Source organism: Pseudomonas sp. MPFS, from assembly GCF_022537035.1.
In the GTDB taxonomy this organism is placed as follows: Bacteria; Pseudomonadota; Gammaproteobacteria; order Pseudomonadales; family Pseudomonadaceae; genus Aquipseudomonas; species Aquipseudomonas sessilinigenes.
Genome location: NZ_CP066123.1, coordinates 6,721,967 through 7,092,618 on the forward strand (window position 1 = coordinate 6,721,967; position 370,652 = coordinate 7,092,618).

Annotated in this window: 339 protein-coding genes, 1 other RNA gene and 5 pseudogenes (1 of these 345 cut by a window edge); 150 read left to right on the forward strand and 195 right to left on the reverse strand. The window is 60.6% G+C overall.

Annotated elements, in window-relative coordinates; genetic code table 11:
• On the forward strand, positions 1-39 hold the 3' end of the coding sequence (locus I9018_RS30950; RefSeq protein WP_068576040.1) for a DUF2388 domain-containing protein. It extends 279 nt beyond the left edge of the window; the window shows 39 of its 318 coding nt (coding positions 280-318); its start codon lies off the left edge, out of view; it ends in the stop codon at positions 37-39.
• A gap of 76 nt (positions 40-115) precedes the next feature.
• Here I9018_RS30950 and gcvP read toward each other — a convergent pair whose 3' ends face one another.
• The gene (gcvP, locus tag I9018_RS30955) at positions 116-2,989 is read right to left on the reverse strand and encodes an aminomethyl-transferring glycine dehydrogenase (RefSeq protein ID WP_241108275.1); all 2,874 of its coding nucleotides are present in this window, start codon (positions 2,987-2,989) and stop codon (positions 116-118) included.
• 190 nt (positions 2,990-3,179) lie between these two features.
• On the opposite strand from gcvP, the gene I9018_RS30960 reads away from it, so the two are divergent.
• Positions 3,180-4,319, forward strand: a complete 1,140-nt coding sequence (locus tag I9018_RS30960) for a DegT/DnrJ/EryC1/StrS aminotransferase family protein (protein WP_068576035.1) — start codon at positions 3,180-3,182, stop codon at positions 4,317-4,319.
• A gap of 42 nt (positions 4,320-4,361) precedes the next feature.
• On the opposite strand, the gene gcvH is transcribed toward I9018_RS30960, so the two are convergent.
• The 9 genes from gcvH to I9018_RS31005 form a co-directional block, all read right to left on the reverse strand.
• Positions 4,362-4,745 (reverse strand): glycine cleavage system protein GcvH, encoded by a 384-nt coding sequence (gene gcvH / locus I9018_RS30965; RefSeq protein WP_068576033.1) that lies wholly within the window; start codon positions 4,743-4,745, stop codon positions 4,362-4,364.
• A gap of 53 nt (positions 4,746-4,798) precedes the next feature.
• Positions 4,799-5,881, reverse strand: a complete 1,083-nt coding sequence (gene gcvT, locus I9018_RS30970; protein ID WP_124347127.1) for a glycine cleavage system aminomethyltransferase GcvT — start codon at positions 5,879-5,881, stop codon at positions 4,799-4,801.
• A 154-nt stretch (positions 5,882-6,035) separates the two neighbouring features.
• Positions 6,036-7,652, reverse strand: coding sequence for an iron ABC transporter permease (locus I9018_RS30975; RefSeq protein WP_068576029.1), 1,617 nt, complete (start codon positions 7,650-7,652; stop codon positions 6,036-6,038).
• Positions 7,653-7,740: 88 nt separating this feature from the next.
• Positions 7,741-8,742: an extracellular solute-binding protein gene (locus I9018_RS30980; protein ID WP_068576027.1), complete on the reverse strand. Its 1,002-nt coding sequence runs from the start codon at positions 8,740-8,742 to the stop codon at positions 7,741-7,743.
• A 161-nt stretch (positions 8,743-8,903) separates the two neighbouring features.
• Positions 8,904-10,124 (reverse strand): 2-octaprenyl-3-methyl-6-methoxy-1,4-benzoquinol hydroxylase, encoded by a 1,221-nt coding sequence (locus I9018_RS30985; protein ID WP_241110209.1) that lies wholly within the window; start codon positions 10,122-10,124, stop codon positions 8,904-8,906.
• 15 nt (positions 10,125-10,139) lie between these two features.
• Entirely contained in the window at positions 10,140-10,619 is a 480-nt protein-coding gene (locus I9018_RS30990; protein WP_241108276.1) for a DUF4442 domain-containing protein, read from the reverse strand.
• Positions 10,612-11,799, reverse strand: coding sequence for a 2-octaprenyl-6-methoxyphenyl hydroxylase (ubiH, locus tag I9018_RS30995; RefSeq protein ID WP_068576020.1), 1,188 nt, complete (start codon positions 11,797-11,799; stop codon positions 10,612-10,614). The genes I9018_RS30990 and ubiH overlap by 8 nt, the downstream gene beginning before the upstream one ends.
• Complete coding sequence (gene pepP / locus I9018_RS31000) at positions 11,796-13,130, reverse strand: Xaa-Pro aminopeptidase (RefSeq protein WP_241108277.1); 1,335 nt, start codon at positions 13,128-13,130, stop codon at positions 11,796-11,798. Before pepP ends, ubiH begins: the two co-directional genes overlap by 4 nt.
• Before the next feature lie 22 nt (positions 13,131-13,152).
• Complete coding sequence (locus I9018_RS31005) at positions 13,153-13,710, reverse strand: YecA family protein (RefSeq protein ID WP_068576016.1); 558 nt, start codon at positions 13,708-13,710, stop codon at positions 13,153-13,155.
• 233 nt (positions 13,711-13,943) lie between these two features.
• On the opposite strand from I9018_RS31005, the gene I9018_RS31010 reads away from it, so the two are divergent.
• From I9018_RS31010 to I9018_RS31025, 4 genes are all read left to right on the forward strand, one after another.
• Positions 13,944-14,153, forward strand: coding sequence for a TIGR02449 family protein (locus I9018_RS31010; RefSeq protein ID WP_011064144.1), 210 nt, complete (start codon positions 13,944-13,946; stop codon positions 14,151-14,153).
• Positions 14,150-14,473 (forward strand): cell division protein ZapA, encoded by a 324-nt coding sequence (locus tag I9018_RS31015; protein WP_068576014.1) that lies wholly within the window; start codon positions 14,150-14,152, stop codon positions 14,471-14,473. Before I9018_RS31010 ends, I9018_RS31015 begins: the two co-directional genes overlap by 4 nt.
• 23 nt (positions 14,474-14,496) lie before the next feature.
• Positions 14,497-14,675: non-coding RNA, 6S RNA (ssrS, locus tag I9018_RS31020), on the forward strand.
• An 88-nt stretch (positions 14,676-14,763) separates the two neighbouring features.
• Complete coding sequence (locus tag I9018_RS31025) at positions 14,764-15,369, forward strand: 5-formyltetrahydrofolate cyclo-ligase (RefSeq protein ID WP_241108278.1); 606 nt, start codon at positions 14,764-14,766, stop codon at positions 15,367-15,369.
• A gap of 24 nt (positions 15,370-15,393) precedes the next feature.
• Here I9018_RS31025 and I9018_RS31030 read toward each other — a convergent pair whose 3' ends face one another.
• The gene (locus I9018_RS31030) at positions 15,394-15,615 is read right to left on the reverse strand and encodes a hypothetical protein (RefSeq protein WP_124347124.1); all 222 of its coding nucleotides are present in this window, start codon (positions 15,613-15,615) and stop codon (positions 15,394-15,396) included.
• Positions 15,616-15,738: 123 nt separating this feature from the next.
• Here I9018_RS31030 and I9018_RS31035 point away from each other — a divergent pair, with 123 nt between their 5' ends.
• From I9018_RS31035 to I9018_RS31050, 4 genes are all read left to right on the forward strand, one after another.
• Positions 15,739-16,188 carry an EVE domain-containing protein gene (locus I9018_RS31035; protein WP_068576010.1) on the forward strand — a complete coding sequence of 150 codons (450 nt, stop codon included), beginning with the start codon at positions 15,739-15,741 and terminating at the stop codon, positions 16,186-16,188.
• A 178-nt stretch (positions 16,189-16,366) separates the two neighbouring features.
• On the forward strand, positions 16,367-17,332 hold the full coding sequence (locus I9018_RS31040) for an HlyD family efflux transporter periplasmic adaptor subunit (protein ID WP_068576008.1): 966 nt from the start codon (positions 16,367-16,369) through the stop codon (positions 17,330-17,332).
• Positions 17,329-20,052 carry a ribosome-associated ATPase/putative transporter RbbA gene (rbbA, locus tag I9018_RS31045; RefSeq protein WP_241108279.1) on the forward strand — a complete coding sequence of 908 codons (2,724 nt, stop codon included), beginning with the start codon at positions 17,329-17,331 and terminating at the stop codon, positions 20,050-20,052. The genes I9018_RS31040 and rbbA overlap by 4 nt, the downstream gene beginning before the upstream one ends.
• The gene (locus I9018_RS31050; RefSeq protein ID WP_068576003.1) at positions 20,052-21,170 is read left to right on the forward strand and encodes an ABC transporter permease; all 1,119 of its coding nucleotides are present in this window, start codon (positions 20,052-20,054) and stop codon (positions 21,168-21,170) included. The genes rbbA and I9018_RS31050 overlap by 1 nt, the downstream gene beginning before the upstream one ends.
• A gap of 57 nt (positions 21,171-21,227) precedes the next feature.
• Here the strand turns inward: I9018_RS31050 and I9018_RS31055 are convergent, their stop codons facing one another.
• Positions 21,228-21,635, reverse strand: a complete 408-nt coding sequence (locus tag I9018_RS31055; RefSeq protein ID WP_068576001.1) for a flagellar basal body-associated protein FliL — start codon at positions 21,633-21,635, stop codon at positions 21,228-21,230.
• Positions 21,636-21,793: 158 nt separating this feature from the next.
• Between I9018_RS31055 and I9018_RS31060 the strand changes: the two genes are divergently transcribed.
• Entirely contained in the window at positions 21,794-22,771 is a 978-nt protein-coding gene (locus I9018_RS31060) for an NADPH:quinone oxidoreductase family protein (protein ID WP_241108280.1), read from the forward strand.
• 118 nt (positions 22,772-22,889) lie between these two features.
• Positions 22,890-23,492 (forward strand): flagellar basal body-associated protein FliL, encoded by a 603-nt coding sequence (locus I9018_RS31065; protein ID WP_124348373.1) that lies wholly within the window; start codon positions 22,890-22,892, stop codon positions 23,490-23,492.
• A gap of 13 nt (positions 23,493-23,505) precedes the next feature.
• Here I9018_RS31065 and I9018_RS31070 read toward each other — a convergent pair whose 3' ends face one another.
• The 5 genes from I9018_RS31070 to trxA form a co-directional block, all read right to left on the reverse strand.
• The gene (locus I9018_RS31070) at positions 23,506-24,153 is read right to left on the reverse strand and encodes a gamma-glutamylcyclotransferase (protein WP_068575997.1); all 648 of its coding nucleotides are present in this window, start codon (positions 24,151-24,153) and stop codon (positions 23,506-23,508) included.
• A 214-nt stretch (positions 24,154-24,367) separates the two neighbouring features.
• Positions 24,368-25,336 (reverse strand): CDP-6-deoxy-delta-3,4-glucoseen reductase, encoded by a 969-nt coding sequence (locus tag I9018_RS31075; RefSeq protein WP_241108281.1) that lies wholly within the window; start codon positions 25,334-25,336, stop codon positions 24,368-24,370.
• Positions 25,336-26,802, reverse strand: a complete 1,467-nt coding sequence (gene ubiD / locus I9018_RS31080) for a 4-hydroxy-3-polyprenylbenzoate decarboxylase (RefSeq protein WP_068575993.1) — start codon at positions 26,800-26,802, stop codon at positions 25,336-25,338. Before ubiD ends, I9018_RS31075 begins: the two co-directional genes overlap by 1 nt.
• Positions 26,803-26,924: 122 nt before the next feature.
• Positions 26,925-28,184: a transcription termination factor Rho gene (rho, locus tag I9018_RS31085; RefSeq protein WP_022641764.1), complete on the reverse strand. Its 1,260-nt coding sequence runs from the start codon at positions 28,182-28,184 to the stop codon at positions 26,925-26,927.
• Positions 28,185-28,430: 246 nt separating this feature from the next.
• Positions 28,431-28,760, reverse strand: a complete 330-nt coding sequence (gene trxA, locus I9018_RS31090; protein ID WP_003206727.1) for a thioredoxin TrxA — start codon at positions 28,758-28,760, stop codon at positions 28,431-28,433.
• Between the two features lie 426 nt (positions 28,761-29,186).
• Between trxA and ppx the strand changes: the two genes are divergently transcribed.
• Positions 29,187-30,689: an exopolyphosphatase gene (gene ppx / locus I9018_RS31095; RefSeq protein ID WP_068575991.1), complete on the forward strand. Its 1,503-nt coding sequence runs from the start codon at positions 29,187-29,189 to the stop codon at positions 30,687-30,689.
• Between the two features lie 73 nt (positions 30,690-30,762).
• Here the strand turns inward: ppx and ppk1 are convergent, their stop codons facing one another.
• Together ppk1 and hemB are read right to left on the reverse strand one after the other, a co-directional pair.
• Positions 30,763-32,982 carry a polyphosphate kinase 1 gene (ppk1, locus tag I9018_RS31100; RefSeq protein ID WP_068575989.1) on the reverse strand — a complete coding sequence of 740 codons (2,220 nt, stop codon included), beginning with the start codon at positions 32,980-32,982 and terminating at the stop codon, positions 30,763-30,765.
• 18 nt (positions 32,983-33,000) lie between these two features.
• On the reverse strand, positions 33,001-34,014 hold the full coding sequence (gene hemB / locus I9018_RS31105) for a porphobilinogen synthase (RefSeq protein ID WP_124347120.1): 1,014 nt from the start codon (positions 34,012-34,014) through the stop codon (positions 33,001-33,003).
• 208 nt (positions 34,015-34,222) lie between these two features.
• Here hemB and I9018_RS31110 point away from each other — a divergent pair, with 208 nt between their 5' ends.
• Together I9018_RS31110 and elbB are read left to right on the forward strand one after the other, a co-directional pair.
• Positions 34,223-34,831: a DedA family protein gene (locus I9018_RS31110; protein WP_068575985.1), complete on the forward strand. Its 609-nt coding sequence runs from the start codon at positions 34,223-34,225 to the stop codon at positions 34,829-34,831.
• A gap of 201 nt (positions 34,832-35,032) precedes the next feature.
• A complete protein-coding gene (gene elbB, locus I9018_RS31115) occupies positions 35,033-35,701 on the forward strand; it encodes an isoprenoid biosynthesis glyoxalase ElbB (protein WP_068575983.1) in 669 nt (222 codons plus the stop codon).
• 39 nt (positions 35,702-35,740) lie between these two features.
• Here the strand turns inward: elbB and I9018_RS31120 are convergent, their stop codons facing one another.
• Together I9018_RS31120 and I9018_RS31125 are read right to left on the reverse strand one after the other, a co-directional pair.
• A complete protein-coding gene (locus tag I9018_RS31120) occupies positions 35,741-36,196 on the reverse strand; it encodes a YaiI/YqxD family protein (protein ID WP_241108282.1) in 456 nt (151 codons plus the stop codon).
• Between the two features lie 80 nt (positions 36,197-36,276).
• The gene (locus I9018_RS31125; protein ID WP_241108283.1) at positions 36,277-38,175 is read right to left on the reverse strand and encodes an FTR1 family protein; all 1,899 of its coding nucleotides are present in this window, start codon (positions 38,173-38,175) and stop codon (positions 36,277-36,279) included.
• A gap of 494 nt (positions 38,176-38,669) precedes the next feature.
• Here I9018_RS31125 and I9018_RS31130 point away from each other — a divergent pair, with 494 nt between their 5' ends.
• The 4 genes from I9018_RS31130 to I9018_RS31145 are packed head-to-tail and all read left to right on the forward strand — an operon-like array spanning position 38,670 to position 41,903.
• Positions 38,670-40,151, forward strand: coding sequence for a hypothetical protein (locus I9018_RS31130; RefSeq protein ID WP_241108284.1), 1,482 nt, complete (start codon positions 38,670-38,672; stop codon positions 40,149-40,151).
• Between the two features lie 12 nt (positions 40,152-40,163).
• Entirely contained in the window at positions 40,164-40,535 is a 372-nt protein-coding gene (locus I9018_RS31135; RefSeq protein ID WP_124347118.1) for a YcfL family protein, read from the forward strand.
• Positions 40,536-40,568: 33 nt separating this feature from the next.
• Positions 40,569-41,156 carry a penicillin-binding protein activator LpoB gene (lpoB, locus tag I9018_RS31140; RefSeq protein WP_241108285.1) on the forward strand — a complete coding sequence of 196 codons (588 nt, stop codon included), beginning with the start codon at positions 40,569-40,571 and terminating at the stop codon, positions 41,154-41,156.
• A gap of 3 nt (positions 41,157-41,159) precedes the next feature.
• Positions 41,160-41,903, forward strand: a complete 744-nt coding sequence (locus tag I9018_RS31145; protein ID WP_241108286.1) for a penicillin-binding protein activator LpoB — start codon at positions 41,160-41,162, stop codon at positions 41,901-41,903.
• Between the two features lie 56 nt (positions 41,904-41,959).
• Here I9018_RS31145 and I9018_RS31150 read toward each other — a convergent pair whose 3' ends face one another.
• The 3 genes from I9018_RS31150 to I9018_RS31160 form a co-directional block, all read right to left on the reverse strand.
• Complete coding sequence (locus I9018_RS31150) at positions 41,960-42,592, reverse strand: LysE family transporter (protein WP_031320684.1); 633 nt, start codon at positions 42,590-42,592, stop codon at positions 41,960-41,962.
• A 187-nt stretch (positions 42,593-42,779) separates the two neighbouring features.
• Positions 42,780-43,361 (reverse strand): mechanosensitive ion channel family protein, encoded by a 582-nt coding sequence (locus I9018_RS31155; protein ID WP_068575970.1) that lies wholly within the window; start codon positions 43,359-43,361, stop codon positions 42,780-42,782.
• A complete protein-coding gene (locus I9018_RS31160) occupies positions 43,361-45,271 on the reverse strand; it encodes an ATP-binding cassette domain-containing protein (RefSeq protein ID WP_241108287.1) in 1,911 nt (636 codons plus the stop codon). The genes I9018_RS31155 and I9018_RS31160 overlap by 1 nt, the downstream gene beginning before the upstream one ends.
• A 50-nt stretch (positions 45,272-45,321) precedes the next feature.
• Here I9018_RS31160 and I9018_RS31165 point away from each other — a divergent pair, with 50 nt between their 5' ends.
• A complete protein-coding gene (locus tag I9018_RS31165; RefSeq protein WP_241108288.1) occupies positions 45,322-45,780 on the forward strand; it encodes a TIGR02444 family protein in 459 nt (152 codons plus the stop codon).
• Here the strand turns inward: I9018_RS31165 and I9018_RS31170 are convergent.
• On the reverse strand, positions 45,777-46,826 hold the full coding sequence (locus tag I9018_RS31170) for an AlgP family protein (protein ID WP_241108289.1): 1,050 nt from the start codon (positions 46,824-46,826) through the stop codon (positions 45,777-45,779). The two genes, I9018_RS31165 and I9018_RS31170, sit on opposite strands and share 4 nt — an antisense overlap.
• 193 nt (positions 46,827-47,019) lie before the next feature.
• Here I9018_RS31170 and I9018_RS31175 point away from each other — a divergent pair, with 193 nt between their 5' ends.
• A complete protein-coding gene (locus I9018_RS31175; protein ID WP_241108290.1) occupies positions 47,020-47,685 on the forward strand; it encodes an FKBP-type peptidyl-prolyl cis-trans isomerase in 666 nt (221 codons plus the stop codon).
• A gap of 57 nt (positions 47,686-47,742) precedes the next feature.
• Here the strand turns inward: I9018_RS31175 and I9018_RS31180 are convergent, their stop codons facing one another.
• The 7 genes from I9018_RS31180 to I9018_RS31210 form a co-directional block, all read right to left on the reverse strand.
• Positions 47,743-48,201, reverse strand: a complete 459-nt coding sequence (locus tag I9018_RS31180) for an Rsd/AlgQ family anti-sigma factor (RefSeq protein ID WP_068575960.1) — start codon at positions 48,199-48,201, stop codon at positions 47,743-47,745.
• A 192-nt stretch (positions 48,202-48,393) separates the two neighbouring features.
• A complete protein-coding gene (locus tag I9018_RS31185) occupies positions 48,394-48,915 on the reverse strand; it encodes a disulfide bond formation protein B (RefSeq protein WP_346780114.1) in 522 nt (173 codons plus the stop codon).
• Between the two features lie 162 nt (positions 48,916-49,077).
• Positions 49,078-50,316 carry a heme biosynthesis protein HemY gene (locus I9018_RS31190; protein ID WP_068575956.1) on the reverse strand — a complete coding sequence of 413 codons (1,239 nt, stop codon included), beginning with the start codon at positions 50,314-50,316 and terminating at the stop codon, positions 49,078-49,080.
• Positions 50,313-51,452 carry a uroporphyrinogen-III C-methyltransferase gene (locus I9018_RS31195; protein WP_241108292.1) on the reverse strand — a complete coding sequence of 380 codons (1,140 nt, stop codon included), beginning with the start codon at positions 51,450-51,452 and terminating at the stop codon, positions 50,313-50,315. The genes I9018_RS31190 and I9018_RS31195 overlap by 4 nt, the downstream gene beginning before the upstream one ends.
• Positions 51,453-51,468: 16 nt before the next feature.
• Positions 51,469-52,236 carry a uroporphyrinogen-III synthase gene (locus I9018_RS31200; RefSeq protein ID WP_124347113.1) on the reverse strand — a complete coding sequence of 256 codons (768 nt, stop codon included), beginning with the start codon at positions 52,234-52,236 and terminating at the stop codon, positions 51,469-51,471.
• Positions 52,233-53,174 (reverse strand): hydroxymethylbilane synthase, encoded by a 942-nt coding sequence (gene hemC / locus I9018_RS31205; protein WP_241108293.1) that lies wholly within the window; start codon positions 53,172-53,174, stop codon positions 52,233-52,235. The genes I9018_RS31200 and hemC overlap by 4 nt, the downstream gene beginning before the upstream one ends.
• Positions 53,175-53,299: 125 nt before the next feature.
• Positions 53,300-54,046: a LytTR family DNA-binding domain-containing protein gene (locus I9018_RS31210; protein WP_241108294.1), complete on the reverse strand. Its 747-nt coding sequence runs from the start codon at positions 54,044-54,046 to the stop codon at positions 53,300-53,302.
• Positions 54,047-54,657: 611 nt separating this feature from the next.
• On the opposite strand from I9018_RS31210, the gene argH reads away from it, so the two are divergent.
• Positions 54,658-56,052, forward strand: a complete 1,395-nt coding sequence (argH, locus tag I9018_RS31215; RefSeq protein WP_068576062.1) for an argininosuccinate lyase — start codon at positions 54,658-54,660, stop codon at positions 56,050-56,052.
• A 69-nt stretch (positions 56,053-56,121) separates the two neighbouring features.
• Here the strand turns inward: argH and I9018_RS31220 are convergent, their stop codons facing one another.
• Entirely contained in the window at positions 56,122-56,781 is a 660-nt protein-coding gene (locus I9018_RS31220) for a glutathione S-transferase (RefSeq protein WP_241108295.1), read from the reverse strand.
• Positions 56,782-56,904: 123 nt separating this feature from the next.
• Between I9018_RS31220 and I9018_RS31225 the strand changes: the two genes are divergently transcribed.
• The 3 genes from I9018_RS31225 (at position 56,905) to I9018_RS31235 (ending at position 60,651) form a co-directional block, all read left to right on the forward strand.
• Positions 56,905-57,189 carry a hypothetical protein gene (locus tag I9018_RS31225; RefSeq protein WP_241108296.1) on the forward strand — a complete coding sequence of 95 codons (285 nt, stop codon included), beginning with the start codon at positions 56,905-56,907 and terminating at the stop codon, positions 57,187-57,189.
• Between the two features lie 204 nt (positions 57,190-57,393).
• On the forward strand, positions 57,394-57,639 hold the full coding sequence (locus I9018_RS31230; RefSeq protein WP_068575942.1) for a TIGR02647 family protein: 246 nt from the start codon (positions 57,394-57,396) through the stop codon (positions 57,637-57,639).
• A gap of 165 nt (positions 57,640-57,804) precedes the next feature.
• The gene (locus I9018_RS31235) at positions 57,805-60,651 is read left to right on the forward strand and encodes a class I adenylate cyclase (protein WP_241108297.1); all 2,847 of its coding nucleotides are present in this window, start codon (positions 57,805-57,807) and stop codon (positions 60,649-60,651) included.
• 7 nt (positions 60,652-60,658) lie between these two features.
• Here I9018_RS31235 and rnk read toward each other — a convergent pair whose 3' ends face one another.
• From rnk to cyaY, 3 genes are all read right to left on the reverse strand, one after another.
• A complete protein-coding gene (rnk, locus tag I9018_RS31240) occupies positions 60,659-61,072 on the reverse strand; it encodes a nucleoside diphosphate kinase regulator (RefSeq protein ID WP_022641793.1) in 414 nt (137 codons plus the stop codon).
• 141 nt (positions 61,073-61,213) lie between these two features.
• Positions 61,214-61,447 carry a DUF1289 domain-containing protein gene (locus tag I9018_RS31245; protein ID WP_124347110.1) on the reverse strand — a complete coding sequence of 78 codons (234 nt, stop codon included), beginning with the start codon at positions 61,445-61,447 and terminating at the stop codon, positions 61,214-61,216.
• Positions 61,448-61,451: 4 nt separating this feature from the next.
• Positions 61,452-61,784, reverse strand: coding sequence for an iron donor protein CyaY (cyaY, locus tag I9018_RS31250; protein WP_068575937.1), 333 nt, complete (start codon positions 61,782-61,784; stop codon positions 61,452-61,454).
• 228 nt (positions 61,785-62,012) lie between these two features.
• On the opposite strand from cyaY, the gene I9018_RS31255 reads away from it, so the two are divergent.
• The 6 genes from I9018_RS31255 to I9018_RS31280 are packed head-to-tail and all read left to right on the forward strand — an operon-like array spanning position 62,013 to position 66,599.
• Positions 62,013-62,168 (forward strand): lipoprotein, encoded by a 156-nt coding sequence (locus tag I9018_RS31255; RefSeq protein ID WP_083235631.1) that lies wholly within the window; start codon positions 62,013-62,015, stop codon positions 62,166-62,168.
• Between the two features lie 9 nt (positions 62,169-62,177).
• Positions 62,178-63,425 (forward strand): diaminopimelate decarboxylase, encoded by a 1,248-nt coding sequence (lysA, locus tag I9018_RS31260; RefSeq protein WP_241108298.1) that lies wholly within the window; start codon positions 62,178-62,180, stop codon positions 63,423-63,425.
• A 4-nt stretch (positions 63,426-63,429) separates the two neighbouring features.
• Positions 63,430-64,260 (forward strand): diaminopimelate epimerase, encoded by an 831-nt coding sequence (gene dapF, locus I9018_RS31265; RefSeq protein WP_241108299.1) that lies wholly within the window; start codon positions 63,430-63,432, stop codon positions 64,258-64,260.
• 13 nt (positions 64,261-64,273) lie between these two features.
• Positions 64,274-64,999 (forward strand): DUF484 family protein, encoded by a 726-nt coding sequence (locus I9018_RS31270; RefSeq protein WP_068575932.1) that lies wholly within the window; start codon positions 64,274-64,276, stop codon positions 64,997-64,999.
• A gap of 2 nt (positions 65,000-65,001) precedes the next feature.
• Positions 65,002-65,898, forward strand: a complete 897-nt coding sequence (gene xerC, locus I9018_RS31275) for a tyrosine recombinase XerC (protein WP_068575930.1) — start codon at positions 65,002-65,004, stop codon at positions 65,896-65,898.
• Positions 65,898-66,599, forward strand: coding sequence for an HAD-IA family hydrolase (locus I9018_RS31280; protein ID WP_068575928.1), 702 nt, complete (start codon positions 65,898-65,900; stop codon positions 66,597-66,599). Before xerC ends, I9018_RS31280 begins: the two co-directional genes overlap by 1 nt.
• A gap of 91 nt (positions 66,600-66,690) precedes the next feature.
• Here the strand turns inward: I9018_RS31280 and sutA are convergent, their stop codons facing one another.
• From sutA to glnK, 4 genes are all read right to left on the reverse strand, one after another.
• Positions 66,691-67,014 carry a transcriptional regulator SutA gene (gene sutA, locus I9018_RS31285; protein ID WP_068575926.1) on the reverse strand — a complete coding sequence of 108 codons (324 nt, stop codon included), beginning with the start codon at positions 67,012-67,014 and terminating at the stop codon, positions 66,691-66,693.
• 102 nt (positions 67,015-67,116) lie between these two features.
• On the reverse strand, positions 67,117-67,542 hold the full coding sequence (locus I9018_RS31290; protein ID WP_068575924.1) for a secondary thiamine-phosphate synthase enzyme YjbQ: 426 nt from the start codon (positions 67,540-67,542) through the stop codon (positions 67,117-67,119).
• A gap of 209 nt (positions 67,543-67,751) precedes the next feature.
• Positions 67,752-69,089: an ammonium transporter gene (locus I9018_RS31295; protein ID WP_068575922.1), complete on the reverse strand. Its 1,338-nt coding sequence runs from the start codon at positions 69,087-69,089 to the stop codon at positions 67,752-67,754.
• Positions 69,090-69,124: 35 nt separating this feature from the next.
• Positions 69,125-69,463, reverse strand: coding sequence for a P-II family nitrogen regulator (glnK, locus tag I9018_RS31300; protein WP_002555808.1), 339 nt, complete (start codon positions 69,461-69,463; stop codon positions 69,125-69,127).
• Between the two features lie 412 nt (positions 69,464-69,875).
• Here glnK and I9018_RS31305 point away from each other — a divergent pair, with 412 nt between their 5' ends.
• The 15 genes and pseudogenes from I9018_RS31305 to I9018_RS31375 all read left to right on the forward strand — a co-directional run bounded on the left by I9018_RS31305 (position 69,876) and on the right by I9018_RS31375 (position 85,138).
• A complete protein-coding gene (locus tag I9018_RS31305; protein WP_068575920.1) occupies positions 69,876-70,136 on the forward strand; it encodes an accessory factor UbiK family protein in 261 nt (86 codons plus the stop codon).
• A gap of 157 nt (positions 70,137-70,293) precedes the next feature.
• Positions 70,294-71,145, forward strand: a pseudogene (locus I9018_RS31310) (magnesium chelatase domain-containing protein); the annotation flags it as partial.
• A 562-nt stretch (positions 71,146-71,707) separates the two neighbouring features.
• Positions 71,708-72,391, forward strand: a complete 684-nt coding sequence (locus I9018_RS31315; RefSeq protein ID WP_241110210.1) for an SDR family oxidoreductase — start codon at positions 71,708-71,710, stop codon at positions 72,389-72,391.
• A 49-nt stretch (positions 72,392-72,440) separates the two neighbouring features.
• Positions 72,441-73,277: a hypothetical protein gene (locus tag I9018_RS31320; RefSeq protein ID WP_241108300.1), complete on the forward strand. Its 837-nt coding sequence runs from the start codon at positions 72,441-72,443 to the stop codon at positions 73,275-73,277.
• Entirely contained in the window at positions 73,267-73,500 is a 234-nt protein-coding gene (locus I9018_RS31325; RefSeq protein ID WP_241108301.1) for an acyl carrier protein, read from the forward strand. The genes I9018_RS31320 and I9018_RS31325 overlap by 11 nt, the downstream gene beginning before the upstream one ends.
• 153 nt (positions 73,501-73,653) lie before the next feature.
• Positions 73,654-74,514, forward strand: a complete 861-nt coding sequence (locus tag I9018_RS31330) for a hypothetical protein (protein WP_241108302.1) — start codon at positions 73,654-73,656, stop codon at positions 74,512-74,514.
• Entirely contained in the window at positions 74,507-75,241 is a 735-nt protein-coding gene (locus tag I9018_RS31335; protein WP_241108303.1) for a hypothetical protein, read from the forward strand. The genes I9018_RS31330 and I9018_RS31335 overlap by 8 nt, the downstream gene beginning before the upstream one ends.
• Positions 75,238-76,416 carry a beta-ketoacyl synthase N-terminal-like domain-containing protein gene (locus tag I9018_RS31340; protein ID WP_241108304.1) on the forward strand — a complete coding sequence of 393 codons (1,179 nt, stop codon included), beginning with the start codon at positions 75,238-75,240 and terminating at the stop codon, positions 76,414-76,416. Before I9018_RS31335 ends, I9018_RS31340 begins: the two co-directional genes overlap by 4 nt.
• Entirely contained in the window at positions 76,413-78,155 is a 1,743-nt protein-coding gene (locus tag I9018_RS31345; RefSeq protein ID WP_241108305.1) for a carbamoyltransferase C-terminal domain-containing protein, read from the forward strand. Before I9018_RS31340 ends, I9018_RS31345 begins: the two co-directional genes overlap by 4 nt.
• A 241-nt stretch (positions 78,156-78,396) precedes the next feature.
• Positions 78,397-79,302, forward strand: a complete 906-nt coding sequence (locus I9018_RS31350; RefSeq protein ID WP_241108306.1) for a hypothetical protein — start codon at positions 78,397-78,399, stop codon at positions 79,300-79,302.
• Complete coding sequence (locus I9018_RS31355) at positions 79,286-80,686, forward strand: MATE family efflux transporter (protein ID WP_241108307.1); 1,401 nt, start codon at positions 79,286-79,288, stop codon at positions 80,684-80,686. The genes I9018_RS31350 and I9018_RS31355 overlap by 17 nt, the downstream gene beginning before the upstream one ends.
• Complete coding sequence (locus I9018_RS31360; protein WP_241108308.1) at positions 80,683-81,666, forward strand: BtrH N-terminal domain-containing protein; 984 nt, start codon at positions 80,683-80,685, stop codon at positions 81,664-81,666. Before I9018_RS31355 ends, I9018_RS31360 begins: the two co-directional genes overlap by 4 nt.
• Positions 81,667-81,754: 88 nt before the next feature.
• The gene (locus I9018_RS31365) at positions 81,755-82,963 is read left to right on the forward strand and encodes an ATP-grasp domain-containing protein (protein WP_241108309.1); all 1,209 of its coding nucleotides are present in this window, start codon (positions 81,755-81,757) and stop codon (positions 82,961-82,963) included.
• Between the two features lie 399 nt (positions 82,964-83,362).
• Positions 83,363-84,550, forward strand: coding sequence for a hypothetical protein (locus I9018_RS31370; RefSeq protein WP_241108310.1), 1,188 nt, complete (start codon positions 83,363-83,365; stop codon positions 84,548-84,550).
• Positions 84,551-84,688: 138 nt separating this feature from the next.
• Entirely contained in the window at positions 84,689-85,138 is a 450-nt protein-coding gene (locus I9018_RS31375) for a GNAT family N-acetyltransferase (RefSeq protein ID WP_241108311.1), read from the forward strand.
• Positions 85,139-85,140: 2 nt separating this feature from the next.
• Here I9018_RS31375 and I9018_RS31380 read toward each other — a convergent pair.
• From I9018_RS31380 to I9018_RS31400, 5 genes and pseudogenes are all read right to left on the reverse strand, one after another.
• A pseudogene (locus I9018_RS31380) lies at positions 85,141-85,509 on the reverse strand (transposase); the annotation flags it as partial.
• Between the two features lie 670 nt (positions 85,510-86,179).
• The gene (locus I9018_RS31385) at positions 86,180-86,662 is read right to left on the reverse strand and encodes a hypothetical protein (protein ID WP_241108312.1); all 483 of its coding nucleotides are present in this window, start codon (positions 86,660-86,662) and stop codon (positions 86,180-86,182) included.
• On the reverse strand, positions 86,656-87,426 hold the full coding sequence (locus I9018_RS31390) for an ABC transporter permease (protein WP_241108313.1): 771 nt from the start codon (positions 87,424-87,426) through the stop codon (positions 86,656-86,658). Before I9018_RS31390 ends, I9018_RS31385 begins: the two co-directional genes overlap by 7 nt.
• On the reverse strand, positions 87,383-88,117 hold the full coding sequence (locus I9018_RS31395) for an ABC transporter ATP-binding protein (protein WP_241108314.1): 735 nt from the start codon (positions 88,115-88,117) through the stop codon (positions 87,383-87,385). The genes I9018_RS31390 and I9018_RS31395 overlap by 44 nt, the downstream gene beginning before the upstream one ends.
• A complete protein-coding gene (locus I9018_RS31400) occupies positions 88,101-89,285 on the reverse strand; it encodes a cupin domain-containing protein (protein ID WP_241108315.1) in 1,185 nt (394 codons plus the stop codon). Before I9018_RS31400 ends, I9018_RS31395 begins: the two co-directional genes overlap by 17 nt.
• A gap of 614 nt (positions 89,286-89,899) precedes the next feature.
• Between I9018_RS31400 and I9018_RS31405 the strand changes: the two genes are divergently transcribed.
• Together I9018_RS31405 and I9018_RS31410 are read left to right on the forward strand one after the other, a co-directional pair.
• Complete coding sequence (locus I9018_RS31405) at positions 89,900-90,187, forward strand: Sir2 family NAD-dependent protein deacetylase (protein ID WP_241110211.1); 288 nt, start codon at positions 89,900-89,902, stop codon at positions 90,185-90,187.
• Between the two features lie 521 nt (positions 90,188-90,708).
• On the forward strand, positions 90,709-91,179 hold the full coding sequence (locus I9018_RS31410; RefSeq protein WP_241108316.1) for an antitoxin Xre/MbcA/ParS toxin-binding domain-containing protein: 471 nt from the start codon (positions 90,709-90,711) through the stop codon (positions 91,177-91,179).
• Between the two features lie 163 nt (positions 91,180-91,342).
• Here the strand turns inward: I9018_RS31410 and I9018_RS31415 are convergent, their stop codons facing one another.
• On the reverse strand, positions 91,343-92,704 hold the full coding sequence (locus I9018_RS31415) for a hypothetical protein (protein ID WP_241108317.1): 1,362 nt from the start codon (positions 92,702-92,704) through the stop codon (positions 91,343-91,345).
• A 744-nt stretch (positions 92,705-93,448) separates the two neighbouring features.
• Between I9018_RS31415 and I9018_RS31420 the strand changes: the two genes are divergently transcribed.
• Entirely contained in the window at positions 93,449-94,498 is a 1,050-nt protein-coding gene (locus I9018_RS31420; RefSeq protein ID WP_241108318.1) for a DNA cytosine methyltransferase, read from the forward strand.
• Between the two features lie 237 nt (positions 94,499-94,735).
• On the opposite strand, the gene I9018_RS32820 is transcribed toward I9018_RS31420, so the two are convergent.
• From I9018_RS32820 to I9018_RS31440, 4 genes are read right to left on the reverse strand one after another with little or no spacing between them, the layout of a single operon-like run.
• The gene (locus I9018_RS32820; protein ID WP_346780097.1) at positions 94,736-94,888 is read right to left on the reverse strand and encodes a hypothetical protein; all 153 of its coding nucleotides are present in this window, start codon (positions 94,886-94,888) and stop codon (positions 94,736-94,738) included.
• Positions 94,885-95,547, reverse strand: coding sequence for a hypothetical protein (locus tag I9018_RS31430; protein ID WP_241108319.1), 663 nt, complete (start codon positions 95,545-95,547; stop codon positions 94,885-94,887). Before I9018_RS31430 ends, I9018_RS32820 begins: the two co-directional genes overlap by 4 nt.
• 10 nt (positions 95,548-95,557) lie before the next feature.
• A complete protein-coding gene (locus tag I9018_RS31435) occupies positions 95,558-96,754 on the reverse strand; it encodes a hypothetical protein (RefSeq protein ID WP_241108320.1) in 1,197 nt (398 codons plus the stop codon).
• Positions 96,754-98,961, reverse strand: a complete 2,208-nt coding sequence (locus I9018_RS31440) for an ATP-binding protein (RefSeq protein ID WP_241108321.1) — start codon at positions 98,959-98,961, stop codon at positions 96,754-96,756. The genes I9018_RS31435 and I9018_RS31440 overlap by 1 nt, the downstream gene beginning before the upstream one ends.
• Positions 98,962-99,796: 835 nt before the next feature.
• On the opposite strand from I9018_RS31440, the gene I9018_RS31445 reads away from it, so the two are divergent.
• On the forward strand, positions 99,797-100,567 hold the full coding sequence (locus I9018_RS31445) for a hypothetical protein (protein ID WP_241108322.1): 771 nt from the start codon (positions 99,797-99,799) through the stop codon (positions 100,565-100,567).
• A 371-nt stretch (positions 100,568-100,938) separates the two neighbouring features.
• On the opposite strand, the gene I9018_RS31450 is transcribed toward I9018_RS31445, so the two are convergent.
• On the reverse strand, positions 100,939-101,418 hold the full coding sequence (locus tag I9018_RS31450) for a hypothetical protein (protein WP_241108323.1): 480 nt from the start codon (positions 101,416-101,418) through the stop codon (positions 100,939-100,941).
• An 81-nt stretch (positions 101,419-101,499) separates the two neighbouring features.
• Entirely contained in the window at positions 101,500-101,796 is a 297-nt protein-coding gene (locus I9018_RS31455) for a hypothetical protein (protein ID WP_241108324.1), read from the reverse strand.
• A 426-nt stretch (positions 101,797-102,222) separates the two neighbouring features.
• On the opposite strand from I9018_RS31455, the gene I9018_RS31460 reads away from it, so the two are divergent.
• On the forward strand, positions 102,223-103,926 hold the full coding sequence (locus I9018_RS31460) for a hypothetical protein (protein WP_241108325.1): 1,704 nt from the start codon (positions 102,223-102,225) through the stop codon (positions 103,924-103,926).
• 12 nt (positions 103,927-103,938) lie between these two features.
• Here I9018_RS31460 and I9018_RS31465 read toward each other — a convergent pair whose 3' ends face one another.
• The 5 genes from I9018_RS31465 to I9018_RS31485 form a co-directional block, all read right to left on the reverse strand.
• Positions 103,939-104,781, reverse strand: a complete 843-nt coding sequence (locus I9018_RS31465; protein ID WP_241108326.1) for a hypothetical protein — start codon at positions 104,779-104,781, stop codon at positions 103,939-103,941.
• Positions 104,782-105,364: 583 nt separating this feature from the next.
• On the reverse strand, positions 105,365-105,955 hold the full coding sequence (locus tag I9018_RS31470; RefSeq protein WP_241108327.1) for a hypothetical protein: 591 nt from the start codon (positions 105,953-105,955) through the stop codon (positions 105,365-105,367).
• A gap of 482 nt (positions 105,956-106,437) precedes the next feature.
• The gene (locus tag I9018_RS31475; RefSeq protein WP_241108328.1) at positions 106,438-107,325 is read right to left on the reverse strand and encodes a TniB family NTP-binding protein; all 888 of its coding nucleotides are present in this window, start codon (positions 107,323-107,325) and stop codon (positions 106,438-106,440) included.
• On the reverse strand, positions 107,322-109,247 hold the full coding sequence (locus I9018_RS31480; RefSeq protein WP_241110212.1) for a Mu transposase C-terminal domain-containing protein: 1,926 nt from the start codon (positions 109,245-109,247) through the stop codon (positions 107,322-107,324). Before I9018_RS31480 ends, I9018_RS31475 begins: the two co-directional genes overlap by 4 nt.
• Positions 109,247-109,930, reverse strand: coding sequence for a heteromeric transposase endonuclease subunit TnsA (locus tag I9018_RS31485; RefSeq protein WP_241108329.1), 684 nt, complete (start codon positions 109,928-109,930; stop codon positions 109,247-109,249). Before I9018_RS31485 ends, I9018_RS31480 begins: the two co-directional genes overlap by 1 nt.
• Positions 109,931-110,044: 114 nt before the next feature.
• On the opposite strand from I9018_RS31485, the pseudogene I9018_RS31490 reads away from it, so the two are divergent.
• Positions 110,045-110,695: pseudogene (locus I9018_RS31490) on the forward strand (ATP-binding protein); the annotation flags it as partial.
• Here the strand turns inward: I9018_RS31490 and I9018_RS31495 are convergent.
• On the reverse strand, positions 110,674-111,279 hold the full coding sequence (locus tag I9018_RS31495; protein WP_068577735.1) for a TetR/AcrR family transcriptional regulator: 606 nt from the start codon (positions 111,277-111,279) through the stop codon (positions 110,674-110,676). The pseudogene I9018_RS31490 and the gene I9018_RS31495 overlap by 22 nt on opposite strands.
• A 113-nt stretch (positions 111,280-111,392) precedes the next feature.
• Between I9018_RS31495 and I9018_RS31500 the strand changes: the two genes are divergently transcribed.
• Complete coding sequence (locus I9018_RS31500; RefSeq protein WP_225926547.1) at positions 111,393-112,319, forward strand: ABC transporter six-transmembrane domain-containing protein; 927 nt, start codon at positions 111,393-111,395, stop codon at positions 112,317-112,319.
• 3 nt (positions 112,320-112,322) lie between these two features.
• Here I9018_RS31500 and I9018_RS31505 read toward each other — a convergent pair whose 3' ends face one another.
• The 3 genes from I9018_RS31505 to I9018_RS31515 all read right to left on the reverse strand — a co-directional run bounded on the left by I9018_RS31505 (position 112,323) and on the right by I9018_RS31515 (position 116,499).
• The gene (locus I9018_RS31505; protein ID WP_241108330.1) at positions 112,323-113,291 is read right to left on the reverse strand and encodes a Ca2+-dependent phosphoinositide-specific phospholipase C; all 969 of its coding nucleotides are present in this window, start codon (positions 113,289-113,291) and stop codon (positions 112,323-112,325) included.
• Between the two features lie 117 nt (positions 113,292-113,408).
• The gene (locus I9018_RS31510; RefSeq protein WP_241108331.1) at positions 113,409-115,385 is read right to left on the reverse strand and encodes a methyl-accepting chemotaxis protein; all 1,977 of its coding nucleotides are present in this window, start codon (positions 115,383-115,385) and stop codon (positions 113,409-113,411) included.
• Between the two features lie 193 nt (positions 115,386-115,578).
• Complete coding sequence (locus I9018_RS31515) at positions 115,579-116,499, reverse strand: LysR substrate-binding domain-containing protein (protein ID WP_068577721.1); 921 nt, start codon at positions 116,497-116,499, stop codon at positions 115,579-115,581.
• A gap of 151 nt (positions 116,500-116,650) precedes the next feature.
• Here I9018_RS31515 and I9018_RS31520 point away from each other — a divergent pair, with 151 nt between their 5' ends.
• On the forward strand, positions 116,651-118,048 hold the full coding sequence (locus tag I9018_RS31520) for a NorM family multidrug efflux MATE transporter (RefSeq protein ID WP_241108332.1): 1,398 nt from the start codon (positions 116,651-116,653) through the stop codon (positions 118,046-118,048).
• Between the two features lie 50 nt (positions 118,049-118,098).
• On the opposite strand, the gene I9018_RS31525 is transcribed toward I9018_RS31520, so the two are convergent.
• Positions 118,099-119,772, reverse strand: coding sequence for a bifunctional diguanylate cyclase/phosphodiesterase (locus tag I9018_RS31525; RefSeq protein WP_241108333.1), 1,674 nt, complete (start codon positions 119,770-119,772; stop codon positions 118,099-118,101).
• Between the two features lie 268 nt (positions 119,773-120,040).
• Here I9018_RS31525 and rep point away from each other — a divergent pair, with 268 nt between their 5' ends.
• Together rep and I9018_RS31535 are read left to right on the forward strand one after the other, a co-directional pair.
• Positions 120,041-122,050, forward strand: coding sequence for a DNA helicase Rep (rep, locus tag I9018_RS31530; protein WP_068577716.1), 2,010 nt, complete (start codon positions 120,041-120,043; stop codon positions 122,048-122,050).
• A gap of 56 nt (positions 122,051-122,106) precedes the next feature.
• Positions 122,107-122,679, forward strand: coding sequence for a xanthine phosphoribosyltransferase (locus tag I9018_RS31535; RefSeq protein WP_068577713.1), 573 nt, complete (start codon positions 122,107-122,109; stop codon positions 122,677-122,679).
• A 13-nt stretch (positions 122,680-122,692) separates the two neighbouring features.
• On the opposite strand, the gene I9018_RS31540 is transcribed toward I9018_RS31535, so the two are convergent.
• From I9018_RS31540 to dadA, 6 genes are all read right to left on the reverse strand, one after another.
• Positions 122,693-124,615 (reverse strand): acetyl-CoA hydrolase/transferase C-terminal domain-containing protein, encoded by a 1,923-nt coding sequence (locus I9018_RS31540; protein WP_241108334.1) that lies wholly within the window; start codon positions 124,613-124,615, stop codon positions 122,693-122,695.
• A gap of 136 nt (positions 124,616-124,751) precedes the next feature.
• Positions 124,752-125,168, reverse strand: a complete 417-nt coding sequence (locus I9018_RS31545; protein ID WP_068577709.1) for a c-type cytochrome — start codon at positions 125,166-125,168, stop codon at positions 124,752-124,754.
• Between the two features lie 182 nt (positions 125,169-125,350).
• Positions 125,351-125,899: a cupin domain-containing protein gene (locus I9018_RS31550; protein WP_011064206.1), complete on the reverse strand. Its 549-nt coding sequence runs from the start codon at positions 125,897-125,899 to the stop codon at positions 125,351-125,353.
• 131 nt (positions 125,900-126,030) lie between these two features.
• Complete coding sequence (gene alr, locus I9018_RS31555) at positions 126,031-127,104, reverse strand: alanine racemase (RefSeq protein WP_068577708.1); 1,074 nt, start codon at positions 127,102-127,104, stop codon at positions 126,031-126,033.
• Positions 127,105-127,193: 89 nt separating this feature from the next.
• Positions 127,194-127,547: a RidA family protein gene (locus tag I9018_RS31560; protein WP_068577707.1), complete on the reverse strand. Its 354-nt coding sequence runs from the start codon at positions 127,545-127,547 to the stop codon at positions 127,194-127,196.
• Positions 127,522-128,820, reverse strand: coding sequence for a D-amino acid dehydrogenase (gene dadA / locus I9018_RS31565; RefSeq protein ID WP_068577706.1), 1,299 nt, complete (start codon positions 128,818-128,820; stop codon positions 127,522-127,524). The genes I9018_RS31560 and dadA overlap by 26 nt, the downstream gene beginning before the upstream one ends.
• Before the next feature lie 155 nt (positions 128,821-128,975).
• Between dadA and I9018_RS31570 the strand changes: the two genes are divergently transcribed.
• Positions 128,976-129,464 carry an Lrp/AsnC ligand binding domain-containing protein gene (locus tag I9018_RS31570; RefSeq protein WP_011064210.1) on the forward strand — a complete coding sequence of 163 codons (489 nt, stop codon included), beginning with the start codon at positions 128,976-128,978 and terminating at the stop codon, positions 129,462-129,464.
• Between the two features lie 6 nt (positions 129,465-129,470).
• Here the strand turns inward: I9018_RS31570 and I9018_RS31575 are convergent, their stop codons facing one another.
• Positions 129,471-129,824, reverse strand: a complete 354-nt coding sequence (locus tag I9018_RS31575) for a YkgJ family cysteine cluster protein (RefSeq protein WP_068577704.1) — start codon at positions 129,822-129,824, stop codon at positions 129,471-129,473.
• Between the two features lie 147 nt (positions 129,825-129,971).
• Here I9018_RS31575 and I9018_RS31580 point away from each other — a divergent pair, with 147 nt between their 5' ends.
• Positions 129,972-131,282 carry an FAD-binding oxidoreductase gene (locus tag I9018_RS31580; protein WP_241108335.1) on the forward strand — a complete coding sequence of 437 codons (1,311 nt, stop codon included), beginning with the start codon at positions 129,972-129,974 and terminating at the stop codon, positions 131,280-131,282.
• A gap of 43 nt (positions 131,283-131,325) precedes the next feature.
• Here the strand turns inward: I9018_RS31580 and I9018_RS31585 are convergent, their stop codons facing one another.
• The gene (locus tag I9018_RS31585) at positions 131,326-131,571 is read right to left on the reverse strand and encodes a DUF1127 domain-containing protein (protein ID WP_068577701.1); all 246 of its coding nucleotides are present in this window, start codon (positions 131,569-131,571) and stop codon (positions 131,326-131,328) included.
• Between the two features lie 178 nt (positions 131,572-131,749).
• On the opposite strand from I9018_RS31585, the gene I9018_RS31590 reads away from it, so the two are divergent.
• A complete protein-coding gene (locus I9018_RS31590) occupies positions 131,750-133,174 on the forward strand; it encodes a PLP-dependent aminotransferase family protein (protein WP_241108336.1) in 1,425 nt (474 codons plus the stop codon).
• A gap of 56 nt (positions 133,175-133,230) precedes the next feature.
• The gene (locus I9018_RS31595; protein ID WP_241108337.1) at positions 133,231-134,793 is read left to right on the forward strand and encodes a phospholipase D family protein; all 1,563 of its coding nucleotides are present in this window, start codon (positions 133,231-133,233) and stop codon (positions 134,791-134,793) included.
• A gap of 3 nt (positions 134,794-134,796) precedes the next feature.
• Here I9018_RS31595 and I9018_RS31600 read toward each other — a convergent pair whose 3' ends face one another.
• Positions 134,797-135,948, reverse strand: a complete 1,152-nt coding sequence (locus tag I9018_RS31600) for an MFS transporter (RefSeq protein ID WP_241108338.1) — start codon at positions 135,946-135,948, stop codon at positions 134,797-134,799.
• A 122-nt stretch (positions 135,949-136,070) separates the two neighbouring features.
• Positions 136,071-137,564 carry an aldehyde dehydrogenase gene (locus I9018_RS31605; protein WP_068577690.1) on the reverse strand — a complete coding sequence of 498 codons (1,494 nt, stop codon included), beginning with the start codon at positions 137,562-137,564 and terminating at the stop codon, positions 136,071-136,073.
• 239 nt (positions 137,565-137,803) lie between these two features.
• On the opposite strand from I9018_RS31605, the gene I9018_RS31610 reads away from it, so the two are divergent.
• Positions 137,804-138,166 carry a cupin domain-containing protein gene (locus I9018_RS31610; protein WP_068577689.1) on the forward strand — a complete coding sequence of 121 codons (363 nt, stop codon included), beginning with the start codon at positions 137,804-137,806 and terminating at the stop codon, positions 138,164-138,166.
• A 58-nt stretch (positions 138,167-138,224) separates the two neighbouring features.
• Here the strand turns inward: I9018_RS31610 and rpmG are convergent, their stop codons facing one another.
• Together rpmG and rpmB are read right to left on the reverse strand one after the other, a co-directional pair.
• The gene (gene rpmG, locus I9018_RS31615; protein WP_003177274.1) at positions 138,225-138,380 is read right to left on the reverse strand and encodes a 50S ribosomal protein L33; all 156 of its coding nucleotides are present in this window, start codon (positions 138,378-138,380) and stop codon (positions 138,225-138,227) included.
• 11 nt (positions 138,381-138,391) lie between these two features.
• A complete protein-coding gene (gene rpmB / locus I9018_RS31620; RefSeq protein ID WP_031320695.1) occupies positions 138,392-138,628 on the reverse strand; it encodes a 50S ribosomal protein L28 in 237 nt (78 codons plus the stop codon).
• 522 nt (positions 138,629-139,150) lie between these two features.
• On the opposite strand from rpmB, the gene I9018_RS31625 reads away from it, so the two are divergent.
• The gene (locus I9018_RS31625; protein WP_241108339.1) at positions 139,151-140,734 is read left to right on the forward strand and encodes an ABC transporter substrate-binding protein; all 1,584 of its coding nucleotides are present in this window, start codon (positions 139,151-139,153) and stop codon (positions 140,732-140,734) included.
• A gap of 48 nt (positions 140,735-140,782) precedes the next feature.
• Here the strand turns inward: I9018_RS31625 and radC are convergent, their stop codons facing one another.
• Positions 140,783-141,457, reverse strand: a complete 675-nt coding sequence (radC, locus tag I9018_RS31630; RefSeq protein WP_241108340.1) for a DNA repair protein RadC — start codon at positions 141,455-141,457, stop codon at positions 140,783-140,785.
• A 132-nt stretch (positions 141,458-141,589) separates the two neighbouring features.
• Here radC and coaBC point away from each other — a divergent pair, with 132 nt between their 5' ends.
• The 4 genes and pseudogenes from coaBC to argB all read left to right on the forward strand — a co-directional run bounded on the left by coaBC (position 141,590) and on the right by argB (position 145,848).
• Positions 141,590-142,798, forward strand: coding sequence for a bifunctional phosphopantothenoylcysteine decarboxylase/phosphopantothenate--cysteine ligase CoaBC (coaBC, locus tag I9018_RS31635; RefSeq protein WP_068577683.1), 1,209 nt, complete (start codon positions 141,590-141,592; stop codon positions 142,796-142,798).
• A 5-nt stretch (positions 142,799-142,803) separates the two neighbouring features.
• The gene (gene dut / locus I9018_RS31640) at positions 142,804-143,259 is read left to right on the forward strand and encodes a dUTP diphosphatase (protein ID WP_068577681.1); all 456 of its coding nucleotides are present in this window, start codon (positions 142,804-142,806) and stop codon (positions 143,257-143,259) included.
• A 300-nt stretch (positions 143,260-143,559) separates the two neighbouring features.
• A pseudogene (locus tag I9018_RS31645) lies at positions 143,560-144,918 on the forward strand (phosphomannomutase/phosphoglucomutase); the annotation flags it as partial.
• 24 nt (positions 144,919-144,942) lie between these two features.
• Positions 144,943-145,848, forward strand: coding sequence for an acetylglutamate kinase (gene argB, locus I9018_RS31650; protein ID WP_068577677.1), 906 nt, complete (start codon positions 144,943-144,945; stop codon positions 145,846-145,848).
• A 117-nt stretch (positions 145,849-145,965) separates the two neighbouring features.
• Here the strand turns inward: argB and pyrE are convergent, their stop codons facing one another.
• The gene (pyrE, locus tag I9018_RS31655) at positions 145,966-146,610 is read right to left on the reverse strand and encodes an orotate phosphoribosyltransferase (RefSeq protein WP_124347097.1); all 645 of its coding nucleotides are present in this window, start codon (positions 146,608-146,610) and stop codon (positions 145,966-145,968) included.
• Between the two features lie 81 nt (positions 146,611-146,691).
• Between pyrE and I9018_RS31660 the strand changes: the two genes are divergently transcribed.
• The gene (locus I9018_RS31660) at positions 146,692-147,471 is read left to right on the forward strand and encodes an exodeoxyribonuclease III (RefSeq protein ID WP_011064227.1); all 780 of its coding nucleotides are present in this window, start codon (positions 146,692-146,694) and stop codon (positions 147,469-147,471) included.
• A 62-nt stretch (positions 147,472-147,533) separates the two neighbouring features.
• On the opposite strand, the gene I9018_RS31665 is transcribed toward I9018_RS31660, so the two are convergent.
• A complete protein-coding gene (locus I9018_RS31665) occupies positions 147,534-147,902 on the reverse strand; it encodes a DUF4870 domain-containing protein (RefSeq protein WP_068577670.1) in 369 nt (122 codons plus the stop codon).
• Between the two features lie 28 nt (positions 147,903-147,930).
• A complete protein-coding gene (gene rph, locus I9018_RS31670) occupies positions 147,931-148,653 on the reverse strand; it encodes a ribonuclease PH (protein WP_022641842.1) in 723 nt (240 codons plus the stop codon).
• Between the two features lie 269 nt (positions 148,654-148,922).
• Here rph and I9018_RS31675 point away from each other — a divergent pair, with 269 nt between their 5' ends.
• The 6 genes from I9018_RS31675 (at position 148,923) to I9018_RS31700 (ending at position 154,225) form a co-directional block, all read left to right on the forward strand.
• A complete protein-coding gene (locus tag I9018_RS31675; protein ID WP_068577668.1) occupies positions 148,923-149,786 on the forward strand; it encodes a YicC/YloC family endoribonuclease in 864 nt (287 codons plus the stop codon).
• Between the two features lie 10 nt (positions 149,787-149,796).
• Positions 149,797-150,417: a guanylate kinase gene (gene gmk / locus I9018_RS31680; RefSeq protein ID WP_068577666.1), complete on the forward strand. Its 621-nt coding sequence runs from the start codon at positions 149,797-149,799 to the stop codon at positions 150,415-150,417.
• Between the two features lie 168 nt (positions 150,418-150,585).
• Entirely contained in the window at positions 150,586-150,849 is a 264-nt protein-coding gene (gene rpoZ, locus I9018_RS31685; RefSeq protein WP_007921129.1) for a DNA-directed RNA polymerase subunit omega, read from the forward strand.
• A 57-nt stretch (positions 150,850-150,906) separates the two neighbouring features.
• Complete coding sequence (gene spoT / locus I9018_RS31690; protein WP_241108341.1) at positions 150,907-153,012, forward strand: bifunctional GTP diphosphokinase/guanosine-3',5'-bis pyrophosphate 3'-pyrophosphohydrolase; 2,106 nt, start codon at positions 150,907-150,909, stop codon at positions 153,010-153,012.
• 36 nt (positions 153,013-153,048) lie between these two features.
• Positions 153,049-153,429 (forward strand): RidA family protein, encoded by a 381-nt coding sequence (locus I9018_RS31695; protein WP_003176922.1) that lies wholly within the window; start codon positions 153,049-153,051, stop codon positions 153,427-153,429.
• Between the two features lie 55 nt (positions 153,430-153,484).
• Positions 153,485-154,225: a hypothetical protein gene (locus I9018_RS31700; RefSeq protein ID WP_124347095.1), complete on the forward strand. Its 741-nt coding sequence runs from the start codon at positions 153,485-153,487 to the stop codon at positions 154,223-154,225.
• Positions 154,226-154,331: 106 nt separating this feature from the next.
• Here I9018_RS31700 and I9018_RS31705 read toward each other — a convergent pair whose 3' ends face one another.
• A complete protein-coding gene (locus I9018_RS31705; protein ID WP_241108342.1) occupies positions 154,332-155,189 on the reverse strand; it encodes an NAD-dependent epimerase/dehydratase family protein in 858 nt (285 codons plus the stop codon).
• Between the two features lie 189 nt (positions 155,190-155,378).
• Between I9018_RS31705 and exbB the strand changes: the two genes are divergently transcribed.
• The 6 genes from exbB (at position 155,379) to I9018_RS31735 (ending at position 162,207) form a co-directional block, all read left to right on the forward strand.
• The gene (exbB, locus tag I9018_RS31710) at positions 155,379-156,389 is read left to right on the forward strand and encodes a tonB-system energizer ExbB (protein ID WP_241108343.1); all 1,011 of its coding nucleotides are present in this window, start codon (positions 155,379-155,381) and stop codon (positions 156,387-156,389) included.
• A 6-nt stretch (positions 156,390-156,395) separates the two neighbouring features.
• The gene (gene exbD / locus I9018_RS31715; protein WP_068577656.1) at positions 156,396-156,824 is read left to right on the forward strand and encodes a TonB system transport protein ExbD; all 429 of its coding nucleotides are present in this window, start codon (positions 156,396-156,398) and stop codon (positions 156,822-156,824) included.
• Entirely contained in the window at positions 156,821-157,573 is a 753-nt protein-coding gene (locus I9018_RS31720) for an energy transducer TonB (RefSeq protein WP_068577655.1), read from the forward strand. The genes exbD and I9018_RS31720 overlap by 4 nt, the downstream gene beginning before the upstream one ends.
• A gap of 148 nt (positions 157,574-157,721) precedes the next feature.
• A complete protein-coding gene (locus tag I9018_RS31725) occupies positions 157,722-158,642 on the forward strand; it encodes a hydrogen peroxide-inducible genes activator (protein ID WP_068577654.1) in 921 nt (306 codons plus the stop codon).
• A 9-nt stretch (positions 158,643-158,651) separates the two neighbouring features.
• Positions 158,652-160,727, forward strand: a complete 2,076-nt coding sequence (gene recG, locus I9018_RS31730; RefSeq protein WP_068577653.1) for an ATP-dependent DNA helicase RecG — start codon at positions 158,652-158,654, stop codon at positions 160,725-160,727.
• 79 nt (positions 160,728-160,806) lie between these two features.
• Entirely contained in the window at positions 160,807-162,207 is a 1,401-nt protein-coding gene (locus I9018_RS31735; protein ID WP_068577652.1) for an aminoacyl-tRNA deacylase and HDOD domain-containing protein, read from the forward strand.
• 95 nt (positions 162,208-162,302) lie between these two features.
• Here I9018_RS31735 and I9018_RS31740 read toward each other — a convergent pair whose 3' ends face one another.
• From I9018_RS31740 to tagH, 13 genes are all read right to left on the reverse strand, one after another.
• Entirely contained in the window at positions 162,303-162,686 is a 384-nt protein-coding gene (locus tag I9018_RS31740; protein ID WP_068577651.1) for a helicase, read from the reverse strand.
• Positions 162,687-162,826: 140 nt separating this feature from the next.
• Complete coding sequence (gene tagQ / locus I9018_RS31745) at positions 162,827-163,762, reverse strand: type VI secretion system-associated lipoprotein TagQ (RefSeq protein ID WP_068577649.1); 936 nt, start codon at positions 163,760-163,762, stop codon at positions 162,827-162,829.
• 83 nt (positions 163,763-163,845) lie between these two features.
• Positions 163,846-165,528, reverse strand: coding sequence for an SUMF1/EgtB/PvdO family nonheme iron enzyme (locus I9018_RS31750; protein ID WP_241110213.1), 1,683 nt, complete (start codon positions 165,526-165,528; stop codon positions 163,846-163,848).
• A gap of 22 nt (positions 165,529-165,550) precedes the next feature.
• Positions 165,551-166,753, reverse strand: a complete 1,203-nt coding sequence (locus I9018_RS31755) for an ABC transporter permease (RefSeq protein WP_241108344.1) — start codon at positions 166,751-166,753, stop codon at positions 165,551-165,553.
• A complete protein-coding gene (locus I9018_RS31760) occupies positions 166,753-167,469 on the reverse strand; it encodes an ABC transporter ATP-binding protein (RefSeq protein ID WP_068577643.1) in 717 nt (238 codons plus the stop codon). The genes I9018_RS31755 and I9018_RS31760 overlap by 1 nt, the downstream gene beginning before the upstream one ends.
• Positions 167,469-170,543 carry a serine/threonine-protein kinase gene (locus tag I9018_RS31765; protein ID WP_241108345.1) on the reverse strand — a complete coding sequence of 1,025 codons (3,075 nt, stop codon included), beginning with the start codon at positions 170,541-170,543 and terminating at the stop codon, positions 167,469-167,471. The genes I9018_RS31760 and I9018_RS31765 overlap by 1 nt, the downstream gene beginning before the upstream one ends.
• Positions 170,544-170,545: 2 nt before the next feature.
• Positions 170,546-171,280, reverse strand: coding sequence for a protein phosphatase 2C domain-containing protein (locus I9018_RS31770; RefSeq protein WP_068577639.1), 735 nt, complete (start codon positions 171,278-171,280; stop codon positions 170,546-170,548).
• Positions 171,281-171,937, reverse strand: a complete 657-nt coding sequence (gene tagF, locus I9018_RS31775; protein WP_068577637.1) for a type VI secretion system-associated protein TagF — start codon at positions 171,935-171,937, stop codon at positions 171,281-171,283.
• Positions 171,934-175,437 carry a type VI secretion system membrane subunit TssM gene (gene tssM, locus I9018_RS31780; RefSeq protein ID WP_241108346.1) on the reverse strand — a complete coding sequence of 1,168 codons (3,504 nt, stop codon included), beginning with the start codon at positions 175,435-175,437 and terminating at the stop codon, positions 171,934-171,936. The genes tagF and tssM overlap by 4 nt, the downstream gene beginning before the upstream one ends.
• Positions 175,434-176,759 (reverse strand): DotU family type VI secretion system protein, encoded by a 1,326-nt coding sequence (locus tag I9018_RS31785; protein ID WP_068577635.1) that lies wholly within the window; start codon positions 176,757-176,759, stop codon positions 175,434-175,436. The genes tssM and I9018_RS31785 overlap by 4 nt, the downstream gene beginning before the upstream one ends.
• Before the next feature lie 6 nt (positions 176,760-176,765).
• Entirely contained in the window at positions 176,766-178,100 is a 1,335-nt protein-coding gene (gene tssK / locus I9018_RS31790) for a type VI secretion system baseplate subunit TssK (RefSeq protein ID WP_068577633.1), read from the reverse strand.
• A 15-nt stretch (positions 178,101-178,115) separates the two neighbouring features.
• Positions 178,116-178,625 carry a type VI secretion system lipoprotein TssJ gene (gene tssJ, locus I9018_RS31795; protein ID WP_124347090.1) on the reverse strand — a complete coding sequence of 170 codons (510 nt, stop codon included), beginning with the start codon at positions 178,623-178,625 and terminating at the stop codon, positions 178,116-178,118.
• A gap of 62 nt (positions 178,626-178,687) precedes the next feature.
• Positions 178,688-180,202: a type VI secretion system-associated FHA domain protein TagH gene (gene tagH / locus I9018_RS31800; protein ID WP_241108347.1), complete on the reverse strand. Its 1,515-nt coding sequence runs from the start codon at positions 180,200-180,202 to the stop codon at positions 178,688-178,690.
• A 392-nt stretch (positions 180,203-180,594) separates the two neighbouring features.
• Between tagH and tssA the strand changes: the two genes are divergently transcribed.
• The 12 genes from tssA to I9018_RS31860 all read left to right on the forward strand — a co-directional run bounded on the left by tssA (position 180,595) and on the right by I9018_RS31860 (position 198,064).
• Positions 180,595-181,614 carry a type VI secretion system protein TssA gene (tssA, locus tag I9018_RS31805; RefSeq protein ID WP_068577628.1) on the forward strand — a complete coding sequence of 340 codons (1,020 nt, stop codon included), beginning with the start codon at positions 180,595-180,597 and terminating at the stop codon, positions 181,612-181,614.
• An 81-nt stretch (positions 181,615-181,695) separates the two neighbouring features.
• Positions 181,696-182,211 carry a type VI secretion system contractile sheath small subunit gene (gene tssB / locus I9018_RS31810; RefSeq protein ID WP_058436126.1) on the forward strand — a complete coding sequence of 172 codons (516 nt, stop codon included), beginning with the start codon at positions 181,696-181,698 and terminating at the stop codon, positions 182,209-182,211.
• Positions 182,212-182,226: 15 nt separating this feature from the next.
• Positions 182,227-183,720 (forward strand): type VI secretion system contractile sheath large subunit, encoded by a 1,494-nt coding sequence (gene tssC, locus I9018_RS31815; protein ID WP_068577625.1) that lies wholly within the window; start codon positions 182,227-182,229, stop codon positions 183,718-183,720.
• Between the two features lie 84 nt (positions 183,721-183,804).
• Positions 183,805-184,293 (forward strand): type VI secretion system tube protein Hcp, encoded by a 489-nt coding sequence (locus I9018_RS31820; protein ID WP_022641870.1) that lies wholly within the window; start codon positions 183,805-183,807, stop codon positions 184,291-184,293.
• Positions 184,294-184,442: 149 nt separating this feature from the next.
• Positions 184,443-184,958: a type VI secretion system baseplate subunit TssE gene (tssE, locus tag I9018_RS31825; protein WP_124347087.1), complete on the forward strand. Its 516-nt coding sequence runs from the start codon at positions 184,443-184,445 to the stop codon at positions 184,956-184,958.
• Positions 184,955-186,814 carry a type VI secretion system baseplate subunit TssF gene (gene tssF / locus I9018_RS31830; protein WP_241108348.1) on the forward strand — a complete coding sequence of 620 codons (1,860 nt, stop codon included), beginning with the start codon at positions 184,955-184,957 and terminating at the stop codon, positions 186,812-186,814. Before tssE ends, tssF begins: the two co-directional genes overlap by 4 nt.
• The gene (tssG, locus tag I9018_RS31835) at positions 186,778-187,830 is read left to right on the forward strand and encodes a type VI secretion system baseplate subunit TssG (protein WP_068577614.1); all 1,053 of its coding nucleotides are present in this window, start codon (positions 186,778-186,780) and stop codon (positions 187,828-187,830) included. The genes tssF and tssG overlap by 37 nt, the downstream gene beginning before the upstream one ends.
• Complete coding sequence (gene tssH / locus I9018_RS31840; protein ID WP_241108349.1) at positions 187,823-190,498, forward strand: type VI secretion system ATPase TssH; 2,676 nt, start codon at positions 187,823-187,825, stop codon at positions 190,496-190,498. The genes tssG and tssH overlap by 8 nt, the downstream gene beginning before the upstream one ends.
• An 84-nt stretch (positions 190,499-190,582) precedes the next feature.
• Positions 190,583-192,520: a type VI secretion system tip protein VgrG gene (locus I9018_RS31845; protein WP_241108350.1), complete on the forward strand. Its 1,938-nt coding sequence runs from the start codon at positions 190,583-190,585 to the stop codon at positions 192,518-192,520.
• An 18-nt stretch (positions 192,521-192,538) separates the two neighbouring features.
• Positions 192,539-192,964, forward strand: a complete 426-nt coding sequence (locus I9018_RS31850; RefSeq protein WP_068577611.1) for a DcrB-related protein — start codon at positions 192,539-192,541, stop codon at positions 192,962-192,964.
• Positions 192,965-192,973: 9 nt separating this feature from the next.
• Positions 192,974-197,422 carry an RHS repeat-associated core domain-containing protein gene (locus I9018_RS31855; RefSeq protein WP_241108351.1) on the forward strand — a complete coding sequence of 1,483 codons (4,449 nt, stop codon included), beginning with the start codon at positions 192,974-192,976 and terminating at the stop codon, positions 197,420-197,422.
• Between the two features lie 15 nt (positions 197,423-197,437).
• On the forward strand, positions 197,438-198,064 hold the full coding sequence (locus I9018_RS31860) for a hypothetical protein (RefSeq protein ID WP_124347084.1): 627 nt from the start codon (positions 197,438-197,440) through the stop codon (positions 198,062-198,064).
• A 51-nt stretch (positions 198,065-198,115) separates the two neighbouring features.
• Here the strand turns inward: I9018_RS31860 and I9018_RS31865 are convergent, their stop codons facing one another.
• The 8 genes from I9018_RS31865 to I9018_RS31900 all read right to left on the reverse strand — a co-directional run bounded on the left by I9018_RS31865 (position 198,116) and on the right by I9018_RS31900 (position 203,094).
• A complete protein-coding gene (locus I9018_RS31865) occupies positions 198,116-198,445 on the reverse strand; it encodes a hypothetical protein (RefSeq protein ID WP_068577607.1) in 330 nt (109 codons plus the stop codon).
• Positions 198,438-199,649: a PAAR domain-containing protein gene (locus I9018_RS32770; RefSeq protein WP_083235617.1), complete on the reverse strand. Its 1,212-nt coding sequence runs from the start codon at positions 199,647-199,649 to the stop codon at positions 198,438-198,440. The genes I9018_RS31865 and I9018_RS32770 overlap by 8 nt, the downstream gene beginning before the upstream one ends.
• Before the next feature lie 23 nt (positions 199,650-199,672).
• The gene (locus I9018_RS31875; protein WP_068577606.1) at positions 199,673-200,107 is read right to left on the reverse strand and encodes a DcrB-related protein; all 435 of its coding nucleotides are present in this window, start codon (positions 200,105-200,107) and stop codon (positions 199,673-199,675) included.
• Between the two features lie 135 nt (positions 200,108-200,242).
• Entirely contained in the window at positions 200,243-200,611 is a 369-nt protein-coding gene (locus I9018_RS31880; RefSeq protein ID WP_241108352.1) for a hypothetical protein, read from the reverse strand.
• Positions 200,599-201,105 (reverse strand): hypothetical protein, encoded by a 507-nt coding sequence (locus I9018_RS31885; RefSeq protein WP_068577603.1) that lies wholly within the window; start codon positions 201,103-201,105, stop codon positions 200,599-200,601. The genes I9018_RS31880 and I9018_RS31885 overlap by 13 nt, the downstream gene beginning before the upstream one ends.
• A gap of 167 nt (positions 201,106-201,272) precedes the next feature.
• On the reverse strand, positions 201,273-201,548 hold the full coding sequence (locus I9018_RS31890) for an HU family DNA-binding protein (RefSeq protein WP_068577601.1): 276 nt from the start codon (positions 201,546-201,548) through the stop codon (positions 201,273-201,275).
• Between the two features lie 189 nt (positions 201,549-201,737).
• Entirely contained in the window at positions 201,738-202,886 is a 1,149-nt protein-coding gene (locus tag I9018_RS31895; protein WP_124347083.1) for an FAD-dependent oxidoreductase, read from the reverse strand.
• A gap of 40 nt (positions 202,887-202,926) precedes the next feature.
• Complete coding sequence (locus tag I9018_RS31900; protein WP_022641880.1) at positions 202,927-203,094, reverse strand: rubredoxin; 168 nt, start codon at positions 203,092-203,094, stop codon at positions 202,927-202,929.
• Between the two features lie 218 nt (positions 203,095-203,312).
• Between I9018_RS31900 and I9018_RS31905 the strand changes: the two genes are divergently transcribed.
• Both I9018_RS31905 and ubiA read left to right on the forward strand, forming a co-directional pair.
• The gene (locus I9018_RS31905) at positions 203,313-203,876 is read left to right on the forward strand and encodes a chorismate lyase (RefSeq protein ID WP_124347082.1); all 564 of its coding nucleotides are present in this window, start codon (positions 203,313-203,315) and stop codon (positions 203,874-203,876) included.
• Positions 203,876-204,766, forward strand: coding sequence for a 4-hydroxybenzoate octaprenyltransferase (gene ubiA, locus I9018_RS31910; RefSeq protein WP_241108353.1), 891 nt, complete (start codon positions 203,876-203,878; stop codon positions 204,764-204,766). Before I9018_RS31905 ends, ubiA begins: the two co-directional genes overlap by 1 nt.
• A 177-nt stretch (positions 204,767-204,943) precedes the next feature.
• On the opposite strand, the gene I9018_RS31915 is transcribed toward ubiA, so the two are convergent.
• On the reverse strand, positions 204,944-205,324 hold the full coding sequence (locus tag I9018_RS31915; RefSeq protein WP_068577593.1) for a hypothetical protein: 381 nt from the start codon (positions 205,322-205,324) through the stop codon (positions 204,944-204,946).
• A 151-nt stretch (positions 205,325-205,475) separates the two neighbouring features.
• Here I9018_RS31915 and phoB point away from each other — a divergent pair, with 151 nt between their 5' ends.
• From phoB to I9018_RS31930, 3 genes are all read left to right on the forward strand, one after another.
• Positions 205,476-206,165, forward strand: coding sequence for a phosphate regulon transcriptional regulator PhoB (gene phoB / locus I9018_RS31920; RefSeq protein WP_068577591.1), 690 nt, complete (start codon positions 205,476-205,478; stop codon positions 206,163-206,165).
• Between the two features lie 136 nt (positions 206,166-206,301).
• Positions 206,302-207,594: a phosphate regulon sensor histidine kinase PhoR gene (gene phoR, locus I9018_RS31925; RefSeq protein ID WP_241110214.1), complete on the forward strand. Its 1,293-nt coding sequence runs from the start codon at positions 206,302-206,304 to the stop codon at positions 207,592-207,594.
• 117 nt (positions 207,595-207,711) lie between these two features.
• A complete protein-coding gene (locus I9018_RS31930) occupies positions 207,712-209,052 on the forward strand; it encodes a hemolysin family protein (RefSeq protein WP_068577584.1) in 1,341 nt (446 codons plus the stop codon).
• Positions 209,053-209,102: 50 nt separating this feature from the next.
• Here the strand turns inward: I9018_RS31930 and I9018_RS31935 are convergent, their stop codons facing one another.
• From I9018_RS31935 to I9018_RS31980, 10 genes are all read right to left on the reverse strand, one after another.
• Positions 209,103-209,999 (reverse strand): peptidoglycan DD-metalloendopeptidase family protein, encoded by an 897-nt coding sequence (locus tag I9018_RS31935; RefSeq protein WP_241108354.1) that lies wholly within the window; start codon positions 209,997-209,999, stop codon positions 209,103-209,105.
• A 60-nt stretch (positions 210,000-210,059) separates the two neighbouring features.
• Positions 210,060-210,374: an XRE family transcriptional regulator gene (locus tag I9018_RS31940; protein WP_103326199.1), complete on the reverse strand. Its 315-nt coding sequence runs from the start codon at positions 210,372-210,374 to the stop codon at positions 210,060-210,062.
• Complete coding sequence (locus I9018_RS31945) at positions 210,367-210,702, reverse strand: type II toxin-antitoxin system RelE/ParE family toxin (RefSeq protein WP_241108355.1); 336 nt, start codon at positions 210,700-210,702, stop codon at positions 210,367-210,369. Before I9018_RS31945 ends, I9018_RS31940 begins: the two co-directional genes overlap by 8 nt.
• Before the next feature lie 372 nt (positions 210,703-211,074).
• Positions 211,075-212,025: a response regulator gene (locus tag I9018_RS31950; protein ID WP_068577576.1), complete on the reverse strand. Its 951-nt coding sequence runs from the start codon at positions 212,023-212,025 to the stop codon at positions 211,075-211,077.
• Positions 212,026-212,191: 166 nt separating this feature from the next.
• Positions 212,192-212,953 (reverse strand): phosphate signaling complex protein PhoU, encoded by a 762-nt coding sequence (phoU, locus tag I9018_RS31955; RefSeq protein WP_022641892.1) that lies wholly within the window; start codon positions 212,951-212,953, stop codon positions 212,192-212,194.
• A gap of 118 nt (positions 212,954-213,071) precedes the next feature.
• Positions 213,072-213,905 carry a phosphate ABC transporter ATP-binding protein PstB gene (pstB, locus tag I9018_RS31960; RefSeq protein WP_016964959.1) on the reverse strand — a complete coding sequence of 278 codons (834 nt, stop codon included), beginning with the start codon at positions 213,903-213,905 and terminating at the stop codon, positions 213,072-213,074.
• Between the two features lie 94 nt (positions 213,906-213,999).
• Positions 214,000-215,670, reverse strand: a complete 1,671-nt coding sequence (gene pstA, locus I9018_RS31965; RefSeq protein WP_085594149.1) for a phosphate ABC transporter permease PstA — start codon at positions 215,668-215,670, stop codon at positions 214,000-214,002.
• Positions 215,671-215,685: 15 nt separating this feature from the next.
• Positions 215,686-217,971: an ABC transporter permease subunit gene (locus I9018_RS31970; RefSeq protein WP_241108356.1), complete on the reverse strand. Its 2,286-nt coding sequence runs from the start codon at positions 217,969-217,971 to the stop codon at positions 215,686-215,688.
• Positions 217,972-218,150: 179 nt separating this feature from the next.
• Positions 218,151-219,134 carry a phosphate ABC transporter substrate-binding protein PstS gene (locus I9018_RS31975; protein ID WP_022641895.1) on the reverse strand — a complete coding sequence of 328 codons (984 nt, stop codon included), beginning with the start codon at positions 219,132-219,134 and terminating at the stop codon, positions 218,151-218,153.
• Between the two features lie 177 nt (positions 219,135-219,311).
• On the reverse strand, positions 219,312-220,601 hold the full coding sequence (locus I9018_RS31980; protein WP_176719716.1) for an MFS transporter: 1,290 nt from the start codon (positions 220,599-220,601) through the stop codon (positions 219,312-219,314).
• Between the two features lie 486 nt (positions 220,602-221,087).
• Between I9018_RS31980 and I9018_RS31985 the strand changes: the two genes are divergently transcribed.
• Positions 221,088-221,492 carry an acyl-CoA thioesterase gene (locus I9018_RS31985; RefSeq protein WP_003229628.1) on the forward strand — a complete coding sequence of 135 codons (405 nt, stop codon included), beginning with the start codon at positions 221,088-221,090 and terminating at the stop codon, positions 221,490-221,492.
• Positions 221,493-221,548: 56 nt separating this feature from the next.
• Positions 221,549-222,448: a D-hexose-6-phosphate mutarotase gene (locus tag I9018_RS31990; protein WP_241108357.1), complete on the forward strand. Its 900-nt coding sequence runs from the start codon at positions 221,549-221,551 to the stop codon at positions 222,446-222,448.
• Positions 222,449-222,502: 54 nt separating this feature from the next.
• Here I9018_RS31990 and I9018_RS31995 read toward each other — a convergent pair whose 3' ends face one another.
• The 5 genes from I9018_RS31995 to I9018_RS32015 form a co-directional block, all read right to left on the reverse strand.
• A complete protein-coding gene (locus I9018_RS31995; RefSeq protein ID WP_031320732.1) occupies positions 222,503-223,039 on the reverse strand; it encodes a DUF3299 domain-containing protein in 537 nt (178 codons plus the stop codon).
• A gap of 136 nt (positions 223,040-223,175) precedes the next feature.
• Positions 223,176-223,421, reverse strand: coding sequence for a GlsB/YeaQ/YmgE family stress response membrane protein (locus I9018_RS32000; protein WP_022641917.1), 246 nt, complete (start codon positions 223,419-223,421; stop codon positions 223,176-223,178).
• A gap of 106 nt (positions 223,422-223,527) precedes the next feature.
• Positions 223,528-224,610: a 5-(carboxyamino)imidazole ribonucleotide synthase gene (locus I9018_RS32005; protein ID WP_022641918.1), complete on the reverse strand. Its 1,083-nt coding sequence runs from the start codon at positions 224,608-224,610 to the stop codon at positions 223,528-223,530.
• An 11-nt stretch (positions 224,611-224,621) separates the two neighbouring features.
• Complete coding sequence (gene purE / locus I9018_RS32010) at positions 224,622-225,113, reverse strand: 5-(carboxyamino)imidazole ribonucleotide mutase (RefSeq protein ID WP_124347076.1); 492 nt, start codon at positions 225,111-225,113, stop codon at positions 224,622-224,624.
• 370 nt (positions 225,114-225,483) lie between these two features.
• The gene (locus I9018_RS32015; protein WP_068578455.1) at positions 225,484-226,401 is read right to left on the reverse strand and encodes a LysR substrate-binding domain-containing protein; all 918 of its coding nucleotides are present in this window, start codon (positions 226,399-226,401) and stop codon (positions 225,484-225,486) included.
• A gap of 181 nt (positions 226,402-226,582) precedes the next feature.
• On the opposite strand from I9018_RS32015, the gene aspA reads away from it, so the two are divergent.
• On the forward strand, positions 226,583-228,007 hold the full coding sequence (gene aspA / locus I9018_RS32020; RefSeq protein ID WP_068578453.1) for an aspartate ammonia-lyase: 1,425 nt from the start codon (positions 226,583-226,585) through the stop codon (positions 228,005-228,007).
• Between the two features lie 100 nt (positions 228,008-228,107).
• On the opposite strand, the pseudogene I9018_RS32025 reads toward aspA, so the two are convergent.
• A pseudogene (locus tag I9018_RS32025) lies at positions 228,108-228,357 on the reverse strand (prevent-host-death protein).
• A gap of 506 nt (positions 228,358-228,863) precedes the next feature.
• Here I9018_RS32025 and I9018_RS32030 point away from each other — a divergent pair.
• From I9018_RS32030 to I9018_RS32045, 4 genes are all read left to right on the forward strand, one after another.
• Positions 228,864-229,217: a DUF3077 domain-containing protein gene (locus I9018_RS32030; protein ID WP_241108358.1), complete on the forward strand. Its 354-nt coding sequence runs from the start codon at positions 228,864-228,866 to the stop codon at positions 229,215-229,217.
• 153 nt (positions 229,218-229,370) lie between these two features.
• On the forward strand, positions 229,371-230,096 hold the full coding sequence (locus tag I9018_RS32035) for a hypothetical protein (RefSeq protein ID WP_241108359.1): 726 nt from the start codon (positions 229,371-229,373) through the stop codon (positions 230,094-230,096).
• A gap of 518 nt (positions 230,097-230,614) precedes the next feature.
• Positions 230,615-232,054 carry an alanine/glycine:cation symporter family protein gene (locus I9018_RS32040; protein ID WP_068578435.1) on the forward strand — a complete coding sequence of 480 codons (1,440 nt, stop codon included), beginning with the start codon at positions 230,615-230,617 and terminating at the stop codon, positions 232,052-232,054.
• Positions 232,055-232,158: 104 nt separating this feature from the next.
• Positions 232,159-233,163 (forward strand): asparaginase, encoded by a 1,005-nt coding sequence (locus tag I9018_RS32045; RefSeq protein ID WP_068578433.1) that lies wholly within the window; start codon positions 232,159-232,161, stop codon positions 233,161-233,163.
• 72 nt (positions 233,164-233,235) lie between these two features.
• Here I9018_RS32045 and I9018_RS32050 read toward each other — a convergent pair whose 3' ends face one another.
• On the reverse strand, positions 233,236-233,781 hold the full coding sequence (locus tag I9018_RS32050) for a hypothetical protein (protein ID WP_159894127.1): 546 nt from the start codon (positions 233,779-233,781) through the stop codon (positions 233,236-233,238).
• A 198-nt stretch (positions 233,782-233,979) separates the two neighbouring features.
• Here I9018_RS32050 and I9018_RS32055 point away from each other — a divergent pair, with 198 nt between their 5' ends.
• The 4 genes from I9018_RS32055 (at position 233,980) to I9018_RS32070 (ending at position 239,265) form a co-directional block, all read left to right on the forward strand.
• Complete coding sequence (locus tag I9018_RS32055; RefSeq protein WP_068578428.1) at positions 233,980-234,972, forward strand: AraC family transcriptional regulator; 993 nt, start codon at positions 233,980-233,982, stop codon at positions 234,970-234,972.
• A 137-nt stretch (positions 234,973-235,109) separates the two neighbouring features.
• The gene (locus I9018_RS32060; protein ID WP_241110215.1) at positions 235,110-236,957 is read left to right on the forward strand and encodes an ankyrin repeat domain-containing protein; all 1,848 of its coding nucleotides are present in this window, start codon (positions 235,110-235,112) and stop codon (positions 236,955-236,957) included.
• A 163-nt stretch (positions 236,958-237,120) separates the two neighbouring features.
• Positions 237,121-238,152, forward strand: coding sequence for a histone deacetylase family protein (locus I9018_RS32065; protein ID WP_241108360.1), 1,032 nt, complete (start codon positions 237,121-237,123; stop codon positions 238,150-238,152).
• Between the two features lie 12 nt (positions 238,153-238,164).
• The gene (locus I9018_RS32070; protein WP_068578422.1) at positions 238,165-239,265 is read left to right on the forward strand and encodes a polyamine ABC transporter substrate-binding protein; all 1,101 of its coding nucleotides are present in this window, start codon (positions 238,165-238,167) and stop codon (positions 239,263-239,265) included.
• A 140-nt stretch (positions 239,266-239,405) separates the two neighbouring features.
• Here I9018_RS32070 and I9018_RS32075 read toward each other — a convergent pair whose 3' ends face one another.
• Together I9018_RS32075 and I9018_RS32080 are read right to left on the reverse strand one after the other, a co-directional pair.
• Positions 239,406-240,617 carry a YeeE/YedE family protein gene (locus tag I9018_RS32075; protein WP_241108361.1) on the reverse strand — a complete coding sequence of 404 codons (1,212 nt, stop codon included), beginning with the start codon at positions 240,615-240,617 and terminating at the stop codon, positions 239,406-239,408.
• Between the two features lie 38 nt (positions 240,618-240,655).
• Positions 240,656-242,206, reverse strand: a complete 1,551-nt coding sequence (locus I9018_RS32080) for a PLP-dependent aminotransferase family protein (RefSeq protein WP_241108362.1) — start codon at positions 242,204-242,206, stop codon at positions 240,656-240,658.
• 104 nt (positions 242,207-242,310) lie between these two features.
• Here I9018_RS32080 and I9018_RS32085 point away from each other — a divergent pair, with 104 nt between their 5' ends.
• From I9018_RS32085 to I9018_RS32095, 3 genes are read left to right on the forward strand one after another with little or no spacing between them, the layout of a single operon-like run.
• Positions 242,311-242,934, forward strand: a complete 624-nt coding sequence (locus I9018_RS32085; protein ID WP_241108363.1) for an FMN-binding negative transcriptional regulator — start codon at positions 242,311-242,313, stop codon at positions 242,932-242,934.
• Between the two features lie 24 nt (positions 242,935-242,958).
• On the forward strand, positions 242,959-243,405 hold the full coding sequence (locus I9018_RS32090) for a GNAT family N-acetyltransferase (RefSeq protein WP_124347059.1): 447 nt from the start codon (positions 242,959-242,961) through the stop codon (positions 243,403-243,405).
• Between the two features lie 20 nt (positions 243,406-243,425).
• Entirely contained in the window at positions 243,426-244,112 is a 687-nt protein-coding gene (locus I9018_RS32095) for a GNAT family protein (RefSeq protein WP_241108364.1), read from the forward strand.
• 36 nt (positions 244,113-244,148) lie between these two features.
• Here the strand turns inward: I9018_RS32095 and I9018_RS32100 are convergent, their stop codons facing one another.
• The 4 genes from I9018_RS32100 to I9018_RS32115 all read right to left on the reverse strand — a co-directional run bounded on the left by I9018_RS32100 (position 244,149) and on the right by I9018_RS32115 (position 249,337).
• A complete protein-coding gene (locus I9018_RS32100; RefSeq protein WP_124347057.1) occupies positions 244,149-244,448 on the reverse strand; it encodes a helix-turn-helix transcriptional regulator in 300 nt (99 codons plus the stop codon).
• Positions 244,445-245,707 (reverse strand): HipA domain-containing protein, encoded by a 1,263-nt coding sequence (locus tag I9018_RS32105; RefSeq protein ID WP_241110216.1) that lies wholly within the window; start codon positions 245,705-245,707, stop codon positions 244,445-244,447. The genes I9018_RS32100 and I9018_RS32105 overlap by 4 nt, the downstream gene beginning before the upstream one ends.
• A gap of 305 nt (positions 245,708-246,012) precedes the next feature.
• Complete coding sequence (gene oadA, locus I9018_RS32110; RefSeq protein WP_241108365.1) at positions 246,013-247,821, reverse strand: sodium-extruding oxaloacetate decarboxylase subunit alpha; 1,809 nt, start codon at positions 247,819-247,821, stop codon at positions 246,013-246,015.
• Between the two features lie 100 nt (positions 247,822-247,921).
• The gene (locus I9018_RS32115; protein ID WP_068578407.1) at positions 247,922-249,337 is read right to left on the reverse strand and encodes an acetyl-CoA carboxylase biotin carboxylase subunit; all 1,416 of its coding nucleotides are present in this window, start codon (positions 249,335-249,337) and stop codon (positions 247,922-247,924) included.
• Positions 249,338-249,526: 189 nt separating this feature from the next.
• On the opposite strand from I9018_RS32115, the gene I9018_RS32120 reads away from it, so the two are divergent.
• Positions 249,527-250,489 carry a LysR family transcriptional regulator gene (locus I9018_RS32120; RefSeq protein ID WP_068578405.1) on the forward strand — a complete coding sequence of 321 codons (963 nt, stop codon included), beginning with the start codon at positions 249,527-249,529 and terminating at the stop codon, positions 250,487-250,489.
• On the opposite strand, the gene I9018_RS32125 is transcribed toward I9018_RS32120, so the two are convergent.
• The 3 genes from I9018_RS32125 to I9018_RS32135 form a co-directional block, all read right to left on the reverse strand.
• Positions 250,431-250,643 (reverse strand): hypothetical protein, encoded by a 213-nt coding sequence (locus I9018_RS32125; protein ID WP_068578403.1) that lies wholly within the window; start codon positions 250,641-250,643, stop codon positions 250,431-250,433. The two genes, I9018_RS32120 and I9018_RS32125, sit on opposite strands and share 59 nt — an antisense overlap.
• A 144-nt stretch (positions 250,644-250,787) precedes the next feature.
• Entirely contained in the window at positions 250,788-251,654 is an 867-nt protein-coding gene (gene hexR, locus I9018_RS32130; RefSeq protein WP_068578401.1) for a transcriptional regulator HexR, read from the reverse strand.
• A gap of 167 nt (positions 251,655-251,821) precedes the next feature.
• Positions 251,822-254,686 (reverse strand): EAL domain-containing protein, encoded by a 2,865-nt coding sequence (locus I9018_RS32135; RefSeq protein ID WP_241108366.1) that lies wholly within the window; start codon positions 254,684-254,686, stop codon positions 251,822-251,824.
• A 247-nt stretch (positions 254,687-254,933) separates the two neighbouring features.
• Between I9018_RS32135 and uvrD the strand changes: the two genes are divergently transcribed.
• From uvrD to I9018_RS32155, 4 genes are all read left to right on the forward strand, one after another.
• Complete coding sequence (uvrD, locus tag I9018_RS32140) at positions 254,934-257,117, forward strand: DNA helicase II (RefSeq protein WP_124347053.1); 2,184 nt, start codon at positions 254,934-254,936, stop codon at positions 257,115-257,117.
• 87 nt (positions 257,118-257,204) lie between these two features.
• Positions 257,205-257,645 (forward strand): EamA family transporter, encoded by a 441-nt coding sequence (locus tag I9018_RS32145; protein ID WP_068578394.1) that lies wholly within the window; start codon positions 257,205-257,207, stop codon positions 257,643-257,645.
• A 178-nt stretch (positions 257,646-257,823) separates the two neighbouring features.
• A complete protein-coding gene (locus I9018_RS32150; RefSeq protein WP_241108367.1) occupies positions 257,824-258,699 on the forward strand; it encodes a Tim44 domain-containing protein in 876 nt (291 codons plus the stop codon).
• Positions 258,700-258,836: 137 nt separating this feature from the next.
• Positions 258,837-259,244 carry an SMI1/KNR4 family protein gene (locus I9018_RS32155; protein WP_068578389.1) on the forward strand — a complete coding sequence of 136 codons (408 nt, stop codon included), beginning with the start codon at positions 258,837-258,839 and terminating at the stop codon, positions 259,242-259,244.
• A gap of 72 nt (positions 259,245-259,316) precedes the next feature.
• Here the strand turns inward: I9018_RS32155 and I9018_RS32160 are convergent, their stop codons facing one another.
• Positions 259,317-261,080: a cation:proton antiporter gene (locus I9018_RS32160; RefSeq protein WP_068578387.1), complete on the reverse strand. Its 1,764-nt coding sequence runs from the start codon at positions 261,078-261,080 to the stop codon at positions 259,317-259,319.
• Between the two features lie 350 nt (positions 261,081-261,430).
• Here I9018_RS32160 and I9018_RS32165 point away from each other — a divergent pair, with 350 nt between their 5' ends.
• Together I9018_RS32165 and I9018_RS32170 are read left to right on the forward strand one after the other, a co-directional pair.
• Positions 261,431-261,916, forward strand: a complete 486-nt coding sequence (locus I9018_RS32165; protein WP_068578385.1) for an acyl-CoA thioesterase — start codon at positions 261,431-261,433, stop codon at positions 261,914-261,916.
• A gap of 251 nt (positions 261,917-262,167) precedes the next feature.
• A complete protein-coding gene (locus I9018_RS32170; RefSeq protein WP_241108368.1) occupies positions 262,168-263,577 on the forward strand; it encodes an APC family permease in 1,410 nt (469 codons plus the stop codon).
• 12 nt (positions 263,578-263,589) lie between these two features.
• Here the strand turns inward: I9018_RS32170 and pdxY are convergent, their stop codons facing one another.
• A complete protein-coding gene (pdxY, locus tag I9018_RS32175; RefSeq protein WP_068578380.1) occupies positions 263,590-264,462 on the reverse strand; it encodes a pyridoxal kinase PdxY in 873 nt (290 codons plus the stop codon).
• A 117-nt stretch (positions 264,463-264,579) separates the two neighbouring features.
• Here pdxY and I9018_RS32180 point away from each other — a divergent pair, with 117 nt between their 5' ends.
• The gene (locus I9018_RS32180; RefSeq protein WP_068578377.1) at positions 264,580-264,972 is read left to right on the forward strand and encodes a DUF3301 domain-containing protein; all 393 of its coding nucleotides are present in this window, start codon (positions 264,580-264,582) and stop codon (positions 264,970-264,972) included.
• A 30-nt stretch (positions 264,973-265,002) separates the two neighbouring features.
• Here the strand turns inward: I9018_RS32180 and I9018_RS32185 are convergent, their stop codons facing one another.
• The 4 genes from I9018_RS32185 to dksA form a co-directional block, all read right to left on the reverse strand.
• Positions 265,003-265,965 carry a CobW family GTP-binding protein gene (locus I9018_RS32185; protein WP_241108369.1) on the reverse strand — a complete coding sequence of 321 codons (963 nt, stop codon included), beginning with the start codon at positions 265,963-265,965 and terminating at the stop codon, positions 265,003-265,005.
• Between the two features lie 182 nt (positions 265,966-266,147).
• Positions 266,148-266,846 carry a DUF1826 domain-containing protein gene (locus I9018_RS32190; RefSeq protein ID WP_068578373.1) on the reverse strand — a complete coding sequence of 233 codons (699 nt, stop codon included), beginning with the start codon at positions 266,844-266,846 and terminating at the stop codon, positions 266,148-266,150.
• Positions 266,846-268,054, reverse strand: coding sequence for a zinc metallochaperone GTPase ZigA (gene zigA, locus I9018_RS32195; protein ID WP_241108370.1), 1,209 nt, complete (start codon positions 268,052-268,054; stop codon positions 266,846-266,848). Before zigA ends, I9018_RS32190 begins: the two co-directional genes overlap by 1 nt.
• A 32-nt stretch (positions 268,055-268,086) precedes the next feature.
• The gene (gene dksA / locus I9018_RS32200) at positions 268,087-268,491 is read right to left on the reverse strand and encodes an RNA polymerase-binding protein DksA (RefSeq protein WP_241108371.1); all 405 of its coding nucleotides are present in this window, start codon (positions 268,489-268,491) and stop codon (positions 268,087-268,089) included.
• 120 nt (positions 268,492-268,611) lie between these two features.
• On the opposite strand from dksA, the gene I9018_RS32205 reads away from it, so the two are divergent.
• Complete coding sequence (locus tag I9018_RS32205; RefSeq protein WP_068578368.1) at positions 268,612-268,989, forward strand: glutamine synthetase; 378 nt, start codon at positions 268,612-268,614, stop codon at positions 268,987-268,989.
• A gap of 7 nt (positions 268,990-268,996) precedes the next feature.
• On the opposite strand, the gene I9018_RS32210 is transcribed toward I9018_RS32205, so the two are convergent.
• Positions 268,997-270,217, reverse strand: a complete 1,221-nt coding sequence (locus tag I9018_RS32210) for an N-acetylmuramoyl-L-alanine amidase (protein WP_241108372.1) — start codon at positions 270,215-270,217, stop codon at positions 268,997-268,999.
• Between the two features lie 129 nt (positions 270,218-270,346).
• Here I9018_RS32210 and folE2 point away from each other — a divergent pair, with 129 nt between their 5' ends.
• The 7 genes from folE2 to I9018_RS32245 are packed head-to-tail and all read left to right on the forward strand — an operon-like array spanning position 270,347 to position 275,998.
• Positions 270,347-271,240, forward strand: a complete 894-nt coding sequence (gene folE2, locus I9018_RS32215) for a GTP cyclohydrolase FolE2 (RefSeq protein ID WP_241108373.1) — start codon at positions 270,347-270,349, stop codon at positions 271,238-271,240.
• Entirely contained in the window at positions 271,240-271,908 is a 669-nt protein-coding gene (locus I9018_RS32220; protein WP_241108374.1) for an ATP-binding cassette domain-containing protein, read from the forward strand. Before folE2 ends, I9018_RS32220 begins: the two co-directional genes overlap by 1 nt.
• Positions 271,908-272,774, forward strand: a complete 867-nt coding sequence (locus I9018_RS32225; protein ID WP_241108375.1) for a metal ABC transporter permease — start codon at positions 271,908-271,910, stop codon at positions 272,772-272,774. Before I9018_RS32220 ends, I9018_RS32225 begins: the two co-directional genes overlap by 1 nt.
• 11 nt (positions 272,775-272,785) lie before the next feature.
• Positions 272,786-273,670 carry a metal ABC transporter substrate-binding protein gene (locus I9018_RS32230; RefSeq protein ID WP_241108376.1) on the forward strand — a complete coding sequence of 295 codons (885 nt, stop codon included), beginning with the start codon at positions 272,786-272,788 and terminating at the stop codon, positions 273,668-273,670.
• On the forward strand, positions 273,667-274,104 hold the full coding sequence (gene hisI, locus I9018_RS32235; RefSeq protein WP_068578356.1) for a phosphoribosyl-AMP cyclohydrolase: 438 nt from the start codon (positions 273,667-273,669) through the stop codon (positions 274,102-274,104). Before I9018_RS32230 ends, hisI begins: the two co-directional genes overlap by 4 nt.
• Complete coding sequence (locus tag I9018_RS32240) at positions 274,101-274,661, forward strand: carbonate dehydratase (RefSeq protein ID WP_068578354.1); 561 nt, start codon at positions 274,101-274,103, stop codon at positions 274,659-274,661. The genes hisI and I9018_RS32240 overlap by 4 nt, the downstream gene beginning before the upstream one ends.
• Positions 274,662-274,663: 2 nt before the next feature.
• On the forward strand, positions 274,664-275,998 hold the full coding sequence (locus I9018_RS32245) for a dihydroorotase (protein WP_241108377.1): 1,335 nt from the start codon (positions 274,664-274,666) through the stop codon (positions 275,996-275,998).
• 15 nt (positions 275,999-276,013) lie between these two features.
• Here the strand turns inward: I9018_RS32245 and I9018_RS32250 are convergent, their stop codons facing one another.
• Positions 276,014-276,538 (reverse strand): DUF3617 domain-containing protein, encoded by a 525-nt coding sequence (locus I9018_RS32250; protein WP_068578350.1) that lies wholly within the window; start codon positions 276,536-276,538, stop codon positions 276,014-276,016.
• A gap of 141 nt (positions 276,539-276,679) precedes the next feature.
• On the opposite strand from I9018_RS32250, the gene cls reads away from it, so the two are divergent.
• A complete protein-coding gene (cls, locus tag I9018_RS32255) occupies positions 276,680-278,119 on the forward strand; it encodes a cardiolipin synthase (RefSeq protein WP_068578348.1) in 1,440 nt (479 codons plus the stop codon).
• 9 nt (positions 278,120-278,128) lie between these two features.
• Here cls and cfaB read toward each other — a convergent pair whose 3' ends face one another.
• The 8 genes from cfaB to I9018_RS32295 all read right to left on the reverse strand — a co-directional run bounded on the left by cfaB (position 278,129) and on the right by I9018_RS32295 (position 287,406).
• The gene (gene cfaB, locus I9018_RS32260; RefSeq protein ID WP_068578346.1) at positions 278,129-279,316 is read right to left on the reverse strand and encodes a C17 cyclopropane fatty acid synthase CfaB; all 1,188 of its coding nucleotides are present in this window, start codon (positions 279,314-279,316) and stop codon (positions 278,129-278,131) included.
• Between the two features lie 84 nt (positions 279,317-279,400).
• Positions 279,401-280,189 (reverse strand): DNA-binding domain-containing protein, encoded by a 789-nt coding sequence (locus I9018_RS32265; RefSeq protein ID WP_241108378.1) that lies wholly within the window; start codon positions 280,187-280,189, stop codon positions 279,401-279,403.
• Entirely contained in the window at positions 280,180-281,025 is an 846-nt protein-coding gene (locus I9018_RS32270) for a DUF692 domain-containing protein (RefSeq protein ID WP_124347047.1), read from the reverse strand. The genes I9018_RS32265 and I9018_RS32270 overlap by 10 nt, the downstream gene beginning before the upstream one ends.
• A 62-nt stretch (positions 281,026-281,087) precedes the next feature.
• Positions 281,088-281,339 carry a hypothetical protein gene (locus I9018_RS32275; RefSeq protein ID WP_058435465.1) on the reverse strand — a complete coding sequence of 84 codons (252 nt, stop codon included), beginning with the start codon at positions 281,337-281,339 and terminating at the stop codon, positions 281,088-281,090.
• Between the two features lie 118 nt (positions 281,340-281,457).
• The gene (locus I9018_RS32280) at positions 281,458-283,359 is read right to left on the reverse strand and encodes a heavy metal translocating P-type ATPase (protein ID WP_241108379.1); all 1,902 of its coding nucleotides are present in this window, start codon (positions 283,357-283,359) and stop codon (positions 281,458-281,460) included.
• Entirely contained in the window at positions 283,356-284,414 is a 1,059-nt protein-coding gene (locus I9018_RS32285) for an SPFH domain-containing protein (RefSeq protein ID WP_068576542.1), read from the reverse strand. The genes I9018_RS32280 and I9018_RS32285 overlap by 4 nt, the downstream gene beginning before the upstream one ends.
• Positions 284,411-285,460, reverse strand: a complete 1,050-nt coding sequence (locus I9018_RS32290; RefSeq protein ID WP_068576544.1) for a protease modulator HflC — start codon at positions 285,458-285,460, stop codon at positions 284,411-284,413. Before I9018_RS32290 ends, I9018_RS32285 begins: the two co-directional genes overlap by 4 nt.
• Positions 285,457-287,406, reverse strand: coding sequence for a protease modulator HflK (locus tag I9018_RS32295; protein ID WP_241108380.1), 1,950 nt, complete (start codon positions 287,404-287,406; stop codon positions 285,457-285,459). Before I9018_RS32295 ends, I9018_RS32290 begins: the two co-directional genes overlap by 4 nt.
• A 246-nt stretch (positions 287,407-287,652) precedes the next feature.
• Between I9018_RS32295 and I9018_RS32300 the strand changes: the two genes are divergently transcribed.
• From I9018_RS32300 to I9018_RS32325, 6 genes are read left to right on the forward strand one after another with little or no spacing between them, the layout of a single operon-like run.
• Positions 287,653-288,276 carry a CDP-alcohol phosphatidyltransferase family protein gene (locus tag I9018_RS32300; protein WP_068576547.1) on the forward strand — a complete coding sequence of 208 codons (624 nt, stop codon included), beginning with the start codon at positions 287,653-287,655 and terminating at the stop codon, positions 288,274-288,276.
• A 10-nt stretch (positions 288,277-288,286) separates the two neighbouring features.
• Positions 288,287-290,044 (forward strand): bifunctional alpha/beta hydrolase/class I SAM-dependent methyltransferase, encoded by a 1,758-nt coding sequence (locus I9018_RS32305; protein WP_241108381.1) that lies wholly within the window; start codon positions 288,287-288,289, stop codon positions 290,042-290,044.
• Entirely contained in the window at positions 290,044-291,390 is a 1,347-nt protein-coding gene (locus tag I9018_RS32310) for a phosphatase PAP2/dual specificity phosphatase family protein (RefSeq protein WP_241108382.1), read from the forward strand. Before I9018_RS32305 ends, I9018_RS32310 begins: the two co-directional genes overlap by 1 nt.
• Positions 291,380-291,835: a hypothetical protein gene (locus tag I9018_RS32315; RefSeq protein ID WP_068576551.1), complete on the forward strand. Its 456-nt coding sequence runs from the start codon at positions 291,380-291,382 to the stop codon at positions 291,833-291,835. The genes I9018_RS32310 and I9018_RS32315 overlap by 11 nt, the downstream gene beginning before the upstream one ends.
• 9 nt (positions 291,836-291,844) lie before the next feature.
• Positions 291,845-292,468 carry a lysophospholipid acyltransferase family protein gene (locus tag I9018_RS32320; protein WP_241108383.1) on the forward strand — a complete coding sequence of 208 codons (624 nt, stop codon included), beginning with the start codon at positions 291,845-291,847 and terminating at the stop codon, positions 292,466-292,468.
• 1 nt (position 292,469) lies between these two features.
• Positions 292,470-293,402, forward strand: coding sequence for a phosphatidate cytidylyltransferase (locus I9018_RS32325; protein WP_241108384.1), 933 nt, complete (start codon positions 292,470-292,472; stop codon positions 293,400-293,402).
• A 60-nt stretch (positions 293,403-293,462) separates the two neighbouring features.
• Here I9018_RS32325 and I9018_RS32330 read toward each other — a convergent pair whose 3' ends face one another.
• Positions 293,463-293,936 carry an Lrp/AsnC family transcriptional regulator gene (locus tag I9018_RS32330; protein ID WP_068576645.1) on the reverse strand — a complete coding sequence of 158 codons (474 nt, stop codon included), beginning with the start codon at positions 293,934-293,936 and terminating at the stop codon, positions 293,463-293,465.
• A gap of 145 nt (positions 293,937-294,081) precedes the next feature.
• Here I9018_RS32330 and I9018_RS32335 point away from each other — a divergent pair, with 145 nt between their 5' ends.
• Positions 294,082-294,711 (forward strand): LysE family translocator, encoded by a 630-nt coding sequence (locus I9018_RS32335; protein WP_124347040.1) that lies wholly within the window; start codon positions 294,082-294,084, stop codon positions 294,709-294,711.
• A 33-nt stretch (positions 294,712-294,744) separates the two neighbouring features.
• Here the strand turns inward: I9018_RS32335 and I9018_RS32340 are convergent, their stop codons facing one another.
• From I9018_RS32340 to I9018_RS32375, 8 genes are all read right to left on the reverse strand, one after another.
• Positions 294,745-296,874, reverse strand: a complete 2,130-nt coding sequence (locus tag I9018_RS32340) for a hypothetical protein (RefSeq protein WP_241108385.1) — start codon at positions 296,872-296,874, stop codon at positions 294,745-294,747.
• A complete protein-coding gene (locus I9018_RS32345; RefSeq protein WP_068576560.1) occupies positions 296,861-298,063 on the reverse strand; it encodes a DUF3142 domain-containing protein in 1,203 nt (400 codons plus the stop codon). Before I9018_RS32345 ends, I9018_RS32340 begins: the two co-directional genes overlap by 14 nt.
• Positions 298,064-298,223: 160 nt before the next feature.
• Complete coding sequence (locus tag I9018_RS32350; protein ID WP_241108386.1) at positions 298,224-300,266, reverse strand: pyridoxamine 5'-phosphate oxidase family protein; 2,043 nt, start codon at positions 300,264-300,266, stop codon at positions 298,224-298,226.
• A gap of 21 nt (positions 300,267-300,287) precedes the next feature.
• Positions 300,288-300,917: a glutathione S-transferase gene (locus tag I9018_RS32355; protein ID WP_241108387.1), complete on the reverse strand. Its 630-nt coding sequence runs from the start codon at positions 300,915-300,917 to the stop codon at positions 300,288-300,290.
• Positions 300,918-301,043: 126 nt separating this feature from the next.
• Positions 301,044-301,946, reverse strand: a complete 903-nt coding sequence (locus I9018_RS32360; protein WP_241108388.1) for a LysR family transcriptional regulator — start codon at positions 301,944-301,946, stop codon at positions 301,044-301,046.
• 70 nt (positions 301,947-302,016) lie between these two features.
• A complete protein-coding gene (locus tag I9018_RS32365) occupies positions 302,017-302,337 on the reverse strand; it encodes a hypothetical protein (protein WP_241108389.1) in 321 nt (106 codons plus the stop codon).
• Between the two features lie 494 nt (positions 302,338-302,831).
• Positions 302,832-304,052: a hypothetical protein gene (locus I9018_RS32370; RefSeq protein ID WP_241108390.1), complete on the reverse strand. Its 1,221-nt coding sequence runs from the start codon at positions 304,050-304,052 to the stop codon at positions 302,832-302,834.
• A 2-nt stretch (positions 304,053-304,054) separates the two neighbouring features.
• Entirely contained in the window at positions 304,055-305,179 is a 1,125-nt protein-coding gene (locus I9018_RS32375) for a nucleoid-associated protein (protein ID WP_241108391.1), read from the reverse strand.
• Positions 305,180-305,814: 635 nt separating this feature from the next.
• On the opposite strand from I9018_RS32375, the gene I9018_RS32380 reads away from it, so the two are divergent.
• Complete coding sequence (locus tag I9018_RS32380) at positions 305,815-306,210, forward strand: antitoxin Xre-like helix-turn-helix domain-containing protein (RefSeq protein WP_241108392.1); 396 nt, start codon at positions 305,815-305,817, stop codon at positions 306,208-306,210.
• A 66-nt stretch (positions 306,211-306,276) separates the two neighbouring features.
• Here the strand turns inward: I9018_RS32380 and I9018_RS32385 are convergent, their stop codons facing one another.
• The 4 genes from I9018_RS32385 to I9018_RS32400 all read right to left on the reverse strand — a co-directional run bounded on the left by I9018_RS32385 (position 306,277) and on the right by I9018_RS32400 (position 310,279).
• Complete coding sequence (locus I9018_RS32385; protein ID WP_241108393.1) at positions 306,277-306,888, reverse strand: hypothetical protein; 612 nt, start codon at positions 306,886-306,888, stop codon at positions 306,277-306,279.
• Between the two features lie 85 nt (positions 306,889-306,973).
• On the reverse strand, positions 306,974-309,013 hold the full coding sequence (locus I9018_RS32390) for an FUSC family protein (RefSeq protein WP_241108394.1): 2,040 nt from the start codon (positions 309,011-309,013) through the stop codon (positions 306,974-306,976).
• Positions 309,010-310,062: a multidrug transporter subunit MdtN gene (mdtN, locus tag I9018_RS32395; RefSeq protein WP_241108395.1), complete on the reverse strand. Its 1,053-nt coding sequence runs from the start codon at positions 310,060-310,062 to the stop codon at positions 309,010-309,012. Before mdtN ends, I9018_RS32390 begins: the two co-directional genes overlap by 4 nt.
• Positions 310,063-310,075: 13 nt before the next feature.
• On the reverse strand, positions 310,076-310,279 hold the full coding sequence (locus I9018_RS32400; RefSeq protein WP_241108396.1) for a YtcA family lipoprotein: 204 nt from the start codon (positions 310,277-310,279) through the stop codon (positions 310,076-310,078).
• Positions 310,280-310,429: 150 nt separating this feature from the next.
• On the opposite strand from I9018_RS32400, the gene I9018_RS32405 reads away from it, so the two are divergent.
• Positions 310,430-311,848: a helix-turn-helix domain-containing protein gene (locus I9018_RS32405; RefSeq protein WP_241108397.1), complete on the forward strand. Its 1,419-nt coding sequence runs from the start codon at positions 310,430-310,432 to the stop codon at positions 311,846-311,848.
• 687 nt (positions 311,849-312,535) lie between these two features.
• Here I9018_RS32405 and I9018_RS32410 read toward each other — a convergent pair.
• Together I9018_RS32410 and I9018_RS32415 are read right to left on the reverse strand one after the other, a co-directional pair.
• Entirely contained in the window at positions 312,536-313,471 is a 936-nt protein-coding gene (locus I9018_RS32410; RefSeq protein WP_241108398.1) for an alpha/beta fold hydrolase, read from the reverse strand.
• A 54-nt stretch (positions 313,472-313,525) separates the two neighbouring features.
• A complete protein-coding gene (locus I9018_RS32415) occupies positions 313,526-314,392 on the reverse strand; it encodes an alpha/beta hydrolase (RefSeq protein WP_241108399.1) in 867 nt (288 codons plus the stop codon).
• Positions 314,393-314,494: 102 nt separating this feature from the next.
• Between I9018_RS32415 and I9018_RS32420 the strand changes: the two genes are divergently transcribed.
• A complete protein-coding gene (locus I9018_RS32420) occupies positions 314,495-315,049 on the forward strand; it encodes a TetR/AcrR family transcriptional regulator (RefSeq protein ID WP_241108400.1) in 555 nt (184 codons plus the stop codon).
• A 72-nt stretch (positions 315,050-315,121) separates the two neighbouring features.
• Here I9018_RS32420 and I9018_RS32825 read toward each other — a convergent pair whose 3' ends face one another.
• The 8 genes from I9018_RS32825 to I9018_RS32460 all read right to left on the reverse strand — a co-directional run bounded on the left by I9018_RS32825 (position 315,122) and on the right by I9018_RS32460 (position 325,822).
• Entirely contained in the window at positions 315,122-315,433 is a 312-nt protein-coding gene (locus I9018_RS32825) for a hypothetical protein (RefSeq protein ID WP_346780098.1), read from the reverse strand.
• 802 nt (positions 315,434-316,235) lie between these two features.
• Positions 316,236-316,829 carry a hypothetical protein gene (locus I9018_RS32430; RefSeq protein WP_241108401.1) on the reverse strand — a complete coding sequence of 198 codons (594 nt, stop codon included), beginning with the start codon at positions 316,827-316,829 and terminating at the stop codon, positions 316,236-316,238.
• A gap of 47 nt (positions 316,830-316,876) precedes the next feature.
• Positions 316,877-317,905 carry a TnsD family Tn7-like transposition protein gene (locus I9018_RS32435; RefSeq protein ID WP_241108402.1) on the reverse strand — a complete coding sequence of 343 codons (1,029 nt, stop codon included), beginning with the start codon at positions 317,903-317,905 and terminating at the stop codon, positions 316,877-316,879.
• 218 nt (positions 317,906-318,123) lie between these two features.
• Positions 318,124-319,833, reverse strand: coding sequence for a TnsD family Tn7-like transposition protein (locus I9018_RS32440; RefSeq protein ID WP_241108403.1), 1,710 nt, complete (start codon positions 319,831-319,833; stop codon positions 318,124-318,126).
• 14 nt (positions 319,834-319,847) lie between these two features.
• On the reverse strand, positions 319,848-321,314 hold the full coding sequence (locus tag I9018_RS32445) for an ATP-binding protein (protein WP_241108404.1): 1,467 nt from the start codon (positions 321,312-321,314) through the stop codon (positions 319,848-319,850).
• A complete protein-coding gene (locus tag I9018_RS32450) occupies positions 321,311-323,485 on the reverse strand; it encodes a Mu transposase C-terminal domain-containing protein (RefSeq protein WP_241108405.1) in 2,175 nt (724 codons plus the stop codon). Before I9018_RS32450 ends, I9018_RS32445 begins: the two co-directional genes overlap by 4 nt.
• Positions 323,486-323,489: 4 nt before the next feature.
• Positions 323,490-324,347, reverse strand: a complete 858-nt coding sequence (locus I9018_RS32455) for a TnsA endonuclease N-terminal domain-containing protein (RefSeq protein WP_241108406.1) — start codon at positions 324,345-324,347, stop codon at positions 323,490-323,492.
• Between the two features lie 602 nt (positions 324,348-324,949).
• Positions 324,950-325,822: a WYL domain-containing protein gene (locus tag I9018_RS32460; RefSeq protein WP_241108407.1), complete on the reverse strand. Its 873-nt coding sequence runs from the start codon at positions 325,820-325,822 to the stop codon at positions 324,950-324,952.
• Positions 325,823-325,941: 119 nt separating this feature from the next.
• Between I9018_RS32460 and I9018_RS32465 the strand changes: the two genes are divergently transcribed.
• From I9018_RS32465 to I9018_RS32505, 9 genes are all read left to right on the forward strand, one after another.
• A complete protein-coding gene (locus I9018_RS32465) occupies positions 325,942-326,196 on the forward strand; it encodes a hypothetical protein (protein ID WP_241108408.1) in 255 nt (84 codons plus the stop codon).
• 10 nt (positions 326,197-326,206) lie between these two features.
• Positions 326,207-326,491, forward strand: a complete 285-nt coding sequence (locus tag I9018_RS32470; RefSeq protein ID WP_241108409.1) for a hypothetical protein — start codon at positions 326,207-326,209, stop codon at positions 326,489-326,491.
• A gap of 440 nt (positions 326,492-326,931) precedes the next feature.
• A complete protein-coding gene (locus tag I9018_RS32475) occupies positions 326,932-327,219 on the forward strand; it encodes a hypothetical protein (protein WP_241108410.1) in 288 nt (95 codons plus the stop codon).
• A 115-nt stretch (positions 327,220-327,334) separates the two neighbouring features.
• Positions 327,335-329,851 carry a dynamin family protein gene (locus tag I9018_RS32480; protein ID WP_241108411.1) on the forward strand — a complete coding sequence of 839 codons (2,517 nt, stop codon included), beginning with the start codon at positions 327,335-327,337 and terminating at the stop codon, positions 329,849-329,851.
• On the forward strand, positions 329,848-330,753 hold the full coding sequence (locus I9018_RS32485) for a YjcZ-like family protein (protein ID WP_241108412.1): 906 nt from the start codon (positions 329,848-329,850) through the stop codon (positions 330,751-330,753). The genes I9018_RS32480 and I9018_RS32485 overlap by 4 nt, the downstream gene beginning before the upstream one ends.
• Complete coding sequence (locus tag I9018_RS32490; protein WP_241108413.1) at positions 330,753-331,838, forward strand: patatin-like phospholipase family protein; 1,086 nt, start codon at positions 330,753-330,755, stop codon at positions 331,836-331,838. Before I9018_RS32485 ends, I9018_RS32490 begins: the two co-directional genes overlap by 1 nt.
• Positions 331,839-331,852: 14 nt before the next feature.
• Complete coding sequence (locus I9018_RS32495; RefSeq protein WP_241108414.1) at positions 331,853-332,413, forward strand: hypothetical protein; 561 nt, start codon at positions 331,853-331,855, stop codon at positions 332,411-332,413.
• Between the two features lie 526 nt (positions 332,414-332,939).
• A complete protein-coding gene (locus tag I9018_RS32500; protein ID WP_103324372.1) occupies positions 332,940-333,125 on the forward strand; it encodes a hypothetical protein in 186 nt (61 codons plus the stop codon).
• Positions 333,126-333,306: 181 nt separating this feature from the next.
• Positions 333,307-333,927, forward strand: coding sequence for a hypothetical protein (locus I9018_RS32505; protein ID WP_241108415.1), 621 nt, complete (start codon positions 333,307-333,309; stop codon positions 333,925-333,927).
• 431 nt (positions 333,928-334,358) lie between these two features.
• On the opposite strand, the gene I9018_RS32510 is transcribed toward I9018_RS32505, so the two are convergent.
• From I9018_RS32510 to I9018_RS32520, 3 genes are all read right to left on the reverse strand, one after another.
• Positions 334,359-334,697, reverse strand: coding sequence for a hypothetical protein (locus I9018_RS32510; RefSeq protein ID WP_241108416.1), 339 nt, complete (start codon positions 334,695-334,697; stop codon positions 334,359-334,361).
• 157 nt (positions 334,698-334,854) lie between these two features.
• Positions 334,855-335,841: a hypothetical protein gene (locus I9018_RS32515; RefSeq protein WP_241108417.1), complete on the reverse strand. Its 987-nt coding sequence runs from the start codon at positions 335,839-335,841 to the stop codon at positions 334,855-334,857.
• Positions 335,842-336,045: 204 nt separating this feature from the next.
• Positions 336,046-338,661, reverse strand: coding sequence for an AAA family ATPase (locus I9018_RS32520; protein ID WP_241108418.1), 2,616 nt, complete (start codon positions 338,659-338,661; stop codon positions 336,046-336,048).
• A gap of 273 nt (positions 338,662-338,934) precedes the next feature.
• On the opposite strand from I9018_RS32520, the gene I9018_RS32525 reads away from it, so the two are divergent.
• From I9018_RS32525 to I9018_RS32540, 4 genes are all read left to right on the forward strand, one after another.
• On the forward strand, positions 338,935-339,336 hold the full coding sequence (locus I9018_RS32525) for a hypothetical protein (protein ID WP_241108419.1): 402 nt from the start codon (positions 338,935-338,937) through the stop codon (positions 339,334-339,336).
• Positions 339,333-339,641: a hypothetical protein gene (locus tag I9018_RS32530; RefSeq protein ID WP_241108420.1), complete on the forward strand. Its 309-nt coding sequence runs from the start codon at positions 339,333-339,335 to the stop codon at positions 339,639-339,641. Before I9018_RS32525 ends, I9018_RS32530 begins: the two co-directional genes overlap by 4 nt.
• 88 nt (positions 339,642-339,729) lie before the next feature.
• Positions 339,730-339,921, forward strand: coding sequence for an AbrB/MazE/SpoVT family DNA-binding domain-containing protein (locus tag I9018_RS32535; protein ID WP_241108421.1), 192 nt, complete (start codon positions 339,730-339,732; stop codon positions 339,919-339,921).
• Between the two features lie 705 nt (positions 339,922-340,626).
• Positions 340,627-340,884 (forward strand): hypothetical protein, encoded by a 258-nt coding sequence (locus tag I9018_RS32540; protein ID WP_241108422.1) that lies wholly within the window; start codon positions 340,627-340,629, stop codon positions 340,882-340,884.
• Positions 340,885-341,722: 838 nt separating this feature from the next.
• Here the strand turns inward: I9018_RS32540 and I9018_RS32545 are convergent.
• The 26 genes from I9018_RS32545 to rpmH form a co-directional block, all read right to left on the reverse strand.
• Entirely contained in the window at positions 341,723-342,580 is an 858-nt protein-coding gene (locus I9018_RS32545; RefSeq protein WP_346780099.1) for a DUF4238 domain-containing protein, read from the reverse strand.
• A gap of 967 nt (positions 342,581-343,547) precedes the next feature.
• The gene (locus I9018_RS32550) at positions 343,548-345,020 is read right to left on the reverse strand and encodes a TniQ family protein (RefSeq protein ID WP_241108424.1); all 1,473 of its coding nucleotides are present in this window, start codon (positions 345,018-345,020) and stop codon (positions 343,548-343,550) included.
• A 24-nt stretch (positions 345,021-345,044) separates the two neighbouring features.
• Positions 345,045-346,493, reverse strand: a complete 1,449-nt coding sequence (locus I9018_RS32555; RefSeq protein ID WP_241108425.1) for an ATP-binding protein — start codon at positions 346,491-346,493, stop codon at positions 345,045-345,047.
• Positions 346,486-348,657: a Mu transposase C-terminal domain-containing protein gene (locus I9018_RS32560; RefSeq protein WP_241108426.1), complete on the reverse strand. Its 2,172-nt coding sequence runs from the start codon at positions 348,655-348,657 to the stop codon at positions 346,486-346,488. Before I9018_RS32560 ends, I9018_RS32555 begins: the two co-directional genes overlap by 8 nt.
• Entirely contained in the window at positions 348,650-349,549 is a 900-nt protein-coding gene (locus I9018_RS32565; protein ID WP_075046818.1) for a TnsA endonuclease N-terminal domain-containing protein, read from the reverse strand. The genes I9018_RS32560 and I9018_RS32565 overlap by 8 nt, the downstream gene beginning before the upstream one ends.
• Positions 349,550-349,818: 269 nt before the next feature.
• Positions 349,819-351,651: a glutamine--fructose-6-phosphate transaminase (isomerizing) gene (gene glmS, locus I9018_RS32570; RefSeq protein ID WP_241108427.1), complete on the reverse strand. Its 1,833-nt coding sequence runs from the start codon at positions 351,649-351,651 to the stop codon at positions 349,819-349,821.
• A gap of 10 nt (positions 351,652-351,661) precedes the next feature.
• Positions 351,662-352,432, reverse strand: coding sequence for a DeoR family transcriptional regulator (locus I9018_RS32575; protein ID WP_176719725.1), 771 nt, complete (start codon positions 352,430-352,432; stop codon positions 351,662-351,664).
• 149 nt (positions 352,433-352,581) lie between these two features.
• Positions 352,582-353,949, reverse strand: a complete 1,368-nt coding sequence (gene glmU / locus I9018_RS32580) for a bifunctional UDP-N-acetylglucosamine diphosphorylase/glucosamine-1-phosphate N-acetyltransferase GlmU (protein WP_068576571.1) — start codon at positions 353,947-353,949, stop codon at positions 352,582-352,584.
• 113 nt (positions 353,950-354,062) lie between these two features.
• Positions 354,063-354,488 (reverse strand): F0F1 ATP synthase subunit epsilon, encoded by a 426-nt coding sequence (locus I9018_RS32585; RefSeq protein ID WP_011064380.1) that lies wholly within the window; start codon positions 354,486-354,488, stop codon positions 354,063-354,065.
• Between the two features lie 45 nt (positions 354,489-354,533).
• Positions 354,534-355,910 (reverse strand): F0F1 ATP synthase subunit beta, encoded by a 1,377-nt coding sequence (atpD, locus tag I9018_RS32590; RefSeq protein WP_044465897.1) that lies wholly within the window; start codon positions 355,908-355,910, stop codon positions 354,534-354,536.
• Positions 355,911-355,937: 27 nt separating this feature from the next.
• Positions 355,938-356,798: a F0F1 ATP synthase subunit gamma gene (gene atpG, locus I9018_RS32595; RefSeq protein WP_241108428.1), complete on the reverse strand. Its 861-nt coding sequence runs from the start codon at positions 356,796-356,798 to the stop codon at positions 355,938-355,940.
• Between the two features lie 50 nt (positions 356,799-356,848).
• The gene (gene atpA / locus I9018_RS32600) at positions 356,849-358,393 is read right to left on the reverse strand and encodes a F0F1 ATP synthase subunit alpha (protein ID WP_053137777.1); all 1,545 of its coding nucleotides are present in this window, start codon (positions 358,391-358,393) and stop codon (positions 356,849-356,851) included.
• 21 nt (positions 358,394-358,414) lie between these two features.
• Positions 358,415-358,951, reverse strand: a complete 537-nt coding sequence (locus I9018_RS32605; protein WP_053137780.1) for a F0F1 ATP synthase subunit delta — start codon at positions 358,949-358,951, stop codon at positions 358,415-358,417.
• A 12-nt stretch (positions 358,952-358,963) separates the two neighbouring features.
• Positions 358,964-359,434 (reverse strand): F0F1 ATP synthase subunit B, encoded by a 471-nt coding sequence (locus tag I9018_RS32610; protein WP_068576575.1) that lies wholly within the window; start codon positions 359,432-359,434, stop codon positions 358,964-358,966.
• Between the two features lie 57 nt (positions 359,435-359,491).
• The gene (gene atpE, locus I9018_RS32615) at positions 359,492-359,749 is read right to left on the reverse strand and encodes a F0F1 ATP synthase subunit C (protein ID WP_002555987.1); all 258 of its coding nucleotides are present in this window, start codon (positions 359,747-359,749) and stop codon (positions 359,492-359,494) included.
• Positions 359,750-359,881: 132 nt separating this feature from the next.
• Positions 359,882-360,754: a F0F1 ATP synthase subunit A gene (gene atpB, locus I9018_RS32620; RefSeq protein ID WP_053137789.1), complete on the reverse strand. Its 873-nt coding sequence runs from the start codon at positions 360,752-360,754 to the stop codon at positions 359,882-359,884.
• A gap of 16 nt (positions 360,755-360,770) precedes the next feature.
• The gene (locus tag I9018_RS32625; protein WP_016964883.1) at positions 360,771-361,178 is read right to left on the reverse strand and encodes a F0F1 ATP synthase subunit I; all 408 of its coding nucleotides are present in this window, start codon (positions 361,176-361,178) and stop codon (positions 360,771-360,773) included.
• A gap of 148 nt (positions 361,179-361,326) precedes the next feature.
• Positions 361,327-362,199 (reverse strand): ParB/RepB/Spo0J family partition protein, encoded by an 873-nt coding sequence (locus I9018_RS32630; protein ID WP_068576577.1) that lies wholly within the window; start codon positions 362,197-362,199, stop codon positions 361,327-361,329.
• 9 nt (positions 362,200-362,208) lie between these two features.
• A complete protein-coding gene (locus I9018_RS32635) occupies positions 362,209-363,006 on the reverse strand; it encodes a ParA family protein (protein ID WP_068576579.1) in 798 nt (265 codons plus the stop codon).
• A gap of 18 nt (positions 363,007-363,024) precedes the next feature.
• The gene (rsmG, locus tag I9018_RS32640) at positions 363,025-363,669 is read right to left on the reverse strand and encodes a 16S rRNA (guanine(527)-N(7))-methyltransferase RsmG (protein ID WP_241108429.1); all 645 of its coding nucleotides are present in this window, start codon (positions 363,667-363,669) and stop codon (positions 363,025-363,027) included.
• Positions 363,666-365,558, reverse strand: a complete 1,893-nt coding sequence (gene mnmG, locus I9018_RS32645) for a tRNA uridine-5-carboxymethylaminomethyl(34) synthesis enzyme MnmG (protein WP_068576582.1) — start codon at positions 365,556-365,558, stop codon at positions 363,666-363,668. The genes rsmG and mnmG overlap by 4 nt, the downstream gene beginning before the upstream one ends.
• Positions 365,559-366,219: 661 nt before the next feature.
• A complete protein-coding gene (gene mnmE / locus I9018_RS32650; RefSeq protein WP_124347036.1) occupies positions 366,220-367,590 on the reverse strand; it encodes a tRNA uridine-5-carboxymethylaminomethyl(34) synthesis GTPase MnmE in 1,371 nt (456 codons plus the stop codon).
• Positions 367,591-367,669: 79 nt separating this feature from the next.
• Positions 367,670-369,370, reverse strand: a complete 1,701-nt coding sequence (gene yidC / locus I9018_RS32655) for a membrane protein insertase YidC (RefSeq protein WP_068576586.1) — start codon at positions 369,368-369,370, stop codon at positions 367,670-367,672.
• 2 nt (positions 369,371-369,372) lie between these two features.
• On the reverse strand, positions 369,373-369,618 hold the full coding sequence (gene yidD / locus I9018_RS32660) for a membrane protein insertion efficiency factor YidD (protein WP_083235628.1): 246 nt from the start codon (positions 369,616-369,618) through the stop codon (positions 369,373-369,375).
• The gene (gene rnpA / locus I9018_RS32665; RefSeq protein ID WP_217884182.1) at positions 369,611-370,012 is read right to left on the reverse strand and encodes a ribonuclease P protein component; all 402 of its coding nucleotides are present in this window, start codon (positions 370,010-370,012) and stop codon (positions 369,611-369,613) included. Before rnpA ends, yidD begins: the two co-directional genes overlap by 8 nt.
• A gap of 16 nt (positions 370,013-370,028) precedes the next feature.
• On the reverse strand, positions 370,029-370,163 hold the full coding sequence (rpmH, locus tag I9018_RS32670) for a 50S ribosomal protein L34 (protein ID WP_003213577.1): 135 nt from the start codon (positions 370,161-370,163) through the stop codon (positions 370,029-370,031).
• Positions 370,164-370,652: the final 489 nt, after the last annotated feature.

Here is a 370,652-nt window from a genome sequence, read left to right on the forward strand (position 1 = left end):
AACGCCATCCTGGCGAAGAATGCCGTCGCCCAGGAATAAACCGGGTCCAGAGATGGCCGATAGGAAAAACGCCGACCCTGGGGTCGGCGTTTTTTATCTGCGCACCAACAGCGAATCAGCGATAAGCCTCCAGCGGTACGCAAGCACAGAACAGATTGCGATCACCGTAGACATTGTCCACCCGGTTCACCGCGGGCCAGTACTTGTGGGCCCGGGCATGGGCGCTGGGCAGCACCGCTTGCTCGATGCTGTAGCAACGCGCCCAAACCCCAGTGATATCCGCCAACGTATGGGGTGCGCCCTTGAGCGGATTGTCCTCGGCCGGCCAATGGCCGTCCTGCACCTGGGCGATTTCGGCGCGGATGCTCAGCATGGCCTCGACAAAACGATCCAGCTCGGCCTTGGATTCGCTTTCGGTGGGTTCGACCATCAATGTTCCCGGTACCGGGAACGACATGGTCGGGGCGTGGAAGCCGTAGTCCATCAGGCGCTTGGCAACGTCTTCCTCGGTAATGCCGGTCAGGGCCTTGAGTGGCCGCAAATCGAGGATGCATTCATGGGCCACACGACCGTTGCGCCCGCTGTAGAGCACCGGGAAGGCACCACTGAGCTGGACGGCCAGGTAGTTGGCCGCCAGGATCGCCACCTCGCTGGCGTCGGCCAGCTGCGGCCCCATCATGGCGATGTACATCCAACTGATGGGCAAGATGCTCGCACTGCCCCAGGGCGCCGCACTGACCGCGTCGTTCTGTGGCAGCGGGCCGTCGATCGGCACCACCGGATGGTTGGCGACAAAGGGCGCCAGGTGGGCACGCACGCCGATCGGTCCCATGCCCGGGCCACCGCCGCCGTGGGGAATGCAGAACGTCTTGTGCAGGTTCATGTGGGAGACGTCGGCGCCAATGTCCGCGGGCCGGGCCAGGCCCACCTGGGCATTGAGGTTGGCGCCATCCATGTACACCTGGCCGCCATGCTGGTGGATGACTTCGCAGATCTGGCGAATGCCTTCTTCATAGACGCCATGGGTCGAAGGATAGGTGGCCATCAGGCATGACAGTTGTTCGCCAGCCTCCCGGGCCTTGGCCGCAAGATCCGCAAGGTCGACATTGCCTGCCTCGTCGCATTCGACGATCACCACCTGCATCCCGGCCATCTGCGCCGATGCCGGGTTGGTGCCATGGGCCGAGGACGGGATCAGGCAGATATTGCGTTGCCCTTGCTGACGGCTCTCGTGATAGCGGCGGATGGCCAGGAGCCCGGCGTACTCGCCCTGGGCACCCGAGTTGGGCTGCATGCAAATGGCATCGAAACCGGTGATCGCGCATAACCAGCGTTCCAGCTCGTCGATCATCAGTTTGTAGCCAGTCGCCTGCTCCCGGGGCGCGAAAGGATGCAACTGGGCGAACTCCGGCCAGGTGATGGGGATCATCTCGCTGCTGGCGTTGAGCTTCATGGTGCAGGAGCCCAGGGGGATCATCGACTGGTTGAGCGCCAGGTCCTTGTTCTCCAGCTGCTTGAGATAGCGCAGCATGCGGGTCTCGCTGTGATGGGCACTGAACACCGGATGGCTCAACACCGGGGTGCGACGCAGCAACTCGGCGGGTAATCCGGACTCCAGGTCCTCGGCATCCAGCGCGGCCACGTCCAGTCCGTGATCGGCCCCCAGGAATATATCCAGCAACCGAGCGACGGTGTTCTCGTCGCAGGTTTCGTCCAGGCTCAGGCCCAACCGGCCACGCCCGAGAATCCGCAAGTTGATCCGCTGCGCCCTGGCACTCTCGATGATCGCGGTCTGGCTACCGCCTACTTCCAGGGTCAAGGTGTCGAAGAAATGCCGGTTGACCCGGACAATGCCGTGGCGTTCGAGCCCAGCGGCGAGGATGCAGGCCAACCGATGCACGCGCTGGGCGATGCGCTTGAGGCCCAGCGGGCCATGGTAGACCGCATAGAAGCCGGCGATGTTGGCCAGCAGGACCTGGGCGGTACAGATGTTGGAGTTGGCTTTTTCGCGGCGGATATGCTGCTCGCGAGTCTGCAGGGCCATGCGCAGGGCCACCTGGCCCCGGGCGTCGCGAGAGGCACCGATGATGCGCCCGGGCATGGCCCGCTTGTACTCGTCGCGACAGGCGAAGAATGCGGCATGGGGCCCACCGTAGCCCATGGGTACGCCAAAACGCTGGGACGAGCCCAGCACCACATCTGCGCCCAGCTCGCCGGGCGGGGTCAGCACCAGCAGGCTCAGCGGGTCGGCAGCGACGCAAGCCAGGGCCTGCCGGGCGTGCAGTTGCTCGATCAACGGGCGCAGGTCGCGGATCTCGCCGTGGGTGTCCGGGTACTGCAGCAGGGCGCCGAAGACCTCATGCCCGGACAGCCGGTCCACGGTATCGACGATCAGCTCGAAACCGAAGGCCTCGGCACGGGTGCGCACGACGGAGATGGTTTGCGGATGGCAGTGTTCATCGACGAAGAACCGGTTGCTCCTGGACTTGGCCACGCGCCTGGCCAGGGCCATGGCCTCGGCCGCCGCGGTAGCTTCGTCCAGCAGCGAGGCATTGGCCAGCTCCAGGCCTGTGAGGTCGATGGTCATCTGCTGGAAGTTCAACAAGGCCTCCAGCCGGCCTTGGGCAATTTCTGGCTGGTAAGGGGTATAGGCGGTGTACCAACCTGGGTTCTCCAGCACGTTACGCAGGATCACCCCCGGGGTCAGTGTGCCGTGGTACCCCATGCCGATCAGGCTGGTCCAGACCTGGTTCTGCGCGGCATAACCCCTGAGCCGGGCCAGGGCCGCTTCCTCGTCGAGAGCCGCTGGCAAGTCCAGTGCCCGATTGAAGCGGATGGCCGGCGGCACCGTCTGCTCGATCAACTCGACCCGACTGCCGAGCCCAAGGCTGGCAAGCATGGCTTGCTGCTCCTCGGCATCGGGCCCCAGGTGCCGGTTGAGAAATGCGTTGGGCTCACGTAGCTGGCTCAGGGATGGCGACCGGGACATGGCAGGCTCCTCCGATAAACGGCGCTCAGCGTCGATGCGACTGGGTGCCAAGCAGCATAGCAGTCGATTTTGCCCATCGACGCTCTAGCATCCCGGGACAATCGGGACCATCATGCCCAGCGTCAACGCACCAAGCCCGGTGCGCCTCAACCCATGCTCTTATCGTCCGCTTATCGGGTGTCCCATCGTCATGAGCCAACTACCTTTCCTGCCGTTCTCCAAACCCACCATCGATGAGTCCACCATCGCCGCCGTCGGCGATGTGTTGCGCTCGGGGTGGATCACCAGCGGGCCCAAGGTCCAGGCCTTCGAAGCCCAGCTCTCGGAATTCTTCGGCGGGCGTACGGTGCGTACTTTCAACTCCGGCACCTGCACCATGGAGATCGCCTTGCGCATCGCCGGCATCGGCCCTGGCGATGAAGTCATCACCACGCCCATCTCCTGGGTGGCCACCGCCAACGTGATCCTCGAAGTGGGCGCCACTGCGGTGTTCGCCGATATCGATCCGGTGACCCGCAACATCGATCTGGCCCAGGTCGAAGCTGCCATCACCCCACGCACCAAGGCCATCATCCCGGTCTACCTGGCCGGCCTGCCGGTAGACATGGACCGCCTGTATGCCCTGGCCAGCAAGCATGGCCTGCGAGTGGTGGAGGATGCCGCCCAGGCCCTGGGCTCGAGCTGGAACGGCCAGCGCATCGGCGCCGGTGGCGACTTCGTGTCCTTCAGCTTCCAGGCCAACAAGAACGTCACCTCCTCCGAAGGCGGCTGCCTGGTGCTCAATACACCGGAAGAAGTGCGCCTGGCCGAGAAGTACCGCCTGCAAGGGGTAACCCGCAGTGGCCAGGACGGCCTGGACGTGGACGTACTGGGTGGCAAATTCAACATGACCGACGTTGCCGCCGCCATCGGCCTCGGACAGTTCGCCCATATCGAGGCGATCACTGCCCATCGTCGCGAACTGGCCCGGCACTACTTCGAATGCTTCGGCAGCGACTTCCAGGAACGCTACGGCGCCCAGCTGCCACCAGCGGACTTCAACAACAGCAATTGGCACCTGTTCCAGCTGGTACTGCCGGAGCGCAAGGACGGTAAGCCCGCACGTGCCACCTTCATGGAGCAGATGCAGGAACGGGGAATTGGCATCGGCTATCACTATCCGCCGATTCACTTGCTGAGCCTGTACCGCGAGCGCGGCTTCAAGGAAGGAATGTTCCCGGTAGCGGAACGGGTTGGTCGCCTGATCGTGTCGTTGCCAATGTTCACGGCGATGAACAAGAGCGATGTGGAGCGCGCGGTAGCCGCGGTCAAGGAAGTCCTGCAAGGTTGAACCCGCGGCCGGCCTGGCATGCCAGGCCGGCCGCAATGCAGCTTACTCGCCGATGGAAGCCTTGTAGCCTGCGGCGTCCAGCAGTTTTTCCAGGTCCGCCGGGTTGGCCGGCTTGAGCTTGAAGATCCAGGCGTCGTAGGGCTCGCTGTTGAGCAACTCGGGGCTGGCGCTCAGCTCCTCGTTGACTTCGATCACTTCACCGGCCACCGGGGCGTAGATGTCCGAAGCGGCCTTGACCGACTCCACCACGCCGGCCTGGTCCCCTGCCCCGAACACCTTGCCGACTTCGGTCAGCTCGACGAATACCACGTCGCCCAGAGCCTCCTGGGCATGGTCGCTAATACCCACGGTCACGCTGCCATCGGCTTCCAGGCGGGCCCATTCGTGGCTTTCGGCAAAACGCAGGTGGGCAGGGATATCGCTCATGTTCTATGTCCTCAAGAAGAAATGATCAGCGGCGCAACGCCCGCTGCAAAATGTTAGATCAAGGTTTTGCCATGGCGCACGAAGGTCGGCTTGACTACCCGCACCGGGTACCACTTGCCACGGATTTCCACTTCGGCTCGATCACCGGTGGCCATCGGCAGCCGCGCCAGGGCAATCGACTTACTCAGCGTAGGGGAGAAACTACCACTGGTGATCTCTCCTTCGCCAACATCAGCGATACGAACCACCTGGTGCGCCCGTAGAACCCCACGTTCTTCCAGGACCAGGCCCACCAGTTTCTGCTTCACGCCGGCCGCTCGTTCGGCCTCCAGGGCAGCACGCCCGATGAATTGGCGCGAGGCCGGTTCCCAGGCGATGCTCCAGGCCATGTTCGCCGCCAGGGGCGAAACCTCCTGGTGGATATCCTGGCCATAGAGGTTCATGCCGGCCTCTAGGCGCAAGGTGTCCCGGGCACCCAGGCCAATGGGCGAGATGCCCGCGCCTACCAGGTCGTTGAAAAATGCCGGGGCCTGTTCGGCAGGCAGGACGATTTCCAGCCCATCCTCACCGGTATAGCCAGTACGGGCGATGAACCAGTCACCGTCGGTGCGCCCCTGGAAGGGCTTGAGTTGCTGGATCAGGGTGGCCCGCGACTGGCTCACCAGCTCGGCGATGCGCTGCCGGGCCTGAGGCCCCTGGATCGCCAGCATGGCCAGTTCCGGGCACTCGCGCAGCTGTACCTGGAAGCTCCCCAATTGCGCTTGCATCCAGGCCAGGTCCTGCTCGCGGGTGGCCGCATTGACCACCAGGCGATAGGTGTCTTCGAGACGGTAGACGATCATGTCGTCGACGATGCCGCCCCGCTCATTGAGCATGGCGCTGTACAACGCCTGGCCGGGGCTGTGCAGGCGTTCGACGTCATTGGCCAATAGATGCTGGAGCCAGGCCTTGGCCTGGGGGCCGTCGACATCGATCACGGTCATGTGGGATACATCGAACACCCCGCAGTCACGTCGCACCTGATGGTGCTCCTCGACTTGCGAGCCGTAGTGCAAGGGCATATCCCAACCGCCAAAATCGACCATTTTCGCGCCAAGGGCGAGATGCAGGTCATACAGAGGCGTACGCTGTCCCATGGGTTTCTCCTTCCGGGCGTGGCGAGGGTGCGGGCTGGCGCTGCAAAGGTGAAAGCCTTGAAAAACAAGGCCTACAGCCGGTTTCAGCGTCCCGGCCAAACAACAGACCGCACCGAATGCCGCGCATTGTAGCCGCAAGGTGCAGGGCTGGCACCTAACCGATTCGATGGGCCGAGCGGCGGATCAGGCCGATCACCGGCAACAGCCCCACCAGCACCAGGGTCAGGGCCGGCAGCGAAGCCCGTGCCCATTCCCCTTCACTGGTCATTTCAAAGATCCGTACCGCCAGGGTGTCCCAGCCGAACGGGCGCATGAGCAACGTAGCGGGCATTTCCTTGAGCACGTCGACGAACACCAGCAGGGCGGCGCTCAAGGTCCCGGGCAACAGCAGCGGCAGATACACTTTGAAAAACAGTCGCGGACCACCGACCCCCAAGCTGCGAGCGGCCTCAGGCAGCGACGGGCGAATCCGTTCCAGGCTGGTTTCCAACGGGCCATAGGCCACGGCAATGAAGCGCACCAGATAAGCCAGCAGCAATGCGCAAAGACTGCCCAGCAGCAAAGGCTTGCCAGCGCCCCCCAGCCAACTGGAAAGCGGGATCACCAGCTCACGGTCCAGGTAACTGAAAGCCAGCATGATCGATACCGCCAGCACCGAGCCCGGCAACGCATAACCGAGGTTGGCCAGGCTCACGCCACTGCGGATGCCACGGGTCGGCGCCAGGCGTCGGGCAAAGGCCAGCATCAGTGCAACGCTGACGGTAATCAGCGCGGCCATGCCCCCCAGGTACAGGGTATGGACGATCAACCCGGCATAACGCTCATCCAGGTCGAAGCGACCGCGCTGCCAGAACCAGGCCAGCAATTGCAGCAGCGGGATCACGAAGGCACAGGCGAATACCAGCAGGCACCAACCCGTGGCCGCCAGGGCCTTGATGCCACGCAGCGGATACAAGGCCTTGCCCCGGGGCCGTTCGTTACCCGTGCGGCTGGCGCCCCGGGCGCGCCGTTCGCCATACAGCACCAGCATCACGGCCAGCAGCAACAGGCTGGCCAGTTGGGCGGCACTGGAGAGGCTGAAGAAGCCATACCAGGTCTTGTAGATCGCCGTTGTGAAGGTGTCGAAGTTAAAGACCGCCACCGCGCCGAAATCCGCCAGGGTCTCCATCAGGGCCAGAGCTACCCCGGCGCCGATGGCCGGTCGGGCCATGGGCAGCGCCACGCGCCAGAACGCTTGCCAGGGCGATTGCCCGAGCACCCTCGCAGCCTCCATCAAGCCCTTGCCCTGGGCCAGGAAGGCGTTGCGCGCCAGCAGGTAGACATAGGGATAGAACACCAGGACCAGGACCAGGATCACCCCACCGGTGGAACGCACCCTCGGCAACCTGAGGCCACTACCGAACCACTCCCGCAACAGGGTCTGCACCGGCCCGGAAAAATCCAGCAGGCCAACGAAGACAAAGGCCAGCACATAGGCCGGGATCGCAAACGGCAGCATCAGCGCCCAGTCCAGCCAGCGTCGCCCCGGGAACTCGCAGAGGCTGGTGAGCCAGGCCAGGCTCACTCCCAGCAACGTGACCCCGACGCCGACCCCGAGCACCAGGGTCAGGGTATTGCCGAGCAGACGCGGCATCTGGGTTTCCCACAGGTGGGACCAGATCTGCTGGTCGACGGCCTGCCAGGAAAACAGCAGCACACTCAGAGGCAACAGCACCAGGGCCGCGACAGCAAAAACCAGGGGATACCAGCGACGTTGGGCAGGGTGGGCCACGGAAAACTCTCAGGTCAGGGGAAGGGCTTCAAGGCTGGGCCGCGAAAGAAAACGCCCCGCAAAGGCGGGGCGCAGTATAACGGCAGGCTCAGTTCCAGCCCGCGCGGTCCATCAGGCGAATGGCCTCGGCCTGGCGCTTGCCGGCAATCTCCACCGGCAGGGTATCGGCGACGAACTTGCCCCAACTGGCCACTTCCGCAGACGGTGCCACCGCTGGGTTGGCCGGGAACTCCTGGTTGACGTCGGCGAAGATCTTCTGCGCTTCAGGGGTGGTCATCCACTCCACCAGCGCCTTGGCGGCCTCCGGATGCGGTGCATGCTTGGTCAGGCCGATCCCCGACAGGTTCACGTGTACCCCACGATCGCCCTGGTTCGGCCAGAACAGTTTCACCGCCAGGTTCGGCTTCTGCTTGTGCAGGCGGCCGTAGTAGTAGGTGTTGACGATCCCCACGTCGCACTGGCCAGCGTTGATGGCTTCCAGCACGGCGATGTCGTCGGAGAACACGTCGGTGGACAGGTTGTTGACCCAGCCCTTGAGGATCTCCTCGGTCTTGTCCGCGCCATGGGTCTCGATCAGCGTGGCGGTCAGCGACTGGTTGTAGACCTTCTTCGCCGTGCGCAGGCACAGGCGGCCTTCCCACTGCTTGTCGGCCAGGGCTTCATAGGTGGTCAGCTCGCCCGGCTTGACCCGTTCGGTGGAGTAGGCCAGGGTCCGCGCCCGCAGGCTCAGGCCGGTCCAGGCGTGGTTGGAGGAGCGGTATTGCAGGGGAATGTTGCTGTCGATGACCTTGGAGGTGAAGGGCTGCAGGATGCCCATCTGTTCGGCCTGCCAGAGGTTGCCGGCGTCCACGGTCAGCAGCAGGTCGGCGGTGGCGTTCTCGCCCTCGGCCTTGATGCGCTGCATCAGCGGCGCTTCCTTGTCGGTGATGAACTTGATCTTCACCCCGGTCTTCTGGGTGTAGGCATCGAACACCGGCTTGATCAGCTCGTCGATACGGGAGGAGTAGACCACCACTTCGTCGGCGGCCTGGGCAGTGCCGGCGATGAGGGTGAGTGCCAGGGCGGTCAGTAGACGCTTCGGTGCCAACATGGGAGCAGTCTCTCGTATGCAAAGTGAGGCGAAATGATAAGGACTACCATTTGCTGGCTCAACCGAACCCGGAGCCGAGGAGTAACCAGATGTTGCGCGGGAAAAACGCGACCCGCCTGGCAGCGGCGCCTGCCCCCGGCAGGCACCATCGGAGGCCCGGATCACTCGGCCCGGGCCAGCTCCGGTAGGTCGCCACTCAGGCCCAGTGCCTGGCGCACGAACAGGGCCTTGGCCTCGGGCATCTGGTCGACCACCTTCAAGCCGGTGTTGCGCAGCCAGCGCAGCGGCAACGGATCGGCCTGGAACAGCCGCTCGAAACCCTCCATGGCAGCCATCAGCGCCAGGTTGTGGGGCATGCGCTTGCGCTCGAATCGGCTCAGCACCTTGACCTCGGCCAGGCGCTCGCCACGTCCGGTAGCCTCCAGCAACACCTGGGCCAGTACCGCGGCGTCGAGGAACCCCAGGTTGACCCCCTGCCCCGCCAGCGGATGGATGGTATGGGCCGCATCGCCGATCAACGCCAGGCCCTCGGCCACATAGCGCTTGGCATGGCGCTGGCGCAACGGCACGCAAAGCCGTGGATCGGCGCCGAGCACCTGGCCCAGGCGCCCCTCGAAGGCCCGTTCCAACTCGGCACAGAAGCTTGCGTCGTCCAGCGCCATCAGGCGCTCGGCCTCGGCGGGCGTGGTGGACCAGACGATGGAGCACCAGTCGTGCTGGCCATCCCGCACCAGAGGCAGGAAGGCCAGTGGGCCGGTGTCGGTGAAGCGTTGCCAGGCCGTCAGTTGGTGAGGCTGGCTGCTGCGCACGCTGGTGACGATGGCGTGGTGCAGGTAATCCCATTCGCGGGTGGCGCAACCGGTGAGGCGGCGCACCGCCGAGTTGGCACCGTCGGCAGCGACCACCAGTGGCGCCCGCAGCGTGCGGCCATCGGCCAGGGTCAGCAGCCAGTCGTCGCCGGAGCGGCGCATCTGCTCCAGCCGCGCATTGGCCAGCAGACCGATATCACACTCATGCAAACGCTCTAGCAGCGCATCCTGGACTACCCGGTTCTCAACGATGTGCCCCAGCACTTCGGCATGCACGCTGGCCGCCGAAAAGTGGATCTGGCCAGTACCACTGCCGTCCCAGACCTGCATATCGCGATAAGGACTGCTGCGCCGGCCAGCGATGCCATCCCAGGCGCCGAGACGCTGCAAAATCCGCTGGCTAGCCGCCGACAGGGCACTGACCCGGGGTTCGAATGGCGACTGCTCGTCGAAAGGCTTGACGCTCAGGGAGCCGCCATCGAGCAACAGCACTTCCAGACCGCTACCCTGCAACGCCAGGGCCAGGGCACTGCCGACCATGCCGGCTCCGACAATCAGCACATCTGCGCGCATTTCCATGCCTTAGGCCTATCTCGCTTGCGGCTTAAGCCGCACATAAAGGGTTTTGTCGACCCGCGCCACCAGGGTGCCGGAGCCATCGTGAATCTCTACCTGCAACTGCGGCAGGTACTTTTCCCCGGCAGCAGTGTGCTGGCGGATCTGGTCGATCAGGGCCTGGTCGATGTTGAACCGGGCGAACACCGGGCCCTTGCCCGGCGCGATGAAATCAATGGCTGCGGCCCTGTCCCAGACGATGTAGTCGCGACCCAGGTTCTCCATCAGCATCAGCATGAAGAACGGGTCCACCATCGAATACAGGCTGCCGCCGAACTGGGTGCCGACATAGTTGCGGTTGTACCAGCCCAGGCCCATGGACACCTGGACCTCGCGAAAGTCCGCGGCGATGTGGCCAATCCGCACTCCTGCCCCGAAGTAGGGTGGGTACAGGTTCAACACCCAACGCAACAGGCGCGCCTTGCCGACACGTCGGGCCAGCCACTCACGCATCCGGGCGAACGCCCAGGCCCATGGCCTGGCGGGCGAACCAGCGCTTGGCCGGCGGCAGCAGGTCCAGGCCGAGCAAGCCCAGGTTACGCCCCACCGAGAGCAGCGGCAGCTTGCTGCCGAACAGTCGCGTCACCTGGTCCGAGAACCCCACGGTCAGGTTCTGGTCCAGGCGCTGGCGCTCACGATAGGCCTGCAGGACCGTAAAGTCGCCCGGTGCACGCTCGCTGCCGAGCAGGGCATCGGCCAGGGCCTGGGCGTCACGCAACGACAGGTTGAAACCCTGGCCGGCGATCGGGTGCAGGCTATGGGCGGCATTGCCCAGTACCACCAGGTGCGGGCGCACCTGTTCCTCGGCCTCCACCAGGGACAACGGGTACAGGTGCCGGGCGCCCACTTGCCTGAGGGTGCCCAGGCGATAGCCGAATACTCCCTGCAACTCACTGAGGAAGCTGCGTTCGTCCAGCGCGGCCAGGCGCTGGGCGTCCATCCCCTGGCGGGTCCAGACCAGCGCACAGCGGTTTTCCGGCAACGGCAGCAAGGCCATCGGGCCATCATCGGTGAAGCGCTCGAAGGCCATGCCCCCATGGGCTTCGCTGGGCGTGATGTTGGCGATCAATGCGCTCTGGTCATAGGGTCGGTTCCTGACCCCGATACCCAGTTGCTCGCGCAAGCCGGAACGACCGCCATCGGCGAGCACCGCAAGATCGCACTCAAGGGTGGTTTCGTCATTCAGGGTCAGGCGGTAGCCACCTTCCAGCGGTTCCAGGCGAGTCACCTCGGCCGGACAGCGCCAACTGATCACATCCTTGTCCAGCCCCTGCCACAGGCATTGGCCGAGCCAGGCGTTTTCCACTACATAGCCCAGGGCCGGAACGCCTTCTTCCATCGCCGACAAGCGCGCCGTGGAGAAACGGCCACGGTCGGACACATGAATCTGCTTGATCGGCTCGGCGCGCCGGGAAATTGCCTGCCACAGGTCCAGGCGCTGGTAGATCTGCCGGGCGCCGAAGGACAACGCCGAGGAGCGTGCGTCATAGCTGGGCTGGAAACTGTCGCCAGGAGCGAATGGCTCGATCAGCACGATCTTCCAGCCACGAGCCTTGGCCCCGGCCTGCAGGGCCAAAGCCAGGCTGGCACCGACCAGGCCGCCACCGATGATGGCCAGGTTGACCCGGCTCATGATGCCCGGACCTGGGCAGCGGCCATCAGCGCCTCGATCTCGGCGACGCTCTTGGGCACGCCTCCTGTCAGAATTTCACAGCCCTGCTTGGTCACTACCACGTCGTCCTCGATGCGCACGCCAATGCCGCGCCACTTCTTCGCTACTTGCTGGTTGTCCGGGGAGATGTAGATGCCCGGCTCCACGGTCAGCGCCATGCCGACCTCCAGTACCCGCCACTCGCCGCCGACCTTGTACTCGCCGACATCGTGTACATCCATGCCCAGCCAGTGCCCGGCACGGTGCATGTAAAACGCCTTGTAGGCCTCGCTGGCGATCAGCTCGTCAACATTGCCTTCCAGCAGGCCCAGCTTCACCAGGCCGTTGGTGATGACCCGAACCGTCGCTTCATGGGCCTGGTTCCAGTGTTTGTCCGGGGCGATCTCGGCGAAGGCGGCTTCCTGAGATGCCAGCACCAGTTCGTAGATCGCCTTCTGCTCCGGGGAAAACCGGCCATTGACCGGCCAGGTACGGGTGATATCGCTGGCATAGCAGTCGATTTCACAACCGGCATCGATCAGCACCAGGTCACCGTCCTTGAGCAGCGCATCATTTTGCTGGTAGTGCAGGATGCAGCTGTTACGACCCGCCGCGACGATGGAACCGTAGGCCGGCATCTTCGCCCCGCCCTTGCGGAACTCATAGTCCAATTCGGCTTCCAGGCTGTACTCATGCAACCCTGGCCGACCGGCCTGCATCGCCCGGATATGCGCCTGGGCGGAAATCCGCGCGGCCTCGCGCATCACCTTCACTTCCGCCGCCGATTTATACAGGCGCATGTCGTGCAGCAGATGATCCAGGGCAACGAATTCGTTCGGTGGCTGGGCGCCGAGATGGGCCTTGGAACGGATCACGTTGATCCAGTCCATCAGGTGGCGATCGAACTCGGGGTTGCTGCCCATGGCCGAATAGACCCGGTCGCGCCCCTCGATCAAACCAGGAAGGATGTCGTCGATATCGGTGATGGGAAAGGCATCGTCCGCCCCATAGTCGCGGATCGCGCCTTCCTGGCCGGCCCGCAGGCCATCCCAGAGCTCGCGCTCGGCGTTGCGCTCACGGCAGAACAGCACGTATTCGCCATGCTCGCGACCGGGCATCAGCACGATCACCGCCTGGGGCTCGGGGAAGCCGCTGAGGTACTGGAAGTCGCTGTCCTGGCGGTAGACGTGCTCTACGTCGCGGTTGCGAATGGCCACGGCCGCCGCCGGCAGGATCGCGATGCTATTGGGCTCCATCTGCGCCATGAGCGCCTTGCGGCGCCGACTGTATTCCGCTTTCGGGATATGAATCATGGGCAGGCCGGCTCCCGTCAGATCAATGCAGAGACGGCTTGGCGGCCGGAACGGCGGCCTTGTTGGTTTCGGTGAACAGCAGCAGCGGCGCGACCCGCAGGTACTCCATCACTTCCATGTAGTCGTTTTCACCGTCGTCGGATTCTTCCAGGGCGTCCTGGACCTGGGCGATGGCTGCAAGGTCCTGCAACACTTCCGTAGCTTCGGCGCTCAGGGCGCTGCTATCGCGGGAGTTGAGGCCAAAACCGGCGAGGAATCCCTGGCACCATTGGCCCAGGGCAGCGGCGCGTTCGGCCAGCGGCGCGTCATCGCTGGGCAGCAGCAGGACCACGGTCATGTCGTCGCTGGTCAGCTCGCCTTTGACCATTTCCTGCAGGCCGATCAAGGCATTACGTACATTATCCTGAGGCTCGCCTTCGAGCAGCTCGGTGGCATCCACCAGCCAGCCGTCGGCGTCGAACCCGGCGCCGGCACAGCTACGACCTAGCAACAGGCCGTGCAGTTCGGCAGGGGAAACAGGATGGCCATTGCTGCTGAGCAGGGTGGCGAAAGCACTATAAGGGGAGTTCTGAATGGGCATGGGCAGCTAGGCGCCAAGCGGCGCAATGTCTAGAATGAAGGCCTTGTATCGTAGGGCGTGTCACCGTTCATTGCCAGCGTCGCGTTGTGCTTTGCGCCCCGCTACAACGGTCCACAGGGCCTCGGGCAAGGGACAGTCCACCGACCGACGGCACCAGACGGCCAGGAGCGTCCAGGTTGTCCGGGGGCAGCCAAGCCAGTTGCCACTCATCAGACCAAATTCAGTGGGACACAATGGAAGACACCGACCTGCACGCACTGATGGCCAGACTCGAACTGCTTATTACCCGGGTCGAGCAACTAAAGAGTCAAAACGCACTCTTATTAGCTCAGGAAAAAACCTGGCGCGAGGAACGCGCGCACCTCATTGAAAAAAACGAAATCGCCCGGCGTAAGGTCGAATCGATGATTTCGCGCCTCAAGGCCCTGGAGCAAGACTCATGAGTTCAAGCAATAGCGTTACCGTGCAGATCCTCGACAAAGAATATTCGATCATCTGCCCCCAGGAAGAACGCAGCAATCTGGTGAGCGCCGCCCGTTACCTGGACGGCAAGATGCGCGAGATCCGCAGCAGCGGCAAGGTCATCGGGGCCGACCGCATCGCCGTGATGGCCGCCCTGAACATCACCCACGACCTGCTGCACCGCCAGGAACGCCCGGACGTCCAGAGCAGCGGGACGACCCGCGAGCAAGTGCGCGACCTGCTGGAGCGTGTCGACCTGGTCCTGGCCACCGATTCGGACACAAGCAAAGCTGATTCCTGACAGCGGTTGCGGTATACTCCCGCCACTCCCTGGGGTGCTTGCCAGTTGGCGATGTCCCTGAGCCGATTTGCACTACCCTGGAAGTTGCACGTTGGGCTGGTGTGCATGTCCGCTAGACGGAAAGCCTTAAAGCCTGCTGCATCTCCCGCCTTGAACTCTCGGGTTCAAGGGCTAAGTCGACAGCGGTTCGCCTGGGGAGCCTGAATTGCCAATCAATGCCAGTTAGCCAAGCTGGCATTGGTTTTTCCGGGTAGGCTGTCCTGCCATCCCGACTGCCAATAGCTGCCTCCATGACCGAACCTGCGCCGCTCTCCCGCCCGCAACTTCGCCGCATGCTGCGTAAAAGCCGCCGTGCCCTGACCCCTGCCCAGCAGCGCCAGGCCGCCCGTGGCTTGTATCGACAGTTGGCGCAAGACCCGGTGTTTCGTCGCGCGCGGCACCTCTCGCTGTACCTGCCCACCGACGGAGAGATCGATCCACGTCTACTGTTGCGTGCCGCCCAGCGCCGGGGCAAGGCCACCTACCTGCCGGTACTCAGCGCCTGGCCACGGACCAAGATGGTCTTCCAGCGCATTCGGCCAGGAGAGCAGCTGCGCCCCAATCGCTTTCGTATCCTCGAACCCAAAATCAATGTCGCCCGGCAACGCAAGGTCTGGGCCCTGGACCTGGTGCTGCTGCCCCTGGTGGGGTTCGATGAAGAAGGTGGGCGCCTGGGAATGGGCGGGGGCTTCTATGACCGCAGCCTGGCCTATCTCGCGCGCCGCCAGAGTTGGCGCAAGCCGAAGCTGCTGGGGCTGGCCCACGAGTGCCAAAAGGTCGGGAAACTGGATCAGGCCAGTTGGGATGTACCGCTACACGGCACGGTGACCGATCGGGGATGGTACGGGGCCAGGTAGGCACCGAACCCGATCAGTAGCGATTCAACGCTTGAGAGGTTGCGATTGCTGCTGTGCGATCTCGACGGGAGCATCGGTCTTGCTGGCCCATAAGCTCTGCGCATAACCGGTGGTCACAACGCCCAAACCGAACAAAATAACCAAAATCCATAGCAAATCCGGTTGGCGTTTCATCGATTGCCCCCCCTCAGGCAAATCACACACTGGTGGTAACGGCGTCCATGACAGGCCGAACAGCAGCGTCAAGCTTAAAATCCCGGCATTTTGCGATAACGTGAACCGACACGCAAATGCTGGCGTCAACCGACCGTCGGTTTGTCATAAAATTGCCAGATCACCCGTTCACTCACCTTGTCGGAGGGCAAGAACATGGCCTATTGGCTGATGAAATCCGAGCCGGACGAGCTCTCCATCGAGGGTTTGCAAGCCCTTGGCCAGGCCCGCTGGGACGGCGTGCGCAACTACCAGGCACGCAACTTCCTGCGCGCCATGGCCGAGGGCGACGAGTTCTTTTTCTATCACTCAAGTTGTCCCGAGCCGGGCATTGCCGGGATCGGTCGTATCGTCAAGGGCGCCTACCCGGACCCGACGGCCCTGGAGCCGGAAAGCGTCTATTTCGATCCCAAGTCCAGCGCCGAGAAGAATGCCTGGAGCGCTATCGACGTGGCCCATGTACAGACCTTCGGCAGGGTCCTGCGCCTGGACTATCTCAAGCAACAGGCGGCCCTCGCCGACATGCCCCTGGTGCAAAAAGGCAGCCGCCTGTCGGTCATGCCGGTGACTGCCGAGCAATGGGCCGCGGTACTCACCCTGCGCTGACCCGCGACACTGCCACGGCCATGCAAGCCATGGCAGCATCGGCGGTTTTTTGCCTGGCACCCCATGCAGCCCGCGAACAATGGGGTTAGGCTAGCGCCCTTTACATTTGACGAGCATCAAGCCGCCCAGGCCCAGGGTTCGTCAGACTAGGACGCTATAGCCGCAGGACGCAGAACCCATGTCGACGAACCATCGTTCTTCCCGCCTCTTCGCTGTTTCCCTCTTGATTCTGTTGCTCGCCGCCGGTGGTTTCGGCTACTGGAAATCCCTCCAGGACCGCCTGCCCGAAGGCCTGAGCATGGGCAACGGCCGGCTCGAGGCCACTGAAGTGCAGATCGCCAGCAAGATTCCGGGGCGCCTGGCCGAGGTCCGGGTCCATGAAGGTGACAAGGTGCTCCAGGGGCAGTTGCTGGCGCGCATGGATACTCGCACCCTGGAGGCCCAGCGCGCCCAGGCCGAGGCCGAAGTGGCACGGGCCCGGGAAAACCTCAGTGCCGCCGAAGCCAACGTGCAACTGCGCCAGAGCGAACTGCTGCTGGCCAACCAGGAGCTCAAGCGCTCACAGGAATTGTTCCGCCGTGGCTTCGCCAGCCAGCAGATCATCGACCAGCAGCAAGCCCGCCTGAGCACCGGCAATGCCGCCGTGCTGGCGGCCCAGGCCCAGGTCGCAGCGGTCAAGGCGGCAATTGGCGCGGCCCAGGCCCAGGTGGCCCAACTCACCAGTGAAATCGACGACAGCAGCCTGCGGGCCCCCATCGACGGCATCATCCAGCTGCGCCTGGCCGAACCTGGCGAAGTGCTGGGCGCCGGTGGCCGGGTACTGTTGCTGATCGACCCCAACGACCAATACATGAATCTCTACCTGCCGGCTTCGGTCACCGGTCGCCTGACCGTTGGCGACGAAGCGCGGATCATGCTCGACGCCCTGCCCAACCAGCCATTGCCGGCGAAGATCAGCTTTGTCGCGGCCAAGTCGCAGTTCACCCCCAAGGAAGTGGAAACCCGGGATGAGCGCCAGAAGCTGGTGTTCCGGGTCAAGGTGCACCTCACCCAACCTGCTGCGGTACCACAAGCCAAGCCGGGCATGCCTGGCGCCGGCTATGTGCGCACGGCTCCCGTGGACTGGCCGGCCAACCTGAAATGAGCGCCCTGGCGCTGCACGCGACGGGCATCGGCCATCGCTATGGCTCCCAGCAGGCGCTAATGGACATCGCCTTCAGCCTCCCGGCAGGTACCCGCTGCGGCCTGATCGGGCCTGACGGCGCCGGCAAATCCAGCCTGCTGGGGCTGATCGCCGGGGTCAAGAAACTCCAGCAGGGCGATCTCCAGGTACTCGGTGGCGATATTACCCAGCGCCGCCACCGCAGCAGCCTGTATCCGCGCATTGCCTTCATGCCCCAGGGCCTGGGCGGCAACCTGTACCCGGAGCTGTCCATCAGCGAGAACATCCGCTTCTTCGCCACCCTGTTCGGCCTGCCGGCCAAGGAATGTGAGCAGCGCATGCACAGCCTGCTGCAGGCCACCGATCTGCTGCGCTTCGCCGAACGCCCGGCCGGCAAGCTGTCGGGTGGGATGAAACAGAAGCTTGGGCTGTGCTGTGCGCTGATCCATGAACCGGACCTGCTGATCCTCGACGAGCCCACCACAGGGGTCGATCCGCTTTCGCGCCGGCGTTTCTGGGAACTGGTGGAGGACGTGCGCCGGCAACGCCCACAACTGACGCTCCTGGTCGCCACCGCCTACATGGAGGAAGCCGAGCAGTTCGAGCATTGCCTGATGCTCGACCGGGGCCGGTTGATCGCCCAAGGCCTGAGCCGGGAACTGGCCGGAGTGACCGCCAGCGGCAAGCTCGACGACGCCTTTACCCATTTCCAGGGCGACGCCCGCCACGACAGCCAGCCGCTGGTGATTCCGCCCCGCTCCAGCGACAACCAGGACATCGCCATCGAGGCCCATGAACTGACCCTGCGCTTCGGCGACTTCACCGCCGTGAACAAGGTCAGCTTCGCCATCGGCCGCGGGGAAATCTTCGGTTTCCTGGGCTCCAATGGCTGCGGCAAGACCACCACCATGAAGGTCCTCACCGGCCTGATGCCGGCGACCGAAGGCAGCGCCAAGCTGCTGGGCAACCCGGTGAATGCCAAGGACCTGGCCACCCGCAAGCGGGTCGGATTCATGTCCCAGAGCTTCTCGTTGTACGGCGAGCTCAGCGTGCGCCAGAACCTGGAACTGCACGCCCGGCTGTTCGACCTGCCTAAAGACCAGAGCGCCCCGCGTATCGAGGAGCTGATCCAGCGTTTCGACCTGGGGGAAATCGCCGAACAGCAGTCAGGCGCCCTGCCACTCGGCTTGCGCCAGCGCCTGTCATTGGCGGTGGCGGTGCTGCACCGCCCGGAGGTGCTGATCCTCGACGAGCCCACCTCAGGGGTCGACCCGGCAGCTCGCGACGACTTCTGGCGGCTGTTGATCGAGCTGTCCAGGGAACAGGGCGTGACCATCTTCCTGTCCACGCACTTCATGAACGAAGCCCAGCGCTGCGACCGTATTTCCCTGATGCACGCAGGCAAAGTACTGGCCTGCGACACCCCGGCGGCACTGCAGCAGCAGTTTGCCGGCGACACCCTGGAGGCCGCCTTCGTGCGTTGCCTGGAAGAGGCCCAGGGCACGGCGGATACACCAGCGCCAGCACAGCCGGAGCCTCCCGCCGCGCCCACTGCCATCGCTCCCGTACGCTCGGGCCTGAGCCTGGCCCGCCTGCTGGCAGTGGCCACCCGTGAAGGCAAGGAACTGCTGCGCGACCGGGTGCGCCTGGGCTTCGCCTTGCTCGGGGCGCTCTTCATGATGGTGATCTTCGGCTACGGTATCTCCCTGGATGTGGAGAAGCTGGCCTTCGCCGTCTACGACCAGGACCAGACCCCACAAAGCCGCGCCTACCTGGAGGCCTTCCGCAGCTCACGCTATTTTGAGGAAAAACCCGGCATCCGCAACTCCAGCGAGCTGCATCGACGGCTGCAACGCTCGGAAATCAAGCTGGCCCTGGAGATCCCCCCGGGGTTTGGCCGCGACCTGTATGCCGGGCGCCAACCCGCCGTCGCCGCCTGGCTGGATGGCGGCATGCCGTTTCGCGCGGAAACCAGCCGCAACTATGTGGAGGCGGTGCACCAGGCCAACCTGGAGCGGTTGGCGGAGCAAAGCAGCCTGCCCCGCGGCCCGAGGCCTGCAGCCAAGCTGGAGACCCGCTTTCGCTACAACCAGGATGTGGTCAGCGTGAACGCCATCGGTCCGGGCGTCATGGCCCTGATCCTGGCCTTTATCCCGGCCATGCTCACGGCCCTGGGCATCGTTCGCGAGAAAGAGCTGGGCTCGATCACCAACTTCTATGCCACGCCCCTGACCCGCCTGGAGTTCCTCCTGGGCAAGCAGGCGCCCTACCTGGCCGTCAGCCTGATCAACCTGGGACTGCTGGTGGCCATGAACCGCTGGTTGTTCGGTGTGCCCTTCAAGGGCAGCGGCCTGACCCTGGCCCTGGGCGGCGTGCTCTATGTACTGGCGACCACCAGCATGGGGCTGTTGATCTCGGCCTTCACCCGTACCCAGATCGCCGCAATCCTCGGCACCATGATCATCACCAGCCTGCCGACCATCCAGTTTTCGGGGCTGATCGTGCCACGCTCGTCCCTGGACGGTTCGGCGGCGATCATGGGGCAGCTGTTCCCGGCCGGGCACTTCCTGGACATTGCCGTCGGCACTTTCACCAAGGCCCTGGACGTGCGCGAACTCTGGCCCCAGTGCCTGGCCCTGGTGGGGTTCTTCCTCGGTTTCACCGGGCTGAGCCTGGTCATGTTGAAAAAGCAGGAGGTCTGATGAACCGGCTTGCCCATATCCTGCGCCTGGGCCTCAAGGAACTGACCAGCCTGCGCCACGACAGCGTCTTGCTGTTGTTCCTGATGTACGCCTTCACCGTGGCCATCTACCTGCCCGCCGCCGGCTCGGTCATCGGTGTACACAACGCCAGCGTGGCCGTGGTGGACGAAGACCATAGCGCGCTGTCGCGCCTGCTGGCACAGTCCCTGCAACCGCCGGAGTTCCAGCCCCCGGTCGCCCTGCCTTATGACCGCCTGGACACCGTGATGGACCAGGGCCAGTACACCTTCGTGATCAACGTTCCAGCCAGCTTCCAGAGCGACCTGCTGGCCGGCCGCCAGCCAGCGGTGCAAGTCAATGTCGATGCCACGGCCATGAGCCAGGCATTCATGGGGGCCGGCTACATCGGCCGGATCTTCCAACGTGAGTTGCTCAACTACGCCGACCAGGGCGATGTCGCAAGCAAGGCTCCGGCCCGGCTGACCACCCGCGCCCTGTTCAATACCAACCTGGAGGGCGGCTGGTTCCTGGCAGTGATCCAGATCGTCAACAACATCACCATCCTGGCCATCGTTCTCACCGGCACCGCCCTGCTGCGCGAACGCGAGCACGGTACCCTCGACCACTTGCTGGTGCTGCCACTCACGGCGCTGGAAATCATGCTGGCGAAGGTCTGGAGCAACATGCTGGTGGTGGTGCTGTGCACCTGGATATCGCTGGAAGTGGTTGTCAAAGGCTTGCTGGGCGTGCCGCTGGCGGGCTCCCTGGGGCTGTTCCTGATGGTCACCGCACTCTATCTGTTCGCCAGCACGGCCCTGGGCATCTTCCTCGCTACCCTGGCCCGCTCGACCCCGCAGTTCGGCTTGCTGGCGATCCCGGTGATCATTCCGATGCTGTTGCTGTCTGGTGGCAGCACACCGCTGGACAGCATGCCGCAATGGCTGCAATGGGTGATGCAGGGTTCACCCTCGACGCATTTCGTCAGCCTGAGCGCGGCGATCCTGTTTCGCGATGCGGGCGTCAGCGTGGTCTGGCCCGACCTGCTGGCCCTGGCCGGGATCGGCCTGGCATTCTTCGCCATCGCCCTGGCACGCTTTCGCAAGAGCCTGGCGTCCTGAACCCGACCGGCACACGGGCCCGCAAGGGCACCGTGGCTGGCCGAAGGGAGGTGGGAGTTACTGGATGATCAGGTTGTTGAACAGCAGGTCCTCGACCACCGGCTTGCCGGTCTCGTCGCTCATCACCTGCTGCACCTGCTTGAGGGCTTCCTGGCGCAGTTTTTCCTTGGCCTCGACGTTGTTCATGGTCTCGGTGGTCTGCTGGGCGAACAGCGCCACCAGTTGGTTGCGAATCAATGGCTCATTGGCCTTGACGGCCTGGGCCGCAGGGTCGCCGGTCACCCGCAGGGCTACGTCGGCCTTGTACACCTTGAGCTTGGGACCGCCATCCAGGCCATAGTTGCCCACGAAGGGTGGGTTCAGGCTGATGTAGCTGACTTTCGGTGCTTCGCCTTCTTTAGCCTCTTCGGCCATCGCTGCCACAGGCAGGGAGAGGGCCAGCAGCAACATGATCCACGCTTTCACAATTCGCTCCTTAATCCGGTTTGCGGCCTAGCATAAAGGCCCGTCCGCCTGAGCCCAAGCACAAGCTTATAGCTGGCTATCAGGGCCGGGCATGCTCGTTGACCGCCTGATTCACACTCCTACACTTATCGGCCACCACTCCCAAAGGAATAGCCCTGATGAAAGCCGTGCTGTGCAAAGCCTTCGGCCCCGCCGAAACGCTGGAGCTGGAAGAGGTTGCAAGTCCAGAGCCGAAGAAGAACGAGATCCTGCTGGATGTACATGCCGCTGGGGTCAACTTCCCGGACACCCTGATCATCGAGGGCAAGTACCAGTTCAAACCGCCATTTCCCTTCTCCCCAGGTGGCGAGGCGGCCGGCGTGGTCAGCGCGGTGGGCGAGAAAGTCGGGCATCTCAAGGTGGGCGACCGGGTGATGGCCCTGACCGGCTGGGGCAGTTTCGCCGAGCAGGTGGCGGTACCGGGCTACAACGTACTGCCGATTCCACAGGCCATGGACTTCAACACCGCAGCGGCCTTCAGCATGACCTACGGCACCTCGATGCACGCCCTCAAGCAGCGGGGCAACCTGCAGCCTGGCGAAACCCTGCTGGTACTCGGCGCTTCGGGTGGCGTCGGCCTGGCAGCGGTGGAGATCGGCAAGGCCATGGGGGCCCGGGTGATCGCCGCCGCCAGCAGCGCCGAGAAACTCGCGGTGGCCAAGGCCGCCGGTGCCGACGAATTGATCAACTACAGCCAGGCCAGCCTCAAGGACGAGATCAAGCGCCTGACCGGCGGCAATGGCGTCGATGTGATCTACGATCCGGTGGGCGGCGACCTGTTCGACCAGGCCATCCGCTCCATCGCCTGGAACGGCCGCCTGCTGGTGGTGGGGTTCGCCAGCGGGCGCATCCCCGAACTACCAGTGAACCTCGCCCTGCTCAAGGGCGCTGCGGTAGTGGGCGTGTTCTGGGGCTCCTTTGCCCAGCGCCAGCCCCAGGACAATGCGGCGAACTTCCAGCAACTGTTCGCCTGGCACGCCGAAGGCAAGCTCAAGCCCCTGGTGTCCCAGGTCTATCCCCTGGCCGAGGCGGCCCGGGCCATCGACGATCTCGGCCAGCGCAAGGCTGTGGGCAAGGTGGTAGTACAGGTTCGCTGAAACCAAGCCTGCGCGCCTTTTCCGGCCCCTTGGCCTTGCGACGATTCATCGGCTTCAATCAATGCGGATGATCTGCCGCTGCGAATCCGCAGCGGCTTTCCCATGGAGAGGCCAAATGATGATGAGCACATTGCACAGACTGGTGATGGGACTTTTGGCATTGCCGCTGTTCGCCGGCGCCCTGCAGGCCTGCGCCCACGACAGCGCCGGGCTCAGGAACACGACGGTGCTGATCGTGCGCCACGCCGAAAAGCCCGAACAGGGCAGCGGGCTGAGCCCCCGGGGCGAAGAACGGGCCAAGGCCTACGCACAGTACTTCGATCCGCTGCGCCTTGCCGACGAGCAGTTGCTGCCACAACGCTTGATCGCCACCCGTGACAGCAAGGAAAGCGCGCGTCCACGGCTGACCCTGACACCTCTCTCACAGCGCCTGAACCTGCCCATCGAACAACCCTACGACGACCGGGATGTAGACAAGCTGGCCAAATCCCTGGGCAAGGACAACCAGGCCCGGGTGGTCCTGATCGCCTGGCACCACGGCAAGATCTACAAGTTGATCAAGGCATTCGGCGGCGACGGCGAAAAACTCACCGGACAACAGTCCTGGCCGGGGTCGGTCTACGACTGGCTGATCGTCCTGCGCTTCGATGACAAGGGACAACTGATGGAGTCCCGCAGCCAGAAGGTGCAGGAGCATCTGCTGCCGGGAGATGGCAACTGAGCGATCCGACTTGTCAGGCCCCTACAGCCCGGCAGCGCTTGAGCCGCGCCTCCAGGTTGCGATCCGGCATGGCATGGCTGCGCAGGGCCTGGACCGTCTGCTCGACATAATCACGAGTGGTGCCATAGCGCCCGCAAGCGCTCTCGAACACCTGGTTGAGCACATGATCCGGCAGGTTGCCAGCGTAGCTGGGCAGGTGTCGCTCCAACACGAAGCCCAGCGCCTGGACCAGGTTGCCATCGGCCAGGCGGCAATTGAGCCAATGGGGTCGGTAGGAAGGGAACGGCATTTCCCGTTGCCATAGGGCGTACAGGGAATCTTCCAGGCGCTCCTCGGGCAAGCGATAGGCGAATCCGCTGCAAGAGCCGCCACGGTCCAGGCCAAACACCAGGCCGGGTAGCTCAGGCGTGCCCCGGTGCTCGTGGGACCACAGGTAAAGGCCACGATGGTAGCCATGCACCCGCCCCCGGATGCGCTCGACTGCCGAGCACTCGGGGCGCCAGATCAACGAACCATAGGCGAACAGCCAGACCGGCCCACCCTTGTGCCGGGCCATGGTGGACTGCATGGAGCTTAGGAGTTGCTCGTGCGTCAACTGCGGCCCCAGATCGAGCCGTGGAGGATAGGCCAGGTTCAGATAACCGGATTCAAGGGCTGTCATGGCGAATAGCGTTCGGCTCCCCGCGTATAAGAAGTTACTTAGTAGAACGCCTGGCAGTAACGACAAGACACATGACTTTCAAACAAGCCAAGTACAAGTAACTAGAACGACTTAACTTTAACGACTGATATATAACTTACCGATATCCATTAAATTACATAAATATCGATAAGTTATATAAGGAGTTATAAAGCCAGTTGCCGCCTTGTGGCACTCAGGGACGCGGGGCGTAGGCAAATACATCGGCACGCATCTGGTGGGCATCCATACCTGCATTCACCAGGGCATCGAGGGTGGCATAGATCATCGCAGGCGAGCCGCTGGCGTAGACATGCACCGACGCGAGGTCGGCGATGTCCTCGCAAACCGCCTCGTGCAGTATGCCGCAACGCCCTTCCCAGCCACACAGGTCGCTGACCACTTTGTGCAGATAGAGGTTGGGCAACTGCTGCCATTGTTCCCAGTGTTCCAACTGGTAGAAATCTTCAGGGCGGCGTACTCCCCAGTACAGGTGCACCGGATGCTTGAAGCCCTTGGCCCGGCAATGCTCGATCAGGCTGTGCATCTGGGCCATGCCGGTGCCCGCGGCGATCAGTACCAGCGGCCCATCGGGCAGCTCCGACAAATGGGTGTCGCCAAACGGCAGCTCCACCCGCGCCATGCGGTTGCGTTGCAGTTGCTCGATCAGGCTTTGCGCACTGTTTTCACGAGCCAGGACATGCAGCTCCAGATCGCGCCCGTCGTGAGGCGCCGAAGCCAGGGAGAAAGCCGATTTCTCGCCATTTTCCCGCTCCAGCATCAGGTACTGGCCTGCGTGATAGCGAGGGGGCTTGCCGGCCGGCGCCCGCAACCGAATCCGCCAGACATCGCCGCCGACCTCCAGGCACTCAATCAGCTGACACGACAAGCTGCGCACCGGCAACTCTCCCAGCGCAAGGACGCCATCCCACAGCACGATGCAGTCTTCCAGCGGCTCTGCAATGCAAGTGTAGAACTCGCCGTGATCATGCACATCGCCGGCTTGCTGCACGCTACCCTCAACCAGCAGGGCAGCACACACATGGCAGTTACCGTTGCGGCAGCTCTGCGGGCAGTCATAGCCCAAGCGCCTCGCCGCATCGAGAATCCGCTCTCCGGGCAGTGTCTCGAGCACTGCTCCGGAGGGCTGCAGGGTTACACGCATCAATCTATTCCTAACTGATTCCAGATGGCATCGATCCGGCGGGTGACCGCCTCATCCTTGACGATGACCCGGCCCCACTCTCTGGTGGTTTCTCCGGGCCACTTGTGAGTGGCGTCGAGCCCCATTTTCGAACCCAGGCCGGATACCGGCGAGGCGAAGTCGAGGTAGTCGATCGGGGTGTTGTCGATCATCACCGTGTCGCGCTTGGGGTCCATGCGCGTGGTGATGGCCCAGATCACATCGTTCCAGTCCCTGGCATTGATATCGTCGTCGGTGACGATAACGAACTTGGTGTACATGAACTGTCGCAGGAACGACCACACGCCCAGCATTACGCGCTTGGCGTGGCCAGGGTATTGCTTCTTCATGGTCACCACCGCCATGCGGTACGAGCAGCCCTCGGGCGGCAGGTAGAAGTCGGTGATCTCCGGGAATTGCTTCTGCAGGATCGGCACGAACACTTCGTTGAGCGCCACGCCGAGGATCGCCGGCTCATCCGGCGGACGGCCGGTGTAGGTGCTGTGGTAGATCGGCTTGGTGCGATGGGTGATGCGCTCCACGGTGAACACCGGGAAGCTGTCCACTTCGTTGTAGTAGCCGGTGTGGTCGCCGTAGGGGCCTTCCGGGGCCATCTCGCCCGGATGGATCACGCCTTCGAGGATGATCTCGGCGGTGGCCGGGACCTGCAGGTCATTGCCACGGCACTTCACCAGCTCGGTGCGATTGCCCCGCAGCAGGCCGGCGAAGGCGTATTCGGAGAGGGTGTCGGGCACTGGGGTCACGGCGCCGAGGATGGTAGCCGGGTCAGCGCCCAGGGCCACGGCGACCGGAAACGGCTGGCCGGGATTCTTCTCGCACCACTCACGGTAATCCAGTGCGCCACCGCGGTGGCTGAGCCAGCGCATGATGACCTTGTTGCGGCCGATGACCTGCTGGCGATAGATCCCCAGGTTCTGGCGATCCTTGTTGGGGCCGCGGGTCACGGTCAGGCCCCAGGTGATCAGCGGTGCCACATCGCCTGGCCAGCAATGCTGGATCGGCAACTGCGAAAGATCGACGTCGTCGCCTTCGACCACCACTTCCTGGCACACCGCGTCCTTGACCACCTTCGGCGCCATCGACACGACCTTCTTGAAGATCGGCAGCTTGGACCAGGCGTCCTTCAGCCCCTTGGGCGGCTCGGGTTCCTTGAGGAAAGCCAGCAGCTTGCCGATCTCGCGCAGCTCGTCGGTGGACTCGGCGCCCATGCCCATGGCCACTCGCTCGGGGGTGCCGAACAGGTTGCCCAGTACCGGGATATCGAAACCCGTGGGCTTTTCGAACAGCAATGCCGGGCCCTTGGCGCGCAGGGTGCGGTCGCAGACTTCGGTCATTTCCAGGACAGGAGAGATGGGAACCTGGATGCGCTTGAGTTCACCGCGCTGTTCCAGGCCGCGGATGAAGTCGCGCAAATCGCGATACTGCATGCAAGAGCCTCGTGTTGGCCGTATCGGTCGGGGTGCAGAGTGTAGCGCCGTTCAGGTCGCAATGGCCAAAGTGCAGACAGCAAAAAGCCGGGTTGCCCCGGCTTTTGCTCGACCCGAGGATGTTACTTGCGCTTCATCGACAGGAAGAATTCATCGTTGGTCTTGGTCTGCTTCAGCTTGTCGACCAGGAACTCGATAGCGGCGACTTCATCCATCGGATGCAGCAGCTTGCGCAGGATCCACATGCGCTGCAGCTCGTCGTCGGCAGTCAGCAGCTCTTCGCGGCGGGTACCGGACTTGTTGATGTTGATGGCCGGGAATACGCGCTTCTCGGCGATACGACGGTCCAGGGGCAGCTCCATGTTGCCGGTCCCCTTGAACTCTTCGTAGATCACTTCGTCCATCTTCGAGCCGGTTTCGACCAGCGCGGTGGCGATGATGGTCAGCGAGCCGCCTTCCTCGATGTTCCGCGCGGCGCCGAAGAAGCGCTTCGGCTTCTCCAGGGCGTGGGCATCGACACCACCGGTCAGGACCTTGCCGGAGCTCGGGATCACGGTGTTGTAGGCGCGAGCCAGACGGGTGATGGAGTCCAGCAGGATCACTACGTCCTTCTTGTGCTCGACCAGGCGCTTGGCCTTCTCGATCACCATCTCGGCCACTTGCACGTGGCGGGTTGGCGGCTCGTCGAAGGTGGAAGCGACCACTTCGCCACGCACGGTGCGCTGCATTTCGGTCACTTCTTCCGGGCGCTCGTCGATCAGCAGGACGATCAGGTGGCACTCGGGGTTGTTGCGGGTGATGTTGGCCGCGATGTTCTGCAGCATGATCGTTTTACCCGCTTTCGGCGGAGCGACGATCAGGCCACGCTGGCCCTTGCCGATCGGGGCACACAGGTCGATGACGCGACCGGTGAGGTCTTCGGTGGAACCGTTGCCGGCTTCCATCTTCAGGCGATCGTTGGGGAACAGCGGGGTCAAGTTCTCGAACAGGATCTTGTTCTTGGCGTTCTCGGGACGGTCGTAGTTGATGGTATCGACCTTGAGCAGCGCGAAGTAACGCTCGCCTTCCTTCGGAGGGCGGATCTTGCCAACGATGGTGTCACCGGTGCGCAAGTTGAAGCGACGGATCTGGCTTGGCGACACGTAGATATCGTCCGGGCCGGCCAGGTAGGAGGCGTCGGAGGAGCGAAGGAAGCCGAAGCCGTCCTGGAGGATCTCCAGCACGCCATCACCGGAGATTTCCTCACCGCTTTTCGCGTGCTTTTTCAGCAGGGAGAAAATCACGTCCTGCTTGCGCGAACGGGCCATATTTTCTATGCCCATCTGTTCGGCCAATTCGAGCAGTTCGGTAATCGGCTTTTGCTTGAGTTCAGTCAGGTTCATATAGGAATGACGTAATCATTTATAGAGGGGGAAATTAAGCTTTTGGCTTAATGAGGCCGCGCCGCGGAGAAGGCGACAGGATCGCGTACTTATTCGAAAAGGAGAGCGTCGGCGACGGCTTGCAGGGGGCACTGGAGAAACCAGTGCGGGGCCGAATGTAACACCTGAGTTTCGGAGCGTCTAGCCCTCAATTACGAAAAAGCCCCGCATTTTGCGGGGCCTTTTCGATCACGCTGAAACCGAGGTTCAGATGTTGGCGTCGAGGAATGCCGCCAGTTGCGACTTCGACAGCGCACCGACCTTGGTGGCTTCAACGTTGCCGTTCTTGAACAGCATCAGGGTCGGGATACCACGCACGCCATGCTTGGCCGGGGTTTCCTGGTTTTCGTCGATGTTCAGTTTGGCAACGGTGAGCTTGCCCTTGTAGGTCTCGGCAATTTCGTCCAGAACCGGAGCGATCATTTTGCATGGGCCGCACCACTCAGCCCAGTAGTCGACCAGTACAGCGCCTTCAGCCTTGAGTACATCGGCCTCGAAGCTGGCGTCGCTGACGTGTTTGATGAGATCGCTGCTCATGGAATTCTCCAGGTTGTAAGCAAAAAAACGTGGCCCATCATATCTGCCCTTCCCTCGTTCAGGAAGCCGCAGATGATTGACTCTAACTATAGTGCCCCATGAGTTTGGGTATAGCTCAGGCCGGCGCAAAGCGAGAATCCCACAGATACCTGCAAAGCCGGGACAACGTCGCGCCGCGCATCCTATTAATGTCACCGAGGCCGCTACACACGCCTTTGGGCTCGATCTACGCGCTCCCCCGCAGCCCTGGATGCGCAACACGGCCGGATGAGCGGTAGCACTGCATCCTCAAGACCCTCATGGCGCATCTGGAAATGCACGCTGGCGCAAGGTTTCATGCGATGAATCAACGCATTGGCCACTGCGCGTTGGCGCGAGCCGTTGATCGTGGCAGGATGACGAGGTTATCGACCGAGACCCCCTGCCATGCCCCAATCCCAAGCCAAGAATCTGTCCTTGATCGCCGCGATCGATCTAGGCTCCAACAGCTTTCACATGGTCGTGGCCAAGGCCCGGAACGGTGAAATCCGCATTCTCGAGCGATTGGGTGAAAAGGTTCAGTTGGCCGCCGGCATCAATGAAGAACGCCAGCTCAACGAAGAATCCATGCAGCGCGGGCTTGATTGCCTCAAGCGCTTCGCCCAACTGATCAACGGCATGCCCCAGGGCACTGTGCGCATCGTTGGTACCAACGCCCTGCGCGAGGCTCGCAACCGTGGCGAGTTCATTCGCCGCGCCGAGGAAATCCTCGGCCACCCGGTGGAAGTCATCTCCGGTCGCGAAGAAGCCCGCCTGATCTACCTCGGGGTCTCCCATACCCTCGCGGACACCCCGGGCAAGCGCCTGGTGGCCGATATCGGCGGTGGCAGCACCGAGTTCATCATTGGCCAACGTTTCGAGCCCCTGCTGCGCGAAAGCCTGCAGATGGGCTGCGTGAGCTTCACCCAGCGCTATTTCCGCGACGGCAAGATCACCCCGGCCCGCTACGCCCAGGCCTATACTGCCGCTCGCCTGGAAATCATGAGCATCGAGCACGCGCTGCACCGCCTGACCTGGGACGAAGCCATCGGCTCCTCCGGCACCATTCGCGCCATCGGCCTGGCCCTCAAGGCCGGCGGCCAAGGCAGCGGCGAGGTCAATGCCGAAGGCCTGGCCTGGCTCAAGCGCAAGCTGTTCAAGCTCGGCGATGCCGAGAAGATCGATTTCGAAGGCATCAAGCCCGACCGCCGGGCCATCTTCCCTGCTGGCCTGGCGATCCTCGAGGCGATCTTCGATGCCCTGGAATTGCAGCGCATGGATCACTGCGAAGGCGCCCTGCGCGAAGGCGTGCTCTACGACCTGCTGGGCCGCCATCACCATGAAGACGTCCGTGAGCGCACCCTCGGCTCGCTGATGGAGCGCTACCACGTGGACCTGGAGCAGGCTTCGCGGGTCGAAGGCAAGGCCCTGCGCTCCTTCGACCAGGTAGCGGCCGACTGGGACCTGGAGGACGGTATCTGGCGCGAACTGCTGGGTTGGGCCGCCAAGGTGCACGAAGTCGGCCTGGACATTGCCCACTACCACTACCACAAGCACGGCGCCTATTTGATCGAGCACTCGGACCTGGCCGGTTTCTCCCGCGAAGACCAGCAAATGCTGGCCCTGCTGGTGCGCGGGCACCGGCGCAACATTCCCAAGGAGAAGTTCGCCGAGTTCGGCGACGACGGCATCAAGCTGATCCGCCTTTGCGTGTTGCTGCGCTTTGCCATCCTGTTCCACCACATCCGTGGCACCCAGCAGATGCCCCAGGTGAAGCTCAGCGCCAGCGGCGACCAGCTGGACGTGAAGTTCCCGGCCAACTGGCTGGATGAAAACCAGCTGACCCAGGCGGACTTCGCCCTCGAGGCCGAGTGGCTGACCCGGGTTGGCATCGTGCTCAACGTCAGCTGAGCCCGCTGCCGGTCAAACAAAAAAGGCCAGCCCGATCACTCGGGCTGGCCTTTTTCATGGGCGCCGGCTGAACCTAGCGCACCGGCAACACCGGGCTACCGAGACGCTCCAGCAAGGTGGCCTGGGCGCTGCGTGGGTTCTGGTTGCCGGTCGGCGTGTTACGGATATAGCGACCGTCGGACTGCAGGCTCCAACTGTGGGTGTTATCGGTGAGATAGCTCTCCAGCTCCTTCTTGACCCGCAGGATCAGCTTCTTGCCTTCCACCGGGAAGCAGGTCTCGACTCGCTTGTCGAGGTTGCGCTCCATCCAGTCGGCACTGGAGAGGAACATCTGCTCCTCGCCGCCATTGAGGAAGTAGAACACCCGGGTGTGCTCCAGGAAGCGTCCGATGATCGACCGTACGTGGATGTTGTGCGACACCCCCGCGATCCCCGGACGCAGGCAGCACATGCCACGCACCACCAGGTCGATGCGCACGCCAGACTGGCTGGCCTTGTACAGCGCGCGAATGATCTTCGGATCGGTCAGCGAGTTGAACTTGGCGATGATGTGCGCCGGCTTGCCGTCCAGGGCGAACTGGGTCTCCCGGGCGATCATGTCGAGCATGCCCTTCTTCAGGGTGAACGGCGCATGCAAGAGCTTCTTCATGCGCAAGGTCTTGCCCATGCCGATCAACTGGCTGAACAGCTTGCCGACGTCCTCGCACAGGGCGTCATCGGAGGTCAGCAGGCTGTAGTCGGTATACAGGCGAGCGTTGGCTGCGTGGTAGTTACCCGTACCCAGGTGCGCATAGCGCACGATCTCGCCCTGCTCGCGCCGCAGGATCAGCATCATCTTGGCGTGGGTCTTGAAGCCCACCACGCCGTAGATCACCACTGCACCGGCCGCTTGCAGGCGGCTGGCCATCTGCAGGTTGGACTCTTCGTCGAAGCGCGCACGCAGTTCGATCACCGCGGTGACCTCCTTGCCGTTGCGCGCCGCGTCCACCAGGGCGTCGACAATCTCCGAGTTGGCCCCGGAGCGGTACAACGTCTGGCGCACCGCCAGCACATGGGGGTCCTTGGCGGCCTGGCGCAGCAGGTCGACCACCGGAGTGAAGGACTCGAACGGGTGCAACAACAGGATGTCCTGCTTGCTGATGACGCTGAAGATGTTCTCGCTGTTCTGCAAGAGCTTCGGAATCTGCGGGGTGAACGGCGGATGCTGGAGCTCCGGGTGGCTGTCCAGGCCGGTGATGCTGAACAGGCGCGTGAGGTTCACCGGGCCATTGACCTGGTACAGCTCGGTCTCGTGCAGGTTGAACTGCTTGAGCAGGTAGTCCGACAGGTGCTTGGGGCAAGTGTCGGCAACTTCCAGGCGCACCGCATCACCATAGCGGCGGGAGAACAGCTCGCCACGCAGGGCACGAGCCAGGTCCTCGACATCCTCGGTGTCCACGGCCAGGTCGGCGTTTCGAGTCAGGCGGAACTGATAGCAGCCCTTTACCTTCATGCCCTGGAACAGGTCATCGGCATGGGCATGGATCATCGACGACAGGAATACATAGTTGTCGCCAGGGCCACCGACTTCCTCCGGCACCCGGATGATCCGCGGCAGCAGGCGCGGAGCCGGGATGATCGCAAGGCCGGAGTCACGGCCGAACGCATCGATACCTTCCAGCTCGACGATGAAGTTCAGGCTCTTGTTCACCAGCAGCGGGAACGGGTGCGTCGGGTCCAGGCCGATGGGCGTGATGATCGGGGCGATCTCGTCACGGAAAAAGCGTCGTACCCAGGTCTTGAGCTTGGCGGTCCAGTGACGGCGACGAATGAAGCGGATCTGGTGCTTCTCCAGCTCCGGCAACAGGATGTCGTTGAGGATCGCGTACTGGCGGTCGACCTGACCGTGTACCAGGTCGCTGATGCGAGCCAACGCCTGGTGCGGCTGCAAGCCATCGGCCCCGGCCTGCTCACGGGCGAAAGTGATCTGTTTCTTCAGGCCGGCGACCCGGATCTCGAAGAACTCGTCCAGGTTACTGGAGAAGATCAGCAGGAACTTCAGGCGTTCCAGCAACGGGTAGGACTCATCCAGCGCCTGCTCCAGCACGCGGATGTTGAATTGCAGTTGCGACAGCTCGCGATGGATGTACAGGCTGCTGTCGTCCAGGTTGGGAATGACGATGGTCGGTGCCGGTTGCGTTTCGGCCTGGACGGCCGCAGGTACCGGCTCCAGCTCGGGCGGGGTCTCGACCACTTGCTCGACCACTGGCTGAGCTTCTTTTACGGCAACTTCTGAGAGTCCTTCAGTATTCATCGCGTGTTCCTGGGAGGGCTATTTTTGCTCTCGTAACAATTGAGCAGCACGAACGGCAAAGTAAGTCAGGATGCCATCGGCACCCGCACGTTTGAAAGCGGTCAGGGACTCGAGAATAACCCCTTCACCCAACCATCCATTCTGGATCGCCGCCATGTGCATGGCGTATTCGCCGCTGACCTGATAGACAAAGGTCGGCACCTTGAATTCATCCCTGACCCGCCAAAGGATGTCCAGATAAGGCATGCCCGGCTTGACCATGACCATATCCGCCCCTTCCGCCAGGTCCGCAGCGACTTCATGCAGGGCTTCCTGGGCATTGGCCGGGTCCATCTGGTAGGAGGCCTTGTCGGCCTTGCCCAGGTTCAGCGCCGAGCCCACTGCGTCGCGAAAAGGCCCGTAGTAGGCACTGGCGTACTTGGCCGAATAGGCCATGATCCGCACATTGACATGCCCCGCCAGCTCCAGGGCCTCGCGAATCGCCTGGACACGACCGTCCATCATGTCCGATGGCGCCACCACCTGGGCCCCCGCTTCGGCATGGGACAGCGCCTGGCGCACCAGGGCATCGACGGTAATGTCGTTCTGTACATAGCCCTGATCGTCGAGAATGCCGTCCTGGCCATGGGTCGTGAAGGGGTCCAGGGCGACGTCGGTGATCACCCCAAGACCTGGGAAGCGCTCGCGCAAGGCCCGGGTGGCGCGCTGGGCGATGCCATCCGGGTTCCAGGCTTGGGCAGCATCCAGGGATTTGAGTTGCCCAGGAGTCACCGGAAACAGTGCCAGGGCGGGAATCCCCAGCTCGACCCAGTGCACCGCCGCCTCCAGTAGCAAATCGATGCTCAGGCGCTCGACCCCGGGCATCGAGGCCACCGCCTCGCGACGATTCTCGCCGTCGAGCACGAACACCGGCAGGATCAGGTCGTCCACGCTCAACCGGTTCTCGCGCACCAGACGTCGGGAAAAATCATCACGGCGATTACGGCGCAGGCGAGTGGCGGGAAACAGGCGATTGGCAGCGGCAAAGCTCACGACGGACTCCATGGCCCGCGCTAACGGGCGAGCGTGACAGTTATAAGCAGGCATTATGACGAACAGATGACAGTTCTGCTCAAGCTGTTGACCGACAGCAACACTCATTGTCATTGAGGGGAATTGTTCACGTCGAGACACATTTCGATACTTTCCCCAACGTCGACGAAGGGGTAGGCTGCGCGTTCATTTCGCCAGCATCCAGACAATGCTCCAACAATTTCTTCAGGATTTCGGCTACTTCGCCCTCTTTCTCGGTACGTTTTTCGAAGGCGAAACCATTCTGGTTCTCGCCGGGTTTCTCGCGTTCCGTGGATACATGGATATCAACCTGGTCATGGTGGTCGCCTTCTTTGGCAGCTACGCCGGCGACCAACTGTGGTACTTCCTGGGGCGCAAGCATGGCCGCAAGTTGCTGGCGCGCAAACCGCGCTGGCAGATGATGGGTGACCGGGCGCTGGAGCATATCCGCAAGCACCCGGACATCTGGGTATTGAGCTTTCGCTTCGTCTACGGCCTGCGCACCGTGATGCCGGTGGCCATCGGCCTTTCCGGTTATCCGCCGGCCCGCTACCTGCTGCTCAACGGCATTGGCGCAGCCATCTGGGCCGTAGCCCTGGCGCAAGCGGCCTTCCACTTCGGCGCCGTCATGGAAGGCATGCTCGGCAGCATCAAGAAGTACGAGCTCTGGGTCCTGGGCGCGTTGCTGGTCGTGGGCCTGTGCCTGTGGCTGCGGCGGCGCTTCAAGAATGCGCGCCTGGCCAAGCAGATCTACGAAGCCGAGCAGGCCGAGCTGAACAAAAAGCCCGCCGAGTAAGCCCCTGCCCTGCGCGGCGACTTCCACTGGGTCGCCGCCCTGCCGTCACCCCCACCGCTCTTCGAGCGCTGAACTCGCCCTCCCAACCGTTTTCCAAATCCATGCCCCCGGCAGACTCCTGGCTTGCAGTCTCGATACCCCTTCCTGGCCACAGGTGACAAACTGGTGGGCATTTAGCGCGATGAACCTGGAGAAAACCCCATGAGCAAAAAAGTTGCAGTGATCCTTTCCGGTTGCGGTGTCTTCGACGGTGCCGAGATCCATGAAAGCGTGATCACCCTGTTGCGCCTCGACCAGCGCGGCGCCCAGGTGCAGTGCTTCGCCCCGGATATCCCACAGATGCATGTGCTCAACCACCTGACCGGCGAAGCCATGCCCGAGACCCGCAACGTGCTGGTGGAATCGGCGCGTATTGCCCGGGGCCAGGTCAAGGATGTGCGCGAGGCCAATGTCGATGATTTCGATGCGCTGATCATTCCCGGGGGCTTCGGCGCCGCCAAGAACCTGTCCAGCTTCGCCACCGAAGGTGCCGCCTGCTCGGTGCAGGCGGACGTGCTGGCCCTGGCCGAAGCCTTTGCCGAGGCAGGCAAGCCGGTAGGCCTGATGTGCATTGCCCCGGCCATGGCGGCGAAGATCTATGGTCCCGGCGTGACCTGCACCATCGGCAACGATGCCGACACCGCGGCAGCGTTGGGCAAGATGGGCGCCACCCACGCCGAGTGCGCGGTGGACGACATCATCGAGGATCCAGCACGCAAGCTGGTGACCACCCCGGCCTACATGCTGGCGCAATCCATCAGCCAGGCAGCCTCGGGCATCAACAAGCTGGTGGACCGGGTACTGGAGCTGACCCACCAGGACCAGCAGTAGCCCCACCTTCCACAGCCAGGGATACGCTCCCTGGCTACATCAGGCCTGGCGCGCCAGCCTGGTCAGGATGCGGTCCAGGGCATTGGCGAACGCCTGCTTCTCCCGATCCCCATAGGGCGCTTGCCCGCCGCTGACCTGGCCCTGCTCCCGCAAGTCGGTGAACAGGTTGCGTACCGCCAGGCGCTCGCCCATGTTCTGCGCATCGAACTCCTTGCCCCGTGGGTCGAGGGCCGACACGCCCTTCTTCACCAGGCGATCCGCCAACGGTACATCGCTACAGATCACCAGTTCGCCAGGCACCGCGTGCTCCACCAGGTAATCGTCCGCGGCATCCGGGCCACTGGGCACCACGACCAGCTTGACGCAGGCGAATGCGGGCTTGATCTGCGGCTGGCCAGCCACCAGCACCACCTCGAACTGCCGCTTGAGGGCAAAACGCACCACCTGCTCCTTGGCGGCCTTGGGACAAGCGTCGGCATCGATCCAGACACGCATTGATGTTCTCCTCGCTAAATGCAAAACGGGCAAGCCATCCCAAAGGGACAAGCTTGCCCGCAATCAACCCGCCCCGAGACTCAGGAAGCCTGCAGGCGTTGTTTTTCGCTCATCCGGCTACGGGTGTAGAGCACCACGATCGCCACGATCGCCACCACCTGGGCACCAAGCGAATAGGCGTCGGCATGAATGCCCAGCCAGTCGAAATCGAAGAACGGAACCGGCCGAGTGCCAAAGATCCCCGCCTCTTGCAGCGCCTTGACGCCATGGCCGGCGAACACCACCGACAAGGCGCACAGCAGCGCGGCATTGATGCTGAAGAACAACGCCAGCGGCAACTTGGCCGAACCCCGCAGGATCACCCACGCCAGGCCCACCAGCAGCACCAGGGCGGTGGCGCCACCGGCCAGTACCGCGTTGTGCCCGGCAGGACCAGCCTGCAGCCACAGGGTCTCGTAGAACAGGATCACTTCGAACAGCTCGCGATAGACCGAGAAGAACGCCAGCACCGCGAAACCGAAGCGGCCACCGCCTCCCACCAGGCTGCTCTTGATGTAGTCCTGCCAGGCCGCCGCATGCCGGCGGTCATGCATCCACACACCGAGCCACAACACCATGACGCTGGCGAACAAGGCCGTGGCGCCCTCCAGCAACTCTCGCTGGGAGCCGCTGACATCGATCACATAGGCTGCCAGGGCCCAGGTCCCCAGCCCGGCGAGCAGGGCCAGGCCCCAACCGACGTTGACACTGCGTACCGCCGACTGCTGGCCGGTGTTGCGCAGGAATGCAAGGATCGCCGCCAGCACCAGGATGGCCTCCAACCCCTCACGCAGAAGGATCAACAGGCCGGAAATGAAGCTCAAGGACCAGCTCAGGCTGTCGCCGCCCAGCAGTCCGGCGGACTCCTTGAGCTTGGCCTTGGCCGCCTCCAGGCGCTGCTCGGCCTGCTCCACCGGCAGGCCATCCTGCAGCGACTGACGGTAGGCCATCAGGGCTTTTTCGGTGTCCTTGCGCACGGCGGCATCGACGTTGTCCAGGGAGCTTTCCACCAGCTCGAAGCCTTCCAGGTACGCGGCGACCGAGAGATCGTAGGCCTGTTCGTGATCGCCGCTGCGGTAGGCCGCCAGGCTCTTGTCCAGGGTCGAGGCGGTGTAGTCCAGCAATTGCCCCGGGCCACGCTTGGCCTGGGGTGGCTGGGCGCGCTGGGCACGGAAGGTCGCGGCGGCCTGCGGTCCCTGGGCCGCCAGGACTTCGCCTGGGGTCTGCCGGGCCAGATCGGCCAGGTTGAAACCCTGCTCGCTCTTGGCCGCCGCCGGATCGGCACTGAAACCGGCGATATAGGTCGCCAGGTCCCAACGCTGGCGATCATCCAGTTGATCGGCGAACGACGGCATGTCAGTGCCTTCCACGCCCAGGCCCAGGGTGTTGTAGATGGCATACAGGCTCAGGCGGTCCAGACGCGCAGCGTCCCGCAGGTTGGCCGGTGGTGGCGTCATGCCGACACCCGCCGGGCCGTCACCGGCCCCCTGCTGGCCATGGCACACCGAGCAGTGCTGGGCGTACAAGGGAGCCCCACGAGAAGGGTCCGGAGTGATGATCGGTGCCTGGCTGACCTCATAGGCCACCGCCAGCCGAGCGCCCATCTGCCGGGCCAGGCGTGCGACCTGATTGCCATCCACACGCTCATCGACGGCCTTGCGCAGGCTGGCGATGCCCTGTTCCAGCTCGGCCTTCTCGGGCTTGGCAGGCAGATCGGCGATCAGCCCCTGCAATACCCCGAGAAACTCCACCTGCTCGCGATACTCGGAGTCATCGATGACCTTGCCATCCTCCACCGTGGCCGGATAGTCCGCGCCGATGTAGTCCAACAAGTGCAGTGCCTTGGGAGCACCGTCGACGGTATCGGCCAGGAGGTTGAAGCTGCAGAACACCAGTACCGGCAGTACCAGCAACGCCAGTAAACGGGAAGGGGCAGTCATGAACGATTCTCAAAGGGAAATACGAAGTAACATATTGTTCCCTCCCAATCGGTTTCACTCAAGGCTTATCGACCCACGGAAACATCTTCGAAAACCGAGCAATGGCTCTGGCCCTTGGTTTCATTAGTCGGCCCGCCTTCTCCAGGTGCAATCCAGCGGGTTCAAGCAGCTATTACAGCCCGGTAAAAATCATCCTGGATCAAACGTTTCAGCCCTGGCCATGACCCGAGCCGAGATGCATCTTGCCCACCCCAAGCGCTGCTCAAAGTCCGTGTGCAACAGCTCACATAGTGGCAATAGCAAATCAAAACGGCGTTAAAAAGCCATTACATAGCCAAAACCCACGTCTATAATGCCGCGCCCTCGTTATCGCGAAATGGCATTTTAGCTCCTCTTTTTATGAGGAATTGGCAGGATCGCCAGTGTTCCTGCCAGAGGGTTCGTCCAGCCCGACCCGCTGCCAGGCTGTCTCACTCAGGGAAGAAGAAGTACCCATGGCATCCCGCGCCCTCCCCACGATTGCGCTCGGCGCAGTCACTCTGCTCGCCGGCTGCTCGGCCTTTCGCAGCTACGACAACGAGCTTCAGGAAACCAACCAGCAGCTGCGCGCCGGCAACATCGACGCCGCCCTGACCCTGCTGGAGAAGCACAACCAGGGTGAAGACAAAGACCTGCTCTATTACTTCGAAAAGGGCGAGTTGCTGCGGTCCAAGGGCGACCTGAACGGCAGCCAGGCAGCCTGGGGCCATGCCGACCAGGTAGTGGGCACCTGGGAAGACTCGGTCAAGCTCGATACCGACAAGTACCTGGCCCAGTTCGGCAGTTTCCTGATCAACGACAAGGTTCGTCGCTACGAAGGTTATGACTACGAAAAAGTCATGCTGACCACCCAGATGGCCATGAACCTGCTGGCCAACAACGACTTCGACGGCGCCCGCATGGCGATCAAGAAGACCCACGAGCGCGAGGCGGTGATCGCCGAACTGCGGGACAAGGAATACCTCAAGCGCGAAGACGAAGCCGAGAAGCAAGGGATCAAGACCCAGTACAAGGACCTCCAGGGCTACCCGGTCGAAGCCCTCGATGCACCAGATGTGGTTAACCTGAAAAACAGCTACCAGAGTGCCTTCAGTCACTATCTGTCAGGCTTCGTCTACGAAGCCCTGGGCGAAAAGGACCTGGCCGCGCCCGGCTATCGCAAAGCCGCTGAACTGCGCCCCAACACACCCTTGCTGGAACAGGCGCTGCTGAACCTCGACGCCCCCGCAGAGGTGCCTCAGGTCCAGGCCCCTGCCAAGTCCAGGCACAAGAGCGCCGCCAAGACTCCAGCCAAGGCACCGGCGATCGCCGCCCTGGCAGCGGATGAGAGCGACGTCCTGATCGTGGTGCAAAGCGGACTGGCACCGGCCCGTGACTCGGTGCGCATTCCCCTGCCTATCCCGATCCGCGACAAGCTGGTGATCACCCCGCTGTCGTTCCCGGTGATCAAGGCCGATAACTCGACCCAGGCCTTCGCCCAGATCGGCATCGATGGCCAGCAACAAGAGCTGACCCTGCTCAACAGCACCACCGCCATGTCACGCCGTGCCCTGCGCGACGACATGCCAGGCATCATCCTGCGCACCACCGTGCGCGCCGTGAGCCGCGGCGTGGCGCAAAAGAACCTCAACGAGGTCAACCCGCTGGCCAGCCTGGCGGTCGGCCTGGCTTCGGCCGTGACCGAGGGTGCCGATACACGTACCTGGCGCACCCTGCCGGACTACACCCAGGTCACACGCCTGCGCCTCAAGCAAGGCGAGCACAAGCTCAGCTTGCCCAATGCGCTTGGTGGCACCCAGGTGCAGGTCAAGGTCGACCAGCGTTACCAGGTGATCGCCCTGCGGGTGGTTGGCAACCAGGTATTCAGCAGTGGCCTGGCCGCCCAGGTCATCCCGAACCACGTCGGCCAGAACATGGCCAGCAACCAACGCCCCTGAGCAGAGACTCCCATGCGCTTGAAACTTCTCGCCGTCGCCACCCTGGCCCTCCTGGCCGGTTGTGCCACCCCTCCGCCCCCTGCTCCCGGCAGCGCCGCCAGCAAGGTGGTGGTCATGAACAAGTTCAACAACATCGCCATCGGGGCGATGCGGGTCGCCCGTGAAAACGGCTTCCTGACGGTCAAGGTGGCGCTGAACAACACCAGCCACACCAACATGACCATGTACTACCGCTTTGTCTGGCTGGGCGACGACGGCTTCCCGGTCGCCGATGAAGAAAGCTGGAAGGTCTTCAACCTGTACGCGGCCCAGGCCACCTTCCTGCCTGCCATCGCACCGGTCCCCAAGGCCACCGACTTTCGCATGGAAGTCAAAACCCAATAAGCCGTCCCTGAAACCCGATCAAGAGAACCCATCATGTTTGCACGCTTTTCCTTCCTCGCCGTGGTCGCCCTGCTGGCCAGCGGCTGCGCCAACAACTCCCCGGTCCTGGGTGGCAAGAACATCAGCTACGGCGATAGCAAGGCCGTGGAACTGGTGACCAACGAGTTCGGCTCCACCGACCTGCAGATGATCGCCGAGTCCATGACCCGCTCCCTGGCCCAGTCCGGCATCCTCCAGGGCCGCCCGGTGGTCCAGGTCTACGACGTGAAGAACAAGACCAGCGAGTACATCGATACCCGTGAGATCACCACGTCGATCAAGACCCAGTTGATGAAATCCGGCACCGCACGTTTCGCCAGCGACAACAACGCCATGCAGAGCCAGGTCGACCAGCTCAAGCTGCAGAACCAGAGCGGCCTGTACAAGCAGTCCACCGTGGCCAAGACCGGCAACATGGTCGCCGCCAAATACCGCCTGGAAGGCTCCATCAGCTCCATCGTCAAGCGCAGCAGCGACTACAAGGACGTCTTCTACAAATTCAGCCTGCAACTGATCGACGTCGAGAGCGGTCTGGCCGAATGGATGGACGAGAAAGAGATCCGCAAGACCACGGAGCGCTAAGCAATGCGTGCATGGATTGGCATCCTGGCCCTGGCCTGCGCGTTCGGCGCACAGGCGGCCCCTAAAGTCGCAGTCATGGACCTGGCCTACCAGGAGCGCGTAGAAGAATACATCCACGTGGTCTCTGCCCAGCAGAACTACCGCGAGGGCTACTACAGCGCCAGCGGCTCATCCAGCTACAACGAGCTGGAAGCCAGCACCAGCTACATCGAGGAAGGCGAGCTGCGCAAGTTCACCGGCGACATCAAGGGCGGGATCCTCAAGTCCGGGATGTTCCAGCTGGTGCAGGGTTCGCCCCACACCGAGTCGTCCAAGGCCAACGTCTACGACGTGATCAAGCGCATCAAGGCTGGCAACTTCAAGGGTGCCGACTACGTGCTGTTCGGCACGGTGTCGGACATCGACTTCACCCAGGACATCAACGAGATTGCTGAAACCAACAGCTACTCGGCGGTCCTGGGCCTGACCCTGGTGGCGGACTTCAGCCTGATCAACACCCGCACCTTCGAGATCACCTCGGCGTTCACCGCCATGGGCGAAGGCCAGGACACCAAGCTGGTGAACAGTCGCGACATTCGTGTCTCGCTGAACCGCCCACGGGTGGTACGCGAAGTCTCCAAGGCCCTGGGCGATGACGTCACCCGGCAGATGGCCGAGCAACTGGGCCGCGGCGGCTACGCGCCCCAGGGCCAGGCGCCGGCCCGCAACAACCTGCCAGCGGACACCGCTCCGGTGATCCTGCGCTGAGCAGGCAGGCAATGAAAAAGGCGACCCGCAGGTCGCCTTTTTCATTGCCGGGACAACTAGACCGCAGCCTTGCGGATGGTCGCCAACAAGCCCGCCGCGCCCAGGAACAGGCCGGCGAAGGTACGGTTCATACGCCGCTGCTGGACCGGGGTGCGCAACAGACGCAGGACCTTGGAAGCCAGCCCGGTATAGCCGGCCATGACGATCAGGTCGACGACGATCATGGTGGCGCCAAGGATCAGGTACTGCTTGAGCAACGGCGCATGGGGGTCGATGAACTGCGGCAATACCGCCAGCATGAACACCAGGGCCTTGGGGTTGCTGATGTTCACCAGGAAACCGCGGAACACCAGGGCCAGGGGCTTGCCGATCGGCCGGATGGCCGCGTCGTCGCTAAGATCGCTGGGCACGGAGCGCCATTGCTTGACCGCCAGGTACACCAGGTAGGCCACGCCGAACCATTTGATGGCGTAGAAGGCCGTGGCGGAAGCGGCCAGGATCGCGCCGACACCCGCCGCGACGATGGCGATCTGCATGGCCAGGCCCAGTTGCAGTCCCAGGGCGTTCCAGTAACCGCGCCAGAAGCCATATTGCAGGCCACAGGACATCGACGCGATCGCGCCGGCTCCCGGAGAAAGACTGATTACCCAACTGGCGGCGAAGAACGCCAGCCATGTCTCAAGCACCATCGCACACCTCGGATCGAATTGGACGTGACTGCCTAAGCTAATCCTCCGATCCGCAGCTGACCATGTTTTTTTATCGGGAAGTGCTGCCGGCCCAGCCGCTGCCGTCACCCCTCAGGAGCTTGGTGGCCCCCAGGGCCGTGCCTGCTGCGCAGTGGTTCGCAGCCTTCGCCAGCGCTACAGGGGTTGGCTATTTTTCGTCCAGGCCTACAGGCAGCACATCAGTGCCACGCCAGCGGCGTACCGAACGCTGGAAGAACAAGCTGTTGGGCACCTGCACCATGGCACTGCCGGTACCGGCTTCCTCGGGCTCGATCAACGTGGTGTACAGCAGGTTGATGGCCACCACCCGGCCCTTGATTCCCGGCTTGTCGAGGGTATCCACCAGCTCCACCACATCGCCCAGGCGGAACGGGCCGACGGTGAAGATCAGGATCGCGCAGAGCAGGTTGGAGAGCACGCTCCACATGGCGAAGAACGCCACGGCTGCCACCGCGACAAAACCGGACAACGCGGTCCACAACACCGTGGCCGATACGCCCAGGCGCTCCAGCACGAAGATCACCGCGCTGCCCATGATCAGCCAACGCAGGCCACCCCGCAGGGGCATCAGCAACTGCGGCGGGAACGGATAGCGCTGGCCCAGGCGGGTCAGGCCTCGGGCCACGAAACGCTGGGCCAGGTAGCCTGCCAGGAGGATCAGCAGGATCTGCACGCCAAGCCACAACGGGCCGATCCACTGCGCCGGCAACGGCAGTTGCAGGGTCTCCATCAGGACAACGCCTCCAGCTCCGCCTGCATGCTCTCCAGCAGTTCCAGGGCTTGCATCCAGGCTTCTTCCAGCTCGGCTTCGCGGACCTTGAGCTTGGCCTGCTCGGCCAGCAGGTCACGCAGCTCATCCTTGCGGGCCGCCTCATAGAGCCCACTGTCACCAAGGCTGGTCTCGATCTGGGCCAGGCGCACATGCACCTTGCCCAGTTCGGTCTCAAGCTTCTCAGCTTCGCGCTTGTGCGGTGCCAGTTGCTGGCGCAAGGCAGCGGCAGCCTGGCGCTGGGCCTTCTTGTCGGTCTTGTCGGCGTTCACGACAGAGGGGCTGACCGGAGCATTGCGCAGGCGGTAATCCACCAGCCAGCGGGCGTAGTCGTCCAGGTCGCCGTCGAACTCCTCGACCTTGCCGTCGGCCACCAGCAGGAAGTTGTCGGTGGTGCTCTTGAGCAAGTGACGATCGTGGGAGACCACCAGTACCGCGCCACTGAATTCTTGCAAGGCCATGGTCAGGGCCAGGCGCATCTCCAGGTCCAGGTGGTTGGTGGGTTCGTCGAGCAGCAACAGGTTGGGCCGTCCCCAGGCAATCAGCGCCAGGGCCAGGCGGGCTTTTTCGCCACCGGAGAAATTCAGCACCGGTTCGTCGATACGGGCTCCCCGGAAGTCGAAGCCGCCGAGGAAGTCGCGCAGGGTCTGCTCACGCTCGGTGGGCGCCAGGCGCTGCAGGTGCAGCAACGGGCTGGCCTTGGAGTCCAGAGAGTCCAGCTGGTGCTGGGCGAAGTAGCCGACCACGGTGTTCTCGCCGCGAGTCAGGCGCCCGGCCAGCGGCGACAGCTCACCGGAGAGGTTCTTGATCAGGGTCGACTTACCAGCACCGTTGGGGCCCAGCAGGCCGATCCGCGCTCCCGGAGTGAGCTGCAGCTTGACCTTCTCCAACACGGTCTTGTCGCCATAGCCCAAGCGAGCATCGGACAGGTCGAGCAGCGGGCTGGAAATCTTCTGCGATTCGCGGAACACGAAGTCGAAAGGCGAATCGACGTGGGCCGCCGACAACTCTTCCATGCGCTCCAGGGCCTTGATCCGGCTCTGGGCCTGGCGGGCCTTGGTGGCCTGGGCCTTGAAGCGGGCGATGTACTTTTCCATGTGCGCGCGCTGGGCCTGCTGCTTCTCGTAGGCTTGCTGCTGCTGGGCCAGGCGCTCGGCGCGAGCGCGCTCGAAGGCACTGTAGCCACCGCGATAAAGGGTGAGCTTGCGCTGCTCGACATGGGCCACATGATCGACCACGGCATCGAGGAAATCGCGGTCGTGGGAGATCAGCAGCAAGGTGCCGGGATAACCCTTGAGCCAGTCTTCCAGCCAGAGGATCGCATCCAGGTCCAGGTGGTTGGTGGGTTCGTCGAGCAGCAACAGATCCGATGGGCACATCAGGGCCTGGGCCAGGTTCAGGCGCATCCGCCAGCCCCCGGAGAAATCGCCGACCTGACGATCCATCTGTTCGTTGGTGAACCCCAGCCCGGCCAGCAGCTTACGCGCCCGGGCGTCGGCGGTATAGCCATCGGCGCTGTCGAGCTCGGCATGCAGGCGGGCCTGGGCAGCACCGTCCTGGGCCGCTTCGGCGGCGGCCAGGTCGCGCTGCACCTCGCGCAGGCGCAGGTCGCCATCGAGCACATAGTCCACCGCCAGGCGTTCGAGGGTATCGACCTCCTGGCGCATGTGGGCGATGCGCCAGTCGGCGGGCAGGAAGCAGTCACCCGAATCCGGATGCAGCTCACCGCGCAGCAAGGCGAACAGGCTGGATTTGCCGGCGCCGTTGGCACCGATCAGACCGGCTTTCTGGCCGGCGTGCAGGGTCAGCTCGGCGTCTTCTAGCAGACGTTGCGGGCCACGCTGTAAAGTCAGGTTCTGAAGTCGAATCATAATGGCGGCGGAGTCTACCAGCTTCGCTCGCAACTGGCGCGAGTAGCACTATGTCCTCGGACCTGTGGAGTTTTTCCCTCAAGACCTACGCCCTGCCCGGCGTGCAGGAGGCCTGCCTGCGCTTGCAGGATGGCGGCGCCGATGTCTGCCTGCTGCTCTGCGGCGCCTGGCTTGGCTGGCGGGGCGTGGAGTGCGATGGGCAGCGCCTGGAACGGCTCAAGGCATTGGCCGAGCCATGGCAGCGCGAAGTGATTCAACCGCTGCGGGCCTTGCGCATCGACTGGCGCGCAGCAGCTGCCACCGATAGCGACCTTGGCCTGTTGCGTGAGCAGCTCAAGTCCCTGGAACTGGAGGCCGAACGGCAGTTGCTGTTGCGCCTGCAAGAGCAGGTCAGAAGTTGGCCTGCAGCCCAGGCAGGAAGCCTGGACCACTGGCTGCAAGGACTGGCGACCGAAGCCGCCGACCGCGACGCGTTGCTGGTGCTGCGCACCGCGGTGAATGGCGCTTAGGAAGCGCTGGAGGTAGTACCGGTAGCGGTGGTCGCTGGAGCGGCGGCCGGGGTACTTGCGGCGCCTGGAGCGGGTGAAGTTGCAGGGGCGGCCGGGGTTGGCTTGGCTGCAGCAGGGGTAGCCGGTTTGGCGGCAGCAGGCTTGGCAGCGGGTTTGGCAGCTGCAGGTTTGCTGGCAGGCTTCTTCGCTACTGCCTTGGCCGCAGGCTTGGCAGCGGCAGGCTTGGCTGCCGAGGACGCTGCTGGCTTGGCCGCAGCAGCCGGCTTGGCCGCAGGTTTGGCTGCTGGTTTGGCTGCTGGTTTGGCCGCAGCCTTTACCGGTGCCTTGGCCGCAGCGGGCTTGGCTGCGGGCTTCGCGGTAGCAGGCTTGGCGGCAGCGGTCTTGGTCGCCACAGGCTTGGCCGCTGGTTTTGCAGCAGGTTTGGCTGCTGGTTTCGCGGCGGCCTTGGCAGCTGGTTTAGCTGGCGCCGGTTTGGCGGCCGCAGGTTTGGCAGCGACAGGCTTGGCTGCAGGTTTTGCAGCAGGCTTGGCAGCGGCGGATTTGGCTGGAGCGGGCTTGGCAGCCGCGGCGACCGGTTTCTTCGCGGCAGGCTTGGCAGCCGTCTTGACGGCAGGCTTGGCTGGCGAGGACGCCGCTGGCTTGGCATCGCGTGTGTTCAGCGCCTTGGCTGCAGCTTCCTTCACTTTGCCAACGCCCTGGGCCAACTTCAGGCTTTCCTGGGCGTCACGCTTGAGCTGCAGAATGTAGCCGCGAGTTTGTGCCTGGCGCTCTTTCAACGCATCGAGCAAATCTTCGAGTTCCTGCACTGCAGCCTTGGCCTTGGCTTGGGCCTTGGCTTTGCCAGCTGCCGCTGCGTCCTGCAATTTGGTACGTGACTTGTGCAGTTTTTCCTGGGCCTTGCCGCGTTGTTTCTCCAGCTTGGCGAGCAGTTTTTCAGCATCAGCCAGGGCTTGGGAACAAGCGTTTTCCAAGTGTTCGAGCAAGCTGCTCGACAGCTGTTGGAGCAAGTGCAACGGAGTATTTACAGGCTTCTTATTGGCCGACATGGTTTACCTCCTGGCTGACGTGAGTTGCGGCTCATACTAGACCTCTGCTGTTACCGCCGCTAGGCCATGTTGACAGTATCGAAAGCCCAGCGTTGCAGCCGATTGAAAATGTTCTTCACCCCCTTCGAAGTTGCCCACCAACGAGTCCTTCGTCGCTGGCATAATCCACCGCTACTCAGGCCGGAGAGTGCCCATGTCGCGTTACCTGTTTTTGTCCTTGAGTCTGTTCTTGCCGCTGGCCCAGGCCGCGGTCGAACCGACACCCGACGACGCCCACGATCTGGCCTACAGCCTGGGGGCGAGTCTTGGCGAACGCCTGCGCGACGAAGTACCCGACCTCAAGATCCAAGCCCTGGTGGAAGGCTTGAAAGCGGCGTACCAGGGCAAGCCACTGGCCCTCAAGAACGAACGTATCGAGCAGATCCTCGCCCAGCACGATGCCCAGATCAGCGAGCAATCGCTGAAGTCGCAAACTGAAGCTGCGCTGGAAAACGAACGCCGTTTTCTCGATCAGGAAAAAGCCAAGCCCGGGGTTCGCCAACTGGCGGACGGCATACTCCTGACTGAACTGGCGCCTGGTAGCGGCAACAAGCCCAGCCCCGATGGTTCGGTCCAGGTTCGTTACACCGGACGCCTGCCCGACGGCACCGTGTTCGATCAGAACCAGCAGCCGCAATGGTTCCGCCTGGACAGCGTGATCGCTGGCTGGCGCAGCGCACTGCCACAGATGTCGACCGGCGCCAGATGGCGCCTGGTGATTCCATCGAACCAGGCCTACGGAACCGAAGGTGCCGGCGACCTGATCGCCCCCTATACGCCGCTGGTATTCGAGATCGAGTTACTGGGCACTGCTGGCTAGCACTGCGCAAACGAAAACGGCACGCCAAGGCGTGCCGTTTTTCATGGTCCCCCACGCTCAGGCCTGGGCTGCCACTTCCTGCTTGTGGGCGTTGTGCAGCACTTCGATCAAGCAGTCCTCAAGCTCGAAGCGCTCATGCAACAAGCCACCCAGTTCCTTGAACTTCTGCGCTACGCATTGCCCGGCATCGCACAGGTCATTGAAAGCCAGGAGCTTCTCGGTGATCACGTCGATGCGTGGATAGAGGGTATCGGCCAACTCCAGCCCGCGCTTGTCGCCAAAGGCCTTGGCTTCGCTGGTGAGTTGTTCGTAGATTTCAAAATGACCGGCGGAGACGTAGTCCACCAGGATCGCGCAGAACTCTTGCAAGGGCTTCTTGCTCTCACTCAGCGACTCGGGTTCGGCGCCAAGCACATCATAGGCTCGAACCAGTTCGTGACGCTCCTGCAACCAGCGGTCGATCAGCAGATGAACTCCACCCCAGCGTTCCTGAGCATTCTGACAACTTTCGAGCATGGTGATCTCTCTTCCCTCAAGGGTCATGCCATTCGCCCGAGGCCCAATGGAACCCAGGACCAAGTCAGGCGCAACAGCATCGAGCAAGCGAATTCCAATGACAGGTGCGGGCCAGATTATGCCCGCTCGACAACAGCTTCAAGGTACGCAGGAGATAAAGTTCATACAAGCGTTTAATCCGCTGACACTGACTCAGGGCAATGCCGTGACCTTGCGCGCAGCGCGTAGCCAGCGCTGCAAACGATAGGCGCTGAAGCCCAGGACGATCAGGAAAAACAGCAAGCTCCACTCCGGCAGGCTCATGTCCAGCAGCGTCCAGGTGATTTCGGCGCAGTCCGCGGTCCCGACGAACAGCAACTGCAGAACCTGCCACCAGGACAGGTTGCGCAGCATGAAGGGCATGTCCGGCAAGCAGGCCAAGAGTTGTTCGGAGGGAATGTTCTGCAACAGCACATGGCGCCCGGCGGTCATCACACCGATGCCCCCCAGCAGCAGGTTGAGCCCCCAATACACCGCGCGCCCCCAGCGGGCAGGCCCGTGCAACGCCGCCAGCAGGTTGACACCGCCGAACATCACTATCAGGACTCGTTGCACCGCCCACAGCGGGCAGGCCTCAAGGCCACCGCCGGCCTGCAAGCTGAATGCCGCCCACGAGGCCAAGGCCCCCACTAGGAACACCAGGGAGAACAGCGAGCGCGAGCCGGCCAGCAACATGAGATATCCGTAACGGAAGAACAGGCAGCCACGGTAGAGAAAGCGCTCGTCGCTTTCAAGAAGCGCCATGCCAGCCTCGGCTGCAAACAGTTGGCAGGGAACCGTGCATCCGGGTCAAGAAAAGGCCGATAGCCCTGGCAGGCTACCGGCCCCGATGAGACGTCAGGCCCGCGCCGGAACCGGCAACGGCGATGCCAGCAAGCGCTCATCCAGCAATCCCAGGCCCTCCTGGAACAGCTGGTTACTACGCTCGGTGTCCCCCAGCTGCGCCAGGAGACGCGCCAGTTCGGCACAGGCTTCGGGATTGCGCTGCAGGCGAAGGCTGCTTTCCAGGTAGTCGCGGGCCTTGCCCCACAAGCTGTTCTGCAGGCACAGGCGGCCCAGGGTCAACAGCAGGCTCGGATCATCCGCATGCTCCTTCAGCCAATGCTCGGCCGACTGCAACTGCCGTGCAGGGTCACTACCACGCACCAGCCCGTAAAGCCGTGCCAGGTGGCTTTCGTACTTGCGCTTGAGGGCTGTACGCAGCGCTTCTTCAGCCGCCGCTCCAGCGCCCAGCTGCCGTAGTTGCTCGGCATAGGCCAGCACCAGTTGTGGCTCCTGGCGCTGAGCCGCGGTCAATTGCTGCCATGCCCGATCGAGGGATTGCTGGGCGCTGGCCTGATCCTCTTCGCGGCGCGCAGCCAGCCCCAGGTTCTCGCCCCAGGCGCGACGCTCCAGCTCTTGCAGCTCGCTGGCCGGCAGGGCCTTGTCCTTGCGCAGCTCAGGCAACAGGCGGATCAGCGCTGACCAATCACCACGCTGTTGATGCAGGCGCTGCAACTGGCGCAACACCTGCACGCTGTGGGGATGACGCTCGTGCATGGCCTGCAAGGTGCTGAGCGCACCTTCGGTATCGCCTCGATCGGTCTGCAACTGGGCATGGCTCAAGGCCACGGCCAGTTCAGCCTGGGGCTGGCGGGTCAGGGCCCGCTCCAGGAGGTTGTCGCACTCTTCATAATGGCCTTGCTCGTTGGCCGCCCGGGCTGCGCCCAGGTAGTACAGCAGCGGCTGGCGCTCGGCTTCGGCGGCACGATGCAAATGTTTCTGCGCGCTGGCCCAGCGACCTTCAGCAAGATCCATCTGACCCTGCTCGATGGCAATCTGCACTCGGCGACTACGATTGCGCCGGGACCAGGGATTGACCACGCCACCGGAAACCATCACCAGCTCTACCAGCAGCTTGATGCCCCAGATCACCAGCCAGATCAGCGCCACCAGGGCCAGCGTCGCCCACAGGCTCGATTCGAAGCGGAAGTTGCTATAGGCGATCAGCACGTATCCGGGGTGCTCGGCAATGGCCAAGCCCAGCAGGCCGACGGCGGCAATCAGCAGCAGGACAATCACATAGGCGCGCTTCATGGGCTGGTCTCCTGGGCCGTATTCGCCGCAGGCTTGGCCGCAGGTTTGACCGACTCTTCAACACTCAGGTTGCGCCGCTCCAGATAGGCCTGGACGGTGCTCAAGGTCTTGGTCAGGTCTGGAGTCGCCACGGTGACCGGCTGCTTGCTCAACTCAGCCAGGCGCTGGAGCATGAGCTTGCTCTGGGGGTTGTCCTGGTTGAAGTGGCTGGTCAGTACATCGCGGGCTTCGGTCAGGGCCTGGGTATAGACCGGCGCCTGGCCATTGAGCGCCGCCCACTGGGCCTGCTCCAGCGCCAGGCTCAGGGCCAGGCGTACTTGGGTCAATCCCTGGCCGGCCAGCAGAGGGCGAATGTTCTTGTCGGCATTGAAGTCGATGCGGAAATAGCGAGAGATCTGGTCCCACCACTGCGCCCAGCGACTGGCGCCGTCGCCATCGGCGGTCAGGCCCAGCAAGGAGTCGCCGCGATCCTTGTACTCCGGAGCCACCGCACTGAGCTCCAGCACCTGGTCGCGCAAGGCACCCAGCTGCAGGAACAACCCGGTGCGGTCGGGCTGTTCGGTGCTGCGCAGGGCCGCCAGGGTCTTGGCCAATTGCTCGCGGGCCGCAAAGGCGCCCGGGTCGTTCTGCTCGCGCAGGATATCGTCCGCCCCCTGGACCAGGGCCTGGGCACTGCTGATGTCCTGCAGCGCGGACAACCGCAGGCTGGCCAGGCGCAGCAGGTGCTCGGCCTCGGCCAGGCGCCAGTCCTTGCGGCTGGCACCGAGCACGGTCTCCAAGCGCTGGCTCAGACGCTGCTGGTCGCCTTGCAACTGCGCCACCAGGCGACGCCGCTCCTCCAGCTCGTCGGCTGCAGGTAGCTGCTCCAGCCGGGTACTCAGGCGCTGCTCGCTAAGCTTGAAGCTCTGGGCCTGGTCACCCAGGGCCTGCAACTGGCTCAACTGCTGCTGGTTGTTGGCTTGCAGGCTGCGCACCTGCCAGATTCCCCAGCCACCTACAGCGATACCCGCCGCCCCCAGTAACAGGGCCAGTATCGCCAACCCGTTGCCACGACGCTCAACAGTTGGGGCCGTGGGTACAACCGGTGCCTCGGACACCGGTTGGACTTCATCTTTAGGCAAGGCTGTTTCGCTCACGTATCCATCCTTTGTGTTAGAGAACGGGCACGGGTTGCTCCCGTAGCGCCGTTAGCAAAGCCGCGGCACTGGCGCCGCGGCAATCCACAACTTTTTCCGCCCCGGCGGCACGCGCTATTTCAGCGACCCGGGGACTTGGAACAAACAATGGCATCTTCGCCAACTGCGGCCAGGCCGGACCGGCCAGTTGCTGCAGGTGGCTGAAACCCTGTCCACTGCTGACCACCAGCCCGTTCAAGCGTTCCCCCAGAATCCGCTGGAGCAGCGTACCTTCGGCGTAGTGCGGCAAGCATCGACGATAGAGTTCCAGATAATCGACACTAGCACCTTGGCTGCGCAAACGCTCAGAGAGCAGTTCGCGCCCTCCTTCTCCACGCACGATCAGCACTCGTGGCTCGGACCGAGCGATAGCCTCGCGCAATTGGGGAAGTTCTAGCAAGGCTTCGCTGTCATCGCCGGCCTGTGGATAAAACACCTGCAACCCGGCATCCGCCAGGATCTGCCCCGTTCCAGCCCCGACACAGAACCAACTCTGTGCCGGTGGCTGCGGCCAGTATTCACGCAGCAGTTCCAGGACCAGGCTCGCAGCCGGCTTGCTGACCACGATCACCGCACAATAATGCTCCAGCTCAAGCAGGCACGAGCGCTGGATGTCCGTGACAGGCAAGGCCTGGATCTCAAGCAATGGCAGGCAACTGCTGGAAACACCGGACTCGGCCAGGACCGCTGCCAGCGCGGCACAGTCTTCGGTCGGCCGGGTCAGCAGCAGGCGCCAATCGGTCACTCTTCTCCCGCCTCGCCATAAACGGCGCGCAGGATGTCACCAGCACCCTGGGACAACAGTTCGTCCGCCACTTGTATACCCAGTTCGGCAGCACGCTCGCGCGAGCCGCGGGCCTGGGCACTGAGCAACATGCCACCGCTGGGCTCGCCTACCAGGCCGCGCAACCAGAGCTGCTCGCCCTCCAATACGGCGTAGCAGGCGATCGGCACCTGGCAGCCGCCATTGAGATGCTTGTTCAGCGCTCGCTCGGCCGTGACCCGGCTGGCGGTGTCGGCGTGATGCAAGGGCGCCAGCAAGGCGTGGATTTCTGTGTCGGCACTGCGGCATTCGATGCCTACGGCACCCTGGCCACCCGCCGGAAGGCTGTCCTCGACACTGATGGAGGAACGAATACGGCCTTCAAAGCCCAGGCGGATCAGGCCAGCCGCGGCGAGGATGATCGCGTCATATTCACCGGCATCCAGCTTGGCCAGGCGAGTGTTGACGTTGCCACGCAAGAAGCGGATCTGCAGGTCCGGGCGGCGCGCCAGGAGCTGGGCCTGGCGGCGCAGGCTGGAGGTGCCGACCACGCTGGCGGGCGGCAATTCGTCGAGACTGGCGAAGGTATTGGAGACAAAGGCGTCGCGCGGGTCTTCACGCTCGCAGATGCAAAACAGGCCCAGGCCTTCGGGAAAGTCCATGGGCACATCTTTCATCGAGTGCACGGCGATATCGGCCTGGTTCTCCAGCAGCGCGGTCTCCAGCTCTTTGACGAACAGGCCCTTGCCACCGATTTTCGACAGGGGCGAGTCCAGCAGTTTGTCACCGCGACTGACCATGGGCACAAGAGTCACGGCAAGGCCTGGATGAGCCTCTTGCAGACGGGCTTTGACGTATTCGGCCTGCCACAAGGCCAAGGCACTTTTGCGGGTAGCGATGCGGATTTCGCGAGAGGACATGGATCAATCCGTACTGAATAGATACGGCAGATGATAACAGCTCAGCCAAAGCTGCTTTGACTTGTATCAGAAAGCCAGCGTCCTCCCGCTGCCAGGCCTCTTGCCGCTACCCTCGCATTCGCGGCCTAGAGCTGCTGCATCATCTTGCGCACACCTGCGACATGGCGCCGGCTGACGATCAACGCATCGCCATTGAGCCCCTTGAGATACAGCTGGAAGTGCCCCAGGGGCGTGCGCTGCAGGCGTTCGATGCGCTCACGGGCCACCAGCGCGTTACGGTGAATGCGCACGAAGCGCTCGCCAAACTCGTCTTCCAGGGCTTTCAAGGGCTCGTCCAGCAGCACCTCGCCATGCTCATGGCGCAGAGTCACGTACTTGTGATCGGCGATGAAATACACCACCTGGGCCAACGGAATCAGCTCGATCCCCTTGCGGGTACGAGCACTGATATGACTGCGCGGACCCGTGCCCGACTCTGCTGCAGGCCGGGTCAGGGCAGCCAGTTGCACACGGGTGGGCTTGTCGGCCTTTTTCAGGGCTTCGAGCAGTAGTTCGGGGCGGACCGGCTTGGCCAGGTAACCAACGCCACTGCCATTGAAGGCTTCAAGGGCAAATTCGTCCGGTGCTGCGCAAAACACCAGGGCCGGGGGTGTCTCGCGCTCGCACAGCTTGCCGGCAACCTGCAGGCCATCCAGGCCAGGCATGCGCACATCGAGCAGGACGATATCCGGCTTCAGGCTGTCGATCAGGCTCAATGCCTCTTCGCCACTGGTGGCGCTGGGCTCCAGGACACTGTATCCCTCAAGCTCGCCGACCATGCGGCTCAGACGCTCACGGGCTAGGGGTTCGTCATCAACGATCAGGACATTCATATTGCGCTGGATTCCTGCGTGAGTCTCGCACAAGGATAGCGTAGACAGGTGGAGTGACGTCCGTCACGGCGATCCACGCTAAGACTAGTGCGAAGGCCAAAAAGTGCCGCAAGTCGGGCATCAATATTTACCCGGACCTGCCCGATACCGCCCAAGACCGTTGAATGCGCGACGACGTCGCAGGGAATGCTGATACTCAACACAAAGCCCCCCTTCGTTGTGTGGCCGCCGCCCACCCTGGCCGCACCCGCCTCGTTTCATGGACGGATTGCTTGCCCTGCGCGGAGTGAACTCGTTGGTCGGCCCCACGGCGAGCACCTGGCTGGCGCTACGCAATTGTGCCGATCCTCCTGTCCAACTGTAGACGGTTGCCAAGACGATATTGCTCAATCGAGAAATATCGTTTGATCGATATCACCTTCGGCACCCAGGCAACCGACCTCGCCCAGGCGCACCGGTTCCAGTCTCCGCGCTACCAGGACCGCCAGCAAGCGGTCCAAGAGTCGCAGGTAAAAAGCTGCCGACCAGTGCCAGCGCCAGCCTGGGCAACCCTGCTATCATCGGCGCCTGTTTTTCACGCCATCTTCCTTCAGCAGATCACGAGCGAATTCATGAGCACTGACAAGACCAATCAGTCCTGGGGCGGCCGCTTCAGTGAACCCGTCGACGCCTTCGTCGCCCGCTTCACCGCCTCTGTCAATTTCGACCAGCGCCTGTATCGCCACGACATCATGGGCTCGATCGCCCACGCCACGATGCTGGCCAAGGTCGGTGTACTCACCGATGCCGAACGCGACAGCATCATCGACGGCCTGAAGACCATCCAGGGCGAAATCGAGGCCGGCAGCTTCGACTGGCGCGTGGACCTTGAAGACGTACACATGAACATCGAGGCACGCCTGACCGACCGCATCGGAATCACCGGCAAGAAGTTGCACACCGGGCGCAGTCGCAATGACCAGGTGGCCACCGATATCCGCCTGTGGCTGCGCGACGAGATCGACCTGATCCTCGGCGAAATCACCCGCCTGCAAAAAGGCCTGCTGGAGCTGGCCGAGCGTGAAGCCGACAGCATCATGCCGGGCTTCACCCACCTGCAGACCGCCCAGCCTGTGACCTTCGGCCACCATATGCTGGCCTGGTTCGAGATGCTCAGCCGCGATTACGAACGCCTGGTGGACTGCCGCAAGCGCACCAACCGCATGCCACTTGGCAGTGCGGCCCTGGCGGGTACCACCTACCCGATCGACCGCGAACTGACCTGCCAACTGCTGGGCTTCGAAGCAGTGGGCGGCAACTCCCTGGACAGCGTGTCGGACCGTGACTTCGCCATTGAATTCTGTGCCGCCGCCAGCGTGGCGATGATGCACCTGTCGCGTTTTTCCGAAGAGCTGGTGCTATGGACTAGCGCGCAGTTCCAGTTCATCGACCTGCCGGACCGCTTCTGCACTGGCAGCTCGATCATGCCGCAAAAGAAGAACCCCGACGTGCCGGAACTGGTACGCGGCAAGAGCGGCCGGGTGTTTGGTGCACTGATGGGCCTGCTGACCCTGATGAAGGGCCAGCCCCTGGCCTACAACAAGGACAACCAGGAAGACAAGGAGCCGCTGTTCGACGCCGCCGACACCCTGCGCGATTCGCTGCGCGCCTTCGCCGACATGATTCCGGCCATCAAGCCCAAGCACAGCATCATGCGCGAGGCGGCCCTGCGCGGCTTCTCCACCGCCACGGACCTCGCCGACTACCTGGTCCGCCGTGGCCTGCCGTTTCGCGACTGCCACGAGATCGTCGGCCATGCCGTGAAGCATGGCGTGGACACTGGCAAGGACCTGGCGGAAATGAGCCTGGAAGAACTGCGCCAGTTCAGCGACCAGATCGAACAGGACGTGTTCGCCGTGCTGACGCTCGAAGGTTCAGTCAATGCCCGCAACCACATCGGTGGCACGGCTCCGGCCCAGGTCCGGGCCGCCGTGATCCGCGGCCAGGCCTTGCTGGCCAGTCGCTGAGTCATTGCGCCAGCCTGGGGTGGTAGATCGCCCCAGGCTGCCAGCAAAGCCGCACCCGCAAGGGCGCGGTTACTTCCTGGCCGCCACCATGGCCAGGAACTGCGGCATCGCTGCCTCCCTGTCTGCCGCAATACGCTGGACATTGGGCAACTGCTCCAAGCGCTCCAGCAGGGCCTTCGCCTCCGGCATCGCCGCCAGGAAATCCACCTCGAACAATTTCTGCCCAACCGTCCGGGCCAGGCTCACGCTGTAGAGAAAGTACAGGTCCGCCACAGTCAGGCTATCGCCAGCGACATAAGGCGAGAACCGAGCATGCCGCGCCAACGCGGAAAAACCGAGCTGCAAGTCAGCCTTGGCCTTCTGCTTGATGGTCTCCGGCACCGTCATGCCGAAAAAAGCCTCGGGGTAACAGGTGCGTGCCGGCAACTCGATGTACAACTCGATTTCCCTGGCCAGCGCCAGCACCTGGGCCCGCTGGAACGGCTCGCCCGGCAACAGCGCCGGTCCCGACCGGGTCTGCTCGAGGTATTCGAGGATGACGCTGGTTTCATTGATGAACCCTTGGGCCACCTGCAAGACCGGAACCTTGCCACGAGGACTGATAGCCAGCGCCTCTGGCGCCTGGCCGGCGTAGAACGCCACCTCCTCGAAAGTCAGTCCTTTTTCCAGCAGCGCCAGCTTGACCATGTTGTAGTAGTTACTGACACAAAAACCATAAAGCTTGAGCATCACTTAGCCTCCAGGCCGTTCAGGGGTTGGCAGCATTTTTATAGAAGGTCCCTGCCACTCTGGCCAGCAGCATCACTTCCCTGAATGCGAGTAGACTGGCGTCCTTTCCTTGAGGAGCCTGCCATGAGCGAGCCAACCGATATCGACAACGACGAAGAAGAGTTCGCCGAAAATACCCTGGTCGAAGCGATCGAGAACCAGATTGAAAGCGACAACCCGCCGGCCGCCAAGGCCACCTTCAACAAGCTGACCCTGGTGGGCTACGAACGGGAAGAAATCCTCAACCTGATGGCCCATGTCCTGGCCATCGAGATCGATGCGATCCTCGAGGAAGACCGGCCTTTCGACACCCAGTGGTACGAAGCGGCCTTGCGTGCCCTGCCGGAACTGCCTCCCGAGAAACAGTGAAGCTCCCGCCGGAGCGTTGCCCCCTGCAACGCTCCATGCACCTGATACGACCTTTCGCCCAGCGCCTGACTACACTGCAACCACCCTGCGGCCAAACACCGCTGCCATTGGCTGCAAAAGTACTCAGCGAACGCTGGACACACCGCCCTTGTGCGGTCACCTTAAGAACGCTGACCTCTCATTCCTAGAAAGTCTGGAGTCCTTATGTCGTATACCCCTGAGTTGGTTGCCGAACTGGAAATCCTTGCACTCTTCAACCTGGACAGTTCCCAGGAAGGCCTGAAGATCCATCAGACCGCTACCCCCAGCGCTATCGCAGCCGCCAAGCGCCTGCATGCCAAGGAACTGATCACCCAGCCCGATGGTGGCTACCTCACCAGCCTCGGCCGGGATGCCGCCGAACATGCCCAGGGCCTCCTGACCATCCTCAACGTCGCCGAAACCGCCTGAAGACTTCCCTCGCCTGCGGGACTCCCGTCCGTCGGGATTCCGTAGGCTGCCTTGCACCAATGCGTTAGAAATCTGGCGTCAAAAATAAAATCAGCTTAAGAGTCAGCCCTGTCTGCCGGTAGACTGGCTACACCCTGACTCCGCCACGTTCGAGCTCCGCTTGAAATGCCCCATACCCATGAAATCCGTCCCGACCTGGATGAAGGAATCGATCGCAAGGTTCTAAGCAAGCTCCGTGCACGCTTTCTCACCCTCAACGAAGGACGCATGACCCGGGCCATGGAGGGCTTGTCGGCCCGCCAGCAACTGGTCCTCAACCTGCTGCCGCTGTTCTTTCACGTCAATCACCCATTGCTCCCCGGCTATGTCTCCGGTGCAACTCCTGCGGGCCTGTCCAACTATGAGCCCGACCCGGCTGCACTGGCCGAGGCCCAGCGCCTGACCCGTTCCTTTTCCTACAAGGCCCGCCACGGCAACCCACCGCGACCGATCCATGGCCTGTTCCTCATGGGCAGCCTGGGCACCCTGGCCCAAGCCGACCAGAGCGATATGGACGTATGGGTCTGCCACGCCTCGAACCTGAGTGAAAACGAACTGGCCGAGTTGCAGAAGAAATGCCAGTTGCTGGAAACCTGGGCCGAGAGCCAGGGCGCCGAAGCGCATTTCTTTCTCATCGATCCGAGCCGCTTCGTCCGTGGCGAACGCGATACCCAGCTCAGCTCGGACGATTGCGGCACCACCCAGCACTACCTGCTGCTGGATGAGTTCTATCGCACCGCCATCTGGCTGGCCGGGCGCACCCCCCTGTGGTGGCTGGTGCCGGTGTACGAGGAGTCTCGCTACGAGCAGTACATCCACACGCTGCTGTCCAAGCGCTTCGTCTCTGCCGAGGAAAACCTCGACCTGGGGCACATGGCGCGGATTCCTCCCGGGGAATTCATCGGAGCCGGGCTCTGGCAGTTGTTCAAGGGCATCGAGTCGCCCTACAAGTCCGTACTCAAGCTATTGCTGATCGAGGTCTATGCCAGCGAGCACCCGCAGGTCCAGTGCCTGAGCCTGCGCTTCAAGCAGGCCGTGTTCGCCAATCGCCTGGACTTGGACGAGCTGGACCCGTACATCGTGGTCTACCGGCGCATAGAGGAGTACCTCAAGGCCCGCGGCGAACCCGAGCGCCTCGAGCTGGTACGTCGCAGCCTGTACCTCAAGGTCAATCGCAAGCTGACGGCCGGCAATGGCTCTCGCAGCCCGAGCTGGCAAAGGGCGCTGCTGGAGCGCCTGGCTGACGAATGGGGCTGGGACCACCGCCAGCTGGCACTGCTCGACAGCCGTAGCCAGTGGAAAGTGCGCCAGGTCGGCAGCGAACGCCGCGCCCTGGTCAACGAGCTCAACTACAGCTATCGCTTCCTGACCCAGTTCGCCCGCACCGAGCAAGCTGCCAGCCTGATCAACAAGCGCGACCTCAACGTACTGGGCCGGCGCTTGTACGCAGCCTTCGAACGCAAGGCGGGGAAAATCGAATTCATCAACCCGGGCATCGCCCCGGACCTGGCGGAAGATACCCTGACCCTGGTGCAATCGCCCAACCGCAGGGAACCCGGCCAGACGCACTGGGGCCTGTACAACGGCAACCTGACGGCCCTGGAGTGGGAACACTTCGCCCCGATCAAACGCAGCCGCGAGCTGCTGGAACTGCTCACCTGGTGTCACCGCAACGGAGTGATCGACAGCAGTACCCGCCTGGCCTTGCATCCCGGCAGCAGCGACCTGAGCGAGTTCGAGCTGTTCAACCTGCTGGGCAGCCTGCAGCAAACCGTCGCCCTCCCGCTCAATGCCGCCAGCGAAGATCAACTGCTGCATGCCAGCGTGCCCAGCGAAGTGCTGGTCCTGGTGAACGTGGGGGTCGATCCGCTCAAGCACCATCGTGAGCTGAACATCCACATGACCACCGAGCGAACCGATTCCCTGAGCTACGCAGGGGTTCGCGAGAACCTGGTGCTGACCCTGGACCAGGTCACCCTCAATAGTTGGAACGAGGTCATGGTGGGCCGCTACGACAGCGAGCATGCCCTGCTCGATTGCCTGCGCGACTACCTGAACAACCTGCCTGCCGGCCCCCAGCCACGGCTGCGGGTCCGCTGCTTCTGCCACAACCGTGCGCAATTCATCGCCCGCCGGGTGGAAGAGCTGTTCGAGACCGCACAGAACCTGCTGCTCAGCCAGCTCAACTATCGCTACCTGATCCAGGTCCAGCAGCACTATCACGTGCTCGAACTGGTGCCCGGCCAGGTTCGGCACCGGGCCCTGGCAACCCCCGCCGCGCTGCTGGACTACCTGGGACAGGAACAGACCCGCTACAGCCCCCTGCACCTCGACCCCATGGCCCTGGAGGATCACGACCTGGCACTGATCCTGCCCATGGGCCAACCGGATTGCATCCAGGTGTTCTACCGAATCAGCGAAGACCAGGCCGAGCTCTATGTCCTGGACGAGCACAATGCCCTGTGGCAACAGACCCTGCCCTACCACGACGAGCAGAGCCTTCTGGTGCCCTTGCAGCGCTTCCTGCAGTCGATCCTTTATCGGCGCGAGGCCCTGCTGCCCATGGACAGCATTCCAAGCGAGAAACCTTTAGACACACTCTACTTCCAGATACTGCCCTCAGGCACCGCCCGAGCACGCCGGGTAGAGGTCCGGCCGGTACCACTGACTCCGGTCGACAAGGCTTTTTATGATGTGCAGGCAATCGTCGGCAAGGCGGCACCGGGTCAGGTGCAAGTCTCGCTGTACTGCAATCAAAGGGAGTTTTCCGAGCTGGAATATGGCGACCAACTGTTCAGCACAGTCGTCCAGGAGATCGTCGAACAGCGCCGCGAACCGGAGCGTTACCGCTGCTACATCACCGATCTGGACCTGTCCGGCCTGCTCGGTGATGGGCAAGGTTCGAGCATTCTGTATCTGCGTTACAAGGCCAGCCTGGAGCGTGCCTTGAACGACGCGCTCGAACAGGTCTAGACAGGAATCAGAGGTGGAAGTCGCCTGCGGCTTCCGGCTGGTATTCCACTTCCAGCAACGTCAGTTTCAGGGTCTTTCCGCCCGGGGCCGGCCAGTCGATGTATTGCCCTACCTGCAGCCCCAACAAGGCGCTGCCCACCGGCGCGAGGATGGAGATCTTGCCTTCGTCGGCATTGGCATCCTGGGGATAGACCAGTGTCAGGTGGTAGTCCTTGCCGCTGCTTTCTTCACGGCAGTGCACCCGCGAGTTCATGGTTACGACACCGGCCGGGACCTCATCGTGGCCCACCAGTGTTTCGGCACGATCCAGCTCGGCTTGCAGTGCAATGACGCCTGGCAGCGAGTCGTCCAGACTGTCGATCAGGCGCTCCAGACGTTGCACGTCAAGGCGGGTAAGGATGATGGATGGTGCAGTACTCATGATCCTGGCTGACTCCTGTTTTTTCTGCACAAAAAAGCAAAACCCCGCCAAATAAGACGGGGTTCTCACCAGCCTCGAGGTAGCGAGGCGAAGTCGGACACTATCACAGCGAACCGAATAAACAAACCGTGCGGACCAGAACTACAACCCCCCTGGTATCGCCGCCTGTTTACGCTGCAACGCCTGGTCGCAGATCACTCGACGGCGTTCGTCGTCAGCCGAGCGCCACTCGCGAATATCCTCCACGTGCCGGAAACAGCCCCGGCAGATTTTCTCCTCGTCGAGGCGGCACAGGCTGATACAGGGCGAGCGCACCGCCGGACTGACATTGCTGAACAGCGGCTTGGGCGGACGGACCGTACTGGGCTGGCTCACGAAATCAAAGCCCTTCGAACTCGAGCTTGATATCCGCCTGTTCGAACACGATGCGTTCCAACATCTCGCCCAGTTGTTCTTCGCTCTTGTCGCACATCCAGCGCTCGCTCTCCTCGTCATAGTCGAAGTGGAAACCGCCCGAACGCGCAGCCAGCCACAGCTGGCGCAGAGGCTCCTGGCGACTGAAGATCACCTGGCTGCCATTATCGAACTTGACGGTGAGCACCCCGGCCGAGCTTTCCAGGTCGATGTCCAGGTCACTCTCATCGAAAATATCCTCCAGCGCCTGCTGGGTGGCATCCACCAGGTCGTGGAAACGCGCTTCGGTCAAACTCATTGCAGGAACCTCGGTCAGTATCTAGTCACGCTCAAGCGCCGCAAGATACGGGCGCTTCCCGGTGAATGCAAAGAATACCGGAGCGGCCGATACCTGCCACGACCAATCCGCCAACACTGCCAGCCGGTCACCGGCAAAGGCCCGCCAGGCGGGATTTTCCTTGCATAGGCAAGCTGCCGGGTGGCCGGTATACTCGGGCGCAATTTACGCATTCTCAAGGATTTCGCCATGAAGCGCCTGATCTCCGCCCTCGCTGCGCTTGTCGCGGTTGCCTGCCTCGTGACCGCCTGCGGCCAGAAAGGCCCGTTGTACCTGCCAGATGACAGCAAATCCCCCGAGGAACAGTCGAAGGCGCACAAGCACGACACTTTCGACACCTACTAAGGGCTCGCCATGGACGCTTTCAACTACCGCGACGGCGAGCTGTTCGCGGAAGGCGTAGCCCTGTCCGCCATTGCCGATCGTTTCGGTACGCCCACCTACGTTTATTCCCGCGCGCATATCGAGGCCCAGTACCTAGCCTACGCCGAGGCGTTGGCCGGCATGCCGCACCTGGTCTGCTTCGCGGTGAAGGCCAACTCCAACCTTGGCGTACTCAATGTCCTGGCGCGCCTGGGCGCCGGTTTCGACATCGTCTCCCGAGGTGAGCTGGAACGGGTGCTGGCCGCGGGCGGGCAAGCGGACAAGATTGTCTTCTCCGGCGTTGGCAAGACCCGCGACGACATGCGCCGCGCCCTGGAAGTCGGCGTCCATTGCTTCAACGTCGAATCTGCCGAAGAACTGGAGCGCCTGCAGGAAGTGGCAGCGCAGATGGGCGTACGTGCACCGGTATCCCTGCGGGTCAATCCCGATGTGGATGCAGGCACCCACCCCTACATTTCCACCGGGCTCAAGGAAAACAAGTTCGGCATTGCCATTGCTGCCGCCGAGGATGTGTATGTCCGCGCGGCCCAGCTGCCCAACCTGGAAATCGTCGGTGTCGATTGCCACATCGGCTCGCAACTGACCAGCCTGGCGCCCTTCATCGATGCCCTCGAGCGCCTGCTGGACCTGGTAGACCGCCTCGCCGAGTGCGGCATCTACTTGCGCCACATCGACCTGGGCGGAGGCCTGGGAGTGCGGTATCGCGACGAGGAGCCACCCCTGGCAGCCGACTACATCAAGGCCGTGCGTGAGCGCCTGGCCGGGCGCGACCTGGCCCTGGTGTTCGAGCCCGGACGCTTCATCGTCGCCAATGCCGGGGTGTTGCTGACTCGGGTCGAGTACCTCAAGCACACCGAACACAAGGACTTCGCCATCGTCGACGGCGCCATGAACGACCTGATCCGTCCGGCGCTGTACCAGGCCTGGATGAATGTCAGTGCCGTGCGCCCACGAGATACCGAACCCCGAACCTACGACATCGTCGGCCCAATCTGTGAAACCGGCGATTTCCTCGCCAAGGAGCGCGCCCTGGCCCTGGCCGAGGGCGACCTGCTGGCGGTGCATTCGGCCGGTGCCTATGGTTTTGTCATGAGTTCGAACTACAACACCCGCGGCCGCGCCGCCGAAGTCCTGGTCGATGGTGACCAGGCTGTGCAAGTGCGCCGTCGCGAGACGCTAGCCGAGTTATTCGCTGGCGAAAGCCTGTTGCCGGAGTAAGACCATGCTGCTGCGTTTTACCAAGATGCACGGCCTGGGCAATGACTTCATGGTCCTCGACCTGGTCAGCCAGCACGCGCATATTCAACCCAAGCACGCCAAGCAATGGGGGGATCGCAATACCGGGATCGGTTTCGATCAATTGTTGATCGTCGAGGCCCCGACCAATCCGGATGTGGACTTTCGCTACCGGATCTTCAATTCCGACGGTTCGGAAGTGGAGCAATGCGGCAATGGCGCTCGCTGCTTTGCCCGTTTCGTGCTGGACAAGCGCTTGACCACCAAGCGCCGGATCCGCGTAGAAACCAAGAGCGGCGTCATCGAACTCGATGTGCGCAACGACGGCCAGATCAGCGTCGACATGGGACCACCGCGCCTGGTACCGGCGGATATCCCATTTCAAGCACCAGCCCAGGCCACCAGCTATACGCTGGACGTCGAGGGTCGCCAGGTCGAGTTGGCCGCCATTTCCATGGGTAATCCCCACGCCGTGTTGCGGGTGGATGACATCAACCGTGCACCGGTCCATGAACTGGGTCCGAAGATCGAACATCACCCGCGCTTCCCGGCCCGGGTCAATGTCGGTTTTATCCAGGTACTGGACCGTCAACGCGCGCAGTTGCGGGTGTGGGAACGTGGCGCCGGGGAAACCCAGGCCTGCGGCACCGGCGCCTGCGCCGCTGCAGTGGCCGCGATCAGCCAGGGGTGGATGGATTCGCCGCTATTGATCGACCTGCCAGGCGGGCGCCTGTCCATCGAATGGGCGGGCCCAGGCCAACCGGTGATGATGACCGGCCCGGCAGTACGCGTATACGAAGGACAGGTGCGTCTATGAGCGAGCGAAATCCATGACCGATCAGCCACAGGTTCCCACGACAACGCCCGACGAATCTCCCGTCCAGAGCCTGGAGGCGGCAGCCGTTGCCGCCTACCTGGAGGCTCATCCGGACTTTTTCGTCGCCCACGAAGAACTGCTCCCGGCCTTGCGCATCCCCCACCAGCGCGGCGATACCGTTTCCCTGGTGGAACGGCAGATGAAGATCCTGCGCGAGCGCAACATCGAAATGCGCCATCGCCTGTCGCAACTGATGGACGTGGCCCGGGACAATGACCGCCTGTTCGACAAGACCCGGCGCCTGATTCTCGCGCTGATGGACGCCAGCAGCCTCGAAGAGGTGGTGATGAGCGTCGAGGACAGCCTGCGCCAGGAGTTCCAGGTACCCTTCGTCAGCCTGATCCTGTTCAGCGACAGCCCCATGCCCGTTGGCCGCTGGGTCTCCGCCGCCGAGGCCCAGGGGGCTATCGGGGGCCTGCTGGCCGAAGGCAAGAGCGTCGCTGGCGCCCTGCGCGAACATGAGCTGGATTTTCTCTTCGGAGAAGAACAGCGCAAGCAGATCGGCTCCACAGCCGTGGTTGCCCTGGCTCATCAGGGGATGCATGGCGTGCTGGCCATCGCCAGCCGCGATCCGCAGCACTACAAGAGCTCGGTGGGCACCTTGTTCCTCAACTACATCGCCGAAGTCACCGGTCGCGTGCTACCGCGCTTCACCCACTCACTGCGCTCGGTACGCTGAACATGCAGCAACAACTGGACGCCTACTGCGCACACTTGCGCAGTGAGCGCCAGGTGTCGCCCCATACCCTGGAAGCCTACCGGCGCGACCTGGGCAAGGTGCTGGGGTTCTGCGAGAAGCAACAGGTGCACAGCTGGACCGACCTGGACATCCAGGGCCTGCGCAGCCTGGTGGTACGCCTGCACCAGCAGGGCCAATCCTCCCGCAGCCTGGCCCGCTTGCTGTCCGCGGTACGCGGGCTCTATCACTACCTGAACCGCGAAGGGCTATGCGATCACGATCCGGCCAATGGCCTGTCCCCGCCCAAAGGCGAACGACGACTGCCCAAGACCCTGGATACCGACCGTACCCTGCAACTGCTCGACGGCGCAGTAGAAGACGACTTCCTGGCTCACCGCGACCAAGCCATCCTGGAGCTGTTCTACTCCTGCGGGCTGCGCCTCTCCGAACTCACCAGCCTGAATCTCGAACAACTGGACCTGGCCGATGGCCTGGTGCAGGTCCAGGGCAAGGGCAGCAAGACCCGAGTCCTGCCAGTAGGCAGGAAAGCCCGCGAGGCCCTGGCACTATGGTTGCCGCTACGGGCCTTGAGCAATCCACCGGACACCGCCCTTTTCGTCAGCCAGAAAGGCCGCCGCCTGGGCCCCCGCGCCATCCAACTGCGAGTCAAGGCAGCGGGCGAACGCGAATTGGGCCAGAACCTGCACCCGCACATGCTGCGCCACTCCTTCGCCAGCCACCTGCTGGAATCCTCCCAGGACCTGCGCGCCGTGCAGGAACTGCTGGGGCACTCGGATATCAAGACCACGCAGATCTACACCCACCTGGACTTCCAGCACCTGGCAGCGGTCTACGACAGCGCCCATCCACGGGCCAAACGCAATAAAGGCGGTGAGTAATGACCATCAAGCTGATCACCTTCGACCTCGACGACACCTTGTGGGATACCGCCCCGGTGATCGTCAGTGCCGAGGCCACCTTGCGCCAATGGCTGGCAGAGCACGCTCCGAACCTGGGTGGCGTACCGGTGGAACACTTATGGGCCATTCGTGAACGAGTACTGGCACGTGAGCCCGGCCTCAAGCACCGGATCAGCGCCCTGCGCCTTCGAGTACTGTTCCATGCCCTGGAAGAAGCCGGGTATGACCAGGCCCAGGCCAGCCAGCTGGCCGAAGCAGGCTTCGAAGCATTCCTGCACGCCCGGCATCAACTGAATGTCTTTCCTGAGGTACAGCCAACCCTGGAGGCCCTGGCCAATCACTTCGCCCTTGGAGTGATCACCAACGGCAACGCCGACGTGCGTCGCCTGGGCCTGGCGGACTACTTCACGTTCGCCCTGTGCGCCGAGGACATCGGCATTGCCAAGCCCGATGCCCGGCTATTTCAGGAGGCCCTGCAACGCGGGGGCGCCACTGCCGATACCGCCGTGCATATCGGCGACCACCCGGGCGACGACATTGCCGGGGCCCAGCAGGCCGGCTTGCGCGCCATCTGGTTCAACCCGGGTGGCAAGGCCTGGGAGGCCGAACGCGCACCCGATGCGCAGATCCGCAGCCTGACCGAGCTTCCAGCCTTGCTCGGGCGCTGGAAGTCCCTGTAACACTGGCATCGCGCCCGATCCGCAGCTGTTTGCCCAGGCATGAAAAAACCCGCAGCGACGGCGGGTTTTTTCAGCAAGCAAGTAGCAAGGCTCAGATAGGCCGGCTGCCGTACTTGTTATCAGGCTTCTTGGGCGGATCGGCGACCACGTTGGCCTCGACTTCCTGCACTTTACCGCCACGGGCCAGGAACTCCTCCATGGCACGCGCCAGTGCATCGCGCTCCTTGTTCTTGGCTTCGACGCTCGGCAATTCGTCTACCGAGACGGCCGCCTTGGACTTGCCTTTGGCGGTCGGAGCAGGAACATCACTGCCATCGTCTTCCGCCACATCGTCGGCGGCCGCTTCCAGACCTTCTTCGGTTTCGTCTTCGTCACCTACTTCGAGGTCGTCGTTTTCCAGATCATCGTCGCTCATGTTCTACCTCATGACTTGCGAAAAGCAGATTAGTTATAGCCCAGCTCGGCCGACTGTCGAAGGCCGCCGGAAAAAAATCAACGTCCACTGATACTCAGCGGCTTATGCCTTATCACCCTGCAAGGTGGCAAGGACTTTGCGAGCACCGCCGTGATCACGATGCTCGCCCAGATAGACGCCTTGCCAGGTGCCCAGCGCCAGGCGTCCCGCCGAGATCGGCAAAGTCAACTGGCAGCCTAGCAAACTGGCCTTGAAGTGCGCCGGGAGGTCGTCCGCGCCTTCGTCGTTATGTTCATACCCAGCCATGCCTTGCGGCACCAGGGCATTGAAGAAACGTTCGAAATCGCGCCGAACCGCCGGATCGGCATTCTCGTTGACGGTCAACGAGGCCGAAGTATGTTGTAGCCACAAATGCAGCAGACCCACTCGACATGCCTTCAACTCAGGCAGGCCGGCGAGCAACTCGTCCGTTACCAGGTGAAAGCCCCGGGGCCTGGCCCGCAGGGTAATCAGGGTCTGTTGCCACATACCTATCTCCGCACTTCGGCGCGCATTCTAGCGCGCTCAGGAAAAAAACAAAGCGCCTAATAATCCTGCTTTAGTGTAAGCATTTGCCCTACTAAAAATCGCCATGGCAAACATGCCAAGGCTTACCAGAAAAACCTTTCAGCCTTCCCCGAGATCAAAACCCAGGCAAAAAAAAGCCCGGCCAGTGCCGGGCTTTTTCGTTGGCGCCGTTACAGGTTGTAGCCACGTTCGTTGTGCTGCGCCAGGTCGAGGCCGACCGCTTCCTCTTCCTCGGTCACCCGCAGCCCGATGATGACGTCCAGCACCTTGAGGATGATGAAAGTAGCAATGGCGGTGTAGATCACCGTCAGGCCCACGCCCTTGGCCTGGACCCAGACTTGGGCGGCAACGTCGGTCACGGTGCCGAAGCCACCCAGGGAAGGCGCGGCGAACACACCCGTCAGGATCGCTCCGAGAATACCGCCGATACCGTGCACGCCGAAGGCATCCAGGGAGTCGTCATAGCCCAGTTTGCGCTTGAGGCTGGTTGCGCAAAAGAAGCACACCACACCCGCCGACAGGCCAATGATCAAGGCGCCCATCGGGCCCACGGTACCCGCCGCCGGCGTGATCGCCACCAGGCCAGCCACTACGCCCGATGCGATCCCCAGGGCGCTGGGTTTGCCATGGGTGAACCACTCGGCAAACATCCAGCCCAGGGCTGCGGCAGCGGTGGCGATCTGGGTCACCAACATCGCCATGCCGGCAGTGCCATTGGCCGCGGCAGCTGAACCGGCGTTGAAGCCGAACCAGCCGATCCACAGCATCGCCGCGCCCATCAGGGTGTAACCCAGGTTATGCGGAGCCATCGGCGTGGTAGGAAAACCCTTGCGCTTGCCCAGCACCAGGCAGGCTACCAGCCCGGCGACACCGGCATTGATGTGCACCACCGTACCACCGGCAAAGTCCAGCACCCCCCAGTCGCCCATCAGCGAACCCGGACCGCTCCAGACCATGTGTGCGATCGGTGCATACACCACGGTGAACCAGATACCCATGAAGATCAGCATGGCCGAGAACTTCATCCGCTCGGCGAAGGCCCCAACGATCAGCGCCGGGGTGATGATGGCGAAGGTCATCTGGAAAGTGACGAACACCGCCTCGGGAAACAGCGCTGCCGGACCGGTTACGCTGGCCGGGGTGATACCGGCGAGGAAGGCTTTGGACAGCCCGCCAACGAACGAATTGAGATTGACCACGCCAGCTTCCATCCCGCTGGTGTCGAACGCGATGCTGTAGCCATAGATGAACCACAGGACGGTAATCAGGCCAGTGATGGCGAAGCACTGCATCATGACCGAAAGAATGTTCTTGGAACGCACCATGCCGCCGTAGAACAGCGCCAGCCCGGGGATGGTCATGAACAGTACCAGGGCGGTGGAGGTCAGCATCCAGGCGGTGTCGCCGGAATTCAGGACTGGAGCAGCCGCTTCGTCTGCCGCCATGGCCAAGCCAGGCATTACGAGGGGCAAAAGGGCTCCTAGCCCTGCGAATTTACGCAGAGTCATGTTGTTTTCTCCTGGGGCGTTGGGTTTGGGGCGGCTTAGATTGCGTCGGTATCGGTTTCGCCGGTACGGATGCGAATAGCCTGTTCCAGATTGACCACGAAGATCTTGCCGTCACCGATCTTGCCGGTGTTGGCAGCCTTGGTGATGGCCTCGATGACCCGGTCCAGATCCTTGTCGTCGATGGCGACATCGATCTTCACCTTGGGCAGGAAATCGACCACGTATTCCGCGCCGCGGTACAGCTCGGTATGGCCCTTCTGCCGACCGAAGCCCTTGACCTCGGTGACGGTAATGCCCTGCACGCCGATTTCGGACAGCGACTCGCGCACGTCGTCCAACTTGAACGGCTTGATGATGGCGGTGACTAGCTTCATGAAACTCTCTCCCGAATTGGTGGACTTGCCCCAGGAAAACAAACCCGACTCAAGTCTAAGCGCAGTGCCTGGCTTTGTAACGCATCGTCGGCCTTCCTCAGCCGGACCGACGCTAGCCGCCCTGACGAAACACTCCCCCGTTTCGTCGGTCGCACTGCATTCGTCACAGCGACTGCATCAGTGCATGGGTCACCAGGGTCTAAGCAGAAAGCTTGCCAGGTCGGGAAATGCCAACGATTTCAGCCCCTTGCTGGCGTTCAGCCTGCAGGGCCATGAAACAGTGCCGCAGATACGCACAATAACGGTGCGCCAGCATTCGGCCAGATGCGCAAAAAACGTGCAGCCTCCGCCGCGCCAAGCCCTCGGTTCGTGCGTGATACACTGCGCCCCATCAGCTCTTCAGGACATTCCCATGCTCGCCCCCAAAGACCTCCTCGACACCCTGAGCGGCCACGCCTCACGCTTGTTCAGTGGCGAAACGCCTCTGCCCCGCAACGAAATCGAAAGCCAGTTCAAGGCCCTGCTGCAAAGCGGCTTCAGCAAGCTGGACCTGGTCAGCCGGGACGAGTTCGATAGCCAGATGGTCGTCCTGGCCCGCACCCGGGCTCGCCTGGAGAGCCTGGAAGCCAAGGTCGCCGAGCTGGAAGCCAGGCTGGAACCGAAGGATCAATGAGCTGACACCCTCCTCGCCGGCCGCGCGCCTTCAGCACAGCTGAAGGACAGGCCGGCGACACATCCTGTCTGCATTGCCCAGCGCTTGCGCTGCCCCCCTCGCCTATCCTTGCAACACCGCAGGACGCGGTTCCCGCCGCTGCAAGGAAGAACGTCGCATGTCCCTGGCCATCATCCACAGCCGCGCCCAGGTGGGCGTGCAAGCACCTGCAGTCAGCGTCGAAGTGCACCTGGCCAACGGCCTGCCTAGCCTGACCCTGGTGGGCCTGCCCGAAACGGCAGTCAAGGAAAGCAAGGACCGGGTCCGCAGCGCGATCCTCAATGGCGGGTTCGACTTCCCCGCCCGACGCATCACCCTCAACCTGGCACCCGCTGACCTGCCCAAAGATGGCGGGCGCTTCGACCTGGCGATCGCCCTGGGCATCCTCGCCGCGAGCCGGCAACTGCCGACAGAGGCGCTGGACAACGTCGAATGCCTCGGGGAGCTGGCCTTGTCCGGCACTGTGCGCCCGGTACGTGGTGTCTTGCCGGCCGCGCTGGCGGCACGCGATGCCGGGCACCGCCTGCTGGTGCCCCGGGCCAACGCCGAGGAAGCCTGCCTGGCCTCGGGCTTGACGGTGATCGCGGTGGACCACCTGCTGGAAGCAGTGGCTCATCTCAATGGGCAGGCACCGATCCCACCATGCGCGCCCCAAGGCCTGCCGCTCAACCACACGCCCTACCCCGACCTCAGCGAAGTCCAGGGTCAACTGGCTGCCAAGCGCGCCCTGCTGGTCGCCGCGTCCGGCGCCCACAACCTGCTGTTCTGCGGCCCTCCCGGCACCGGCAAGACCTTGCTCGCCAGCCGCCTGCCCGGCTTGCTGCCGCCCCTGGAAGAACACGAGGCGCTGGAGGTGGCGGCCATCCAGTCGGTGAGTAGCCTCGCACCGCTCACTCATTGGCCACAACGTCCGTTTCGCCAGCCTCACCACTCGGCGTCGGGGCCCGTCCTGGTCGGTGGAGGCTGTAGGATTTTGAAATAAATGCGACTTTTCGGAAATTAATGCGACAACGAGTAAAGTCGCCATTTCACATTACTGCGTACTCCAATCTATAGAAGTTAGGGGGATATTCTGTCGCACAGATCTTCCCCAAGCGAACGGGTGCACAGCTCTGACGCCAGGCGCCGTTGTATGCTGAACCGGCTAAACATCGCAATTCGCAGGTGGCAACGATGGACTCAAGCGCACAACCTGGTCTGTCCAGAGCCAGGTATCCGAACAGTCGCTGGGTAACCAGGAACGGCTCAGTCGGCCCATGTAGATGCACAACTCTCGATGAGTGGGTTTCTACAAAGCCCGACCTAAATTTTCAGAGGCATTTCTAAAACACTACACAAGCATCAAATTCTTGACAGGCGATTTCGGCTCGAGCTATAAATCACAGCGCTTGTAATGTTTAAGCGATAATGTAAGGCACTCGACAGAGTAGTAATGCTCATCAACTCGGAAGTTGATGATGAGGTCCTGAAGGCTTCGTGCTTTCAGTAGTGCAATGGTTGCGGTTATTCCTCTAACTTTTTTGGCCTTACATATGCTATCTAGAAATTTATTAGTGGTTGGCGGCTCAAGTGAAATTGGGGCCGCCATAATTCGGTGCGCCGAAAGTAACAGCTATAAAGTCTTCAGCACCCAACGATCTGTCGACAGTTCTGGGTTGCTCATGGATGTAACGTCGGATGAGAGCGTAAAGTCCGCAATAGATCAGGCAATTGCCATTTCTGGCACTATCGATGCAGTTGTTTACGCTCCTGCACTTTCTATCGACGGCCTGATCCATACATTGAGCGACGAAGCGTGGTCAAAGACATTTGACGTTAACCTCTTCGGCGCCGCGCGCGTGGTCCGCCACCTACTTCCTCACTTCATCAAAGCACGTAAAGGTGTTTTCCTGTTCGTGTCCTCTACCGCAGCTGTACGCGGTGCCACGGGGGCTGCGCCTTACTCTTGCTCCAAGGCAGCTCTGAACGCACTAGCGTTAAACATCGCGCACGACTACGGCCGATTCAATATCCGCGCCTATACGGTCATGCCCGGTTATGTCGACGGTGGAATGCTGGCTCATCTGCCTGATGAAAAGAAGGTCGTACTGGCCAGGGAAGCATCACTCAAGCGCTTGGCCACTCCTGATGAAGTCGCTCACTTCTGCGTTGCAACACTCGACTCGACCTACCTTACAGGCACGGCACTCGCGCTCGATGGTGGTTTGACCAGCTGATACTGATCGATCCCCACTGGAACCTCTCATACAAGGAAGGTATGACGTAATGACGACCTTGGGAACAGCCTTTGCTAAAACGCAGGACACAGTACTAGACAACGCTCGGTCCGCAGCAAATCAACTTTACCGCGAACGGATCGCTTCACGAGATGACCCCTCGACTCTTCCATGGCTGAACCGCCTGCTCAAGCATGGAATACTGGAGCTGGATCACATCGAAAACCCGATGTACCTGACGCTGCTGGACGGAAAAATGTCATCCCGCGCCTTAGGATCCTTTCTGTGCACCTATTACTGGGGCTCCAGCCAAGGCTTTAACAAGAAGGTACTACCGGCCGCATTGAAAGCTCACACAAATGAAAGCTGGCGTGCCTACATAAAGAGCATCATTCGCGAAGAAAATACGCCGAGTTGCCACTCGACAATGCTTAGTAACTTCATCCAGAGCCTTGGCTTTGACGTCGGTGAACGACCGCTCACCGCACAACGCTTTGTTGACAAGTTGATAACAGGCTACAGCGAGACGTTGGGATTCGCACTTGGCTATGCACTGGGCGTCGAGACTGAAGCAGACTTCCAGATTGCAGTTATCCATAGGGCGCTGATAGAGCAGTTCTCTAACATTATCATCTGTGATGAGTTTTTTACCATTCACATGGATGAAAGCGGCGAAGAAGCACATGCCAAAGCAACATGTGAATCTATCGAAAAGCTGATCGTCGAGGGCACTATCGACGCGAGCCAAGTAAAGGATGGATTTAATTCCGCAATCGCTGATACGCGGGAGTTTGTCTGCGATATTTACACGGAAATTGAGTCTTCACTTTCATATCCACAGCCGTCCCATTCATATAAAACAAAAGAGCCCGATTATGCCTGTTGATATCCGTTTTTCAGAAATTTTGAGAACCGCCGCTGAGCTCGACTCCAACTATCCAATCAACGCTTCGCAAGAACTACAAGCACTGGGAATCGATTCATTGAAGCTGATCGATGTCGTGATGTCAGTAGAGCGAGAGTTCGGTACTGAGTTGGACGAGGACGCATTGGTACGTGCCCGCACCGTTGGAGACCTCTGGCACGAAATCGAGAATGCCAAGGCCTGATTCATTAGCCAACGGCTGCACTAAGCGCGCATCGGCATCGGCATCAGCATCGACCTGAGACGCTAGCAGCGTGGCGTTCGGCTTGTCGAAGCTATCACGATGCCGACCAAGGCTATCGAAATGCTTAATCGCACTTTTCACTCAGAGCCCTCTATGAACCAAGCGACTTTCGAGTTCTCGATTGAGCGATACGCAATGTATCCAGCATTGCCAAAACCGTATTCCGGCGCCGACCTTCTACCTGAAGACTTCAGTCACTGGGTCGACGCCAAAGGTGACCGTTTCTGCGATACGTTCAGTCGCATATGCTTCTACCTCGCAGAACGCTACATGAGCCATTCCGACAGCTCGTGTGACGAAACGGTCATTGTGGGCACCGAGTACGGCAACTTCGAAGCCATGCTGCGCTTTCAGCATCAGGCACTTACCGATCACAAAACGCTGTCGGCCCAGCAATTTCCCTATGCTACAACCAGTTCTGCGTCGACCTTTATCAACATCAGTCGCCACATCAGCGGCGGCAATGCCACCTTGAACGCTGGTGCACTGACACCTGCGTTAGCATTGCTTCACGGTCTGCTCCACATACATGGTCGTGAGCGTACCAAGAGCCATGTCTTTATCGGTGACACTTACTTTAGCGAAGCACTCGACGACATCCTAAAGAGTGCCCCCACTGCTCAGGTTTCCTCCGGCATCTGCTACCTGGCGCTCAAAGAGGGAGACCAATTTAGTGCCAAAATCCGCTTCGACGAAAGCGCGGAGCAGATCCTAAAAACGCTCACTCCGAGCGCACGAATCTACCTAGACAGCTGCAGTCGTGAGCAACTTGGGAAACTGTGTCCTCCGGATGATAGCCATTCGGACTCCCCTCTGAACGAGCACAATCGCGCCTTCGTGTTCGCTGATTTCCTTGAGGGTGTGCTGGCCTTGAAGCCCGGACAGAGCACTGCGTTGCTACTTGCACAACAGACTAGCGCCGCTAGCATAGAGATCTCGCGCCATCATGAATAACTGTCGAGACGAAATCTTCGACCCCAGTCTTGATGTGTTCAAGGTGCATTTTAACGATGCCCCTATTGTTCCAGGCATGTTGCTGCTTCTTACAGAACTGCAGCGTCGACCGCAGCAGGCCAACTTAAGCACCCATGTCGAACGCTTGGCTTTTAAGTCTTTTGTGCGTCCTGGCCAGCAGGTCACTTACCTGAATGAGGGCACAGAGACCCGGATCACCTCCGATGCGGGCCTATGTTGCTCGTTCTCGACTCGCGCCGGCAACCCCGTGAATGCTCCGAATTTCACCGATGAGCCTTGCCTGTTCAAAACTCCAATCGCACCAGCACGTGAGCCGCTCTACTGGTTTCTGCCGGAGCAAATCAACCTCAATGAGGACGGCTCGCACGCCCAAACACACATTGACCTACAGCAGGTGATCGCGCACCACCCCTTTCTGACGCAGATTCCCGATCCGACATTACTGATATTGACCGAGGCGTTAGGCAACCTCGCGCTTGCGCTGCAACAACGTCATGCAGGCGGGCCAGCAGCCAGCTACGTCTTCGCAAAGTTCGATGCATTGGACATCGACCTGAAGCGAGACATTGCCTCTGCGCCCGTCCATCTGCAGACCCGTGTCAATCACTTCGGCTCGTTTCTCGCCTGGGATGCCTGCGCCTGGGACGCGCATGGCGTCAGGCTGGTGGTTCACAACGCTATTTCTGTTAAGAGGAAAATCGTTTGAGCACGATATATGTTTCCGGTCTCGGGGCGGTGACGCCAATCGGCATCGACGTTGCACAGTTCTGGTCCGCACTGATTCACGGTCAATCAAATTTCATCGCGCAGGCACCGGTTTATCCAGGGATGAAGCCGAACTTCCAGGCCGGGCGCATTGATAACACACAGAAAGCGCTGCTCAAGCAACGTGCACCTGACGCGACCGGGCCAAATGTACCCGACTCCTCACTATACGCAGTGGATGCAGCGATGCAGGCGATCACGGACGCTGGCCTATCCGCCGGATCTGCAGCGCTGCGCAACGCGCTAGTCTGCGTGGGCAACAATGAAGCCGAGGCGGACATCCTGGATCGTCTCGTCGAAGGAGATGACGAGGGCTGGCGCAATAACACTTACTCCAGTCACTCTATTGCCCAAAACGTAGCTCGCGCGATTGGCTCGGTAGGGCCAGCATTGTGTTTTCATAACACCTGTGCCTCGGCGAATGTAGCGCTGGAGTTTGCATTGCGTATGCTCGATTGCGGGGCAGTCGACACCGCTGTGGTTGGAGGTGGAGACGCCTTTTCGAAAAAGGTCTGGTCAGGGTTCTACACTCTCAAAGCCTTAGGTGAACAGCAGTGCAAACCGTTCTCCCGCGACCGGCGCCATATTACGATCAGCGAGGGCGGTGCCTTTGTGGTGTTACAGCGTGCCGAAGACGTCGTCTCCTCCCCTTATGCCCAGTTACTGGCAGTGGCAAGCAACAATGACGCCGCGCATCCGACTAACCCGGATCTAACTGGAGTTTCTGCCTGCCACCAAAGAGTACTGCAGCAAGCCGGACTGCAGGCCGGCGACATCAGCGCAATCTTTGCACATGGTACCGGTACCAGAGCCAACGATCTCACTGAAAGCACAATATTCGGCAGAACCTATACGTCGTCGTCCGTAACGGCAATCAAAGGCACTGTCGGACACATGATGGCTACTGCCGGAGCGATCGGTGCCGTCGCGAGCTGCCTGTCACTGCGAAATCAATTGCTGCCTCCCACCAATATCGATCCAGAGAGCTTCGAATACGACTTTGATCTAGTGACACAGCCCGGTGGAGTGTCTCGTTCCCTGAAATACGTCCAGAACAACTCTTTCGGTTTTGGCGGGAATAACGCCATATCTATCTTCAAGGTCATAGAACAATGATTGTTCTTGGAATTAGCGGATTACCTAACTCTCAACGCGCCCACCGCGCTTCCTATCCCGAAGCACTGGAAATCGACGAACGCATCTGCCAGGGCCTGGACAGTGCGGCTTGCTTAATCATCGACGGAGAGATTATCGCCGCCGCAGCCGAGGAGCGATTCACCGGCATTAAAGGCACCGGCGAACTTCCTCTCAATGCGATCGACTATTGCCTGCGCACTGCACAAATTCAGCCCAGCGATGTGCAGGTGATTGCCCATGGCTTTGACTATGACCGTTACCGGCGTTTTTTCACGCAATCAAGCGAGTCATTCCATGAAGTGTTCAGCGGGAAGTCAGTCATTACGGCGCTGGAGAAAGCCGGCTGGCAGGATGTCGCTCCACGCTTCAGAGCTGTAGAGCATCACCTGGCACATGCAGCTTCGGCCTACTTCACCAGCGGCTATGATCGAGCACTGTGCATCGTCTCTGACGGAATGGGCGAGGTCGAGTCGCTGACGGTGTTCCAGGCACGGGACCGGGAACTCAAGAAATTACATAGTCAGCCCATCAAAGCCTCGTTGGGATTACTGTACTCGATCTGTACTCGCTTCTTGGGTTTTGCTTTCAACAGTGACGAGTACAAGGTTATGGGGCTGGCGGCCTATGGCAACGGCTCGGCGTACTCCGAGGCTTTCAACAGCCTTGCGCAGTTTGACCCGAAAACTGGCTCGATTAATATCCTCTGGCCAGCCGGGGCTCTGACCAACGCAGAAGAAGGTTACCCCGCAGCCATGGAGTTCCTCGCTGCAACCTTTAATCTTGCGCCGCGCGCATCTGATGAAGAACTCAGTGATCTGCACGCCGACTTTGCCGCTGCACTGCAAACCACGTTCGAGTCGTTGCTCGAATCACTAGTCGCATTCTGGCTTGAGCGCAGCGGTGAGTCGTCGCTGTGCCTTGCGGGCGGGTCATTCCTCAACTGCAAGGCGAACGAACGCCTGTGCAACTTGCCGGAAGTCGAGCGCGCCTTTGTTCAACCAGCGTCTGGCGATGACGGCACGGCCTTGGGGGCCGCACTCTGTCATTGTTCTGAACCCCTAGTTACCGGATTTTCGCCGTACTTAGGTCCTGAATACAGCGTTGAGCAAATTCGCCAGCTACTCGCTGATGCCTCAGCGGATGGAAGTCTCCAGTGGAAATATTTGGGCTTGAATGACAAGTACTTTGCCTTGGCTGCTCAGGACATCGCTGACGACAAAATCATTGGCTGGTTCCACGGACGCATGGAGTTCGGCCCGAGAGCTCTGGGAAATCGCTCTATTTTGGGACGAGCCAACGGTGATTCAATCAAGGCCCGCATCAACGGCTTGGTGAAGTTCAGAGAGCCTTTTCGTCCCTTTGCACCTGCGGTACTGGATATCGACTGCGACCGTCTATTCGAATCGAGAAAACTGCAACCGACCAGTTACATGCTCTGCACGGCACGCGTTCGTGAGGACGCGATAGCCACTGTTAGCGGCGTTGCCCATACAGACGGAAGCGCTCGGATCCAGGTGGTCAGCAAAGAACTCAACCAAAACTTCTGGCGCTTGTTAACCGAAGTTCGGAAGGTCTGCGGTTACGGGTGCTCAATCAACACCTCGTTCAACGTGAAGGGCCAGCCCCTAATTATGTCCCCAGATATCGCCCTCGCGACATTCCGCAACATCGCTCTGGATACGCTTTACATCGAGGGATTCATCGTATGGAAACCCTGAGCCACGAGGCTCCGACGATCGATGAGGTATGCACACGTTCTCCACGACCAAGCAAATCAGCCTGGCATCGCCGCTGAACATGATCGTATTCATTCACTAGATCATAAGCGCCTGCTGTCGCTGTCGGAGATCGATTGCAAATCATCTTCGACCACGCGGCATTACAGCCGTTGCGCCTAAACAACTGCAAGTCGCTGGTTGACCGCGTAATCGCCATGATGATTCAACAGGGGTAATTGACATGTTCGAGCTGCAAGATTTGCAGGCCCGCCGCCTGCTCTCTGTTGTTGCATCCGGCAACGGCCTTATCGGCTATCGGTTTTGCGACACGCTCCACGAAGCCTACGAAGCACTTGACCAGGCACTGCTGCAAACCATGGCCCGGCATATCTCTGCCACGGCGCATTCCTGCACGACACTCATTGAGCGTCAAGCTCTGGAGAAAATCGGATTTTTCAACAAGCTACCGTGCATCCCCATGACGGCCAGCCCACACGCATGTAGTGATCAGCGCGAAAAAAATGACAAGGGAGAATGGGTGCTAAGCCCCTCGACCTGCTACCACACGTTTGCTCATCTGGCCGGAAGCACCGAGAGCTGGGATTTGAAATGCTTCACTGCACTAGGACACTGCCACCGCTTCGAGCCCATACAGGAAGAATCGACGCGTTTGGGCAGCTTCACCATGCGTGAGTTCGTGCTGTTGGGCAAACAGCCGCAGGTCGAGAATATGTGTCAGGTACTTTTCGATAGTGCCGTAGCGCTGATTAAGCGTCTGGTACCGTCCACCTTCGTTGATCGAGCCAGCGATGTATTTTACGGAGAATCCGCCGAGGTCACACGAAAGGTACAACTGGCAATGGGCGTCAAACTGGAGGTACTGATTCCATGGTCACAGCGACAGGTCAGCGTGGGTTCGCGCAACTTGCACCGTGATCTATTTACCAACGCGTTCAAGATCGGCCCGCAAGCCCCGGAGCCACTCATGCATTCAGCCTGTGTCGCCTTCGGCATGGAGCGTTTGCTGTTGTCGCTGCTAGCGCAGATTGGAAATCCCGACACACTGCTGGCTCTTTTACGCGATGTGTTGGGCGACCTTCACGGCAGCTGCAATACAAAGGAATGTGAATATGCGGCACTGGTTTGACGCAAGGGTGGCGAAAGGAATCGTCATCGTCTCGTTTCCGTTAATGGGGACGATGGTCGGCAATTTATTGATGATGCTTGTCGACAGGCTATGCCTCGCACACTACTCACAAGATACGCTGGCCGCCTCTGGTCCAGCTGTATTCACGAGTATGGCGATTATCGCTTTCTTCTGTAGCACCGTGGGGGTGTCACGTTCCTTTATTGCACAGGCGAATGGACGATCAGGGCTCAGCGAAGCTTCGAGCGAAGCCGCACTGGGACTGTTCCTTGGTATAGCCTTCGGTGCCCTGCTGTTTGTCGCCGCCCCGCTAATCGCGATGATTCCACAGCTCAGCTCCCGCCCACCGCAGATTGTCAGCCTCGAATCGCAGTACATGCTGTGGGCGGCGATCTTCGGTGGCGTAATGACGATCGACACGGCACTGTCCTCGTTTTTCAACGGTGTGGGTCGAACCCGCGAAACGCTCATGGTCGGAATCGTTGGTCAAATCGTCGACTCAATCTTCACCGTCGGCCTGGTCTTCGGAAAGTTCGGACTGCCCGAAATGGGAATGGCCGGAGCCGCAATCGGTACGTTGATCGGAACTCTGTCCATGCTGATGTGCTACGCAGTAATGCTGCCTCGAGAAATCTGGCTTGAGTTGAGGAACATCTTCATTGCTCGTAGCAAGCGCCTACTGCCCCGGCTGTTTTTCCTGCTGCGTAGAGGTGTTCCCAGTGGTGTATCCGCCGGGGTGGATCAGCTCGGCAACACTGCGTTCATATGGATAGTCGCGGTACTGGGCTCTAGTGCACTAGCAGCAAACAACGTCAATCTGACAATCAATTACCTGGGCATTATCCCGCTCATCGGTTTAGGCATTGGTTGCAGCATTCTGTGTGCCACTGCAGTGGGCAAGGGGCAATTCACTGAGTTGGCAATGATCCTGCGAGTGACCGTGATCATAGAGCTGCTCTACGTATTGCTGGTTTCCACTGTTCAAATCACTTTGCCACATATCTTGCTCAAGGCTTTCGGTGACCTAGGACACAACCCGGAGACCATCACCCTAGCCATCGATACACAACGTGTACTGTGGACATTCTCCGCCGCCTTTGTCTTCTCCATGACGGGTTCAGCCGTCTTGGAGAGTATTGGCATGGCCAGATTTTCGCTGGTCGTGCGCCTGGCTCTTATGTGGTTTATAAGCATTCCGTTGATCTATTACGTCGCAACGAGCAATCGCGACGCCCCGTCATCGCTGGTGACATGCTGGGTTATAGGTTCGGTGTTCGAATTTTTGATTGGCGCAATTTATTTCTGGCGAATAGCCAAAGCCATTCGAGGAGCCGAAAACCGTCTTCACATTGATCCTCATCCAGCCAGCGAGAGCGCCCTATGAACCTGACCGAAGTCATTCGTTTCGCACCTTTAGCGATCAACTGCTTTACAGGAAGTCTGGCACAACTGTCCAAACGAGGCGGTGTCCTCATTGATGAAGCGCAACTACTTGAGGCTGGCGACGGCTACCTGTACCGAACAGGTTTAGATGAATGGGGCATGCCCGAATACACTTTCGAGGTTGAAAACGTCGGTCTTCGTGCTTGCAAAGCATTAGGTGCGCATGTAGCGCGATTGCCGATCGATAGAGATTGGGTAACGCAACTCAAGACACTATTGATCGAACACGACGGCGTAGTCGTGTGGGTCAACTCCGTCTATCTGGATTACGCGCCGGTCTACAGTACCGACCCGGGTTATATGCACGCAGTACTAGTGATTGGGATGAACGACACGTCCACTCACGTGAAGATTTTAGACTCACTTATCGTCGATAACGAGTCCTATGGTTGCGAGGCATGGCTGTCGATTGAGGCATTCGCCAACGCGCACACTGATCGAGTGCGCACAGAGACCTACGACCATATGGGGTACTTTATAGTGATGCACCCCAATGCAAGCCCCCCTGCCTTCGACGTACGAGCCAATCTACTCAGACAAGCCCGGCTATACCTCTCCGAAGACGTCTATCGAGGCGCACTGCCAGCTTACCGGGATCTATGCATGGAGCACTTTCGGGGCTCGCCGGAACACGCTGCAGTTGCTGCACATCGCCTATTCGACCACATAGTGGTTCTCTACGTGATTCCAGGACTCTCCTTGCTGGGACGATCGCTCCAGCGAGCTGGCTGCGAAGACGCTCTGGGTGAGATTACCAAATCACTAATCCACCACTGGCGCGCCTTATCGGTGCTGGCACTCAAATTCGAGGCGACAAACTCCCCTCTGATCCTCTCTCGCGTGGAGAAGCGTTTCGACGTGATCGATTCACTGACATTCGAACTTTGGCAGCACCTAAGCAACATGCTCCAAGAATCCTGAATGGAACAAGTATCGTTTTAGTTAACTCAATCAACGTGCTGAGGTGCGTCTGTAAAGTCTTTATGACTTTGAATTTGGAGATGGATCTATGTTGTCAATTTTGGCACTGGGTAGCGAGAGCGACCTGCAGGACTATGTAAAGTACTGCCACGAACATGACAGAGAAGTGGTGTGCTTTTTACCTCCGCCTCTGCTGCAGAACGAGAAGAGCCACTGGGAAGCGCAACTGATCAAGGCGCTTCACACAACCTGCACAACGCGGCAGTTCGACCACGTCGTCTCTTTCCATGACGGCCTTCAGGTTCAAGTAGATATATTCAAGAAAATATTCGGTTTAGCAACCCGCGATACTGAGGCACTTTTCACCCTTACGGACAAGTCCGCCTTCAAGTCGGTCCCCGCTACTGCTAACTTTATCTCACGTTACCTGCGCCTGCCCCAAAACGTCAGTACCGACGAGGCGTGGCAGGAGATCGAGCAGTCCCTACGTCTACCGATTGTACTCAAGCCCTCCAACGCCTTTTACAGCGCGGGCGTAATTCGAGTCGATGATCGTGCTGGGTTCAGTAAGGCCCTGACACAGACGCGACACGTCTGCTCACTGATGGCCAGCCAGAGAGGCGGCTCTGAAATCCTGGTCGAGGAGTACATCGACGGTGAAGAATTCTCGGTGGACGGTTATGTGCTCGACGGAGAAGTGACGCCGCTCCTACTGCATCACAAGTATCCTAGGCTAGAAGGCCCGACATTCCACGAAAACGCCCAGATTTCCATACCGTTCGACAAGAAAAAGGGTGAACCCTTCATGGTCCCGCTGCGCCAGATCATTGCCGCAGTAGGGCTGGATCAATCGCCCTTTCACTCCGAGTTCCGGATCACGGCTGATCAGCGCGTTTACATCCTCGAACTTGCCCCGAGAATTTCCGGCGACGGAATCTCCTCTCGCTATCTGATGGATATCTGTCTCGGGCTGGACGTTTATGACGTTGATCTCAAGCTGGACACACCGCAACTGACGCTTGATTTGCCTCATCGGCGCGTTGGGCTGGAGTATGACTTCAGCGTTAAGAAGAGTGGCGTACTATCTTCGATCGAAAAGACGGTTGCACAGTGTCATGAGATGGGAGCGACTACCGTCATCCAACATAGACACAACGGCGAGTTCGTCATGGCGCCACCGGACGCCATGGGATCCATTCTAACGGCATTTTTCACCTGTGAATCCAAGGAGCAAGCGCTGCGGATTTTCGATTTTCTGGAGACTTGTGAAGTCGAGACGCAGGCCAACGGTGAATAGCAACTATCGAGCTTTGCCAGATATTCACTGGTCTCAATATCGCTAGCTAACCGCTCCATACAGCACATTCTACCTACGCCCGCTGCACTCATGCAGCGGTACAACTGGACAAGACCGCATAAGCACAACAGCTTCGTAGCAATAGCCGTTGTGCAAGAAAAACTCAAATCTATGTCCGGGAATTGTTGACCACTACAACGAATTAAGGGCAGCAGCTAATGGTATTGGCTTGCTCTCTTTCGTTCCTTACGCTAATTTTTGACCTGCGCTGGTGCGGCGCACTCAGAACCCGAGAGGGACGCACTGCTTAACCCTGTCGGCGATGTGAGTGCATCTGCACCACGTCCGCCAATGCTATGTACCCGGAAGGTGCCCATACCCAGGCACTAAGGAAAACAAATGGCGAGTTCAATTTTTCGCAATCTCACTGCGTCTATTCTCCGCAATGTCTCAACCCTGAAACGTGACGCCAAACGGCTTCAAAAGAAGTCAGAGCAGGTTTTCGGTATCGAGTATCCCTTGGGGATTTGCCAACAGGCACTGGCTGTTTCGAGGGGGTTTATCTCCTTCGCGGATCTTCAGGCGGCGTCACAGCGACTGGGACAGGACCGGCGGGCTCCCTTCTGGACCCTTCATAGCCGAACCGATTCTCACCAGGAACTGCTCGAGGCAATCTACCAGCTCGAGTTGGACTTCACCGAAAGCGGCCCTATCGTCTTTACCGGTAACCAGTCGGCATCAACAAAGCCAGCAGCAGCTCTGTTTTTTGAGCGAATGAGCTGGAAAGCCAAGCCCGGCTTGATATTGGTCGAAACGGAAGCACCTGTCCTCCAAGATACAGCTCTGTATAGCGCTGTAGCGGATCTCGGGCTGACTGAAATCTTGAATGGGTTTCGCGTAATTGATCTACGGGAGAAAAATCTTCCTGTAGCGCTCAGTACTTCATCAGCTTGCTGGAGCAGCGCTATCAGCAACGCTCTCGATGAGATGGTGGAAGAAGTGCTGCGCGATGCGGGCTGGCAAAATCGCTTAGCGTGGGCGGAACAGCGCGATAGATCTCAACCTTCCAGCGTGCGGCAGGAGTTTCATTCCATCTCTTTTTTCTCATTTCTAGAGGAAGCGTGCCGCCTACCAGCACTTAAAAATTTGCTGGAATGGAGGTATGAGGCTCAGAAGGAAGCAGCCGATGCAGCTCAAGCTGCGCTCAATCAGCTTCTGAAGGAGCTTGATAGAAAGAGCTTCTCACAAGGAGTGAGTTGTTCACACGAAAGCCTCGTACGCCCATATCTTGTGCTGTTCAGCAGAAATGATAGAGCAAGCGAAGTACTTGCCGACGTCGTGCAATCGTACTTCTGCACGCGTCCTTCGCGAGATGACCGGCCGCCAATTCTATATTTTTCAGACGGTTCGACTCCATATGTACCCAGAATGATAACTTTTGGCGGCCACACTGCGATCGTGAATGGAGTCACCTCGATACCAATTGAAGGCGAGCCTGGATATGTCTTCGCGCACTCTCAAGCCATAAGGGTCTACTGCACTGATACGGACATTCAGTACATGGGATCAAGGGTAACCATCGCCTAACAATAGACTGGGCGCTCTCTCTGGAGAACCTGCTTGAACTCTGCGCGTATTCCGCACGCACTGGTGAAGTGCGTAAGCGTCCCAGGAAGGCACATTACGATGCGCTAAGCTGTAATCCTTTAGGATTGAGATCTCAGCATGGAATGTCACGTTCGTCCCGCCACGAGCGGAGATGCAGTAGCGATAAGCCGCGTAGTTATTGCCGCTCTGCGTGAGTCAAATTCACAGGACTATCCGCCTGATGTGATCGCTCAGGTTGAGCAAAGCTTTTCTCCTGAAGCCATCACCACACAGCTTACGAAGCGTAGGGTCTTCGTAGCCTTGTTGGGCGAAAACATTATTGGCACTGCCGGTCTCGACGGTGATGTGGTCAGAAGTGTTTTCGTTGACCCGGCTCACCAAAAAGGCGGAATCGGGCGGCATTTGATGGATGTCATTCATACAACTGCTGCCAGCGCAGGAGTTGGAGCTGTACGTGTGCCATCGTCGATTACAGCTGAAAGGTTTTATACCGCGTTGGGTTATCAAAAAATCCGCGACGAGTTTCATGGGGCGGAGCGCACCATCGTTATGGAGAAGCGGCTGTAGGATTAGCCCAGACTATTTACCCACTTGTTCGGCAACAAATCAGTGATCTCACTGGCCCGCTGCGTGGGCAGCCGCGTCAGCACATCTTTGAGATAGGCATACGGATCATGCCCGTTCATGCGCGCCGACTGGATCAGGCTCATGATCGCCGCCGCCCGCTTACCGCTACGCAGCGACCCGGCAAACAACCAGTTTGAGCGGCCAAGCGCCCATGGCCGTATCTGGTTTTCAACTTGGTTGTTGTCGATGGGCACAGCCCCATCGTCCAGGTAACGCGTCAGCGCTACCCAGCGTTTCAGGTTGTAGTCGAGGGTTTTGGCCGTGACTGATCCGTTGGGTATTAGGTCGCGCTGGGCCAACATCCAGTCATGCTGGAGTTCGGAAGGTGAGTTTGCCGGACGCTTACTGAAGTGCTCATCAGAACCCCTATCAACAAAAAGGGGTTCAGTGTCTTCAAGATCGCGATGGATACGCGAAGAAAGCCCAAGGGCCAATGCTCCAAGGACGTACGGAATCGGCCGAAGCCGCAAAAGTAAAGGCCCAGAAACGGCGAATCCCGCTCTAGGCGGGATTCTCAGCCGTCGATTGCATGCGTTCGACGGGGCAAGACGCTGTTACCTGGCCCTGGGCCACCTGACCTTCATCAGAAGCGGGGAGCGATCCGAAGATCCCTGTAACCACCCTGTGGTTCACGCCTAGGCACAGATGAACAGTAGTCAATCCATAATCACTATGTCAATCATGCTGTCACCCCTAGATCACCTAGACTCACCACTAATCATCCCTCAGCCCCCGCTCAGAACTGCCCCTGACAGCGTCCAATTCTTCAGTATCCGCCCCGCCAAGTCATCTATCTGCTTGCTATCTCTCGGCTACTGAGCAGCTTTCTTTCTGCTACTTATCGGCTGCCGCTGTCGGAGTTCAAGCCGCTGGCGAAGGGTTTGGCCCTTAAATCAGCGCGGTTTTCTGGATGTTGGGCGTTAATTAAACGCCAAGAAGGCAATTGCTACATTAGTATCGTAGCTTGCGATGAAAATCAGTTCAAATCCCTTGCTCAAGTAAACCCCTCATCAATCTAATATCATGAATGTCTTTGTGTAAGTAGTAATCTATGCCAAATCGATGGTACAAATTTTCTTTCGTATCGAGAAGCATAACAGCATCCATAACGGGAATAGCCATCCCTTCAAATTCGACTGTGCAACACCGATCGCTCATAGGCCTCAGTTCGTCATCAGGATCTTTAAAAACACTGAGCATTATATTGGATACAACTATTCTTTTTGTCACACCCTGTCGCTTAAAGTCTCCACCCATTTCAACCAATCGCTCACCGACTCGATCCCACATTTGAGGGGGGCAAATTAGATCAAAATCACTGTGGGCCCTCGTTTTTTTCCCAGCCCATATATCAAATGCCCAACCGCCTAAAATATAAAATGTTCCTGGCAGCTCTTCCCCTAGCTTACTCAAGACAGCTAGGACTGAGCGCTCATCAGAAGTCAGTTCAAATGAATTTACCATACATATTCTCCGAGTCTGCGCTGCGCCACATAAAAAAGCACTAGCAGTGAAATTACAATGGCGCTTCCGATAGTTAGGTAGGCACTAAATATATTTGAGTACAGAGTAGATTCCAGCATTGCTGCACGAAGCGCCTCTGTCGCATAAGTCATAGGAACCAGTAATGATACATAACTCCACTCTTGTGGAAGCATTGAGTAAGAGTAATAAACACAACCCAGATTTGCCATGGGAAGTACGTAATATGGAACTATGCCTTGCGCATTTGCAGGTGTAGCCGGAGTAAGATATATCACGCATGCTATTGAGGATAGCAATATTGACGACAAAGCAATCAGTGGAAGCGCAGGAATTATTCCAAGCACTGGGTATCCAAGAATTATGCAGTTCATAGTAATTATCACACACCCTGCTATGAACCCATTCATGGAGGCTCCACACACCAGACCTACCACAAGGCCTTTGATTCCAATCGGGGAACACAACCAAGTTTCAAATAATCGAGTGTTGTACCCTAGCATGACATTATTAGATATATTCAACATGCAAAAGGTCATTACAAAGGACATGGTTATGCCCGTGATAATAACCAAACTATATTCCTGACCACCATTGACATGAGGCGCCACAATTTTCCCAAATGCAACGGTCGCAATTCCTGGCTGTAGAATAAACCGAAGAAAAAGAGAATTTTTATCCTTTATCCATATTGCCAGCTCTCTAGAGAGCATAGCTCTTATTGCTACTAATTCCATTCGATCCATGAAATGCCTCCCTCGTACCGTTAAAGAAAATATCTATTTCCTCAGAGATTATAGTCCTTAATACTTTTTGATCTAGAAGATAGATAGTTGCATTTTTTGCCTCGACAATATCATCACGAATATGTGTCGACATCAGGACTGAGCCACCTTCCGATGTAACTTTATCAAGGTATGCTTGCAGGACGTTACGATATTGTGGGTCTACATTCGCAGTAGGCTCATCCATAATTATTACATTGGGATTTGTAATCAATGCTCTGACCAATACAGCCTTTCTTAACGTTCCGCCTGACAGCTTGGAAGGGCGATCTTCAAGATGTTTGAGAAAGCCAAAGTCCTCAGCCATATCCTTCATTCTCGACAAGGCATCAAATTTAGTAACACCATACATGCCAGCATGATAGAGAAGATTATCTTGAATGGTGAGTCGCCGATCAAAGCTGTTGTATTGAGAAACAACACCAATTTTTTCTCTTTGTCGCCGAATATTCTCACTCCCATTGATCCGAATGGTTCCAGCATCTGGAGTGAGCAGCCCAAGAATACATTTTATGAGGGTCGTCTTTCCTGCACCATTCAATCCAAGAATAACTACTTTCTCTCCCTCCACAATATATAACGATAGGTTTCCAAATATATCTAACTCTTCGCCACGATATCGCTTCCCTAGAGAATCAACTGCAACTCGCATATTCACCTTCCATGGATAAAACCCCCATTCTTACGAGTTCGTCGAGTGATTTTAGGCTCAGTTCAGTCAGCTGATCTGGAAAAAAATCAATTTCGCGTTTATAGGTAGAAAATGAACATGCAAGCGCGGCAGAAATACCACCTTCAAGCTCTAAAACGCCTCCAGGTGACGCAACGGTCAACCTATCGCTAGAGTCACAATAGAAATAACGAAAATTTCTAAAGCTTACCTTGTATTTGGTACTCCCTTTGACCAATCGCTTTTTATTAAATTTGCTGTCTTGTATATGCTGCTGCACTCCAAATTTTTCGAGGCTAACGGCGAAAGTCGCAAGCTTAAAAAATTCAGGTTTGAGAACTGAATGTAAAAGAGATAATGCCTCTGAATTTTCCCTGGCACCTAATTCACTTGACCCGTCAAGCAACAAGCCCGCTCTCAATACACTTCCATCATTATGCGAAGCGGCAAAATCCAAAACATCAGAAACGTTAAGTAAAGAAAGTCCAAATGTTAAATGAATAGATAGACAGTCTGTGGTTACAGCTTCGTGCGGAAAGCCGCGAGGAATATAGAGAATATCCCCCTCTTCAACAACAAAAATATAATCCGGAGGTGTGTCTCGGTCTCCAGAAAATTTATCACCACGCCTAGGATTTTGATATCCAGGCCGCCAAATATTCCAGGTTTTTTGCCCCTGTGTTTGAGCAATAAAAACCTCATGAGTATCGAAATGCTTCGGGAAAGTTCTCGCATTCTGTGGTGTGCAATAGAGATTGGCACCGATATAGCCGTAGCAATTCTTCACTAGATGCTGAGCAATAACCGCCACTTCGGGATTCCATTGCTCAACTGCCTGGAGAATTAATGATATTCTTTTTGAATCGTGTAGCTTAAATAAACGACTTGAATCAGGAAGCCGTACAGTATCGCTCCCAACTTTTATCAATTTCGTATATTTATTTTTATCTATACGCCGAGTTCCATCAGCCATATCTAAAATTGGAACAGGGAACTCTTTATCTTTTAGCGTTGAGCTGAGCCACTCTTTATTTATCCAGTTAAGGCTCTTGCAGAGTGCATTTCTCTTTGAGATATATGGTTTTTTTTCGAAAAAATCTTGTATGAATTCTGCACGCGAAAGAGGTGCAACTAATTCTAGCAAATTCATCAAAACATCCTTGTTTAAAGCAAGGCCCTCAATCTAGAGGGCCCCACGATTTACATCACGATATTATCGGGATCAACACTTGAGTCTTGAGAGTATTGAGTCGTGCGAGCAACTGCATCTTTTGCTATCTTTCGTTGTACAGTTGCGGATTGCGGGGCAATTCGAGCATTCTTTTTTACATAGTCCTGGATGCTTTTGTATGACTTCATAACATTACTCCTGTAGGTGTTATGCCATCAAAGCGATGACTCAGGGAATCTACACGTGCAACTTAATAGCAGCCATAATAAATTTATTAATTTTTTATTACTGAGGCAGCAAGCCACTGCCTCGATTTGTGCGAATTTTTATTTCGCGAAACCCCATATATAGACATGCCACCCACAAAGCATCTCAATTCAATTTTAAAATGGCTAAATTTAACAAAAAAACAATACAGAACCATTTCAGTAGCGTGACAAAATTAATTAATCCTCACACCACAAAACTTGACATATAGCAATAGATGCAAATGGCTAACCACCGTACTCTGCGTGTCGCAGTTTCGAATTAAACGCGACTTAAGCATTCGGGTTTACTTCTTGGCCGGGTACCTTGCCAATCCTCTGCGGGAAGTGGAAATCGTCACTCAAAATATCGACGATTTACACGAGCGTGCGCGCTCTCCAATAGTGCTTCATCTGCATGGCAGCCTTGCTGCCCCAGAGTGCTTCACATGTCATCGATCCGCAGATATCAGCCACAAACAGTGGCAGATACCTAGTGAGGGAGCACTGGTCGAGCCCCCGCGGTGCGGGCGATGCAATGAAAAGATGCGGCCGGTAGTCGTGTGGTATGGAGAAGATCTTAATGTGGCTACCTGGAAAGCAGCAGAGAGATTGGTGAAAAATGTAATGTCCTGATATCAGTCAGGACATCAGAAATTGTTACCCTGCCGCCAGCTTGCCAGGCTTGGCGCTCGCGAATGGTGTGACGGTTATCCATGCCAATCTTCAGGATGTTTCGCTAGACGGTGATAAAGAGATCATACTGACAGGGAAGGCTACCGACGTACTCTCGACGCTCATCGGCTTGGTCAATCAACAAGCTGAATAGGTCGCGAAGCCATGTACGCAGCTCTGCAGTATTTCTAGCGACTTTATGGCCCTCACCCAATGCAGTCACAACCGACTGCATAGGCGACGACCGATAGAGCCATAGGCATGCCGAAACCCCGTCAGTCCAGTGATAGGGGATTTCTCGGTGCGTTGACAGTGGTCGCCGGCGTATTACGATATCCAACGAGCCCCAGATTCGAACGACGGACGATCAAAGTCTCAGATGCCCCCCTCCGAAGCGGGCGCAGCGTTATTCACCGCCCGCTCAACGCCGGTGGCTCAGTCACTGGTCAGGCTTGATTCAGCTTAGAGGACGGAGAACAACGATGAGACTATCTAGTTCGCATCCCGACGGTACCGCCTCTCCTAGGCTTACACCTTCACAATCCCTTTTTCAAAGCGACCCTGATGAGCTCGGTGCAGTTGCGATTTACCTGCGCATCGCCAAGGGCTTTGATTTCTCAAATGCCCAAGCTCTGCTGCGAGAATCGACCTCACAGTCCCAGCAGATTATGAGTGACCTTTTGGGCGTACCCGTTCGAATATGGCATACACAGCGCGGTAAGAAGTCATCACGAAAACTCACCCCTGGGCAGAGTGCGCTGATGTACCAGTACGCAAAACTTCTGGAGCTCGCCGAAGCGATTTTTGGCTCGCGGCTTTCAGCAGAGCAATGGCTCTGTAGTCCATGCAGGCACCTGGATCACACCGCCCCTATGACGATGATCAACAATGCAATTGGGTACCAGACAGCGGTGGACTACCTCAAGCGCATACGTCATGGCGTTTATCAATAGCACTCCCCTTGCTATTCCAGTCTTGGACATTGGGTCAGACGGCGATTAGTCTCTGCAGCTCGCCTGAACGCCGGGGCGGCTATTTCAGGCAGCCGTGACTAAGAAGCAGCTATCAAATAACTACATAGGGCGGCCTAATGGTTTGCGCCGACATCGCCGTGGGTCAGTCGCATTGATGCAGGAGGTCGAGCAAGAAGTCCATGAGGAGGTATGGTTTTTCGAAGCACGCAGCAATGAGCGTGTGAACGACAAGTGTGCCGTCATCCAGCATGAAGGGAACGGCCGAGTGATCGACCTTGAACGTCTTCAGGCGCTTACGTGCACTACCTTTCTGGTAGGGGTCCTTGGCACGCAGATCAAACTCTTCCAAGGTGTAGAAAATGAATTCGTGGTCGATGTGAGAAACAAAATAACGCCCGCCTTCCACGAAATACTCCAAATGGATCATTCGGGTCACTGCGCAGTCCGCAAGCAATTCTGGGATGTGGGCGATCTCCTCAAACGTCATGCTGTTGTCAGTTATCGTACACCAAGCTTTGTCATCACTTCCTGGCTTGTAAAAGGTAAAAACCGTGGGGAGGATTGCTTTGCCATCTTCTGTCGCAGCTCTCGTGCGCAGTATCGTGCTCACCACCTCTCCGGCAGGTTGTCGTCGCAAATTTTCCACCGTCAACGGTAGTGGAGTAACCTGGAAGCCTAGTTCCACGAAGATGTATTTGTTAGATTCAATTACTGTATCGTCGCAGGTCAAGAGCGCTAGGTCTTTTATTAGATTCTCACTGCGTAGGCGCTCAAATAGTGTGAGCACATAACTAGGGGTGTGCTCAATGAATAGCTGCACCGCATGCTGTGAGTCTAGAATCCTATTAGGGATGCCTATAAGCAACTCGGTGTCTTCGGTGACGGAGCGCAAATTGTATTTGCTGTACTGCGCATCAGCCTCAAATAGGTCTACATCTGCGGCCTTGTAGTATTGGTAAAGCCTTGTGTTTTTTTGCGGTGCTCGCACGTACCTGCGTTGCTCGCTAATATTTGAACGATGCATTTCATATACAATGCGCAGCAATCCGGTGAGAGCGAAGTTTTCCTTACATTGACGAGCACTGAAGTTTTTTGCGTCATCCAAGGTGGAGCTGAGATTGTCGAAGATATACAGGGCTTGCTTGTGCAGTGATTCAGCACATAGATCATTGAGCTCCCGCTTCTTACTCTCGACTGCCCAGGTGTCGAGGATCGGATCATCGAATAGCTGCTTCAATTCGATTTCGAGCCTGCTGCGTTCAGAGCGCAGTATGCTGCGCATGAAACTGACTTCCTGTAGTGCTTCCTGCAACCAAGGGATTGCTTGCTCGAATAGCATTGGATCGTTGTCTAGAAAACAATCTGTCATTAGGTGGAATTTTCCACCATCGCTACCGAATTTATCGCCTGTGTAGCTGAAGTCACCTTCCAACCAGCGCAGGTTGGCCCGGAGGCGTTCCTCGTGGAGTGTGTCGAAATAGCTTGCAAGTTCAGTGGGCAGCATGAAGCAGCGTTCCTAACTGATGTGGACGGATACAAGATAGCAGTGGCATTCTGCCAAATTCAAAGCTGGGTTGGGCATCTTGTTGCCGCTGATGCGAATTTGCCCCACGCTGCCGGAGTCCGTTGACCTACCTTAATATGCAGTGTTTGCGCCGGTGTTGAGGGCCTAGGCTAAGGTTGAAGGGCAACCCATAAGGTTAGAGCCTCCTCTGCAGGAGACTGATGCCTTCCATACATCCACACATAATCTGGAAGGTAAAGCGGCGTCGATCCTTGACTACCATTCTGCGTACCTGCGAAGCCTGAACCGCTACATATCCTACGACGTCATCAGTTGGTAATTGACGTGAACAGCCATGTGATCGATCATCGCAGTACCCAAAGACAGGAAACGCCTTGAACCTTTCGAGTAGTGGCTGAAAACGATCGATGGCTTCAAAAGTGGCAGATTGGGATGCGCTATCCGAGCGGATGAAGAGATGGATCAGCCAGAAAGCATCACGTTTGAGCGCTTTGCCAACGGAGGGAGATATCACCCAAGGTGTTTTTACGCTCATCTCTCGACCGAGCTACCCCCTCAGTGAGAGGTCATGAATCTCTAAGATTGTCATGATCGAAGACCTGCTAGGCGAATTTTTGAAAGCTGCCGTTATGTTTTGTACACAAGACAGGGGCACCGCTCACAGGGGTCGTTACAGAGTTATCTTCTCATCCAAACACGCTTTATTTAAAGAAGACACACACAATGATTGATGCAGTTGACCTCTTCTGCGGTGCCGGTGGTTTGACCGCAGGAATGCGGCGGGCCGGTGTCCGGGTTCATGCCGGCTATGATATCGAAGCCCAATGCAGGCATGCTTATGAGGTGAACAATGGGGCGGCATTCGTAGCCCAGGACGTGAAGACCTTAACTCGCGACGAGCTGGAGGCTTGGTACCCAGCTGTAGGAGGCCGCTATCGCTTGCTCGCGGGGTGCGCTCCTTGCCAGCCATTTTCTACATACAACCAGGGCAGGGACACCAGCACTGACAGTAAGTGGCCTCTTCTCTATCATTTCGCCCGACTGATTGAGGAAGTTCAACCAGAGCTGGTAACGATGGAGAACGTTCCTGATGTAACCAAGCATGGGGTTTATGATGATTTCGTGACGAATCTCGAGAACCAAGGTTATCAGGTCTGGGCTAAACGGGTCGCTTGTGTGGAATATGGTCTTCCACAGCACCGTAGGCGCCATGTCTTGTTAGCTTCTAAGCTTGGCCCGATTGAGCTTATCAAGCCCACTCATCCAGACACTCCAATCACAGTTCAAGAAATGATTGGTGATCTTCCTAGGATTGCTGCCGGGACCTGTGACCCTGATGACCCGATGCACAGGGCTGCCACACTAACCCCTGTTAATCTTCAACGAATCCTCAGCTCCCGCGAGGGCGGCACCTGGAGAGACTGGCCACCACATCTTGTCGCCGAATGCCATCGCAAAGCGAGCGGCAAAACCTACCCGAGCGTTTACGGCAGACTTCGTAGAAACGAGCCTAGTCCTACCATGACCACATTGTGCTACGGCTTCGGAAACGGCCGTTTCGGGCACTATGAACAGGCTCGAGCTTTGTCTCTTCGAGAAGCTGCGATTTTGCAGTCATTCCCAAGAGACTATGAATTCATGCCATCAGACCAAATAACGTTCAAGGCCGTGGGGCGAATGATTGGGAACGCGGTCCCAGTGCGCTTAGGTGAGGTCATCGGACAAAGCCTAATGCGCCACGTCAGAAAACACCGACGGGATCAGAATCGATGAGCTCTTGCACAAGCCGCTCTTTAAGTTTCTCAGGTGCGCGTATCTCACACTCCCAGACGACCAAAACTTTCCAGCCCAACGCTTTCAGTTGGGCGTCTTTTATCAAGTCACGGCGAACGTTGGATTCGAATTTCGGGGGCCAATAATCCAGCCTTGATTTCGGAGTGCTCGCGAAACGACAACCCTCGTGACGATACTAGAAACACCTGTGCATGAAAGCTACCGTGCGATGTTTCCTCAAAATATATCAGGTGTCCCTGGCAGGTTCTTATTATGAAGCCGGAAACGAAAACCTAGTTCATGTAGTAACGAATGTACATAAATTTCTGGCTTGGTGTTCTTCCGAGGCACCGCGCGCATGATTTTGCTTCTGACTTCAGCAGGCTTCATTGAGCAACCGGGTTTTCTTTTTTCTGAGCTTCCTGCCCTTGAAGAATTAAATGCTTCAACAACCAGCAATCTTCATAATACCTTGGTGCGTACCGCGTCAAATCGTGCCAACTACACATGGAGCTTATAGCATAAACCCCTAACTCGTAAGAGTCCTCTGCCTTCATATAAAACGTTGGAAAACGGTGGGACAGCCACTGTGGAGCGCCAGGTATTTCTTCATTGGCGGCAGTCCTGACTATAGGTTGCACGTGAAAAAAATTATGTTCGTCACCTGCATCTTCTGGGTGTTCATACCTATAACCAAACCCGCTATAACCTTGTCCGTATTTTCCTGTAAGAAAAATGGTTTCTGCGTTGAATTTTTTATCCCCTCGAGCTATGAACCGGATTAAACGAATCCAATCATGCTTATCATCTACGTGCAACACTAAAATTGCAGAGCTCGCCGTAGGCTGGCAGAAAAACTTTAATAAATTGCCCTTCAATTTTGGCTTTATATCACTGGAATAATTAATCTCACAGAACGCCTTGCTTGTCGTAGATTGTTTAATGTTTTGAAACTTAATCAACGCAGGCTTGGCCTGTATCTTATCCACATTTGAAAAATGTAGATTTGTCAAAAAATCAGTCAATCTCTGAGCGCGAGCTTCATCCATGACAATACCCTTACATCAAAAGATAAGATTGCGGCTCATAGTTCACCGTTGAGGTACCACTGCTTTTTGGTATTTCTACCCAACGTTTTTTATCGAATGCTATGACATCACTCGGAAAGCTAGACGCTTGATCTTCAGGAACGAACCGTGAAACATCCTCACAGAACTGGATGTTAGGAAGTTTCGAGAACTCAAATTTATCAGGAAACTGAGAGTCACGACGCGCTCGCTCAGCCCAGAACGTAGGCCGAGAGAACAAACACTCTGGTTCCACTTTATACGGGATCAGGAATTTAGGTATATGGGCATCGCCCAGAGAACATAGATCAGCCCATGCTTGAGGATTGGAAAAATCCTCAACAATCCAAGGCAGCTGCATGCTTAGATGCGGCACATCCGCAATGACTTCTTGGGAAGGAAGAACTACCTTTTCTAGCCAATGTATTAAAATAGCTGCGGCTATACGAGCAGCTTGCTCATCTGGCAAACTGCTAATCAGTTTTTCATCCTTTTCAAGAATATTGAACACCCTTAATCCAGCATTCCCCTTAACCATTTCTCGGAAGGTTGTTTCCTTTTTTTGCTGCCCCACCCCAAGAAATGAAACCATTTCGTAGCTTATAAAATTCCAGGCATCAGAATCTTCAAGCTCAAAATTCAATACGCTCAAGACAGGGCTATCTAAATGCTTCAGCACGAACGCATTTAAATTTTCAAACCGCGTCACTTCCTCATGTAAATTTGGCCAATGCCAAGGACGAAATCCAGCAAACCCATCGGAACTCCACAAACCTGACGCTGTTATCTGAGCGCTACCAACATCAAGATCAGCATATGATGAAATCCCTCTCCGCATAGTTAGATCAAATGCATTCGTACCGAATTGGTTCACTACTACTATCGGACCAACAGTTGACATCAAACGGATACTGTAAGCGAGCTCTGCACCTGTCGCCCAAGCTGCCGGTCGCTCCATTTCCAAACCCAGCAAATCATAATCTACGATAATCAGATCATAACCTTCCAAGCTGCTAGCTGGTTTATAATCACCATTTCTTGAATTAAAACGTGCCCGATGCAGCTCTCCTATCAAATTGGATACCTGCCCAGCATCGTACACGACAACTTCACCGCCAACTAACGCATCCAGACTTTTCTTCCATACTGTAGCGCGAGGAGTTTCATCATCCAGAATTAATACTCGCATCACTCACTCCACTCAATTTTGAACGAGGTCTTGTAGCCGGGAAAAGGATCCACAAAGGAAACCGTACAATCTAGCGAATCTGCGACCATTTTCACAATAGTCAGGCCAATCCCCATCCCTCCCATTCCAAGCGCTTTACGCTCGTCCGGAATTTCGAGGCGTCTGATGAAAGGCTTGAACAAATCGGCACTATCACTAAGGCGAACACCCACGCCCGTATCAGAAACGTAGAGAACTCCCCCCGACTCATATCGTTCGCCTGTGCAATTTATACGCCTCAGGTCGGAATCCAACATTGCGTTTACTGCATTAATTAAGACATTTTGAAGTATTGCGTTCCAAGCCGCTAACGTTGCAGGAGGTAATTTTAGAGACTCCGGAATGTCATTTGTTATCTCTACACCACGCAAAAGCACCTCGGAGTTATCCACAATTTTTGCGAATAGCTTGCGACCACTATAAGCATTTCGCTTTTCACGATCAGATTCATGCATTAAAGGAGAAAACAACTTCCGAGCATTCGCAGCTCTTTCCGCCCATGAATTTAGCGTTTCGAGGAACTCAGGCTCATTCAATACATTACCGCCTTCGTTTAAGCGCTCACGTATATCATTGAGAATCGTGAGCTCCTTGTGCATCTCATGCTCCATGGCGATAGCAGCCATGCCCGTAGTTGCTAAAGCAGCCAACAGAACCCGTTCTTCTTCAAAGGCCGACTTTCGCTGCGCCTCAAGCTCTTCTAACTCTTCAAAGTGACTGGAGACCGCATCAATCTCATTCGCCAAATCTGAGGGAGCGTCAAGAGCTATCTGGAAAAGTTTCTTTCGAATTTCAGAGACTTTTTCTTCGGTGTCCGGAATCTCGAGGCGCCTAGAGGCAATTTCTCGCTGGCGGCGCTCATAAGAACGCATCGCATAAAAATCCATAGCCCATCGCACGCTGTGCTGTAGCTCTTCGAATGCGTCGTTATCGATGAGTCGATCTCGTGTTACTTGAACATTCAAATACCTTCCCTTGGCTATTTCTACTTCGCCTGCAGCAACGCGCTCGTGCGATGTCGAAATCCTGACAATCCCGAATATACGCGAATTGGTGGGAAGATCGTTTAGGCCACTTTGCACCTGCAAAAATGTGGGCAAAAGCTCCGATCTATTTAGTCGATGCGAGTGCGCAATTTCGAGTTGCAGCCAGTCTTGTTCGTCACCACCATAAAATGGCAGCCTGAATCCGTTATCATAGATGTGCACGCCTCCATATTTCTTGAAGTAATTTCGCGCATCACCTACTGCGACCCCGCCAGACTGTTTGCCAGACAATTTAAAAATATATATTTTAAACTGCACCTGATCCAGCGACTGCGATTTGGTTAAATAGGTCGCCGTGAAAGTGTCACCACCCCGAAAAGTGACGGTAACTTCATTCAGTCCCCCGCTTCGACCGTTCTGAAGCCCGCCCTCAATTATGGCGATCCAATTTTCGAGCGCTTGATCCATTTGATCAGTAAACGCGTCTAGCGCTGCTTTCGTGACCCCATCAAGCTTGATATCAAAAACGTCAGGCACTTCATCTGGATTCTCAGATTCAAGAAGATCGGCCGGTGGTTTGAGAAACCAAAGCTCCTTCGCCAACTCCTGTAAATCGCTCGCATACCAAATTTTTTTCAGATTACTTATCTTTACCGAGGTCCCTTTCTCGTACTTTCCTCCAATCAGGGACAACGATGGGAGCTTGGTAACACTGGCGCCAGCCTTGACCAAATCGCCTGCCTCTCGAGCACCTGTCCAATCAACACTAGCAATGAATTGTCCGGTGTTATCTTTGCTCCGTGAGGTTACCTCTACCTTATCCCCCAGAAACTGTACGGATAGTCGTCCGATTCCTTTAGAACCCGTGATAGGACGATTCCTCGCAGTGCGCATCATATTTTGCTTGTGCGTCGTACCAATACGCAGCCAATAGCGCTTGAACTCTTCATGCGACATCCCATCACCATTATCAATAACAGTGATTGAATCCGAGGAAAATCTAAGGGTCACCTCCGTGGCATCAGCGTCGTAACAGTTCTTCACAAGCTCCGCAAGCGCGATATGGGGTTTGCCCACCAGCCGCTCACCCAATTCTCTGAGCAGCGCCGCGTCCACGGTGAATTCCTCGAAGTTGGGAACCCCGAGCGCCGGGCCGGTTGGCGTTTGAACAGTTTTAGACATTTTGCTCATCCCTGGATGTGGCAACTGGCTTGGAAATATAGATTCGGCTTGTATGCGATTGTGGGCTATCTAACCACAGTAAGCGGCTGAGCTGACATACGTCCATATCGACGCTTACGGGGCTTCCATCACAGCGCCACCGCGCCTCCCCATACAAATTTTCAGAGCAATGGTGGAGGGACCGTCGTTGCTTTTTCACTTCCCTCAAACCGACCAAGAACCTGCGCTAATTCGCTTAGGACGATAACCCGATGCCAAATAGCCATTAAACCGCAATTTCTTCGACACGCCATATGTCACAGCACAAATACGCATCATCGGACAGGTCGGAGCGATCGGCGAGACTATTGATATGGGCGAGTGCACTAACTGCGGAGGCACTGGCGAAGTCGATGCTGACGATGACTAAGCCCAAAATGCGAGCTGGATGTAGCTCGTAACCCGATACAAAAGGACATATGGGCGGTGCTGCCTGCACTGCCCTTTTCAATGCCCGCCGCTGCATACCTACCAGGCTTTCCTCCCACGCCGAACACGCATCTTACCTCCGCTCCCTGAAAGCTCGGCGAGACGCCCATAGTTAATCGCGGCACTCTCTACGCACCAGAGATGCGTAGGACGTCTTCGATGTCACCCACAGGGGATGAGGGACATCACGTCCATGACATCGCACGTGAATATTGAATCAATGCAGCGTTGGCTCGCGATTGACCACTCAAGGCACCTATGAAACGAGTGATCACTCAAAGGCTATCCGCACTGATGACCAGCCAGGTATTAGCGCTTTATGATCACACCGACATTGAATTTACCTGGGCTACCAAGGAAATGCTTCATGTCCATGAAAGATGTGTCACACCAACTTGAGCTGCTGTGTCAAGTGAAGCATATGTTCATCTTTGAATATCAGGTTGGGAGTTTTCGAAAGGTCATACCAGTCATCACCGAACACGTCAGGACTTCTCTAAACTCTAGCCAACAAGGGCAATATGAGTTTTTTCGCGCCCGAGCGACGCATGATCACGCCATCACAGGCGACTTTCATCCATATCATAACTCTGTCTCGGTCACCCTTTGCCATGTGACGAAACAAATCAAAATTGGACCTACCGGCGAGTTAATCATGGGAACACAGGGCATCCGCTTGGGACCATCTCTGATGTCATGCGTGCTCACATGGCTCAAGAAGCAGCGAGTTGACGATTACACGATTGATCCAGGTACGCTATCTCGCGTCGATGCAGAAACGACAAAAGATCGTGAGCAGCGTAATCGGTTTTACATGGCCTTCGGATTTACCCTGCATAACTGGGACAAATCCATAACCGGGTTGGATGTCGTAGATGGAGCGTTCACCGCTGAAAACGTCGGAGCGCTTTCCGTTCCAGAGCGCTATCAGAATATGCTCCAGCCTTGGAAAGCCTTTCACTATGACCTGCAATTTGAACGAGAGATCGGCGTTAGCAGCCTCTGTGAACTCCGAGACATTGATCAATGGACTCACAGCAAATCTTGGGTTGGTCGATGGCTACTACGGAGATGGGGATGGCCAGTACGTTTTCTGACACGCCATTTGCACCCCCGTAATAGCTGGGAATCTAAGTAGATCCAACGCCGACAAATGCCAACAGAGCAACTCAGCTACCTCTGAAGCAACGCCCGCAGCGGTGCTACATTACTGCTTTGTAATTGCAGTCGCTTGACCAGTCATTTGCATTTGATCTGACCAGACATGCGCGTTGCGGCGCAACCAAGCATCATTGGTAAGTGGCTCAGAGCAAAAGCATCGTGTGTGCGACCCAGCTATGATTCGCCTGGATCATTTGAGAGAGTCGACTGCCTGCCGGTATCGACTGCACCATAGGTATGAGGTCGCCACGATTGAGCCTGGACAAGACCAAGAGACTAATAGGCCCGACGCGAGGAAAACGCCAACCGCCTTCTGACCGCAGGATGGACGTAACTACTCGTGGCTCATCAGGGGTCTGGTTGATAGAGGAAGTCCATGTCCTCTGCCCTGAAGTTCCACTTTTCAGCGGCTTCTCGGGCGACTCCTGCGTTGAGTAACACCGTATTGGCAGGAGGGAAGAGGCTCGCGTAATGGTGAGCGAAATGCCCGATCAACATCAGAATCACCTGCAGATTTCCCGAGCCCAGCATGTACTGATCGGCGAGGTGGATCGCTTGGCTATTCTGCAGTACACCAATGAAATCGCTGTGCACATGGCCGCTAAGGAGTGGGTAGTAGGAGGTGAAATAGGTCTTGTGCAGCCCTGCTTCCACGGCCAAATCGTTCCAATGCCAACCTACATCCCAACTTCCTTTGCGGAGTCGATCTTGCTGTGGGGCTGTATATCCTTGGTAGTACGGCGAGCCATGAATAGCCGGCCACAGCGCCGCTGCATCCGCCTCAGCCTTCTGGCGGACTTCCCGTGCTTCATTTGTGGTCGCAGCCATCTTGCTTCGCTTCTTCCAGCCGCAGTACTCCCACACGTTATGCCTGAACTCTCGCAACGATTCATTGCTGCCACTGAGAAGTCAGGTCATCACCAGGTAGTTTTCGAGCGCAGAGCGCGTCAGCACTGCCATTGATGAGTGATCGATGAAGCTGTGAGGCGGGATCGTCTCGTTACGAAATGGCGAAGGCTCTAGAAGAGTACGCACCGAGCACATGTGCCGAAAAAGCTTCTTGGACAAATCATGCTGACTGAACATCCACTTCGGGATATCGACTGTCGGGTCGTACTGCTCTGCCTGGGCTGTGATCATTTCGGCCATCAGTCCAATCAGGACGCCGAACTCCCTTTCTAGCTCTTCCGCTCGTTGGTACTGCATACGTGTCTCTCTGACATTCCCCAGAGCGCTTGAGTCTAGGCTTGGCATGGGTTTCAGAGAAGCCCTGTCGACAGGATTAGAGGGGAGGAGATTTTCGCACTCTTCGACTAACTATCAACCTCAGCCACATGCCTCCCAAAGCGAACTGATCTTCTCCCGCTCTGCTGACATCTGGAACGGTCACGTGAAATGCGAATGAGTGGCGAATAGGGTGCAATTTCCTAACTGTGGAATACGTATCGATGGCCTCAATTGCCGGTATGATTCAAACGCCGCTGAAGAGGTGCCCAGTGGTGTTCAGAGCCCAAACGACATTGGTATTCAAGATACTCGATATCCGCCGATACAACGACGACGCTTCGAGCGAGCCGATCAGAACCCGAGTTCTTCCAAGCATCTTTGTCTGTCTCTGGCTCGAGCGTATTCATGCTAGACCCTCGCAAAATCAGCAAGCCCAGAATCGGGTCAAGTAACCTTCATTTTGGTGATCCGCTTGATAAAGCGGGCGGCACACTCGTGGTGTGTTGGCACGGAGGCTTGGCCAAAAATCACACCCCTAATACCGTTCCTCTGGCAGAGGTGATTCTGAAGACAATTCACCCAGACGGCGTATTAGGGTCTACAAGGAAAATGGATGCCGCAATTTCTCACTTGGGAAGTCTCAGGCCGGGAAGCGTGTGGAAAAATGGCAGGCTGATCGGTGAGATCAGGATGGAGACTCTGGAGCCGACAGTAGTGAACCTCAATCCTGGGACGTGGGACTGGGTGACGGCTGAGTCGACGGGATTGCTTGAGTCTTACCTGAGTTCTCTTGCAGTACGGCCCAGCGGGAGCTGGCTCATCCAGATGAGAGCAGAGGGCGGCAAAACCATCTTGGTACCCTGCCTGGAGTTTCTCACTCGTTGCTACGGACACAGCTCAGAAACGAACTGGCTGCTCGCAACGTATGGGCTTGAGGAAATTCAAAAGCGATATCTGTATGGAGTCGATTCAGACCCCGAGGCGTGGATACTCAAACTCAAGCGCAGAGTTTCGTCCCGTGAAGCTCCGTTTCTGGCGCACGCCATATTCGATGAGTACACCAATGACGTGTGCGAGCGCCTGCATAAAAGACTACAAGCGGAATTCAAGCCCGGTAAAAAAGCATTCATTAAAGTCGAGCCCTGGTTTAAGGGCTTTCCAACCATTGAAGGCCGAGGTTACTGGTTAAACGCCAATACCTTTCTTCTGCTCAACGTTGAAGGGATGAGTCAACCAGACGGCCAGCCCATCATCGTCGAGCGTCAAAATTATGCTGCAGAGGGCGGGACTGAAACAGAAGATGGCAGGCGCCCCTATACACAAAACCCTCCACCAGGGTCATCAAATGTCGTCGTGTCGCTCATTGACGATGAAGCGCCTGACAGCGATACCCCCCGGATAGTGCATAACCCTCCGTTCAGAACGCTTGGCACAAGACGAAAAATCATCCGCAGGAAAGAGGTGGTATCCGGGCGACGAGGCGACGCTATACCCGGCAGTGATCGCAATACCCTCGCCCCAGGGGATGCTCGAGGGAACGGCCAAGGCGGCGGCAAATCCGAATTTGTTTCCCCAGAAGCAGTTCCTGAAGGCAGTCTCGCCCAAATGTGGCAAACCTGCATCAGCCTGTCAGTCACCCTTGGTGGGTACATCAGTGAGGCAGGCTGGTATACGAGGCATGCGGGTTTTCAGACGGAGGGCGTGCCAGCCTATGAATACATCTCGGCCGTGCCGCCTGGAAAAGATGGAGCCTTCAAACGAGCGCCAAAACGCATTTTCGTTATCCGGATGACTGTTGCCGGGAGGCACGTCTATATCCTGGAGATCTTCCGCAAACCACGGAGCTCCACCACCGATGATGGAACTATCAAACACTATGAAGATGGCTACCGAGGTCTGATGGTTATGCTTCCCACCCGGAAGATCGATGCCGATCTTGAGTTAGGTGTGATATTTCAGAACATCCTTAGGCATGATGGTCGAATCAAAGATACAACGATGTCCAACTATCCACATGCGACCTTCGTTCACCGCCCTCGCGACGACGGACCGGAGCCCTTTAAAAAAGTGATATTGAACAATTTGCGCGGCCTGATTGGTCCTGCATAAGGGCTTATGATTTCACTCGATCTGAGCGGTCGACGGCAGCGGAATCCAGTATTCCTTGCCTTTCAGCGTGACCACCAGACCGTTTTTTTCGGGGTCATTGGTCAGGGCTATACCTTTCTTGCTGACCTTGGTCACGCCATGGAAGTAACCCAATGCAGCTGCCGGCCAGCGATCGAGCACATCGACTCCACTGGCTGCCTCGCCCATCAACACTTTGAGCACCAGCTCAGCACGCTTGCGCCTGAGTTTGATGGCATCCCGATTGTCTTTGGGAAACACGATCGACAGCTGATACGACGCGTTCAGAAAGCTGATGAAGCTTGCCAACGAGGCTGCCACTCCAGGCGTTTCAGCCAGCAGTGATCGCAAAGACTCAGAAGACGGCATTGGGCGACCGGCAGCTTCGCTCGCCAGCACGAGGTTTGCGGCGCTGCGCATACCCATGCGAACAGACCTCAACGAGTTAGCTCGTTTATTGGGCTTCGATTCGAGGTGGACACGATATCGCCGAAGCAATTTTTGCCCATCTTCTGACGACATGGAGGCCACAATGGCTTCAATTCTGTGCGTTTCCGTGACGTCCTCCTTTAGCGCCTCATCAACATGCATTCCGCGCTCTTCAATCATCCACTGCATGGGGAGTTGAGCGCGTCGGATCCACAGTGCACCCTTTACCTCAAGCAACTGCTGATAGGTCGGCAGGACAAGCCACTGTGCATTCATCTCCACAAAGCTCTTCAAATGGCGATTGATCAGCAGAGCGGCCCTCTTCGGCCCGATCTTTTCGATCAGCCACTTCCCATACTCCGAATAAGCTTCCCGGAAGACATCACGACTCAGTGCCTGCACATTCATCTGCAAGCGCTTGTAGAAAGTTCTACGGTCTCGACACCTTTCACATTCAGACCCGTAACCTGCAGGCGAAAGTTCGCCACAGCTTCTGCACTCGATCTCCCCCAGACGTGTACAACGGTGACACTCCCTGACGCCATCACGCCCATCAATCAGAACCCTATATCGCCTACAGCTTGGACACGTTTCAGCGTTGCTCGCACATTTTGGGCAGCAACGCATTTCCTGATTGTCGATGATCTTTTTGCTGAGTCTGGTTGAGAGGTCGTTGCACACCTCACAGTGACGGGGCTCAGTAAAGTAATGAGCGCAGGAATTACAAGCTATTCCTTCAGGTGTGATCCTACCCACGGGCCGACCTACGCGTTCACACCGCATGCAGGGAACAGAGGTGACACAGGAATGACAGACTGCATCGGGAAGAAAAGTCGGCAAGCGCGCTCTATTTCCACAGCCTGGGCAAAGCTTAGGCTTGAATAGCCTGGCATAGCAGTTGTTGCAGTAGCGTTGGAACAAGTACACCCGATGAGCTCTTTGCATCGGCTTGTGGCAGGCCGAACAACAGCTGTCCCCCTGCTTTTGACTTTCAATCATCCCGCTGGACCTTTCTTTTTAACCTTGCCCACAGCTTGGCAACGGTGTGTTGTGAAGCTGGGGAGCGAAACCCAATTGCTGTTCTTTTCCTGGGCTTACCTACCGGAAGCGCCTCCAGCGCCGCTTGCAGAGATGCTGGAATCTCACCAGCCGGTATCGGTACGGAATGCTGAGGTAGTAAGCAAGCCGCGATAGCGTCGTTCAGTTGATGTTCCCCCATATCCATGACTTTCCAAGTCGCCGACAGCAGATCCATTCTGTCCCCAACGGAGAGCAACTCAATGGGGAGGCCAGAATCTGGTCGTTCAACAACACCGAGATGGAAGGCCTCCAAAAAAGCCGCAAACGGTTTTGAGCCGTTCACAGCTGCAACCCTCAGTATGCTGACGATAAAGCGCGCCCGATAAAACCACTCGCCAGGATCACAGTTGGTATCTTCGCCAGATGCCAGACCATGCATCACGCCATCAGCTGCACGCTGAAAGGCGAGAGCTCCGGCGGCAAATCCCAGAAAATCAGAATGAGAACTGAAGGACGTGCGACAGCGATGACAATGTCCGCAATCCGAATCTACCTGCTCCAACAGGTGCGGCTCTAACGGCGCCCCGCACTCAGGACATCTGTCGATAAGCCTCATCTGATGCTTTTCACAGCATGTGTGCCAAACCAGTCGCGAGGATAGCCGGTAGTAAGGAACACCTTCAGCTAAGCAAAGAGGACAGCACTGCAATCCACCGGAGTGGCGACGGTTGCGGGTTCCGAGCCCAAGAATCCACGGCCACATACCTTTGTGGTGATCAAGCGCCGGGTTTAGTACCTGAGCGATGGGACGGAGTGTTGACGAATAGATGTCCGAAACAGCTATCCCTGTCATTTTCGACAGAGGCAAAAGCTTTCTGTCAGGGGCCCCACGGTCCAGATCAAGGGTCCAACATCTCCAGCCGGGCCAGATACTTCCGGTGAGTGACATGGGTGAGCAACCATGCGCAAACGCGTTGCGGATGAGCCAGGAAGATAGAAGCTCATCCGCCAGCAGACTCTGCGCTTTGGGCCACCGTGGATTGACTACAGCAATTTGCGGATGCCACGAGTAGGCTGGACCCATGACTTGCTCTGGATGATATCTACGTCGATTTTTTCCTTGCCCGAGTGAATTGCTTCCGTAGCGCACTCAATCAGTAGCCTGTGCAGATTACCGGTATTCCCCTCCGAGATCGCGTGCAGCCGATTGGCCAAATCGGGATGAGCTAGCCCTGAGGGCTGTTGCAGCGGCAACACGGATTCAAACCCTTTCAGAAAGCGTTGAAACTCAACGTTCAACGCCCAATTGTGCAGAGTGAAAACATCGAACCTGCTGGCATGTTGGGGATCCGTGTGAAGAACCCTTACAGCATCTTCGGTGCCAACACCAACCACAGGAATCATGAGCTCATTACAGAGCAACTTGATGACGTTCATAATCTCCCGCTGCTTAATCGCCGTCCCTGCCAGCATGGAATGAAACTCGTCAATGATGAACAACCTCACATGATTTTCACGCATTTGGTGAATCACCTGAAAGCGAAGCTTCGGGACCACATCCGTTGGTCTATAGGGTGTCCAGAACTCCTCTAGGATGGCGCAGTAAAGTGAGCGCTCATCAGCAGAAGGAGGTGCCTCGATCGAGATGACAGGTTTAACTGACTCGCCGTCAGTGTCCAAATAACCTGTACCGTGCAGCTTTACAAAACGATCAATAACAGTTGTCTTGCCGTGGTTGGGACTACCGACAACTAACAGGTTAGGCATCCTGGGACGCTTGGGGACTGTCATCAGATGGTGCATGAGGTCGATTAACTTCTGAGCAGAGGGATAGCCAATCCAGCGCTGCTCGTAGAGAAAATCGATGCGCCCCTGAGTGGGCTTAAGCATGACGGGCCGAAATTCCGGATGGATATGATTGTACTGAGTCATGAAATATCCCCGAACCCTTCTAGATCACCATCGATCACCATGTTCTCGAAGCCGCTCGTTGGGGCAGGCGCGATCTTGGTCTTCTGCGGGCTTGGCTCAGCCGGAGTCTTGCCCTTAGCATGGTTTCGGTTGCGCTGGGCCTGGCGTCTAGTCTTAGTCGTATGAGCCTCAGCATTCGCGACGAGTTCCCGGTTCTCCAAAATGTAGCGTTTGATCAGCAGCTCGTTTATAGAGGCATGCCCTTCATCGACCGCACGCTTCTTCGCGGCTTTGAACTCGAAAATACTGGCGGCAGGAAAGGCCTGGTTCGACGCTGGGACCTTGAAGTATTGTTTGAGTAACGGGTCGAAAAACCAGATGTAACTGATGTCTCGAGGATCGCGACGGAAGACAAATGTCCGCGCTTTTCCTGTGTCCTTATCCTTCGCATTGATCCATGGCCGCAAAGCTTCGGAGTAATACATTAGGTCGATCTGGACACCGTAATGCTGAACGGTACGATCAAAGGAGGGCAGAAAGTCCCTTTGCAGTGTGAAAGGATCAGTTGGCCTCGGCGGGATACCAACCAGAGGATCCTGGTCGGAGTTGCCAAAAATCCCAATGTGCCACTTCCGGCTAGGGCTCATGTAGATTTTCGAGTGATATTCCTCGTTGTAGATCAAAATCTCTCTAATCAGCCACGTTTCGAACTCGTCGAAGGTTAGCGCCGAATGCTTCTCGGAGTCGTAGCCCGCGCGATCAGCTTGATTGCTGTAGGTCCTTCCAGGCATGTCTTTCAAGGTTTGCGCGAACGTTCCCATCAGGCGCTCAATATGGGCTCCGTAGCGGGGGCGCTTCACGGGGCGAAACTGATTTTCGATGCCGATGTTGGAGCACGATCGTTTGACGTCCTCGCTCTGAAAATCGGGACCGTTATCGGCATGCAAAATTTTGGGTATCCCCCAAACCGGCCATTCTCCGTCGACCCCATGAGCAATCAGCCAGTTTTCCTTAGGCAGAATGGAATGAGCAACGCACATTGCCACCGATATTCCGGCAGGGGCATCCAGTGATAGGTAGTAGCCCGTTATCATTCGGGAAAAGACGTCAATCGCGAAGGTAATCCACACCCTACCGATAGGACGCCTATGAACATCATCAACCAAGATGATATCCATCGGAGTGTGGTCGATTTGCACAACGGCAAGGGGATAGTCCGCACCCGGAAACGAGCCAGGCGTCGGCGTATACTTGTTACGAGCCAATTCCGCATAGCCTCGACCACGGAGGTAAGCCTTGTCGGGTACACCTTTGATTCGTGCACGAATTGCAGTCACTCCAGGCGGGGGGATCTGCGCGGCTTCACAGGTTTCGACTATTTTGTTGATCGTCGCCAACACCGTTGGGCGATGAGTTTTCAGGAAGAAATTACGAATCACATCCTCGATGATCTTGTTGGCTTCATCTGAAAGGCGTGAGTTACCTCCCTTCCATCCCCTCCTACGTGGAATAAGAGCGAGCTTCTCTCCCCAATCCCTGTAACGCTTGATCCAGCGATACAAAGTCGCGACATCAACACCAACCGTGGCGCTTCTCGCTTCAACGTCTCGCCGACCAATAACTACGCTTCCGAGAAGCGGCTCGATGGCGGCAAAGCGCCTCTGTGCTTCGGCCCAGTCCTCACTGCCGATCAGTGCGATATCGTAATTGGCGTAGAGCCCCTCGACTTTCTCGCGCTTGATTGCGCGCAAGCCTTCAATTGGCAACGCGGCAGCTTTACCCGACTCCAGTTCAATCCCGACCACAGTTCGAAAATCCAGGATCTGGGAAATCCGGTAAGCAGAATCGCCATGAGCGACGACCGACCCCACCTCAATTATTACCTGAAGCCTGTCAGGCTCGTATGGGGTCAGTTGGGCATCCAGTGCATTGTCGTCCGTCATCATGCCACCCAAACGTCAAGGAAATTGTTTAGCGGAAGACGTATGTCACAGGCCAGCCTTCGCGTAGCGATGAGATGCCATAGATGACTGATCCCCTCACCTCGATACCGATCGCAGGAATGCAATGCCAGTAGGTAGTGGACCGGAGCCACACCCATCTCCCTTACAGTGTTGATGATCCAGTCGCTGTCTTCTGGCGCAAAAGTCATCCGTGCATACCGCTCCAGAAACTTGATGTTCTGCAGCGCGGTATCACGAATTCTCGATTCGTCATATATGTGGAAAATCCAACCCCGCTCATTTGCATATCGCCAAGCAGCCTTCCACTTGGGAAACCAGGCTCGCCAGTTCTTGCGCCAATCGACCTCTGGCTTCACCTCAACCAACAACGACTTGGGCCAGTTGTCGAGGCTTCGATCTCCGAGATCAAAATGGACGAGAAAATCTGGGGTGTATTTGTAAAGGCGACCGTTGCTGCTGAAGGGAATGCTGACCGGCTGCGAGGTGATGCTGCGGACATCCTTCGAGAACTCAGTTCGAACAATGAAATCCCGCTCCAGCGTGGATTCATACGAGATGCCACCTTCGCCGCGGAATGGAAACACTCCAGAGACGCTTCGTTTCGTGGGTTTGATGGGACGAACCGAACCATGTTTAGTTTTATCGCGGCTATTTCCGACCATTTGTAGGACCGTCGCAGCTATTTAGGTTTATCGTCGCAGCTATTGCTGAATGCTGTTCCGATGTATCAAGGTCTCAAGTATGGCGGTGTCGCAGTAAATTAGGAATCCTACAGAGGCTCGAAACCGCAGCCCGGGGAGATCACCCTGGCGCATCACGGGGTGCTGTTTCTCGATGAATTGCCGGAGTTCGACCGCAAGGTCCTCGAAGTACTGCGCGAGCCCATGGAGTCGGGGCAAATCGTCATCGCCCGGGCCCGTGACCGGGTGCAGTTTCCAGCACGCTTCCAACTGGTCGCGGCGATGAATCCCTGCCCTTGTGGTTACCTGGGCGAACCCAGCGGTCGCTGCCGGTGCACAGCGGAACAGATCCAGCGTTATCGCAACAAGCTCTCCGGCCCGTTGCTGGACCGCATCGACCTGCACTTGACGGTGGCTCGCGAAGCCACCGCGCTGAATCCCACCCCCCAGCCAGGCGACGACAGCGCCAGCGCCGCTGCCCGGGTAGCCCGGGCCCGCGAGCGACAGCTACAACGACAGGGTTGCGCCAACGCCTTGCTCGATCTGCCCGGCCTGGGTCGTCATTGCAAGTTATCCACAGCCGACGAGCGCTGGCTGGAAAGCGCCTGCGAGAACCTGGGGTTGTCGCTGCGCGCGGCACACCGCCTGCTCAAGGTGGCACGGACCCTGGCCGACCTGGAGCAGGCCAGCGTCATCGGCCGCGAACACCTGGCGGAGGCGCTGCACTATCGGCTCGCAAGTGGCTGAGGAGCCTGCGTCGCAAACCCCAGGAGCAGCCCGGCGACTTCCATCACCTCATCCAGCGCTGCCTGTTCCGCTTCGCCGGAGGCCAGCAGCAACAGGTCATCGGTGTACCCCATGGTCTGGGCGAAGATCTGCCGGGCTGCCCGTTCGGCATCGGCACAACGGAACACCTCAGCCTGGACACCCTTGGCGATGATCGATGCCAGCAGTGCCTGCCACTGGCCGTTGATCTGCAGGTAGACCTCAGCCAGTTCGGCGTCGTGCATCGCTTCATCCCAGGCGTCGAGCCACAGCCCCCAGCCGATGCTGCTGGAGGCCGTCAGGCAATCGAGGAGGAACATTCGCAGGGCCTGTGCAGGCTCTGCATCGCGCACCAGGTCGGCCACCGCCTCCAGCTGGCCATTGGCGAACCGCACGAAGGCTTCGCGGCGCAACTCCTTCCAGTCACGGAAGTAGTGGTAGATGTGACTGCGAGACAACCCGGCATGCTCGGCCAGGTCACGGGTGGATACCTCGGCGAAACCCTTGCTGTGAAACAGTTCCAGGGCAGCGCTGATGATCTGCTCCTTACGGTCGTTACGGGACATCGGTAGCTGGACCTCTTGGCGCCGGAATGAACGGCACTTGCGTTTTGAGCGGTCGCTCAAAGATAATTGAGCACTCGCTCAATATTAACCGTTATCACACTTGTGGTGCAGTCATGTCTGTCGTCACCCGTTCCAATATCGCGGACCCAACCCAGAAACTCGGCCAGCAATCCGCTGGCCAGACCCTCAAGGCCATCGCTCGCGCGTACCCGGGCAAACTGTTCGTCACCTTGTCCCTGGTGGCCCTGGAGAACGCCCTGCTGCTGGCCTACCCGCTGTTCGCCGGGTTCGCCGTGGACTCGATCCTGCGCGGCGATACCACCCATGCCCTGGTCTACGCCATGGTGGTGCTGGGCTTCTGGATCGTCGGCGCAGCACGGCGTGCCGTGGATACCCGGACCTTCACTCGCATCTATGCGGACCTGGCCGTACCGGTGATCCTCAACCAGCGCCAGCAGCAACAGAACACCTCCACCGCGGCAGCGCGAGTGGTGCTGGCCCGGGAGTTCGTCGACTTCTTCGAGAAACACGTACCGATCATCGCCACGGCCCTGGTGTCGATCATCGGCGCAGCGGTGATGCTCTTGGTGATCGAACCCTGGATTGGCCTGGCCTGCCTGGTGGCATTGCTGCTGTGCATCACCCTGCTGCCACGCTTCGCCCGACGCAACCAGCAGTTGCACGAGCGCCTGAACAACCGCCTGGAAAAGGAAATCGGCCTGGTCGCCAAAGTGGGTGCCCAATCCCTGCAGCGTCATTACCGGTTGCTGTCGCGGCTGCGGATCTGGCTATCGGACCGGGAAGCGGTGGCCTATCTGTTTCTTGGCGTCATGGCAGCGGTGCTGTTCGTGATCGCCATCACCCAGCTGTCGCTGTCGCCCGAGATCAAGGCCGGGCATGTGTATGCGGTCATGACTTACCTGTGGACCTTCGTCAGCAGCGTCGACGAGGCCCCGAGCATGGTCGACCAGCTGGCGCGCCTACGGGATATCGGCAAGCGCGTGGACCCGGGACTCGACGACACCGCCGAGCCCCGCTGAACGTCAGAACGGCCGAATGCGGAAACCGCCAGCGCCCTGGTCGGCGAACTTGTAGTACGCCGACAGGTTGATCTGTTCAGCGATGTGTTGGGCGAACGACACACCGTCATCACCCCAGACTCGCCCGATATGGCTGTAGGCAAAGGCTTGGGCCGCCCATTTCTTGTCACCCTTGCCCATGTTGTTCATGGCCACATAACCCGATGACTGGTCGGACATGCCACTGACCTTGCCGCTGACATCGTTCTGGCCATTGGTCACCGGTGAGATGAACACCTTGGCGCTGGAGGTCCGGGCTTCGGCGTACTGCGAAAGTTTCTGGTTCTGCGAATGGTTGAGCACCAGCAAAACCTTGCCCTGCAATTGGCTGGCGGTGGGCCAGGCCTTGCCCTTGAGGTTGTTCTGCAGGGCTCCGGCACTGCTGCCGATATGGGTCGCCAGGTCCTGGGGGGTGTACAGCTTGCCCTGGAAGATCCGGCTCACCAAGTCGTCGAAGTCCTGTGGCGTGCGCCCCGAGCTGGCTTTCGACCAACCCTGCTTCTTGTCCAGGATCACGGTGATGGGGAAGTGCCCCGGATGGTTGTCGCTCCAGAGCTTGATGTCGTTCAGGCAGGCTTCCAGGTCGTTCTTGCCGGTGCCGTCGCCCGTGCAGTTATTGTCGTTGCCGGACTGGAACAGGGTGCCCGGGTTGTGCCGCACGAACCAATGCCGTGGCGAACCTCCGGTTACCGCGTCGCGCTGGTCCCAGAAATCCAGCTCCAGGGTGCGCACACTGTCGAGCACGCTGCTGAAGGTGCCCGCGTACTGCTTTTCATAGCAGTTGTGACAGGCCACTTGGGCAATCCGGTTGAATGGCGTGCTCCAGGACGCCGGGTCGATGAACGCCGGGCTTTCCTGGCCGAAGGCTGCGTGGCTGAGCAAGAACATCGACACAGCCAATGCACGGGGAACGAAACGAGAAAGATGAGTCATGCCAGCTCCTGCTAAAAGGTCAGTCCTTGAAGGGCAATCAACTGCTCATCTGTTTTAGTCCAATCATGTGTCATTGCAACCATGGCCCTCCAACACCTCGCCGGAGGGCGGGTGCAGTCAACGGAAGCGGTCGACTTCGTGGCGCAGATCGGCGGCCAGGGCTTCCAGCTCACGCGCGGTGACGGCCAGGTTGGACACCACCTCGCGCTGTTCGCTATTGGCCTGGGCAATGCTCTGCAGGTTGCGGCTCAGGACCGTGGCGGTGCTGCTCTGCTCCTGGGTCGCGGTAGTGATCGCGGCGAACTGTTCGCCGGCACTCTGGCTCTGCTCGTCGATCAGGGCCAAGGCCGACGCCACACCAGCGTTGCGCGACAAACCTTCCTGCATCAGGCGGTTGCCCTGCTCCATGGTCTGGATGGCATTGCCGGTTTCCTGCTGGATGCTGTTGATCATCTGCGAGATTTCCGCCGTGGCCTCGCGGGTGCGCGATGCCAGGTTGCGCACCTCATCGGCCACCACCGCGAAACCGCGACCCTGCTCCCCGGCGCGGGCCGCCTCGATGGCCGCGTTGAGGGCCAGCAGATTGGTCTGGTCGGCGATGGCGGTGATCACCCCAACGATCCCGCCGATTTCCTGGGAGCGCTGCCCCAGGGTATCGATCACGGCTGCCGTGCTGCCCAGGGCCCCGGCGATCTGCTCAAGCGACGAAGAAGCCTGCTCCATGGACTCACGACCGATATGGGTCTGCTCGGCATTTTCCTGGGCCAGGCGCTGGGTACTGCCCATGTTGTCGGCGATGTTCAGCGAAGTAGCGCTGAACTGTTCTACCGCCCCGGCCATGCTGGTGATTTCCCCGGATTGCTGTTCCATGCCTTCGTAGGCCCCGCTGGACAGCCCGGACAACGCCTGGGCCCGGCCACTGACCTCGGTGGCGGAGCGACGGATGTGCTCGACCATGGTCGACAAGGCCTCGCCCATCTGGTTGAAGCTGCGGGCCAGCTGGCCGATCTCATCGTGGCTGGAAACATTCAGCCGCGCGCTCAGGTCGCCACCGCCCAAGGCCTGGGCCTGGCGCACCAGGTCGCCCAGGGGCGCCAGCTTGCTGCGCAACAACCATACCGTGGCGCCCACCGCCAGCAGCATCGCCAACAGGCTGCCGATCACCAGGCGCAGCCCAACGCTCCAGGTCACCTCACGGATCTCGGCCTTGGGCATGCTCGCCACCACCGACCAGGGACCGTCGGCGAAAGGCATCGCCAGGCTGTAGAAGTCCTCGCCTCCATCGCTCCAGAAACGCCCCTTGCCCGGCTCCTTCGCCGCGTCTACCAGGAGCTGCGCGGCCTGGTCCAGGGCCTGCACGCCGGCCGGCGGCACCAGCCACTTGTGCTGTTCGTCGAGCAGGGCCAGGGAGCCGCTCTGGCCGATGCGGAAGCGCTTGAGGTTGGCGAACTGGGCGTTCTGCGCGTCGGTGTAGTCGAAACCCACGAACAACACCGCGATTACCCGACCACTGCGGTCCATCACCGGGGTGTACTGGGTCATGTAGAAACGCTCGAACAGCAGCGCGCGGCCAACGTAGCCCTGCCCGGCCATGAGCTTCTTATAGGCCGGATGGGCGTGGTCGAGCAGGGTGCCGATGGCGCGGCTGCCATCCTGCTTGCTCAGGGAAGTGCTGACACGGATGAAATCGTCACCGCTGCGCACGAACAAGGTCGCGACCCCGGCGGTCATCTGCTTGAACTGGTCCACTTCATCGAAGTTGTTGTTCAGCACCACGTTGCCCAGGTGCAAGCCAGGAGTCTGCACCCCGGCCACGGTCACCGGCTCGTCGGGGTGTAGGCTCAGGCCGCTGCGAAAACGGTTCTCGAACAGGCCGCTCAGACGCTGGGTACTCTCGCGCAGGCTGCCATGGAAGGTATTGAGCTGGTCCGCCAGCAGGCGGGCTTCACTGGCCAGGTGTTCTTCACGGGTGTCGAGGTTGGCCGAATCCAGCGAGCGCAGGGCAAAAAGAGTACTGCCACTGATCACCAGGGCGAGTACCAGGGCAAGGGCAAGCCCTAGCTGGGAGGCTATCCGGGCACGGGGTTGGGACATGATGGCTCCTGGCCGAGAAGGCGGATCATCCTGATCAAGTGGCACGCTCGGCAGCAATAATTCCAAGATTTTCTAATGAGTTAGGACCTTCCTGAACGCTGGTTCCATATCCCAGGATTCGGCGGCATCCGGCAATACTTGAGCGGTTTGCAAGGATATATCTCACAGCCTGCCAGCCAGGGGCTTCAACGTTTCAGCCAAGACGCTCCACGGCTGGCAATTGCATGGCCCCAACCTCCCCTTGCAGGAAGTCGCTCAGGCGCCGCAGGCGTTCGCCACCGGGCCGGGTCCTGGGCCACACCAGATAGTAGTCCAGGCCACTGGCCACCGCCGTCGGCCAGGGCAGGCTCAAGCGCCCTTGGGCCACGTCTTCGGCCACCATGAGCAAGTCGCCCATGGACACGCCGTAGCCCCGTGCGGCGGCGATCATCCCCAGCTCCAGGGTGTCGAAGACCTGCCCGCCCTTGAGCGAGACCTGATCGGCCAACCCCATGTGCTCGAGCCAACTGCGCCAGTCACGACGATCCGGGGTCGGGTGCAGCAACTCGGTGCTCGCCAGGCGCGCCACATCCCAGGGCTGGTCGTTGAGCAGGTTCGGTGCGCCCACAGGGATCAGCAGTTCCGGGAACAGGCGGCTGGACTCCCAGTCAGCGGGAAAGTGGCCGTTGCTCAGCAGTACCGCGCAGTCGAAAGGCTCCTGGTTGAAATCCACCGAGTCCACATCCATCCAGGCACTGGTGAGCTGCACTTCGTTGCCCGGCTGCAAGTGGCGGAAACGACTGAGCCGCGCCAGCAGCCAGCGCATGGTCAGGGTCGAGGGCGCCTTCATGCGCAGGATGTCGTCTTCGGCCCGCAGGGTGGCGCAGGCCCGCTCCAGGGCGGCGAACCCCTCGCGCACCCCCGGCAACAGCAGGCGCGCGGCTTCGGTCAACAAGAGGTTGCGTCCGCTACGCTGGAACAACCGGCAGGCGAAATGCTCCTCCAGCGTGCGCACATGGCGACTGACAGCACTCTGGGTAATCGACAGCTCTTCACCGGCCCGGGTGAACGAGCTGTGCCGGGCTGCGGCTTCGAAGGCCCGCAGGGCATAGAGAGGAGGTAGACGACGGGACATGGACAGACTCCGGCAGCGCAATGCAGCCAAGCTACCAGAAAGCGCTTCGCATGAGTTTTTATCATGTCAGCACGTATTTTTATCCCTTTGTGCTATGGGCCAAGAGCGCCGAGAATCAGCGTTCTTCCCGCTTTCCACCTGACCGAGCCTGATGACCATGCAGCATCCAGCACGTACCGAACTCTGGGCCATCCTGCGGCTGGCAGGGCCATTGATCGCCTCGCAGCTGGCCCATATGTTGATGGTCCTCACCGACACTTTGATGATGGCCCGCCTGAGCCCCGAGGCGCTGGCCGGCGGCAGCCTGGGCGCAGCCAGCTACTCCTTCGTCTCGATCTTCTGCATTGGCGTGATCGCCGCGGTAGGCACCCTGGTAGCGATCCGCCAGGGCGCCGGCGATATCGAGGGCGCAGCGCGCCTGACCCAGGCCGGCTTGTGGCTGGCCTGGCTGATGGCCCTGGTAGCCGCCTTGCTGCTGTGGAACCTCAAGCCACTGCTGTTGCTGTTCGGCCAGACCGAGAGCAACGTCCAGGCCGCCGGCCAGTTCCTGCTGATCCTGCCCTTCGCCCTGCCCGGCTACCTGAGCTTCATGGCCTTGCGCGGCTTCACCAGCGCCATCGGCCGGGCCACGCCGGTGATGGTCATCAGCCTGTGCGGCACGGTGGCCAACTTCCTGCTCAACTATGCGCTGATCACCGGTATGTTCGGCCTGCCGAAGCTAGGCTTGGTCGGTATCGGCCTGGTCACCGCCATCGTCGCCAACTGCATGGCCGTGGCACTGGCCTGGCATATCAAGCGGCACCCGGCCTATACCGCCTATCCCTTGCGCCAGGGCCTGTTCCGGCTCAATACCCAGTACCTGCGGGAGCTGTGGCGCCTGGGCCTGCCCATCGGCGGTACCTATGCCGTGGAGGTCGGATTGTTCGCCTTCGCCGCCCTGTGCATGGGGACGATGGGCAGCACCCAGCTGGCGGCACACCAGATCGCCCTGCAGATCGTTTCGGTGGCGTTCATGGTGCCGGCGGGGGTTTCCTACGCCATCACCATGCGCATCGGCCAGCACTATGGCGCCGGACAGCTATTGGATGCGCGCCTGGCAGGACGGGTCGGCATTGCCTTCGGTGCGGTGGTGATGCTGGGGTTCGCGGTGGTCTTCTGGCTGCTGCCCAACCAGTTGATCGGGCTGTTCCTCGACCATGACGACCCCGCGTTCGCCCCGGTGATCCAGTTGGCCGTCAGCCTGTTGACCGTAGCGGCCTGGTTCGAGCTGTTCGACGGCACCCAGACCATCGCCATGGGGGCGATCCGCGGGCTCAAGGATGCCAAGACCACCTTCCTGGTGGGGCTGGGCTGTTATTGGCTGATCGGGGCGCCCTCGGCCTGGTTGATGGCGTTCACCCTGGGTTGGGGGCCGACCGGTGTCTGGTGGGGCCTGGCCCTGGGCCTGGCGTGCGCAGCCATCAGCCTGACCCTGGCCTTCGAATGGCGGATGCGCCGCATGATCAAGCATGAGCCCGTGGTGCCGGCCATGGGCCTCCAGGCCGATTGAATCGGCTGCCGGCTCCCTGGTTCCAGGGTTGCCGGCACAGCTCATGGTCCCTAGATGACTTCTTCCTGGCCCAGGCGCTGGCTGCTGCCGAAGGTCAGGTATTCCACCAGTTCGGCCAGCGGCAGCGGCTTGCTGATCAGGTAGCCTTGGGCCTGGTCACAACCGAAATCGCGCAGCAGCGCCAGTTGTTCGGCGGTTTCCACGCCTTCGGCCACCACGTCCAGATTGAGGTTGTGGGCGAGGTTGATCATCGCGTGGACCAGCTTGCGATTCTCTTCACGCTGGTCCATGCCGCCGACGAAGCTCTTGTCCACCTTGAGCAGGGCGATCGGCAGGCTGTTGAGATGGACGAACGACGAGAAGCCCGTGCCGAAGTCGTCCAGGGAAAAGCGCACCCCCAGCCGCCCGAGTGCGTCCATGGTCTGCTTCACCAGGTCGCTGCGGCGCATGACGGCGGTTTCGGTCAGTTCGAATTCCAGCCACTGCGCCTCGACCCCACGCTCACTGATCAAACGGCTCAAGGTCGAGAGCAGCTGGCTGTCCTGGAACTGGCGAAACGACAGGTTGACCGCCATGTGCAGTGGTGCCAGCCCGCGCTCGCGCAAGGCCTGCATATCGCGCAGGGCACGAGAAATCACCCAATAGCCCAGGGGTACGATCAGCCCGCTCTGCTCGGCCAGGGGCACGAATTCGCTGGGCGGCAGCAACCCACGCTCGCCATGGCGCCAGCGCACCAGGGCCTCGAGGCCGACGATCTTGCCGTCGTGCAGGTTCAGGCGCGGCTGGTAATGCAACTCCAGCTCGTCGCGACGCAGAGCCCGGCGCAGTTCGCTTTCCAGGTCGGCCAGGCTGCGGGCATTGCGGTTGATCCGCTCGTTGAAGATATGAAAGGTACAGCCCTGGGTACTCTTGGCTTGCTGCATGGCGATGTGCGCATGCCACATCAGCGGGTCGGCGCCAGCATGGGCGCGGGCATGGGCGACCCCCAGGCTGCAACCGATCAGCAGGCTTTCGCCGTCGATCCAATAAGGCTCGGCCATGGCCTCGGTGATACGTTCGGCGATCCATTCGGCGCGCTGTGGAGCGCGACGTGTATCGATCAGCAAGGCAAATTCGTCGCTGCCCAGGCGGGCCAGCTGGTCACCGGCCTCCAGCTGGCTCTTGAGCCGCGAGACCACCTGCAGGATCAGGCGATCGCCGGCCTGGTGCCCCAGGGCATCGTTGGCATGGCGAAAGTTGTCCAGGTCCAGGTGCCCCAAGGCCAGGCCGCGCCCGTCGTTTTCCGCAAGGCGCGCGGCCAGCAGGGTCTGGAACCCCTGGCGGTTGGCAATGCCGGTCAGCGGGTCCTGCTCGGCCAGGCGCTGCAAGGTGCTTTCCAGCAGCCCGCGCTCGCGTACATGGCGCAGGCAACGGCGCAAGGCATCGGTGCTCAGGCACGGACCCACCAGCCAGTCACTGACGCCTACCGGAGCGACTGAGGGCTCCTGGTCCAGCAACAGGACGGTGGGCAGGCTGCAACGCCCGGGGCCGGGCTGCAGGTGTGGAATGGTCAGCAAGACCGCGTTGCGGTCGTCTTCGAACAAACGACTGACAGACTCCCAGCTGGAAGCACTGATCAATACCACCGAGTCTCCCAACGGAGCGACACACTCGCGCAACAACGCTGTCCACACAGGCTCTTCAGCCAGTAGCAGCAAACGCAAGGGTTCGACAGGCTTAGACAAGCTAGCTCCCTAGACTCTGCAAAAAAAGTTGGCGGCGGGCATTATGGCGCGCAAACGGTCAATATCAATTGATAGTGATTATCATACGCAACTTCTTGTACCGCTCTAACTCGAACATTGGACGCATATTCAGCGCGCATCCTGAGGGAAAGTATCAAAACCGGCAAATTTAGATAGCGTTATGCGTCACAAGTCGGAGAGACGCAGCAGAATCCGTCCATCCTGTTAAAATGCCCGCCCTTTTCGTCATCGACCCCTTTTTACCGTCATGTCCCGACTCAATCCCCGGCAGCAAGAAGCCGTGAACTACGTCGGCGGCCCTCTTTTGGTGCTCGCCGGTGCCGGCTCCGGCAAGACCAGCGTGATCACCCGCAAGATCGCTCACCTGATCCAGAACTGCGGGATCCGCGCCCAGTACATCGTCGCCATGACCTTCACCAACAAGGCGGCGCGGGAAATGAAGGAACGGGTCGGCACCCTGTTGCGCAGCGGCGAGGGTCGCGGCCTGACCGTCTCGACCTTCCACAACCTGGGCCTGAACATCATCCGCAAGGAGCATGTGCGGCTGGGCTACAAGCCGGGCTTCTCGATCTTCGACGAGACCGACGTCAAGGCCCTGATGACCGACATCATGCAAAAGGAATACTCCGGGGACGACGGCGTCGACGAGATCAAGAACATGATCGGCGCCTGGAAGAACGACCTGATCCTGCCCGCCCAGGCCCTGGAAAACGCGCGCAACCCCAAGGAACAGACCGCGGCCATCGTCTACACCCACTACCAGCGCACGCTCAAGGCGTTCAACGCAGTGGACTTCGACGACCTGATCCTGCTGCCGGTGAAGCTGTTCGAGGAGCACGCCGACATCCTCGAGAAGTGGCAGAACAAGGTGCGCTACCTGCTGGTGGACGAATACCAGGACACCAACGCCAGCCAGTACCTGCTGGTGAAGATGCTCATCGGCACGCGCAACCAGTTCACCGTGGTGGGCGACGATGACCAGTCGATCTATGCCTGGCGCGGCGCGCGCCCGGAAAACCTGATGCTGCTCAAGGACGACTACCCATCCTTGAAAGTGGTGATGCTGGAGCAGAACTACCGCTCCACCAGCCGCATCCTGCGCTGCGCCAACGTGCTGATCTCCAACAACCCCCACGAATTCGAAAAGCAGCTGTGGAGCGAAATGGGCCACGGCGACGAGATCCGCGTGATCCGCTGCAAGAACGAGGACGCCGAGGCCGAGCGAGTGGCCATGGAAATCCTCACCCTGCACTTGCGCACCAACCGTCCCTACAGCGATTTCGCGATCCTCTACCGGGGCAACTACCAGGCCAAGCTGATCGAGTTGAAGCTGCAGCACCACCAGGTGCCTTATCGCCTGTCCGGCGGCAACAGCTTCTTCGGTCGCCAGGAAGTGAAAGACCTGATGGCCTACTTCCGCCTGATCGTGAACCCCGATGACGACAACGCATTCCTGCGAGTGATCAACGTGCCGCGCCGGGAAATCGGCTCCACGACCCTGGAGAAACTCGGCAACTACGCCACCGGGCGCGGTATCTCGATGTATTCCGCCACCGAGGAAATCGGCCTCGGCGAGCACCTGGACAGCCGCTTCACCGACCGCCTGGCGCGCTTCAAGCGCTTCATGGACCGGGTCCGCGAGCAGTGCGCCGGCGAGGACCCGATCGGCGCCCTGCGCAGCATGGTCATGGACATCGACTACGAGAACTGGCTGCGCACCAACAGCTCCAGCGACAAGGCCGCGGACTACCGGATGGGCAACGTCTGGTTCCTGATCGAGGCCCTGAAGAACACCCTGGAAAAGGACGAAGACGGCGAGATGACCGTCGAGGATGCCATCGGCAAGCTGGTCCTGCGGGACATGCTGGAGCGCCAGCAGGAAGAGGAAGACGGCGCCGAAGGGGTACAGATGATGACCCTGCACGCCTCCAAGGGCCTGGAGTTTCCCTACGTGTTCATCATGGGCATGGAAGAGGAAATCCTCCCCCACCGCTCCAGTATCGAAGCCGATACCATCGAGGAGGAGCGACGCCTGGCCTACGTGGGCATCACCCGGGCGCGCCAGACCCTGGCCTTCACCTTCGCGGCCAAGCGCAAGCAGTACGGCGAAATCATCGACTGCGCGCCAAGCCGTTTTCTCGACGAACTGCCGCCGGACGACCTGGCCTGGGAAGGCAACGACGACACGCCGACCGAGGTCAAGGCCGTTCGCGGCAATAATGCTTTGGCTGATATACGCGCGATGCTAAAGCGGTAAAATCGACTATTTTTTAACAGACCCTTGGCCCCATAGCGGCCATTAGAGGAAGCTCCGTGGAAGCACTGCACCAGAAAATTCGCGAAGAAGGCATCGTGCTTTCCGATCAAGTATTGAAAGTCGACGCCTTTCTGAACCATCAGATCGATCCGCAGTTGATGAAGTTGATCGGCGACGAATTCGCCAGGCTGTTCAAGGACTCGGGCATCACCAAGATCGTGACCATCGAGGCCTCCGGCATCGCTCCAGCGATCATGACCGGCCTGAACCTGGGTGTACCGGTGATCTTCGCTCGCAAGCACCAGTCCCTGACCCTGACCGAGAACCTGCTGTCGGCCACCGTGTACTCCTTCACCAAGCAGGTAGAAAGCACCGTGGCTATTTCGCCACGGCACCTGACCAGCAGCGACCGCGTGCTGATCATCGACGACTTCCTGGCCAACGGTAAGGCTTCCCAGGCCCTGATCTCGATCATCAAGCAGGCCGGCGCCACCGTAGCCGGCCTGGGCATCGTGATCGAAAAGTCCTTCCAGGGCGGCCGTGCCGAACTGGACTCCCAGGGCTACCGCGTGGAATCCCTGGCGCGGGTCAAATCCCTGGCCGGCGGCGTGGTCACTTTCATCGAGTGACCCGGCGCCAGGCTCACGGCTGACGGGTGGCCTGCAGGCCGGCCAGCAACAAGCGCTGGTACAGGTCTTCACGCAGGCCCTCGGGCTGTTCCAGCCCCATGCGCTCCAGGTGTTCGGGAAATGCCCCGGGCTCCGGCGCGTCGAAGGCCGCCTTGCCCAACTCGAGGATCTCGCTGAGCTTGAACTTGCTCTTGAGCCAGTTCAGCGCCCGCAGCAAGTCGCGCTCCTGGGCGGTGAAATCACTGCCCAGCGGATACTCTGGGAACAGATGGCGATGGCGCGCCTGTATATCCAGCAAGCGCTGCGGGCTGTTATCGGCAAAGCGCGGATCCAGGCGGAAGTCCCTGGGCAGCTTGCCGGCTTTCTGTGCCTGTTCCATCAGCCCGGGCTGGAAACGTGAATCGCTGATGTTGAGCAACGCCTCGATCACCTTCGCATCGGACTTGCCCCGCAGATCGGCGATGCCGTACTCGGTGATGACGATGTCCCGCAGGTGCCGCGGGATGGTGCAATGGCCGTACTCCCAGACGATGTTGGAACTGACCTCCCCTGCCGACTCCCGCCAACTGCGCAGGATCAGCACCGAACGGGCATCCGCCAGGGCATGGCCCTGGACCACGAAGTTGTACTGCCCGCCCACACCACTCAACACCCGCCCATCCTGTAACTGATCGGACACCGCGGCGCCCAGCAAGGTCATGGTGAATGCGCTGTTGATGAAGCGTGCATCGCGACGCTGCAGGCGCTTGAGCTCTTCGTGGCCATACAGCTCGTTGATATAGCTGATGGCGCTCATGTTGAATTCCGCCAGCTTGTCCTGGGGTAGCTCGCGCAAGCGCTGGTAGAAACTGCGTGGCCCCAGGAAAAATCCGCCATGGATCGAGACCCCGCCTGCAGTGGCCGGGTCCAGGGTGCCGGTATTGGCCTGGCGTTGCTGCTCCACGCTGGGGTAGACCTTGCGTCGCACGATCCCGGCATCAGCCAGGGCCAGCAGGCCGTTGACGAACATTTCGCTGCAGCCATAGAGCCCCTGGGCAAAGGGTTCGACCCCACCTTCGCGATCGATCAACGACTGCCAGTAGCCCACCTGCAAGTCCGCGAGTACAGCACGATAGCCATCGTTATCCGCCTGGCGCGCCAGCAGCGCTGCCGTCAGCGCATCCCCCATGGAACCGATGCCGATCTGCAAGGTTCCGCCGTCACGCACCAGGGTGCTGGCATGCAGGCCAATGCAATGATCCTGCACGCCTACCGGCATGTTGGGCGTGGAAAACAGCGTGCTGCATTCGTCTTCATCGATCAGCAGGTCAAAGTCCGCGGCATCGATCTCTGCATCGCCCGGCATATAGGGCAGGTCGCGATGAACCTGGCCGAGCAGCAGGATGGTCTCCCCGGCGTCACGCCGCTTGGCGATCATCGGCAGCATGTCCAGGGTGATGTCCGGGTTGCAGCTCAGGCTCAGGCGCCCTGGCTGTTGCGGATGACGCGCCACGATCTGGGCGACCAGGTTCAGGCCTGCGGCATTGATGTCCCGGGCGGCATGGCTGTAGTTGCTGCTGACATAGTCTTGCTGCGCCACGTCACTGTGCAGCAGGCTGCCAGGTTGCATGAAGAACTGCTCGACACGGATGTTGGCTGGCAGGTTGTCGCGGTGCAGGGCGGCGAGAAAATCCAGTTCAGGGTAGTCACCGAACACCCGCTCGACGAAGGGCTCCAGAAAGCGTCGCTGCAAACCATCGCCCAATGCAGGCCGGCCCAGGCTCAAGGCGGTGTAGAGGGTCAGCTGGCGTTCGGGCAGTTGGGCAACCCGACGATACAGGGCATTGGCGAAGCGGTTGGGCTTGCCCAGACCCAGGGGCATGCCCATGTGAATGTGTTGCGGCAAACGAGCGAGCACTTCATCCACCGCACGCTCGATAGAACAGGATTGCAGCATCGGACCCTCCTGGAACCATCCGTGAATTGGGGTTGGACCGAGCTTGCCGGGAGTTTGCTGCATTGAACAGGGTGCAGGTCAAATCGCGCCCACAAAAAAGCCGCTCGCAAGCGGCTTTTTCGCTGCAGATGACCGCTTATTTCAGGCCGGACATCTTCTGGATGGCGCCCTTGAGCTCCTCATCGGAGCAGTCGGCGCAGGTGCCTTTCGGAGGCATGGCGTTGATGCCGGTAATGGCCTTGGCCAGGATGCCGTCGAGGCCGCCTTGATGATCGGCGCGCTCTTTCCAGGCAGCGGTATCACCGATTTTCGGAGCGCCCAACAGGCCGGTGCCGTGGCAAGCGTTGCAGTGCTTGGCGATCACGTCGTCCGGAGATTTCGCCCCACCGCCGCCACCTGCGGAGGCAGCGACTTCCATCCCCTTGCATTCTTGCCCCTGGACACAGACCTGGCCAACCGGCTCGAGGCGCTTGGCGATATCGTCGTTGGTCGCAGCTTGAGCGCTGACTGCCCAAAGGGCCAATACGGTTGCTGGTGCGGCCAGCATTTTCATAATTAGGTTCACGCGTACACCCTCAATGGTGGCTAGTCACGCCTGCGGCCACGGTTTCGCAGGCGGGCGAAAGTATAACGGTTAGCCCGTCACACTGAAACAACCCCAAAGTCGAAGGGGTCTTGATCGCGGCGAAATGTCGCTGGAGGACTCTCTGCAAACCTTGCAGGACGCCTCTAAACCTAGAAGTTGGCTGGCGTGGCTGCGCTGATTAGTCGCGCCGGAACATCGAATGGGTTACGGAAACGGTGTGGCTTGGTGCTTTCGAAGTAGTAGCTGTCACCGGCTTCCAGGACAAATGTCTCCAGACCGACCACCAACTCCAGGCGGCCTTCGAGCAGGATTCCGGTTTCCTCGCCATCATGGGTGAGCATCTCTTCGCCAGTGTCGGCACCGGGCGGATAGATCTCGTTGAGAAAGGCAATCGCGCGGCTCGGATGGGCCCGCCCCACCAGCTTCATGGTCACGGCACCATCGGAGATGTCGATCAGTTCATGAGCCTTGTAGACGATCTGAGAAGGTGTTTCCTGGAGGACCTCTTCGGAAAAGAACTCCACCATGGACATGGGAATACCGCCCAACACCTTGCGCAACGAACTGATCGAAGGGCTGACACTGTTTTTTTCGATCATTGAAATGGTGCTGTTGGTGACGCCCGCACGCTTGGCGAGTTCACGCTGGGAAAGACCTTTCAGTTTACGGATGGATTGCAGTCGTTCACCGACGTCCAATGCGGCAGTCTCCTAGGCGGGAATCAGGCGTTGTTGTAATCGAGCGTTATCATGGCGACAGCGTTCAGTATTTACAACACTTGGCCCGGATTCCCCCAGGATAGGCGACTTTCGGCACAGCTCGCGCCATCTCAGCCTTCGCAGTACACCAACGGTACCCGGCGCAGGTTGCAGAAGAACTGGTAAGGAATGGTCCCTGCAGCCAGGGCCACATCGCTGGCCAGGATGTTCTTGCCCCACAACTCTACGGTCGACCCCAGGCCGGCCTGGGGCACATCGGTCAGGTCGATGCACAGCATGTCCATAGAAACCCGCCCCAACAGGCGGCTGCGCTGGCCAGCGACCAGCACCGGGGTCCCCGTTGGCGCATGGCGTGGATAACCATCGGCATACCCCATCGCCACCACCCCGATGCGCATCGGCTTGTCAGTAATGAACTTAGCGCCATAGCCAATAGGCTCACCGGCAGGCAGCTCACGCACACAGATCACCTTCGACTCCAGGGTCATGACCGGCTGCAGGCGCTGCGCCACCGCATTGCTTTCCTCGAACGGCGTCGCCCCGTAGAGCATGATGCCCGGGCGCACCCAGTCGCTGGGCACATCCGGCCAGCCCATGAGCGCGGGCGAGTTGCGCAGGCTGACTTCGGCCTCCAGGCCTTCGCGGGCAGCCTCGAATACTGCGACCTGCTCGCTGCTGCTTTGACAATCCAGCTCGTCGGCGCGGGCGAAGTGGCTCATCAGTACGATTTTCTCGACCTTGCCGCTGGCCTGCAGCCGCTGGTAAGCGGCGTGATAGTCCTTGGGATGCAAACCCACCCGGTGCATGCCCGAATCCAGTTTGAGCCATACGGTCACTGGCTTGGCCAGCGTCGCCTGCTCGATGGCCTCCAGTTGCCACAGCGAGTGCACCACGCACCAGAAATCATGCTCGACGATCAGTGCCAGCTCGGAGGCCTCGAAGAAGCCCTCCAGCAGCAATACCGGAGCACGGATACCCGCCGCGCGCAGCTCCAGGGCTTCTTCGATGCAGGCCACGGCGAAGCCGTCGGCGCAGTCCGCCAGTGCCTGGGCGCAACGCACCGCGCCATGGCCGTAGGCATCGGCCTTGATCACCGCAAGGGCGCGAGCGCCCGAGACTTCACGGGCCAGTTGGTAGTTGTGACGCAGGGCTTGGAGATCGATCAGGGCACGGGCAGGGCGCATGGCGGCAGACTTCTAGGCGGTCATGGGAATAAAAACCGGCGCTGGCGGGCAGCGAACCGCCACCGGCGCCGGGAGAGGGATCTTGTCACTCAGGACACAGCGGCCACTACTGACATCTCGACGAGAATTTGCGGCTCGCAGAGCTTGGCCTGGACCGTGGCCCGGGCCGGGGCGACACCCTTGGGCAACCACTGGTCCCAGACACTGTTCATGCCTTCGAAATGGGCGTCGATGTCCTTCAGGTAGATGGTTACCGACAACAACCGGGTCTTGTCGGTACCCGCCAGGTCCAGCAGGCGCTCGATATTACCCAGGGTTTCCCGGGTCTGCTGCTCGATACCGGCCTGCATGTCGTCCCCCACCTGTCCGGACAGGTAGAGCGTACCGCCGTGGACGACGATCTGACTCATGCGCTCATTAGTGAGCTGGCGCTGGATTGGCATGCTTAGCGGACTCCTGAGGGTTGCCATAACGGGAAATATCGAGACCTTCGGCACTGATCTGCGGCTTTTTCTTGGCCATCAGGTCCGCCAACAGGCGGCCCGAACCACAGGCCATGGTCCAGCCGAGGGTACCGTGGCCAGTGTTCAGGAACAGGTTGCGATACGGTGTGGCGCCAACGATCGGCGTACCGTCCGGGGTAGTGGGTCGCAGGCCGGTCCAGAAACTGGCCTGGGACAGGTCGCCGCCCTGAGGATAAAGATCGTTGACGATCATCTCCAGCGTTTCGCGCCGGCGCGGGTTCAGCGAAAGATCGAAACCGGCGATCTCGGCCATGCCACCCACCCGGATGCGGTCATCGAAACGGGTGATCGCGACCTTGTAGGTTTCGTCCAGGATGGTGGACGTCGGGGCCATCGCCGAATTGGTGATCGGCACCGTCAGCGAGTAGCCCTTGAGCGGGTAGACCGGAGCCTTGATGCCCAGCGGCTTGAGCAATTGCGGTGAATAGCTGCCCAGCGCCAGCACGTAGCGGTCGGCGGTTTCCAGCTTGCCGTCGATCCACACACCGTTGATCCGATCACCGGCAAAATCCAGGCGCTGGATGTCCTGGCCAAAACGGAACTCGACGCCCAGCTTGGTGGCCATCTCCGCCAACCGAGTGGTGAACATCTGGCAGTCGCCGGTCTGGTCGTTGGGCAAGCGCAGGGCACCGGCGAGGATATCGGTGACGCTGGCCAGGGCCGGCTCGACCCGGGCGATACCGTCGCGATCCAGCAATTCGAAAGGCACACCGGACTCCTTGAGCACGGCGATGTCCTTGGCCGCACCGTCGAGTTGTGCCTGGGTACGGAACAATTGAGTGGTGCCCAGGCTGCGGCCTTCATAGGCGATGCCGGTCTCCGCCCGCAGTTCGTCGAGGCAGTCACGGCTGTATTCGGACAAGCGCACCATGCGCTCTTTGTTCACGGCGTAGCGGCTGGCGGTGCAGTTACGCAGCATCTGCGCCATCCACAGGTATTGATCCATGCTGGTGGTGGCCTTGATCGCCAGCGGCGCATGGCGCTGCAACAGCCACTTGATGGCCTTGAGCGGAACACCCGGAGCGGCCCAGGGCGAGGCATAACCTGGCGATACCTGGCCGGCGTTGGCGAAGCTGGTTTCCATGGCAACGGCAGGCTGACGGTCCACCACGGTCACTTCGAATCCGGCTTGAGCCAGATAGTAGGCACTGGTGGTTCCGATAACGCCACTGCCCAAGACCAGAACGCGCATTTTCATATCCTCATCGCGGCTGACCGCCGCCGGTTGTTATTCGAAGCAAAGATGCGCGCAGTGTAAGAAACATCAGGCAGTGATTTTCACTATATAACCGCCTATATTTGGCGAGAATTCTCGGCAATATCGCTTTTCACGGAGGGGCATCCCCTATGAGAACCAACCACCAGACCCGCCGCGCCCTGGACAAGATCGACCGCAACATCTTGCGCATCCTGCAGGCCGACGGACGCATTTCCTTCACCGAGCTGGGGGAACGGGTCGGGCTCTCCACCACGCCCTGCACCGAACGGGTGCGGCGCCTGGAGCGCGAGGGGATCATCATGGGCTACAACGCTCGCCTCAACCCGCAGCACCTCAAGGGCAGCCTGCTGGTCTTCGTCGAGATCAGCCTGGACTACAAGTCCGGCGACACCTTCGAGGAGTTCCGCCGGGCGGTGCTCAAGCTGCCCCATGTGCTGGAGTGCCACCTGGTATCCGGCGACTTCGACTACCTGGTCAAGGCGCGGATTTCTGAAATGGCTTCGTATCGCAAGCTCCTGGGGGACATCCTGCTCAAGCTGCCCCACGTCCGCGAATCCAAGAGCTACATCGTGATGGAAGAAGTGAAGGAAAGCCTGAGCCTGCCGATTCCCGACTGAAGAGGGCTAGACCAGCACCTGGCGCTGGCTGGCCATGTAGTCGTGGATCTGCTTCTCGACCTGCGGATGGATCAGCTCCACCGGGCGCCGGCCATTGGGGCATGGCAGGCTCGGCGTGGTGCCGAACAAGCGGCAGATCAGCGGACGCTCGTCATACACCGTGCAGCCTTCGGGCCCCAGGTGCACACAGTCGAGCTCTGCCATGGCCGCGTCCTGCTCCGCCGCGGTCTTGCGTGGCAGCCGGGACATTTCTTCCGGGGACGTGGTGACCGGGCCGCAGCAGTCGTGGCAGCCGGGCACACACTCGAAGGAAGGAATCTGCTGGCGCAGGCTACGGACGATCTGGCGGTTACAGCTCATTAAAAGGCCTACAGGCGCGTGGACGGCCGTTAATTCTGCCTTAAATCCCCCCGCCAGGTCAGCGCCGACCGCCCTGCGGTTGCTCCGCCGGAAAGGCGCGGATTATCCTCCGTGCATTTTCCAGACCCGATCAGGACGACGCCCTTCATGCCCGCCAGCCTCCAGCACGCCGCCAGCGACCGGCACCCCGCCTCCTACTACGCCGCCAGCAGCCTGCCGCAACCGGACTACCCGGCCCTGAGCGGCGAGCAGATCGCAGACGTGTGCGTGGTCGGTGGCGGCTTCTCGGGGCTCAACACCGCACTGGAGCTGGCCGAACGCGGGTTCAGCGTGGTCCTCCTGGAGGCTCGCCAGATCGGCTGGGGTGCCAGTGGACGCAACGGCGGCCAACTGATTCGGGGCGTCGGTCACGGCCTGGAACAGTTCACCAAGGTAATCGGTAGCGAAGGCGTGCGGCAGATGAAACTCATGGGCCTGGAGGCGGTGGAGATCGTCCGCCAGCGCGTCGAGCGCCTCCAGATTCCCTGCGACCTGACCTGGGGTTACTGCGACCTGGCCAACAAGCCCGCCGAACTCGAGGGGTTTGCCGAAGAGGCCGAAGAACTGCGCAGCCTCGGCTATCGCCACGAGACCCGCCTGCTGCAGGCCAATGAAATGCACAGTGTGGTGGGCTCCAAGCGCTACGTCGGCGGCCTGGTCGACATGGGCTCCGGCCACCTGCATCCGTTGAACCTGGCCTTGGGCGAGGCCCAGGCCGCCGAACGGCTGGGGGTGCGCCTGTTCGAGCATTCGCAGGTGACCCGCATCGACTACGGCGCCGAGGTCAAGGTGCATGCGGCACGCGGCACGGTGCGCGCCAAGACCCTGGTGCTGGGCTGCAACGCCTACCTCAACGACCTCAACCCGCAACTGGGTGGCAAGGTCCTGCCGGCCGGCAGCTACATCATCGCCACCGAGCCCCTGAGCCCGGAACAGGCCCACGAACTATTGCCGCAGAACATGGCCGTCTGCGACCAGCGCGTAGCCCTGGACTACTACCGCCTTTCGGCCGATCGACGCCTGCTGTTCGGCGGCGCCTGCCATTACTCGGGACGCGATCCCAAGGACATTGCCGCCTATATGCGACCGAAGATGCTGGAGGTCTTTCCACAGCTGTCCGCCGTGAAGATCGACTACCAGTGGGGTGGGATGATCGGCATCGGTGCCAACCGCTTGCCGCAGATAGGCCGCCTCAAGGACCAGCCCAATGTGTATTACGCCCAGGCCTACTCCGGCCATGGAGTGAATGCCACGCACCTGGCGGGCAAGCTGCTGGGAGAAGCCATCGGCGGCCAGCACGGTGGCGGGTTCGATCTGTTCGACAAGGTGCCGCACATCACCTTCCCCGGCGGCAAGCACCTGCGCTCGCCGCTGCTGGCCCTGGGCATGCTCTGGCACCGCCTCAAAGAGCTGGCCTGATCGCCGCCCCAGGCCAGGGCACACAGGCCCTGGCCGATCGCGGTTACTGGCGCCAGAAGGGCTTGAGCCCCTCCTCTCGGGCTTCGTCGGGACTCAGGCCGACATCCCGCAACTGCTCGGCAGACAGCTCCAGCAAGGCTCTACGGGTACGCAGCCGATGCCAGTACAGACCCCAGCGGCCCAGGCAGGACGGCGCGGAGCGCGACGACGCCCTTCCTGCCGTTTGCTCCTGTTCAGCCACCAGTTCCTGACCGTGTAACGACAGCCGCACATCGCTCAAGCCGTTCATTTGCATTGCTCCTGTTGCTCAAGTTGCCATGAGCCGACATGATGCGTGGCAAGCAAAATCCAATACAGACCCAAAGCACCTGTATTAACTCCATACAGATTTCACTGAAATACGCCTGAATCCTGTATTTAGACCCTATCTGTACTGGTCATCACGGCCACCACTACGAGTCAATGCCATGACCCTCTATGTGAATCTCGCCGAACTCCTGGGCACCCGTATCGAACAGGGCTTCTATCGCCCGGGTGATCGCTTGCCGTCGGTACGCGCCCTGAGCGTCGAACATGGGGTCAGCCTGAGCACCGTGCAGCAGGCCTATCGCCTGCTGGAAGACAACGGCCTGGCGATGCCCAAGCCCAAATCCGGGTACTTCGTCCCCCACAGTCGCGAGCTGCCCGCCCTGCCCGCCGTAGGACGACCGGCGCAGCGTCCGGTGGAAATTTCCCAGTGGGACCAGGTGCTGGAACTGGTCCGCGCGGTGCCGCGCAAGGATGTCGTACAGCTGGGGCGCGGCATGCCGGACATCACCACGCCGACCATGAAGCCACTGCTGAGGGCCCTGGCCCGGCTCAGCCGGCGACAGGACATGCCCGGGCTGTATTACGACAACATCTACGGCGTGCTGGAACTGCGCGAGCAGATAGCACGGCTGATGCTCGATTCCGGCTGCCAGGTGGGGGCCAATGACCTGGTGGTCACCACCGGCTGCCACGAGGCGCTGTCCACCAGCATCCGCGCCATCTGCGAGCCCGGGGATATCGTCGCCGTGGACTCGCCGAGCTTCCACGGCGCCATGCAGACCCTCAAGGGCCTGGGCATGAAGGCCCTGGAGATCCCCACCGACCCGGTCAGCGGCATCAGCCTGGAAGCCCTGGAGCTGGCCCTGGAACAGTGGCCGATCAAGGCCATACAGTTGACCCCAAACTGCAACAACCCCATGGGCTACATCATGCCCGAGGCCCGCAAGCGAGCCCTCCTGACCCTGGCCCAGCGCTTCGACGTGGCGATCATCGAAGACGATGTGTATGGCGAGCTGGCCTACACCTACCCGCGCCCACGGACCATCAAGTCCTTCGACGAAGACGGCCGCGTCCTGCTGTGCAGCTCCTTTTCGAAAACCATGGCGCCCGGGCTGCGCATCGGCTGGGTCGCGCCGGGCCGCTACCTGGAGCGCGTGCTGCACATGAAGTACATCAGCACCGGCTCCACCGCCCCACAACCCCAGATCGCCATCGCCGAGTTCCTCAAGGCAGGACATTTCGAACCGCACCTGCGCAAAATGCGCAGCCAGTACCAGCGCAACCGCGACATGATGCTCGATTGGGTCAGTCGCTACTTCCCTGCCGGTACCCGGGCCAGCCGCCCACAAGGCAGCTTTCTGCTATGGATCGAACTTCCCGAGAGCTTCGATGCTCTGAAGCTCAACCGTGTCCTGCTGGAGCAAGGCGTACAGATCGCCGTAGGCAGCATCTTTTCGGCTTCGGGCAAGTATCGTAACTGCCTGCGGATGAACTACGCTGCCAAGCCAACCGCGCAGATCGAAGATGCGGTACGCAAAGTCGGTGCCGCGGTCATCAAGCTGCTGGAGCAATCCCAGGACTGACGCCCGGCCTTCGCCGCCACCCATGCCAACCGTGCCGTCATGCGAGATACCCCCACTTGAGCCCTAAACAGGCACTTCCCCTGCTCCTGCTGCTGGGCCTCCTGGCTGGCTGCGCCACCTCGCAGGTGCCGTACCGGCCCAGCCAGGTCCTGCCTGCCAATGACTCGGGCTTCGCCCAGTCGATCCGCGACCAGGCCGCCGCCCACCAGGGGCGCTCTGGCTTTCGCCTGCTTCCCAACAGCACCGAGGCCTTCATGGCCCGCGCCGAGCTGATCCGCAACGCGCAAAGCAGCCTCGACTTGCAGTACTACATCGTCCATGACGGCATCAGCACGCGGATGCTGGTGGACGAATTGCTCCAGGCCGCCGACCGTGGCGTGCGCATACGCATCCTGCTGGACGACACCACCAGCGACGGCCTGGACCAGATCATCGCCACCCTGGCCGCCCATCCACAGATCCAGATCCGCCTGTTCAACCCACTGCACCTGGGGCGCAGCACCGGCCTCACCCGGACCATGGGCCGCCTGTTCAACCTCTCGCAACAACACCGGCGGATGCACAACAAGCTATGGCTGGCCGATAACAGCGCGGCCATCGTCGGCGGACGCAACCTTGGAGACGAGTACTTCGACGCCGAGCCGAACCTGAACTTCACCGATATCGACATGCTCAGCATGGGGCCGGTGGCCGAACAGCTAGGCCACAGTTTCGACCAGTACTGGAACAGCGCCCTGAGCCGGCCGGTGGAAGAGTTCCTGTCCCATGCGCCCTCGGCAGACGACCTGCGCAACACTCGCCTGCGCCTGGAGGAATCACTGCAGGACAGTCGTCGGCAAAACCAGGCCCTGTACCGCCAACTGATGACCTACCAGCGCCACCCCCGCATGCAGACCTGGCGCAAGGAACTGATCTGGGCCTGGAACCAAGCCCTGTGGGACGCTCCCACCAAGGTACTGGCCAAGGGCGACCCCGATCCGCACCTGCTGCTGACCACCCAGCTGGCACCGGAGCTCAAGGGTGTCAGCAAGGAACTGATCATGGTCTCGGCCTACTTCGTCCCCGGCCAGCCCGGGCTGGTGTACCTGACTGGGCGTGCCGACGCCGGGGTCTCGGTGAGCCTCCTGACCAACTCCCTGGAGGCGACCGACGTCCCCGTGGTCCATGGCGGCTACGCGCCCTATCGCAAGGCGCTGCTGGAGCACGGGGTGAAACTCTATGAACTGCGCCGTCAGCCCGGAGAGCGTGGCGGCAGCGGCCCACGACTGTTCCATGGCGTGCTGCATGGCTCCGACTCCAGCCTGCACAGCAAGGCGATGATCTTCGACCAGCGCAAGAGCTTCATCGGCTCATTCAATTTCGACCCGCGCTCGGTGCTGTGGAACACCGAGGTCGGGGTGCTGGTGGACAGCCCGGAGCTGGCCGGCCACGTCCGCGACCTGGCCCAGCAAGGGATGGCGCCGAGCCTGAGCTACGAGGTCAAGCTGGAAGACGGCAAGCTGACCTGGGTCACCGAGGACCAGGGCCGGCTGCACAGCCTGGATCACGAACCCGGCAACTGGTGGCGTCGGATCAATGCCTGGCTGAGCACCCGCATCGGCCTGGAACGCATGCTCTAGCCACTACGACGGCTGGGCCTGGGGACTGCCGAAGGCGCCTTGTCGCAGCAGCAGGAGCAACAGCCCGAAGGCACCCGCCGCCACCAGCAGCATCATGGCATGGCCACTGACCCACTGGCTGCCCGCCCCCGCCACCAGCGGGCCGATCAGGCAGCCAATGCCCCAGAGCTGGGCCACATGGGCATTGGCCCGAACCAGGGCGTCGTCACGATAGCGTTCACCGATCAGGATCAACGAAAGGGTGAACAAACCTCCCGCGCTGGCCCCGAACAGCACCCACAGCGGCCAGATCAGCCAGCGGCTATCCAGTAGCAGGGGAATGGCCAGGCTGGAGCACAGCAGGACCACCACGCAGCCGGTGAACAAGCCACGCCGCGACACTCGATCGGCCAGGGCCCCGACGGGCAACTGCAGCAGGGCGTCGCCCACCACCACGGTACTGACCATGGCCAGGGCGATGTCCTGGCTGAAACCCTGGCTCAGGCAATACACCGGCAACAGGGTGAGAATCAGCGCTTCGAAGGTCGCGAACAGCGCCACTGCCCAGCCAATTGCCGGCAGCGTCTGGCAAAAGCGCCAGAGATCCACCAGGGTCACGCTGCATGATTCTGTGGCCGGTGCGCCGCTGCGACCCAGCAGGAGCAAGGGCGCCACCGCCAGCAAGCCCACCGACACCCAGAAGCCGTAGTCATGCTCGGTACCCAGCACGCCCAACAACAAGGGACCGGCCAGCTGGCTCAAGGCATAGCTGCTGCCATAGAGCGCGACCAGGCGCCCGCGCCATTGCTCCACCACCAGTTGGTTGATCCAGCTTTCCCCGAGCACGAAGATGATGGTCAGCACCATGCCCAGGACCAGGCGCAACACCAGCCATACCGGGTAGCTGGGTAGCAGCGCCAGCAGGCCGATGGACAAGGCTCCTGCCCACAAGCACAGGCGCATCAGGTTGGCGGTACCAAGACGAGCCGCCAGGCGACTGGAAACCTTCGCGCCGAGCAGCACCCCGATAGCCGGCATCGCCGCTACCACGCCAATGGCAAAAGGCCCATAGCCCCAGCCTTCCAACCGGAAGGACACCAGCGGCATGGTCATGCCCAGGGCCAGCCCTACGCTCAGGACGGCGGACAAAACGGCGAAATAGGTCGCCCAACGCATTTCCACGCTCCTGTGGATCATTGTTCTGCAAGGCATAGACAACACAGCCGGACTCCCCATGCGGAGAGTCCGGCTGCGCTGCGATCGATCGCCCCTTGAGGGGCGGGCTTACTGGCGAGGATTCAGAGCTTGATCCAGGTCGCCTTCAGCTCGGTGTACTTGTCGAAGGCATGCAGCGACTTGTCACGACCGTTGCCCGATTGCTTGAAGCCACCGAACGGCGCAGTCATGTCGCCACCGTCGTACTGGTTGACCCAGACACTACCGGCGCGCAAGGCACGAGCGGTCTGGTGGGCCTTGGAGATATTCGCGGTCCACACTGCGGCGGCCAACCCGTAAGGGGTATCGTTGGCGATCTGGATCGCCTCCTCCACCGTATCGAAGGCAATGACCGACAGCACCGGACCGAAGATTTCTTCCTGGGCGATCTTCATCGCATTGCTGACACCGTCGAAGATCGTCGGCTCGACATAGGTGCCGCCGGTTTCTTCCAGGGTGCGCTTGCCACCGACCACCAGCTTGGCACCATCGGCATGACCGGCCTCGATGTAGGACAGCACGGTGTTCATCTGCTGGGTATCCACCAGCGCCCCGACATTGGTGGCCGGGTCCAGCGGGTTGCCCGGTTTCCAGCCCTTGAGGGCGTCGATTACCAGCGGCAGGAATTTGTCCTTGATGGAGCGCTCCACCAGCAGGCGGGAACCTGCGGTGCAGACTTCGCCCTGGTTGAAGGCGATGGCGCTGGCTGCCGACTCGGCGGCGGCCTGCAGGTCCGGGGCATCGGCGAACACGATGTTCGGGCTCTTGCCGCCCGCCTCGAGCCAGACGCGCTTCATGTTCGACTCGCCGGAGTAAACCAGCAGTTGCTTGGCGATCTTGGTGGAGCCGGTGAAAACCAGGGTATCCACGTCCATGTGCAGGGCCAGGGCTTTGCCGACGGTATGGCCGTAGCCTGGCAGCACGTTGAACACGCCGGCGGGAATCCCGGCTTCCACCGCCAGGGCGGCAATGCGGATCGCCGTCAGCGGTGACTTTTCCGACGGCTTGAGGATTATCGAGTTACCGGTGGACAGCGCAGGTCCCAGCTTCCAGCAGGCCATCATCAACGGGAAGTTCCACGGCACGATAGCGGCGACTACGCCCACCGGCTCGCGGGTGACCAGGCCCAGCTGATCATGGGGGGTTGCGGCGACTTCGTCATAGATCTTGTCGATGGCCTCGCCGCTCCAGCTCAGGGCCTGCGCCGCGCCGGGGACATCGATCTCCAGGGAGTCGGTGATGGGCTTGCCCATGTCCAGGGTCTCCAGGAGGGCCAGCTCCTGGGCATGTTGCTTGAGCAAACCGGCGAAACGGATCATCACCGACTTGCGCTTGGCCGGGGCCAGGCGTGACCAGACACCGGAGTTGAAGGTGGCGCGGGCGTTTTCCACTGCGCGCTGGGCGTCTGCCGCATCGCAGCTGGCGATGGTGGCCAGCACACGGCCGTCGACTGGGCTGATGCATTCGAACGTTTGATTGGAAGCGGATGCGGTGTATTCACCATTGATGTACGCGCGGCCTTCGATCTTCAGTTCACGGGCGCGTTGTTCCCAGTCGGCACGAGTCAGGGTGGTCATGCGAGTAGCCTCCTCTTATTTTGGATGCAAGCGCCGCGCATATGGCGCTGGCACTCTTGAAGAATTCTGCCCGGCCAGCCTGTTTTCGGCCCAAGGCACCCGCCACCCTAAACCAGCGGGACCTGCACTTTCAATATATTTGACAGAGCCCCGGCAAAGCGGATTGCTATGTGCATTTTAATAAACATAGACTCTGCCCTTCATAGCCACTCGCGCCGCAATCACGGGGGAATACAAGAATGAGCATCCACAACGTCGTCGACTTCAGCCAGGCCAACACCGAGGTCGAACGCTACCGGCCCGCCGCACAAAAAATCCTCAAGGGCGACCCCGAGCAAGCGGTGCTCAACCACTACGCCAGCCCCTGCGGCCAACTCAATGCAGGAGTCTGGGAAGGCGCCGTGGGCCAGTGGACGGTGGACTTCACCGAGCATGAGTACTGCGAGATCCTGCAGGGCGTATCGGTACTGCGCGACAGCGACGGCAATGCCAAGACCCTGCGCGCCGGCGATCGGTTCGTGATTCCGGCCGGCTTCAAGGGCACCTGGGAAGTGCTGGAGCCCTGCCGCAAGGTCTACGTGGCCTTCGAACAGAAAGCCTGAATCGCAGGCACAAAAAAACCCGCTTGAAGGCGGGTTTTTTTGTCAGAAGAAAAATCAATTACTTGATTTTGCCTTCTTTGTAGATCACGTGCTTACGAACAACCGGATCGTATTTCTTGATCTCGATTTTGTCCGGAGTAGTACGCTTGTTCTTGTCGGTAGTGTAGAAGTGACCAGTACCGGCGCTCGAGATCAAACGAATCAATTCACGCATGATTAGCTCCCTTAAACCTTGCCGCCATCGCGACGGATGTCGACCAGAACGGCGTCGATACCGCGCTTGTCGATGATACGCATGCCTTTGGCAGATACGCGCAGACGCACGAAACGTTTCTCGGACTCAACCCAGAAGCGGTGATGCTGCAGGTTCGGCAGGAAACGACGACGGGTTTTGTTGTTTGCGTGGGAAATGTTATTCCCAGTCACCGGACCCTTACCGGTAACTTGACAGACTCTAGACATGCCTCAGCCCTCTAAAACCACATGCCCAACCCGGCATGGGTTGGCCGCTTAATCTCTCAGTCATTTGGCGCCAGGCGCCGCGTTTCTTTAGGGTCTTACCGGCTACACCTACAAGTGCAAGGAACCGGGCCCCTAGAAAAGAGCGCTGCTTTATACCAGAAAGACCCAATAGCAACAACAGCCGTGGTGTTCTGGATGACGAAAAGTCCTGAATTTCTTGCGCCGGACGCTTGCGGCAAAGGCTACCGCATAAAACTACCGCTCGTCGCTGAATAGTTTTCAGCATCCTCCAGCCCATCACCAAACCGGATCACCGGCGATACAACGCCTCCTGGAAGACCTTTCCGGCACAGCCAAAAGGCCTCGCGCGATCGCCTGGCCGCGGTCCTTGCACGACTGCGAACGACAGGGATCGGTGGCGGATGCAAAAGGAGATAGTCATTTCTCCACGAGGCCACTAGGGTAAGGCCATTCCAGACTGCACTCGCAGATGGGCTTTCGATCTGCACAAGGAACCCGACCATGCGTCTCGCCGCCCTCCCGCTCCTGCTCGCCCCTCTCCTGAGCCCACTGGCCCAGGCCGCCGCGCTGAGCGTCTGTACCGAAGCCAGCCCGGAAGGCTTCGACGTGGTGCAATACAACTCGCTGACCACCACCAATGCTTCCGCCGACGTATTGATGAACCGCCTGGTGGAATTCGATGCCAGCAGCGGCAAGGTGGTCCCCAGCCTGGCCGACAGCTGGGAGATTTCCAGCGACGGCCTGACCTACGTGTTCAGGCTGCATCCAAAAGTGAAGTTCCATCGCACCGACTACTTCACCCCCAGCCGCGAACTCACCGCCGAGGACGTCAAGTTCAGCTTCGAACGGATGCTCGATCCGGCACAGCCGTGGCATCAGGTCGCCCAGAGCGGTTTTCCCCATGCGCAATCGCTGCAACTGCCCGGCCTGATCAGGAAGATCGACGCCCTGGACCCGCTGACGGTACGTTTCACCCTGGATCACGCCGACTCGACCTTCCTCGCCACCCTGAGCATGGGCTTTGCCTCTATCTATTCGGCCGAGTACGCCGACCAGTTGCTCAAGGCCGCCAGCCCAGAGAAACTCAACAGCCAGCCCATCGGCACCGGCCCATTCATCTTCAGCCGGTTCCAGAAGGATGCGGCGATCCGCTACAGGGCCAACCGCGACTACTTTGCCGGCAAGCCCACCGTGGATTCGCTGATCTTCGCCATCACCCCGGATGCCAATGTGCGCCTGCAGAAACTGCGGCGCAACGAATGCCAGATCGCCTTGTCGCCAAAACCCCTGGACGTCCAGGCCGCCAGTACCGACCCGACCCTCAAGATAGAGCACACCGCTGCGTTCATGACGGCTTTCGTTGCTATCAATAGCCAGCACCCGCCCCTGGACAAACCCGAAGTACGCCAGGCGATCAACCTGGCATTCGACAAGGCCAATTACCTCAAGGCGGTATTCGAAGGCACCGGCGAAGCGGCCAATGGTCCCTATCCGCCTAATACCTGGAGCTACGCCAAAGAGCTGCCCGGCTACGCCTTCGATCCAGAGAAGGCTCGCCAACTGCTGGCCAAGGCCGGCCTGAAGAGTGGGTTCCAGACCACTATCTGGACTCGCCCCTCTGGCAGCCTGCTCAACCCCAACCCGAGCCTGGGCGCGCAAATGCTGCAATCGGACCTGGCACAAGTGGGGATCCAGGCGGAAATCCGCGTGATCGAATGGGGCGAGTTGATCCGCCGGGCCAAGGCCGGCGAGCACGACCTGCTGTTCATGGGCTGGGCCGGCGACAACGGCGACCCGGATAACTTCCTTTCGCCACAGTTCACCTGCGCGGCAGTCAAATCCGGCACCAACTTCGCCCGCTATTGCGACCAGAACCTGGACAAGTTGATCACCGCCGGCAAGACCACCAGCGAACAGGGCGTACGCAGCAAGCTGTACCAGCAGGCCCAGATCCAGATCCAGCAGCAGGCACTGTGGCTGCCCCTGGCCCACCCAACCGCCCTTGCCCTGACCCGCAAGCAGGTCCAGGGTTATCAGGTGAGCCCGTTCGGCCGACAGGATTACTCCAAGATCAGCCTCCAGTGACTCCAGTCCGCCAGCGGCAGGCCCCTCAGCCCCGGGCTTGCCGCGCGGCTAGAGCCAGCCGTATTCGGCCATCGACAATGGATCGCCCTCACCGACGATGAAATGGTCCAGCACCCGCACATCGATAAGCTCCAGCGCCTGCTGCAAGCGCCGGGTCACGACCCGGTCGGCAGGGCTGGGGTCGGAGATACCCGACGGATGGTTGTGGCAAAGAATCACGGCTGCCGCGTTGTGAGCCAGGGTGCGCTTGAGCACTTGTCGCGGATACACCGTCGTGCTGTCGATCGAACCCTGGAACAGGATTTCGAAAGCCAGGACCCGATGCCTGGTATCCAGGAACAGGCAACCGAATACTTCATGGGGCTCGTGCCTCAGCACCGACTTCAGGTAGTCGCGGACCACCAGCGGGTTCTCCAGTGCAGACTGCCGGTGCAGCTTCTCTGCCAAATGCCTTCGCGCCATCTCCAGCACGGCCTGTAACAAGGCATATTTGGCCGGCCCAAGCCCCAGCTGGCGAGTGAAGGTCCACTGGTCGGCCTCCAACAGGCTACGCAAGCTGCCAAAGCGCTGTAACAAATGCCGCGCCAGGTCGACCGCGCTTTTACCCGCGACCCCGGTACGCAGGAAGATCGCCAGTAACTCGGCATCGGAAAGACTGACCGCACCTTGCTCCAGAAGCCTTTCCCGCGGGCGCTCCGCCGCGGGCCAATCACGAATGCTCATCACACCTCCCTGTGCATGGCGCCGCTGTTCCACAGCAGACGCTGTGCTATCTTAGCCCCCTCTTTTTTGCGTGGTATTTCACCTGGGGAGGGGGCATGCCACGCAACAATCATTGAACGGAAAGACAGGCTTATGCAGCGGCTGTATCGCAAACGCATCGTGCTCGGCATCGGTGGCGGCATTGCCGCCTACAAGAGCGCGGAGCTGGTTCGCCGACTCCTCGACCAGGGCGCCGAAGTGCGCGTGGTCATGACCCGGGGCGGCAGTGAATTCATCACACCACTGACCCTGCAGGCCCTCTCCGGGCACCCGGTCCACCTTGACCTGCTGGACCCGGCGGCCGAAGCCGCCATGGGACACATCGAGCTGGCCAAGTGGGCCGATCTCGTCCTGATCGCCCCCGCCACGGCCGACCTGATCGCTCGCCTGGCCCAGGGCATGGCCGACGACCTGCTGACCACCCTGGTCCTGGCCACCGACGCCACCGTGGCCATCGCCCCGGCGATGAACCAGGCCATGTGGCGCGACCCCGCCACCCAAGCCAACACCCAGCTCCTGCAAAGTCGCGGCCTGCGGGTGTTCGGCCCGGCCTCCGGGAGCCAGGCCTGTGGCGATGTCGGCCTAGGCCGCATGCTCGAGGCCAACGACCTCGCACTCTGCGCTGCCGACTGCTTCCAACACCTGGCACTAACCGGCAAGCATGTACTGATCACTGCTGGTCCGACCCAGGAAAATATCGATCCGGTGCGCTACATCACCAACCATAGTTCAGGAAAAATGGGCTTCGCGCTGGCCGAGGCCGCTGTCGAAGCCGGTGCCCGAGTGACCTTGATCACCGGACCGGTCCACCTGCCCACCCCCGACAGGGTCACGCGGATCGACGTTGTCAGCGCTCGCGACATGCTCGCAGCCTGCGAGGCGGCCATCCCGTGCGATGTTTTCATCGCCTCTGCGGCGGTCGCGGATTACCGCCCAGAAGTCGTCGCCCCACAAAAATTGAAGAAAGACCCTACGAACGGCGATGGCCTACTACTACGAATGGTGCGCAATCCAGACATCCTGGCCACCATCGCCACCCGTCCGGACCGCCCGTTCAGTGTCGGCTTCGCCGCCGAGACCGAACACCTGCTCGACTACGCTGCACGCAAACTGAAGGACAAGAACCTCGACCTGATCGTCGCCAACGACGTGGCCAACCCGAGCATTGGCTTCAACAGTGAGGAAAACGCCTGCAGCGTGATTGACCGAGAGTTGCACGCAACCCTCTTCGCCCAGACCAGCAAAGGCAAGATTGCCCGCCAGCTGATCTCTTTCATCGCCGAACGGCTGAACCAGGTTTAACTCGCATGCACGCTTTACAAGCCAAGATCCTCGACCCACGCATCGGCAACGAATTCCCCCTGCCGCAGTACGCCACGCCAGGCTCCGCCGGCCTCGACCTGCGCGCCATGCTCAAGGAAGACACCGTACTGGAACCGGGCCAGACCTTGCTGATCCCTACTGGCCTGTCGGTGTACATCGGCGACCCGGGCCTGGCCGCCCTGATCCTGCCCCGCTCCGGCCTGGGCCACAAACACGGCATCGTACTGGGTAACCTCGTGGGCCTGATCGATTCGGACTACCAGGGCGAGTTGATGGTGTCCTGCTGGAACCGCGGCCAGAGCGCCTTCAACATCGCTGTCGGCGAACGCATCGCCCAACTGGTACTGGTACCTGTGGTCCAGGCCCATTTCGAGGTGGTCGAGGCATTTGACGAAAGCCAGCGCGGCGCCGGCGGCTTTGGCCATTCCGGCAGCCACTGATACAAGCCGCAGGCCGGGCCTCCTGCCCGGCCCGCGCCTCCACCAGGGAAGTTTCAGGATGAACGGTCGCCGGTTATCGCTGGCGACTTCGCGCCCTGCCCGCTCCAGTTCCGGCGTGATGGCACACCACCCATAGCCCCCGGATGGCACTTTCGCAGTACGAACTCTATGCTGAAAACGCCGTCATACCCTTCAGTTTGAGCCTGCCGGCCTGTCCTTCCACGGCCGTACTGCACCCCTTCAGATGGAGCACCCTCAGTGATGAGCAACGCAGCCAAAGTCGCCCCGAAATTTCCCGACAGCATCTTTCGCGCCTACGACATCCGCGGTGTCGTACCGCAAACCCTGACCGCCGAAACCGCCTACTGGATCGGCCGCGCCATCGGCTCCCAGAGCCTGGCCCAGGGCGAGCCGAACGTCTGCGTAGGCCGCGATGGCCGCCTGTCCGGCCCGGAGCTGGTGGCACAACTGATCCAGGGCCTGCATGACAGTGGCTGCCACGTCAGCGATGTCGGCCTGGTTCCGACCCCTGCCCTGTATTACGCAGCCAACGTACTGGCCGGCAAGTCCGGGGTCATGCTCACCGGCAGCCACAACCCTTCGAACTACAACGGCTTCAAGATCGTCATCGCCGGCGACACCCTGGCCAATGAACAGATCCAGGCCCTGCACGAGCGCCTCAAGAGCAATGACCTGAGCAGCGCCCAAGGCAGCATCACCAAGGTGGACATCCTTCCACGCTACCTCGAGGAGATCACTCGGGACGTGAAGCTGGCTCGCCGCCTGAAGGTGGTGGTCGATTGCGGCAACGGGGCCGCAGGGGTCATCGCCCCGCAACTGATCGAAGCCCTGAACTGCGAAGTCATCCCGCTGTTCTGTGAAGTGGATGGCAACTTCCCCAACCACCACCCGGACCCGGGCAAGCCCGAGAACCTCGAGGACCTGATCGCCAAGGTCAAGGAAACCGGGGCCGACCTGGGCCTGGCCTTCGACGGCGATGGCGATCGCGTCGGTGTGGTCACCAACACCGGCAGCATTGTCTTCCCCGACCGCCTGCTGATGCTCTTCGCCAAGGATGTGGTGGCACGCAACCCGGACGCGGAGATCATCTTCGACGTCAAGTGCACCCGACGCCTGATTCCGTTGATCAAGGAATACGGCGGGCGCCCGCTAATGTGGAAGACCGGCCATTCGTTGATCAAGAAGAAAATGAAGCAGACCGGTGCCCTGCTGGCTGGCGAAATGAGCGGGCACGTGTTCTTCAAGGAGCGCTGGTTCGGCTTCGACGACGGCATCTACAGCGCAGCGCGCTTGCTGGAAATCCTCAGCAAGGAAAAAGCCTCTGCAGAAGAGCTGTTCGCGACCTTCCCGAACGATATTTCTACGCCGGAAATCAATATCCATGTGACCGAAGAGAGCAAATTCAGCATCATTGATGCCTTGCACGACGCGCAGTGGGGCGAGGGAGCCAACCTGACCACCATTGACGGGGTGCGAGTCGACTATGCCAAGGGCTGGGGCCTGGTTCGCGCCTCCAATACCACCCCTGTGCTGGTGCTGCGCTTCGAGGCTGACAATGCAGCCGAACTGCAGCGGATTAAGGACGTGTTCCACGTCCAACTGAAACGTGTTGCACCTGATCTCCAATTACCGTTTTGATTGTTTGAAGCACCGGAGCCCTGAATGACCATCGAACGCGATGCCGCCGCCAATACCGCCAAGGTCCTATCCGAAGCGCTGCCTTATATTCGCCGCTATGTCGGCAAGACCCTGGTGATCAAGTACGGCGGCAACGCTATGGAAAGCGAGGAGCTGAAAACCGGCTTCGCCCGCGACATCGTGCTGATGAAGGCGGTCGGGATCAACCCGGTGGTAGTACATGGTGGCGGCCCGCAAATCGGTGATCTGCTCAAGCGCTTGTCGATCGAAAGCCACTTCGTCGATGGCATGCGCGTGACCGACGCGCAGACCATGGACGTGGTGGAGATGGTCCTCGGTGGCCAGGTGAACAAGGACATCGTCAACCTGATCAACCGCCATGGCGGCAGCGCCATTGGCTTGACCGGCAAGGATGCCGAGCTGATCCGGGCCAAGAAGCTCACCGTGACCCGCCAGACGCCTGAGATGACCACTGCGGAAATCATCGATATCGGTCATGTGGGTGAAGTGGTTGGAATCAACACCGACCTGCTGAACCTGCTGGTCAAGGGTGATTTCATCCCGGTGATCGCACCCATCGGCGTGGGCGCCAATGGCGAGTCCTACAACATCAACGCCGATCTTGTGGCCGGCAAGGTTGCCGAGGCACTGAAAGCTGAAAAGCTGATGCTGCTGACCAACATCGCCGGCCTGATGGACAAGTCGGGCAAGGTCCTGACCGGCCTGAGCACCCAGCAAGTGGACGAGCTGATCGCCGACGGCACCATCTACGGCGGCATGCTGCCGAAGATCCGCTGCGCACTGGAAGCCGTACAGGGTGGCGTTGGCAGCTCGCTGATCATCGATGGGCGCGTACCCAACGCGATCCTGCTGGAAATCTTCACCGATACCGGTGTCGGCACCCTGATCAGCAATCGCAAGCGCCCTTAAGCACTGCAATAAAAAAGACCCCGCCTGGCTTGGCCTGGCGGGGTCTTTTTTTGCGCCTTCTACAGGAGCGGGGCTTGCCCTCGACATCGGTATGTCAGACAAGCCCTCCCCAGTACCTCAGACGCCGAATTGCGTGCGGTAGGCTTGGACCGCCGGCAGATGCTGCTTGAGCTGCGGGTCATCGGCCAGGAATTCCAGGACCTGATTCAGGGAAACGATGCTGACTACCGGGATACCGAAGTCACGCTCGACTTCCTGGATCGCCGACAACTCGCCGTTACCACGCTCCTGGCGGTTCAGGGCGATCAGCACTCCCGCCGCCTTGGCGCCTTCCTGCGAGCCGATGATCTGCATCACTTCGCGAATGGCCGTGCCAGCAGTGATGACGTCGTCGATGATCAGTACGTCGCCAGTCAACGGCGCACCGACGAGGCTACCGCCCTCGCCATGGGCCTTGGCTTCCTTGCGATTGAAGCACCAGGGCAGATCGCGCTGGTGATGCTCGGCCAGGGCAACGGCAGTGGCCGCAGCCAGGGGAATACCCTTGTAGGCTGGCCCGAACAGCACATCGAAGGAAATGCCGCTATCGACGATCGCCGCCGCATAGAAACGCCCCAGCTGGGCCAGGGCCGAACCGCTGTTGAACAGGCCGGCATTGAAGAAGTAAGGGCTGGTGCGCCCGGACTTCAGGGTGAACTCACCGAAGCGCAAAACCCCGCGATCGATGGCAAAACGAATGAAATCGCGCTGATACGCCTGCATGAAAAAACCCCAGATACCACGGATTTAGCTAATTAGGTAGAGCTCGGGTATCATACACGCACGTGATTTTTGGGGCCATTTATGCGGATCATCAGTGTGAACGTCAATGGTATTCAGGCTGCAGTCGAGCGTGGTTTGCTCAGTTGGCTGCAGGCACAGAATGCCGACGTCATCTGCCTGCAGGACACCCGCGCCTCCGCCTTTGAACTGGACGACCCAGCCTTCCAACTGGATGGCTACTTCCTTTATGCCTGCGATGCCGAAGTCCCTGCCCAAGGCGGTGTGGCTTTGTACTCGCGGTTGCAGCCGAAGGCGGTCATCAGCGGCCTCGGCTTCGAAACAGCCGATCGTTACGGGCGCTACCTGCAAGCCGATTTCGACAAGGTCAGCATCGCGACCTTGCTGCTTCCATCAGGGCAGAACGGCGATGAAGACTTGAACCAGAAGTTCAAGCTAATGGACGATTTCGCCCGTTATCTGGACAAGCAGCGGCGCAAGCGGCGCGAGTACATCTATTGTGGCTCGCTGTACGTGGCGCAACAGAAGCTGGATATCAAGAACTGGCGTGACAGCCAGCAGTCTCCGGGCTTCCTGGCGCCTGAACGCGCCTGGATGGACGAGATCATCGGCAACATGGGGTATGTCGACGCCCTGCGCGAAGTCAGCCGCGAAGGCGACCAGTACAGCTGGTGGCCGGATAACGAGCAAGCCGAGATGCTCAACCTGGGCTGGCGTTTCGACTACCAGCTGTTGACCCCCGGCCTGCGCCGCTTCGTACGTAGCGCGCGCCTGCCACGCCAGCCACGCTTCTCGCAGCACGCACCGCTGATCGTGGACTATGACTGGACGCTGACTATCTAAGCGTCCTTTCATCTCCCACAAAAAAGCCGACATCGCTGTCGGCTTTTTTGTGCTCGCTCGATCTATTTGACCAGGCGCCAGGTGAAGGGGTAGCGATAAGGTACGCCTTCACCGGCCTTGACCCCGCCGATAATGGTCAGCACCAGAGCGCCCAATGCCAGCAGGCCGAACAGGGCAAAGCCAATCAACACGAACATCAGCAGGAAGCAGACTGCCGAGGCAATGGCGACCGTCAGCTGGAAGTTCAACGCCTCCTTGCCCTGGGCATCGATGAAGGGATCGGTCTCGCGCTTCATCTGCCAGAGGATCAGCGGCCCGATCAGCGTGCCGAACGGAATCCACAGCCCCAGCAAGGCAGACAGGTGACAGAACATTGCCCATTGCCGAACCTCATGGCTCGGCGTAGGCAGCGGAAGTTGCTCATCACTCATAATGCTCTCCTTGCCATGGCCGCCTGGATCAATCGGCGAGGGCGGCCTGTTGCAGTTGGAAGATCTCAGTCATGCCTTGCTGGGCCAAGGCCAGCATCGCATTCAACTCCGCCGGCTGGAACGGTGCGCCTTCGGCAGTACCCTGCACCTCGATGAAACCACCGGTGCTGGTCATCACCACGTTAAGGTCGGTCTCGGCCGCCGAATCCTCAAGATAGTCCAGGTCCAGTACCGGCTCACCCTGGTACATGCCCACGGAAACCGCGGCGATCATTTGCTTGAGCGGGTCACCGCCCTTCAGGCCGCCACGCTTCTTGATCACTTTCAGGGCATCCACCAGGGCGACCATTGCGCCGGTGATGGAAGCGGTGCGGGTACCGCCATCGGCCTGGATCACATCGCAGTCGACATACAGGGTGATGTCGCCAAGCTTGGACATGTCCAGCGCAGCGCGCAGCGAACGACCGATCAGGCGCTGGATTTCGAGCGTCCGGCCACCTTGTTTGCCACGACTGGCTTCGCGCTGGTTACGCTCACCGGTCGAACGCGGCAGCATGCCGTACTCGGCAGTCAGCCAACCCTGGCCCTGACCCTTGAGAAAGCGCGGCACGCCATTCTCGACACTGACCGTGCAGATCACTTTGGTATCGCCAAACTCGACCAGTACGGAGCCCTCGGCGTGTTTGGTGTAGTTGCGGGTGATGCGGATCGAGCGGAGCTGATCGGCAGCGCGACCACTTGGACGTTTCATAGAGGAACACCTGTACGAGGACGGAAAACTGCCGAACATTATAAAGCCCGCGGCCGCACCAAGGCACACCAAAAACGGCCAAAGGCGCATTTGCCCCTGCAAAGCCCTGTCACGATGAACCATGACCATTATCTCTGCCAGGGTTTGGGGCCTCCGACCGCACTGCGCTACAATCCTGCGCCTTCGCAGCCTGTCGGCTTTAATTCATCACTATCAGACCCGTCTCGCCCGCTTACGGCTGGCGTCGGCGCTGAACCGGAGGAACCTCCATGGTGCACAGCATGACCGCCTTCGCCCGGGTAGAACGGGCTGGAACCCAAGGCACCCTGAGCTGGGAGCTGCGCTCGGTCAACAGCCGCTACCTGGAGCCGCACCTGCGCCTGCCCGAGGCCTTCCGCGACCTGGAAGGTGCGGTGCGCGAGGCCCTGCGCCAGGGCCTGTCGCGCGGCAAGGTCGAATGCACCCTGCGCTTCACCGAGGAAACCACCGGCAAGCCACTGCAGGTCGACCGTGAACGCGCAGCGCAGTTGGTCGCCGCCGCCGAGTCCGTTGCCGGCCTGATCAAGCAGCCAGCCCCGCTCAACCCCTTGGAAGTTCTGGCTTGGCCTGGAGTCCTGGTGGCTGACGCCAGCGACCCACAAGCCCTGAACAACGACGCCCTGGCACTGTTCAACCAGGGCCTGAAGGAACTCAAGAGCGGTCGCGAACGCGAAGGCGCCGAACTGGCGCGACTGATCAACGAACGCCTGTCTTCTATAGAAGAAGACGTGGCGACTCTACGCGAGCTGGTTCCGCAGATGCTCTCGGCCCAGCGCCAGAAAATCCTCGATCGCTTTGCCGACATGCAGGCCGAACTGGACCCAGCCCGCCTTGAGCAGGAAATGGTCCTGCTGGCGCAGAAGAGCGACGTCGCCGAGGAACTGGACCGCCTGAGCACCCACATCATCGAAGTTCGCCGCGTACTCAAGTCCGGCGGCGCCGCCGGCCGGCGGCTGGACTTCCTGATGCAGGAGCTCAACCGCGAAGCCAACACACTGGGCTCCAAGGCCTTCGACCCGCGCAGCACCCAGGCTGCGGTCAACCTCAAGGTGTTGATCGAGCAGATGCGCGAACAAGTGCAGAACATTGAGTAAGGCAACTGACATGACCCACAGCACCGGCACCCTGTACATCATTTCCGCCCCCTCGGGCGCGGGCAAGACCAGCCTGGTCAAGGCCCTGATCGACGCCGATGCCAGCATCCGCGTCTCGATCTCCCACACCACCCGCGCCATGCGCCCAGGGGAAGCCAACGGGGTGAATTACCACTTCGTCGAGCGCGAAGAGTTCGTGCGCATGATCGAACATGGCGACTTCCTCGAGCGCGCCGAAGTCTTCGGCAATCTCTACGGCACGTCCCAGAGCCACCTGCAGCAAACCCTGGACGAAGGTCACGATCTGATCCTGGAAATCGACTGGCAGGGCGCCGAACAGGTGCGCAAGCTGATGCCCCAGGCCCGTTCGATCTTCATCCTGCCGCCATCCCAGCAAGCCTTGCGCCAGCGCCTGACCAATCGCGGCCAGGACAGCGACGAGATCATCGAGGGCCGGATGCGTGAAGCGGTCAGCGAAATGAGCCATTACGTCGACTATGACTACCTGATCATCAATGACGACTTCGCTCACGCCCTGGACGACCTGAAAGCGATTTTCCGCACCAACCAACTGCAACAAAAACGCCAGCAACAGCGTTTCGGCAAACTGCTCGCTGAGTTGCTGGGTTAAAACAGATCTTCCCAAAACCGCTGCGGGCGCTTTACATTGGTGCTTGCAGCGCGTTGAAGGGTCTGGTCAAAAAATCAGCGCTTCCCTAATCGCTGGTGATTTTTTAAACTGTTGAGTCCGCTCGCCCATCCGGGCACCGCGCATATTGCATTTGCTACGAGGAAGACCATGGCCCGCGTAACCGTTGAAGACTGCCTAGAACACGTGGATAACCGCTTTGAGCTGGTCATGCTCTCTACCAAGCGTGCCCGTCAACTGGCCACCGGCGGCAAAGAGCCGAAAGTAGCATGGGAAAACGACAAGCCTACCGTTGTCGCCCTGCGCGAAATCGCTGAAGGCCTGATCGACTACGCAGCCATCGCCGAAGCCGAAATCGTTGAAGATGAACCGCTTTTTGCTGCTTTCGAGGACGAGTCCAACGAGGCCGTCTGAGCCTATGCCTGGTCGACGTAGCACGGCGCGGGATCACAGCCTACGGCAGGAGACATCATGCCGAGCATAGACGCCCTCGCCGATCGCTTATCGACCTATCTCGGCCCGGACCAGGTCAATCTGGTCCGCCGAGCGTATTTCTACGCCGAACAAGCCCATGACGGTCAGCGCCGTCGCAGCGGCGAGGCGTACGTCACGCACCCTCTCGCGGTAGCGAACATCCTTGCCGACATGCACATGGACCATCAGAGCTTGATGGCCGCGATGCTGCATGACGTGATCGAGGACACCGGCATCGCCAAGGAAGCGCTCAGTGCGCAATTCGGCGAAACCGTGGCCGAACTGGTCGACGGGGTCAGCAAACTGACCCAGATGAACTTCGAGACCAAGGCCGAAGCCCAAGCCGAAAACTTCCAGAAGATGGCCATGGCCATGGCCCGCGATATCCGCGTGATCCTGGTCAAGCTGGCCGACCGCCTGCATAACATGCGCACCCTGGAAGTACTGTCCGGTGAAAAACGCCGGCGAATCGCCAAGGAAACCCTGGAAATCTATGCCCCCATCGCCAACCGGCTGGGCATGCACAGCGTGCGCATCGAGTTCGAGGACCTGGGCTTCAAGGCCATGCACCCGATGCGCTCCGCGCGGATCTACCAGGCGGTCAAGCGCGCCCGGGGCAACCGCAAGGAAATCGTCAACAAGATCGAAGAATCCCTTGGCCACTGCCTGGCCATCGATGGCATCCAGGGCGAGGTCAGCGGTCGCCAGAAGCACCTCTACGGCATCTACAAGAAGATGCGCGGCAAGCGCCGGGCCTTCAACGAGATCATGGACGTCTATGCGTTCCGGATCATCGTCGACAAGGTCGATACCTGCTATCGCGTGCTTGGCGCCGTACACAACCTGTACAAGCCGCTACCGGGGCGCTTCAAGGACTACATCGCCATTCCCAAGGCCAACGGCTACCAGTCGCTGCATACCACGCTGTTCGGCATGCACGGGGTTCCGATCGAAATCCAGATCCGCACCCGCGAAATGGAAGAGATGGCGAACAACGGCATCGCTGCCCACTGGCTGTACAAGTCCAGTGGCGACGAACAGCCCAAGAGCACTCACGCCAGGGCCCGCCAATGGGTCAAGGGCGTGCTGGAAATGCAGCAGCGAGCCGGCAACTCCCTGGAGTTCATCGAGAGCGTGAAGATCGACCTGTTTCCGGACGAGGTCTACGTCTTCACACCCAAGGGCCGGATCATGGAGCTGCCCAAGGGCTCCACGGCGGTCGACTTCGCCTATGCGGTGCACACCGACGTGGGCAACAGCTGCATCGCCTGCCGGATCAATCGCCGCCTGGCGCCACTGTCGGAACCACTGCAAAGCGGCTCGACCGTGGAAATCGTCAGCGCTCCCGGCGCTCGGCCAAATCCGGCCTGGCTCAACTTCGTGGTCACCGGCAAGGCCCGCACCCACATTCGCCACGCCCTCAAGCTGCAACGCCGCTCCGAGTCCATCAGCCTCGGTGAGCGCTTGCTGAACAAGGTGCTCAACGGCTTCGACAGTGCCCTGGAGAAAATCCCCGCCGAACGAGTCCAGGCAATCCTCCACGAATACCGCCTGGAGTTGATCGAAGACTTGCTGGAAGACATTGGCCTGGGTAACCGCATGGCCTACGTCGTGGCCCGCCGCCTGCTGGGCGAGGGCGAACAGCTGCCGAGCCCGGAAGGTCCGCTGGCCATCCGCGGCACCGAAGGCCTGGTGCTGAGCTACGCCAAGTGCTGCACGCCGATCCCGGGCGACCCGATCGTCGGCCACCTGTCGGCGGGCAAAGGCATGGTGGTGCACCTGGAAAACTGCCGCAACATCAGCGAAATCCGCCACAACCCGGAAAAGTGCATCCAGCTGTCCTGGGCCAAGGATGTCACCGGCGAGTTCAACGTCGAACTGCGCGTCGAGCTGGAGCACCAGCGCGGCCTGATCGCGCTGCTGGCCAGCAGCGTCAACGCCGCCGACGGCAACATCGAGAAAATCAGCATGGACGAACGCGATGGCCGCATCAGCGTGGTCCAACTGGTGGTCAGCGTGCACGACCGCGTGCACCTGGCCCGCGTGATCAAGAAACTGCGCGCCCTGATCGGAGTCATCCGCATCACCCGCATGCGTGCCTAACCCGCTCCATAGCCCGCCCATTACAAGGAGTCATTCATGACCAAGACTGTTATTACCAGCGACAAGGCCCCGGCCGCCATCGGTACCTACTCCCAGGCCATCAAGGCTGGCAACACTGTCTACATGTCGGGCCAGATCCCGCTGGATCCTAAGACCATGGAACTGGTCGAAGGCTTCGAAGCCCAGACCGTCCAGGTGTTCGAGAACCTCAAGTCGGTCGCCGAGGCTGCTGGCGGTTCGTTCAAGGACATCGTCAAGCTGAACATCTTCCTCACCGACCTGAGCCACTTCGCCAAGGTCAACGAGATCATGGGCAAGTACTTCGAACAGCCCTACCCAGCTCGCGCCGCCATCGGCGTGGCAGCCCTGCCAAAGGGCGCACAGGTTGAAATGGATGCCATTCTGGTCATCGAGTGACACCCTCGGCGCAGCCGTCCAGGCTGCGCCGTTTTCGTTCTGAAAGGATTTCGTCATGCGCAAAGCGCTAGCTGTTTCGCTGCTCGCCGTATTGCTCGGCGGTTGTGCCAGCGACCCCGCCAAACACGATGTCGGCGGCATCTGGATCAATCAGGTAGCGATCGACGCCGCCTCCAAGGGCGGACCTTTGCGTGAAGCCCTCCAGGCCAATGGCCCGACCCTGGAGTGGGAGATCAACACCAAGGCTGGCCAGGCTCGCTACACCAATGGTTTCGAGACCGTCGAAGGCAAGCTGCCCAGCGAAAGCGCCGACTCCGCCAAGATCGAGGTCTACGGCAGCGCCCCCACCGAACTCAAGCGCAGCGGCAAGCGACTGCTCCAGGTCGCCAACGACAATGAGCCTGAGCAAGTATTCGACCGTCCCAAGGAGCCAGCCCCCGAAGGCGCTCCCCTGGGTGCCAATTTCGAGCGCGCCCTGTATTCGGCCTACCTGGGCGGTAAATGGAAGATCATCAACGGGCCGGGCCTGGGCGATACCGTGCAGTTCCAGGCCGATGGCGCAGTACAAGGCCTGCCGGGCGCAGATCGCTATGCGCTGTGCCTGGCTGGTGATTGCGCCTCGATGAGCGGTGGCAACGACAGTATCTGGCTGCAGCTCAACGGCCGCGGCAATTCCTGGATCTTCGTGCGCAAGGACCAGCAGCTGGAGATATTCCAGGCGGTCAACACTGCCCTGGCAGATGAAGTACCATCGCTGACCCCGGGCAACCAGCAGTGGCTGCTGGAGAAGCAGTGATTCGCCAGTAACCGCTACCGCACAAGGCCTTGCACCTTAGCGGTAGCGGCTCCCCCAGGGAGCCGCCTCAGGCCTTGGCAGGCGGCGGCAAACCCGAGGGACAGCCTCAACCCTGCCCTTCGAGAATCGCCGCATACCCCTCGCGATAGCTGGGATAGCGCGGCAACCAACCCAAAGCCTTCGCCCGGGCGTTGCTGCAGCGCTTGCTCCCCGTGCGCCTCACACTAGCGTCCGCCGCCCACTCCGTTACCCCCAGGTACTCGCGTAACCAGCCGACCACCTCAGCCAGCGGCGCAGGTGCATCATCCACGCCTATGTAGCAGTCCTCCAGCTCAGTCCCACCGTGATCGGCCTTGAGCAGGCAGGCCAGCAAGCCGGCAGCATCATCGGCATGGATGCGATTGCCGTACAGCGGCGGCTCGACCGCCACTCGGTACCCCCGCCGTACCTGGGTCAGCAGCCACTCACGTCCAGGCCCATAGATGCCGGTAAGACGTACCCGACTGGCAGGAATCCCACTATCCAGGGCCACCTGTTCCGCCTCCAGCATCAGGCGCCCGGAGTAGGCATTGGCCTCGGCGGGAGCGGTTTCATCGATCCACTCGCCATCCTTTTGTTCGTAGACGCTGCTGCTGGACACGAACAACAGCCGCTTGGGGCGCTGGCCGTGCTGCTTGAGCCAGCCCAGCACGTGCTGCAAACCCTCGACGTAGGCGGCACGATACCCGGCCTCGTCATGCTCGGTGGCCGCGGCGCAATACACCAGGTAGTCCAGGGGTTCCTCGGGCCAGTCCGCCGGACACTGCGCACTGAACAAATCGCCGGCGACGCCAAGCACCCCCTCGGGCAAGTGCGATACCGTGCGGCGCAAGCCATGGACCCGCCATTGCTCGGCCAGCAGTTGAGTCGCCAGGCGACTTCCGACATCGCCGCAACCGGCGATCAGAACAGAGGGGGCAGACATCAGAAAACTCCTTGCACAAAGGTCAAGACTAGCCTTCACACAAGACGAGCGGCTAGTAATCGAGGAAAAAAAGATACTCTATTACTTCTGTTAACAAGAATTACTTGCAATAATGACCGCCCATTTTGTTCTCGGCCCTGCGAGGCCTAGAAGGACATTCACCCTATTCTCCTCTCAGGTCCGGCCAGCATGACAAGCAACCCATTCTCCGTCTCGCCAACCACACGCCCAAGCCCGCTGCGCACCATGGGCGCAGCCGCCGCGCTGCTGTGCAGCCTGCTGCTGGCCCCGACCGCAGCCTGGGCCGACCAGCACGCACCAGCCACGGCGCCAGTCGCCTCCACGCCGGCCGCCGAGCACCCAGCCACCGATCCGGCAGCACCTGCCACAGCTCCCGCCGCAGCTGCGGCAACCGGCGAGCAAGCTCCGGTCGATGGCCAGCCAGTAGCTGCCCAGGACCTCCCTGAAGTCCTGGAAGCCGACAACACCCTGGGCATGGCCCACGACCTGTCGCCATGGGGCATGTACCAGAACGCCGACATCATCGTGAAGCTGGTGATGATCGGCCTGGCCATCGCCTCGATCATCACCTGGACCATCTGGATCGCCAAAGGCTTCGAGCTGATGGGCGCCAAGCGCCGCCTGCGTCATGAAATCGCTGCCCTGAAGAAGGCCACCAACCTCAAGGAAGCCAGCGCCAGCGCCACCAAGCAAGGCACGCTGACCAACCTGCTAGTCCACGATGCCCTGGAAGAAATGCGCCTGTCGGCCAACAGCCGTGAGAAAGAAGGCATCAAGGAACGTGTGAGCTTCCGCCTGGAGCGCCTGGTAGCCGCTTGCGGCCGCAACATGAGCAGTGGCACCGGGGTGCTGGCCACCATCGGCTCCACCGCCCCCTTCGTCGGCCTGTTCGGCACCGTATGGGGCATCATGAACAGCTTCATCGGCATCGCCAAAACCCAGACCACCAACCTTGCCGTGGTCGCCCCAGGTATCGCCGAAGCCCTGCTGGCCACGGCCCTGGGCCTGGTTGCGGCAATCCCGGCAGTAGTGATCTACAACGTCTTCGCCCGCTCCATCACCGGCTACAAGGCCCAGGTAACCGATGCCTCGGCAGAAGTCCTGCTGCTGGTCAGTCGCGACCTGGACCACCAGCCAAGCGAGCGCACCGCACAACCGCACATGGTGAAAGTGGGGTAATCGGCCATGGGCTTGCATTTGAAGGAAGGGGCAGGCGACGACCTGGCCGAAAACCACGAAATCAACGTCACGCCATTCATCGACGTGATGCTGGTACTGCTGATCATCTTCATGGTGGCCGCTCCCCTGGCCACCGTGGACATCAAGGTCGATCTCCCCGCCTCCAGCGCCAAACCGGCGCCGCGTCCGGAAAAACCTGTGTTCCTGAGCGTGAAGGCCGACCAGCGCCTGTTCCTCGGCGATGACGAAATCAAGGCCGAGACCCTGGGCGCCGCCCTCGACGCCAAGACCCAGGGCAAGAAGGACACCACGATCTTCTTCCAGGCCGACAAAGGCGTGGACTACGGTGACCTGATGAGCGTGATGGACACTCTGCGCGCAGCCGGCTACCTGAAGGTCGGCCTGGTCGGACTCGAGACGGCAGCCAAGAAATGATCACGACGCGCCAAAGACTGACGCGTTACAGCGGTAGCCTGGCCGTGGTGCTGGGCGTCCATGCGGTGGCGATTGCACTCGCCCTCAACTGGTCCAAGCCACAGCCCATGCCAATTCCTCCCCAAGCCATGGTGGTGGAACTGGCACCTGCCCCTGTGCCGCCGCCCCCGGCACCACCCAAGGTGGTGACCCCGCCACAGCCACCCGCCCCTGTGGAAGAGCTGCCGCTGCCCAAGCTGGCCGAAGCACCCAAGCCGACTATTTCGGTGCCCAAGCCGGTCAAGCAGAAGCCCAAGCCACAACCGCCAAAGCCAGTGGAAAAGCCGGAGCCGCCCAAGGAAAAGCCTTCCGACGAAAAGCCCAGCGACGCTCCGGTCACCCCGGCGCAATCCAGCAACCCGGCACCGGCAACGCCAGGCCCATCGCCGGCCCAGGCCGCCGCCAAGGCCAACTGGCAGGGTGAATTGCAGGCACACCTGGCCAAGTACAAGCGTTATCCAAGCGAAGCCCAGCGGCGCGGCAAAGAGGGTACCAACTCGCTACGCTTCGTCGTGGATGCCGAAGGCAAGGTACTGTCCTACGAGCTGGTCGGGCGTTCGGGCAACGCCGACCTGGATCGCGCCACCCTGGACATGATCCGTCGCGCCCAACCGCTGCCCAAGCCACCTGCCGACATGCTCAACAACGGCAGCGTGGAAATCACCGCCTCGTACAACTACGAGATCGACAGAAGCCGCGGCCGCCGCTGACACACCGCAAGGGCATCTTCAGGGTGCCCTTCGTGTTTATGCCCCCTGAGTCAGGCATTGGCGGGTGTCGTATTCCACCTTCAGTCTGATAACGTGCGTCTATCGATTGCAGCCGTTATGCTTGGCCGCAACCTTACGGACGCCCGCTATGACTCTTACAGAACTGCGCTACATCGTTACCCTTGCCCAAGAGCAGCATTTCGGCCATGCCGCCGAACGCTGCCACGTCAGCCAGCCCACCCTCTCGGTTGGCGTGAAGAAGCTTGAGGACGAACTCGGCGTGCTGATCTTCGAGCGCAGCAAGAGCGCCGTACGCCTGACCCCGGTCGGCGAGACCATCGTCGCCCAGGCACAGAAAGTACTGGAGCAGGCCCAGGGCATCCGCGAACTGGCCCAGGCCGGCAAGAACCAACTGACAGCGCCCCTCAAGGTCGGCGCCATCTACACCGTCGGCCCATACCTGTTCCCCCACCTGATTCCACAGCTGCACCGGGTCGCCCCGCAGATGCCGCTGTATATCGAGGAAAACTTCACCCACGTACTGCGGGACAAGCTGCGCAATGGCGAACTGGACGCGATCATCATCGCCCTGCCGTTCAACGAAGCAGACGTCCTGACCCTGCCACTGTACGACGAACCCTTCTACGTGCTGATGCCCAGCGACCACTCCTGGACGCGCAAGGAAACCATCGACGCCAGCCTGCTCAACGACAAGAGCCTGTTGCTGCTGGGCGAAGGGCACTGCTTCCGCGATCAGGTCCTGGAGGCCTGCCCAACCCTGACCAAGGGCAATGACGGCGCCAAGCACACCACCGTGGAATCCAGCTCGCTGGAAACCATTCGCCACATGGTCGCTTCAGGCCTGGGCGTCTCGATCCTGCCGCTGTCGGCAGTGGACAGCCATCATTACGCCCCCGGTGTCATCGAGGTCCGCCCACTGACCCCGCCCGCACCGTTTCGCACCGTGGCCATCGCCTGGCGCGCGAGCTTCCCGCGGCCCAAGGCCATCGAGATCCTCGCCGACTCGATCCGCCTGTGCTCGGTGGCCAAGCCGCCTGCCGCCAGCTAAGCCCTCGCGATGACTGAGCTGTCGAAGGTGTCGGTGACGGCGCTCAAGGGCGTCGGCGAGGCCATGGCCGAGAAACTGGCCAAGGTCGGCCTGGAGAACCTCCAGGATGTGCTGTTCCACCTGCCCCTGCGCTACCAGGATCGCACTCGCGTGGTGCCTATCGGCGCCTTGCGCCCAGGTCAGGACGCGGTGGTCGAAGGCACGGTCAGTGGCGCCGATGTGGTCATGGGCAAGCGCCGCAGCCTGCTGGTGCGCCTGCAAGACGGCACCGGGGGCCTGAGCCTGCGCTTCTACCACTTCAGCAACGCCCAGAAAGAGGGCCTGAAACGTGGCACCCGCGTACGCTGCTACGGCGAAGCCCGCCCAGGCGCCTCGGGCCTGGAGATCTACCACCCCGAGTACCGCGCCATCCAGGGTGACGAACCACCACCGGTGGACCAGACCCTGACCCCCATTTATCCGCTCACCGAAGGCCTGACCCAACAGCGCCTGCGCATGCTGTGCCAACAGAGCCTGGCCATGCTCGGCCCACGCAGCCTGCCCGATTGGCTGCCGCAGGAACTGGCCAGGGACTACCAACTCGCTCCCCTGGACGATGCGATCCGCTACCTGCATCACCCTCCGGCCGACGCCGATGTCGATGAACTGGCCCTGGGTCACCACTGGGCCCAACACCGCCTGGCATTCGAGGAGCTGCTGACTCACCAGCTGTCCCAGCAGCGCCTGCGCGACAGCCTGCGCTCCCAGCGCGCGCCCGTACTGCCGGTAGCGAAGAAACTACCGGCCCGGTACCTGAAGAACCTGGGCTTCGCCCCTACCGGAGCACAACAACGGGTGGGCAATGAAATCGCCTACGACCTGAGCCAGCCCGAACCCATGCTCCGCCTGGTCCAGGGCGACGTTGGCGCCGGCAAGACCGTAGTGGCCGCCCTGGCCGCCCTGCAGGCGCTGGAAGCCGGCTACCAGGTGGCGCTGATGGCGCCCACCGAGATCCTCGCCGAACAGCACTTCATCACCTTCAAGCGCTGGCTGGAGCCGCTGGGCCTGGAAGTCGCCTGGCTGGCCGGCAAGCTCAAGGGCAAAAGCCGCAGCGCCGCCCTGGAACAGATCGCCAGCGGAGTCCCCATGGTGGTGGGCACCCACGCCCTGTTCCAGGAGGAAGTGCAATTCAAGAACCTGGCCCTGGCGATCATCGACGAGCAGCACCGCTTTGGCGTCCAGCAGCGCCTGGCCCTGCGCCAGAAGGGTGTCGGTGGCAAACTCTGCCCGCACCAGTTGATCATGACCGCCACGCCCATTCCCCGGACCCTGGCCATGAGTGCCTACGCCGACCTGGATACCTCCATCCTCGACGAGTTGCCTCCCGGCCGGACGCCGGTCAACACCGTGCTGGTGACCGATAGCCGCCGCATCGAAGTGATCGAGCGGGTACGCGCGGCGTGCGCCGAAGGTCGCCAGGCCTACTGGGTCTGCACCTTGATCGAGGAGTCGGAGGAACTCACCTGCCAGGCTGCCGAAACCACCTTCGAGGACCTGTCCAGCGCCCTGGGCGAGCTGCGAGTAGGCTTGATCCATGGCCGCATGAAGGCACCGGAGAAGGCGGCGGTCATGGCCGAGTTCAAGGCCGGCCACCTGCAACTGCTGGTGGCCACCACCGTGATCGAAGTCGGCGTGGACGTACCCAACGCCAGCCTGATGATCATCGAAAACCCCGAGCGCCTGGGCCTGGCCCAACTGCACCAATTGCGGGGCCGGGTAGGTCGCGGCAGCGCCGCCAGCCACTGCGTGTTGCTCTACCACCCGCCGCTGTCGCAAATCGGTCGTCAACGCCTGGGCATCATGCGCGAGACCAACGACGGCTTCGTCATCGCCGAAAAAGACCTTGAGCTGCGCGGCCCCGGGGAAATGCTCGGCACCCGCCAGACCGGCCTGCTGCAATTCAAGGTGGCCGACCTGATGCGCGATGCCGACCTGCTGCCCGCCGTGCGCGATGCTGCCCAGGCGCTGCTGGAGCGCTGGCCGGACCACGTCAGCCCGCTGCTGGAGCGCTGGCTGCGCCACGGCCAGCAATACGGGCAAGTGTGAACCAACACTCAGTTAATGGACCATTGGCATGACCAAGCTGGTTATACTGGTCACATTGTAGAAGAACGGATACCAGACCATGACAGAAGTTGCCCTCGCCACTGCAACCCCGCACGCGCCGTCTGTTATCCGGTTGCTGCTCGGCAAGCTGGCCATCGGCTACAACGAAGTCATCGACCAGCCGGGCCTGTCGGCCGAACGCAAAGTCCAGGCAGTGCTGCTGGACGATGCTGTGGGCGCGCTGATGGTGCTGTTCCCCCAGAGCCAGCTGCTGGATCTCAACCGTCTGGCCGAACTCACCGGTCGACGCCTGCGCTCGGTTTCCACCGAACGCCTGGAACGCATGCTTGGCAAACACAGCCTGAGCCTGCTGCCGGGCCTGCCAGCCCTGACCAGCTCGCCCTGCCTGTATGAAGAAAGCCTGCTGCGCGAGCCCACCCTGCTGATCAACTCCGGCGAGCCGGGCGTGCTGCTGGAAATCACTCGCGAAGACTTCAAGAGCATGCTCAGCAAGGCCAGCGCCGGTACCTTCGGCGAAGCCCTGAGCAGCATCCGTCCCAACCTCGACCGCCCGGATGACGACCGCGAGGAAATCTCCCAGGCGATGCAAGCCTTCACCGCGCGTCGCATCCAGCAACGCCTGGAAGCCACCATCGAGATCCCACCGCTGGCAGAAACCGCGCAGAAAATCATCAAGCTGCGGGTCGACCCCAACGCCACCATCGACGACATCACCGGCGTGGTGGAAACCGACCCGGCGCTGGCGGCGCAGGTGGTGAGCTGGGCGGCCTCGCCCTACTACGCCTCGCCGGGCAAGATCCGCTCGGTGGAAGACGCCATCGTCCGCGTACTGGGTTTCGACCTGGTGATCAACCTTGCCCTGGGCCTGGCGCTGGGCAAGACCCTGAGCCTGCCCAAGGACCAGCCGCAGCACGCCACGCCGTACTGGCAGCAGTCCATCTACACCGCGGCGGTAATCGAAGGGCTGACCCGGGCGATGCCCCGTGCCCAGCGCCCGGAGTCCGGCCTGACGTACCTCGCCGGGCTGCTGCACAACTTCGGCTACCTGCTCCTGGCTCACGTATTCCCGCCACACTTCTCGCTGATCTGCCGGCACCTGGAGGTCAACCCGCACCTGTGCCACAGCTACGTCGAGCAGCACCTGCTAGGGATCAGCCGCGAACAGATCGGCGCCTGGCTGATGCGCTACTGGGACATGCCGGACGAGCTGTCCACCGCCCTGCGCTTCCAGCACGACCCGACCTACGACGGCGCCTACGCCGAGTACCCGAACCTGGTCTGCCTGGCCGTACGCCTGCTACGCAGCCGGGGTATCGGCTCAGGCCCGCGCGAAGAGATTCCCGACGCCCTGCTGGAGCGCCTGGGGCTGAGCCGCGACAAGGCCGAGGACGTGGTCAGCAAGGTACTGGAAGCCGAAGTACTGCTGCGAGAGCTGGCCTCGCAATTCAGCCAGGTCTGAACGAGCCACGTCACCCCCGGTGACGTGGTGGGCCCTGCCAGCCGCTGCCGCTGTTGGCAGCGCAGGCCCTGGCCCTCCCTGAAACAGTAGCGCCCTCAAGCCTTGGGCTTGGGCTTCTTCGGCTTCAGGTACTTGGTCAGCCCCTGGAACCAGATCACCAGCGCCGGGTTGCCCTTGATCTGGATCGACTTGTCCTGGATTCCCGTCATGAATGCCAGCTGCTTGTTCTTCGCCTGCATGGTCGCGAAGCCATAGGCGGCGTCTTTGAAGGCAATAGCGAAAGCCGGCTCGGGATAAAACCCCGAACGACTGGTAACACGCTGGTCCTTGACGAAGAAATGCCGAGCAACCTTGCCATCGAGCGTCTGCAGCTGGAATACCAGCTCCTTGTCGCCCAATTGTTGCTGGAAAGCGGGATTGTTGCGGCTGGCCTTGCCCATCAACAGGCCAAGTACCCAGAGGAGAAAACGAAATTTCATGCGCGGCGCCTCAGTGGAATTATTGGATGGCCGGCGCAGTGTAACCTGTAACTCGCCGAGCGCCAGCCGATCCGTTCGATTGCTCGAAGATCGCCTGGCGTTCAGCGCTTATCGCTACATCTTGTCAGACAATCACTGACTCAGACGTTCGGGCAAGGCACCGGTGCCCAGTCGCCCAGGTCCGGGTTCTTGCACATGCTGTTGACCTGGGTCTGGCCGGTGGTAGCCACCTGGTTGCTCTCGGCCTGCTTGGTCTTGGCCTGCTGCATCGACTTCTCGGTGCTCACCGCTTCCTTCGGCACCACCGGCAGCTTCTGCTTGGCCGGTGGGTTCTTGCCTTTGCCCTTGCCTTTGCCGGTGGTAGTCACTGGAGTGGTGTCGGCGGTGGCCACCTTGACCACGTCGGTGCGCTGTACGCCCACTTGCTGCAGGTCTTGCTCGTAGGCCTGGTTGTACTTGCTCAGGTCCTCGCTGGCACGACCATTCACCGCGGTGATCAGGTCGTTGGACTCCTTCAGGCCGCTGACGATTTCTGCCAGGCGCTTGCGTCCTTCGACATCGTTGATGCTGTTGGCCTTGCGAGCGCTGATCAGGCTGTCGAAAGCGCGCTGGTAGCAAGTCTGCGAAGCGCGGGCATAAGCCGTGCTGCGGTCGATGTCGGCCACGCTCTTGTTGACGTCGGTAGCGTAGGAAGCGATGCGCTGGTTGTCATCGGCAATCTGCTTCTGGCGCTCGGTGTAGTAGCCAGCAGCACCGCCAGCCAGGGCACCACCAGCGGCGCCGATGGCTGCATTGCGACCACGGTGGTCGCCGTCGCCGGTCAGGGCACCGAGCAAGGCGCCGCCAGCAGCACCCAGGGCGGCACCGGTGACGACCGACTTGGTCATGTCCGAGTCAGTGGCACGCAGGTGCTGCACCGGCTCGTAGCAGCTCGGGTAGTACTCGACCTTGGTGGTGGAAGCGACCTTGGATACCGGAGAGGTCGCGCAACCGGTCAATACGGTGCTGAACCCGGCGGCAACCAACAGCAGGTGACGCTTGGAAGTCGAAGCAAAGGGTTTGCGGGAAAAAAGCATGTTCGTGATCTCGATTAAGTTTGACCAACTCGACGCGGCACCAGGCCGGTCGAGATCCTCCAGGCTCGACAGACAACGGCCGGTCATGACTTCTGACCGGTCGATGCGAGCAGTTCCTTCAAAATCGTCGCCGGGTCGGCTCGCCGTTTCTGGCGATAGTCCCCGACATGGCGAACGAATAACGTAGCGCGCGTCACCAGGCTCTTGCCGAGCACCGGCTTGCGATTGAGCTCTTCCTTGATCCGTTGAAATTGCGCCTGGATCACCGCGTCGGTGTAACGGGTGCCCGTGGCCAGGTTGTCGATGTAGATCGCCACCGCCCCGTCCAGAGCACTGCGGCCATTGTCGATGGCTTCGGCGAACAGCTTGGCGCTGGGTTCATCCTTGGCATCGAGGGCCTGCTGCTGGCTCTTCTTCAGGTTGGTCAGACGAATGTTGTAGTTGTTGATCGTCTCGGCCACCAGTGCCGAGGACTGAATCAGGTTGCCCGCCGCTTCCTCGCGTTGCTGGGCGATCAGCGACACGTTGCGCTTGAGTTCCTCGTTGACCAGCCCCAGCTCCGCCTGCAGCCGTGGATCGACACTGGCGGCGATGATGCTGTCCAGGCGCTTGGTCGGGTCCTGGGCGTCATCGATGGCATCGGTCAGGGACGCCAGGCGCCCTTCCTTCTGCCACTGGGCGAACAGTTCCTTGTAGCGCGAGCGAGGCGCCGACAAGGCACCGATGGCCACCCGGAAACCCGTGGTCTCGTTGCTTTGCTCGGTGCCATCGGCGGCGAACAGCGGGTATTCGCGGCGCATGCCGGTGAACAGCGTGCCCTCGCCTTCCAGGTAGTTGCCGCCCTTGACCACGAAACCGCCGTAGGTGCCCTGGCGCCGCCCGGCATGCACCAACTGGAAGGACTCCTGGACCATCTCGGCGGCGTTGCCAATCACATCGAACAAACCAATGGGGTTAGGCAGCTTGGTACCGATCGGCATCAGTCGCGCCGCCTGGCCAGTACCTCCGGCGACCTGGTTGAACACCGCCCAGTCGGCCAGCGGGCCGTCGCTTTCACTGCCCTCCACGCGCCGTGGGAACAGCCGGCCCTCCAACTCCTGGCGGCTCACCGCCTGGCCACCACGGGCCGCGTATTCCCACTCCACTTCGGTGGGCAGACGAACAAAGCCCAGGCCGCCATCCTCGGCGGAGCCGCCACGCCCACTGACCGGCAGCAGGTCACGGTGATTCTTCATCAGCCAGGCGCTGTAGACCGCCGCGAAACGCTCGGCCTCGAAACGCGACAGCTTGACCTTGGGCAGCCGCCCCTGCATGCCATCCGGCGCCTCGCAGGCCGGCGCCGGTTCGCCGCTGGCCAGGGACTGGGCCTGGGCCATGACCTGGGCGTACTGGCGGGCCGTGACTTCATACTTGCCAATGAAATACATCATCGGCTTGAGCGGTACCCCGGCGCCGGCCTTGGGCAACAGCGGGCCAATGGTCTTGGCCCAGCCGCCCGGCAAGTCCTTGAGGGTGAACTGGCCATTGATGTAGTCCCGGCGATAGCCGGAAATGAACGACTGCTGGTACCCGCTCTCGCCTTCGGCGAAGGGATAGCCCAGGTTGATCTCACGGTCGTCCAGGGTGCCCTGGGCCAGCACATAGACGTAGCGAAACAGCATCTCGCCGTCACAGGGCAACGGCAGGCTGACATCGCCCTCCAGGGGCTTGGGGTTGTCCATCTTATTGACGGGCTCTTCGGCCCACACGGCCCCCGCCAGGGTCATGGCCAGCACGGTGCTGATCAACTTATACATCGCGAATTCCTTCACAAGCTTCAATGCGCGACACCCGCCAACCGCCCAGCGCAGCGGCCAGGCTACTGACGCCCAGCGTCGCCAACAGGGCCAGCCCGTAATGGGCCGGCAGCAGGTGGCTGGCATACTCGCCCGGCACCTGCATGAACAGATGATTCAGCCCGGCTTGGGCCAGGCCATACAGCACGCCACTCAACACAGCGGCAAGACTCGCGCTGTAGAGGGCCTGGAACACCACGAACAGCAGCAGCGCCGCGGTGGAAAAACCCAATAGGCGCAATACCGACAACTCCCGGCGCTTGCGCTCCACCGCCGCCAGGGCGCCAGCGAAGATCGCCGCAAAGGCCCCGGCCAGGGCCAACGCGGCGATGATCCAGAACACGATCGACAAGTTGCGGCTCAAGGACTGCACCTGGGCGATGGTCTGGGCCTGGGTCGACACCAACAGGCCGCGCTCGGCGAAATACCGGCGCAGCGGCTCGACATCGTCGAGGCTGCGCGCATACAGGCGAAACGCCGGGTACACCCGCTGCCCGGCCTGCGTCGGGGCCCCGCCGGCCCAGCCCATGGCCAGCACCGCACGACCGTCGCGGTAATCCTCGGCGGCCTCCAATAACTCCAGGGGCGCCAGCAGGGCATCACGGGCAAAGGCCTCCAGGGGCAGCACGCCCTCGACCTGGACCCGGGTCCGCTGCACCTCGCTGCGCCCGGCCACCTGGCGGCCGAAACTGGCCTGCAGCCAGTCTCCCGGCCGGGCCCCGAGCTTCTCCGCGGCGGTGCGGCTGAGCACCACCCCGTTCATGCCCTGCAATGCCGGCAACGGCCCCAGCAAGGGGTCGGTAGGCGCGGTAGGCAGCATTTCCACGGTCAGGCCAACATCCCCCTCACCTCGCGCCAGCTCTGCCGTGGCGGCGATCTGCCGGGTCCTGGGCAAGGCGAACGCCACGTCCGGGCGCTGGCGCAGTTCGGCAATGAACGCGGCACTGAAGCGCCCGCCGCCCAGGGGAATGATCTCGCGCACCGCCGGGTCTTTTTCCAAGCGCTCGGTGAGGCTGCTGACCAGGCCGAACTTGAGCCCGAACAGCACCAGCAACGGAGCGATCACCGCCACCAGGGCCAGTACCGAGCAGGCCGAAAGCCAGGTATCGGCCCGATAGTCCTGCCAGGCCAGCGCCGCTGTGAGGGCCGCACGCATCAGCAAGCCTCCCCGAGGGTCGCGGTGACGCCACCATCGGCATCGCGCTGGCAGGCAATCCGCCGGACCTGCAAGCCATTGGCCCGGGCCAGGGGTTCATCGTGGGTGGCGACCACGCAGCACAGCTGCTGGTCCCGCGCCTGCTGCACCAGTAGCTGCATCACTCGCTGGGCGTTCAAGGGGTCCAGGGCCGCCGTCGGTTCGTCCGCCAACAGCACCTGCGGACCATGGGCCAGGGCCCGGGCACAACTGACCCGCTGGCGCTGGCCCACCGACAGATCGGCGGGTTTCTTGTGGAGCTGGTCGACAATCTCCAGGCGTTCGGCCAGGCGCCGGGGAATGCCCTCATCGGCCAGCCCGAGCATCTTGCGCGGCAAGCCGATGTTGCCCCGCACATCGAGGAAACCCAGCAGGCCGCCGGTCTGCAGTACATAACCCAGGTGCCGGCTGCGCAGCTCGGCCAGGGCGCTGTGCCCAGCCTGCCGCCAGACCTGGGCAATATCGATGGCAGCGTCGAGCGGTGCGAATTCGAAGCACCTGGACGAATCCGGGGCCAACACCAGCGCCAGCAAATCGAGCAACGTGCTCTTGCCACAGCCGCTGGGGCCCACCACCGCCAGTTGATCGCCTGCGCGCAATTGCAGCCTGGGGATCACCAGGCTGTAGCGTTGGCGGCCTTCGCCGCGGCTCTTGCGCACATCCGAAAGGTTCAGCATCAGGGCAACGTCGACAAGGGAACGCGGTACAGGGCATCACCCGGCTCGGCATCGCCGAAGCGTACCCAGTTGGCCAGGTCGTTGTGGAAGGTCTCGTAGAGACGGATCTTCGAATCCAGCTCATCGATGAAGTCTTCCTGCTCGGCCACGCTCAGCGACAACCACAGGTCCTGGGTCATGTTCAGCGACTTGCTGCGGTACGGCAGGCCTTCGAGGTATTCCCCCAGCACGCCGCCATCGGCGAGATTGCCGCCCTTGCGCAAGGCCGAGGGGTCGCGGCTCATGTAGGCACTGGCGCTGGCGATTTCCTGGAAGAAATCCTTGGGCGAGGTCTGGGTCTTGCGCGCCGCATCGACGATCAGCTTCAGCGACTGCTGCAGGTCGTTGAGCTGCAGCTTGGTCAGCATCACGCAGACCTGGAACGCTGGCAGCGCCGGGTTGGTCAGGTCGCGGTCGGCGGTCCAGGCGCTGACCAGTTGCGGCGCCTGGCTGGCGGATTTGTGTCCAAGGAAGTCCATGTGCATGGCATAGCCGATGGCCGCGGACTTCTGGGCAAGGCTCGGGCTTGCGGCCAGCATCGGAACCGCTTGTTGCTGATTGCTGCGCACCTGATGCACCAGGTCGGCGAACACTGTGCCGATCTCGTCGACCCGCTCGCCGAACTTGCCCACATCGCCACCGGGCACCGGGATATACAGGTCGCCGATCTTCGGGTTGGCATCGGCGGTCAGCACCCGGTACTGGGTCTCGGCCTGGGCGTGGTTCTTCTTCCCGGCGTCGGTCCGCAGGTGCAAGGCATAGATCTTGATCTGCTTGCCCAGGGCCGCCTGGCGCACCTCGGCCTCATTCATCTGGGTCCGGCTATAGGGATCGTTCTTGCGCAAGGCGCCGGCATCGCTGACCAGCAGGATCAGGCGACCGCCATAGCCCTTCCAGTCCATGCCCTCCACCGCCTGCATGACTCCGGCGAAAGCGTCTTCGTTGAACGAATGGCTGGACACATTGGTGGCCTTGACCTGGCTTACCAACTGCTGGAAACGCTGCGGATCGCGCCCCTGGTCCAGGCTCACCAGGGTCTTGGTGACGTACTCCAGTCCCGGCGTCTTGCTGGTGTTGTTGCGAAACCCCACCAGGCCGAAGCTGACGCTGTCCAACTCGCCGCGCGCGGCCAGCTTGCTCTGCAGCTCATGCACCACATCACGCACCCGGTCGATATAGGGCTGCATCGATACCGAGGTGTCCACCACCAGCACCACGGCCGTGCGGAAAGCATCACCGGCGGCTGGCGCGGTATTCACCGGCAGGCTCTTGCCTGTGCTGTCGCTGATGCTCTGCGGGGTGCTGCCCGGATCGATGGAAGCGATATTGAGCAACTGCACCGGCTGGCCGTTTTCGTCGAAGCTCTCCTTGGAGTCGAAGATCGGCAGCAGGTAGAACTGGTCCTGGGGCACGGCGCTGGCATTGGGTTCCAGGGCCAGCACTTGCTGGTCGTCCTGGGGATTCTTCTGCGCGTTGAGCAGCAGGTTCTTGGCTGCCGCAGGATCGGCCAGCAGGCGCTCCAACTGGCTGGCCTGGCGCACGAACATCACTGGCGCCCGCCCCGAGCGCTCAGTGAACTTGAGTACCAGGCTCTGCTTCCAGTCGCTGACCTGGTCCTCTGGCAGCCAGCCGGCGCTACGACCATCGCTGGCCGCGCCCAGGCGCAGCCACGGGCGCCCGCCAACCTGCTTGCGCTGGTACACATACAGCACCGAGAACGCCGGCACCGCCGGGCCTGGCGCCGCCCCGGGCTCGCTGGAAAAGCTCGCTCCAGGCTTGCTCAGCACTCGCTGGAACAGGGTTTTCTTGCCCGGCATCAACAACGGCCGCTGGCCGCCATCGACATCGCTCGCCACAGGCTGGCTAACCGGTGGCGCCACGCTGGGCGTGCTCCCGCTACCGGAGGTCGGGGTCGGAGTCGCGGTCTTGGGCGCTGGCTGCGGGCTGTCCCCGGACAACCACCAGTAGCCACCGCCAGCCACGACCAGGGCTACTGCCACGGCCACGCCGGCCAGGGCCAGCACCGGGCCACGCCGCTGGCCGGTCGGCTCGGCGCCCTGGGGCGGCAGGCTGGAGACGCGCTGCGGTGGCACCACAGGTTCCGGACGCGGCTCCTGGCGCGGGGCCTGCTGGGGAATCTCGATGGAGACCGGGGTCAGCCCGGCCAGGTCCTTGCCCACGGGCACTTCCAGGGGCGGCAAGGGCAACGGCTGGATCAGCGTCGCCTCGACCTCCGGGGCCGCCGCCGGCAGGTTGTCCAGGGCCGCCAGCAAGGCTGCGGCATCCGGGTAGCGCTCCGCCGGGTCCTTGGCCAGGAGCTTACCCAGGATGTGCTGGTAGCGGCCGTGGTGCACCGGTAGCTCCGGCAACGGCTCGGTGAGGTGGGCCAGGGCCGTGGACAAGGCATCGGTGCCGTTGTACGGCAGCTTGCCGACAAGGATTTCATACAGCACCACGCCCAGGGCATAGAGGTCGGCGCGGCCGTCGATGTCCTGCCCACGGGCCTGCTCGGGGCTCATGTAGCTTGGGGTGCCGACAGCGAAGCCGGCCTGGGTGAACTGGGTGCGATCGTCCAGGGACTTGGCGATGCCGAAGTCCGAGAGCACCGCCGTGCCATCGGCGCGGAACAGGATGTTGGCCGGCTTGACGTCACGGTGCACCAACCCCTGGGCATGGGCATAGCCCAGGGCCGAGGCGATCTGGCGGATATAGGTCAGGCCCTGCTCCGGGGTCAGCCCGGCAGCGATGCGCTCCTTGAGCGTGCCGTTGGGCAGGTACTCCATGGCCATGTAGTACAGCTCGCCGACATTGCCGATGTCGTGGATGGTCACGGTGTGCGGGTGGGACAGGCGCGCCAGGGTCTTGCCCTCGCGCAGGAAGCGCTCGCAAAAGCTCGGGTCGGCCGCCAGGGAGGCGGCCATGACCTTGAGCGCCACCTTGCGCTCCAGGGAGCGCTGGGTCGCCAAGTACACGCTGGCCATGGCACCTTCGCCAATCTCGCCCTGGATATCGAAGCCGGGAATCAGAATGTCCATGGTCAGTGTCCTGCGGCCTTGATCACGATGGCGGTGATGTTGTCCGGCGCGCCCCGGGTCAGGCCCAGGTGGATCAGGCTGCGCACCACATCGTTGGGCTCGTTGTGACTGAGCACGTCGCGCAGTTCGAAGTCCTCGGCGGTCTTGTTCAGGCCGTCGCTGCACAACAGGAAGGTATCGCCGGCCTGTACCTGCAGGTCGACCTGGGACAGCTCCAGCTGGGCCTCGACGCCAATGGCCCGGGTGACGATGTTGGCCCGCGGGTGGACCCGAGCCTCGGCCTCGCTGAGCAAGCCGCTGTCCTGCAGGTCCTGGACGTAGCTGTGGTCCCGGGAAATGCTCTCCAGCTGTTCATCGCGCAACCGGTACAAGCGGCTGTCGCCAGCCCACAGGCACACCGCCTGGTCGCCGCGTACCGCCAGCAGTACCACGGTACTGCCCATCATGGTCACGCCACGGTTGGCCGTTTCCTCGCGCACGGCGGCGTTGACCGCCGCCAGGCCGTTGCGCAGCGCGGCAGCGTATTGCTCCAGGTTGTCGCCGGCCGGCACCGCCCGCAGGCTATCGACGATCAGGCTGCTGACGTAATCCCCGGCGGCGTGCCCGCCCATGCCGTCCGCCACCAGCCAGAGGCCGGTCTCCGGAGCTTCCAGCCAGGCGTCTTCATTGATTTTCCGCACCATGCCGACATGGCTGTAGCTGGCGGATTGGTAGGACAGTTGTGGCGCTGAACGCATTTAGACGGCACCCTCTTGCCCGAGCAGAAATTGCGCAAAATCATTGGCCGGTGGCAGGCCCTGGCAACGCAGCAGCATCGGGCTGATGTACTGCGAGCCGCGCCCCCACCAGACACTCGATCCATCCAGGGCCTGGGCGGCCAGTACCGTCCCCCGGGCCTGCGGATCATTGACATAGAACCGTTGCAGGCCGGCGAAATGACTGCCCTCGGCACGCGCTGTCGCCAGCGGCGCCCCCAGGCCCTGCAAGCCTTCTTCCAAGGCCTCGAAGCTGGCGCCCTCGTCGAGGGTTGCCAGCAACAGCTCCTCCACCTGTTCGAACCACTGGTCCGGGCCGCTCACCAGCGAGGCCAGGTCTTCGCCGGGCTCCAGCAGCGCGACGACCGTCAGGGGGAAATACCGCCCGACCCGATCGATGCTCGGCATTACCACCCCGACCGCCGCCTGGGGTCCGCACAGGCCTGGAGCCAGGGCGAAACGCCACAGGGGGCTGACCAGATAGGCATTCAACCAGTGCTCGCCCATGGCGTTCTGGCTGGCCAGCAGCCCCGCCGCCAGCCAGCTGTCCCAGGGCGCGATGAAACTCTGTGGCAAGCCACGGCTGACAAAGTCGCCACGGCTGGCCAGCTTGCCGTACAGGCCAGGCATCGTCGTCATAGCCGCTCCGGCAGGCTGAAGCCGCTGAGCACTCGGCTCTTGAACGGGTTGAAGGCGCTGCTGGCGCGCAACTCGTAGGAGATGCTCGCGCCATCCACCCGCAGCCGCAGGTTGAAACGGTCCGGTGAATTGGTGGCAGTCAGGTCCGATTGCTCCAGCAGGCGGAACCAGGCCCAGGGACCGTCCAGGGTGATGCCCGAACGCCCGCTGGCCGACGGCGGCATGATCGACAGGCGCACCACGCCAATGCTCCCCGGGTTGGGCCACTGCATCGCTACCGGACGGCTGGGGCCATGGTCGTAGCTCAGTTGCTGGCCATCCAGGTCAAGCAGGAACTGGCTGATATTGGCGTCCATCTCCACTGGCTTGAGTTCGAAGCGCACAGCCGGCTGGGTGCCGCCGCTGGAGCGGAAGAACGCATCGCGGATGTTCGAAGCCCGCTGGAAGGTCTGCAATACGCCGGGGGAGATCCCCAGTTTCTGTGCCGCGCCCGGCTGCCAGCTCCAGGTCGTCGTGGAGGTGTTGACGTAGGGCTGCAGGTACTTGCGAAAGTAGCTGTCCATCACTCCGCCGGTGCCGAAGAACTGGCCGAAGTCTTCCAGGGTCGCATCCCGGGAGCTGCCCGGCGACATCGGGTAGCGCCCGCTCAGGGACTGGCGATAGACGTTCACCACCTCGCTGACCCAGGCCGCGTTCAGTTGGTTGCGCACCCCGCCCATCATGGTGTTGGTGGTAGAACCAACCACCGACTTGACCAACCCCTGGACCATCGGCGGCTGGCGCGCAGCGGTCAGGCTGACCCGGGCCGCGGCGGCGCTGGCCTGGTTCTTGGCTTCGCCCAGCAGCGCATCGCCGCTGGCGCCGACCATGGCGCTGACCTGCACGTACAGGGCGTTCATGTCCGCCAGCAGGCCATCGATGGCCGCCGGCTCACCCTCGCCCTTGCTCACCAGGCTGATCAGGTCGGCGAAGTGCAGGCTCACCGGGTCTTCGCTGGCCACGGCCGCCGGACCCGCGGCCTGCTCCTGGCCCAAGAGCGAACCCAGGCGCTGCTTGAGCTGGTCGACCCCGCCCTCGACCTTCTGGCCCTGGGCTGCCAGCAGGCGTTCTTCCTGTTGCAGGTCGGTTTCCTTGGACACCGCCACCAACAGTTTCTTCAACGGCGAAGTGGGGCCGGAGATGATCCGCAGTACATCGGCGGCCTGGGCCACGCTGGTGATCGGCACGAAGTCGATGTCCGCCAGCAGCGCGTCCCACTGGCGCAGGTAATCCTGGAAGTACAGGCGGCGCACATCGGCGGCCAGGCTGGCGACGTTCTGTTGCTCGGCCTGGTCGCGACCCAGCACCCACTGCTCCTCGGCCAGGGTTCCGGCCTGGTTGACGCTAGCCAGCAGGAAGCCCTCGCGGTAGCCCTTGGCGGTGAACAGCCCGCTCAGCGGCTCGCTCAATGGCTTGCCGCTCTTGCGGGTGAACACCAACGCCGCATCACGGCCACCGGCTTCGCTCAGGCGAAAGTCCGGCACGCCGGCCGGCAGCTTGGCGCGCTTGACCCGATCGTAGACCCGCTGGGCCACTGGCAGCTGTTGCAACTGGCGGCGCAGGTCCTCGATCAGGCGCTGGTCCAGGCGCGCATTGGGCGGATGCTTCTCGAACAGCGCCTGCAAGTGGCCGGTCAGGGCCAGGCGCTGGTCGGGCGGTAGCTCCCGGGACAGGGTCTGGTCCCAGTCCAGGGTGATCCAGGCCTTGATGAAGTCCGCGTCGTAATGCTCGCTGTCCGCCAGCATCAGGTAGGCCTTGAGGCCCTCGTAGAGGAAGTCCGAATTTCCACCGCTGTGCAGTTGCTCTTCGATGCGGGTCATCAGCCGTGGGGCGAATACCGCCACCAGCAACTTGCGATAGACACTGGCGGACTCGGCCTCGAGCATGTCGCCCTGGTACAGGCCAAGGCCTTCGGCCCAACCCGGGGCATCGCCGGCCAGGTTGCGGGTCGCGTTGAGCAGCGGCAGCACCGCCAGCACATCGCGCTGGGCCGGGCTGAGGTTCTGCACGCCCTGGCGCACCGGCGCCACGCGCTGGTCGACCTGGGCGATATAGCTCTGGTTGGCCCGGTAACTGACGATCCACAGGGTGCCCACCACCAGCACCAAGGCCACGCTGGCGGCCAGGGCGCCACGGGCGATCCACTTGCGCCGACGCTCGACCTTGGGGTTGACCCCCACCAGCCCGCGCTCGGCGAAAGCCACGGCACTGAACAGCTTCTCGATGAAGTAGCTGCGGCCAGTGCCGGTCTGGCGCGCCAGGTGCTGGCGGTCCAGGTTCATGCTCTGGGCCATGGCGCCGATCAGGCGGTCGATGGGGCTGCCTTCCTGGGTACCGCTGGTGAAGTACACCCCGCGCAGCAACACCCGCTCCTCGAAGGCATTGGGCTTGAACACACCTTCGAGGAAGCCCTGCAAGGACTCCTTGAGCGCCGCGAACTGCTGCGGGAAGCCGTAGATCAGGTCGCGCCGCGCCGGGTCGCGCTCCTGTTGCAAGCGCTCCACCAGGCGTTCGTTGAGGCGCTGCTCCAGGGCCGCCAGCTCTGCCGGCAGGTGCGCCAGGGGGCTGTCGCTGCCCTTGCCATCGTCCAGGGCGAAGGTCATGCCCCAGACCTGGGCTCGCTCTTCCTTGCTCAGGGAGTCGAAGAACTCCATGAAGCCTGGCACCAGGTCCAACTTGGTCAGCATCAGGTAGATCGGGAAACGCACGCCCAGCTGGGTATACAGCTCCTGGATGCGCAGGCGGATCGCCGCGGCGTGGGCCGCCCGCTCCGCTTCGCTGCCCAACAGCAGGTCGGACAGGCTGATGGCCACGAAGGCACCATCGATGGGGCGGCGCGAGCGCTGGGTCTTGAGCAGGTCGAGGAAGCCCAGCCAGGCTGCCTTGTCCACATTCGCATGGCTGTCCTGGGTGGTGTAGCGGCCCGCAGTGTCCAGCAGCACGGCCTGGTCGGTGAACCACCAGTCGCAATTGCGGGTACCGCCGACACCACGCACGGCGCCTGCACCCAATTGTGCCGCCAGCGGAAAGTGCAGGCCGGAGTTGACCAGCGCAGTGGTCTTGCCCGAGCCGGGCGGACCGATGATCACGTACCACGGCAGTTCGTAGAGGTTGCGCCTCTCGTCACCGCCGAGCTTGGCCTTCTTCAGCAGCACCAGGGCCTCGTCCATGCGCTGGCGCAGGGCCGCCAGTTCCTCGGCGGTGGCCAGGCTGTCCGGGTCCGGCGGGGTATCGGCCGCCAGGCTCTGCAAAACCTTGGCCGCATGCCGGCGGGCCTGGATGATGCGAAACACCCGGTAGGCGATCCACACCGCGAAAATGAAAATGATCAGGGCCCAGCGCCGGCCTTCCGGCACCAGGAACTCCAGCAGCGGCCCGACGAACCAGATGATCAGGCTCAGGGCGATCAGCCCCAGCAGCGGGATCACCCAGCGAATCACAAAACTGAAAAACGCCTTCACTCGACCCCCTCCGCCAATACGCTGATTTCTACCCGACGATTACGCGCCCGCCCTTCGGCGGTGGCATTGGTTGCCAACGGCTCGGTATCGCTGCGGCCTTCGGCGCTGAACCGCGCCGGCTGCCCGGTCTTCGCCGCCAGGATCTCCAGCACCGACTCGGCACGGGCCTGGGACAGCTTCCAGTTGGACGGAAAGCGCAAAGTGGCGATCGGCCGGTTGTCGCTGTGGCCTGTGATCCGCACCTGGCCCTTGACCTTGCGCACGGCATCGGCGATGCGCAGCATCAGCGGCTGATAGTCGTCGCGAATGCTGGCGCTGGCCGAAGCGAACAGTTCATCGCCGCGGATCGTCACCACCGAGCGGTCGACGGCGTCTTCCACCGCCACTTTTCCGGCACGGATATCGTCGGCCAGGAACCCGGCCAGGCGTGGACGCTCCACCACCTTGGGCTGGATCACCGGGCGATCCAGGGTCTGTACCGGAATCTCGCCCAGGGCATGGATGTTCTTGAACACTGGCTCGGCATCCGCCGCCAGCTTCAGGCGCAGGCCGAACAGCAGGGCCAGCAGCAACGCCACGGCGATGGCGATACCGACCCAGGGCGGCATGAACTGGGCCAGGCGATCCCGGGCCACGGTGACGCCGCGCCAATGAGGCGACAGTTCGCGCTCGTGTTCGCCACGGGCGCTGCGAATGGTCGCGGCGGTACGCTCGCGCAGGGCCTCCAACTGGCTGCGACCGTCGATCATCACCCGGTAGCGGCCTTCGAAGCCCAGGCACATGCACAGGTACAAAAGCTCCAGCAGGTACAGGCGTTCGCGCGGGCTTTGCAGGCAGTGCTCCAGCAGCTGGAAGACCTTCTCGCCACCCCAGGCCTCGTTGTGCACGGTAATCAGCAGGCTCTGCTTGCCCCAATCGCTGGTGCTGCCCCAGGGCGTGCTCAGTACCGCCTCGTCCAGGGCGGTACACAGCGCATAGCGGGCCAACAGCACATCGTTACGCGGTACTCCGGCCGCCTCGGCACGCTCTTCGAACTGGCGCAGGTAGGCCAGCAATTGCGCTCGCAAGCTGGCCGGAGCCGGATGCGCCAGGGTGCTGCGCAGGCGAGTGAGCAGCGCCAGCAGCGGGCCGGCTGCGCTTTCCAGGGGGTTCAGACCCTGTGCCTGGCCCGAGGCCAATGGTGCCGCCGGCATCGCCAGGGACGGTGGCGGTGGCGCCGCCGGGCGATTGGGCTCGGGCGCGCGACCACCAGGGCGCGGCATGAACTGGGTACGGTCGTTGGCCGGGGACGGCTGCCCTGCCGAATCGTCGAACGGATGCATCGCGACTTATCCTCGAATGGCCCAGAAGGCCAGGTTCAACCCCGGGAATTCCCCAGCGACGTGAAAGGCGAAGCCACCGGAATGAGCCAGTTGTTTCCAGTGTTCGCTACCACGGTCGAGTTCGTAGTAGGTGGAGCCCGCGTGGTACGGCAGTTGGCGCGGTGCCACCGGCAGTGGCAACAGGCCGATGCCCGGCAGTTGCAGGTTGACCAGGTCGCGGATGTGCTCCACCGAGCCCACCTTGCTCTGCTGGGCAAAGCGCCCGCGCAGGGTCTCGCCGGGCACGTCGGCGCGCACCACCAGAATGAAGCTGGCGTTTTCCAGCAAGGTCCGGTCGGCCAGCATCGCCACATGGACGCCGTAGGCCTTCTCGACGATCGGGATCGGCGTGGCCTTGCTGTCGATCAGCATCGACAGGGCCTCGCGCAGCGCCTGCATGACCGGGGCGTAGCTCAGGGCCAGCTCGTCGTGCTGGTACTGCGGGAAATCCAAGGGGCGTCGGCTGCTGTTGGAAAAGGTCGAGAACTCGCCAGCCAGGCTCACCAACTCGCTATACAAGCGCTCCGGGTGCAGCGGGCTGATCTGGTTCAGGTGACTGATCAGCGGCTGCGCACGATTGACCAATTGCAGCAGCATGAAGTCGGCGATTTCCGAAGCGCCGCCCGCCCCCGAGGCCACCACGCGACCGGCCAGGGCTTCGCCCCGCTGGTGCAACAGCCCCAGCAGCTCGCTGCGAAAGGCGCTCAACGGCTTGGAAGCCGCGACATCCAGCAACGGCGGGATGTAGCTGTCATCGAGCACCAGGGCACGATCGGCACGCTTCTCCTTGACCCGCACCACACCGATGGCGGCGTAGTCGCTCAGGCCATCCTGGGCCGTAAGCAGGCGCAGGGCCCGGGAGCCAACGGCCACCGGCGCACGGTTTTCAAAGGGGGCATTATCGTCGCGCACCTCACGGACCTGGCTCAGGTAACGCGCGCCCCCCAGCTCCTCGCCCTCGTCCACGGTATCCCGGGCCCCGGCGCGCTTGAGCGGCAGGGCCAGGTACACCAGGCCATCGCGCAGTTTGTCGTCGATGCTCAATGGGCTGGGCGCCAGGTCGTCATGGGGAATATTGAACGGCGTACCGTCGGGCAACAGGCCGCGAGCACTGATGATGGCCAGCTTGCCCTGGGCCAGCAGGCCCTGGTCGATGCGCAGTTCGGAGAAACCCCAGGCGCCGGCCGACAGCGGGCGGCTGCGAGCGTCGATTAGGTTTTCCAGGTAACGGTCGTGCTGCTGGAAGTGCTGGGTTCCAATGAACATGCCTTCCGACCAGACCACTCGATTGTTCCAGGACATGGTTGCTCCGATTGCCTATTGGGCGGGGCTGGATGGGGACGCCGCGAGTTCGGCGCTGACCGCGCGAAGATCGAGGCTGATCTGATATGCGTTGTTCAGGCGCGGCGCAGTGTTGACGCTGACCCGCCACAGGGCCCGGTCGATCTCGCGAAAGCCCACCAGCAGGCCGACCTGGCGAGTGGCCGGGTCCAGGGTGCGCTTGAGGGTGAACTGGTCGCCCGGCTGCACCAGCACTTCGTCCTGGTCGATCAGGTCGGGACCCAGGGTGGCCGAGGCCCGCTCGGCCAGGGCGAAGTAGTCGGCGCGCATGAAGGCAGCCGGATTCTTCAATTCGAAGATCCGCACCCGCACAGGCGTACTACTGCCATCAGGGCTGGGATTGAGCCCGGGGTTGGCCTGGAAGTGCAGCTCCACCGAAGTGGCGCCGGGCCCATCCTTGGCCGGCTCGGCGGCTGGCGGTGGGGTGTCCTTGGCACAAGCCGCCAGTACCAGCATGGCGACCAATGTCAGCAATCGTTGAATCATCCTGCGTCCTCAATGACGTATCAGCTGTCCGTGTATCCGTGTGTAGGGCTTCCAGGCCGCGCTCAGGAGCGGCGCAACCGATGGGTATGTTCTTCGTAGGCGCGGCTGAACTCGCGGCCGAAGAGGTCCTGGAAATCATCCTGGGCCTCACTGGAAATCTGCTTGTAGAGCGCGGTGAACTGCTGCCAGTTCTGGGCCTGGCGCGAGCCACTGAACAGGTTGCCCAAGCCACCGGGCTTGCTCATGCGCGCTTCCAGTTCGCTGGGTTCGAAACGTCCGAGCAGGTGCTTGATGGCCGCCTCGACCCCTGCCATGACCGCCAACTGGTGGGCTCGCAAGTCGTCGAAACTGTCCTGAACCGCCTGGTCCGGGGCCATGAACGCCTGGTTGCTGTGGCGCAGCAGCAGGAGCATCGCTTCGTCGACATTGGGAGCGAACTTCAGCGGGTTGTTCTCTACCGGGCGGATCATCGTCTGCTGCATGCGGAACTCGCCCTTGAGGCTGCTGCGCGCGCGCAATACGTCGATCAACCCTTCGACCATCAGGCGGTAGCTGCGACCCAGGCTTTCCATCTGGGCCTGGGCCTGCTGCGGATCGATGCGCAACTGCTCAAGCCCGGCCCCACGCAGGAACGCCTGCAACAAATCGACGGACGGCGCTACCACGGGCTCTGCGACCGGCATCGGCGCCACCGGGGCGACAGGCGCTACGGGGGCAACAGGTGGCACTGGCTCTGGCGCAACAGCCACTTGCGGTTGCGGTTGCGGTTGCGGTTGCGGTTGCGGTTGCGGTTGCGGTTGCGGTTGCGGGGGTTGTGCGTCGAAGTCGCCAATACCGGCAAACGGCGCCACGACCGGCGGCGCCATTGGTGCAGTTTCAGGCTGCGGCGCAGGCCGGGCCGGCGTTTCGGCGAACAGATCCCAGTCTTCCGGGATCATCGAGCCGCCCAGGGGCGCTGTTGGCTGCGGCTGTGCCTGGGGCACTGGCTGGGGCACCGCGGTCGGGGTCGGCGGGCGAAAGTCATGCTGTTCGGCAGGAACATGATCGGGCTGCGTAGCCGGAGGCGTGGCACTCGGCGCCAGGAAATCGAACAGGTCGGGAAAGGTGTCCTGGGCCGAGGCCCCCTGAAAGTGCGCCACCGGCGCCAGGGAGATCGGCTCGACAGGGGTCGGCGCCGCCGCTTGGCGCCCCATCAGCGCTTCGAAACTGTTGGCGTTGTCCCCGGAGAAGGCTTGCTCTTGAGCGCGATTGAGACCGAAGTCTATCCGTGCACTGATCTCGTAATCGCCAATACGAATAATCTCGCCGTCTTCCAGAAGCTCGCTGTTACCCCGACGCATACGAATACCGGCATGGACTAACTCCACACCATTAGTACTGTTATCGGTCAAATAATAGCGGCCATCCTTGTATTGGATGACGCAATGTCGCGCCGAGACTAAGCGCTCGGGATCAGGAAGTACCCAGTCATTATCGGAACTACGGCCAATTGCCATCATTCCCTGATCCATTAGTTTCTCAGGGCATTGACCAGGGGTAATCTTGTGATAACTAGTGATAGTCAAACACAGCGACATCGCGCCTCCTTGCTGTACTTCCGCGTGCGAACCGGCGGCGGGGAAAAAGTTCCATGAAAAGATGAAAAGCCCGCAAAAAATCCCTTAAACAGCGCCGTTCACAGCATGTTCGCTCAACTTAAACTACACAGATGACAAAAGCCTTTCTCCCCACCGTGATCTGACTCGCCGGTCAAGGAGCTAATAAGGCGACATAACACTGTCATGCAGGGCGAATAGCTTACCTTGACAAGCCACAACTACTACACCAAAAATGCACAACTTCTTGAACACGGATGATGGCTCACTAGTATCAGCGAGTCTATATAAACCAAGAAATGTGCGCGAGTTCACAATTAACTAGCGCATTAACTGCCTGACTGTCCTGCAGGCTGATAGGGAGATCAAACCAGGTGGATGTACCGATGTTGCTCGCCGCCATTTCAGCAACTTCGCCCTGCGGCGAAGATCTGGAATATGACGCGGATTTCTTGCATTTGGAGCGGGCCGCACAAGGCCAGCCCGAGCGCAGCATGGGCGACTCGATCCTCCCGGCCGAGCCGCCGGAGTGGCGCAGCATCCAGCAGCAGAGCCTGGACTTGCTGGCACGCAGCAAAGACCTGCGCATCACCCATTTCCTGGTGCAGAGCACCCTGGCCCTCGAAGGCCTTCCGGGCCTGGCCACCAGCCTCGAGCTGATCAACGGCCTGCTCCGAGACTACTGGGCAGACCTGCATCCACGCCTGGATGCCGACGACGACAACGACCCCACCGTACGTATCAACGCCCTGGCCGGCCTGGCATCCGACACCACCGTCGGCCTGCTGCGCGAGGCGATCCTCACGCGCTCCCGGACCTTCGGCCCGGTCAGCGTGCGGGCGGCACTCAATGCCGCCGGCTTGCAGCACTTCTCTGGCGAAAGCCTGGGTTCCGACCACTTGGCCGGCGCCCTGCAGGACAGCGACCCCGAGCACCTGGACGCCATTCGCACTGCCTTGAGCAACGCTCGCTCGGCAGCCGAATCCATCGAAAAGCAGGTCAGCGAACAAGTCGGTTCCGCCAGTGGCGTGGACCTCAGCGCTCTCAAGCAGCCACTGCGCCTGGCCCTTCAGGTGCTGGGCCAGCACGCGCCCCAAGGTGCGCAAGACCCCGTCGAAGAAACAAGCGAGGCTCCGGCCCAGGAGGGCTCCAGTGCCCCGGCGGCAGTGGCCCAGCCTCGGGTTTCCGGGGAGATCAACAGCCGTGACGACGTGCTGCGCAGCCTCGACCGCCTGCTGGCCTACTACAGCCGCCACGAGCCTTCGAGTCCGCTACCGGTATTGCTCAACCGAGCCAAGAACCTGGTCAACGCCGACTTCGCGGCCATCGTGCGCAATCTGATCCCCGACGGCATGTCCCAATTTGAAAACCTGCGCGGCCCCGAATCCGACTAACCCCGGACGGACCGAGCAGTAACGTCAACGGCAATCACCGACCGACGCCAATACCGTCGCAGCAGCGACCAGGAGCACAACGTGGCGAAGCAAAGTTCTCAGAAGTTCATCGCGCGCAACCGCGCGCCCCGGGTACAGATCGAATACGACGTCGAACTCTACGGCGCCGAGAAAAAGGTCCAGCTGCCTTTCGTCATGGGCGTCATGGCCGACCTGGCCGGCAAGCCTGCCGAGCCCCTGGCTCCGGTGGCCGATCGCAAGTTCCTGGAAATCGATGTCGACAACTTCGACTCGCGCCTCAAGGCCATGCAGCCACGGGTGGCGTTCCACGTACCCAACGAGCTGACCGGTGAAGGCAACCTGAGCCTGGACATCACCTTCGAGAGCATGGACGACTTCAGCCCGGCGGCAGTGGCGCGCAAGGTCGATTCGCTGAACCAGCTGCTGGAAGCCCGTACCCAGCTGGCCAACCTGCTGACCTACATGGACGGCAAGACCGGCGCCGAAGAAATCATCATGAAAGCCATCAAGGATCCGGCGTTGCTCCAGGCCCTGGCGAGCGCGCCAAAGCCTGTGGACTCCGAGCCGAACGCTTAATCAGGACCAACGATCATGACCGAATTGATGCGTGACAATCAGGCCCAACCCGGCGCCACCGAACAGGCCAGCGAATTTGCCTCGCTGCTGCTGCAAGAATTCAAGCCCAAGACCGAGCGCGCCCGCGAAGCCGTGGAAACCGCGGTCCGCACCCTGGCCGAACAAGCCCTGGCGCAAACCGACCTGGTGTCCAACGACGCGATCAAGTCGATCGAATCGATCATCGCCGCCATCGACGCCAAGCTCACCGCCCAGGTCAACCAGGTGATCCATCACCCGGAATTCCAGCAGCTGGAAAGCGCCTGGCGCGGCCTGCACTACCTGGTGAACAACACCGAGACCGACGAGCAACTGAAGATCCGCGTGCTCAACATCTCCAAGCCGGAGCTGCACAAGACCCTGAAGAAATTCAAGGGCACGGCCTGGGACCAGAGCCCGATGTTCAAGAAGATGTACGAAGAGGAATACGGCCAGTTCGGCGGCGAGCCTTATGGCTGCCTGGTGGGCGACTACTACTTCGACCAGTCGCCACCGGATGTCGAGCTCCTGGGCGAGCTGTCCAAGGTCTGCGCGGCCATGCACTCTCCGTTCATCTCCGCTGCTTCGCCGACGGTGATGGGCATGGGCTCGTGGCAGGAACTGTCCAACCCACGGGACCTGACCAAGATCTTCACCACCCCGGAATACGCCGGCTGGCGCTCCCTGCGTGAATCGGAAGACTCGCGCTATATCGGCCTGACCATGCCGCGTTTCCTGGCGCGCCTGCCCTACGGTGCCAAGACCGATCCGGTGGAGGCCTTCGCCTTCGAAGAGAACACCGACGGCGCCGACAGCTCCAAGTACACCTGGGCCAACGCGGCCTACGCCATGGCGGTGAACATCAACCGCTCATTCAAGCACTTCGGCTGGTGCTCGCGGATCCGCGGCGTGGAGTCCGGTGGCGAGGTGGAAAACCTGCCGGCGCACACCTTCCCCACCGACGACGGTGGCGTGGACATGAAGTGCCCGACCGAGATCGCCATCTCCGACCGTCGCGAGGCGGAACTGGCCAAGAACGGCTTCATGCCACTGCTGCACAAGAAGAACACCGACTTCGCGGCCTTCATCGGCGCCCAGTCGCTGCAGAAGCCGGCCGAATACGACGACCCGGACGCCACCGCCAACGCCAACCTGGCTGCGCGCCTGCCGTACCTGTTCGCCACCTGCCGCTTCGCCCATTACCTGAAGTGCATCGTGCGCGACAAGATCGGCTCCTTCAAAGAGAAGGACGAGATGCAGCGCTGGTTGCAGGACTGGATCCTCAACTACGTCGATGGCGACCCGGCGCACTCCACCGAAACCACCAAGGCCCAGCATCCTCTGGCCGCGGCGGAAGTGGTGGTCGAGGAAGTCGAAGGCAACCCTGGCTACTACAACTCCAAGTTCTTCCTGCGCCCGCACTACCAGCTCGAAGGACTGACCGTTTCGCTGCGCCTGGTATCCAAGCTGCCATCGGCAAAAGGCGCCTGACCCAACCTGTGGCCACCGCCCGCTCCGTGGCGGTGGCCACAAAGCTGAACAAACATCGTGGCAAGTGCCACACAGGGAGAAAACATGGCTGTTGATATTTTCATCAAGATCGGTGACATCAAGGGCGAGTCCATGGACAAAGCCCACAAGGACGAGATCGACGTGCTGAACTGGAGCTGGGGCATGTCCCAGTCCGGCAACATGCACGTAGGCGGTGGCGGCGGCGCGGGCAAGGTCAACATCCAGGACCTGTCGCTGACCAAGTACGTCGACAAGGCTTCGCCGAACCTGATGATGCACTGCTCCAGCGGCAAGCACATCGACAAGGTGCGCCTGACCGTGCGCAAGGCCGGTGGTGAAAGCCAGGTCGAGTACATGATCATCGACCTGGAAGAAGTGCTGATCACTTCCCTGAGCACCGGTGGTTCGGGCAGCGACGATCGCCTGACCGAGAACATCACCCTGAACTTCGCCCAGGTGGCGGTCGAGTACCAACCGCAGAAAGCCGACGGCACCAAGGACGGCGGCCCGATCAAGTACGGCTGGAACATCCGCTCGAACACCAAGCGCTGATCCATTGCGGTCGCGCCGCAGGCAATCCAAGGCCCGGGCAACGTCCCGGGTCTCGTCGCCTGCGGCAGCGGCTACAGGTTTGTGCGTTTTGAGGTTGTATCCATTTTCCTGACGTCCTGCCTGCGCAATCCGATCCTGGAGCGAACCCTTTGGTAACCGACATCGCCGCCCGCGATCGCTTGCAACCTTCCCTGCTGGATCGTCTGACCGACGACGAACCCGGCAACCTGAAAGAAAGCCCGGACAAGCGCGTACTGTCCCTGAGCCAGCTCAAGGCCTCGGTCCTGCGCGACCTCGCCTGGCTGCTCAATACCACCTCATTGCTGGAAGCCGATGCCACCCTGCATACCCCCGCCGGTACTTCGGTGGTCAACTACGGCCTGCCGGCCCTGGCCGGGTACAGCGCTTCGAGCATCGACATCCCGGCCCTGGAGGCTCTGATCCACCAGGCCATCGCTACTTTCGAACCACGAATCCTGCGCAGCACCCTGCGGGTACGCGCACGTACCGCGCCCGGCGAAATGAACCACAACGCCCTGAGCTTCGAGATCGAAGGCGACCTGTGGGCCCAGCCGATGCCCCTGCGCCTGCTGCTGCAAACCGACATGGACCTGGAATCCGGGCATGTCCGGGTGGTCCAGGGCGACTCCCGGAGGCGCCCATGAACCCGCGCCTGCTGGATCTGTACAACCAGGAGCTGCACCACGTGCGCGAGAGCGCCGCGGAGTTCGCCAAGGAATACCCGAAGATCGCCAGCCGCCTGACCCTGTCGGGCATGGACTGTGCCGACCCCTATGTCGAGCGCCTGCTGGAAGGCTTCGCCTACCTGGCGGCCCGGGTGCAGCTCAAGCTCGACGCCGAGTACCCGACCTTCACCCATAACCTGTTGGAAATCGCCTACCCGCACTACCTGGCACCGACCCCCTCGATGACCGTGGTGCAATTGCAGGCCGATCCCGATGAAGGCAGCCTGGGCAGCGGCTTCACCCTGGAGCGCGGCACCAGCCTGCGCGCCGCCCTGGGTCGCGATACCCAGACCTGCTGCGAATACCGCACCGCCCACCCGGTGACCTTGTGGCCACTGCAAGTGACCCAGGCCGAGTATTTCGGCAACCCGACGGCGGTGCTCGGGCGCCTGGCCGCCAGCGAGCCCAAGGCCAAGGCCGGGCTGCGCCTGACCCTGCGCACCGGCGCCGAGCTGCCATTTTGCAGCCTGGCCCTGGACGAACTGCCGCTGTACCTGAACGGCAACGACGAGCTGCCGTTTCGCCTGTACGAACAACTGCTGGGCAACGCTTGCGCGATCTTCGCCCGGGCCCCGGGTGGCGACTGGGTCGAGCGCCTGCCCCAGGACGCCCTGCGTTCGCGCGGTTTCGACGATCGCGATGCGGCGCTGCCCGTGGTGCCCCAGGCGTTCCAGGGCTACCGCCTGCTGCAGGAATACTTCGCCCTGCCCAACCGCTTCCTGTTCGTCGAATTCGCCCAACTGGGCCGCGCCGTCCAGCGCTGTGCCGGCCAGGAGCTGGAGCTGATCGTGCTGTTCGAACGCTTCGAACAGAGCCTGGAAGGCAGCGTCGGCAGCAGCCAGTTCGTGCCCTTCTGCACCCCGGCCATCAACCTGTTCCCCAAGCGCCTGGACCGCATCCACCTGTCCGACCGGGTCAACGAGCACCATGTGATCGCCGACCGCACCCGGCCAATGGACTATGAAGTGCACTCGCTGAGCACCCTCAGCGGCCACGGCACCGGGCCGGAGCAGCCATTCCTGCCGTTCTATGCCGTGCGCGACCCGTCACGCTATGGCCGCGACCAGGCCTACTACATCCTGCGTCGCGAGCCCCGGGTACTGTCCAGTGACCAGCGGCGCAATGGCCCGCGCTCGACCTACATCGGCAGCGAATCCTTCGTCAGCCTGGTGGACAGCCAGCAGGCGCCCTATCGCCATGACCTGCGCCAGCTCGGGGTCAGCGCCCTGTGCACCAACCGCGACCTGCCGCTGTTCATGAACGTGGGCAGCGGCAAGACCGACTTCACCCTGGCCGACAGCGCTCCGGTGCAGGCCATCCGCTGCCTGGCCGGACCGAGCCGGCCACGTCCCAGCCACGCCCATGACGGCAAGGCCTGGCGCCTGATCAGCCAGTTGTCGCTGAACTACCTGTCGCTCGCCGAACAGGGCCAAGGCGCGGCGGCCCTGCGCGAATTGCTGCGCTTGTATGGCGACAGCAACGACGCGGCCCTGCAGCTGCAGATCGAAGGCTTGCGCGAGGTCAGCAGCAAGGCGGTGACCCGGCGCCTGCCGATGCCCGGGCCGATCGTCTTCGGACGGGGCCTGGAGATCACCCTGGAGTTCGATGAAAACGCGTTTCGCGGCACCGGGGTGTTCCTGCTCGGGGCCGTATTCGAGCGCTTCCTGGCACGCTACGTGTCGATCAACAGTTTTACCGAGACGGTGATCCGTACCACCGAACGCGGCGAGATCATGCGATGGAAAGCCAAGCCCGGACGTCGTCCGACTCTTTGAATACGCTGGCGGCGATGCACGCCGAGCCCTGGGAGTACGACTTCTTCCAGGCCCTGCGGCGTATCGAATGCCTGTCGCCGCAACTGCCGCGCTTCGGTCACTCCCTGCGCCTGGCGGACGATCCGCTGCGCCTGGGCCAACAGGCCGATTGTACCTTCGCCCCAGCCACCCTGGCTTCGGTCACCCCCGGCAACGACGGGGCCAGCACCCGCCTGGAGCAGTTCTTCTTCGGCCTGGGCGGCCCCAACGGGCCGATGCCGCTGCACCTCACCGAATATGTACGCGAGCGCCAGCGCAACAACGCCGACAGCACCAGCAAACGCTTTCTGGACGTGTTCCACCATCGCCTGCTGAGCCTGTTCTATCGCGCCTGGGCCGAAGCCCGGCCAACGGTCAGCCACGATCGCCCGGACGACGACTACTGGTCGGCGCGCCTGGCCGCCCTGAGCGGCCGGGGCATGCCCAGCCTGCTCAAGCAGGGGTTGATCGCCGACACCGCCAAGCTGCACTACAGCGGCCACCTCTCGGCCCAGACCCGCTACCCCGACGGCCTGCGGGCGATCATCGGCGAGTATTTCGGCCTGCCAGTGGCCATCGAGGAATACGTCGGCCAGTGGCTGGAGCTGCCCGAACGCAGCCGGCTCGGAGTCCAGGCCCACCAGCTGGGAGTGGACTTCTGCCTGGGCAGCCATGTCTGGGATCGCCAGCACAAATTCCGCATCCGCCTCGGCCCGCTGAAGCTGGACGACTACCTGGGGATGCTCCCCGACGGCCAGCAGTTCAAGGAACTGGTGGCCTGGGTCGCCGAATACCTGGGCCACGAACTGGACTGGGACCTGAACCTGGTCCTGCGCAAGGACGAAGTACCCAAACTGCAACTCAATGGCCGCCAGCGCCTGGGTTTCAACACCTGGCTCGGCCGTCCCGGCAGCGATGCCAAGGATCTCATTCTGGCCCGGCACTACGCCGATCAGGCCACTACCTCACAAACACCAAGGAGCACAGAGCATGGGTGAAATCAGTCGCGCGGCGCTGTTCGGCAAACTCAACAGCGTTGCCTACAAAGCCATCGAAGCCGCCACGGTCTTCTGCAAGTTGCGGGGCAACCCCTATGTGGAACTGGCCCACTGGTTCCACCAGTTGCTGCAGCTGCAGGACTCGGACCTGCACCGCATCATCCGCCAGTTCAACCTGGAGCCGGCACGCCTGGCCAAGGACCTGACCGAGGCCCTGGACCGCCTGCCCCGGGGCTCGACCTCGATCACCGACCTGTCGTCCCACGTCGAGGAAGCGGTGGAGCGCGGCTGGGTCTATGGCAGCCTGATGTTCGGCGAAAGCCAGGTACGCACCGGCTACCTGGTGATCGGCATCCTCAAGACCCCAAGCCTGCGCCATGCGCTGCTGGGGCTGTCCAAGGAGTTCGACAAGATCAAGGTCGAGAGCCTGGCCGAACGCTTCGACGAATACATCGGCGACTCGCCGGAAAACGCCCTGGCCGCCAGCGATGGCTTCAATGCCGGCGCGGTGCCCGGCGAAGCCAGCGGCGCCATGGCCCCCAGCGCCCTGGGCAAGCAGGAAGCCCTCAAGCGCTTCACCGTGGACCTGACCGAACAGGCCCGCAGCGGCAAGCTCGACCCCATCGTCGGCCGTGACGAAGAGATCCGCCAGCTGGTGGACATCCTTATGCGCCGCCGGCAGAACAACCCGATCCTCACCGGCGAGGCCGGGGTGGGCAAGACCGCCGTGGTCGAAGGTTTCGCCCTGCGCATCGTCGCCGGCGACGTGCCACCGGCGCTCAAGGACGTCGAACTGCGTAGCCTCGACGTCGGCCTGCTGCAGGCCGGCGCCAGCATGAAGGGCGAGTTCGAACAGCGCCTGCGCCAGGTCATCGAGGATGTCCAGGCCTCGCCCAAGCCGATCATCCTGTTCATCGACGAAGCCCACACCCTGGTCGGCGCCGGTGGCGCCGCCGGCACCGGCGACGCGGCCAACCTGCTCAAGCCGGCCCTGGCCCGCGGCACCCTGCGCACCGTGGCCGCCACCACCTGGGCCGAGTACAAGAAGCACATCGAGAAGGACCCGGCCCTGACCCGGCGCTTCCAGGTGGTGCAAGTGGCCGAGCCCTCGGAAGACAAGGCGCTGCTGATGATGCGCGGCGTGGCCTCGACCATGGAACAGCACCACCAGGTGCAGATCCTCGACGAAGCCCTGGAGGCAGCGGTCAAGCTATCCCATCGCTACATCCCGGCGCGCCAGCTGCCGGACAAGTCGGTGAGCCTGCTGGACACCGCCTGCGCCCGGGTCGCCATCAGCCTGCATGCCGTGCCGGCCGAGGTGGACGACAGCCGCCGGCGTATCGAGGCCCTGGAAACCGAATTGCAGATCATCGCCCGGGAACAGGCGATCGGCGTCGCCATCGGCCAGCGCCAGGTCAACAGCGAAAACCTGCTGGCGGCCGAGCGCGAGCGCCTGGCCGAGCTGGAAAGCCGCTGGAACGAAGAGAAGACCCTGGTGGACGAGCTGCTGGCCACCCGTGCCCAACTGCGCGAGAACGTCGGCCTGGTGGACAGCGACGTGGGCGATGAAAGCCACGGCCTGCGCGAGAAGCTGGTGGACCTGCAACAACGCCTGAGCGCCCTGCAGGGCGAGAACCCGCTGATCCTGCCAACCGTGGACTACCAGGCCGTGGCTTCGGTGGTGGCCGACTGGACCGGGATCCCGGTGGGCCGCATGGCCCGCAACGAACTGGAAACCGTGCTCAACCTCGACCAGCACCTGAAGAAGCGCATCATCGGCCAGGACCATGCCCTGCAGATGATCGCCAAGCGCATCCAGACTTCCCGCGCGGGGCTGGACAACCCCAACAAGCCGATCGGCGTGTTCATGCTGGCCGGCACCTCCGGGGTGGGCAAGACCGAGACGGCCCTGGCCCTGGCCGAGGCCATGTACGGCGGTGAGCAGAACGTCATCACCATCAACATGAGCGAGTTCCAGGAAGCCCACACCGTCTCCACCCTCAAGGGCGCCCCGCCCGGCTACGTCGGCTACGGCGAAGGCGGCGTGCTGACCGAGGCCGTGCGGCGCAAGCCCTACAGCGTGGTGCTGCTGGATGAAGTGGAAAAGGCCCACTCGGACGTGCACGAGATGTTCTTCCAGGTATTCGACAAGGGCGTCATGGAAGACGGCGAAGGCCGCATGATCGACTTCAAGAACACCCTGATCCTGCTCACCACCAACGCCGGTACCGAGCTGATCGCCGATGTCTGCAAGAACCCGCAGGACGTGCCGGAGCCGGAAGAGATCGCCAAGGCCCTGCGCCAGCCGCTGCTGGAGATCTTCCCGCCGGCGCTGCTGGGCCGCCTGGTGACCATCCCCTACTACCCGCTGAGCGACGAGATGCTCAAGGCCATCACCCGCTTGCAACTGGGCCGGATCAAGAAGCGCGTGGAAAGCACCCACAAGGTGCCATTCGATTTCGACGATGCCGTCATCGACCTGATCGTCTCGCGTTGCACCGAGACCGAAAGCGGTGGCCGCATGATCGACGCCATCCTGACCAACAGCCTGCTGCCGGACATGAGCCGCGAGTTCCTCACGCGCATGCTCGAAGGCAAGGCCCTGGCCGGAGTGCGCATCAGCCAGCGGGACAACGAACTGCACTACGACTTCAGCGAGCCAAACTAAGAGTCAGCGGCAAGCGGCAAGCTCCAGGCTTGTAGCTAGCAACTTGCAGCTTGCCGCTGCTTTCCCCCTTCAACGAGACTGACGATGCTATTTCAGCAATCCACACGACTGGCGCAGGTCAACTGTCCCCTGGGACCGGATGTCCTGCTGCTCAAGAGCATGGGCGGCGGCGAGGAGCTGGGGCGCCTGTTCGACTACCAGCTGCAGCTGACTTCCAGCGACGCGGCCATCGACCTCAACCAACTGCTGGGCAAGCCCATGGGCTTGAGCGTGCAACTGGACGGCGGCGGCCAGCGGCATTTCCATGGCATCGTGGCGCGTTGCAGCCAGAACGTCGACACCGGCCAGTTCGCCAGCTACCAGGTGACGCTGCGGCCCTGGCTGTGGTTGCTCAGCCGGACCTCCGACTGCCGGATTTTCCAGAACCTGAGCATTCCGCAGATCATCAAGCAGGTGTTCCGCGACCTGGGTTTCTCGGATTTCGAAGACACCCTCAGCCGTCCCTACCGCGAGTGGGAATACTGCGTTCAGTACCGCGAGACCAGCTTCGACTTCGTCAGCCGGTTGATGGAGCAGGAAGGCATCTACTACTTCTTCCGCCACGAGAAGGACCGCCATGTGCTGGTGCTCGCCGATGCCTACGGCGCCCACAGCAGCGTGCCCGGGTACGCCTCGGTGCCCTACTACCCGCGTGATGAACAGCAGCGCGAGCGCGACCATATCTTCGACTGGCACCTGGCCCAGGAAGTCCAGCCTGGCTCCCTGGAGCTCAACGACTACGACTTCCAGCGCCCCAGCGCGCGGATCGACGTGCGCTCGGCCATGCCGCGCCCGCACACCGCGGGCGACTATCCGCTGTACGACTACCCCGGCACCTACGTACAGAGCAGCGACGGCGAGCACTATGCGCAGACCCGCATCGAGGCCCTGCAAAGCCTGCACGAGCGCATCGAGCTCAGCGGCAACGCCCGTGGCCTGGGAGTGGGCAACCTGTTCAGCCTCACCGGCTTCAGCCGCCAGGACCAGAACCGCGAATACCTGATCGTCGGCATCCGCTACTACGTGGTCCAGGAAAGCCTGGAGAGCGGTGGCGGCGGCGGTGGTGCGCAGTTCGAAAGCCACCTGACCTGCATCGACGCGCAGCAGAGCTTCCGTCCCCTGGCCAGCACCCACAAGCCCATGGTGCAAGGCCCACAGACAGCCCGCGTGGTGGGGCCTTCCGGCGAAGAGATCTGGACCGACCAATACGGCCGGGTCAAGGTGCACTTCCACTGGGATCGCCACGACCAGTCCAACGAGAACAGCTCCTGCTGGATCCGCGTCTCCCAGGCCTGGGCCGGCAAGAACTGGGGCTCGATGCAGATCCCGCGGATCGGCCAGGAGGTCATCGTCAGCTTCCTCGAAGGCGATCCCGACCGCCCGATCATTACCGGCCGGGTGTACAACGCCGAGCAGACCGTGCCCTACGACCTGCCGGCCAATGCGACCCAGAGCGGCATGAAGAGCCGCTCGAGCAAGGGCGGCTCGCCAGCCAACTTCAACGAAATCCGCATGGAGGACAAGAAGGGCGCCGAGCAGCTGTACATCCATGCCGAGCGCAACCAGGACATCGTGGTCGAGGTCAACGAGAGCCACTCGGTGGGCAACAACCGCAACAAGAGCATCGGCCACGACGAGTTCGTGACCATCGGCAACAAGCGGGTACGCATCGTCCAGCACGTGGATGAACTGTCGGTGGGCGAGAAGAAACTCGACAGCATCGGCCAGAGCTACGTGATCGAGGTCGGCGAGCGCCTGCGCCTGGTCTGCGGCGCCAGCATCCTGGAGCTCAACGCCAGCGGCCAGATCAACCTGTGCGGGGTCAACATCAGCGTCCACGCCTCCAGCGACGCGCAGATCAATACCGGTGGCGTATTGCATCTGAACAATGGCGGCGGCCCGGGCACCACCACTGAAGGCCAGGGCGTACAAGGCGCCATCACTGCCAAGGTCAGCGCGGTCTTCCCCGCCCCCAAGGGTTAATCAAAGGACACATGGGTCATGACCTATCGCCTCAACGAACTGCAATTCCAGCTGCCGGCCAGCGAGCTGCAGGATGCTTCGATCAATATCCTCAAGTTCCCTGAACTGGGCACTTCGCTGATCGTCAGCCGCAGCCTGCTGGCTGCGGACGAAACCCTGGAGAGCAACCTGGCCAGCCAGCTGCAACGCCTGGAGCAGCAAGTCCAGGAGCTACGCGTGCAGGCACCGCAGCCAGTGCTGGTGGGGCCGGCCAAGGAGATCCAGGCCATGGAGCTGCGCAGCCAGTTCAACAAGGGCAAGGAACAGGTATTCCAGTACCAGCTCGCGCTGGTCCTGCCTGGCACCCGACAGATGCTCGCCATGAGCTACGTCAAGGCCCAGAAGCTCGGCGACGCCGAAGCCGCGCATTGGCAGCAGATCAAGAACACCCTGGTCCTGGGCTGAGGTTCGCGCATGTCTGATGCACTCTGGGCCGCCCGCCTGGGCGACGGGCTGGAACACACCTCGATGATGGCCGACATCCTCGGCGGTGTACTGGAGGCAGCCGCCACCATTGCCATCGGCACCCTGGCCACCATGGCAGTGGCCGCGGCGGTGGGCGTCAGCCTGGCCACCGGCGGCCTCGGCGCCTGCGTCCTGGGGCTGGTGGTCAGCGTGGTGGTCGGCGTGGCCATGAGCAAAACCGGGGCCGACAAAGGCTTGAGTAGTTTATGCGAGGGCATAGGCAACGCGCTGTTCCCCCCCTCGATCCAGGCCAACATCGCCACCGGCTCGAAAAAGGTCCTGACCAACAACAAGCCGGCAGCTCGCGCAGCGGGTGTTGCACCACCGACGCAGATCAGCGGCGACGGCGCCGAAGAAAGCGAAGCCACCGACACGCCTTCGGCTACCCCGGAAGAAGAGCCTGGCTTTCTCGACATGGCCAAGGAATTTTTCTCGCAGATGTGGCGGCCCACCGTGGCCTCCCCTGCCCCTGGCTCCGAACCCAGGGACCAGGACCTGATCACCTGTACCAAGCACCCGCCCATGCCACCGCAGTACCTGGCCGAGGGTTCGGAGAAGGTCAGCATCGACGGCCAGCCGGCAGTGCGCAGCGGCGATCGCAGCACCTGCGACGCCAAGGTGGTATCGGCCGGCCCCATCTCCCCCGACGTGACCATCGGCGGAGGCTCGGTGGTGGTGCGCGAGATTCGCAGCGGCAAGACTCCGGGCGTGGGGCTGGCGGTCACCGTGCTGCTGATGCTCAAGGGCGGCAAGGGCAAGTTCCTCAGCAACCTGCCGTGCATGCTGATGTCGGGGGTTAACGCCTTTGTCGTGGGCCAGGCGACCAATGCCCTGACCCGGGCCATTTCCGGCTCACCGAACCCGGTGCACGCGGCCACCGGAGCCAAGGTGCTGGGTGACGATGACGACCTGGACTTCACGCTGCCCGGGCTGATCCCCCTCGAATGGCAGCGCCTCTACAACAGCCGCGACGAACGTCGGGACGGCTTGCTGGGGACTGGCTGGAGCCTGCCGTACGAGGTCAGCGTAGAGATCGAATCCCACCCCGAAGGCGGCGAGCGCTTGCTCTACATCGACGAGCAGGCCCGCCGGATCGATATGGGGGCGACTGCCTTGGGTGGCGCAGTCTTCAGCCCCGGTGAAGGCTTAGCCGTAAAACGCAATGGCAATGGGCAATTGCTGATCGAAAGCAGCGATGGTCTCTATCGCCTGTTCGAACCGTCGCCAAAACATCCTTCACGATTGCGTTTGGTGCAACTGGGAGATCGCAACGAAAACCGCCTTAACCTGGGCTATGACGAATCCGGGCGCCTCATCTCGCTGCGCGATACCTTCGAACAATTGCAAGTCGAGCTGATCTACCACACCAACTGGCCAGGACGGATCGCCAAGGTCGAGCGCCTGTTTACCGATCAGCAACGAGAGGTGCTGGTCAGCTACGACTACGATGGTGCGGGAAACCTGGCCCAGGTGCGCAATGCCGACAGCCAGGTCCAGCGCCGCTTCGCCTACGACGCCGGCCAGCGAATGATCGAGCACCAGCTGGCCACCGGCCTGCGCTGTTTCTATCAATGGGCACAACACCCGGACCAGCACTGGCGGGTCATGCGCCACTGGACCGACGAGGGCGACGCCTACCAATTCGAATACGATCTGGACGCGGGCATCACCCAGGTCACCGATAGCCTGCAACGCGTCAGTACCCGTCGCTGGAACAGCCAGCAGCAGATTGTCGAATACAGCGACAACCTTGGGCAGACCTGGGGCTTTGAATGGAATGACGAACGCCAGCTACTCAGTGCCACCGACCCATTGGGAGGGCGCTACGAATACAGCTACGACGAGGCCGGCAACTTGATCGCCGAGGTCGATCCGCTAGGGCATAGCTACTCGACCTTGTGGCTGGAGCACTGGTCACTGCCACAAGTACAGACCGATGCCGCCGGCAATAGCTGGCACATGCGCTACGACGCGCGGGGCAACTGCATCGCCGAGACCGACCCGCTGGGCCAGGTCACTCGCTATCGCCACAACGCCCAAGGCCAGGTCGTGGAAATCATCGATGCCACGGGCAAGACTAGGAAGCTGCGCTGGAACGCATTTGGCCAACTCATCGAACACCTGGATTGCTCAGGCTACTCGACTCGCTTCGACTATGATCGACGCGGCAATGTAGCAACCATCACCGACGCCCTTGGCGAGTACACGCGATTCCACTACGACGCCCAAGGTCGGTTACTGAGCAGCCAGCTGCCCGACGGTCGCACCGAACACTATCAGCGAGATAACAGCGGCCAGTTGCTGAGCCACACGGACCCTGCTGGCTATACCACGCTCTACCAGTACAACCGCCGAGGCCAGATGCGCCAGCGTACCGATGCCCATGGGCGGAACGTGCTGTTCAGCTACGATGCCTATGGGCGGTTGCAGGCGTTGACCAACGAAAATGGCGAGAGCTACCGCTTTGCCTGGGATGACAGCGATCGCCTGGCCGAGCAACACAATCTCGATGGCAGCAGCAAGCGCTACCGTTATGACCCACTGAGCAGCGTCGTCGAGCTCCAGACCCACCCAGCGCCCTTCGCCGCAGGATCGAGCCAGGTAGCTGCGGTACCTGACGCACCGATTGTTCACAGGTTCGAGCGTGACGCCGTGGGCCGGTTGCTGGCCAAGGTGACCGACGATGGCCGTACCCAATACGCGTTCGATGCCCTGGGCCAGTTGGTAGCCGTGACCTTCACCGACACGCTCGGTGGCCAGCAGGAACTAGGGTTCGCCTACGACGCTCTGGGCCAGCTGCTTGAGGAGCGCACTGCCGCCGGCAGCCTCAAACACCGGTATGACGAGCTGGGTAACCTGACGCAAACCCAGCTACCCGACGGACGTTGGCTGAATCGGCTGTACTACGGCAGTGGCTATCTGCATCAGATCAATCTCGATGGCCAGGTCGTCAGCGATTTCGAACGCGATCGCCTGCACCGCGAAGTGCTCCGGACCCAGGGCCAGGTCAGCATGCAAAGCGAGTACGACCGCGGTGGACGACTGCGGGCACGGCTGCGCCGCGCCAACGTGCAAGCCAATGCACAGGACAGGCACCTTGAGTACGACAGCAACGACAACCTGGTGGGCCTGATCGACCGGCATGCCAACGGACAGCATCGCCAGCTATTCCACTACGACGCCACAGGACGAATCATCGCCAGCCAGGACGGCCTCCAAGGTCAGAAGGAATCCTTCGCCTACGACGCCGCGGCCAACCTCCTGGAGACGCCGCCTCAGGGCGCAGGCCTGGTCGAGCACAACAAGTTGCTGACTTACCAGGACAAGCGCTACCGTTATGACGCCTTCGGCCGGATGGTAGAAAAACACAGTGCACGGCGTGGCATACAGCGCTTTGCCTACGATGCCGAACACCGCTTGATCGAGGTCCGCAACCAGGGGGCGGGAAGCCAGACCGTAGTCAGGATGGACTATGACGCCCTGGGCCGGCGGACCCGCAAGACCGAGCATGACAGCCAGGGCAATCTCCTGGGCGAGACCCGGTTCACCTGGGATGGCCTGCGATTGCTGCAGGAGCATCGCAATCAGCAAACCAGCCTCTACCTTTATGAAGATGAAGGCCATGTGCCCCTGGCGCGGGTCGATGGCCTCGGGGCGCAACAGAAGATCCGCTACTACCACAACGATCCCAATGGCCTGCCCCAGCAACTGTGCGAGGCTGATGGGCACACCGTATGGCAGGCTCGCTATCGGGTCTGGGGCAGTTCTATCGAAGAATTGCGCGAGCCTTACTATGTCGAGGAACAGAACCTCAGGTTCCAGGGTCAGTATCTGGACCGCGAAACCGGGCTGCACTTCAACACTTTCCGCTTCTATGACCCGGACATCGGCCGGTTCACCACGCCGGACCCCATCGGCCTGGCTGGCGGGTTGAACCTCTACCAGTACGCAGTCAACCCGATCGGCTGGGTCGACCCACTGGGCTGGATCTGCAAATCGGCCTTCAGTGGCCGGCGGGGCACGATAAAAGCCAAGGCCGACCTGAAGAGGAACGGCTTTACGGTGGTCGGCGAGGAACTGACCATGAGGGTCAAGAACCCCACCACCAACAAGACCTATCGCATCAGGGCAGACATCGTCGCCAAGGACAAAGCCGGCAACTATCACATTTTCGAGGTCAAGAATGGCAGCGGCAAACTGACCAAGAACCAAGAGGGAACCGGGATGTTCGATATGAACAACCCAGCCAATACCAATGGTGGTCTGGGCGGTGGCCTGATCAGGCCTTCAGCCACCACCCAGGGTCAATTCGAAGTCGCGACCAAAGGCGCCAGAGGTGTCCCGTTCGGTGGAAACGGAGCACAACACACAGCAAACTTCTGGCTTCTTCGCTATTGAACGAGTAATCGAGAAATGAAAGAAAACATCAAGGAATTGCGAAGTCACTTTGAAAAGGCACTACAGGGCTTTCTCAAGAGTGAGCTTGCAGGTTATCCCGGCGTGAAAGTCACCAAGAACAAAATCGCGGTCAGCCATAAGGAGTCGGGGGCCGTGGCGAACCTGCATTTCGAATACCTGGCCAACAGCCGGGCCTACGAAACCATCATCTTGGTCGAGCATCCGACCCTGCAGGCAGAGCTCGATAGCATAGGCCCGCCCTATCCGTCGAACCTGCCAAACGCAAAGTTTGTCTACAGCATGTCGACCGTCAGCGAAGACGATGCCTGCCCACTACTGCCCGTCACCGAACAAGGTATCGAAAGCACCTGCCAGCGGCTGCTTCGCAGGCTCCAGGAGATCGACCTGCCGATCGTCTCCAACCTGCTCAACCTCGGCCCCGGCCTGGTGAACGATGTGATCGCCAGGCCAAAGTACTTCTCCTACCCGGTTCCACTTATCTTTATCGCCTTGCGCAGCAATGGCATGAAGCCGGATGCGGACACCCTGGCCAGAATCCTGAGCGAACAGACCCTTGGTTATACCAACCACCGGGAGCAGAAGGATTCGTTCAACAAGCAACTATTGGCCGCACTGGGCTGACGGCTGGCGCCGGGCAAGTCGCCACTCGGCGCTACGTGCCCGGGCCGATGATCAAACCTGGGCCAGGTGGTAGTGTCCAGGTTCACGCCAGGAGATCCGGGTGAACTTGCCGCTGAGGAGATTCATGTCGCGCAGGTACTCGAATACTTCCGCAGGGCACCACTCCTTGCCATCGGCGAAAGCCACGCCGAGGGTACGCAAAGCGTCGAAGAGCTGCGCCTTATGCCTGTCGTCCGCCACATCCAGGGTGTAGACCCCTGGCTCGACCGCAGAGAAACCCAAGGCAGCCAAGGCCGAATCCAGTGTGGAATCGATAATTCGGACCCGCACCGTGTCGGTATCGGCTTTTTCCACATAGGCCTTCAATTCTTGATCAATCACTTACAAATACCTCAGTCAAGGTTGTAACCCCGTCCATGTCTTTGGTCGGGATCGATTCCACTACCATTTCCGGCGCACCTCCCGGTAGGTGCTTGCCTGGGCCGAGGAAGTACTGATTGCCCTCCATCGGGCTTCTTGGCATGCGCCCGGCGATGTCATCGACCTGGCGGATCTTGAAGCCGTCTTGCAACGAGCCCTTCTCCAGACCGAAGGCATTTTCCAGCTTCGCGGCCTTCTCGGTGCTGATGGTAACTTTCGAGCGTCCCGAAAAGTCTCCGATGACGTCCGCAACTCCCCTTTTATCGGAAACATAGGTGCCATTGCGGCCGATGGTTGGGTACTTGTCCCATGCCACCGGGCTGATGTTGAACCCTCGGTTGTCCTTGAGCATCTGGGCCTGGCGTCGCTGGGCCATCAGGGTCCTTTGCGTCGCGTTCATCGGGGTCCGTGCCAGCTTGGGCCCCAGACCCAACAAGGCCATGCCCGCCACCCCTTGGAACAGGTCTCGATAACCAGGCCCCAGGCGATCACCCAGGTCTCCCAGCAGCTCCATCCCCCCATACATCGCGCCACCGATCGCCAGGGCACCAAAAAACGCTCCAGCCCCGGCACAAGCCGCCAACACCAAGGCACCACCGGCTGCCAGCAGGCCCAGGGCCTCGAGCCCGGTATGCAACCAACCCTCGATATCCAGCACGAAGGCCACCTGCACCGTCGGTCCGCCAATGAAGGTGTTCTCGCTGCCCGTCTTGATATGGGCGCCACACACCATCTTGCTTTGCAGCCGGCCCGCCGGCTTGCCATTGATGGTGACCTTGGCGCTGCCTTCGGCGATCAGTACCGGGAAGGGCCAGATGGGATGGTTCAGCGGCAGGCCGCTGCATGAGGACGAGTGGTCCTGCCCGGCGCGCATGGCGTTGCGCCGGTTGATATAGACATTGAAGCTGCCCTCCACCAGCACCCCCGTGCTGGGTTCGGGCAGGTTGAAGATGGTGCTCAGGCCCTTGACGATCTGGAACATCGACAAGCCGCCAGCGGCAATCGAACCGGCCATGATCGCCAGGGCCACACCACCGGTGGCCACGGTAGCGGCGACGACAGCAGCCCCGATCAAGGCTCCGACGACGGCTCCGGCCACCATTGCCGCGACACCAAAACCATGGGCGATCTCATCCCCCAGGCGTGCAGCTGCCAACATATCCATCGCGTACTACCTGGCCTTTGTCATCAGGCCACGGATGGCACGGGCTTGAGGCTCTGCATGGCCTGCTTCCAGGCGGGCTCGTGATGGGGCATATCGTTGACCGTGGTGGTCAGGGTAGTGATCAGTACCGCCGGCTTTCGCTCGATAAACACCTGGCGCAGCATCAGCTCGCGGCCTTCGCGCTTCCAGCTGTAGTCCAGCAGCACGGCGGCGTGGCCGTGCATGTCGAAGTCCCAGCGCTTGATCAGGTTGAACTCGGGCAACTGCTGCTCGGCACTGCTCAGTTGCCGTGCCACGTAGTCGCCGAAGGAGGCATCGCCCTGGCTCGGGTCGCGGCTGATGACGAAGCTGGCTTCCTGGGCTCCGCCGACGGCGGGCAGCTTGAAGATATTGATGCTCTGGTCCTGCCAGGCGTCAGGGATGTCGAGATCGGCTTCTTGAAGACGGTAAGAGGACAAGGGATTCGCGTTCCATGCTGAAAAGGGGGGAGTTGTACAACGGCAAATCTTCAAGCAATGCCCGGTAACAATCAAGGAACCCGTCGGCAACTTTGAACAAATGCATCATCGCTCGCACCCGTGGCCAGCCAGGGCTCAGCGCGCCTCGAGGCAGGCCGCATAGGCCTTGGCGAAGCGGTGATCGAACGTCAGGGCCTGGGGTTCCTCAGGGTCGATGGTGACGTTCCACAGGGCCTGTTGCACCACGTCATAATGGACCCAGCCGATGATCCCGCTACCGGACGTTTCATAGAACAGCTGCAAGCTCAACTGCTGGCCATCATCCCGATCGATCAGCAGCTTGAGCTTGTCCGGGGTGGTGAAGTCACGATAGGGAAAATCACTGCTGCGCACCATTTCGGTGAGGTAGCCATAGCAGCCCTGGCCTGGGGCCGACTCATCGGCCTGGGCGGACAAGGTCGCAGCGGCCAGTAGGCCAAGGCCCGCAAGTTTCAAGTACCGCATGATTGCCCCTTGAGCCTCAGGGTCTCGACCTGATCGTTGATTTCGATACGGGCCAGCACCTGGCGATCGTGAGACTCCTGGTACTCGCTGAAATTGTTGCGCTTGAGAATGTCCAGGGTGATCCGGATACCCGCTCCGGGATTCTGGTACTCGCTGCGCTGCGGGCTTTGTACCGCGCCTGTGAGCTCCACCAGCTGGCCACCGGTCTTGAGGTAGAGAAAACGCTCCGCCACCTCCACCAGCAATCGCGGGGCCTTGGGCGCCACGCTGTAATCCTCGCGGGCCAGGGAGTAACCACAGATCCAGGCACCGGAGTTGTCGTACTTCTGGCTGTGAAACCAGTTCAGGGCCTCGCGATAGCCAATCGGCTCCAGGCGCGGCTGGCTGCTGGCCAAAGCCGACGGCAGACTCAGGAGACTGGCGACGCAGGCAGGGACGAACAGACGGCGCAGCAGGACGGTCAATACAGGGGAATTGCTGATCGGGCGGGTCATCCTTGGCCTTGGGTCGCAACGCAAACAGGCGGGCATCCTAGCCACGCCTGCCAGCCTTCGCAAGCCACGCCTATGGTTTGCGACCGGCAAAAAAAATAGGCACCCGATGCGCTCGGCGTGCCTATTTTTCCCCTGCGTGCGCCCTATCGCGGGAGCCCGCTCAATGCTTATGGATTGACGCTGTCTTTCAACGATTTGCCGGGCTTGAATGCCACGGTGTTGCTGGCCTTGATCTTCACCGGCTCGCCGGTCTGCGGGTTCTTGCCGGTGCGGGCGCCACGGTGGCGTTGCAGGAAGGTGCCAAAACCGACCAGGGTGACGCTGTCTTTGCGGTGCAGGGCCCCGGTAATTTCTTCAAGAATGGCGTTGAGCACACGGCTGGCTTGCTCTTTGGTCAGGTCCGCTTTTTCAGCAATGGCTGCGGCGAGTTCTGGTTTACGCATAGTGTGAAGCCTCTTTGACGGTTTTTTGTTGTTATGTCCGTGCTGTTCACGGGAACAGCGCCCAAGGCGCCGCAGGCTCTACACTGCGGCAGACGGGTGTGAGGATGGCACGCGCTGGAGAGTGGCGCCAGTCTCCTGGCGACCTTTGTGGGGGCAAAATCCCGGTTATTCCGACAGAACGACCCGTATTCAGGCCAGCAGTGCCGGGAGCTCCTTGTTCAGGGCCAGTTTTTCCATCACTGCGGCCCCGGTCAGGGCGTAGCCCAGCAGCTGGCCGCTGGCGTCGCGGCACAGGGCCTTGATGTCGGCACCCTGCCCTTCGGCAGTCCAGACGCCTTCCATGCCCCGTGGCGGTGGCGAGACCACCAGCGGGCAGACCGGCGTCTTGACGGTGATTGGCATCGGCCCGTAGCTGACCGCCGTCGGCTTGCCGGCCAGGGTCTGCGCCAGGGCCCGGGCGCAGCTCATCAGCGGCAACACGTACAGCAGGTTCAGGCCATCGACCTCGGCACAATCGCCCAGGGCATAGATATTGGCATGGGAGGTCTTGAGCTCGCGGTCCACCACCACCCCACGATTGACCATCAGCCCGGCCGCGGCGGCCAGGTCGATGCGCGGGCGCAGGCCGATGGCCGAGACCACCAGGTCACAGAGGATCACCTGACCATCGGACAGGTGGGCCTCCAGGGCCTCGCCATTGCGTTGCAAACGGTTGAGCACCGGCCCCAGGTGGAAGCGCGCGCCCAGGCTTTCCAGGCCGGCCTGGACCGCAGCTGCAGCGGCCGGATGCAGCAAGGTCGGCATGACCTGCTCGCACGGCGCCACCAGGTCCACCTCATAGCCGCCGACGATCAGGTCGTTGGCGAACTCGCAACCGATCAACCCGGCCCCAAGCAGCAGCACCCGGCGCTTGCCGGCGGCGGCGGCGCGAAAGCGCGCATAGTCTTCAAGGTCGTTGATGGGGAAGATCAGGTCCGATGCATCGCCCTGCACTGGAACGCGTACGGTTTCCGCACCCCAGGCCAGGATCAGGTCGCGATAGACCACCGCCTCCTCGCCGATCCACAGGCGCTTGTGGCCCGGATCGATACCGCTGATCCGGGTATGGGTACGGACCTCGGCCTTGAGCTGCTCGGCCATGGCGCCGGGCTCGGCCATGCTCAAGCCATCGGCGTCCTTGTTCTTGCCAAAGCCAGTGGAGAGCATTGGCTTGGAGTAGGAACGACCGTCATCGGCGGTGATCAGCAGCAGCGGCGTATCGCCGTCGAGCTTGCGAAATTCCCGGGCCAGGTTGTACCCCGCCAGGCCCGTACCTACGATCACTACCGGTGCGCTCATGCCTTGCTCCTTGTTACTGGTCATTGCCTGCAAAAATCGATCAAGCGATCTCGATCATTTCGAAGTCGGTCTTGCTCACGCCACAGTCCGGGCAGAGCCAGTCTTCAGGCACGTCTTCCCAACGGGTACCCGGCGCAATACCGTCATCCGGCCAACCTTCCGCTTCGTTGTAGATCAAGCCACAGACCACACACTGCCACTTCTTCATCGATGCATTTCCTCGAGCATTCAGGCGTAGCCGGCGGGGCGGTCGATGGGTCGACTCTGGACAATCCCCACGCTGATCAGCATCCGGCACTGGGGTTTTTTACTGGTCGCTACCGGCAGATGCAAGCACGTTCGTGCCACCAGGCGGCCATGATCAATCAAAACCCCAGGTTGTCATGCTAAGCTCGCCACCTCATTTGCTGCCAATAACGACCCACCGTGCCGCACTCAATGCCCCCCACGCCGAGCCCGAGCTGGCTGGCGCAAAGCCGTCTGTCCCCCTTTCCTGGCGCACTGGTCGCCAACTGGCTTTTCGATGAAGGGTCGCTGACCCGACGCCTGACCCGGCTCTCCAACAATGGCTTCAGCGTCACGCCGCTGGTGGAGCAATGGCAAACCCTGCGCAGCGACGAATGCCTGGCCCTGGATATTGCAGAGCACAGCCAGGGTTGGGTGCGCGAGGTGTATCTGCGAGGGCACGGCGAGGCCTGGGTGTTCGCCCGTAGCGTTGCCGCGCGCAGTGCCCTGGAGGAAGGCGGGCTGGACATCGACGAACTGGGCAGCCGCTCCCTGGGCGAGCTGCTGTTCTGCGACGAGGCCTTTACCCGCCGTCCCATCGAAGTCTGTCGTTACCCACGGGAATGGCTGCCCGAAGCCGTCGCCAACAACGGCCTGTGGGGACGCCGCTCGCGCTTCGATCGCGGGCCGCTGAGCCTGCTGGTGGCCGAAGTCTTCCTGCCCAGCCTGTGGTGCGCCGTAGACGCCCAACCGGAGGCCTGCTGATGTACCTGCGCCTGCTTCAGTCCCTGAACCGCCTGCATCCACGGACCTGGGACTTCCTGCAACTGACCCGCATGGACAAGCCCATCGGCATCTACCTGCTGCTATGGCCGACCCTCAGCGCCCTGTGGATCGCCGCCAAGGGTGCGCCGTCCCTGGGCCATGTGTTGATCTTCGGCCTCGGCGTGGTCCTGACTCGGGCCGGCGGCTGCGCGATCAACGACTTCGCCGACCGCAAGGTCGACGGCCAGGTCAAGCGCACCGAACAGAGGCCGCTGGCCACTGGCAAGGTCAGCGCCAAGGAAGCCCTGGCGTTGTTCGCGGTACTCATGGGCACGGCCTTCCTGCTGGTGCTGTGCACCAACGCCACCACGGTCTGGCTGTCGTTCGGCGCCCTGGCGCTGGCCGCCTGCTACCCCTTCATGAAGCGCTACACCTATTACCCACAAGTGGTGCTGGGGGCCGCGTACTCCTGGGGCATCCTGATGACCTTCACCGCCCAGGACGGCCAATTGCCGGCGACGGCGTGGCTGCTGTACATCGCCAACCTGCTGTGGACCGTGGGCTACGACACCTACTACGCCATGACCGACCGCGACGACGACTTGAAGATCGGGGTGAAATCCACGGCGATCCTGTTCGCCGAGGCCGACCGGGTGATCATCCTGACCTTGCAGGGCCTGTCCCTGGGCTGCCTTCTGCTGGCAGGCGCGCGATTCGACCTGGGAGGCTGGTTCCACCTGGGGCTGGCGGTGGCCGCGGCATGCTTCGCCTGGGAGTTCTGGTACACCCGGGACCGCGACCGGCTCAAATGCTTCAAGGCCTTCCTGCACAACCACTGGGCAGGCATGGCGATCTTCATCGGCGTGGCACTGGACTACGCCCTGCGCTAGCTCTGTGCAGCCGCTGCCGAAGGCTCGGGCCGCGTTCGGACGTGGGCCTGAAAGGACGCAGCGGGCTTGAGGCCGCCAGAAGTTCGACGGGACCGCCAAGCAAGGCCCCACGGGCCTTTTGCGCAGCTTAGCGGATCCAGCAGCGGCTACAGGGCTGTGTAGCCGCCACAGGTGGGGTTACTGCTTGGCGACCTTCCAGGCGCCGTCCATCTTGCCTTCGCCGGTCATGTCGCCGGCCTTCTTGTCCATGACGAAACCGTACAGCGGCTTGCCGTCATAGGCCCACTGCATCTTGCCGTCGTCACGCTTGATCATCGTCCACTTGCCCTCGGCCTTGTCGCTGGCCCCGGCCATCAGTGGTGGCCAGTTGGCCGCACATTTGTCGTTGCACATGGACTTGCCATCAGCGTCCTTGGCGAAGGTATAGAGGGTCATGCCCTTGTGATCGACCAACATGCCGTCCTTGCTCATCGCCGGCTCGGCAGCCAGGGCCAGGGTCGGCAGGGCCAGGGCAGCGCCTACCAGCAGGACTTTCAGGGAGTGCTTGAACACAGTCATGGAAACCTTCTTTTGTGGTTGTCAGGAATCGGACCCCAAGCTTAGTCGAGGAAGCTGCACCTCGCCCCGCGACCTGAAATACTGTCACACGACTGCAATAATTCCGTTATCTAATGCGGCGCAAGACAGTTAAATGACAAGAGGTTCAAGCATGGTTGGCAGAAGCATTCTGATCGTTGACGACGAAGCGCCTATTCGCGAAATGATCGCCGTTGCGTTGGAAATGGCCGGCTATGACTGCATGGAGGCAGAGAACTCTCAGCAGGCACATGCCATCATCGTCGACCGCAAGCCGGACCTGATCCTGCTGGACTGGATGCTCCCCGGAACCTCCGGTATCGAGCTGGCGCGACGCCTCAAGCGTGACGAGCTGACCGGTGACATCCCGATCATCATGCTCACCGCCAAGGGCGAAGAGGACAACAAGATCCAGGGCCTGGAAGTCGGCGCCGACGACTACATCACCAAGCCGTTCTCCCCCCGTGAGCTGGTGGCCCGGCTCAAGGCCGTGCTGCGCCGTGCCGGCCCATCCGATGGCGAGGCCCCCATCGAAGTCGGCGGCCTGCTCCTGGACCCCATCAGCCACCGGGTGACCATCGACGGCAGGCCCGCAGAAATGGGACCCACCGAATATCGCCTGCTGCAGTTCTTCATGACCCACCAGGAGCGCGCCTACACCCGTGGCCAACTGCTGGATCAGGTCTGGGGCGGCAACGTGTACGTCGAGGAGCGCACCGTGGACGTGCATATCCGTCGACTGCGCAAGGCCCTGGGGGATGCCTACGAAAATCTGGTACAAACCGTGCGCGGCACCGGGTATCGGTTTTCAACCAAAGGTTGAAAGCAGTTGCAGGCTGTCAGCTAAAAGCGGCAAGTAGAAGCCGGTCTGCTTTGACTTGAAGCTTGCAACTTGAAACTTTTCACCGTCCGAAGGACCGATTGTGAATCAAAACTGGCATGGCACCCTGATTCGCCACATGTTGCTGTTGGTCACCGGCTGCCTGCTAGTGGGGCTGGTCAGCGGCTACTACGGCTGGAGCCTGGCCGCCGGCCTGGGGATCTACCTGGCCTGGACCCTCAAGCAGCTGCTGCGCCTGCATGAATGGCTGCGCCTGCACCAGCCCGACGAAGCGCCACCCGATGGCTACGGCCTGTGGGGCGAGGTGTTCGACAGCATCTACCACCTGCAACGTCGCGACCAGCGGGTCCGCGGGCGCCTGCAAGCGGTGATCGACCGCGTCCAGGAGTCCACCGCGGCCCTGAAGGATGCAGTGATCATGCTCGACAGCGACGGCAACCTGGAGTGGTGGAACCGCGCCGCCGAGACCCTGCTGGGCCTCAAGACGCCCCAGGACAGCGGCCAGCCGGTGACCAACCTGGTGCGTCATCCACGCTTCAAGGAATACTTCGAGCAGGACAACTACGCCGAGCCGCTGGAGATCCCCTCCCCGGCCAACGACCGCGTGCGCATCCAGCTGTACATCACCCGCTACGGCAACAACGAGCACCTGATGCTGGTGCGCGACGTCACCCGCATCCACCAGCTGGAGCAGATGCGCAAGGACTTCATCGCCAACGTGTCCCACGAGCTGCGCACGCCGCTGACGGTGATCTGCGGCTACCTGGAGACCCTGCTGGACAACGTCGAAGAGGTGAACCCGCGCTGGAACCGCGCCCTGCAGCAGATGCAGCAGCAAGGCGGGCGCATGCAGACGCTGCTCAACGACCTGTTGCTGCTGGCCAAGCTGGAGGCCACCGACTACCCCTCGGACAACCACCCGGTGCCCATCGACACCCTGCTGCAATCGATCAAGAGCGATGCCCAGGCACTGTCCGGCGAGCGCAACCAGCGCATCACCCTGGAGGCCGATGCCTCGGTACAGCTCAAGGGCAGCGAGGCGGAACTGCGCAGCGCGTTCTCCAACCTGGTGTTCAACGCGGTGAAGTACACCCCGGCCGAAGGCAACATCCGCATCCGCTGGTGGGGCGACGAACAAGGCGCACACCTGAGCGTGCAGGACTCCGGGATCGGCATCGACAGCAAGCACCTGCCGCGCCTGACTGAGCGCTTCTACCGGGTCGATTCCAGCCGCAACTCCAACACCGGCGGCACCGGCCTGGGCCTGGCCATCGTCAAGCACGTACTGCTGCGCCACCGTGCCCGCCTGGAGATCAGCAGCGTGCTGGGCCATGGCAGCACCTTCACCTGCCATTTCGCCCCGGCCCAGGTGAAGAAAAACCGCATCGCCAGCCTGACCGACCAGCGCTGACAGCGGCCTGCCCCCTAGGCAACCGCCCTGTCAGCCGCTACATTGCGTAGCTTGTGCCTGCCCTCCAGGCACCGTATCGCCCTCTTTTCGAATACATGGAATCCGCAAAACCCCATCATGGACCCTTCCCCTGGTTTTACCCTCGCGTCTCTGTTCGCCGACTTCGGCATGATTCTTTTTGCTCTGATCCTGGTCCTGCTCAACGGCTTCTTCGTGGCCGCCGAGTTCGCCATGGTCAAGCTGCGCTCGACCCGGGTCGAGGCCATCGCCCACAAGAACGGCTGGCGCGGGCAAATCCTGCGCACCGTGCACAGCCAGCTTGACGCCTACCTGTCGGCCTGCCAACTGGGCATCACCCTGGCTTCCCTGGGCCTTGGCTGGGTCGGCGAGCCGGCTTTCGCCCACCTGCTCGAACCCCTGCTGGGCGCCGTGGGCGTGAGCTCTGCGGAAGTGATCCGCGGGGTGTCGTTCTTCACGGCGTTCTTCATCATTTCCTACCTGCATATCGTGGTCGGCGAACTGGCGCCCAAGTCCTGGGCGATTCGTAAACCCGAACTGCTGTCCCTCTGGACCGCAGTGCCGCTGTACCTGTTCTACTGGCTGATGTACCCGGCCATCTACCTGCTCAACGCCAGCGCCAACACCATCCTGCGCATCGCCGGCCAAGGCGAGCCCGGCCCACACCACGAGCACCACTACAGCCGCGAAGAACTCAAGCTGATCCTGCACTCCAGCCGGGGCCAGGACCCCAGCGACCAGGGCATGCGGGTACTGGCCTCGGCGGTGGAAATGGGCGAGCTGGAAGTGGTGGACTGGGCCAACTCCCGGGAAGACCTGATCAGCATCGAGTCCACAGCGCCGCTCAAGGCCGTGCTGGCGCTGTTCCGTCGCCACAAGTTCAGCCGCTACCCGGTGTACGACAGCGAACGCAACGAGTTCGTCGGCCTGCTGCACATCAAGGACCTGCTGCTGGAACTGGCGGCCCTGGACCATATCCCCGAATCGTTCAATCTGGACGAACTGACCCGCCCCCTGGAACGCGTGTCGCGGCACATGCCGTTGTCCCAGTTGCTGGAACAGTTCCGCAAGGGCGGCTCGCACTTCGCCCTGGTGGAGGAAGCCGACGGCAAGGTCATCGGCTACCTGACCATGGAAGACGTGCTGGAAGTGCTGGTGGGCGACATCCAGGACGAACACCGCAAGACCGAGCGCGGCATCCTTGCCTACCAGCCGGGCAAGCTGCTGGTGCGCGGCGACACCCCGCTGTTCAAGGTCGAGCGCCTGCTGGGCATCGATCTGGACCATATCGAGGCCGAAACCCTCGCGGGCCTGGTGTACGAGACCCTGAAACGGGTACCTGAAGAGGAAGAAGTGCTGGAGGTCGAAGGCCTGCGCATCATCATCAAGAAGATGAAGGGTCCGAAGATCATCCTGGCCAAGGTCCTGATGCTCGACTGATCGAGCCCGCACCGGTCGGCTCCTGTGCGAGCCGGCCGGCCACTCACGCCCTATTTATTGCCCAGGGCGAAGTTCGGCAAGCCCCCCAGGGGCTGGTCGAACTGGTAGGGAATCGACACCAGCCCAAACCCGGTATTGCGTTGCACCACGAAGTGCAGGTGCGGCCCGCTGCTGTTGCCGGTATTGCCCGACAGCCCCAGCGGGCTGCCCACCGCCACGCGCTGGCCCTCGCGCACGCTCACCGATCCTTGCTTGAGGTGCAGGTACACGCCCATCGTGCCGTCGTCGTGCAGTACCCGGACGAAATTGCCGGCCGGGTTGTCGCCCCGGCCGCTCTGGGCGTTCTCGGTCTTGACCACCACCCCGCCACGCGCCGCGATGATCGGCGTGCCCACCGGCATGGCGATGTCCATCGCATAACGGCTCTTGGGGCTGGAATGGCTGTACTGGCCGTTCGCACCCTGGGTCAGGCGGAATGGCCCGCCCCGCCAGGGCAAGGGGTAGCGGTAGGCCTGCACGGCTCCTCCCGGGTCGCCCAGGGAGTAACGAAACCTTGGGACATAGCTCAAGGGCTGGTCGGCCCGGGTCGCCGTCAAGAGCGCCAGGCGCTGCCTGCTGCGGGCCGGCAGCACCCGGCGGATCGGCTGCGCCGGCGCGCCGCTGACGTTGCTCAGGCTGGCGAACCCCAGCTCCACCTCCACCGGCCCATGCAGGTCGTTGCGCACGTACAGCGCATCCACGCCCCTGTGCTTCTGGATATCCAGCCGCACCTGGCGCTCCAGGTGTTCCTCCATGCGATCGCGGAACACGAACGCCTGCGCTCCCGGCGAAGGCCGGTCGCTGTAGGACACCACGCCGTCGGCGTCGACGGACTTGTAGACCGTCATCGCCGCCAGCGAGCTGGCGACCATGGACAAGCCGCAGAGGAACAGCAGGCGTACGAACATTGAGCAGTTTCTTGGCAGGGGAAAAACCATGCTAGCAGCCTGATATGGAGCTTGTATGAATCAGGCGGGTGCCAGGGGCCCAATGCCGCCCACGTCGAAGCGAATCTCCACCCCCAGTTGCGCGGCCTCGCAGAGGTTGACCAGCGCATCGAGGGAGAACTTGTTGATCCTGCCGCCAAGCACATCGTTGAGCCGGGGCTGGGTGATATTGAGGCGCTTGGCCGCCTCCTTCTGCGACAGCCCCCAGGCCTGCACGGTCTTGCCCAGTTCCAGCATCAGCTTGGCCCGCAGGCGCATGTTGGCAGCCTCCTGGGGGGTGGCTTCAAGGGCATCCCAGACACTGGCAAAGCGCTGGTTGATCTGTTGGTCAGTCATGGCGTGAACCTGCTTGTTGAAATCTGGCACGAGCCAGCTCGATATCCCGCGCTTGGGTCTTGCGGGTAGTCTTGCGCACCGCGTGCAGCACATAGATGGCTGCAGGCCGCCTGACCACATAAAACACCCGAAACGCCCCTGAATCTTCATGAATCCTGATTTCGAAGACACTCGGGCCGATGGTTTTCACCGGCCTGCAATCGTAGGGCTGTTCGCCCTGCTGCAGCAGATCCAGCTGAAACCCGGCAGCCCGACGGGCATCTTCAGGGAATGCCCTGAGATCCCGCAGCGCGCTCCCGACAAACACCACATCCTTGTGCCTGGGCATCGAACTTCTCCTGTCAGTGACCAGGAACAAGGCTAATCAAGACTGCCAGGGCTGGCCGCACGGGATTGTTTCAACGCATGGCTGCAAAGGGTGAATCGGGTAGAGCGCTTCCGGCAATTTATATCCAAATGGATATAAATCAAGTGCAGGACAGTTAATCAGACGTACGGCGGAAGGTGGCGGGAGGAACGGCCAAGCCCCTGTGGCCTGGGGGTTGCAGCCGAAGCTGCGGGTTGTTGGCGGGATTGGGGATAACGCAGCCACCGGCCTGGGTGGCTGGCAGAAAATCGGCGTGGAAAAGTGTTTTCAGCAGATTTGCGCTTCGCTGTAGGAGCGGGCTTGGCAGTTCCTACAGCGAAGGGCCGGCGAGGATCAGCCCGCGCCTGGAACGAAGTGCTTCTGCGCGGTGCCGCGGGCGATCAGGCGCGAGATGTAGTCCAGCTTCTGCGCATCCTGGTCGACGAAACGGAAGGTCAGCTGCAGCCACTCGCTGTCGGGTTTCGGCTCGTGGGCCACCACCGCATGCAGGTAGCCATTGAGCCGCGCCACTTCGGCGTTCTCGCCCTGCTCCAGGTCCAGTACCGCGCTGTCCAGCACCTGCGGCAGGTTCTCGGTGCGCTTCACCACCAACAGCGCTTCCTTGATGCTCAGCGCCTTGATCACGCAAGGCTGGGTACCGCCAGGCAAGCGCAGTTGGCCCTGGCCACGGCCACCACTGGCGGCAGCGGCGGCGGCAGGCGCCTTGACCGGTGGGCTATTGAGCAGGCCACGGGATGGCGCCGCAGCCGGGGCTGGTGCAGCGGCTGCCGGAGCGGCTGGAGCAGCTGGCCGGGCTGCCGGGGCGACCACCTCGGCCTTGCCACCGGTCAGGGCGCTCAGGGAGTCATTGCCAAAGGCGGAGTTCATCTTGGTCGGCGCGCTGTTCATCAGGGTGTCGAGCTTGCCGACCTTGTTCAGCGCCTGCTTGACCTTGGTCAGCAGCTGTTCGTTGGTGAAGGGCTTGCTGACATAGCCGGAAACCCCGGCCTGGATCGCCTGCACCACGTTTTCCTTGTCGCCCCGGCTGGTCACCATGACGAACGGCATGGCCTTGAGCGCTTCCTGGCCACGGCACCAGGTCAACAGCTCCAGACCGGACATTTCCGGCATTTCCCAGTCGCACAGGACCAGGTCGAAGGCTTCGCGGGCGAGCATCGCCTGGGCCTTCTTGCCGTTGACCGCGTCTTCGATCTTGATGCCCGGGAAGTAGTTGCGCAGGCACTTCTTCACCAGGTCACGAATGAACGACGCGTCGTCCACCACCAACACACTTACCTTACTCATCGACCACCCCTCTAAAAATCCCGGCAAGCATAACGCTGGCTGATGGCACTTTGCCAAAACTCTTCAGTCACGCCGGGACTTTTCGTTCGCGGGTGCTGCTTTTCGAATTCAAGGACCGCAAACAAAAACGCCCGGCCAAAAGGCCGGGCGCTCTTCTCGGGCAATCTTAATTATCGTCAGCTTCACCCGGAACATTAGCCGAATCGCCAGCCGGTCCTTCAACTTCTTCCTTCATGCGCTTGAGGCCCAGGTGGCGCACATCGGTGCCACGCACCAGGTAGATCACCAGCGCGGAGATGTTGCGCGCGTGGTCGCCGATCCGCTCCAGCGAGCGCAAAACCCAGATGATGCTCAAAACCCGCGAGATAGAGCGCGGGTCTTCCATCATGTAGGTGGCCAGCTCGCGCAGCGCGGTCTTGTACTCGCGGTCGATGATCTTGTCGTACTGGGCTACCGACAGGGCCAGCTCGGCGTCGAAGCGGGCGAAGGCGTCCAGCGCGTCACGCACCATGTTGCGCACCTGGTCGCCGATATGCCGCACTTCGACGTAGCCACGCGGGGCCTCGCCCTCCTCGCACAGCTGGATGGCCCGGCGGGCGATCTTGGTGGCTTCGTCGCCGATGCGCTCCAGGTCGATCACCGACTTGGAGATGCTGATGATCAGGCGCAGGTCGGAAGCCGCAGGCTGGCGCCGAGCGAGGATGCGCAGGCACTCCTCGTCGATATTGCGTTCCATCTGGTTGATCTGTTCGTCGATCTCGCGCACTTGCTGGGCCAGCCCGGAGTCGGCCTCGATCAGCGCGGTGACGGCGTCATTGACTTGTTTCTCCACCAGCCCGCCCATGGCCAGCAGGTGGCTACGCACCTCTTCCAGCTCGGCATTGAACTGCTGAGAGATGTGATGGGTTAAGCCTTCCTTCGAAATCATGGTTCGCTCCGCGAAAGTTGCAAGCTTCAAGCCGCAAGCTTCAAGCAGTTAAATATTGATCCGGATATCGCCTACCGCTTCTGTCTTGCCGCTTGAAGCTTGCGGCTTGCAGCTGTTCCTAGCCATAGCGCCCGGTGATGTAGTCTTCGGTCTGCTTCTTGGCCGGGTTGGTGAACAGGGTGTCGGTATCGCCGAACTCCACCAGTTTGCCCATGTACATGAACGCGGTGTAGTCCGAGACCCGCGCCGCCTGCTGCATGTTGTGGGTCACGATGACGATGGTGAACTTGGACTTGAGCTCGTAGATCAGTTCCTCGACCTTCAGGGTCGAGATCGGGTCCAGGGCCGAGCAGGGTTCGTCCAGCAGCAGCACTTCCGGTTCCACGGCGATGGTCCGGGCGATCACCAGGCGCTGCTGCTGACCACCGGACAGGCCCAGGGCCGAGTCGTGCAGGCGGTCCTTGACCTCATCCCACAGGGCCGCGCCCTTGAGCGCCCACTCCACCGCTTCGTCGAGCACGCGCTTCTTGTTGATGCCCTGGATGCGCAGGCCATAGACCACGTTCTCGTAGATGGTCTTGGGGAACGGGTTGGGCTTCTGGAACACCATGCCCACCCGACGACGCAGCTCGGCCACATCCTCGCCCTTGCGGTAGATGTTGTTGCCGTACAGGTTGATGGCGCCTTCCACGCGGCAACCGTCCACCAGGTCGTTCATGCGGTTGAAGGTGCGCAGCAGGGTCGACTTGCCGCAGCCGGACGGGCCGATGAAGGCGGTCACGCGCTGCTTGGGAATGTTCATGCTGACGTCGAACAGCGCTTGCTTCTCGCCGTAGAACAGGCTCAAGCCGGGCACTTCGATCGCCACGGTTTCCTGCTCCAGGCTCAGGCTCTGCTTGTCGCGACCCAGGGCGGACATGTTGATGCCGTGGGTATGGGTTTCGTGTTGCATGGGTCTCACTCCGTTCGTAGCTGCAAGCTTCTAGCTGCAAGCCGCAAGTTTTGAGCAAAAGCGGCTTGTAGCTTGCCGCTTGTGGCTAATGGCTTTAGCTGTCCAGCGCCTTGTACTTCTCGCGCAGGTGGTTACGGATCCATACCGCCGACAGGTTGAGCACGGCGATCACCAGTACCAGCAGCAACGCGGTGGCGTACACCAGCGGCCGCGCGGCCTCGACGTTGGGGCTCTGGAAGCCGACGTCGTAGATATGGAAGCCCAGGTGCATGATCTTCTGATCCAGGTGCAGGTACGGGTAGTTGCCATCCACCGGCAGCGACGGCGCCAGCTTCACCACACCCACCAGCATCAGCGGCGCCACTTCGCCGGCGGCACGGGCCACGGCGAGGATCATGCCGGTCATCATCGCCGGGCTGGCCATGGGCAGGACGATCTTCCAAAGGGTCTCGGCCTTGGTCGCGCCCAGGGCCAGGGAGCCTTCGCGTACGGTCCGCGGGATCCGCGCCAGGCCTTCCTCGGTGGCCACGATCACCACCGGCACCGCCAGCAGCGCCAGGGTCAGGGACGCCCAGAGCAGGCCCGGGGTACCGAAGGTCGGCGCCGGCAGTGCCTCAGGGAAGAACAGGCGGTCCAGGGACCCGCCCAGCACGTAGACGAAGAAGCCCAGGCCGAACACGCCGTAGACGATGGCCGGCACGCCCGCCAGGTTGTTCACGGCGATGCGGATCACCCGGGTCAGGGCATTCTGCTTGGCGTATTCACGCAGGTAGACCGCCGCCAGCACGCCGAACGGGGTCACGATCATGGCCATGATCAGGGTCATCATCACGGTGCCGAAGATGGCCGGGAAGATCCCGCCTTCGGTGTTGGCTTCCCGTGGGTCGTCGCTGAGGAACTCCCAGACCTTGCTGAAGTAGAAGCCGACCTTGGTGAAGGTGCCCATGGCGTTCGGCTGGTAGGCATGCACCACCTTGCCCAGGCCGATCTCCACTTCCTTGCCGTTGGCATCGCGGGCGGTCAGGCTGTCGCGGTTGAACTGGGTATGCAGCTCGCTCAGGCGGGCCTCGATGTCCTGGTAGCGAGCGTTGAGTTCGGCGCGCTCGGCGTCCATGTCGGCCTGGGCGGCGGCGTCCAGCTTGCCAGCCAGTTCCAGCTTGCGACCGTGCAGGCGGATGCGCTCCAGGCCGGCGTTGATCGCACCGATATCGGACTTCTCCAGACTCTTGAGCTGGGTCGCCAGCTTGTTCACCCGGTCGATCCGCGCCTGCAGCTCGGGCCAGGCGGCTTCGCCCTCGGCGACCACCTTGCCGTTTTCCTTGACGTTGACCAGGTAGCCGTAGAAGTTGCCCCACTCACGGCGCTCGATGGCCATCAGTTCCTTGGGGTAGCTCTGGTTGGTCAGCCACTCGCCGACGATCCAGGTGAAGTCGCTGCCGTTCAGGTCGCGGTTGCCCACCTTGAGCAACTCGCGGGTCATGAACTCAGGGCCCTGGTCGGGCACCGGCAAGCCGGCACTCTTCAGGCGCGCCCGGGGCACTTCTTCCTTTTGCACCACTTCACCGACGACCAGGTGATTGGCCTGGCCGGGCACGTCGTAGCTGGCATGCACCAGGTCCGCCGGCCAGAAGTGGCCCAGGCCGCGCACGGCGATCACCGCCAGCAGGCCGATGGTCATGATGACCGCGATGGACACTGCGCCACCGCTGATCCAGACGCCGGGGGCGCCGCTCTTGAACCAGTCTTTGAGGGAGTTCTGTTTCACAGACTTCTACCTTTCTTAAAGCGACGAGTATTTCTTGCGCAGACGCTGACGGATCAGCTCGGCGAGGGTGTTCATGATGAAGGTGAACAACAGCAGTACCAGCGCCGAGAGGAACAGCACGCGGTAGTGGCTGCCGCCGACTTCCGATTCCGGCATTTCCACCGCGACGTTGGCCGCCAGGGTGCGCAAGCCTTCGAACAGGTTCATCTCCATGACCGGGGTGTTGCCGGTGGCCATCAGCACGATCATGGTCTCGCCCACGGCGCGGCCCATGCCGATCATCAGGGCCGAGAAGATGCCCGGGCTGGCGGTGAGGATCACCACGCGGGTCATGGTCTGCCATGGGGTGGCGCCCAGGGCCAGGGAGCCCAGGGTCAGGCCACGGGGCACGCTGAACACGGCGTCTTCGGCGATGGAGTAGATGTTCGGGATCACCGCGAAGCCCATGGCCAGGCCCACCACCAGGGCGTTGCGCTGGTCGTAGGTGATGCCTAAGTCGTGGGAGATCCACATGCGCATGTCGCCGCCGAAGAACCAGTTCTCCATGAACGGGCTCAGGTACAGCGAGAGGAAGCCGACCAGGATGATCACCGGGATCAGGATCGCGCTCTCCCAACCGTCCGGCACCTTCAGGCGCAGGGACTCGGGCAGGCGGCTCCAGGTGAAGCCGGCCACCAGGATGCCGATCGGCAGCAGCACCAGCAGGCTGAAGATGCCCGGCAGGTGGCCTTCGACATAGGGCGCCAGAAACAGGCCGGCGAAGAAGCCGAGGATCACCGTCGGCATCGCCTCCATCAGCTCGATCACCGGCTTGACCTTGCGGCGCATGCCGGGGGCCATGAAGTAGGCGGTGTAGATCGCCGCGGCCACGGCCAGCGGGGCCGCCAGCAGCATGGCGTAGAAGGCGGCCTTCAAGGTGCCGAAGGTCAGCGGCGACAGGCTCAGCTTGGGTTCGAAGTCAGTGTTGGCCGCCGTGGACTGCCAGACGTACTTGGGCTCGTCGTAGTTCTCGTACCAGACCTTGCTCCACAGCGCGCTCCAGGACACTTCCGGGTGCGGGTTGTCCAGCACCAGGGGTTGCAGCTTGCCACCGGCCTCGACGATCACCCGGTTGGCGCGAGGCGACAGGCCGAACAGGCCCTGGCCATCCACCACCTGGTCCACCAGCAGGGTGCGGTGGGCGGTGCTGTGGAAGACCCCGAGCTTGCCGGCGGCGTCCAGGGCGACGAAACCCTTGCGGCGCTCTTCGGCGGTGATTTCGACGATGGGCGCGGTACCCATCTGGAAGGTGCGGATCTGCTTCAGGCGCAGCTCGCCGTCCGGGTCGCGGGCCATGAACCACTGGGCCAGGCCACCTTTGGAAGTACCGATGATCAGCGAGATGCCGCCCACCAACTGGGCGCTGGCAGTGACTTCGGTATTGGCGTCCTCCAGCAGTTTGTAGCGGCCGTTGAGGCTCTTGTCCCGCAGGCTGAAGACATCAGCCTGAGCACGGCCGTTGATCACGTACAGCCACTGCTGGCGTGGGTCGATGTACATGGCCTTGACCGGTTCGGTCATCTGCGGCAGGTCGATGGCGCTCTGCTCGCTGGTGACCTCGCCGGTCATCATGTTTTCTTCGCGCGAGAGCTTCAGCACATGCAGCTGCGAGCCGGTGGAACCGGCCAGCACCAGCGTGGTATCGCTGGCGTTGAGGTTGACGTGCTCCAGCGCGCCGCCTTCTGCGTTGAGGGTGATCGGGGCTTCGCCGTAGGGGTATTCGATCGCCGGGGAGATGGTCTTCTTGCCATCCGGGTAGCTGACTTTGTAGGTGTGGCGGAACACCAGGGCCTGGCCGTTGGACAAGCCGACCACCACCATGGGGATACCGGGCTGGTCCTTGCCGATGGAGGTGACGCGGGTGCCCGCCGGGATCGGCAGGTCGACCTTGCTCAGCTCGGCGCCGTTATCGATATCGAAGAACAGCGCCTGGCCCTTGTCGGAAACGCGCATGCCGACCTGGTTCTGCTCTTCCAGGGAGAACATCAGGGGCTTGCCGGCGTCTTGCATCCAGGCGGGCGTCAGGGGGTCCTTGGAGGTCAGCTCGGCGCCCTGGAACAGCGGGGCGACGACGTAGGCCAGGAAGAAGAAGATCAGGGTGATCGCCGCCAGGACGGCCAGGCCGCCGACGAGGACGTACCAACGGGTCAGGCGGTCCTTGAGCGCACGGATGCGGCGCTTGCGTTGCAGTTCAGGCGTATTGAAGTCAATGCGCTTGGGGGGAGAAGTCGTAGTCATGGTGGAATTGGCCAGATCATTCATGCGCACACCCTAGCGATCCTGTATGACAGAAAGATGACAATGCAGTGACGCAACAAATCCGCCGCGTGGCTGGGCCTGCAGCGGACAGAAAATGGAGGTGGCAGGAGCCGGCCGGGGTGGTTGACCCAAAGGCCGGCTGCTGCGAAAAGGTCCGGCCGGGCCGGACCTTTGGCGGCGGTTTATGCGCCTTCTTTCAGACCCAGGTCAGCCAGGGCCTTGGCGGCGACTTTGGCTGGCAGCGGGATGTAACCGTCCTTCACGACCACTTCCTGACCCTGCTTGGACAGAACCAGTTTCACGAACTCGGCTTCCAGCGGGGCCAGAGGCTTGTTCGGGGCCTTGTTGACGTAGACGTACAGGAAGCGCGACAGCGGGTACTTGCCGTTCAGGGCGTTTTCTTCGGTGTCTTCGATGAAGTCGCTGCTGCCTTTCTTGGCCAGGGCCACGGTCTTCACGCTGGCGGTCTTGTAGCCGATGCCCGAGTAGCCGATGCCGTTCAGCGAGGAGCTGATGGACTGCACGACCGAAGCCGAACCTGGCTGCTCGTTGACGTTAGGCTTGTAGTCGCCTTTGCACAGGGCTTCTTCCTTGAAGTAGCCGTAGGTGCCGGATACCGAGTTGCGACCGAACAGCTGCACTGGCTTGTTGGCCAGGTCGCCCTTCACGCCCAGGTCACCCCAGGTCTTCACTTCTTCCTTGGCACCGCACAGGCGGGTCGAGGAGAAGATCGCGTCGACCTGTTCCATGGTCAGGTGCTGGATCGGGTTGTCCTTGTGCACGAATACGGCCAGGGCGTCCACGGCAACCGGGATGGCGGTTGGCTTGTAGCCGTACTTCTGTTCGAAGGCCGCCAGCTCGGTGTCCTTCATCTTGCGGCTCATAGGGCCCAGGTTGGAGGTGCCCTCGGTCAGCGCGGGTGGCGCGGTGGCGGAGCCAGCGGCCTGAATCTGGATGTTTACGTTCGGATATTCTTTCTTGTAGTGCTCGGCCCACAGGGTCATCAGGTTGGCCAGGGTATCGGAACCGACGCTGGACAGGTTGCCCGACACACCAGTGGTCTTGGTGTAGCTCGGGATAGCAGGGTCGACAGCGGCAACCGCGTGGGCAGTCGCAACGCCAGCGGCGACGAAGGTCATTGCCGCCATCAAACGCTTCAGTTTCATGCCTTACTCCTAGCAGATAGGGTGTGTTAAGTCGGGGCCAAGTATCTGTAGGCCGTGTGAACACTCTATGTCCGGAATATGACAATTAGATGAAAGGCCAGCATCACGAGACTCGCGAGCTGGCCTTTTTTTCACAAGCGCCGCAGAGCGCCGTTCATGCAGGTGTCGCAGCAGGTTTCAGCGACCCTTCTTCCACAGGTACAGCCCCGAGAGCAGGCCGATGCCGCAGATGATCGCCACGTAGTAGGCCGGGGCCATGGGGCTGCTCTTGAGCATCCAGGTCACCACCATCGGCGTCAGCCCGCCAAAGATTGCGTAGGCCAGGTTGTAGGAGAACGACAGGCCGCTGAAGCGCACCGCCGCCGGGAAGGCGCGGACCATCACGTAGGGCACCGCGCCGACGAGGCCGACGCACAGGCCGGTCAGGGCGTAGAGCGGGAACAGCAGGTGCGGGTTGTCTTGCAGCACGTGGTAGAAGACCCAGGACGAAGCCAGCAACAGCAGGCTGCCGAAGACGAACACCCGCCCGGCACCGAAACGGTCGGCCAGGCTGCCGAACAGCACGCAGCCCAGGCTCAGGAACACGATGGCCAGGCTGTTGGCCTCAAGGGCGGTGATGGCCGAGAACTTGTAGACCGTCTGCAGCACGGTGGGGGTCATCAGGATCACCACGATGATCCCGGCCGACAGCAGCCAGGTCAGCAGCATGGAGATCAGGATCGCGCCGCGATGGTCACGCAGCACCGCCCGCAGCGGCAGCTCCTCGGCCAGGGCCTTGCGCAGTTGCAGCTCGGCGAACACCGGGGTCTCGTGGAGCAGGCGGCGCAGGTACACCGAGAACAGGCCGAACACCCCGCCCAGCAGGAACGGTACGCGCCAGGCATAGGCCGCCACTTCTTCCGGGGTATAGATGCTGTTGATGGCCGTGGCCACCAGCGAACCCAGGAGAATGCCGGCGGTCAGTCCCGAGGTCAGGGTGCCGCAGGCGTAGCCGATGTGCCGCGCCGGCACGTGCTCGGAAACGAACACCCAGGCCCCGGGCACTTCGCCACCGATGGCCGCGCCCTGGATCACCCGCATCAGCAACAGCAGCACCGGTGCCCACAGGCCGATCTGCTCATAGGTGGGCAACAGGCCCATGATCAGGGTCGGTACCGCCATCATGAAGATGCTCAGGGTGAACATCTTCTTGCGCCCCAGCAGGTCGCCGAAGTGGGCCATGACGATCCCGCCCAGGGGACGGGCCAGGTAGCCCGCGGCGAAGATGCCGAAGGTCTGCATCAGGCGCAGCCATTCGGGCATGTCCGCCGGGAAGAACAGCTTGCCCACCACAGTGGCGAAGAACACGAAGATGATGAAGTCATAGAACTCCAGCGCGCCGCCCAGGGCGGACAGCGACAGGGTCTTATAGTCACTACGAGTCAAGGGACGGGCGGGAGGCGCTGATTGCGCGGCGCTCGAGGGCACTGTGGTCATGGCAAGGGGCTTCTCTTATTAGTTGGTTCTGGAAGCCGCAACAGCTCTGGTTGGGGCCTGGCAGGTTCGGCACGATAGCAAATTGTTCGAACACCTACACAGCGACGCACAAATGACGCACAAAATTGCGAACCAGACGGGTCGTCGCGGAGTCTACCGACCGATATACTCGCAGGGCCCGGCGCGCAGAGCCGCTCCCGGCAAGGGTTGTTGTGCGAAAACGCCGTTGTATTCATGACCGCCGGGAACCTCCCGACGCAAGCAAGACAAGGCCGGAACACCATTGCATGCCCCACCCACAGTGCCCGGCGCGCAATGCTTCCCCTGTGCATGAACAGCCGGTTTCGCAGAGTTTCCCTTTAGCACGCCTTAGAAAGAACGTGACGAACGTAGTATGTTCGGGCTGAATCGTTTTTCCTGAAGACGGCTATTCACCTGAAGTACCCATGAAGCGTCACGGGTCAGAGGCCCCTCGGCATGATAGAGCTCGAACAAGAAGATCCAATCCCGCAAGGCGACCTGGCCCTGCAAATCACCGCCCTGCCGCGCGAAACCAACGGCTTTGGCGATATTTTCGGCGGTTGGCTGGTGGCCCAGATGGACCTGGCGGGCACCGCCATGGCCAGCCGCGTCGCCGGTGGCCGGGTGGCTACCGTGGCCATCGATCGCATGGCGTTCCTGGTGCCGGTGGCCGTCGGCGCGCAACTGTCGTTCTATACCCAGACCCTGGAGATCGGCCGCAGCTCGATCCAGATGATGGTCGAAGTGTGGAGCGACGATCCGCTGTCCAGCGAATGGCGCAAGGTCACCGAGGCGGTGTTCGTGTTCGTCGCCATCGACGGTAGCGGTCGCACCCGTTCGGTCCCGCCCAGGGCACGTTAAACCCGCGCGGCTGCCATGCGGTCCATGGCAGCCCAGCCTTTCGCACGAGAACCACGATGCCTACGCCCCACGTTGAAACGGTGAAACTGGACGAACTGAACTGCTGGCGGATCCGCCACGGCGATGCCGAACTACTGGTGGCCCAGCAGGGCGCGCACATTCTCAGCTACCAGCTGGCCGGGCAACCGCCGCTGATCTGGCTGAACGAAGAAGCCCGGTTCAAGGCTGGCAAGAGTATCCGCGCCGGCGTCCCCGTATGCTGGCCGTGGTTCGGCAACTTCGCGCGCAATCCACAGAGCGTCCAGGCCATGCGCCAGGGCAGCGACGCGGCGCCGGCCCACGGTCTGGTCCGCGCCACCGACTGGGAACTGCAAGGCATCGAGAGCGAAGGCGAGAGCCTGCTGGTGCGCTTGCGCCTGCCCTGCCCCGAAGGCGGCTTTCCTGGCTGGCCGCACCAGGTGGAGCCCAGCCTGCTGATCCGCCTCGACCAGCAATTGCACATCAGCCTGACCAGCCATAACCAGGGCAGCCAGAGCGTCAGCATCAGCCAGGCGCTACACAGCTACTTCGCGGTCAGTGATGTACGCCAGGTCCATGTCGAAGGCGTGGACGGGCTGGACTACATCGAGACCCTGGAGGACTGGGCGACCAAGCGCCAGGACGGCGACCTGCATTTCACCGGGGAAACCGACCGCATCTACCTGGATGCGCCGGCGCAACTGGATATCGTCGATCCGCACTGGCAGCGTCGCATCCGCCTGGCCAGCCAGGGCTCGCGCACCGCGGTGATCTGGAACCCATGGATCGCTCGCGCCGCGCAGTTCAGCGACATGGCCGACGATGGCTGGCAGCGCATGCTGTGCATCGAGACCGCCAACGTCATGGACGACATCGTGACCCTGGCTCCCGGCGCCAGCCACACCTTGAGCGTGAGCATCGACAGCCTCGCGCTCTGACTGCAGGCCATGGGGAAGGAGTCGCTCCTTCCCCGCAGCCAACCCTCCTATCGGCTACAGATCCGAATCCTGCACTACCCGCACCTTCGCCGCGTCCAGGGCGTAGGCGGCGTCCGCCAGATCGTTGCTGACCTTCTCGACCTTCAGGGTGCCGGTCACCCACAGGGGGGTGTAGATATCATCGAGCTTCACGCCCTTGGGAAAACGCACCAGCACCAGCTGGTTGGGCGGAGGTGGCGGCACGTGGATGCAGGCCCCCGGGTATGGCACCAGGAAGAACAGCGTGCTGTGACCCTTGGCATCGGCCTCCAATGGCACCGGGTAGCCACCGATGCGGATCTGCTTGCCGTTCATGGCCGCCACGGTCTTGGTGGAATACATCACTGCCGGCAAGCCCTTGCTCTGCTTCAAGCCACCCTTCTGGGTAAAGGTGCCGTTGGCTTCGGGCGAGTTGTGGTCGATTTCCGGCATCTGTTCCAGGGCTTTCTGGTCCGATTTGGGCATCAGTTCCAGCCAGTCGGTTTCCGGTAGTTCGGCAGCCTGGGCCAGGCCGCAGCCCAGCAGAACGAGGGTCAACAAGAGACGACGCATGAGGGTGGGGCTCGGTCAAGAGAAAGGACGGAAGAAGGCGGGCATTCTAGTGCCCAAACCATGGGCTGCGTTGAAGTTTCAGATGAAGAAAATCGCCCCCTCCGCGCGAGCGGCGAAGGGGGACCGACGCACCGGCTCAGTTCTTCTTGATGAAGCCGTAGATCACCAGGAGCACGATCGCGCCCACCAGCGCCCCGAAGAAACCGGCACCTTGGCCAGCCTGGTAGATACCCAGCGCCTGGCCGCCGTAGGTGGCCGCCAGCGAACCGCCGATACCCAGCAGGATGGTCATGATCCAGCCCATGCTGTCGTCTCCCGGCTTGAGGAAACGCGCCAGCAGACCAACGATCAAGCCGATGAAAATGGTTCCGATAATGCCCATGGCTGTTCCTCTGTAGGAGTGGGTAAACCAAAGCCTAGTCAGCGCCTTGGCATCCTGCTATCAGAGAACGGCGGGAAACGAAGGTTCCCGCCAGCCGGTGGATTTGTTACTTGGCGACCAGCGCCTGGACCTTGAGGATCTGCGCCTGCAGGGTCGCCTGGTCGGCGCAGCGCAGGTTGGCATGGCCGACCTTGCGCCCGGCCTTGAAGGCCTTGCCGTAGTGATGCAGATGGCAGTCGTCGATGCTGATCACCTGGTCCACCGGCGGTACTTCGCCGATGAAGTTGATCATGGCGCTCTCGCCCACCTTGGCAGTGGAACCCAGCGGCAGGCCGGCCACCGCCCGCAGGTGGTTCTCGAACTGGCTGCACTGGCTGCCTTCGGTGGTCCAGTGCCCGGAGTTGTGTACCCGCGGGGCGATTTCGTTGGCCTTCAGGCCCCCGTCCACCTCGAAGAACTCGAACGCCATCACGCCCACGTAGTCCAGTTGCTTGAGCACGCGGCTGGAGTAATCCTCGGCCAGCGCCTGCAACGGGTGATCGCTGCTGGCCACCGACAGGCGCAGGATGCCGCTGTCGTGGGTGTTGTGCACCAACGGGTAGAAACGGGTCTCGCCATCGCGGGCACGCACGGCGATCAGCGACACTTCGCCAGTGAACGGCACGAAGCCTTCCAGCAGGCACGGCACGCTGCCCAGCTCGGCGAAGGTACCCTCGACATCGGCGGCGCTGCGCAGGACCTTCTGGCCCTTGCCGTCGTAGCCCAGGGTCCGGGTCTTGAGCACGGCCGGCAAGCCGATGCGCGCCACCGCGGCGTCCAGGTCGGCCTGGGACTGGATGTCGGCGAACTCGGGGGTGGGAATCCCCAGGTCCTTGAACATGCTCTTCTCGAACCAGCGGTCACGAGCGATGCGCAGTGCCTCGGCGCTTGGGTAGACCGGCACGAATTGCGACAGGAAGGCCACGGTCTCGGCCGGCACGCTCTCGAATTCGAAGGTCACCAGGTCCACCTCGTCGGCCAACTGGCGCAGGTGGTCCTGGTCGCCGTAATCGGCCCGCAGGTGTTCGCCCAGGGCGGCTGCGCAGGCATCCGGCGCCGGGTCGAGGAAAGCGAAGTTCATTCCCAGCGGGGTTCCCGCCAGGGCCAACATGCGGCCCAGCTGGCCGCCACCGATTACACCGATCTTCATCGTCAACGACCTCAGGCGACGCGCGGGTCTGGATTGTCCAGGACGCTGTCTGTCTGTTCAGCACGGAATTTTTTCAGCACCGCATGGAACTGCGGGTGCTTGGCGCCCAGGATGCTCGCCGAGAGCAGGGCGGCGTTGATCGCACCGGCCTTGCCGATGGCCAGGGTCGCTACCGGGATGCCGGCGGGCATCTGCACGATCGACAGCAGCGAATCCACGCCCGAGAGCATCGAGGACTGCACCGGCACGCCCAGCACCGGCAGGTGGGTCTTGGCCGCACACATGCCTGGCAGGTGGGCCGCGCCACCGGCACCGGCGATGATCACCTCGATGCCACGCGATTCGGCCTCGTCGGCGTACTGGAACAGCAGGTCCGGGGTGCGGTGTGCGGAAACCACCTTCACCTCGTAGGGGATGCCGAGTTTATCCAGCATATCGGCGGTGTGGCTAAGGGTGGACCAATCGGACTTGGAGCCCATGATCACGCCAACCAGTGCACTCATCGTCGTGCCTCTTTCTCTCTGGGCGCCCGCAGGCGCGTCAAAAAACAACAAGCCACGCAAAATGGCGTGGCTTGTTGTACGAATTCTGGCCAGGTAAACCGGCCGGAGGCCGCGCAGTATACCCAAAAAAATGTCCGCGACACACGTTCACCGACCACCTGCGACACACTGGCCTTCTTTGCCCAAAGGCCCGGTTTTATTGACTTTGAAGTCAGCCGCCCCACATTGGAAATCCCTGCGGCCCTGCCGGTTTCCTGTAGCCGCGGCCACAGGCGACGCACGGGCGCACAACGGCCGCAGAAAAGGTCCAGTCGGCCACGCACCCGAAGGCCCGGCGGGCCTTGTCGCAGCCTCACCGGCGGCTACAGGGTCATGGGTTGCTCGCACCCTGCGCCGCGGCGCCCTCGAGCTTGCGCCACAGCAGGCGCACGTTGGCCTTGCGCACCAGGGCACAGCGGTACAGGCGGATCTCCAGCGGCACATGCCATTGCGCGCCACCGCACACCACCAGCTCGCCCCGGGCCAGCTCGGCGCGCACGCTCAATTGCGGCACCCAGGCAATACCCAGGCCTTCCAGGGCCATGCTCTTGAGGCTATCGGCCATGGCGGTCTCATAGACGGTCGTGAAACGCAGGTTGCGCTGGCGCAGCAGCAGATTGACCGATCGCCCGAGGAAGGCCCCGGCGCTGTAGGCCAGCAACGGCACGCTGGCTTCGCCTTCCAGGTCGAACAGCGGCTTGCCCTGGGCATCGGCGGCGCAGACCGGAAGCATCTCGGTGTGCCCCAGGTGCAGCGAGGGGAAGATTTCCGAGTCCATCTGCAAGGCCGCGTCCGGGTCATAGAAAGCCAGCATCAGGTCACAACCGCCCTCACGCAGGGCGTGTACCGCATCGCCGACGTTGGTCGCCACCAACCGGGTGGCAATGTTCAGGCCCTCGTTGCGCAGTTGTGCGATCCAGCGTGGAAAGAACCCCAGGGCCAGGGAGTGGGCCGCCGCCACCTGCATCACCTCGCCCTGCCCCCCTTCCAGATGGTGCAGATGGCGCACCACTTCGCCGAGCTGCTCGACCACAGTGCGCGCCGTCACCAGGAACAGCTGCCCGGCCGCCGTCAGCTCCACCGGCGTGCGCGAACGGTTGACCAAGGTCAGGCCCAGGGCGGCCTCCAGGCTGCGGATGCGTCGGCTGAACGCTGGCTGGGTCACGAAACGACGCTCGGCGGCCTGCGAGAAGCTACGGGTGGCGGCCAGGGCACTGAAGTCCTCGAGCCATTTGCTTTCCAGATTCATCACGTCCTCCCGGACACGCACCATTTTAGGTCACACGCTCGCCGGCAACGCGGCGTCACACGGGCATTATGCCGAATATGCATAGGCCAGTGTTTAACAGCATTGGCTCTAAATTGCCCTTAGCCCTAGGATTCGCAGCGTTCCCGGCACAGACCGGGTCCCTACCGAGATGATTTCCGTCATGTCCTCCGCTGCATCTTTCCGTACAGAAAAAGATCTGCTTGGCGTACTCGAAGTACCGGCTCAAGCGTATTACGGCATCCAGACCCTGCGAGCGGTAAACAACTTCCGCCTCTCGGGCGTTCCGATTTCGCATTACCCAAAACTGGTCGTGGCCCTGGCGATGGTCAAGCAGGCAGCTGCTGATGCCAACCGCGAACTGGGTCACCTGAGCGAAGCCAAGCATGCGGCCATCAGCGAGGCCTGTGCCCGCCTGATCCGCGGCGACTTCCACGAAGAGTTCGTGGTGGACATGATTCAAGGCGGCGCTGGCACTTCGACCAACATGAATGCCAACGAAGTCATCGCCAACATCGCGCTGGAGGCCATGGGCCACAGCAAGGGCGAATATCAGTACCTGCACCCGAACAACGACGTGAACATGGCGCAGTCGACCAACGACGCCTACCCAACCGCGATCCGCCTGGGTCTGCTGCTGGGTCACGACGCACTGCTGGCCAGCCTCGATAGCCTGATCCAGTCGTTCGCCGCCAAGGGTGAAGAGTTCAGCCACGTCCTGAAGATGGGCCGTACCCAGCTGCAAGACGCCGTGCCGATGACCCTCGGCCAGGAGTTCCACGCCTTCGCCACCACCCTGGGTGAAGACCTGGCCCGCCTGAAGACCCTGGCGCCGGAAGTACTGACCGAAGTCAACCTGGGCGGCACCGCCATCGGTACCGGCATCAACGCCGACCCGCGCTACCAGAACCTGGCCGTGCAACGCCTGGCCACCATCAGCGGCCAGCCGCTGGTCCCGGCGGCCGACCTGATCGAAGCCACCTCCGACATGGGTGCCTTCGTGCTGTTCTCCGGCATGCTCAAGCGCACCGCGGTCAAGCTGTCGAAGATCTGCAACGACCTGCGCCTGCTGTCCAGCGGCCCGCGTACCGGCATCAACGAGATCAACCTGCCAGCGCGTCAGCCCGGCAGCTCGATCATGCCCGGCAAGGTCAACCCGGTTATCCCGGAAGCGGTCAACCAGGTGGCGTTCCAGATCATCGGCAACGACCTGGCCCTGACCATCGCGGCCGAAGGCGGCCAGCTGCAACTGAACGTGATGGAGCCGCTGATCGCCTTCAAGATCTTCGACTCGATCCGCCTGCTGCAACGCGCCATGGACATGCTGCGCGAGCACTGCATCACCGGCATCACCGCCAACGAAACCCGTTGCCGCGAGCTGGTTGAGCACTCCATTGGCCTGGTCACCGCGCTGAACCCGTACATCGGCTACGAGAACGCCACCCGTATCGCTCGCATCGCCCTGGAAAGCGGCCGCGGCGTGCTGGAACTGGTTCGCGAAGAAGGCCTGCTGGACGACGCCATGCTCGACGACATTCTGCGTCCGGAAAACATGATTGCCCCGCGCCTGGTTCCGCTGAAGGCGTAACCGCCGCGACACCGAAACATGCAACACCGCTCACCAGGTTGAGGGACTAGACACCTCTCACCTTTTGAGGGCCTGGAGATTCGTCTCCAGGCCCTTTTTTTTATTTGTGAGCAAACCTCCCGCTTAAACGGGCCTTCAGCTCATCAGTCGAACAATGCTTGCCCTGGGCGTACTCGCGCGAACTGAGTGTGAGCAATTTCACCAACGCAACTGCCTCGTCACGGCGCTTACGCTCAACGTAAGACTCGACAACGTAAACAGGCACACCGTTTTGCGTAACGACCATGGGCTCCTCTAACAGGCAGGTCGGATGCGTATCGTTTTAAAAAGCTGACCGTTTCAACTCGCATGAGTGAAACCTCCTACATTTGGCGACTTGCTCGTCGCCCTGCTACGAACTGATCATGCGCGACTTCGCCGCTATTTCATCAAATATCAAATCATTTCTCTGCTCCTCTGATCGGCCGGCGTACGGTTTTTTTTGGCCTGGAAAAAAGCCGCGACTGGCGGGCGATGCCGCCCAGCATCGAAGCGGATTCGCTTTGTTTTGTAGGGTAAATCCGAGAGAATCCCCCACGCCTTTGAGCGCCTTGTACCCCTCTTACCGATCAGGCAGCCTCCCTGAGCCGCTGCAAAATCAGCGGCCCGGATGTGGAAGTTCGGATCTGAGTAAGCATGAGCGCTTATGGGCATAGCTCGACGCTTTGTCGTCGGCATCGCTTTATGGCGGTTGTGCGCGGGACACCTTCGGGTGTGCTGGGTTACTCAGTCCCGGTCTTCCACACCCTCGCACAACTGCCACCCCTCATGTGGAAGTGAGCTCGGCAGTCCGTTTATTACTGAGTGAGTGACCATCATGAAAAAGCTCGTCCCCGACCCACCCTTGCCCACCGACCATCCACGCCGGAACCCAGAGCTGGACTGCGCCAACGCTAACCTGCTGGCCGCCTTGCACGGCACCCGCCATCGCCCCTTCGGCCTGCGCGATGGCCAGGGCCGCCCGCTGTTCGCCGTACAACCCCAAGTAGATGCCGAAGAAGCACTGGCGCACGTCTCGCTGCTGCTCAAATGCGCCGAAGAGGTGTCCGATGAAATCACCGAACGGGCCAGCGGCATCGAACGCGGACTGATCTGGTCCATGGTGCATTCCGTGGAAATGGCCCGCGCCGTGGTGGACGCCCTGCTCGACGGCGCCCGCCCAGGCCCCTGACCTGGCGGGTGGCAACGGCATCGCCCGCAGCTAAAACCCGTGGCGAGGGAGCTTGCTCCCTCGCCACGTATAAAACACTCGGCCTTAGCTACAGCAACGGTGGATAATCAGCCTCCCGCCGCAGCCGGCAATGACTACCAAGGCACCCTGTCGATGGACCCGACGCACACCCATGCCCTGCAACAGCTACGCGCCCTGATCCCCATCGGCCTGCGCCACGCCCAGGCCCTGCTCGTACGCTGCGCAGGCGATCCGCAGCAAGCCGCCGAGCTCTACAAAGCTGAGCTGCTGCAGGTGCTGGTGGAAAAGTCTGGCCTGCCCGCCGAACAAGCCCGGGAGTACCTGCATGGCGCCGAGTACGACCTGAACCGCGCCCTGCACGCTATAGAACAAGCGCGCTTCACCCTGACCCAGCGCATCCTGCGCAAGCACCGGAGCAACCCGGGCCAGGCCGTGGACCTGATCGCCCAGGCCATCGAAACCGCCCAGGCGTTGCCCCGTCAGTACTGGCTGGACTTCGACCAGCTGGCGCAACTGCCTCCAGCACTGCGCTGCTTCATGGTGCTCCACGAGTGGCTGGCCTACGAAAGCTGGGAAGGCTTCGATAGCGCCCTGTACTTCCACCTGCCCGAAGCCCTCGCCCAATTTCGCCAGCTCCAACAACATGCCCTCGCCGATAGCCTGGAGCAGGCCAGCCGGCGCCAAGACCACCTACGCGCTGTCCACAAGCCCGCAACAGCCCCAATCGAACTGACGAACCTGATCAACCAGGACCCAGGGTTCCGAGCCTGCCAGGACGCCTATCGCCAAATCCTGCCTCAACTGGACGAACGCCTGGTGCAATGGGTGAAAGAGCACCTCGAGCAATTTCCGGCCTGAGCGGCACCCATGGACATGGAACAGTTGATGAGCCGCAACTCGCCCCACTTGGTTCGACGAGCAACCGGCGTTCTGACAAGCCCCAGAATAAAATCGGCAAAAAATCGCGAAAAACCGAATAAAAAGCTCCTTTTGTCGGCTTTTCCAATCTCACATGACGATCGATCATGACCGTTCGGTCAGCCGCCAGAGACCCCTGACCCGGGCCTCTGCAAGCCAGTCCAAGCCCGCCGCAACAAGAACCGATTCAGCCTCCCGCCCTTCTGCCGTTCCTCGGTTCGGCGCGCTACATGCAGACGGCAAGCCCTCGCACCGGTATAGTGCGCCCCCTCTTCGCGTGGACAGCCGTCGGTAACGAGGCTCCAACCCACGGGAAACCCGAACTAATAACAACCCGCGAATAGAGAACCGGGACGAACGCTCGCCCCACCGCTTTGCCGTGCGTGCAACCAGCGGTGTAACAAAGTGTTTCTTTCCGCTCTGCTTTTGCCTACACAAAAAACAGCGAGGAATAATCCATGCTCGAAGTCATCAACGACTTCCTCTCAGGGAAAGTGCTGATCGTGCTCATTGTCGGGCTCGGCGGCTACTTCACGATCCGCTCGCGTTTCGTTCAATTGCGCCACTTCCTCCATATGTTCGCGGTGTTCCGCGACAGCCTGAAAAGCAGCGGCGGCCAGCTCAGCTCGTTCCAGGCGCTGATGCTCAGCCTCGCCGGCCGGGTGGGCGCAGGCAACATCGCGGGCGTCGGCATCGCCGTGACCCTGGGTGGTCCGGGCGCCGTGTTCTGGATGTGGGTGACCGCACTGGTGGGCATGTCCAGCAGCTTCTTCGAATGCACCCTGGCCCAGGTCTACAAGCGCGCCGACGGCGACGGCCTGTACCGCGGCGGCCCGGCCTACTACATCCAGCACGGCCTGAAGCTCAAAGGCATGGCAGTGGTGTTCTCCATCCTGCTGCTGGTCACCTACGGCTTCGCCTTCATCGGCCTGCAGTCCTACACCGTGACGCACTCGCTGCAGGACGCCTTTGCCTTCGACCCTAGCCACACCGGCATCGTCCTGGCGCTGCTGCTGGCCATCACCTTCATCGGCGGCATCAAGCGCATCGCCGCGGTGTCCGACCTGCTGGTCCCGATCAAGACCCTGGCCTACATCGCCGTGACCCTGTACGTGATCGGCACCCAGATCGAACAAGTGCCGGCCATGCTGGAGACCATCATCAAGAGCGCCTTCGGTCTTGACCCGGCCTTCGGCGGCCTGCTCGGCAGCGCCATCGTCATGGGCGTGAAGCGTGGTGTGTTCGCCAACGAAGCGGGCCTGGGCAGTGCGCCGAACGTCGCCGCCGTGGCCGCCGTGAAGCACCCAGGCGCCCAGGGCGTGGTCCAGGCCTTCAGCGTGTTCCTCGACACCTTCGTGATCTGCACCTGCACCGCGCTGCTGATCCTGCTGTCGGGCTTCTACACCCCGGGCTTCGAAGGCGACGGCATCGTCCTGACCCAGAACTCGCTGGCTGCCGTGGTCGGTGACTGGGGTCGCCTGTTCGTCAGCGTCGCGCTGTCGCTGTTCGTCTTCACCTGCATCCTCTACAACTACTACCTGGGCGAAAACAGCCTGCAGTTCCTCACCCGCAACCGCACCGTGCTGATGCTGTTCCGCGGCCTGGTGCTGGCGCTGGTGGTATGGGGTTCGATGCAGGACCTGTCGACCGTGTTCGCCTTCGCCGACATCACCATGACCTGCCTGGCCTTCGTCAACCTGGTGGCCCTGGCCATGCTGTTCAAGGTCGGCATGCGTGTGATGCGCGACTACGACGAGCAGCGCCGCGCCGGCGTCGACCAGCCTGTGTTCGACTCGCGCAAATTCGCCGATCTGGACCTGGACCTGAAAGCCTGGCCCGCCGAACCTGCGGCCACCGCCCAGGCCGAGTCGCAAGGCGTACCCACAGCGCAACGCTGATGGGTGAACGACGGGCGCATCCTCTGCACCCGTCGGTTACAGTTCGATAAATGTGCGAGCGGGCTGGCCCGCTCCCACAGGAACTCACCGTTTCGGAGAATCCCATGAACCCTTCGACCTACCCTGCCGCCCAGCGCGTCATGGTGCTCTACACCGGTGGCACCATCGGCATGCAGGCCAGTGCCGACGGGCTGGCCCCGGCATCCGGCTTCGAAGCCCGGATGCGCGACTACCTCGACACCCGTCCCGACCTGCCGGTACCGGCCTGGCGCTTTCGCGAAATGGCGCCGCTGATCGACAGCGCCAACATGACCCCCGAGTACTGGCAGCGCCTGCGCGAAGCGGTGGTCGAGGCCGTCGAGAGCGAAGGCTGCGACAGCGTACTGATCCTGCACGGCACCGACACCCTGGCCTACAGCGCCGCGGCCATGAGCTTCCAGTTGCTGGGCCTGCCGGCACGGGTGCTGTTCACCGGTTCGATGCTGCCGGCCGGCGTGCCCGACAGCGATGCCTGGGAAAACCTCAGCGGTGCCCTGCTGGCCCTCGGCCGGGGCCTGGCACCCGGCGTGCAGCTGTACTTCCATGGCGAGCTGCTGGCACCGACCCGCTGCGCGAAGATCCGCAGCTTCGGCCGGCACCCGTTCGCTGCCCTGCGGCGCAAAGGTGGCGGCACCCAGGTCGAGGCCATCCCGCCAAGCCTGGACTACCGCCAGGCCCGGCAGCCGGCCAAGGTCGGCGTGCTGCCGCTGTTCCCCGGGATCGGCGCCGAAGTGCTCGATGGCGTGCTCGCCAGCGGCATCCAGGCTCTGGTGCTGGAGTGCTTTGGCAGTGGCACCGGCCCCAGCGACAATCCGGCATTCCTGGCCAGCCTGCAGCGCGCTCGCGAGCAAGGCATCGTGGTGGTTGCGATCACCCAATGCCATGAAGGCGGTGTGGAGCTGGACATCTACGAAGCCGGTAGCCGCCTGCGTGGTGTTGGCGTGCTGTCCGGTGGCGGCATGACCCGCGAAGCGGCCTTCGGCAAGCTCAACGCCCTGCTGGGCGCCGGGCTGGCTAGCGACGAAGTGCGACGCCTGGTGGAGCTGGACCTGTGTGGCGAGCTGAGCTGAAGCCCAGGCTCGGGAGCCGGTGGCTACTGCGGTAGCCGCCGGCTCAACGATGAACAGAGGGTGGCGCTCGGGTTACTTCTTGACCGAGTAATCCTGGCCCCAGACCCGCACCGAACTCGAACTCTCGATCGGCCCTTCGAACACGAACTTCTGCCGCACTGCCGCCTTGGCCGGGATGGTGACTTCATCCGGGTTGTCGAGGCTGACAGTCAGGTTGTTGGCATAACCGTCCTGGTCGATCGCCAGCAGGGCACCGGTCTGCTTGAGGTTGATCAGCCGCAGCTGGCTGTCGCTGCTGTTCTTGAAACCCAGGGTGACGTTGAAGCTGTCGCCGACGGCTTCGGTCTTCAATACCTGGACGTCGACGCGGCCCTTCATTTGCTCGCGGGAAGAAATGATCGAGGCGCCGTCGACGCCTTGCGCTGATTGGCGGCCATCGAGCACGCCTTCGCTGACGCCACCCAAGAGGTTCTTGCCTGCCGAAATGGCTGACGAGACGGCTGACTTGGCAGAGTCCTTGAGGGTGCTTTCGCTGCCTGGCTCAGCCTCGGCCAGGCACAGCGAACTCAGGAGCAAGCCGGACACCAGGAGCAGGGAACGCGCAGGAGTGAGGGTCATACATAATCCTTTATCGAGGTTGCTGCACCGCCACCTCCGGCGGTGAATGACAGGCAGGTTGCACCAATCAAAGCGCCAAGTCACTAACCACACCACGCCCGAAATACCCCATGCCACTGGCTGGAAAACCGCAGGTCCTGTTGCGGGCGGCATGCAACTTGCTCCGGTCAAGGGTCTTTCCCAGGTCGGAATCTGCGCATGCTGCACTCGCACCTCACCACCCTCAATGCGGTTTCCCTGATCCTCAACACCTTCAAGGACCAGGGTCAGGACGGCGGCGCGTTGTTGGCCGGCAGCGGTATAAACCCCACCGACCTGAGCCGTGCCGACACCCGCATCACCACCAGCCAAGAGATGCTGGTGTGTGCCAATGCCGTGGCCTTGCAACGCGATATCGGCCTGGAACTGGGCCGGCGCATGCACGTATCGTCCTACGGCATGCTCGGCTACGCCCTGCTCACCAGTGCCACCTTAGGTGACGCTTTGCGCCTGGCGCTGCGCTATCCGGCGCTGATGGGAACACTTTTCGAGCTGACCCTGGAAACCGACGGCCCGCGTATCTGGCTGACGGCCGCCGACTATCGCGAAGGCCCGGCCCTGGCCGCGTTCAACACCGAGTTCTGCCTGGTCTCGATGAAGGTCATCTGCGACGACCTGCTGGGGCATCCGCTGCCGCTGATCGGCGCGCGCTTCGACTACCCGGCACCGGACTACCAGGCCCGTTATCGCGAACGCTTCGACTGCCCTCTGACGTTCGATGCCGCCAGCAATGCCTTCGCCTTCGACCGGCGCTGGCTCGACCAACCGCTGCCCCTGGCGGATGCCATCACCCACCAGGCCATGGCCGAGCGCTGTCGCAAGCAGAACACCGAGTTCACCGGACGCCAGGCCTGGCTCGGGCGCATCCGCCAGTTGCTGGCGGCGCAGATGGACGCCGCTCCCGGCCTGGACGGATTGGCGGAACAGATGAACTGCTCGGCCCGGACCCTGCGTCGGCACCTCAAGGACCTGGGCTGCAGCTACCAGGAACTGCTGGACGAACTGCGCTTCGAGCGAGCCAAGCAACTGCTCTGCGAAGACCAACTGCCGATCTACCGAATCGCCGAAGCCCTGGGCTTCAGCGAGACCGCAAGCTTTCGCCATGCCTTCATCCGCTGGAGCGGCGTGGCGCCGAGCCAGTTCCGGCCCTGACACAAACCCCGGCACAACAGCGCCAATTGCATTACATTGCCGGCCTTTCATACCGGCAAGGGACGGCAACGTTGAATCTATCCACAGGTAGCACCGCCAGGCATATCGGCCTTCGTCGAATCGGCCTGGCGCTGCTGATGCTCGCGGCAGCACCCGCCGTCCAGGCTTTCGACCTGGCGAAATTCAAGTGGTGGGAGATGTCCAGCCACTTCGCCCTCGACGAGCCGGAAACCGCCACCCTGCAGATCAAGCCCTTCCCGCTGCCGGGCCTGGCCAAGCTGCCGGCGCGGATCGTGCTGAGCCAGTATCGCGGGATGTTCTATCTCAATGCCTACCAGGACCTGGATTACCGGCAGCGGGTCTACAAGTCGCCGCCCATAGCGCTGTTCAGCCCGGAAGATCTGCGTAACTGCGTGTCGCCGGACAATGACATCCAGGTCACGGACAACTGGCCGCCCAGCAATACCCTGGACACCGGCATCACCCTGACGCCGCTGGACTTCGACTGCTCGGTGCCGCCGCAGTGGAAACTCAGCCAGCGCTACCTGCTGATCGACCAGCGCGATCCCCAGCGCACGCTGCTGGCCATCAGTCATCGCCAGGACCTGACGCAGATGGACTTCACGCCGCTGCAACCCATCAGCGACGAAACCGGACAGCAATGGCTGCAAGCCCTGCAGAAGTTTCCACCGTGGTTCCGGCCTTTCGACAGCGGTGGCGGCCCGATCACCCTCAATGCCTATGTCCCGCCAGCGGACGCGGACGCTGTCTGGAAGCAGTTCCGTCAACTCCACGCGCAACTGCGCAAGGCCAAGGACAAAGGGCCGGGGCTCCGCCAGGTGGAGGACTTCTTCGCGGTTCATGACTACCGCAGCATCGCCACCGACCACAGCGAATACCCCGGCCTGCTCAATGACATCGCCTACTGGGCCAGCGAGGCCGGCCAGCTGAAGGTCGCTCGCGGCTGGCTGGTGGAAGTGCTGCGCCGGGACATGTCGCGCATGCCGACCTACCTCAACCTGGCCGACCTGGACTGGGCCCTGTTCGAACAGCGGCCCCTGGACAACATTCCCCAGGGCCGGGCCATCGAAGGTTATCGGTTGTATTGCGGCATGCGCCTGCAACGCCAGATGAGCATCCCGCCCCGGGTGCTCCAGCGCCTGGGCCTGCAATCTGCCAACCCACAGGCGTGCCAGGGCTTCTGGCCGTTGGTGGCCGCGGCGGACGCCGGTGACGAAGCCGAGGTAAAGCGCCTGCTGGCCAGTGGCGTCAGCGGCGAAGTCATGGCCGAGGACGGCCGCAGCGCCCTGCTGCATGCCCTGGATGCCCCGCACCTGGAGATCGCCCGGCTGTTGCTGGCCAACGGTGCCCATACCAGCGGCCAGTATCGCTGGAGCACCCTGGCCATGCTGGCCATGCAACGTGACCTCAAGGATGGCCCCGACCTCGAGCAGGGCGGGCGCTTGAAGTTCCTGCTGCAGGCCGGGGTCGCCATCGACGAGCAGGACTACCGGGGCCGGACTCCGCTGATGCAACTGGCGGAGCAGGAGCGCAACCTCAAGGGCTTCACCTGGCTGCTGCAACACCCGCAGAACCTTGACCTGCGCACCGCAACAGACCAGGAAACCGCTCTGTACCGGGCCTTCTGGGGCAACAACTATCCGGCCATGAAGCTGTTGATCAACGCGGGGGCCAACCTCAACCTGAGCTATGGCGGGGGCACCTGCTACAACCAACCCATGGGGCAGAGCCTGCTGACTTTACTGGCCGACAAGATCTCCGCCGACGACACGTCGCGCGTCGTCAGCCAGCAAGACACCCTGGAGGTCTTCACCCTGTTGCTGGAAAAAGGCGCCGACCCGAATGTCGGCCAGCGCTGCGAGAAAAAGGGCTACACCCTGCTGCTGGAGGCCATCGCCCGGAAAAAACGCGAGGACATGCTCCAGGTCCTGCAACGCTTCGTGCCGGCAGCACCGGCAGGCTGAAGCCACTGGCGCCCCGCAATGGGGCGCCATGCCCCTTCCAGGGGCGAATTGCGGTCACGCAATCTGGCCATATCGATCCTCTTTTGGCCGTTCCAGCCGTTCTCCAAAACCCCGCGCCCCGCAAGACTGTGAGCCACCGAATCAGCCTGCGGAGAACAAGAAAATGCTGACGATCTACTCGGACGATCACCACCTGCACCATGGCCGTTGCGAACTGATAGACGGGCAACTGATGCCCTGCTTCGAAATGCCCTCCAGGGCCGACCACGTGCTGGACCGAGTGAAGCACCGCAACCTGGGGCCGGTGGAGGCGCCCAAGGACTTCGGCCTGGAGCCGATCCAGCGCGTCCATAGCCGCGAGTACCTGGAGTTCTTCAAGGGCGCCTGGGAGCGTTGGGCAGCCAAGGGCATCGACGGCGACCTGCTGCCCTACACCTGGCCGGCGCGCACCCTGCGCAGCGTGATCCCCAGCAGCCTGCACGGCCAGCTCGGCTACTACAGCTTCGACGGCGGCGCGCCAATCACCGCCGGCACCTGGCAAGCAGCCTACAGCGCGGCGCAAGTTGCCCTGACCGCCCAGGCGGTGATCCAGCGCGGCGCCCACAGCGCCTTCGCCCTGTGCCGGCCACCGGGACATCACGCCGCCAGCGACCTGATGGGCGGCTACTGCTACCTGAACAACGCTGCCATCGCCGCCCAGGCCTTCCTCGACCAGGGCCAGCGCAAGGTGGCGATCCTCGATGTCGACTACCACCATGGCAACGGCACCCAGTCGATCTTCTACGAGCGCAGCGACGTGCTCTTCACCTCGATCCACGGCCACCCGGAAGCCGAATTCCCGTTCTTCCTGGGGTATGCCGACGAGTGCGGCGAAGGTGTTGGTGAAGGCTACAACTTCAACTACCCGCTGGCCGCCGGCAGCGGCTGGGACGCCTGGAGTGCGGCCCTGGAGCGGGCCTGCGGGGAAATCGAGCGCTACGGCGCCGATGTCATCGTGGTCTCCCTGGGGGTCGACACCTTCAAGGAAGACCCGATCTCCCAGTTCAAGCTCGACAGCCCGGACTACCTGGCCATGGGCAAGCGCATCGCCGCCCTCGGCAAACCGACGCTGTTCGTCATGGAAGGCGGTTATGCAGTCGCGGAAATCGGCATCAACGCCGTGAACGTACTCGAAGGCTTCCAGAGCGCCCAGTAAGGAACCCGCAACATGCCAAGACTCCAACGCCTCATCGCTCCCGCCCTGTGCGCCTGCTTGCTGGGCACCGCTGCCCACGCCGAGGAACGCACCCTGCGGGTGTACAACTGGTTCGACTACATCACCCCCAAGGCCCTGGAAGATTTCAAGGCGCAGAACAGCCAGGTCAAGCTGGTGTACGACATCTTCGATACCAACGAAGCCCTGGAGGCCAAGCTGCTCACCGGCAACTCCGGGTATGACGTGGTGGTGCCGTCCAACGTGTTCCTGGCCAAGCAGATCGAGGCCGGGGTGTTCCAGCCCCTGGACCGCGCCAAGCTGCCCAACTGGAACCACCTGGACCCCAAGCTGATGCAACTGATCGAAGCCAACGACCCAGGCAACCGCTTCGCCGTGCCCTACATGTACGGCACCATCCTGATCGGCTTCAACCCGGACAAGGTCAAGGCGGCCCTGGGCGAGCAGGCACCAGTGGACAGCTGGGACCTGATCTTCAAGGAGGAGAACATCAGCAAGCTCAAGCAGTGCGGCGTGGCGCTGCTGGATTCGCCGTCGGAGATCCTGCCCCTGGCCCTGCAGCACCTGGGCCTGGACCCCAACAGCCAGAAGCCTGCGGACTACGAGAAGGCCGAGGCCCTGCTGCTGAAGATTCGCCCGTACATCACCTACTTCCACTCGTCCAAGTACATGGCCGATATCGCCAACGGCGACATCTGCGTGGCGGTGGGCTACTCGGGCAGCTTCTCCCAGGCCGCCAACCGTGCCCGGGAGGCCAAGAACGGCGTGACCGTGGACATGCGCCTGCCCAAGGAAGGCGCGCCGATCTGGTTCGACATGCTGGCGATCCCCAAGGGCGCGAAGAACCCGGAAGACGCCTACACCTTCATCAACTACCTGCTGCAACCCCAGGTGATAGCGCCGGTCAGCGATTTCGTCGGGTATCCGAACCCGAACAAGGACGCCACCGACAAGGTCGACCCAGCGATCCGCAACAACCCCAACCTCTACCCCACCGCGGCAGCCATGAACACGCTCTACACGCTCCGGCCGCTGCCCCGTGATGCCGAGCGGGCGCGGACCCGGGCCTGGACCAAGATCAAGGCCGGGACCTGATCGCTACCCCTGTGGCTTGCTCGCAGCGGATTGCGCAGCAAGCCAAGGCCGACTAGCCGCTTGTGCCTGCCCCTCGTAACGCCGGCTTCACGAGGGCTACACGGTCGCGCGGGAGCACGCTCCCTCGCCGCCACCAGCCATCAGCAGCCAGTCAGGCCCTGGGGCGCCCGTTCCTCGGCGAAGAACCAGGGCCGCAACCGCACCCCCACGCCATTGCCGATGAAGGCCGCCACCAGCCACAACCAGCCGTGCAGGCTGCCGGAGGCGATGCCACTGAAATAGGCGCCGATGTTGCAGCCATAGGCCAGGCGCGAACCGTAGCCCAGCAGCAAGCCGCCGATCACCGCCGCCACCAGGGACCGGGTGGGAATCTTCAGGCTCGGGGCGAAGCGTCCCGCCATGCCCGCCGCCAGCAAGGCCCCCAGAACGATGCCGATGTCCATGACGCTGGTGATGTCTTGCCATACCGGGGCGGCCAGGGCCTTGGCATTCGCCGCGCCTTGCCAGAACACCCACTGGCTGACATCCAGGCCCAGCCCACTCGCGAGCTTGGCCCCCCACAAGGCGAATGCCGAAGTGATGCCCCACGGCCGTCCGGCCAGGGCCAGGGTGGCGAAGTTCAGCAGAGCCAGGGCCACCGCGCCCCAGACCAGCGGCCAAGGGCCACGCAGCAAACGCCGCCAGCCCTGGTGCGTACTGCCGACCGGCGCTTCGAGGCTGCCATGGCGGCGCTTTTCCAGGACCTGGGTCAGCACTGCGATCAGGGCGAACAGGCACAAGCTCAGGCCCAGGGCCGGGCCCACGCCGAAGCTCTGGACGATGGAGATCGGCGGCAGCGAAGGCAGGGCGAACCACCAGTCCACATGATGGGTGGCGATCAGCGAGCCGCAGATGAAGAACGCCAGGGTCACCAGCATCCGCGCATTGCCGCCACCGACGGTGAACAGGGTGCCGGATGCGCAACCGCCGCCCAGTTGCATGCCGATGCCGAAGATAAAGGCACCGAAGATCACCGATACCCCGGCCGGCGCCACCAGGCCGGTCACCGGCTGGCCGAACAGCGTGCCGGCCCCCAGGGCCGGGAAGAACAGCAGCACCGCCAGCGCCAGCATCACCATTTGCGCCCGCAGGCCCGCGCCGCGCCGGTCGCGGATGAACACCCGCCAGGCCGAGGTGAAGCCGAACGCTGCGTGGTAGAGGGTCAGGCCCAGGGCCGCCCCCAGGAGCAACAGCAATACCTGGCGCGCACCCACTTGGGCCTGCAGGAACAAGGCGCCGACGACCAGGAGCAGCAAGGCGAACAGAGGAGCGCCGAACTTGCGTTCGGGCGCCACGGAGAAGGACTGGCTCATAGGGGGTCTCGAAAGGGAAATGCCCGGAAGTATACCCGTCAAACCCGCCAGGCCTGGCGCAGCCGCGCCATGGCCGAACGAATGTCGGCCTCCGGCACCGCGGCGAACCCCAGCACCAGGCCGGCCCGCTGGTCCTCGGGCGTCACGCTGTCCGGCAACCAGTAACGGCTCAGGGCGCTGACCTCGATATCGACACTGGCGGCCTGGGCGAGCAGTTCCTGTTCCCGGGCCAGGCTGGCGACGCTTACCGTCAGGTGCAGCCCCGCCGTCACCCCGGGCAGCGGCCCGACTCCGTCGATGGCCGCCGGCCAGGCTTCGAGCAGGGTATTGCGCCGGCTCAGGGCCGCGCGCCGCATGCGCCGGATATGCCGCTGGAAATGCCCGGCGGCCATGAACTCGGCCATCACCGCTTGGGTACTGACTTCCGAATGGCGCATTTCCACCGCCCGCAGCCGCACGCAGTCCTGTACCAGGTGAGGCGGCAACACCAGGTAACCCAGGCGCAGCGCCGGAAAGGCCACCTTGCCGAAGGTGCCGACATAGATCACCCGGCCCTGGCGATCCAGCGCCGCCAGGGGGGCCAGAGGCGCACCGCTGTAGCGGTACTCGCCGTCGTAGTCGTCCTCGACCACCCAACCCTGGGTCCGCTCGGCCCAGGCCAGCAATTCCAGGCGCCGGGCCAGGCTCATGACCACCCCCGTGGGGTACTGGTGGGCCGGCGTGACATAGGCCACGCGGCAATTCTGCAACTGTGCCAGCTGGCGGCAATCGATGCCCTCCTGGTCCACCGCTATACCGTGCAGTTGTGCACCGGCCATGGCGAAGGCGTGGCCGGCGGCGCGGTAGCCCGGGTTTTCCACAGCCACGGGGTCGCCGGGCTCCACCAGCAGTTGTGCACAAAGGCTGATGCCCTGCTGTGCGCCGCTGGTGATCACAATTTGTTCAGCCGTGCATTGCAGGCCCCGGGTGCTGCGCAGGTAGGCGGCGATCATGCTGCGCAGGCGCGCCTCGCCGGCCGAGTCGCCGTAGCACAGGTGTCGCAGGTCCGGTTTGCGCCAGAAAGCCGCATTCAGCTTGGCCCAGACCTCGAACGGGAACAGGTCGAAGGCGGGCACGCCAACTCGAAAGGCTCGGGGCGGACCGCTGGGATGGGTGCTCAAATGGTGCTTTTGCAGGCGCTGCAAAGTGCTGTTGGAGGCCAGTTTACTGGATGTAACCACAGGTAAATCGACGGATTTTGTGGATAAGTCTGTGGGTAAGCCTGTTGAAAAGCCTGTGGATACTTTTGTGGATAATTTCTTGCGCGAGGATCGGGTTTCCGGCAACTGGCTCACATAGGTGCCATCACCCACCCGCGCCTCGATGAAACCCTCGGCATACAACTGGTCGTAGGCCCGCACCACACTGTTGCGGGAGATCCCCAGGGCCCCCGCCAGGTCGCGGCTGGCGGGCAAGCGCGTACCGCCGGCCAGGCGCCCGTCCAGCACCCGCAGGCGCAGGGCCTGGTAGAGCTGGCGACTGAGACCCTGGCGACGATCCAGGGCAATACCGGCAGGGTTGAAAGACAGCGGAGGCAAGGCACTGTTCATCGGCGTGCACCCAGGAAATTGGACCTATGAAATAGAGCAAAAGTGGCTCTTACCACGAACCATTAGCCTGCCTAGGATGCAGCCAATCGCCAAGGATTTTCCACATGTACCTACCTCGCGCTTTCGCTGACCATGACCTCTCCCGCCTGCACCAGGTGATCCATGACGGCCGCCTGGCCACCCTGGTGACCTGTGGTGCCCAGGGCCTGCAGGCCAGCCACCTGCCGCTGCTGCTGGAGGCCGGCCAAGGGGCCAATGGCACCCTCTACGGCCACTTGGCCAAGGCCAACCCGCAATGCGCGGAACTGGCCGCCGGTGCCGAGGCGCTGGTGATCTTCGAGGGCGGCGATGCCTACGTCAGCCCGTCGTTCTATCCGAGCAAGGCCGAACACGGCAAGGTGGTGCCGACCTGGAACTACGTGGCGGTGCATGCCTACGGCCAGGCCGAGGTGTTCCACGACCCGCAGCGCCTGCTCAAGCTGGTCGGGGCCCTTACCGAGCATCACGAAGCTGGTCGCCAGCAACCCTGGAAGGTCGAGGATGCCCCCGCCGACTACATCGACGGCATGCTCAAGGCCATCGTCGGTTTCGCCCTGCCGATCCAGCGCCTGGAGGGCAAGCGCAAGCTCAGCCAGAACCGTGACGCCCGGGACATGGCCGGGGTCCGCGAGGGCCTGGCGGCCAGCACCGACCTGCGTGACCAACAGCTGTCCCACCTGATGCGCTAATACTTCAACAATCAAGGAGCCTTCATGAGCCAGATCCAGATCCGCCCCGTCACCGCCGCCGACCACGCCGCCTGGCTGCCCCTGTGGCAGGCCTACCTGCGGTTCTACGAAACCGAGCTGGCGGATGCCGTGACCCAGAGCACCTGGCAGCGCTTGCTGGATACCAGCGAGCCGACCCATGCCGCCCTGGCCTGGGATGGCGAACACGCCGTGGGCCTGGTGCATTTCATTTACCATCGCTCCAACTGGAGCATCGAGAACGCCTGCTACCTGCAAGACTTGTTGGTGGCCCCGCAACAGCGCGGCACCGGCGTCGGTCGCAAGCTGATCGAGTTCGTCTACACCCAGGCCAAGCAGGACGGCTGCGCCAAGGTCCACTGGCTGACCCACGAAACCAACGCCACGGCCATCCAGCTCTACGAGCGCATCGCCGAACGCCCAGGCTTCATCCAGTTCCGCAAACCTCTGTGAACCTGCCCAGGAGCCATTGAATGTCGACTTCCCTCACCGATTGGCAAGGCGCCCCCGCCCCTTCGGCCACCCTCTTGCAAGGGCGCTTCATCCGCCTGGAGAAACTCGACCCGGCGCGCCATGGCGATGAGCTGTTCCAGGCCCTTCAAGGCCCGGACGCCGACCCCGTGCTCTGGGACTTCCTGCCCTACGGCCCCTACCCCGAGCGCCCGGCCTTCGACGCCTGGCTGGCAGGCCATGAACGCAGCAGCGACCCGTACTTCTTCACCGTGATCGATCTCGCCACAGGCCAGGCCCAGGGTGTACTCAGCCTGATGTCCATCGTCCCGGCCCACGGCCGCATCGAGATCGGCCACGTGACCTTCGGCGCACCGATGCAGCGCTCGCCCAAGAGCACCGAGGCGGTGTACTTGCTGGCCCGGGAGGCCTTCGCCATGGGTTACCGGCGCCTGGAATGGAAGTGCAACAACGCCAACGCCCGCTCGCGCTATGCGGCCGAGCGCCTGGGCTTCAGTTTCGAGGGTGTGTTCCGCCAGCACATGGTGGCCAAGGGGCAGAACCGCGACACCGCCTGGTTCTCGATCCTGGACTCGGAATGGCCGGCCATCGCCAAGGGTTTCGAGCAGTGGCTGGGCGATGCCAACCAGGGCCCGCACGGGCAGTTGAGGAGTCTGGCGCAGTGCCGGGAGCAGATCCCGGGGCAATGAACGGTACCCGCCGCGCCCCATGCGCAGCGGGTGTCCTCAATCGCCTGGCAGGGCTCGGGCGCGACTGGCTCGCTGCACCTTCACCACTCCCATCTGCATGCCGAAGGGCCTGAACACCGCGTTCATCGACTTGAGGGTCGGGTTGCCGTCGCCATGCTCGATGTGCACCAGGGTCCGCAAGGAAATCCGGCACATCTTGGCGAACTGGCTCTGGTGCAGCCCGGTGACCTCGGTGCGCAGGCGTCGTACCGCATCACCGAGCGGCAAGCGACCGGTGGCCAGCTCCTGCTGGATGTCGTCGATCAATCCAGCGCGTTCGTCCAGGGCTGTACTCATCGCAATCCCCACTCTTGCAGGCGTCGGTCCAGGTGACGCAGGTGGATACCTGGATGGTTCATGGTGGCCGCCGGCAGGCCTCCGGCATCGAGCAGGTCCGGGAGGGCGCGCAGGCGCTCGGCATCCTCGCGCAGGTGCGCCAGGGCCAACTCAGGATCGAGCAACGGCCGCAGGCTGGCACAGACCAGGCGCCAGTCCACCTCGCCGGCCACTTCCATTCGTCCGGGCCACTTGGTGGCGCGGGCAATTCCCGCGGTATCCATCACCATGGGGGCCAGGTCATGGATCGGGGCCAGGCGCACACCGTCTTCATCGCGGATCACCGCGATATTGCGCCCATGATTATGGGGATTGCCGAGGATCTTGTTGATCAGCTCCCGGCGCAGGTAGTCGGCCACCAGCTCGGGAATCGAGGCCTCCTGCCCCGCCGCTCGCCACAGCTCGGCAAGGGTCCCCAGCACTTCGGTATGGCGCATGCCCTGGTCGTAGCCCACCAACCCTGCCAGCGAATAGATCGACTCCAGCGCCAAGCGCTCGACGCCTGCCGGGCCGACACGACGGTCGAAACGCGGCAACCACAAGCTGGGCACGTGTCCCTCCTCCAGGGCCAGGCCGGCCGCAGGAACGGTCTCGATGTCCAACTGCTGCAAGGCGCGGTAGTAGTGGAACTCGCTCCTGAGGATGTCACAGTCGTTCTGGGCGGCCCGGTTACGAGGGAACTTAACCAGCCAGTGCTGGGCTGCAGCGGCGTCCTCCAGCAGTGCATCGGGATACAGCAAGCCGGCCCGGTTCTGTGTCAGCAACAGCTTGGGCGCCTCGCCACCGGCGCCCCTGGCTGCGCCCTGCTCATGCATGTACTCGACGAAACGTTGGTCGCCGGCCACCACCGCCTCCCGGCAAAACCCTTGCAAGGGCCGCCCGGCCAAACCGACCAGGGATTCCTTGATGCGCAGATGACCGATGGGAGCGGCGGTCGCCCGAGCCAACAGGAACAGCTCGGCAGCGACGCCCGCAGGGCACTCGCGACCGATATGGCCGAGCAAGAAACGCCGGGCATCGCCGGCCGGGGCTATGTCATAGAGAAATGCCGGAGCCCGGGATTCGCGTATCGGCTCCCAGCCCAAGGGCAGCGACCCACTGACCGAGCAGGCCAACGGACTGGCGACCGACTCCAGGTTATCCACCAGATACTGCCGCACATAACCGAAGCTGCACGGGCTGTTGAAGCCCTCCTCGGGCTTGTCGAAGCAAAGGGTCATGGCGTCGGTCCATGCCCCCGAACGGTAGAGTTGCAGCGTCAGCCGATACATCTTATTACCTGCAATTTAATGCACTCCGATCATACTGATCAGCACAAATATGCATTTTAATGCAGATATATAACAATAATCGAGAATAGATCTGTATTTAAATACACTTACTAAATTCGCCGAAAGCGCCCGGAAATACAGCGGATTTCATGACGACCCCTCGACCAGACCGAGAGCCGTAGCCCCGAATGACAGGCAAAAAAAGGGAGGCCGTAGCCTCCCCGAGGTAAAGCGTTACAGATGAAGGCCGTGGATCAGCCTTCGATCTCGATCAGGATCTCGCCCGGGTTGACCCGGTCGCCCTTAGCCACGTGGATGGCCACGACCTTGCCGGCGATGGCCGCCTGGACTTCGGTCTCCATCTTCATGGCTTCGGTGATCAGCACGGCCTGGCCGGCCTTGACCACGTCGCCTTCCTTGACCAGTACATCGACGATATTGCCCGGCATGGTGGTGCTGACATGGCCGGGTGCAGAGGCTTGCTTGCGCTTGCTGCTGCCGCCGCCGACGAACTCGTTGAGGGGCTCGAACACCACTTCTTCCGGCATGCCGTCGATGGACAGGTAGAAGTGGCGCTTGCCTTCGGCCTTGACGCCGACACCGGTGATGTCGACGCGGTAGGTCTCGCCGTGGACGTCGATGACGAATTCGGTCGGCACGCCCTCGCCGCCCGGCTTGCTGACGCCACCGGCCTCGGGGATCGGCAGCAGGACTTCCGGCACCAGGGTCCCGGCTTCACGTTCCTCGAGGAACTTGCGGCCGATGTCCGGGAACATCGCATAGGTCAGCACGTCTTCCTCGGACTTGGCCAATGCGCCGATCTCACCGCGCAGCTTGGTCATTTCCGGCTTCAGCAGGTCGGCCGGGCGCACGTCGATCACTTCTTCGCTGCCGATGGCCTGGCGCCGCAGCTTCTCGTCGACCTCACCCGGGGCCTTGCCGTACCCGCCTTGCAGGTAGAGCTTCACTTCGTTGGTGATGGTCTTGTAGCGCTTGCCGGCCAGTACGTTGAAGAACGCCTGGGTGCCGACGATCTGCGAAGTCGGGGTCACCAGCGGCGGGTAGCCCAGGTCGTGACGCACCCGCGGGATCTCCGCCAGCACTTCGTTCATGCGGTTGAGGGCGCCCTGCTCCTTGAGCTGGTTGGCCAGGTTGGAAATCATCCCGCCCGGCACCTGGTTGACCTGCACCCGAGTGTCCACCGCGGTGAATTCACTTTCGAACTGGTGGTACTTCTTGCGCACGGCGTAGAAGTACAGGCCGATTTCCTGCAACAGCTCCAGGTCCAGGCCGGTGTCGAACTCACTGCCCTTGAGGGCCGCGACCATGGACTCGGTGCCCGGGTGGCTGGTGCCCCAGGCGAAGCTGGAGATGGCGGTGTCGATATGATCGGCGCCATTTTCCACGGCCTTGAGCTGGCACATGGCGGCCAGGCCCGCGGTGTCGTGGGAATGGATGAACACCGGCAGCGACTGCTCGGCCTTCAGCGCCTTGACCAGCTCGCCAGTGGCGAACGGCGTCAGCAGGCCAGCCATGTCCTTGATCGCCACCGAGTCGCAACCCATGGCTTCCATCTGCTTGGCCTGGGCCACGAAGGCCTCGATGGTGTGCACCGGGCTGGTGGTGTAGGCGATGGTGCCCTGGGCGTGCTTGCCGGCGGCCTTCACCGCTTCGATGGCCACGCGCAGGTTACGCACGTCGTTCATGGCGTCGAAGATGCGGAACACGTCGATGCCGTTGACCGCGGCCTTGGCCACGAAGGCCTTGACCACGTCGTCGCTGTAGTGGCGGTAGCCCAGCAGGTTCTGGCCGCGCAGGAGCATTTGCAGGCGAGTGTTGGGCAGTGCCGCACGCAGCTGGCGCAGGCGTTCCCACGGGTCTTCCTTGAGGAAGCGCACGCAGGCGTCGAAAGTCGCGCCGCCCCAGACTTCCAGCGACCAGTAGCCGACTTTGTCGAGCTTGTCGCAGATCGGCAGCATGTCTTCGGTGCGCATGCGGGTAGCCAGCAAGGACTGGTGGGCGTCACGCAGGATGGTGTCGGTAACGAAGATCTTTTTAGTCATTGGTATCTCCTCATAGCGGCAAGCTGCGAGCGACAAGCTGCAAGTAAAAGCCGATCGGCTCTAGCTTGGCGCTTGTCGCTAAACGCTTGCCGCTGCTTGTTTATAGGCCTGCGTGGGCGGCGATGGCGGCGGCGATGGCCAGGGCCAGCTCTTCGGGTTTGCGCTTGATCGAGTAGTTGGTCAGTTCCGGGTGGCTTTCGACGAAGCTGGTATTGAACTGCCCGCTACGGAATTCCGGATTGCGCAGGATTTCCTGGTAGTACGCCGCGGTAGTCTTCACCCCCTGCAGGCGCATGTCGTCCAGGGCTCGCAGGCCGCGGTCCATGGCTTCTTCCCAGGTCAGCGCCCAAACCACCAGCTTCAGGCACATGGAGTCGTAGAACGGCGGAATGGTGTAGCCGGTGTAGATCGCCGTGTCGGTGCGCACGCCCGGGCCGCCGGGGGCGTAGTAACGGGTGATCTTGCCGAAGCTGGGCAGGAAGTTGTTCTTCGGGTCTTCGGCGTTGATCCGGAACTGCAACGCGTAGCCACGGTGGTGGATGTCTTCCTGCTTGACCGAAAGCGGCAGGCCCGAGGCGATGCGGATCTGCTCGCGGACGATGTCGATGCCGGTGATTTCCTCGGTGATGGTGTGTTCCACCTGCACCCGGGTGTTCATCTCCATGAAGTACACCTCGCCATCGGCGAGCAGGAACTCCACGGTGCCTGCGTTCTCGTAGTTCACCGCCTTGGCCGCACGCACCGCCAGGTCGCCGATGTAGGCGCGCTGCTCGGGGGTCAGCTGCGGGCTCGGGGCGATCTCGATGAGTTTCTGGTTGCGGCGCTGGATCGAGCAGTCGCGCTCGAACAGGTGGACCACGTTGCCGAAGCTGTCACCGAGGATCTGTGCCTCGATGTGCTTGGGATTGACGATGCATTTTTCCAGGAACACTTCCGCCGAACCGAAGGCCTTGGTGGCCTCGGAGATCACCCGGGGGAAGTTCTGTTCCAGTTCCTCGCGGCTGTTGCAGCGACGGATACCACGGCCGCCACCGCCGGAGGTGGCCTTGAGCATCACCGGATAACCGATGCGGTCGCCTTCACGCAGGGCTTCGTGGATGTCGGCGACGTTACCCTCGGTGCCCGGGGTCACCGGCACGCCAGCCTTGATCATGCTGCGGCGGGCTTCGGTCTTGTCGCCCATGCGGCGGATCACTTCCGCGGCCGGGCCTATGAATTTGATTCCACGTTCGGCGCAGATGTCCGCCAGTTCGGCGTTCTCCGAAAGAAAGCCATAGCCTGGATGCAAGGCATCGCAGCCGGTTTCCACCGCCAGGTTCACCAGCTTGCGTGGATTGAGGTAACCGGCCAGCGGTTCGGCACCGATGCTGTGGGCTTCATCCGCGCGCTTGACGTGCAGCGCATGGCGGTCGGCATCGGAGAAGATCGCCACCGAACGGATGCCCATCTCGGCGCAGGCACGCACGATTCGTACGGCAATCTCACCACGGTTGGCAATCAGGATCTTTTTTATCACTTGGAGTTTCCCTTGAGCCGTTGAAACAAACGACCCGCTAGACCGAGTCGGCGCGTGACCAAATGTTTCAAGTCAGTCGCAGCGACACACTAGCTCCGCGAAGGGATTAACAAAAATCAATAATTATTGGGACAACCATAAGTAAAGACTTATAGTTTTGCCTCCAGCCCCGGTGCGAGCCCTTGAAGCATGCGTAAATCCTTGATGCGCCTGACATTGCGCCAGCTGCAGATCTTCAACGAAGTCTGCGATCTACGCTCCTACAGCCGGGCCGCCGAGGAAATGTCCCTGACCCAGCCGGCGGTCAGCCTGCAGATCCGCCAGCTCGAGGAACTGATCGGCCAGCCGCTGTTCGACTATGTCGGCAAGAAGCTCTACATGACCGAAGCCGCCGAAGCCCTGCAACGGGCCAGCCGGGACATCTTCGGACGCCTGGAGAACCTCGACATGCAACTCTCCGACATGCAGGGTTCGCTGCAAGGCCAGCTCAAGCTGGCCGTGGAGTCCAGCGCCAAGTACTTCGTGCCGCACCTGTTCGCCGCCTTCAAGCGCCAGCACCCGGAAGTCCACCTGCAGCTGACCGTGGTCAACCGCGCCCAGGTGATCCGCCGCCTTTCCGACAACCGCGACGACCTGGTGATCATGTCCATGGTGCCCCAGGACATGGAGCTGGAATTCCTGCCATTCCTGAACAACCCGATCGTCGCCGTGGCGCCCCCGGACCACCCCCTGAGCCATATGGGAGCCCTGCGCTTGCAAGACCTGGAGCCCTACACCCTGGTACTGCGCGAACAGGGCTCCGGCACCCGCCTGGCCTGCGAGGAGTACTTCAAGGAGAAGCGCGTGCACTTCACCCAGATCCTCGAAGTGTCGTCGGCAGAAGCGCAACGCGAGTGCGTCCGGGCAGGCCTGGGCGTGGCCTTGTTGACGCGCCACGCCCTGAACCTTGAGTTGGCGACCGGCGGCTTGATCGAATTGCCGGTCGAAGAGCTGCCATTGCTTCGCAGCTGGTGCCTGGTGCAGGCCAAAGCCAAACGCCTGTCACCGGTAGCGCATGCGTTCCTGGGGTTTATCCGCAGCGAACGGGTGCAGATCAGCGGGCTGGTTGGGCGGTTTGACGGGAAGCTGCCGGAGCGGCCTGCCAGTAATTGACGGCATCCTGCTCGGGGTAGTCGTTGATTTCCTGTTGCAGGCGACGCAGTTCGAAGCGGTGCTCGATCGCACGGCGAAATTCCATGCGGCGTTGGTCTTCCTGCTGACGACGGGTCTTGACTGCGCTGCTGCTCTCTTCGTAAGGCCGGGCCATTTCGAGTCTCCCAATGCGAGTACGGAGGCTTCACGATGGCGATCGGCGATGACGGTTTGGCGGCGAGTCCATTACAGGGATGTGAAAGTTGCCCGAACGGTCATCAGGCCACTTCGGGCGAGGGAGCAGGCTCCCCACGCCCTATCAGTCGTCCAGGGCTTTGACCGCCTTGGGCGACAGGCGCAGGCTGCGCAAGCTGCGCTTCACGCTCTTGAGGTGGTTGACCAGGCTCGGGCCGCGGGCCATGGCCACGCCCATGGCCAGGACGTCGATCACCACCAGGTGGGCGATGCGCGAGGTCAGCGGGGTATAGATCTCGGTGTCCTCGTGCACGTCGATGGCCAGGTTGACCGTGGACAATTCGGCCAGCGGCGTCTGGCTCGGGCACAGGGTGATCAGGTTGGCGCCGCTTTCACGCACCAGGTTGGCGGTGATCAGCAGATCCTTGGAGCGCCCGGACTGGGAGATGCAGATCGCGACGTCCGAGGGTTTGAGGGTGACCGCCGACATGGCCTGCATGTGCGGGTCGGAATACGCCGCCGCCGTCAGCAGCAGGCGGAAGAACTTGTGCTGGGCGTCCGCCGCCACGGCGCCGGAAGCGCCAAAGCCGTAGAACTCCACGCGCTGGGCCTGGGACATGAGGGTGACGGCACGCTGCAACTCCACCGGGTCGAGCTTCTCGCGAACCTCCATCAGAGTGTGCAGGGTGGTGTCGAAGATCTTCAGGCTGTAGTCGGCGACCGAATCGTCTTCATGGATCGCGAACTGGCCAAAGCTGGCACCGGCGGCAAGGCTCTGCGCCAGCTTGAGCTTCAGGTCCTGGAACCCCGAGCAGCCGATGGCCCGGCAGAAGCGCACGATGGTCGGCTCGCTGATACCCACACTATGAGCCAGGTCCGCCATGGAGCTGTGCATTACGGCCGCAGGATCGAGGAGCACGTGATCGGCGACCTTGAGTTCCGATTTGCGTAACAGATGACGTGACTGGGCGATGTGCTGCAACAGGTTCAAGGGCTGGGACTCATTGTTATCGGCAGGTGCCGGGAGATGTAGCAAGCTTGTAGTTATACTACATGAATTGGCTTTTTGCCTGCTCAATGCATCAGGAAGTTGCCTGGCTACCCCCCATATTCAGCCGGGTACGCTGCATGTAGCCGTTTTGGCGGGGAATGCCGGCACTAGCGCGACTGGGCCTGCAACAGCAACGCAAGGCCCTGGGCGTCCACCGGGCGGCTGATCAGGTAGCCCTGCACTTCGTCACACTGTTCGGCCCGCAGGAAGGCCAACTGGGCCGGTTCCTCGACCCCCTCGGCCACCACCTTCAAGGACAAGCCGTGGGCCATGGCAATGATCGCCCGGGTAATGGCCGCATCTTCACCGCCCTCTGCCAGGCCACGGATGAAAGCCTGGTCGATCTTCACGTAGTCCACCGGGATGCGCTTGAGGTAGCTCAGGGAGGAATAGCCCGTGCCAAAGTCGTCGATCGCCAGCTTGACCCCCAGGTCACGCAGTTGCTGGAAGGTCGCGATGATGTGCTCGACACTGTCGAGCAACTGGCTTTCGGTCAGCTCCAGTTCGAGCAAGTGCGGCTCCAGCCCGGTTTCTTCCAGCACCTGGCGCACCAGGCTCACCAGCTTGCCCTGGCGCAACTGGTACACCGAGAGGTTCACCGAGACCCGGATCGGCTCCAGCCCCTGGCGCTGCCACTGGCAGGCCTGGCGACAAGCCTGGCGCAGCACGAACTCGCCGATGGGGCCGATCAGCCCGGTCTCCTCGGCAAGCCCGATGAAGTCCCCTGGTGGTACCCGTCCCAGGATCGGGTGCTCCCAACGCACCAGGGCCTCGGCGGCATTGAGTCGCCCCGTAGCCAGGCACAGCTTGGGCTGATAGAACACCATCAGCTGGTCATCCTCGATGGCCTTGCGCAACTGGTTCTCCAGTTGCAGGCGCTCCAGGGTGCTGGCTTGCAAACTCTCGGTATAGAACTGGAAGTTGTTGCCCCCCAAGTGCTTGGCATGGGCCATGGCCATGTTCGCCTGGCTGACCAGGGCGGCGATCTCCCGGGCACTGTCCGGCAGCATGCTGATGCCCATGGAGGCGCTGACCACCAGTTCATGGCCCTCTACGGTGATTGGCAGGCGCAACTTGCTCAGCAACCGCGTGGCGACGCGGGTCAGGCTCGACAGGCTGCCGTAGGCGTCGAACAGCACAGCAAACTCATCCCCGGACAAACGGGCAATGGTGTCGGCCTCCGGCAGGGCGTTGACCAGGCGGCGGGCCATTTTCTGCAGCAGTTGGTCGGCCACCTCATGGCCCAGGCTGTCATTGAGCAGCTTGAAGCGGTCCAGGTTGATGTGCAGCAGGGCCAGGCTACGTCCACCCTGGCGCACCCGCTGGTGGGCTTCGCGCAAGCGTTCGCGAAACAGCGAGCGGTTGGCCAGCCCGGTGAGCTCGTCATAGTGCGTGAGGTAGCGCATGCGCTCCTCGGACTCCCTTCGAGCCGAAAGATCGGCGAAGAAACCCACGATATGGCGGACTTTCCCCCGCCTGTCACGCACCACGTTCAGTTGCAGCCACTGCGGATAGAGCTCGCCGTTCTTGCGGGTTTCCACCAGCTCGCCCTGCCAGCTGCCGTGCTGTTCCAGGGCCTGGTGGATCAAGGGGTAATGGCGCCGGGCATCGCGGCTGCAGGGCAACTCCACCACGTTGCAGCCGAGCATGTCCTCGATCTGGAAGCCGGTGACCTGGCTGAATGCCTGGTTGGCCGCGATCAGCACGTAATCGGGGTCGAGGATGACGATGCCCTCGCTGGCCGCCTCGAACACGGTAGCCGCCAGGTTGCGTTGTACCTCCAGTTCCTTGTCGGCACTGATATCGCGACGCGTGCCGGCCATGCGCAGGACCCGGCCGTCGGGGCTGCGCTCCACGGCCCGCCCGCGATCCTCGATCCATACCCAGTGGCCGGCACCATGCAGCACTCGGTACTCCACCTGGTAATCCTCGCTGCGCCCCTTCAAATGCTCCACCAGGGCGCGCCTCAGCGTGGGCAGGTCCTCCGGGTGCAGGCGCGGCTTCAGGTGGCTGAGCATCGCCGTGACCCCTTCCGGCTCCAGGCCGAACAGCTCCTTGATCTGGGTGTGATGGACTTCATCGGTCTGCAGGTTCCAGTCCCACAACCCCAGCTCACTGGCATTGAGCGCCAGGGCCAGGCGCGCCTCGCTCTTGCTCAGGGCCTGGTTGGCGGCGTCCAGCTCCAGGCTGCGCTGGACCACTCGCTGCTCCAGCCCGGCCTGGGCCTCGCGCAGTTGCTCCTCGGCACGCCGGCGCTGCTCCACCTCCCGGGCCAGTTCGCGATTGAGTTGCCCGCTGCGACTTTGGGCATCCTGCAAGTGCTCGATCAGCGCCTGGTTCTGGAAACGCCGTAGCAGGCCGCGTTGGATCAGGCGATTGACCTGCCAGGCCACGACACTCAATGAGGCCAGCAGGATCAATCCCAGCCAGCCCCAGCCGCGCTGCTGTTCATCGCCGCCCCAGAACAGGTAGGCGATCGCTGGCAACAGGCAAGGAAGGGTGAATGACAGGAAGGCCTTCAGGCTGACGGCATAGGCCACGCTGGCGGAAAGGATCGCCGCGCCAATCAAACCGAAGACCCAGGACTGCTGCAGGAAGCTGTCGGTGGGCACCAGGGCAATGCCTGCACAGGCCAGGGTCAAGCCACTGACCGTGGACCCCAGCAGGAACATGCGCAGCCAGACTGGTTGCGCCTGCCGGCTGGGAATCGCCGAATCGAAGGCTGCCACCTGGATCACGCGCAAGGCCACCAGGGCCAGCAACCAGACCATCCACACGCTGAGCAGCAGATAACGCGAGGGGCTCCAGAGCAGCCAGGTACAGACCAGGCCGTTGAGCAGCATGAACAGCGTCGGCAGCAACGACCCTTGATACAGCAGGCGCGTACGCTCCACTGCAATCTCGACGGCATAGTGCTGGCGGATGACCCGGGGCTCCATGAAAGGCCCCGACAGGTCGGAAATAAGTGTCATAGGCAGTGTTCTTATAATGGTTGAGCCTGAAACGTCGCCGGAGCATACACAAGCAAAGGCGCGAGCCAAACTGCCCCAAGTCATAAAATCGATAAAACAAATCCTCGCAAGATCGCTCTGCAAAGCGTCCAGGCGAGAAGCGCCAATGGCTGCGGCGCGTGACCAGCCAGTCGTCCCTCACGGTTGTTTTATCGGCTAATGCAAAGCCGGGTTTGCCCGGGGTGGCGCGCGCCCCTAGAATGCGCCGATGCGCGATGATCTCTCCCTCCTGTTGAATTCCCTCAACGACGCCCAACGCCAGGCCGTAGCGGCCTCCCTGGGTCGTCAGTTGGTCCTGGCCGGCGCTGGTTCCGGCAAAACCCGTGTGCTGGTGCACCGTATCGCCTGGCTGATCCAGGTCGAGAACGCCTCGCCCCACTCGATCCTGTCGGTGACCTTCACCAACAAGGCGGCGGCCGAGATGCGCCACCGTATCGAGCAATTGCTGGGCATCAACCCCGCGGGCATGTGGGTCGGCACCTTCCACGGCCTGGCCCACCGCCTGCTGCGGGCCCACTGGCAGGAAGCCGGCCTGAGCCAGACCTTCCAGATCCTCGACAGCGACGACCAGCAACGCCTGGTCAAGCGGGTGATCCGCGAGCTGGGCCTGGATGAACAGCGCTGGCCGGCCCGCCAGGCCCAGTGGTTCATCAACGGCCAGAAAGACGAGGGCCTGCGCCCGCAGCACATCCAGGCCAGTGGCGACCTGTTCCTGGCCACCATGCGCAGCATCTACGAAGCCTACGAGGCCGCCTGCCAGCGTGCGGGAGTCATCGACTTCTCCGAGCTGCTGCTGCGCGCCCTGGACCTGTGGCGCGACCATCCGGGCTTGCTGGCGCACTACCAGAAGCGTTTCCGCCATGTGCTGGTGGACGAGTTCCAGGACACCAACGCCGTGCAGTACGCCTGGTTGCGACTGCTGGCCAAGGGTGGCGAAAGCCTGATGGTGGTGGGCGACGACGACCAGTCGATCTACGGCTGGCGCGGGGCGAAGATCGAGAACATCCACCAGTACTCCGACGACTTCCCGGACACCGAAGTGATCCGCCTGGAGCAGAACTACCGCTCCACTGCCGGCATCCTCAAGGCCGCCAACGCCCTGATCGCCAACAATACCGGGCGCCTGGGCAAGGAACTGTGGACCGATGGCGGCGATGGCGAGGCCATCAACCTGTATGCCGCCTTCAACGAACACGATGAAGCCCGCTACGTGGTGGAAACCATCGAGAGCGCGCTCAAGACCGGCCTGGCCCGCAGCGATATCGCCATTCTCTACCGCTCCAACGCCCAGTCCCGGGTGCTGGAGGAAGCCTTGCTGCGCGAACGCATCCCGTACCGCATCTATGGCGGCCAGCGCTTCTTCGAGCGCGCCGAGATCAAGAACGCCATGGCCTACCTGCGCCTGCTGGAAGGCCGCGGCAACGACGCAGCGCTGGAGCGAGTGATCAACGTCCCGGCCCGGGGCATCGGCGAAAAGACCGTCGAGGCGATCCGCGAGCATGCCCGCCACAGCGATGTGTCGATGTGGGAAGCCATGCGCCAACTGGTGGCCAATAAAGGCCTGACCGGTCGGGCGGCCGGTGCCCTTGGCGCGTTTATCGAGCTGATCGAGAACCTGGCGGCCAAGACCCTGGACATGCCCCTGCACCTGATGACCCAGACGGTGATCGAGCAGTCGGGGCTGATTGCCTATCACGAAGCGGAAAAAGGCGAGAAAGGCCAGGCCCGGGTGGAAAACCTCGAGGAACTGGTCAGCGCCGCGCGCAACTTCGAGAACACCGAGGAAGACGAGGACCTGACGCCCCTGGCGGCCTTCCTCGGCCATGCGTCCCTGGAAGCCGGCGATGCCCAGGCCGACGAGCACGAAGACAGCATCCAGCTGATGACCCTGCACAGCGCCAAGGGCCTGGAATTCCCCTATGTGTTCCTGGTGGGCATGGAAGAAGGCCTGTTCCCCCACAAGATGAGCCTGGAAGAGCCGGGCCGCCTGGAGGAAGAACGCCGCCTGGCCTATGTCGGTATCACCCGGGCCATGCAGAACCTGGTCATGACCTACGCCGAAACCCGTCGCCTGTACGGCAGCGAAACCTACAACAAGGTGTCGCGTTTCGTACGTGAAGTGCCCAAGGGGCTGATCCAGGAAGTACGCCTGTCCAACAGCGTCAGCCGGCCTTTCGGTGGTGGCCAGTCCCAGAGCACCAGCAGCCTGTTCAGCGGCAGCGCCATCCCGGACACCGGCCTGAGCCTTGGCCAGGCCGTGCGCCACTCGGTGTTCGGCGACGGCGTGATCCTCAACTTCGAGGGCGCCGGAGCCCAGGCCCGGGTCCAGGTCAACTTCAGCGAAGGCAGCAAATGGCTGATGCTTGGCTACGCCAAGCTGGAAGCCATCTAATCTCCCAGCAGCAGCCGGCTTGTCGGTGAAGGCGCCCCTGCCCTTCATCGGCAAGCCGGGCCCAAACCGCCAAAAGGAAGCACGAGCATGGGTTCAGGCTTTTTTTCGTCGTGGACATTCTGGGCGTTACTGTCGGCAATTTTCGCCGCATTGACGGCGATCTTCGGCAAAGTCGGCATCGAGAACGTCAATTCCGACTTCGCCACCCTGTTGCGCACAGGGGTGGTGCTGGTGAGCCTGGCCTTGATTTTGTACGCAACGGGCCAATATCAGTCCCTGGAATCGATTTCTACCAAGAGCTACCTGTTCCTGCTGCTGTCCGGGCTGGCCACAGGGGCTTCCTGGCTGTGCTACTACCGTGCCCTCAAGCTGGGCCCCGCCTCGCTGGTGGCGCCGGTGGACAAGCTCAGCGTGGTGTTCGTCGCGATCATCGGCGTGACACTGCTAGGGGAGAAACTCGACCTGCGGCAATGGGGCGGGATCGGCCTGATCACTGCCGGCGTGGTAGTGCTGGCACTACGGCGCTGAAGGTCCTGGAAGGAAACCAAAGCGGCTTCCCCCAGGCAAAACCACATCGGCGAGCATGATTTCAGATGGGACTGAACCAGGCCTGTCAGGCAAAAGCCCGAAACATTATGCCGCTCGCCACTGACACTTCACCTGTGCAATATGGCGCGCGTGCCATCCACAAATGGGAATACCCTTTATGAAACGTTTTCTTAGCATCGCCATGGCGCTGTGCATCGGCTTGACGATGAGCCTCGACGCCAATGCCAAGCGCTTCGGTGGCGGCAAAAGCGCCGGCGCTGCCCCGACCCACCAGGCTCGCCAGGCGGCACCCACCGCTCCGGGCGCTCCTGCCGCTGCCGCCACTGCTGGTGCAGCCGGTGCCGCGGGTGCAGCAGCCAAGGCCGGCGGTGCTTCGCGCTGGCTCGGCCCCCTGGCCGGTATCGCCGCAGGCGGCCTGCTGGCCTCCATGTTCATGGGCGGCGGCTTCCAGGGCATGCAGATCTTCGACATCCTGATCATGGCGGTCATCGCGTTCGTGATCTTCCGCTTCATTGCCGCTCGTCGCCGCAAGCAACAGGAGCAATTCGCTCCGGCCGGCCACGCCCCCATGCAACGCGAAGCCTTCCAGCCCCAGGCACCGGCTGGCGGTTCGATCTTCGGCGGCTCCGCAGCCCCTGCTGCCCGCCCGGTGATCAACGCTCCGGCCTGGTTCAACGAAGAACGCTTCATCGAAGCGGCGCGCAACCACTTCCAGTCCCTGCAGCAACACTGGGACGCCAATGAAATGGACAAGATCGCCGAGTTCGTGACCCCGCAGATGCTGCAATTCCTCAAGCAGGAACGTGCCGACCTGGGCGACGGCTTCCAGTCGACCTACATCGACAACCTGCAAGTGCAGCTCGAAGGCGTGGACGATCGTGCCGACAAGACCATCGCCACCCTGACCTTCAGCGGTGTTTCGAAGACCTCGCGCTTCGACCAGGGCGAAGTGTTCAGCGAAAGCTGGAACATGGAACGTGCCCAGGGCGACAACCAGCCTTGGCTGGTGGCAGGTATCCGCCAGAACGGCTGATTCATTCTGCTGTCACAGCTGTAATGCAAAAACCCCGACTCAGGTCGGGGTTTTGCATTTCACGATTGCACTTATAGCGAGCTACTGTATAAACCGCCGTCAACCAAACGTGCCATAGAGCTAAGAGGACCCAGGCCGTGGAAGAAGTCATCGAACAACTCCGAGAAGCCAACGAACCGGTGCCCGTTCCCCTGGAACTGCCGGACGAAGACCTGCTGGTGGAAATCGAGGAACAACTGTTCATCAATATCCCGTTCGTCTTCAAAGAGTTCCTGTTGACGGTCAGCGATGTGGTCTACGGCAGCCTGGAACCGGTAACCGTTACCGATCCGCAATCCCATACCTACCTTCCAGAAGTGGCGGCGACCGCCTGGGACATGGGCGTGCCTCGGGAATTGATTCCGATCTGCCAGGATGGCGACGACTACTACTGCGTAGAAGAAGACGGCACCGTAGTGCTGTGGTCCGGCGAAGAAGAGCTGATCACCGAGGACTCCTGGGAATCGGTGTGGCACTGGGCGAGGGACGTCTGGCTGGAAAGCTGAGGCAGCCAGGCCGCGACCTCCCCGGTCGCGGCGTCGGAGCATTCGCCAGTACCCTGCTGGCGATCGACAAGCTCAGTGCCCACCACCGTCCTTGCTCTGGTCGAAAGTCTCGATCAACGCCACCTGCATCCGTGTATGTACGCGAATGAACCAGCGCCACAGCACCGCAGCCACGGCCGCCGCCACCACGGCCACCAGTACCAGCAGCTCCAGGGTCGGCAGGATGCTTGCCGACAACGCCGCCAACAGCAGGAAAATAACCAGCAACGACAGGATCGGGATCACCTCGGCGATCACTCGTCGCACCCGCTGGGTATGACGCCCGGCCATTTCCGCCTTGACCCCCATCTCTGCCAACAGCATCGACAGTGCCTTGAGCTTGCGATAGGCAGCGATCAGGAACGGCAGCGACAACAGCAAGGCCCCACCCCAGATCAGCGCCTTTTGCCGGCCTGGGTCGCTGATCCAATCTTGTAGATAAACGCCAATACGCCCGGAGAAATAGCTGCCGGAAAAGAAGATCGCCACCACCAGGGCCAGGTTCACCCCTACCTGCAGCAGGATCTTGCGGATCATCGACGCCAACAGCGCGCCCTCGCCCTGGGGCTGAATACTGCGCAACCACTCGCCGTACATTCCCAGCACCCGGCTCAGCCGCTTGGGCAGCACCGCCGACAGCTTCAACGACAGCGGGTCGGCGGCCTTGATCAGGTAGGGGGTGAGCAAGGTGGTAATGGCCGAAACCGCCACCGCCACGGGATAGAGGAAGTCGCTGGTGACCTGCAAGGTCATGCCAAGGGCGGCGATGATGAATGAAAACTCGCCAATCTGTGACAGCCCCATCCCTACTCGCAACGACGTACGTCCATCGTTACCCGCGATGAAGGCGCCCATCCCGCAGGACAACATCTTGCCCAATACCACCGCCACGGTGATCACCGCGATTGGCCAGGCGTACTGGAGGAGAATCTGCGGATCGATCATCAGGCCGATGGCCACGAAGAAAATGGCGCTGAACAGGTCGCGAACCGGTTCGATCAAGCGTTCGATCTTCAGCAACTGACGGGACTCGGCCATGATCGCACCGATCAGGAACGCCCCCAGCACCATGCTGTACTCCAGGCGTACCACCAGCAGGCAGAATCCGAAGCACAGGCCCAGCACGGTGATCAGCAGCATCTCGTTGCTGTCGAACTTCGCCACGTAGGCCAGCAGGCGCGGCACCAGCAGGATGCCGATCACCAGCGCCACGATCATGAACAGTGAAAGCTTGCCTACCGTGGAAAACACCTCGCCGGAACTCACCGTGCCGCTGACCGCGATGCTCGATAGCAGGGCGATGATGCCGATCCCCAGGATGTCCTCGACGATCAGCACGCCGAAGATCAGCTGGGCGAAGCGTTCGTTCTTCATCTTCAGGTCGTTGAGCGCCTTGACGATGATGGTGGTGGAAGAGATGGCCAGGATCGCCCCGAGGAACAGCGAATCCATGGTGCTCCAGTCGAACCAGCGGCCGATCTCGTAGCCGATCCAGATCATCAGGACGATTTCCAGGAACGCCGCGATGAACGCCGTGGCGCCCACCTTGAACAGCTTGCGCAGGCTGAATTCCAGCCCCAGGCAGAACATCAGGAAAATCACCCCGAGCTCAGCCAGGGTCTTGATGGTCTGCTCGTCGTGGATCAGCCCGAAAGGCGGGGTATGGGGCCCGATGATGAAGCCCGCGGCGATATAGCCCAGCACCACCGGCTGCTTGAATCGATGGAAGAGAACGGTCACCACACCCGCGACCAGCATGATCACGGCCAGGTCCTGAATGAAACTGATGGCATGCATGACCTAGGTTCTCCTTGAATGTTGGACGGGGGCCATCCTCGGGGAGAGCGTTTGAAAAGCCGCCTGCGCTGGCGTCAGTCGCTGCCTTGTCAGAGATCCCTGAAAAAGAAAGGTCCGATCGGTCGAAAGAAAGTGCTCTACAAGAGCGATGAAAAAACCCTGGAACGGGTGTTTTGCAGGGTAACACTGCGACTTCCAGGCGGAAGGCAGTGCAATATATGGAAACAGATCCACCGGAGCGTGACGGCGCGGCACAGACCGGCGTCCCGTTATCGATGGTTTGAAAAGTCTTTGGACCCAGCACCCGCAGAGGTGCTCCAGCAACCCCTGCCCTGACCCGTGAGCGTGCTATGGAACCCGGAAACGCCCAACTGTCGATGACAGTACTGATGACCCCCGACATGGCCAACTTCTCTGGCAATGTCCACGGTGGCACCCTGCTCAAGTACCTCGACGAAGTCGCCTATGCCTGCGCCAGCCGCTATGCCGGTCGCTACGTGGTGACCCTGTCGGTGGACCAGGTGATCTTCCGCGAGCCGGTGCATGTCGGCGAGCTGGTGACCTTCCTGGCCTCGGTCAACTACACCGGCAACACCTCCATGGAGGTGGGTATCAAGGTGGTGACCGAGAACATCCAGGAGCGCTCCGTGCGCCATACCAATAGCTGCTTCTTCACCATGGTGGCGATGGACGATCAGCGCAAACCGGCCCCGGTTCCGCCGCTGCAACCGGAAACCGCCGATGGCAAGCGCCGCTATATCCAGGCCCAGCAGCGCCGGCAGATCCGCCAGGAGCTGGAAAAACGCTACCGGGAAATCAAGGCCGACGGCCCTTGAATCCAAGGCTGGCAACCTGATCCAGCAGGACCATGGACGGTCCCTTGTCCCACCCTTCCCGCCTCCTCGCTCCCCTCCAATGCCTTTACAGGCTGTCTTTGCGGTCATCCCGAATGGCCATATCGATCCCTTTTTGACCACATAGAGAGTTATACCGGCCAGACAGCGGCTGCCAGAATCATCGGGCAAGGCACAAACGCACGCTCCCCGCCGGGAGCCTTCGAGCCACCGAACGCGTGAGAACAATAACAATGCCCAGCGCCAATCCCCTGTCCAGCAGTCCCCTCCCGGCCCCCAGCGATGGCGTGCCCGGCGATTTCACCCACAGCGCCCAAGGCACCTCGCTGCGCCGCATCCTCGGCCTGCCGGCCCTGGTGTTCTTCGGCCTGGTGTACATGGTGCCGCTCACCGTCTTCACCACCTACGGCGTGGTTACCCAGATGACCGGCGGACGCACTGCTGCCGCCTACGTGATCACTCTCCTGGCGATGATCTTCACGGCGCGCTCCTACAGCGTGATGGTCAGGAAGTACCCGATTGCCGGTTCGGCCTACTCCTACGCCAGCTTGAGTTTCGGCCCTGGCATCGGCTTTCTGGCCGGCTGGTCGCTGCTGCTCGACTACCTGTTCCTGCCGATGATCAATTACCTGGTGATCGGCCTGTTTCTCAACCTGGCCTTCCCTGCCGTGCCAGCCTGGGTATTCGTGGTCGCGACCATCGGCCTGGTGACGCTGCTGAACATCCGTGGCATCGGTTCGGTATCGAGCATGAGCAACCTGATCGTCTGCGCTCAAATGGTGTTCGTGGTGGTGTTCCTGGCCATGGTCCTGCGTCAGCTGGCAGGCGCCCCGAGCCTGGACTTGAGCGCCCCCTGGATCGGCGACGGCAGCCAGTCCGGCCTGTTGCCGCTGATGGCCGGAGCCGCGGTGTTGTGCCTGTCATTCCTGGGCTTTGACGCCGTGTCGACCCTGGCCGAGGAAACCCGCGATCCACGCCGGGATATCCCCCGGGCAATCCTCATCACCACCCTGGGCGCCGGCCTGCTGTTCATCCTGCTGGCCATGGCCAGCCAGCTGGCGTTGCCCGGCAGCCAGTTCAAGGATGCCGAATCGGCGGCCAGCGAAGTCATGCTGCACACTGGCGGGCGCTTCCTGGAAATATTCTTCACCGCGACCTACGTGGCCGGGGCTGCCGGGTCCGCCCTGGCATCCCAGGCCTCGGTCTCGCGCATCCTGTTCAGCATGGGCCGCGACGGCATCCTGCCCAGGCGGGTGTTCGGCACCTTGTCGGTGCGCTACAAGACGCCCGTGACGGCCATTGTCCTGGTGTCGCTGGTGTCCCTGCTGGCGGTGGTGGTCGACCTGACCACCCTGGCATCGATGATCAGCTTCGGTGCCCTGGTGGCGTTTTCGGTGGTCAACCTGGCCGTGATCAAGAGCCACCTGGGCCAAGGCCAGCCGCGCAGCGCCGGGCAGCTGTTGCGCTACGGCCTGTTGCCATTGATCGGTTTCGGCCTGATCGCCTGGCTCTGGACCAGCCTCTCGGCCCTGACCCTGGGCATCGGCCTGGCCTGGTTCGCCCTGGGCCTGGGCTACCTGGCGGTGCATACCCGAGGCTTTCGCCAGCCGGCACCGACCGTGCAATTCTCCGAACAGGCCTGAGGCAAAGGCCGCTCAGACACCGATCGGTACGGCCTCGAAGCGCACCCGGGGATGGGCGATACGGTCCTGGGCCCGCACCAGCTCCAGCTCGTAGCTGGCGCAGGCCTGGGTTTCCAGCAGCACCTCATGCACCGCTGCGGCAGTGAACTCGAAGGCCGCTACCAGGCTGTCGCCCAGCAGCACCCGGGCCAGGAACAGGCCCGAAGTCAGGTCGCCGACCCCCACCGGCTGGCGCGGGAAAGCCAGCAGCGGGCGCCGCAGGTGCCAGCTGCCGTCGGCAGTCACCAGTAGCATCTCGAAGCCGTCGGCCAGCTTGCCCGGGTAGTCCAGGTGCTTGACCAGCACCGCCTTGGGGCCTCTTTCCAGCAGCGAGCGAGCCATGGCCAGGCAATCGAACAACGATTGCGGCTTGCGCCCGCAGAAGCTGTCCAGCTCCAGCTGGTTGGGGCAAAGGAAATCCGCCATGGCCACGGCTTCGTCCAGGAGGAAGTCGCTGACCTCCTCCGGCACGATGCAGCCCTTCTCCGGATGGCCCATTACCGGGTCGCACAGGTACAAGGCCTTGGGGTTGACCGCCTTGATCCGTGCCACGCCGCTGAGGATCGCCCGGCCCTGGGCCGCGCTGCCCAGGTAGCCGGACAGGATCGCGTCGCAGTTGCCCAGCTCGCCGATAGCGGCAATGCCTTCCACCAGCTCGGGAATCTGCCGCGGCGCCAGCACTTCCCCGGCCCATTGGCCATACTGGGTGTGGTTGGAAAACTGCACCGTATTCAAGGGCCAGACATTCACCCCCACCCGTTGCATGGGAAATACCGCAGCGCTGTTACCGGCGTGGCCGAAAACCACATGGGACTGGATCGCAAGCAAGTGGGGCGTACGTTTCATGCAGGATTTTCCATAGAACCGGGAGAATTCAAGCCGCGCAGTATGCGACTAAACGCAGCCTGTACGACAGACCGGAGTCGCAGTTAAGCTGATGTCACTTCGTTGGAGCACACCTTCATGCTGACCCTTGGAAACATCTTTGTATTGATGTTGCTAGCAACCGGCGCTGCCTGGTTGTGGCACAACCACGGCCTGCGCGAGCGGGCGTTGGAGCGGGTCAAGCAGCACTGCGCCCGGCTCGATATCGAACTGCTGGACGGCAACGTGGCCCTCAAGCGCATCGGTTTTGCCAAGGACGCCAAGGGCCGCCGGCGCCTGGCGCGGATCTACAATTTCGAGTTCACGGTGACTGGCGAGACCCGCCATGCCGGGACCATCACCCAATTCGGCGCCCACAGCGCGCACATCGAGCTGGCGCCCTATCCGTTTGAGGTCAAGGAGCCACTACCCAGCGCCGAAATCATCGAACTGAGCCAGTGGCGCGAAGAGCACCGCAAGTGGCGCAACTGATCATTTTTTAAACAACCCTCGCTCACGCCGCTACAGGCGGCACTGCGCCAGGCTGGCCTGCAGCGCTGCCACGTCCTGAGGCTCTGCGAAGATCAACTCCAGGCGCGAATCCCGCCGCCACTCGCTGGGCAACCAGTTGAACGGCGAGTTATCCAGCCCATTACCCGATCGCCAACCTTCAGCGCTATGGATCACCAGCTTGGCCCGGCGCCAGTCGAGGTTCTGTAGCCAGTGGTCGATCCGGGTCAGATCGAACTGTTGCTCCGGATGCCAGCGCCAGCCGATGCTCCAGCCGTCTTCCTGGGCCTGGCTGAGACAGATCGGCTGTGCCGGATCGCTCCACACCGCCGGTAGTTGTGCCAGGCCGTGGGGCAGCTCGGGCGGCTCCAGGGCAACCTGGGCAGTGACGCTCAGCCCCGGCAGTTCGGCCAGCGGCAACGCTGCGTGGCGAGTCCAGAACAGCGGCCGATCCGGCAACTGCTCCAGCACCCGCAGCCGATCGCCGTCGCTGAGCAGTTCATCCTTGTTCAGCACCAGCAGGCCCGCTTCGGGCAGCGCCTCCAACTGCGCCGCAGGCAACGGCTGGCCCGCAGCCAGGGCCTGGGCGTCGAGCACCAGCACGCAAGGCTGCAGCGCCAGCACACCTCGCCAGGGCACCTGCGCCAGCTGCTTGAGCAGTTGCACCGGATGACCGAAGCCGGAGGGTTCGATGAACAGCCGATCGGGCCGTGCCTTGCGCAGCAGACGCCCCAATCCGACCTGGAACGGCGCGCCGCTGACACAACACAGGCAGCCACCGGCCACCTCACCAAAGGCGATACCGTCGTCATCACGGCTGAGCAAGGCTGCATCCAGGCCGATCTGGCCGAACTCGTTGATCAATATCGCCCAACGCTCGTTGGCCGGACGCTGCTCCAGCAAATGGCGGATCAGGCTGGTCTTGCCGGCGCCCAGGGGGCCGGCAATCACGTGGGTGGGGATGTCCTGCAGCATGGGAAAGAGGTCCAAAGAAGCCGTTAAGCGATGCTACGCGCTTCCTGGTCCGGGCGAAAATCCGCTGGCTTGTAGCCTTCTTCCCTAGCCGCTACCAAAGGCCGGGTAAGCCCGGCACGAACGCGGGAGCGCCCTGGCGCTGAGGCCTGTCATCCTTTGCGCCACCTGCGGCAGTGGCTACATCAGCCCAGCCAGTCCAGGGTCAGGATCAAGCGCCGCTCCCCCGTCGCAGGTTGCGGCGAACGGTGGATCAGGCCAAAACCTTCGTTGCCGTGCCACTTCTCGCCCTTGAACAGCGCGACAGCACCACAGCTGATCTGCTGGATCAGCGCCGGGTCCCGAGGTTCGGCTTCCGGCCGCCCCAACTGCTGGCGGTCCATCGCACCTTCGCGTAGCCATTGGCTGCCAATACCGGCATAAGTGGTGATCAGGCGCATCGGTACGTGGTCCACGTGAAAACGCGGGCACATGGCCTTGTCCAGTACCCGCAGGCGCAAGCCCACGCGCCGGGCACCCAGCAGGCAGGAAAAAGCACTGACTAGCCAGGAAACATCGGCGATAAAGCCTTCATAACCCAGTAAATCGCTGAACCCGGAGGCCAACCCACGCAGATTCGGCACGGCGTCCTCATCAGGCAATTCCAGGCTCAGGGACTCGGCCAGGGGCTCGTTCAGCGACAGCAACAACTCACCAAAATCCGCGATATGCGCCGGCAACTGGCGCTGCCAGAGGCCGAGATTGACATCATCCTCGAGAACCTCGGCCAGCACCGCCGCCGTGGCGCCAATGGCCGGACGGCGCAGCTGCCTGAAACCGACCGGCCACGACCCGAGCAATGGCCGCCTGGGCAATGGTGTGAGTGGAGTGCACAGGTTCAACATCAGGCCGCTTCCTCGTCATGCCAGGGCCCGAACGGATCAACCAGCAAGCTCCAGGCCTCGACCCCCAAGGCCATTTCGGCGTCGTCCAGCAGGCATTGGTCCAGCTCGGCGCGAAGCTGGGCAAAGTCGATGTTCTGGCCGATGAACACCAGCTCCTGGCGGCAATCGCCAGTGGCGGGAGTCCAGTTGTGCATGATCGCCGCCGTGCTCTCCTCATCCTGGGGCCAGTGCTGCTTGGGCACGAAGCGCCACCAGCGCCCGGCGAAGCCATGGCGCATCAGGCCACCGGCCTGGGACCAGCTGCCCGCCTCCTGGTACTTGCTGGCGAGCCAGAAGAAGCCCTTGGAGCGCAGCAACTTGCCGTTGCTCCAGGGCCGGTTGATGAAGTCGAAGAAGCGCTGCGGATGAAACGGCCGCCGGGCCCGGTAGGCCGTAGAGGCAATACCGTACTCCTGGGTTTCCGGCACGTGTTCGCCACGCAGCTCCTTCAACCAACCCGGCGCCTGGGACGCACGCTCAAAATCGAAACGGCCGGTATTGAGGATCTTCGCCAGCGGCACCTGGCCCATGACCATGGGGATGATTTGCGCCTGGGCGTTGAGCCGCGCCAGGATCGCCAGCAGCTCCTGGCGCTCTTGGCTGCTGATCAGGTCGATCTTGCTCACCAGGATCACATCGGCGAATTCCACCTGCTCGATCAGCAGGTCAGTGATCGAGCGCTCGTCTTCCTCGCCCAGGGTTTCCCCCCGCGAGGCCAGGCTCTGCGCAGCCTGGTAATCCACCAGGAAGTTCATGCCGTCGACCACGGTGACCATGGTGTCGAGCCGCGCGATGTCCGCCAGGCTCTGGCCGGACTCATCGCGGAAGGTGAAGGTTTCCGCCACCGGCAGCGGTTCGGAAATACCGGTGGACTCGATCAACAGGTAGTCGAAGCGGCCGTCCCGGGCCAGCTTGCCCACCTCTTCCAGCAGGTCTTCGCGCAGGGTGCAGCAGATGCAGCCGTTGCTCATCTCCACCAGTTTTTCTTCGGCGCGATTGAGGCTGACATCACGCTGCACCTCGCTGCCGTCGATGTTGATTTCGCTCATGTCGTTGACGATCACCGCCACCCGCAAGTTGTCGCGGTTGCGCAGCACATGATTGAGCAGGGTACTTTTGCCCGCGCCAAGAAAGCCGGACAGCACGGTAACGGGAAGACGGTCGGTCATGGGGGTAGATCCTCATCAGGTTCGCGGCTGGCTCAAAGCGCCCGTTGGTGGCGTTCGCGCAGCTCTTGGCGTTCTTTGGCTTCGATACACAAGGTGGCGGTGGGCCGCAGCAGCAAGCGCCGCAGGCCGATGGGCTCGCCAGTGTCGCGGCACCAGCCGTACTCGCCACGGGCCAGGCGCTCCAGGGCCTCATCGATCTTGTCCAGGAGCTTCTTTTCCCGCTCCAGCAGGCGCAGTTGCCATTGATGCTGCTCCTCGGCGCTGCCGATATCCGCCAGGTCGCTATGGGTTTCCTGTTGGCGCAGCAGGTCGAATTCGCCGCAGATGCGCTCCTGCAGCTCATTGCGCTGGGCCAGCAGCAACTCGCGGAAGAAACCCTGTTGGGCATCGTTCATGTAGTGCGCATCGGGCTGGGCGAGCAGGTCTTGTTCAGTCATGGCGGGTCACGGATCGGGCTTTCTTTTATGTTATATTATAACAATGCAGATCCGCCAACCCTCTCTTGCCCGACATGACGAAGGGCGCGATGCTGCGCCCCTGTTGCCCAGAGAACTGCCATGCGCCCGATCCTGCCCGCCCTGATCTGCAGCCTGACCTTGCTTGCCGGCCATGCCTGTGCCGCGCTCCCCAGTACCCTGGCGGCCTGCACCCGCAGTGCCACGCTGCTGGCCTGCGTCGATCCACAGGGCAATGCCTACAGCGTTGCCGCCGCCGGCAGCACGACCTACCTGCGAGGCTTCGAGGTGAGTGGCAAGCGCTATTGGGCGCAGACCAACAGCCGCTACGGGCAGTTGACCTTCTTCACCGGCCTGGCCTCCGACGGCGAGGCCTGGGTGGGCTACAGCCAGCGCGTGGGCTGGACCACGCGCAATCGTTTTTCCAGCTCTGGCGGCAGCCGTGGCCAGTTCACTTGCAGCCGCATCACGGGCTGCTGAGGACGCCCTAGACCTGGTTGTTCCTGGTTTCCTGGAGCCAGGCCATGTAGCTGTTGGCCGGCGGATTCCTCTCGAAGTAGCGCTGCAAGCCTTGGAACAGGCCATCGGCAATCGCCTGCTGGTGCCGCGCCGTGACCAGGCGCTGGCTGTCGCGGCTGTTGGAGATGAAACCGGTCTCCACCAGGATCGAGGGCACATCCGGCGACTTGAGAACGGCGAACCCGGCCTGCTCCACGCGCTTCTGGTGCAGGCTGGTAATCCCCGACAGGCTGTCCAGCACGGTGCTGCCCAATTGCAGGCTGGCGGCGATGGTGGCGTTCATCGACATATCGAGGATCACCCCCGCGAGCATCGGGTCCTTGTCCTTGAGATTGAGCAAGCTGCTGGCCCCCAGCAGATCGACACCGTTCTCCCGCTGGGCCATGAAGCGCGCGGTGGCGGAGGTCGCCCCGCCTTCGGACAGGGCGAACACCGAGGCCCCGGAAGCGGTCAGGCGCGGTGCAGCATCGGCATGCACTGAAATGAACATGTCCGCCTTGTGCTTGCGGGCGATCTCCACACGCTTGCGCAATGGCACGAAGAAGTCATCGTTGCGCACCAGCTTCACGTCGAAGCCCTTCTCGCGCTTGAGCCGCTTGGCCAGCAGTTGGGCAATGGACAACACCACATCCTTTTCACGCTCGCCCCTGGCCCCTACCGCTCCAGGGTCCTTGCCACCATGCCCGGGGTCCACCACCACGATGATGTCGCGCTTGGGATGGGCCCGATCCGCCTGGGCCTGGGGCTTGGCGGCCGGCGCCGCAGCCGCGGCCATGCTGGGGGCGATTTTGGTGCTGCTGGACAGATCCAGCACCAGGCGATGGCCCTGTCCGTCCTGGGGAGGCAACAGAAAGCTGTTGAGCTGCACCGGCTGGTTCAAATCGAGAACGATCCGGGTATCACCCTGGCCGAAATGCCCGGAACGGATCGAGCGGATCACCGTATTGGCCAAGGCCAGCTGGCTGAAGTCACCACTCAGGCGCGCACCGCTCAGGTCGATGATCAGCCGCTCGGGGGCGCTCAGGGTGAAGGTCTTGTAGTGCACCGGGCCGCTAAGATCCAGGACCAGGCGCAACTTGTCGGCGGAGTTCCACAGCCGCGCACTGCGGATCTGCGTGGCGTAGGCACTCCAGGGGAACACCAGGGCCGTACCGGCCAACAACAGGTTGAGCAATTGACGTCTATGCATGGCGACTACCGCAAATAAAGGAGCGTCCGTACTCACGAGGCAGGATGGATGACCGTTGAGGAAAAACTTTCCATCACGTCTATTGTTATAATATAACATGTCTAATCTTTTCCAACGACGGACCTGCTCATGAACGCGCTGACTCTGCCGGATATTGCCGCGCAGGCCTCACGCCAAGCCTTGCCACTGGACTGGGTCGGCATGTGTGGCATCGCCTTACCTGTAGTGATCGATGGCCAGCGAACCGCCGCCATGGCCGATGCGGGAGTCAGCCTCGACGATGGCGAAGCCCGGGGCATCCATATGTCACGCCTGTACCTGGCCCTGGAAATGCTGGAGCAGCAGAACCTCACCCCGGCCTTGCTGCGTCGGGTGCTGCAACGCTTCCTCGATAGCCATGAAGGCCTGGCGCAACACGCCTACCTGCGCATTCACCTGGATCTATTGCTCAAGCGACCGGCGCTGATCAGCCCACTGGCTGGCTGGAAACGCTATCCGCTGAGCATCGAGGCACAGCTGAAAAACGCCATGTTCCACGTGGAACTAAAGATCGACGTACCTTATTCCTCGACCTGCCCCTGCTCGGCGGCACTGTCGCGCCAGCTGATCCAGCAACAATTCGTCGATGACTTCGCCAATAAGACCTTGCAGCATACCGATGTCCTGGCCTGGCTGGGTTCGACCCAAGGCATCGTCGCCACGCCCCACAGCCAACGCAGCAACGCGCAGTTGCGTCTGCGCCTGGATAACTTCGTCGATGAATTGCCGCTGATCGCGGTGATCGACGACGCAGAAAACGCCCTGGGCACCGCCGTACAAACCGCCGTAAAACGTGCCGACGAACAAGCCTTTGCCCTGGCCAATGGGCAGAACCTGATGTTCTGCGAAGACGCTGCCCGGCGCCTCAACCTGGCCCTGCGTCGCTCCCCCGGGATCAATGCCTTCGCCTTGCGGGTCGTGCATGCAGAGAGCCTGCACGCCCATGATGCCGTGGCCGAAAGCCGCTGGAACTGGGAGGCCTGATGCTGCGCTGCCACGCCTTGCGCTGGGGACCTCCGGGCCAGCCGCTGACTCCACCGCTGGATCTGCATCTGGCAAACGGCAGCCTGACTGCGATCATCGGCGCCAATGGCTCGGGTAAAAGCAGCCTGCTAAAAGTAATCGCCGGCCTGCAAAAGCCGCTCTCGGGCAAGGTCGAGCGCAGCCTGCCACGACACACAGGCCTGGCCTATCTGCCGCAGCAGCAACACCTGGACCGACAGTTCCCGATCAACCTGGAGGAACTGGTGATCGCCGGCCTCTGGGGCAAGCGTGAAACCGCCGCCAGCCGATCCCAAAAACTGCACGCGGTCCTCGCCGACTGGCATCTGCAAGGTCTGCAGAAACGCCCATTGATGGCCTTGTCCGGTGGAGAGTTGCAACGTGCGCTGCTGGCCCGGTTGACCCTCACCGAAGCGTCACTGCTGTTACTGGACGAACCCCATGCCGCCCTCGACGAATCCGGCCAAGCTCTGCTTTGGCAACACCTGCACCGTTGGCACGCCCAAGGCCGCACCCTGGTGGTGGTCTGCCACGACCTGCCCGCGGTGCGCCAGCATATTGCCCAGGCCCTGTTGCTCAAGCACAGCGGTTGCGTGTTCGCTCCCAGCCAGGAATTGATCGCCCACCCCATTTGCCCTCAGGTGGCCTGATGCACCTCGCCGCCCATCTCTGGCACCCCTTCAACGAATTCATGTTCATGCGCCGGGCCTTGCTCGGTGGACTGGTGCTGGCCTGCAGTACCGCTCCTTTGGGTGTGTTCCTGATCCTGCGGCGCATGAGCCTGATCGGCGATGCGGTGGCCCACGGCATTCTCCCCGGAGCGGCCCTGGGCTTCTGGTTCGCCGGCCTGAGCCTGCCCGCCCTGACTCTCGGAGGGCTTGGCGCAGGACTGGGCATGGCCGGATTGGCAGCCTGGATCACTCGTCGTACCGGCCTGCGGGAAGACGCCAGCATTGCCGCCATCTACCCGATTTCCCTGGCCGCCGGAGTGCTGGTCCTGGGCCTGGCCGGTAAACGCCTGGACTTGCTGCACCTGCTGTTCGGCTCGGCCCTGGCGGTGGACGGACCGACCCTGGACGGCATGTTGATCGTCTCGGCCGTCAGCCTGCTGGCCATGGCCCTGATCTATAGACCCTTGCTGCTGGACACCCTCGATCCGCTATTCCTGCACAGCGTCAGCCGGCTCGGGCCCCTGGCCCATGGGTTGTTCCTGACCCTGGTGGTGCTCAACCTGGTGATCGGCTTCCAGGCCATCGGTGCCTTGATGGTGGTGGGCCTGATGATGCTGCCGGCCGCCGCTGCGCGTTTCTGGAGCCGGCGCCTGCCGGTCCTGATCGGTATCAGCGCGGCCCTGGGCTGCCTGTCGGTCTGGCTCGGCCTGCTGCTGTCGTTCCATTACTCGCTGCCCAGCGGCCCGGCCATCGTGCTGATAGCCGGCGGCTTGTACTTGCTGTCGGTGGTGTTCGGGCCGGTCCACGGCCTGCTGCACCGCCCGCCCCTGCCTTCATCCCTGTGAGGTTCTTGTCGATGCGCGCCCTACTCGTGCTGTCCAGCCTGCTGCTGTCCCTGTGGTTATCCAGTGCCCAGGCGGCGGACAAAATCGCCGTGGTCACCAGCTTCAGCATTCTCGCCGACATGACCCGCGAGGTCGGTGGCGAACACGTACGGATCAGCAACCTGGTGGGGGCCGACGAAGACGCCCATACCTATGAACCCACGCCGGACGATGCCAAGGCCCTGCTCGGCGCCCGGCTCATCATCAAGAATGGCCTGGGCTTCGAACCCTGGCTCGATCGCCTGGTCGCCAGCACCGCTACCCCGGCCACCGTGATCACCGCCAGCCGTGGCGTGATCCCTCGCAGCCTGGAAGAAGACGGCGAGAAAATCCCCGACCCTCACGCCTGGCACAACCTGGCCAACAGCGAACTGTATGTGAACAACATCACCAAGGCGCTGGTCGCCGCCGACCCGGCCCATCGCAGCGACTACGAACGCAACAGCCAGGACTACCTCAAGCGCATCTACCGCTTGCTGGCCGAAGCCAAGGCCAAGCTCGGCGCCCTGCCGGCGGGCAACCGCAAGATCGTCACCTCCCACGATGCCTTCGGCTACCTGGGCCAGGCCTACGGCATCGAGTTCCTGGCCCCCCAGGGACTGTCCACTGAACGCGAGCCCTCGGCGGCGGAAGTCGCTGCGCTGATCACCCAGATCCGCAAGGCCAAGGTCAAGGCGGTGTTCATGGAGAACATCAAGGATGCGCGCCTGCTCAAGCAGATCGCCGAGGAAAGCGGTGCGCATATTGGCGGCACCCTGTATTCCGATGCGCTGTCGGCCAGCGGCCCGGCCAGTACCTTCACCGGGCTGTTCGAATACAACCTCAATACGCTGTACGACGCCCTGAGCCGACCATGATCAAGCACCCGCCGCTATCGCTGCTGGATCTGGAAACAGCTCCCCTGGGCAGCCGCTGGCCATTGACCGCAGTGCTCGACGCCCTGCCCTGGAACGCCGATGGCCTGATCGCCGCCATTGCCCAGCAACATGACAGCGGCGAGGTGTTGATGCTGGCCTGGATGAACCGCCAGGCCCTGGCCGAAACCCTGGCCAGCGGCCAGGTCTGCTACTGGTCGCGTTCGCGCAATTGCCTGTGGCGCAAGGGCGAGAGTTCCGGCCATCGCCAGCGCCTGGTGGAAGCACGCCTGGACTGCGACGGCGATGCCGTGCTGTTGCAGGTGCAACAGAGCGGACCGGCCTGCCATACCGGGCGCCCCAACTGTTTCTACAACGCCATTCGCGATGGCGCGGTGGAAGTCATCAGTTCCCCCCTTGAAGGACCCGCGCCATGATCCGTAAAAACCCCTCCGGCGACCTGCCGGTCATCGCCGAATCGGCCTACGTCGACAAGACCGCCATCATCTGCGGCAAGGTGGTGATCGGCGAGAACGTCTTCGTCGGCCCCTACGCCGTGATCCGCGCCGACGAAGTGAACGCCGACGGCCAGATGGAGGCCATCACCATCGGCGCCAATTCGAATATCCAGGACGGCGTGGTGATCCACTCCAAATCCGGAGCGGCGGTAACCATCGGCCAGTACACCTCCATTGCCCACCGTTCCATCGTCCATGGTCCATGCGTGGTCGGTGACCGAGTGTTCATCGGCTTCAACAGCGTGCTGTTCAACTGCGTGGTCGGCGACGGCAGCGTGGTGCGGCACAACTCGGTGGTGGATGGGCGCGACCTGCCCCAGGGTTTCTATGTACCGTCCACGACTCGCATCGGCCCGAAGACCGACCTCGGGCAATTTCCTCCGGTGAGTGTCAGCGCCTCGGAGTTTTCCGAAGATGTGGCGCGCACCAATGTCGACCTGGTCCGTGGCTACAAGGCCCTGCAGAACGAGTTTTGACCATGGGCCGAATCCTTATCCGCAATGCCCGGCTGGTGAACGAAGGGCAACAATTGGATGCCGACCTGCTGGTGAACAACGGTCGCATCGAGACCATCGGCAGCCTCGACCACCTGAGCGCCGAGCTGGAGATCGACGCCCAGGGCCAGTGGCTACTGCCGGGCATGATCGATGACCAGGTGCACTTTCGCGAACCCGGCGCGCCGGACAAGGGCAGCTTGCACAGCGAATCGCGGGCAGCGGTGGCCGGTGGCATCACCAGTTTCATGGACATGCCCAATACCTCGCCGGCCACCCTGACCCTGGAGGCACTGGAGGACAAGCAACGCCGTGCGGCCAAACACTCGGTGGCCAACTACGGCTTTCACTTCGGGGTCAGCAACGACAACCTCGATACCGTCGCTGCCCTCGACCCCACCACAGTCGCCGGGGTCAAGGTATTCATGGGCGCCTCCACCGGCAACATGCTGGTGGACGATCCCCAGGTGCTGGACCGCTTGTTCAGCCAGGTACCGACCATTCTCCTGGCCCATTGCGAACACACACCGAGCATCCAGGTTCGCCAGCAACGCTGGCAGCAGTTGTATGGCGAGCAGATTCCGGCCGCCGCCCACCCACGCATCCGCGATGCCGAGGCCTGCTACCGTTCCTCATCCATGGCCGTGGCCCTGGCCAGGCGCCACGGCACCCGCCTGCATGTGCTGCACCTGACCAGTGCCCGGGAACTGGCGCTGTTCGAAGACCGCCCCCTGGCACAAAAGCGCATCACCGCCGAAGTGTGCGTGCACCACCTGCTGTTCGACGACCGGGATTACTCGCACCTGGGGCACCTGATCAAGTGCAACCCGGCGATCAAGTCCCAGGCCGACCGCGACGCCCTGCGCCAGGCCCTGAACAGCCAACGCCTGGATGTCATCGGCACCGATCATGCGCCCCACACCTGGGCGCAGAAACAGCTGCCCTACACCCGAGCCCCTGCCGGGCTGCCCCTGGTGCAACATGCATTACCGGCGTTGCTGGAACTGGTGGCCGACGGCGTGCTGCCGCTGACCACCCTGGTGGAGAAGACCAGCCACCGGGTGGCCGACCTGTTCGCCATCCCCGATCGGGGCTACTTGCGTGAAGGCTACTGGGCCGACCTGGTGTTGATTCGCCCGGAACCCGAAGGCCAGGCCGTGGATGAGCAACCGATCCTGGCCCGTTGTGGCTGGACGCCCTTTAGCGGTCGGCGCTGGCGGCATAGCGTGAGCACTACCCTGGTTTCAGGCCAGTTGGCCTGGCACCAGGGACGCTTGAACGAGCATTGCCAAGGCCTACCCCTGCGCTTCACCCGCTAGCCGCCCTGCCCCGGCTCAAGAGGCGCGGGGTTTGACCGTGCCGCAATCCTGGCCAAGCCAGACTGCGCGAGTGTCCATGCTGCCTTTCTGCTGCAGGCCGGTGGCGTTGAAGGTACCGATCACATTGGTGGTGAACTCGCGATCGCTGATGAACTTCGCCACCCCACTGCCTTGGGCCTTGGGACAGCTGAAGCGAAACTTCCACTGGTTGCCACTGCGCTCGGTGACCTGCTGCTGGCAACCGGACTGCGGGTCCTGCAGCGGGATGGTGTCGGACTTCACCTGGTCCGGCGTCAGGCAGACGCGAATGCCCTTGCCGCCCATGGTCACGCCCTGTTTCTCCAGCATGGCCCGTTGCTGTGGAGTCATCTGCTGCTGCAATTGGCCGAGGATCAATGACAGGTCCGGCAGGTTCTGGTCATCGATCTTCATGTTGCTGCTGGTCAGCTCCCACAACCCCGGCTGCAGCATCTGCGCCTGTGCAACCAGCGGCAGCGCCAACCCCGCCGCCAAGGCCCAACCCACTAAACGAAGTTTCATCGAATGACTCCTAGACAATAGTGGCCGTTAGACTTCGGCCAGGGCACGGCGTTGCATGCACAATAAAATAGCGACTTTCGTCGTGGAACATGGTCTGTTAGCTGGACCCAGGCATCGAATCTTCAGGAGCATGGCTGCCCCATGGATTATTTTGGCCCACATCCCTTCGGCTACCTCATCGCCTTACTGCACTTTCTTGGCCTGATCGCCGCGATCCATGCAGTACTCACAGTCAGGACCGCCCAAGGCGCCATTGCCTGGGCCTTGTCACTGATGTTCATGCCCTACCTGACGCTGATTCCCTACCTGGTGTTCGGCCGCAGCACCTTCGATGCCTATATCCAGGCCCGGCGCCAAGCCAACGTCGAGATGCACAAGGCGATCAACGATCAGAACTGGCGACCCTGGGTCGAGGAAGCGCTCACCGCCCGCGCCTCCGCGGCCTACGCTTCGCTGCGGGCCATGCCCAAGCTGGGGCGCATGCCCTGCCTGGCCAATAACCAGGTGCGCCTGCTAGTGAACGGCGATGCCACCTTCGAGGCGATCTTCAATGCCATCCGCCGCTCCCACAAAGCAGTGCTGATCCAGTTCTTCATCATCCACGACGACGAACTGGGCCGGCGCCTGCAACGCCTGTTGCTGGAAAAGGCCCGGGAAGGCGTGGCCATCCACCTGCTCTTCGATCGCATTGGCAGCCACTCCCTGCCCGCCAGCTACGTGCAAGTCCTGCGCGACGGCGGAGTCCAGGTGCATGCCTTCGCCACCCGCAGCGGCTGGCTCAACCGCTTCCAGGTCAACTTTCGCAACCATCGCAAGATCGTCGTGGTGGATGGCGTGCTGGGCTTCGTGGGCGGGCACAACGTGGGCGATGAATACCTGGGCCTGAAGCCGCCCCTGGCGCCCTGGCGCGATACCCATGTGCAAGTGGGCGGCCCGGTGGTGGCCTGCCTGCAGGAGTCTTTCGCCGAAGACTGGTACTGGGCAACGCGGGAGCTGCCGCCGCTGATCCTGCCGGACACCTATCCCGATGGCGGCGTGCTCTGCCAGTTGCTGGCCAGCGGTCCGGCCGATGCCTACGAGACCTGCTCGCTGTTCTTCGTCGAGGCGATCCACGCCGCCACTGAACGGGTATGGATCACCAGCCCGTATTTCATTCCCGACGAAGCCGTATTTGCCGCCCTGCGCCTGGCCGTGCTGCGCGATGTGGATGTGCGCATCCTGCTGCCGGCACGCCCGGACCATCGCATCGTCTATGCCGCGTCCAGCCTGTACGCCTTCGAGGCAGTACGTGCCGGCGTCCGGGTATTTCGCTACCAGCCCGGCTTCCTGCATCAGAAAGTGGTGTTGATCGACAATGAGATCAGCGCCATCGGCAGCGCCAACCTGGACAATCGTTCGTTCCGCCTGAATTTCGAAGTGATGTTGCTGACCGTGGACGATGACTTCGCCACCCAGGTGCAGGACATGCTGGAAGCCGACTTCGCCAGGGCGCGGGAAGTGGCCAAGGAAGAAAGCCGCCAGACCCACCGCCTGCAACAACTGGGCATGCGGGTCGCGCGGCTGATTTCTCCGATCCTGTGAAGACAGGCCTTACGGGTTGTAGAGGTCGTCCCGGGTCCAGGGCAGTTCATGGCTGCCATCGGCATGAGCCTTGACCGCGAGAATCTGGTGCAGGTTGATCCAGCCCTTGGCGAATGCATAGGCGCAACCTGCCAGGTACACCCGCCAGATCCGCAACGCCTGCTCCGGCACCTGCTTGGCCGCGGCCTCCAGATTGTCTTCCAGGCGTTCGCTCCAGTGATCCAGGGTGCGGGCATAGTGCATGCGCAGGCTTTCCACATCGACGATCTCCAAGCCCGCCTCGCTGATATGCGCGGAAATCATCGACAGGTGCGGCAGCTCGCCGTTGGGGAAGACATAACGCTCGATGAAGTCCCCTGCTCCCCGGCCCACGGGGCGGCCGTCGGTGTGCTTGGCGGTGATTCCGTGGTTCATCACCAGGCCGCCTTCGCGCACGGCGCCGAACAGGGTCCGGCAATATTCCGGCAGGTTGGCGTGGCCCACGTGCTCGAACATGCCGACGCTGACCACTTTGTCGAAGCGGCCATCCTGGGGCAGGTCGCGATAGTCCAGCAGTTGCAGTTCCACCAGGTCTTCCAGGCCCTCGGCCTTGACCCGCTCGCGGCCCAGGGCCAGCTGTTCCTTGCTCAGGGTGATGCCGAAGACCTTGGCGCCGAACTCGCGGGCGGCATAACGGGCCAGCCCGCCCCAGCCGCAACCGACATCCAGCAGGTAGTCGCCCGGCTGCAGGCGCAGCTTGCGGCACAGGTGGCGGAACTTGGCCTGCTGGGCTTGCTCCAGGGTCTCGCTGCCGGTCTCGAAGTAGGCACAGGAATAGGCCATGTCGCTATCCAGCCAGAGCTGGTAGAAGGCATTGGACAGGTCGTAGTGATAGGAAATGGCGGCGGCATCGGTGGCCTTGTCGTGCAGCGAGCGCACGGGCTGGTCGCTTTCATCGTCGGCCAGCAGGGCCTGGCTCAACTCGTCGCAGACTCGAATGACTTCGCTGATGGAGCCCTCGAGCTCCAGCTTGCCCTCGACGAATGCGCCCCCCAGCGCATCCAGGCTTGGGTGGCTGAGCTGTGCCACCAATTGCGGGTCCTTGACCACGATGGTGACATTGGGCTCGGGCCCGAGGTTGAACTCATGGCCATCCCAGAGCCGCAGGCGTAGGGGCAGTTGCAGATTCTGTAAGGCCGGTGGAAGTTGCACAAGCATGAAAAATCCCCCCTTGTTCAGACGTCTGGAATGAGGGTAGACCATCCTTGAAAATTAGCAGGCTATCGATTTGATAGCGGTTTTCTATGGTCCGTAGCGCCACACCAAGCCGTCTTCGGCCCACTGTTTCAGCCAGGACGCCGCCTGCAAAGGAGCCCCCTCGTCATAAGTGACGGCCAGCTCGGCACAGAGTTCCGCGAAACTCCACTGCCCTGCGCACATCCCCTGCAACGCCTGGGCTTCTCCTGCCGACACGCTGCGATAGCGGCAGACCCGCTGCGAGCGCCAGACCAGGCAAACCTGCTCCTGTTCAAGTAAAGCACTCGGGGGGAAATCCACCTCTGCCTTGACCGCCTGCCATTGGGCCAGGCTGTTGTAGCGCAACAGCAACCATTGCACACAAGGAGCCAGGCGCAGTTGCAACTCAGGCCACTGGGCAGCATCCAGCGCCGCCAAGTCCGGCACGCTCAGCACCACGGCCTCGGGAGCATCGAATGCCAGGGTGAAGGCCCATTCCAGTCGCGCCAACTCTGCCAGGGGCAGGCCCTCTCCAGACACCACATGCCTCGGGATGAAATCGGCGAACCCCTGCCCCAGCCACCGCAGGCTGAAATGCCGCGACGGCGAGTGGTGTAGATACGCCGCGACCAAAGACGAAAACCCCTGCTCACCCAGCCAACGACGGATGCTCGGGAAATCGCCCTCCATCACCTCCTGCAGCCGCGCCCGATAGGCATTGTGGTAGATCGCCAGCCCGGTCTCGACATCCAGGGTCGGCCCGCCCACCAGGCTCCGGCTCAGGGCAGCATCGGCCAGGGGCTGCTCACCCAGCAGATAGCCTTCAAATGCCAATTGCCATTCATTCAGGCGCATCGCTGTCTCCCGGCCAGGGCCTGGCATCCCAGCTCCCGGGCCTTGTCCAGCTCGGCGAGCAACTGTTCCAGGGGCGGAAAGTGATCGTCACGCTCCAGCAGCGTCGCTACCGGTCCAAGGTGTTCGAGGGTTCGCTGATACAGCTCCCAAACCGGATCGCATACGGGGTGATCGTGGGTATCGATCACATAGTCGCCATAGTCCTGGTGACCGGCCAGGTGCAGCTGGCGTACCCGTTGCGGCGGTAGTCCCTTGATGAATTGCCAGGGATCGAAACCATGGTTGCGCGAGCTGACATAGACGTTGTTCACATCCAGCAGCAGCTCACAGCCACTGAGCTGGCTCAGGGCACACAGGAACTCCCATTCACTGAACTCATCGGCAGCGCTTCTTACATAGCTGGAGACATTCTCCAGGACCAGTGGCCGCTCCAGCACCTGCTGCACTTCACACACTCGGCCAGCCACATAGCGCAGGCTTTCCTCGGTGTAGGGCAACGGCAGCAGGTCGTGTAACTGATGGGCGTTGCCCCGGCTCCAGCACAGATGATCGGCAACCCAGGCCGGACGCACTCGCCCGGCCAATGCCTTGAGTTGTGCCAGGTAATCGTGGTCCAGGGGGTGGGGACCGCCAATGGACAGCGACACCCCGTGCATCACGATGGGATAGCGCTCGGCAATGGCATCGAGGTAGTACAGGGCCTTGCCGCCCTGGACCATGAAGTTCTCGGAGATGATCTCGAACCAGTCGACCGCCGGCTCGTCATCGAGAATCTGCTGATAGTAGGCACTGCGCAAACCCAGGCCGTAGCCCAGGCAAGAAGGAACATCAGACATCGCCAACTCCTTGCCAAGTGGCCGCAGCGGGCGTCCCCGCCACGGCAACACTCGATCGCCGCTTACTCGCCGACCTTGCCGCCGGCCTTTTCACAGGCGGCCTGGGTCATGGCCTTGAACCCCTGGCCTTTGCAGGCCCCCATGCCCTTGCAGGCGTGGTCCTTGGTCTTGCAGTCGTTCTGGCCCTTGCAGGCGTTCACGCCGTAGCAATGCACCTGGGCATCGGCGGCAGTCGCTTGGGTGGCGACACCGGCAAACAGGCTGGCGGCAGCGAAAGCCAGGGCAGCGCCGGCAGCGGTTTTCTTCATGTTCATCTTGTATTTCCTCAATAGTCGCAAGGGGGGAGACGGGAAGCCTGGGCAACCCCGTCATGCCACTAGAGAGAGCAAGACTCCCGGCGTTACAGCCGGGATGAAAATAAAAGCCGGCGACTCAAGCCTTGGCCAAAGGCTCCTGAAAGCGCAGCAAGCGCCCGGCATTGCCCAGCACCAGCAAGGTGCTGAGGTTATGCAGCACCGCGGCGATCATCGCCCCTGCCGCCCCCAGCCAGCCGAATGCGGCGAAGGCGACGATGGCCAGGGTCCAGCCCAGGCCGATGATCACGTTGACCTGCAAGGTGCGCCGGCATTCACGGCTCAAGCGCACACAAGTCCCCAAGCGGCGCAAGTCACTGCCGATCAGCACCACGTCGGCCGAGGCCAGGGCGATGTCCGCGCCGCCCGCCCCCATGGCCACCCCCACCACTCCAGCCTTGAGTGCCAGGGAGTCGTTGATGCCGTCGCCGACCACCATGGGCCGAAACCCCTTGTCGATCTCCCCCAGCACCCGCTGGAGCTTGTCTTGCGGCAGGGCCTGGGCCTCGATATCGCTGATGCCCACCTCTCGCGCCAGGCTGTCCGCCACGCTTTGCCGGTCACCGGTGAGCAACAGTTGGCGCCCCAGCCCCAACTCGCGCAGCTCTTGCAGGGCCTGGGCGGCTTCGGGCTTGACGCTATCGGCCAACAGCAGCCAACCGAGGAACTCACCATTGAGCGCCAACCCGGCAATCGGCCCGTCATGGTTCGGAACCGGGCTGGTATCGATATCCAAGCTGGCGAACAGCTCCGGTCGACCCAGCGCCGCCTGGCCTTCGTCGGTACGCGCGACCACGCCCAGGCCCTGGCGCTCATGGATATCCTCCAGGGCCCATTGCTGCTCAGGCGGCACCAGTGCTGCCAGCGCCCGGCTGACGGGGTGACTGCTGGCCGCCCCCAGGCTGGCGGCGAGGCTGAGCAGCGCCCGTCGATCTTCCTGGGCAGTGTCGACAGCCTGCAGGCGCAGGGTGCCAAAGGTCAGGGTTCCGGTCTTGTCCACCACCAGGGAGGTCAGGTCCGCCAGTTCTTCGAGAAACGCCGAGCTGCGGATCAGGATGCCGTGGCGGGCCGCCACGGCGATTCCGGCGATGGCGGTGGCCGGCGCCGATAGCACCAAGGCACAAGGGCAAGCCGCCACCAGCACGGCGAGCATGGCCTGGGCATCATTGGTAATGAACCAGGTCACCGCTGCCAGCAGCAACACCAGCACCAGGTAGCTGCCGGCATAGCGTTCCAGCAGGCGGGTAATCGGCGGTTTGGCCCGCTCGGCGCTCTGCATCAGGGCAATCACCTTGCCCAGGGTCGACTCCTCGCCGGTACGGGTCACTTCCAGGCGCAGCAGGCCATCGAGGTTGATCGCACCACCGAACACTGGCATGCCCACGCTCGCCTCCAGCGGCACCGATTCACCAGTGATCGGCGCGGTATCCAGGCTGGCCTGGCCCGACACCACCACGCCATCGGCGGGTACCCGGTCCCCGGCACGGACCTCCACCAGGTCCCCGGTCCTGAGGTTGGCGTTATCCACCTCCTGCACGCTGCCATCGGCCTGTACCCGGCGCGCCTGGCTCCGGGTCAGGCGCCCCAGGGCGTCGATGGCCTCCTGGGAGCCGATGACGCTGCGCTCTTCCAGCACATGGCCGAAGATCATGATGATCGGCAGCAAGGCAGCGGTCAGCAGGTCCCCCGTGGCCCATGCGCCCAGCATGGCCAAGGCGATCAGCTGGTCGGTGATGCCATGCAGGCTCGGGTAACGCAGGCTGAACCAGGCCGAGCGCAGCACCGGCACGGCCACCAGCAGCGAGGCGACCCCCAGGAGCAGCTGGCTGACACCGACCTGCTCCGGTGCCAACCAGCGCCAGGCCAGGCCCAGGGCCAACAGCCCCAGGGCGAGCATGGCCAGGGTCAACTGGCGCGCGGCGCTGCGTTGTTCGGCGGTGGTCAACATGCTGGCGGGTGCCGCATGGGTCGAAGCGGTCATTGTTCAGCTCCCTGGATGATCAGGCGGGAATCGTCTTTCGGATCGACGGTGGTCACCGAGCCGGCTCGGCCAAGAATTTGCGGCAGGCGTTCACGATAGATACGCAGCAGCATCTGCGGATCGGTGCCGTTGCGCTGCTCCTGGGCCAGACTCTGCACCGTGGCGGTCTGGGCTCGGGCCAGGGCCAGTCGCTCACTGGCCTGGGCATGGGCCACTTGCAGGCTGCGATCGGCCTGCTGGTTGGCGCTCTGGGTAAGTTTCTCCGCTTCAGTACGCGCATTGGCCACCGCCTTGTCGGCCTGCTGGCTGGCGGTCAGCACCGCATTGAACGCACTGACGGCTGGCTCGGGGAGACTCGACTGCACATCCACCCGCGTCACTTCCAGGCCAATGCCCTGCCCACTGGCAGCAAGATCTGCCAGGCGCTGGTTGATGCTTTGCACCAGATCGCCACGCAACCGCTCACGTCGCTCCGCCGCCTGGTGGTCATTGCCCAGCAGTTCCGGGCGAGCCACCAGGATGGTGTCCAGGTCACGCGCCGCAGCCAAGGTCAGGGCGCTGCGAGTCACCAACCGGTCCAGGGCCGGCAGTACATGGTCGCCTTGCAGCACGTATGCATAAGGATCACTGACCTTGTAGAACACCCGGACGTCCAACTGCACCACACCCGCATCACCGGTGAGCAAGTAGCCCGAACCGGCCAACGTGTCGTTCAGCGGCGTGGCCAGGGTCGCGACCCGGTCCCCGTCCTGGGCAGCAGCGGAGCGCAGCAGGCCTTCGACCCTGCGCTCCAGCACCCGGTCGGCAGCCGGCAGCAACACCACTTGTTCGAACGGTCGAGGCCAGGCCAACAGCAACCCCGCATTCTGGACCCGGGCCAGGGCGCCGAAATGCAAGACCAGGGCGCGGTTCTGCGGATCGATCTGCCGCACATTGGACAAGGCCCAAGCCAGGGCAGCGAGAAGGGTGACCACATATAGCGCTATGAACGCCAGGCGGCCAGCCTGGATCCACGGGCTGTTCAGCTCGTTTGTTCCACGTGGAACGCTGTTCATGGCTGCGATCCGGGGGCTTTGTTCGGCAGGTTCGGCGGGCCATCCACCAAAACTCGAAACGGCGCAGCATCGGTGCGCAAAATCAACCGGGTTCCCGGGTTGACCACGGTACCCAAGGCATCCAGGGAGCGCAGCAGGTTATAGAGCTGTGGCGAACTGGCGTAGGCCCGACCGTAGATCTGTGCGGCCTCTACCCGGGACTGCGCCTCGATGTCCGCGGCCTTCACCGTGGCGTCGGCCTGCACGATCCGCGCGTCGCGTTCGGCAGCGGAACGGATCTGCGCGGCTTCGCGCTTGCCCACCGCCGTGCGTTCCGTGGCAATGGTTTCCCGCTCCGCGCGCATGCGATCCACCGTAGCGGTCAGCGTGACCGACGGCAGCGTCAGGCGCTCGACGCCCACCTGCACGACGCGCACGCCGTAGGTGGACAGCAACTGTTGATCGATCTGCTGGCGCAGTTGCGCCTCGAAGTCGGCAATTCGCACTTTGCTGGCATCGGTGTTCACTAGGTCGGCCAGGTCGAAACTGCTGGCCGTGGTTTCCAGGGCCGAGCCAACGAACGTACGGATCTGCCGGGCGGCCTCGTCCGGCTGGTTCTGAACTGCCCGCATGAAACGCTGCACGTTGTCCGAGTCACCCTGCACACGCCAGGCGACATAAGCCTGGACGATGATACGCAGGCCATCGCGGGTCCCTACATCCTGCAAGCCACTGGACGTGGTACGCAGGCGCAGGTCCACGGGAATCGCCGCCTCGAAGGGTGCCGGCCAGCGCCAGTTCAATCCGGGTTCCAACAGGACCCGGGCCGGGTTGCCGAATCGGGTTATCACCGTGGCTTCACCGGAGCGCACCTGGACCAGGCTCGCCGCCGCCAGGGCGAATGCCACCAGCAACGCTGCCCAGCCCATGCGCCGCCAGGGAAACGGTCCCGCCTCTGCCGGCGCACCATGGTGATGGTGGTGATGACCATGATGGTGATGATGACCGTGCCCGTGATCGTGACCGGCATGCGCATCATGGGAATGGGTATGGGAAGACTGGCTCAATGGGCGGCTCCTGGCTGGGCGGCTTTACGCGGCGCCATCGGGTCGGCGGGCAAGGTGAAGGTACGCAAGTCGAGGGTTGGCGCACTGTCGCCGCCCAGACGGTGATCGAGAATCAACAGCCGGGCCTTGCTTAGGCCCTGGATCAACTGGCCGAGGTATTGCTCCAGGATGAATGCCTGGCCCGCACCGGCGTAGGCTTTCTGCTCGGCGGCGAACCGCAGGTCGGCCGTCTGGGCTTCGGCCTGGATCTCACGCGCCGTGGCACGCGCCTTATCGTTCACTTCGCTGGCCTGCAATTGCGCCTGGTTGGTCTGTTCCGCTGCGGCCCCACGTTCGCGGGAAATCAGCGCCTGGGCGCCAATCTGCGCAGCTTGTACAGCGTGATAGGCGTTGGCCGCGCCGGCCGGCGGATGAATGGCCTCGACCACGGTGGCGAGAATTTCCACACCGCTGTCGAGCTTGGATAGATCGGCCTGCACCGCACGGCCAATATCGTCGGCCAGGCGGGTGCGGTCCTCCCCTAGCAGGCCATCGAGGGTACGCGAGGCGAAGTCATGCACCAGCACTCGGCTGGCGGTACTGCGGATCAGGGTCGGCACATCGCTGCTGTTGTAGGTCGCGGCCAACGCCGCGGCATCGTCCAGGCCAATGCGATAGACGAAGCGCACGTCCATGTTGACGATCTGGAAGCTCTGCTGCCGGACATTGCCACTGGCGATCACCTGGGATTTGTCATTCACGTGGCTGGCATCCCACAAACGATTGGCAATCGCTGGGGCGGGCCCTTCCGCTGCCGCCGGCTCGATAGGTTGTGGAGCCTCGCCCACACTGGTGGCCAGTTCATGGACCACGCCGTTTTCCACCGACAGTACCCGCCCCAGGGGCCAGGGCAACCCCAGGTGCAGGCCTGGGCCAAAAACCGTGACAGGTTTGCCAAAACGCTCGTAAATACCGCGATTTTGCATGGAAATCTCATGAACACCGGTCAAAACCCAGCCCACCAACAGAATCGTCGCCAGCACGGGGAAGAACGCTCGGCGCATATAGGCAAAAGCCCAGATCTGTCGCAGATCGATGCCGAATCGATTGTGCAATTCGTGTTGCAGGCTGAGCAGTGGCTGCGGTGGCCAGCGCAGCAAGTCAGCGATAAAACTATGGGCCAGCAACCTGGGCTCAAGGCGCTCGCGCTGGGGGCTGAACAACGACAGCAGCGAGCGCAGCAGCAACTCGCCGGCCACCAGTGCAGGCAACAGACCGATCAATACCGCCAGGCGCACCGGCCACAGCGCCGTATCACTGCTGAGCAGCAGGCACAGTGCGCTGGCCAGCAGGCAAAGGATCGCCATTCGCAGCAGCTGCGCCAGGGCCGCAGCCTCCGGCCATTCAGCCGGGTGTTCCTGGGCCAGTTGGCGCTCCAGCACCAACAGGGCAAAGGCCAGTAACAGTGCCAGCGCAGCGAAGACACTGGCACTCAAGCCCAGGGCCGTGGCGGGCAGCGCCAGATTGAACACCTGGAACAGGCAATACAGGGTCAGCAACGACCAGCCGCCAAGCCACAGGGTCGGTGCCCCGATCTGCCGCAACAGATGCCTGGCCCGCGTGCCCAGGGCCGCGGAAAACCGCCCTCCTGCCTGTACCTGGGGTTCTTCCTCCTGCGGACTCACTGGCGCAGGGGCGATCGCCTGTTCTCGCCATTGGCTGACCCAGCCGGCCGATTGCAGGCCCGCAACCAGTACCAGCAAGGCACATGACAGGTTCACCAACACCACCGGCCAGAGGGTCAGCGCCGCGAACAGATCGACGAATACCGCCGATACCAATCCCAGTATCGCCAGGGTCAACAGGCCAATGCCCCAGCGGCGTAAACGCACGCTGTGGAAGGTTGCCTGCTGGAACCTTGGCAAGCCGGCCACGTCTGGCCCTTGCGTCTCTAGATCGACTTGCATACCACCCCGCCGCTCTGATCCGGCCCTCTGCATGAATCGCGGGCCGAAAAATCTGGATACAATTCGTTACTATATAACGATTCAAGTGAAATTTTCGTCGCCAGCCATGCCTTTTCATCTATTGCGCACGTCGTAGATACATAGATCGCTGTTTGCTCCAACGCAGCAACTTCTGATGTCGGCCCTCCGGCATTTAAGGCAATAATCCAGCCCTGCTCACCGTGTGCGACAAGGAACCGTCCCATCATGCTTTCGATCTACCAGCTCAAACCGCGCTTTCAGAACCTGCTGCGGCCGTTGGTACAACGCCTTTACGACAACGGCACCACCGCCAACCAGATCACCGTACTGGCAGCGGTCATCTCCTTACTGGTGGGCGGGCTGATCGCCCTGTTCGCCAGCCACGCCTGGCTATTCGCCCTGATTCCTCTGTGGATGATCCTGCGCATGGCGCTCAATGCCATCGACGGCATGCTGGCCCGGGAGTTCGGCCAGCAATCGCGCCTGGGCGCCTACCTCAACGAACTCTGCGACGTGGTGGCCGACAGCGCCCTGATCCTGCCCTTCGCCCTGCTACCCGAGGTCAACCTGCTGCTGGTCCTGGCGGTGGCCCTGCTGGCGCTGTTTAGCGAGTACGCCGGCGTGCTGGGCCCCATGGTCGGTGCTTCCCGGCGCTACGACGGCCCCATGGGCAAGAGCGACCGCGCCTTCGTCCTTGGCGTGCTGGCAACGGGCATCGCCCTGGGCTGGCTCAGTGCTCCCTGGATCAACGGCGTGCTGGCGCTGGTCGCCGCACTCTTGGTCTACACCCTGATCAACCGGGTCCGAAAGGGCCTCGAAGAAGTCCAGAACAACGCTCCCTCTGCATAAGGAAATGGCTATGCGCGAAGCTCAGCACCGGACGTTTCGTACCCATGATGGCGTCGAACTGTTTTACCGCCACTGGCCAGCCAGTGAAGTCTCTGCCGACCAACCACGCCAGGCGGTGATGTTGTTCCACCGGGGTCACGAACACTCCGGGCGCATCGCCCACCTGGTGGACGAGCTGGACCTGCCGCACATCGACTTCTTCGCCTGGGACGCCCGGGGCCACGGCCAGTCTCCGGGAGCCCGGGGCGACAGTCCAAGCTTCGCCACCAGCGTGCGTGACGTGCAGACGTTCTGCGATCACCTGGGCAGCGCCCACCAGATCGCCGAGGACAACATCGCCGTGGTGGCCCAGAGCGTCGGCGCGGTCATCGCCGCCACCTGGGTCCATGACTATGCGCCGCGGATCCGCTCCCTGGTGTTGGCCTCCCCGGCCTTCAAGGTCAAGCTCTACGTGCCTTTCGCCCGTCCCGGCCTGGCCCTGATGCGGCGCTTTCGCGGTAATTTCTTCGTCAACAGCTACGTCAAGGCGCGCTTCTTGAGCCACGACCCGCAACGAGTCGAGAGCTATGACAGCGACCCGCTGATCACCAAGGCGATTTCGGTGAATGTCCTGCTGGGGCTGTATGAGGCCGCAGATCGGGTCGTCGCCGATGCCCAGGCGATCCAGGTGCCGACCCAGTTGCTGATCTCCGGGTCCGACTTCGTGGTGCACCGCAAGCCCCAGGAGCAGTTCTTCGAGCGTCTGGGCAGCCTGCGCAAGGAAAAACACATCCTCCCGGGCTTCTTCCACGACACCCTGGGCGAAAAGGAACGCGCCCCGGCCATGGCCAGCATCCGGCGCTTCATCCTGCACAACTTCACCCTTCCTTTGCAGAGCCCTGCCCTGCTGGACGCCGACCGCCTGGGCGCCACCTGCGCCGAATCCGAGGCCCTGGCCGCGCCGCTGCCACGCAACTCCCTGCGCGACCTGTACTGGCGTACCACTCGCGCCAGCATGCGCCTGGGCAGCCGGCTCTCGGCGGGGGTCAAGCTGGGGTTCGACACCGGCTTCGACTCCGGCAGCACCCTGGACTACGTCTACCGCAACCGCCCCACCGGGCATACGCCACTGGGCCGGATGATCGACCAGAACTACCTGAACTCCATCGGCTGGCGCGGCATTCGCCAGCGCAAGCTGCATGTGGAAGAACTGCTGCGCCTGGCCATGGAACAGCTGCGTGGACAAGGCAGCGAAGTGCGCATCGTCGATATTGCCGCCGGCCACGGCCGCTACATCCTCGAAGCCTTGCAGGGGGTTGCGCCGCTGCCGGAATCGATCCTGCTGCGCGACTACAGCGATATCAACGTGCGTGACGGCAGTGCCCTGATCCAAGAAAAAGGCCTGGGCGATATCGCGCGCTTCGTCAAAGGCAATGCCTTCGACCGTGACGATCTCGCTGCCCTGGACCCCAAGCCGACCCTGGCGGTGGTTTCCGGCCTGTACGAGCTGTTCGCCGACAACCAGATGGTGGGCGACTCCCTGGCCGGCCTAGCCAGCGCCGTGGAGCCTGGCGGCTACCTGGTGTACACCGGCCAGCCCTGGCACCCGCAGCTGGAGCTGATCGCCCGGGCCCTGACCAGCCACCGCGAGGGCCAGGCCTGGGTCATGCGCCGCCGCACCCAGGCAGAGATGGACCAACTGGTGGAGGCCGCAGGCTTTCGCAAGGTAACGATGCGGGTGGATGAATGGGGCATCTTCAGCGTCTCCCTGGCGCAACGGGTGCAATGATGAGCGCAGGCGCCTTGCCGGCGCGCGAACCGGGGCTGCTCAAGCCGGCGGTGCTCTGGCTGCTGTTGCTGGCACCGTTGTTCTTCGGCACCTATGGTTTCGCCACCTGGGTCACTGCGCAGCGCGACGACGTCGCCAGCCTGGTCTTCGACTGGGAGCGGCACATGCCGTTCTGGGCCTGGACCATCGTCCCCTACTGGTCCATCGACCTGCTCTACGGCCTGTCATTGCTGCTGCCGCGCAGCCGCGGCGAACTCAAGCGCCATGCCCTGCGCCTGCTCAGCGCCCAGGTGATCGCCGTCAGTTGCTTCCTGCTCTGGCCGCTGCGCTTCACCTTCTCCCGGCCGGAACTGGACGGGCTGTTCGGCTGGTTGTTCGCGGTGCTGGCGGGTTTCGACAAACCCTTCAACCAGGCACCGTCCCTGCACATCGCCCTGCTGGTGGTGCTCTGGGTCTGCTATGCGCGGCATATCCACGGGGCCTGGCGCTGGCTGGTGCATGGCTGGTTCGCGCTGATCGGGATTTCGGTGCTGACCACTTATCAACACCACTTCATCGATGTACCCACAGGCGCCCTGGCCGGCTGGCTGTGCGTCTGGCTGTGGCCGCTGGATCGCCCCAGCCCGCTGTTCAGTGCTCGCCTGAGCAATGACCCAAGGCGCCGCCAGTTGGCCCTGCGCTATGCCTTCGCAGCGGTGGCGCTGGCCCTGGCGGCCTATGCCTGGAACGGCATCGGCCTGTGGCTGCTATGGCCGGCGCTGGCGCTGCTGCTGGTGGCGGTGAACTACGCCGTGCTGGATGCCGCGGGCTTCCAGAAGCGCGCGGATGGGCGCCTGAGCCCCGCCGCACGCTGGCTGCTGGCGCCTTATCTGGCGGGTGCCTGGATCAACTCGAGGTTGTGGACAAGAAACCATCCACAGCCGGACCAGGTTGTGGATAACGTCTGGCTGGGGCGCCTGCCCACCCCCGCCGAACTCCAGGCCAGCCCATTCGCGGCGGTACTCGACCTGTGTGCCGAACTGTCCCTGGATGGACGTCCGCTCGCGGCCTACCGGAGCCTGCCAGTGCTGGACCTGTGCGCGCCGAGCCCGGCCCAGTGCCTGGAGGCCGCCAAGGCCATCGAGGATCTGCGCCAGCACGGGCCGCTGCTGGTCTGTTGCGCCCTGGGTTACTCACGCAGTGCCACGGCACTGGCCGCCTGGCTGCTGCACAGCGGTCGCGCGAGCAGCGTGGACGGGGCCATCGTGCAACTGCAACGGGCACGCCCACACATCGTCCTGCAAGCGGCCCACCGCCAAGCCCTGCAAAGCCTGATCAGCGCCAGGAGCAGCCTCCATGCCCAATGACATGCAGCTGTACAGCGTCGCCAGCCTGCTACGCCGAGGGCAGGCACTGGACCAGTTATCCACAGGCCTGACCCTGCTCGGCGCCTTGTATGGCCTGGGCCAGTACCTGCTGGCCAGCGTCACCCTCGGTGGGCTGCTACTGAGCATCGCCCTGGTGGTGCTGGGGGTTGTGGAAAAGTACCTGGCGCTACGCGTCGCCTTCGATGCCGAGCTGTTCCAACGGGTGGCCGATGCCCCGACCTCCCTGGAGCACAGCACCCGCGCCCTGGACCAGGCCCTGAGCGCGCTCGGCCTGCAACCGGCCGAGCGCGGCGGGCGGCCCTGGCACGAACGCAGCCAGGGTGCTCTTGGCCTGCTACGCCGCCAGGCACTGCTGCTGGCGACCCAAGTGCTGGTGATATTGAGCGTGATTCTGATCAGCCCCTGGCTGGTCTTTGCCGGATAAGGAATGCCCATGTTCGAACCCCTGGTAGCCAACCTCATCACCTCCGCCGCCCGCAGCATTACCGGCGCCCGCAGCCTGTGGCTGGGCTCGGCGCCAGAGGCGGTGCAGCGGATCTACTTCGCCAACCACAGCAGCCACGGCGACTTCGTACTGCTCTGGGCCTCGTTGCCACCGGCCCTGCGACGCCTGACCCGCCCCGTGGCCGGCGCCGACTACTGGCAGAAAAGCGGCGTGCGGCGCTACATCATCAACCGCGTGTTCAACGGCGTGTTGATCGATCGCGAGCGCAAGGAGGCTGTGGATAACAACCCCCTGCAACCCATGCTCGAGGCCCTGGAAAGCGGCGACTCCCTGATCATCTTTCCCGAAGGCACGCGCAACCCGGAAGACGGCCTGCTGCCGTTCAAGAGCGGCCTGTACCACCTGGCCAAGCGTTATCCACAGGTGGAGGTGATCCCGGTGTGGATCGCCAACCTCAACCGGGTCATGCCCAAGGGCCGTTTCCTGCCCTTGCCGCTGCTGTGCACCATCAGCTTTGGCGCGCCCCTGGCGGTGGAAGACGGCGAAAGCAAGGAAGACTTTCTCGAACGCAGCCGCGCCGCGCTGCTGGCCCTGGCTCCGGAGCACGCCTGAAATGGATAAGCAGACCCTGATGTTGTTCGGCGGTATTGGCGCCATCCTGGTGCTGGCCTCGCTGATCGGATTGATCCTCAAGTGGCGTACCCGGGGCAGCCCCAACCCGGTGATCGACAACCTCAACGCGCGGATCAACGCCTGGTGGGTGATGGTGCTGGTGATCGGCATCGCCTTCTGGCTCGGCACCGCGGCGGTGATCCTGCTGTTCTATGCCGTGTCGTTCTATGCCCTGCGCGAGTTCCTGACCCTGACTCCCACCCGGCGCAGCGATTACCCGGCGCTGGTGGCGGCGTTCTACCTGGCCCTGCCCCTGCAGTACCTGCTGATCTACTCGGACTGGTACGGGCTGTTCTCGATCTTCATCCCGGTGTACGTATTCCTGCTGCTGCCGATCCTCGCCTCCCTGGGCGGCGACAGCACGCACTTCCTGGAGCGCGCCTCCAAGGTCCAGTGGGGCCTGATGATCGCGGTGTTCTGCGTATCCTTCGTCCCGGCCCTGCTGACCCTGGACATCGCCGGCTACGAGGGCCGCAACCTGCTGCTAATCGCCTACCTGGTGATCGTGGTACAGCTTTCGGACGTGTTGCAGTACGTCTGTGGAAAACTCTTGGGCAAGCGCAAGATCGCTCCCAACCTGTCGCCGTCCAAGACCGTCGAGGGTTTTGTCGGCGGCATCCTGCTGGCCTCGCTGATCGGCGGTGCGCTGTGGTGGATCACTCCGTTCAGTATCTGGCAGTCGTTCTTCATCGCCTTGCTGATCAACCTGTTGGGCTTTGCCGGCGGCATCGTGATGTCGGCGATCAAGCGCGATCGCGGGGTCAAGGACTGGGGGCACATGATCGAAGGCCACGGCGGCATGCTCGACCGCCTGGACTCGGTGTGCTTCGCCGCGCCGATCTTCTTCCACCTGGTGCGCTACTGGTGGACCTGACCGGGCACTAGCAGCTTGCCCTGTGGCGAGCGTGCGCAAGCACCCTCGCCACGAACCAGGTCAGCCCGGCAGGTGGCCCAGCGGCAAGGGGCCTGGGGTCTTCACGGTGTGGATCGCGAAGTTGCTGCGGATATCGCTGACCCCCGGGATCTTCAGCAGATGACCGGTAAGAAAGCGGTCGTAGCCCCGCAGGTCGGGCACCACCACTTGCAGCAGGAAGTCCGACTCGCCGGAGACCAGGAATGCCGAGATCACCTCCGGCAACTGCAACACCGCCTGGCGGAAGGCTTCGGCTTCCGCATCGTTGTGCCGCTCGACCTTGACCCCGACGAACACCGTCAGCCCAAGCCCCACTTCGTCGCGATCCAGGGTGGCCTGGTAGCCGCGAATCACCCCCGCGTCCTCCAGCATCCGTACCCGGCGCAGGCAGGGCGATGGCGACAGGCCAATCTCTTGCGCCAGTTGCACGTTGCTCAAGCGGCCGTCGCGCTGCAGGGCGGCGAGGATCTTGCGGTCGTAGGCGTCGAGTTTCATGGTTGGCATATCCGGATGGTCCTTTGGCTGAATACTGGAACTTTATGCCAACTTTTATGTGAGCGCTGGTTGATTACGCAAGCACCTGCCCTGCCCTCCAGCCCTAAACTGTGGGCACCGACTCGACAACGAATGGGGGTGCAACGTGGCGCAACTGTGGATGTTTTTCCTGGCCCTGGCGGTGGTCTACCTGCTGCCCGGCCCCGACATGATCCTGCTGTTGCAGACCGGCGCCCGCCAAGGCAAGGCCCAGGCATTGGCGACGGCCCTCGGCCTGGCCATCTCCCGCGGTTGTCACGTGGCTCTGGCGGCCCTGGGGCTGGCGGCGCTGTTCAAGGCCGCGCCCTGGACCTTCGATGTGGTGCGCCTGGCCGGCGCGGCCTACCTGCTGTGGATCGGTATCCAATGCCTGCGGGCCAACCTGCTGCCTGCGCTGGACGGCAGCGGCACGGCGGCCACCCCCTTGCGCTGGCGCCAGGCGATCCAGCGCGGGGTGCTGACCAACCTGCTGAACCCCAAGGCCCTGCTGTTCTGCTCGGTGCTGTTGCCGCAGTTCGTCGATCCCCAAGCCGGGGCGGTGGCACCGCAATTCATCACCCTGGGCGTGTTACTGGTGGGCGTCGGTGGGCTATTCGACTGCTGCTACGCCCTGGCCGGCGCCGGACTGGGTCGCTGGATGCAACGCAGCCCTTCGGCGCAACGCCTGCAGCAATGGCTGTTCGGCAGCCTGCTGATCGGCTTCGCCCTGCGCCTGACCTTCGTCCAGCAAGCCTGATTTGGCCGCAGACCGTACGACCTGACCTGGCGGCTACGCCTTCCGGCGGCGGATCAGGTAGGCGCCGCCCAGCAGCAGGAGCGCCGCGCCACCAGCGCTGGCCAGCTTGTGCTGTCCGAGGCTGGAGCGGGTGGCGTCGATCCACTGGGTCACATAGCGCTTGTTGGCGCTGCCGAAGTCCGGCTCCTGGCAGTTCATGCCGAAATTGCCGGCCCACTCTACGAACGGCCCCTGCTCCACGTAGCGCTTGTAGTAGTCGATCTCCAGGTCGGAGCCCCGGGTCCAGCGCGCGGCCTTGCACAGCACCGCGGCGAAGGCCTGGCTGGTGTGTGGCAGGTAATCCGCCGCACGGTTGCCCAGCTCCCCGGCCACGTAGCGATAGTGGTAGCGCACATCGGGCTCGGCGGTACTGGCCTGCTGGCGCTGCACTTCGTCGGCGCTGAGGAAAGGACCGGCCTGTACCGCGGGGATCTCCAGGTTATAGCTGCCCCAGAGGCTGTGGTAATCCGGCCCCATCTCGTAGCCGAGGATCTCCATGCCCGAGGCCCGCGCCAGCTTGCCCGCCTGGTAGTAGGCCTCGGCACGGCGGGTGGGCAGCCAGGCCGACTCGGCGCTGCTGCGATACTCACCGTAGGCCTTGGCAATGGCCTGGCGCTCGGGACTGTCGAAATAGCCCCAGCCTTCCTGGTAACGGCCCTCGCGCAGCAGGCGCCGTCCCAGCAGCTCGCGCAGCTGCGCGGCGATCGGCAAATGCTCGTAGTAGTCGTCTGCCTGCTTGGGCGTCGGTGGCGGCGCCGGGACCTGGGCGTCGACGAAGCGCTTGAGTTCATCCACGGTCAGCACCCGCTCCGCCACGGTCGCCGTGTCGTGCCAGTAGATCTCGCCACTGCGGTAGAGCAACTCGAACGCCTGCACGTAGTCGCCACGCTCCAGGGCCAGCACCGCGCTTTCGCCTTCTACCCGGCAGCCCGGCTTGAGGTCTTCATAGTTGCCATCGTAATCGCCGCGAAAGCCCCAGTTCTCATCCCGGGGAAAGGCCGCGGAGGCCTTGGCGTAGGCGGCCGCGGCGGCCACCTTGTCACCGTCGCGCACGGCCATCTTGGCCCGCAGCCACCAGGCCAGGCCGCCATCGCCGGCGTGCTCGAGCAAGAGCTTGGTGGTGGCGAAATCGCCATTCTGGTAATTCAGCGCCGCCAGCCGGTCGGCATTGTCGAAACGGCCGGCGGTGCCCTGGCTCAAGAGCTTGATCAGGTTGCGTTCGGAGTCCGGCTTTTCGCCAAAGGACCAGCCCTGGTGGGACACCAGCGAAGCGGTGAGCAGGCGCGCCACCGCAGGCTTCTTGAGCTGCTCCAGCAACTGCTCGTCCGGCAGGCTGCCCAGCTCGTTCACTACTTGTTTCAGGGAGCTGTAGCCGACCTCCGAACCCTGCAGGCTCTGGCTAGCATACAGGTCTATGGCCTGGCTCCAGTCACCCTGGTCCTTGAGGATGCGAGCCTCTTCGCCCAGGCTGGCGATGCCCAGTTCCAGCGGGTCGCTGAAGCCGTCGATGCTCAATTGCCGGGCTTGGATAAACGCCTGGCGCGCTGCCTGCAAGGTTTCGTGCCGGCCTTGTTCGTCCAGTTCGTTGGCTTCTTCATGGATGGATCTCAAGGCCCGGCCCAGGGAATAGGCAGCCCAGGTACTGCGCAGCGCCCGCTGCTGGGCAGGCAGTTGCAGCACCTTGCGGAAATACTCCGATGCCAGTTGGCTGTCCCCGGCATTGAAAGCCACCGCCCCGGCGGTATAGAGACGAATCTCGAGCGGCAAGCTGGCGCCCTGCTGCTCGGCGACGCGTCCGTCGTCGAGCTGGCGCAACTGGCTGACCAGGGTCCGCTGCGCTTCGTCCAGTCCCTGTCGTTCCGCCCAGTTGCGCTGCTGCACCTCGTAGCTCTCGGGCAGGCTGTAGTCGGAGTTGAAGGCGTCCTTGGCCACCGGCTTGAGCCCGGTAATGGCCTGGCCCAGGCGGCTGACTTCGAACTTGAAGCTGCCTTCGGGCAGTTCGGCCAGGGTTTGCGGGCGGTCCCCCAGCAGGCGCATGGGGAAAGTCGGCCCGCACGCCAGGGCCGGAGCCAGGGGCAGGAACAGACTCAAGCACAACAGGTGGCGGGATCTAGGGACGAACATGCACAGCTCCTTGGTCAATTTTTGTACAGCGGGCCCAACCCACGGCCCGGGTGCCACCCGCCGCCAGGCGGCCGGTCTGCTGGCGGGTCAGTAACAGCTGGCCGTCGCGAAGTTGGGCGGCATAGCCACCCAACCCATCGAATCCGTCGCATTGGGCAACGGCCAGGGACAGTTGTTCAGGCAGGGGACGATCGAGGTTGCCCGGATTGTCCAGGCGAATGTCGAACAGGCCATCCTGCTCACTCAGGCCGATGCTCAACTGACTGCTCAGGACCTCGCCCCGGGCCACCGCCTTGAGGGTATCCAGGCTCCAGGCCCGGACATCGCCCTTGAGCGGCAGGCGAAACCAGATCAAGCCGGCCAGGTGCGCTGGCGGGTCGTTGCGCAGGGTCTTGGCCAACAGGCTCAGTTGTTCGGGATCGGCCATCAGTTCGCGACGTTCGCCGCGCTGGGCGATGGGCGCCTCGCTCTCCACCAGCGGCCCGCCCTCGCCGGCAGCCAGCAGGGCCACGCCATAGGCGGGCACGGCCAGGTAGAAGGGTTTGTCGGTGACCTGCGCCCAGCGTCGGGCCCATTGTTCGGCTTGCCCGGGGTCGAACAGGCCCTTGCGCGGGTCGCTCACCGCATGCACCTGGAGCACGCTGCTATCGACCTGGGCCAACAGCCTCGGCAGTTCAGAGCTGCCAAGCCAGGCCGGAAGCGCGGTGATGCTCAGCCCCAGAGAGGCCGGCAACTGGGCTCGCAACCGCGCCAGCAACGCGGCATAACCCGGCAGCCGCGCGGTGGCGGCATCGTGATCGATCTCCAGGCCGGCCAGGACCAGGCCCTGCCCTTGCCAATCGGCCAACAGTTGCTGCACCTGGGAGAGAATCTCGTCCTGATTCAGAGAGGGCAATTGCCCATCGAGGCGAACCACCGCGATCAGCCGCCGACCATCCTGGCGCAGCACATCGGCATCGATCCGCGCCCGGCTCCAGCCAGCCTGTGGAAAAGCCTGCAAGGCCAGTACCCGGACTGTGGAAAAGTCTGCCCGGGACCCTGCCAGGGCTGCAGCGTGGGCCGGGGTCCACTGCCGTTGCCAGATGTACAGCTGCTGATCCAGCGCGGGCGCCTGCTCCTGGCGGCAGGCGCTGAGCAATAGCCCGCAAAGGAATACGGCGCAGAGACGGAGCAGAACCCGGGGGAGCATGGATCGTTGATTCCCTTTAACGCTGAAAACCCTGGAACATCACCGGGTCGATAGGCCCAGCAACCATCACCCGCAACCTGCGGCAGCGGCGACAAAATTCGCGTCAGCCTACGCAGGGGGCGGGTTGGCGGCAATCGTTGGGGAGGATTTTTTCTTCGCTCTACAGGTCAAGCACCAGGGGTGAAGATGAGTTATCCACAACAGCGGGAACCGCGCAGCAGATCAGCACCTGTCCGGCTTCCGGCACCTGCGCCGGAGGCTGTGGATAATTGACCTGGCCACTGAGCAGGCGAGTCTGGCAGGTGCCACAGGAACCACCCCGGCAACTGAATTCCGGGTGCAGGCCGGCGCGTTCCGCCAGTTGCAGCAGGCTGCCGCTGCCAGGTTGCCAGTCGTGCACCAGGCCCGAGTGCTGGAAACGCACCGGTACCGCTTCAGTCGCCGCCGGCGGCTGGGGCAAGCCTGGCGCCTCTGGGTCGACCCGACGTTGCAGGGTCGAGGGACCGAACGTCTCGGCATGGATCTGCCGATCGTCGATATCCAGGTCCCGCAACTGGTCGTACAACGCCTGGGTGAAGGCACCGGGACCACACAGCACGAAATCCACGGCGTCGTAGTCATCCAGTTGCAGATGCTCCAGCACCAGCCGGGTGTCGATCCGCCCCTGCCGATCAAAGGTCACGCCCGGCTGTGCCGTCGCCTCGGGCTGGCTAAGCAGGCGCAGTACCTGCAGCGCCTCCCCGGCTTGCTCACCGAGGGTTCGCAGCTCCTCGGCAAAGGGCTGTTCGGCAAGAGTACGCGAGCCCAGGAACAACCAGGTGGGGCGCATGCGCCGGGTACGCAGGCCTTGGTAGACCACCTCGCGCAGCATCGACAGCAAGGGCGTGATGCCCACCCCGGCCGCCAGCAGTACCAGCGGTCGCAACCCTTGGGGCTCGATGCTGAACTGTCCCTGGGGCGCCCTGGCATGCAGCAGGTCGCCCACCTCGACCCCATCGTGCAGGTAGCTGGACACCCGCCCTTCGCGCTTGACGCTGATGCGCAGGAATCCATCGGACGGGGCGCTGGACAGGCTGTAGGTGCGGATCAGCGGCTGCGGGTCGAGCCCGATCCGCAAAGGCAGGTGCTGGCCGGGCAGGAAAGGCGGCAGGCCGGCTCCGTCCGCAGGTTCCAGATAGAACGAACGGATGCTGTGGCTTTCATCCTCGATCCGCACCACCCGCAGCGGCCGCCATTGCTTGCCCAGGGCCTGGGCCCGCAGGCGCGCCTCGGCCTGGAGCCAGGAGCCGGTCAGCAGGTTGTTGGGGGACACACCGCGCAACGGCCCACGCAGGGACAAGGCCGCTGGACGCCGCACCATGCGCTCCACCTGGACCCGCCACAGCCGCTCGGCCCCCTGGAAGGCGCCGACCAGTGGACCGTCGAGGATGATCTGGGTGGAGCCGGTGAGCTGCAGCAGCTCGCCGCTGTGGAAATCGATGAACAACAAGCCGGCCCGAGGGTTGAGCAGCAGGTTGCCCAGGGTGTTGAAATGCAGGTTGCCGGCGAAATCCGGGATGGTCAGGCAATCGCCCTCGACCCGGACGAAACCGGCCTGGCCGCCACGGTGGGAAACATCCACCGAACGCTGGCCCTCCAGGTCCACGTAGCTGGCGACGAAGAAGGTGTCGGCGGCAGCGATCAGCGCCCGCGCGCCATCGTCCAGGCCCTGGTGATGCTGGGCCGGGCGGCTGGCTGGATCGTCCAGCGGCACCTGTTGCAGCTCGCGCAGCTGGATGTACTGCGGGCAGTTGCCGAAGGACTGCTGCACCCTCACCTCGAACCCTTGGGCGTCGAGGGTGGCGATCTGTCCATTGAGACGGTTACGCCGCCGGGTGTGCAGCTCGATCCCCAACAGGCCCAGCGCCTCACCCTCGTGCAGCTGCAACGGGTCATCGGCGGCCGGCAGGCTGTCCAGGCGTAGCCGGGTGTCCTGCGGGGCCCGGGCAAAACCGGGTGGCCCTTCGAGAAGGCTCGCCCATGGGCTGCCATCGACATCCACCGCGCCCACCAGGATGAACGGTAGCTGTTGATAGAACTGCCGATGCTGGTCGGGCATGGCTTGGCGGATGACCTTGGCCCCGAAGGCTTCCATGCGCTCGGCCACCCCGGCCTGGGCCTGCAACTGCCGTTCACCGGCGTGCCAGGGCGACTGGGTGCTCATGGAAACCTCCCTCGGGGCGCCTCAGGCGCTTTTCAGGCCCGCCGCCGTGGATGGCATGGCGACGAAACCCGGCAGGGCTTCGATGCGCTCCAGCCAGGCACGCACGTGGGGGTAGTCGGCCAGCGACACGTTGCCCTCCGGCGCATGGGCGATGTAGCTGTAGCCGGCGACATCGGCGATGGTCGCCTGCTGGCCGACCAGGAACGGCCGGGCGGCCAGTTCCTGATCCATGACCTTGAGCAGGGCATGGGCGCGGGCGATGACTTCCTCGGGGTTGAAGGTCGCGCCGAACACGGTGATCAAGCGTGCCGCCGCCGGCCCGAAGGCGATCGGCCCCGCGGCCACCGACAGCCAGCGCTGCACCTGCGCCGCTCCCACTGGATCGGTGGGCAACCAGCGGCCATCGCCATAGCGCTGCGCCAGGTACACCAGGATCGCGTTGGAGTCGGCGATCACCACGCCCTGGTCGTCAATGACCGGCACCTGGCCAAAGGCGTTGAGGGACAGGAACTCGGGCTGCTTGTGGGCGCCCTTGGCCAGGTCGACGAAAATGGTTTCGACCGGCAATTCCAACAGGGACAGCATCAACTCGACGCGGTGGGCATGGCCGGAGCGGGGAAAGTTGTAGAACTTGATGGCGGGCTGGGACATGGACGACTCCACGGGCAGGTGCACGGTCGAAGCGCCGCGCTGGAGGGGCTATCTTCCTGCCAGGGCAAAAACAACAGAATCACCAGAAAGCACAAACCATCATTTCATTGGGTGAAACAATCTTGCTCAAGGATTGAGCGATGGATGCTCGCGCAGGGCCTGCACCGCGAAATCGACGAAGCTGCGCACCCGCGCCGGCGCCTTGCGCCCGCCCTGGTACACCACATGGATGGGCAAGGGTGGCTGCTCGAAAGCCTCGAGGACGATTTCCAGCTGCCCTGCCGCGACCTTGTCGGCCACTTGATAGGACAGCACCCGCGTCAGGCCCAGCCCCAGGCTGGCGGCACTGATGGCGGCCTGGCTCGCGCTCACCAACAACCGCGGCTCGGGGCGGATGCTCAAGGTGCGACCGGCGACGTTGAACTGCCAGTTGCGCGCCTGGCCAATGGAAGACGGAGCGATCACCGGCGCCTGGCGCAAGTCGTCAGGATGTTGCGGCCGGCCATGGTTGGCCAGGAACGCCGGAGATGCACAGATCACCCGGCGTACCTCACCGACGCGGATGCTGTGCTGGCCGCTGTCCGGCAACTCGCCGATGCGCACCGCCACGTCGATGCCCTCGTCCACCATGTTGGCCATCCGATCCACCAACAGGGCGTTGACGCTGACCTGTGGATAACGTTGCAGGTAGCGCACCAGCAGCGGGGTGACGAAGAGTTCGCCGAACAGCACCGGCGCGGTCAGGCTCAGTTGGCCCCGGGGCTGGGCATGGATGCCGGCAGCCGAGGCCTCGGCATCCTGGACCTCGGCGAGAATGCGCCGGCAGTCCTCCAGGTAGCGTTGCCCGGCTTCGCTCAGGTGCACGTTGCGCGTGGTACGCACCAGCAACTGGGTACCGATGCGTTGCTCCAGGGCCGCCACGGCCCGGGTGACACTCGCCGCCGATAGGTTCAGGCGTCGCGCCGCGGCAGCGAATCCCTGCTCCTGGGCGACACAGACGAACACCTGCATTTCCTGAAATCTGTCCATGGCCTATCTCGAATGGCGGCGCCCACCCGACAGGCACCACAAGCCCGCAGCATAATCCACAGCCATGGCGTCAGGGGGCGCACCAGGTCTGCACGTCGTGCCGCTGGAATCCCGGGCACCGGTTGTTTTTGGCGATCAGCCTATAAGGCTGGTTTTCAGCGTAGGAAAAGTAGAAGTAGTACTGCCGATCCTCCCCGTACAACCAGTAGGAAGAAGAGCCCTGGTTGATCAGGGTCGGTTCAAAGGTCCAGATGGAGGACTCCGCCGGAATGAAGTTGTCCCGATCCATCAGCAGCAACAGGCCGTTGGACAACACCGGCGTCAGCGTCCCCAACCCCAGGACAACCAGGATCAGAACGATTATCCATCCATGAATCAGGCGAAGCTTCATTGGTTTTCCATCCGCTGGATAAAAAGATCGACCTGGGTGCAGGCCAGGATGCAACTGCTGTGAAGTGGCTTATTTTTTTCGAAAACCCGGCGTAAGTCGATCCTGCGCCACTCAAGCAGGTCTTTTGACAACGCAGGTGGCCAGGGTTGTCCAGAACGGACGTATCGACGGGGAGCCGTCGGACTCAGCGAAAAAGCCCAGGGAAGTAGAAACGCATGGACAAAAAAGGGAGCCTGGACAGGCTCCCTGTTGGTTGCGGCAGTTGCCGTTATCTACAGCCGGTTGGTGCTGAACAAAATATTTTGACACCAACAGCTCAGCAAACGCTGGGGCAAACGGCCCGTCAGAGTGCGCCAGATGATTGAATATTTTGACACCTACCAGTCAATCTGACTAAACCAAACATGATTTTCAACAATATATTTTGACACTGTGGGCACACCCAACGAGTAATCACATTGTGATCGTGTTTAGTTATGCGAGACCGTATCGGTTCAGACACCGCGAATAGTCATCAAAAGCCAAACAATGTCGTCCCAGTACTTGATCGTTGCCAACACTAAAGCTCCAAGAATTGGTATCAAGGACAGCCCCTTCAACAACCGAAAGGTTCTGGTCAGTGTTAGGCCCTGCTTGTCCACCTGATCGATGGTGATCCTAAGCAGGCGTTGGAGCTTTGGTGGGTAGGTTTTTATCTTGTCTTTAAAATCATCGAAGATGACATTGAAGCTATGAAGCAGGCGCTTCGTTTGCAGCATTTGATTGTGCAAGATCGCAAGCAGAACTACCGAGACCACAGCCAGGCCGAGGACAAGGATAAAACCTTCGAACTTTGAGGTGGTTTTCTCCAGTGCAACCAAACCGGCTAACGATATCGGGAGGGCGAGCATCTTGCCGGCAATGTCACCCAGCACTCCACTCAGCTTGGTGCCATAGTCGATTTCAGCCTGGGCCACTTCACGACGAACCCTCTCAAACGAGAAGCTATAGACATATGTTTGGAGGTTGGCGCGGTAAGTGGCCAAGACCTCTCGCCACTCCCGCACGATCACCAGAAGCAAATTCGGCTCGCTTTCAAACTTCTCGATGACGCTCGCGAGGGCCATCCGAATCATCAATTTGCGTTCAGAGAGGTGAGCTTTGTTTTCATTTTTTCGATTGAGAATTTCTTCCAATAAGCTCAAGTGGTTAAGTTCATAATCGAGCACTTTGACGTCGACCTGAGTAGGGAGCAGAAATGTCCTCGGGGGCTTCGCCCCGTCAGGTGGTAGGGCAAAAAATAGGTTATAGCCGTCCGGGCTACTGTCTTTGTCAACGCCGATCGCTAGTAGCGCAAGCAACTCAATTAGCCGACAAACGCGTCTGAGAGACTTGATCTCTGTGGGTTCAATATCATCGCTGTCCGCCCAGCGAAGCTCAGTGATGTAAACATTACTCGGGAATTGCCCCTTGCCCAGCGAACCATTTCGCGCGACAAACTCGGCCAGGCTGCTGTAAAAATGGCCCGACTCATTCGATGGCAAGCGAAATTCAATTTCAAGAGAATCTGCCTCCTCAGAAAGATGCTCGAACTTTCCAAAAGCAGCTGGCAACCCATCACATTTTCGCAAAGCGGCCTGGATATCGGCCGTTGGCGCCCCCTCATAACTGACGACTCCGTCTTCAATGGTGGGAGCCCCAAGGGCGCGGTAGAGGGCGACCACATGAGAGAACATTTTCAGCTATTCCTTGCCTGTAATTCCTTCTCGATCACATCGATCAGTTCAGTCGTCATATTGGACAGGGTCAATTTCTTCCGCCCCTCGTCGTAATAGACATCTGCGGCTGGATCCTTACCCAGCGCTCCGCGCTCGAACTGCAGCGACCAATTGGACGCGTCACCTTTGATGCGAGTCTTTTCCTTCAACGTTTTAGCGTTGACCGTAAAGTCGTCAGGAACCTTATTTTTTTCACTATTCAAATAATCTTTCAGGCCAACGATTTCATCCACGAGGTCGGCAGGGACATGCGCTGTAGCAGCGTGAACAATGGAGTCCAATCGTGCTGACTTACCTGCTGCCAACTGCGTTTCAAGATACTTGATGACCGCCTCTTTAGCCCTGTATCCAAAGCTTTTTAACGACTTTTTGTCGCGAAAGAACTTGGCTACATTATCGATGGCGTTTTTTGTAGCACGGCCCGAAGCCACTCCCTTTGCACAACCCAGTGCGGAGATGAAGTAGTCAGATGCCTGACTGTCGCGGCCACGGCTAATGAAGCATAGATAGGTTGAGTCGGCCTCCTCTACTGCCTCACTTTCCACCGTTTGGGGCGTTGCAGTAGCCATAGCCTGAATGGCCACAAAGCTACCCAGATTGATCCTGGCGGCTTGCTGAACTTTGTTCAGGTCTACTTCCTGAATCTCTTTAGGCACATAGTTTTCGTCCAACTGAATGCCACCACGCTCCTTCATGCTAGCGACAAGGAAAAAATTGGAAGCTCCAGAGGAGTACTGAGCACACAGGATATGCCCACCAGTCGACAGCACCTGAAGACTGGCCTGTTCGACCAATTGATCCATAGCCAAGTGGGTCAGATCGATGAATTGATCCTCATCATCCTGGGTGGCTACGAATTCGGTAAAACGTCTCGGAAATGGACCTTGCCGTTCATCATTGGCGAACTGACCATAGACCACACTGTTACCTTCTTTCCCGATGAGACCGTGAATCCCGTTCACCAGAAATTGTAACGCCGGATTTTCGGTGTTGAGCACCACATCCTTTTTCACCACATCGGAGATAAAGCTCGTCTTCGCCAGCTTTTTGAAACTGTGAATGATGGCGGTTTTCAGTGTGATCATGGGTCGAATTCCGTTCCGATAGCATCAATATGGAATCACTGAAAATAACACCTTACCCAACAAACTTCAGGGTTTCTCTCGACGCGTTTAAGCGTTGAAGGGAATCCATGTCTATCTCATGAGCGTAGCCGATATTGCCACTAAACTGTACATTCATACAGTATTATTATCCAGGCCGTTCGTCCTCTCTGAATGAGGAAACAACCACAAGCTCATTCCAGAACCGAGGTGGCGCCGGCAAACATTACGTCCGTGAGATCGATTCAGACACGCTCCCCCAAAATGGTCATCAACTGCAGGCAGGGCTACTCCGAATCTCTCCTAATATTAACTACTTCGGGGGGCGGCATGAATCGCCCCGGGTTTCGTAGACACCTCCATGCCTTAACAGGGCGAGAATCGTTATCTGAAACCTCTAAAAGTAGCTATAGGCATACCGTTATCGTCAATCTAACGAGTACATGTGTAGCAAGGCCAAATGACTCACGAGCACTCGTTGTTTCATCGAGATCTGTGAGCAATCTCGACCAGACTGCTACTGAGGCTCCAACTCAAATCCTTCTAGTCAAGCAGGGAGCGCTGTGCGCTATAGTTCCGCAGTAGCTGGCGACGTTTGAAAGCAGTGAGGTGTTGTCATGATTGGGGCAATCGAGTCACGGCCTCTCTCCAGAAGTCAGTGTGCTACTGGCCTACGAACGGCAACGCTTGTGCTTGAGAAATGGCAAGCGTCCAACATTCAGATTTGCAAGATTCTGCGCATTTCTCGCAGTACTCTCCTCCGCACCAGACAAGGCAATGGACAATTGACTGTTCGTCTTGATTTGGACCAAATGAAGCGAATCAGCTTGGTTCTGAACATTCACGCGGCATTGCGCACTATTTTCGATAACCCCAAGAATCTCTATGGTTTCCCTTCCCTGGCCAACCAGAATGATTTCTTCAATGGCCGCTCTCCACTTGAAATCATGTCTCAGGGAGACTTGATATCTCTGTACGAGACGTACCAACGAATAGATGCCCTAAGTGTGTGAGCGACAGGAGCCCTCCGATGCAGGTCGGGGAACTAGTAGAGACTCATTAAGGCTACACACCAACCATCATGGCGCCGCGGTAGACATCACAGGAATCTCATCAAGATCGGAGAGCCGCATAGTGGTGGGCAGGCTGATGATTGGCCCAATCACAATCTCATCCACGCGATCCAGACGCTTGAAGCTATGGATGTCCTGCTCAAGCCATTTATCCGTCCCTGGAAGACGCTCGCCATCCTTGATGGCGATCCAGCGCGCACGATATTTACCGTAAAGAGAACCTGAGTAGTCGGCGGCAAGCGCCTGCGCGACTTTTTCCTTCAGCTCACCTTCGGAATATTCGGTGGTCGGGTTGAAAAGACCACGGTTCTGGCAGGACATACGAAAAAGCTCAGGGGCCAACTTAGGAGCGTCGACGTAGACGCGGACGAAGTAAGCCTTCTCAAGGCTGAACTTGTATTCGCTTTCTGGACACGGGCTATGGAGCAGTGAGCAGCAGCTATCTGGATAAGCCAGTGGTTTTATCCCCTGATTCAACATCTGCTTATAGGTAAAAGCCTCTGCGGTCCTAATCATTCCGAGGTCTTGGGTCGGGGACAGGGCCGGCGCTGCGGATACATTACAGCTAAGTAGCAGAGTTAGAACGAAGAAGCTTCGGATCGAGTAGAAGCGGTGCATCAGCACATCCTTATGGTGCATACGTAGGCATGTAAACAGGCCGACTCCTGAAACCTAAACTGCTCTCCGGAAACCCCGCACTCATCTACATGCTTGGAAAAGGAGTAAAAAAGCTTCCCGACGTGCTACTTGGTAGTTTTTCTATATTCCCAAGAAGATCTAAAAAATCCGCCCTTAGCCTTTTGTCGTTAATATTTTCAGTTGCATGAATGCGCAAGCTTTCCAGCTCCATCGATGCAATCGAAAAGTATCTTCCACTTTTCAACTGATCTGCGTAATCACCAAGAATCGCCGCTGCACCGCTGCAGAGGTCGAGCGCGACTGATCGGACATCTTCCTCCAGTTGGTGATGGACCATTTCTACATGAAGCGCATCGCTTGTCATGGCAATCGAGCGAATCCAAACAAGCATTTCCTGCATTCGAAATACCAACGTCTCCTGCTGGCTCTCTGCGGCCTGCCAGCTCGGCTCCAGAGCAACTCTTGCCAGCATGGCTTCGCAATCGGCCAATTCACTCCACACTCGTAGATCGCTGGAAGGTTCATGGGGGGATCGTCGTGCCCGTAGCGACTTCGCTAGCAGATCCACCAGCCTCGCTAATCGCTGACGCACAGATGCGCCTTCAGCTTCAGGCCACAAGCCGGCATGAATCACCAGAGATATCCCAACCCCCAATAGCACGCCGATCAAGCGATCACGAATTTCGGTCAGGTTCGTACTGGGCTCGAATTGCTCCAGCAGGGCCAGGGCGAATGTGAACATGATCTGGATGCCTGCGTAACTGATTCGCTCCGACCCCGCCGCTATCCAGGCCCCCAGTGCAATGACTGGCAGTGACATGAACAGCAGGCCGACTATTCCGTCGATGTGCGGAACGACCCAGATCACCATGGCTAGAGCGCACGCGCTGCCCACCAGGGCCCCGCCGACACGCAATACAGCACGCATCCCTGTGGCACCAAGGCTGGGCTGAGCAACGATCAGACAAGTCAGCATGATCGTATGTATGCCCTGCCAGTCCGTGGCCATGTAGAACAGGTAGCACAGCAACGCAGCTAGGAGCGTCTTCAGGGCGAACTGCGCATAAACCGGGCTTTGGAAGGCATCCTCGGTCAATAACTTCGACGCCTGGTCCTTCCTCCCTGCGGCGTTCGCGACCTCTTCGACGTCCTGGAGCGAAAGCAATGCAAGGCGCATTTCCTCGTAGACGCCGGGCAATCCGTCGGTATCCAGCTGGGCAAGTGCCGACAGCCCCGCAGGTGCGCGCCCGCTGCCCGCGGCTGCCGCCAGGTCGAGAATCGCTTGCCGTAGCCGCTCGGTCACCTGAGTCGCCGCCGACGTTGGCTGCAATTGCGCTGCCAGTACCAGCAGACGGGAGATGCTGCTGATGCGGGCCAACTGGGCTGCCTGCCTGTTGCGGTACCGTGGATCTCGCATACAGGCGAAACGCAGCAGTTGCTGGGATGCCAAGATACTGCGCTGAATGCGGGCGGGGTCTAAGTCGCTCCCTTCCTGGCTGCTACCGAGACGATTGGCGACCGTCAGCAACTGGGTCCGCAAGTGATTCTCCAGCTGCTGAGCAGGCTCCGCAGGAAGCAGAAGCGTATTCACCACCAGCGTCAGGGCAATGGCGTAACTGACGGCCACCCACACCCACAGGACCAGGCGCAGCACCACCTCGGCCTGGTCGGTCAGGTCGACAAAGGTCTGCGCGTAGATGACAACGATTCCCACGACAAAAAACACTACGCCGACCTTGGTCACGCGCATCAAGTAGACGCTGCAGAAGAATAGTACGCTCGCACCCAGGATCCTAAGCAGCGGGAAGCCGTAGGTGAATTTCAGGAGGAGGATGGAAACGCCGATGGCCAGTGTCGCGCCGACGAGGAACAGCATCCCGACCAAGCGGGTCAGCACCACGTTGGTCTGCGTCACGTAGAACACCACGATCAACGACAGCGCTAGGAACGGGACCTGCAGCGTCATCGAGATGATGATGACCAGCGCACAGCCCAGCAGGGTGCGAAGCATCAGGTTGAGACGCCCCGGGTAGGGCTGCAGCTCATCGGCCAGGAACTGGTACAGACGCTCCGGCCTTCTGCCTCCGAGAGTGGAGAGCCTCATCGGCTGGTCTTGGCCGCTTCGCCAGGACGCAACACGGCCACGGCCGAGGCACCGATGCGAAACAGGTCTGGATCGGGGTCCTGTACCGAAATCTTCACCGGGAAGCGTTGCGAGACACGGACCCAGTTGATGCTGCGCTGTACGTGCGGAAGCCCTTCGATGACCGTACCGCCGTCGTCAGGCAGGACACCGTAGCTGAGTGAGTCGACCTGGCCCTGGAAGCGCTTTCCGGTATCGCTCAGCAGATAGAGCGTAGCGGAGGTGCCGGCCTTGATACCCTGAAGATCGGTCTCGCGGAAGTTTGCGACCACGTACCAATGGCGAGTATCGATTAGCGTGAAGATCGGCTTGTAGGCCGAGGCAAACTGGCCGACGGTGGTGCGCAGGGAAGCCACCCGACCGTCGAACGGCGCGCGCACTTCGGTGAATTCGAGGCTCAGCTCGGCGATCGATATCTGCGCCTCGACCTCGGCACGCTGCGCTACCAGCGCATCCACGCCACTTACGCCAGCGGCCGCCCGCTGGGCTTGCAATCGGGCGGTATTCAACTCGGCGGCGGTCGAGCGCTGCGCCGTTCGCGCCTGGTCCACCGCCTCCACGGACACAAACCCCCGGGCCAGCAGCTTCTCCAGGCGCTGCAGGGTATCATTCGCCTGCGTAGCCTGGGCTCGCGCCCGCTCGACGGCCGCCACGGCGGATGCGGCCTCATACTTCTGGGAGTTCACGCTTCTCTGGGTCAACTCGATCTGGTGATTCAACGTGACCAGCCGCGCCCTGGCCTGATCCAGTGCGTCCTGATATGGGCGCGGATCGATGCGAATAAGCAGATCGCCCTGCTTGACCAACTGGTTGTCACGCACAGGCAGTTCGACGATGCGGCCATTTACCTCTGGCACCACGTCGATGGTGTCCGCGTAGACATAGGCGTCATCGGTGCGGGGGGTGGTCTCCATTTGCCAGAGCACAAAGCCCAGCACCAGAAGCGACGCCAGAACGATCAGCAGCGCCGGCAGGCGGCTGCGACGCGATTTTGCGGTGGGTTCAGTCATGGGTAGCGGGTATTCATGGGTGGAAGACGGCGAGCCAGAGCAGCATCGCCAACAGACCGGCCAGGGCCGGGTAACTCAAGGCCAGTGGAGCGATGCGTTCGCGTACCGCGTACCGGCCCAACACCACATGGATAGCCGTCGTCGCCAGAACGCCGCCGGCGATGCAGAACAACCAATCGGGAAAGGCGGCGCCGAAGACCACGAGCGAGGGGGACATGGAGCATCCGCTGAGCAGCAGGCAGACAAGCAGCAGCGCCTGCCTGACAGGATTGAATGAAAGCGCTCTCGCTACTAATGATGACGACTGAGGCAAGCTAGGGGCTCTAGACAATGGGTTTATTTACGTAAATTACATCCTACCCTTCAGGTGGAATACTGGAAAAAAAGACATCCGTATTGTGATAATCAACAATTCCAGTTTCGCCAGAAACTCAAGTTAAACTTAAGTGGCGAACGTAAAGCATTAATAAAAGAACGCAGCTATTCAATGAATGGTGCCAAAAGGTCCGTGCACGCAGAGGTGAACGCTTTGATCCCAGTACCCGCCATCAGTCTCAGACTCAGAGAGATCACCCTGGAATTTGCAAGTACCCCATCGATCATTACCGGAAAGGTCAATAAGGCTTTGACCCGAATGGAGGGCTACAAGAGCCTCGAGCCTGGGGCGAGAAAAGATCTGGAAGACTCGCTGATCTACACAGCGCGACTATGGTGCGAGACCCTGCTGAGCGGCGAATGCCTGTCCGAAGAAGCACGCAGTACCTTGAAGGAAATCGGTCGCAGACGCGTTCACCAGGGCGTCCCCCTGCAGTCGCTGATGCGGGGATTCAGCCTGGGGGGTCGTGAGATATGGAAAGGCTATCTGGAATTATCCAAAGGAAATGACGAATTAAGCCGGGAGTTGTTATCGAGCATTTTCGGATTCATGCTCGACTACTTCGATGATATTGCCGAGGAAGTTGTCCAATCCTACTTGGATGAACAGATCCAAAAAACCCACTGGCGAGAGTACCTGCATCAGCGTCTTAACCACATACTCTTTCACGCACCGCAGGATGCCGAAGGCTTCCAGTCCACCCTGTTGGCACTGGGCCTGGACCCCCAGGCACCACGCGTGGCGCTTGCGCTTGATATCCCACTGCAGACGACCCACCCCTTGCTCTATGAGGATGAACTGGACCGGCTCACTCTCGTGGTCTCACGAAACTTCAAGGTGCCTGCCAAGGAGTTGATACGCGTCTGGTACCAGGACAAGCTCGTCATCTGGCTGCCAGGCATCCAGGGTGAAACCATGAGCCAGTGCGACCAGCGAATAGCCAAGAGTGCGTCCTCGCTGCTGACGCTCATGCCGCAGCTACAAAGTGTTGGTATCGGCATGGTGAACCACGGCGTCGCCGGCTGGGTGAGCTCGGCAGAAGAGGCGATAAAGGCGATTGATCTCTTCCCCTTCGACAAGCAAGAGCCGCACGCGAGGCATTATTCCAGCATCTTGATTGAAGACAGTGTACGCGGAAACGAAAACACGCTCAGATATCTGGTTTCCCTCATTGAGCAACTAGCCAACGAACCCGAACTCCTGCTTACACTGGAGGAATACTTCCTCCAAGGCCGCCGCCGTGCGCATACAGCCAAAACGTTAGGCATACATCCAAATACTCTTAACTATCGATTGGGACGTATTGAAATCCTGCTCCACGCGAACCTCAATGACATAAATTGGGTCAGCAGGCTGGATACCGCCTTAAAGCTGCGTAGACACTCAATCAATAAAGCAAGGCAAAACTAGCTTCCTCAATACTACACACAATAAACATACCTCTTAGATTCAGGCCGAAGGGAAATTACCCAAAAGCCTTGACACGTCTGGACTAATAAAAAATCGGGGAGGCGGACCGCTCCGCAACCTGCAAGCTATCCCCTCAGAGTAAGATCGTCTATAGCAGTATTTCCCAGAGGATATTGATACTTTAGGCTACCCGCTGAAATAACTGCCATATTTTTCTCCTTATCTTGATGGCGTATGAATCTCGGCCCTAGATTTGTTTGCCAGGCAATGAGGCGAGGATTGGGTGTCCTTGTGTTTCAGCAATATCCTTATTCTCTCCCCGACCTTTGAAGGCAGAACTAGAACCGCCATGCACCGTCTTCGAACCCCTAATTCTTTCGCGTTGCGGCTCTTCAAACAACTGTTGAGATCAACAAAAAACCAGCTAAAATCACAATCTTTCTCCTCATCCCCGAATGAGAAATCGCACTCCGCGAAAGATTGTTTCCTTCAAGTACACGACTAGCAAGAGAAATCAAAAACCCTCGCCGAGCGTCGACAATTCGTGCTGTTTAAGAAGAAGTCCGGACACGAGGCGCTATGGGCTAAGAGACTCTCCCGCCGGCACATGAGCCTCAGGAGAAACATGGGTATCTAGAGCATCGAAGAGTGCCACTCAATGCAGCAATCTTCAATATCCAACTTGGCTTATTGGTTTTCGAGCCAAACACCAACGTAGTCAGCTACATCCTTCCAGTGCTTATCGACAATCAATGCATGGCATTGATTGTTGAACTTATGGAAGTTCGTTACCGAGGATTCGTCGCTGTATTTGCCGAAATTTTTGAGGTTGAGGCTGGCGGGAATAATGTTGTCATTCTCACCAGCCAGCATCAACAACGGACCATGGCGTTGGCTGAAGTCTATTTCCGCCACCTTCTCGGAGGTTGCACGGCCCACTAGACGAGATTCCGGGACGATGTAATTGCGATAGAGGAATTCCGACTCGGCATCCGGCAGGCAGTTGGCAAAGGCATAGCGAAAGCTCTCCAGCGACGGAGCGTATGCCTTGTTTGCGGGGGCGAAGGGGCTAATGACTGGCCAATTGCTGCGGATGAAGGACCATTGCAGGACGATCAGGCCCGAAGCGGGGGCCGAGTCGATCGCCACTGCCTGTGCGGCCAACCCTTCGGCGAGCAGCTTCTGCGCCACCAGCCCACCCATGGAGTGCCCAATGACGATGGGCTTTTCCGGCAATCGACGCAACACCTGCCGGTAGGACTCTACCACTTCATCCAGGGTCAGCTTGCCCAGCCTGGCCTGGGACGCTTCAGACCACTGCTGCTGGATAGGCCCCTCGTGCAGGGGCCACGCAGGGGCCAGCGTGGTATACCCGCGAGCCTGGAAATAAGCCTGCCAGTTGTCCCAGGCCTTGGGGGTCATGAACATGCCATGGATAAAGACAATCGTCCTGGGCGCGGTGCTGATTCGAGCAGACGAAACCTCGACGCGAGGTGCCGCCGCCGGAGCAGTGGTTTGATCGGCACAAGCCGCACCAGGAAGCAGAAATGCAGCCAGTAAAAGAGAACCGCAGAACGCCTTCGACGTACGGACATTCGCCCGAAGTTCATTCAGTTTCAGCACTTTTATCCTCACTCTCATGGGATCGGTCAGGGGGTATGCAACGAAATTGTTCGGTCAGGCCTCGATGCCTTGGCGCGCCAGGAACACGCTAGCTGCGTCTGCGACTTCCCGCCAGCCGCCATCGACGACCAACGAATGCCCCGCACCGGGAATCACGACGAATTCGGTAGGCGCAGCGCCGTTCCTGCGCTGCCGCTTGTAGGCAGCCGAGGCCACCGTGACCGGGACGATGTTGTCCTTCTCGCCGACGACGACCAGCAGCGGTCCGCGCGCCGGGTTCAGGTTGTCCGCCTTGGCTACCGACCACGGGTTGAGATTCGCGGTTGCCGCCTGGAACAGCGGCCGCCCGGGCGCCGGCGTGTGGATCGTCTCGTAGAGATGGCGTGCCTCGCTCTCGGAGACGGCGTTGGCGAAGCCATAACGGAACTGATCGAACGTCAGCGTGACGGTACGACCATGGTTGAGCGGGTTGGCGAGCACGGGAAGTGTCGCTTTCACGGTTGAAAGCGGCACCGGCAGCACGCCCTGACAGGGAGCCGGATCTATGGCTATGGTCGCGGCTGCGATGCCCCGTCCGGCGATCATCTGGGCGAGCAGCCCGCCAAGGCTGTGGCCGATGACGACCGGTTTCCTTTCGAGCAGCGCGATCACCGCGGCGACATGCTCGGCGATGTCCGCGACCGAGAGGCCCGCCAGCGTATCCGGATTAGCGTGGGCCTCGGTATAGGAGCGCTGGTCGCCGGGCCAGTCGACGGCGACGGTGCTGAAGCCGCGCGCCTCGAAGAACTCCTGCCATGACTTCCAGCTGTCCGCCAGCAGCCACAGTCCATGCACGAGGATGACCGGCTGCTTGCCGGAAGCGTTGGCGCGGTTGACCTGCTCGACCTCGCGGGGTGAGGCGGAAATCGACGGAATGCTCATGCGGAAACTCCTGATTTACTCAAAAGAGAACGAACGTTCTTTCTAGTGGATTCCTTTTTGGCGCCGTTGTCAAATGCGCCTACTCGCAATCTGGAGATGACCATGCCCACCGAACCCAACTCACCCCGTGACCGCCTCCTTGAAACGGCGTCGGCGCTTTTCTACGCCGAAGGCATCAAGGGCATAGGTGTAGATCGCGTGCTGGCCGAAGCTGGGGTCACGCGGGCCACGATGTACCGGCATTTCGCAGGCAAGGAAGGCCTGGTTGCGGCGTACCTCGAGCGGGAGGACGCGATCATCCGTCACTACTTCGCTGCCGCCGAGTCGGCCGGCGGCAGCGCCGCCGAGATGCTGATCGCCGTCATCGACGGGATTGCCGAGGACGCTCGCCGCTACCGCCGTCGTGGTTGTCCGTTCATCAATGCGGCCGCAGAGTACCCCGCCGGCGAGATCCGAGATGTGATCGACCGGCACCGGACCTGGTTTCGTCTGACGCTCGGTACCCTGTGCAAAGCAGCGGGCATTGCCGACGCCGAATACGCCGCAGCCGCTCTGGTGCTGCTGCGCGATGCAGCGCTTGTCGGCGTCTACCTCGATGGCGACGCAGTGACCAAGACGTTCTGTCGCACAGCTCGGCAAGTGGTTGGACTGGCCTGACTAGTCTAGCTAGCGAATAACCCCATTCATCGTTACTGAAACTCAATGTGACCGATGACGCGATCGTCTCGTTCAAGGAGCAATGACATGAAATGTCCAGCCTGTGGGGGCGCTGAGCTGGTGAAGGACACCCGCGGCGTGTCGTACACCTGCAAAAACGAAACATTGGTTATCCCGGCCTGCGTGCGGGGAATCCATTCCGGGCGTTGGCGAGTTGAACCGTGTAAGCACTGCAATTCTGGTATTTAACAAGAAGATCAACGCAACAACGGTCGATCCACTATTCATCACCACCGTGCGCAAGAAGCTGGCGCTCGATCCGAAACCGGGAAGGTAAAGCCAGCGATCACGCTGGTGCTGCTGCCCAAGCTGCTCGATCGACATCCCGAACTACTGAACGAAGTGAGGGCTGCATGAGCGATGACAGCCTCGATGGTGCACGCAAGAGCTGGCCAGCATCAGGAAAACTTGGAAATGAAGCTTTCAGCTCTTGAGCTTTTGCCGGCGACACTAGGTGTCTGCGACAGGGATGTATAGCCCATTCGATTCAGTTTAGCGGCATGGGCACTCACCTTACGGCATCATCAGCATACGCGCTCCACAGGTGAGGTGTATGGAGGGCTTCTCTTAACATCCCAACTGTGCTGAGAACTGCCGCTCTTTGAAACCTACGCCTGGGCTGAGAGCGCATCTTTTTGTAAATTCAGTAGGCTTTTCTCATCTTTTCTGTGATTCCCGTCTTTGACGTTCACAGAAAAAATGAGATTTTCCCTGCGTTTGCTGGGCCTGCTGAATTGTCTATTTTGTGAACCTACAACTTTAATCCGTATCTCCTTACATCAGTGAGCGCATGAGAGCAGATCAGCTCCGAGTGATCGTATCGCGTGATGGAGCACATGTTGGCCTGACCGACGTCGTAAACCGCGACGAACAGATCCTCTTTCGGCTGAACACCTAGGTATTCAAACGCTGCAACTTGATAATGGCGACACTCGATCACCCGCTTTAGAGCTTGTTCAACAGAGCACTGGCCGCATGCAGCGGTGGTGAGAAGAGTGAGGAACCTGAAGGCGCTACCCATGGACACTCGCACGAGTGAATCCATAGGACAGAGGCCGCACCTGTGACCTCTGTTCATTTCTACGTAAAGTCAAATAGATAGAAGCCTTTATAAAACAATATTGCGTCAATGAATTTCCTTTCGAATTGGAACGTACGAACGGCCTCCCATTACAGCACTTTGGCCGGGAGGTCCTTCCCATTGCCGCGATACTCCTGTTTTGGCTAATAATAATTCCGGTTCTACCCCGTCACTCATGAATTTTTCCAGATCCCACTCAAAGTGCTCTACCAATGCAGTCCACGCTTGATTAGGAACAGTGGTTAACAAATTTAAGCTCGTTATGTTGGGTGCTCGCTTAAGGCGGTGCATTTCAGAAATCCCCCAAACCACTCGTCTGAGGCGGAAGTGCCAAAGCGATTCGAGGTTTTTTTCCAACTGAGCTGTAACAAGAGGGAAGGCCAGCTTTCGCTCACGAGCATTAGGAGTTATTTTTTTAGGCAGCAAAGATAGCATATTAGTAATATTGACCCTTACTTGACTCTTGCTAATACTGTATAGTTTAACAACCCCATACTGAATAATATCCGCAAACTCTTGATCGCGATCATCAGGTAATCTGTTGGCACTTACCATTTTTATACTTTTCGATCTAAGCTTTGCATCAAGCCACGGCTTGTCATTAGCGTAGAGCCAGAGCGTTGCTTGATAAGCTCTCACCCAAAGATAGTCTATTGTCAAATCTGGTTTAAGTTCAAAAAGTTGAATTATTTTTCGTCTAAATGTCTCTTTTTTGAATCTACTGCATTTATAGACTTCTTCTGCACCACCTTCTCTTTTGCATTATAAAGCAACAACTCCTCCGATAAACTATGAACAAAACTCTCTACATCGCTGAACAAATAGTTGGAAATTATAAGATGCCTGGCTATTGGCATGTCTAATACTCCGCCAATAGTGCTTGTCCTTATCCATTGGTGGTGTTTACCTGAGGCAAAGGCCCTATCGATTTTCGAAAGCACTTCAGGGCCAAAATGAGAAACGATACTATTGAACAGTTCTGTCGTCGCCATAATTGTACCGCGACGGAAGCCCATGTTTTTTGCACGCCTACGGTAACTTGCGATTAAAACATCACTACTTAACGCAGGAATGTCTTTGTGAAGAAGGTCTTTCGCAAAAATTGCCAGCTTTTTTTCTACCTCTGTCGCCAACTGACTAGGTTCTGCCTTAAACGGCGACCACCCGCATATGCAACCACTGGTAAGACAGGGTAATAGTTTGTTCGCTCGGTAGAATGGGTGTGAGCACTCTGGGCACGCCTGTAAAAGCATCTCGCCATGTTTCCAACATGCCGTCACACCAGGAATATGATGCGCACGGTGCCAGTATGAAAATCCAGCATCAAGAAGATCAGAAGAAACACATGAAATGCATATTTTTGCCATACTGTGCAGACTAACCTCTCGACGAGGAACTCTAGCTACCTCATCAATTATACTTACCGCATCAGAGCTTTTATTTTTCAAAACACCAATAAAAGGTTTATACACCGGAAAAATCGTATTGGTATTTAGTAACTCCAATAGGTTTTCTTCTTTGTCTCCAGGAAGACGCTCTGCTAGATCTTCGATTTTTTTGGGAATGATCTGTAGCGAGAATGGCGAAGACCCGAAAATATCGCTGAATGTCTCTGCTTCAGTTTTATTCCCTGACAATAAATGATACCGAGCGATTCGAGATTGGAGTGTTTCATCAGGCATCGACACTGGGAAGAAAAGTATTTTCGGCGGCATGCGTAGTTGTCTAAATCACTGACTGTGTTGTTTGTTATAACCCTCTCATTAATCATATATCAAAAAAACCATTACTGACCAGCAGGCAGCAGCAAAACATCCATATTTTTTAGACAAACTAGATATAACATCATTATACCCAACAACCATGCCGCACTATATTTAAACTATATCTCAAACTTGCCCTTTAGATAAACACACATATTTGGCCTGACCAGTTACTCTAAATATTCTCTGCCTGAGCCACCTAGAGGCCTAATGCAGGCCACCCTGTAAATTGAAGAGCGAGTAATGGGTTTACCAAGTTCAACCAGTTTTTCAGCCGCCCATATCAAACGACGGTGACGGAACTCCTGATGACTTTCACACACGACATTGAGCGCATCAGCACAAAGCGGGAGTCGGTTCAGTTGCTTCTCAAACCGAGCCAGGGCATCGAGCTCACGGCCGATTCGGGTTTTGCAGATATGTACCGGCTTACCGGGTAATGCTGCAATTGAATGAGCACACTGAACAATTTTCTCCGCCAGAGACGGGTCCAATTCCTTAAATGGATCGGTCGGTTGCTGCCTTGCATGTGCATCGGTTTTGTCTAAATATGACTTTAGCCATACCTGATCGTTCCGGTACAGCCAGCTGTAATCTTTGCATTCATGCGCAATAACTTTCAGATATTGGCTGGTAAAACGCCCACGTCTCTCTGTTCGCTCCCTTATCAATTTCATTTGCTTCCACTTCTCTCGCCCACCTGAAATAGATCGAATGGCCCGATAGACCGTCACCGTAGAAACGCCGAGTGAGCGCGCTATTTCTTGGGCTCCAGCACCCGATATGGCTTTCTCCCAAATTGACTGATCACCTTTCTTTAGAGCGTCCACGCATTCTGCCAAGTACGGTATCGGCCCATCTGGCGCACACGAATTCAACACGTCAGAGCACGACGGAGTGGGTCGCCATACCTGGGGACATGTATTTTTCTCATAGGTTAAAACGCTAGAGAGGTCGAGACTCAGAGCATTCGCCAACAACAAATATTTGAGAGGATGATGAGTTCTTCTCGGCTTGCGTAGAAGCTTGGTGATCCAACTCGCTGGCTGGCCGACCACGGTGCCTCTGAGTATGAAGAACTCGCCACTCGCAGGGAGCGTCTCGAAGTACTTGCCTAGATAGTCTGCGACTTGCGAGAGGTGTAGCCGACCTGAAGTTGAGGCCAACCCGCACTCAGTTGCACCTTTCAAAAAATGCTCCCGAAGCCAGATTGCGGATTGAGGTGGTGCATTGGCTTGAAGCAACCTCAGTGAACTCTGGGCAAGAGAAAGCACGCTAAGCCGCTGGCGACTATCGAACTGTAAGGGAAACGAGTGTCTTTGTACTTCCTCGTCTAACGGTAAATAGAGCTTTCTGAGGCCTCTGGCTAACCAATGGTGATCAACAGCCAACAAAGGACTCTGGTCATGTGGGCAAATCCAGACTCCTGGTAATTGATGCACACGGTGCCAGTACGCCGTGCCGTAGTGCTTGAGGTCTTTACTCACACAGGTAGGGCAAAACCGCGTTCTCGACGTGCTCTCCAAACGACTGGCAATGAGGCCTAGTCTGAGTTTGAGCCCATTCCCTCCTTGATTGAGCATTTGAGTTTGAGCATCGGTGAGTTGACGCTCGGTCAGAAACGGTTGGTAATACGGCAGTAACGTGTGCCGAGAAATGATTGTGTACTGATCAAGATTCACCCCTGTGGGCAACGCCCGCAGGAGTTCACCTAAATGGCACGGAAGTGGGAGATCACGAGCGAAACTTCCATCGCCTGCGGCAGCATCGAACACCGCTGCCCAAGATCCTAGTCCAGATAAACGAACGTACCTCGAAAGAAGGCTGTGTAGCGTCTCGTCGGGGCAGGCCGCAGGAAAGAAATGAAATGCATGTTCCATTTCAGCCTCACAGATCACACCTTTCGATGCAGAGGAGAAAACTCGAACACATCAGTATTCAGCCAACCTTCTTCGCTCAACCTTTCCAGTGGATTCTCAGCCTGAGCTATCTCAGCAGATTTTGTTAACTGCCTCGACTTTTCCACCCCTATTGGTTTGGCCCTTGGTGTGTTCTCCATCTTCTCCGATGAAATTCCTGGCCGGGGCATGGGCGTAATACTACGCAACAGCGCCAGTCGATCCTGCGCATCATTCACGTCCAGTGTCATCATGCCTTGAAGCTGATCGTCGATCGGCAGCAAGTCCTCGAAGCGGTTTAGCTGCCGGGGATCTCGGCTACGCAGTGCCGCAAGCGCCGGCTTCAAGATGTGCATTTTCGTGTCAGACACTCGCCTGAATGTACTTGGTGTAAGGCGCTCCTCCCCACTCTGAATCGCAAAACGCTGCCCTAGAATAAGTAGCTTCACCAAGAAGTCAGTAACGCCCTGAGTCAATTCATAGAGCGTATCAAACAGCTCATCTGTCAGCGGGCTATCTTCACGACACCACTGATACGCCCAGAGAGACTCCACCATCATTCTCCAAAGCGGGTCATCTTTCTCGAACCTCTTGAATTCGACAGCTCCGAGACCACATCCTCGCCTGGCGTTTCGAAGCACGTCAGAAAAGAGACTGATCATCGAATTGGTGCCAATGAACACTACTGGGATGCCAATGGAGTTGATCAAGTTGACGAAGAAATTGAGCATATTGTCTTTGCCGCCAGTGCGAGCAGAACGTAGATGCTGAATTTCATCGATCAGCAAAGCACCGACAAAGTAGGTGCTCGCGACCTGCTCCATACGTTGGATGAGGTCAGGTAAGCCATCGCGCGCGCGATAACTGTTGGCATACCGATCTTGGCCAATGGCGTGGTCAATCGCGCGAAAAAATGCCCGACACAGACCACTCAGGGAACCATCAAATGGACAGTCCAGTTTCAACCATGTTATCTGCATCTGCACGAACGACCGGCCGGCATAGCGTTGATGAATGATTGTTTGCGGGTACAACCGAAGAATCGACTCAAGCGCAGTAGACTTTCCGATTCCACTCAGCCCAACAAGACTGAACGTATTCGCGGTTGAGCGAAATCCCTCTGAACTTCTTCCCGTTGAAAGTGAGTGTAAATGCCTGACTGTGCTCGTCGACATCGGGTTACGCCCGACATATCCACTACGAAGCAGAGAGGAAAACGCTGACTCAAGTTCAAGATGAATTGGAAGAGGCTGAACAATCGAGCGAATGCGGTCGATGCAATGAAGTCGGACAGATTTGTCGAGCTGCTTCTCCTCGTCGATCAACGGCGGGAAGTGGGAGATCCGTGCAGCAGCATCACTCTCACAGAGTATTGGTGGTAGCGCTTCGATCAACGGATTTCCTTGAAACTCCAGAACTGGAGTATCTATATATTTCGCAAAATTCTGAGCACTCTGAGTCATTTTCTACCTCCAGGGCGAAGCCGACTTAGCAGATCAATTACCTCACCACCACGGTTACCGGCATAATCATCTGCCGCGCCTACGCCTTGGTCACCCTGACTTGTGTTGGCAGCTCTCAAATTTTCAGGCACATACGATTCAGATCGCTCCTGCATGCGCTCGTGAGACCTATTGTTCCGAATGTTGCCAAGCTTCTCCGCCTTCGACCCCGGCTCCAATGTCGATTTTTTTTCTTTCGCTGCGTTCGCTACAACTCCCGAAATTGTTGCATCAAGAGCAACGCGACTGGCCAGTTTGGAGTATTTTTTCTCTGGAGACTCTTGCTTAACAATCGCCAGCATATCGATCACTTCCTCCAAGCGAACGCCACGATACCGCTCTTCAGAATTTCGCAGATCACAGCGTATAAAATGGCGATCTGGCCCTTGTATCCAGATATGTTCCGTGCAATTTGGGTCGTACCAACAAGTAACGCTGCTAACTCCTCTGTGGCGGGCACGAGCAAACCAGTTCTGCTCAATTGCCCAGTCACACACGTAGAACATCCCCTTAAACTTGACTCCACCCTTATGGACGGAGCCATTGTCTCGGGGCAGTAGGTGAAGATAGATCAGCTCCTCCGACTGGGTATTGGCTTCAATTCGGTCATTTCTTAATGCCCAATTCCATATGTCTAGCGGTGTAGGCTCGACCTGATCGGCAATCATCTCTTTAGTGAGCCGATCTGGCTGACGGTTATATCGGTTGTAATGAAGAACCCCTTCAATAATGATCTTCGTAAACTCCGCCAAGTTCAGCGTGGCATCAAGACGATTATCACGCTCCCCCCTTTCTCTAATACGGCTACGCACAGCCCCAGCAATCCAGTGAATTTGCGTTGTGGTATTTAGAACCTTGAACGAGCTTTCCACGATCGCCTTCCAGTCTGGGCGATAGGGAGGAGCAATACCCAGATTAATGCGTAGCCCAGTCGCGAGTCCCTCGGCTGCAACGCTAAGCATTTCACCACGGTCAGCAAAAACCTCATGTGGCAAGTGATGACAAGGCCAATCGGCGGCTTCAATTTCAACACCATTGGCCGCACAGAAATCCACCTTCGACGTGAACGCGTTGTAGAGGGCTTGGCGGGCACCGTTCCAACTTGGCCCCTCCAACCCAACAAACAACCCAACGATCATTCCCGAAAAGGTATCGATGACGACGTACACGACCGGACGGCCGATGATCCAGTTACGGTTGTAACGACTGACGAGATAGACGTCTGCGATGGTGGCATCGATTTCAAACAGATGACCTGGCCCTCTCAAGCCTTCTCGAACCGTACCACTCAAAGGTCGATGATCTTTTTGCCAGTTACGCTCGCCAATGCGACCTCTCAAAACGGCAATATCGTCGAAAGCTTTTTGGCCCCAGTAAGAAAATTGCTTGGCGGTGGGTAGCTCACTGGCAGGAAGCAACGGAGCATTGTCGTCTCCATCGTCCGGCATTGTCTTGACCTTATAAAAGCGCCGGAGCATTTTCACGTAAGCATCTGCGATGGTTCCGACGTTACCTTTTGCAAACAGTGCGAAGCCAATCTTGATGCAGCCTTTGTCGGCTTCAGTGAGAACTTTCGATTGAACCGAAGCTTTCACTCCATGGAACAACGCTGGCCGTCCTGGTTTCTGCCCCTCACGGTACTGCCGAGGTTTACCGGGGGCGCCGGCATTCACTCGATCTGCGAGCAGAGCGTTGCGTACCTGCCCCCCCATCCAGTATCGGTAAAGCAATCGGTAAATGGTCTTTTTGGGAGTATCGAGTCGTAAGCCTTGAGCTTTAACCATTTGCCCCATGGCGTCGGGCTGAAAAATCTCGTCAGGAGGATCAGTGTCGACCAGAGCTTGGATACGAGCCCAGTTGTTATCCCGAAAAGCCTTCTCCTTATCTGAAAGATCCTCTTCGACCTTCATCATATAAGTCGGAGTAGCTACTGAGACTGTCTTGATATCACCAGAATTCAACCAGTTTTTCAGCTCCGACAAGCGCATTACCCATGGGCGTTTAGGCGTGCGCTCAATAGTCATCAACACGATCTGATCGCTGCGCTTATCAATCCAAATAACCCTCACCATTCCCTTCAAGAGATGGGGCTCAGTCAATGACTCAAGGATGTCGTTCCTGGATAAATCCATTATTTCAGCCCACCTTCAATACGCGATCTTGATTGCTGGAAGGCCAAACGATCTTGATCGTCGGCAGCGTGCTTTTCATCGAAAGCCGCTCAGCTGTGAGATCCAATAGGACGTATTTGTGCCAGACCAGGTGCATAAACATGGCTTTGGCGTCGGTGTAAGGAAGAAACAGAACCCCTGCGATGTGACGTAGGACACGATCCAAAGGCCATTGGTAAGCTTGGATTCGAGCAAGCTCCTCCAAGAAAGACTCAATGAGCGGGCGCTGTTGGAGATGCCGCTGAAGGAGAGCTGATTTTCGAAACCAATCAAGATTCTGGATAAGAGTGGCGGAAACGTTTTTCTCGGTGACGATGTTCCAATCCACCCCCCTGTCGTTCCAGTAGGCTCGCTCAATCTGAAACTTTTCCAAGGTGCCTTTCAGCCCTTTCCCGCTCTTGAGTGAATCAGTGTATTTGAGCGTCCGCGCAGCCAATCGTGTACTTCCGTCAGGCTGGCGAATGGTGAGCAAGAAATCAGTCGTCATCACATAAGGCAGCTTGGTACCCGGATATGTGGGATAACGAATATTCAGTGAATGAGCAATCGATTGGGCTGTTGATTGTGGAAGGATTGGATATTGCTCACGGATGTCCGAAACCTCAGTGGAAAACTCGGTTACGAGTAGGTACCCATACTCAAGATCAGACAGCAGGTGATGGAGCCGGTTGACCTTTACTCCCTGTACCTTGCGCGACCGGCCATGAGAGGGAACGTCCTGGACCCTTAGCCAAGGCACGTATAGCTCCTGACTTCCTTGCCCAAAGCCTTTTTCGATATGCCGATCAATATCGGACTGCGTTTTGAAGCTACGACCACGCAAGCCAACCTCCCATACCTTTTGCAGCCTCCACATATCCCCAGAAATGGAATGTGTACAAAAAGTCCTAGGAAAAAAACATCACTGTGAATAAGTCTGAAACCTCTACCAGACTATCCCTTCAGCGAGCTCACATCCCAAAATCAGACATATGGTGGAGGAGATCAAAAAAGAAAAGCCCCTGAAATCAGGGGCTTGAGGATTGTGTCAAAATATATTGCTTGGTGTCAGAATATTTTGTCTGTTGTCAAAATATATTGTCAAAAACCACCGGTTGTGTGACGAAACAATAAAGATTGTCACAACGCCCCGCATAATTCGCGGCCTGCAGGGCAGTCCTAAGTTATTGTTCTGATAATAAAGATTGTCACAAATCTTGGTTTCGCCAAAAAATGATATCCATTGCAAACAATAAAGTTTGTCACAAGGCTTCGGGAGAGCGGCAACTCCAATTGCGACTGGTGGTGAATGCCACGAAAGCACGCATCATCATCGGTATCATCATCCACGGAGGCCAACCGTTTCAGCATAAAACACTCTTCACTCTAGAAGTGGGCGCACCGAGTTACTGACGCCCAAAAGAACCAAACGGATGCAATGGCGGATTATTCATACAACCAAGGCTTCAATTCATCGAGATTGCTCACCACGATCTGCTGCGCCGCCGCTTTGGGGTCGAGTTTTTTCGGGTCGATCTGAAAGCGCTGTAGCACGTATTTGACCAATGCTCTGCGGGTAGGAATTTCCAGTACGCCATTCTGCATCCCGAAATCGGCTTCGATGATCGCCTTCTGTTCCAGCGAAAGGCGTGAGTCGGGCGCGATGACGACTGCCACCTCGGTGTTCCAGTCTTCGTCCTCGTCGATCAGATTCTCGGTCCTGCGCTCGGAAGAGATTTCGCCCCGCAAACGGCTCAGCACAAAATCACGGTACTTGCGGTTTTTCTCGCAGTACGCCCGCACATGCCAGCGCATGCCGGTGTAGATGAGCGTGTGGGGGGCGATAAGACGGATTTCCGGCATCGGGTTGGACAATGATACGTACTCTACTTCGATCACTTCACTATCACGACACGCCTTGAGCAGTGGCCGCAGGACTTCGGCGCGGATAGAGCGATCAGGCACTTCCAGCACCATCGTATGCGCATATGCAAGGGCCAGCCCTTCGACATGTGGCGAACGGGAGTGAGTCTGGTTCAGTAGATGCAAATAAGCACTGGCGCTATCGTCGATAAAGCGCGGCGTAAAGCCTTCGCTGGGTACATAGCCCTTGGCTTTCTTGTCATATGTAAGATTTTCAGGCGCATGGTCGTTGATGTAAGTGTTGATGTCCTTCGACGCCTGCTGACGGCTGATCCCGAAGCTCTGGATCAAGTGTCCCGTGGTCAGGCGGCCTTCCCACCAAGCGACGGTTTCGATCAAACGGTAGCGAAGTGCCAGATCCCAGCGAACTTGCTCGATGCCCTGCTTACGTTTCATGCCCCCTCCATGTGCGTGATTTGTTTACCTGTATAAGTCTACATTATATACATGTAATGAATCGCTACATATCCTGACCCTGTCTTCGAGATGATTCGAATTTACGAAAGGAAGTGCAGATGACAACGTCGGATGCGATTTCGACAGGGACCTTGGTGACTATGGCGGCGATTGCCGTAGTGCTGCTGATCCAGTATCTGAAGCTGCAGGACATCTGGCAGTTGATCGTCGACTGCAAGAGCAAGATGCGCTGGGCGCAGATTCAGGAAACGGAAAACAAGGAGTTGCGCTCGGCGTTGCGAGCGGAGAAGGCCCACGTCGAGCAGCTAAAGAGAAAGCTGGATCTACTGCAAGCGCTGATTCCGGCCTCGTAAGAACAAACACATGAACAGAATCGAATGGATCAAAGACTGCCTGCTTGTCCGCGTAGTGGCCGACGCACTGAACGCGCCCGTTGAAATCCTCGAATGGAGCGCCATCCGCGCCACCTTCAGCGCGCAAGGCAACGTCAACTACGCACCGGCCTATGAGGTAATTGAGAGGGTGGCAGACGATATCGAGAGAGTGCCGCTGGATTATTCGAGTATGGAGGAGAATTTAATCAGTCCATCGAAATGCAATATCCAAGGAGCTGAACATGCCGATAAGACCTCATCCGTTCACCTTTGAGTGCGGAATTGTGGCTGGAAGAAAACAGTGGTACCCAAGAGTGATTGCCTAGGGTCTGGGGATTGGTTCGTACGGTGCCCGAAATGTGGGAACAACGCGTTGAAAATACATACAGTCAGCGGGCTAGAGAGGTTTCTGGTTGAGCTCCGGCCGCGTCGTTAGAAATTTGGTCGGTATCTGGCGTGATGGCATTTTGGGGTCTGCCTATGCATAATCGGATCGCCGTAGCCAAGGTAAATTGAAGTGATTCATGCACAGGGAAGCGCATGCGAATCCTTTCTTACGTCACATTGACGGTCTTGGAACTACAGGCGAACACTCGTGCCTGGGGCTCCTGGAGACGGATCGGCCTGCACTTTTCACGATTTTTTAAATGATGACTTGGTCGAGTTATACCCGAGCAGATCCTGCGCGGGCGTCTGAGCGAATACAGGTGAAAGATGAGTGTAATAGTTGGTGTTTTCGTATTCCTGATTGCACTGAGCGTCGTAATCAGCCTTGTCGAGAAAGGTGCTCAAGGTGCCAGTTCTCGTCTAATCCGTCCCTATATTGGTTTGTTGCTGATCGCCGGATTGATCGCCGGTATGGGCCTGGTGTTAGGCACCATGTTCCGTGGTGTTGAAGACTACTTCTTCATTGTCGCCAAAGGCGTTGCGGTATTCACCGGGGTCGTTGTGTGCCTGAAATTGATCATTGCTATTGCAAGGCGGTTTCTTGTTGCCGACTGAGGTGAACATCGAGGTATGCCCGATTTTTTATGGGTTGCAGGTGATTCATTCATATCGACAGAAAGGCTCATCCGCAAATAGCGCAGTGGTTTTTGGTGTTCCTGAGATGTAAGCCATGTTCCATTCGTTTAGTGATGCACTGGTAGCTGTTGTGGATAAAGTATTGGCAGATACAAAGGCCAAAATCCGGTCCGCGGGTTTTCAAGGAGATCAGATGTACGAGAAAAATATCGAACTGCTGCGGGAAGAATCCCTTCGTTTACTGGAAGTGGAAATCGATCTGCTGCAACGAATGAGGGGCGCAGACGGGGTAGTGGTCGATGAACACGGCCGTGAGCACCAGACTTTTACGCAGACCAGCATTCAGATGGATCTGCAAATGCTTCGGGGCGAAGCGGAAAAGCTTCAGCGCTTGGAGATGGTACTTGCCGTTGTAGGAACGATGAAGGCAGGAAAATCGACCACGATCAACGCTATTGTCGGCACCGAGGTGCTGCCAAATCGCAACCGGCCTATGACGGCGTTACCGACGTTGATTCGTCACACACCTGGCCAAATCGAGCCAATACTGCGCTTGGAAAATAATGGCCCTATCAATGCTGTAATTGACCAACTGCACCAAGTGCTGAACAGTCACGAGGCGAGTGCCGTTGCTGACAAGCTTGCAAGCGATAAAGACCTGCAACCCTTATTGCAGCTCATCAAAGAAAATGGTCGATTCAAGAATTGCTATCAAGGACCTGAGGGAATTTTCTGGTTCCTGCGAAGCTTGAACGACCTGGTTCGCGTGGCAATTGCGCTAGACGTGCATTTTCCATTCGAGAGTTATGACGAGATCCATGAGATCCCCGCCATCGAAGTCGAGTTTTCCCATCTGTCAGGCACATCGGAGAGCTTGGGTAGCCTGACTCTGCTTGATACGCCTGGCCCTAACGAGGCAGGCCAGCAACATCTGCGCAAAATGCTCGGCGAGCAATTGAAGAATGCCTCAGCTGTTCTAGCGGTTCTGGATTTCACCCAGCTTAAATCTGATGCCGATGAACAGGTGAGAGCCGAGCTTGAGCGAATCGCCGATGTAGCTCAAGGGCGAATTTTCGCGTTGGTCAATAAGTTCGACGAGAAAGACCGCAATAGCGATGATGAGGAGCAAACCCGTCGCTTGGTCGCTGAGTCTTTGTTGAGCGGTCGGTTGCAACCTTCGCAGGTGTTCCCGGTGTCGTCCAAGCTGGGTGACCTCGCTAACCGCGCCCGTCGCGAGTTGGCGATCAATGGCTCGCTCCCAGAGGTCTATGGTGATCAGAACGCTTGGGTGGCGGACTTCGGCAAAGCCGCGCTGGGTACGAGATGGAAGAACAAGATTACTGATCCAGTAGAAGTGAAAGAAGCTGCCGATGCGCTCTGGGAAGACTCTATGTTTGCTGCTCCGTTGGATCAGATCATCCGTAAAGCTCACAGCAGCGCAGCGACACTTGCGGTGGCGTCCGCCGCCGCCAAGCTGTCGGACATTGCCGCAAAGTTGAATAACTTCCTCTCCGTGCGTGAGGCTGCACTGGGAAAGAATGTCGAGGAGTTGAACGAGCAGATCAACTCCTTGCGCAGTGATATCGATCGCATTGGCAGCCTAGAAGTTCAGACCAAAACGGACGCCCAGCGTGCGCTGCAAACAATCAATGGGCAAATGGAGAGGGTGTTCACTGACATTCGTGCAGCCATCAGTGCCGAGGTCGAACAAGGTTTCAAGGCGGGTAAGCAAGCCGAAGAGCAGCAAGAACTAGAGAGAAAAAAAGGCACGGCCACCGGACTCATCGGAATCCTAATAAGTAGTTGGCCAGGGCAGCGGCGCTTGGGGAGGACACGTACCAATTTTGGTTATGACTTCGACGAAACGACCACAGTAATCAAACTCAATGACCGTGAAGAGGCTGAAGCCATCACGCGGGGCATTGAGAGCGGAGTTCGGCTGATAATTGAGCGCAATGAAAGGCGCCTGTTGGCAGAGTCCGAACAGATTCTTCGCAAGTTTCACGTTTTGTTCGAGCAGGGCATTTCCACTCAAGCCAGCGAGATCATTACGAATCTCAATCTGCGTCTGAACCGTAGCGGTTTTTCGATCGCCATCGACATTCCGTCAATGCCTGCGCTGTCAATGCGTCCCTCCAGCAGTGAACTGTTGGGTGGCGTAATCGAAAACAAACATCGCACCGAAAAGCGACGTCGGCGTTCGGAGGGCGTATGGGGCAGCATTTGCAGTTTCTTTGATACTGATGACTGGGGGTGGGAGTCGTACACCACTAAAGTGGCCGTTTACGAAATCGATATTTCCAAGGTAAAGGCCTCTATCGAAAAAACGCTCGGGGGTTTGTTCGATGGTCTTGCATGCGCGACCGTAGAAACGATTGAAACGCCGCTCAAGGCCAGCGTCGACAAGTTCTTCGACGAGCTCAAGTTGGCCGTGGAATCGATTCGCAGCGACCTGAATCAGAGCATTCGAGACAAACAGTCCGACCAAGGACAGCAGCAGCAACTGGCCGAGCTTCTAGCGGGCTTCAAGCGTAATGTCCCTGGTATTCAAAAGGACAGTGATGCGCTCAAACGTGACGTTCCGTCCATGGGCGTTGAGGTGGCGGCATGAACGAACAGACCCCGATTTCACCTAGCTCGGATATCTGCCAGATACTAACGTGCTTGCCTGAAAAGTTCGTTGTGGATTTTGCTAATGGCATTGATGTAGCACGTGAACGCCAGCGCCATATGGGGACGCGAGATGGTTTTTTCGCGCGCCTTTATGACGGTTTTACCGGACAAGGTGATCGCCATCAGGCCGAGATCAACGCAAGTCTCACCGATGGTGTAGAAGGTGCGTTGAACTGGTTGAAGGACCTGAGCGAATCCTTGGCCAGCAGCAACCGTGCGATTGTTCAGGTCAACGCCCGCGTCAACGCTCTCAAGCTTGACGTTGCCACACTAGTTGATTTCTCAATACAGAGTCGTCAGACGATCAACCTGCTTTCCCAGCGCCTGGATGAGCGCTGTAACGCGCTTGATCGCAATGTCGCCAGGATCGACTGCCTACAACAGGCGCATCTGCACCTTGACGACGTATTCGATAAGTGGGGAGCAGGGCATTTCGATATGTTCACGCTGTCCGGACGCTGCTATGCCGCGCTTGAAGAGCTTCGTTGGGGTGCATTCGGCGACTATTGCCAGGCAGCATCTAGAGCCGAGCGCCAAAAGCAGCTGGAGCGTCTAGCCAACAGGGCGATCATTCAGTTGAATAAGGATGCAGGTATTGGCCAGGGAGAGCGTATCGCGACTCGCGAGCGGTGGTTGGCGCGCCCTGAGCACAATGCCTTTCTGACTGACGGCGAGGAGACTATCCGTTACCTGGGCGACTGGACCAGCCCTCAGGCAACACCGTTTGCATTCGCGGCCTCTCAAATGCCTGAGGAGTTGCCATTGCACCTGCCACGGATCATTGCAGCTCCAAGAGTGACAGAAGCGATGATTAGTGAGCTGTTTTTGGAGGCTTCGTGATGACTGCACCCATGAAGGTTGGGTTGGTGCTCTCCGGTGGCGGGGCCAAGGGCGCCTATCAGGTCGGTGTGCTCAAAGCCTTGCGCGAACTCGGCACCCGCATCGATGCGGTTTCAGGGGCCAGCATTGGCGCCCTCAACGGCGGAGTTCTGGCTTCTTCTCCATCGCTGGATGTTGGTATCGAGCGCCTTGAGGCCGTTTGGGAACGATTGGCCAACGAATCCCCGTTGAGCATGAAAGCTCCTGGTTATCTGGCGCTGTTGGCTGCAGCGGGCCTGCGGGTTCAGGGTGCAGGTGCTGTGCTGGGGCTTGTTCACGCAGTAAAGAAAATAGCCGGGGCCTTTGAGTTCGAGCTACCGAGCTGGCTTGATGGGCTGGACGAAGGCTTGCTGGACGACCAGCCGCTGAAGCAGCTAATGGATGAGTTTCTCAACAGCACGCAGCTGGCGACAGGGATGCCGCTCTATGTGTCGTTGTATCGCAGCAACGGCGCCCTTCAGGACTTAGCGTCAGCCTTCATGGCCGAGCTCGGACTGGGTAATACACCGGATTCGGAATTCGTGCATATACAGTCCCTCAAGGAAGACCAACGCAAACAGGCGTTGCTGGCCTCTGCTGCAATCCCGCTATTGTTCGCCTCCCGCAAACACGGCGAGAAGCGCTACTCGGACGGCGGCCAAGGTGGCTGGCAGACAATGCAGGGTAATACGCCAATCACCCCATTGCTGGACGCTGGCTGCAACCTAGTGATCGTCACTCACCTGAGTGATGGATCGCCATGGAGTCGTCAACGATTTCCGGATGCGACCATTCTGGAAATTCGTCCCCAGCACAGCTTGAACCGAGCTACTGGTCTCATGAGCGGGGCTCAGGACTTGCTCGGTTTTGATGTCGGCAAGATCCCCACCTGGATCGAACAAGGTTATCGGGACACGCTGCACTGCGTTGGACGGGTCATGAACGCTCAGCAAAGCCGCAATGAATTGCGGGTCGCGGAAGCGGCTCTTGCAGGCATTGGAAATGAGTCCGCCGGCGCCGATGAAACATTGGCCGATGCCATGGCGCGGTTAGCCAATCAGCCCTGACAAGGAGTTATGAAGTGGCAAATGTACGAATTGAGTGGGATTGGCTGCATTGGAATTGCAGTCAGACTTGGGGAACGGATGTCTGGCCGGAATTGCAGCGCAGAGGGGTTAAGCAGCAAGACCTTGAACGATGCGTTTATGTGATCAGGCTCAATGGTCTGTTCGCCATTCAGTACCCGCTGGGCGTTTCTCCCACGGTCTATATCGGCGAAGGAAACTTTGAACAACGCATTACCCAGCACAAGAACTGGCTGATGGAACTCGCGGATCTGCAAGGCGAGTATGAATTTCTCATCGGCTATTGTTTCCCACGGGCGAAAAACGCCTCGACGGTTTATTCCGATTTCGAAGCAATGCTGATACACGAGTTTCGAGACATATACGGCGCAGCTCCGCTGCGGAACAGGCAAATGGAGTTTCAGAAATCGAACCACGTGTTTGAGCCAATGAACGAAATCCGCAGCGCGATCATGATTGGCAGCGGCATGCGTTTTCATTGGGCGGTGCAGCCGATGAAAAGCTCGCCTATGTATGACGTTTACCAGCGGACTATCTTGGAAGAGTTGAGGGCTTAAATGCCCTTCACAGCGACATTTTCGAATCGACTCCTACGCTACACCCGCTGAAATTCGAAACGATGAATCCAGACCAAAGGAAGGTCCAGAAAAGGCCCCCCCGTAAATACGGGGGTTTAGGACCTATGTCAAACTATGTTTAGCCGTGTCAAACTTTATTGCTCTGTATCAATCTTTATTGCGAAAACCCATTCATGGAATTAGAGAATAAAAACTGTCGCTAAAGGGTCCCATTTTCCGGCGCCTTCAGCTTTGCTTTGAGGAAACGCAAAACTGTCGCAGCTTCCAATAACCCCGTTCGATCACATTTTCTAGAGAATTAAAACTGTCGCAGCCAGAAACCAACGCGGCTTTCACACAGCCGGCGGGTGGGCAAGAGCCACAGGCAAGAGAAGGCCAGCCTGCAGAAGATCCGCGGCGAGTGGCGGATTCCTGCGATAACCGGCCCACCGGAGGTAGACTCGCCGCCACCTCAGCCCGGGGCAAGGCCGCCGGGGCCATTTACCCCACATGGAGCGCGTTCCCCTTGAACAAGATCAACCCCCTGTTGATGCCGCTGCTGATCATCATACTGGTCGGCATCGGCTCTGCCGTCGTCTTCTACGCGGTAGGCGAGAGGTACAACCGTAACGGCGAGTTCGGTTTCGGCTGCTCGGTCCTCACCCTGGTGTACTTCCTGCACCGCAGGTGGGCCCGCCAAACTCCTGCGTAACCGTTGCCTCGTTAAATTTAGTGCAGGCGTGAATAGTGCGCCGCGTCTATTCAGAGCGGCATATGATTGCGCCGCACTTTGGGTTGAATGGGCGGCCACGACGATCGCTCACAGCCCGCCAACACACACTGAGGACCCATACGTGTCGAATAAACTGGAAGTTTCGGAAGACCAAAAAGAGATGATCGATTCGTGGGAGGAGAAGCTCTCCGTCCTGTTCGGCGGCGAGGTTCCTGACCGTGCCGAGTGGCACACCCCGGACGAGATCGCTGCGGTATTCGCTGCAATGCAAGGCAAAGACGCCCACGTCTTCCTCCCAGGTGGTGGCGGTGACGAGATCTTGAACTCCCGCGTTACTGGCGATGGCCTACTGGAGTGGTCGGGCAGCACCAGTTCCCTGGACAACTATGCGACCGTGGTAAACCCGGTTCGCCTGACCTTCTGGAACCCGGGCAACCAGAAGCATGAGGCTAACTTCGTGCTCGAGGTCGGCTCGCTGCCTGCAGGCTGCCCTACTGGCTACACCAACGATGCCGGCGTCGAGGAGTGCGTGGAATTGTCGAAAGGCCGCTATGCCCCGCGTTCTGCCTGGGATAACAGTGAATACCAGGGCAAAGACCTACCGGCTTCTGCCCGCCTTGTGATCCGTGCCACCAAGCCGGCGCGCTATGCGCTGTTCGGCAAGGGCTCGATCTACAACCAATTCAAGGATCGCGGTTTCGACGCCTACAGCGCGTTCCACAATGACGCAGCGGCCTTCGAGAAGATCGTTGCTGATATGGCGTTGATCGAAGTCGCCTGATCTTCTGGTAACGAAACGCCCCGGGTTTAAACCGGGGCGTTTTCTTTTGTGCGTCCCAGAGCCCCTCATCAAAGCGCTAAGTTAGAATCCAGAGCCTTCTGTGTGGAGTGAATCCGCTTGGGTATCGAGTATTGCTTGACCGCTCTTGGTCATTCTCAGTGAAAGCCGTCCGGCTTCGTACCAGCACACTTTCTGGCCGCCGCCGACGGAGACATTCCATGGCTTGCTTTCGCAATCTGCTGGGTGACCATACTGCTTCTGAGCCTCGCAAGCACCAACGAACGGGCATGCCGACTCCTTTAATTCAGCCGTACTACCTAGTCGCCCATCCACGGTGAAGTGCTGTTGTAGATAGTGAATGCTGGCTTGCAATACACTTAATTTCTGGATTACATCTTCCGGAATATTTGCAATCACCCCATTAAATGGCGCTATCCATTCAAGAACACTATCGTCGTGAAAGCTAACGTTAACTGATCACCGTGCTCAATACCTTCGGGAGCAGTAAACCAACCACGGTCATCTGTACCCAGCACAAACGGCTGAACCAGCCAGAAGCAGGCCAGCAACGCGTCAAGACCTGCCAAGGTTGAGAGGTTATGGAGGTAATGCGTGTACTCGTGCGCATGCAGCCCAACCGCACCTTGAAGCGGGTCGCCAATCTCTGGATTCAAATCCCCTTCACTGGTAATTCTGGTGAATAGCGAATGAACACGATAAGTTCCGAGCTTACCGGCATTCAAAACTTCCCTTTCATGATATTCAGACATCACCAACCACATCACGGTTGAAGTTATAAGAGTTTTTTGTTTGGCAATACTGTAACTATAAGGTGCCCCTAGCACCTCATAGCTCGGGCAAGCAGTAGAGTTTCGGCCAGTGGGTGAAGACCTCGCAGCTATAATCCCACACGGCAGCGCGCGTCGGTCATTTCTCAGTTTTAATAACGCCAGGAAACTCAGCTACACCCGTCAGATTGAAGAAAGACATGCGGTTCTTCAAGTTAACCAGGTCGTAACGAGCTATATGGTGGTCACTAGCCTTCACGGTTGGCGACCACATAGTAAAACCGAGGTCGGAAGTATCAAGCTCGACGATTAGAGCAGACACGTCCAGAGCTTTACAAGACAGCAGCGTCTTATGCTTCGTAGAGGGGAATTTGATTTTGAATACTTCGTTGTAGTGAGGCTGAAAATAGCGAATCAAACCAGCCTCGACCATCGCTATCTTTTGTTTTTTGTCAGGCGGATTTCTGATGGCCTCCATCAAGCGCTTTTCGTTCGAGCTGTCAGCTATAGCGCCGATAGCTCGACCATCCATCGACGAGAACACCTGCTCATGGTCGAACTGAAACATGAACACAACGACTTCATTGTCAGGGGTGTCGTGCGCCGAGAGAGCGAGAATCTTCTGAAAAGTAGAGTGGCTTGTCAGACGCTGCTGCGCCGAACGGTTACCTTGGCCGATAGCCTGCCCCACATACAATACTTGGAAGCGGTTCAGCACGCCGTCAGAATTGTGAGCACCCAATATCGACGCAAAGTGTGTTGCTGAAAGGTAACGGATCTGTTCTCCGGCGGAATTGTATGTCCACAGTTCACGGAACGGGTAATCGCACCGAATTTCAGTCGCACCGTCCGACAATTCGAATGGATAGTCTTCAAAATCAACACGGTGCTCCACGCCAGCAATTTTGTAGCCGATCTGGCCTGCCAACAGCGCCCCATCATGCCTCAAGCTATCAGCAATGAAATAAGAGTTGGGCCGAGTAGCAATTATGTATATATGGCATTTATCAAGCTGATCTTGTCCCTCTATAAGACTCCAGCCAGACATGAGCTGATAGGCTGTCATCATCGAGGTATAACTATTCATGTAACCAAAAGCATACTCTGTAATATTTTTTCTTTTCATCTACTGCCAAACCATTTGGAGATTTTGATTTCTATATCGCCTTATCTATTTCAGAATAGAGCACGATAACGATGCATTCTACCGGAACAGCAAAAGGAACAGATCATTTGGTGGAATGACTGTCCGCTCTTGGCCGATAGCGGTCTATATGCGGCAGCTACCGACCAAAAAAACACTCACTCCGCCAATTTGGTGATGGCGCGCTTAACCCCTACGCCGGCGGATATCGTGAAACAGGGCGTGGACGGCCTCGATGTCCTGCAGGAGTTCGGCTGGTCGCGTTACAGGACGCTGCTGGCCGGCTGCATGTGAGTGTGCTCGCACGTTCCGGCAGCACTTGTCATGCAAACGCTGCACTTCGCGGTACTCAGCCTCCTGCACGATCATCACGCCATCTAGTCGGCCGACCGAGATGCCGTCGCGGAACCGCACTACGGTTTCATTGAGGATCGTGTCCTCGATACCTACTTCGATCGTGACGCGAAGATCGTCGTAAGCATTGCGCATCGCGAGCCGCTCATTATCCCCAGGTGGGTTATTGAAGCTGGCGGTAATTCGCTGGTGGTCAGCTCGATGGTATGCAATACGCTCTTTGTGTTTGCGCATGTCGTAAGGCAAACCGGCATCGATATAGCCAGGCCCTTCCGCCCGGTAAGTAATCGACCTCACTTCAGGAGCCAGCTGGGCATCTTGGCAAAGGGTGACTAGCTCTCCGAAGAACACTGCATCGTGAGTAAACACAATGACCTGCCGTTGGGCGGACTCCTGAACAATCCTGCGCGCGACAGCGGTTCGATGGCTGTGATCAAGACTGGAAACCGGATCGTCGAATACAACCCCAGATGAGGAGCCCGACTGTTGGAGCTCCGCGAAGAAGTACGCGAGCGCACACATGCGCTGCTCCGCCTCGCTCAGGACTAAATGGGGATCAAGCTGGCAATCCTGGAGTTGGATGCCCAGCCGCACCGCTCCTGCATCTCCGCTTGAACTGATACCGGCTCGAACGTGGTACAGATCCAGCCTGTTGAGTTCATCATTCATCGTGCCAGCCAACGCCTCACTGACGTATGTCTTGGCCAACTGGCCTGCGAGCATGCTGATAGCTCGCGTGTTGCCGATATCCTCTTGGCAGCGCTGGAGCTTTGCCTTGTGAGCGAGGTTCTCACTCACCCTCGCGATAGCTTCGATATGTTCGGAAAGTGTCCGTCGGGCCTCCAACTCCTTCAGACGTTGTCTCTTCGTCGCGAGGGCTGCCGCATCGAGGTTCGCACGCAATCGCGCCGCCTCGGCGCGAAGATCCTCGGCGACTTGGTGAAGTAAAGCTGTTGGGTTTGCACACCGGTACGCAGGGCGCTCCTGCCATTCACCGCGGAGAACAGCGGCTTTAAGCCATTGCTGCCGAGTGGCTAGGTCTTCTTGGAAGAGCCGAATCTCGCCCGGCAGCGTTGCTACGCGCGCGCCCAAGCTTTCCAGCATGTTCGGCGGAGCGGTGAAGGCAACGCTCTCCTGGCCGACATTGCGTACGATCTGCTTCCAAGCGTTACGCGCAAGCTGGGCTGCTTCTGCCGCCTTGTCCCGAATGTAGCGATCAAACCGCTCCAAGCGATCCTTCGCTTCCGGGGTCAGCTCCTGCTGGCAAAGCACGCAGACAGCTCCTTCGCCGGTAACTGGGAAGGCCTGCTCGGGATATGCCGTACTGGTCGAATACTCGCGCGCAGCGTTAAACAGCATCGCCCAGGGGCCTTGCCCCGTTCCGGCGAGCAACTGCGAGGCATCTTCGGCCTGCAGCAATTCAGAGGCCGCACGCTCCGCGGCCTCCGCTTCTACCAGACTTCGGTGCGCCGACTGCCTGGCATCCAATGCATCATCAGACACAATGCCGGCGGCCGCGGTGATGTTGTTGGCCAGCTCGTCGACCCTCGTAGCAGCGTTGTCGAGATTTGCTGCCTTGGCGGTGGGGTCTGCCTCGCTGATCTCCTGTGGCAGTCGTGCGAACTCTGCTTGCTCATCCAGGGTGAGCACGGCTAACGCACGGGCCCGCGTGAGCTCGGTAGTTGGGCCAATCGGATGCACCGCCCGGCCGGCATCGGTATCGGTGGGAATGACACTGAAGGGTGTAACGTCTGTAGCGAGACCTGCAATCTCTGCCTGAAGCCGCGGACGCAGAGTCTGATTGAGACCATTGGCCAGTAGTTGGAGGTAGCTCAGAGCGGATGGTTGAAAGGTAGCGGTCTCTTTCGACTGGAGGTAGTGGCGTGCGCAGTCGCCATCGAAGACGGAGATGCCCCTGAGTTCGGGCCGCGAAACATGGTCCTGCTGACCACTCCAGATTGTCTGCTCTGGGGCGCCGTTCAGCTCGAAGTCGATAGTGGCGCTCGGTGTGAGCTGCTTATAGTCATCAGCGTAGGCATTGGCGTAGACGGCTCCCGGGCTCCTGGCTCTGCATGCCTGCTTCAACACTCGTGCATAACCGGACTTTCCTGCGCCATTGCCCCCGTACACGATGGTGAGGCCCAGGGCTTGAAACTCCAAAGCTTGGTCGCTCGGGATTTTTCCCACATTGGTCAGCGTATGCAGGGACCTGAGAACAACGACCTGGTCCCGATTTGCTTCTGCGGGAAAGTGTTCTGCAGCAAACCTGATCGGCTGCGGCGCAGGTTCAAATGCACTGGCAATTCCATGATGCTGCTTGGCGAGGTCCAGAATTTCTCCAAGATCTTCTTCGCTCCAACTGCCCTGAACGCATAAGCGACGCAAGGCGTCATGGCGCCACGGCGGCAGCCTGTCCGCCCACGTCAGTACTTCCTGGTAAATGGCCATATCCATGCTCCGTGTCCCCAAAAGGGATTAGCACAGGAACTATCACCGCGCCAGACGTAGAACATCTTGTCGCCGACCAGCCGGGTGGCTATCTCCACAACCACCTTTCCGCCAGCATTGGGGTGGGCCTGGCTCCGCCCCGTTCCGGGAGATAGCTTTGGGGGGACTTCGTGGAAAAAGAAGACCGCAATGGCCCGGGCTAGCGAATGGGAGCTTTGCCCCTTGCACGTTTGCAGGCATGCTGTGAGCGAGACGTAACAGGAGGAATGAGCCATGAACCAGGGAGCACTCCGGCCAGAGGTGCTGTCGGCCGCCGACCTGATCGACCGTCTGTGTCCCGCGAACGGGGCGCCCTATTCGGTTGAGCACTATGCCGAGATCTTTGGCCTCAGCCCTGCCGTGTTTACCCGCCAGGTCGCGGCCTATCGTCGCAGCCAACCAGATGCGGCCAGCGCATCCGATGCCGAAGCGATACAACGTTACATCGCGGATGTCCTGCGGGTGATCTTGGTCGTAGCCGAGAGCGGAGTCGCCGTCGAACGGGCGATCACTTGGTTTCGCCTCGAGCCTTTACCGACCTTCGAACAGCAGACCGCGGAGCAACTGATCAGTCAGGGGCAGATTGAACGATTGCTGCAGTTTCTGGCCTCCTGGCAGGGGGGAAGCCAGGGATGAGTCGCGATGTCCAACGGCAGGTCGATCATCAATCGGCCTATCACTCCTGCTATCGCACTGTCCTGCGTACCGTGGATGCACGTTACGACGTTCGCGGTTCTGTGCTGGCGGAAATGGTGAAGGCCTGTCTGGCGCACCGCGCCGCGCTTCCTGCGGTGCAGCGGGCGTATTTCGTGCAGCGCGCGCCAGCGAAAGCGATGGCCTACATGGAAAAGTTTACGGCCATGCTGCTGTTTGGCCCCAAGGGGCGCTTTTCGCCGCAAGAGTACCGCTACTCACGAGCGGCCGATTCCGGTAAGTCATAGAGCAGGCCGGCTCAGCTTGGACTTACGCGGCTTGGCCGGGACCACTGCTCGATTGCCTGCGATGTAATCACGTGACGAGGACATGACCATGGGTGACCTCAACAGTTGGCGAGTGGTCTGCCAAGACCCCGGAGACGGTAGTGGTGATGCCATCATCGAGCTGCCTTCCGAGTTGCTGGATAGGCTGGGATGGATCGTGGGGGATGAATTGATCCTTGAGCGTGTCGAGGGAGCGCTGTCCTTGAAACTTAAGCCCCCGCCCGGTGAGCCAGCCGAGTAGACCTGTCCATCGTAATTTTTTTGATGTATCTGGTTGTATGAACCGTGGGGCCTGTTGATTGGAAACCGTCCCACCCGCTGACACCTCACGCCGATGCCGTGACATGGTTTGCTTGCACACATCAGGTCTGGAGGGCAAGGTCGCTATTACGGCGCGCTCATGAAATTCCGGTCGACCTCATCCTCCCTTTCAGTGCCGCTGCAGATCCGACTCAGCCGAGAGCAGTACTTGGATCACGAGCTGGTCTACAGGCCGCGTGCCGGATGTAGCAAATAGTGGACATCGTTCTCTACCTTAAACAAGGTTACGCTCGCATGGGGAGTCAATGCCCCGTGCGCAGCAGATCCATGGCTGGATCTGCAGCCGGTGGGCACAGAGTTGACGAGCTGGCGAATCAGCCTGCTAGACGACCATGAACATTCGCCTCGATCTTAGCTGTGGGTCGATGAACATGCGCTCGAAGGTGGCTCCCTTCGACGCCCTGAAGTTCATGAGTTCCAGCGAGAACACCTTGGCCAATGTCGCCGAATATCCCAAATACTATACTTGTGGCGTTGCTGTTCTCGGACCCAGTCGATTCTTGACCGTTCGAGCTGTTGGTGGAATGAAGATGTGATAGTTCGCTTCTACCGGAATCTGGTGAGCGGGCGGTAGCATTGCCCTACAGCGGCACCGATACGCCCAGCTTCCTCTCGGGAGAAACGTATGCCAAGAAAAAAGCGCCTTACCGAACGCGAGATTCGGAATCTTGAACACGAGATTCCAGCAGTCGCCGCAGATGCGACTCACGCGGCCTATCTGCGAGCGCTCGCAGCCGGGCATACCGTCATGAAGGTGCAGGGCGGCTACCTCGTTGAAACCAAAGCCGACGGATCCGTGATTGTCGTGGGCAACGCAAAGCCCTGCCGCAAGGTGAGCGTTGGCCATGTTATCCAGGTTAGACGGGTAAGTGTCAGCACGTAGCCTCTGCGTCTTAACGTCTCCCGGGGACAGTGCTTGGTATTATCCAAAAGCAAGCGAGGGTCCCGCAGAACAGTGCTGTCGGCGTCCCATGTTTTCCACTTTCAGCAAATGCTCAACTGTCCTGTCATCGATGTAAAGGAAAGAGTGGACCTTGAGTTCGTAGACGCATTCGATTAACCGATTGTGGCCGTTCTCTGCTTGTCGAATCTCTGTTATCGATAGGGACGAGGGAGAACGCAATCTGCGACCAATGCAAATGGCCAGTGAGTTCGATTGGGTTACCCCTTATGGCATGGACACGACTGAGTCGTATCGCATGAAAATGGCTTCTTCCTATGGACAGCCAGGCGTGGGTTTGAAAAGCGGTGTGCCGGTGCTAGTTGCCTCATGCCCAAACAACAAGGCCGCCGCAGTGCCACCAGCAATACTGCCAGCACCCGGTACAGCGTCTGGCTCTTGAGCTTGGTTGCCCAGCCTGCGTCATACCAGGCCCTCAGCATACTACCGGCTAGCAGGATGATGATGATGCCCCAGCTCTCAAGCACCGCTGCAGACGGTACAGTGAAGGCCCTGAAACCATTACGATTCATCTACGAGGTGAATCCATACACCTGATGACCTCGAACGAGTAGGTCGTTACCGAACCTACCGGCGCAGGCAGCTTCGCCTTCTCTCGACGATGCGCTGAAACTGCGCCTTGTCCTCCTAAGACAAATACAACTGAGTGGAAAGACGACCGAGAAAGAAGGGGAAAGCCTTGCAGAGGGGTGGCGAGCACCTGGTCAGCATCGATGAGGCTCACTGGTCAACTGAAGGCAATTTCCCATCTGGAAAAATGCTAGAGGTCCCAAGCATTCTCGGCGAGTAAAAAATCTTTGACGTAGTCGCGCTGCTTTGAAGGAGTGGAGCGGTTTAGAGCCCAGCCGAGATGAGCGCTGACAAACTCTCCTTGAGTCTCGTCAAAGTAATAAGCCGTGCGCGCCTTCGCCAAGGAATACAGATTGATCAGCCGAGCACGTACGTGCGGCTTGAGATGATCATAGACCACAACGTTGGGGTTATTGGAGAATACTAAAGCTTTACCTGGCGAGATGGCGATGATGAACAACAGGTCCCTCAAATAGTCTCCCCAGCGAGATGCGGGGTAATCAGATGCGAGCAAGCCCGGTTGTTCCCAATTGTACTCCCGCATGGTTGCCTTCAAGAGTCCATCTGAAAATGCCTCGTCAATAAACGGCGAAATCTCGTTCTGGGCGAACAGGACTAACGACATCGCACCGAGGGACTTGCTTGATTTAAAATAGTCAACCACTTCATTGATCGAAGTATGTGATGAGATCTGCTCATCCTTCATATTTTGCCTAATAAGATCGAGTTCCGAGCGGATATCCATGGCTTTTAGAATGTCGGGATGGCGAGCCTCCAGAAACGTCAGGGTGTTCGCCAGTTGTCGGCGGTCCAGATGGTTCCAACCCTGAACTCTACTGCTACGTGCCTTTTCGATGATCTTATGGCCCGCTTCATCAATCATCGGGGTAATATGGCTGGATTCGATCTCAAATCCCCCATCGAGAAAGTCGATACGGTACAAGTCCTCAATCGAAGCAGTATGTTTTATAGCAACCGGCTTGATTTCCAGCGCACCATTCGAAGGCAGTCGGCGGTAGCGGAGACTCTCCCAGGAGCGTATTGCCAAGCTTTGAGAAAGTGTTGTGGAACGAAATGGTGATTGCGAGGGGGATTCGGCATGAAGTGGTTCTCTCCAAAACTGAGGATGCTATAGCAATGAAGATTTTCACACCATTACCTGGAGAATATGTGGCGTCGGCACTGCAGCGGGGAAACGAGATGCTCGGTATCCGAACCCTGCCACATAAGGATTTCCGGATAAGACCGATACCAAGAACAGGTTACGGACGCAAAGGAATTGGGGGAAAAGCGGAAATTAGGGGGTACGCAATTTTTAAATTTCCCTCCTTATTTACTGAACGAAAAATCACGGAAGAGGTTTTGCACAACCACACCCTGTACCCTCTCACCGCAGCGCTAGGCCGACCTACAAACCAAACAATAGTAACCCCCGCTTATTGGAAAAAAATTTGCCCCGAATGCGCATTCGAGGACTTTGAGAATCACGGCACAGCGTACGTACATCGAAGCCATGTACAGTCTTATGTTAAGGTTTGTAGCACCCATGGCACTGACCTCATAACTATCTGCCCCGCATGTTCAACCCCCATTAATAAGCATAAATTAACCCAACTAGGAATATGCAGTCAAAAATACAAAAAACCGACACGTCAATGGAAATCACCGAACCATCTGTATTCAATATTTATCGCAGAACTTCTGAACTACAAAGGCCCTCCAGCTAAAACGCACAACGCTGAATGGATAGTGACCAAAAGCCTATACGGAAATTATTTCGATGAAATATACGGAAATTATGGATACGTGTCTGAAATCATAGTGCGTGAGCTCGGCACAAAAACTATAAATCCCTATTCAAAGGGGGCGACTGATTACAACTTCGCAATTCAAGCCTTCATAGGCTGTCGCACCGCTGCCAGATACCTAGACTTGCTAACAAACAGTGCCGCGTGCACTCAGTTGCAAAACGAAGTTAATGAACTTATTCGGTCTGACTTCATCAAACGCAAATATCATACAGTAGATAGAATACCTAGTACCTCCTCATCAGTTACATGAGACAGCCGAATCCCAGCAAGCCGGTACACAACACTTATAGCACTTCGCTCAGATAGAAGATAATGTCTCACCGCCCATCTGATTTTACGAACTTGATGATCATGATCAGATTCGAGAATATCTTTCATCAACAAAGTACTTATTGGGAACTTATCAGGTACCCTCAAAAAATCATGGCTACGAGCGACCTGCCTGCTTAACGCGGCGCGGGTCACCTTTTTCGGTTTGCCCTGCGTAGACAGAATCTGGTCCCTGGCGATTAGCAGATCTCGAGCAAGCGCTGCGTCTCTCGCATGCCAATCGACCAACCCCGTCCTTACCCTTATGAAAGGATGGGCAGACACATACTGCGCTAACCACTCCTTATCATGGCGGTAAAGCCACTGATAGCCCGGCTTATCATGGCATTTCACGTTCTTGCTGCTCGAGAAAGCTTCGCGGCGTGCCTCAATTTCGCCGTCCTCTATGAGGGGCCTAGTATCGTTGCCCCTAGCCGCTTCTCCGCTGCGAGCATCAGCTCGCGGGTGAAAGGATTTGAGGTGCTCAAGGTCTGCCTCAAGGAGCCAGCAAAGAAAGTAGAATTTTAATGGCTGTACGACCGCCCCGCGTGGACGCACGACGCCCAACACCCAGTCCCAAGAGCAACTGAGCTCCTGGAACTCATTAGCGCGAGGGTTACAGAGAAGACGCGGCGTCAGGAAGCTCCTTAATACCTGTTCCCTCACCCGACCAGCCTTAAGAAACCCCATCTCATCCAGACGATGCTGAAGGAAGTTTCCGGTCAGTAGATTTTGTACATCCGCTGGGTGCTCAAGTCCCCAAAACTGCATTTCACCTACCACAGCAGCTGAAGAGTCACCAGGAGCCCGCATCACTGGCGACCCCGCTGCCTCCGCCGGAAACAGCATGCAACGCCAGTCAGTTCCATCCGGAAACATCGTCCCGCAGAGCACCTCTCCATGGAGCGGGCAGATGCAAGTACCCATTGCTTGGTGGATACGATGCCAGTAGGCCGAGCCGCAGTTTTGAATATCTTCTTCAACACACCTCTCGCAGTACCTGAACGACGCGTGCTTGAGGAAGCCTGAGGCAGTGAGACCCAGGCTCATTTTCAAGCCCGTGCCGTCGGTACCAGTCATGGCGATACGCGCGGCTTTGCTCTTCGTGTCATTCAAAAAAGGTTCGTACAGAGGCAAAAGGGTAAAGCGATCGATCAAATGCTCTACCGAATAAGCTGATGCTAACCGTTGCGACAGAGCACCCAAGCAGCACGGCAGGATAGAGCCACAGGTTCTGGAATACGCACCGAACAACTCGTGGCTTGTCCGGCGATAGCTGTCGTTCGACGACAGCCTATGATAACGGACCGCCAGGCTGTAGAGAGACTCATCAGGGAACGGCTGAGGAAACCAATGCAAGCGATCCATTGACCTGATCTCCCGCGGTTCATGTCACCAGGCAGAGTCCTTATCTACCCAGCCTCTCTGCTCGAGCTGGGTCTGCACATCATCGCCTTCGGAGAAATGGGCAGTCGGTGCTGACTCGTTGGCAACCGGAACCACCGGTTTACTAAAAGGCTTTGCGGCTGCCCTTTCACTGTGCTCGACAGGTGTCACTATCGCGGCCTGGGTCATTAAAGAGAGATTCGCCCTGTCTGCACGGCGCGCCAAATCGTAATTCATCATCTTGGCGACCTGGTCCTTCGTGGGCATCATGTCTTCGAAGTCAGCAATTTGCAGCGGATCCCCGCTTCGTAGAGCCTCGATGGCCTTATGAAGGAGCCTCATCTGACTGTCGTACACCTGCTGCAGAACCGCCGGTGTAATCGAGTCGATGCCCTCCCAGATTGCGTGCCGCTGAGCCAGCATTAGAAGTTTGGCCAGGAAATCCGTGTTTCCTTGAGTGAGGTCATATATTTTGGAAAGGATCTCACCCGTCAACGGAGTGGGGGTTTTGGTCCAGTCGTATGCCCAGAGCAGTGAAACCAGATGCGCCCAAAACGGATCATCTTCGGTAAACCTGTCAAAAGTGATAGGCCCCATTCCTGCCGCACGCCGAGCATTTCGCAAAACACCAGAAAACAGCGGAAGCATGGCATTCGTGCCAACGTAGATCAGCGGGATGCCGGCGTCATTCGACAGCTGCACAAAAAAGTTGAGCAGCTTTTCGCGGTCTTGCCCGCCTCGGGATGAGCAGAGGTGCTGCATCTCATCAATTATGAGAGCTCCGATGAAATAGGTTTTGCACAACTGACTGATACTTTGAAGCATCACGCTGATGCTGCGGCCAGTAGCAGCTCTGCCTGAGTACTTTTTTATGCCTAATGCATCATCCAATGAAGAGAAGAATGCGGTACAAAAACCTCGCAACGAGCCATCGTGCGGACAATCGATCTTGAGCCAGACCACCTGCGTCTCAATGAAGATCTGCTCTTTATACTTACTGTGACTGATCACCTGTGGATAAAGCTTGGCAATGGAGTTCAGCGCAGTCGTTTTACCCATGCCGCTCAACCCGATCAGTGTCAACGTTTCAGCGGTGGACATAAACCCGTTCCCCTTGATCTCCGCAGAAGAGGGCAAGCGATGCCTAACGGATGACGCATGCAATGGATTGCGCCCGGTGTATCCGTACCGAATCAATTGACTGAACAGGTCCTCAAGCCTGAGGTGGATTTCAAAAGGTACAACGACATCCTTCAGCCTGTTGATGCCATGACCACGTAGTTTCGGGTCCAAGGCCCGCTCCACGTTGTCAGGCCGGGGCGGGGCGCTCCCAATGCGCCTGACTACATCAACATCCGAAAGAATCTTCGGGAGGCACTCAATCAGTGGGTTACCGTCGTATTGAGGCATGCCAGTCGGGTTGTAATCTGCTGGCGCAAAACTGGAATCACTCATGACTAGCCTCGTTACCCGCGTTGATCACCAATTTCAGGAAGGCGGCGCTCCGACCCGAGACAGGTTTCACGGTTACTGGTGTATAAGTCTCCTCCGCGGCTGGCGAGTGATCCACAAGGCGAAGCTGATTTAGGTCAGCGGTATGCAAGTCGCGTTCAGTCTGGGTTTCAACGGCACGTTTCGAACGCTTGTCCCGCTTGAACTCAGCGTCAGATTTCGGATCTCCCTGCCCCTGGCGTTTGGCTTGCGCTCGATGAAGAATCTCCTCCTGGCGGCCTTGAAGAAGCGCTCCAGTATTGGCATCCTCGTACCGGACATCAGGGGCGACCTGATTCAAAATCTTGATAATATCGAGGACCTCCTCCATACGAAGCCCACCGTACTTAACCCGCTGCTGCGGTACAATGGTCAACGGCTCGAAACCCGCCTCAGATTTCATCCAGCAGTTCTCAATAGAGTTTGGATCGTAGAAAACCCTAACGTACCTCGTTTTAAAGTTGTGAGAGCGCTCCAACCATTCCGAACGAATGGCGGTTTCACAGGTGTACTGCACACCTTGGAAATTGATACCTCCTCGACCAATTCGACACACCTGCGAGGGTAACAATGCAATCTTCAGCTCCGCTGGTGATACGAATTTCGAATTCAGGAGATTGTTTGCCATAGACCACTTCCACATGGCCATAGGCGTGGGCTCCACTTCTGCCGCGATCATCTCACGGTTCAGAAGATGAGGAACTCGAAGGCTCTTGTTGTGAGCCAAAACACCGAGGATTACCATCTCAGTAAACTCATCGATATCGAAAATTGCGTCGAGCTGGTAGTCACGATCACCACGCTCCATTTTCCGAGCATCTACGCCGCCAGGGACAAATTTCAAATCCAGCTTTTCGTTGAGCAGTCGGAAACGGCTTTCAATGATACTTTTCCAGTCAGGCCGAAACGGTGGCAAAATCTTCAAGACTGTACCAAGAGTCTTCGTCATCGTCTCCCCAGCTTCACTGAGAAGTTCAGCGCGATCTGCGACAATTTCAACCGGTAGATGAGAACATGGCCAGTCAACCTCATCGATTTCAATATTATAACGCTTGCAAAACTCCTTCTTCGGCGTGCAAGCATTATAAATGGCATGTCGAGCACCATTCCAACTGGGCCCTTCAAGCCCGACATGAATACCTACGATCATTCTGGTGAACGTATCAACCAACACATACAGCACTGGCCTGCCGATCAACCATAACCGATTGACTCGATGTACCAAATAAACATCAGCAATCGTCGAATCGATTTCGTACCGATGGCTTGCACCGACTAACCCTTGAGAGGCAGATCCAACTAGCGCACGATGGTCTTTATTATAGCGGATTGCGCCGCCGCTCTTCTTCAACCTATAGAGTTCATCAAAGAAAAGTTTTCCATGGTACTCCAGTTGATTGATGGACGGGTAGCTACCTCGAACCAGGTTACCTTTTGAACCGTCGGACTTGATCGACCGATAAAACTTATTGAGCATCCAATCATAGGCTTTCTTTAGCTTGCCACACCTGCCACTGGCAAAGCGCCCATAGGCCAAGCGAATATGCGAGATGTGCCGTGACTCGAGCAGAATTGCGCCACCGTCATCCACAACTACGCCACGATATTTAAGCGGTCGGCCAGGAACAATGCCTGAGGCCCGACTTTTTTTCTTTCCACGGCCTCCACACGTGCTGGTATTCCACAAAAATGCGTTTCGTGTCTGTCCCATGCTCCAATACCGATAGAGAAGTCGATAAATTTGCTTCCGGTCAACTCCCACTACCATTGCGTGATTAGCAACAAGGGAACCAAAGTTAGACGTCAAGATATCGAGGGGGCCATGATTCTCCACCAAACCACGTACCAGCTCCCAGTTCCTATCTCGGCTGTCTTTTTCATTCTCACTGATCTCGTCGTCACTTCGAAGCAAGTGCATAGGTACCATTTCAGGGTTGATCACCGCCGCTCCGTTATTGATCTCTTCGATCAATAGTGAGCTTCCAACCCGCCATGGCTTCGTCGGACTTGTACCGAGTTCAATGACTAAGAAAAATTCATCCTTTATAGCTAAAACTCTGACCGGTTTCTTCAGCAGCTCAGATCCCTCACCCGGAGAAACGATGCAGTTAACTCCCAGACTAAGCATGACGAGGCACCTCGATTTCTGATGTGCTGGAAAAGGATGGCTCAGCAATCCAAACATGCAAAGGTTCAGATAAGCTTATTACCTTAGCGCTTAGACTCGCCCCCAGTCTGCCCGTCCAAAGAAGATGGTGGAAGAGGCGTTTAACACCAATATATTCTATAAAAATTACCCTTGAGGCTTTTTGTAGCAGTGCCTTTAGTGGCAATTCACTAGTCTTACATCCCGCTATAAATTCGAGCAGATTATTTATATTATTTTCCGTCGGCAACGAAGGATGGATGACCGCGTAAGTTCTAAGTATGACAAGATTTGCTATTTTAACTTGCGAGAGATTTTCATGGAGAATCAGTTTCCATTCTACCTTTCTCATAGCCCAATATTTAGCTTCGATCTCAAGCTTTTCCGCCATCCGATTCTGCTCCTTGAGGCTGGCGTCCTCGAACTCCTTACGGTATTTCACAGAGCGCGCGGCCAAGGTTGCTTCGCCCTTCGAATCTATGAAAGTTATGAGGAAGTCAGTGGTCATAACCACTGGGACTTGAGTACCTGGGTACACAGGATGACGGTAATTCAGGCTTGACGCGATCGCTTGAGTCTCAGCTTGTGTTAGGAGCGGGAACTGCTCACGAATGTCGATGATGGAAGGATCATGCTCAAGGATCAGGTGATAGTCGCGCTCAGCGTTGGATAGCAAATGATGACTGCGATGAAATTTCACACCCGGTACAAGATGCGACACCCCGCTCGACTGGATATCCCAAATCTTGATCCAAGGCTCATAGGACTCTCTAACGCCAGATCCGCGACCCGATTGTATTCTTCTATCAATTTTCCGCTGAGTCATTAGCTTCGAGCTAGCTGGATTCACCGGTTCAGTGGGTACAGATGTCATTTCACGAGTCGCTCATCGTTGAGTGACCCGCTCGATCGGATCGGAACGACACAGGTCGTGGCGTGGAGAAATTCAAGAGCGGGCTCAGCCAGGACAGCAGTCACTGTGGTGCAGAAGGGATTGTGATCCTATATCCATGGACAAGGCTCTGCCCCGACAAACGGGCCGTGACAGAGCCTTGTGACAACCTTTCTTAACTTGTGACAACCTTTTTTTTTTGTGACAACCTTTATTCTTTAAAAACAGGTTGAGACCCGACTGTGGATAACTCACTCCACAGTCACCGATTTGGCCAGGTTGCGTGGCTGGTCGACGTCGGTGCCCTTGAGCACGGCCACGTAGTAGGACAGCAGTTGCAACGGGATGGTGTAGAGGATCGGCGAGAGAACATCGTGGATGTGCGGCATGTGGATAACATGGGTGCCTTCGCCGTTGGTCATGCCCGACTGCTCGTCGGCGAACACGATCAACTCGCCACCACGGGCGCGGACTTCCTGCAGGTTGGACTTGAGCTTCTCCAGCAGTTCGTTGTTCGGCGCCACGGTAACCACTGGCATGTCGTTATCCACAAGGGCCAGAGGGCCGTGCTTGAGCTCACCGGCCGGATAGGCTTCGGCGTGGATATAGGAAATCTCCTTGAGCTTCAGGGAGCCTTCCATCGCCACCGGGTACTGGGCACCACGGCCGAGGAACAGCGTGTGGTGCTTGTCGGCGAACAGCTCGGCGGTCTTCTCCACCACGCTGTCCATGGCCAGTGCTTCACCGAGGCGAATCGGCAGGCGCCGCAGCTCTTCCACCAGTTCGGCTTCGATACCGGCTGCCAGGGTGCCACGTACCTGGCCCAGGGACAGGGTCAGCAACAGCAGGCTCACCAATTGGGTGGTGAAGGCCTTGGTGGAGGCTACGCCGATCTCGCGACCGGCCTGGGTCAGCAGGGTCAGGTCCGATTCACGCACCAGGGAGCTGATGCCAACGTTGCAGATCGCCAGGCTGGCGAGGAAGCCCAGCTCTTTGGCGTTGCGCAGCGCAGCCAGGGTATCGGCGGTCTCGCCGGACTGGGAAATGGTCACGAACAGGGTGTCGGGCTGCACCACCACCTTGCGGTAGCGGAACTCACTGGCCACTTCCACCTGGCAGGGGATGCCGGCCAGTTCTTCCAGCCAGTAACGGGCGACCATGCCGGCGTGGTAACTGGTGCCACAGGCGACGATCTGTACATTGCGCACCTTGGCGAACAACTCGGCGGCCTGGGGGCCGAAGGCCTGGACCAGTACCTGGTTAGCGCTCAGGCGGCCTTCCAGGGTGCGTTGCACCACCGATGGCTGCTCGTGGATTTCCTTGAGCATGTAGTGGCGGAATTCGCCCTTGTCCGCCGCTTCGGCACCGTCGCGGTACTGCACCGCCTCGCGCTCCACGGCCTTGCCGTCGATGTCCCAGATCTGCACGCTGTCACGGCGGATCTCGGCGATATCGCCTTCTTCCAGGTACATGAACCGGTCGGTGACCTGGCGCAGGGCCAACTGGTCGGAGGCCAGGAAGTTTTCCCCCAGGCCCAGGCCGATCACCAGCGGGCTGCCGCTACGGGCCGCGACCAGGCGATCCGGCTGGCTGGCGCTGATCACGGCAAGGCCATAGGCACCGTGCAGTTCCTTGACGGTAGCCTTGAGGGCCACGGTCAGGTCGCCCAGGTCCTTGAGCTTGTGGTTCAGCAGGTGGGCGATGACCTCGGTATCGGTGTCCGAGGTGAACTCGTAGCCCTGGGCCTTGAGTTGTTCGCGCAGGGCTTCGTGGTTTTCGATGATGCCGTTGTGCACCACCGCCAGATCGCCGGAGAAATGCGGGTGGGCATTGCGCTCGCAAGGTGCGCCGTGGGTGGCCCAGCGGGTGTGGGCGATCCCCAGGCGGCCCATCAGCGGCTCGCCAGCCAGGGCTTGTTCCAGCTCGGCGACCTTGCCCGGACGGCGCATGCGCTCGAGCTTGCCGCTATTGGTGAAAACCGCCACGCCTGCGCTGTCGTAGCCGCGGTATTCGAGGCGCTTGAGGCCTTCCAGCAAAATGGCGGTGATATTGCGTTCAGCAACGGCGCCAACAATTCCACACATGGTTTTTCTCCTAGCTGACAGCCGCGCAAATCAGAGTAATGCCGCGGGCCTGAATCTGGTCGCGGGCCTCGGAAGACAGGCGATCATCGGTAATAAGGGTATGGATGCTGCTCCAGGGCAGCTCCAGGTTGGGAATCTTGCGGCCGATCTTGTCGGACTCGACCATCACCACCACTTCACGGGCCACCTCGGCCATGACCCGGCTCAGCCCCAGCAGCTCGTTGAAGGTGGTGGTACCGCGGGCCAGATCGATGCCATCGGCGCCAATGAACAGTTGGTCGAAGTCATAGGAACGCAGCACCTGTTCGGCTACCTGTCCCTGGAAGGACTCGGAATGCGGGTCCCAGGTGCCACCGGTCATCAACAACATTGGCTCGTGTTCCAGCTCGCTCAGGGCGTTGGCCACATTCAGAGAATTGGTCATCACCACCAGCCCTGGTTGCAGGCCCAACTCGGGAATCATCGCCGCCGTGGTACTGCCGCTGTCGATGATGATTCGCGCATGCTCGCGAATGCGCTGTACAGCGGCCCGCGCAATGGCTTGCTTGTAGCGGGACACCGATTGGCCCAGATCGCTGACCAACTCCTGGGGCAAGGTGATAGCTCCACCATAACGGCGTAGCAGCAGGCCGTTGCTTTCCAGGGCCGCCAAGTCCTTACGAATCGTAACTTCCGAGGTTTCGAAGCGCTTGGCCAACTCGTCCACGCTCACTTCGCCCTGTTCGTTGAGCAAGGTAAGGATGTTGTGACGTCGCTGGGGCGTATTGCGTTTCGATATGATCATTTAAGTTTCGATTCGAAAGATAACGACGGCAATAAAACCCTATGATCGAAACTTCGTCAAGCTTGAGCGCAAAAAAAACCGACCCTTGCTATTCAGCTGCAGGGGCCGGTTGATGCTGTATGGGCCATCCGTGCTTGTGGATAACCTCAGTCCTTGTTGATTTTCTGCGGCCGCTTCCAGCCATCAATGTTCTTCTGTCGCGCACGAGCCACAGCCAGCTGCGCCGGCGCGACATCCTGGTTGATAGTGGAACCGGCGGCGGTAGTGGCCCCGGAAGAGATATCCACAGGCGCTACCAGGGAGTTGTTGGAGCCGATGAATACGTCTTCGCCCATCACCGTCTTGTGCTTGTTCACCCCATCGTAGTTGCAGGTGATGGTGCCGGCGCCGATGTTGCTGCGCGCGCCGATCACTGCGTCGCCCAGATAGGTCAGGTGGCCGGCCTTGGCGCCCTGGCCCAGATGGGCGTTCTTCAACTCGACGAAGTTACCCACATGGGCACGGGCTTCCAGCACGCTGCCAGGACGCAAGCGGGCGAACGGACCGGCATCGCTGCCCTCGCCCATCACCGCGCCGTCGAGATGGCTGTTGGCCTTGATCACCACGCCCTTGCGCAGGGTGCTGTCCTTGATCACGCAGTTGGGGCCGATGACCACGTCGTCCTCGATCACCACCCGGCCTTCGAGAATCACGTTGATGTCGATCAGGACGTCGCGGCCGACCGTGATTTCGCCGCGCACATCGAAGCGTGCCGGGTCACGCAAGGTGACCCCTTGGGCCATCAGGCGGCGGGCAGCGCGCAGCTGGTAGTGGCGCTCCAGCTCGGAGAGTTGCTTGCGATCGTTGGCACCCTGCACTTCCATGGCGTCCAGGGGCTGCTCGGTGGCAACCAGCAGGCCATCGCTGACCGCCATGGCGATCACGTCGGTCAGGTAGTACTCGCCCTGGGCGTTGTTGTTGGAAAGACGGCTGGTCCAGTCGCCCAGGCGCTTGCCAGGCACGGCGAGAATGCCGGTGTTGCCTTCGGTGATGGCGCGCTGGGCTTCGTTGGCGTCCTTCTGCTCGACGATGGCGGCAACCTTGCCATTGGCGTCACGCACGATACGCCCGTAGCCGGTAGGATCGTCCAGCTCGACGGTGAGCAGGCCCAGTTGCTCGGGGCCCGCTTGCTTGAGCAGGCGCTGCAGGGTCTCGACTTCGATCAGCGGCACATCGCCGTAGAGAATCAGTACGGTATCGGCAGTAATGAAAGGCACCGCCTGGGCCACTGCGTGCCCCGTGCCCAGCTGCTTGTCCTGCAGCACGAAATTCAGGTCATCGGCCGCCAGGCGCTCGCGTACCGCATCCGCACCGTGGCCAATCACCACGTGGATGCGCTGTGGATCGAGCTGGCGGGCGCTGTGGATAACATGCCCGAGCATGGAGTTGCCAGCGACCGGGTGAAGGACCTTGGGCAGTGCCGAGCGCATGCGAGTGCCCTGGCCTGCTGCGAGGATAACGATTTCGAGAGACATGACTGGCTACCAATCCTGGGTGGTCCGCGAGTGTGACCTAGAGGGGGAATGCGGAAAATAAAAAGGGTAGCCGAGGCTACCCTTTTTAATCAATCACACAGAAAGCCTGCGGCTTAGCCGCCGAACTTCTTGCGGATCTGCTGGACGGTACGCAGCTGGGCTGCGGCCTCGGCCAGACGTGCGGCGGCAGATCCGTAGTCGAAATCTGCGCCTTTTTCATTCAGGGCCTTCTCAGCAGCCTTGACGGCTTCCTGAGCGGAGGCTTCGTCCAGGTCGGCAGCGCGTTGCACGGTGTCGGCAAGAACCTTGACCATGTTCGGCTGAACCTCGAGGAAACCACCGGAGATGTAGAACACCTCGGCTTCCCCGCCCTGCTTGATCAAGCGGATCGGACCTGGCTTCAGGTTGGTGATCAGCGGTGCGTGACCCAGAGCGATACCAAGATCACCCAGTTCACCGTGCGCAACCACCATCTCCACCAGACCGGAGAAGATTTCCCCTTCCGCGCTGACGATATCGCAATGGACTGTCATAGCCATCTGCTTGCCTCAACCTAAATTAGCGCCCGTTGCCGGGCGCCGGGATTACAGTTTCTTGGCTTTCTCGATCGCTTCTTCGATGCCGCCGACCATGTAGAACGCTTGTTCTGGCAGGTGGTCGTAGTCACCGTTGAGGATGCCTTTGAAGCCAGCGATGGTGTCTTTCAGGGAAACGTACTTACCTGGAGAACCAGTGAAGACTTCAGCCACGAAGAACGGCTGCGACAAGAAGCGCTGGATCTTACGAGCGCGGGATACCAACTGCTTGTCGGCTTCCGACAGCTCGTCCATACCCAGGATCGCGATGATGTCCTTCAGCTCTTTGTAACGCTGCAGTACGTACTGAACGCCGCGAGCGGTCTCGTAGTGCTCGTTGCCGATCACGTTCGGGTCCAGCTGACGGGAAGTCGAGTCCAGTGGGTCTACCGCTGGGTAGATACCCAGGGAAGCGATGTCACGGGACAGAACGACGGTGGCGTCCAAGTGGGCGAAGGTGGTCGCTGGCGACGGGTCGGTCAAGTCGTCCGCAGGTACGTATACCGCTTGGATTGAGGTGATCGAGCCTTGCTTGGTCGAAGTGATGCGCTCTTGCAGCACGCCCATCTCTTCAGCCAGGGTCGGCTGGTAGCCTACTGCCGAAGGCATACGGCCCAGCAGTGCGGATACTTCGGTACCGGCCAGGGTGTAACGGTAGATGTTGTCGACGAACAGCAGAACGTCGTTACCTTCGTCACGGAACTTCTCGGCCATGGTCAGGCCGGTCAGCGCTACGCGCAGACGGTTTCCTGGTGGCTCGTTCATCTGACCGTAGACCAGGGCAACCTTGTCCAGAACGTTGGAGTCCTTCATCTCGTGGTAGAAGTCGTTACCCTCACGAGTACGCTCACCCACACCGGCGAACACGGAATAACCGCTGTGCTCGATGGCGATGTTACGGATCAGTTCCATCATGTTTACGGTCTTGCCCACACCGGCACCACCGAACAGACCGACTTTACCGCCCTTGGCGAACGGGCAAACCAGGTCGATTACCTTGATCCCGGTTTCCAGCAGGTCGTTGCCGCCTGCCTGTTCTGCGAAGGAAGGAGCGGCGCGGTGGATACCCCAGCGCTCTTCTTCGCCGATCGGGCCGGCTTCGTCGATTGGATTGCCCAGTACGTCCATGATCCGGCCCAGGGTCGCTTTACCGACCGGTACGGAGATGGCTGCGCCAGTGTTGTTGACATCCAGACCGCGCTTCAGGCCTTCGGTGGAGCCCATCGCAATGGTACGAACCACGCCGTCGCCCAGCTGCTGCTGAACTTCCAGAGTGGTTTCGGCGCCTTGAACCTTCAAGGCGTCGTAGATGCTCGGTACGCTGTCGCGTGGAAATTCCACGTCGATAACGGCGCCGATGATTTGAACGATACGTCCGCTACTCATAGCTGGATCCTCTGAATATTTGAACCGTTAAACCGCGGCAGCGCCGCCGACGATTTCCGAGATCTCTTGGGTGATCGCAGCCTGACGCGCCTTGTTGTAGATCAGCTGCAAATCGCTGATCAAATCACCGGCGTTGTCGGTGGCGTTCTTCATTGCGATCATCCGCGCGGCTTGTTCAGCTGCGTTGTTCTCGACCACCGCCTGGTAGACCTGCGACTCCACGTAACGGACCATCAAGCCGTCCAGCAGCTCCTTGGCATCCGGTTCGTAGAGATAGTCCCAGTGGTGCTTGAGTTCTTGATCCGGGGTTGCCTCCAGTGGAATCAACTGCTCCACGGTTGGCTGCTGGGTCATGGTGTTGACGAACTTGTTGGATACCACGGACAGGCGGTCAATCCGGCCTTCCAGGTAAGCATCCAGCATCACCTTGACACTGCCGATCAGGTCATTGATCGACGGCTCTTCACCCAGGTGGCTGATAGCTGCAACGACGTTACCGCCGAAGTTGCGGAAGAAGGCCGCACCCTTGCTACCGACCACACACAGATCGATCTCGACGCCTTGTTCGCGGTTTACCGCCATGTCCTTGACCAGGGCCTTGAACAGGTTGGTGTTCAAGCCACCACACAGACCACGGTCACTGCTCACCACGATGTAACCGACGCGCTTGACGGCGCGGTCGATCATGAACGGGTGACGATATTCCGGGTTGGCGTTGGCCAGATGACCAATAACCTGGCGGATGCGCTCCGCATAAGGACGGCTAGCAGCCATGCGCATTTGTGCCTTGCGCATTTTGCTGACCGCCACTTTTTCCATGGCGCTGGTAATTTTTTGCGTGCTTTTGATGCTCGCAATCTTACTGCGAATCTCTTTTGCGCCTGCCATGTAACACCTATCAGGTTAGCAAGCGGGAGCCTTGCGGCTCCCGCTGCGGCTTACCAGGTTTGGGTGGCCTTGAACTTCTCGATACCGGCTTTGAGGCCAGCGTCGATTTCGTCATTGAAGTCACCCTTCACGTTGATCTTCGCCATCAGGTCGGCGTGATCGCGGTTGAAGTAAGCAATCAGCGCTTGTTCGAAGCTGCCGATCTTGGCGATTTCGACGTCAGTCAGGAACCCACGCTCAGCGGCATACAGCGACAGCGACATGTCAGCGATGGACATTGGCGCGTATTGCTTCTGCTTCATCAGCTCGGTAACGCGCTGACCGTGTTCAAGTTGCTTACGGGTCGCTTCGTCCAGGTCAGAAGCGAACTGGGCGAATGCCGCCAGTTCACGGTACTGAGCCAGGGCGGTACGGATACCACCGGACAGCTTCTTGATGATCTTGGTCTGAGCGGCACCACCTACACGGGATACCGAAACACCGGCGTTAACTGCAGGGCGGATGCCCGAGTTGAACATGGCCGATTCCAGGAAGATCTGACCGTCGGTGATGGAGATCACGTTGGTCGGAACGAACGCGGAAACGTCGCCAGCCTGGGTTTCGATGATCGGCAGGGCAGTCAGGGAACCGGTCTTGCCAGTCACTGCGCCATTGGTGAACTTCTCTACGTACTCTTCCGAAACGCGGGATGCGCGCTCCAGCAGACGGGAGTGGAGATAGAACACGTCACCTGGGTAGGCTTCACGGCCTGGTGGACGACGCAGCAGCAGGGAGATCTGGCGATAAGCCACAGCCTGCTTGGACAGATCGTCATAAACGATCAGCGCGTCTTCACCGCGGTCGCGGAAGTATTCGCCCATGGTGCAACCGGAGTACGGAGCCAGGAACTGCAGTGCAGCCGATTCCGAAGCACTGGCGGCCACGATGATGGTGTTGGCCAGGGCGCCGTTTTCTTCCAGCTTGCGAACCACGTTGGCGATGGTCGATTGCTTCTGACCGATCGCTACGTAGACGCAGAAAATGCCGCTGTCTTTCTGGTTGATGATCGCGTCGATCGCCAGAGCGGTCTTACCGATCTGACGGTCACCGATGATCAGCTCACGCTGGCCACGGCCGACTGGGATCATGGCATCGACAGCCTTGTAGCCAGTCTGTACAGGCTGGTCTACCGACTTACGCCAGATCACGCCTGGAGCAACTTTCTCGACCGCGTCGGTCTCGGTGTTGTTCAGCGGACCTTTACCGTCGACTGGGTTACCCAGTGCGTCGACTACGCGACCCAGCAGTTCCTTACCAACTGGAACTTCGAGGATGCGGCCGGTGCACTTGGCGCTCATGCCTTCAGCCAGAGTGGTGTATGCGCCCAGTACTACGGCACCTACAGAGTCTTGCTCGAGGTTGAGGGCCATACCGTAGACGCCGCCCGGAAACTCGATCATCTCGCCGTACATTACGTCGGCCAGACCGTGAATCCGCACGATGCCGTCAGATACGCTGACGACAGTGCCTTCGTTACGGGCTTGGGAGGTCACATCGAGCTTTTCGATGCGGCCCTTGATAATTTCACTTATTTCGGAAGGATTGAGTTGCTGCATTGCTCTGCTGCCCCTTCAAACTCAAGATTTCAATGCTTCGGCAAGGTTCGCGAGTTTGCCGCGAATCGAGCCATCGATAACCAGGTCGCCGGCGCGGATTACGACGCCACCAATCAGGCTGGCATCCTCCGCAGCGTGCAGTCGCACTTCCCGGCCGAGCCGTGCACTGAGAACCTTGGCGAGTTTGTCTTGCTGTTCTTGGTTCAATGCGAACGCACTGGTCACATCCACGTCCACCGATTTCTCTTGCTCGGCCTTGTACAGGTCGAACAGAGCGGAGATCTCCGGCAACAGCAGGAGACGGTCGTTTTCGGCGGCAACCTGAATGAAATTCTGTGCCTGTGCATCAAACTTGTCGCCACACACTTCGATAAAAGTGTTGGCCTTTTCTGCGCTCGTCAGTCGCGGGGCCTTAAGCACGCGCTGCATGGTGTCATCTTGTGACACCGCTGCAGCCAGGCCGAGCATGGCTGACCAAGAGGCCAGCTGCTGGTGGGCCTGAGCGTGCTCGAAGGCCGCCTTAGCGTAAGGTCGGGCCAACGTGGTCAGTTCTGCCATGATCGCCCTCGCTTAAATTTCAGCAGCCAGTTTGTTAACCAGGTCTGCGTGCGCGTTTTGATCGATTGTGGCGCCCAGGATCTTCTCTGCACCATTGACCGCCAGGCTACCCAGTTGGGCGCGCAGCGCGTCTTTGACGCCGTTCAGTTCCTGTTCGATCTCGGCCTGAGCCTGAGCCTTCACGCGTTCAGCTTCGACACGGGCCTGTTCACGGGCTTCGTCGACGATCTGAGAACCGCGCTTCTTGGCTTGCTCGATGATTTCAGCTGCCTGAGCTTTGGCTTCGCGCAGTTGCTGACCCGCTTTATCTTGGGCCAGTTCCAGGTCACGAGCTGCTCGGCTGGCAGCGTCCAATCCATCCGCGATCTTCTTTTGACGTTCGTGCAGAGCTGCAATGACCGGAGGCCAAATGAACTTCATGCAGAACAGTACAAAAATTAAGAACGCAACGGACTGGCCAATCAGGGTTGCATTAATGTTCACGCCAACACCTCGCTCGTTCGTTGTCCGTCACACCAATCAACTCGAATACTCGAGTGATTAGCCAGCGAGTTGACCAACGAAGGGGTTTGCGAAGGTGAAGAACAGAGCGATACCAACACCGATCATGGTTACGGCGTCGAGCAGACCGGCAACGATGAACATTTTAACTTGCAGCATTGGAACCATTTCTGGCTGACGCGCAGCGCCTTCCAGGAACTTGCCGCCCAGCAGGCCGAAACCAATTGCGGTACCCAGTGCGCCCAGGCCGATCAACAGTGCAACAGCGATAGCGGTTAGACCAACTACAGTTTCCATCTTTCCTCCCGACTTTTACGTCGTATGGTTTAGGTTTTTTAGATTAAAGCGGTAAAACAAATCGTTTCATCGTGCCCGAGACGGGCCCCTCTTGCCGCAACAAGAGGGACATCAGACTAGTCGAGACTGGTCTTAATGATTCTCTTCGTGAGCCATCGACAGGTAGACGATGGTCAGCATCATGAAGATAAAGGCCTGCAGGGTGATGATCAGGATGTGGAACACCGCCCACGCCCACTGCAGAACCACACCCATGCCGCTGAGCCACAGCAGGCCGCTGCCGAACATCACAGCGATCAGGATGAACACCAGCTCGCCGGCATACATGTTGCCGAACAGACGCAGTGCCAGAGAGATTGGCTTGGCAACCAGGGTCACGAATTCCAGCAGGAAGTTCACCGGGATCAGCAGAGCCTGGACCAGGATGTTCTTGCTACCGAACGGATGCAGGGTCAGTTCGCCGATGAAGCCGCCGATGCCCTTGACCTTGATGCTGTAGAAAATGATCAACGCGAACACCGACAGGGCCATGCCCAGGGTAGCGTTCGGGTCAGTGGTGGAAACGGCACGGAATGGAATGTGCGGGTCGCCGGAAATCAGCATCGCCAATTGCGGGATCCAGTCCACAGGAACCAGGTCAATGGCGTTCATCAGGAACACCCAGACGAAGATGGTCAGGGCCAACGGCGCGATCACCGGGCTACGACCGTGGAAGCTGTCCTTCACGCTGCCATCGACGAAGCCGACCATGACTTCAACGAAGTTCTGCAAAGCGCCCGGCACGCCGGAAGTCGCCTTCTTGGCCGCCATGCGGAACAGAAGAATGAAGATCACACCCAGTGCGACAGACCAGCCGAGGGTATCGACGTGGAATGCCCAGAAGCCCATTTCCTTGGCTTCTGCTGCGGAGTGGGCAAAGCCCCAGCTCCCATTGGGTAGCTGACCGAAGGTCAGGTTCTGCAAGTGGTGCTGGATATAGCCCGAAGCGGTTGTTTCTGCTGACATGGTTGCCTCAAACGCCCTAAGGTCTCGAAAGTCTTGTTCTCATTAGCAGGGGAGCGAACCAGCTGACCAGCTGGGTCAGCACGAAGACACCGAATACAGCTAGCGGCGCCAATGGCTTCACACCTGCGAACGTCAATGCAAACAGCACTGCCGTCAAAATCAATTTGCCCGCCTCACCGGCATAAAAAGACCGGACGATGGCTTGGGCCGCTCGAGCTCCGGAAAACCGAAATGCCCTGTGAGCGAAATACACATTGGGTAGCAAGGCTATCAGTCCTCCGCAAAGGCCTGAATATCCGGCTACGACTCCACGCCATTGCCATAGCGCCAGAGCGGCTATCAGTAAAATGACCAACTGAGCCAGTAGAACCGGAAAAACCGCCAAGCGATGGAACGGCAGGCGGTTTGGCGTGCGGGTTTCCATCACTCTTGCTCCTCAAGGGTCGGCTGCCAGAATTCTGTGACTTGGCATAATTTGTGCCGACAAAATGCGCGCAGAGTATAGGGGCGGTTCAGCCCCTATTCAACTGCCGGGTAGTGATTTCCGACTGCACGCTACACAAGGAAATGTTTCAACGGATGTGAGCGAGGACGCCCTGCAGCTCATCCAGGGAGTTGTAGCCGATCACCAACTGTCCCTTGCCCTTCTTGCCGTGGCGAATCTGCACCGCAGAGCCTAGGCGCTCGGCCAAACGTTGCTCGAGGCGAGCGATATCTGGGTCCGGCTTGACCGGTTCAGCAGGCTCCTGCTTGCCACTGAGCCACTGGCGAACCAAGGCCTCGGTCTGGCGTACGGTAAGACCTCGTGCGACAACGTGTCGCGCCCCTTCAACTTGTTGATTTTCCGGCAATCCGAGCAATGCGCGAGCATGCCCCATCTCCAGGTCGCCATGGGACAACATGGTCTTGATCACCTCTGGCAAGGAGATCAGGCGCAGCAGGTTGGCCACGCTGACGCGGGACTTGCCCACCGCCTCGGCAACCTGTTGCTGGGTCAGTTGGAACTCCTGCTGCAGGCGCTGCAGGGCCAGGGCTTCCTCGATAGGGTTGAGGTCCTCGCGCTGGATGTTCTCGATCAGCGCCAGGGCAATGGCGGTTTCATCCGGAACATCACGGACCACGGCCGGGATGGTTTCCTGGCCAGCCTGCTGGCTGGCGCGCCAGCGACGTTCGCCGGCGATGATTTCAAAACGCCCGGCGCCGATGGGACGGACCACGATGGGCTGCATAACGCCCTGGGCCCTGATCGAGTTGGCCAGTTCTTCCAGGGCCTGCGGGTCCATGTCCCGGCGCGGCTGGTACTTGCCACGCTGGATCAGGTCCAGTGGCAGGTGTTGCAGTTCACGCTGGTCGACCTGCGCGGCTTGTTCTTCGAGGGCAGTGACAGTCGGACCACTCAACAGTGCATCCAGTCCACGTCCGAGACCACGTTTCTTGACGGCCATGGGGATTCCTTAAGTTGGCTGGGCGGCTGCGATGCGCGCTTGTTTACGTTGCCGGCGAACCATCTCGCCAGCCAGGGCCAGGTAGGCCAGTGCGCCGCGGGATTGCTTGTCGTACGCCAATGCCGGCATGCCGTAGCTCGGCGCCTCGGCCAAGCGAATGTTGCGCGGGATCACGGTGTCGTACAGCTGGTCGCCGAAGTGTTCCTTGAGCTGCGCGGAAACATCGTTCATCAGGCTCAAGCGCGGGTCGAACATCGTGCGCAGCAAGCCTTCGATCTTCAGCTCGGGATTGAGCAACTCACCAATGCGCTTGATGTTATCCACAAGGTCGCTCAGACCTTCCAGTGCGTAGTACTCGCACTGCATGGGGATGATGACCCCATCGGCGGCCACCAGGGCATTGAGGGTCAGCATCGACAGCGACGGCGGGCAGTCGATCAGGATGTAGTCATAGTTCTCGCGGATGGGGGCCAGGGCACTGCGCAGCCGGCTTTCCTTCATCTGCATTTCCAGCAGCACCACTTCCGCCGCGGTCAGGTCGCGGTTGGCCGGTAATAGCTGGTAGCCGCCGTGTTCGGAGAAGTGCATGGCCTGGGCCAGGTCGCACTCGCCGATCAGCAAGTCGTAGACCGAGTTTTCCAGGCTGTGTTTATCCACACCGCTACCCATGGTGGCGTTGCCCTGTGGATCAAGATCGATCAACAGCACCCGGCGCTTGGTCGCCACCAGGGATGCTGCGAGGTTGATGCAGGTGGTGGTCTTGCCCACACCACCTTTCTGGTTCGCTATCGCGAATACCTTAGCCATTCTTGCTTGTGTTCCCAATCATGCCGTGCGGCGCAGTATCAGCAGATGGCGTTGGCCTTGGCAACCGGGTACGGCCAGGGCGTGTTCGCTATCGAGGTGGAAGTCTGCCGGCAATGCTAACAGCTCATCAGAGGGATGGACGCCCTTCATTGCCAGCCAGCGTGTATCGCTGTCCCCGAGGTGGCGGGTCCAGCTGGTGAAGTTCTCCATGCTGCTGAACGCCCGGGAAATGATTCCATTGAACGGCTGCTCAGGGGTGAAGGCTTCGACTCGGTTGTGGATAATTTGCAGGTTATCCAGCTTGAGCTCGAGTTTGACCTGGGTCAGGAAGCGGGTCTTCTTGCCGTTACTGTCCAGGCAAGTGACCTGCGACTGGGGAAACAGGATGGCCAGGGGGATCCCGGGCATCCCGCCACCGCTCCCCACATCCAGCCAGCGACCGTCTTCGATGAAGGACATCACGCTCAGGCTGTCGAGCAAGTGGCGCGAGACCATCTCATCGGGATCGCGCACTGCGGTCAGGTTGTAGGCCTTGTTCCACTTGATCAACAACGCCAGGTAGCCCAGCAGCGATTCGTGCTGGAGCGGGCTCAACTCGACACCGAGCTGGCGTGCGCCTGTGGATAACTCATCCGCGTGTTGCGAGGTGACCAGTGAACTCAAGCGCTTTGCTCCAACTGACGGCCAGCGCCGCGTTTTTTCAAGTGAATCATCAACAGGGAAATGGCTGCCGGAGTCACACCGGGAATTCGTGAAGCCTGCCCCAGGGTTTCCGGACGGGTCGCGCCGAGCTTGCTCTGGATCTCCTTCGACAATCCGGAAATGCTCGCGTAATCGATATCCACAGGCAGCTTGGTATCTTCGCTGGCACGCAAGCGGGCGATTTCATCCTGCTGGCGATCGATGTAGCCGGCGTACTTGGTCTTGATCTCGACCTGTTCCGCGACCTGTGGATCTTCCGCGCCCTGCCCGGTCACTTCGACCAGACCAGCGTAGTCGATTTCCGGACGGCTCAGCAGGTTCAACAGGTTGTATTCGTGGGTCAGCGGCGTGCCGAATTTTTGTGCAATCGCATCGCCCTGCTCGGTCCCGGGACGCACCCAGGTGGACTTCAAGCGCTGTTCTTCCAGGGCAATGCCCTCGCGTTTCTTGCAGAACGCAGCCCAGCGCACGTCATCCACCAACCCCAGCTCGCGACCTTTTTCGGTCAGGCGCAGGTCGGCGTTGTCTTCACGCAGGATCAGGCGGTACTCCGCCCGGGAAGTGAACATGCGATACGGTTCCTGGGTACCCAGGGTAATCAGGTCATCGACCAACACCCCGATATAGGCTTCGTCGCGACGCGGGCACCAACTGTCCTTGCCCTGGGCGCGCAATGCCGCGTTGGCCCCGGCCAGCAGGCCTTGGGCACCAGCTTCTTCGTAACCGGTAGTGCCATTGATCTGGCCAGCGAAGAACAGACCGCCAATGACTTTGGTTTCCAGGCTGTACTTCAAGTCCCGCGGATCGAAATAGTCGTATTCGATGGCGTAGCCCGGCCGCACGATATGGGCGTTTTCCATGCCACGGATCGATTGGACGATCTGCAACTGCACATCGAACGGCAGAGATGTGGATATCCCGTTCGGGTACAGCTCGTGGGTGGTCAGGCCTTCCGGTTCGATGAAGACCTGGTGGCTTTCCTTGTCGGCAAAGCGATGGATCTTGTCTTCGATGGATGGGCAGTAGCGCGGGCCAATGCCTTCGATGACGCCGGAGTACATCGGCGAACGATCGAGGTTCGCGGCGATGATCTCGTGAGTACGGGCGTTGGTGTGGGTAATCCAGCAACTGATCTGGCGTGGATGTTGTTCCTTGTTGCCAAGGAAGGACATCACCGGGATTGGCGTATCGCCAGGTTGCTCGGTCATTACCGAGAAATCCACGGAGCGGGCATCGATACGTGGCGGGGTACCGGTTTTCAGGCGACCGACCCGCAGTGGCAATTCCCGCAGGCGTTGTGCGAGGGCGATCGATGGCGGATCACCGGCACGGCCCCCGGAATAGTTCTGCAAGCCGATGTGGATAAGTCCGCCGAGGAAGGTCCCGGTGGTCAATACCACGGAGTCGGCAAAGAACCGCAGACCCATCTGGGTGACCACACCACGGACCTGATCCTGCTCGACGATCAGGTCATCGGCAGCCTGCTGGAATATCCACAGGTTCGGTTGGTTCTCGAGAATCTCGCGAACGGCCGCCTTGTACAGAATACGGTCGGCCTGGGCACGGGTCGCACGTACTGCCGGGCCTTTACGGCTGTTCAATACACGGAACTGGATACCACCTTTATCTGTAGCCATGGCCATCGCGCCGCCCAGGGCGTCGATTTCCTTGACCAGATGGCTCTTGCCGATCCCGCCGATTGCGGGATTGCAGCTCATGGCTCCGAGGGTTTCCACGTTATGCGTCAGCAATAGGGTCTTTGCCCCCATGCGTGCTGATGCAAGTGCTGCCTCGGTACCGGCATGACCGCCGCCGATGACGATCACTTCAAAACGGGAAGGGAAATCCACCACGCACCTCGTGCCTGCTTCAAGTAGGAGTAATTAGGAATGGTTGTTGGGTTGGTTTCTGGACCAAGGCGGCAAGTATAGGGACTTCGACCTTTCTAAAGAACCCTTTGCACAAAATTTAACCAGCTGTGGATGACCGGCGGACAATAGAAATTAAAAAGAGAGAAATTTATTAAAACCTTGTTTTTATGTTTATTCTTATACAGCAGCCTATCTGTGGATAAACATCTACAAGCCTTATTTTTCAATATGTACAGAGGTTTTAAACTCTGTGGTTAGGTGCCATTGAGTACCTTGGATAACCGGCTTAAAGCTGTGGATGAATGAGGTGGTTATCCACAGAGCTAGTTCTCTTCAGCTTTGAAGGCTAGTTATCAACTGAGCTAAGGAGCAGTTATTCACAGGGCTTAATCCACAGATGGAGGTTGTTCCAGCAGGTGAACGGTGAAGATGCGACTACCCACCAGGCAAAAGTTTTCGCCTGGATCCAGGATTAGCCCGCGAATGAATGAAAGCAGGCCCGCTTACAGAGAAGCCTGCGCAGCGATTAGCAGGGGCGGATACGCATAAGAAAGGAAAACGCCTGCAGGCAATGCTCCCAAGAGCCTTGTCCACAGGCGCGAACTCCCAGCACTGAAAGCCGGGGGAAGGTGGTATGGGCTTATTTGCCGATACAGAAGCTGGAGAAGATACGTCCTAGAAGGTCATCGGAACTGAATGCGCCGGTGATTTCACCGAGGAATTGCTGGGCTTGTCGCAGGTCTTCTGCCAACAGTTCGCCCGCACCGGCCAGGGTCAATTGGTCCCGCCCGTGCTCGAGGGCGGCACTGGCGTAGCGTAACGCCTCCAGGTGCCGGCGCCGGGCGCTAAAGCTGCTCTCGGACGTTTGCTCATAACCCATGCACGCCTTGAGATGCTCGCGAAGCAACTCCAGGCCTGGCCCAGCGGCCATGGCGCTGAGGCTGATGGTGACATGGCCATCGTCACAGGTTTCCAGGACGATGGGTTCACCGCTCAGGTCGGCCTTGTTGCGAATCAGAGTGACCTTGGCGGGATCCGGCCGTTGTTCGAGAAACTCCGGCCACAAGGCAAAGGGGTCAGAAGCTTCGCTGGCGGTGGCATCGACCACCAACAGCACTCGATCCGCCTCGCCGATTGCCTTGAGTGCGCGTTCGACACCGATTTTCTCTACCTGGTCCTCGGTGTCCCGAAGACCGGCGGTATCCACCACGTGCAGTGGCATGCCATCGATGTGGATATGTTCCCGCAGGATATCCCGGGTGGTGCCAGCGATATCGGTGACGATGGCGGCTTCGCGTCCTGCCAATGCATTGAGCAGGCTGGATTTGCCTGCGTTAGGTCGCCCGGCGATCACCACCGTCATACCGTCACGGAGCAAGGCGCCCTGACCCGCTTCGCGTAGCACTGTGGACAATTCGTTACGAACCCCATCGAGCATGCTCAATACGTGGCCATCGGCGAGGAAGTCGATTTCTTCCTCGGGAAAATCGATCGCGGCCTCGACATAGATACGCAAGGCGATCAGCTGTTCGGTGAGGTGATGCACACGCTGGGAAAACGCCCCCTGCAGCGAGCGCAAGGCATTGCGTGCAGCCTGTGCGGAACTGGCTTCGATCAGGTCGGCGATGGCTTCGGCCTGGGCCAGATCGAGCTTGTCGTTGAGAAAGGCGCGCTCACTGAATTCTCCGGGCCTGGCTAGGCGGCAGCCCAGTTCCAGGCAGCGCTGCAGCAGCATATCGAGGACGACAGGCCCACCGTGCCCTTGCAGCTCCAGCACATCTTCACCGGTGAAGGAATTGGGGCCTGGAAAATACAAGGCGATGCCTTCGTCCAGCACGTCTCCCTGGGCATTGAGAAATGGCCCGTAATGAGCAAATCGCGGCTTGAGTTCCCGGCCGCTGATGGCCTTGGCGGCCACCGCAGCGAGGGGACCGGAAATCCTTACGATGCCCACGCCACCGCGACCTTGGGCAGTGGCTATAGCGGCGATGGTTTCACGAGGGACATTCATAACCCGACATCCAGACAAAAGTGACAGATAGCAAAACGCCCCACTAGGGGGCGTCTTGTGTGGTTATCCACAGAGTAGGTCAGGCAGCTGCTTTCTTGGTAGCCGCTTCGATCTTACGAGTGATGTACCACTGTTGTGCGATCGACAGGCAGTTGTTCACTACCCAGTACAGCACCAGGCCCGCTGGGAACCACAGGAAGAAGAAGGTGAAGATGATTGGCATCATCTTCATCACCTTGGCCTGCATCGGATCCGGCGGAGTCGGGTTCAGCTGCTGCTGGATGAACATGGTGGCGCCCATGATGATCGGCAGGATGAAGAACGGATCCTTGATCGACAGGTCGGTAATCCACAGCATGAACGGAGCCTGGCGCATTTCCACGCTCTCCAGGAGTACCCAGTACAAGGACAGGAAGACCGGCATCTGCACCAGGATCGGCAAGCAGCCGCCCAATGGATTGATCTTCTCTTTCTTGTACAGCTCCATCATCGCCTGGGACATCTTCTGGCGATCGTCACCGAATTTTTCCTTCAGCGCAGCCAGTTTTGGAGCCACTGCACGCATGCGTGCCATGGACTTGTAGCTGGCTGCCGACAGTGGGAAGAAGATCCCCTTGATCAGCATGGTCAGGAAAATGATCGACCAGCCCCAGTTACCAACCAGGCTGTGGATATGTTGCAGCAGCCAGAAGATCGGTTGGGCGATGAACCACAGGAAGCCGTAGTCCACAGTCAGTTCCAGGCCTGGGGACAACTCTTTCAGCACGGCCTGGCTTTTCGGACCGGCGTACAGAATGGCACTGGTTTCAGCCTTGGCGCCTGGAGCAACGGTCATCGAAGGGCCGGTGTAGCCAATGATGTAGTTACCTTTGCTGTCCTTGCGTGCCAGAACCTGGTTGTTCTCACCTTTTGGCGGAATCCAGGCGGTCACGAAGTAGTGTTGCAGCCAGGCAACCCAGCCACCTTGAACACTTTCAGTGATCGGGGCCTTGCTCTTGTCCTCGTTTACCTTGTCCATGTCCTTCATGGACACTTTCTTGTACGGCTCGGAACTTGTCCACAGGGCGGCGCCCAGGTAAGTCGCGGTACCGGTGGCGGTGCTGGAGGATGGATCGGAGCTGGCATCACGCTTGAGCTGGGCGAACATCGCACCAGTCCAGGGTTGTGCGCTTTCGTTATCGATCAGGTAGGTAACAGTGATGTCATACAGGCCGCGCTTGAGGGTAAAGCGCTTGATGTAGTTGACCCCGTCCTTGCTGAATTTGAGGTCGACGACCAGTTGATCCTGACCATCAGCCAGTTGATAACTTTTCTTTTCTGCAGAGTAGACAGGGCGGCCAGCCGGATTGGCATCGGGGCCACTGCTGCCGATCAAGCCGCTTTGTGCCAGGTAAGTCCGCTCGTTGCCGTTATCGAACAGCTGGAAAGGAATTTCCGGGTGGTCTTGGCGACGTGGATACAGTGGCAGGCGCAGTTGCGCGATATCCCCACCTTGTGGATCGACAGCCAGGTCGAGCACATCCGTTTTGATCTCGATGAGATCCTTGCTTGCGGCCACTGGCACTTCCGCAGGAGCAGCGGTATCGCTGGTCGCGCGTGGAATGTCGTCATTGGCAGCTGGAGTGCCGGTTGGCGTGTCGGGCAAGCCCGGAGTGGTCGTGCTGGAAGCAACATTCTGAGTCGGCAAGGCAGCTTGGCCATAATCCTGGTTCCATTTCAGAACCATGACGTAGGACACGATTGCCAGGGCGACGATCAGGATCGTGCGTTTGATATCCATGATTACTCGGCCATCGAAGAAGAGCGGGAGGTAGGGATAGGTGGAACCGGGTCGTAACCACCGGGATTCCACGGATGACAGCGACCTAAACGACGAAAGGTCAGCCAGCCACCACGCAGAAGGCCATGAGTTTCGATGGCTTCCAACGCGTAGCAGGAACAGCTGGGGTGAAAACGACAGTGATCGGCCATCAGAGGACTAATGGCATAGCGGTAAAACTGGATCGGAACGAGGGCCAGTTTACGCATCGGGACTGTCTACCCCTACAGTTTCGGATTTTACTGCTGGTGCTGGCTTACTGCGCGCCAGGCGTTTCCAGAGCTTACCGAAATGCTGGATTAATTCAGGGTTTTCTACATCGCCCAAACCTTTGCGCGCGACGATAACGATATCCCACCCAACCAGCGAGTCCTGGTGAAGGCGAAACGATTCGCGCATTAGGCGTTTAAGACGATTTCGCTCAACAGAGAGCTTGACGCTCTTTTTCCCGATCACAAGCCCTAGACGGGGATGATCGAGATCGTTGTCGCGAGCAAGGAGCAGGAGATTCTTCCCCGGAACCTTGCCGGTAGGGGAGTCAAAGACTGCCTTGAAGTGCCGGGGTGTAAGCAGACGCTTTTCCCGACTGAAGTCCTGACTCACCTCCAGTGCCGGATTATCAAACTGCCAGACGCGCACGACCTTTGGCGCGGCGACGCGACAGGACGGCACGACCGTTCTTGGTAGCCATGCGAGCACGGAAACCGTGGGTACGAGCGCGTTTGATAGTGCTTGGTTGGAAAGTACGTTTCATGTCGTGTTACCTGGTTCGTCCACAACGGGCCGGAATGGCCCCCGTTTTAAGAGATCGGCGATTCTAGAGAAAGCAAGCCTCTAGGTCAATTTCCAACCAGCTTTTCCTTTGTCTATGTATGTCGGGATCCAGGCTTGTGAAGGACATGCAGCCAGATATAAAAATAGAGAAGGAAAGTATTTAAAGCTTTTCTGTAAAGCTTATAAAGACTAGGGCCCCACCCTTCTGTGGATAACTACCTTAAGCCCTTTAATTTCGTACTGTACAGAGAATGACAACACGGTTGAGAAGCCGTGCTCTGCCTGTGCTGCGAGTGCGGAAAAGCTGTGTGCGGAAAGTGATGTTATCCACAGGCGATTTATCCACCGGGTTTTGCCTCGGGTTGTGCAAAGAGCTCAAGTGGGGTTATCCACAGAGCTTATGCACATACCGCTGGTCGTGTTTATCCAAGGTAAGGCATTGATTCTTAGCCTCCTGGAGGCACGCTAC

Bases quoted from the DNA above. Each gene is read 5' to 3' on its own strand.
- I9018_RS31845 (WP_241108350.1), top strand. From the start codon at position 190,583: ATGCTATTTCAGCAATCCACACGACTGGCGCAGGTCAACTGTCCCCTG.
- I9018_RS32365 (WP_241108389.1), bottom strand. From the start codon at position 302,337: ATGAAGCTTCGCCTGATTCATGGATGGATAATCGTTCTGATCCTGGTT.
- I9018_RS31750 (WP_241110213.1), bottom strand. From the start codon at position 165,528: ATGACCCTGGCGGGGGCCGTGTGGGCCGAAGAGCCCGTCAATAAGATG.
- I9018_RS32080 (WP_241108362.1), bottom strand. From the start codon at position 242,206: ATGAACAGTGCCTTGCCTCCGCTGTCTTTCAACCCTGCCGGTATTGCC.
- I9018_RS31575 (WP_068577704.1), bottom strand. From the start codon at position 129,824: ATGAGCTGTAACCGCCAGATCGTCCGTAGCCTGCGCCAGCAGATTCCT.
- I9018_RS32325 (WP_241108384.1), top strand. From the start codon at position 292,470: ATGGATAAGCAGACCCTGATGTTGTTCGGCGGTATTGGCGCCATCCTG.
- I9018_RS31075 (WP_241108281.1), bottom strand. From the start codon at position 25,336: ATGCGTGTAACCCTGCAGCCCTCCGGAGCAGTGCTCGAGACACTGCCC.
- I9018_RS31060 (WP_241108280.1), top strand. From the start codon at position 21,794: ATGAAAGCCGTGCTGTGCAAAGCCTTCGGCCCCGCCGAAACGCTGGAG.
- I9018_RS32220 (WP_241108374.1), top strand. From the start codon at position 271,240: ATGCTGCGCTGCCACGCCTTGCGCTGGGGACCTCCGGGCCAGCCGCTG.
- I9018_RS32070 (WP_068578422.1), top strand. From the start codon at position 238,165: ATGCCAAGACTCCAACGCCTCATCGCTCCCGCCCTGTGCGCCTGCTTG.
- I9018_RS31885 (WP_068577603.1), bottom strand. From the start codon at position 201,105: ATGACCCGCCCGATCAGCAATTCCCCTGTATTGACCGTCCTGCTGCGC.
- I9018_RS31860 (WP_124347084.1), top strand. From the start codon at position 197,438: ATGAAAGAAAACATCAAGGAATTGCGAAGTCACTTTGAAAAGGCACTA.
- I9018_RS31705 (WP_241108342.1), bottom strand. From the start codon at position 155,189: ATGTCTGCCCCCTCTGTTCTGATCGCCGGTTGCGGCGATGTCGGAAGT.
- I9018_RS32605 (WP_053137780.1), bottom strand. From the start codon at position 358,951: ATGGCAGAACTGACCACGTTGGCCCGACCTTACGCTAAGGCGGCCTTC.
- I9018_RS32825 (WP_346780098.1), bottom strand. From the start codon at position 315,433: ATGTCGATCGAGCAGCTTGGGCAGCAGCACCAGCGTGATCGCTGGCTT.
- I9018_RS32055 (WP_068578428.1), top strand. From the start codon at position 233,980: ATGCTGCACTCGCACCTCACCACCCTCAATGCGGTTTCCCTGATCCTC.
- I9018_RS32225 (WP_241108375.1), top strand. From the start codon at position 271,908: ATGCACCTCGCCGCCCATCTCTGGCACCCCTTCAACGAATTCATGTTC.
- dadA (WP_068577706.1), bottom strand. From the start codon at position 128,820: ATGCGCGTTCTGGTCTTGGGCAGTGGCGTTATCGGAACCACCAGTGCC.
- cls (WP_068578348.1), top strand. From the start codon at position 276,680: ATGGATTATTTTGGCCCACATCCCTTCGGCTACCTCATCGCCTTACTG.
- I9018_RS31325 (WP_241108301.1), top strand. From the start codon at position 73,267: ATGCCTGTTGATATCCGTTTTTCAGAAATTTTGAGAACCGCCGCTGAG.
- I9018_RS31335 (WP_241108303.1), top strand. From the start codon at position 74,507: ATGAATAACTGTCGAGACGAAATCTTCGACCCCAGTCTTGATGTGTTC.
- I9018_RS31675 (WP_068577668.1), top strand. From the start codon at position 148,923: ATGGTGCACAGCATGACCGCCTTCGCCCGGGTAGAACGGGCTGGAACC.
- I9018_RS31305 (WP_068575920.1), top strand. From the start codon at position 69,876: ATGCTCGCCCCCAAAGACCTCCTCGACACCCTGAGCGGCCACGCCTCA.
- I9018_RS32295 (WP_241108380.1), bottom strand. From the start codon at position 287,406: ATGCAAGTCGATCTAGAGACGCAAGGGCCAGACGTGGCCGGCTTGCCA.
- I9018_RS32535 (WP_241108421.1), top strand. From the start codon at position 339,730: ATGGGTGACCTCAACAGTTGGCGAGTGGTCTGCCAAGACCCCGGAGAC.
- pyrE (WP_124347097.1), bottom strand. From the start codon at position 146,610: ATGCAGGCGTATCAGCGCGATTTCATTCGTTTTGCCATCGATCGCGGG.
- rpmG (WP_003177274.1), bottom strand. From the start codon at position 138,380: ATGCGTGAATTGATTCGTTTGATCTCGAGCGCCGGTACTGGTCACTTC.
- I9018_RS32380 (WP_241108392.1), top strand. From the start codon at position 305,815: ATGATTGGGGCAATCGAGTCACGGCCTCTCTCCAGAAGTCAGTGTGCT.
- I9018_RS31440 (WP_241108321.1), bottom strand. From the start codon at position 98,961: ATGTCTAAAACTGTTCAAACGCCAACCGGCCCGGCGCTCGGGGTTCCC.
- I9018_RS31320 (WP_241108300.1), top strand. From the start codon at position 72,441: ATGACGACCTTGGGAACAGCCTTTGCTAAAACGCAGGACACAGTACTA.
- I9018_RS31970 (WP_241108356.1), bottom strand. From the start codon at position 217,971: ATGAATGATCTGGCCAATTCCACCATGACTACGACTTCTCCCCCCAAG.
- I9018_RS31930 (WP_068577584.1), top strand. From the start codon at position 207,712: ATGGACCCTTCCCCTGGTTTTACCCTCGCGTCTCTGTTCGCCGACTTC.
- I9018_RS32510 (WP_241108416.1), bottom strand. From the start codon at position 334,697: ATGTCTGAATATCATGAAAGGGAAGTTTTGAATGCCGGTAAGCTCGGA.
- I9018_RS31345 (WP_241108305.1), top strand. From the start codon at position 76,413: ATGATTGTTCTTGGAATTAGCGGATTACCTAACTCTCAACGCGCCCAC.
- dut (WP_068577681.1), top strand. From the start codon at position 142,804: ATGCACGCTTTACAAGCCAAGATCCTCGACCCACGCATCGGCAACGAA.
- I9018_RS31890 (WP_068577601.1), bottom strand. From the start codon at position 201,548: ATGCGTAAACCAGAACTCGCCGCAGCCATTGCTGAAAAAGCGGACCTG.
- I9018_RS31120 (WP_241108282.1), bottom strand. From the start codon at position 36,196: ATGCGTGTCTGGATCGATGCCGACGCTTGTCCCAAGGCCGCCAAGGAG.
- I9018_RS31225 (WP_241108296.1), top strand. From the start codon at position 56,905: ATGAGCGAGCCAACCGATATCGACAACGACGAAGAAGAGTTCGCCGAA.
- I9018_RS31005 (WP_068576016.1), bottom strand. From the start codon at position 13,710: ATGCCCATTCAGAACTCCCCTTATAGTGCTTTCGCCACCCTGCTCAGC.
- I9018_RS32515 (WP_241108417.1), bottom strand. From the start codon at position 335,841: ATGAAAAGAAAAAATATTACAGAGTATGCTTTTGGTTACATGAATAGT.
- gcvT (WP_124347127.1), bottom strand. From the start codon at position 5,881: ATGGGACAGCGTACGCCTCTGTATGACCTGCATCTCGCCCTTGGCGCG.
- I9018_RS31700 (WP_124347095.1), top strand. From the start codon at position 153,485: ATGCGCAAAGCGCTAGCTGTTTCGCTGCTCGCCGTATTGCTCGGCGGT.
- I9018_RS31010 (WP_011064144.1), top strand. From the start codon at position 13,944: ATGGAAGACACCGACCTGCACGCACTGATGGCCAGACTCGAACTGCTT.
- I9018_RS31995 (WP_031320732.1), bottom strand. From the start codon at position 223,039: ATGCGTCGTCTCTTGTTGACCCTCGTTCTGCTGGGCTGCGGCCTGGCC.
- I9018_RS31450 (WP_241108323.1), bottom strand. From the start codon at position 101,418: ATGGCTGCGACCACAAATGAAGCACGGGAAGTCCGCCAGAAGGCTGAG.
- radC (WP_241108340.1), bottom strand. From the start codon at position 141,457: ATGAGCATTCGTGATTGGCCCGCGGCGGAGCGCCCGCGGGAAAGGCTT.
- I9018_RS31125 (WP_241108283.1), bottom strand. From the start codon at position 38,175: ATGACTGCCCCTTCCCGTTTACTGGCGTTGCTGGTACTGCCGGTACTG.
- I9018_RS31475 (WP_241108328.1), bottom strand. From the start codon at position 107,325: ATGACTCAGTACAATCATATCCATCCGGAATTTCGGCCCGTCATGCTT.
- cfaB (WP_068578346.1), bottom strand. From the start codon at position 279,316: ATGCTTGTGCAACTTCCACCGGCCTTACAGAATCTGCAACTGCCCCTA.
- argH (WP_068576062.1), top strand. From the start codon at position 54,658: ATGAGCACTGACAAGACCAATCAGTCCTGGGGCGGCCGCTTCAGTGAA.
- I9018_RS31455 (WP_241108324.1), bottom strand. From the start codon at position 101,796: ATGCAGTACCAACGAGCGGAAGAGCTAGAAAGGGAGTTCGGCGTCCTG.
- oadA (WP_241108365.1), bottom strand. From the start codon at position 247,821: ATGACTAAAAAGATCTTCGTTACCGACACCATCCTGCGTGACGCCCAC.
- I9018_RS31410 (WP_241108316.1), top strand. From the start codon at position 90,709: ATGAGACTATCTAGTTCGCATCCCGACGGTACCGCCTCTCCTAGGCTT.
- I9018_RS32530 (WP_241108420.1), top strand. From the start codon at position 339,333: ATGAGTCGCGATGTCCAACGGCAGGTCGATCATCAATCGGCCTATCAC.
- I9018_RS31070 (WP_068575997.1), bottom strand. From the start codon at position 24,153: ATGACAGCCCTTGAATCCGGTTATCTGAACCTGGCCTATCCTCCACGG.
- I9018_RS31900 (WP_022641880.1), bottom strand. From the start codon at position 203,094: ATGAAGAAGTGGCAGTGTGTGGTCTGTGGCTTGATCTACAACGAAGCG.
- hemC (WP_241108293.1), bottom strand. From the start codon at position 53,174: ATGTCCTCTCGCGAAATCCGCATCGCTACCCGCAAAAGTGCCTTGGCC.
- I9018_RS31880 (WP_241108352.1), bottom strand. From the start codon at position 200,611: ATGCGGTACTTGAAACTTGCGGGCCTTGGCCTACTGGCCGCTGCGACC.
- tssJ (WP_124347090.1), bottom strand. From the start codon at position 178,625: ATGATTCAACGATTGCTGACATTGGTCGCCATGCTGGTACTGGCGGCT.
- I9018_RS31155 (WP_068575970.1), bottom strand. From the start codon at position 43,361: ATGGAGACCCTGCAACTGCCGTTGCCGGCGCAGTGGATCGGCCCGTTG.
- folE2 (WP_241108373.1), top strand. From the start codon at position 270,347: ATGAACGCGCTGACTCTGCCGGATATTGCCGCGCAGGCCTCACGCCAA.
- I9018_RS32105 (WP_241110216.1), bottom strand. From the start codon at position 245,707: ATGACCCTTTGCTTCGACAAGCCCGAGGAGGGCTTCAACAGCCCGTGC.
- I9018_RS31130 (WP_241108284.1), top strand. From the start codon at position 38,670: ATGGCATCCCGCGCCCTCCCCACGATTGCGCTCGGCGCAGTCACTCTG.
- I9018_RS31505 (WP_241108330.1), bottom strand. From the start codon at position 113,291: ATGACTCATCTTTCTCGTTTCGTTCCCCGTGCATTGGCTGTGTCGATG.
- I9018_RS31665 (WP_068577670.1), bottom strand. From the start codon at position 147,902: ATGAGTGATGAGCAACTTCCGCTGCCTACGCCGAGCCATGAGGTTCGG.
- I9018_RS31385 (WP_241108312.1), bottom strand. From the start codon at position 86,662: ATGGTAAATTCATTTGAACTGACTTCTGATGAGCGCTCAGTCCTAGCT.
- I9018_RS31695 (WP_003176922.1), top strand. From the start codon at position 153,049: ATGACCAAGACTGTTATTACCAGCGACAAGGCCCCGGCCGCCATCGGT.
- I9018_RS31590 (WP_241108336.1), top strand. From the start codon at position 131,750: ATGACCCTCTATGTGAATCTCGCCGAACTCCTGGGCACCCGTATCGAA.
- I9018_RS31220 (WP_241108295.1), bottom strand. From the start codon at position 56,781: ATGCTCAAGCTTTATGGTTTTTGTGTCAGTAACTACTACAACATGGTC.
- I9018_RS31180 (WP_068575960.1), bottom strand. From the start codon at position 48,201: ATGCTCGAAAGTTGTCAGAATGCTCAGGAACGCTGGGGTGGAGTTCAT.
- I9018_RS31465 (WP_241108326.1), bottom strand. From the start codon at position 104,781: ATGAATGTGCAGGCACTGAGTCGTGATGTCTTCCGGGAAGCTTATTCG.
- I9018_RS31915 (WP_068577593.1), bottom strand. From the start codon at position 205,324: ATGACTGTGTTCAAGCACTCCCTGAAAGTCCTGCTGGTAGGCGCTGCC.
- I9018_RS31230 (WP_068575942.1), top strand. From the start codon at position 57,394: ATGTCGTATACCCCTGAGTTGGTTGCCGAACTGGAAATCCTTGCACTC.
- I9018_RS31515 (WP_068577721.1), bottom strand. From the start codon at position 116,499: ATGTCCCGTCGTCTACCTCCTCTCTATGCCCTGCGGGCCTTCGAAGCC.
- I9018_RS31395 (WP_241108314.1), bottom strand. From the start codon at position 88,117: ATGCGAGTTGCAGTTGATTCTCTAGGGAAGCGATATCGTGGCGAAGAG.
- I9018_RS32420 (WP_241108400.1), top strand. From the start codon at position 314,495: ATGCCCACCGAACCCAACTCACCCCGTGACCGCCTCCTTGAAACGGCG.
- I9018_RS31445 (WP_241108322.1), top strand. From the start codon at position 99,797: ATGTCCATGAAAGATGTGTCACACCAACTTGAGCTGCTGTGTCAAGTG.
- I9018_RS32490 (WP_241108413.1), top strand. From the start codon at position 330,753: ATGACTGCACCCATGAAGGTTGGGTTGGTGCTCTCCGGTGGCGGGGCC.
- I9018_RS31040 (WP_068576008.1), top strand. From the start codon at position 16,367: ATGTCGACGAACCATCGTTCTTCCCGCCTCTTCGCTGTTTCCCTCTTG.
- I9018_RS32565 (WP_075046818.1), bottom strand. From the start codon at position 349,549: ATGACATCTGTACCCACTGAACCGGTGAATCCAGCTAGCTCGAAGCTA.
- rpmB (WP_031320695.1), bottom strand. From the start codon at position 138,628: ATGTCTAGAGTCTGTCAAGTTACCGGTAAGGGTCCGGTGACTGGGAAT.
- I9018_RS31485 (WP_241108329.1), bottom strand. From the start codon at position 109,930: ATGGTCGGAAATAGCCGCGATAAAACTAAACATGGTTCGGTTCGTCCC.
- I9018_RS31235 (WP_241108297.1), top strand. From the start codon at position 57,805: ATGCCCCATACCCATGAAATCCGTCCCGACCTGGATGAAGGAATCGAT.
- I9018_RS31785 (WP_068577635.1), bottom strand. From the start codon at position 176,759: ATGCATCCGTTCGACGATTCGGCAGGGCAGCCGTCCCCGGCCAACGAC.
- I9018_RS32340 (WP_241108385.1), bottom strand. From the start codon at position 296,874: ATGTTCGTCCCTAGATCCCGCCACCTGTTGTGCTTGAGTCTGTTCCTG.
- I9018_RS32770 (WP_083235617.1), bottom strand. From the start codon at position 199,649: ATGGATATGTTGGCAGCTGCACGCCTGGGGGATGAGATCGCCCATGGT.
- I9018_RS31495 (WP_068577735.1), bottom strand. From the start codon at position 111,279: ATGTCCCGTAACGACCGTAAGGAGCAGATCATCAGCGCTGCCCTGGAA.
- I9018_RS31150 (WP_031320684.1), bottom strand. From the start codon at position 42,592: ATGGTGCTTGAGACATGGCTGGCGTTCTTCGCCGCCAGTTGGGTAATC.
- I9018_RS31350 (WP_241108306.1), top strand. From the start codon at position 78,397: ATGTTCGAGCTGCAAGATTTGCAGGCCCGCCGCCTGCTCTCTGTTGTT.
- I9018_RS32625 (WP_016964883.1), bottom strand. From the start codon at position 361,178: ATGGAAACCCGCACGCCAAACCGCCTGCCGTTCCATCGCTTGGCGGTT.
- I9018_RS31935 (WP_241108354.1), bottom strand. From the start codon at position 209,999: ATGTTCGTACGCCTGCTGTTCCTCTGCGGCTTGTCCATGGTCGCCAGC.
- tssG (WP_068577614.1), top strand. From the start codon at position 186,778: ATGGAAAGCCAAGCCCGGACGTCGTCCGACTCTTTGAATACGCTGGCG.
- I9018_RS32440 (WP_241108403.1), bottom strand. From the start codon at position 319,833: ATGGAACATGCATTTCATTTCTTTCCTGCGGCCTGCCCCGACGAGACG.
- I9018_RS31605 (WP_068577690.1), bottom strand. From the start codon at position 137,564: ATGACCACCCTGACTCGTGCCGACTGGGAACAACGCGCCCGTGAACTG.
- I9018_RS31175 (WP_241108290.1), top strand. From the start codon at position 47,020: ATGTCGCGTTACCTGTTTTTGTCCTTGAGTCTGTTCTTGCCGCTGGCC.
- atpG (WP_241108428.1), bottom strand. From the start codon at position 356,798: ATGGCAGGCGCAAAAGAGATTCGCAGTAAGATTGCGAGCATCAAAAGC.
- ubiD (WP_068575993.1), bottom strand. From the start codon at position 26,802: ATGCAGTATCGCGATTTGCGCGACTTCATCCGCGGCCTGGAACAGCGC.
- I9018_RS32065 (WP_241108360.1), top strand. From the start codon at position 237,121: ATGCTGACGATCTACTCGGACGATCACCACCTGCACCATGGCCGTTGC.
- I9018_RS31735 (WP_068577652.1), top strand. From the start codon at position 160,807: ATGACAGAAGTTGCCCTCGCCACTGCAACCCCGCACGCGCCGTCTGTT.
- I9018_RS31720 (WP_068577655.1), top strand. From the start codon at position 156,821: ATGATCACGACGCGCCAAAGACTGACGCGTTACAGCGGTAGCCTGGCC.
- I9018_RS31390 (WP_241108313.1), bottom strand. From the start codon at position 87,426: ATGGATCGAATGGAATTAGTAGCAATAAGAGCTATGCTCTCTAGAGAG.
- I9018_RS32100 (WP_124347057.1), bottom strand. From the start codon at position 244,448: ATGAGTACAGCCCTGGACGAACGCGCTGGATTGATCGACGACATCCAG.
- I9018_RS32555 (WP_241108425.1), bottom strand. From the start codon at position 346,493: ATGAGTGATTCCAGTTTTGCGCCAGCAGATTACAACCCGACTGGCATG.
- I9018_RS31850 (WP_068577611.1), top strand. From the start codon at position 192,539: ATGACCTATCGCCTCAACGAACTGCAATTCCAGCTGCCGGCCAGCGAG.
- I9018_RS32180 (WP_068578377.1), top strand. From the start codon at position 264,580: ATGCTGACCCTTGGAAACATCTTTGTATTGATGTTGCTAGCAACCGGC.
- lysA (WP_241108298.1), top strand. From the start codon at position 62,178: ATGGACGCTTTCAACTACCGCGACGGCGAGCTGTTCGCGGAAGGCGTA.
- I9018_RS30980 (WP_068576027.1), bottom strand. From the start codon at position 8,742: ATGTTGGCACCGAAGCGTCTACTGACCGCCCTGGCACTCACCCTCATC.
- I9018_RS31610 (WP_068577689.1), top strand. From the start codon at position 137,804: ATGAGCATCCACAACGTCGTCGACTTCAGCCAGGCCAACACCGAGGTC.
- I9018_RS32560 (WP_241108426.1), bottom strand. From the start codon at position 348,657: ATGCTTAGTCTGGGAGTTAACTGCATCGTTTCTCCGGGTGAGGGATCT.
- I9018_RS32525 (WP_241108419.1), top strand. From the start codon at position 338,935: ATGAACCAGGGAGCACTCCGGCCAGAGGTGCTGTCGGCCGCCGACCTG.
- I9018_RS32445 (WP_241108404.1), bottom strand. From the start codon at position 321,314: ATGACTCAGAGTGCTCAGAATTTTGCGAAATATATAGATACTCCAGTT.
- ppx (WP_068575991.1), top strand. From the start codon at position 29,187: ATGCCCCAATCCCAAGCCAAGAATCTGTCCTTGATCGCCGCGATCGAT.
- I9018_RS32585 (WP_011064380.1), bottom strand. From the start codon at position 354,488: ATGGCTATGACAGTCCATTGCGATATCGTCAGCGCGGAAGGGGAAATC.
- rpmH (WP_003213577.1), bottom strand. From the start codon at position 370,163: ATGAAACGTACTTTCCAACCAAGCACTATCAAACGCGCTCGTACCCAC.
- rph (WP_022641842.1), bottom strand. From the start codon at position 148,653: ATGAAACGTCCAAGTGGTCGCGCTGCCGATCAGCTCCGCTCGATCCGC.
- I9018_RS32030 (WP_241108358.1), top strand. From the start codon at position 228,864: ATGAAAAAGCTCGTCCCCGACCCACCCTTGCCCACCGACCATCCACGC.
- I9018_RS31135 (WP_124347118.1), top strand. From the start codon at position 40,164: ATGCGCTTGAAACTTCTCGCCGTCGCCACCCTGGCCCTCCTGGCCGGT.
- I9018_RS32520 (WP_241108418.1), bottom strand. From the start codon at position 338,661: ATGGCCATTTACCAGGAAGTACTGACGTGGGCGGACAGGCTGCCGCCG.
- I9018_RS32470 (WP_241108409.1), top strand. From the start codon at position 326,207: ATGAACAGAATCGAATGGATCAAAGACTGCCTGCTTGTCCGCGTAGTG.
- I9018_RS31820 (WP_022641870.1), top strand. From the start codon at position 183,805: ATGGCTGTTGATATTTTCATCAAGATCGGTGACATCAAGGGCGAGTCC.
- I9018_RS31435 (WP_241108320.1), bottom strand. From the start codon at position 96,754: ATGCGAGTATTAATTCTGGATGATGAAACTCCTCGCGCTACAGTATGG.
- I9018_RS31065 (WP_124348373.1), top strand. From the start codon at position 22,890: ATGATGAGCACATTGCACAGACTGGTGATGGGACTTTTGGCATTGCCG.
- I9018_RS31975 (WP_022641895.1), bottom strand. From the start codon at position 219,134: ATGAAACTGAAGCGTTTGATGGCGGCAATGACCTTCGTCGCCGCTGGC.
- I9018_RS31500 (WP_225926547.1), top strand. From the start codon at position 111,393: ATGTCTGTCGTCACCCGTTCCAATATCGCGGACCCAACCCAGAAACTC.
- exbD (WP_068577656.1), top strand. From the start codon at position 156,396: ATGGGCTTGCATTTGAAGGAAGGGGCAGGCGACGACCTGGCCGAAAAC.
- I9018_RS32630 (WP_068576577.1), bottom strand. From the start codon at position 362,199: ATGGCCGTCAAGAAACGTGGTCTCGGACGTGGACTGGATGCACTGTTG.
- I9018_RS32330 (WP_068576645.1), bottom strand. From the start codon at position 293,936: ATGAAACTCGACGCCTACGACCGCAAGATCCTCGCCGCCCTGCAGCGC.
- I9018_RS31420 (WP_241108318.1), top strand. From the start codon at position 93,449: ATGATTGATGCAGTTGACCTCTTCTGCGGTGCCGGTGGTTTGACCGCA.
- I9018_RS32165 (WP_068578385.1), top strand. From the start codon at position 261,431: ATGGAACCCGGAAACGCCCAACTGTCGATGACAGTACTGATGACCCCC.
- I9018_RS31770 (WP_068577639.1), bottom strand. From the start codon at position 171,280: ATGCGTTCAGCGCCACAACTGTCCTACCAATCCGCCAGCTACAGCCAT.
- I9018_RS31270 (WP_068575932.1), top strand. From the start codon at position 64,274: ATGACCGATCAGCCACAGGTTCCCACGACAACGCCCGACGAATCTCCC.
- I9018_RS32370 (WP_241108390.1), bottom strand. From the start codon at position 304,052: ATGTTCTCTCATGTGGTCGCCCTCTACCGCGCCCTTGGGGCTCCCACC.
- I9018_RS32205 (WP_068578368.1), top strand. From the start codon at position 268,612: ATGCGCCCGATCCTGCCCGCCCTGATCTGCAGCCTGACCTTGCTTGCC.
- I9018_RS31760 (WP_068577643.1), bottom strand. From the start codon at position 167,469: ATGCTGAACCTTTCGGATGTGCGCAAGAGCCGCGGCGAAGGCCGCCAA.
- I9018_RS30985 (WP_241110209.1), bottom strand. From the start codon at position 10,124: ATGCGCGCAGATGTGCTGATTGTCGGAGCCGGCATGGTCGGCAGTGCC.
- yidD (WP_083235628.1), bottom strand. From the start codon at position 369,618: ATGCGTAAACTGGCCCTCGTTCCGATCCAGTTTTACCGCTATGCCATT.
- I9018_RS31740 (WP_068577651.1), bottom strand. From the start codon at position 162,686: ATGAAATTTCGTTTTCTCCTCTGGGTACTTGGCCTGTTGATGGGCAAG.
- I9018_RS31255 (WP_083235631.1), top strand. From the start codon at position 62,013: ATGAAGCGCCTGATCTCCGCCCTCGCTGCGCTTGTCGCGGTTGCCTGC.
- I9018_RS31990 (WP_241108357.1), top strand. From the start codon at position 221,549: ATGCCTACGCCCCACGTTGAAACGGTGAAACTGGACGAACTGAACTGC.
- coaBC (WP_068577683.1), top strand. From the start codon at position 141,590: ATGCAGCGGCTGTATCGCAAACGCATCGTGCTCGGCATCGGTGGCGGC.
- I9018_RS32245 (WP_241108377.1), top strand. From the start codon at position 274,664: ATGGGCCGAATCCTTATCCGCAATGCCCGGCTGGTGAACGAAGGGCAA.
- elbB (WP_068575983.1), top strand. From the start codon at position 35,033: ATGAGCAAAAAAGTTGCAGTGATCCTTTCCGGTTGCGGTGTCTTCGAC.
- I9018_RS32250 (WP_068578350.1), bottom strand. From the start codon at position 276,538: ATGAAACTTCGTTTAGTGGGTTGGGCCTTGGCGGCGGGGTTGGCGCTG.
- I9018_RS32480 (WP_241108411.1), top strand. From the start codon at position 327,335: ATGTTCCATTCGTTTAGTGATGCACTGGTAGCTGTTGTGGATAAAGTA.
- I9018_RS32040 (WP_068578435.1), top strand. From the start codon at position 230,615: ATGCTCGAAGTCATCAACGACTTCCTCTCAGGGAAAGTGCTGATCGTG.
- I9018_RS31855 (WP_241108351.1), top strand. From the start codon at position 192,974: ATGTCTGATGCACTCTGGGCCGCCCGCCTGGGCGACGGGCTGGAACAC.
- I9018_RS32475 (WP_241108410.1), top strand. From the start codon at position 326,932: ATGAGTGTAATAGTTGGTGTTTTCGTATTCCTGATTGCACTGAGCGTC.
- I9018_RS32135 (WP_241108366.1), bottom strand. From the start codon at position 254,686: ATGACACTTATTTCCGACCTGTCGGGGCCTTTCATGGAGCCCCGGGTC.
- I9018_RS32085 (WP_241108363.1), top strand. From the start codon at position 242,311: ATGTACCTACCTCGCGCTTTCGCTGACCATGACCTCTCCCGCCTGCAC.
- tssK (WP_068577633.1), bottom strand. From the start codon at position 178,100: ATGTCCTGGAACAATCGAGTGGTCTGGTCGGAAGGCATGTTCATTGGA.
- I9018_RS32375 (WP_241108391.1), bottom strand. From the start codon at position 305,179: ATGATCACACTGAAAACCGCCATCATTCACAGTTTCAAAAAGCTGGCG.
- I9018_RS31510 (WP_241108331.1), bottom strand. From the start codon at position 115,385: ATGTCCCAACCCCGTGCCCGGATAGCCTCCCAGCTAGGGCTTGCCCTT.
- rnk (WP_022641793.1), bottom strand. From the start codon at position 61,072: ATGAGTACTGCACCATCCATCATCCTTACCCGCCTTGACGTGCAACGT.
- tagQ (WP_068577649.1), bottom strand. From the start codon at position 163,762: ATGCTTTTTTCCCGCAAACCCTTTGCTTCGACTTCCAAGCGTCACCTG.
- spoT (WP_241108341.1), top strand. From the start codon at position 150,907: ATGCCGAGCATAGACGCCCTCGCCGATCGCTTATCGACCTATCTCGGC.
- I9018_RS32270 (WP_124347047.1), bottom strand. From the start codon at position 281,025: ATGTCTGATGTTCCTTCTTGCCTGGGCTACGGCCTGGGTTTGCGCAGT.
- I9018_RS31290 (WP_068575924.1), bottom strand. From the start codon at position 67,542: ATGTGGCAACAGACCCTGATTACCCTGCGGGCCAGGCCCCGGGGCTTT.
- gcvH (WP_068576033.1), bottom strand. From the start codon at position 4,745: ATGAGCGATATCCCTGCCCACCTGCGTTTTGCCGAAAGCCACGAATGG.
- I9018_RS31545 (WP_068577709.1), bottom strand. From the start codon at position 125,168: ATGAAAATGCTGGCCGCACCAGCAACCGTATTGGCCCTTTGGGCAGTC.
- I9018_RS32435 (WP_241108402.1), bottom strand. From the start codon at position 317,905: ATGCCGCCGAAAATACTTTTCTTCCCAGTGTCGATGCCTGATGAAACA.
- I9018_RS32240 (WP_068578354.1), top strand. From the start codon at position 274,101: ATGATCCGTAAAAACCCCTCCGGCGACCTGCCGGTCATCGCCGAATCG.
- I9018_RS32635 (WP_068576579.1), bottom strand. From the start codon at position 363,006: ATGGCTAAGGTATTCGCGATAGCGAACCAGAAAGGTGGTGTGGGCAAG.
- I9018_RS31580 (WP_241108335.1), top strand. From the start codon at position 129,972: ATGCCCGCCAGCCTCCAGCACGCCGCCAGCGACCGGCACCCCGCCTCC.
- I9018_RS31625 (WP_241108339.1), top strand. From the start codon at position 139,151: ATGCGTCTCGCCGCCCTCCCGCTCCTGCTCGCCCCTCTCCTGAGCCCA.
- I9018_RS32230 (WP_241108376.1), top strand. From the start codon at position 272,786: ATGCGCGCCCTACTCGTGCTGTCCAGCCTGCTGCTGTCCCTGTGGTTA.
- I9018_RS32460 (WP_241108407.1), bottom strand. From the start codon at position 325,822: ATGAAACGTAAGCAGGGCATCGAGCAAGTTCGCTGGGATCTGGCACTT.
- I9018_RS31400 (WP_241108315.1), bottom strand. From the start codon at position 89,285: ATGAATTTGCTAGAATTAGTTGCACCTCTTTCGCGTGCAGAATTCATA.
- dapF (WP_241108299.1), top strand. From the start codon at position 63,430: ATGCTGCTGCGTTTTACCAAGATGCACGGCCTGGGCAATGACTTCATG.
- I9018_RS30960 (WP_068576035.1), top strand. From the start codon at position 3,180: ATGAGCCAACTACCTTTCCTGCCGTTCTCCAAACCCACCATCGATGAG.
- rpoZ (WP_007921129.1), top strand. From the start codon at position 150,586: ATGGCCCGCGTAACCGTTGAAGACTGCCTAGAACACGTGGATAACCGC.
- sutA (WP_068575926.1), bottom strand. From the start codon at position 67,014: ATGAGCGACGATGATCTGGAAAACGACGACCTCGAAGTAGGTGACGAA.
- I9018_RS32355 (WP_241108387.1), bottom strand. From the start codon at position 300,917: ATGTCCCAGCCCGCCATCAAGTTCTACAACTTTCCCCGCTCCGGCCAT.
- I9018_RS32185 (WP_241108369.1), bottom strand. From the start codon at position 265,965: ATGCTGCAGGACATCCCCACCCACGTGATTGCCGGCCCCCTGGGCGCC.
- atpE (WP_002555987.1), bottom strand. From the start codon at position 359,749: ATGGAAACTGTAGTTGGTCTAACCGCTATCGCTGTTGCACTGTTGATC.
- glmU (WP_068576571.1), bottom strand. From the start codon at position 353,949: ATGTCTCTCGAAATCGTTATCCTCGCAGCAGGCCAGGGCACTCGCATG.
- I9018_RS32265 (WP_241108378.1), bottom strand. From the start codon at position 280,189: ATGCGCCTGAATGAATGGCAATTGGCATTTGAAGGCTATCTGCTGGGT.
- I9018_RS32035 (WP_241108359.1), top strand. From the start codon at position 229,371: ATGGACCCGACGCACACCCATGCCCTGCAACAGCTACGCGCCCTGATC.
- I9018_RS31035 (WP_068576010.1), top strand. From the start codon at position 15,739: ATGGCCTATTGGCTGATGAAATCCGAGCCGGACGAGCTCTCCATCGAG.
- gmk (WP_068577666.1), top strand. From the start codon at position 149,797: ATGACCCACAGCACCGGCACCCTGTACATCATTTCCGCCCCCTCGGGC.
- I9018_RS31160 (WP_241108287.1), bottom strand. From the start codon at position 45,271: ATGATTCGACTTCAGAACCTGACTTTACAGCGTGGCCCGCAACGTCTG.
- I9018_RS32415 (WP_241108399.1), bottom strand. From the start codon at position 314,392: ATGAGCATTCCGTCGATTTCCGCCTCACCCCGCGAGGTCGAGCAGGTC.
- pstB (WP_016964959.1), bottom strand. From the start codon at position 213,905: ATGCAACACGAAACCCATACCCACGGCATCAACATGTCCGCCCTGGGT.
- atpA (WP_053137777.1), bottom strand. From the start codon at position 358,393: ATGCAGCAACTCAATCCTTCCGAAATAAGTGAAATTATCAAGGGCCGC.
- I9018_RS32400 (WP_241108396.1), bottom strand. From the start codon at position 310,279: ATGTCCCCCTCGCTCGTGGTCTTCGGCGCCGCCTTTCCCGATTGGTTG.
- I9018_RS31050 (WP_068576003.1), top strand. From the start codon at position 20,052: ATGAACCGGCTTGCCCATATCCTGCGCCTGGGCCTCAAGGAACTGACC.
- hisI (WP_068578356.1), top strand. From the start codon at position 273,667: ATGATCAAGCACCCGCCGCTATCGCTGCTGGATCTGGAAACAGCTCCC.
- atpB (WP_053137789.1), bottom strand. From the start codon at position 360,754: ATGTCAGCAGAAACAACCGCTTCGGGCTATATCCAGCACCACTTGCAG.
- I9018_RS32315 (WP_068576551.1), top strand. From the start codon at position 291,380: ATGCCCAATGACATGCAGCTGTACAGCGTCGCCAGCCTGCTACGCCGA.
- I9018_RS32275 (WP_058435465.1), bottom strand. From the start codon at position 281,339: ATGAACATGAAGAAAACCGCTGCCGGCGCTGCCCTGGCTTTCGCTGCC.
- yidC (WP_068576586.1), bottom strand. From the start codon at position 369,370: ATGGATATCAAACGCACGATCCTGATCGTCGCCCTGGCAATCGTGTCC.
- I9018_RS32145 (WP_068578394.1), top strand. From the start codon at position 257,205: ATGGGTTCAGGCTTTTTTTCGTCGTGGACATTCTGGGCGTTACTGTCG.
- I9018_RS31660 (WP_011064227.1), top strand. From the start codon at position 146,692: ATGCGGATCATCAGTGTGAACGTCAATGGTATTCAGGCTGCAGTCGAG.
- I9018_RS32320 (WP_241108383.1), top strand. From the start codon at position 291,845: ATGTTCGAACCCCTGGTAGCCAACCTCATCACCTCCGCCGCCCGCAGC.
- I9018_RS31170 (WP_241108289.1), bottom strand. From the start codon at position 46,826: ATGTCGGCCAATAAGAAGCCTGTAAATACTCCGTTGCACTTGCTCCAA.
- tssH (WP_241108349.1), top strand. From the start codon at position 187,823: ATGGGTGAAATCAGTCGCGCGGCGCTGTTCGGCAAACTCAACAGCGTT.
- I9018_RS31570 (WP_011064210.1), top strand. From the start codon at position 128,976: ATGAGAACCAACCACCAGACCCGCCGCGCCCTGGACAAGATCGACCGC.
- I9018_RS32045 (WP_068578433.1), top strand. From the start codon at position 232,159: ATGAACCCTTCGACCTACCCTGCCGCCCAGCGCGTCATGGTGCTCTAC.
- aspA (WP_068578453.1), top strand. From the start codon at position 226,583: ATGTCCTCCGCTGCATCTTTCCGTACAGAAAAAGATCTGCTTGGCGTA.
- ppk1 (WP_068575989.1), bottom strand. From the start codon at position 32,982: ATGAATACTGAAGGACTCTCAGAAGTTGCCGTAAAAGAAGCTCAGCCA.
- I9018_RS31025 (WP_241108278.1), top strand. From the start codon at position 14,764: ATGACCGAACCTGCGCCGCTCTCCCGCCCGCAACTTCGCCGCATGCTG.
- I9018_RS31430 (WP_241108319.1), bottom strand. From the start codon at position 95,547: ATGGATGAAGCTCGCGCTCAGAGATTGACTGATTTTTTGACAAATCTA.
- I9018_RS32310 (WP_241108382.1), top strand. From the start codon at position 290,044: ATGAGCGCAGGCGCCTTGCCGGCGCGCGAACCGGGGCTGCTCAAGCCG.
- rep (WP_068577716.1), top strand. From the start codon at position 120,041: ATGTCCCGACTCAATCCCCGGCAGCAAGAAGCCGTGAACTACGTCGGC.
- I9018_RS32120 (WP_068578405.1), top strand. From the start codon at position 249,527: ATGCGTAAATCCTTGATGCGCCTGACATTGCGCCAGCTGCAGATCTTC.
- I9018_RS31940 (WP_103326199.1), bottom strand. From the start codon at position 210,374: ATGACTGACCAACAGATCAACCAGCGCTTTGCCAGTGTCTGGGATGCC.
- I9018_RS32280 (WP_241108379.1), bottom strand. From the start codon at position 283,359: ATGACCGCTTCGACCCATGCGGCACCCGCCAGCATGTTGACCACCGCC.
- exbB (WP_241108343.1), top strand. From the start codon at position 155,379: ATGACAAGCAACCCATTCTCCGTCTCGCCAACCACACGCCCAAGCCCG.
- tagH (WP_241108347.1), bottom strand. From the start codon at position 180,202: ATGTCGCTGTGTTTGACTATCACTAGTTATCACAAGATTACCCCTGGT.
- I9018_RS32005 (WP_022641918.1), bottom strand. From the start codon at position 224,610: ATGAAGATCGGTGTAATCGGTGGCGGCCAGCTGGGCCGCATGTTGGCC.
- I9018_RS32390 (WP_241108394.1), bottom strand. From the start codon at position 309,013: ATGAGGCTCTCCACTCTCGGAGGCAGAAGGCCGGAGCGTCTGTACCAG.
- I9018_RS32505 (WP_241108415.1), top strand. From the start codon at position 333,307: ATGATCGATTCGTGGGAGGAGAAGCTCTCCGTCCTGTTCGGCGGCGAG.
- rbbA (WP_241108279.1), top strand. From the start codon at position 17,329: ATGAGCGCCCTGGCGCTGCACGCGACGGGCATCGGCCATCGCTATGGC.
- cyaY (WP_068575937.1), bottom strand. From the start codon at position 61,784: ATGAGTTTGACCGAAGCGCGTTTCCACGACCTGGTGGATGCCACCCAG.
- pdxY (WP_068578380.1), bottom strand. From the start codon at position 264,462: ATGAAACGTACGCCCCACTTGCTTGCGATCCAGTCCCATGTGGTTTTC.
- mdtN (WP_241108395.1), bottom strand. From the start codon at position 310,062: ATGACTGAACCCACCGCAAAATCGCGTCGCAGCCGCCTGCCGGCGCTG.
- tagF (WP_068577637.1), bottom strand. From the start codon at position 171,937: ATGACGACGATGCCTGGCCTGTACGGCAAGCTGGCCAGCCGTGGCGAC.
- I9018_RS31950 (WP_068577576.1), bottom strand. From the start codon at position 212,025: ATGAGTAAGGTAAGTGTGTTGGTGGTGGACGACGCGTCGTTCATTCGT.
- I9018_RS31185 (WP_346780114.1), bottom strand. From the start codon at position 48,915: ATGTTGCTGGCCGGCTCGCGCTCGCTGTTCTCCCTGGTGTTCCTAGTG.
- I9018_RS32160 (WP_068578387.1), bottom strand. From the start codon at position 261,080: ATGCATGCCATCAGTTTCATTCAGGACCTGGCCGTGATCATGCTGGTC.
- I9018_RS31190 (WP_068575956.1), bottom strand. From the start codon at position 50,316: ATGAAGCGCGCCTATGTGATTGTCCTGCTGCTGATTGCCGCCGTCGGC.
- I9018_RS32285 (WP_068576542.1), bottom strand. From the start codon at position 284,414: ATGAACAGCGTTCCACGTGGAACAAACGAGCTGAACAGCCCGTGGATC.
- I9018_RS31280 (WP_068575928.1), top strand. From the start codon at position 65,898: ATGACCATCAAGCTGATCACCTTCGACCTCGACGACACCTTGTGGGAT.
- I9018_RS32820 (WP_346780097.1), bottom strand. From the start codon at position 94,888: ATGAAGCCTGCTGAAGTCAGAAGCAAAATCATGCGCGCGGTGCCTCGG.
- I9018_RS32075 (WP_241108361.1), bottom strand. From the start codon at position 240,617: ATGAGCCAGTCCTTCTCCGTGGCGCCCGAACGCAAGTTCGGCGCTCCT.
- dksA (WP_241108371.1), bottom strand. From the start codon at position 268,491: ATGACTGAACAAGACCTGCTCGCCCAGCCCGATGCGCACTACATGAAC.
- I9018_RS32015 (WP_068578455.1), bottom strand. From the start codon at position 226,401: ATGAATCTGGAAAGCAAATGGCTCGAGGACTTCAGTGCCCTGGCCGCC.
- I9018_RS32190 (WP_068578373.1), bottom strand. From the start codon at position 266,846: ATGTTGAACCTGTGCACTCCACTCACACCATTGCCCAGGCGGCCATTG.
- I9018_RS31355 (WP_241108307.1), top strand. From the start codon at position 79,286: ATGCGGCACTGGTTTGACGCAAGGGTGGCGAAAGGAATCGTCATCGTC.
- I9018_RS31145 (WP_241108286.1), top strand. From the start codon at position 41,160: ATGCGTGCATGGATTGGCATCCTGGCCCTGGCCTGCGCGTTCGGCGCA.
- I9018_RS31015 (WP_068576014.1), top strand. From the start codon at position 14,150: ATGAGTTCAAGCAATAGCGTTACCGTGCAGATCCTCGACAAAGAATAT.
- rho (WP_022641764.1), bottom strand. From the start codon at position 28,184: ATGAACCTGACTGAACTCAAGCAAAAGCCGATTACCGAACTGCTCGAA.
- I9018_RS31165 (WP_241108288.1), top strand. From the start codon at position 45,322: ATGTCCTCGGACCTGTGGAGTTTTTCCCTCAAGACCTACGCCCTGCCC.
- I9018_RS31375 (WP_241108311.1), top strand. From the start codon at position 84,689: ATGGAATGTCACGTTCGTCCCGCCACGAGCGGAGATGCAGTAGCGATA.
- I9018_RS31480 (WP_241110212.1), bottom strand. From the start codon at position 109,247: ATGACGGACGACAATGCACTGGATGCCCAACTGACCCCATACGAGCCT.
- I9018_RS32485 (WP_241108412.1), top strand. From the start codon at position 329,848: ATGAACGAACAGACCCCGATTTCACCTAGCTCGGATATCTGCCAGATA.
- I9018_RS31415 (WP_241108317.1), bottom strand. From the start codon at position 92,704: ATGCTGCCCACTGAACTTGCAAGCTATTTCGACACACTCCACGAGGAA.
- I9018_RS32060 (WP_241110215.1), top strand. From the start codon at position 235,110: ATGCTCGCGGCAGCACCCGCCGTCCAGGCTTTCGACCTGGCGAAATTC.
- argB (WP_068577677.1), top strand. From the start codon at position 144,943: ATGACCATCGAACGCGATGCCGCCGCCAATACCGCCAAGGTCCTATCC.
- atpD (WP_044465897.1), bottom strand. From the start codon at position 355,910: ATGAGTAGCGGACGTATCGTTCAAATCATCGGCGCCGTTATCGACGTG.
- alr (WP_068577708.1), bottom strand. From the start codon at position 127,104: ATGCGCCCTGCCCGTGCCCTGATCGATCTCCAAGCCCTGCGTCACAAC.
- I9018_RS32050 (WP_159894127.1), bottom strand. From the start codon at position 233,781: ATGACCCTCACTCCTGCGCGTTCCCTGCTCCTGGTGTCCGGCTTGCTC.
- I9018_RS31560 (WP_068577707.1), bottom strand. From the start codon at position 127,547: ATGCCAATCCAGCGCCAGCTCACTAATGAGCGCATGAGTCAGATCGTC.
- glnK (WP_002555808.1), bottom strand. From the start codon at position 69,463: ATGAAGCTAGTCACCGCCATCATCAAGCCGTTCAAGTTGGACGACGTG.
- pepP (WP_241108277.1), bottom strand. From the start codon at position 13,130: ATGATTCATATCCCGAAAGCGGAATACAGTCGGCGCCGCAAGGCGCTC.
- I9018_RS31725 (WP_068577654.1), top strand. From the start codon at position 157,722: ATGACTCTTACAGAACTGCGCTACATCGTTACCCTTGCCCAAGAGCAG.
- uvrD (WP_124347053.1), top strand. From the start codon at position 254,934: ATGCGCGATGATCTCTCCCTCCTGTTGAATTCCCTCAACGACGCCCAA.
- gcvP (WP_241108275.1), bottom strand. From the start codon at position 2,989: ATGTCCCGGTCGCCATCCCTGAGCCAGCTACGTGAGCCCAACGCATTT.
- tssF (WP_241108348.1), top strand. From the start codon at position 184,955: ATGAACCCGCGCCTGCTGGATCTGTACAACCAGGAGCTGCACCACGTG.
- I9018_RS32305 (WP_241108381.1), top strand. From the start codon at position 288,287: ATGCGCGAAGCTCAGCACCGGACGTTTCGTACCCATGATGGCGTCGAA.
- phoB (WP_068577591.1), top strand. From the start codon at position 205,476: ATGGTTGGCAGAAGCATTCTGATCGTTGACGACGAAGCGCCTATTCGC.
- I9018_RS32000 (WP_022641917.1), bottom strand. From the start codon at position 223,421: ATGGGCATTATCGGAACCATTTTCATCGGCTTGATCGTTGGTCTGCTG.
- I9018_RS31110 (WP_068575985.1), top strand. From the start codon at position 34,223: ATGCTCCAACAATTTCTTCAGGATTTCGGCTACTTCGCCCTCTTTCTC.
- I9018_RS31540 (WP_241108334.1), bottom strand. From the start codon at position 124,615: ATGCTGCAATCCTGTTCTATCGAGCGTGCGGTGGATGAAGTGCTCGCT.
- I9018_RS31765 (WP_241108345.1), bottom strand. From the start codon at position 170,543: ATGGACATTCTGATTCCCGGCTTCGATATCCAGGGCGAGATTGGCGAA.
- I9018_RS31585 (WP_068577701.1), bottom strand. From the start codon at position 131,571: ATGAACGGCTTGAGCGATGTGCGGCTGTCGTTACACGGTCAGGAACTG.
- I9018_RS32300 (WP_068576547.1), top strand. From the start codon at position 287,653: ATGCTTTCGATCTACCAGCTCAAACCGCGCTTTCAGAACCTGCTGCGG.
- mnmE (WP_124347036.1), bottom strand. From the start codon at position 367,590: ATGAATGTCCCTCGTGAAACCATCGCCGCTATAGCCACTGCCCAAGGT.
- I9018_RS32450 (WP_241108405.1), bottom strand. From the start codon at position 323,485: ATGGATTTATCCAGGAACGACATCCTTGAGTCATTGACTGAGCCCCAT.
- purE (WP_124347076.1), bottom strand. From the start codon at position 225,113: ATGAGTGCACTGGTTGGCGTGATCATGGGCTCCAAGTCCGATTGGTCC.
- I9018_RS31365 (WP_241108309.1), top strand. From the start codon at position 81,755: ATGTTGTCAATTTTGGCACTGGGTAGCGAGAGCGACCTGCAGGACTAT.
- I9018_RS31985 (WP_003229628.1), top strand. From the start codon at position 221,088: ATGATAGAGCTCGAACAAGAAGATCCAATCCCGCAAGGCGACCTGGCC.
- I9018_RS32550 (WP_241108424.1), bottom strand. From the start codon at position 345,020: ATGGATCGCTTGCATTGGTTTCCTCAGCCGTTCCCTGATGAGTCTCTC.
- xerC (WP_068575930.1), top strand. From the start codon at position 65,002: ATGCAGCAACAACTGGACGCCTACTGCGCACACTTGCGCAGTGAGCGC.
- I9018_RS31295 (WP_068575922.1), bottom strand. From the start codon at position 69,089: ATGACTCTGCGTAAATTCGCAGGGCTAGGAGCCCTTTTGCCCCTCGTA.
- I9018_RS32095 (WP_241108364.1), top strand. From the start codon at position 243,426: ATGTCGACTTCCCTCACCGATTGGCAAGGCGCCCCCGCCCCTTCGGCC.
- I9018_RS31210 (WP_241108294.1), bottom strand. From the start codon at position 54,046: ATGAATGTCCTGATCGTTGATGACGAACCCCTAGCCCGTGAGCGTCTG.
- I9018_RS31755 (WP_241108344.1), bottom strand. From the start codon at position 166,753: ATGCGTGCGGCCCTCACAGCGGCGCTGGCCTGGCAGGACTATCGGGCC.
- I9018_RS31460 (WP_241108325.1), top strand. From the start codon at position 102,223: ATGCTAGACCCTCGCAAAATCAGCAAGCCCAGAATCGGGTCAAGTAAC.
- phoU (WP_022641892.1), bottom strand. From the start codon at position 212,953: ATGATTTCGAAGGAAGGCTTAACCCATCACATCTCTCAGCAGTTCAAT.
- I9018_RS32385 (WP_241108393.1), bottom strand. From the start codon at position 306,888: ATGCACCGCTTCTACTCGATCCGAAGCTTCTTCGTTCTAACTCTGCTA.
- I9018_RS32170 (WP_241108368.1), top strand. From the start codon at position 262,168: ATGCCCAGCGCCAATCCCCTGTCCAGCAGTCCCCTCCCGGCCCCCAGC.
- I9018_RS32150 (WP_241108367.1), top strand. From the start codon at position 257,824: ATGAAACGTTTTCTTAGCATCGCCATGGCGCTGTGCATCGGCTTGACG.
- I9018_RS32350 (WP_241108386.1), bottom strand. From the start codon at position 300,266: ATGAGCACCCAGTCGCCCTGGCACGCCGGTGAACGGCAGTTGCAGGCC.
- I9018_RS31945 (WP_241108355.1), bottom strand. From the start codon at position 210,702: ATGCCCAGGCACAAGGATGTGGTGTTTGTCGGGAGCGCGCTGCGGGAT.
- tssC (WP_068577625.1), top strand. From the start codon at position 182,227: ATGACCGAATTGATGCGTGACAATCAGGCCCAACCCGGCGCCACCGAA.
- I9018_RS32360 (WP_241108388.1), bottom strand. From the start codon at position 301,946: ATGGACAGATTTCAGGAAATGCAGGTGTTCGTCTGTGTCGCCCAGGAG.
- I9018_RS32090 (WP_124347059.1), top strand. From the start codon at position 242,959: ATGAGCCAGATCCAGATCCGCCCCGTCACCGCCGCCGACCACGCCGCC.
- ubiA (WP_241108353.1), top strand. From the start codon at position 203,876: ATGTACCTGCGCCTGCTTCAGTCCCTGAACCGCCTGCATCCACGGACC.
- I9018_RS30990 (WP_241108276.1), bottom strand. From the start codon at position 10,619: ATGCGTGAGTGGCTGGCCCGACGTGTCGGCAAGGCGCGCCTGTTGCGT.
- I9018_RS31600 (WP_241108338.1), bottom strand. From the start codon at position 135,948: ATGCGTTGGGCGACCTATTTCGCCGTTTTGTCCGCCGTCCTGAGCGTA.
- I9018_RS31370 (WP_241108310.1), top strand. From the start codon at position 83,363: ATGGCGAGTTCAATTTTTCGCAATCTCACTGCGTCTATTCTCCGCAAT.
- I9018_RS31330 (WP_241108302.1), top strand. From the start codon at position 73,654: ATGAACCAAGCGACTTTCGAGTTCTCGATTGAGCGATACGCAATGTAT.
- I9018_RS31520 (WP_241108332.1), top strand. From the start codon at position 116,651: ATGACCATGCAGCATCCAGCACGTACCGAACTCTGGGCCATCCTGCGG.
- I9018_RS31315 (WP_241110210.1), top strand. From the start codon at position 71,708: ATGCTATCTAGAAATTTATTAGTGGTTGGCGGCTCAAGTGAAATTGGG.
- phoR (WP_241110214.1), top strand. From the start codon at position 206,302: ATGTTGCTGTTGGTCACCGGCTGCCTGCTAGTGGGGCTGGTCAGCGGC.
- ubiH (WP_068576020.1), bottom strand. From the start codon at position 11,799: ATGAGCCGGGTCAACCTGGCCATCATCGGTGGCGGCCTGGTCGGTGCC.
- I9018_RS32210 (WP_241108372.1), bottom strand. From the start codon at position 270,217: ATGCATAGACGTCAATTGCTCAACCTGTTGTTGGCCGGTACGGCCCTG.
- lpoB (WP_241108285.1), top strand. From the start codon at position 40,569: ATGTTTGCACGCTTTTCCTTCCTCGCCGTGGTCGCCCTGCTGGCCAGC.
- I9018_RS31360 (WP_241108308.1), top strand. From the start codon at position 80,683: ATGAACCTGACCGAAGTCATTCGTTTCGCACCTTTAGCGATCAACTGC.
- I9018_RS32540 (WP_241108422.1), top strand. From the start codon at position 340,627: ATGCCAAGAAAAAAGCGCCTTACCGAACGCGAGATTCGGAATCTTGAA.
- recG (WP_068577653.1), top strand. From the start codon at position 158,652: ATGACTGAGCTGTCGAAGGTGTCGGTGACGGCGCTCAAGGGCGTCGGC.
- I9018_RS31895 (WP_124347083.1), bottom strand. From the start codon at position 202,886: ATGAGCGCACCGGTAGTGATCGTAGGTACGGGCCTGGCGGGGTACAAC.
- I9018_RS32345 (WP_068576560.1), bottom strand. From the start codon at position 298,063: ATGCTCCCCCGGGTTCTGCTCCGTCTCTGCGCCGTATTCCTTTGCGGG.
- zigA (WP_241108370.1), bottom strand. From the start codon at position 268,054: ATGACCGACCGTCTTCCCGTTACCGTGCTGTCCGGCTTTCTTGGCGCG.
- glmS (WP_241108427.1), bottom strand. From the start codon at position 351,651: ATGTGTGGAATTGTTGGCGCCGTTGCTGAACGCAATATCACCGCCATT.
- I9018_RS32125 (WP_068578403.1), bottom strand. From the start codon at position 250,643: ATGGCCCGGCCTTACGAAGAGAGCAGCAGCGCAGTCAAGACCCGTCGT.
- I9018_RS32465 (WP_241108408.1), top strand. From the start codon at position 325,942: ATGACAACGTCGGATGCGATTTCGACAGGGACCTTGGTGACTATGGCG.
- trxA (WP_003206727.1), bottom strand. From the start codon at position 28,760: ATGAGCAGCGATCTCATCAAACACGTCAGCGACGCCAGCTTCGAGGCC.